The organism is Rhizobium sp. CF080, assembly GCF_000282095.2.
In the GTDB taxonomy this organism is placed as follows: Bacteria; Pseudomonadota; Alphaproteobacteria; order Rhizobiales; family Rhizobiaceae; genus Neorhizobium.
Genome location: NZ_AKKC02000004.1, coordinates 1 through 461,373 on the forward strand (window position 1 = coordinate 1; position 461,373 = coordinate 461,373).

The window sequence follows — 461,373 nt, forward strand, 5'->3', positions numbered from 1 at the left end:
CCAGCCTGGCCGGACCCGTCCTCGGCACCCGTGGCACGACCACCAGCGGCCCCGGCCCCCAAACCTTTCCCCTGCGGCTTTCCAAGCCCCAACGTCCGGTCCACCGCCCGATCGTTCGAGGACGCGCCGGTCCCTGATCCTGCCCCCGGTTCAAGCACCTCAGTCCCCGGGACACTGCCGGAACCAACCTGGCCTGCCGTTCCACCAAAGCCGGACTGCCCAGCCCCAGCCCGGCCGGCGGAGCCGCCACCGAGACCAGCGCCGCTGCCAAATCCAACCGGCCGCACACCCTGCTCCGCCGCCAGCGCGCCATGCCCCAGCAGCCCGTCGACAACCACCGCTCCCGTCACCCCACAAGAAAAAACGCAAAGCGATACCGTGGCGGCAAAAGCCGCAAAACCAACCCGACTGCTACGCATGAGCCCCCTCGAAGCGAATCAATTCGTCATCAAAAACACGACGCATCCTAACGGCGCACAACCCACCCAGTGCAACCGTTTTGTGAACCCAACAACAAAATATGAGAATATGATACAGGTATATTAGAAATGCCTCGAGGACCGCGAGCGAGATTGAACCAAGGCTCGACCGCTAGGCCCCTAGGCGTGCTGTCGCCGCTACGGTGCCTGCCCGTCCTCCGGACGCCATCCCAATGCTTCAGCTTTAGCGAACGCCGTAAGATTTTCCTGGTACCACCTGTCAACCTTGGCATTCACGTCGGGCGGAATGTCCGAGGTGCGTATATACTTTCCCGCAAGCTCACGCTGCAGGAGAGCGCTATAGGCACTTCCCTTCTTGGCCAGCAGGTAAGCAAAATCGGGATAATGTTGAAGAATGACGTCGGCGGTCGATATCGCCGCTTCAGGCCGGCCTTCGGCCAGATGGTGCTCGACCAGAAAAGACGCTATTAAGGCGACGGCTTCATCATCTGTGAGTGCTCGTAGGTAGGTGCCGTTTGCCACAGCCGCATCGGACATCGGCAACTTCTGCCGATACCAGAGATCGCGCGTAAACCCGCCGCCGCTCGTCGCCTCCAGGTTCCATGTCGAGCCTGCATCGTCGATATATTTGATAAATACGTGAAGGGGGGCCTGGGCAAGCGCCATATTCAACCCAAGTCGCTGCCCCAGTGCGAGGAGAAGGATCGGCATGGTAATGCAGTTACCCTGGCGCGTGTCCAGGTATCGCTGCAGCAACCGATTGGCAGGCTTTTCCCCCAGGGGATCGCCAAGGTCATAGGTGAATGGCCGATACCCGTTCCACTCGCCGCTTTCATAAAGATAGCGCCGGAGTGCTTTGAGCTTCTGAGCGCTTCCGGCATTCTCCCCAACCATTCGCACAACATCCGCAGTCATCCGATCGACACTGGTGAGCACAACTGCGGGAACAGTAGTGGGATCTACCAGTTGATCGACGGCAAGCTTCGCCTCCAGCAAGTCCAGTCGCTCCTGAAACAGGTCTTGGACCTCGGTCCTTTTGGGCTTAGCCGTCCCAGCGGAGGTTTGCGAATAAGCAGGAACGACGAAAAACCATAGCAAAGCCGTCAGCACATTTATGGTCCGCATATTGCTCCCAGACGCCGTTCCTTGGCCTGCCGAATCGCTACATAATAACAACGGTGGCAGAAAGAGTTCTGCCTTCGTAGAGCTTTAGTATTTTCCCGGTGGATAGGCGGGTCTCTGGCCCGCCCTCTGCTAAAAATTTTATCTTACAAACAGCCGGCGTTTCAGTCACAGCTTCGGATGATTCGAACTCTACGACCACACTCCACACATCGGTTCCTTTGTCTGTATCCTCGTCAAATTTCGCGACTGTTATATAGCGAAGGCTTTTCGTTGGAAGCGCCGCCTTTCCCTCGGCCCACCATATCTTAGCTTTCTTATATTCCATAGAACTCACCATTTGATTGGGAAGCCGGTTAATTGGTCGATCTCCCCATAACGAGCCGGACCAATACCATCAAGGCGCTCTACGCGATGAAACTGATCCGCGATTGACGCAGGTACTTCAATGCGTACCGTTGTTGACATTCCCGACCCGTTCATGAGGTCTCCCCATTTTGCAGCATCTTGAGGTTTTTCAGCGAACCACTTGCCCGATAAAGAGTTTGGTCCCATTTCGAACCTGCCGGTGGCCTGGATTTGCCTAAGCTCCGCCTGAGAAACAGAGCGGTATAAGTTGGTCGTGGGCTGGATTTCTTTCGTTGTAACGGCCAGAACTCTGCCGCCTACGGTTAGTCCGGTTCCTGCTGCATTGACAACGTCCTTGCCTGTGCTGATCCCGACTTTCTGGGACCCGTTTGACGGGCTGTACTGCGCCGGATTTACCTGTCCTGCCGTGACATTGGAGACTACGCTCGCCCCCGCATTATATATCCCCATCCCCGTGCCGGCGACATAATCCCACAAGTCGAACTTTTCGTCTGGCGGCAGATCATCGGAGTGCATGTAGGTATACTCGTTGGCTGCCATACCATACGTTATACCTTCAGCTTGCGAGTCGGAGCTTGCAGCCTCCCCATTCTCTAGCTCAGGACTCGTTAAATCACATCCAGAAGATGACGGCTGCAGCGATGCATATGCTTGAGAGATAGGTGTGTGCGCAGCGGTCGTATCTGGTGTGAATCCGCCTCCAGTCCTTGAGCCTGCCGAACATGTTTTCGATCTTGTGGCGCTTTTTGTAGAGCGTCGGATCATGTGGGATGACGCTCTTGCGGTTTGCCCGAGATGGAATGCAGGCCGTGATCTTGCGTGCGGCCAAGGCGTCTCGAAACCAGTCGGCGTCATAGCCCTTGTCGGCCAATAGGGTCTTGGCCTTGGGAAAGGCGGCGAGCATTTTCGCTGCCCCTTTGTAGTCGCTCATCTGCCCTTCGCTCAGAAGCAGGATGAGCGGTCGACCATGACCATCGCAGACGGCATGCAGCTTGGAGTTCAATCCACCTTTGGTGCGTCCGATACGTCGGGGAACATCCCCTTTTTTAGCAGACTGGCTGCGGTGCGGTGGGCTTTCAAGTGGGTCGCGTCGATCATCAACTGCTCGGGCCTGCCGCGTCTAGCGGTCAGTTCGGCCAAAATCCGGTTGAACACGCCGAGCCTGCTCCAGCGGATGAAGCGGTTGTAGATCGTCTTGTGCGGGCCATATTCCTTGGGCGCGTCGCGCCACCGTAGCCCGTTGGGTAAAACGAAAATAATGCCGCTCAAAATCAGTCGATCGTCAACGCGCGGAATACCGTGGGACAGCGGGAAGTACGGCTCGATCCGACGCATCTGCGCCTCCGACAACAACAGCAAATCACTCATCGCAGGGCTCCTTTCGATCCGAATGAATCAAAGCCACCGCGACGCTGCAAGCTATTTAATGGCTCCTGAGCCTAGAGGGACGGTAGCGGCCAGGACGCTGACCTCGCTGAAAACTGATTACCGGCCGATATCGATGATCGCAATTCTCTCGATAGCTGTTTCCTGACCGGATCGAATAGCGACCAGACTCATCTTCACGGCAGATGGCAGGGCTTCACGATCGGTCCAGACATCTACCCATGGCAGGGCCGACAATTCAGGCGACGTCAGGTACGCGAATTTGACCGATTTCAGAGCCGCGATGATCGTAAATTCTTCGCTCTGCGTCGCCGACAACAGTCTTCGTGGAACGTTGCGTTGAATGAGTTCAAACCCATCCGCGCTTTGGCGGACCGCTATCTCCACGTCCCGTAAGGATGACCGGTGATTGCCGACCATTGCGACTGCCACAAGATTGAACCTTGTTGCATCACCGGAAAAGACAGCTTTTTTCGCCGGGTCGTCTTTGATGGGCGCCAATCGACGGGCCTGCCCAAGGAGAGCTTGCAGGTAAGCGCTGGCAGCTTCGAGTTCCATCTCGGCGTCATTGACTCTCGTGATGTTGTGCATCGGGCGAAGCTGGCCAATCGAGGCCATCATAAGTCCCGAAAGCAGCGCTGTAATGCAGAGCGTGACCAACATCTCAACGAGAGTGAAGCCATCCTTCGGCAAAGCGGCATTATCTCTTACTGGCGTTTTTCGCTTGGCCATCTGAGGCATCAAAGGTCAGGGCTGAAGTAAAGGAATTTATGCGCCCTTCCCGAGCGCGTGAACAGTGTCACCACTGCAAGCACAGCCCCCTTTTCTCCGGCCTGCGGGGATTGAATGGGGACGACATGGATCTTCCAGCGCAACGCTCCATTCGTCCCTTCTTCATCGCGATTGCCGCGCAAAATCCGGGGCAAGGTTTCTACGCGCAACATATCTGCAAACCTGACCACCTCTTGACGATCCTCGGAGATCGAGAGGCTTTTGGTGGCGATAGCGATAGCTTGCGCGGAAATAGCCAGCGCCGTCGACAAGATCAGAAAAGCGATCAACGTCTCCAGCAACGTAAAGCCGTCCCGACTATTATCGAACCTCACGTGACACCGCCTCGGTCAATGTAGGGACACCCGTTAGCCAATTGACGAGTAAGGCGGTCTCAGGTGCATCGCCCGAGTGAAAACGGATGGTACCCCCAGTAGCGCTGCCATTCGGGAAGAAGGTGATATTCCCCTGCTTCGCAGTCGTTCGGTTATCGCGGCCAATAGTGGCCGAAAAGGCGATCGCCGCGGGCATGACAATGGTACCCACTTTGGCGTCCGATCGGATGGTGCCGCTCGTTGTTTCAAGAAACAGAGATTTTGGAGTGCCCGTTTTAAGAGCGCTCAGGCGTGTCGATTGCGCCATATGAAGCACCTGCTGTGCGACACTCTGAGGGGTCACTTTGGTTAAAGACCGGTATGATGGAATGGCAAGAGAAAACAGAATGCCCATGATCGCTAGAACGACCAGCATCTCGGTCAGACTGAAGCCAGCAATGTTGTCGTTGGGGGTGATATTGTGCGCCATCACTGAATACTCAACTCATTGATCCCCAGCAGCGCTGTCATCACCGAGACAACCAGCCCGCCAATGAGGATGCCGAGGAATATCGTGATGGCGGGTGTCATCAATGCGAGCAAGAGATCGGTGAGCCGTTGAGCATCTGATCGCAACACGCCGGCGGCATTATCCAGCACCGTCGGCAGTTTGTTGACCTCGTCACCGATCGCCACCAGCGACACGACACCTCGCGGAAAGAGACCGCTGGCTGTGAAAGCCTCGGGCAACCTCTTTCCCGAGATCACCACGTCACGCATGGAAAGTAGCTTCTCCCGGAAGGAGATTGCAGGGCAACAGCGGGCGGAAAGCGCAAGCGCGTCCGGCAATGGAACCGCGTTGTCGAGAAGCAAAGAAAGGCTTTGCAGATATCGGGCAAGGGCGGATTGGGAAATCGCCCGACCAAGGAACGGAAGTTTGAGCAATACTACGGCGAAAGCAGCTTGCACGGACGAGGGCCGTAGAATGGCAAACGTTGCGACGAATATGATGCTCGCAAATATTGCGAAAAGTGTCGCGGGATCGGCCAGCGCTCCCCGCAAACTGGACAGCAAAGCAACGATAAAGGGCGGGGTGCGGCCCGAACTCTCGAAAATCGGCTCCAGCGTCGGCACTAGAACGAAAGTGACCACGCCTATCGCAAAGAACATCATCACCAACAGAAATAGCGGATAAACAGACGCATCGATAAGCTGCTTGCGCTGAGCATCGCGCTTTTCGAGATCAGCCGCGACAATCTTCATCACGTGTGGCAGGCGAGCGCTATGCTCCCCGCTTGAGATCAATGCCAAAGCGTCTTCAGGCAGGCCGTTCAGGCTGGACAGGGCTACCGAGGGGGTAGCGCCAGATGATAGCCGCTCGATAATTGTCCCAATAGTCTGCCGGTCTCCGGCTCTCGACGCAGCACCCTGCATAGCCCGCAGTGCCTGATCGACCCCCAGGCCGGCGTTCATCAGGACTGAGAGATCCGCAAAAAAACGCGTTTTGTTGAAGGCACGCCCAAAACGGATTGCCGATGCGGCATCCGGTTTTTCCGATCCAAACCGCACGGCCTTCAACTCGGAGACGGAAAGCCCGTCGGCTCTCAGTCTACGGCGCGCGTCCGCAATATCGAGCGCATCGATCTGCCCCTTTTGTTGCCTGCCTGCCGGATTGAAAGCCGTGTAAGAAAACCTCAACATTTAGCGATCTTCCAGCTCGACTACCCTGACAGCTTCGGCAAGCGTGGTCTTGCCCTCGGCCGCGAGCTGGAAAGCATGATCGCGCATCAATGTCATGCCCTCCTGCTTGGCGATCACTTCGATCTCTTCCTGGCTTACTCCCTGTACCACTGCCTGGCGAACACGGTCAGACATCTGTAAAATCTCGAACGTCGCCTGACGGCCCTTGAAACCGGTTCCGGCGCAGACAAAACAACCGGACTTATCCGCCCATTCCCGGCACTGCTCACAACATTTTCGCAAGAGACGCTGACCAACTATCCCTCGCATGGTCGCGTCGATCAAAAATGGCTCAATTCCCATATCCCGCAACCGGCTGAAGGCGCCTATCGCGCTATTGGTATGAAGGGTCGAAAGAACCAAATGGCCCGTCAACGCAGCCTGGATCGCGATTTCAGCAGTTTCGCGATCACGGATTTCACCAACCAGGATAATGTCAGGATCCTGTCGGAGGACCGATCTCAATGCAGACGCAAAAGTCAAACCGATTGCGGGATCGATCTGCAACTGCGTGACCCCCGTCATGCGATACTCGACCGGATCTTCCACAGTGAAAATCTTCACCTCCTGACGATTAAGTTCAGCGAGGATCGAATAAAGCGTCGTGGTCTTGCCGGAGCCGGTGGGACCAGTCACGAGCACCATGCCATTCGGCCTTGCGGTGATGTTCCTGATCTTCTCTGCCGAAGCGGCATCATACCCCAGAGTTCTAAGCTCCAAACGTACGGTCTCGCGATCCAGGATACGAAGCACGACCGTTTCACCGTGGATCGAAGGAACCACCGAAAGGCGAAAGTCGACCTCCTGCCCCCGCACGGCGAGCCGAAGCCGGCCGTCCTGCGGCAATCGCCGCTCCGCAATATTGAGGCGGGCTAGAATTTTAAGGCGGCTGATCACGCCGGCATGCAAAGCGTGAGAAACGCTTTCGACATGTGTCAGCATTCCATCGCGACGAAACCTGACACCCATGGAATTGGCTTCAGGCTCGAGGTGTATATCCGTGGCCCTTTCATCGACTGCCTTCTGGATAATCCTGGAGACGAACTTCACGACTGGCGCGTCCCGCGCGATATCCTGCAGCCGCTCGAGATCCACATCGGCGACGGCGTCAAGGCCGTCGACGAAGCCCACAGGTTCCGAGGTTTGCCTGATTTCCCTGATAAAATCGTCGACAGCGCTTCGGGGCGTTACTTCCAATCGAACCGGAAGTTCGAAGAAATAGCTTACGGCGCCGATGGTATCCGTATCGAAGGGATTGGCGACTGTGAGCAGCAGATCACCATTGTCCGCCAAGCGAGGAACGATCGCCTTGTCCGCAGCGAAATCGAGGCCGAGGCGTTCGAGAAGCTCGTTGCTCTCCATCGCAGGGAGCTTCGCCACGTACCCTATCTGTAGGAATCTGGCGAGTTCTGTGGCAATGGCCATCTCGGGCAAGATGCCCAACTCTCGAATGATGATGTCAACTGCCTGGCCGGTCTTTCGCTCGGCGGCTCTGGCACGGCTTGCCGCCTCCACCGAGATCCGCTCCGAATCTTCCAGGAAGGTCAAAAACGCTTGCGAAGACGACGAAGGAGAGATCATGTAAGCACGTCTTCCAACAAACGAGTGACATCATGATCCAGCAATGACGCGCAATTTCCCCTCCTCTTGGGCACAGGAGGTTTCGTGTCTACATCAATAGTGGCGACCTTCTGACTTGGGCCACTACGGGTCGCGGCTGAAAAAACCGCCGCGGAAACTGTCCAGTCGCCTCCATCGAATAGCATCGTCTCGATCGTGTAAAACATCGACATGCCCCCCGTTTCCTTCGACCTGGAGAGAATGGCTCGCCCCTCCCGCACCGAAAAAACACGACCTAGATCGGATAGCGCGATACCGCGAAGCGCCTCGAAATCATGCAGCTCCGAGATATCTTCGAAGGGTGCATGTTTCGGCCCGGCATCAATGCCAGCATCGTCACCGTTACCCGTGCCTGGCGACCGAAAATGCATGACCTTTTGTGCGGTATCCTGAGCTTTGATCCCGACCAATCCGATCCCGTTAAAACCAGCAACCAGCAAAGGCTCCTCCGCCGTATTCAGATTGATGAGGCTCGCATGCGGGACGATCGCGATCTTCATGGAGATGTCGTTGATAGCGCACTCCGATGCGAGAAGGCCTCCGCCGTCCACGACATTCCTCCACCGGGGATCGGCGCCAATCCGCCACGCAAGATAGCTATTGATAGCCTGGACAGCGTTACCGAGCCGGGCCTGGTTATATTCATGTCCGACCGTCAGTGCCTTCAGCCGCGAAGAGGCCGCGAACGGGGCCAGAAACATGGCAAATAGTAAAATGAAACCGAGCACGGCCAGCAGTGCAAAGCCGCTATCGCCGGAATCCTTTTGTCCTTCAATTTGCTGTGCCATCGGCTCTTTTCGTTCCAGTATCATAGAGCGAGAAGACAGCGCTGGATGTGCCGGCGCTGAGCGACATCCGATCAGCTTCGATGGACACGATGGTCCAGCCCAAGACTCTCTCCCCCTCCCCAAACCAATCCACGGTTTTCTCATCTGTCGCAATCAGAGCGGAAAACCTGCCGCTGACCGTCCTGGTCCCGCGAAACTTGATGGGCGGTGGCGATGGTGCCTGGCTGGGTGGGGCTTGCACGACGACCGGCGCGACCGGCTTTGCGACCGGTGCAGGCGGTGGAACGAACTCACGCCGCGTCGGGCTGAAGACTGGACGAACAAGCGTCTCGGGCAAATCCCAATCGGTGACTGTCACCGGCTGGTTCTTGTCTTTGGGGGCCAACACCGCGGCGCTGTTCGGCAGTTCAATGGCGAGCGGCGAAATATCCACGCTCATCCCGAAAATCGCGACATTGAGCGCGCCAAGGCAAAATAAAGCTGAGACCATTAACAACAGGGCTAGCCATCGTCCATCGAATGATCTCAGCATATCATGGCTTTCCCTTCTCGGGTAAAACCACCGTGGGGCTGACCGCCCCATAGATCGCAATCTGTCCGGCAAGTTGAAGGGGTTCCGATAGCACGCCTTGCATAATCCTGTTGGTTCCACGGATCGCTACCTGACGGATGATCAAAGGCGGGTCGGAGGTTTCAAGCTGTCTGACGACCTCGTGAAAAGCTTTCAAACTGCCTTCCATGTCTGCACGCACGCCGACATATGCTGCACCATCGAGTTCAATCTGTGTCGTGCCGCTGATCGATGCAATCGTGGCCCCTGATGAGCGTGCGACTGCATTGACCCGCTCCTGAAGCTTAGCCTGGATAGCAGGAAGGCTCTCGCCCTCGATGAACAAAGTTCCTGCGGCAGGTTCCCAGCTTGGGGTGTTGACATCCGTCAAAGGCTTGCGCGCAATGATCTCGTTGAGCCGGAAAAGCTCAGCCCGCATATCCGCGATATCGGTAACCCTGGCCGATAGAAAGGACCCCAGATAGACGGCGGTGATGACGACAATGATAATGACGAGGCCCAGGATGCCCAGCGCCACGGAGCGCTGCACATAGCGGGGCGCATTCATCAAGGTGATCAGCAGTTCCGTCATGCAGGTTGCACCCGCAATCGGATCTCGAAGCGTTCGCCGGACTGACTGGGAATGCGCACAACCGGCGAGGTGAAGTTTGGCGCGGAAAAAAGTTCGGAGGCTTCAAGCGTAGCGATAAGGGCAGCCGCAGACTCCGCCGCAAAACCGGTGATCGTCAGCATGTCTCCATCGATTGCGATATCCGTCAGCCAGGCGTCATCCGGCAAAATCCGGGTCAGTTCCTCCCATACTCGAACGACCGGAACAGACTGCGCTTTGCCTTTCCGAGCCGCCTCGACGGCCGCGATACTCTTCTGTTGCCGATCTAGGAGTTTTCGCACCTGCAGAGCTTCGGTGCGCTTGGCTTCAACCAGGCTGGCTAGTTCCTCCTGAGCCGAGGAATAAGTGAAAAGGAGGTGTGCGTATGTAGCACCGCTTGCGACGACAACGATTGCAAATGCAGCCAGCAGACCGTTTCGCCAATGACGCAGGTGATGGAATGCGGGGTGAAGGTTTTCGAGTGCCCGGGAGGGAAGCCAAATTATCTGGTCACCGTCGCGAACACCCCAACGATCAATCCGTGGTCGCCTTGCGGCAATCTCAGCGAGTTTCGGATCGATCCTCTCCCTCTTTATAACGTAGAAGGAGGACTGGCCATCGCTTCTCCTGTCCTGCGCAGGAAGCACGTAAATGTCTGTAAGAGCAAAAGGCGTCTTTTCCTGGACAGTGGCGCGTGCAACCTCCATCGATCGGCTGAATGGAAGACGCATGGTTGCGGCTTGGAACTTGAGGAGCGGGCCGTGGAATATCGCACCTCCGACATCTGGCGTACTTCCTTGAATACGGTCGCCACCTTCATTTCCAATAGCAGGGTCACCGACCTCGCTCTCGTGATGTGGTGAAGGTATAGTCACACGAGTTCTTCGTGGCGGCGCCCAAAACACGTTCAGCGGCGGAGTGACCCCATCTCTCCACCAGTCGAATAGATCTCGAACTGCGCTAATTAAAGACACTATGGATCCCAGTCGTTGTCGACTTCGAGAATAGCGCGCTTTGGGCTAGGATACTTGTGGTCCGATTGCTATCCACAGGGTTTCCACGCATTCACACCGGAATTGAGGGCGATGGCCTTCATCAGGCAACGGTTACGCCCCGGCTCGCAAGGCCAAGAGAACCATTTCTGCAGGAGGCAAAAAGTTATCGCTCCGTGCCAGAACGCACTTCCGAGCTTCTGCCGAACCTCAACTTGATGCTCGATGAGACTTAATGATGCGGCGCAGCTCATTGTAGCTCCCAAACCCTCGCTAATGGTCCATTCTTCGCAGCCAGGAGGGACCAGCCTGGCTTCACGCCAGGGACTAGAACAGTGAGCTTCTCTATCGGATAAAAACGCTTGCCTTAGGCATTGTAACGTCAACACTTCCCATGTGACTTAGGCGGCCAACGACATCGCTGAGCTGCGCGCACTACTCAGCTTTTTGATCCATCGTAGCAAGGATGTCAGTCTGGACTGAAATCTTTCCCATCCCGTGAGAGATGAAGAACTACTTTATGAAAGTAGCGCCGATGACCTTCCCGCTATGAACATTTATATTTATCTTGTAACCGCTGAAAGTGTAGGCAAACAGATCTTCTCCGATCGCGTTTACGTCGACAAAATAATCTGGGTTTCCAGGAGGGGAAGCTTTCCAGACTAAACGAGAACCCCTCGAAGCCACTAAGTTGGCAAACACTGCCGACTTACTTTCATCAGGATCCAGTAGAGATATTGTAATATCTTTATTTTCTAAATAAAGTATTTTCGAAGTTCTCATTTCGTGCCAGGGTTTTTCCATTTCTCACCTTAAAGGAGTACCAGGCCCCCAGCTTGAATTGGGAAGCCTCTCAAGAAGTTGAATTTGAATTCCGCCTCCCCGAGCACCGAACGCCGGCGCTGCAACACCGTATTGGATTTGAGTCCCTGCTGGTACATGAACTGTGGATATAAATGAGGCGCTGTTTTGCGGGGGCAAAGAGAGCAAACCACGAGCGGCTTCTGAGGATCGGGGTGCGACTGGGGAAAGCCACGCTCCTTGTAATTTTGCCTCTCCTCCCCAAACACGATAAGCGTTGAGTCCTCCGTTGGGAACCCTTCCCGAGGAGATAAGCCCGTTCCATGCTGCCTGAGTGCCAGGTGCCGGCCCTCCAATTAAAGTAGCCTTGGACGCAGTGGCAGCAATAGGCGCTATGGTCGCCGCGACAGAAGCCGCATTCAGGACATCTTTTCCTGTGCTCATGCCGCTTTTTTGGGACCCATTCTGTGGTGTGTACAACCCAGGCTGTACTGTTCCCCCGGTGACCGTTGAAACTAAACTTGCGCCAGTGTTGTAAATGCCCATACCAACGCCTGTCGCCCAGCCGCTGAAACTGAATTTTTCTTCTGGTGATAGGTCGTCGGAATGGATGTAGGTCTCCTCGCGAGCCGCCATGCCATACGTGGCGCCCTCAGCGCGTGAGTCTGAGCTGGCAGTTTCACCATTAGTTAGCTCCGTTCCGCTCCAAGGGTCGTATTGGGTTTCCCCACCGTCGGCGTGCCCGTTCGGATCTGACCTATTGATTGGGTCGTTGTGAGAATAGGCGTATCGGTTTGTACCGACACCGTCCATGGTTGGATCCCAGTCGTCGGGAGATATGAAGCGTGCGTTGGCAGTCGAGGCGAACGAGACGGATACCATGCTGCAGATGAGAAGCATGGTGAGGAGGCGGGCAAGGAAGGGCCGAACGAGAGAGCGCATCAAGGGTTTTCCGGGTGCGAGAGTTGATCGGTGTCGAAGGGTAGCTTGGGTCGTGGCGAGCGGCCTTGTCCGGCCGCCCGCCTGGGCGCTCTGTCTATCGGCCGAATGCCGTTGAGGCCGTGCCGTTGGCGGATGTGGGAGATCCGGGTTTGGCCACAGCAGCCGGCAGGCGCCGAAGGACGGTGTCCACCTGTCGCTCACCGTCAGTTTCGACCGCCTGTCCCTGCTCATCTTTTTCGATGAAGCGTCCGAAGGCGGGGTCGTAATATCTTGCGTTGAGATACATCAGCCCGGTTTCGACGTCGAAGCGTTCGCCGATATAGCCCTTCTTCGTCTGCATCGCCGGATTGGTGGTCTCCCCGTAGGCGGCATAGCCGGTCTGTTCGGTTATATTACCGGCAACGTCGGTCACCAGCCGCACCGACGACAGGTGGTCGCGGTGAAGGAAATATTTGCTGGTCACGCCGGCGGCCGTGGCGACGACCTTGATGTCGGGATGCGGATAGTAGGTATAGACCTCCGCCCCGGGCGTCGTCCGGTCGATCTCGATATCGGCGCCGGCATAAAGCGTCTTGCCAAACGCCCAGTTCTTCATCACCCGCGATCCGTCCGGACCATAGGAGAAGGTGACCGCCGATCCCCCTTGCGTGACGCTGGCAAGCTGGTTCGACCGATCCCACACCAGACTGCGGGTGCCGTCCGAGACCATGTTGCCGTTGGCGTCGTAACCGATCGACTTCGTTCCGATCTGGGTTGCCGCATGCGGACGCACCGCTGCGCCGGCCGGATAGGTATAGGCCCCCATCCGGGTGCGTGAGGTCAGGTTGCCGTTGAGGCTGTAGCTATAGGTCTCGTCGAGCGCGTTGTTGCCGAGATTGTCGGCGCTCGCCAGGCGATTGAAGCCATCGGTGGTGTAGGTATAGGTCCAGCTGTCGGATGGCGTCAGGCCGGTGATGGCGGTGATCTGGCCGATCGCATTGCGGCTGTACTGATTGTCCATCAGCACCGTGGTGCCCTTCTTCGTGGTAACCCGGGTCAGCCACCGCCGGGTCGGCGAATAGGAAAACTCCGTCGTCACCCCGTTCGCATAGCTGATCGACTTCGTCTGACCGTCAGCTTCGTAGAATGTCGACGTGATGTAGTCGGGGATGGAATAGAGGCGGTCGGACGTGTTGTAGGTCCAATAGGGTTCGGTCATGCCGATCTGGGCATTACCCGTTACATAGCTGATCCAGGCCGTTTTGTCCTGGCGGCCAGTGCCCGAAATGGTGTCATGCCGAACGCCGTCAATGATCGAAGTTGATCCCAATGAGGTGCCCCAACCCTCGTAGCGGCGACTGTAGTAGGATGTAGAGTGAGCGTTCTCAATTCGAGTCAAGAAGCCGACGTGGTGAGCGGGATAGGCCGGCACTTCGTCGTAGTAGTTTCTCGTCTCGAGAGTCGATGTGGCTTCACCGGGAACCCAAACTCTCTTGGTCAGGAGCCGCCCCATCTGGTCGTAGTCCAGGTTCGTCTGAACGCCCAGCGCATCCCGCTGGACCGAAAGCCGATTGGCTCCGTCATACATATAGGTCCAGGTTCCCAGATCTGGATCGCTTGCCGACACCCGATTGCCGGCAACATCGTAGGTATAGGTCCAAACGGCGACCTCCCCATCGATAATACGCAACAGTCGACCCAAGGCGTCATAGGTGCGAGCATCGACATAACGCCAATTCCCATCAGCAACCTTTTCCCAGGCGATCTGATGTCCATAGGTGCTGAATTGGCGGGATTTTCGCCTAGGGGGTCACCAAGATCGTAGGTGAATGGCCGATGCTCATTCCATTCACCGCTCTCGTAAAGATACCGCCGCAGCGCATTGAGCCTCTCGGAGCTTCCGGCATTCTCCCCAGCCATGCGTAAAGCATTCCCCGTCATCCGAGCGATGGTTGCCCGCGAGAAAGCAGGATCTGTAGCAGGCTCCACCAGCTGATCAACGGAAAGCTTCACATCCAAAAGATCCGGCTGATCACTAAAAAGATTTTCGACTTGACTCCTCTCGGGGGCATCCGTCTCGTGTAGCGCCCCTGGATGCGCCGGTACCACAGAAAGCCACAGCAGGAGGATTAGGAATGAGAGCGATCGCATCACGACTGTCCCTAATTAAGGCTAACAACTACAAGCGCCGACATCGTGGTCACCTTTGTGTTCCAAGTCCCGAGATGCCAAGGAGTCACTGCTGCGATCGAGCTGCCCAGGAGCTCCACGTGAGTGAAATCAACATATATCGACGAGCTATGACGGAGATGGCAAGTGAACCGGCCGTAATGTGTGGAATGGGCAGGTGAACTCTGCCCGAGATGAAGCTAATGTATTTGCGATTTTGGGCTGACGATTACATCCTTGCAGTGAAAGGCATTCTTGGCGGCCTTGACCAGCAGGCTCGTATCTTCATCCCACTCATCAAACTCCAAGCCGTGAGGGTCTTTCAGTGAGGATCGCAAATCCAGTATATCAGCTAGTGCGTCTCGAGCTGACAGGCGGTGCCGATCATCTAAGTCACAGAGGATCTTTACCAAGTAACATCCTAACTCATTATCTTTGTAGTCTTGGAAATATTCTTTCATCAAATGTATAGCTGTCATTCGACGCATTCCACTTTCGTCTGGCGGCTGAATGACCAACTGCCGAAGCACTGACCGGTATTGTTCAATTAAGCCCATATATCTGCAGAGTGCTTTCAAAGCGACCTCAGCATAGAGGTTATTTTCATCACCAAAAATAAAAGACTCTACCAGTTTTCCATCGCGCTTGTTGCCAAGAAGGCCAACGACGTAAATGGCTGTATAAATATCTCCCGATCGGGTGCGTAGGATATTCCTGGCGAATTCAATCTCGTCAGGGGTGACTGCTCCTGGTGCAACGCCCTTGGCTCGGTCGCTAATGCTGCGGATATCATAAATCATGGATATTCTTTATCAGATTTCGACGACGACTCCGAGGATGATTTGTCATCGCCGCGGGTTGAACTTTTATCATGCGTTGTTTGAGTATTTTCCCCTTTCAGAGCTTTCGTCGCCTCGTCTATAGATTTGCTAGCTTTGCTCAAAGCCTGTTCTAGCGTCTCACGAGCAGCAGGGTTTAAGCTAGGACTGCCCAAAGCCGTCTGAATATTTTTAGCGGCGTCAATCTGTCCCGCTCTTGCCTCTCTTACTTCAGTGATGTGATCGTAAGGAGTACCATTCGGTTTCGTAGCAACCACGTTTCCTTCAAGCTCGGCTCGCACCGCATCATAGTGCTTTTCGTTAAGGGTGTTAGCTATTCTATTCTCGATCCCTTGGATCACGTCCTGCTGCGTTTTGGTGAGGGCGTCAGCTGGGTTTGATAAAGCTGCGCCCAATAGGCCAAGACCTAAAATACCTCCGCCGATTAAGGAAGCCCCTAGAGGATCAACCTCAGGGATCATGCGGTCAGGAACGCCCGGATAACGGTCAAAACCTTCGATGTCTCCATCGCCATCGGGATCGAGAGGATCGAGACGCGGTCCGCCGTTGTGACCGATACCTTGATGGCCGTTAGGATCGCTTTTGTTGATTGGATCGTTCTGGGCATAGGCGTATCGGTTGGTACCAACTCCTTCTTTGGTCGGATCCCAGTCATCGGGAGAGATGAAGCGTGAGTTGGCGGTGGAGGCGAACGGGGCACTCAACATGCTGCAAGTGAGGACGAGTCTTAGAGTGCGGGCAAGGAACGGCCGGACGAGAGAGCGCATCATGGGTTTCCGGGTGCGAGAGTTGCTGGAATAGCGCGAGGGTGGCTTGGTGAGTGGCGAGCGGCCTCGTCTGGCCGCCCGCTTGGCTGTAACTATCGGTCGGATGCCAGGGATGCAGTCGTGCCGTTGGCGGATGCGGAGGATCCAGGTTTGGCCACGGCAGCCGGCAGGCGCCGAAGCATCGTATTCACCTGTCGCTCACCGTCTTCCCCTATGTCTGCCTGATCATCCTTTTCGATGAAGCGTCCGAAGGCTGGATCGTAATATCTGGCGTTGAGATACATCAGCCCGGTTTCGACGTCGAAGCGTTCGCCGATATAGCCCTTCTTCGTCTGCATCGCCGGATTGGTGGTCTCCCCATAGGCGGCATAGCTGGTCTGTTCGGCAACATTGCCGGCAGCGTCGGTGACCAGCCGCACCGACGACAGGTGGTCGCGGTGAAGGAAATATTTGCTGGTCACGCCGGCGGCCGTGGCGACCACCTTGATGTCGGGATGCGGATAGTAGGTATAGACCTCCGCCCCAGGCGTGGTGCGGTCGATCTCGATATCGGCTCCGGCATAAAGCGTCTTGCCAAACGCCCAGTTCTTCATCACCCGCGATCCGTCCGCACCGTAGGAGAAGGTCACCGCCGATCCCCCTTGCGTGACGCTGGCAAGCTGGTTCGACCGGTCCCACACCAGCGTGCGGGTGCCGTCCGAGACCATGTTGCCGTTGGCGTCGTAACCGATCGTCTTCGTCCCGATTTTGGTCGCCGCATGCGGGCGCACCGCCGTGCCTACCGGATAGGTATAGGTGCCGGCGATCCGGGTGCGCGACAGGAGATTGCCGCTCGCCGAATAGCTATAGGTCTCGTCGAGTGCATTGTTGCCGGCATTGTCGGCCGAGGTCAGACGGTCGAGGTCGTCATAGGCATAGGTCCAGTTGTCGGCAGGCGTGAGACCAGTGATCGTCTTGATCCGCCCCAGCTTGTCGCGCGTGTACTGATTGTCCATCAGCACGGTGGTGCCCTTGGCTGTCGTCACCCGCGTCAGCCACCGGCGGGTCGGCGAATAGGCAAACGCCGTCGTCACCCCGTTGACATAGGCGATCGACTTCGTCTGGCCGTCCGCCTCGTAAGTGGCGGCACTGATATAACCGGGCACCGTCAGCAGCTTGTTGGCGGTATTGTAGGTCCACGGCGCCGCCGACGTGCCGACTGGGATCGAAGCTGGCACCGCAGCCGGTGTATAGGCGATCGACAGGGTCTGCTCGGACTTGCCCCTGGTCTCCGCCGTCGTATGGGTGATCCCATCGATCACTGTCCTGGTGGTCAATACTGTCGTCGAACCGCTCAGGCTGCGGCTAAAACTCTGGGTCGCCGCTGCGTTCACCGACTTCGTCAAAAGCCCGACATTGTGGAAGGGGGCCGATCCGACGCCCGCATCCGCCGTGTCATAAGTATTGGTGGCCGTCACCGTGGCGGTCGTCTCGCCAACCGCCTTGACCTGCTTGGTGAGAAGCCGGCCCATTTGGTCGTAGGAAAGCGTCGTCACCGCCCCACGCCCATCCGTCTGGCTGACCAGCCGGTTGGCGTTGTCGTACGTATAGGTCCAGGTGCCGAGATCCGGATCGCTGGCCGTCAACCGGTTGCCCAAAAGGTCGTAGGTATAGGTCCACACAGCACCGTCATTGTCGCGCGCACCCTTAAGCCGCCCCACCGCGTCATAGCTGCGGTACTCATTGACCCAGGCCCCGGAGAGCTGGCCGGAGGAGGTCAGGATCACATTGTTGTCCTTGTCCGTGAACGAGCGATGTTGCCTACCGCTACCGCTGCCGCTGTCTCCACCAGCACCGCCTTCACCGCCGGTGCCACCCCCCGTGGAAACCGGGGCGCTCCGCCGGGCAATACCGGAGTGGTAGCCTGTTAGAAGAACTTCGTCAGTGTAAGGGACTTCGTTCGCGGCAGTGGGATCGCGGAAGTAGGTATAGCCGTCAGTGTGGGTATAGCCGGTTGCCGTTCCCGCCGCATTGTACTGAGCTGCCGTGATAGTGATGGTGCCCGCTGCCGCTCCGCTACTAGCGACCCAACGGAAAGCGTAGGAAAAAGCACCAGAGCCGACCTGCCAGCGGTGAAAGCCGCGTGCCATTGCCAGATACATCCAGCTATCGTCCGCGTTGATGTAGTAGCCGGAAGCCGGATCACGAACGCCGGGGGTCGTACCGTTGCCACCCGTCTCACCCGTGCCACCCGTTCCGTTGCCGCCCGTGCCGGCATTCCCCTCCTCGTCCGTGATACGGACTTCCATCACCGGCAGATTGCTCGAACCCGTGAAGGTAGTCGTCTGGACCAGGTAGAGGTAAGTCCGCTGCGAGGCGTCCGGGTTGACGGTCTTCACCACCCGGTCCTGCCAGTCGTAGCTGTTGACCGTCCATTGCGCCGTCTCGTTGGAGAAGTAGGCAAAGCTGGTCTTGGCCGCATTGCCGCGAGGATCGTAGACCGTGTCAGTGACCCGGGTGGGGCCCAACGTCGTATCGCCCAGGCTCTGCACCCGCCAGGGCCGGCCAAGCCCGTCATAATAGGTCTGGGTATAAACATCTCCCGTGCCACTCGACCAGGGCTCGAACACCGCAACCGACTGCTGGGCCGGATTGCCTTCGTTCGCATACCGCGTCTTCACATATTTGCCGCTGCCTGAATGCGTATAGTCATAGGGCCGGCAGAACGGGTCATAGGTGAAGGTCTCGGTCACCCCGTTCCAGTCCACCTTGGTCGCCGGCTTGCCGCACACCACATCGTTGGTGAAGGTCGATACGAACCGCGTATCCGCCGGCTGTCCGCCGGTGGCAAAATACTTCGGTGCCCGCTCCGTCACCAGATAGAGGTGATAGGTCGCGTCATAGTCCCATTCCGTGCGACTGCCTGCTCCGTCCACTTGCGACAATCGGTTGCCGTAAGCGTCGTAGGTGAAGAGTTCCTCATAATAGGTGGTAGTTGGTGTTGTGGTCTTAAAAGAACGCCGTTTAGTTATGTTGCCCTTTGCCGGCGGCGCCGCACTATCCGTACTGCCATCATAGTACAGGGCTTCATACTGCTCATAGACTGCCGTCGTCGGATCAAATCCGCCTGACTGGATCCACTTCACACGCGGTAGAGATACGATGTAAGCAGTCGTATTGTAGGGGTAGGCGATGCCCGTCCAGGTCTCATCGCCGGTCAGGTCCTTGCGGCCGAAGTCGCGGATCTGGGAGATATTGCCATAGGCATCAAAGGCCCGCTCTTTGCGCAGGACCAGCGGGGTTCCAGTCTCGTTCAGCGTCGTATCGGTCCGGGTGTTCAAGGCCTTATACGGCTTGGTTGCGGTATTGACGGCATAGGTTTCGACCACGGTCTTGGAAGCGGTGTTGGCACCGTTGCGCAAGACCGTCTTCTCGGGCAGCCCGTAGCTTGCCAGATCCTGGCGATAGGTCGTCTCGACCACCGGACGCGCCGTCTCGCCATTGGCCAGCGGCTTGGTCATGGTGATCGTCTTGTAGCCCAGGAACTTGCGTGCCTTCGGGTCGTACAGCCCGCCCGCATAGGCATAGTCGGTCGAAGCCACCTGCCCGCGTCCGTCATCCACCCGCAACTGCGTCACCGCGTGCAGAACCTGCGGCATGAACGTGTTCGTCCACCGCGTCGACGGCGTATAGTCGACGCTGACCGTGCCACCCGTCTCCAGCTTCACAGAACGCAAAAGGTTCGGGTTGCCGGAGCCGGCGTTCGAAACGTAGATGTTGCCGTTTCCACTCGCGAGATCCGGAAGACCATCCCCGTTATAGTCGCCAAAAGCCAAATTCTGGTCAAAATCCTTGTCATCGAGCAGCCATTGCGGCCCACTCGCGGTGAAGGTGAGGCGCCAGGGCTTGCGGGTGGGACGCGTCACATTCTGATTCAGGTTCTTCGGTCCGAGAATCTCCACACGGCCGTCATTGTCGACGTCCAGAAGCGCCGGAGACCCAAAGATCTCGCCGCCTGCGACAGGAACGAACGACTTGCCGCTCCCGAGGAAAACGGCAATCGCGTAATTCACCCCCGAGCCCCCACGATATTGCAGGATGTCGGTGGTACCGTCGCCGTTGAGATCACCCAGGACGCAACGATACTCATAAGGGTCGTATTGATTACCGCATCGAACGCCAGTCGCCGTGGCAGCCCAGGCTCCGTTTGCAAACCGGTAAGCTGGCGCATCCCCTCCCCCCAGCAAAAAACCCTGACGCCCGTTGGCGAGAAAGTCAGCCCGTCCAACAGCATTATCTCCAAGCGAGAAAATGCTGTCCAGACCATCGCCATCGTGGTCTAAAGGAGTCCCACCTCCCTGGATCACAGAGCAGATGGCCGCATAGGTGGCTGAGCACCCTTCGAGGGTTACACGGAGGTTGGCATCCGCTCGACCGGCACGGTATTCTTTATAGATGGCTCCCGTGCTGCCCCCATCAGAATCCCATGACGTCACGCGCCACTGGAACCTGAATCCCAGGTCCTTTGGTCTTTCGGCGGCAAACCGTCCCGCGGAAACTTCGATTTCCAAAGAGCTGTAGCCATTCACCACCCCTGGCCCCGCCGGGATAGGGACACCTATGCCGGCCGCCGTGCCGTCATTGGCAAACCTGGAAAAAAACCAGGCGCGATGTTGACGAATGTACTCCTCATCACAACGGATGTCTTCCGGGCAGTGCGAGAGATCGGCAGCCCAGCCATAGAGTTCGTCCCTGCCATCGGAATTGAGATCTATGGTGCTCAGCTGAGCGGACGGAAAGCCCTCGTATTCTGTTACCTGTCCATTGGTCAGGCCAGGCTTGGCCGTGTAGGTGTAGGTCAGATTGTCATAGGCCATCTGGCGGATGGTCTTGACCGTCGGCCCGGTGACGACACCAGCCGATGAGACGGTGGCATCGCGGCCGTAGCGGTCGACCTTGGTCAGCCTCGACGTGTTGGAGAACGGCGCCTGGTCGTAGGTCAACGCATAGGCCGTGCGCAGGGCAGTCCCCACCTTCACGCCGACCGTCTTGATCCGCTTCTTGGTATAGGAAAGACCAAGACCGTTGGCCATCACCAGAGAGTCCGGACGGTCCTCGTAATGGAAGTTGACGCTCATCCCGCCATAACTGACCACCGACGGATAACATACCGGCAGGTCCGGGCAGGTATAGCCGTAGTTCACGACGTTGCCGTTGGTATCGGTCACCGACGACAGCAGGAAGCGGCCGTCGTGCTGCACGTTGTAGTCCGGCGTGCCCGATGCCGGCGTGCTGCCGGCCACCGCCATCACCGACTTGAACAGTGACACCGTGCCGTCCCGGTCGGTCACCGTCCAGGTATTGGCCGCCGCATCGAAGATCACCCGCTTGAAGTTCTCGTTCTCGGTCACATGCGTGCCGCCCACCGAGCAGGAGGCCGCCACCATGCCGGTGGCGCACGCAACCAGTTCCTCACCGTTCAACAGGTAGACGTCCTTGGCATCGAAGGCCGGATAACCGTAGCCCGGTGTCGCCCGCTCGATCACGTCGAAACCGTCGAGCCCCCAACCATAACCGAGCCAGCCCTGGTAGAGCCCGCCCAGCCGCGTCTTGCGGGCCGAGTTGTAGTTCAGCGCAATCTTCGGCTCCAGGCCACGAAAGCCGGGAACGTCGAGTTCGATCTTCTGGCTGAAGAAGCCATTGCCGCCGATCTCCGGCAAAGACGGTCTTGGCGGCGCATTGACCGCCGGAGCCTCCTGACCGGTTGCAGCGGCCGACGCCGCCATGGCCGACATCGCCTCGGGCTCCAGCGCACCATCGGCATCCTTGCCCTTGGCATCCGCCGTGCCGGATTGCGTGTCTTCGCCCTCTTGCTTATCGGCCGGCTTGCCAAGCGCGGTTGCGCCAGCCTGGCCGGACCCGTCCTCGGCACCCGTGGCACGACCACCAGCGGCCCCGGCCCCCAAACCTTTCCCCTGCGGCTTTCCAAGCCCCAACGTCCGGTCCACCGCCCGATCGTTCGAGGACGCGCCGGTCCCTGATCCTGCCCCCGGTTCAAGCACCTCAGTCCCCGGGACACTGCCGGAACCAACCTGGCCTGCCGTTCCACCAAAGCCGGACTGCCCAGCCCCAGCCCGGCCGGCGGAGCCGCCACCGAGACCAGCGCCGCTGCCAAATCCAACCGGCCGCACACCCTGCTCCGCCGCCAGCGCGCCATGCCCCAGCAGCCCGTCGACAACCACCGCTCCCGTCACCCCACAAGAAAAAACGCAAAGCGATACCGTGGCGGCAAAAGCCGCAAAACCAACCCGACTGCTACGCATGAGCCCCCTCGAAGCGAATCAATTCGTCATCAAAAACACGACGCATCCTAACGGCGCACAACCCACCCAGTGCAACCGTTTTGTGAACCCAACAACAAAATATGAGAATATGATACAGGTATATTAGAAATGCCTCGAGGACCGCGAGCGAAAATTGTGGACAGAACCATTGCGCGAACTTTGGCTGTAGCGCCGAAGCGCCCCTTCTATAGGATCGCCCCGGTAAGTGGGCGGGTCAATTTTATGAAGTATTCCAAGTCGTATTGCCTGCTGGCTATCGCGCTGCTTTCAGGCTGCAGTTCGACAGATTCCATCAACGATGTCTTTTCGGTAAAACTGAACGAGCTGGATGCGCGAGGGAAACCTCTTCCGGTTTCGCATGGCACGTCTCACAGCTTCGCGGCGTCGACATCGGAAGCAGGCGTCTTCAGCGGGGCGTCGCAAGTAGGCACCGGAAGCTTCCTCTCCTCACAGCCTGCAATATCGACTGGTAAAACGACAAAAGGCGGGGAAGGCTATAGCCTCAATCTGGTCAATGCACCGATCGCCGCGGCGGCAAAAAGCGTGCTCGGCGATACGTTGGGGGCTACTTACGTCGTCGATTCGCGGGTAACGGGTACGGTGACGCTTCAAACCGCGACACCTGTTTCGCGCGATGCGCTTGTCGAGATCTTCGAATCCGCCTTGGCCGTCAACGGAGCAGTCATCACCAAGCAAAACGGCAACTATCAAATTGTCCCGGCCTCTGAAGCCTTCGCGTCCACTCCGGAGATTGCAACCGCTTCAAGTCCGATCACCGGTCCTGGGATAAAGGTGCAGGCGATCGAACTCAAATACGTAGCCGCAGCAGAAATGAAAGGTATTCTGGACCCCATCAGCAGGCAGGGTTCCATCCTTCGAATTGACGACCATCGCAACATCATCGTACTCGCTGGCACCAGCAACGACCTCGCCGCGATGCGGAATGCAATCAATATCTTTGATGTCGATTGGATGAAAGGAATGTCGGTCGCTCTTCACCCGTTGAAGGCGTCACAGTCCGCGGCAGTTGCGAAAGAACTAACCTCGATCTTCGCGGCCGAAGACGGGCCTGGCAACAAGATCATTCGATTCATCCCGAACGAACGCTTGAATGCAGTCCTCGTCATCACCTCACGGCCTGCTTATTTGTCTCGCGCGACCGCGTGGATCGCTAAGCTGGACAGGCTTGCCAGCACCAATGAAGAGCGACTGTTCGTCTACAATATTCAAAACAGACCAGCAAAAGAGCTTGCGCAGGTTCTGCAATCCGTTCTGAAGGAACGCCAATCCACAGGCACCGAGCAGATCCAGATCGATAATCCGATCGCCCCGGACCTCGAACCCGCGACAATCACCACGGCCTATAACGATCGGCAGTCAAGCCAAGCTGCATCGAGCGATCCGAACATTCAGTCTAACGGCCCATCTGCGGGGTCTCGCACACCCAAAACATCAGTTGTTGCTGACATCGAGAACAACGCCCTTCTGATCTCGACGACGGCCCGGGAATACGAACGGGTCGAGAAACTTCTTCGTCAACTCGATGTCGTGCCCACGCAGGTCATGCTGGAGGCGGTCATCGCCGAGGTGACACTGGGGGACGAGCTCAAGTTCGGCCTTCGCTGGTTTTTCGAAAGTGGCCATTCGGGCGTCGGCTTTTCCGATCTTGCGAGCGGCGGGACCGGTGCGAGCTTTCCGGCGCTTGCGTGGAGCTACGCCACCAAGGACATCCGCGTGACGTTGAATGCGCTCTCCAGCGTTACCGACGTCAATGTCGTTTCCGCCCCGACGCTGATGGCGCTCAACAACCAGAAAGCCGTCCTGCAAATCGGCGACCAGGTCCCCATCGTGACACGCCAATCCCGCAGTATCGATGATGCCGGAGCGCCGGTGGTCAATTCGGTCGAGATGAAGGACACCGGTATCATCCTGACGGTCGTGCCGCGCATCAACACCTCCGGCAAGATCATGTTGGACATTCAGCAGGAGGTGAGCGACGTGGTGAAGACCACCTCGTCCGGTATCGATTCCCCGACGATCCAACAGCGGAAGGTTTCAACACGCGTGGTGGTCAACGACAACGAGAGCCTGGCACTCGGCGGGCTGATCCAGCAGAAGAACGATCTGATCCGCACGCAGGTCCCGATTCTCGGCGACATCCCTCTTCTGGGGAACGCATTCAAGAGCAAGACGGATACCATCAAAAAAACAGAGCTGATCATCTTCATCAAGCCGCGGATCGTCAGAGACGTTAACGAGGCCAGAAACGTGACGGAAGAATTCAGGCAGCAGCTTGATTTCTCCTCGGACATTAAAAAACGCCGCGGCGGATCGAGCAAGCTCGAACAAGATATCAAGCGCCTGAATTATTGAGCTTTTCTGTGATATTCACCCTGACAGTTGTCCTGGTCATCTGCTTTGGCGTCATCTGCTACGTCGATTTCCGCTGGTTTGTCATCCCGGACTCGATCAACATCGTGCTCCTGCTTGCCGGATTGACGTTTCGGCTTCAACAAGGGGTGGTCGAGACATTCGCGGCTTGCGTATTCGCGTTGCTCGTCGGGCTTCTGATGTGGACCATACGCCAGGTACATCTCAAACTTACCGGGCGCGTAGGTTTGGGCTTGGGGGATGTGAAGCTGGCCGGCGCGGCCGCTGTCTGGTTCAGCCCGTGGATGTTCCCGATCTTTCTCTTCTTGGCGTCTTCATTGGCGCTCGTTTTCCTGTTGGTCTTCAGCCTCGCCAGGAAAGAGGTTCAAACTCAGAAGGTCCCATTTGGCCCCTTTCTGGCCGGGTCGCTTATTGTCACCTGGAATCTTGAACGTCTTTATGGATCCCTCATCGGACAAATTTCATGATCATATTCACGCCGACTCTAAAATTGGGCATCAAGCGCCGTGCTGCCGTCGAGGGCTTCACCCTCGTCGAGCTTCTGGTGGTTCTGGCGATCATCGGCTTGATTGCAGCGCTCGCCACTCCCCAAGTCCTACGCTATTTGGAGTCAGCCAAGGTTGACACCACCAAAGCCCAGATCAGAAATTTCGAGAGCGCACTGGAGCTCTACTATATCGACACTGGGCACTATCCGACCACGGAAGAAGGTCTTGCAGCCCTGGCTACCCGGCCAACCAATGCCGCAGCCTGGAACGGCCCCTACATCAAGAATGCAGGCGTCTTCGTTGATGCATGGAGTACCCCATATCAATACCGAAGCCCGGCGGACGAGAAATCGTTTCAGATTCTGTCATTTGGACGGGATCGCAAGATGGGCGGTAGCGGCCAGGACGCTGATCTCACTGGAAACTGATTACCGGCCGACGTCGAGGAACGGTAAGCGGTGTTTCGCCGCGGCCTTGGTTTCTGGCTTCTCGGCGTAGGCCCACGGCAGCGACTCGTCGATCTGACTGTTGGGATGGTCACACTACACTGCCCTTTAAGGGGAAATGGCTGGATATCAGCCTGTGCGATCAGCGCGAGATGGTCCTGCGCCGAGGCGGAGGCGTGTTCGAAATCAGGCACGCCGTAGCTCAACCGCCGCACCAAAGGCTACCGGTCCTTCTTCCCGCCGGGCCGTTGAGCTGTTCTAGCATCGGCCGTCCATCCAGCACTTTAGACGATCTATGCCTGATGGTCTCCGACCAGCAGTTTGGGTGTTCGGCAGTCGGCCTAACCTTCGTTTTTAGTTTCATTTCGCTTTCTATGAGCCAAAGTGAAGTTAAATCTAACGTGTTCTAACCATTGATATTTTATTTTATTCTCAAGACCTAAAGAAGCAATCTCTGCTCTGATTTCGCTTATGCTACCAGATCCGCTGAATACCATTGAATGTGCCCCTGTGATTAAGGCCCATGATGGAATTGCACCCCATAATGTTTTATCTTTCCTTTGAGGTTCATCCCCATCCGGGCTGCAGATATGATCAACGAGCCAAAGTTCCCAGCCGAGTAGTTCCACGTTGTCTGCCTCACATGTTCTGAGAAATGCTTCGACATCGATGGGATTGATACCAAGTTCCCCATTTAGTGAGCGAAACGAGCGATCTAGTATATCTTTAGCTAGCGATGGCGGCCAAAACATTTAGATAATTCCTTATTGTTGACGCAGCAATCGTGGATCTCCCTGAGACTAGAAGTCGAACCCATCTCCACCAACCTGAATTATGCCTTTAGTTGTGTCGTCTATGATGACCGAGCGGCCAGTCGTAGGATGCTCGTAACGAGTTGCGGGTCCGCCTGTTTTAAAGTTCGTTGCCGGATGCTGTTTACCTTTTTCAACAGCCTCTTCGATTTGCTTATAAGACCAGCCTCGCTGTTCCATCTGCCGCTCAAGCTTTTCAAGATTTTTAATAGTATCAGGTGGCCTTACTGATGGCGGTGCTTTCGGTCCAATTTTCGACCCAAGCCACTTACCGACTTGAATAGCCCCTTGAACCACAGCCTTCCTTAACCCTGCAACTTGCACATTATTCGCGGAATACCCTGATGCTGAATTGTTTAGAGCGTTTCCCAAGCCGTAGCCACTTCCATCGGTGGGTAGTGAATAGCCACCAATAGCCACTCCGGTCTCGCCACCATCGCCGTGTTCCCCCCAAGAGAAGTAGTCCTGTGTAGGATCGCTATGGCCGCTATCGAGCACTATCGGCTCGAGTGTCGTATCCGCTTGGGACCAAGCATGCCCGTTCGGGTCAGCTTTGTTGGCGGGATCGTTTCCGGCGTAGGCATACCTATTGGTCCCAACGCCGGGAATAGTAGGATCGAGCGTATCGGGTGACTTGAATAGGGCGTCGGCGGGATCAAGGTATCGGAAATTAAGGTAGAGCAGCCCGGTTTCAGGATCGAAGCGTTCGCCGACATAGCTCTTCTTCGTCTGCATGGCGGTGTTGGTCGGCTCGCCATAAGCGGCGTAGCTGGTCCGCTCGACCAGATTGCCGGATGCATCCGTAACCAGCCGGATGGAAGCGAGATGATCCCGATGCAGGAAGTATTTGGTCGTCGCGCCGGACGCTGTGGTGACGACCTTGATATCGGGATGCGGATAGCGGGTGTAGACCTCCGCACCGGGCGTCGTGCGGTCGATTTCGATCTCCGATCCGGCATAGAGCGTGGTGTTGAACGCTGAGGTTTTCTTGACCCGTGCACCATCCGCGCCATAGGCGAAGTTCACCGTCGCGCCGTTGCGGGTGACGGTGGCAAGCTGGTTGGAGCGATCCCAGCCCATGGTTCGAATGCCGTCATTGGTCGTATTGCCGTTGGCATCGTAAACGAGGGAGCGGCTGGCAATTCCGGTCGGCGCATGCGGCCGCGCCGCCGAGCCTGCCGGATAGGTATAGGTACCCATGCGCGTGCGCGAGGTGATGTTGCCGTTCGGCGAGTAGGTGAAGGTCTCGTCGAGCGCGTTGTTGCCGAGATTGTCGGCGCTCGCCAGGCGATTGAAGCCATCGGTGGTGTAGGTATAGACCCAGCTGTCGGAGGGCGTCAGGCCGGTGATGGCGGTGATCTGGCCGATCGCATTGCGAGTGTACTGATTGTCCATCAGCACCGTCGTGCCCTTCTTCGTCACCACCCGCGTCAGCCAGCGCCGGGTCGGCGAATAGGAAAACTCCGTCGCCACCCCATTGGCATAGGTGATCGACTTCGTCTGGCCGTCCGCCTCGTAAAGTGTCGAGGTGATATAGTCAGGGATGGAAGTGAGACGGTCGGATGCATTATAATACCAATAAGGCGGCGTAGCGCCGATCAGCGTGTTTTCGGGACCGTACTGCACAGATTGCGTTTTCCACTGACGCCCCATGCCTTCCGTCTTCCATGACGAAAGGCCGTCGATGATGGTGCCTGTGACTTGGTGTCCGCCCGATCCATTATAGTTCCGCAGGAACTCAAACTGAGCACTGCTATTCACGGCCGACGTAAGCATACCGACATTGTGCTGATATCCTTGCCTGTTTTGATCGTATGTGTTGGTTGCTACAGTGGTCGGAGACGCCTCGCCCGGCATCTGGACCCTCTTGGTCAGGAGCCGTTCCATCTGGTCGTAGGCTAGCGTGGTGATGGCACCTCGCGCATCGGTCTGGCGGATCAACCGGCTGGCATTGTCATAGGCATAGGTCCAGGTGCCGAGATCCGGATCGCTGGCCGAGAGCCGGTTACCCATCAGATCGTAGGTATAGGTCCAGCGAGCGCCCTCGGTATCCTGAACCCCAAGCAGCCGCCCGAGCACATCGTAAGTCGAGATATGATAGGCGGTAAAGATACCGTTCTTGTGGTTGAAGCGGCCGAGTTCATAACCATGGACATCCGTCACGGTGTTGTATTGCTGGCCGAGTTCATCGGTCAGCCAAGCATCGAAGGCCGCAATGTTACCCGTTCCCCACATGACGGCAGCAGATGTGGGTCGTGCCGCGTAGCTGTAATTCTTCTGGCTGCCATCCGGATTGACGGTCTTCACCACCCGATCCTGCCAGTCGTAGCTGTTGACCGTCCATTGCGCCGTCTCGTTGGCAAAGCGGGCAAACGCCGTCTGCCACACATTGCCGCGGGCGTCATAGCTCGTATCGGTGATGCGCCGCTGGCCGCTCGCCGTCTCGCCCGGCGTCTGCACCCGCCACGGCCGGCCGAGCCCGTCATAGAAGGTCCGGATGTGGACATCGCCCGTCCCAGTGCTGAGCGGTTCGTAGACCGTCACAGACTGAAGCGCCGGATTTCCTTCGTTGTCATAACGGGTGTTGACATATTTGCCGGTGCCCGAATGCGCATAGTTGAAAGGCCGGCAGAACGGGTCGTAGGTGAAGGTCTCGGTCACCCCGTTCCAGTCCACCTTGGTCGCCGGCTTGCCGCACACCACATCGTTGGTGAAGGTCGATACGAACCGCGTATCCGCCGGCTGGCCGCCGGTGGCAAAATACTTCGGTGCCCGCTCCGTCACCGGATAGAGGTGATAGGTCGCGTCATAGTCCCATTCCGTGCGGCTGCCCGCCCCGTCCACATGCGACACACGGTTGCCGTAAGCATCGTACGTGAACACTTCATTATGGGAGACCGAGGTCGGCTCGACGGCTTTATAAGACCGCAGGATCGTCAGATTGCCCTTGGTCGGCGGCGCCGCGTTATCCGCGCTGCCATCGTAGTACAGGGCTTCATACTGCTCATAGACCGCCGTCGCCGCATCGAACCCACCTGACTGGATCCACCTGACGCGGGGCAATGATACGATATACGCGCCTGTATTGTAGGGGTAGACGATGCCTGTCCAGGTCTCGTCGCCGGTCAGGTCCTTGCGCCCGAAGTCGCGGATCTGGGTGATGTTGCCATAGGCGTCGAAGATCCGCTCCTTGCGCAGGACAAGCGGGGTGCCGGTCTCGTTCAGCGTCGTCTCGCTCGCCGTGTTCAAGACGCGATAGGGTTTGGTCGCGGCATTGACCGCATAGGTCTCGACCACCGTTTTCGAGGCCGTGTTGGCGCCGTTGCGGCTCGCCGTCTTCTCCGGCAGGCCGTAGCTTGCCAGATCCTGGCGATAGGTGGTCTCGACCACCGGGCGCGCCGTCTCGCCAGAAGCCAGCGGCCTGGTCATGGTGATCGTCTTGTACCCTAAGAACTTCCTCGCCTTCGGGTCGTACAGCCCGCCCGCATAGGCATAGTCGGTCGAAGCCACCTGACCGCGCCCGTCGTCGACCCGCAGTTGCGTGACGGAATGCAGCACGTTTGGCATATAGGTGTTCTGGAACTTAGACGATGATGTGTAGTCGACACTGACGATGCCGCCTGTCTCCAGCTTGACTGACCGCAGAAGGTTCGGGTTCCCGGTGCCGGCTTGTGAAACTGATATGGTGTTGGAGCCGGTCACGAAATCGGGAAGCCCGTCGCCGTTGAAGTCACCGGTTAGACGGGACGCATAAGGCATCGGGAGGATCGGCGTCGAAAGCGCAGCCCAGTTGCCGTGGAAGAATACACTCGCAGTACTTAGGTCCGCATAGAGGTTGGCACCACCGAGCACCTGCCGTGATGAGATATCGACCTTGCCGTCGCCGTCGATGTCTCGGAGAACCGGAGGACCGCTGGTCGGTATGGCGGCATAGGATTGGTAGCTGTTTCCAGTCGATAGATACACGATGCTCATGTACCCGCCTTCCGGCTCGCCATAGGTATGCACGATATCGGTCGCGCCATCGCCGTTTAGATCGCCGACCGCACAGTAGTAGCCAGCGCTGATACAATCGATACCGATATTCTCGTTAACGAGAACGCCGTTCTTGTAGCGATGAACATAGCTGGGAATGCCTGCCGACAGAAAACCCTGACGACCATTGGCTGACATATCGACGGTGCCGAGTAGAACGAAAGACCACGTTCCGATCGCCTCATCGACCCCATCGCCGTTCATATCGGCTGAATAGGTGCTACCGCTCGTCATAGCTGCGCAAAGGGAAGGATCGATAGAAGGGCAGGCATTGACGGTCGGATTGAGAGATGTATCGGTGGTGACGACCTGTCCGGTCCAGCCGCTCCCGCCCACATAGGCGACGCCGATATCCTTCGTGCGCTTGGAGCCGTTGAAGCGGCCTGCGACATCATAGACGCCCGTCGCGCTTGCGGATGTCGTTCCCGCAACGTCGCCATCGCTGGTGAAGCGCGTGAATTGCCAGTTGGGACTACCTAAGCCGTGCAACTCGTCCCTGCCATCGGCATCGAGATCGTTTGCCTTTTGCGTCGTCAGATTGGTGACGCTCGCAGTCTTGGTGACGTAGTTGCCTGCGAAGTTGTCGTAGGTCATCTGGCGGATCAGCTTGACCGATGGACCGGAAACGCTGCCGTTCGCATCTATGGCTGCATCCTTGCCGTAGCGATCGACCTTTACAAGGCGCGACGCGAAGGAGAATGGGTTCTGATCGTAGGTCAGCGCGTACGCCGTGCGAAGCGCCGAGCCGACGCGTACAGCGATGCTTTTGATCCGCTTCTTGTTCTGCGAGAGGCCGAAGCCATTTGCCGTAACGATGTGATCTGGCCTGTCCTCATAATGGAAAGCAACGCTCATCCCGCCGTAGCTGACTGTGCTTGGATAGCAGACCGGCAAATCCGGGCAGGTGTAGCTGTAGGTGACGGTATTGTTGTTGGTGTCCTTCACTTCCGCCAACAGATAGCGTCCGTCATGCTGAAGCTTGTAATCATTGGAGCCCGCAGCGGGATTGGTCCCGGCGATTGTCATCACGGATTTGAACAGCGATGTGGTTCCGTCTCTATCGGTTACCGTCCAGGTGTTGGCGCTCGCGTTGAACAAGACGCGCTTGAAGTTTTCGGTCTCGGTGACATGTGTGCCGCCAGCGGAGCACGACGATGCCGTCATACCGGAAGCGCAGGGAACCAGTTCCGCGCCGTTCAGGAGATAGATGTCTCCCGCGTCATAGGCCGGATAACCATAGCCGACCGTCGCGCGTTCGATGACGTCGAAGCCGTCAAGGCCCCAAGCGTAACCGAGCCAGCCTTGATACAGGCCACCGATGCGGGTCTTGCGGGCCGAGTTGTAGCCCAACGAAATCTTTGGCTCCAGGCCACGAAAGGCCGGAACTTCAATCGCGATATCCTGTGTGAAGAACCCGTTACCGGAAATATCAGGGACGGACGGCTTTTCCTTTGCATTGCCGCCCTCAAGAGCGGCACTGGACGACATCGAAGACATCGATGAACGCGCTTGCTGTTCTGCGCCGCCCTCCTTTTTGGCATCACCCGCCGCCTTGGCCTTGGCATCGCTTTGCGCCTTGGCATCCTTGAATATCTGTTCGAGCGCGGAGGTGCTGAACTTGTCGTGGGGCTTGTCCGTCTCGGAAGTTATCGACTTGCCTGTTCCTGCATCAGCACTGTCTTCGGCACTGCCGGCAGTCGGAGGTTGGCCAATGCCTTGCGCGCGATCCACCGTCCGGTCATGCGCAGGAGCTGCATCGGGTTTACTGGTGCCTCCTCCGCTAGCCGTGTTGCCTCGGCCAAAGCCATTGCCACCGCCCAGACCGGAGCCGGTGCCAAATCCACTACTGCTTTGCCCGACATCCTGCGCAAACGCCACGCCGCCCACAAACGGGACGCCAGACAATCCGCCCGAAAATACGCAAAGCGACACCGTGGCGGCAAAAGCCGCAAAAAAAGACAGATGAAAACGCACGAGCCCCCTCAGACGTTAATTATAGGCAACCAGCTTTAAAGGTGATCGCCGCGAAAATTGCAATCCCAGAAGTTGCGCAGCTGGATAATTCAATCGGCCTAAAACATTGATGTCTAATGCTTATGTGCGACCAGCGTAAACTCAGGGTATACCCCTGCGTTACATGCCGACCGTTACAGACTGCGTCGTAGCATCCGGGTTGACGGCGCCTATTTGTAACATGGTAGCTTCGGGCCTAAAGCTTGAGGTAAGACATGGCCCGCATCGGTTACGCCCGCGTCAGCACAATCGATCAGGATTTACAAGTGCAGGTCGACCGCCTTCGGAGTGAAGGCCGCGAGATATCTAGTCAGAGAAGGTGTCGGTCGGTGGCCGCGAGGGGCGGACCGAGCTGGAACCGTAGCGGGGCGCATTCATCAAGGTGATCAGCAGTTCCGTCATGCAGGCTCCACCCGCAAACGGATCTCGAAACGTTCACCGGACTGACCAGGAATGCGCGCAACCGGCGAGGTGAAGCGCCGAAAAGAGTTCGGAGGCATCAAGCGTGGCAATAAGGGCAGCCGCAGACTCCGCCGCAAAACCGGTGATCGTCAGCATGTCTCCGTCGATTGCGATATCCGTCAGCCAGGTGTCATCCGGCAAAATTTGGGTTAGTTCCTGGTTAATATAGATAAGGCCAGATAAACCGGCTCTTATTCATTCGGCCCGCGCACTGCCCATGAAATAACCTCAAGGCGATAAGTTATATTTCCGATAGAATTCTTTGTCCTCCCAATCCTCTCTGTAAGCGTTCTGAACGGTCATCGACATATCCGAGATTGCTAAGCTCTTATTATTGTTGAAAAGCTTCAGTAAGCGTTTTTTTGCGAGGGCGTCAAACTCAGGCCATTGAAACTCATGAACAACTAATTCAATTAGCTCTCTTGGAACGCTTCCATCGTCTAGCCCGTAAGCGTCAGTTTTTTCGAAAGTAATTTCGACCTTCTTCAAAAAAGACGCCTTTAGAACCGTTTCTGCTCTAAGCAGTTCGACCACCTGAAACATTGAGCATTCAGCCTGATCGATGCCAAAACCACTCGCAAAAATCCGCCGACAATTCTCCACCAATATATCCAGTAATTTCGTAGAGTATTCAATGTCCATCAAAACTCCTTCTCCCGGTACCTTCCGGCAGCATTGAACCCGGCCCGCTCGAATGCAGCAATCGCAGCATCTTGTGCGCCTTGCCCCGAAGGGCGATAATGACCGGATACATTGTCAATCGATCGGAGCTCACCTTTAGCAAAACGTGCTTCTCCTGCGGCACGAACCGCCGCTCCTCTGGCGAGATTGATATGGGCAGACTTTCCTAACACCAATTGGCCAGATTCAAGAACAACATACTCCATTCGCCCGCTATAAGCGACGTTACGAATTTGAGCGGAAGGAAACACATTTGGTGCTGCGATACGATCGGCGGGAGCTAGATTGCGAAAAAGTTGCCCGCCTTTCGGCGTTTCATTCAACGCACCTCTTTTCGATGTATTCGGAGCTTCCGGGGCGGCTTTGATAGCACCTCTAACCGCGCCTACCTGGGCCGCACCTAGTGCTGCTTCGACACCCGCCTTGGCGTATTTTCCCTCTTGGTAGTCTTTATATGCATCATAGAACGCCTCAACACCTGGAACAGTTTTCAGTCCAGATGTCGCGGCCATTCCGACGCCATCGCTAATACTATCGGAGTCACCACCGAACCAGTTGTCGAGCCCATAACTTTTTTCGTCGTCACGTCCACCGATATTTTCTGGTGAACCTCCATCAATCCCCGATCCGTAGCTATGCCCATTGGGATCACTATTATTGACAGGATCGTTCTGAGCATATGCGTATCGGTTGGTTCCAACGCCTTCGAGAGTCGGATCCCAGTCGTCGGGGGAGATGAATCGTGCGTCGGCGGTGGGTGCGAATGGAGCGCCCAGCATGGCGCCGATAAGTAGCAGGCTGAGGACGCGTGCAAGGAACGGCCGGACGAGAGAGCGCATCGAGGATTTCCGGGTGCGAGAGTTGGAACGGTAGCTTGGGTGTGGCTTGGTTGGTAGGCGAGCGACCTTCTCGGCCGCTCGCCTGGGCGCTCTGACTACCGGTCGGATGCTGTTGGAGCCGTGCCGTTGGCGGATGTGGGAGATCCGGGTTTGGCGATGGCCGCGGGCACAAGCCTCATGATCGTCTTTGCCTGCCGTTCGCCATCGACTTCCATGTCTGCCTCATCATCCTTTTCGATGAAGCGTCCGAAGGCCGGGTCGTAATATCTTGCGTTGAGATACATCAGCCCGGTTTCAACGTCGAAGCGTTCGCCGATATAGCCCTTCTTCGTCTGCATCGCCGGATTGGTGGTTTCCCCATACGCGGCATAGCTGGTCTGTTCGGCAACATTGCCCGCAGCGTCGGTGACCAGCCGCACCGACGACAGGTGGTCGCGATGCAGGAAAAATTTGCTGGTCGCACCGGCGGCCGTGGCGACGACCTTGATGTCGGGATGCGGATAGTAGGTATAGACCTCCGCCCCAGGCGTGGTGCGGTCGATCTCGATATCGGCTCCGGCATAAAGCGTCTTGCCAAACGCCCAGTTCTTCATCACCCGCGATCCGTCCGGACCATAGGAGAAGGTCACCGTCGATCCGCCTTGGGTGACGCTGGCAAGCTGGTTCGACCGGTCCCACACGAGACTGCGGGTGCCGTCCGAGACCATGTTGCCGTTGGCGTCGTAACCGATCGGCTTCGTCCCGATTTTGGTCGCCGCATGCGGGCGCACCGCCGTGCCCACCGGATAGGTATAGGTGCCGGCGATCCGGGTGCGCGACAGGAGATTGCCGCTCGCCGAATAGCTATAGGTCTCGTCGAGTGCATTGTTGCCGGCATTGTCGGCCGAGGTCAGACGGTCGAGGTCGTCATAGGCATAGGTCCAGTTGTCGGATGTGGTGAGACCAACGATGGTCTTGATCCGCCCCAGCTTGTCGCGCGTGTACTGATTGTCCATCAGCACCGTGCTGCCCTTGGCTGTCGTCACCCGCGTCAGCCACCGGCGGGTCGGCGAATAGGCAAACGCCGTCGTCACCCCGTTGGCATAGGCGATCGACTTCGTCTGGCCGTCCGCCTCGTAAGTGGCGGCACTGATATAACCGGGCACCGTCAGCAGCTTGTTGGCGGTATTGTAGGTCCAGGGCGCCGCCGACGTGCCGACTGGGATCGAAGCTGGCACCGCAGCCGGCGTATAGGCGATCGACAGCGTCTGCTCGGACTTGCCCCTGGTCTCCACCGTCGTATGGGTGATCCCATCGATCACTGTCCTGGTGGTCAATACTGTCGTCGAACCGCTCAGGCTGCGGCTAAAACTCTGGGTCGCCGCTGCGTTCACCGACTTCGTCAAAAGCCCGATATTGTGGAAGGGGGCCGATCCGACGCCCGCATCCGCCGTGTCATAAGTATTGGTGGCCGTCACCGCGGCGGTGGTCTCGCCGGCCGCCTTGACCTGCTTGGTGAGAAGCCGGCCCATCTGGTCGTAGGAAAGCGTCGTCACCGCCCCACGCCCATCCGTCTGGCTGACCAGCCGGTTGGCATTGTCGTACGTATAGGTCCAGGTGCCCAGATCCGGATCGCTGGCCGAAAGCCGGTTGCCCAAAAGGTCGTAGGTGTAGGTCCACACAGCACCGTCATTGTCGCGCACACCCTTAAGCCGCCCCACCGCGTCATAGCTGCGGTACTCATTGACCCAGGCCCCGGAGAGCTGGCCGGAGGAGGTCAGGATCACATTGTTGTCCTTGTCCGTGAACGAGCGATGTTGCCTACCGCTACCGCTGCCGCTGTCTCCACCAGCACCGCCTTCACCGCCGGTGCCACCCCCCGTGGAAACCGGGGCGCTCCGCCGGGCAATACCGGAGTGGTAGCCTGTTAGAAGAACTTCGTCAGTGTAAGGGACTTCGTTCGCGGCAGTGGGATCGCGGAAGTAGGTATAGCCGTCAGTGTGGGTATAGCCGGTTGCCGTTCCCGCCGCATTGTACTGAGCTGCCGTGATAGTGATGGTGCCCGCTGCCGCTCCGCTACTAGCGACCCAACGGAAAGCGTAGGAAAAAGCACCAGAGCCGACCTGCCAGCGGTGAAAGCCGCGTGCCATTGCCAGATACATCCAGCTATCGTCCGCGTTGATGTAGTAGCCGGAAGCCGGATCACGAACGCCGGGGGTCGTACCGTTGCCACCCGTCTCACCCGTGCCACCCGTTCCGTTGCCGCCCGTGCCGGCATTCCCCTCCTCGTCCGTGATACGGACTTCCATCACCGGCAGATTGCTCGAACCCGTGAAGGCAGTCGTCTGAACCAGATAAAGATAAGTCCGCTGCGAGGCGTCCGGGTTGACCGTCTTCACCACCCGGTCCTGCCAGTCGTAGCTATTGACCGTCCATTGCGCCGTCTCATTGGCAAAGCGGGCAAACGCCGTCTGCCACACATTGCCGCGGGCGTCATAGCTCGTATCGGTGATGCGCCGCTGGCCGCTCGCCGTCTCGCCCGGCGTCTGCACCCGCCACGGCCGGCCGAGCCCGTCATAGAAGGTCCGGATGTGGACATCGCCCGTCCCAGTGCTGAGCGGTTCGTAGACCGTCACAGACTGAAGCGCCGGATTTCCTTCGTTGTCATAACGGGTGTTGACGTATTTGCCGGTGCCCGAATGTGCATAGTTGAAAGGCCGGCAGAACGGGTCGTAGGTGAACGTCTCGGTCACCCCGTTCCAGTCCACCTTGGTCGCCGGCTTGCCGCACACCACATCGTTGGTGAAGGTCGATACGAACCGCGCATCCGCCGGCTGGCCGCCGGTGGCAAAGTACTTCGGCGCCCGCTCCTTCACCGGATAGAGGTGATAGGCCGCGTCGTAGTCCCACTCCGTGCGGCTTCCCGCCCCATCCACATGCGACAGCTTGTTCCCGTAACTGTCATAGGTGAAGTACTCGAGGTAGGAAGCCGAAGTCGGCTCGACCGAACCGTAGGACCGCAGGATCGTCAGATTACCTTTGGTCGGCGGCGCCGCATTATCCGTGCTGCCATCGTAATACAGGGCCTGATGCTGCTCATAGACATCCGTGGTGGTACTGAACCCACCTGAACGAACATTGCGTTGCCGTGGCAGCGAAACGATATAAGCCGTCGTGTTCGGCGCATAGGAGGCCAAAGTCCAGGTCTCATCGCCGGTCAGGTCCTTGCGGCCGAAGTCACGGATCTGGGAGATATTGCCATAGGCATCAAAGGCCCGCTCTTTGCGCAGGACAAGCGGGGTTCCAGTCTCGTTCAGCGTCGTTTCGGTGGCGGTGTTCAAGGCCTTATACGGCTTGGTGGTGGCATTGACCGAATAGGTCTCGGCCACCGTCTTGGAAGCGGTGTTGGCACCGTTGCGCAAGACCGTCTTCTCGGGCAGCCCGTAGCTTGCCAGATCCTGGCGATAGGTCGTCTCGACCACCGGACGCGCCGTCTCGCCATTGGCCAGCGGCTTGGTCATGGTGATCGTCTTGTAGCCCAGGAACTTGCGTGCCTTCGGGTCGTACAGCCCGCCCGCATAGGCATAGTCGGTCGAAGCCACCTGCCCGCGTCCGTCATCCACCCGCAACTGCGTCACCGCGTGCAGAACCTGCGGCATGAACGTGTTCGTCCACCGCGTCGACGGCGTATAGTCGACGCTGACCGTGCCACCCGTCTCCAGCTTCACAGAACGCAAAAGGTTCGGGTTGCCGGAGCCAAATTGCGAGAACATCGGATTATCGGAGCCTGATCGCAAAAGATCAGGCAGTCCGTCACCGTTGAAGTCGCCAGAAACGCGAAAATTTGACGGCAAAGCGTAGTTCGACGGCAGAAGCTGAGATCCAGCGGACACAAATCCCAAGGTGAAAACCGTGCCATCGTGGTAGATATCGACCTTGCCATCATTGTCAGCATCACGAAGGGCCGTTTCCAGGCGCCACGGGAAACTGCCGGCAAGCAGTACAAATCCCTTGCCAGTCGAGAGCCAGATCTGCGCCGTATAGTCGGTATCCCCACTCCCTCGTTTCGATGCACCCACCAGATCCGTCGCGCCGTCCCCATTCAGATCACCCAGCGCGCAGACGTAGAAATTGAAAGTCGTAGGGTAACAATTTGCCCCAATCGGAAAGGCAACCCAAGCTCCATTGATGAAGCGATACGCCGATACTCCGTTGTTGGTATCTACGTACCCCTGCCGGCCGTTTGCCGCAAAGTCACCCATTCCTGTGATCCCACCCCCCACGATAATATCGACGCCGTCGCCGTCATGATCGAGGGTCGTTACCGATGGCGGCTCGGAAGATAGGCTAGGCTCTTGATAAAACTGCGAACAGACTGCCGCGTAGCAGTCCGACAGACCGCTCGGTGAGATCATCGCCTTTCCGCTGTAGTATTCAGTTGAGTCTCCCCAGGCGGGCTTCGAGTACGTATAGGACACCGGAACCTCTTTTACCGCGCCGGCAGAGAACCGCCCGGCCACCAAGGGAAACACCCGTGAGTTGTCGCCCTGTTGATGAAGCCGTCTCAGATCGACCGAAGCGGAAAGCGCTCCTACCCCGTCTTTGTTAAATTTGTAGAGGTCCCAAAGCGTGGTGGTGCCAGCGTCTTCCTCTGAATACCGTTCGACATGGGTAGTGATTTGCAGTTCATCCCTACCGTCGGAATCGAAGTCCACGGCAAATTCCTGCGTAGGCTGATACAAGTCGCAGCACGGGCGTTGCGGTTGAGCATAATATCCCTGCTGGTAACTGATCACCAGGTTGTCATAGGTCATCTGCCTTATGGTCTTGACGGTCGGTCCGGTGATGACGCCAGCCGATGAGACGGTGGCATCGCGGCCGTAGCGGTCGACCTTGGTCAGCCTCGACGTGTTGGAGAACGGCGCCTGGTCGTAGGTCAACGCATAGGCCGTGCGCAGGGCAGTCCCCACCTTCACGCCGACCGTCTTGATCCGCTTCTTGGTATAGGAAAGACCAAGACCGTTGGCCATCACCAGAGAGTCCGGACGGTCCTCGTAATGGAAGTTGACGCTCATCCCGCCATAACTGACCACCGACGGATAACATACCGGCAGGTCCGGGCAGGTATAGCCGTAGTTCACGACGTTGCCGTTGGTATCGGTCACCGACGACAGCAGGAAGCGGCCGTCGTGCTGCACGTTGTAGTCCGGCGTGCCCGATGCCGGCGTGCTGCCGGCCACCGCCATCACCGACTTGAACAGTGACACCGTGCCGTCCCGGTCGGTCACCGTCCAGGTATTGGCCGCCGCATCGAAGATCACCCGCTTGAAGTTCTCGTTCTCGGTCACATGCGTGCCGCCCACCGAGCAGGAGGCCGCCACCATGCCGGTGGCGCACGCAACCAGTTCCTCACCGTTCAACAGGTAGACGTCCTTGGCATCGAAGGCCGGATAACCGTAGCCCGGTGTCGCCCGCTCGATCACGTCGAAACCGTCGAGCCCCCAACCATAACCGAGCCAGCCCTGGTAGAGCCCGCCCAGCCGCGTCTTGCGGGCCGAGTTGTAGTTCAGCGCAATCTTCGGCTCCAGGCCACGAAAGCCGGGAACGTCGAGTTCGATCTTCTGGCTGAAGAAGCCATTGCCGCCGATCTCCGGCAAAGACGGTCTTGGCGGCGCATTGACCGCCGGAGCCTCCTGACCGGTTGCAGCGGCCGACGCCGCCATGGCCGACATCGCCTCGGGCTCCAGCGCACCATCGGCATCCTTGCCCTTGGCATCCGCCGTGCCGGATTGCGTGTCTTCGCCCTCTTGCTTATCGGCCGGCTTGCCAAGCGCGGTTGCGCCAGCCTGGCCGGACCCGTCCTCGGCACCCGTGGCACGACCACCAGCGGCCCCGGCCCCCAAACCTTTCCCCTGCGGCTTTCCAAGCCCCAACGTCCGGTCCACCGCCCGATCGTTCGAGGACGCGCCGGTCCCTGATCCTGCCCCCGGTTCAAGCACCTCAGTCCCCGGGACACTGCCGGAACCAACCTGGCCTGCCGTTCCACCAAAGCCGGACTGCCCAGCCCCAGCCCGGCCGGCGGAGCCGCCACCGAGACCAGCGCCGCTGCCAAATCCAACCGGCCGCACACCCTGCTCCGCCGCCAGCGCGCCATGCCCCAGCAGCCCGTCGACAACCACCGCTCCCGTCACCCCACAAGAAAAAACGCAAAGCGATACCGTGGCGGCAAAAGCCGCAAAACCAACCCGACTGCTACGCATGAGCCCCCTCGAAGCGAATCAATTCGTCATCAAAAACACGACGCATCCTAACGGCGCACAACCCACCCAGTGCAACCGTTTTGTGAACCCAACAACAAAATATGAGAATATGACACAGGTATATTAGAAATGCCTCGCAGACCGCGAAGGAGATTGAACCAAGGCTCGACCACCAGGCGCGATACCGCCCGGCAAGTCGCCGGTTGCGGCGCGCCATTGCGACGGCATTCCCGCATAATCGCGGCGCGGCTCCGAGCCGGACTTTGCCGACACCCTACATGAATATGATTCGACGGTAGATGTTGCCACGCGTCGAGATTCCTCCCACGCGCTCTCGTCCTCGATACGGCCGCCAAACCGGTCGCCACCGCAATGCGTTTCAGGGCCAACTCGAACGCCAGCTGCCGGCCTGGCGGGGTGGAGGCGCATCGAGTATAAATCCGTCGTGCTGCTTATCGCCATAAATATCCACCAAACCGCACGCGTTGTCGACCCATAATACGTCCGATAATCTTGCATTATCGGCCATTCAGGCTGTTATAAGAGAGATCGCAAATCATCGGACAAAACAGCGGAATTACTTCTGAGTTTGCCTGACACGGTGAAGCTTCTCCCCTCCTTCCAGCCTCAGTCCAAGCTCCGCTTCAACTCGTGTTGCCGCGTCAGCTCGGCCCGCTGAACGTGATCGACGATGCCAACGACAGCCTTTAAACGATCGAGGTTGACTGCGCCCTCCGGTCCAAGCCGTAAGTTCTCCGTTCTTAGGTTGCTGGTGGATCTTCATCCGCCCTGACCCGTGGAACGAGGCGAGAAAGTTCAATTCCGAAAATGGAAGATAGGTTGCTATGATTCCACCCTCTTGCCTCAGTGGGCTGATATTGCATGAGCCGATGATCACCTTATTCAAAAAGTGACCCCTGACTGCCCGAATTTCGACGTGCGAGTCTCGACTTCGGGTTCCCCCAGCGTACGTTAACAGTTTTGGCAAACGGGTGAGCCCGACCATCATCCTCCGAATCCACACGCATTCCGAAAATGCGTTCATGTGCGTTAACGCAGCTGCGTCAACTATACTCCTGCCCTGTCCATAAGTTCTTTCAGCGCCTCCGGATAGGACATCCGGTTCCGCTCGCAGAATTGCAAAAAGCGATTGAACGTCGTGATCGACGGGCGGATGTTGAGGTTGGCAGACGGTTCGGCGGGCCGTCGGCGCGTCAGCTTCTGGACCGGCTCGCGGGTTACGAAGCCGTGGCGCTCGCCGATTTCGTCAATCTTGCGGTCTGAAATCACAGGCTCAGACCCAGTGTCCGGTTTGATATCGGCAAGTTTACCGAAGCCAAGGTTCTTACCAGTCATGCTGCAGCCCTCACGCTAGCGACGAGATCGACAAGTTCCTCAGAGAGCCGCAGGGCATTGTCCCTTGCCGCCGGTAGCCCGTTTACGTCGGATGGATCGAGTTCGGCCAGGTCGAGCTGGTAATAGAAGAGCGCCTTGTACGCCGATCGCTCGTACAGGTGATTGCGGAAGGTGGGCACCTCCCCTGCCGTAAGCTGGCCTGTAATCTGCTTCTCGAGTTTGGTGGCGATCGCCGGCGACGTCCTCGTGAAGAGGATGCGGTACGGGATCGTCTTCTCGAACGCCTGCTCCTCCTCTTGAATGAGGTGGATGGCTCTCGCTGCCAGCTCAGCGTCGGTCGGGCTGGCCTGAATGGGGATGACGACCAACTGAGCCCTGGCTAACGCCCGAGACATCAGCCGGCTGGCGGTGCCTTCGAGATCAACGAACACGAACTGGTATTTCCTGCGATACTCGTCGAGCTTCGCGGTGATGGTACTTTCGGTGATGGTGCCATCGACGATAACGGGATTCTTCGAGGCTCCGCGCCTCCACCCTTCGATCGGCCGATTCGGATCGCAGTCCAGAACGACGACGCTGGCGCCCTGCTGCGCCAGCGTGGTTGCGAGAACGAGTGTCGTCGTCGACTTCCCAGCCCCGCCCTTTGGGTTCGCAACAGTGATGACAGGCATGATTCCGCCTCTGGTTCGTTGATGGTGGAGCCGCATGATGCGCCGAGATGCGTGCTTAGCGTTAACATGCTTCATGACGGCTTTCAATGCGTCCGCGTTAATATGCGTCAATCATGACGCATATTAACGGCGAGTTCAATCAAATCGAACGAGGAGGATTACGGATAAGCAATCTGCAGATTGCGGTGCGGAGCAACGGGCTAGAACGCGACAAGGCGCATTTGCGTCAATTCACGTCAACGCGCATTGACGCGGTTGCGTCACATCTTGCTGTGCACCATCGCTGCTTTCGGGTCATCCCAGCAGCACCACATTTCGGCTGCTATACTGGCCGTGGGGCCTCAGGGTATACTCCCCGCATAGACCCACCCGATGTCCGTGATATTCTCGCGATCCGCATTATCAAGCAAACCAGAACCTGCGTGCAGGCGAGCCACGCGGTCAAGGATGAAGACCGATTCGGACCGGGGCTCCACGGTAGGCTCCAGGCGGCGCCCGTCGCAGCAAAAATCCAGCGACCGGCCGAACAAGGACACGCGGCACTCTGCGTCGCGGCGATGTTGGGTTGGGGGATGGAGACAGTCGACGAATTCAGAAACACCCGCCAGGTACAACGGCAAACCTGATCCAATCATGAGCCCACAGCACGTGCGCGACGGCCGGCTGACGATCAGGCCAGGCAAGACATCAAAATCAAGCGGCGTGACGGTTCAGATCCCGATCCTTCAGGAGCTGCAAAAATCCCTCGATGCACAGACCCCCTAAGCAGATGGCATATATGGTGACGGAATATGGCAAGCCGTTTTCCGTCAATGGGCTTGGCAAGAAGATTCGCGAATGGTGCGATGAGGCAGGGTTATTCCATTGCACCACGTACGGACTGCGCAAAGCGGGCGCCATGATCGCAGCCCAGAATGGCGCGACCGATGATGAACTGATGGCTATCTTTGGATGGACGACCAAAAAGCAGACGACGCTTTATACCAAGCAGGCGAACCGTAGAAAGCTCGCGGCAGGCTCCATCCATAAAGTTGAGATCGGAACGATCTGCCGATGACATTGTCCCACACAAAACCGAGTTGGAGAAAGCGGGACAAAAATCGGCATAAAATCAAGCAAAATCAATGCTCGAAAAATGGAATGGTGCCCAGAAGAGGACTCGAACCTCCACACCCTTTCGGGTACCAGCACCTGAAGCTGGCGCGTCTACCAATTCCGCCATCTGGGCGACGGAGAGCCATGTACGGGTGTGACCTTCCCCTGTCAACTGGCTTTTTGAAGTTTCCGTGCCAGTCGCCAAAAAACCTTCATGGATCCGTCATAACGGCCTCAGGCATCGCCACTTTCGGACGCCTTGCGGTCCACGTGGCCAAGGTCGCGACTCGGCTCGATCACGTCGCGCACCCGCTGCTTCAGCTCCTTGGGGCCGGGAAATCCCCCGTCGCGCTTGCGTTCCCAGATGAGCTCGCCATTCACCTGGATCTCGAAATTGCCGCCGGTGCCGGGGATCAGCGCCACTTCACCAAGTGCGTCGCCAAAAGTCTGCAGCAGCTCCTGCGCCATCCAGCCGGACCGGAGCAGCCAATTACACTGGATGCAATAAAGAATCGTAATGCGCGGTTTTTCCATCATGTTTTGCCTTCTACCCAAGTCAATTCGGTCTCACAATAATGTCAACCAGAAAGGTCAAGTTTTTGAACGCACGCATCTCGACAGGGAGACCGCGAACGTCAATTTGGAGCTACAGCGACGATAGTCGCATCGCTTTTATAGAAAGAGGTTCTATGGCTCTTCAATCCACCACCCGCTCCCGCCTGATCATTCCGGCACTCGCCCCTGTCTATACCTCCGCCCATGAGATCGTCGAGACGATCCTGCGCGTCGCAGCCGGCCTGCTGCTCGTCACCCATGGCTTCGGCAAGATCACCAACCCGTTCGGCGCGGTCGGCATGGTCGAAAGCCTGGGTTTCTATCCGGGCGTCTTCTGGTCCCCGCTGCTCTCCGCCACGGAATTCTTCGGCGGCATTCTCGTCACCATCGGCCTCTTCACCCGCCCCGCCTCCTTCGCGGCGATGATCGTGCTGCTGGTCACCGTCTATTTCCATGGCATCGCCCAGAACCAGGGCCTCGCCGGCGCGGAAAAGTCCATTCTCTGGGCGGCGATTTTCCTGTTCTTCGCCCTGCGCGGCGGCAATAGCCACTCGGTCGACGCCCGCCTCGGCCGGACTTTCTAGGTTTTCCGGAAGGGCTGTGCCGCTCCAGGCTCAGCCTTTTCCTTCGAGCGCAAGCCGCACCACCGTGCCGAGATCGGCCTCGGCATATCCGAGCGCCGCGGCATCTTTGAAGCTCGCGCGCGCCGCCTCGATGGCGGGCGTTGCAACGCCGAGATGCCCGGCAAGATCGAGGACCACGCCCATGTCCTTCAGCACGCCGGAGACCGGAAACCCCACCGCCTCGGTCTCGCCGAGAATGACCGGAAGCCGCGACCGCATGGCCGGGCTCGCAGCCGGGCTGCCGGACAGGATCTCGATCATCTTGTCACGCTCAAGCCCCGCCCTGCCGCCGACTTCTACGGCTTCCTTCATGATCTGCCACAGCCCCATCAGCATCATGTTGTTGACGAGCTTTGCGGATGCACCGTCGCCCAGCTTGCCGACGTGATGAATGCGGTTGGAAAGCACCTCGGCGATCGGCAAGAAACGCTGAAAATCCTTCTCCCCGCCGCCGATATAGAGGCCGACCGTACCCGCGAGCAGCATTTCCGGCCCGCCGGAAATCGGTGCGTCGAGAAGCGCCGCCCCAGCCTTGCCCATCGCGTCCTGATGGGCGCGCAGCGTGTCGGGGCTGACGGTGCTGGTATCGACGATGAGTTTACCGGCCAGATCGGCGTCGGCGAGCTCATCGAGCACGGCGTGCACCGCCGCATCGTCGAGCAGGGCCAGAATGACGATATCCGAAGCATAGAGAAGTGCCGCCAGATCGACCGAGGCGGCGATCCCAATGGCCGCAGCCTTGTCCGTGGAAAGGCCGCTGCGTGTCCATCCCGTCACTGCAAAGCCCTGCGCCGCAAGGCGTTTTGCCATGGCGCTGCCCATCCGGCCGAGCCCGACGATACCAATGCGCTCTTTTGTCATGCGTTTGATCCTGCTCATGTCGTGTTCGCCAACTTTAAAGCAGAACATGGCGATCTCGTCTTGTTCATTTTGCGTTGCGGGAGGACCGAGGAATATTTCATATTCGACATGAGTGATGCTGAGGGAGCTCGGACGGCAGATGAGCGAGATATTCGAAGGCGGTTGCTTTTGCGGCAAGGTCCGCTATCGCATGCATGGGCGGCCGATGTTCATCCATTGCTGCCATTGTATCGATTGCCAGCAGCAGACCGGCGGCGCGTTTGCTATCAATGCCCTGATCGAAGCCGAGCGGGTGGAGATCACCGAGGCCTGGCCGGTCGCAGTGGCCATGAAGACCGATAGCGGCTTGCCCCACGATATCTACCGCTGCCCGCAATGCCAGACGGCGGTCTGGAGCGATTACGGCCGACGCAAATGGATGTTATTCATCCGGGTTCAGACGCTCGAAAGGCGCACCGAATTCTCCCCGGACGTGCATATCTTCACCCGCTCGAAAGTCGCCTGGGTGGGCTTGCCGGAAGGCGCCAAAATCTTCGAGAACTACTACAGCTCCAAGGCGATGTGGCCGGCGGAAAGCGTCGCGCGGCGCGAGACAGCGCGGATCAAGGCTGGAGCGGAACGCTGAAACGCGAGAAGGCAGCCGGAGGAGACGACATGGCGAGCGAACGCGAAAAGATGGCGGCAGGCGAATGGTATTGCTGCCTCGATCCGGAACTCGAAGCGCTCCGGGACAAGGCCCGATCCGCCGTCCATGCGCATAACACCATGCCGCCCGCCGAGCGCGGCGCGATGGCGCCCGCCCTGCAGGCGCTGCTCGGCTCGGCAGCCGGCGCCTTTCTGGAAGCGCCTTTCCATTGCGCCTACGGCTTCAATGTCTTCCTCGAGCAAGGCGTGTATCTGAATGCCGGCTGCACAATCCTCGATACCGCTCCGGTCAGGATCGGAGCCCGCGGCATGCTGGGGCCAGGCGTGCAGCTTTACTGCGCGGATCATCACCGTGACCCCGTGCTGCGAGCTCAGGGCCTGGAAGTCGCCCGCCCGATCAACATCGGCGCCGACGTCTGGATCGGCGGTGGGGCAATCATTCTCGGCGGCATTGCGATCGGCAACCGGGCGATCGTCGGAGCCGGCTCGGTCGTGACGCGGGACGTGCCGCCAGGCGCCATGGTTGCGGGAAATCCGGCGCGACTGATCACGCCGCGTGACTGATTTCAGAACATCGCGCCGCGTAAAGATTGGATTCAGCATTTTTTGGTAATTTTCCGTTAGCAATTCCTATCCGGGGTTATCGACGGCAAGGGGCGGCCGTCTTTGTTGTTTTGCGTACGGGTTTTCAAATGCGTTTATCGGCTGTACCAGCACTCCTCGTCACCTGCTTCGCCTTGGCGGGCTGCGCCTCGACATCTGGCCCGGACGAGCTGGTGGCCGGGGTCGCCACGCAGGAAAAAACGGGCTCCGTCGACCTGCCCGCCGCCCCTGTCCCATCGGTCGGCATCGGCAAGACCTCGCGAGTCGGTGCGCCGCAAGCACCCTCGCAGCAAGCCCTGCCCCAGCGGCAAGCGCTGCCGCAGCAGGATGTCGCCTGGAACGGTCCGACGCCGGAGCCACAGGCCTTCGCGCGGGAAACGACGGTCGGCATGCCGCTTCCGTCCGATCGGCCGATCGCCATGCTGGCGCCCGATGAGCCGGCTCTGGAAACCGCACCCCGCCGCGGTCGCATGCAGATCTACAGCCGCCAGTTCCGCGATGCCAAGCCGATCAATTTCGGCAGGGTCTCGCCGAGAAGTTATGCGGTGCACGGCGTCGATGTGTCGCGCTGGCAGGGCGACATCGATTGGGCGAAGCTCCGGACGCAAGGAGCCAACTTCGCCTATATCAAGGCGACCGACGGCGGCGATCATCTCGACCCGATGTTCAAGACCAATTGGCGCAGGGCCAAGGAAGCCGGCATCAAACGCGGCGCCTACCACTTCTTCTACTGGTGCCGCACCGCCGGCGAACAGGCCGACTGGTTCATCCGCAACGTGCCGCGCGATCCTGACGCGCTGCCGCCGGTCATCGACGTCGAATGGAATGGCGAGTCCAGCTGCAAGGCGAAACTTTCCCGCGCCCGCGTGCTGGAAAAGATGCAGGTCTTCATGGACAAGCTGGAGCGCTATTACGGCCAGCGGCCAATCATCTACACGGCGCCGGATTTCTACGAGGACAACCTGTCGGACGAACTGCTCAACTACCCATTCTGGCTGCGTGCCGTCGCCCAACACCCTTCCAAGGTCTATCCGGGCCGCAGATGGCTGTTCTGGCAATATTCCGGCTCCGGCCTGTCGCACGGCGTCGACGGCAAGATCGACCTCAACGTCTTTCACGGCAGTGAGGAGCAATGGCACAACTGGATCGGACCGCGCACAACCCTGGCGCAGAATTGAGCCACCGGAGAACCACAGCTGCCCTCCCACGACGTCGCAGTTACAGCTGTCAGCCCAAACGGCCGAGCGCCCTTTCGAGGCTCTGAAAAATCCGCGGGTCCTGCGACTGCGCGACGTTGAACCGCAGGAAGCCCCCGGCTTTCTCGGAAAGGCTAAACACGTTGCCCGGGGCAAGCACGATATTGTCGGCAAGGCAGGCGCGTGCCACCTCCGCCGCCTCTATCCCGTCCGGTAGCCGGCACCAGAGAAACATGCCGGCCCGCGGCTGCAGCCAGGGTGTGATGCCGAGCGATGCGAGCCGCATCGTGGTCACCTCCATCGCCCGCGACAGGTGGACGCGCAATTCTTCAAGATGTTTCCGGTAGCTGCCGTCGGTGAGTAACGACAATACGAGTTCGGCCGACAGCCGCCCTGTCCCGAAATTGGTGGCGATCTGCAGATCGACCAGGCCTTCGATCCATTCCGGCTTTCCGGTGATGAAACCGCAGCGCACCGAGGCCGACAGCGTCTTCGAGAAGCTGCCGATATGCACGACCCGCTCCAACCCGTCGAAAGCGGCAAGCCGCGGCGCCGGCTCGTGTTCGAGGTCGGCGAAAATATCGTCCTCGATGATCGTCAGGCCGGCCCGGTCGGCGAGTTTCAGCAACCGGTGCGCCACGACCGGCGAGAGTGTCGCGCCGGTCGGGTTGTGGATCGCGGAATTGGTGATGTAGAGCCGCGGCTTGTGCTCATCGAGCGCCTGTCCGAAAGCCTCGATATCCGGCCCGACCGGCGTCATCGGCACGCCGACGACCTTTGCGCGATGGGCACGCAGCAGGGCGTGGAAATTGAAATAGCAGGGATCGTCGACCAGAACCGCGTCGCCCGGCTCGATCAGGAAACGGCAGAGAAGGTCGATGGCCTGGGTGCCGGTTTCAGTGAGCAAGATCTGGTCCCGGGCCGCCGATATGCCGTGCTCCCCCATCCGTCGGGAGAGGAGCTGCCGCAATTGCGGCGAACCGAGCGGGGTGGCGTAGTCCGACAGGACCCGATCCTCGCCGCGCGACAGGCTGCGCAGGGCCCGCCGGATCGCCGCCTCGGGCATCCATGAGGACGGCAGCCAGCCACAGCCGGGCTTGAGGAGATCGCCGTCTTCCAGCGCCTGGCGCGAGACCCAGAACGGATCGACCGCCCGGTCGAGCTTCGGGCCGATCTCGGAGAGCGACAGCGGCGCAAGCGGGCTCGACACGTAGAAACCGGACCCGGGCCGCGAGCGGATCAGCCCCTCGGCGGCCAGCCGCTCATAGGCTTCCACCACCGTCGAGGCAGAGACATGCATAGCCTTGGCGAAGGCACGCACCGAGGGCAGCCGCGCGCCGGGCACCAGCCCGCGCCCCGCGATACGGCTGCGAATCTCCGCCATGACGACCCCGATACGCTGGCCGCCGCCCTTCTGATCCGCCCTTGTATCCACCGTACTGCTCCATGAACCATAACAGTTTCTGCAAATTGTATCGCATTGTCTCTGGTGGCACCAGGGTTTCCGGCCGATAGCGGGACAATCCCAAGGAATGCGCCCGGACGAGCGTCCAAGGGAAATGCCCGCAAATACAGGAGACTTTCGATGAACAACACGGCAAACGGCTGGATCAACGGCATGATCGGCGTATTGATCTTCAGCGGATCACTTCCGGCCACCCGGATTGCGGTGGCCGATTTCGATCCGCTGTTCCTAACCGTGGCGCGTGCCACGATCGCCGGCCTGCTCGCGCTGTGCCTGCTGCTGGCCTTCCGCGAAAAACGCCCGGCCCGGTCCGATCTCCTGCCGCTCGCCATCGTCTCGCTCGGCGTCGTCATCGGTTTTCCGCTGCTGACGGCGCTTGCGCTGAAGCACATCACCTCGGCGCATTCGATCGTGTTCATCGGCCTCCTGCCGCTCGCGACAGCGATTTTCGGGGTGTTGAGAGGTGGCGAGCGTCCAAAACCCGTTTTCTGGATCTTCTCCTGCGTCGGCAGTGCAATCGTCGCCGGCTTCGCGCTGTTTCAGGAACAGGCAGCCTCCTCGGTCGGCGATCTGCTGATGCTGGCAGCAGTTATCGTCTGCGGGCTTGGCTATGCGGAAGGTGCCAGCCTGTCGCGCAAGCTCGGGGGCTGGCAGGTCATCTCCTGGGCGCTGGTGCTTTCGTTGCCCGTCATGCTCGCGCTGTCGATCGCGGTCGTGCCGGCGGCGTTTCCAAACCTCGACAGCACGTCCTGGCTCGGCCTTGCCTATGTTTCGCTGTTCAGCATGCTGATCGGTTTCATCTTCTGGTATCGCGGCCTTGCGCTCGGCGGCATTGCAGGCGTCGGCCAACTGCAGCTTCTGCAGCCGTTTTTCGGCCTGCTCCTGGCCGCCGCCCTCCTCGGGGAAAAGGTCAGCCTCGGCATGTTCGGGGCAACGCTTGCAGTGGTTGCCTGCGTGGCAGGCGCCAAGAGATTTGCACGTTAATTCGGCACGACCTGCTTGCGCCGTTCACGAAATCGGGAACCAAACGCGTATCGAGGCATTATCCGGCTGCAGAAGGAGGAAGCAATCATGACTTTTGATCCCAATGACAGAAAGTTCGAGCCCCGTGATCCGGACCTCCGGGCCACGGAAATTCGCACCGGCAGCAGCTCCTCGTGGGTGCCGTGGGTAGCCGTGATCGCCGTCATTCTGGTCGGCGCATTCGTATGGTCGCAGATGGGCGGTTCCTCGACCGACCCTCAGACCACCTCTTCGACCAATCCGCCGGTAACCGACAACTCTACGTCGTCACCCGCACCGGCTCCGATCACCCCGGCAGCTCCGCCGGCAGCTAGCCCCGCTCCGGCAACTCCGCCGGCCGGTGGTGCAACTGGTGGCACCGGCACGCAGCCGTAAGGCTGTTGCTCATTAGATAAACAAAAGCCGTCCGCCTTTCGAGGCGGGCGGCTTTTCTGTTTGGCGCAGGAATGCGTCAGGGGGCTCCGAAATGTACAGGGCTATCCGCGGATATCGCTCGGCACGGACAGTTCGATCTCGCCAGGCATCGTCTGCGGCCAACGCTCCAGCGCCTGCCGTCCGATATTCGTCAGCCCATAGACGCCCTTATCGATGCGCTCGAACCAGCCGTAATAATTGGCACGCAGGATCGCACCCGCTGTGGGCGCCGCCTGTTTGAGATCTCGCGGCCGAAGCGGACCGCCGCTAAGCGCCGAGGCGCAGGCGAGCGCCTGCTGCCGATAGGCGGTCATGACCGGAATCTTGGTGCTGCCGCCGACCGCCGGATCGCCGCGCCGTTTGCGATGCTCCTTGACGAGCCGCGTGCGCCGCTTCGGATTGGTGCGCGGCATCGGCGAGACAGAACTGACCAGCACGCTCACCTCACCCTGATCCGAGACGCCGAGCATGCCGATCCCGAGCCGGCGGCAGAGATCGCGGTACCGTTTATCCGCCTCGCGCCCCCTGCCCTTTGCGGAAACACGAGCCGCGATCCAGACCTCGTCTGAAACGCCAGCCCGATCGACCGCCTGCAGGATCAGTTCGAGATTGAAGGTCAGTTTCAGCTCGCAGATGACAACGACAGGCGGATCCGTCCCGCTCAACCCCACCAGATCGCAACCGCTCACTTCCCCCTTCACCTCGTATCCGAAGCTTTCGAGAAAGGTTTTGACGGGGAGATAAAGCGAAGTTTCCATGCGGTCCGGCAGAGTGAATCAGTCGGCCGACAGTATCACATCATCCCCACCTGCGCCGCGTGCAGCCTGGTATAGGCACCGCGTTTAGCAATCAGGTCCTGGTGAGTACCCTGTTCGAGGATGCCGTTGCCGTCGATGACGACGATGCGGTCGGCGCCCTGGATGGTCGCGAGGCGGTGGGCGATGATCAGCGTCGTGCGACCCTGCGAGAGTTCGGCAAGCGAGCCCTGAATGGCGCGTTCCGTCTCGGTATCGAGCGCCGAGGTGGCCTCGTCAAGGATCAGGATCGGCGGGTTCTTCAGGAACATGCGGGCGATTGCGACGCGCTGTTTCTGACCGCCCGAAAGCTTGACACCGCGCTCGCCGATCATCGTGTCGAGGCCCTGCGGCAGGCCGGCGAGCATCTCTTCGAGCCGCGCCCGTCGAGCCGCCTCGATGATATCGGTCTCGCTGGCACCGAGGCGTCCATAGGCAATGTTCTCGCGAATCGTGCCGCCGAACAGGAAGACGTCCTGCTGGACGATGCCGATCTGCTGACGCAGCGACACCTTGGTCATCTTGCGGATGTCCATGCCGTCAATGGTGATGCTGCCGCCACCGATCTCGTAGAAGCGCGGCAGCAGCGAGCATATGGTCGTCTTGCCGGCGCCCGAGGGGCCGACGAAAGCGATCGTCTCGCCGGCGCGGATGGCCAGGTTGACGTTTTCCAGCACCGGCTTTTCCGGGCTGTAGCCGAAGGAGACGTTCTCGTAAGCGATCTCGCCCTTGAGATGATCGACGTCGACCGCATCCGGTGCGTCGGCGATATCCGGCTCGGTATCGATCAGTTCGGTGAAGCGGCGGAAGCCGGCAACGCCCTTCGGATAGGTCTCGATCACCGAGTTGATCTTCTCGACCGGGCGGAAGAACACGCCGACCAGAAGCAGGAAGCCGATGAAGCCGCCGGCGGTCAGTTCGCCCGACAGCACGAAATAGGCGCCGGCGATCATCACCACCATTTGGGTCAGCCGCATGCTCATGTAGCTGAGCGAGCTGCTCGCCGCCATCAGCTTGTAGGCATCGAGCTTGACGCGCCGGTAGTTCTGGTTGTCCTGTTCGAAGAGCTCTCGTTCGTGTTGCTCGTTGGCGAAGGCCTGCACAACCCGGATACCGCCGACATTCTCCTCGATGCGGGCATTGAAATCACCAACGCGACCGAAGAGACGGCGGAAATTGTCGGTCATGCGGCCGCCGAAATGGCTGGTGACCCAGGCGGTCAGCGGCACGACGACGGCGGTGATCATCGCCAGCTGCGGGTTGACCGAGAACATCAAGGCAAGCGCGCCGATGAAAGTCATGATGGCAATGAACAGGTCTTCCGGCCCGTGATGGGCAACCTCGCCGATCTCTTCCAGGTCCTTGGTGAGGCGCCCGACGATATGGCCGGTCTTCTGGTTGTCGAAATAGCTGAACGAGAGTTTTTGAAGGTGATTGAAGGCGGCGCGGCGCATGTCCGTTTCAATATTGATGCCGAGCATGTGGCCCCAATAGGTCACGATCGCCATCAGGCCGGTATTGATCGCATAGATGACCAGGAGCGCCGCCGAGGCAAGCAGGATCAGCAGCCATTCCTGGCTTAAAAGCAGCCGATCGACGAACAGTTTCACCGCCATTGGAAAGCCGAGTTCGAGCACGCCTGAAATGATCGCGCAGCCGAAATCCAGGATAAAAAGGCCGCGATAGGGCTGGTAGTAGGCAAAGAAACGACGAAGCATCGGACACTCTGTGAAATCAATAGGTGAGCAGCGAAGGCAAGTTTTGGAACCCGCTTAGCCGGGTTCTCCCACGAGGTAAACCTTCGTTCTCGTGATCGCCGGAACAATAGAGAGGGCGATCGATATCAGGCGCGGCGGCTGCGCAACAGGGTACGGGCCGAAGTGTGCGGTTCGGCGAGCTGATCCGCCTCCAGCGAGGCGAACAGCCAGTCGATGAACACCCGCACGATCGGCGCCGAACGCATGGCCGGCCGACAGGCGACGTAGAAGGCGTCATTGGCCGGAACACTCAAATCGAACGGCACGACCAGTTCGCCGCGAGCGATCAGCTTGCTGGCGGTGATCGTATCGCCGAGCGCGATGCCCTGACCATGCAGCGCCGCTTCGGTCGAAAACCGGGCGTCGCCCATGAAATATTGCTGCCGGCGCGGCAGGTCGACGGCGTCTGCTGCCGAAAGCCAGGTGTTCCATTCGCGCCCGTCCGCATCGCCATGCAGCAGGACATGGTCTTCCAGGTCGCGCACCGAGCGCAGCGGCCGACTGTTGAGCAGGGTCGGGCTGGCGACCGGGAAGAGCTGCAGGTTGCTCCAGAGCCGCGTCCAGGCATCCGGCCAGTTGCCGTCGCCATATAGCACGGCGACGTCGACATCCGAGGAATGCAGCACGGCCGGATCGTTGGAGGCGGCGAGCTTCAGCCGGACCCCGGGAAACTGCTCGGTGAAGGAATTGAGGCGCGGCACGATCCAGAAGGACAGAAGCGCCGGAACACAGGTGATGGCCAGTTCGCCTGAAGTCGCCGGCCGTTTCATCTGCGCGGTCGCGGCAGCAATCTCGCCGAAGGCATGGCTGACGGCAGGCAAAAGAAGTGCGCCTTCCGAGGTGAGCTTTAATCGTTTCGCACCCCGCTCAAACAGCGAGACCTTCAAAGACCCCTCCAGCGCCTTGATCTGATGGCTGACCGCGCCATGGGTGACGTTGAGTTCCCGCGCCGCCGCCGAAACCGAGCCGCGGCGCGCCGTCGCCTCGAAGGCGCGCAGCGGATTGAGGGGCGGCAGGCGGTTGGCCATTTCCGATCTCCGGACTGATCCTCGAATTGATCTTAACTGTTAGTTTTTCTCACAGCTATTGCTAGAACAATCTCAATTGCTTTTCCACCCGCACCTGACGGATAATGATGAAAACAAGGGCGGCAAGCCCGGCGGGACAAAAATTAGGCTGCACACAATCAGCTCTGCAGACAGGTGAGGCGATCATGACGTTCGATGCGAAGAAGCTCGAGGAACTGCGCGCAAAATATCTCGACAGCCCCGGCGGCGAGATCTTCGATCCGAAGTTCAAGAAGGTCGGCGAAAAGATCTTCAACAAGGCCGGCACCCGCGTCGCGCCTTATGCGGGCATTCCAACGCTTCTCGATGCGCCCTATATGCCGCTCGATGCGGAGAACCCGGATTTCGGCGACCTCCAGGTGGCAATGGTCGGCATGCCGATGGATCTCGGCGTCACCAACCGGCCGGGCTCGCGCTTCGGGCCTCGCGCATTACGCACGATCGAGCGTGTCGGACCCTACAACCATGTGATGGAATGCGCGCCGATCTATGAACTGAACGTCGCGGATATCGGCGACGTGGCCTTCCGCAGCCGCTACCGGCTGGAAATGAGCCATGACGACATCGAGAAGCGCATCAACCAGATCGTCGATGCCGGCGTACTTCCTCTATCTGTCGGCGGCGACCACTCGATCACCCATCCGATCTTGAAGGCGGTCGGCAGAAAGGCACCGGTCGGTTTGATCCATATCGACGCCCATTGCGATACGAGCGGCTTTTTCGACGAAACGAAGTTTCACCATGGCGGCCCGTTCCGCAACGCGGTGCTGGACGGCGCGCTCGATCCCACCCGGACGATCCAGATCGGCATCCGGGGTGCTGCCGAGTACCTCTGGGAGTTCTCCTACGAGTCCGGCATGACCGTCATCCATGCGGAGGAAGTGACCGGCATGGGGCTGCCCGTGATCATCGAGAAGGCGAAGAAGATTGTCGGCGACGGTCCGACCTATGTCTCCTTCGACATTGACAGCCTCGACCCGAGCTTTGCGCCCGGCACCGGCACACCGGAGATCGGCGGGCTCACCACCCGCGAAGTGCTGGAACTCATCCGTGGGCTGAAGGGCATCAACATTGTCGGCGGCGACGTTGTCGAGGTCGCGCCGCAATATGACGCGACCAACAACACCGCCCATGCGGGCGCCCAGATATTGTTCGAAATCCTGAGCTTGATGGTTTTCAGCCCTTCCGTGAAGGGCCTGGCCTGACATAAACTGCTGATAATAAGGGAACTCGCCAGCCGGCGAAGCACCGGCGGGCAAAAAACAAAGGAGAAAAACATGCGTGACATTCTGAACGCCAAACTCGGCCGTCGTGGCGTGCTTGGTGCCGGCCTTGCCGGTGCCTCCATGCTGGCCATGCCCTCGGTGCTGCGCGCCCAGGACAAGTCGCTGAAGGTCGGCGTCTATGGCGGCTTCTTCAAGGATTCGTTCGACAAGAACATTTTCCCGGACTTCACCAAGGCGACCGGCATCGCCATCGAATCAGTCGCCGAGCCGACCGGCGAAGCCTGGCTGGTGCAGCTCGAACAGGCCGCCAAGGCGGGTGCCGCGCCGGCCGACGTCTCGATGATGTCACAGGTTGCCATGTTGAAAGGCCAGTCGACCAATCTCTGGGCACCGCTCGACGCCGCCAAGCTGCCGAACTCCAAGAACCTCATCGATCACTTCGTCAATAAGTATCCGGACGGCAAGATCGCCGGCATCGGCGCCGTCTCCTGGTACATCACGCTGGTGACCAATACGCAGGTCTACAAGGAGGCCCCGACCTCCTGGGCTGCCCTGTGGGACAAGGCGAACGCCGACAAGCTCGGCCTGCTGGCGCTCGTTTCCAACTCCTTCCTGCTCGAAGTGACCGCCAAGACTTATCTGGGCGGAACCAAGGCGCTCGACACCGACGAAGGCATCCTCAAGGCGCTTGAAAAGCTCGCGGAAGTGAAGCCGAACGTCCGCCTCTGGTATCGTGACGAAGCGCAGTTCGAACAGGCGCTGAAGTCGGGCGAAATCCCGATGGGCCAGTATTACCACGATGTCACCGGCCTTGCCGCCTCACAGGGCAGTCCGGTTCGCTCGACCTTCCCGAAGGAAGGCGGCATCCAGGACAGCGGCTGCTGGGCGCTGTCGCGTGCCTCGAAGAAGACCGAGGAAGCGCACACGTTCATCAACTACATGTGCCAGCCAGCCATCCAGGCGACCCTGTCGCGCAAGGTCGGCACCTCGCCGACCGTCAAGCGCGACCTGCTCGACCTGACCGCCGCCGAATTCGCCTCGGTCTCCTCGGATATCGAGCCGATCATCCCGCGCTACGATCTCTACCAGACCAAGTCCGACTTCCTGAACCAGAAGTGGACGGAGATGATCGCGGGTTGATCTGAATCCGTATAAGGTCGGAACCAGAAGCCCCCTCACCCGGCCTCCGCTTCGCTCGGCCACCCTCTCCCCAAGGGGAGAGGAGGAGCGGCAACGGTTCGGCATACCTCTTCTCCCCAGCGGGGAGAAGGTGCCGGCAGGCGGATGAGGGGGCTGCTTCACGCCTCTCTATCAAATTTAAGAGGGGCTAAAACCGCGGAGACCGCATGTCCGGATTGAACCTCAACCATGTGACGAAGCAGTTCGGCAACTTCACGGCCGTCAACGACGTGAACCTTTCGGTTCCGGATGGCACGTTCGTCTGCCTGCTCGGGCCGTCCGGCTGCGGCAAGACCACGCTGATGCGGATGATCGCCGGCCTGGATCTTCCGACCGGCGGCTCGATCGAACTCGGCGGCGCCGACATCACCGCGGTACCCACCCACAAGCGCGATCTAGGCATGGTCTTCCAGTCGCTGGCGCTTTTCCCGCACCTGACGGTCGGCGAGAACATCGCCTATTCGCTGCGCATCCGCGGTACGCCCAAGGACGTCCAGAAGAAACGCGTCGACGAGCTCTTGGCGATGATCCACCTGTCGGGCTTCGCGGACCGTTCGGTGGCAAAACTTTCCGGTGGCCAAAGGCAGCGCGTGGCGATCGCCCGCGCCCTCGCCATCTCGCCAAAGCTCTTCCTGCTCGACGAACCGCTGTCGGCGCTCGATGCGAAGCTTCGCGAGGCGATGCAGGTCGAGCTGCGCCAGTTGCAGCAGCGGCTCGGCATCACCACCATCGTCGTCACCCATGACCAGCGCGAAGCGATGACCATGGCCGATACGGTCGTCGTCATGAACGGCGGCGAGATCCGCCAGGCAGCCGCCCCGGTCGATATCTACCGCCGCCCCGCCGACAGTTTCGTCGCCGATTTCATCGGCCAGACCAATCTCCTGCCTGTCGCAGCCGACAGCGCCGGTCGCGCCAGCGTGCTCGGCGAGGTGGTCGAGGGAATTTCGCTCCCCGCCGGTGCGGCAAAAGGCATGTTGTCGGTGCGACCGGAAGACGTGCAGCTAACCGCCCCCGGCCATGGCGCGATTGCCGGCACGGTCACCTTCATCCGCGATCTCGGCGGCGCGATCGAGACCTTCGTGGAGGCAGGCGGCACCCAGGTGATCGCCGTATCGTCGCCGCGCAACCGGCCGGACGTTTCGGTCGGCCAGAACGTCGGCATCCGGCTCGATCCCGCCACCAGCGTGGTGCTCGCCCGATGAGACGCGAACCGCCGCAACGCCTTGCCGACTACGGACCGCTCTTCTTCCCGGCTGGCATGCTGACCGTGTTCTTCGTGGTGCCCTTTGCCACGATGATCGCCGTGTCCTTCTTCCAGCGCGAACAGGGCGGCTTCTATACGCCCGCCTTCGTGTTCGACAATTATGCCCGATTCATCAGCCTGTTCTTCGGCAAGGTTCTGGGCTTCTCACTGTTTCTGGCCGTCGCGGTGGCGATTGCCTGCGTGCTGATCGGCATTCCCTTCACCTATCTGCTCTCCCGGTCGGCGCGAAAGATCCAGATCGTCTGGCTGGTGGTGCTACTCTCCATCCTGTCGCTGTCCGAAGTGATGATCGGCTTTGCCTGGTCGACGCTCTTCTCCCGCACCGCCGGCATCACCAACCTGTTCGTGTGGCTCGGACTCATGGCACAGGCACAAGCGCTGACGCCAAGTTTCGGCGCCGTCATGACCGCCATGACCTACCAGGCCTTCCCCTATACGGTCCTGGTCCTCTATCCGGCGCTGGTGCGCTTGGACCCGACGCTGACCGAAGCGGCCCGCACCCTCGGCGCCTCACCAGTCAAAGCCTTCTTCACCGTCGTGGTGCCGGCGCTGCGCAATACCATTCTGGCGACGCTGATCATGGTCTTCATCTTCGCGCTCGGCTCCTACCTGCTGCCGCAGTTGCTCGGCAGACCGCAGCACTGGACGCTGTCGGTGCTGATCACCGACCAGGCGATCTACCAGTCGAACATGCCGTTCGCCGCCGCCATGGCCGTTTTCCTCGTGCTCGTGTCGCTGGCGCTGGTCGGCCTAGCGCTCTACGCCGGACAGCAGAGGCAAGCGAAATGACATCACTCCGCCGCCTGTTCTTTTTCGTCGTCGGCCTGTTCCTGGCCCTGCCGCTGATCGTCGTCGCCGGGGTCTCGGTAAATGCCCGCCAGACGCTCGCCTTCCCGCCGCAGGGTTTTTCGCTTTCCTGGTACGGCCAGATCTTCACCAATGCCGAATGGCGCAATGCGCTGATCGCCTCGCTGACGCTTGCCGCCTCCTCGGCTTTGCTGGCCCTGCTGATAGCGCTGCCGCTCGCCTGGTTCCTGTGGCGGCGGATCGCTCCCTGGGCCAATATCTTCCAGCTTCTGGGCGTCGCACCCTTCACCCTGCCGCCGGTCATCACCGCGCTCGGCCTGCTCACCTTCTGGGCGACGACCGGTTTTTACGGCCAGCCGTGGACGGCGGTGATCAGCCACGGCATCTTCTTCGTCACTTTGCCGCTGGTGACCCTGTCACTCGGCTTTTCGGCGATCGACCGTTCGCTGGTGGAAGCCGCCGCCACCATGGGCGCCGACGACCGCGTCATTTTCCGCACCGTGGTGCTGCCGCTGATCCTGCCCTATCTCGTCTCGGGCTATGCATTCGCCTTCGTTCTGTCGCTGAACGAATATATCGTCGCCTATATGACCGTCGGTTTCACCATGGAAACCCTGCCGATCAAGATCTTCAACGCGCTGCGCTACGGCTACACGCCGACCATGGCGGCAGTGACGGTGCTGTTTCTGGTGATCGCGGCAGTGATTTTCGGTCTGGTGGCCCGCTTCGGCGACCTGCCGAAACTGCTCGGCGCCATGTCGGACGAGCGCTAAAGGAACAGACACATGAAAATCGCCGGTTTCCAGATGCAACCCGTCGTCGGTGACGTCGAGGCGAACCTCGGCAAGATCGATGCGGCTGCGGCCGAGGCTGCCGCCCAGGGCGCCGCGCTGCTGATCGCGCCGGAACTGGCGCTGACCGGTTATGGCGCGGCTGAGAAATTCCCCGATCTTGCCACGCCCGCGCATGGGCCGGTCACCGACCGACTTTCGGAGATTGCCTCAAAATTCGGTTTGGCGATCGTCGCGGGCTTTGCCGAAAAGACCTTCGAAAACACCTTCAACAGCGCCTTCTTCACCGATGGCAAGGGCCAGACGGCGGTCTACCGCAAATGCAATCTCTACGGTCCCTATGAGCGCAAATGGTTCGCCCAGGAGGACCGCCGCCAGGTTCTGGTGACGCTCGGCGGCATCAGGCTCGGTTTCCTGATCTGCTACGATGTGGAGTTCCCGGAAAACGTCCGGCAGCTCGCAAAGGGCGGCGCCGATCTCGTGGTCGTGCCGACGGCGCTGCCGACCGGCTGGTCCGGCGCCTTCATCGCCGAGCACATGATCCCGGTCCGCGCCTTCGAAAACCAGGTTTTTGTTGCCTACATCAACCACAGTGGTTCCGATGGCCGGTTTTCCTATGCCGGCCTGTCGCGGATTGCAGCACCGGACGGCAAGGTGATTGCCGAAGCACCCGCCGAGGGCGAGGCGCTGATCATCGCCGAGATAGACCCGGCGGCATACATCCAGTCGCGCGCCGAAAACACCTATCTCGCCGATCTCGTATGAGTTCCAGGCCGCGACCATATACGGCCTCCAAGTCAATACGACCTTAGCCAAACTCCCATTTCTTTGATAATGTTGTATAGCATTCGAGGCTGCAGCATTCCGGGGGGAGTCATGACACGTATATTCCGGGCGCCGGCCTTTTATATTCAAGGCCCGGGGGCGCTGAGCCAGCTCGGCGAAAAGGCGGCCACACTCGGCCGTTCGGTCGTGGCGATCTGCGATTCGGTCGTGCTTCCCCATATCGAGGCAGAGCTGACCGAGACCCTGAACCGGCAGGATATTTCGCCGACCGTCATTCCCTTCGATGCGGACGTCACCCACAGGGAAATGGACCGCCTGGCCGAACTGGTGCGCGCAAAAGGTGGCGAAGTGGTGGTCGGCATTGGCGGCGGTCGCACGCTCGATGTCGCCAAGGGTGTGGCGCGCCGCACCGGCCTGCCTTTCGTCAGCGTGCCGACGGTCGCCTCCACCGATGCGCCCTCGACCCGCGGCATCGTCATCTACGACGACCATCACACGATGATCGCCGTCGAACAGATGGACCAGAACCCGGCTTTCGTGATCGTCGACACCACAGTCATCGCAAAAGCTCCTGCCCGTCTGCTGCTCGGCGGCATCGGCGATGCGCTGACCGCCAAATTCGAGACGGAAGGCGCCTGGAAGGGCACCGGCCTCTCAAAGCAGGGCACGCGGCCGCTGAAGACGGGCGTGATGCTCGGCGATATCTGTTACCGGATGCTGCTCGAACACGGGCCCGGCGCCATGCGGGTGGCCGGCACCGGCGAGGTGACGCCGGATCTCGAAGCCGTCATCGAGGCAATCCTTTGGCTCAGCGCGGTCGCCTTCGAGAATACCGGTCTCTCCATTGCCCATGCGGTTGCGACCGAACTCGGTGCGATCGAGCCGGTCCGCAAGCGCTCGCTGCATGGTGAACACGCCGCGTATGGCACACTGGTACAAGCCATCGCTGAGGCCCGCCCCGAGGAAGAATTGACGACGCTGTTTGGCTTCTACGACGAAATCGGCATGCCGCGCCGGCTTTCGGCGCTTGGCTTGCCGGATATCGGCGACGCGGCGATTGAACGCTTGGCTGCCCTATGTGCCAAGAGTCCCTTCCTGGTCAACCAGGAACGGATGCTCGATGCGGATGACCTCGCCGCTGCCTTCCGGGCTGTGGAAAACTACGCTTAAAGCGGGCTCGACCTGCTGCAAATATAAATATAATCATCTGGGAACACAGGGGATTTAGGATGCCGTCAGATAAGGCCAAGGCGCCGGAGGAATGGACCCAGCGCCGCATTCAGTCGATCGAGGTCGGCTTCCAGGTTATTCGCGCCATGGAGGCCGCGAACGGCCCGCTGCCGCTGCGCGATATCGCGGCTGCTGCCGGCATGCCGCCGAGCAAGGCGCATCTCTATCTCGTGAGCTTCGTCAAGGAAGGCGTCGCCTTCCAGGACCCCGTCACCGGCCATTACGGGCTCGGCCGTTTTGCGATCCAGCTTGGCCTGTCTGCCATCCGTCAGCTCGACGTGGTTGAATTCGCCCGTGAGGAGCTCGCAGCGCTGCAGCGCACCGCCGGTTTCGCCACCTATCTTTCGCTCTGGGGCGATCGCGGCCCGGGCATCGTCTCCAAGGTGGATGGCGAGCGGCAGGGGTCTCTCGCCGTCCGCCTCGGCTACGTGCTGCCGCTTCTGACCTCGGCGACCGGCCAGGTCTTCCTCACCTATCTCGACGAGAGCGAGACCATGGCGGTGCGGCAGGACGAGATCGCCGCGGCCAAGCGGGATTCGTCGGATGACAGGACCTCGCCCGCGCCGCCCATCACGACCCCCAAGGACATCCAGAACATCATCGAGACCGTGCGCAAACAGGGTTATGCGATGACCATCAACAGCATCAATTCGAGCTTCGCCGCCGTCGCCGCACCGGTCTTCGATTATAGCGGCCGGATCGTCGCGACCATGACCGTGCTCGGCTCCGACAAACAGCTCGCCGGCCCCCGCAAGAAACCGACCATCGACGCGCTGATGGCCGCCGCACACCGGCTTTCCGAACGACTCGGCGCACCTGGCCGCGGGGCCAAAGGCAAGCACGACGACACACCGCCCGTGGCAGCGAAGCCGACAAGGACGAAGAGCGCGGCGGGGCGGTGATTGCCGCTCATAGTGCGCACCCTCGTGTGACCAAGGTTCGCGTGAAGTGAAGCAGGACAGCGCGATTGGCTGATCTCCCTCCATCATATGTCCACGATTGACGCCATCGAATTAATTAGTATACCTTACGATCCATGGCTGGAGGAGCCGAGGAGGAGGATTTCATGCACGAGATCGATGCAGCCACCGTTGCGAAACGGGAAGAATTTTATGCGCGGATCAAGCCCCACAACATGGCGCCCCTCTGGGAAGTGATGAAGGGCATGCTGCCGCCCGAACCAACCTCCAAGGCACAGGCGCATCGCTGGCGTTACGACGACATCCGCCCGCTGATCCTCGAATCCGGCAGCCTGTTGACCGCCGAAGAGGCGGAGCGCCGGGTGCTGATCCTCGAAAACCCCGCCTTCCCGGCCCAGTCGCGCGCCACCTCCACGCTTTATGCCGGCATCCAGATCATCATGCCGGGCGAAGTGGCGCCTGCCCACCGCCACACGCCGTCGGCGCTACGTTTCATGCTCGAAGGCACCGGCGCCTACACGTCCGTCGGCGGCGAGCGCACCCGCATGTCCTTCGGCGATTTCGTCATCACCCCGGTCTGGACCTGGCACGACCATGGCAATGACGGCACCGAACCGGCCGCCTGGCTGGACGGCCTCGACGTGCCGATGATCGCCTTCTTCGAAGCCGTCTTCCGCGAGGATTCCAACGACACCGAGCAGGAACTGCTTCGGCCGGAAGGCGACTCGCTCGCCCGTTTCGGTTCCGGCATGCTGCCGATCGGCGGCACGAGCCCCTATGGCCAGACGACGCCGATCTTCAACTATCCATATGAGCGCAGCCGCGAAGCCCTTTACCGCGCATCCCGCGGCGAGGCGGTCGACACGCATATCGGCACGACGCTGCGATACTCCAACCCGCTCGACGGCGGCTGGACGATGCCGACCATGTCCGCCTGGCTCAGCCATTTCCCGAAGGGCATGGAAACGGCAAAGATCCGCTCAACGGACCATATCGTCATGTGCATCGCCGAAGGCACCGGCTCGATCACCATAGGCGCGAAAACCTTCGACTTCGGCCCCAAGGACGTGATCGTCGTGCCCGGCTGGTCGTGGCGCTCGTTCAAGGCGAATGAGGACGTCGTCCTATTCTGCTTCTCCGACCGCGTGGCCCAGGAGAAGCTCGGCTATTTCCGCGAAGACCGCACCCGCGTCTGAGCGAACACCAGGATGAGGGAGAGAAATCATGCGTTTTTGTCGTTACGACGATAATCGTCTCGGCGTGGTCGTCGGCGATCAGGTGAAGGACGTCACGAGCGTCCTCGACCGCCTGCCGAACTACCGTTACCCCTTGCCCCACGGCGACCAGTTCATGGCCCATTTCGCGGACTTACGCCCCGTCATGGAAGAGATGGCGAAGACCACGCCTTCCAAGCCGCTGTCAGATGTCGCGCTTCTGAGCCCGATCGCCAATCCCGGCAAGATCGTCGGCGCGCCGGTCAATTACCGGCTCCATCTCGATGAAGTGCTCGACAGCGATCAGCTGCATCACGGCATGAAGATCAAGCCGATTGCCGAGGCCGGCGTGTTCCTGAAGGCGGTAAGCTCGCTGATCGGCCCGTCGGAAGGCGTCGTCGTCGACTGGGCCGACCGCCGCACCGATCACGAGATCGAACTTGCCGTCATCATCGGCAAAAAGGCGTTTCGCGTCTCGGAAGCCGACGCGCTGGATTATGTCGCCGGTTATGCGATCTGTTACGACATCACCATCCGCGGCCCGGAAGAGCGCAGCTACCGCAAATCGCTCGACACGTTCAGCGTCCTCGGCCCTTATGTGGTCACCGCAGACGAGATCCCGAACCCGAACAATCTCGATTTCGAGCTGACGATCGGCGGCGAAAGCCGGCAGAAGTCGAACACCAACATGCTGATCTTCAACGTCCAGAAGCTGATCGAATTCGCCAGCAAGGCCTACACGCTTTATCCCGGCGACATCATCATGACCGGCACGCCGGAAGGCGTCGCCCCGATCGCTCCCGGCGACGTGCTGCACGGCACGTTCGAAGGCATCGGCTCGATGGACGTGAAGGTCTACGGCAACTGGGACAAGACATGAGTTCGGAGCCGAACACATCGGGAGAGAGGGACGGCCATGCCGTCCTTCTCGACGGTGTCGTCGGCATCCGCATCCGGCGCCTGCAGGCCCTGTTCGGCAGCCACTGGCAGACCTGGTTCCGCGCCCGCTCGCTTGCGGTCACCCCGGTGCAGGGCGGCGTGCTGCTGCTGATCCGCCGTTATCCCGGCATCAGCCAGATCGCGCTCGCAAGGCGGTTGCGAATCGAACCGCCGACGCTGGTGCAGACGCTCGGCCCGCTCATCAAACACAAACTCGTCGAACGCGACCGCGCAACCGATGACGGCCGCGTCTACGAACTGCGCCTCACCAAGAGCGGACTCGAGGCCGCCGCCCTCGTGGAAACCTCGACGCCGCAGCACGAGGCGGATCTGTTGCGCTTTCTGTCCGCAGAGGAACGGCAGGTCTTTCTGGAACTCCTTGACAAGGCGATTGCCGGCGCAGAGGCAGCGATCGAGGGGCAGGAGAAGGCGGAGTAACGGGAACTCGATACGGGTGCGCGGTGAACGGGCGACCTCTGCTGCGGTGATTCTTCTTTCCTTCATGGAGAGCTATTCTAACCTCTCCCCGGCCACCCTACCTCTCCGCCGTCATCCTCGGGCTCGACCCGAGGATCCAGCGTCGGGTCATTGCGGCGAAAGGAACTTTCCACGCGAAGTCCTTCGCGTGGATGGATCCTCGGGTCGAGCCCGAGGATGACGGCGGTGTCTGGGGCTGCGGTCACGCCGCCAATTTCTGTGACAACCGTTCCCATCCCCAAGTACAACCACGCCATTTCCCGATTGCCACATAACAGGCGTCCTGATACTCGTTCTCCATGCATCTGGGAGGAGCGGCATAATGCGGTCATGGAAGGTTTTCGAGGCGTCGGAAGTGTTGCGGGAAGTCGAAGAGGCCAACCCTCAGCCCGCCGGTAGCGAGGTCGTCGTTTCTGTATCCCATTGCGGGCTCTGCCATTCGGACCTGACCCTGTGGAAGGGCATTTTCGACATGGGCGACAAAAAGGTGTCGATCGACAGCATCGGCATGAAGCATCCGCTCACCCTCGGCCATGAGATCCTCGGCACCGTCACCGCCTTTGGCCCTGAGGTCAAGAACGTCAAGGTCGGCGATCTCAGGCTTGTCTATCCCTGGCTCGGCTGCGGCGAGTGCGATGTCTGCGACGCAGGCCAGGAAAACCTCTGCATGCAGGGCCGGCCGCTCGGCATGCGCAGGCCCGGCGGTTTCGGCAGCCATGTCGTGGTGCCGGACAGCCGCTATCTCATCGACATCGGTGACCTCGATCCGGCGCTTGCCGCCACCTATGCCTGCTCCGGCCTCACCGCCTATTCGGCGATCAAGAAGGCCATGCCGGTGCGCCCCGACGAGGCGATCGTGGTGGTTGGTGCCGGCGGGCTGGGCCTCAGCGGCATCGTCATCCTCAAGGCGCTCGGACACCGCAACATCGTCGTGGCCGACGTTTCCGAAGAAAAGCTGAAAATCGCAACCGAGGCCGGCGCTCAGAAAACCGTACTTTCGACCGGCGACGACGTGACCAAGAAGATCGTCGATGCGGTGGGCCGGCCGGTGCGCACCATCATCGATTTCGTCAACAACAGCCAGACGGCCGCCTTTTGCTTCCCGGCGCTGGCGCGCGGTGGCCGCATCATCATGGTCGGAATGTTCGGCGGCCAGCTTACCATCCCGACCATGCGGATGGCGCAAGGGGGCCTCAGCCTGATCGGCAGCATCACCGGCACGCTGCAGGAACTGCGCGACCTTGTGGAACTCGCCAAAGGCGGAAAACTCGACGCCATCCCCTATGAAGCGGTACCGAAATCAGCGATCAACGATGCGATGAATCGGCTCTCCCGAGGGGTGGTCAAGGGACGCATCGTTCTAGAGGAGGAGCCGGCGTGAACACGCAGCAGGGCGAAATGATCGAGGTTTGGCGCGGCAGCGTGCGCCAGTGGGAAGTCGACGAGAACGCCCATTGGAACACCCAGTATTACGTGGCCCGTGCCAATGAAGGCCTGGCGATGCTGTTCGGCCTCAACGGCCTGGCCGGCCTGTTCGCGCCAACCTCGGCCACGACAATCGCCTATAACGAGCATCACATCCGCTTCCATCGCGAGGCCCATGCCGGCACGTCGCTGCACATGACCGCCGGTTTCCTTGAGATCGGCGAAACGACGGCGTTTGCGGTGCTCATGCTGTACAATAGCCATTCCGGCCAGCTGGCCGCGAGCTTCCGGATACGGCTCACCCATGTGGACGCAACCGACCTCAAGACGCCCTGCCCCTGGCCGTCGGCTTTCCGCGAAAAGGCTTCCGCCGCGCTGGTCGAGGCTCCCAAGGAGGCACTGGCGCGCGGCACCGGCGACGAACCCGTGACAATCAGCGCCTCCCGCGACCGGGCAATCTCGATTGGCCTGAAGCGTACAGCGATGAGCCTGATCGAACGGGAGGCTTGCGACGCCTTCAACCGCCTCGGTCCGCAGAAATTCATCGGCGCGGTCGGCGGCGGGGTGAAGCAGCTCACCGGCCCGATCCGCGAGCTCGTCAGCAAACATGCCGAAACGCCGCCGGGCAAGATCGGTGGCGCGGTGCTGGAATTCCGCATCCTCTACGGTCAAACCCCGCGCGTCGGCGACTGTTTCGAGATCTGGGGCGGGCTGCAGAAGACCGACCAGCGCGTCATGTCGCTGATCTTCTGGATGATCGATCCGCTTACCGGCCGGGTATTCGGCACGATGCAGTCGGTCGCGGTGGTGTTCGATCTCGATGCGCGGGCGATCGTAAAGATTTCTCCGGCGGCGACAGAGGCGCTTGCTCCGCTGGTGACCGAGGGGCTGGCGCTTTAGGCCGCAGCTTGGCGCGATCCGATAGTCGATTGGCATCTCTCGCCAGTGCGCGTGGCGCGGTCTGCCCCTACCTTTGTGTTCATCAACACGAAGGAGAACCCCATGACCAAGACCATCCTCATCACCGGCACGTCGAGCGGCCTCGGACGCGCCACCGCCAAGCTCTTCCACCAGAACGGCTGGAACGTCATCGCCACGATGCGCACGCCCGAGCGGGAGACTGAACTGACCCAGCTCGACAACGTGCTGGTCACCCGTCTCGACGTTCAGGACGCTTCCTCCATCCGCTCGGCAATCGATGCGGGCCTCGCCAGGTTCGGGCGCATCGATGCTCTGGTGAACAATGCGGGCTATGGTGCTTATGGCCCGCTGGAGGCGACACCTTTCGAGAAAATCCGTCGTCAGTTCGACGTCAATGTGCTGGGCCTGCTGGCGACGACACAGGCTGTGCTCCCCCACTTCCGCGCCAATCGCAGCGGGACGATCGTCAACATCTCGTCGATCGGCGGCCGCATGGCCTTCCCGCTGGGCACTCTCTATCACGGTACGAAGTTCGCCGTGGAAGGCCTGTCGGAGTCGATGCAGTACGAACTCGCGCCGCTGGGGATCGCGGTCAAGGTCATCGAGCCGGGCGGCATCAGGACCGACTTCAGCGGTCGCTCCTTCGACATGAGCAATGATGAGGGCCTTGCCGAATACCAGCCGCTCGTGCAGTCGCTGTTCGGCTTCTTCGGCCCGATGATGGAGAATGCTTCCGAGCCTGAGCTTGTGGCCGAGGTGATCTACGGAGCCGCCACTGATGGCGCCGATCAGCTTCGCTATGCGGCAGGCGCGGACGCCGTCCAGATACTCGCAAGTCGGGCGGCATCCGACGACGCGACCTTCTTCGGCGGCATGAAAGCGCAGTTCGGGCTTTGACAATCCTCCTGTCGCTCCGCGCCATCCCTGACGCGGAGCGATAGACAATCGGCTCCAATCAAGCCTAAGGTTCCCCATGCAGACGCTCACCTACGCTCTTGACACGACCTGGCGCACATTGCTCGCGGACCTTGTCGTCGTGCCGGCGAATGTGCTTCGCCGTGCCGGCCTTCCGGACGATTTATTGCACCAGCCTTCGGTGCGGCTTGAGCCGGAGGACTATTATCGTCTCTGGGAAAGTGCCGAACAGGAGAAGGGCGACCCTCTTTTTCCTATTCGAGTCTGCGAAGCCGTCCGCGCCGAATCCTTCTCGCCACCCCTGTTCGCGGCGCTGTGCAGTCCCAATCTGCTGGTGGCGGCGCAGCGCGTCGCCAAATACAAGAAGCTCATCGGCCCGATGCAGATGGAAGTGCGCGACGATCGCGACATGCTGACCATCGAGTTCGCCTGGCTGGACGGGCCGCGGCGTCCTCCGGTGTCCCTGGTGGCAATGGAGCTGCTTTTCTGTGTCACTCTTGTCCGAATCGGCACACGAGAGGCGATCTCTCCAATCGACGTAACGACGACAGACCTGCCATCGCCACTAGCTCCCTATGAGAATTTCCTGGGCGCTCGTCTCCGCCGTGGCCCTCGTCATATGGTCAGGTTCGCGAAATCCGATGCGGTCCGCCCGTTCCTGACGTCAAACGAGCCTCTTTGGGCCGCATTCGAACCTGATCTGCGCCAGCGTCTGGCGGACCTCGACGCATCGGTGACCGTCGCCAAACGGGTCCGGGCTGCACTTCACGAAGCTATCCCGAGCGGCCTGACGACCATGGAAGCCATCGCCCAAAAATTGGCGGTGAGCAAGCGTACGCTCCAGCGCCGGATCGAAGCCGAGGGTACGAGCTTCCAGCAGATTCTGAAGGAGACGCGGGAAGCACTGGCGCGCCACTATCTGGAAAAGACAGCCCTCCCGGCGTCGGAGATTTCATTCCTGCTAGGCTTCGACGAACCCAACTCCTTCTATCGGGCATTCCGGAGCTGGACAGGGAAAACCCCCGACAGCATCAGGCAGCACGCGTAATTTCGCAATGAACGGAGTTGGACTGGAGACGCCGTCTTTGCATGTCTGAGCGACGGGGCTGTGCATGAATCCGCGGGCCGGCCCTGACGCCACCGGTAATTCGTGGCGTCAGGGCTTCACTCCGGCTTGTGCATCCGGAGCCGCTTAGACCCGAAGCAGCTCAGGCTCGCACTTCGAAGATCATGTTGAACGGGGTTTCGCTCGCGCGTCGGAAGTGCGAATAGCCCGCGTCGAGCGCTACCTTGCGAAGCTTCATCTCGCCAGCCTGAGCTCCAAGGCCAAGGCCGACCTCCTGTGCCATGGAGGCGGGAGTGCAGATCATGGTCGAAGCGCCGTAGTAAACGCGCCCGACCGGGTTGAGATTGTCCTTCAAGCCGTCATGCGCGAAGGGTTCGACGATCATCCAGGTGCCGCCCTTCGCCATCGTCTCGCGGATATGACGACCCGCTCCGACCGGATCGCCCATATCGTGCAGGCAATCGAACATGGCGACGAGATCGTAGTTGCCGCCCGGGAATTCCTTCGCCGAAGCCTGGCGGAACGTCACCCGGTCGCCGACGCCAGCCTCCTGGGCTGCACGCTTTGCGCGCTCAATGGAAGGGGCATGGTAGTCAAACCCGTGAAAATGCGACTTCGGAAAGGCCTTGGCCATGAGGATCGTCGAAGCGCCGTGACCGCAGCCGACGTCGGCGACCTCCGCCCCACGTTCCAGTTTTTCTTTGACGCCTTGAAGCGCCGGAATCCATTCGTCGACCAGATGGCTGTTGTAACCGGGCCGGAAGAAGCGCTCCGTGCCCCGGAAGAGGCAGGTGCTGTGTTCATGCCAGCCGAGCCCACGGCCGGTGCGAAAGGCTTCCTCCACCTTTGGCTCGTCCATCCACATCGACTGCACGATTTCGAAAGCGCCGCCGAAGAAGGCCGGACTGTCCTCATTGGCAAAAACCAGCGCCTGCTCGGGCGTCATGGCGAACTTGCTCGAGGCTTCATCATAGGAAATGTAATCGGCCGCGGCCATGGCGGCGAGCCATTCGCGCACGTTCCGTTCCGTGAGCCCTGTCGTTTCCGCCAGCTCCATCGAGGATCGTGGCCGTCCGTCCATCATCGCCCGGAACAGGCCGAGATGGTCGCCAAGCACGACGAGAACGCCGGACACGCCGGCGCCGAGATCGCCTACCAGGCGACCGACAAGTTCGTCGACTTTCTGCATATCAGCTTCCTGCATGGCACCCTCCATAGGTACGCCCGCCCCAGCCCGGCGGAATTCTACGCCGAGGCAGCACGCCGTCAATGATGCATTCGGACTAGACGGCCGATCGAATTCCGCAGTCTCTTCTCCCCGGTGGGAGAAGGTGCCGGTTGGCGGATGAGGAGGGTCTCACAGCTGCGCCGAAATCAGCGGAACTTCTCAGCCGTCGCGACGCAATTGATCAGCGCAGCCAATTCCTTGCGCGATGCAAACGAAGTTTCCGGGCTTATCGAGAGGAAGGCCTTGATGCCGCGAACGGTCGGCACCGAGTTCTTTTCGAGCTGGCCGACGACGCGTTCCACTTCCGCATCGATGCCGGCATCGGCAACCGTGATGCCGACGATGCCGAGCGTCTTGGCTTCGGTGGCGGGAATCACGTCGCGAGTGAAGACCATGCGCGCGAGCGTGGCGCGGGAAACCCGGTCGGCGAGCGCGTTGAGGACCAGCGTCGGGGCGATGTCGTGGTTCATTTCCGGCACCTGGAAAGTGGCGCTTTCGGCGGCGATCGCCACGTCTGCGAGAGCCGCGATGGCGCAGCCGACACCGGCGGCCCTGCCGCGGATGGCGGTGATGAACGGAACCGGGATTTCGCGCAGTACTTCATAGAAATCGAGCACCGGATCGGAGATCGCGTTGCGCAGGTCGAGCGCGGTGGCGCGGCTGCCAGCGGCCGGCATGGCGGCGCTGCGGCCGGTGCAGAAATCACCGCCCTTGGCGTTCATCAGCACGACGCGGGTTTCCGGCGACAGCGACTTCAGCGCGGCGGTGATCGCCTGCGCCATCTCGGGCGTCAGCGCATTGCCCTTGTCGGGACGGTTGAGGGTGATCTCAAGGACGTTCCCCCGGGTATTGATCAGGACTTCGGACAATGTTTTCTCCTCACGCTTCTTGTCGGGCTTTTGCCGCCTGGATGGCTGCCCAGATACGGGACGGCGTTGCAGGCATTTCGATATGGGTGACGCCGAGATCGGCGAGCGCATCGGTGATGGAGTTGATCGTCACGCCGAGCGACGGTGTCGTACCACCCTCGCCGCCCGGACGGAAACCGAGCGGATGGCTTTTGGCCGGCACTTCGCTGATATGCGTGTCGAAGCTCGGGAAATCCGAAGCGCGCGCCACCTGGTAATCCATGAAGGTGGCCGACAGGTTCTGGCCGGTCTCGCGGTCGTAATTCGACCATTCGAACAGCGCCTGGCCGGCACCCTGGACGATGCCGCCATGGGTCTGGCCATCGACGATCATCGGGTTCAGCGCCTTGCCGACGTCATCGACGGTCGAATAACGCGGGATATGGAAGAAGCCGGTTTCCGGATCGATCTCGATCTCGCAGACCGCTGCGCCATAGGGGTAGGCGAGCCCGTGGGTGGTCTCATCGGAAATCGCCGCAAGCGTGCCCCGCAGTTCGTCCGGCAGGCCGAGGTCGTTTTCCGCAGCCTGTGCCGCCTCGAACAGGCTGACGACGCCGTTCGATCCGCGGGCGCGAAAATGGCCGTCGGTGAAGTCGATCTGTTCCGGAGCGACAGTCAGCATGAAGGCAGCAATCTTGCGGCCGCGTTCGATGATCTCGGCGGTCGCCTTGTGCATGACGATCGAAGAGAAACGCAGCGAGCGGCCGGAATGCGAACCACCGCCGGCCGAGACAAAATCCGTATCGCTGGCGCGGATCTGAACGACCTCGTGGGAAATGCCGAGGAATGAGCCGACGAGCTGGGCAAATGCCGTCTCGTGCCCCTGCCCCGTATTCTGGGTGCCGATGACGACGTCGACGATGCCGGCGGTCGGATCCACGGTGATCTCGGCGCGCTCGCGCGGCACGCCGCTGGTACCCTCGATATAGTTGGACAGGCCGATGCCGCGATACATGCCGCGCTTGCGGGCTTCAGCGCGGCGCACCTCGAAACCCGTCCAGTCGGCCATCTCGAGCACCTTGTCCATGGCCGCGATATATTCACCATTGTCATAGGTGACGCCGACCGGGTTCGAATAGGGTGATGCGTCATCGGGGATCATGTTGATCCGTCGCAATTCCACCCGGTCGAAACCGAACTTGTGCGCGGCGAGATCAATCATCCGCTCGATGATATACATCGCTTCCGGACGGCCAGCGCTACGGTATGGGATGGTTGGCACGGTGTTCGACATCGCGGCGCGGAATTCCACATGCGCGACCGGCACCCGGTAGAGGCTGGTCATCAGCTGAATGCCCTTGTTGAGGGCCGTATAGGACACCGTATGGGCGCCGATATTGCTGGTATTGATCGAGTGGAACGCCAGGAATTTGCCGTTTTCGTCGAGCGCAAGACGCGCCTTCACATGCAGGTCCCTGCCCTGGAAATCCGACAGGAACGCCTCGATGCGCTCCGCCTGGTGCTTTACGGACCGGCCGACGAGCCTGGCGGCATAGGGCAAAAGCACGAATTCCGGGTATGTGGCATTGCGGGTGCCGAAATTGCCGCCGACATCGCGCGGCGCGACAACCCGCACGAAGGCCATGTCGACGCCGAGCGAGACCGCGATCTGCTCGCGCATCATCACCACGCCATGGCCACCGGAAGCATGGATCGTATATTTGCCGGTCTCGGGATCGTATTCGCCCGACGACGACCGCGGCTCCATGTGGACGCCGGTGACGCGCTGCGCCCAGCTGGTGAATTCGAGGACGTGGGCGGCCTTGGCGAAGGCCTCTGCGGTGCCGGCCCTGTCACCGACTTCGCCGTCCATCGCCTTGTTGCCCGGAACATGGTCCCAAAGCTGCGGCGCACCTTCCTCCAGCGCGTCGACGCCGCGCACGACGGAGGGCAGCTCCTCCCAGTCGATTTCGATCGCTTCTGCGGCGTCCTTGGCGAGATTGGTGCTCTCGGCGACGACCATGGCGACCGCTTCGCCAACGAAGCGGGCCCTGTCGGTCGGCAGTGCCTGGTGGTGGGTGCGGGCGCGCTCGGTGCCGTCATGGTTCTTAATGCGGATATCGGAGCCGAACTGCGAACTACCGATCGCATGCGGAATCGGCGCGATGCCGGCGGCAACGATATCCGCGCCGGTCAGGACGGCAAGCACGCCCGGCATTTCCCGGGCGGCCGAAGTGTCGATGCTGCGGATGATCGCATGGGCGTGGGGCGAACGGACGAAGGAGGCATAGGCCGTATTCTCGAATTTGAGGTCGTCGGCATATTGGCCTTTGCCGGTGATCAACCGGTTGTCTTCCTTACGCCTGACGTCTTCACCGATCATGCTCATGTTCATCAACTTCCATGGAAATTCTCAAAAGCGCGCCGGATTGGTTTTCAATCCGGCACGCCGTTTCGTCGAGCCTTAGCGGGAGGCCTGATTGAGGATGCGGGCAGGAGACGCCATCGGGCGCGCAGGCTGCCGCCATGGACAGTGCTCCGTCCGGCGTCTGCCGCATGCCTTGATTGTGAAAACCATCATGCCATTCCTCCCTGCCGCGCCGCCCGTTCCCCATGGCCGGCGGCGCATCCTGCTCACCTCCGGAAAACCCGGTCAACGGCGCAATGCGAATTATTCATAATAGACACATTCTATCCGTCAATGTTGAAAATCACCCTGCAGCGGGAATTAAAAGACCCGAGACGAAAAAAGGCCCGGCAGGGCCGGGCCAAATTTCCCCGGGAGGGGAATTGCGTCAGGCGGCCTCAGGTCCCTGGTTGAGCACATACCCCGGGCCGCGCTTTAGGAAGTCTGTCCAGAGGCGCAGCGTGCGTTCCGGCTGGTCGACCTCGATCGAATGGGCGGCGTCGAAGATGAAGGCGCGTTGCGAGGTCGGGATGTTGCGCTTCAGGTGCGCGCCTGCCTCTGCCGGTACGACCTTGTCTTCCGTGCCGAGCAGGATCAGCGTGACCGCCTCGATCGAGGGCAGGCGCGCACTGAGTGCCTCGTCAACCTGAACATTATTTGCGAGGCGCTCGTAGGTTTTGCCGTTAGTGGCCATGACATCCGGCGATTTCGGCGTCGACTTGATCTTCTGCGGATGGGCGTAGAGCGCCTTGAACCGCGCTTCCAGATCGACCGGGAGGCCGCCCTTGCCTTCGAAGCGGAAGCCGGCCGGCACGCCGAGAATCAGGTGATCGACCATCGTCGGATATTCGACGGCGAGCCACAAAGCGGTCCAGCTGCCGAAGGACGAGCCGATCACGTCGAAACGCGGGCCGACCAGCTTTTCGGCGAACTCGGCGACAATGGCCACCCAGTCCTGCACCGACTTCAGGCTATCGTTGCTTTCGGTGTCGTCGAAGCCGGGGCAGATCGGCGCATAGACCGTATGGTTGCCGGTCAACGCCTTCAGCGGTTCGGTCAGCATCACGCCACCGGCGGCGTGGAGATAGACAACCGGCGTGCCCGTACCGCCGACATGATAGGAGAGCTTTCCGCGGGAAAGCTCGATCGTCTTCAATTCAAAGCTCATGGATCAAACTCCTCTTACAGACCAGCAACTTCGGGAGCGACGCGGTCGCGGAACAGTTCCATGCCGCGGCGAACGACGCTGCCCGGCATGTTACCGACCTTGATCGTCAGGTTCAGCAGGCCGCAATCCAGCTCCTGGCGCAGGCGCTTGATCTGCTTGATCACCGATTGCGGGCTGCCGCAGATGATCGAACCGGCTTCGATCTGCTCTTCCACCGTGCGGCCGCGCAGGGTGGCGAGACGCTTCTGGAAATTCTCGCCGGCATCAGCTTCCGTGTAATAACGGCTCTGGCCGAGCACGAGCTGCTGGGCGGAGCGCTGCGGGCGCATCAGCGTCTGGTGGAAATAGGTCTGGGCGGAAGCCATGTGGTGCTTTGCCTCCTCGTCGGTGTCGGCAATGCAGATCTGCTGGCCGACCAGGATGTCGTCCGGCGTCGGCTCCCAGCCGTAGGAGCGCGCGGTCTTCTTGAAGTTCTCGACGGCCGCCTTGGCGATCGACAGGTCCTGGATCAACGTGATGCCCATGATGGCACGCATCTTGGCGACGAATTCGGCCGATTCCGCATTGCTGGCGGACATCAGAATGCGCGGATGCGGCTTCTGGATCGGCTTCGGCCAGATGGAGACAGCCGGGAACTGGTAGTGCTCTCCTTCCCAGCCGAAGGGTTCGTCCTCGGTCCAGCACTTGATGATCAGCTCGGTCGCTTCGCGCAGGCGGCTGCGGGATTCGCTCGGAGGGATGTTGTAGGCGATATATTCGTGCGGGATGCCCCGGAGGAAGCCGGCGACAAGGCGGCCGCCGGACATCACATCGATCATCGCATATTCTTCGGCGACGCGGATCGGGTTGAGCAGCGGCAGCAGGTTGCCGACGATGGCGATCTTGGCCTTGCTTGTCTGGCGGGCAAGCGCACCGGCGATCAGGTTCGGGTTCGACATCAGGCCATAGGGGCTGAAGTGGTGCTCGTTACAGCCCACCCAGTCGAAACCATAGTTTTCGGCATCGACCATTTCGTCGATATATTCGTTGTAGAGCGCCTGGATCCGGGTGCTGTCGATCCCGTGCGTGCTGACCGGCCATTCATGCGGCAGCTTGTCGTAGTCCGGATAGGGCATCAGGTGGAAGAAGTTGAATTTCATGGAAAGCTCCGCTGGGACCGTGGCCGCATAAGGGTCAAACGGATCCGACGATGACGGGTGAAAATGGGATCAGTTGCTGGCGACGAGACGTGGCGCGACGTCGTCAACGCGGCGACTTGCCATCGCCATTTCGGCAAAACTGACGACCTGCGAGGCGACGATTTCGAGCGGCTGGGCAACCTCGCGACGGGCCGGATGGCCGTCGACGAAAGGCTTCTCGTTGGACTTGATGGTCGCTGCATAAGGGGTCGGCCAGCCACGCAGCGCATGCACGATGGAGCGCAGGCCGATCAGCGTGGAGCCGAGCGCCTGGTCGCCAGCGGCGCAGACAATGCAGCCGACGGCGCGGCCCTCGAAATAGGTACGGGCGTCCTCGCGCATGTCTTCCGTATAGTCGATGACGTTCTTGATCATGCCGGACATGCCGCCGTGGTAGCTCGGCGTTGCGATGACGATGCCGTCGGCGCGGCGCAGCGCCTGGAGGAGGCGAAGCGCGGCCGGCGTGCGATGGGTGACACCCGGATCGAAGAGTGGCAGCTCGAGCTCCGCACCGCAGATGAGGTCAGTCTCCGCGCCAGCCTTTTCGGCGGCGGCGAGGCAATAGCGCAGAGCAAGCTCGGAGCTCGAGCCGGGGCGCTGGGTTCCGCCGATACCGACAATATAGGGCTTACCGGTCTGCGTCATAGTGGTCTCCTCCCTCGGCCAAGCCCGATTGCCTTATCAGGCATCCTGAAGAGAGTTTTGTATACCTTTTACATCAAAGTCAAGGGATATCCGTTATCATCAAACTCATTTCGTCAAGATGGTATACACTTTTTGACGATTAGCCTCTATGGACGATTGTCATATTTTCCCGCATCATCATCAGGGCAAGGAAAAAGGTGGCCACTTGACCAACGAGACAACCAGAGACAGTGCGAAGGACGGGACGACGCAGAGTGCCGTCGAAACCGCCTATCACCGCATCCGGCATCTGATCCTGACCGGCGAGATGCGCTCCGGCGACAAACTCTTGGAAAACCAGCTCGCCACCGCGATCGGCGTTTCGCGCACCCCGATCCGCGAAGCCTTGAACCGGCTGAACGCCGAGGGCCTCGTCGTTTTGGAACGCTACCGGCGGGGCATCGTCGCGGATTTTTCGCTCGACGATGCGGTTGAAATCTTCCGGCTGCGCGCCATTCTCGAAGGGCATGCGGCCAGCCGCGCCGCCACCCGCATTTCGGAAGCCGACCTGCAACGATTGCAGGAGCTGGAACGGGTGATGGAGACCCAGTTTGAGGAACTCGGCTGGAACGAACATCTCGAAGGCTTCGACAGGCTCAACGCCGAATTCCACGCGGTGATCGCTGCAGCTGCCGAAAGCCCGCGGCTGGAAAAGATCCTCGCCTCGTCGCTGGAGCTGCCAGCCGCGATTTTCAACCGATATTCCGAACCGGTCGAGGTGCGGACAAGGCGCACCCATGCCCAGCACCGGGAAATCCTCGCAGCATTGAAGGCTCGCAACCCCGAATGGGCGCAGGCGGCAATGAACGCGCATCTCTTCTCACTTTTGCCGTCTGCCTCGGGCTCGCTGGAGCATGAAGACGGGACGAAATGAAGCGGTAGTCGCGCACTCTTCGAGGCTCCCACGGACTGGCCGTTACGGATCCGCTACCGGTTGGTGGCCATCCACAAGACGTGGCGGGCACCACCGCGCTTGCCGTTGGCGCGCACATTCACCTCTTCGATGGCAAATCCGACCTCCCGCAATCGGCGGGTAAAGCCTGCATCCGGCGCCGACGACCAGACGGCCAGCACGCCGTTGGCGCGCAGCGCAGCCTTGGCGGCCCGCAGGCCGGGGTGGTTGTAGAGGCTGTCGTTGGAAGCGCGAGTCAGCCCGTCGGGACCGTTGTCGACATCGAGCAATATGGCGTCGTAAGTGGCTTTCTGCGAGCGGATCAGCGCACCGACATCGCCGACATGGATATCGACACGCGGATCGTCGAGCGTGCCCTTGTGAAACTCCGCCATCGGTCCGCGCGCCCAATCGACCACGGCCGGCACCAGTTCCGCAACGGTAATCCTGGTGCCGTCCGGCAGAGCGCCCAGCGCTGCCCGCAACGTAAAACCCATGCCAAGGCCGCCGATCAGCACGCGGGCGTTCTCGCGCCCGGCGATCCGTTCGCAGGAGAGCGTCGCGAGCGCCTCTTCCGAACCGCTCAGCCGACTGTTCATGAGTTCGGTCGAACCCAGCATGATGGAAAATTCGGCTCCGCGCTGTTTCAGGCGCAACTCACCGCCCTCGCCGGGAATGGTCGCGCGGTCAAGCTGGATCCAAGGAAGCATCGGCATGTCTCGTTGTCTTGTGTCGACGCCTCCTAACACAGACCTCATGTGAAAAACATAAGCACGCCTTCGATCATCGTCGATTGCGACCCCAATGGGACATCGAGCCCGCGGGCGCCCGGAAGGGACGCGGCACGATCGAACAACCCGAACTTCTAGGCGGTCGGCGGAGGTGGAAATGTCAGTGCCTCGATCAGCACAAAAGCGAACTCTTCAAGTTCGTCATCGTTAAGCTCCGAATAATCGTCTTCTTTCGGAAGATCATCCGAGCGCGCGTCGTCGCTTTTTGGAATCATGTCTCGCCCCAGCCCGCGGCGAACATGCATGAAATCGCGCAAAGTGCATCATTTTTTTATGCTGTGCTGCAAAAAATAAGAAGGCCCGCGCCTTATCCCCCTGCGCGGGCCTGTCCTAAGACGTAACCTCTTCTACGCTCGACTTAGGATGACTTCATTGTACTCCAGACAGCCAAGTCCTCAATTCGTCCAAAAGACCTAGCACAAGGGGTATAGGCCCGAGGGGAGCGGCCGGCTATTTGGGGCGCCGGCCGCTAAGACCGCGGCGACTGGGGGGTGCAATTGTGCGGTCCTGCGCCACAAATGACGCCATTCCCGATCACACATCAAGCTGAACCTTGGGTGGGTCTGGCTACGCCCAAAGGCTTGATAGGCTTATGGAGATCATCAAACCGGCATGCCCCCTCAAGCGGCCTTCCTGGCCGTCACGTTGCGCAAATAAGGCATCACCTCTTTGGAATAGATCTCCATGTTCTTGCGGGTTAGCTCGGCCGGCAGGGTGCCGAACTGCAGCAATGTCAGCAGATGGCCGAAGCCGATCTGGCCCTGGTATTCCTCCAGCTTCTCGCGCACCGTCGCCGGACTGCCGCAGATGAACTTGCCCTCTTCGATGACGCTGTCGATGGTCTGCTTCATCGAATGGCCAGCCTTGGCGCTCATGGCGCCCACCATCGATTTCACCGAGGTGTAGCCCGGCGGCAGCAGCATCTCCATCGGCATGCGGAGGAACTTCTGCAGGAAGGCCTCGATATGCTCCTTGGCTTCGCGGCGGGCGATCTCGTCGGTCTCGGCGACATAGAGTGGCAGCGACCAGCCCAGCTGGTCCTCGGTCGCCTCGTAGCCGTAGCCGGCCGCGACGTCCTTGTACATCTTCATGTAGCGGGCGACGGTCGAGACCGAGGCGAAGGTCTGGAGATAGGTGTATTTGCGGTCCGGATGTGCGGCCCATTCGATCGTTTCGCTGGAACCCTGGCTCGGAATCCAGATCGGCGGATGCGGATTGTCCTGATAGACCCGCGGCCAGACGTTCACATATTCGAAATTGTAGTGCTTGCCCTCGAAGACGCTCGGGCCCGGCTTTGTCCAGGCCTGCAGGATCAGGTCATGGGCTTCCTGGAACCGCTCGTGCGAAAAGGCCGGGTTGACGCCCCAGGAATGGTATTCGGCGCCGATGCCGCGCACCATGCCGGCGATCAGGCGGCCGCCGGTAATGTTGTCGACCATCGCGAATTCTTCCGCCACAGTCAGCGGGTTGTTGAGCAGCGGCAGCGCGCGGCCGAGAATGGCGATCTTGACGTTCTTGGTGCGGCGGGCAAGCGCGCCGGCCATGACACCGGGGATCGGCATCAGGCCATAGGCGTTGGAATGATGCTCGTTGACGCAGATGCCGTCGAAGCCGAGCTGGTCGGCATATTCGAGCTCGTCCAGGTAACGGTTGTAGAGCTGGTGGCCCTTCTTGGGGTCGTAGTAGGTGTTCGGCAGGGTGACCCAGGCGGAATTGTGCTTCTCGTCGTAGGATAGATCGAGATCCGCATAGGGCATCAGGTGCATGAAGTAGAATTTCATCGTGTAACCTCCCCGATGAAGCCGCCGACAAGCTGGGCGAAACGGTCAGCCTTCTCGATCTGCGGCACGTGTCCGCAGTTCTCGATGATTTCCAGCCGCGAATTGGGAATGAGCTCCTGCCATGCCGGACCATAGCCGGCCGGCACGACCTTATCGCTGTCGCCCCAGAGGATCAGCGTCGGCACCAAGATCCGATGCAGCCATTTGTGCAGGTCGGGATTATAGAAACGCGGCTCCCAGGCGAGTTTCGCCGTTGTGAGCTTGTTCTTGAGCACGGTCTCCAGCCCTTCCTTCGAAGGCGGTGCCGCGAGCATCTGTTCGGCATAGCTCTGATCGTGGAACAGATTGCGGGCGGTCTCTTCCGCATTCCACATGAAGACATCGCCCTTGCGCAGGCCCTTCACGCGGATGCCGGCAGGCGCCACTAATGTCAGCGAATTCAACTTCGTCTGGTTGCGGATGGCGATCTCTGCCGACAGCCAGCCGCCGATCGAACCGCCGACCAGATTGATCTGGTCGAGGCCTAGATGGTCTATGACGTCGAGATAGAAGAAGGCAAGGTCGGACATGCCGTCCAGCCATTCCGGAGAATCGGAGGCGCCGAAGCCGGGATGTTCCGGCACGAACACCTCATAGCTCTCGGCAAGCTTCTCCATGAACGGTGCCCATCGGGCCGCGCCGCTCGAACCATGGAGAAACAGCAGCGGCGCACCTTTGCCGCCGCGCATGAACCGGACATTACAGCCGGCAATCGTTTCGGTGTTTTCGACAAAGCCCATCGGTATTCCATCCTCCCTAGGCCTAAAAGGTATACAGATTGACTGATACGACCATCGCAGACGCTCCCCTGTCCACGTTGATTGGGCCAATTTGTATAACTCTTCAGAAAGGGTCAATATGATTCTGTCAAATTTTGATTGATAATAGCAAATTTCTAACTTGCTTTGTGCGAAGTTGCATACAAAGGTGGCGCGGCCTGGAGAGGTGAGTTTAGGGCCTCCGGGTGCTCAGGGAGGAGCAAGATGCACGCCGAAAAACTGTTCGATCTCAAAGGCCAGGTGGCAGTCGTCACAGGTGCGGCCAGCGGCCTCGGCCTCGCCATCACCAAGACGCTCGCCGCCAATGGCGCGCATGTGGCGCTTATCGACCTCAATCCGGAAACGCTCGCCGCCGCCTATCAATGGCTGAACGGCCAAGGTTATTCCGCTGAAAGCCACCAGGTCGACGTGTCTGATAGCGCGGCGCTACGCAGCACGATCGACAACATCGCCGAAAAGCACGGCCATCTGGATATTCTCGTCGCCAATGCCGGCATCAGCGGAGGCCCGAGCTCCCGCACCGAGGCCGGCGCGATCGAGAATGTCAGCGACGAACTGTGGAACAAGGTGGTGGATGTTAATCTGACAGCCACCTTTGTGGCCATCCAGGCCTCCGCCAAGCATATGAAGAAGCAGAAAAGCGGCCGCATCGTCGCGATCGCCTCGATCGCCGGCATGCGCGGCGATCCGATGACTGGTTACGCCTATGCATCCAGCAAGGGCGCCGTCGTCAATCTCGTCAAGCAGGCCTCGTGGGAACTGGCGCCCTATAACGTGCTGGTCAACGGTATCGCGCCCGGCCCCTTCCGCACCAATATCGCCGGCGGCCGCATCCGCGAGCCGGAAATCGAGAAGGCGTTTGCCGACACCGTACCGCTCGGCCGCATCGCCGAGACCGATGAGATCATGGGTCTGGCGCTGCTCCTGTCATCGAAAGCATCGAGTTTCATGACCGGCGCGGTGATCCCGATCGATGGCGGTACGGTCGCCGTCTAACCCGCGATACGAGATGTCGCGATTGACAATATCAGGCTCCCTGCTTTAAGCCGCTGAAAGGGAGAGGGCCTCGCCGAGGTCCGCAAGTGACGCCAGAATTGACGAAGCGCAAGCGCATCGTTCGACTGCAGTCGGAGGAAACGACCATGAACATCGCGACCAATCCCGTCCCCTCGTCCGAGGCCTATGTCTCCGCACGCCTGCTGATCGACGGGGTCTGGCTGGAAAACGGCGACCGTAAGACGCAACCCCTCATCAACCCGGCCACCGAAAAGGCGATTGGCGTGGTGCCGCATGCGACGGCCCAGGATCTCGACCGGGCGCTCGAAGCCGCCAAGCGCGCCTTCCCGCTGTGGCGCGCCATGAACCCACGCGAGCGCGGCCGTATCCTCAAGCGCGCCGCCCAATTGATGCATGACCGGCAGGAAGAGATCGCCACACTCGCGACGCTCGAAATGGGCAAGCCGATCGCCGAAGCGCGGCTCGAAACCCATTTCGCCACGGAAGAAATGGAATGGTTTGCCGAGGAAGGCCGCCGCACCTATGGCCGCGTCATTCCCGGCCGCATCGGCGAAACCCGCTTCCAGGTGGTCAAGGAACCGGTCGGCCCGACCGCCGGCTTTTCAGCCTGGAATTTCCCGGTCGGCAATGCCGCCCGCAAGATGGGCTCGGCGCTCGCCGCCGGCTGCACGATGATCTACAAGCCCGGGGAAGAGGCTCCGGCATCGGCCGCCGCCGTCGCCCAATGCCTTCTTGATGCGGGCGTGCCTGCCGGCGTCATCGCCGTCGTCTATGGCGTGCCGGACTTCATCTCGCGCCACCTGCTCGCCTCGCCGATCATCCGCAAGATTTCCTTCACCGGTTCGGTCGCGGTCGGCCAGCACCTCATCCGGCTGGCATCCGAAGGCCTGAAGCGCACGACGATGGAACTCGGCGGCCACGCGCCGGTGCTCGTCTTCGACGGCGCCGACCAGGTGGCGGCGCTCGACATGTCGGTGCAGCGCAAATACCGCAATGGAGGCCAGGTCTGCGTCTCGCCGACCCGTTTCTACGTGCAGGACAAGTCCTACGAGGCGTTCTGCGCCGGGTTTGCCGAGCGCGCGTCGAAGATCAAGGTCGGCGACGGTCTCGATCCGGCAAGCGGCATGGGTCCGCTGGTGCACGGCCGCCGTCGCGATGCGATCGAGGCGCTGGTGCAGGATGCGACCGCCAAGGGCGCCAGGCTGCTCGCCGGCGGTCATCGCATCAACAATGACGGCTTCTTCTATGCCCCGACGGTTCTGGCCGACGTGCCGAGCGATGCGCGGATCATGACCGAGGAGCCGTTCGGCCCGGTCGCCGTGCTCAACCGCTTTTCGGATTTCGACGACGCGATCACCAAGGCGAACGAACTGCCCTATGGCCTTGCCGCCTACGCCTTCTCAAACTCGCACAAGACCATCGCAAAACTTTCCGATGCGCTGGAAGCAGGCATGGTCGGCATCAATTCCTTCAACATCTCCATGCCGGAAACACCGTTCGGCGGGGTGAAAGCGAGCGGCCACGGTTCCGAAGTCGGGATCGAGGGCGTCGAGGCCTACATGGTCACCAAGACGGTCAGCATCACCTGACGGAAGAGTTTCTGCCGGGTTCTTAAAAGTCCAAGAGGATTGCAGCATGAAACACGAAAAACCGATCGGAACATTCGCCGCCGAGGCAGTTCTCTCGCATATGAAGGCCGCCGGCATCGATGTCCTGTTCGCCAATGGCGGCACCGACTTCCCGTCGATCATCGAGGCCTATGCGCGCCAGCCGGAAAGCCGCCTGAAGATGCCGGAAGCGCTGGTCATCCCGCATGAGGGTGTCGCGGTCGGCATGGCGCATGGCTATTACCTGATGACGTCAAAACCGGCCGGCGTGATCGTCCACGTCAATGTCGGGCTTGCCAACTCGGTCATGGGGCTGATCAACGCCCGCTCCGAAAACGTGCCGATCATGATGTTCTCCGGCCGCACGCCGATCACCGAACACGGCCGTTTCGGCTCACGCTCCTCGCCGATCCATTGGGGCCAGGAAATGTTCGACCAGGGCGGCATGGTCCGCGAAGTGGTCAAGTGGGATTACGAACTGCGTTACCCGGAACAGGCGGGCATCGTCATCGACCGCGCCATGAGCATCGCCATGAGCGAGCCCCGCGGTCCGGTGTACCTGAGCCTGCCGCGCGAGGCGCTGGCCGAGGGTGCCGAGATCGAGGCCAGCCACCGCTCGACGGTTACCCCGACCACCTACGGCCCGGCCGATCCGGCACTGATTGCCGAGGCTGCCGGCTTGCTCGCCAAGGCGAAGAACCCGCTGGTCATCACCCAGAGCCCGGAACTGGCTGCGGATTTCGAACCGCTCGCCGGCTTCGTCGAAAAATTTGCGCTGCCGACCGTCGAGATGTGGGCGACACGTCTCGCACTGCCGAGCGACCATCCGATGATGATCGGCCGCGACTCGACCCAGGTTCTGAAGGAAGCCGACGTCGTCGTTGTCATCAATGCATCCGTGCCGTGGATTTCCGATCATACCGCTCCGGCCGAAGGCGCCAAGATCATCGCCATCGGCCCGGACCCGCAGCATAGCCGCGTGCCGATTCGCAGCTTCCCGATCGACATCGCGCTCGCCGGCGGCATCAACAAGACGATCGCAGCACTGGCTGCTGCTCTTGCCGAGCGCGTGCCGGCATCCGAAACCTACTCCGAGCGCCGCGAGAAGTGGGCCAAGGTGAAGGCGGCCCAGGTCGAAGCGGCCGCCAAGCGCGCTGCCATGGGCAATGGTTCGCCGATGACGCCCGCCTATGTCAGCGCTTGCGTCTCCGCCATCATGGACGAGAAGACGACCGTCGTGAACGAACTCGGCATCGATCCGTCGGTGATGACCTTCAAGCATCCGAAATCGTTCTTCTCGACGCCGCTGTCCGGCGGTCTCGGCTTCGGCCTCACCGCAGCGCTCGGCGCCCAGCTCGGCGACCGCAGCCGCCAGGTGATCGCGACGATCGGCGACGGTTCCTACATGTTCGCCAATCCTGTCGCCTGCCACCAGACCGCGACCGCGCTGAAGCTGCCGCTGCTGACGATCGTCTTCAACAACGGCATCTGGAACGCCGTGCGCCGCTCGACGCTCTACATGTATCCGGACGGCAGTGCGGCAACCGCCAACACCATGCCGATCACCGCACTCGATCCGGCTCCGGACTATGCCGCCGTCGCTCGCGCCCACGGTGCCCATGCCGAACGCGTCGAAACCGGCGCCGATCTGCCGGCGGCGCTGCAGCGGGCACTGGCCGCGACCAAGAGTGGCCAGCAGGCCATGCTCGAAGTCATGGTTTCCTACTAAGGGGCGTCGGTCATGGGGGGAGCCGGGGGCGACGCAAGGACGATAGAAACGCTGGCGGAGCTCCGCCGGCGTTATCCGATGATCGGTGACCTGGAGAAACGGGCGAAATGGCGGATTCCGCGTTTCGCCTATGAGTTCCTCCAGGGCGGCGCCGGCGATGAAACCGGCCTCAACCGAAACCGGACAGCGCTGCAGGCCGTCGAGGTCGTGCCGCGCTACGGCCTGGACATCTCCGCGGTAGATACCTCGGTCGAACTCTTCGGCCATCGTTACGCCGCCCCGATTGGCATCTCGCCGATCGGCTTCGACGGCATGATGTGGCCGGGCGCCACCGAGCGTTTCGCCAAGGCCGCTCAGGCCCACAACATCCCCTATCTAGTCGGCACGCTCGCCTGCGCGACGATCGAAAAAGTCGTGGAATGGGCACCCGATGTCACCTGGTTCCAGCTCTACCCGATGGCGCCGAACAACCATCAATACAGTCTCGAAATGGCCGAGCGCGCCCGTGTCGCCGGCGCTAAGGTTTTGGTCGCGACACTCGACGTGCCCGTGCGCGCAAAACGCCCTCGGGACCTGAGGAACGGTCTCACTATGCCCTTTCGGCTGACGCCGAAGACGATGATGGCCGCGGCTATCGCTCCCTTCTGGCTGGATGCGATCCGCCGCAAGGGCATGCCGACCTTCGCCAATATGGCGGGTTTCGCCGGGGCACCGGACCGCATCACCACCTCGGCCTTCGTGCAGAAACATATCGGCGGCGGCTTCCCCTGGGAGCAGATTGCCCGCCTGCGCGACAAATGGACCGGGCCGATGCTGGTCAAGGGCGTCATGCACCCCGCCGATGCGGAAAAGGCGCTTGAACTCGGCCTCAACGGCGTGGTCGTCTCCAACCATGGCGGCCGCCAGTTCGATGCAGCACCCGCCACGATCGACGTCCTGCCGGAAATCGCCCGCACGGTCGGCACGCGTGGTACTGTCCTGTTCGACAGCGGCGTCGTGTCCGGCGTCGACATGGTGCGTGCGGTTGCCTGCGGTGCCCATTCGTCCTTTGCCGGTCGTGCCTTCATGCTCGGCCTTGCCGCACTTGGAGACCACGGCGCCACCCATATGGCGCAGGCCTTCATCGAAGAATACCGCGTCACGCTCGGCCAGAGCGGACTATTGAATACCGACCAGGCACGCCGCGCACCGGTGCGCCATTCGAGCGCCTGGACACAACAAGATTTCCAACCTCACCTCTAATCGACCATGTCTCCGGGGAGGAGAAACCCATGAAAGTTGCTGACGCCATCGTGGAAATTCTGAAGCGCGAGGGGATCGAGGTCATCTGCGGTTACCCCGTGAACCACGTTCTCGAACACGCGGCCATGGCCGATGTCCGCCCGATCATCGTGCGCCAGGAACGCCACGGCCTGCACATGGCCGACGCCATGTCGCGCCTCTCGTCCGGCAAGACGATCGGCGTCTTCGCCATGCAGCTCGGACCGGGCACCGAAAACGCCTATGGCGGCGTCGCCCAGGCCTATTCGGAGTCCGTGCCGCTGCTGGTGCTGCCGATGGGTTATGAGCGTCGCGTCGCGCATGTCGATCCGAACTACAACGCGACCCGCTCGATGCGCGACATCACCAAGTCCGCAGAGCCGATCACCTCCGCCGCCGAAATCCCCAACATCTTCCGCCGCGCCTTCTCGAAGCTCCGCAACGGCCGCGGCGGGCCGGTGCTGATCGAAATCCCCAACGACATCTGGCAGGACGATGTGCCCGAGCCGCTGAACTACCGGCCGGTTCTGGCGACCCGCTACGGACCAGACCCGATCGCGGTGCGCGACGCGGTCGATCTGCTGCTCGCCGCCAAGCGGCCGATCCTCTATGCCGGACAGGGCATTCATTACGCGCAGGCCTGGCCGCAGCTGAAACAGCTGGCCGAACTGCTGGCAATCCCGGTTTCGACCAGTCTCGAAGGCAAGAGCGCGTTTCCGGAAACCCATCCGCTGTCGGTCGGGGCGGGCGGTGCGGCAATCTCCAAGACGCTGCGCCACTTCCTCGATAGTTCGGATCTCATCTTCGGCATCGGTTGCTCGTTCACCGAGACCGCGTTCGGCGTACAGATGCCACTCGACAAGACCGTCATCCACGCGACCCTCGATCCCGACCACGTCAACAAGGATCTCGAAGCCAAGGTGGCCTTGGTCGGCGACGCGGCGCTGACACTCGATGCGGTGCTCGCTGAACTCGAAACCCGCAAGGTCGAGCCTCGCGACCACACGGAAGTCGCCGCCGAAATCGCCAAGATCCAGGCCGAGTGGCTGGCGGAATGGATGCCGAAGCTCACCGCGCCGGAAGCGCCGCTGTCGCCCTACCGCGTCCTCTGGGATCTTCAGCACACGGTCGATATCGAAAACACCATCATCACCCATGATGCCGGCAGCCCGCGCGACCAGCTTTCGCCGTTCTGGAAGTCGGTGAAGCCGCTCACCTATATCGGCTGGGGCAAGACAACCCAGCTCGGTTACGGCCTTGGCCTCGCCATGGGCGCCAAGCTGATGCATCCCGACAAGCTCTGCATCAACGTCTGGGGCGATGCGGCGATCGGCTTTACCGGCATGGATTTCGAAACCGCGGTGCGCGAGCGCCTGCCGATCCTGTCGATCCTTCTCAACAACTTCTCGATGGCGATGGAACTGCCGATCATGAAGGTCTCGACGGAGAAATACCGCTCGACCGACATTTCCGGCGACTACGCCGCCTTCGCCCGCGCACTCGGCGGTTACGGCGAACGCGTCACCGAACCGGATCAAATCATCCCGGCGATCAAACGCGGCATCGAGCAGACGCAAAAGGGGGTGCCGGTCCTCCTCGAATTTATCACGCGGCAGGAAATCGCCCGGTCGCGTTATCACCGCATGCTCACGGGTGAGAAGAAATGACCCAGCCGACCCTGCAATCCACCATCGATACGCTGAGGCTCCACTTCGGAGACCGGCTTTCGACCACGGAAGCCGTGCGCGAACATCACGGCCACGACATGTCACGCCAGCCGACCAGGCTGCCGGAGGCGGTCGTCTATGCCGAAAACGAGGACGAGGTGGCGCGCGTCGTCTCAGCCTGTTTCGAGGGCGGGATTGCGGTGACGCCGTTCGCGGCCGGCTCGTCCATGGAAGGCCACACGATCCCGCTCAAGGGCGGGATCTCACTCGACCTCACCCGGATGAACAAGATCGTCCAGGTCAACCACGAGGATTTCGACGTCCAGGTCGAGGCGGGCGTCACCCGCAAGCAACTCAATGCCCATATCCGCGATACCGGCCTGTTCTTCCCCATCGATCCCGGCGCCGACGCCTCGATCGGCGGCATGGCCTCGACGCGTGCCTCCGGCACCACCGCCGTGCGCTACGGCACGATGCGCGAAAACGTGCTGGCGCTGCGCGTCGTCACGCCCCAGGGCAAGATCATCACCACCGGCCGGCGCACGAAAAAGTCTTCGACAGGTTACGACCTGACCAAGCTTTATGTCGGCGCCGAAGGCACGCTCGGCGTCATCACCGAGGTGACGGTGAAGCTGCATCCGATCCCGGAAACCATCGCCTCGGCGGTCTGTGCCTTCGAGACGATGCGCGGCGCGGTGGAAGCCGTCGTTGCGACCATCCAGAGCGGCATTCCCGTCGCCCGCATCGAATTCCTCGATGAGGTTGCAGTCGAAGCCGCCAACCGCCATGCGGGGCTGACCCTGAAACTCGCCCCGACCCTGTTCCTCGAATTCCACGGCAGCCCGCGCTGGGTGGAGGAACAGTCGAACACCGTTCGAGAGATCGCCGACGAATTCGGCGGCTCGGACTTCCAATGGTCGACGCGCACTGAAGACCGCGAGCGGCTCTGGAAGGCCCGCCACGAGACGATCTATTCCAACCAGACGCTGCGCCCCGGCTGCAAGGCCTTTACGACAGACGTCTGCGTGCCGATCTCGCGGCTTGCCGAAGCGGTGCTTGCCGCCCGCGAGGACATCGACAATTCTTTTGTCATGGGTAAGATCATCGGCCATGCGGGCGACGGCAATTTCCATGTCGGCTACCTGATTAAGCCGGAAATCCCGGACGAACTGGCGGAAGCGGAACGACTTGCAGAGCGGCTCTACCAGCGCGCCATCGACATGGGCGGCACCTTCAGCGGCGAACACGGGATCGGCATTTCCAAGCTGAAATACCTCCGCCGCGAACATGGCGATGCGATCGACATGATGAACGCCATCAAGGCGGCGCTCGACCCCAAGGGCATCATGAACCCCGGCAAGCTCGGTCAGGTGGAATAAAGGCAAGCACTGGCGTCGGGCCGATCAACGGCTGAGATCGATGCGGCTGGTCACCACCGATTTGCCGCTCGAAAGGTCCTTGTCGACCGTCTGGAGCCTGAGGCGATCGTTGCCGATCTTCTCGATGGTCATATTGGCGACGCGGTCCCCGTTGATCACCCTTGCCCAGCGCACGCCGAGATTGATGGCATTGCCGCTGCGGTTGCCGGAAAGGACCGAAGGCTGGCCCGACGGGCCGGTATAAGTGCCGCTATACCCACGATCCGAAGCCTCGAGATCGGCCGATATGCTGCGCCGGACGACCAGCAGACCGCGGCAGATTCCCTGCATCGAGAGGGTGGCTGCTCCCGCCGTGGAGGTGAAGTCGCAGGCGACGTTGATGGGTTTGCCCCCGATGCGGGTCAGGACAGTCCCGTTGCCGCTCCAGCTGCCAGCGAGCGTCTTTAAAAAATCACCCTCTGCTGCCGAAGCTAAGGTCGGCGAGAAAGCCGAGGCGATAAACGCGGCGGAGACTAGAAACGAGCGCATGGCGATAATCCCATCTGTGTCTGCTTCGAACGCCGACAAAGCCGTTCCGTTCCACAAGCTCCCCAGGCGGCCGCCACAGAACCTGCCCGATCTCTTCCCTTCATCCTCCCCTGCCCTAACTGCATTTTGCGAACGATAGAGAAGGAGGAGAGAGGATGATCATCCGGTCCGGAAGCTGCCTTTGCGGCAAGGTGCAATATTCGGTGAAGGATGCGCCGATCAGGATCGGGCTCTGCCATTGCACCGACTGCCGGAAGGAAAGCGGCTCGAGCTTCGCCACGTTCGGCATCTGGCCGCGGCATGCCTTTGAAAGCAGGGGCGCTGTCAAATATTTCCATGGCCGCGGTTTCTGCCCCGAATGCGGCTCACGCGTCTTCAGCGAAAGCGACGACGACGAGATAGAGATCCGTGTCGGCTCGCTCGACATGGCGCCGACGGACCTTGAACCGACCTACGAACTCTGGGTGAAACGGCGGGAGAACTGGCTGAGTCCCCTATCCGTCTCGCAGTTCGACGAGGATCGAACATGACGCATTGCGGTCATGCACCGACCCTATAGAGTGCCGCCGAATTTACGGGAGACAAGCGGATGTCGGAACTGATCGACAAGGCGATCGCCATCGCCACCGAGGCGCATGAAGGACAGTCGTCGAAAACCGGCGGGCCGTTTATTGACCATGTCCGGCGCGTGGCCGAAACCGTGGCCGGGGAGGACGAGAAACAGGTCGCCTGGCTGCATGACGTGGTCGAAAAAGGCCCCGGCTGGACATTCGAGCGGCTGCGCGAGGAAGGTTTTTCCGAAGCCGTCGTCGATGCCGTCGACGCGATGAGCAAGCGCGACGGCGAGGAATATTTCGCCTTCGTCCGCCGCTCGATCGAAAACCCGCTCGCTCGGCCGGTGAAGCGGGCCGACCTCACCGACAACCTTGCCCAGATGCGCCAGATGGGCGGCGACGACTCGAAATTCGCCGAAGGCCTGCGCATCCTCAACGAGCGATATCCGACCTGATAGGCGGAACCTTGGACCCTTCCCTGCCGTTCGTTTGCGCGCGGCACACGCCGAGATCCAGCGACAGGATGGGCTCATGGAACTCAAATCTCAGGTGGCATTGGTAACGGGGGCAGGGTCGGGTATCGGCAAGGCGGCGGCCCTGAAACTCGCGGCGGGAGGTGCAAAGGTCGGCCTGCTCGGCCACACGAGAGCCGAGATCGAGGAGACCGCCCAAGAGATCGAGAAGACCGGTAGCGAAGCGCTGATGCTGGAAGCCGACGTTTCCGATGAAAAACAAATGCGCGAAGCGGTCGGCCTGCTTATGGAGAAATTCGGGACGCTCGATATCGTCGTCGCCAATGCCGGCATCAACGGCGTCTGGGCGCCGATCGACGACCTGAAGCCTGAGGAGTTCGACAGGACGATCGCCGTCAACCTGCGCGGCACCTATCTGACGCTTCACCTCACGGTGCCGCATCTGAAGGCACAGGGCGCCGGCTCGATCGTCGTCGTCTCCTCGATCAACGGCAACCGCACGTTCACGACACCCGGCGCCACGGCCTATACCGCCACCAAGGCAGCGCAGGTGGCGGTGGTGCAGCAGCTGGCGCTGGAGCTTGGCAAGCACCACATCCGCGTCAACGCCGTATGCCCCGGCGAGATCGAGACCAATATCGGCGAAAATACCAATCTCCGCCACGAGGAGGAAACCGCAATCCCCGTGGAGTGGCCGGAAGGGCAGGTTCCGATCACCGACGGCAAACCGGGGAAAAGCGAGGACGTCGCCGAAGTGATCGCCTTCTTAGCTTCCGACCGGTCCCGCCATGTGACGGGCACGCCGATCTATGTGGACGGCGGTCAGAGCTTGCTGAGGTAGGAATGTCTTCCGCTTTGAGCGGCGCAGCCGAAGTTGTTCCGTCGAACGGGAGAACGGTTGGTTGAAAGGCCAGCATAGGACTTCAGTCCAATCCCTCTGGTGGAACCCGGTCCCTCAATCCGCGTTCATGTCTCGCAAAACATTGAGGAATCACCCATGAAGAACCTGCTTATCGCATCGGCTCTGGCCATTTCTTCCATTCTTACGGTCGCCGGCCCGTCCAACGCCGCCAGCGTCACGATCACCACCAATGAACGGGTGGCTCCACGCCATACCGTCCGCGAAGTCTACCGCCCGCATCGTCCCCGCCACGATTGCATGGTCAAGAAGGTGAAGACCCGTTACCACGGCCGAGTCGTCGTCAAGACCACCCGCGTCTGCCGGTGAACTGCAGATCACCAGAGAGGGAGGACGGCGGCGATCGGGCCGCCGCACTTTCCTTCTGGCAATCGGCCAAAGGGGCCAGCCCGGGACCCCATAGGCTCTCTCGTTCAGCCAATGCAATCTCCTTTCGATGACCTGAGACAAACCGGATCGTGACGAGCACCGGAGGCCTTGAATTGCCTTTTCGCGGGTGACAGGATTGGGTATGCCCATGATGGATCTCGTGCGCAGGCGCGGGGATTCCTGTCGCCATACGAAGTGAAACTCGGCAATTCCCTGTCGTCAATGGAGGTCACGCCATGTCTCACCTACGCGCGGAAAAGGCTCCTATCATCGTCGTCGACCTGCAGACCAACATGTTCGACGGTCTTGTCGAGCCGCCTCTCCATGAGGCGGATCTCCTCACCGACCGCGCCCGCAAGGTGATCGACTGGGCGCGGCGCGGCGGCCGCAGGATTGCCTTCGTGCGCCATGACGGACCGGAAGGCGATCCGCTGGCCCCGGGAGAGCCGGGCTGGCCCGTCTGGCCGGCGCTCGGCCAGCGTGACGGAGAGCCGACCTTCTCGAAAACCGTCCGGGACTCCTTCAGCAACCCGGAACTCGGCAAATGGATCGAAAGTCAGGGCGCGCCCGAAGTGGTGATCCTCGGCGCGCAGACCGATTTCTGCATCGCCGGTACGGTGCTGGGCGCAATCGCTTCCGGACTGAAGGTGACGGTGGTCTCCGACGCCCATAGCACGCTGGATCAGCCGCAAGAGAGCGCCGCATCCATCATCCGCCGCTATAACGTCCAGTTCGCCGAGGCCGGTGCCAATCTGGTGACGACAGCCGCACTTACCGGCTCGCAGGACACCTGAGGCCGCGCTCATCGGGACCGAGTTCCAGCCGCCGGTCGATGCCGATCGCATCGAGAAACACCTCGTCATGGCTGACCACAAGAAGCGCGCCGTCATAGGCGCGCAAACCCGTTTCGACCGCGGCGATCGAATCGATGTCCAGATGGTTTGTCGGCTCGTCGAGAATGAGCAGCGACGGCGGCTCCGGCCCGCCAAGCACGCAGGCGAGCCCCGCCCGCAGCATCTGCCCGCCCGACAGCGTTCCCACCACCTGCAAGGCGGCTTCGGCGCGGAACATGAAGCGGGCGAGCGCCGCGCGGCAGGCATTCTCGTCGGCGTGTGGATTGAGCCGCCGGAAATTGTCCCGGATCGAGAGCGCGGGATCGAGCAGGCTCACCCGCTGGTCAAGCATGGCGGATTTGACCGGAACCCGCACCGTACCCGAGAACGGCTGCAGGTTGCCCGAAATTACGGATAGAAGCGTTGTTTTTCCCGAGCCGTTCGGACCGGTGACGGCGATCCGTTCCGGCCCGGTGATCTCGAAGGAAAGATCGCGCAGGAGCGGCTTTTCAACCGCATAACCGGCGGTGACGTTGTCGATCCTGAGCACGACCCGGCTTGCCGGCAGCCCGGTCGGCGGCAACGTTACGGATAGCGGCTGGAGGATCTCGATCTTTTCACGCGCGGCGGAGACGCCGGCAGCGGCCTGGGTCCGCAGCCGCTCAGCCAGCCGGGCATTGTCCCCACTGGTATTTTCCGCCCGACGCTTCATTCCACCGGCGATGATACGCGGCATGTCGCCCCTGGCAGCCTTCCTTTTGCCGGTGCCGTCCTTGCGGGCCTTGCGCTCGGCGGTTTCCTGTGCCGTGCGGTTAACCTCCGCCACCCGCTTTTCGGCGTCAGTGAGATCGTGCTCGGCGGCGGCAAGTTCCAACGCCTTGCGCTCCCGGTAACGACTCCAGTTGCCGCCATAACGAGTGGCACTGAGCGAGGTCAGCTCGACGATCGCATCGACGGCTTCCAGAAGCTCGCGATCGTGGCTGACGATGATCGCCCCGCCCCGCCAGCCGGCCAGCAGGTCGATTATCGCCCGCCTTCCGTCGCGGTCGAGATTGTTGGTGGGTTCGTCGAGGATCAAGAAATCCGGCTCGGTGAAGATCAGCGCCGCCAGCCCTGCGCGGGTGCGCTGGCCGCCCGACAGCGTTTCGAGCGGCGTTTTCGCATCCGCATCGAGCCCGGCCCGCGCCAGCGCTTCGACTATGCGCGCCTCCAGCGTCCAGTCGGCATTGGCCAGCTCATTGGCAGACGCCTCGCCTGCTTCGGCACGAACAAGAACGGTCAGCGCATCGCGCGTGCCAAAGAGGTCGGCGATCGTATCACCCCGCGCGACCTGCACGCTCTGGCGCAGCACGTCGACGCTGCCGGAGACGGAGACCGTTCCCGATGACGGTGTCAGTTCGCCGGTGATCAGCCTGAGCAGCGTCGTCTTGCCGACGCCGTTGCGGCCGACAAGGCCTGCGCGTTCAGGCCCGAAGCTGAGGTTCAGATGGGAAAAAAGCGGCCGGCCGTCAGGCGTGGACCACGAAAGATTGGCAAGGGTAATGGAAGGCATGAACGGATTCCCGAATGGCAAGGCAAAGCGGCGTTGCGTTTCGGTTGAGGTCCATGGTCCACCATCCTGTTGGTGCTGCAGATGGTTGTTATCTATGCGGAAAATGCGGCGCGTTCAAGACTGACAAGGAGAACCCTCGCGGGGTAGTGCGAGGGTTCCTTGTCTGTTGACTGGAGGCAACAGGAGATGCCTCAGGCGCTTTAAAGCACATTCCGCCGACTATTGTCCTTGCTCCGGATTGACCATTTTTGGGTGTATCTGGGCAGCGCGCCAGAAGAGCGGTTACGCCCGCTCCTCCCACAATTTGGCAAGCTCGATCACCGTCCTCACCGCCAGTTCCATGTCCTGGCTGCTGACGAATTCCAATGGTGAGTGGAAGGCGTGGCCGCCGGCGAAGAGGTTGGCGCAAGGAAGGCCCATGAAGGAGAGGCGCGAACCGTCCGTGCCGCCGCGGATGCTGCCGCGCACCGGAGTCATGCCGGCTCGGCTGATCGCCTCGACTGCATAGTCGACGATGCCCGGATGCTGATCGAGCACCACCTTCATGTTGCGGTACTGTTCCTTGACGGTGAAGGTGTAGGTCGAGCCTGGGTAGTCCGCGATGACTTGCCTGGTGATCTCCTCGAGCAGGGTTTCCTTGGTCTTCAGGCCGCTTTCCGTGAAATCGCGAATGATGAAGGAGAGGTTCGCCTTTTCCATCACACCGGACATGCCGGTCGGGTGGATGAAGCCGTCGCGGCCCTTGGTGGTCTCGGGCGTGATGTCCTTCGGCAGTCTGGCGATGATGCCGCCGGCGATCTTGATGGCGTTCTCCATCTTGCCGAAGGCAAAGCCCGGATGCATGGCGACACCCTTGATGGCGATCTCCACCGCATCGGCCGAAAACGTCTCGTCCTCGATCGTGCCGGCGGTCTCGCCGTCCAGCGTATAGCCGAAATCGGCGCCGAGTTTCTTCAAGTCCACCTTGTCGACGCCGCGGCCGATCTCCTCGTCGGTAGTGAACAAGATGCGGATCGCGCCGTGCTTGACGTCAGGGTTATTGATGAAGAACTCGGCGGCGGCCATGATCTCGGCAATGCCCGCCTTGTCGTCGGCGCCTAAAAGCGTCGTGCCGTCGGAGGTGACGATGTCGTTGCCGATCTGGTCCTTCAGCACCGGATGTTCGGACACCCGGATCACCTGGTTCCTGTCGCCGACGAGCTGGATATCGCCGCCCTGGTAGTTTTTCACGATCTGCGGCTTGACGTTGGTGCCTGAGAAATCGGGTGCCGTGTCCATATGGGCGCAGAAGCAGATGACCGGCACGTTGTTCTTGGAGGTCGTCGCCGGGATCGTCCCGTAGATATAGCCGTGCTCGTCGAGATGCGCGTCGGTAATGCCGATCGCCAGCATTTCCTCGACCAGCAGCCGGCCGAGATCCTTCTGCTTCATCGTCGAAGGCTGGGTCGGCGACTTGGCGTCGGACTGGGTATCGATGACGACATAACGGAGAAAACGATCGGTAACGCTATCGGCCATGGCTCTCAAATCCAAATTGCAGAACGGAATAATGGAGTTGTAGCGAGAGGAATGGGGCGCGTGAAGGTGGGAAATGCGGGGGTGGCGATAAGCCGGACAAGCTCTCCTACCCTTATCCTATGCTTGTCACGGAGATCCAGCAGCGCCGTGTCCTGCGGCGTGGAAGGAGTCTTGTGACAAGCACAGGGATGAGGAACTGATACGCGACTCGGCGAAGACGACGTCCGCGGAAAAGCCAGAAGAACAGGCGCCTCGCCGGCGCCTGTTGCCTCAACGCCAACCTCTACCTCTGCGCCCCGATATCCGACGCCCCGACCGAGGGCGCGGCGTTCCCCCAGCTGTTGCGGACATAGGTGAGCACGGCAGCCACCTGCTCATCGGACAGACGCCAGCCGAGCGAAGGCATGGAAGGCGTCGTTTTCGCCTGCGGCGTATGCACCGCCTGGCTGCCCTGCAGCACCAGACGCGTCAGCGTCTCCGCACTCGGTTGCTGCACGATGGAGCTGCCCGCGAGTGCCGGGAAGAGCTGGCGGGCGCCCTTGCCGTCGCCGCCGTGGCAAGCGGAACAGGTGTCGTGGTAGATCGCCGCCCCCACCTTCATGCGCGCATCGCTCGCCGGGATCGGCTGCGGTTTTTGTGCCGGTCCGCCCTCGGTGCTCTTGAGATAGGTGGCGATCGCGTGCACGTCCTCGTCGGCCATGAGAGAGGTCGAGGCCTGGATCGCCTCCGCCATCGGCCCCGAGGCGATCGTATGCCCGTTGGTGCCGGTCTTCAGGTACTGGACGATCTCGTCCTCGCTCCAGCTGCCGATCCCGATATAGGAGTTGCCGGTGATGTTGGGCGCATACCATCCCTGCAGCGAACCACCCTGCAATGCTTCGCTGGTCTCATCGGCGCCGAGCACGGTTTTCGGCGAATGGCAAGTGCCGCAGTGACCCGGCCCTTGGACGATATAGGCGCCCCGGTTCCATTCGGCCGATTTCGACGGATCGGGTCGGAATTCACCGGCTGTGAAGTTCAGCATGTTCCAGCCCATCATCGACAGGCGGATGTTGAACGGGAATGGCAGCTGGTTGGATTCGACCGGGTTGAAGACAGGTTCGACGGTCCTGAGATAGGACCAGAGATTGCCGATGTCCCTATCGCTCATCCTAGTATAGGCCGGATAGGGCATGGCGGGGTAGAGCCGCTTGCCGTCATGGCCGATACCGTTCTTCAGGGCATTGCGGAAATCCGCCTCCGTCCAGTTGCCGATACCGGACGCCTTGTCGGGCGTGATGTTCGGCGGAATGATCTGGCCGAAGGGCGTTTCGAGCGGCAGCCCGCCCGAGAGCGGTTTTGCCCCCGGCGCGGTGTGGCAGGCGGCGCAATCGCCGAGGATCGCCTGATAGCGGCCGCGGATGATCTCGTCCGCCTGGTCGGGAGCCTGGGCAAACACCAGACCTGCCGAGAATGTTGTGGCGGCAAGGGTGAGGGAGAAAAGACGCTTGCTCATGCCGACACCAGAGGTTGGCCCGGGTTGCGGAGATATTGCTGGCGGATGGCATCCGCCGCGTGGAACGCGAGCGCCCCTACCGTGCCGGTCGGGTTCTTGCCGGCATTGTGCGCGAAGGCGGAAGCACCGATGACGAAGACGTTGGCGACATCCCAGCTCTGCAGGTATTTGTTGATGGCGCTGGTCTTGGGGTCGGTGCCCATGATCGCCCCGCCGGTATTGTGGGTGCTCTGGTAGGGAACCGAGTCCCAGCCCTTCTTGCGGCGGGTATTGGTATATTGCCGGCCGCCGAAAGCCTTGGCGATGTCCTCCATTCGGTCAGAAACCCAGTTCGACATGCGGATGTCGTTGTCCGGGAAGTCAAAGGTGAAGCGCAGGAGCGGCCGCCCGAACCGGTCCGTATAGGTCGGATCGAGGTCGAGATAATTGCCGCGGGTCGGGTAGCTCGAACCTTGGGAGGAAAAGCCGAGCGTCGACTTGTAGGACTTGACGGTCGCCTTCTTCCAGTCGCTGCCCCAGCGCGGCGTGCCGGGCGGGGTCGGGCGCGTCTGAATCGGCCGGCCATTGGAGGGAATGCAGTTGATGCCCGCACCGCCGACGAAGTCGAGCGGCCCATGGTCGAAAGCATCGCCGTTATAGTCGTCCACCGTCTGGCCGAGCGCGCCAGCGGCGACGAACGGGTTGAAGTTCTTGTCGTCGAAGAACACCTGGGCGCCGGCATTGGTCTGGTAGCAGTAGTTCCGCCCGACCGTGCCCTCGCCGGTATTCGGATCGTAGATCTGGCCAATGCCCGACAGCATCATCAGCCGGACATTGTGGAGGCCATAAGCGCAGAGCAGCACCATATCGGCCGGCTGGAAGAATTCCTCGCCTGACGTGTTCACATAGGTGACGCCGCGAGCGTGTTTCTTGGAGGCGTCGAGATCGACATGCAGGACTTCCGACTCCGTGCGGACCTCGAAGTTCTTCTTCTTCATCAGCACCGGCAGGATGGTCGTCTGCGCCGAGGACTTCGAATAGTTGGCGCAGCCGAAGCGCTCGCAGAAACCACACATGGTGCACTGGCCCATGGCGATCCCGAGCGGGTTGATATAGTCTTCGGAAAGGTTCGCTGCCGGCGTCGGGAAGGGGTGGAGGTTCAGCGACTTGGTCACCTCGGCAAACAGCGTCGGGGCATAGGTCATCTGCAAAGGCGGCAGGGGATAGTCGCGCGAGCGCGGATCCTCGAACGGATTGCCACCCTCCTGGATCTGGCCGTTGATATTGCCCGCCTTGCCGGAAATGCCGGCGAGGTATTCGAAGCGGTCGAAGGATTTTTCCATCTCGGCGCCGGTCACGCCCCAGTTCTGCAATTGCAGGTCCTGGATGCGCCCTGCGCCATAACGGTCCCTCAGGTGGTCGGCGATCTGGAAGTCGCTGTCCCAGAACCGCCAGGTATGGCCGTTCCAGTGAACGCCGGCGCCGCCCACTCCGTTGCCGGGCAGGAAGGAGCCGTAATCGCGCATCGGCAGCGCCGTCTGCGAAGTGCTGTTGCGCATCGTCATTGCTTCGACGGCCGGCTGCAGGAAGAGGTCGCGGCGGATGCCGTAACGAAGCTCGTCCTGGGCGTAACCGATGTTGAAATCGGTGGCGGTATCGCGCCAGGGACCGCGTTCGATCGCCACGACGTCGAGCCCGTCCTCGGTCAGTTCATGGGCCAGGATCGCGCCTGTCCAGCCAAGGCCGACGATCACGACGTCCTTGCGGGGTAGAATAGTGGTCATGTTTTCAGGTCCCTACCTGGTCATCCATTCCATCGAGCCTGCGATCGAAACCGGAGGCAGGGGATAGGGTTGGTTGTGTTTGGAAACGTGGTCGCGGTAATCGTATCGCGCGCCGGGGAATCCCAGCATTTTCCACGAGGCCATGTCCTTGTTGCCGCCATAGATCGGGTCGGCGAAAAAGCCTTCCATCACGTTGGCGAGCATCAGGTTGAAAAAGGACTTGGCATCCACCTTGTTCGGCAGGGTGATCTTGCCGGCTTCGAGATCCGTGAGGATCGCGTCCTGGTCGGCGGGCACAAGCTCGGCGAAGCGCTTGCCGCCCTTGGTTTCGCGGGTGAAGGCGTTCAGCGCGGCAATCCCGGATCGGTAGCGCTGAGCCGGCGTGTCAGGCGCCTGATAGCCTTGCGTCGCAAGGCCGGGCATGAACGGGCCTTTGGTATAGAGCCGGCTCGACGTGCCGTAGGATCCCACGAGCTGCCGGTCGAGATAGAGGACGCAGCCGGCATCCTTGCCGCCGAGCGAAAGATCGTCCGCCGGCACCAGCCGGTCGGCGACCGCTTCCATCGTCTGCGCCTCTTCCGGCGTGAAGAACAGCCAGCCTCCAGGCTTCACCTGCACCGGCGGATCGGCGGAACGCGCCTCCCAGGGCAGGCTGCCGGAAATGCTGCGCGCCACGACGGGCGCAGCGTTGCCGGCCAAAATGGTAAAAGCGACGGAAGAAAGGAATTGGCGCCGCGTGGGGCGCTTAAGACAGTGGGTTTCCATAGGAGACCTCCCCGGAGAGAAAAGGTCGGTGACGCGCCAAAACGACGTGCGCCGATGAGATCGAACCGAACGGTTCAACGATTCACGTAGAGCGCACCCAATCTGCGGCAACCCTTCCGGAACATTAAATCGTCACGGCTGCGATCATTCGGAATCGCCGGCACCAAGCGAGCCGCGATGTCCGAGACGAGCGGAGATCGCCCGCGCCGCGACAAGCAGCGGTTCGGCAAAACCGTTGAGATTCTTCAGCGACAGGCGCTGGACGGGACCCGCGACCGCGACCGCGCCAACCACTTCCGACTGGGCGTCATGGATGGGTGCGGCGATAGCGCGCATGCCGAGCTCGTTCTCTTCATCTTCCACCGCGTAGCCGAGGCGGCGGATATTGCCGAGCAATTTCTGCAGCTTGTCAGGATCGGTGATGGTTTTCGGGGTCTGCGGCGGCAAGGACGCTCCGGTGAGCGCGACAATGCGGCTTTCCGGCTGGAAGGCAAGCATCGCCCGGCCGGCGGCCGTCGAATGATAGGGCGCGCGCATGCCGATCTCAGCGCTGATGCGCACCGCCTGCCGGGACGGCTGGACGCGTATATACATGATCTCCGGCCCGGCCGGCACGGCGAGCAGTATCGTCTCGTCCGTCTCCTGCCTGAGGTCCATCAGCAGCGTGCGCGCCTCCGTGGAGAGGTCCATGCGGTTTCGCACCAGCGAGCCAAGGCCGAACAGCCCGAGCCCCAGCCGGTAACGTCCGGTCTCGTGGTTCTGCTCGAGAAAATCCTCCGCCATCAGTGTCACGACCAACCGGTGGACAGTGCTCTTGGCGATGCCCAGACGACGGGCAAGCTCGGTGACGCCGATCTCCGCATCGTCGCCCTCGAAAGCTTTGAGGATGCGGATCGCCATCGAAACCGAGGAGAGTCGGCCCTTCTGGTCCTCGTCCTGTGTGCCAGTGGTCTTCATGTCCCCCATGGTCTTCATTTCAGTTGTCGCTCCCATGACAATCTGCCGACATCCATCCGGATAACACGCGTCGTCGGCGCGGCAACTACAAAAGCGCCGTTGACAGCCTAATATCCAAGGGAATATCCTGTATATGGACCGTCGTTCCATATAGAAGAACACACGACGAGGGCCGAAGCAAGCGGAAACACCATCGGTGACCGCGCGGTTTGGTGGCCCGCCACGAACCGGGCTTGCGAAACAAAGACTTGAAACAAAGAGAATACTAAAGTGGATACCCCAAAAACCGTGCCGCTGATCGTCGCATCGGCCCTCATCATGCAGCAGATCGATTCGACGGCGATCGCCACGGCTCTGCCGACGATTGCGGACGCACTCGGCGAACCGCCGCTCGCACTGCATTCTGCGATAACCGTCTACGTGCTGTCGCTCGGTGTGTTCCTGCCCTTGAGCGGCTGGCTCGCCGACCGTTTCGGCGCCCGGCTGGTGTTCTGCTCGGCGATTGCGCTGTTTACCTTCGCCTCGCTGCTCTGTGCCGCCTCGACCACCCTTACCATGCTGATCGCGGCCCGCGCCCTGCAGGGTTTCGGCGGCGCACTGATGCTGCCGACGGCACGACTGATCCTGGTGCGCTCCGTCCCGCGCGAAGAACTGGTTTCCGCCATGGTGCTGATGAGCATGCCAGCCGTAGTCGGCCCGGCGATCGGGCCGCTGCTTGGCGGTTTCATCACCGGCATCAGCTCGTGGCATTGGATCTTCTGGATAAACCTGCCGGTCGGCATCGTCGCGATCATCCTGACGCTCACGCTCATCGACAAGATCCCGCCGACCGAGCGCACATCCTTTGATTTTCCGGGCTTCATTCTCACCGGCTTCGGCATCGGCGCGGTCATCTTCGGCTTCGATTCTCTCGCCCGCGGCATGAATTCGAGCGCTTTGATCCTGGCTGTGGCCGGCATCTCCCTGCTCGGCCTCTACATCCGGCATGCGCGCAAGGCGCCGAATGCCATTATTGACCTGAAACTCTTTCGCTATCCGACATTCCGCTCGAGCGTCACCGGCGGTTCGCTGTTCCGGATCAGCATGGGCGCCCTGCCCTTCATGCTGCCGCTGCTGATGCAGGAAGTTTTCCGCTACACGCCGCTGCAATCCGGCGCGATCACGTTCGTCTCGACAATCGGCGCCTTCGGCATGCGAACCATGACGAGACGTATCCTGCGTCGTTTCGGCTTTCGCAACGTGCTCCTCTGGAACGCGCTGATCGCCAGCGCGTCGATGGGACTGCTCGCCACTTTCACGCCCGCCACGGCGCCGGTCGTCATGGTCCTCATCATCCTGCTCGGCGGCTTCTTCCGGGCCTTGCAGTTCACCTCGCTCAACACACTGACATTCGCGGAAACCGAAGACTCGGAGATGAGCCACGCCACGTCGCTGTCGCAAATGGCGCAACGGATCGCCCAGAGCACCGGGGTCGCGATGTCGGCCATGCTGCTGAATTATTTCTCCGGCGGCTCCGAGACGCTGACCAACTTCGCCTTCGCGATGTCCTTCAGCATCATCGCGATCATCGCGGCATCATCCTGCTTCTCCTTCTTCCGCTTGTCGGAGACGGCCGGCGACGTGCTGTCGGGCCGGAACAAGAAGGTGAGGGAAGAGCCGATCGCGGCCGAACAGGCCGATGCGGCGGAGTAATGCGGCGGCCGGTGACCCTGGGCGTGGCTATATTTAAAGCTCGCCGACTTTTGCCGGCGAGCCCTCCGTGGCTGCTACCCCGTTTTGTGATCGGTGGCAGCCAACGTGAGCAGACGCGCGAACGTATCCTCGGCCGGGCTGTCTATAGCTCATGGCTGCGAACGCCTCGGCGCGCGTCTTACTGAAACACCGAGGCGGAAACGCAATCGTCTTCTCTCTCGGTCTTTCAGTCCCATGCGGGACTATTGGACCAGCGAAGCGAGGTTTCGTGTCGTTGGAGCTTTGGTAGGCTTTGCGTCCACGGGGACGATATCGACTATCTCGGACAGCAGGAACTGCTTCGGAGAACCGCAAATGGTTGCGTAGACGATCCGGTCTAGTATTTTCAGGCTTTCGGACACGAATGTCCTTTGGTCGCCATTGTCGAGTACCGATACAACGTACATGTTGATCCCATAGAGGTTAGGCGCGCAGGTCATTCGCGCACCGACATTCCTAAGCCAGCCATGGTTAATGCGAGGTTAATGCAGCTATGGCTGACCGTGGCGACGAGCGGCGGCTCCGGAGCGCCGGCACTGACAGACTCCGCTGCACCCCTCCACCTCCCCTTGTCATCCGCCCGCAAAAATCCGGGCCAGGCGCCCACCGGCTCTTGAAACAAATTAGTTGGTGCGCTAACTAATGCATAGATAAAACTTAGCACGCTAACTTTAAGCTCACGATGAAACCTGATCCGATCGCATCCGAATTCTTCGAAGCGCTGACCAAGGTCAGCCGCAAGATCCGTACTGCCTTCAACCAGCAGGTGACGGCGCATGGGCTGACCTATCCCCGCGCCCGCGCCCTGTTCCGCCTCGCCAAGAAGCAGAACATGACCCAGAGCGAGCTGGCCTGCGAGCTGGAGCTTGAACAAGCCACCATGGTGCGGCTACTCGATCGCATGGAGGAAAATGGCCTGATCGAACGCCGGCCGGACCCCAACGACCGCCGCGTCAAGCTTCTGTTCCTGACCGCCCATGGCGAGGAACAGGCGGACCTCGTCCGCTCGATCGCCGACCGCATGCGCGAGCAGATCTTCCAGGATATCGACCCCGACCAGGTGCAAGTCGCCATGGCGCTGTTCGAGCGGATCACCGCCAATATCGGCGAACTGGAGGACATCGATGTCCCCGCGTGAGGCAGCGGCAAAGCAGGAAGAAGCAACGATCATACGGCCGGATTTCCGCAGAAATGCGGAGCCGGCCGAAACCGTTGAGGCAGCCGAGGCACGGCCGGAACTCACTCCCGCCACCTCCACGCCTGCACCGGCAGCGCCGCCTACCTTTGTGCCCAAGCCGTCGATGATGATCGCCGCCTATATGCTGGCCGGCACGCTGGTCGCGTTAACGCAAGGGCTCGGCATGAGCTTCATCTCAACCAACCTGCAGCAGATCGCCGGCCCGATGGATCTCACCCAGACGGAAGCCACCTGGCTGATGGCGGCCTATCTCTTCCCGAATGCCAGCCTGACGCTGCTGCTCTTCAAGGTGCGAGCCCAATACGGCCTCCGCAACTTCGCCGAAGTGGCGATCGTCGTCTATGTGCTCGTGTGCCTGGCGCATTTCTGGTCTGACAGTTACGAGAGTGCGCTGGCACTGCGCTTCTTCGCGGGCGTCGCCGCGGCACCGATGACCTCGCTCGGTTTCCTCTACATTCTCGAGCCGGTCTCTCCGGCCAAGAAGATGAGCATCGGCCTCTGCGCTTCCCTGACGGCGCTCGCCCTCCCCTCGCCGGTGACCGGCCTCATCTCGCCCTATCTGCTTGATATCGGTGATTATCATGCGCTTTATCTCGTCGAGATGGGGCTCGCCATGGTATCGCTCGGGCTTGTCTACGTACTGCCGCTCGCCTCGCCGCCGCGTGCGAAAGTGATCAGCAGCCTCGATGTCATCAGCTATGTCTTCCTCGCCATCGGACTCGGCTGTTTTGCCGTGGTGCTCACCGTCGGCCGGCTCTACTGGTGGACAGCGGTCGACTGGCTCGCCTGGATGATCATCGCCGGCATTGCCGCTTCGGCGATCTTTGCGGCGATCGAACTCAACCGCAAGAACCATCTGGTCGACATCCGCTGGCTCACATCCCGCGAGATTCTGCATTTCACCGGCGCGCTGATGGTGTCCCGCCTCGTTCTGTCCGAACAGACCAGCGGCGCGGTGAACTTCCTGCGCAATGCCGGCATGCTGAACGAGCAGATGGCCGGCCTCTACTGGTTCATCCTCGCAGGGGCTGTCGCCTCCGGCGTCATCTGCGCCATGATCATGAAGCCCGGCCGGGAATCGGCGATCCACGCGGTCTCGCTGCTGTTGGTCGCGGTCGGCAGCTATATGGACAGCCAGTCGACCATCCTCACCCGACCGGAACAGATGTATCTCAGCCAGTTTCTGGTGAGCTTCGCGAGTGGCCTCTTCCTGCCTCCGGCGATCGCCATCGGCATGGGTGCTGCGATGAAACGCGGGCCGAGCTACATCCTCTCCTTCATCGTCGTTTTCCTCGCCACTCAGAAGATCGGCGGTTACCTCGGCAGCGCGCTCTACGGCACCTTCGTGCAATGGCGCGAGCAGTTCCACTCCTTCCGGCTGGTCTCCGAGCTTGCCTCCACCGATCCGCTGGTCGCCAACCGCCTGAAACAGCTCGGCGGAGCCTATGGCAAGGTGCTGACCGACCCGAACCAGCAAGTCGTGCAGGGCGCGGCCCTTTTCACCCGGCAGGTCCAGCAGCAAGCCTACGCGCTCGCCTACAACGACTCCTTCCTGCTCACCGCCTATCTGTCGCTCGCGGCGCTTGCCTGCCTTCTCCTCCACGTGGCCTGGCGCAACCGCCACCGGCTTTCGCCAACCAGAAACCCAATGCCCGCCGCCGCCTGAAGCCCCCGAGCAGAGCCCCAAACGAAGAACAAGAAACGAAACTGCCATGTCCAAGATCTTCCGCTTCATCGCCACCTATGTGGCGCTTGCCATCGGCGCCGCCGGCATCGTCGTCGTGCTCTACGCCTGGAACCTGCCGCCCTTCCACGGCTCGGTCGAGACGACCAACGACGCCTATGTGCGCGGCCAGGTGACGATCCTCAGCCCGCAGCTTGCCGGCTACCTCACCGAGGTGCCGGTCCAGGACTACCAGAGCGTCAGCCGGGGCGACCTGATCGCCAGGATCGACGACCGCATCTACACCCAGAAGCTGGAACAGGCGAAAGCAGCGCTGGCAACCGCCGAAGCCTCGCTCTCCAATTCCGAACAGAGCAGCAAGTCGGCCGAAGCCAAGATCCAGTCCGCCAAGGCTGCCGTCGAAAGCGCCAACGCCGCCTTCGACGCCGCCAGAACCGCCTACGACCGCACCCAGAGCCTGCTCGAAAAGAACATCGCCACCCAGAGCGAGGCCGAAAAGACCCGCGCCGCCTTCAACCAGGCCCAGGCCGCCGTGCACCAGGCTGAAGCCGCCGAACTCGTCGCCGAACAGGACCTGAACACGATCGTGGTCAGCCGCAAGTCGCTGGAAGCCAACGTCGAAAGCGCCAAGGCGGCCGTGAAGCTTGCCGAGATCGACCTTGCCAATACCCGCATCACCGCCCCGCAGGACGGCACGCTCGGCGAGATCGCCGGCCGCATCGGCCAATATGTCTCGATCGGTACCCAGATCGGCTCCATCGTGCCTACCCAAGTCTGGGTCGTCGCCAATTTCAAGGAAACCCAACTCGGTGGCATGACCGCAGGACAGAAGGTGACTTTCACGGTCGATGCCCTCGGACATGAAAAATTCACCGGCCGGATCGAGCGTTTTGCGCCTGCCACGGGCTCGGAATTTTCGGTCATCAAGGCCGACAACGCCACCGGCAATTTCACCAAGGTTGCCCAGCGCATCCCGGTCCGGATCGCCATCGAGCCGCAACAGAAACTCACCGACAGGCTCGTCCCTGGCATGTCGGTGGTCGCAAGCGTAGACCTCGCGCAAGGCGGCTCGGCTCTAGCCGAGGCCAAGCTCGACTGACCGCCGATGAGCGATTAAAAATTCGACCTCGGGCGATCTGACGAGGAACGCCCCGCGCCTGTTCAGCATTTTGGCGCCGCGTTTGTTTTGGAGGCGCAATCCGGGGCAGCTTTCGATCCTTTGCAGTCATGAGCTGCAGTGTATGATGCAGGCATTCGATTTTGACTTAGGTACCGAGCTGCACAATGTATGCGCGCGATCTAATGATTTGGCTTCACGAGAGGCTTGCTGACCGTGGTACGCTCGACCAGACGCGAAAACGTTTCGAAAGCCTGAGAGGACATAATCTGCTCCCTCGGGGAAGAGAGAATGCGGCCGTCAGACTAACCAACGCGCAGATTGCAAATGCAGTCCTCGGTTTCTCACATCCGGCGCCAGGTTATGCTGGCCATGCGTCGCTCATTTTAGGAGACTTGCGCCCAGTTGGGGGACTAGCAGCATCGTATAGAAGCACAGCGACCTTAAAAGACGCGGTTGCCACTCTTGTCGGGCATGAAGATTCCGATCTCATTCGACTCACACTTTCTGTCGAGCAGGATTTCGGAGACGATGAGTACGCAGCAGTGCTTCGTTTTAGAGATAACGACGAGACAAAAATAGTGTCGTTTGTCTCAAAATACGCGCTCAGCTTCCTCCAACCGGGAGCAGAGGAAGGTTATGACCACGATAGATTAGATAAGCTGACGGCCGTTGAAAGGTCATTGGGGTCAGGGTTCTTCCGAAATCTATCACGGCAGGTCTCGATCTCGCGACACTTAGACAAACCGTTCAAGACTGATTGGCGCGAATATGAGACCGAGGAGGAGAAGGCCGAGTTTCACCGACGGCTCGGGGCACGTCCATCATCCCACTTTTTGAACTTGCGCGTCGATGCGCAAGTCACATGGCCAAAAGAACCAACCAGAATGCAATTCGGCGGACACTATTTAGTTCTGTTCCCGAAGACGAAAGAGTATTCGCATTCCACCAGCATTGACCTTGCTCGTGAACGCATATCGGCAGACGCCGCGCGCACATTGATAAACCGCATGTTGAGTGTAATGAGCTGGTGTGGTGACCAGCCTGTGTCTCTGCATGAAGGCTGGTCCGGCAACCCTGTTCCTGTGCCGGTTCCCAGGCGGGATTTGGCATTCATGACCATGCATGAGTGGCTTTTCTATCGAACCCTTCCGAGCGACCAAGATCTGATCCGGTGCTTGGCCTACTACCGCGATGGCTTGAATGCTTATTCAGTAGGGCTGGCGAGTCATGCCGTCCTTAGCTTCTTTCGCGTATTTGAGACTCGCTACGACACGAGGAAGAAGGTTACTGACTGGGTCAATGCTGTTTTTTCGGCCATCGAGCCATCCATCTTAGAAAGCGCGCTAAAAGCCTTTGAAGCGGACCGACAATCGGAAAACGTGGATGTTGGAACATATGTTTACCGAAACTGCCGTGTCGCAACTGCTCATGCCGCGCGAGACGTGCCTTCCGATCCCGATGGAGCGGAAGAATCCCGCCGTCTGTTGAACGCTTCAAAAATCTTGCAGCATCTTGCCCGCTTTTTCATAAAGCAGGAGTTTAAATTCTCGTCCTCATATTTGACGGATGATCCGGGTTAGTCAGGAGGAGTCCTTGACTGATTGAGTGATCGCTCATTGCGCCAGACAGCCCTGTTCGCACCACAGCACCGTTATATCCCCTCGCTCAAATGTAATCCTTAAACAACCTCCATTCCCCATTTGACGCGCCGCACCAATTGGCTAACATTGCCGGAAACTCCAGGTATTCCCCATGAGCGTCCGCCCTCCCCAGTCGTTCTATCAGCCCGGTTTCACCAATACCGGCTTCAATGTGCTCGAATACGAGATGGTGTCCGAGCGCGCGGCGGCTCTCGGGCGGCAGGGATTGAAGGTGGAGGAAGCGCTCGCCGCATTGAATGCCTGGAACCCGAATCGTGACAGCGAAGCCCAGCGGGATAACCTTCGCAACGATGCCGCAGATGCCGTCTGGGGGCTGTTCATCCAGCGCGAGATTTGCGGTCTTCGAAACAATCGTGAAATCATCAAACGTTATGCGATCCCGGGCGAAGTCCTCTCGAGGGTCGGGGTGGTCCGCAAATGAAATTCGGCTGTTAAGTGAAATTTGAAATTGCTCGCAGATCTCTTGTCGAAGAGCTGCGGCTGAAAGATGGATTTGAGCAATGTCCAGACCCGTGATCGGCGTCATCGGGAATACCCATAATGTCGAAAACCGCTTCTCCGCCCAGCTCGTCGGCGAGCAGAACCTCAGGGCCATCGCGGAAGTCACCGGCGCCTTGCCGCTGATGTTTGCCGGCAATCCCAAGATCACCGATATCCCGACGCTGCTCGAAACCGTCGACGGCATCCTGCTGACCGGCGCCAGAGCCAATGTCCATCCGAGCCATTTCAACACCGAGCCGCATGCTCGCCACGAACCCTATGACCAGAACCGCGATGCGGTCGCCCTGCCGCTGATCAATGCCTGCGTTGCCGCCGGCATACCCGTATTCGGCATCTGTCGCGGCTTTCAGGAAATGAACGTCGCGGCCGGCGGCTCGCTGCACCCGGAGATCCGCGAACTGCCCGGACGCATGAACCACCGCATGCCACGGCTCGAAAACGGCGAGATCCACCCGGACATGACCGTCGTCTTCGCCGATCGACATGACGTCCAGCTGGTTCCGGAGGGCGTTTTCGCACGCCTGCTCGGCCGGGAGACGATCCGCGTCAATTCGCTGCACGGCCAGGGGATCGACGAGCTCGGGAACCGCATCGTCGTCGAAGGCGTGGCGGAAGACGGCACGATCGAGGCGATCCGGTTCAAGGAAGCGGAAGGCTTTGCCCTCGGCGTCCAATGGCACGCCGAATACGATCCGCAGGTCAACCCGATCAACCGCGCCCTGTTCGAGGCATTTGGCACGGCCGTCAGGACGCGAAAGTACGCAGGCTGATATCTGCCATTCAACTTGCCGGCACGAACGCGGCGCATATATTGCCGATCGTAATACGGGGAGTCGGCGATGCGGGCACACGCAAAGTATTCAGCAATCCTTTTGGCAGGCCTCAGCATCCTTTTGACAGGAAACGCCCCGGCGCGAGCCGATTTTTCCGGCCCGCTCAGCCCCGGCGCCTTCGAAGCCACGCTGAACATGGGGCCGATCGCCGAGACGCTGCGGCGGCAGATGCAGCGCAAGGGCAATCAGGATCCGGCTGCGACCGAGGCTACCCGCCCGCTGCGGCCGGACAGCTTCCGTTACATCCCGTCGAAAGCCCGCCGCGCGGCCAATCTTGCCAGCTTCGTCGCCAAGAGCCGGGCGGCGGATCCAAAGGGAGCGGACGACCTCGCCCAGCTCGTCGCCTCCCAAGACATCATCGAGGAGATGCGCGCGCCGCTCGCCAAATACGGGATGCGGATCGACAATCTTGCCGACGCCTATACGGTCTGGTGGGTCGGTGCCTGGCAGGCAACGCGCGGCTCGACCGACGATCCGAGCCAGGCGGCAACGGCTGCCGTCAAGCAGCAGGTGATGCGCACCATGGCTTCGGTTCCCGAATTCGCCAACGCCAATGACAGCCTCAAACAATCCATGTCGGAAGCCCTGTTCATGCAGGCGCTCCTCCTCGGCGTCGGGCTCGAACAGGCCAAGGGCAATGCCGCCCAGACCAAGGCAATCGGCCGTGCCGCGGCCGAGGGCGCGCGCGGCATGGGGCTCGATCTCGCCGCAATGACCCTGACCGACGAAGGGTTCAAGCCGGTGAATTGAACCGGCCTTTACTCGGATCAGGAACGCGGTCGGCCGTCGTCGAAGAGCTGCGCCAGCCACTCGTAGTAGCGCGGCTGCTTGCTGCGAAGTTCAGCGCGGGAACACGGCGGCCGGTCGATGGCGCCGAACAGGTAAACGCTGGCGGTCACCGCAAAAAATTCCCGGTTGTTGCTCATCATGTAGGAATCGCCCGGCCAGAACGGCCGGCCCCGGTCAAAGAATTGCTTGATATCCGCATTGTCGAAACCCTGGGGCACCATCTTGTCGTGATAGGCGTGCAGGAACTCGTGCAGGACGATCGGCTTGTCAGCCTCGAGCTGTTTCACGCGCAGGTCTACACCGGTCTTGCTGCTGTAGTGGCCGGGCCCGAAGCTTGCCTTCGAAGGGTCCGCCCAGACCTGGATCGAACGCATGAACTGCAGCACATTCGGCTTCAGCCCGACATGTTCGACGATATCGAGTTGGCGCTGCAGGGCCGCGACCATCTTCTGCTCCGGTTCGGCGCCGCGCGCACCGGTCAGGTCGATCCGCCAACCGTGGTAGGTAAAGACGAGAGGATCGGCCGCCGCCATATCCGCCGTCGCAATACTGAAAAACAGGGCGCAGAGCGCCCCAATTCTGAAAATCGACGTCATGATCCCCATCGGCATTGAAAGCAGCGGTTGTTTTTTCCACGACCAAACGCGCAGCGCAACCGCCTCTCGCGCGTATCACCGACACTTGACGACGGGGCTGACGCTCGGGCCTTGGAGGCGTCGATATCGCTCAGCTTTCGCGGCCAGACGATCTGCGGCCCGTTGGGTGGGCCACGCGGCGGCGCGATCGGGGCCGTGTAGCCCGTTCTGCCGTCTTGGCAACGGGGGAAACCGGGGATAGCCTCCATCCCGGAAGCTTGGGAGGGCGCCATGACATCGAGTTTCAATGTCCGCAGCGCGGGCGGTTATGAGCAACTCATGGGTCGCTGGAGCCAGAGGCTGGCACCCCTGCTGATCGATTTCGCCGGTCTTCAGGATGGCGAAAAGGTTCTCGACGTCGGCTGCGGCACCGGAAGCCTGACATTCGCTCTGCCGAAAGCGGCCAATCTTTCCGAGATCGCGGCGATCGACTATTCGCCCGTCTTCGTCGAAGAGGCGATCCGCCGCAACACGGATCCGAAGATCAGGATCAGCCAGGCGGATGCCTGCGCGCTGCCGTTCGAGGACGGATATTTCGATCGGGCGATGGCGCTTCTCGTGCTGCATTTCGTGCCCGAAGCGGACAAGGCGGTTGCCGAAATGCGGCGCGTCGTGCGCCCCGGCGGCGTGGTCGCGGCTACCGTCTGGGATCATCTCGGCGGCATGCCGGCCATGCGGATGATGTGGGACACGGTCTCGATGCTGGACGACAATGCCCGGCGGATGCGAAGCCACCACTTCTTCCAGCCGATGATGCAGCCGGGCGAGATGAAGGACAGCTTCATCCGACAAGGCCTCATCGACGTGGCGGAGGTCTCCCTGATGATCCGCATGGAATTTCAGTCGTTCGACGACTACTGGGCACCGATCGCTGCCGGCGAAGGCCCGCTCGGCAAATATGTGGCATCGCTCGACCCCGCGCTCAGGGCCAAAACCGACGCCGCCGTCAGGGCCGCCTACGAGGCCGGCAGGCCGGATGGCCCGCGCTCGTTCGTCTCGGTCGCCTGGGCTTGCCGGGGTGTCGTTCCCTCCGCGTGATCGTTTCGGTATCGGAAAACAACGCCCTCCCGGCATTTCCACCGGAAGGGCGTTTCTTCATCCAACCCGATCAATGCGCCGAATTTGCCTGTCCGCCCTTCTTCTTGGCATCATGGGTGTGGTGGCTGTCGCGTTCGCCGCCACCACCCGAAACCCGGCTCTTGGAGCGCAGATCGTCGTCGGCCGGCGGCTTCCTCACTTCGAGCGGCACGCCTTTTTTCGCATTGGGGGCCTTCTCATGACTGGCGCCCGGCCCGCCCTGACGGATGCTCGCCGGTGTCTTCTGCGATGTCGACATGATGGCCCTCCCTATCGGTCCTGTTGATAACCCTGATGGGTCGTGTTGACCTTTGTATTGCCTTGCTGGCCCTGCTTGCCGGGATCGTTCGCCGGCTGGAGCTTGCCGCGCTTGATGTCGGACGGATGCGCCTGCTCGCCGGAACCCTTGTGGCTCAGGTTTGCCGAGGGCGTCGGGGGAAGTCTGCTGCTCATGGGGGCCTCCTTTTCTTCAGGTTTCCCACTGGTCTAACCAGCAGAGAGTCCCGATGTTCCATCGCATGTTCCTGGACAGGAACCCGCGCCGCGCTGCCGCGTTCGAGCGGGAGACGTAAAAAGGCAGGAGGGCTCGATGAACGACTTTCAGGATCAGCTTGCAGCCGTGATGCAGCAGGCCACGCTGCCGATAGAGCACAAATGGTGGCACACTGCCACCGTCTACCAGGTCTATCCGCGCAGCTTCTGTGATCTCAACGGCGACGGCATCGGCGATATTCCCGGTATCACCTCCAAGCTCGATTATCTGAAATCGCTCGGCATCGACGTGATCTGGCTCTCGCCGATCTACAAGTCGCCGATGGACGACAACGGTTACGACATTTCCGATTACCAGGACATCGCCCCGGAATTCGGCACGCTTGCCGATTTCGACGGGATGGTGGCCGACGCGAAGAAACGGGGCATCGGCATCGTGCTCGATCTCGTCGTCAACCACACGTCGGACGAACATCCGTGGTTCGTCGAGAGCCGCAAGGGGCCGGGCAATCCGTTCCGCGACTTCTACATCTGGCGCAAACCGGCTAAAGACGGCGGCCCGCCGAACGGCCTGATGTCCTCCTTCGGCGGGCCTGCCTGGACGCTCGATCCCTTGAGCGGCGAATATTACCTGCACCTGTTTTCGACACGCCAGCCGGATCTCAACTGGGAAAATTCCAAGGTTCGTGCCGAGATCTACCGGATGATGAACTGGTGGCTGGAGCGCGGCATCGCCGGTTTCCGCATGGATGTCATCGATTATATCGGCAAGCAGGTGGACCAGGCGATCATCCATGACGGCCCACACCTGCACGACTACCTGCAGGAGATGAACCGCGAGACCTTCGGCAGCCGCGATATCCTCACCGTCGGCGAGACGTGGAGTGCCACGCCAGGATCGGCGCTCCTCTATTCCGGCCGCAACCGCCACGAACTGTCGATGATCTTCCAGTTCGAGCATGTCACCCAGCAATGGGACGAGGTATTTGGCAAATGGCGCTCGAAACCGTTCGATCTGGTGAGGCTGAAATCGGTGCTCAGCAAATGGCAATATGCGCTGTCCGACGACGGCTGGAACTCGCTGTTCTGGGGCAATCACGACCTGCCGCGCGCCGTTTCCAAATATGGCGACGCGACCGGCTATCCGGTGGAGTCGGCCAAGATGCTGGCGACCGTGCTGCACCTGATGAAGGGCACGCCCTTCATCTACCAGGGCGAGGAGATCGGCATGACCAATGTGCCCTTCACGACGATCGAGCAGTATCGCGACATCGAGACCCTCAACATGCACCGCCTCCATATCGAGGCCGGCCTTTCGCCCGAGGAATTCATCAAGGGCGCCAACGAGAACGGCCGAGACAATGCCCGCACCCCGATGCAATGGAGCGCCGCCCCCTATGGCGGCTTCTCGACCGGCGTGCCGTGGATCGAGGTCAATCCCAACTACCCGACGATCAACGCGGAAGTGGAAATGACCAACGAGAAATCGATCTGGAACCATTACCGCAAGCTGATCGCACTCCGGAAAGCCCATGAGGTGATCGTCTACGGCACCTACCAGAGCTGGCTCGACAGCCATCCGGACGTGTTCGTCTATTCGCGAACGCTCGACAAGGAGCGGCTGGTGGTGGTGGCGAATTTCAAGGCCCGCGCGGTGACGGCCGAGCTGCCGGGGGAATTGCAGATGTCGGGCGAGGGCCTGATTTCGAACTATGAACCGGTGAACGCGCTCGGCGAGAGCCTGACGCTGAGGCCATACGAGGCTTTTGCGGTTCTGGCACGAGAGTCTTGAAGCATGCGCTCGCCCTGAAATCCGCCCCTAGGCCGCCCTCACCCGCAGCAACCGCAGTGCATTGATCGTCACCAGCACCGTGGCGCCGGTGTCCGCGAGGATCGCCGGCCACAATCCGGTGACGCCGATGATGGTGGTCACCAGGAAGACGGCCTTCAGCCCAAGAGCGATCGAAATGTTCTGGTAGATATTGCGCATCGTCCGCTTCGACAGTTCAATCATCGCGGCGATATCGCCGACCCGGGCGTGCAATGCTGCGGCATCGGCGGTTTCCAGCGCAACGTCCGTGCCACCGCCGATCGCAATGCCGACATCGGCAGCGGCAAGCGCCGGGGCGTCGTTGATGCCGTCGCCGACCTTGCCGACCACGAAACCCTGGCGCTTCAGCTCGCCGACGATGCGGCTCTTGTCTTCCGGCATCAGCTCGGCGCGCACCTCGATACCGAGGTCCTTGCCGATCGCGGTCGCGGTGCGGGCATTGTCGCCGGTCAGCATGACGGTCTTGATTCCCGCATCGGTCAGCGCCTTGAGGCCGGCCTTGGCGTCGGGCCGCGGTTCGTCGCGCATGGCAATCGCGCCGGCCAGAACGCCGCCGACGATCAGCACCGAGACAGTCTTGCCCTCGTCGTTGAGGCCGGTGATCCGCCGGGAATGGGCCATCGGCAGCGACACCCGCTCGGCCGCGGCTCTGGGCGAACCGAGGAAAACCTCCTGGCCTTCGACAACGGCCGTGACACCCTTGCCGCCGAGCGCCCGGGCATCCGTCGCTGCTGGAATCTCGACTTCGTCATCAGCCGCCTTGGCGAGGATGGCGACGGCCAGCGGGTGGCTGGAGCCGGTTTCGAGTGCCGCGCAAAACCGCAGCACGTCTTCCGCATTGCGGCCGAAGGCGACGACGTCGGTCACCTGAGGCTTGCCAGCTGTCAGCGTTCCGGTCTTGTCGAGCGCGACGGCGGTGATCTTGCCGAGCGTTTCAAGCACCGCGCCGCCCTTCATCAACAGGCCGCGCCGGGCGCCTGACGATAGCGATGCGGCAATCGCCGCCGGCGTCGAGATGACCAGCGCGCAGGGGCAGCCGATCAGCAGGATCGCCAGGCCCTTGTAGATCCATTCATTCCAGGACGCACCGGCAACAAGGGGCGGCAGGATGGCGACAAGCGCGGCAACGGCGACGACGCCCGGCGTGTAGTAGCGCGAGAAACGGTCGATGAAGCGTTCGGTCGGCGCTTTGCTCTCCTGCGCTTCCTCGACCAGCCGCACGACGCGGGCAATGGTGTTGTCTTCGGCAGCCGCCGTCACGCGAACCCGCAAGGCCGCATCACCGTTGATCGTACCGGCAAAGACCAGCGCGTCGACGCCCTTGGAGACCGGCGTGCTTTCACCCGTCACCGGCGCCTCGTCGATCGCGCTTTCGCCAGCGACGATGACACCATCCGCCGAAATGCGGTCGCCGGGACGAACAAGGATGATCGTGCCGACGGCGAGGCCTTCCGCCGGCACTTCGCGGGTCTGGCCGTTCTCTTCGAGAAGCGCATTCTTCGGCACCAGCGCCGTCAGGCTCCGGATGCTCTGCCGCGCCTTGCCAGCCGCGACCCCCTCCAGCAGCTCGCCGATCAGGAAGAGGAAGACCACGGCGGCGGCCTCTTCCGAGGCATCGATGACGACCGCGCCGACGGCGGCAATCGTCATCAGCATCTCGATCGAAAACGGCGTGCCGGCAAATGCGGCCATGACGGCGCGGCGAGCGATGGGCACAAGGCCGACCAACATGGCGGCTGTAAAGATGTACGTATCATAGGCCGGCATCAGATGACCGATCCCGTAAGCCACGGTCAACGCAAAACCGACCAGGATTGTCAAGCGGCCCTTGGCAGATTTCCACCACGGCCCGTCCATCGGCCCGTGATCGTGGCCATGCAGACCTTCGATTTCCGTCGTGCTGTGGTCGTGATCGTGATGCGCGTGGTCGTGCCCGCCGTCATGGGCGTGATGATGGTCGTGCGGTTTGCTGATTTCCCCCTCAAGGGGGGAAATCACAGGGAGTGTGCCGCGCCGCCTTGCGTCCTCACCGGCCTTCTGCCCCAAAGCCCTGAGCGAATACCCCAACCCCACGACCTTCTTCTCGATGGCGACGAGATCGCCGCTTCCGTCATGCTGTACCGTCATAGTCCCGGACGCGACCGAAACGGACACGTCCTCGACGCCCGGCATGCGGCGCACCGCCGTATCGATCTTCGTCGCGCAACTGGCGCAATCCATGCCGCCGACCTTGTATCGTGCCTGTGTCGTCGCGTTCATCGTCTCATTCCCGTTGGATCAAGCCTCCTCCCTACAACCTCTAGCGACTAGAGCTGCAAGGCCCAATCTCGAAAAAATCGCTGGCGAAGCGCATTATCTTTGCTGTAAGCCATGGTGAAGACAGGGGCGTCCGGCAAAGCCGGGCTGAGAAGCACCCTTAGAACCTGAACCAGATCATGCTGGCGGAGGGAGTCGTCTGGGCGTTCAATATCACGCCCCGCGCCTGCCCCGCCGAAAGAGGCAGACATGCAGACGACAATCCCCCTTGGGGGCCTTGGACAGACCCTTGGCCAACTGCTGACCGCGATGCGCACCAAAAATCCGCTCGTCCAGAACATCACCAATTTCGTGGCTATGAACATCGCCGCCAACGTGATGCTCGCAGCCGGCGCCTCCCCCGCCATGGTGCATACGAAGGAAGAGGCAGGCGAATTCGCCCGTATCGCCGCGGCGCTGACGGTCAATATCGGTACGCTGTCGCCGGATTTCCTGGCCGGCATGAAAGCCGCCGCTACGGCCGCCAACGAGGCCGGCAAGCCCTGGGTGCTCGATCCCGTTGCCCACTATGCCACCGCATATCGCCGCGCGGCACTCGCCGAGCTCATGAAGCTGCGGCCGACGGTCATCCGCGGCAACGCATCGGAAATCATTGCGCTGGCCGGCAGCCAGTCTAGCGGCCATGGCGTCGACAGCGGCGACAGCGTCATGGCGGCGGAAGGTTCGGCGATTGCGATTGCCCAGCAGAATGGCTGCGTGGTGGCTGTTACCGGCGAAGTGGATTTCGTCACCGACGGCCGGCGTTCGGTCCGCATTCTGGGTGGCTCTGCCCTGATGCCGCGCGTCACCGCGCTCGGCTGCTCGCTCACCTGCCTTGTCGGCGCCTTTGCGGCAAGCACGGACGATCCCTTCGAGGCGACGGTCGCCGCACTCGCCATGTTCGCGGTCGCGGGCGAGGAAGCGGCATTCACCGCCTCCGGCCCCGGCTTCTTCTCGCCGATCTTCCTCGACCGGCTCGCGGCGCTGACCGGCGAGGCGCTCGATGCCAGGGCAAGGGTTGTCGCCGCATGAAAAAGATCTTCGACCTTTCCGTCTATCTCGTCCTCGACCCGGATCTCTGCCACGACATCGGCATGGTCGAGACAACCCGGCTGGCGGTGGCCGGCGGCGTCACCATCGTCCAGCTCCGCGACAAGCAGGCGGATACCGCAAAAATGATCGAAACTGGCAGGGCGCTGAAGGCCCTCCTGGCAGGCACGGGCGTGCCGCTGATCATCAACGACGATGTGGAAGCGGCAATCGCGATCGGTGCCGAAGGCCTGCATGTCGGCCAGAGCGACATGGTCGCGGCAATGGCGCGACAGCGCGCCGGTCATGGCATGATCCTCGGCCTCTCGGTCGAGACGGAGGAACTGGCGCGGCGGGTGGATCCGTCCATCGTCGATTATGTCGGCATCGGCCCGATCTTTGCGACCAGTACCAAGCCCGACCACAAGCAGCCGATCGGTTTCGACGGCCTGGCGCGCATCGTCGCCATGGCGCCGGTTCCGGCGGTCGCGATCGGCGGCGTCAAGGCGGAACATGCCGGCCCGGCACTCGCTGCCGGTGCAATGGGCATCGCGGTGGTTTCCGCCATCTGTGGCCAGCCCGATCCTGAAGCCGCAGCCCGCAGGATCGCCACGGAAATCGAGAGAGCACGCGCATGACCAGGCCCGACATCAAAAACGTCCTGTCGATCGCCGGTTCGGACCCCTCCGGTGGCGCCGGCATCCAGGCTGACCTGAAAACCTTTGCGGCCCGCGGCACCTATGGCATGGCGGCGCTGACGGCGCTGACGGCCCAGAACACCCAAGGGGTCAGCGGCGTGCATGCGGTGCCCGCCGCCTTCGTCGCAAACCAGATCCGCACCATCTTCCTCGACGTGCGGGTCGATGCGGTGAAGATCGGCATGATCGCCAATGCCGAGATCGCCGAGGCGGTCGCCGATGTGCTGCGCCCCTATCGCGATACCGTGCCGATCGTGCTCGATCCCGTCATGATTGCCAAAGGCGGCTCGCCGCTTCTGGCGCTCGATGCGGTGGACGCCGTTACCTATAAGCTGATGCCGCTTGCCACCGTCGTCACCCCCAACCTGCCGGAAGCCGCAGCGCTGCTCGGCGAGACGATTGCCGTCACCCGCGAGCAGATGGCGAACCAGGCCGAGCGGTTGCTGAAGATCGGGCCGAAGGCAGTGCTCGTGAAGGGTGGCCATCTGCACGGCGAGGACAGCCCGGACGTGCTGGCCGATGCCACCGGCATCCGCTGGTTCGAGGGCAAGCGCACGGCGACCAGCAACACACACGGCACCGGCTGCACGCTCTCGAGCGCGATCGCCGCCGAACTCGCCAAGGGCGCCTCGCCGGCCGGGGCGGTCGCGATCGCAAAGACCTATCTCGCCGGCGCGATTGCCGCCGCCGACACCCTCACCGTCGGCACCGGCCACGGACCGGTATCGCATTTTCACGAGTGGTGGTAAGGCGGCCTCCTGAGCTGAACGCCCCCATCACATCGGCGGTACAACGCCCTTGGTGCCGACGGTGATGCGGGCGGTGGAGAGGGAGCCGTCAGCGGCCTTGTCGGAATTGATGATGACGGGTGCGCCGGCGACGAGGTCGGCGGGAGTAGCCGGCGCGATGGTCACCACAGGGGTTCCGGCGGGAACTGTCATCTTCTTTTCCTGACCCTTGTAGGTGAGGGTCAGTTCGCGGCCGTCCACGGCCTTGACGGCGTTCGAGACCGTCGCATTGGTCATCGTGCTGTTGGGCTTCAGGTCGTAGGCGAAGCTTCCTTCACCGGTACCCTTCATCGCGGCCGGGAAAACCAGCACTTCCAATGCGCCGTCACCGCCATCGGCCTTCGGCACGGAAGCGACGCCCACATAGTCGCCCGGCTTGATGTCGTCGAGCGAGGCGTTGACGACCGTGGAGACCATCAAGCCGGAATTCAGCGTGATGGCGGCCATGGTCCCTTCGCGGGTCTTGACGTTGAGGACCGAGCCCTCCACCGACGTGATCGTTCCGCGGATGCGCACGCGTGCGCTTTGGGCATCAACAACCGAGATCGTCGCAAGCGACGCGGATAGTCCAAGGGCAACGAGGGCGGAAATTTTCGGCAAGCGCAGTCGGGACATATGTCTATCTCCGTTTGCCGCGATGTTAGGCTCGGGAGCCACGCTCGACCAATCAATGAAAATTGACGGTTCTCGATACCTTCGTGTAGTTCGGTGAAGGCCCTCAGCCCTTTTGCACCGTGATCTTCTCGAAGGCCATGGCGATTTCCTGGCTGCCATAGGGCTTCTTGAGGAGCACTGCGCCTTCGATCGCCGCCTCGTCGGGAATCCTGTCATTGCCGGTCGCAAATACGATGCCGACATCGGGAGATAGCTTGCGCGCCCGTTGCGCGAATTCGCCGCCGGAAAGGCCAGGCAGGCCGAGATCGGTTACCACCACGTCGAACCGGCGCTCCTCTATCATGATGATCGCCTCCTCGGCCGTCGAGGCTTCGGACACCTGATGCCCCAGCTCGGTGAGGAGATCGGCCGTGCTCATGCGGATCAGGAAATCGTCTTCTACGAGCAACACGGAATAACGCGGCGTGGCCGGCTGCTGTCCACTGGTCGCAGGTGCAGGCGGCTTTGCGGCAAGCGAGGCCCTCACCCGGTTACGATGCTGCTGACCGTTCAGCACGTGGCGGATCTTTCGCGCCAGGGCCTCGCGGGTATAGGGTTTCGAGAGCAGTTCGACACCGGGATCGAGCCGGCCGCCGTGCACGATCGAGTTTTCCGTATAGCCGGAGGTGAACAGCACGGCGACATCCGGCATCCGCTCGCGGGCATGGCGGGCAAGCTCGGTGCTCTTCAGCGGCCCGGGCATCACCACGTCGGTGAACAGAAGATCGACCGGCACGCCGCTTTCGATGACGCTCAGCGCACCCGCCGCGTCCTTCGCCTTCAGGACCGCATATCCGAGATCGCCGAGCAGCTCGACCACCGTGGCGCGCACCTGTTCGTCATCCTCGGCCACCAGAATGGTTTCCGTGCCGCCGGTTACCGGGCCGAAATCCGGGTCGGTCACCAGATCCTCGCTGCGCTGGACGCGCGGGAAATAGATCTTGATGGTCGTGCCCTGGCCGAGCTCGCTGTAGATCTTGATGTGCCCGCCGGACTGCTTGACGAAACCGTAGACCATTGAGAGCCCGAGGCCGGTGCCCTTGCCAACGGGCTTGGTCGAGAAGAACGGTTGAAACACCTGTTCCATGATTTCGGGGGTCATGCCGGTGCCCGTGTCGGTGACCGCCAGCATCACATATTGGCCAGCCGGCACGTCCGAATGCTGGCGCACGTAATTATCGTCGAGGAAAGCGTTGCCCGCCTCGATCGTCAGCTTGCCACCGCCTTCCATCGCGTCGCGGGCGTTGATCGCGAGGTTCAGCAGCGCATTCTCGATCTGCGTCGGGTCGACCAGTACATTCCAGAGGCCGCCGGAACGGATCGTCTCGACCTCGATATCCTCGCCGAGCGTTCGGCGCAGCAGTTCCTCCATGCCGGTGAGGAACCGGCCGATATTGACAACCTTCGGTTCCAGGGGCTGGCGGCGGCCGAATGCGAGAAGCTGGCTTGCCAGCTTGGAACCACGCTGTACCCCGGCAAGCGCATTCTCCACCCGGCGCCCGGCGCGCTGGTTGTTGGCGACATCCTTGGCGAGAAGCTGGAGGTTGCCGGAGATCACCTGCAGCAGGTTGTTGAAATCGTGCGCGACGCCGCCTGTCAATTGGCCAAGCGCTTCCATCTTCTGGCTCTGGCGTAGCGCCTCTTCCGCTTTCATGCGCTCGGATATCTCGGACGCGATCTTCTGTTCGAGATTGGCGTTCAGCGCCTGCAGCGCCTCCTCGGCGCGCTGGCGATCGGCAAGGTCGCGCTCTGCGGCGCGGAAAAGCCGCGCATTATCGATGGCGATAGCCACCTGGCCGGCCGCCCCCACCACCAGTCGCTCATGCTCCTCACGGAACTGCCGGGGTTCCGCATGGCCGAAGAACAGGCCACCGATCACCTCGCCGGAGCGCGAAATCACCGGAACCGTGAGATAACTGCGCACCGGCAGATGGCCTTTCGGCATGCCGAAATACGGATCATTCAGACCATAGCGGGCGTCCTTCAGAATATCGTCGGAGCGGATGACGCCCTCGCCGCCGAAGGTCGGGGCAAAAACCGCCGTATTGCGCGGCATCGGAAAACTCTCGAACGCCGAGCGGGGGACGCCGGACAGCGCATAGAGCATGTAGCTCTCGCCGCGGTCGTTGACCACATTGTAGAAGAAGGCTCCGAACTGCGCGCCGGTCAATTCCACGCCGGCATCGGTGGTCATCTGCACCACCTTTTCGAGGTCGAGCTCGGCCGAAAGGTCGGCGCCGAGACGGTTGAGCACCTCGAGATGGCGCGTCTCCTTGAGGAGCGCGATCTCCGCCTTCTTCTGGTCGGTAACGTCACTACCCTGGATGAAGATGCCCGTCGGCTGGCCGGCGTCATCGACAATCGGCTGGTAGACGAAATCCACGAAACGCTCTTCCGGCGGCTGGCCGGGCCGGCGCGCCAGCGTCACGCTCACCCCCTGGCCGAGATGCGGATGGCCGCTTCTACGGACCTCGTCGAGCAGTTCGGAAAAACCCTGCTCCATCACCTCCGGCAAGGCTTCGCGAATGGTTCGCCCGAGCAGGTCGCGACCGCCGACGAGGCGCATATAGGCGCCGTTCGCCATTTCGAAGACGTGGTCCGGCCCGGTCACCATGGCCATAAAGCCCGGCGCCTGTTCGAACATCAGCCTCAGGCGCTCCCCCTCGCCCTGAAGCCGTCGCTCGGCCCGCACCTTGGCCGTGGTTTCGACGACGATCGCCATCACGCCGAAAGGCTTTCCGGCCTCATCGTAGACCGGGGAATAGTAGAGGTTCATGAAGGCCGAGGCCGGCACGCCGGAGCGGTCGAGGACCATTTCCTGATCGGAATAGGCAAGCGTGCCGCCGGCGAAACAGACTTTCATGACGTTGTCGTTGAAGTCGGCGACTTCAGGCCAGCCCTCGCGCACCTTGGAGCCGAGGATACCGGGATGACGTCGCCCGGCGAAGTCGGAATAGGCGTCGTTGTAGATCATCACGCCGTCCTCGTTCCACAGCGTGACGATCGGGCCGGCGACTGAAGCATCAAGGAAATCGCCGTCTGGAGGCTCTGAGGCCAGATGCCGATCGGACCAAGCGAGGTGCTTGCCCAATCGAAAGCCGCAATGAGACGGGCCATTTCGCCGTTGTGGGAAAGAAAGGCTGTCTCAGCAGTCGAACGGTTCATCATTACGCTTTCGGCGGCGATAAGCACTATGCTGCCGTCTTACATGACAACGATCACCTGGGACAGCCTTTTTGACAATCGTCAATTAGGGCATTGCCACAAAAAAGCCATGGGTCTTGAGGGCTGTTTTTGCTTCAACTGAGAGGCATTCAAGCGAGATCCGTACGTGCAAAATCGTCGCCCTTGTAGAGCAGTGACAGGCCGCGGTTTTTGGCACAGGCATAGGAGAGGCAGTCCGCCAAGTTAAGCTGGGCCGGATGCCCCCTGCCCTTCCCGTAGTCGCGGAAAGCCTGGACCGCCAACTCGCCATCCGCTTCCTCGATGGGGACGATCTCGACGCCGCTGCTTCGGAGAAAGTCCGAAACCACCATCTGGGTCACAAGCGGATCGGCAGTACGCCTCGTCGACAGAACCATCGTTGCCTCGAGAACAACAAGCGGACTGGTCATGAGACGTTCGGCACCCTCCATCCGCTTCGACCATTCGGGGCCGTCATCTTCCAGAGCAAGAATTGCCACAATCACCGAGGTATCGATGAACACTAGTGGCCCCACATCTCATCGATCTCGTCCTTGGTCATCTCACGGCCTTCGCCGGCGCCAAGCGTCTTCAGCCTTTCGGCCAGAAAGGCGTGTCGCTCGAGGAGCGACCCGCTCCGCTCCTGTGCAGAATTTTCCTTGCGCAACTCAGCCTTCAGGGCCTCGATCACCGCCTCGGTCAACGTAATCTTTCGCTTCTCCGCCAACTCGCGGGCCAGTTCATGCGCAAGCGGATCGCGTATCTGCAGGTTCATGGCCATTTCTCCGGTGTTTGTCATGACAGATACCATATCCGTCATGACAAAGCGAGAAAAACCGATCAGCTGCAGCGCCCGGCCTGGGTCAGTGCCGCGCTCACGCCGGAAAGCGAGAAGGTGTAGCTCGTCTGGGTGCCGCGCTGGGAGACCGCCTCCAGGGTCATGCTGCTTCCCGATTTCATCGCGGCGATGAGCGCGGCATCGTTGCTCTCCTGCTTCGTCCAGCCGGAATTGCCCTTCGGCTCCAGGGTGAAAGGTTGGCCGTCGACGGTCACGGTCATCTGCGATCCGCCCTTCAGGTCGTAACCCATGATCGCCTGCGGATAGAAACCCGATCCGGAAGGTTTCGGCGCCACGAGGAAAAAGTTGTCGCCGTGATCGACAGTGGCGGGCTGCATCTGTGTGGGCGTGGTCAGCACGTAACACGTCGTGCCGCCGTCGCCCTTGTAGGAATAAAGACCCCAGGCGTCGAATTTCTTCACCATGCTCGGGCTCGGTTGTGCAAGGACGGGTGCTGCAAGCGTGGAAAGGGCAAACGCGGAAAGGGCAAAAAGCTTGATGGACAATCTTGTCTCCATGGTCAGAAATGGCAAGGGAGCCGAGGCGGCGATGGCCGCGCGCAGAAGATAGCCCATTCAAAAATCGATCGGTTATCACAAGGTTAACTGCTTCCGGCGAATGCCCCGAAACAAAACGCCCGAGAGGCCCGGACAGAGCCGGATCGTGATCAGCGTTACTTTGTGTCGCCCCCGCAGCTTCGGGAAAACCGCCAAAGGTTAACGCCCGGGGTCACAGCCCGGTCACAATCATGTCAGGCGGCAGCAAATGCTGTGCAAAATTGCGAGCGGGCGGACGGTGGCCACTAGGGCCACCTCATGGCGGGCTTATTCCGGCTTCGTCGCGCAGATCGCGAAACGTTCCTGCACCATGCGCTCCAGGCCGCGCAGGAAAGGCATCTTGCGGGCCTGGGCCCAATGGATGTCGGACAGCTTGCGGTCGACGACGATGTTGACGAAACCGGCCTTGGTCAGCAGATCGACCACCGCTTCCGCCGGCATCGCATCCGAGAAATAGACGCGCGAGCGGATAGCCTGGTGGCGAGCCGCCATCGCTGGACTCATGTGGCTTCGCGCCGGTTTGCCGGTTACTTTGGACCACAGCTTCTGCAAGCTCTTGACCCAGGTCTCCTTGCCCATGTTGCCGTCGAGGATCAACACCTTGCCGCCTGGCTTCAGGACGGAGAACCATTCCGCGAAAGCCGCTGGCGGATCGACGAGCGTCCAGACCAGATGCCTGTTGGTGACGACGTCGTAGCTGTTCTTGGGTTCCATCGTGTTTTCCGCATCGCCAGACACGAAACGGATATCGGTGCCGCGCTTCTTGGCTTTGGCGCGCGCCTGCGCCAGCATCGCGTCCGACCAGTCGAGACCGGTAACCTTGAAGCCGACATCGTTCATCAGGTGCGAGATGACCGCCGTGCCGCAAGCGAGGTCCAGAGCGGCACGGCCGGTGCCATCGCCGAGATGCTTGCGGATCAGCCGCTGCCAGCCCTTGCGCTCTTCCTCTGAAAAGATTTCGTGGCCGACGCTCTCGTCGAACGTCGCCGCTCTTTCCGACCAGAAGTCACGGATTTCGTCACGGATGGAATAGTTGGTGTTCATCGAATTCATCACGGAGGCCCTGTTAGACAGACTACTTTGGAAAGGCTCTAAAACATAAATCTTGATTCATAAAGTCATATTTCATATGCCTGCGGACATTATCAGACGTCGGGGGAGTTTCCAGATGAATTTCGCGAAAATGCTTGCAACATCAGCGGTTGTACTTGCGAGCCTTCTACCCTTTTCTGCACTGGCACAGTCCTTCACCGTCAAGGACGTCGCCGGCCGTGAGGTGAAGTTCGACAAGCCGGTCGAGCGCGTCATTCTCGGCGAAGGCCGGATGCTCTACGGTGTCGCTCCAATCGAGAAGGAAGATCCCTTCGCCAAGATCGTCGGCTGGCGCAATGACCTCTGGACCACCGACAAGGACGGTTTCAATGCCTATGTCGCCAAGTTCCCGAAAGGCAAGGAACTGCCCTATCTCGGCAACCTGACCGACGGCACGCTGCAGACCGAGACGGTCGTCAAGCTGAACCCGGACGTCATGCTTCTGCCGATCGGCAACAAGAAAGCAGCCGACGAGGTGAAACTCGAGGACATGCTGAACAAGATCGGCGTGAAGATCGTCTATATCGACTTCCGCGAGCAGATCCTCGCCAATACCGAACCGAGCCTCAAGGTTCTCGGCAAGCTCTTCGGCCATGAGGACCGCGCTGAGGCTGTCGCCGCCTACTGGAAGCAGCAGATGGCGCGCGTCACCGACAAGCTGAAGGACGCCAACCCGAAGAAGCCTAATGTCTTCATGTATCGCGCAGCCGGCCTCGTCGAGTGCTGCGGCACGTTCGGCCCTGACAATTTCGGCCTGATGGTGGATTGGGCCGGCGGCCGCAACCTCGGTTCGGATTTCCTGCCGGGCTATACCGGCTCGATCAATGCCGAACAGGTCGTCGCCTCCAATCCTGACGTGATCGTTGTCACCGGTTCGAACTGGAGCCAGACCAAGGACGCTAAGGACTTTGTGAATGTCGGCCCGACGGCCGCCACCACCGCCGATAACAGCCGCAAGGCGCTCAACGCCCTGATGCAGAACGCGGCCTTCACCGGTTCCAAGGCGGTCGCGGGCGGCAATGTCCACGCCATCTGGCACCAGTTCTACACGAGCCCCTACCAGTTCGTTGCCGTGCAGCAGATGGCAAAATGGTTCCACCCGGAGCTGTTCGCCGATCTCGATCCGGATGCGACCTTCAAGGAATTCCATGAGAAGTTCCTGCCGGTTCCGTATCAGCCGGGCTATTGGGTCGACGCCAAGGCGGCAAAGTAAACCGAAATGGCCGAGATCGCCGCATTGCCGATCGAAGCTGAAGCCGGGCGTGAGCGCTATCGCGCCCTCGCCCGGCGCAAGCTTGTGATCCTCGCCGCCATGACAGCCGCGCTGTGTCTGTCATTTGCCGTTGATCTCGCCTGGGGGCCGGCCCGCTACAGTCTCGGCGAGGTGATCGCCGCTCTGATCGATCCCTCCTCCGTCTCGGCCCAGATACGGGCCGTCGTCTGGGATATCCGCATGCCGGTCGCCGTCATGGCGATCGTGGTCGGCGCGGCGCTGTCGGTTGCCGGGGCGCAGATGCAGACCATCCTTGCCAACCCGCTCGCAAGCCCGTTCACGCTCGGCATCTCGGCCGCCGCCAGTTTCGGGGCGGCCCTGGCGATCGTCACCAGCGTCTCCATCCTGCCGGTTGCGGCCACCCTGCTCGTGCCGGTCAATGCTTTCATCATGGCGCTGATCGCCACGTTGTTCATCCATTTCATCTCGCAGATGCGCGGCGTCTCGGTGCAGACCGTCGTCCTGCTCGGCATCGCACTGGTCTTCACCTTCAATGCGCTGCTCGCCTTCCTGCAATATCTCGCCTCCGAACAGGCGCTGTCGGCCGTCGTTTTCTGGACCATGGGCAGCCTCACCAAGGCGACCTGGCCGAAGATCGGCATCACGCTTGCCGTCCTCCTGATCGCGCTGCCGCTGTTTGCCCGCCATGCCTGGGCACTGACCGCCATCCGGCTCGGCGAGGACAAGGCGGCAAGCTTCGGCGTCAATGTCCGGCGCATCCGGCTCGAAACCATGCTGATCATCTCATTGCTCGCCGCAGTCCCGGTCAGCTTCGTCGGCACGATCGGTTTCGTCGGGCTGGTCGGCCCGCATATCGCCCGCATGATCCTCGGCGAGGACCAGCGCTTCTTCCTGCCAGGTTCGATCCTGTCCGGCGCCCTGCTTCTGTCGCTCACCTCGATCGTCTCGAAGTCGATCATTCCGGGCGTCGTTTTCCCGATCGGCATCATCACGGCGCTGGTCGGCGTCCCTTTCTTCTTCTCGCTCATCCTCTCGAACCGGAGCCGGTCATGGTAGCGATGCAATTGCAGTCGGTCGGCGCCTATCATGGCCGCAAGCTGTTCGTGGAAGATGTGACGACCCCAGTCATGCGCGCAGGAGAACTGATTGCCGTCATCGGCCCCAATGCGGCCGGCAAGTCGACGCTGTTCAAGCGCATTACCGGCCTTTTAAAGGGCCCCGGCAATATCGTCATCGATGGCGCCAGGACCAGGAACGCCATCACCTACATGCCGCAGGACACTTCGGCCAATGCGGTGCTGACCGTCTACGAGTCCATTCTTCTCGCCCGCAAGCAGGGCCAATCCTGGAACGTCAGCGACAGCGACCTATCGTTCATCGACGAGATCATGAGGGCGCTCAACATCACTTCCATCGCGTTTCGCGATCTCGGTGCGCTCTCCGGCGGCCAGCGCCAGCTGGTATCGATCGCCCAGGCGTTGGTGCGCGAGCCGGAAATCATGCTGATGGACGAGCCGACCAGCGCGCTCGATCTTCACCGCCAAGTGGAAGTGCTCGACTTCATGCAGCGTCGGGCGCGCTCAAAAGGCATGATCGTGATGATCGCCATCCACGACCTCAACCAGGCGCTCCGCTTTGCCGACAAGGTTCTGGTGATCGCCAACGGCCGCATGCGCAGCTGCGGAAACCCGCGCGACGTCGTCACGGTGGAGATGCTGCGCGATGTCTACAAAGTCCATGCCCGCATCGAAAAATGCTCGATGGACCACGACCACGTGATCGTCGACGGCACCGCGCACTGAACGGATCGCTGAATCCTGACTTCAGCTCAGGGCGTTCAGACGGCGGGAATATCCCAAACCGCACAGCCCATCGGAGACAGGCGCCACGGGCTTTCGAATGCGTACCCGCGTGGAAGGGAAGGTCTTTGCCCTCCTCTCACGCTTTTCAGAATCAATGGCGGGAGCCCTTTTCCACGGTCAGGTGCTTGCCGAGGATATCGTCGTTGGCGAGCAGATCGGCGCTGGTGCCCTGATAGACGATCGCGCCGCGATCAAGGATGACGGCGTCGTCGGAGAGCGGCAGGACCTTGCGGGCCTTCTGCTCGATGATAATGGCCGACATACCTTCGCCTTGCGTGATCCGCTGGATCGCCGCCAGCAGCTCGTCGACGATAATAGGCGCCAGGCCCTCAGTCGGTTCGTCGAGAAGCAGCAGCTTCGGATTGACCATCAGCGCCCGGCCGACTGCCAGCATCTGCTGCTCGCCGCCGGAGAGCTGGTTGCCAAGGTTCTTGCGGCGTTCCTTCAGGCGGGGGAACATCGAATAAACCCGTTCCAGCGTCCACACACCGGGGCGCGCGATCGCCGTCATGTTCTCTTCGACGGTCAGCGACTTGAAGATGTTGCGCTCCTGCGGCACCCAGCCGATACCGGCAGCTGCCCGGCGGTCGGCGCGCAGCTTCGTCACGTCACGCCCCATGAGGTGGACCGTGCCGGAATGATGGGTGGTGACGCCGGCGAGCGTGTTGACGAAGGTCGTCTTGCCTGTGCCGTTGCGGCCGAGCAGCGCCAGCGTCTTGCCTTCCTCGATCGTCAGGCTGATGCCGGCAAGCACGCTCGCCTCGCCATAACCCGCGACCAGCTTTTCGGTGACCAGAACCGGGGCACTCATGCATTTTCTCCGAGATAGACGGCCTTGACGCGCGGATCGGCGGAGATTTCCGCAACCGTCCCTTCGACGAAGACGGCGCCCGCCACCAGAACCGAAATCCGGTTGGCGAACGAGAAGACCAGATCCATGTCGTGCTCGATCAGGAGCACGGTGACGTCGGCCGGAAGGTCCGAGACGATCTGCAGCACTTCGTGCCGCTCGTCTTCCGGCACGCCCGCTGCCGGCTCGTCGAGCAGCAGCACGCGGGGCTTGGAGGCGAAAGCGAGGGCGATCTCGAGCAGGCGCTGCTTGCCATATGGCAGGATCACGGTGCGCTCGCCCATGACGGAGGCAAGCCCGAAACGCGCCAGAAGGGCTGCAGCCTCGTCCACCACCTTGCCGTAACCGGCAATCGACCGCCACAGATTGTGGCCGACACCTTCGCGCTCGGCGATCGCCAACGCCACGGTTTCGAGCGGGGTGAAATCGTTGAAGAGCTGGTTGATCTGGAAGGTGCGGGTCAGCCCGCGCTTGACGCGCCGGAACGAGGCCATCGAGGTGATGTCTTCGCCTTCCAGGAAGACCTGGCCTTCCGACGGCGGCAGGACGCCGGTCAGGAGGTTGATCAGCGTCGTCTTGCCGGCGCCGTTCGGGCCGATGAGGGCGTGGCGGGCACCGCGCTCTACCTTCAGGCTCACGTCATTGGTGGCGAGGAAGGCACCGAAGCGGCGGACCAGATGCCTGGTTTCGAGAACGATCTCGCTCATCAGCGGTCCTCCTTCTTCGAGAGCCGCTCAGGCAGGTATTCGACCCAGCGCGACAGCCGCTCCCGGCCGATCAGCACCAGGATGACGAGCAGCAGGCCGATATAGAACATCCAGTACTGCGGCGTGATCACCGACAGCCAGTCCTTCACCAGCGTGAACAGGATCGCCCCAAAGATGCCGCCATAGAGGTAACCCGTACCGCCGATGACGAGCACCAGCAGCACGTCGGCGGAGCGGTGGAAAGCGAGCACATCAGGCGAGACGAAGCTGGTCGTCTGGGTGAGCAGCGCGCCCGCCATGCCGGCGAAGATCGCCGCGACCGTATAGGCGGTAACGATGCGCTTGCGGGCCGGAACCGCGATCATGCCGGATCGCATCGGGTTGCCCTTGATTGCCTTCAGCGACAGGCCGAAAGGCGAAAAGGCGATGCGGCGCATGATCATCGTGCCGATGAAGAGCACGCCGACGCAATAGAGATAGCCGACCTTGCCGAACAGATCGAACTCGAACATGCCGAGGATCGGGCCAGGCGAAAAACCGCTGAGCCCGTCCGCGCCGCCGGTCAGCCAGGCCATCTGATTGGCGACTTCCGCCATCATCAGACCGATGCCGAGCGTGGTCATCAGGCGGGTGAGGTCCGAACCGCGCAGGATGAGGAAGCTGGTGAGCAGACCGAGAACGCCGGAGGCGACGCCCGCGACGATGAGACCGGTCACCGGTTCGGCGAAATAATGCTGTGCCATCAGGCCTGCCACATAGGCGCCGAGGCCGAAAAAGGCGGTATGGCCGAGCGAAACGATGCCGGCGAAACCGAGCACCAGGTCGAGGGACACGGCAAACAGCGCCAGGATGGCGATCTCGGTGAGGATCAGCATCTTCGACGGCAGCAGAAAGTAAGCGGCGATCGCAGCGATCCAGACGATGATCTCGTAAAAGCGGATGCGGCTTCTGCGCTTCATCAGCTTCGCAGCGCGGGTTTCGGCTGTAGCGGTGGAGGAACTTGCGGACACGGTGGTTTCCTGCGGAAGAACGCTCATCGGCTGCCCCTTGAGAACAGGCCATTCGGCCGCACGATCAGCATGACGATCATCAGCGCATAGATGACGAAGGGACCGATCGCCGGCACGTAATATTTGCCAGCCACGTCGGCAATGCCGAGCAGCAGGGCAGCGAGGAACGGACCGGAGACAGTGGATGTGCCGCCCACCGAGACGACGATGAGGAAGTAAATCATGAATTTCAGTGGGAAATTCGGGTCGAGCCCGAGGATTTCCGCGCCCATCGCACCACCGAGGCCGGCAAGGCCCGAACCGAAGGCAAAGGTCAGCGCGAAGACGAGCGGTACGTTGATGCCGAGGCCCATGGCGACGCGCCGGTCATCGACCGCGGCGCGCAGCCTGCTGCCGAAGCGGGTTTTCGACAGGATGAGCTGCAGCGCAAGCGCCAGTGCTGCGCAGACGATGATGGTGAAGAGCCGGTAGCGGCCGACGCCGACGCCGAACACGTCCATGCGGCCGGAGAGTTCCGGCGGCAGATTGATCAGCTGCTGCTGGCCGCCCATGAAATAATCGGTCGCGGCGATCGCCATGAAGACGATGCCGATCGAGAAGAGTACCTGGTCCAGATGCGGAGCCTGGTAAAGCCATTGATAAAGCGTCCGCTCCAGGACGAGGCCGATCAGCGCCGAAACGATGAAGGCCGCCGGCAGACACCAGTAGAAGGAGATGCCGTAGCGGTTCATCATCACGACAGTCACGTAGCCGCCGGCCATGGCGAAGGCGCCATGCGCCAGGTTGATGAAGTTCATCAGACCGAGCGTCACCGTCAGCCCGCAGGCCAGAATGAAAAGCAGCATGCCGTAAGCTATGCCGTCGAACAGGATTGTAAGCATTTGGCTCTTCTTTGAGAGCGACCGCCGGCGTTTTTCCGCCCGCGATCGCGCGCCCATTTATCGATCAACAGACCCTAACATTCCCGCTCGGGAGACTGCGGTCAAGAACAAGGATGTCAGGATATTTTCGCGCCGGAAACGGCGGGCTGAAGCCTCCCGCCGTCCGTTTGCAAAGCTTGGCTTACTTGGCTTCGGCCTTTTCCGGATCCTTGAGATCCTTGAACGTCTGGAACTCGACGTTCTGCAGCTCGCCGTTCACGTCCTTGACTTCGCGCATGTAGATGTTCTGGATGATGTCGCGGGTTTCCGGATCGATCGAGACGGGGCCACGCGGGCTCGTCCAGGAGAGGCCCTTGACGGCCGCCATGAAAGCCGGGCCGGTGACGTCGCCCTTGGTCTTTTCGAGCGCAGCATAGATCAGCGCCATGCCGTCGTAACCGCCGACCGACATGAAGTTCGGGCGCATGTCGGCATTGGCCTTCTTGAAGGCTGCGACATAGGCCTTGTTTTCCGGGCTGTCATGCGCGGTTGCATAAAAATGGCCGGTGATGGTGCCGATTGCCGGCTTGCCCATCGAGTTCAAGATATCGTCGTCGGTGACGTCGCCGGTGGCGATCAGCTTGATGCCGGCGTCGGCAAGGCCGCGGTCGGCGAACTGCTTCATGAACAGCGAACCGGCACCCGACGGCAGGAAGACGAAGACCGCATCGGGCTTCGCGTCACGCACGCGCTGTAGGAACGGTGCAAAGTCGGGATTGGCGAGAGGCACGCGGACGGCTTCGACGATCTCGCCGCCCTTGGCCTTGAATTCCTTGGTGAACCACTTCTCGGCGTCGATGCCCGGACCGTAGTCGGAAACCAGCGTCACGACCTTCTTGATCTTGTTGGCGGCAGCCCAGGTACCGACCGGCAGGGAATACTGCGGCAGGGTGCCCGAGGTGCGGGTGATGTATTCCGATGCCTTGGTGATCGACGCCGTGCCGGCAGCCATGACCACCGAGGGGATCTTGGCCTGGGTCGCGACCGGCGCAACAGCCATGGCGAGCGGCGTCAGGCCGAAGCCGGCCAGCACCTTGGCGCCATCATTGACGACCAGTTCCTGGGCGATACGGCGGGTCTGGTCGGCGACGCCGGCGTCGTCGCGGATGATCAGCTCGATCTTTTTGCCGGCGACGGTATCGCCCTTCATCGCCACGAAGGTCTTGACCCCGGCCGAGACCTGACGGCCGGTCGAGGCGAAGGGACCGGTCATCGGCAGGATGAGGCCGATCTTGATAGTTTCCTGGGCTGCTGCCGGAATGGCAGCAAGGCAGCTAAGCGCTACGCCTGCCGCTGCGATGAGCGTTCTTCTGTTGAGCATGTATTTCCTCCTCCGAGTGTGGAATTTTCTTATAGAGGCTCGCCGGTCCGGATCAGGACGTCAGCCCAAGCCTGCCATAACTGGTAGCCTATATCGTTGACCGCCGATACGTCAGTCAACGGGTCGGGATGCTTTGGCGTCCCACTATTTTCAACTTTACGTTAACCTCCGGGGCCGGACACCGCGATGCCCGCGCAGAACGCCAACCTCTCCACCTGCCTGGCGCATTTGCACCTTAGCCCGGCTGCGTCTCCAGGCTTAATCAGTTCATCTGCCATGCTTATAAGTTCTGGTTATAACGATCGATCCGCCGGGCGCTCGGACCAGGCGGGTAGAAGTTCCAGGAACGCCTGCTGCGCCGCCGTCGGCAGCCAGTCCTTTCTCGTCGTCACGCCGATCGGGCGCGACGTGTGGCTGAGATCGAAGGGCAGCGCCCGCATCAGCCCGCGCGCGATCTCCGCTTCCGCCTGCAGGCGGGAGGTGCAGCCGAGATGATCGCTGGAATCCAGGAGTTCGCGCATCAGGATCAGCGAGCCGGTTTCGACGATGCTCTTCGGCGGACCGCTCGGCGAACCGCTAAAGACGCTGTCGAAATACCGGCGCATCGGCGTTCCGCTCTGGTTGACGACCCAGGGGAAAGCCGCGAGGTCGTCAACAGTCAGGTTCTCCCTGCCAGCCAGCGGATGCGCCTGTCCCGAAACCATGACCACAGTGTCGTGGAACAGCACCTTCTGCTCCACGTCGCCGATCGGGGCCGGCACCCGCAGCGCGCCGAGTATGAAATCCACCTCGCCTCGGCGAAGTGCACCCAGCAGATCCGGATAGGGGCCCTCCTGGATCTGGATGGGCAGGTTCGGACGGATCTTGCGGAAGCCGGCGATCGCCTTCGGCAGCACATAGGACTTGGCAAGTGGTGTCGCGCCGATGACGATCTGGCCGATCTCGGCCGCCGTCAGTTCCGCAAGGTCCGCATCGGCCTGTTCGAGCTCGATGAAGGCCAGCCTTGCCGCCTGGGCAAGCGCATGGGCCGCACGCGTCGCGATGATGCCGTAGGACGTGCGTTCAAACAGCGGCCGCGCCGCTTCCTCTTCCAGCTGGCTGACGGCGCGATAGACCGCCGGCTGGCTGAGGCCGAGACGGTTCGCCGCCAGCGTAAAATTCTCGGTCTCGCGGACCGCGATCAGCGACTTCAGCTGCGCGGTCGTCGCCGTCATCCGCAGTCTCGGCGACAATTCCGACAGGGCCGGATCGAGAAAACCAAAGGCACGCTTGATGCGCAGCGCCAGGATTTCACCGGCGCCATTGGCAAAAATCCGCTGCGGCGTGCGGGAAAACAGAGGCAGGCCGGCGGTCTTTTCGATCTTCGACAGCGCCTGGGTGACCGCCGGTTGGGACACGAAACAGAGCTCGGCCGCCCTGGTCACGGAGCCGGTATCGACGACCGCGAGGAACGCTCTCAGGTGCCGGAGGCTGTGGTGCAGGATCGTGGATGCCGCCGCGGGCTGCGAAGAACTCATGATGGGCTCTTCTAGCACATCTGTTTGACGCCGGAAGAGCAAGCGAGGCCCCCGACCGCCCCCCGCAGATACCGCCGTTATTTTGCCCCGTTGGAGATTGCTTCCCTGACGGCAAGTTCCGCCATCGCGAGCGCCGCCTCTCGGGTCCTGGCAGCGGCGATGAAGCGGCCGTTGTGGCAGAAGCTCGCGCCCTCTATGCCGCAAACGGCCTCGAGATCGCGATCGGTCAGACCGGCCCAGTCCGCAGGCAGATCGGCACGCACCTCAAAACCTTCATCCGCACGGCGGATGGTCGTGAGGCACCAATCCTTTTCGCGCGGATGAACGACAAACAACAGGTGATCGGCGCCCGCCTTGACGATGGCGGGGCGGAACGGCATTCCCGCCGGCAGTTCCAGAATACGCCCCTCGCCCGTATCCACGATTGCCTGGTGGACCAGTCCTTCGGCCCGCAGCTTTGCGGCACTCTGGCCAATCCTTGCCTCGACGAAACTGCCGGCAATCGCGAGTGCCGCGCCGAAACCGCGATTTTCCGCTTCAGGATCGGTCTCGTCGAAAACGGGTTTCAGGGTTTCCAGGAGCGCCGGCAAGGTCAGCCCGGCCAGCGGCCCCGCAACGGAGGGGCTCAGTGCGCCATTGTCCATCAGGTCGATCGGCAGCACGAAACTGCCATCGAAAGAGGCGTGCAGGGCCTCGATATGCGCCTCCGGCAGGCCGAGCGCCGCCAGATAGTCGCGGCCATAATGCTTCCAGACCAATCCGAACGAGCTGTAGGGCTGGCCATCGTCGCGCAGCGGGGCGCCGCGCTGGTGGTGATCGAAGATCTGCGCCGCAGCGTCATAGGCGGCACCGACGTCGTAGATGATGCGGTCGGCACCGGGCGTGATCCATTCCAGCGCCCGGCTGCGAACGACCCGAGCCCCCGGGAAAAGCCGGGTCAGGATGACGCTCGACAGCAATTCGTCGGCATGGAAGCCACCCGAATGGGTGACGAGGAAATCTGGGGTCATGCCGATATGCGCCTTGTGGTTCGCGGAAGATCCGTTTGTGATCAGCACCTGATAGCCATTGCCGGATGCCAGCTCAACCCGTCACTCGTTCATTTGAACGCGTGTTCGGTACCCATTGACACTTCAGGAGATCGCAAGGATTTCCAGCTCCTGGTCACCGACGCTGACGACATCTGCGACAGCCTTGCCCATCAGCAGCCGTGCGACCGGTGAGGCGAAGGAAATCGATCCGGCCTTGGGGTCCGCTTCGTCCTCTCCGACGATCCGATATTTCTGAACCCGCCCATCGTCGCGGCTGAAGGTCACCGTGCTGCCAAAAGCGACGTTGTCAAACGAGGTGGGCTCCCGGACAAGCTGGGCCGTGTGAACTCTTGCCGCAAAATAACGCGCATCGCGCAAGGGACCCGCCTGTTGCCGCCGCCGTTCATTCACCTCCTCGATAGCGCCTGCAGCCTCATAGGCCTCGCGGGCCTGCCGGAGCTGCAATTCGAGAGCCTTCAACCCCGCTTCCGTCACCAGATTCGGGTGAGGTGAAATCGGACGGTCGGGCAGCAGGGTTTCTGCCGCGGTTTCGGAACTCTCTTCCTTGGTGAAGGCAACGCTCAATCTCGAACTCCGTCTGGGCGCGGGCCGGGCATGCGGCACGTGGGCTTCGCCCGCCTCTTTGTCAGAACCCTGCATACGATGACAATGGACGAACGCCAAACTCGATCCATGTTCTGCGAGCGGTACTTGAGGATTATCTTGAGCAAGAGTGTCGGAATCTCGTCTGGCCAACCGTCTTCAAGACAGACAAGCTGCGGAGAGCACCAATGACAATTACCATTACCGCCTTTGAACGGTCACCTGATCGCGGCAGAGGGCTGGCGCGCGACATGCGCATTCGCTGGGCGCTCGAAGAAGTGGGACAGCCTTACGACGTTCGTCTTCTGTCGTTCAAAGCGATGAAGGAAGCCGCACACCTGACGCTGCAACCTTTCGGGCAGATCCCGACTTATGAAGAAGGCGATCTCGCCCTGTTCGAGTCCGGAGCAATCGTGTTCCATATCGCCGAGCGCCATGGGGGCCTGCTGCCGGACGAAGCGAATGCCCGGGCGCGCGCGATCGCATGGATATTTGCCGCGCTCAACACGGTGGAGCCGCCTATCTTCGATCGCAGCCTCGTCCAGATCCTCGAGCGCGACGAGCCCTGGTACGAGCAGCGTTTGCGCGCCCTTGAGGACAGCATCCGGAAACGGCTGGCCGACCTTTCGCGCCGCCTTGGCGACGCCGACTGGCTCGATGGTGCGTTCAGCGCCGGCGACCTTCTGATGGTGACGGTTCTGCTCAGGTTGAAAGCATCATCGCGTATCCTGGACGACTACCCGAACCTCTCCGCCTATGTCGCCCGCGGCGAAGCCCGGCCCGCATACAAACGTGCTTTCGACGCTCAACTGGCGGTTTTCAAAGCCGCATCGACCGGTTGACAAAGGGCTGCGTTCCGGATTGCGCATTCGCTCTTACGCGCCCGCGGGCTTATGATCGGGCCTTCGTTGATCCGTCAGGATTGCGCTTGATATAACGTCAAAAAGATGATCCGCGCGTGGCACAAGCGGAGGCTGGTCAGCGAGCCACGCAAGGGCGCTGATCAGCGCGAACAGGTCGTTGCCGTCCATGTCGCGTCGCGCCACACCTTCCGCTTGGGCACGGACAAGAAGCCGCGTACCGGCTGCGCGTAAGCTGACGCACGAGGCATGGAGTGCGGAACCTTCATCCGCGATTGCCGCAACCATCGGCGCGATGGCACCGCTGTAGGTGTGCGTCATCGCGACAGCCTCTCGCAGCCATGTCACAAGGGCGCTCCCGGGGTCGTCCCACTTTTCGAGCTCATTTGCCGTCTGCGCCAACTCGTCGAACTTCGTGCGAAGCAAGGCTTCAAGCAGCGCTTCCCGGGTCGGGAAGTGGCGGTACAGCGTGCCAAGTCCCACGCCCGCCTTGCGGGCGACGTCGCGCAACGACGCGTCGGCCCCTTGTTCGGTGACAACGTGCCGCGCGACGGCGAGTAGCTGATCATAATTCTTTTGGGCGTCGGCTCTCATCGTGTCCCTTGACAAACGGAGCACCGCTCCGAATATAAAGCGGATCAGTGCTCCGAATTTAATAGCACATCTGCCACAATGGAGAAAAGCGATGCCGAGTGAGACAATGAAAGCAATCCGGATCCACGAGTTCGGTGGCCCCGAAGTGCTGCGCCACGAGGATGCGCCGAAGCCCGAGCTGAAGCCGGGAGAAGTCCTCGTTCGGGTTCACGCCGCAGGGATCAATCCTCCCGACTGGTATCTGCGCGATGGCTACAAGGCGCTTCCTCCGGAATGGCGGCCACAGGTCCCTTTCCCGATCATTCTGGGCACGGATGTGTCGGGCGTTGTCGAGGCGGTCGCGAATGATGTCGAGGACTTCTCCGTCGGAGACGAAGTTTACTCCATGGTCCGTTTTTTCAGCGTCGGGGAAAGCAGGGCCTATGCCGAGTATGTCAGCGTGCCGGCGTCGGAACTTGCACGCAAGCCTGCCGGCATCGATCACGTGCATGCCGCCGGGGTGCCGATGTCGCTGCTCACCGCGTGGCAGTTCATGGTCGAACTGGGACACAACGAACCGAACCCGCTTCAGCCGCATAAACATCAGCCGGTGCCGCTCGAGGGCAAGACCGTCCTCGTAAATGGAGCGGCAGGCGGCGTCGGGCACTTCGCGGTGCAGATCGCGAAACTGAAGGGCGCGCATGTCATCGCCGTGGCATCAGGCAAACATGAGTCACTCTTGCGCGAACTCGGCGCCGACGAATTTATAGATTACACCAAAACTCCGCCAGAGGACGTTGTTTATGAGATTGATCTTGTCGTCGACGCTCTCGGCGGGCCGACAGCAGGTCGTTTCCTTCGCACGCTGAAGCGCGGCGGTGCCTTGTTCCCGGTGTACCCGCTGGGCTTCTCCGGTGCCGAAGAAGCTGCGAAGCTGGGCGTCATCGTCTCGGCAACCCAGGTCCGTTCGAGCGGGGCTCAATTGGCGGAAGTCGCGCGCCTGCTCGACGATGGGACGATCCGCGTCGTGCTGGACAGCACCTATCCGCTCGCCGACGCCCGCAAGGCACATGAGCGTGCCGCCAAGGGGCACATCCAGGGCAAGATCGTGCTCACGGTCGGGGCTTGACCACGAAAGCTCGGGCGATCATCTCCAGACTCCAAGCGAAATGGCGGGCCGAAGCCCGCCATTCCTGTCTCAGTGGGATCAACCCGCCTTACTTGGCGTTCGGGTCCTTAATCTTCGGGAAGGTTGCGAATTCGACGTTGTAGAGCTCGCCGTTCACTTCCTTGACTTCGCGCATGTAGATGTCCTGGACGATGTCGCGGGTGGCCGGATCAATGGTGATCGGGCCGCGCGGGCTGACCCAAGTGGCGCCCTTCATGGCTTCGATGAGCTTGGTGCCGTCGGTATCGCCATTGGTCTTCTTCAGCGCCATGTAGGCAAGCGTCATGGCGTCATAGCCGCCGACCGACATGAAGTTCGGGCGCATGTTGTTGGCCGCCTTCTTCACCTGTGCGACGAAAGCCTTGTTTTCCGGGCTGTCGTGGAGGGTCGAGTAGAAATGGCCGGTGATGACGCCCTTGGCGGCCGGCCCCATGCCGTTCAGCAGGTCGTCGTCGGTGACGTCGCCGGTGGCAATCAGCTTGATGCCGGCATCCGCCAGACCGCGGTCGACGTACTGCTTCATGAATTGCGCGCCGATACCGGCCGGCACGAAGGCAAAGACTGCATCCGGCTTGGCATCACGCACGCGCTGCAGGAAGGGGGCGAAATCCGGGTTCGCAAGCGGAACGCGGATGGCCTCGACGATCGTGCCGCCATCCTTCTTGAACTGGTTGGTAAAGCCCTGCTCGATATCAATTCCCGGACCATAGTCGGAGACCAGGGTCACAACCTTCTTCAGATTGTTCTGGACCGCCCAAGTTGCCACCGGAACGGCGGACTGCGGACCGCCCATCGAGGTGCGGACGTAATATTGCGACTGCGGCATGATCGCCGACGTCGTCGCCGAGGTGATGATCGCCGGGATCTTCGCCTGGTTGAGAACCGGCGCCACCGACATGGCGAGAGGTGTCAGGCCGAAGCCCATCAGTATCTTGGCACCGTCATTGACGACGAGTTCCTGGGCGATGCGGCGAGTCTGGTCGGCGACACCGCCGTCGTCGCGCAGCACGACTTCGATCTTCTTGCCGGCGACAGTATCGCCGTTGAGCGCCATATAGGCCTTGACGCCCGCTTCGACCTGCCGGCCGGTGGACGCGAACGGACCGGTCATCGGCAGGATGAGGCCGACCTTGACTGTTTCCTGCGCGGCTGCCGGAATGGCAGCGAGACCGCCCATAGCGAGACCGGCCGCAGCCATCAATGTTCTTCTGGTAATCATTCTCTTTCCTCCTCTAAGACGAACTATTCTCAAAACTCGTGTGACGGACCGCGTCCTCCTTGTGGCTCCGGCCCATCAAAGCGTGCGGATATATCGAGGACAATCACAACCAACAGTCAACGGGCTCCGATAGTTTGATGTCCCGCTATTCCCGTTTTCGTTAGTCCAGGCGACCCCGGCGGCATTTCCCCATGGTATCGGGCAATCAGGCCCGAGATTTCACAAATCCATGTATACAATTCCGGTTTCCGCCCCACATTCCCTGAAGATCGGCCGTCCCAAACTGCCGACTTCGGCGGAAACACTGCGGTCGTAAAAAAATCCCACGATGAAAAAGGAAATCAATCTGCCGCCAAGAAAACCGCCGGCCTGCCTGCCCTCCTCCATGCCGTTATACCAGCAATAAATCTGTATACATGGGCTGTCAATATTAGCCTTTGGCCTGAGGAAGTGAAGCCTTGAGCGTGAATGCTCCGTGTTTCCATGCTTCGAAGAGGAAGTCGCGCTGGCCTTCGTATTACCTGGACCCACAGAATATTCTCTATGAGAGCGGGTAAACTGGCCATATCCTAGAGAATCTGTGAGACACATCGAAGTTTTCGCCATGCAAATTCCAATAAAGCCGATTTTCGTTTTCCATGCCGCCGCCCACGCGGGCAGCATCTCGAAGGCGGCCCAAGAGCTTGGCGTTACGCCGTCTGCCGTCAGCCAGCAAATTCAGGCGCTCGAGCTGCAGTTGGGCGTTGCTTTATTGGCGAAGGCTGGGCGCGGAATAGTCCTGACCGAAGCTGGCGAGCGCTATTTCTCAATGATCGCGGATCAGGTCGAGCAAATCTCGGAGGCCACAGCGACGATCAAAGGGTTCCGCTCGGTCACGAGCCTGACGATCCGAGCGACGCCGACACTGTCGAACAAGTGGTTACTGCCGCGCCTGAACTCGCTTCTCGACATGCATCCCGACCTGGAAGTGCGGCTCGACGGTACGAATGAGCCAACCGACTTCAATCAGGAAATCGTCGACATAGAACTCCGTCATGGTGACGGTCGCTGGCCAGGTCTGTTCGTGGAAGGCGTGGCGGAAGAAACCTTCATCCCGGTCTGTTCCCCTGGCTATGTTGCAGCCGGCACGTTGCGTGCCGAGGACCTTCTTGGATATCGCCTTATCCATTCCGCCAAATCGCAGGCCCAATGGACGAGCTGGTTTCCGCTGGCGGGTGTGACGGCCACTGAGCGCTGGCAGAGAGTGTTGTTCGACCGAAGCCACATGGCGATCGACGCGGCGGTGAACGGCATGGGCATTGCCCTCGAAAGCACGCTCATGATGGGAGCGGAACTTGCCTCCGGGCGCCTGATCTGCCCCGTGGCGTCGCCGCCATCGTTGCGCCTCGTGACACAGTGGATCGTCTGCCCCTTTGAACATTTGCGTCGGCGAAAGGTCCGCACATTCCTCGACTGGCTGCGCGCGGAACGTGACGCTTGGGCAGCCGGCCGCTAAACGCCCAAATCCATGCCGAGCTCAATACATTCCCAGGAAGCGGATCGGGCCCAAGGTGAGGATCGGGAAAAGCACCAGTGCGAAGATGGCAAGTGTAAGGACGGCCATGGGCGCAAGCGACCCCTTGATGACGTCCTCAACCCTCATGTTCGCGACTTGAGCTGCCGCGAACAAGCAGACGCCGACCGGTGGCGTAACGAGGCCCAGGGTGAGCGTCATGACGGTGACGATGAGAAAGTGGATCGGATCGATGCCGAGCGCCTCCACCGGCGGCATGAGCACCGGGATCAGAATGAACATCGCTGGAATGGCTTCCATGAATATGCCGATGATCAGCAGGAAGACGAAGATCACCAGCATTCCACTCAAGGGACCGAGATTCATGGCTTGCAGAAGATCCGCGACCTTCTCGGGCAGCCCGTCATAGGTGAATACCCACGCCGCGATCTGTGACGTGGCGGCGATGAACAGAATAGTGCCGGAAATGCGGGCCGTCGAGATGAGGATTTCCGGCACTTCGCTGACCGGAAGGGTGCGGTAGACGATGATGCCAAGTAGGGCAACGTAGACCACGGCGATGGCGGCGGCTTCCGTTGGGGTGAACAGGCCGCTGGCGATGCCGATGATGAGGATCAGTGGCGTCAGCATCGGCAGGATGGCGCGCAGGCCCGTGACGATAACTACACGGAAGTTGAACGGCGATGGCGGGTTGTAGCCGTAATACACCGAATAGCAGTGATTAAAGACGAGGAACGCGAATGCGATGAACAGGCCGGGCACCAGGCCCGCCACCAGCAAAGTGCCGATCGAGACATTGGCGATAGAGCCGGCGATGACAACGAGAATGGACGGCGGAATGATCGAGGACAGCGTTGCGGTACACAGAGTCATGCCGACCGCATAACCTTTCGGAAACCCATGCCGCTCCATGGCCTTGATCTCGATGGCGCCGACCGAAGCGATGTCGGCCACCGAAGAACCGGAAACGCCGGAGAAGATCACCGAGGAAATCACGTTGACATGGCCGAGGCCGCCAGGAAGCCAACCGACGATGGCCTCGGCGAAGTCAAAGATCCGCTCCGCCACCCGGCCGCGTTCCATGACGGTGCCGACAAGAATGAACAGCGGCACCGCGACCAGCAGGAACGAGTTCATCGAGGAGAACATCGTCTGCGACAGGAGGTCGAGAGGCATGGAGGTGAACAGCCAAAGCGTCGCCACGCTTGCGAGCGCCAATGCGACTGCGAGCGGGACACCCAGCATGCTGAGCCCGAAGAAGGAGATGAGGAGAAAGAGCGACATGGGTCAGTGTCCTGCGGTCATGGAAACATCCACATGGGCGCTTTCGCCAGCGGGCAAGCCGAGTTCAGGGAGCGCGATCAGTTCGCGACGCGTGCGCAGCGATTCAACGATCGCCAGGATCGCGATGACGGCGGACACCGGCATCACCATTCCGATGAGCCACATGGGAATAGGCAAGGTCGCAGCCGTCTCATTCATCATGATTTGCTGCTGCACGAGCGTCAGCCCGGTCCAGCCCATGAGACCGAAGAACAGGACCGACGACAGCACGTAGATCGGCACTGCCAGATGGTGGAAGATGCGCTGGCCCATGACGAGGAAGACCACGACGCGCGCGCTTTCGACAGTTCTAAAGCCCGCCGCCAATCCCAGGAACACCATCCAGATGAACAGGAAACGGGTCGCCTCCTCCGTCCACGGCAGCGGATATCCTGTCAGCCGGCCGATCACCTGCAACAGGACGACGATCAGCACGCCGGCGCAAGCTGCACCGGCAGCGAAATCGGCGACGATTTTTACGAACGTACCAAGCGGGGAACCTATGGGAGCACGCATGGAGAGACCCTTTCCAACAGCTGCGACGATCGATGTAACACCGGCACCTTGCCATGACAGCAAGGTGCCGGCGCCAAATCAGTTCGTGGTGATGAAAGTGCGAGTGCGCTCGAAGAAGGACTTATCCTTCACCAGGGCAGAGAACTTGTCCGTAAGACCCGCCGCGACATCGACGAACGCCTTGCGCTGCTGTTCCGTCAGTTCGTTGACCTGCATGCCGTTGGCCTTCAGAGTTGCCAGCGATTTCTCGATATCGGCGGCATCGTTTGCGGCCTTCCAGACCTCCGTTTCCTTCGCCGCTTCGTTCAATGCGGCCTTGAAGCTGTCGCTCAGGCCCTTGTAGCGCGCCGGGTTCATGCCCAGCACCCAGGCATCGGCGATGTGATTGCTGATGGTGGCAAATTTCTGCACTTCGTACAGCTTGGCGCTGACGGGAACGTTGACTGGATTTTCCTGCCCGTCGACGACCTTCAGCTGAAGAGCGTTATACACTTCGGCAAAGGCCATCGGAGTGGGGGCAGCGCCCATCGCCCCGAAGAACTCAACCCAGAGCGGATTGTTCGGGACGCGCAGCTTCATGCCCTTGAGGTCTGCCGGCGAGGTGATCGCCACCTTGGAATTGGTGATCTGGCGCAGCGGCCGGGACCAGAGATCGAGGCCCTGGATGCCGATCTTGCTCAGGTCTGTTTGCAGTTCCTTGCCGAGGTCACTGTCGAGATAGGCCCGTAACTGCTCAATGTCGCGGAACTGGTAGGGGATGGCGATCGCGGTGAACTTCGGATTGAATGTCGCGTAAAGCGAGGTGGAGTTGAGAAGAAGGTCCAGCGAACCGCCGGCCAGCTGCTTCACGCCGGCGGAAGGATCTCCGCCATAGAGCGTGCCGTTGGGAAATACTTTGATGGTCAGCTCGCCCTTGGTTTTCGCCGATACCAGTTCGGCAAATTTCTTGGCGGCGAGCGTGATCTCGGACGTGTCCGGGTCCGGCGTGGACAATGTCAGTGTTTCGGCATGGGCGATGGAAGCTGCCAGAATCGCGACGGCTGCCACCACGCTGCGGATCGTAAAATGTCTCATGCTAATTCCTCCCGTTGGTTATCGAGCCGAGCGCGCCGATGGCACCTTCAGCTTGGATTCATGCGTTGCAATTGGCGGATAATCCCGCTGTGATCCAGATCGCCATCGCCATTGTCGACCATGGCCTGGAACAGTCGGTCAACCTCCTCGCTGACCGGCAGTGTCAGACCGCGGCTTCGGGCAAAGCCGAGAGCCGTGGACGTATCCTTCACCTGATATTTCGCCGGGCCACCCGGCTCGAAATTGCCCTCCACCATGCGCAGGCCGTGCTGGCGCAAGACGGTCGATTCCGCGAAGCCCCCCAGCAGCGCCTCGCGCACCCGCGCCGGATCTGCCCCGCCGCGTTGCGCAAGCGTGAGCGCTTCGGCAACAGCACAGAGCGTCGAAGCGACGATCAGCTGGTTTGCGAGTTTTGTGAGTGCGCCGCTTCCTGACGGACCGACATGTGTCACTCTTCCAAGGCAGGCAAAGATCGGGCGAATCCTGTCGACGATCGCCGCATCGCCACCGGCCATGATGGCAAGCGTCCCTTCCTTGGCACCCTTCTCGCCGCCGGAAACCGGGGCGTCGAGACATGCGATTCCGCGCTCGGACGCAGCCTGGGCAATCGCCAATGCCGTTTCGACCGGAATTGAACTCATGACGACGACGGTCGAACCGGCCCGCATGACCGACAGCAATCCACCCGAGCCCAGCAGCAGCGCTTCGCAGACCGGTCCGGAACTCAACATGCAGATTACCACGTCGGCGCCAGCCCCCGCCTCGCTCGCGCTATCGGCGATGGCCACGCCCCTTTCACTTAGAGCTTCGGCCTTCGCGGACGTCCGGTTCCACGCCGAGACTACGAACCCGGCCTCGGCCAGCCGACCGGCCATGGGAGCGCCCATGATGCCGGTACCGATAACGGCGATACGGCTGGTGGTCTCTTGCATCGATCTGTTCTCCGTGGATTCAGGGATATCGTCTTTGCGAAAAGCGGACCGGTCGCTCTTCCGAGATGAGTGACGGGAACGCCTCTCGGAAGCGCCCGAGATGGGGCGTTTCCAGATGGGCATCGAACGCTGCCCGGCTGTCATAGACTTCATAGAAGATGACCGTATCTTCCGAACCCTCCGGGCAGATGACGTCGAACTGCCGGCAGCCCGGCTCGTCGGCGACAGAATGTTCGGCGTCTTCCCGAGCGGCTTCGAGGAAGGCGAGGAGCTTGCCCGGCTTCACCTGGAACTCCGCGATCACGACAAAAGCTTGCCTGTCCATTGGGCTGTCCCTGCTCACTCGGCGGCAATCTTGGCCGGACGGAAATGCTCTTCCATTTCCTTGCGTAACCGGACGACGTCAAGGTCGTTGACGATTTCGACGTCATCGAATGAAACGATCTGGTCCTTCTTGATCGGCCGCTTCAGTTTGACGTTTTGCGCGAGACCCATGGGCAGCGCCTTGAGGTCGAGGCTGCGTGTCGCAGGGATAGCATTGGCCCAGACCGCGTAACCGCCCTCGCCGTCCAGCATTTCGCCCGGCTGCATGTCCTTCTTTGCCGTCGCGACGGCGTCGCCGCGGAACTCCTTGGAGCAACCGGTCGGCTCGTTGCGCAGCACAGCCGAAAGGACGCTGATCGAAGTCTCGAGGCCGATGATGTGGAACGGGCGCCACATCGAGGCATACCAGCCCGATGGGTCCGTCAGCAGGCCGTATTGCTTGAAGCAGGCACGGGCATATTCGTTATGGGCCTTGAACGTGACGAAGACACCATAGCGGATATTGTTGAACACCTCGCGGCCATCCGGTTCCTGGCTGGCCGCAATATCAACCAGCCCGGACCGCGACATGCGACCACCATCGGCCGCCGGACGGAAAACCCGCGCCAGATCATGGAGGCCGGCCGGCGGGAAGGCAAGGCCGTCATCCGGGCAATCAAGGCCGGTGCCATTGGCCACGGCAGCCATTTCGATCGCCGCCTTCGTGCCGTCGGTGAAGGAATTGTACATCTTGGGATTGAAGTCCCCCTTGGCGACCTCTTCGTCGCTCCATCCGAAGAAGCCCCAGACCGTGTCCGGTGTCGAGTAACGGAAGCGAGGTTCAAAGTTCATTCCCTTACCAGCCGAGGTTACCTCAAAACCGGTCGCACGAGCCCAGTCGACCAGTTCGCAGATCAGCGCAGGCTGGTCGCCATAAGCCATGGAATAGATGACGCCGGCTGAGCGGGCTTTTTCGGCGAGGATGGGACCGACCATGCAATCGGCCTCGACATTGACCATGACCACATGTTTCTTGCTCTCGATTGCTCCAAGCGCATGACGCGTGCCTGCAATCGGATGACCTGTCGCCTCGATAACACATTCGATTTCGTCGCAGCCGTAGATTTCCCTGACGTCGCTGGTCACATAGGTCTGGCCGCTCTTCAGGGCCTCGCCGCAGCTTTTCGCCTCGTATCGTTCCGTGGCCCAACCGACACGCTTCAGGGATTCCCGTGCCTTGCCGACATCGAGATCAGCGACCGCGACCATGTGCAGACCATTGATGCGCTGGGCCTGTGCCAATACCATCGAACCGAACTTGCCGGCACCGATCAGCGCCACCCTTACCGGGCGACCGTTCGCGGCACGAAGCGAGAGAAGAGAAGAGAGATTCATGAGACGACGTCCTCAACTGGTGAATGAATATGAGGAGTGCCCCGCCGAGTTCAGCGCGCATTGATCCCCGCAGGGCAAAGCATGACACCTCGCCGACCGCCTCTGGTCCGAATGCACCTTAATTCCTCCGGGGAAGCGCGGCTCCTGCCGCCACTCCCAGCCGCCTCCCGAGCAGCCTGTGATCCAAGTTAGGGCAAGGAAGGACTTAGCTCAATTTAGAAAGTCGAAACGATACATTAGAATTTCTAACGCATTAAGGATCATTCCTCAGGAGACCAGGCCGGCGCGCCACATCGCCGAAGGGATCTGAACCGGCGCTTTCTACATGCCCCCACGATCCCTCTCGAGCACATCCCGTCATTGACGGGATGTTGCGGTTACCCGATGGTCGGCCAGGTATCGGAGAGGCGGTATCCTGCTGGCCAGGGATCGGCGGGATCCAGCATCAGCTGGTGGGTGCCGGTGACCCAGGCGCGGCCGGTGATCAACGGATAGATACCGGAACGCCCGCCGACGGTCGTCTCCGACTGGATCGCGCAGTGAAATTCGGACCCTATGATCGAGCGGCCGACGAAGGTCTCGCCGATGCCGATCTCGCCGCGGGCGTGCAGCACCGCCATGCGGGCCGAACAGCCGGTCCCGGTCGGTGAACGGTCGATCTTGCCAGGGCGGATGACGACCGCGTTGGCGCCTGTCAGCACGCCATTCTCGCGGGTCACAGGGGCTGCGATCTGGCAGAACGAGAAATGATCCCAGTCGGAATTTTCCGGATGCAGGAAGCCGATCTGCTCGTCGGCGGCTCGGGTGATCCGCACGCCGATCTCCGCGATCTCGCGCGCTTCGTCGGGCTTGATTTCGAAGCCAAGATCACGCGCATTGACGATCACGAAACTGTCGCCGCCATAGGCGGTATCGGCCTTGATCGTGCCGAACCCCGGCACTTCCAGCGGCACGTCGAGCTTGTCGGCGAAAGACGGTACATTGCGGACCTGAATCCGCTCCGCCTTGCCGTTCCGGCACTCGGCGGTAACTTCGACAAGCCCGCCCGGCGCCTCCAGCACCATTTTTGTCACCGGTTCCTGCATGGGGATGATGCCGGTATCGAGCAGCACGGTCGAAACGCAGATCGAGTTGGAGCCCGACATCGGCGGCGTATCGGCCGGCTCCATGATGATCCAGCCCATCTGGGCCTTGGGGTTTTTCGGCGGAACGAGCAGGTTCACATGCCGGAAAACGCCGCCTCGGGGTTCGTTGAGAACGAAATTGCGCAGCGTCTCGTCGCGGGCAATGAAGCGGGATTGCTCCCAGAGCGTCTCTCCAGGCGGCGGCAACACGCCACCGACGATGACATCCCCCACCTCGCCCTCCGCATGGCAACTGACGACGTGGATCACCTTCGACGACCGCATTTCATTCCCTCATATCAAACGTAGCTTTGCAGCATGTCGTGATTGGCTTGGCTGAGCACTATGCCCTCGGCGGTCGACCGCGCGCGCATCTGCATACGACGGTCCCCCGGTAAGCGATCTTGCCCGGATTCTCGCACCAGCGCCGATATCTCGGAGACCCGATCGCGAAACACTCCGTTTCCGCCCCGCTCTGGATCGATGACAATGAAAAGCTGCCCGGTCTTAGGCGTCTGAGCGCCCTTGAACTCGCTCCAGTCGAACTCGCCGGAGAAGAAACCGCCAGTTAGGGCCGCCCCCAGGATTTCCACCATCAGCGCGATCGAATTACCCTTGTGCCCACCGAAGGGCAACAGCGCGCCGCCGTCCAGCACCGCCTTCGGATCGCGGGTCGGATGACCGTCGCGGTCGACGCCCATGCCGGGTTCGAGCATCCGGCCCTCGCGGGCGGCGATCTGGACGTCGCCATTGGCAATCGCGCTGGATGCCTGGTCGAAGACGAAAGGCGGCTCGTCCCTGCGCGGAGCGGCGAAGGCGATCGGGTTGGTGCCAAACACCGCCTTGTGCCCGCCATGCGGAACGACGCAGGCCATGCTGTTGACGAAACTCAACGCCACCAGCCCCTCGTCCGCAAACGGCTCGACATCCGGCCACAGCGCACTGAAATGATGCGAGCGGCGCAGCGCCAGAAGCCCAATGCCGTACTGTCTCGCCCTTTCGACCAGCATCGCCCGAGCCGCAATCAGGGCCGGCTGGGCAAAGCCGTTCTTCGCATCGACGCGGATGAAGGCGCCGCCGGTATCCTCGACCACCGGCAAGGCCGCGCCATTGACCCAGCCGCTTTGCAGCGACGAGACATAACCGGGAATGCGGAACATGCCGTGGCTCAGCGAGCCGTCACGCTCGCAGGCGGCGCAGTTTTCCGCCAGGATTTTTGCATTGGCCGGCGAGACGCCATACGTGACGAAAATGCGTTCCAGAAGCGACACAAGCTCCTGGAAAGCCAACTTCACCGACCCCTCGACTTCGCCCTGATGCACCATATCAAACGCCTGGTTTCAGTCGCTCGCCAACAAGCGCGGTCCAGTATTGCATGCCGTGGATGATGGCGTCGTCATTGAAGTCATAAGCCGGATGGTGGAGTGCGGCGGAATCGCCGTTGCCGAGCCAGATGATCGCGCCGGGCCGTTTCTCCAGCATGTAGGAAAAATCCTCCGAACCCATGGTGCGCGGCCAGTCGTCATTGACCCTGTCGTCGCCCGCCACACGACGGGCCGCCGCAACCGCAATCTTGGTCTTTTCCGGATCATTGACGGTGACCGGATACCCGGCCCGCCACTCGATCTCGGCTTCGGCCTCGAAGAGTTTCGCCGTAGAATTGACGATATCGCGAAAACGCTGCTCGACCGCCTTGCGGGTCTCGGGATTGATCGTGCGGATGGTCCCGCCGATCTGGATCGAAGCCGGGATGACGTTGAGCGCGGCCGGATTGCCGGCACTCAAATACGTGACCGAGACCACGACCGGATCGAACGGATTGGTGAAGCGTGAGGCAATCGACTGCAGCGCCGTCACCATATGCGCGCCGGCAAGCAGGGGATCATGGGTCAGGTGCGGATAGGCGGCGTGGCCGCCACGGCCATTGAGGGTGATCATGAAACGATCGCCAGCCGCCAGCATCGGGCCGGGCCGGATGGCGAAAGAGCCGACGGGAATGCCCGGCTGGTTGTGCATGCCGTAGACCTCGTGGATGCCGAACCGCTCCAGCAGGCCTTCCTCGATCATCACGCGCCCGCCGGCTCCGCCCTCTTCGGCTGGCTGGAAGACGACCACCACGGTCCCGGCAAAATCGCGGGTGGCGGCCAGATGTTTGGCGGCGGCAAGCAATGTCGCGGTGTGCCCGTCATGGCCGCAGGCATGCATCATGTTCGCCACTTTGGAGGCATGCGGCAGGTTGGTCTGTTCCGACATCGGTAACGCATCCATGTCGGAGCGGAAGGCGATCGTCCGCCCCTCGCCCAGTCTGCCCTTGATCACGCCGACGACGCCTGTCTTGGCGATGCCAGTTACCACCTCGTCGCAACCGAACTCGGCAAGCTTTTCCGCCACCAGCGCCGCGGTCTTCGGCAGGTCGAACAACAACTCGGGATATTGGTGAAGCTGGCGGCGCCAGGTCTTCGCTTCGGTGGCAATCTCGCTCATCGCATCGTGGGCATCATAGGGGGCCATGGTTCTCTCCCGTTCGATTCGGCGTTCAGACGGCGGCGATCTTCCGGAAGGGCGACCGGTCCGGATCGGGATCCGGCATCGCGTCCAGAAGCATGCGCGTATAGTCGCTCTGTGGATTGTCGAAGATCGCGGCGACCGGCCCCTGCTCGACCACCCTGCCGCGATAGATCACCGCGACATCATCGCAGATATAGCGGATGACGCCGAGATCGTGGCTGATGAAAAAGTAGGTGAGGCCGAGTTCCACCTGCAGCCGGTGCAGCAGGTTGAGCACATCTGCCTGGACCGAAACGTCCAAGGCCGAGGTCGGCTCGTCGAGGATCAGGAATTCCGGATTGACCGCCAGCGCCCGCGCAATGCCGATGCGCTGCCGCTGCCCGCCCGAAAATTCGTGCGGATAGCGGAACAGATGCTCGGAACGCAGGCCGACCTGCAGCAGGAGTTCCATGACTCTTTCGGTGCGGCGGCTTGCCGTCATGTTCACGACATCACCGTGGATCACCAACGGCTCGGCGACGATGTCGTGGACTGTCATGCGCGGATCGAGCGAGGCGTAAGGATCCTGGAAAACGATCTGCAGCCGCGAGCGCAACCGGCGCATCTGGAGCGGCGTCAACTTGTGGATGTCCGAGCCGTCGAACAGGATATTACCGGCCGAAAGGCTTTCCAGCCGCAGAATACAGCGGGTCAGCGTCGTCTTGCCCGAACCGGATTCGCCGACGAGCCCGAAACTCGCGCCCTTCCTGATCGACAGGCTGACATCGTCGAGCGCGGTAAAGCCTTCACCGCGGCCGAAGAAACCCTGGCGCGGACCTGGAAATATCTTGCTGACGTTCTGGATGTCGAGGCTCATGCAGATGTCTCCCGCATCGCGCCGCTCAGGCCCATAAGTTCGCCGCGCTTGGTATGCACCGTCGGCACCGAGTTCAAGAGCGCCTGGGTATAGCTGTGGCTCGGCCGCTTGAGCACATCATTCACCTTGCCGGCTTCCAGGATGCGACCGCGAAACATCACCGCCACATGGCTGCAGATCTGGGCGACAATGCCGAGATTGTGCGTGATCAGCAGCACACCGATATTCCGTTCGGCGACGAGATCGTGGATCAGCCGCAGGATCTGCGCCTGCACCGAGACGTCGAGCGCCGTCGTCGGCTCGTCGGCGATCAGGAGGTCAGGCTTGCCGATCATCGCCATGGCAATCAGCACGCGCTGGCGCATGCCGCCGGAAAACTGGTGGGGATAGTCGTCGATGCGGTCTGCCGCCTTCGGAATGCCGACCTTCTCCAGCATCTCGACGGCGACGCGCTTGGCCGCTTTCTTGAAGTCGCCACGGGAAGCTCCGGCGCCAAGCCCCAGAACCGAAGGGTCCGCATGGCCGGCGTGGAGCGCCACGTCCACGAGCTGCGTACCGATCCGGAAGGCCGGATTGAGGTTGGTTGTCGGATCCTGGAAAATCATGCCGATATGCCGGCCGCGCAGCATCCGCATCTCCTTGTCGGTCGCCTTCAGCACATCCCGGCCCTGGAACTCGATCGAGCCGGCCAGATAACGTCCGGGCGGCGACGCGATCAGCCGCGAGACCGAGAGGCCGGTCAGCGACTTGCCGCTGCCGGTTTCGCCGACCATGCCCCAGATCTCGCCGCGCTCGATCTTCAGGTCGATGCCATGCAGGATCTGTGTTTCACCCTCGTAGCTGCGCATCGCAAGATTGAGGTTCTTGATGTCGAGAAGTGCCATTCCGTCTCCCCTCATCTCCGCGCCTTCGGGTCGAGCACGTCACGCAACCCGTCGCCGAGAAGGTTGAAGGCGAGGACCGCGAGGAAAATTGCGATGCCGGGCGCGACAGCCGTCCACCAATAGTCCGGCATGTAGCTGCGCGCGCCGGAAAGCAGCGTGCCCCATTCCGGCGTCGGCGGCTTTACGCCGATGCCGACGAATCCGAGCGAGGCGACGGTCAGGATTGCAAAGCCCATGTCGAGCGAGGCCTTGATGACGATCGGCGAAACGATGTTCGGGAGGATGTGCTTGCCGAGGATGCGCAGCCAGTTGGCGCCGAGCGCATGGGCTGCGACCACGAACTGCTCTTCCTTCTTGACGATCACCTCGCCACGCACGAGACGGGCATAGGCCGGCCACCAGGTGATCGAGATGGCAATGATCATGTTCCAGACGCCGGTGCCGAGTGCGGCCGCCACCGCCATGGCAAGGATGAGGCTTGGGATGGTGAGCAGCAGATCGGTGATACGCATCAGGACTTCATCGACCCAGCCGCCGAAATATCCAGCAATGGCCCCGACCGCAGTACCGACGACGATGGCGATGAAGACCACAGCAAGGCCGGAAAACAGCGAGACCTGTGAGCCGACCAGCACAAGCGAGAACATGTCCTGTCCCAGCGCATTGGTACCGAACCACGCGTTTGCCGACGGTGGCTGGAACCTTGCCCCGGTATTGGTGCCGCCAACAACATGTTCCGGATACGGCACGATCCAGGGCGCGAAGATGGCGATGACCACCAGCAGGACGACGATCGCAAGTCCGACGATCGAAAGCCAGCTCTGCCGGAAGCGATAGAAAGCGCGGCTCCAGTTTTCGAGCCGTGCAGACTGGGTGCGCTTGGGAATGGCGATGGGCGTCATGGTCATGCGTAGCGTACCTTCGGGTTGAAGACGCCGTAAAGGAGGTCCACGACAAGCATGGCGACGAGATAGATGATGGCGATGACAAGCGTCACGCCGATCACCGGCATGAAATCCTGGGTGAGGATCGCCTGCGTGGCATAAAGCCCAAGACCCGGCCAGTCGAAGACGGTCTCTACCAGCACCGTGCCGCCGAGCAGCCAGGAGACGTAGAGACCGATCACCGTCAGCGTCGAGGTCATGGCGTTCTTGAGGACGTATTTGAAGAGGATCAGCCGGTTGGAGAGACCAAGCGCCCGCTCGGTCATGACATAATCCTGCTGCAACACCTCGATCGTCGAGGAGCGCATCATCCGCATGATGGTCGCGAGCGGGGAAAGCGCCATGGCAATCGCCGGCAGTGCCAGATGCGACAGCGCGATCTGAAAGGCAGACCAGTCGCCGGCGATCAGGGCGTCGATCGTGTAAAGGCCGGTGACATGGTCCGGCGGGCTTTCGATCAACGGATAGCGACCGGACAGCGGCAAGATGTCGAGCCAGGCGGCAAACGCCATCTGCAGGAGAAGGCCGAGGAAGAAGCGCGGCATGGCGATACCGCCGAGAGCCACCGTGCGGGTCGCGTAGTCGAGTGGTCCGTTCTTGTAGACGGCGGTCAGCAGCCCAAGCGGGATGCCGACAACGACCGCAATGAAGAGCGATGCGAAGACAAGTTCGATCGTCGCCGGCAGGTATTCGAGGATATCCGCAAAGACCGGGCGCCGGGTGAAGACCGACATGCCCCAGTCGCCGGAGACCAGGCCGGTCAGGTAATTCCAGTATTGCAACGGCAGAGGCTGATCCAGACCGAATTCGCGCTTCATCTGCGCGATCAGTTCCGGCGTCGCATTCGGGCCGGCGGCAAGGCCGACCGGATCCCCGGGCAGGATACGCGCCACGATGAAAAGCAGCAAGGTCAGGCCGAGCAGGATCGGCACGAGCAGGACGAGCCTGCGCAGAATGTAAAGCAGCATTCGCAAACTCCGGAGCGGCGGGCCTCCGTATCGGAAACCCGCCGGCGGCAAGGGGTCAGGCGATCGACAGCGGCCAGATTTCCATCGTATTGGCGGCTACCGGGCTGAAGACATAGTCCTTCACGTTGTCGCGCATTGCAAACTTGCGGAGCTCAAGAATGCCGATGATGTCAGGCGCATCCTCGACGATCACCGCCTGGAACTTCTTGTAGAGTTCGGCGCGCTTGGTCTTGTCCACTTCGGCACGGGCGTCTTCGATCAGCTTGTCAACCTCGGGATTCTTGTAGACCGGGTTCTGCCACTGGCCATTACGCGACGAGTGGTAGGCGGCAAACGCGGTATTGTCCGGATCGGCATAGTTCGGCGACTGGAAGATCGAATAGAAGTCGACCATGGTTTCCGGCGAACGGGCCATGGCAACCGTGTCCGGCCAGGTCATGGCGCGGATGTCGAGGTTGATATTGAACGCCTTCAGCGATTCCAGCATGATCAGGCACCAGCGGCGCTGGTTCTCGTAGCCGGCTGCATGGTGGATGGAGAGCGTGATGCCGCCGTCCTTGTAGTTCGACTTGGCGAGATATTCCTTCGCCTTCGCCATATCCTGGTCATAGCCCTTCTGGTCCGGGTCGAAACCGAAGATGCCGACCGGCAGCGGGCTCTTCATCAGCTGGGCCGGGCCGGCCGCATCCAGCATGCCCTTGTAGTTGAACGCATAGGACACCGCCTTGCGGAGGTTCTTGTCTGCAAGCGGCCCCTTGGCCGTGTTCATCTTGATGGTGAAGGTGCGGTAGTCGGGCTCCATGATGCGCACGACCTTCGGCATGTCCTTGATGGCGTCCATGTCTTCCGCGAACATGTCGAGCGCGAAATGCACCTCGCCACGCTGGAGCATCAGGCGGGCGGTGGAAGCCTCGCGGACGATCTTCCAGATCGCGCCGCTGAGATTGCCGCCCTTGTGCCAGTCGTTGTCGACGCGGATCAGTTCATAGAGATCGCCCGGTTTGACGCGGCCCATCTTGAAGGCGCCGGAACCGGCCATGTTGGCGAGCAGGTAGGCCTGGCCGTCATCGGTGCCCTTGTTGGCTTCGACGACCTTGGAATTGACGATGAACATCCACGGCAGGACGGAGAGAAGCGGTGCGAACGGCTTCTTCAGCACCATCGTCACCGTCATCTCGCCGGTCGCCTTGACGCTGTTCTGGTCGAGAATGCCTGAGACCATCCAGGCCGGACCCTTGGCTAGACGCAGCAGGCGGGCGAAGGAATATTCGACGTCCTTCGCGGTGACCGGCGTGCCGTCATGGAACTTGGCATTGCCGTCGAGCTCGAACGTATAGGTCAGGCCGTCTTCCGACTGCTTCCAGCTCTTGGCGAGGCCCGGGGCCGGAACCGGCGGATTGGCGACGACGCGCACGAGAGGATCGTAGGTATTGCGGAACAGCCATTGCGGCGCATAGCCGGTTGCCACATGCGGGTCGAAATTCGGGATATCGACAGTGCTGGCCAGAACCATGATGTTCTTGCCCGCTGAATTGGCGAGGCGTGGCAGTGTCGCAGCAGCGGTCATCCCCGCAGTACCGATCAGAAATTGGCGTTTATTCAAAGTGAGCATGTCCATTCCCCTTTTATATCTGCATTGCTCGTGTCGACTGAAAGTGAGCCGGCTTTACCGGCTCGCTGCTGGCGAAAGGCGTGCGGATGCCGCCAATTCCTTTTTGCGCTCGCTGAGGCCGTAAGTGCTCTCGGCCGTTTCGGCGCTGATATAGTCTTCCCTGACGTCGTCCTCGATCAGCTCGACCGAGCGGTTGGCCGGATCGCCGAAGCCTGCGCCGCCGCCGAGCTGCAGCTCGACCACGCGATCGGTACGATCGACGACGAAGAGGCCACCGGTGCCGACGTCTTCCAGCACATTGCCTTCCTCGTCACGGACATAGCCGTGTGAGAGCAGGCCGTTCTGGCCGCCGAACAGGCCGGTGATCGGTGCGTTGACACCTTCCGGCGAGACGAACACTGTGACCGAGGTGCCGTCGTCATACCGCTTGGCAAGCCGAATGCGAGCGCCAAGGCCGCCGCGGAATTCGCCGACGCCGCCGGAATCCCGCACAAAACCCTTTTCGAGGACCACGACCGGCGAGCGGCTCTCCAGCATCTCGATCGAGGACGTTGCCGCAGACGTCGGCCACAGTACGGAGGACTTGCCGTCCTTGGCGGAGCTACCGCCCTGCCCGCCGCCGGAAAGCAGGTGGTCGTAGAAGATCTTGCCGTCCGTGGTCTTGCCGTAGACGGTCAACAGGCTCGGCAGGCCGGTATGGGCGATGACCTTTTCCGGTGCCGCCTTCGACAGCGCCCGGAAGATGTTCGGCGAAGTGTACCAGCCGGTGCGGGTGCGCAGGCTGACCGGGGCCGGCTTGTTGCAATTCATCACCGACCCCTTCGGCGCCTTGACCGTCAGCGGACGGTAGCAGCCGGCATTGCCGCGCACCGCAGGTGTCAGCATGCATTTCAGCGGATAGGTCGAATGCGCGGTCGTGTAGCTCAGCGTGCAATTGATGCCGCCGAGCGGCACTTCCGGCGGAGCGCCTTCGAAATCCAGTTCGATCTCGTCGTCCTTGATCGTCACCTTGACCGGCACGGTCATATGCGTGCCGAGCGGGTTGTAGGAGATGGTCGAGGTGTGGACGCCGTTCGGGATGGCGCGGATCGCATCGCGCATCGCCTTTTCGGAACGGGACTGCACGACTTCGGCCAGCGCCTGGAGATCGGACAGGCCGTATTCGTCCATGAACGCCACCATGCGGCGGGCGCCGGTATCGTTGGCGGCGACCAGCGAACGGACGTCGCCGAGCACCTGATGGGAGTCGCGGATGTTCTCCGCCATCAGCCGGAAAAGGTCTTCGTTCTCGACGCCGGCCTTGATCAGCTTCATCGGCGGGATCTGCAGGCCTTCTTCATAGACTTCCGTGGCCTTCATGCCGTTGCGGGTGCCGCCGATATCGCCGACATGGCCAACCGTGCCCATGACGGCGACGGCCTTGCCGTCCTTGAAGACCGGCGTCATCACGGCGATGTCGAACAGGTGACCGGCGCAAAGCCACGGATCATTGCAGACCAGTACGTCGCCCGGCTCCAGTGTGTCGATCGGATAACGCTCAAGTGCGGCCTTGACGACCATCGGCAGGGTCAGATTGAAGACCGGCATGACGCGGGCCGAATGCGCCAGCGTTTCGCCGGAGGCATCGAGGATCGAGCAGCCGAAATCCTGCGATTCCGAGATGATCAGCGAATAGGCCGTGCGGCAGACCGTGTGCCACATTTCTTCCGCCACGGTGACGAGGCGGCTCCACATGATTTCGAGCGCGATCGGGTCGGATTCGATCTTCTCGATCGCCTCCGCCTTGGTCATCTGAGGCGTAACAAGCTCGATCCCCTTGCCGACCGTGGCGATCTTGATGCGAAGGTTACCAGCATTATCGACCGTGAGTACGTCGCCGGGCGGCACGATAGTGGTGGATTCACGCTCTTCGACAATCGCCGGCCCCTGGACAGTCATGCCTGACGTCAGCTTGTATCGGTCGTAGATGCCGGCATCGACGAAACCTTCGCCAAAATACGTCTTGCGATACCCCTTGAGCGCTCCGTCGCTGGACGTTGCAATATCGGCCTGCTTTATGGAGAGCTGCGGGGTGGCACCACTGGCGCGCAGGCGGAACGAGAGGATTTCCAGCTCGGCTTCCGTCGGAACGCGGGTGTAGCGAGCCGCATAGACTTGCTCGAAGGACTTACGGATGGTCGCATAGGCATTCGCGTCCAACTCGCCGGCAGGGATCGGCACGTTGATTTCGTGCAGCTGTCCGACCAGGCGCATGTCGGCGGTGCGCTCGAAGACGACGTCTTCGGCCTTGGCGCCGGCAGCGAGAAGCTTGGTCTTGCCTTCTGCCGCCAACTCGCCAAAGGCGGAATTCAGAGCCCCAGTATCGAGGTCGGCAGAAAGCGCCATCGGCCGCGAGCGGACAAGATCGAATGAGAGCGGTGCAGTGAGGAAGCCGAAAGCCGAGGCCGCACCGCTCGCCTGCGGGATGATGACTTCCGTGACGCCGAGAATGCGGGCAACGCGGGCTGCAAAGGCCGGTCCGGCGCCGCCGAAACCGATCATCGAATAACCGCGCGGATCCTTGCCCTTTTCGACCAGATGGATGCGGGTGGCACTCGCCATGTTTTCCCCGACCACCTGATGAATGCCCCAGGCAGCTTCGACGGTTGAGATGTCGAGCGGCTCGGCGATCGTCTTCAGCGCCTTTTCGGCAGCGTCCAGGTCGAGCGTCATACGTCCGCCAAGGAAGAAGGCGGGGTCATAGTAGCCGAGCGCCACACTCGCATCCGTCACCGTCGGCTTGGTGCCGCCGGCGCCGTAGCAGGCTGGTCCCGGAGAGGCGCCAGCCGAATGCGGACCGACCTGCAGCAGGCCGACTTCGTCGATCGCGGCGATCGAGCCGCCGCCGGCACCAATCTCGATCATGTCGACGACCGGAGCCTTGATCGGCAGCCCGGAACCGTTCTTGAAGCGTCGCACCCGGCCGGCTTCCATATAGGAGGCGATATGCGCCATGCCGTTTTCGATCATGCAGGCCTTGGCCGTCGTGCCGCCCATGTCGAAAGCGATGACGTTTTCCTGGCCAGCTGCCTTGCCGAACCATGCGGTGGCGAGCGCGCCACCGGCCGGGCCGGATTCAAGCAGACGGATCGGGAATTCGCGCGCTTCATCGACGGAGACGAGACCGCCCGCCGAATGCATCAGGCGAAAGGCGCCGGTGAAGCCGCGGGCTGCCAGTTCCTGCTCAAAACGGCGCAGGTAGCGATCCATCAGCGGCTGCACATAGGCATTGGCGCAGGTGGTCACGAAACGGGGATATTCGGAGATCTCCGCGACGACTTCCGAAGAGATCGAGACCGAGATGTCCGGATAGTGCTGCTTGATGATTTCGCGCACACGATTTTCGTGGGCCGGATTGCGGTAGGAATGCATCAGGCAGACGGCGATGGCCTCGACTTGGTCCGCAACCAGTTTCTTGACGGCCCGCAAGACGGAAACCTCGTCAAGCGGCTTGATCACGCCGCCATCGGCGCCGATGCGTTCCGAAATCTCGATGCGGCGGGAGCGGCTGACCAACGGATCCGGAAAGGTGAGGAAAAGGTCGTAGATGTCGTAGCGCTGCTCGGTGCCGATTTCGAGCACGTCGCGAAAACCTTCCGTCGTGATTAGACCGACCGGCGCGCCCTTGCGTTCGATGACCGCATTGGTGACGAGCGTCGTGCCGTGGACGATTTCCGAAAGATCAGCGACGGAAATCTCGGCTGCGGCGACGATCTCGGCCAGACCACCAAGCGCGCCCTGGGACGGATCCTTCGGCGTCGTCAGGCACTTGTGAAGACGGATCGAGGAGGCCTTATCGTCGAACAGGATGAAGTCGGTGAAGGTGCCACCGATATCGACGCCGGCGCGGAAATTCCTGGAAGTCTCTTGCATTCGCATGTTCCCCATTACGGTGGCCGACGGCATGCCGCAGCCCGGTCGATGCCATCACGTGGATGGCGCGTAAGGCTCATTCATCTCGGGCTCTGACACCCGGCGCGGGAACGGATAAACACTCCCCTCGCTCAAGGGGATTAAACTGATGCCTGCCTGTTCCGCCGCTTTTTTAAGCATGAATTATTTTGACATATTAGTAGGCGGCCTTTTTCCGGGAGTCCAGCACTAGTTTCATATTTGACAATTAGTTCCAATAATGGAACTATGAAGCTCCGATTTGCGCGCATAGGACGAATATGAGCTCTCTCGAAGATGCCATCTCCATTCTCGGTTGCTTCTCGCTTTCCGAGCCTTCCCTGTCTCAAGCGGAAGTGGCGCGCCGGACCGGCTGTCCGAAGTCCACTGCGTCCCGCGTGATGAAGACTTTGCGCGAAAGCGGCATTCTCGATTTCGACGCGGTAACGCGGCTCTACACACCCGGCATCCGGCTTTTCGAGCTCGGCCAGATCTGCCGTTCGAATCACAACTTTCTAGATCTGGTGAATACCGAACTGGAGGAGGTCTGCTCGGTTGGCGGGCACACCGCCTATGTCACCGTCTTCGACGGAACGCAGCTCGTCGTGCTGCGCATGGTGCGCGGCTCGAGCCCGCTGGCGATCACCTCAACGCCAGGATACCGAGCATGGCCGCATGCCACTTCCAACGGCCGTGCCATGCTCTCGCTGCTGAACGAGGAAGAGTGGAAGCTGCGCGTTCCGGATCAGCTGCCCTTCGTGACGCCGCGCGCGCCGCAGAACCATGGGGAACTGCTGGAACGCATCCGCATCATCCAGGAGACCGGGCGCTCGCATTCCACCAATGATTCATACGACGGCGTTTCATCGGAAGGCATAGCCTTCCGCGATCCCGGCACGGGCGAAGTCATCGGGGTTGCGATATCCTATCCGACGATCATGGGCACACCCGAGCTGCAGGACAAGATCACCGGTCTGCTGACAACGATGAAGACCAACCTCATGCGCCACAAATAATTGGGAGTGCCGAGCTAAAGTCTCATCTCTGGTGCGTGAAGGGTATCCAGCGGCAGGCCTTGATCGGCGACCGCGGCTTTGACGGCAGGGGGAAGTTGAGGCTAACATCGGAGATCTCGACGGGTGGCATGCTCGTCCGAAATGTTGGGTCACTGGAGCCGTAGACATGAAGCTTGCGCTTTCCCTCCTGAAACTGGCCACAATGACCATGATCGGGATCGGCTCTCTGGCGTCGAGCGTTTCTGCAGGAGCCCAGTCCATTCTGTGGAGCGATCTGCGGCCCGCAGATCAATCGCGGACGGATGCGCCTTTGCCAGGCATGGCGTCCAGCCGATCGCAAGGGGAAACACTTGTATCGCGCGACGAAGAACACCCAGTCGCACTGACCGGTTTCATTCTGCCGATCGACCAGGATGGCGATCTTGTTTATGAATTCATGCTCGTGCCGTGGGCCGGAGCCTGCAGCCACAGTGCCGCTCCTCCACCGAACCAACTGGTTCATGTGGTTTCAGACCAGCCCTTCCGCCTCTCGAGGGTCTATGAGGTCATTACCGTCACAGGGCTTCTGCGGCCGGGTCTGGACAAGGCACAGCTCTTCATCATGGACGGCGTGCGCGTCCTTGACTACGGCTACAGCATGAGCCATGCGCAGGTGGCAAGGGCGTCGAGCTCCTTGGATCCGGACCTGAAATCGGTATCGCCGTTCGGTGTGATGCCGCGCTGATCGACACAACGCCGACTCCCACCATCAACGGGAAATGCCGGCTGCGCCTCGGCTTGAAGAACTGCCAAACATGTTGGTTGTCGCCGGGCACATCCTTTCATCAACCTCGATTTGCCTGAACATTGGCTCCGACGATCACCGTCAGCAACCCTGCTCGACAGCACGGTCAGGTGATGGCCCGCAGCGTGCCCCCAGAGCCGAGCGCCAGATCTTTAATTTGCACGCTGATCCCTTTCATCGCGGCCTCGGGGATTGACAACAACCATGTATGTAATGTTATTACATTTATCTATAAAATGTTATGTAATAACGTATTGGAATCACTGTTGCCACTGCCCTCAAAAACCCACAACAAAGGAAGGAACGCGATGAGAGTGTCCCTCACCCGCAATCGCCTGATGGCCGCTTTCACCGCAATCGTGCTTTTAGCCGGCTGCGGCGCAAGGGCTGACGAGGATCACGAAACCAAAGAGGCATGGCGTCTCTTTGTTGCGGATCATACGCAGCCCATCGTTCGCGCTATCGACTTCTCGGACGGTAAGGAACTCGGCCGCTACGACGTGAAGGGTTATGCGGCCCTGACCGCGAGCGCCTCCGGCCAGACGGTCTTCGCCACCCAATCGGACCATGACATCGTCCACGTCATCAAGACCGGCATCGAATTCTCCGATCATGGCGAGCACCGCGATCTCGATATTTCGGACGCCGCACTTCTCCCGGTTACCTTCGAGGGCAAGCGGCCATTCCATGTCGTGCCGCATGACGATCACGCGATCCTTTTCTATGACCGCGGCGGAAAAGCGGACATCATCGATGAGGAAACGCTTCTGGAAGGCAACGCCGAAATACGGACGGTCGACACAACCAAACCGCATCATGGCGTCGCCGTAACGATGGGGCGTCACGTGCTCGTCTCGGTGCCGAACACCGACGCGGTGGCGAAGCCCGATGAACTGCCGCCGCGCATCGGCCTACGCGTCATTGATGAGAAGGGCGAGCAGGTCGGCAACGTTGCCAAATGCACCGACCTCCATGGAGAAGCCACCTCCGCACGTCTCGTAGCGGTCGGCTGCAAGGAGGGAATTCTCGTTGCTCGTCCTGGCGGCATCGGCGGTCCGAAGCTGGAGATGCTCCCCTACCCTGTGGATTTCCCGAGTGGCTACACGGGGACTCTTCTCGGCGGCAAGGCCATGCAGTTTTTCCTCGGCAACTATGGCGAGGACAAGGTCGTGCTGATCGATCCGGACGCCGAGCAGCCTTATCGGCTCATCGAGCTTCCCACGCGGCGCATCGACTTCCTGCTCGATCCCGCCCAGCCGCGCATCGCCTATGTCCTGACGGAGGATGGCGACCTTCATGTGCTGGACGTGGTCAAGGGCGAAATCGTCCGCAAGGCCAATGTCACGGCGCCCTACAGCAAGGATGGCCATTGGCGCGATCCGCGTCCGCGTCTGGCCGTTGCCGACAGGAAGATCGCCATCACCGATCCGCACCATTCCCTGGTTCGGGTGGTTGATGCGGAAAGCCTGAAGGAAACCAGGACGATCCCGGTCGAAGGCCAGCCCTTCTCGATTGTTGCCGTCGGTGGCTCCGGCGCATCACACTGATCCCATAAGACCACGGTCGGGAACTGGGTGTCAGCTCCCGACAAATCAGCTGGAATCCACTTTCGAGGATAACGATGCCGCAGGCGGCCCCTGTCTACGACCTAAAACTAACGAGGAACCAGAGCTGATGCGTTCCCGCGCTGGGACCGCCAGGCAGCCTGAGTGGCCGATTGTAAGTCAGCCGGTTGACAGCCGGTAGCCGCAGTGTACGTTCTCCCGCGTTATGGTTCTTCCGTCCTCGGGCGGAAGCTAAGAGGGAATCCGGTGCGATACCGGAGCTGTCCCGCAACTGTGAGCGGTGAGCCGTTCGTCCAAGATGTCACTGGCAGAAATGCCGGGAAGACGGACGATACAGGCTTTGACCCGCGAGCCAGGAGACCTGCCTGACAAGATAAAATTCCGTGGTCGGGGTGTGCCACAGGAATGAAGGTACTTTGGTTTTTTCGACCGAACGTGCCGTCATTTTTGCTGCCTCCTCCCCTTTTCGAGATCGAGGCAGTGAGCGCAGATAACAACTTTCCCGGCGTCGCATCAAGGCGTGCGATCCTTTTGATCGCCAAGAGCGCCTTTGCCGCCTCACCGCATCTGGAAATGCGGCGGCTTGCCGATCTCGTCGCGGCATTCCAGCCTGGCGCCACCCTTCGCTTCGCCTTTACCGAACAAGGCACGCCATCGCTTCGTGAGGCGCTTTCCGCCTTGCTCGACGAAGATGTCGACAACGTCGTCATCGTGCCTCTCGTCCTGCCGATGGAGCCGAGCTTCCACATCTGGCTGACCGGGTCGTTGAAGCGCTGGAAGGCATCGGACGAACGGCCCTGGCCGGCCCTGTCGATCGCCAGGGACATCGCCTCCAGCGCATTGATGGTGCCGCTCATCGGCAATCTCCTGGAAACTTCCGAAGAATTGCACGTGCCGCCCGGCAAACCGCCCACAATGGAAGGTTCGCTCGTTCCGTCCCAGAAGCGACGCGTTCTCGTTTGCGCCGGCGGCGCCTGCAATTCGGCCGGTGCGGATGTCATCTGGAACCATCTGCGCAACCAGCAGGAACGCCGGAAGCTACGGGTGACCGGCGACGGCACGATGACGGCCAAATGCACCTGTCTCGGCCCCTGCAATCTGGCGCCCGTCCTGCAGGTCTTTCCCGAAGGCACCTATTACGGGGGCGTCACCGAAGAAGCGGTCGACCGGATCATCACTGAACACCTGTTCGGCGGCCAAGCCGTCGAGGATTTCGCCTATCACCCGACCGGCCGCAAGCAGCGGCTTCGCGCTCCATCAGATCAGAACTAGAGGAGAAAGAATTGTCGTCCAAACTCTTGTCGCGCCTGGCCGCGACCTGGCTTGCTGCCGCAGCCCTGCCCCCCGCCGGTGCGGCTCTCGCCGTCGAACCGCTTCGCGTCGGCGCAACCTACATCACCAGCGGCACCGATCCCGCCAAGGGATCGAACGGCTGGGCACTGGTCAGCCACGGGGTCGGGGAAAACCTGTTCACCGTCGATCGGGACGGAAAACTCGTGCCCGAACTCGCCGACAAGGCAGAGCGCACCGGTGACCTCACATGGACCGTCACCCTGAAACCTGGCCGCATGTTCTCCGATGGCACGCCGGTCACCGCCAAAGCGCTTGCTTCCGGATTCGACAACACCTTTGCCCATAACAAGGCGGCACTCGCCACCGGCGGCAAGCTGACTTTCGAGGTCATCGATGACCTCACCCTCAAGGTAACGACCGAAAAGCCTGTTCCCTACATCCAGGCGCTCTTTGCCGAATGGCCGTTGATCGCCTACAAGCCGGCCGGCGACGGCGGCGCCTTCTTCACCGGTCCCTACAAGATTTCCAGCTTCAAGGCGGATGCCTCGATTACGCTCGAGCCAAACACCCATTTCACCGGCGCGGACAAGCGCTCGCCGGTGAACTTCCGCAAGTTCGGCGATGCGCAGACCATGACGCTGGCGCTTGAATCGGGCGAACTCGACCTCGCTTTCGGCCTGCCGTCGGAGGTCATCAGCCGCCTCAAGACCGATCCGGACCTGACGATCAAGTCCTTCCCGGTCGGCTATCAGTATCTGGCCTTCTTCAACACGACCCGGCCGCTGCTCCGCGACATAAAGGTTCGTCAGGCGCTCGATCTCGCCTTCGACCGCAAGGAACTGGCCGCCGCGATCAATGGCGGCGAGCCCGCCACCGGTGCCTACGCCACCTATTTCCCGTTCGCCGGCAAGGACGCACGCCCCACCGACCTCGCCAGGGCTGTCGTGCTTCTTGAAGACGCAGGCTGGAGGAAAGGCGCCGGCGGCATGCGCGAGAAGGATGGCAAGCCCTTCCGGCTTCTCGCCATCACCTATCCGCAGCGCCCCGACCTCGTAACCATGCTGCCCGTCGTGAAGGCCGAACTCGCAAAGATCGGCGTCGCGCTTGACACGCAGGTGGTCGAAAACATCCAGCAGGTGGCGGCCACCGGTGATTTCGACATCGCGCTCTGGGCGCAACATACCGCGCCGAGCGGCGATTCTGCTTTCTTCCTGAATTCGATGCTGCGCAGCGGCGCATCGCTCAACTATGCGAAATACTCTTCGCCGGATTTCGACGCGATCCTCAACCGCTTCGCCACCGAAGGCGACCCAGCGAGGCGTATCGCGATCGCGATCGAAGCACAGGCAAAACTCTTCGCCGATGCGCCGGCCTCCTTCCTCGTTTCGCCGGTTTGGTATGTCGGAATGTCGAAGCGGCTCAAGAACTATGAGCCCTGGGGTTCCGACTATCACGTCCTGCGTGCCGACATCGGCGAAGCGAAGTAAGCCGAGATGAGTCCGGTTCGGTTCGGTATCCAATCGCTGGCGGGTTTGCTGGCAATTTCGCTCGCTTCCTTCACCGTCATCACAATGATGCCGGCCGACCCGGTCGCAATCGCGATCCGTGTCTGGAACCTGCCGGCGACGGATGAGACCGTCGCGGCTCTTCGCGCACAATGGGGGCTCGATCAGCCTCTGCTGTTTCGCTATTTCCATTGGCTCACCGATTTCGTCACGGGAGATTGGGGGCGGTCCTTCCGCACCGGAGAGCCCGTCCTCGGCGAATTCCTCGAGCGGCTGCCGATCTCGCTTTCGCTTGGCTTGGCGGGGCTGGCACTCGCGATCGTTTTGGCGATCCCGCTCGGCTTCTTCGCGGCGGCATATCCCAAGGGGCTGGCAGATCGATCCAGCCGAGCGTTCTCGGTCTTCGTGCAGGCCGTGCCTGGCTTCTGGCTTGGGCTCGTCTTGCTGTGGGTGCTGGGCGTGCAGTTGCGCTGGATCAGGCCCTTTGCCAATGACTGGACGGCCGTCCTTCTGCCGATTTTGCTGATCGCCCTGCATTCGGTAGCCGTCCTCGCTCGGGTCTACCGGCGGGATTTGAAGGAAACCGTTGCCCAGTCGCATTTCCGTACCGCGCTCGCCAAGGGCCTTTCGGAGCGGCAGGCGCTGTGGAAACACGGCCACCGAAGCGCGCTTTATGCGCTATTGGCCGCTGTCCGATCCGAGGCCGGATGGGTGATCGGCAGCACCGCAACGATGGAAATCCTGTTCGGCCTGCCCGGCATCAGCCAGTTCCTGGTGCAGAGCATTGCGGCGCGCGATCAGCTGGTGCTGCAGGCCTATGTGATGGTCATCGCCCTCTGGATGCTGGTGATGAACGGCAGCGCCTATCTCGCGATGCGCTTCCTTGATCCGCGTATCGCCTGATGGCACGCTACTGTCTGATCGCAGCACTCGCCGCTTTCCTGCTCCTTGGCGGCTTCTGGCAACCTTATGATCCCGATGCCGTGGATATCCTTGCCCGTCATTCGGGCATGACGGCAGCGCACCTGCTCGGAACCGACCATCTCGGCCGCGACCTCCTGTCCCGCATCATGGCTGGCGGCTGGCGGACCGCCAGCGTCATCCTTTCTGTGGGTCTCATCGCTTTCACCGCCGGAACTTTCCTCGGCACCGCGGCCGCTGTCCTCGAAGGCTGGCGCGAGACGCTCATTCTCCGCTGCTGCGAATTCTTCATCATGGTGCCGACACTGATCATCGCGCTGACGGCAGCGGCGATCTTCGGGCTTTCACCGCTCAGCGCGGGCCTGGCGCTCGGTATTGCGGGTATAGGGCCGCATGCTCTGCTTGCGCATTCATTGAGCAAGCGCGTGCTCAGCCAGCCCTTCATTCTCGCCGCCCATAGCCTCGGCGTCTCATCGCCCCGGATGATCACCCGGCATATCCTACCAAACACATTGCCCCTGATGTTCGCCTACGTGGGGAACCAGGCAGGGATTGCAGTGGTCGCCTATGCGTCGCTCGCCTTTATCGGCCTCGGCGCCGATCCGTCAAAACCCGACTGGGGTTCGATGCTGTTCGAATACCGTATCTTCATCTTCGACCATCCCATGCTGATAGTATGGCCAGGGGTGATGATCGCCGTGACAGTGTCCATGCTCAACTGGGTCTTCGACAATCCCGGAGAATAAGCGGAGTGCCAGGCACCCGACTGAAAAACCGGGCGTCGCAGAGACGAGTTTCAAGCCGCCTGGGATGTCTCGATCCTTGCCGCCTTTCGGGTAGCATGGATGAAGGCGAGCACGAAGACGATCGAGAGCAGGAGCACGATGGTCGGCGCAGGCGCGCTGTCGATGAAGAAGGACAGATAGACGCCAGTGAAGGAACCAACCGCCGCGATGATGACCGACATTATCAGCATCGTGCCGAACCGACGCGAAAGCAGGAAAGCGATGGCGCCGGGCGCAATCAGCATGGCTATCGCCATGATGATGCCGACCGCCTGCAGGGCAGCGACGATGGTCAGGGAGATGAGGCAGAGCAAGCCGTAGTGCAGCAGGTTGACCCGAAGCCCGACCGCCCTCGCCTGCGCCGGATCGAAGGCATGCAGTAGGAAGTCCTTCCACTTGATGCCTATGACGCCAGCGGTGAGCGCGGCTATGACCGCTGCCTCTCCGATGTCCGGCCAGGAGACACCGAGCATATCCCCGAACAGAATATGGTCGAGATGAACGTCCGACTGGATCTTGACGTATAGAACGAGACCGAGCGCGAACATCCCGGAGAACACGATGCCCATCACCGTATCCTGCTTGATGCGGCTGTTGTCCTTCACGAAGCCGGTGGCTATGGCGCAGAACATGCCGGCGATGAAGGCTCCGATCGCATAGGGGAAGCCGACGATATAGGCGATGACCACGCCGGGAAAGACCGCATGGGAGATGGCGTCGCCCATCAGCGACCACCCCTTGAGGACAAGGAAGCAGGAGAGCAGCGCCATCGGGATCGCCACCAGCACCGAGATGACCAGCGCGTTGATCATGAAGTCGAACTGGAAGGGCATGAGAAGCGTGTCGATGAAACTCATAGGTCGGCCTCCAGTGCCTGCGCCGCGCGACGGCGGGCCGCCAGCATTCCGTGCTTGGGAGCGCCCAGAAAAGCGATCAGGAAGATCGTGGTCTGGAGCACAACGATGATGCCGCCGGTCGCGCCATCGAGGAAGTAGCTTGCGTAGGCGCCGGTGAAGCTGGTCATCGTCCCGATCGCCACGGCGATGACCAACAGCCGCGGGAAACGGTCGGTGAGCAGATAGGCGGTCGCACCGGGCGTGACGACCATGCAAATGACGAGGAACGCGCCGACGGTCTGAAGTGCCGCCACTGTCGAGGCCGACAACAACGTGAAAAACATGATCTTGAGCGCGGTCGGATTGAGGCCGATCGAGCGCGCATGGCTCTCGTCGAAGAAGGTGACCATCAGGTCCTTCCACTTGACCAGCAGGATGGCGAGCGAGACGAAACCGATAATCGCAAGCTGGAGCGTATCCTCAGGCGTGATGGCAAGGATGTTGCCGAGCACGATCGTCTGGATGTTCACGGACATCGGCGACATCGAGACCATGAACAGGCCGAGGCCGAAGAAGGACGAGAAGATGAGACCTATAATCGTGTCTTCCTTCAACTTGGTGCGCTGGTTGAGAAAGAGCATGGCGGCGGCGGCAAGGCCGCCCGAAAAGAAAGCCCCGATCGAGAAGGGAAGGCCAAGCATGTAGGCCCCGGCGACGCCCGGAACGATCGAATGTGAAAGCGCATCACCGATCAGCGACCAGCCTTTGAGCATCAGATAACAGGACAGGAACGCACAGACGCCGCCGACAAGGGCGGAGACCCACATGGCGTTCAGCATGTAGTCGTAGGTAAAGGGCTCGAGGAGACCAGCCATCAGTTCGCCCCCCCATTGCCCTGTTCGGGCGGGCGTGCTGTCGCCTTGCCACCCTGCAGGATGAGCGGGCGCTCGTCGTCTGTGAAGACGCCGACCGGTGTAGGTTTGCCGCCGCTCGCCTCATTCAGCACGAAGTGACGGAGAACCCCGCCAAAGGTCTGCTCGAGGTTTTCCTGGGTAAATGTCTCGACGGTCGGTCCGTAGGCGAGAACGGTGCCCTTGATCAGAATGGTGCGGTCGCAGAATTCCGGCACGCTGCCCAGATTGTGGGTCGAGACAAGCATCACCCGGCCCTCGTCGCGCAACTCCCGAAGGAGCTTGACGATCTGATCCTCGGTCTTGACATCGACGCCCGTGAAGGGCTCGTCCAGAAGGATTATCCGCCCATCCTGCGCAAGGGCACGTGCAAGGAAGACGCGCTTCTTCTGGCCGCCGGAAAGCTCGCCGATCTGGCGCTTGCGGAACTCGCTCATACCGACGCGGGCAAGCGCCTTCGAGACGGCCTCTCGGTCGGCCGCCCTCGGAATCCGCATCATACCCATGTGACCGTAACGGCCCATCATGACCACGTCTTCGACCAAAACCGGAAAATTCCAATCGACCTCTTCCGATTGCGGCACATAGGCGACGAGATTCTTGCGGAGCGCTTCCTCGACCGACATGCCAAGCACCCGAATCTCGCCTCTGGCGAGCCGGACAAAGCCCATGATCGACTTGAACAAGGTCGATTTGCCGGAGCCGTTGACCCCGACAAGTGCTGTGATTGTGCCGGTCGGGATCTGGAAGCTCACATCCCGAAGCGCCGTGTGGCCATTGCGGTAGGTGACAGTGGCGCCCCTGACCGCAATGCCTGACCCCGCATCCGAAGACGCAAGGCGGACGAGGTTGTCGACAGAGGCTGTCACTGGCTGAGTCCCTTGGCGATTGTGTCCGACGTCACCCGCAGCAGATCGATATAGGTAGGCACTTTACCATCGGCCTCGGTCAGCGAGTCAACATAGAGGACGCCGCCATATCTGGCCCCTGTCTCGCGGGCGACCTGTTCGGCAGGCGCCGACGAGATCGTGCTCTCGGAGAAGACGACCGCGATCTTGTTCTTGCGAACCGCGTCAATCACCTTGCGGACCTGCTGTGGCGTGCCCTGCTGGTCCGCATTGATCGGCCAGAGATAGAGTTCCTTCAGCCCGAAGTCGCGAGCGAGATAGGAGAAGGCACCCTCGCTCGAAACCAGCCAGCGCTTTCCTTCCGGAACCTTGGCGAGTTCGGCCTTGATCGGCTCGATCGCTGCCGTGATCTTCGCCTTGTAGGCGTTGGCATTGGTCTTGTAGACCTCGGCATTTTTCGGATCATGCTTCACGAAGGCGTCGCGGATGTTGTCGACATAGATCAGGGCCGCGGTGGGCGACATCCAGGCATGCGGGTTCGGTTTGCCGGTATAGGGACCTTCGGCGATGCCCATCGGCTCAACGCCCTCCGAAACGACGACACCCGGCACATTCTTCAGATTCTGGAAGAACCTCTCGAACCAGAGTTCGAGATTGAGGCCGTTCCAGAGGATCAGTTGCGCGCCCTGCGCCCGCCGTATGTCGCCAGGGGTCGGTTGATAATTGTGGATCTCTGCGCCGGGCTTGGTGATCGACTCCACCGTCGCGGCGTCGCCGGCGACGTTCTTGGCGATATCGGCAATGACCGTGAAGGTCGTAACCGCCTTGAATTTCTCCTGAGCGGAAGCCGGCACCGCTGTCAGCATAGCCGCGAATGCCGCCCCAATCATTCCGGCCAAAACCGACCGCCTTATCCCATCCGGCATATGTATCTCCTTATTGCTATTGCGACTGAATTGCATTCATCGGGCGTATCTCTCCTCCTTGCAATTCCGAGCCATTGCAAAGGCGTGACGACCATCACTTCCCTTATTCTGCAAATGCGAATGAATTGCAACAAGGATTCGACAGGACGATGAGCATCCGCAACTCGGCACCGTCGAATATTACCGGCAGTGCGCCATTGCACCGGTGGGATTTGACGGAGAGTTCAGCATCAGCCAGCGTCGAGCACGACGCCTGGGTTGGTGGCCTGGAGGTGCAAAGTCACTGTCGCAGATCAAGAAACTGTGCGCGCCGGTGGCTTTCGGCTGGCGCGTGACCGTCGGCCGTCGATCCATCTCATTGCGGGCGTGACCGCGATACCGTGGACGACAATTGAAACAAGGACGATGAGGAGGACCGTGGCCCAGACGGTTTGGATATTCTCGAATTCGGCGTGGCCGGTCGCGTAGGCAAGATAGTAGATCGACCCCAGGCCTCTGATGAAGATTTCGGTCATCCGCTCCGTAAATTCCCCGTTCTCGAGGGGATTGAACAGCGGCAGAAACGGGTAAGGCGACCATGCAAGCAATGCCCCGATAGCCAGGCAGGCAATCGGAAGCGACAATGGAAGCCTTTTCATCACCATCGGCAACCAGGCCGTCAAAAGCACGACAACGCCCAGGATGGTAAGGGTGACGATATAAAGGTCCATTCACTCCTTCTTCCCGATGATCATGCCTTCTAAGCTTTGGCTGGCGATGGGCGTGTTCAACGACAAGCCGGCTCAATGATTCTCTGGCGATCAAAACTCCGCAGCTCGCTCCTTGTCCGATCCGGGGGCAGGTGCGGTTCAGCGCTGGTCGAACGGCGAGACTGCGGCGCGGATAAAATCGACGAGTTTCTGCGAGGCGAGCGACGGCGGACGCCCGCTCGGCGTCAGCAGCCAGACATCCATGAAAGTTTCCGGCAGCAGTGCCCGCCGCACAAGCCGGTCCTCGGAATAGCCGAGCCCCACGAAGGGTGGCACGATCGACACCCCGACGCCGTTCGCCACGAAGCTGCATGCGGTTTCCGACAATGGCACCTCGATGCGGTTGCGCTTCTGCACACCCTTCAGCTGAAACGCCCGGTCGATCGTCATCAGCGAGCAATCGTCACGGAACAGCGAGATGAACGCTTCGTTGCGCAGGTCGTCGATCTCGATCACCTGTTTTGCAGTGAGCGGATGATCGGACGGCAGGATGCAGACCATGCTGAAGCGCATGATGACTTCGGCGTGGACATTCGGATGATCGAAGGGCAGCACGCTGAGCCCGATATCGATCTGCCCGGCTGCGACCAATTCGCCGATTCTGGGCGACGTCTTGCTCTGCAGCGTGAAATGGATGTCCGGCTGTTCGGCAAGAAACGGCGAAAGCGCCTGCGAGAGATAGAGCGTGGCGAGCGCCGGAGGCGCCGCGATGGTCACCTCCCCCCATTCGCGGTTGCGAACCGCCTCAGCCAGCCGGGCGATCCTTTTGGTGCCGGAAAACATCCGCTCCACTTCGACCGCCAGCATGCGGGCTTCGAGAGTCGGCACGAGACGCCCGCCGCTGCGGGTAAAAAGCTGGAAGCCGCAGGTTTCCGAAAAGCTCTTCAGCAGCTTGCTGACCGCTGGCTGCGAGATGCCGAGCTTTTCGCCGGCAAGCGTCACCGATCCGGTCTCGATCGTCGTGTGGAATGCTTCCAGCTGTCTGATATTCATGGCCGACCGGGTCCCTTCATGCTGCGCTTCCAACATGAGTTTTGGTTATAATGATGGGAGAACAAGCTATTTGACAATCATATTGGCAACGGGCTTTATCACGCAAGCGATACCGGTTGCACCACCTGACCCCGCGAAGCGGGCCAGAAAAAGCGCCGCCATCCGGCATCATGAAAATTCTCTACGGGGCAGATCTGTCCGGCGGACGGTCTCCATCGAGACCGGCTGAAGCTTGACCATACGAAGGCTGCGGCAAGTGGCCATAATCAATGAAGGGAACGAAGACACATGAAGAAAATCATCGGCCTGTCCATCCTCGGCCTGATGGCGGCAGCACCCGTCAATGCCGCGATGCTTTCGGTCTGCATCGAAGGGTCGCCCGAAGTCTTCAACCCACAACTCACCAGCAACGGCACCACGTCCTACGTGCTCGGCCAGATCTATGACGGCCTCATCTCGGTAAAGCCCGGCTCTTCGGAGATCGAGCCTGCGCTCGCTGAAAGCTGGGCCGTCTCCGCCGACGCCAGGACCTACACTTTCAAGCTGCGCCACGGCGTGAAGTGGCAGTCCAACAGCCTGTTCACCCCGACCCGCGAATTCAATGCCGATGACGTGATGTTCACCTTCGAGCGGATGATGAGGAAGGATCACCCCTACGCCAAGGTCAACGGTGGCAGCTTCATCACCTTCAACACAAAACTCGCCGACGCGCTGGAGGGGATCAAGAAGATCGACGACTATACCGTCGCCTTCACGCTGAAGAGTCCACTCGCACCCTTCATCGGCATCATGGCTCACCAGTCCCTGGCAATCACTTCGGGCGAATATGCCGACGCGCTCTCCAAGGCCGGGAAGCCGGAGCTGATCGACCGTGAACCGATCGGCACCGGCCCGTTCCAGCTCCAGGCCTATCAGCAGGATGCCGTCGTTCGCCTCATTCCCTTCAAGGACACCTGGGGTGCGGCAATCAAGAACCCTGCCCGCACGCCGATGGTTGATGGCGTTGTCATGGCGATCAGCGCCGACGCATCCGTCCGGCTGCAACGGGCTCTTGCCGGCGAATGCCAGATCGCGCTTTACCCCAACCTTGCCGACCGCCAGATGATCGAGAAGAGCCCGAACCTCAATCTCGTCCAGACGCCGGTTGCCTCCGTCGGCTTCATCACGTTCAATTTCAAGGACGACAAGTTCAAGGACAGGCGCGTCCGCGAGGCGCTCGCGCATGCGATCAACATCAAGCCGCTGGTCGATCTCGTCTATGACGGCATGGGCACGGTGACCGGCGCCATCATTCCGCCCTCGCTCTGGGGTTACGACAAGGATGTCGGCGCCTACAGCTACGACCCGCAACTGGCAAGGAAGTTGCTCGCCGAAGCCGGATTCCCGAACGGCCTGTCGACCCAACTCTGGGCCGTCCCCGTCTCGCGTCCCTACATGCCAAACGGCCGCCGCGCCGCCGAGATCATCCAGGAAGACTGGTCGAAGATTGGCGTCAAGGCCGAGGTCGTCTCCTATGAATGGGGCGAGTACATCACTCGCGCCCGCAATGGCGAAGCGCAGGTCGGCATGTTCGGCGGCATTTACGACTTCCCGGATCCGAGCCAGATCCCGAACAACTATTTTACCTGCGATTCCGCCGGAAAGCCGAGCCCGTCCAATATCGGCGCCTGGTGCGACAAGGAATTCAACGCGCTGATGAACGATGCCGGCACGATCACCGATCAGGCCAAGCGCATCGAGATCTATAAAAAAGCGCAGGAAGAATTCCATGCGGAAGTTCCGGCCGTGGTCCTCGGCGGCGCCGATACGATCACCGCGGTTGCCAAGAACGTCAAAGGATATTCCCCGGCAATCTTCGGCACCAGCCGCCTTTCCGGCGTGACCGTGGAATAAGCTTTCGGCGCCGGCGGCTCATACAGCCGGCGTTCCTCGATTGAAATGCAGGAAAAAGAAATGCGTGTTTTGATCATCGGTGCCGGCATTCTCGGCGCCAGCACCGCCTATCATCTTGCCCGCGAGGGCGTAGAAGTCGAAATCGTCGACGAAGCCCATCAGGGCAAGGCGACCATGGCAGGTGCGGGCATCGTCTGCCCCTGGGCCACCAAGGCCGACGAGCCGGACTGGTATGGCATGTATGCCGCCGGTGCCCGCTTCTACGACAGCCTTATCGCCGGTCTGCAGGCGAAGGGCGAGACCAATCTCGGATACGGAAAGGTCGGCGCGCTGGTGGTTGCCGAAGACCGCGTGGAATTCGACGCTGCGGCAGAACGCGTCGCCCGCCGCGTCAAGGATGCCCCGGAAGCCGGCGAGGTTCGCCACCTGACGCCGGCCGAGGCGCGCACCCTCTTCCCGCCGCTTCGCGACGATCTCGACGCGATCCACATTCCGGGCGCTGCCCGTGTCGATGCCCGCTTGCTCTCTGCCGCAATGGTGCGCGCCGCCGTCGCCATGGGCGCAAAATTCCGCAGCGATTACGTGACGCTGAAACTCGATGGCGACCGCACCCGCTGCCTCGACAGCAACGGCGCGGTGATCGAGGCGGACGAGATCATCGTCACCGCCGGTGCCTGGGCATCGCAGATCCTGCGCCCGCTCGGCCTCACCCATCCGGTCGTGCCGCAGAAGGGGCAAATCATCCACCTGCGCCTGCCCGGTGTCGCAACCGCCAAATGGCCGGTCCTCCTGCCAATGAGCAGCCACTACATGCTCGCCTTCGACGATTCCCGCGTGGTGATCGGCGCGACCCGCGAGAACAATTCCGGTTTCGACTACCGCGTCACTGCAGCCGGTGAATACGAGGTTCTCGGCGCCGGCCTCAGGATCGCGCCGGGCCTTGCCAATGCGACGCTGATCGAAACCCGCATCGGCTTCCGCCCCGCCGGCGAGACGATGAACCCGATCCTCGGCCGTGTCCCCGGTATCGCAAACCTGACGCTCGGCAACGGTCTCGGCGCCGGCGGCCTGACGATCGGCCCGTTCGCAGGTGCGCAGCTTGCCAAGGTCGTGACCGGACAGGCGACGGATATTCCGCTCGATCGCTACGCTCCCGAGGGCCGCGGCTAAGAACCAGAGCCCTTCCAATCATCACCACCGACCTGCCGCGACAACGCGGCGGGCTAACTCCCCCATTGTCAAAGGAATACCACGATGATCAAACGTCACCGCAAGCACCGCATCATGCACGGCGCCGTCGAACACAACGGCGTGCTCTATCTCGGCGGCCACGCCGCCGGCGACATCTCGGTCGGCATGAAGGAACAGACCCAGCAGACCTGCGCCAAGCTCGACGAAGTGCTGGCCGAGTGCGGCTCCGACAAGCACCATATCCTCTCGGCCCGTATCTACCTCTCCGACATGTCCGGCAAGGAAGCGATGAACGAAGCCTGGCTCGAATGGATCGATGGCGACGACCTGCCTTCCCGCGCGACGATCGGCGTGGCCGACCTCGGCGACCCGAAGCGGCTGATCGAGATCGTCCTGATTGCCGCCAGGAAATAAGGTGGCCAAGACGGGCGGGCTGAGGCTCGCCCGACTGCTTTGACGGACTGGAAAACGGATATGACGGACAAGCCGAACCAGATCGACGATCGTTATGCGACGCAGGAGAAGTACACGACAGGCCGGGATGGCTCAAACCAGCGATGACATTGCCACTCTCGCACAGAGCGAACGACGTGGCACTGCTGACCGGAAGTGCGAACTTTTGATTGTCGCACTTCCACCATCCAGACCAATAGTCAGGGATCAGACCTCGGCTGCTTTAGCGACCATTGTGGCCTTTGCCCACCAGACCAGTTCATCGAGCGCCGTATTGGCCGAAGGCAGCAGATTTGCCTCGATCTCCTCGATCGGCTTGTTGCCGCCCCTGGGGAAAACGGCCATGAAATCTCCGCCACCGATGTGAACGGCGGCGTGGGTCGATACCATCTGCAACTCGACCCCTATCCCGCGCAGGTGTTCGACGGCGCGCGACGCGCCCGTGCCGCCGTAACCGATGGCGGTAAAGGGCTTCCGGTTCCATTCCTTGTAAGCCTGATCGAGAGCGTTCTTGAGCACGCCGCTGATCGAATGATTATATTCCGCTACCACGAAAATGTAGCCGTCGAAGCGACCGACGGTCTCCTGCCAACGTACAGCTGCGGGATTTTGGCTCGGCATCCACAGGTTCGATGCCATCTCGTCGAAGAACGGCAGCGGATGGTCGCGCAGATCGATCAGTTCAACCTCGATGTCGTCGCGCGCCTGCGCCTGCTTCAACATCCATTGTGCCGGCTTGTCGGCGAAGCGAGTGGGGCGGGTAGAGCCTATGATGACGGCGATTTTTGGCTTCGGAACCATGGTATCCTCTTGTATGCTGGTTTCTGTTCGTAACCATCTATACGAGGATCGAATGTCTCAACAAGAAAGCACTTTTCGGAAACCAGGTAACCAGCGGGATACCACGGCTTGCGAACCCATCAGCCGAATGCTGGCTCGTATCAGTGACAAGTGGACACTTCTGGTGGTGCGAATTTTAGGTGGCGGCCCTCTTCGCTTCAACGCGCTGAAGCGCGAGATCGGTGAGATCAGTCAGAAAATGCTGGCATCTACCCTACGCGACCTGGAGGAGAATGGTTTTGTGACACGGACAGTCACTCCCTTGACACCTCCACAGGTGGAGTATGCTCTGACTGACCTCGGCCGCGATTTTTGGGAGCCGGTCCAAGCGCTCGCAAAATGGACCCATGCAAATTCAGCCCGAATTGACGCGGCCCGCGCCGCTTATGCAACTCGGCGAGCAACGCGGTAACCCAGCGTATCAAATCCGGTTTGGGCGATGTTGTGGGTGCCCTTTTGCAACTATCCATTTGGTCTTGATGGGAAGCGACCCCTTTTGGAGGGATCGCGGGTCCTTCCGCATCTATCTTCGTCCCATTCTACCGAACGGGCCTGATGATCGTGCTCGCCATCTTATCCATCAGCTTGCTCGGCGACTATTTGCGTGATCGTTTCGATGCTCGCCTGCGTTAGGAAACCTCAGAAAATGAATGGTTTCGAGCTCCGTTCTTTCACCGCCTCACACGGGTGTTTTGAGGGGAGGCCGTCGAAACGCGGCTAACGGTAAGCCTTCGCCGGAGCGGCGCCTGTGGATCAGTATATTACTGGCCTTTCGAGGTTCGCCATCGAGATCGGCAAATCGCCAGGCGGAGGGTCGCCCTCCTTCAGCTACCTATCTTGGCCGCCCGAAGCCTGGCATAGGGCTGCCTTTAGCCGCTGAACGCTACTGAGCGTCAAATCGCAACAGCATCGACCTCAGCAGATCGTTTTCCGCTCGGAGTTTTTCCTCCATCAGGCGTTTGAGGTGGCGGTTTTCAGCCTCAAGAGCGAACAGTTCCTCTTCGGAGCCGGTTCGTTCGCGAGTGTCCAGATGATCGTCAGGCGTCGCGGGACGCGTCGGCATCTCGCCTTTATGAATTCGAGTGCTCGCCCGCCGCCTCGCTTGAGATTTCGAACTCGGTCCTAGCGCTGAGACAAGGGGCTCCTGCTCAGGCGCCGCATCGGCGCGAGGGGCCTCCGGCACCGCAACAGTCGCCGCTTCGGTGTCGCTGTCTTTCGGAGAGGGTGTTGCAATGGGATTGTCCGGATGCCTGGCGACAGGCTGAACATCCAGCGTCGGCGCCTCAGGCTCACCGACGACGGGTTGCTCCAAGAAATCGAAAAGACGGGCGTCGGCTTTCGGCAAATCGGACTCCGACTCAAGGTCGCGCGCCACGGCCTTGAGATCCACATTGCCCCAGATCGATGCTGATTGCACTTTCGTCTGCCGCCTATTCGTCTTGTATTCGACGACGAAATTGCGTCGCGGTATTCTCATGATGTCATAAGCTCTTCAAATTGGATGGTACCAGACCTGTGAATGATAGCGGCAGAGCGAAACGCCTCAGCCGCCGGTCGCATTGCCAGAAGCCGCTAGTTCAGCCCAAGCCTTTTACGCAACTCGGCGTTCTCGGCGCGAAGCTTGTCGGAGAGCTGTTTTCTCAGCCGCCGGTTCTCATCCTCTAGCTGGATGAATTCGGCAAATTCATCGTCTATCGAAGTGGGCACAGGCGCAGTTTCTGCGTTCGGCTGGGCGGCCGCCTTCTTCCATTGATAATAGGTCTGGTCGGAGATGCCAACGCTCTTGACGGCATCTTTCAACGTTGCGCCAGCAGCGAGCTGAGTTTCAATCTGGCCGATCTTTTTCAGCTTGTCCTGGCCACTGTGTCCGCGGCTGCTCGCCTTGACTGATCTGGGCAAACTCGTACGGACCTTCGCCCCTGTCGTCGCCTTCGTCCGCAAACCCGTTTTCTGAGCAGCAGGTGGGTTGGGTGTAGCCTCAACCATTGCAGTCACGCCCGGTGGTGCCTGAATCTCTTCGTCAGCCATTGATCGCCCTCGTCTGGATTATCGCTTTGTCTGCTAGCTTGAGCAAATAGTCAATGTTGATGCCCGCGGCATCAAGGCTTGAACGCGTTCCGCGAATCTTGTGGCTCGGCCAAATTACGAATCCGGCGCAATCAACTGAACCGCCGGGAAATAGGACCGATAACGGCCGACGTTCCGCGTCAGCAAGGGGCGTTTCTGGATCGCGGCTGCGAACCAATGAAAAAGTCCGATAACACACCGCGTGCGAACCGCCGGCCTACAATTTGTTTAAGCACCCTTCCGGCGACAAACAGCCCGGCACGTGGCAACGCTGCCATCAGCAGCCCGATGGAAATCCACCCTGCTGCTGAAAGCGAGTCGGTTGGCGATAACGATTATTCCGAAAATTGGGCTCATTCATCATCTCACGCGTGTTCGGGAATGTCGCCGATTTCGGACATCTTGGCGTCAAGCTTGGCGCGCATTTCGCGGAAAATTGCAGCATAGGCCGCGTCATCCGCCACATTCCTCAGCTCATGCGGATCCTCCACGCAGTCGAATAACTCCCACTCCGGCGGGACACTGTTGGGTCGTGCTCCTGGCTGCCCAAGATCGTCATTGTACCAGTAGATGAGCTTATACCGGGGGTCGCGCACGCCGTAATGCGCCCAGGCGCCGTGGATCGCATCATTGTGCATCCAATAGCGATGATACACCAATTGCTGCCAGTCGGCCGGAGTCCGTTTCTCCAACAGGGGTCGCATCGATCGCCCCTGCATGAAGGAAGGCGTCTGCACCCCTGCATAATCCAGGAAGGTCGGCGCAAAATCGACATTGCACGCTAGGTCGCCGCAGGTAGTGCCCGCCGGGATCGCCGCCGGGTAACGCGCCAGGAACGGCATCTGCAGACTTTCCTCATACATGAAACGTTTGTCGAACCAGCCATGCTCGCCAAGGAAGAAGCCCTGGTCGGACGTGTAGATTACCAACGTGTTTTCAGTCAAGCCTTTTTTGTCGAGATGGTCGAGCAGGCGACCCACATTGTCGTCGATCGATTGGACCGTCCTGAGATAACGCTTCATATAGCGCTGGTATTTGAATTCTGCGAAAGCCTGCGGGTCGGTGAAGGTGTAATTCCGGCCGGTCGATGCACATACCACCGTGATGCTGTCGCCATCCTTGAGGTCCGGCACGCGGCGATACGGGATCTGATCGAGCATCAACTCTCCCGCGACGGCGGCCGGCCCTTCCGGTTGCACGAGGCCGAGATCTTCCCAATTGAGGTCCGAACGAACTCGCATGCGTGCAGCGGCCGCCGCCGCCGCCCTGCCGGAATAATCATCGTTGAAGGTCGATGGTAGCGGAAGATCTTCCTCGGCCCAGAGATGATTGTGTTTGGGATCCGGGACGAAATTGCGATGAGGCGCCTTGTGGTGGCACATGAGAAAGAAGGGCCGACCATCGCCCTGTCCGATGAAATCTATCGATTTGTCGGTGATGATGTCGGTGACATAGCCTGGAATTCGGCGCCGACCATTACGGTCGATGAAGGCCGGGTCCCAATAGTCACCCTGCCCCGGAACGACGGCCCAGTCATCGAAACCCTTCGGCTCGTGGAGAGGCCCTTCGCCGAGGTGCCACTTGCCGAAGATGCCGGTGCGGTAGCCCGCCGCTTTTAAAAGCTTGGCCACATTGGGTATACGGTTGTTCATGTGCGTCACAAGCGTGGTGACACCGTTGACGTGATTGTGCGTGCCGGTGAGGATCGCGGCCCTCGATGGCGTACAGATCGAGTTCGTCACGTAGGTCGCATCATGTCTCACGCCTTCCTTCGCCAGGCGGTCGAGATTGGGCGTGTGGTTGAGACCTGCGCCATAGGCCGAGATTGCCCGCGCCGCGTGGTCATCCGACATGATGAAAATGATGTTGGGTCGCAATTATTCCTCCCTCGCATGTGTGCGCCAGGAATACCCATGGGTCGTAACCCTCGAACCTCTGACCGCCTGGGGGAGGAATACAGCGTCAGGCCATGCCGAAATAATGCAATTTTGGAAGCAAGCGATGCTGAAAACTGATCACTGTCGATCGCTTTGCCCGGCCTCCGGTGAATTCTCGGGATGGAACCGCTCCTTGCAGAGCGCAACCAGTTCGCGCACAGGAGCCCAATCGCTGAGCTCATCGCGATAGATCACCCCCGTCCGCGTGTGCCGGTAGTTGAGGTTGACCGGCACCGGAACGACACGCGGACAGGAGGTGGCAAGGACGGCCGCATCGGGCAGCAGGCAGAGGCAATCGCTCCGCTGAAGAATCGACAATGTCGAATTCAGGCTCTCGCAGCTCAACCGGATATCGGGCTCCCGTCCCAGCCGCTCGAAAAGACCATGCTGGGTCGTTGCCTGATAGATTGGAAGCTCCGAATAGACGAGCCACGGGTAATCCAGCAGGCGCTCTGGTGGAACGGTTCCGGCCGCATCGAGTGTGGCGAAGATCGGATGATCCTCGCGCGCCATGACATTGTTGATCACCCTTGTCAGGGGGAGCGCGACGAGACGAAAATCCTGCGGATCATCGATCGTCATTCCCGTGAACAGCATGTCGAGGCGCCCCTCCAGGAGATCGGTCAACGAGGCCGCGTAACGGCTGTTTCTCAGTTCGAACACGATCTTGGGGAACCGTCGCTGCATGTTGACGAGCAGCTCCGGCAGGATCGCCGGACGCCACATCGGCCCGGCCCCGATCCGCAGATAAGCCTTGCCGATTGCCCTATCGGACATGAGTTCCTGCTCGGCGACTTCCCAGTGGCGCATCATCCGCAAAGACTCGGATAGCACCCTTTCACCGAAAAGCGTCGGCCGGACCCCGCGCGCGTGCCGCTCCAGAAGCTGCCGTCCGAAATGCGCCTCCAGCTGGGCGAGAGAGCGAGACAAGGCAGGCTGCGTCAGGTTCAGCCGCTCGGCGGCGCGACGGAGGCTGCCTTCCTCCACGATGGCCTGAAGACGGAAGAGGTGGGTGATTTGATCCAGCACGACAGTGATAAACTTCATTTATCGGTTGCGCTGTTAATTGCATTTTTCGCGCATTGCCTCAACTGGTATGAGCTCGGAATGCCAAGAATGTATTGGTAGAATCATATTCGCTACATGCAGCCTATCTTGCCGGGGAGCGGGCAATTCAGGCGCTCGGGGAGGAGAGCATGCGAAACAAACTGATTTTATCCGCCTTGACGGCGGCTTTTCTGGCCATGCCGCCAGTTGCCGAAGCAGAAGTCGAGAACAATCCCGAGACGCTCGCGATCGCCGGGATTCTGGATAACGATACCTTCGACCGCGCAGGGCTTTCCATCGGCCATCGCGCTCAGTACTGGATGCCGGTCTTCGACACGCTGTTCTATACAGCTCCGGACGGAAAGACGATGCCGAACCTCGCCACGGACTGGAAGTTCAATGGGGACGGTACGGAGCTTACGCTCAAGCTGCGTGAGGGCATAAAATTTTCCGACGGAGCACCTTTCAATGCGGAGGCGGTGAAGGCGAATCTCGAATACCTGCGCGACGGCGTGGGACAAAACACGTGGATGGCCGGCGCCATCAAGAATGTCGAGATCGTAAGCCCGACCGAGTTGAAGCTGCACCTGAAGGAGCCCGATCCGGGCATGCTCTTCAATCTGGCGACCGTCGGCGGGGCGATGGCGAGCCCCGCGACGCTCGGCAAGGCGGACTCCAAAATGCTTCCGATCGGCTCCGGCCCTTATATCTACGATACCGCGCGCTCGGTGACCGGGCGGCAATACGTCTACAAGCGCAATCCGGACTACTGGAACGCTGGCGCATTTCCGTTCGAAACAATGACGATCACACCGATCAACGATCTCAGCGCGCGGATGAACGCGCTGAAATCCGGTCAAGTGGATGCCGCTGCAGGCGAAGCGCAGGTTGTGACCGAGGCTGAGGCCAGCAAGCTGACCGTGTCGAGATTGCCCGTGGACTGGCTGGGCCTGTTTCTCTCCGACCGAGACGGAAAGATGGTGAAGGCGCTTTCCGACGTCCGCGTCCGGCGCGCGCTCAATATGGCCTTCGATGAAAAGGCAATCTTGAAATTTGTCGCGCGGGGCTATGGCGAGGTTACGGATCAACCTTTCGTCCCGCCGAGCGAAGCCTTCGATCCATCGCTCGACGGCACTTATCAATATGACCCCAAGGCGGCCCGTGCACTGCTCGCCGAAGCAGGTTATCCGAACGGCTTCAGCGTCACGATGCCGGATATCGGCACCCTTGCTCCCTACACGCCGATCATAACGCAACAGCTGAAGGATATTGGTATCACTGTCAGCTGGGTGAAAATTCCGCCCAATGTCACGATCACGGAGTTGCTGTCAGGCAAATTTCCGATGTTCCTCTTCCGCCTGGGCAGCCAGTCGCCCTGGGCCGACTTCAACAAATTTGCCTTCGCGAACTCTCCCTGGAATACATCCAAGGCAAAGGACGAGAAGCTGGAAGCGCTCCTCAGGACCGCCCAATATACGCCTCCCGGCAAGGATCAGAATGCCGCAATGCAGGCGGCCAATCGATACATGGTCGAGAATGCCTTCTTTGCGCCGTGGTTCCGGATCGACAGCATCTACATTTCCAGCGCGGAGGTGAAGGTCCAGATGCAGGCGCAGAACATCGTGCCTTGGCCGCGCAATTATGCGCCCGCAAAGTGAGTTCGGACGCCGATGATACGGTATCTTCTGAAACGGGTCGCTTCCGGCCTCGCGCTGCTTTGCGTGGTCTCAGCCCTAACCTTCATGATGGTCTTTGGAGCCACGGAGAACGTCGCCCGCAATATCCTAGGTGAGAATGCGACCGCCGACCAGGTGAAGGCACTGAACAGCCGGTTGGGGCTCGACCGGCCCCTGCCCGTACAGTTCGGCGACTGGGTGAGCCATGCCGTCCGCGGCGATCTCGGTCCATCATGGACGATGAGCGAGAGCGTGACGTCGGCACTGGCGAGCCGGCTGCCTGTCACCTTGTCAATGGTGACGATAGCCGTGGCGATGATGGCGCTCGTCTCGGCAATGCTCGGCATCACCGCAGCCGTGCGCGGCGGCTGGGCCGACCGGGCGATCCAGATTGTCAGCATCGCGGGTTTCGCCATGCCGAATTTCTGGCTTGGCCTGCTGCTCGTCCTCACCTTTTCGGTCAAGCTCGGCTGGCTGCCGGCAACCGGTTATGTATCGTTCAGCGCCTCACCTTCCTCATGGGCGGCTTCCCTCGTCCTTCCGGTAACGGCGCTGGTGCTTTCGGGAATAGCCTCGGCTTCCCAGCAGGTCCGGGGTGCCGTTATCGATGCACTCCGGCAAGATTATGTGCGTACGCTCCGCGCCCGCGGCGTCAGCCCCCGTTCGGTCCTCTACCGCCATGCCCTTCGCAATGCGATGCCGGCGGCGCTGACCGTCCTTTCGGTACAGTTCATTGCCCTTCTCGGCGGTGCAGCCGTCATTGAGCGAGTGTTTGCCATTCCCGGCATGGGATCCCTGACCGTTTCTGCCGCGCTGATCGGCGACGTCCCGGTGCTCATGGGAGTGGTCGTCACCCTCATCATCGTGGTCGTTCTGGTGAACATACTGGTCGACATCCTCAACGCATGGGCCAATCCGAAGGTGAGGATGTGATGAGCGATATCAAAACCGTCCAGGCTCCAATCCACGCCGCCTCGCAACGCCGCCATTTCGTCCGCTCGGTGCTCACCAATCCGACGGGCCTTCTCGCTTCGGTAGCGCTGCTGATCGTCATCACGGCGGCGGTCTTCGCGCCCCTGCTCGCGCCCAACGAGCCGTCAACCGTCCAGATATTCAAGGTCAATGCTCCTGCCGGCGATGGTTATCTCCTCGGTGGCGACGGTTCGGGACGCGACATATGGAGCCGCCTTCTCCATGGCGGCCGCAACACGTTCCTCGGGGCACTGATCACGATCTTCATCGCCGCGTCCATCGGGGTGACGGCGGGACTTTTCGCCGGTTTTTACGGCAGGAAACTCGACCTCGTGGCCCGCTGGATCTCCGACGGAATCATGGCACTGCCGGCGCTGATCGTATTGCTCGCCTTCTATCAGGCGCTTGGTGCCTCGATCTACCTGTCGATGGCGGTCTTCGGAGTGATGCTGTCGCCGGGCTTTTTCCGGCTCACACGCAATCTCGTCAACGGTGTCAAAAACGAGCTTTATATCGACGCCGCGCGGGTCTCGGGCCTCAGCGATCTCAGGATCATCACGAAGCACATCCTGCTTTCGGTACGAGCGCCCGTGGTGATCCAGACCTCCATCGTCGCGGGCATTGCCATCGTCGTCCAGTCGGGTCTCGAATTCCTCGGGCTCGGCGATCCCAGCACGCCGACCTGGGGCGGAATGCTGCAGGATGCCTTCGCCAACATCTATGTTTCTCCGCAGGCTATCCTCTGGCCGGGACTGGCAATCACGGCAACGGTGGCTTCGCTGGTGCTGCTTGCGAATGCCATCCGCGACCGCATGCAGCAGGGCGGCGTTCCAGTGAGGATGCCGAAGGTCCTGCCGCTGACGGTGAGCGACACGCTGCCAGGCGCCGCGCCCGACGTACTCCTCGATGTGCGGGATCTCGTTGTAGCCTATCCTGCGAACGACGGCTGGCGCGAAGTCGTCAAGGGCGTGAGCCTCAGCCTCAAGCGTGGCGAAGTTCTGGGACTTGTCGGCGAAAGCGGATCAGGCAAGAGCCAGACGGCATTTGCCATCCTCGGACTTCTGTCGCCCGGGGGGCGCGTGCTTTCCGGTTCCATCCAGTTCGACGGTATCGATCTCGGGAAATCTTCTGAAGATGAGGTCCGTAGCCTTCGCGGCAGGCGCATCGCCTATGTTCCCCAGGAGCCGATGGCCAATCTCGACCCGGCGTTCCGGATCGGGTTTCAGCTCGTCGAGCCGATGATGACCGTGCTTGGGATTTCGCGGGCGGAGGCGACGCGGCGGGCGTTGAAACTGCTTGCCCGCGTGAAGCTGCCGGACCCGGAACGCGTCTTTCGCGCCTATCCGCACGAGATTTCGGGCGGCATGGCCCAGCGCGTCCTGATCGCCGGTGCGGTCGCGTGCAGTCCTGATCTGCTGATCGCCGACGAGCCGACCACAGCACTCGACGTAACCGTGCAGGCGGAAGTTCTCGACCTTCTCCGCGACCTGCAGAAGGAGTTCAACATGGCGGTCATGCTGGTGACCCACAATTTCGGTGTCGTGGCGGATAGCTGCGATCGGGTGGCCGTCATGAAGGACGGTAGGATCGTGGAAACCAATACGGCGACGGAACTGTTCGCCGCTCCGGCGCACGACTACACCCGCATGCTTCTCGGTTCTGTTCTCGAGGGTGGAGAGACCCGCACATATCGGCCGCCGATGACCGAGGAGCGGCGAGCATGAACGATCCGGTCCTTGTCGATTGCCGCAACGTGAACGTTCACTTCGGCGCCCATCATGTCTTGAAGAACGTCAATCTCACCATTCGCCCCGGTGAAACGGTAGGACTGGTGGGCGAGAGCGGGTCGGGCAAGACGACGCTCGGGCGGGCCATTCTCGGCATAGGCCCGGTCAACTCCGGCGAGATACTGTTCGACGGTGAGAATATCGCCGGAGTGCCGCCCCGCGCGCGCAAAGGCCAGGCGGCTATCCAGGCGGTCTTCCAGGATCCCTACAGCTCGCTCAACCCGTCGATGACCATCGAAGACATTCTGACGGAACCGATTGTCGCCCGTCGGCTGGCCTCGCCCGCCGATGCGTCCCAACAGGTCCGCAAGCTGCTCGATCAGGTCGCCCTCCCAAGCGACGCGGCGGAACGCTTTCCGCGCGAATTTTCCGGCGGTCAGCGTCAGCGTATTGCCATCGCCCGCGCGCTGGCGCTATCTCCGCGTCTCATCGTCTGCGATGAACCCGTCTCCGCACTCGATCTTTCCACCCAGGCCCGGGTCATGGATCTGTTCATCGAGATCCAGGAGCAGACGGGCGTCGCCTATCTCTTCGTTTCCCACGATCTGGCCGCGGTGCGCCACATCTCGCACCGTGTTGCGGTGATGCGTTTCGGCGAGATCGTCGAATTCGGCGAGTGCGACCAGGTGACGGCCCGCCCCGATCACGACTACACGAAACGTCTGCTTCTCGCCGCGCCCGTTGCCGATCCCGCAAGGCAGGCCGAACGGCGGGCCGCGTTTCGCGCGCTTGAAATGACGGCTTAGACCCATGCGCGCCATCGTCCTGATGTTCGACAGCCTCAACCGCCGCCTTCTGCCGCCCTATGGCGACAGGACTGCCCATGCGCCCAATTTCGCCCGGCTGGCGCAACGGACTGTCACGTTCGACCGCTGTTATGCCGGCTCCATGCCCTGCATGCCGGCCCGGCGCGAAATGCATACCGGACGGTACAACTTTCTCCACCGGTCGTGGTCGCCGATCGAGCCGTTCGATGACAGCGCGCCGGAATTGCTGAGAAACGCCGGCGTCTACACGCATCTGGTGACCGACCATCAGCACTATTGGGAAGATGGCGGAGCCACCTATCACACGCGCTTTTCTTCGCACGAGTTCTTTCGCGGTCAGGAGGGCGACCTCTGGAAAGGTGTGGTCGAAGGCGTGGATCGCACCCGGCTCAACGACTTCATCTACCAGATGAGGCGACAGGACCCAATCAACCGGACCTATCTCGAGGACGAGCGCGACCATCCGCAAACCCGGACCTTCGATGCGGGGCTGCAATTCATCGAAGACAATGCCGGCCAGGACAGCTGGATGCTGCAGATCGAAACCTTCGATCCGCACGAGCCGTTTTTCAGCTATGCCGAATATCACGCGCGCTATCCCGATACCGGCGAGGATTTCGACTGGCCGCCCTATGACCGCGTGACCGAGCCGGAAGAGCGTGTCCTCCAGGCGCGGTACCGTTATCTGGCGCTGCTTTCGATGTGCGACCGCAATCTCGGCCGGCTGCTCGATATGATGGACGAGAAAAACATGTGGGACGATACGATGCTGATCGTCTGCACGGACCATGGCTACATGCTGGGCGAAAAGGGCTGGTGGGGCAAATCGGTCATGCCGTGGTACGACGAAACTATCCACACACCCTTTTTCGTCTGGGATCCGCGAGCCAGGGTTGCCGGTGAACGGCGCTCCGCGCTCGTCCAGACCATCGACATAGCGCCGACGCTGCTCGACCTCTTCGGCCTTCTGCCGACGCCTGATATGCAGGGAAAGCCGCTTCTCGACACCGTCAGAAACGATGCTCCGATCCGCACGGCCGGATTATTCGGGAACTTCGGCGGGCATGTCTGTGTCACCGACGGACGTTATGTTTATATGCGGTGCTGCGCCACCGAGGACAATTCGCCGCTTCATGAATATACGCTGATGCCGACCCACATGCGCGCCCGCTTCTCCGCGGACGAACTGTCGAAGGCGCAGCTCGCGCAGCCTTTCTCATTCACCAAGGAGGCCCCTGTCCTGCGCATACCAGGCTGGACGATCCGGGGGCCGTGGGTCTACGGGACTCTGCTCTATGATCTCGAAACGGATCCCGAGCAGCAAACTCCACTCAGGGATGATACAGTCGAATTGCGGATGGGCGAACTGCTCGTCGAACTGATGCGTGCCTCCGATGCGCCTTCCGACCAGTTCGAGCGTCTGGGCCTGCCGGAGACAGGGCCAGTGGGGAAAGAGCACCTGCTCATCGAAAGACAATGGGCACAGGTCGTTTCCGGCCAGCGCAGCGTGGCAAAGGCGAGCGATTTCCCGCAAGATGCGCGTGTATCCAATATTCCCGTTGGGAAGCTTATGGCCGACGATACCGCGCGCCGCATTCTGACCTCGGCGATTCCTCGTCTCGGGGACAAACCGTTGCCCGCCCCTCTTGCCGCCAAGACGCTGGTGCAGGCGGCAACTGTCTGGCCGGAATTGGACAAGGAAAAACTCGAGGCGCTTGAGCGCGCTCTTGCCGCACAGGTCTGACCGGAGGGATTGATGCCGTTGACACTGGATCATCTGACGAAAGCACCCTTCAACCTCGATCGCGAAGCCCTCGACTGGGTGACCCGGATTTTCCAGGACCTCGACGACACCACCCGCGCAGCCCAGCTTTTCAATCTCAATTCCCGTGGGGACGACCGCGAGATGGAGATCGGCCGCCTGCAGGAGCTGCAACCCGGGGGTATAACGCGCTATTTCGGTGCCGATGGCACGAGAGAACGTGAACATATGGCAGCGATTCAGGGCAAGGCCAAAGTCCCTCTCCTCGTTTCCGCCGATCTCGAAGGCTCACGCATGAGCCTGCCTTTCGGCACGGCCGTCCCCAACCCGCTGGCGCTGGCCGCCGTCGATGATGTCGAGCTGACCGAGGCGATCTCCGGTCTGATGGCGCACGAAGCCCGGTCCGTCGGGATCAACTGGTCCTTCACGCCAGTGCTGGATATCAACGCTGCCTTTCGCAGCCCGATCGTCGCAACGCGGGGATACGGCTCGGATCCGGCGCTGATCGAACGTCATGCACTGGCACAGATGCGCGTCTTCCAGCGCCTCGGTCTTGCTGCAACCGTGAAGCATTGGCCGGGCGAAGGGTATGACGAACGCGACCAGCATCTCGTCACCACGATCAATCCGTTATCGATGGAAGAATGGCGCGCCACCTTCGGCCTGCTTTACAAGGCCGCCATCGATCAGGGCGTCAAGTCGGTGATGTCGGCGCATATCGCGCTGCCCGCCTATGTCCTCGAACGCGATCCGGACGCAGGAGAAGAAGCCTATCTGCCGGCTTCAGTCTCTGCGCCCCTCAATATCGCGCTCCTGCGTGGCGAGCTCGGCTTCAACGGCCTGATCGTCTCCGATGCCAGCGAGATGGCGGGCCTGTTGGGTGTGATGCCGGCGCAGGACGCGAAGATCGAGATCATCGCCAGTGGCTGCGATATGGTGCTTTTCTCCTCCAAGCCGGAGGCGGAGATCGCCGCGATACAGGACGCCGTCCGTTCCGGGCGCATTTCAGCAGAGCGTTTCTACGACGCGGTCACGCGCGTTCTGGCCCTCAAGGCGTCTCTCGGCCTGCATCGCGCCGTCGAGATGCCCGTCCATGCCGATGCGGCTCCCGCCCAAAAGCTCGCCCATGAAGCTTTCGCTCGCGCGCCGACGCTGGTGAAGGACAGGAACAAGACACTGCCGCTCGACCTTGAAAAACATCGCCGCATCCTTGTCGTTTCCGGCGGGATCGTCGAGCCGATGCCGAATGCGAGGCTGGATTTCAAGCTGCCCGAAATGCTGGCTGCCGAGGGTTTCGAGGTGACCCTCCATCCCTATGGCACGCCGCTCGATGCGGAAGGGCACGACCTCGTCCTCTATCTGTTCGGCGAGGAGACGCTTCTGACGCGGGGGCGTATCTTTCTGGACTGGCGCGCACTTCATGGAGATTTCAGGGCCGCCATGAAACGGCCGTGGACGAGCCTGCCGACGGTGATGATCTCCTTCGGCTTTCCCTACTATCTTTACGATGCACCCCGGGTGCCGACCTATATCAATGCCTATTCCACCCACCAGGCGATGCAGGCCGCTGTGGTGGAGGCGCTGATGGGGCGCAGGCCATGGAACCGGAAGAGCCCTGTCGATCCCTTCGCCGGAGCGTTTGACGCGCAATTCTGACAAGCCGGGAATGCGAGACGCTGGGGAGTCGGCTCGGCCCAACGTGAGATCTCAACCCGGCTGTCGCGGATGAAGAGCGATATCAAAGGCCAGTGCGGCTGCCAGGTTTGGCGTCATAGGCGACCCGGAAGCCGGTATTGCTCGATGCGCTATCCGGGGAGAGGCCCATCCGCGCTGCGATCCGGTACCGGTAGCAGTAGCTTTTATGGCAGAGGAACGAGCCGCCCTTCAACACCTTGTCCGAAAAGCGTCTGGCAATCTCATTGCGCGCCTTTGCCTGCTTGGAGAGTGAGCGCACCTTGAAAGGGTCGGCCGTCCATTCCCAGACGTTGCCGGCGAGATTGTAGAAGCCCGCCTCGTTGGGGGCGAAGCTGCGCACCGGGGCGGTGCCGAAATATCCGTCCTGCAACGTGTTGGTGTCGGGAAAGCGGCCCTGCCAGATATTGCAGAAGATCGCCTCGTCGGTCGGCTCCTCCTCGCCCCAGGGATACCTGCGGCGGCGGTTGCCTCCGCGCGCAGCATGCTCCCACTCCGCTTCGGTGGGCAGGCGGCCGCCAACCCATTGTGCGAATGCGAGTGCGTCGTTCCAGGATACCTGGGTGACCGGATGGTCGAGCCGACCTTCAATCAAGCTGCCGCGGCCTTCCGGTTGCCGCCACGTGGCATCGTCGATGCGCGTCCACCACGGGGTCTCGATGACGCCGCCCGTTGCAGTGCGAGCCTCACCGAGCAGCGGCGCGAACACGGCGGAAGAGCCGAACCGCTCCGATTCCGTTACGTGGCCGGTCGCTTCCACGAACTGAGCAAACCGGCGGATGGTGACCGTCTCGATCTCGAGGTGAAAATCCTGCAGCGAAACCTTGCGTTCCGGCCCCTCGCCATCGGTGGAGATCACCGGATCATCTGTTCCGACAAATGTCTCGCCACCCTTGACGGCAATCGCTTCCCCCGGCACGCCGCGAGAGATCGGGCCCGCCGGAGCGCCGGGTGCACCCTGCCCGGTTTCCCGCCTCGATCCTGAACAGCACCCATTCATCGCGTCTTCCTGACATGCCCTAAATCATCTTGGCGGACTTCCGGGCCGTCAGCCTGTTGATCTCAGTGAGGACTGACCCGGCATTGCGGGATATCTCGATCGAGAATTGGCCCGCCTTTCAGGTTATGTTTCGAGTCAGGTGCCGCGGTCAAGTTCCAGCTTTTTCCTTCGTGTTTTTGGGCCTGCGGGCCGATCTGTTCAAAGCGGAATTTCCAGATGGCCGCTCGAGACTGGCGTCAGATCGGGTGCGCATGCTTCCCCATCCTCAGGTCAGCAGAAGAAGCAGGACGTATGCAAGTACGGTGAACACCAGCCCACGAAACGCATAGGAGACGCACCGGTATTTCTGCCGGGCGATGAGGGACAGCACGTCGGCATTGTCCAGGTATTCCTTGAAGAGATAACCGACGTCGCTGCGTTGCGCCGCGTGCTCGAATATCGCTCTGTGCTGTGGCCACGTGCCCCAGAAAAGCGAGGTGGATTTCTCCACCCGTCGCGGCAGCACGACCAAAATAGCCGAGAGAATCGAAGAAACGGAGGCGATGGCGAGCAGAGCGGAAACAACGGCCGCGACCCAGGCACCCTCGGTATAACGCGCCAAGGTGAACACTCCGCGCCCCTCGCTCGAAGAGATCAAAAACGCGAGCATGAAGGTAAAGATATAGGCGGCCTTCTGATCGGATATCTTGATCTGGTCGTAAAAGACGTCGTTTATCTTGCGGACATGGTTGAAGTATTCCTCGGTAATCTCGCCGGACGCCATCGGCATTTCGAGCATCTCGGTCGGCGCGCTGTCGAATTCGCTCAATTTGCTTTCCCCAGTTCTGAACTGTTTCCCTGTTAATACACTCTAGCCGGAAAGCAATCCCGTTGCTAACGCCGGCCTTGACACTTGCCAGGTTTAAAAGCAGTGGTGGGCGATGATGGGAGCGATCAATCGATTTTATATTGCAGCCGTTACGCTACCTATACTTGCCGGTGGGGTGATCTTACCGGCAGCGGCGGAGCCTGTGCAGCGCTCAGGGCAGGCGGCAGGCGCCGTCATTGCGCGCAAGGCAGGCGAAGAGGTCCGCTTCATCGATGTGTCGAACTGGCAGTTCGTCGATCTGAAGCAAGACCTCGTCACCGGCGACGTGCTACGCACCAATGCCACGGGCCAGCTGGCTATCCTCTTCTCCGACAGGACGCAGGTCCGTCTGGGCCGCAATTCCTCGCTTGTCGTCAAACAGATCACCGCGAGCACCAACGCCGACACCGTGCTGGAGCTTCAATCAGGCACCATCTGGGCTCGTGCGGAACGCGGTGGGCCTGGGGTGCAGGTTCAAACGCCGGCGGCGGCAGCGGCAATCCGCGGCACCGACTGGACGATGACAGTCAAGGGTGACCAGACTTCGCTCAACGTTCTCGAAGGCGTCGTGCAGTTCAGCAATCCTCAGGGCAGTGTCGAGGTGCGCCAAGGCGAAGGGGCCGTCGCCTCGATCGGCCAGGCACCCCGCAAGATCGTCATTGTCGATTCCGACGATCGCGAGCAGATGCTGTTCTTCCTGCCGCCGCGTGAGGCTTTCGAGCGGATGCCGCCCTCGGCTCAGCCCGTCGCCGAGATGCGCCGCAATGCCGACCGCATCATGGCCATCCCCGCCGAGCGCCGCAATGCGGAGGACTGGGTTGCGCTTGCGGAAGCCCAGCTTTCGCTCGAGGGACGCCAGCGGGCGCGGCAGACGCTTGCGACGCTCAAGGGGCAGAGGCTTTCCGCCTCCCAGCAGGCTCGCGTGACCTTGATCGAGGCGGTCCTTGCCGCAAGCGAGACCCGCTACGCGGAAGCTGCCAAGCTGTTCGAAAAGGCGCAGCGCGGACTCGATCCCAAACGGCGGGGCATCGCGCTTTACGGCGGCTACTATGCCCGCGCTCTTGCCGACCCGAACCGGGTGGAGGCACTGCCGCCGCAGGTGGGCGGATCCGACGGAGCATTTCTGCGCGCCTATGCGCTGGGCTTCCTGCAGGACTTGAAGGCTGCCATCAAGGTGCTGCAGGAAGCCGAACGGCAATATCCGGACGACCCGGAACTGCCGGCCTATCGCGGTTGGCTTGCTGTTCTGCTGAACGATCGCGCCCAGGCGGAAGAGGCGCTCAACCGGTCGCTGTCGATCGATCCCGCCGAACCGACAACGCTCGAGGCCCGGTCACATTTTCGCGCAGGCTTCAAGGGTGACTATCAAGGCGCGCTCGCCGACCTCGAAGCAGCCGTCAAGGTCGCGCCCGGGAGTTCGACAGCCTGGAACGCGATCGGCAACATCCACTCGGTGCGGAACGCCAACCGCGAGGCCGAGGCTGCCTTCAAGAAATCGATCGAACTCGATCCGCAAGATCCTCTCGCCCATTCCAACCTGGCGATCTTCTATCTCGACATCGGCCGCATCGAGGATGCCAAGCGGGAGATAGACACCGCGTTTGCCATCGATCCGGGCTTCGACATCGCGCTTGTCGCCCGAGGCCGCTACTATCTGCAGACCGGAGAGCTGGATAGGGCGGTCGACGACCTGCTCGCGGCGAGCGTGGCAAATCCCGGCTATTCGCAGGCGCAATTGCTGCTTGCCGCAGCGAATTACGAAAAGGGTGACAGGATACCGGCCGAGCAGGCAACGGAAAATGCCGAACGGCTTGACGACAACGATCCGGTGATTTCTGCCCTGCGCACGGCAATCGCGATCGACAATTACGATTCGGAAGGCGCCATCCGCAACGCGCAGGAATATCTCAAGCGCTCGAAAGCCCGCGGCGGCGACTTCACCTCGCTCGGCGCCAACCAGCAGGCGGGATCGACGCTGAACGATGCGTTTCGACTTCAGGGCATGAATGCCTGGGGCGAATATTACAGCGACGCGGCCTTCGATCCGTTCGCCGGCACCGCTTATATCGACCAGAGCATCCGCGGCAGCGCCAATCCCTTCGTCAACAACTACTTCTACGGCGACAATATCATCAACAACACCCCGAACGGACAGGCGTTCTCGTCCTTCCTGCAAGGGCTGATGCTCGAGCCGCATGTGATTTCCGGCCGCTCACGCTCCGCCAACATCATCCGGCGCCCGTTCTTCGAGGGCTCGATCGGCGGCGGGATCAATACGGCGGGGGGTGAGCTCGATTATATCGGCGAAGGGGAGGTCCAAGGGTATAGCAATCTGCCATTCCCGATCAGTTTCTATGGGAACTTGCAGTGGCAGAAGGTGCCGGACAGTCGCGATATCGGTGCGCTGACGGATCTTGATACGGAGAACAAGCCGATCAGCGGTACGGGTTATCTGACCGCCAGCCCGACCCCCTACGATCGCTTCGTACTGTACTTCAGCCAGGGACGCACCGATTTCAGTCGCGGTTTTGAGGTTGATGGCGGCGGCGGCATAACAGCAGTTACCAATGAAGATGTCTCCACGAGAGTGACTAGCGGAGGTATCGGGTGGAGCCATACCTTTGGCTTTGAAAATATCCTAAATGCTGCTCTGCTGTTTAATGAAATCAAAAACGAGAATCGAGAATACCAGGAGTTCCGTTTTCTTGGTCTCCCCTTCATAGCGACGCTGAACACAAACGAGCTGAGCCAGAAGGCATATATCGCTGCAATCAATCACAGCATAGGGACAGAAGATTTCACGTGGCGTTATGGCATCGAAGGTGGGTGGATCGATACCCGGCGATCCCAAAGCTTTGAAATCGTAATCCCGCCTGTCCCTCCGGTTACGGCTCCGAGCTCCGATCGTAGCACGGTTGGCCGAGCGTATATCGATTTGCTGCATGAGCCCAACCCGGACCTTAAGGCAGAATATGCCCTTTTCGGTACATACATCGAAAATGATGCCTTTAGCGAGTTTAGGCTGGATCCTCGCATTGGGGTCGCCTGGTCACCTCTCCAAGGTCAGTGGTTACGAGCCGGTTTTATACGTAACAGCCTTGACCTGGCGACGCCGACGCTTTCTCCCGTGGGGGTGGCGGGGCTGCAGCAAAATCAGGTTGCGGTAGATCCCGGTGGTTATGTGGATACATACGCCTCGCGTTGGGACGGGGAATGGACACCAAACTTTTTCACGGCTGCAGAATTCCAGCATCAAGATGTCCACAATGCCAGCATAGCAATTCCTCTGGTAGCGGCGACAGCCGATATCGACCGAGGAACAATCGATCGCACCAGCTTGAGCGCCAATCTTCTGCTTGGCCATGGCTTCGGATTGTCTTCAACAATTGCCTATTCCGATACGGACGACAGAAGCAGCGCACCACTTGCCGGCGGGCAGTTGCCTTACGTTCCCGAATGGGTGGGGCAGGTTGCACTCACATGGGTGAGTGAAGCCAACGTTAAGGCGACAATCGCGGCAAACTATGTGGGGGAACGCGTCAACGAGGCCGGCCTCGATCTTGATGATTTCTGGACGCTCGATGCAAGCCTTACCTGGGAGCCGTTTGACAAGTTGTTTGAACTGGAACTCGCCGCCTATAATCTCCTGGATGAGGACATTCAGCTCAACGGTAACACGCCCGGTTGGGGCCGGTCCTTCAGGGGCACGCTCAAAGTTCGGTTCTGATGGCTGGCCCGCGCGGTTTCTCCTTTTCGACGCCGCGCTTCTTCTCCTCGCGCAGCGTGCAGGTCGTTGTTCTGGCGGCATTCTTCTTCGCGGCGGTGGCGCTCGTCATGCGTCTGCCCGGCTGGCCGCTGATCGACTATCGCGCATTCGACTACCTTTCGACCATCGGGGCCGCGCCGCTTGCCAAGGACGGACCGATCATTGTTGCGATAGACGAACCTTCGCTGGCGGAGATCAATGTCCAGTGGCCCTGGCCGCGCAGCCTGCATGCCAAGCTGATCTCACAGCTTCGCGCAGCCGGCGCCAAAGTGATCGGCGTCGACATCATCTTTTCCGAACCGTCGGCGCCGGTCGAAGACGAGGCGCTTGCTGCTGTTCTCGGGCCGGATGTGGTGCTTGCCGGCGACGAGACGCTGGTGACCTCCGACCAGGCCGACCAGTTCATCCGCGTCATGCCGCTGCAGATGTTTTCCGACAGACTGGCGCTGACCGGCATCGCATCCGTCGGCCTGCATCGCGACGGCGTGCTGCGTGAGATGCCGGAATATGTGGACAGCTTTGCCTCGATGATTGCGACAGCTGCATGCATCGAGGCGGAATTGCCGGAGCCGGGAAGCCTCATCCAGGTGTTCGGCGGCCCGCGCACCTATCCGACGGTTTCTTACTATCAGGCACTCGATCCCGAAAACTTCCTGCCGCCCGGTATTTTCAAGGACCGTATCGTGATCGTGGGTCTCAGCCTGCAGAACGCACCTTCCATCGAAAAGGGTGGTGCCGATGCCTTTTCCGTGTCCTATACGGTGCATACCAGCAAGCTGATTGCCGGCGCCGAGGTTCAGGCGACCATTTTCGACAACCTGCGGCTCAAGAACTCCATCGCGGAAGCCAGCGGCCCGATGAAGCAATTGCTGCTGCTGATCGCCGTCGTGGCGGCGGCGATGCTTGTCTGGAAGGGTACCGGCTGGCGCACGGTGGCGGCAGGCGCAGCGACGATTTCCGTTCTGTTCGTCGGCGGCTATATAACCTTGCGTTTCGGTCGCGTCTTCGTGTCACCGATGGCGCCGGCGCTCGCCTTTGCCGGCATCGCCGCAGCGCAGGCGACGCTCGACTATGCCCAGGAGCGAAAGAACCGCCGGCAGGTCACCAGGGCATTCTCCCAGTATCTGGCTCCGGCGCTGGTCGATCAGCTTGCGCGCGATCCCTCCAAGCTGAAACTTGGTGGCGAGAAGCGCGAGCTTTCCATCCTTTTCTGCGACGTGCGCGGCTTCACGACCATTGCCGAGCAGCTCAAGGATGATCCGCAGCAGCTGACCATGCTGATCAACCGGCTGCTGACACCGTTGTCCGATATCGTACTGTCGCATGGTGGCACGATCGATAAATATATCGGCGACTGCCTGATGGCCTTCTGGAATGCACCGCTCGACGACCCGGCGCACGCGGCTCATGCGGTAGCCGCCGCCCTCGATATGCTCGATTCGATGCAGGCCCTGAACGGCGACCTGAAGGCAGAAGCGGAGGCAGCGGGACGGACTTATTATCCGCTGGCGATCGGGATCGGCATCAATACCGGCGAATGCGTGGTCGGAAACATGGGGTCGACGAGCCGTTTCGACTATTCGGCGCTTGGAGACGCCGTCAATCTGGCGGCCAGGCTCGAGGGTGCTTCAAAGGCCTACGGCGTGCCGCTGCTCCTCGGGGAGCAGACCGCGCAGGCGGTGCGCGATACTCTCGCAGTCTTCGAGCTCGACCGGATCACCGTCAAAGGCAAAACGGAGGAGGTTCCCGTCTCTACGGCTATTCGAAAAAGCTCCGAGGCGGCGCGGAAGGCGCATGACGAATTCCTTCAGGCGCGATACCGCGGTGACATCGCTATCCAGCAGGCGCTGGCGCCGATCCTCATCCGTGATGTGCCGGCACTTTCAGCCTATCATGGGCAGGCGCTCCAGCGGCACATCGAGACATGACTGCCGCGGTTCGTGGAGCGTTCCCCACATCAGCCGAGGGCGTTTCCTTCGTCGCTCGCAGTTGATCATGTTACGCGACAGGTACCCCTCACAGATTTGAGAGGTGTGGAACCAAAAAATTGGAGCGGTATTTAAGCGTCGAACAAGATGTTGGTCTTCGTAGGCAAACGAAATGCGTATCATCGACGATTGGTTGGACGACTGGATATCGGAACGAAAGCACATCATGGCAGACGATGTCGTATCGTTATGCGCACGGCTGCGGGAATCCGCGTTTTCGGAAGGATATAGCCTAGCCAAGCTTCGGGATGCCAGTGACGGAGACGTAGACCGGTTTGTAAGGCGCGTTGTGGTTTCGCGCATGATGTCCGACTCCGCCATTGCGCCTCTGGCACCGCCCATCCTCAACATCCCGCCGCTGTTGAGCGAGATGCACCATCTGCAGTCCATCGCCCCGGCTCACGAATCGTACAAGGCTTGCGTTAACCCTTAATTAAGCATCCGCTTGCGGAACTGGGACGATGTGCCATGCTTCCCATAGAGGACAATGCCATGAGCCCAAATGATCCCACACTAGACGACACCTATGATCCGCCGGCCATCAATCGCTTCAAGGTCGAGGCCGCCATGCTCGAAATGATCGAGCATTTGCAAGAGCAGGGATTGAGCCAAGCGGAAATAGCCCTGACGCTCGCAGATGCTGCAGAAGATTATGTGATCCGCTTGGCCAACTTGGCAGCGCCAGAAGATCTGGAAGACAAGAACACCCCGCCGCGCCAGCATTAAGTGTCGCAGCAAATTGATCTTCATCATCCGGAACCTTTTGCCCCTCTTCTCGATTGAAAGTGGACCGATCCGCCGCTTCGGCGGAAAGGCGAGCCACCGGGAGGGTGAGTTGAACGCCAGTATTTCGACTGCGTTACGCGCAGTGCCATCTGAAGCGAAAGAGGGCATTCTCGGCTTGCGGGCCAACTGGCTTTTGCTGGCGCTTGGCATGGTGGTTGCCGCGGGTGGAATTGCGTTCCTGAACTACGAGCTTGGCGGATTCCTCTGGTCGTTGGCGATCGGGTTGGGGATCGTGCTATTCTGCGCTCTGACATTGATTGGCGGTATTGTGAGCTGGTTGTTTTTCACCGGCCTGACATGGAGGGCCTCGGAGGCGCGCAACCCACCACGGCGGCTACGCCGACTTGCTGACGATGATATACCAAAGCGCTTTTGGTTCTTCGGGCTTCTCGCCACATTGGCCTGGATGGTTCCGCTGTATGCGCTGGTCGCAGCCTTGTTTGCAGCCACGTCCTGAGAATTCGCAACGTAGATCACCGACGCCAATCGTGGCTCGGTGATTTTTTCGGAGTGAACGGCGCTCCATTTCCCATTCAAGCCCCAGAGGTTGGAACAAATCCAATCGGCCGTTGTTCGTTGGCATCCGAAATGGAGGCTACGACATGAAACTCATTCTCATCACAGCGGCGGTTCTTTCGCTGTCGACAAACCTCACATTCGCGCAAGCCCCCTCCACCATGCCGCCGAACCCGCCGCCAAAGGCCGAGGAGGACCGCGCGCCGACTGCGCCCTCCCCTGATCTTCGCGAGCCAGGCGGGGACCGGGACGGAGACGAATGGCGGATGCGTCCCATGGCAGATCGTCCGCTGCCGCGTGAGCGGGGGGCGCGGTTCCGGATCGAGAACGGCCGAACCACGATCGATCTCCGTTGTGCTGACGGTGAACCGACGAAGGACTGCGCCGATCTTCTCCTGCAGGTGCTAGACCGGCTGCAGCGAGGAACGTCTTCGGAGGACAGCGGCTCGCGCGACTACGACCGGGATCGCTCTCGTTTTCGCTGAAGCGGGCTAAAACGAGGAGCCAAGTTCGCCACTTTTCAAGCGGCCTTACCCTCGCCCGAACAAGTCTGCGCCACGGTATTTTCGCCACCGAAGCTTGGGGCCGCCTTCAAACACTAAACTGAAGCGCAGATGAATGCGGACTTCAGCAGCAGTTCACAGAACCTGCCGCAATCTGTCAGCGTGTGCACTCTGGAGGAACCGATGCGCAGAATAATCTTAGCGGCCAGTTTAGTCGCAGCTTGCCTTTTCGGAGGCACGGCAAATGCCATGCCAATTGGAAGCGTTGCCGTCCCAGCCAAGCCAGCCGCCGAGAAGGTCGACTGGGCTTGCGGGCGTGGTTACCACTTGAACCGTTGGGGAGATTGTCGCCCCAACCGCTGGAGCCCACCGCCGCCACCGCGCTATAGCCATCGGTGGGATCGTCGTGACCGCTGGGACTACCGAGGACCACCTCGCCGAGAATGGCGGGATCATCGTGACTGGCGCGATCGCAGAGATTGGCGTTGAGATGAAAGCCCTTCTGTTCTGCAGAGGGGCTTTTTCTTGTTCGTGACATCTGCGTTGAGCCAGCTTGCCATCGGCGAGATCGGCATCAGCCGAACAACCTCGGAACCTTGCCGTCCGAGAAGCTCGGTATGGCCGTCATTTTCCATTTTATGGCGGCCCTGTGTGAATAAGCTTGAATTTTAGCTATTTCTAACGAACACTTGCGAGTTCGACGCGTTGTGTCGTTCGGAGGAAGCAGCCATGAAAAAGGATACCAGTCGGCAAATCAGAATTCCCGGGCCGCGTGATCACGACGTCGCCGCACACTGCCGGAAAAATGGCATGAGGCCGGAAGACGAGAGGAAGATGCTGCGACTGTTGGGAAAGCACGCGCCGATGCACGAGATCCACTCGAACTCTCCGCCGCGCGCGCCGCGCTTCCGTTGAGCAGCGGCGGCGATTTCAGACACGATGCATTTCTGGAAGGCTATAGGCCCATTCCAGCCGACCGCGTTCGATGTACCCCTTTTGGAACGAAGGCGAACTGTTCAGCAATACCCAAAAGGTCTGCAGCAAGATGCAGGGTCGAAAGCCACATCTCCGTGCCCTGCAGGCTTCCTGTCTGACCCTCGGCGAAGGCGAAGCCCTTTTTTGACTGCCACCGGTCCGGTGATTGCAGAATGATGTCTTCAGCCACGGCTTCCGCATGATTGCGCATGAAGTCCGTCTGCTTGAGGCATAGCCAAAGCGGATGGATCGTATCGAGGAGATTACAAGCCGTATAGGTTGAACCGGAAAAACCGCGGTTGTTTCGATAGTGCGAAATGACGGAGTTGATTGTCGCTTCAGGAAAAGGGACAGGGACGCCGAACTGGGCATGTGCTCCGCGTGTCAGGCGATAAAAGCCGTTCACCGGGTGCAAGAACCCCTGCTCCGCAGTCGGCTTTCCCCATAGGCCGGTCGAACGATCGATATGGGTCGTCAGCCAGCCAAAGAGGATTTCTTTCCCCCTGCCGCTCTCGAAATACCTGGCGTTGAAATACAGCGCAGTGGCAATTGCATCCACCCGGTCGCCGCACCACCATGCGCGAGTGCTCCAGGGCAAGGTCTCCAGCCAGTCGCAAAGTGCAACGGCATCCATTCCCACGCCAGAGATTGGGTGAGAGGGATGAGCGCCGAGTATCTCCAGCGCATAACCGACCGCAAGCACGTTATAAAGAGCCGGGGAATCATCCCGGATATTCTTCAAAGGGTCAGGTGGGCGAAACGGATCGGGAAAGAACCCGGTTGCGGGATCCTGCAGCGCCTGCAAGCGATCAATGGTTGCCTTTGCTTCGTTCCCCGAGGGCGGCTGTCCAAAACCGGCGGCGATCTCGATCGCATCGCATTCATGCCTGACGCTCATACGCGCCACGCCATCGGCGTCCATCGATATATAGCCGTCCGGCGTCCGATGCTGTTCCCGCACATCCCGCCACTCGGCGTCCGCCACCCTGCTGATCCGCAGCAATGCTCGCTCCACCTCAGACCGGCGAGACTTCCCCGCGCCTGGCGTTTCCCCGCGACGGCGCACCACTTTGGCCGGCACCCCCGCCGCAATCGCCAGGTCGGGAATGTCCTTGGTTACAACCGCACCGGCGGCAATAACAGCGCCCCTGCCGATCGTCACGCCATCGAGAACGACTGCATTGGCACCGATCCACACGTCATCGCCAATCGTAATGCCGAGCGTCTCGTGGGGTTGATCGTTGATGGGTATGTTCGGATCGTCGAAGCCGTGGTTGAAACCGACGATGGAGACGAGCGATGCAATGCGTACACCGTTTCCGCACCGGACCTTTCCGGAGATGCATGCATAAGGATTGACCGAACAATTGGAGCCGATTTCCACATCTCCACGGACGAGCGCATGCCCGGCAATCCAGGAGCGATCGCCGACAATCAGAGAGGATGTGAAAATGCGCGCATCTTTTGCAATATACGCGGTGTCTGCGATCTGTGCGCCGGCGGTCTGCGCCAGCCTTTGCTTAAACTTCTTTTGGAGATCACTGTCGATATCCGCAGGTTCGCGCTCCCAGGTGAGGAATTGCAGTCTGTTTTCTCGATCCATCTCGGATTCAGGAATTTCTTGAATTGTCCTCTTTCCCTCACTCATATGTCGCACGTCCTATTTTCCTCGCTGTAGGCTGATGGCCGTCTGCACGTCACAGATGCTCACCCCAGAATGACGCGAGGCTCCGCCACACCTTGAAACTTCGTCAAGCGGGAGAAAGTCATTCCCGCATGGGGTTCTGCAAGCTGCGCCTCGGCAGTCACTCCTTGAAACGCCGACGTGGCGAAGAGGGTGTAGAGGTTCGCGCCGCCAAAAGCCGGACACGATATGCGAGCCGCATCAAAATGCTCGGCGGTAATTTCCTCGCCATTCGCACCGTAACATGCCACCCGATGCGCACCCCATTGGGCATTCCAGAAGTTTCCCTGCGCATCGATCACCGCACCATCGGGCGAGAGGCCTGCCGCATTCAAATCCAGGAACAGTTCCGGATCTTCCTCGGGCCATCCGTGGCCATCCAGCCGGACATGCCAGATCTTCTTGAGGCGCGTGTCGGCGAAATATGCCAGCGATCGCCCGGCATCAAAACAGATCGCATTGGGAATGCTGATGCCGGGGTAGAGCCTGCGCATCTCGCCGCGATAGTAGCGCCATATGGCACCGGCTTCCGCTTCCGAACGCTTGCCCATCGTGCCGATCCAGAAACCGCCCCAGGGGTCGGCCCGCCCGTCGTTGGAGCGCAGACGCGGCTCAGACGGGAATGACGCCACGAGCTCCCGCTGGCCGGATGCCAGATCCAGACGCCACAGGCCCGTTTCAGAAGCGATCAGAAGTTCTTGCCCCGATATCCAGCCTGCGGCCGAGACGTTTTCTTCGAACTGCCACTGTCGCGGTCCGCCGGCTTCCAGGCTTAACAAAAGATTGCCGACAATATCGAACCAGAAAAATTGCTGTCGTTCCGGATGCCAGAAAGCCCCTTCGCCAAGTTCGCAGCGCCGCTGATCGAATATGTCGTTCATGCGCGTTTGGCCTTTGCTCAGGTTTGACACTTGGTGTGCGGCGTCATCATACCAATTTTCAACATCCGCGAGAGTGACGAAATACAGCAGACAAATTTAAGCGTCCAGCTTTAGTTTTCGACTTCCCATCGACCTGACGAAGCCTTCCAAACGCAAATGAAATTCGCCTGCGCATTGAAACGGACCCGAATTTGTCATACACGTGTGATGAATACGACGACTCGTTGCAGTGAGGATTGAGCGTGACGACCCAGACCAAGGATCGGAACAAGGGACCGGGATCGCTGGTGTCACGGGTCGGCGAAAGCCTTCGAGCGGCAATTGTCAGCGGTCAATACGTGCCCGGCGACAAGCTTCCCAGCGAGGTCGAACTGACGGAGGCGCATGGCGTAAGCCGTACCGTGGTTCGCGAGGCGGTCGCCGCGCTACGCTCGGACGGGCTTGTCGAAGTGAGACAGGGTGCGGGAATTTATGTTCTCAGCCAGGATAGTCAGGCCCCTTCGAGCCGGAAAATCGACCGGGCGCGCGTATCGTCCGATCTGGAGGTACTGGAGGTCCGGGCTCCGCTCGAAATCGAGGCTGCCGGTCTGGCTGCGATGCGTCGGTCTCCGGCACAGGAGGAGGCAATCTTCGAGTGTCATCGGCATATTCTGCGGTGTATCGAGCAGAACGAATCCATCCGCGAGGCAGATCTCGCACTCCATTTCGCCATCGCCGACGCCACCAACAACCCGCTGTTCCGGCAGCATCTGGAATTTCACGGCGCCGCGGTCATCCCGCAATCGAGAGCCACGCCCGCCGAACGGTCCGGAGAGCAGACCGCCTATCGCCGCATGATCCATACGGAGCACGAAGCGATCGTCATGGCGATCTCCGATCGCAATGACGAGGCTGCGCGCAATGCCATGCGCGACCACCTGAGAGGCAGCCAGATACGCTACCGGGATGTCTTGAGAGATTTCAAGGCGTTTTCGAGCTAAAGCAGCAGCAGCCGGAGACATGAGCCAAGCCGGCTTTCGACCTAATCTGCTTCACGTCCCCAGACCTCGATCTGGGTAAGCGCCGGAAAGGGCGAAGGGTCGTCGGCCTTGATCAGGCTGTGCAGCTTGATCCATTCAACCACCTGCTCCCTCACCGGGAAGCATTGCGCCGCACCCGATTTGGTCAGAGAAAGACATGCGGTCTCGGCGTTAGAAAAGGTGACACTCGCCTTTTCCCACCATGAATCATGCGGAAAGTCGGCACGCAAATAGAGGACGATTTCGTCGATTTTCACCGGCCGACCGAAATCGAGGGTCAGCGTCGCCTCCGGGTCGCGATTGATCCCCCAGCTCGTGTACGGCCAGAAGCCGTGATCGTCATTGGCCTTTTCGCCGTCGATGGCGTTACGCGCGGCGAACACCGCCTCTCCACGTGTCTCCACATTCGCCTTGGCATGCGGAAAGATGGCGGAATTGGCGTGGTCATCCCAAGGATTGAGGGCCAGATTCCGTCGCGGCATGATTTCATCCGCCCGTGCCTTGCGCACGCAGAGCCTGTGAATCCCGCCTTCGAAGGCCCGCGGTGAATAGGGGACGCGTTTCGAACCGAAGGGCACCCCAAGCGCATAGGTCCGGCCCTTCATATAGACGATGGCGGGGCTCATCGCGTCATCAAGGGCAAGCATGAGATAACCTGGCTCGGATGCTTCGACGACGACCTGATCGCCTTCGTTGTAGCTGTCGCGATAAACGAGATATGTCTCGTCCGTGCCCGTTGCCCAAGCGCGCACCTCGCCCGCCACATCTACGACTTTCAGCGTCAGTTCCATGCTCGTCCTCCTCAGACGATCCGCAGTTTCAGGCAGGTCCTGGCAAAGGGGATGCGCAGTCGATAAATTCTCGGGGGCCAGGAGCGACGCAGGCGGGCATCGTCGATATCGATTGCCTCGACCTCGATCTCGCCGGCTCCATCAAGGTCGATGCGGCCGAGGCCTTCGAAATAAAGGGCTTGATGGATAATCGGCTCGACGCAGGTCATCAGTGAAAGCACAGCCGGTCGGTCACCCTCATGAATATCCACGACCTCGACCTCCTTCCCGCGACGAAGCGTGACGGTTCGCCGATAGGATCGCACGTGTGCCTCGACCGGGTAGGCGGACGCGATATCCAGCGATATTTGCGCCTGGTTTTCGGTGAATTCCGTGTGGACATTCCGCGCCGCGAAATCCGCGCCATCGGCCTGGTTCATGTCACCGAAGCTCGGCAGATTGTGGAAGGCGGACTGCATGGTCCAGATGTCGTAACGCTCCGAAGAGAAGGTCTTGGCCGTGTAAGTTTCGACCCCGACATCGATCAGGAAAGGCTTGCCATCCTTGTAGAGCGTCAGGCTGCCGACATCGTTGTGGTTATGGCTTTCGCCGTTATTGCCGCCTTTGACGGCCAGCGAAAAGCGGTCGTCGCGGGCGATGAACAGGCCAATCCCCGGATAAAACGCATCACCGGGGGGCTTCGCTTCCCTCGCGATCTCGGGCGTTAACAGCAGTTCCTGCACGCGATACCAGAGGTTCCACTCCTCCGGCAGGTGCTTTTGCTCTGACGACAGGCGGTCGCGCGCGGCGAATGCCGCCAAGACGTCCGACCCGACGGCCTTACCGAAGAGATATTCGCGTACGGTGCAGGGTTCTATGACGGCGGCGGAATCGGAAAAGTTGAAATACCGGCGGCCGGCCACATGCATGTTGACAATGTATTCCGCCATGCCGCGGATTTTTGGAGCTTTCCAGAAAGGCGCCATTGAAGCCGGCGCCACCGTGTCCAGAATGGCCATCGCTCCGGCCATACAAAGCGCCGCATGGCGATAGTAGACCACTCCCTCCTCGCAGGCCCCATCTTCAGCGTAGTCCTTGATGAAGGCGTCCAGGCCGGAAAGGGCCTTTTCGACGACCCGCCTGCGTAGATCCTGATCCGTTTTCAGGGCAAAGGCCGATAAAAGGACGTTCTGCGTTATCCATGCCGTCCAGTTGTTCATTCGCTCGGCGCCGTTGCCCATCCACCAGAAATGCTGGTCGAGGTAGGGCGACAGAACGCGGGCGCGGAGTTCGCGTTCGATCCGGCCGACGATCTGCGGGCTGACCTTGTCGAGCCGATCTCCCATGAGAGCAGCCACGGTCGCCAGCAGAGCACCCGTCTCTGCCGCAAACAGATCGATGACCGGCCGCTCCGTATCGGGCAATGCAAACCGCTGCCCACCCCGTTCATAAGCGTTGTGAGCCGGAAGCTGCCATCCGCTTTCCTCACAGATCAGAAAGACGCCGTCGATGATCGCATCGATGAAGCGGCCCCTGCCCTCAAGCAGCTCGGCGAGAACCAGATCGTTCAACATCCGCCGCCGCGAAAAATACAGCGATTCAAAGCGCGAGCGGTTACCGTTCAGCGAATATTCCCGATAGTCCGCAGCCTTGATGACCGACCAGGGCCGGCCCAGGGCCGCCTCTGCATCGCGCATGACCGCGGAACGCATGTCGTCCGATACGGCGCGCCACGCGGCCCGGTCCTCGACCGGCGAACCGGGCATGAAGTCTGCCAAAACCGGCGGCAACGATCCGGCGATCTCGCTGAACATCAAACCTCCTCCATGCGATCGGTAACGACCTCAAACGCCACCTATCATACGTATTTTAAGATGACTACAAAATTCATATGATTTATCCATAAATTTGTTTGACCAATGCGGGAGATGTGCTATTCCCTCAGCCGGGAGGCGGCACGCCCGGCATCATGGCTGCCTGCTGGCCGCGGATGAGCCCTTGGGCATCGATCGGAGCGTCCTGGTTCGAGGAGGGATAAAATTGTCCATGTCGAATTCGACCATCGCCGCAGGCGATGCGCCGGCTACGTCCCGGCGAGCGACCAGGATATTGTCGCGCCGCCGACGCAAGATACAGAGCGCGCTGGTCGCCTACTCCTTCATCGCGCCGAATTTCCTCGGTTTTGCCGTCTTCACGCTCGGGCCGATCCTGTTCGCCTTCGTGCTGGCATTCATGCATTGGGACGGCTCCAATGCGATCACCTTTGCCGGCCTCGACAACTTCTGGCGGCTGTTCGAGGACAAGGTCTTCATTGCCGCATTCTGGAACACGATCATCTATACGGTCGTATCGGTTCCCGCGACGCTCGCCTGCGCGCTCGGCCTGGCGATCCTGCTGAACCAGAAGATCTTCGGCCGCGACTTCTTCCGCACGGCGATGTTCTTCCCCTATGTCGCTTCGCTGGTGGCCGTCGCCGTGGTCTGGAACATGATCTTCAACCCCGAAATGGGGCCGGTGAACATGATCCTCTATACGCTCGGCCTGGACCCCAAGGACATGCCGGGCTGGGCTGCCGACCGGCATTGGGCGATGGTAACGGTCATCCTCTTCGGTGTCTGGAAGAGCATGGGTTATTACATGGTCATCTATCTCGCCGGGCTGCAGGGCATCAATTCCGAGCTTTATGAAGCGGCCGACCTCGATGGCGCGAATTCGTGGCAGAAGTTTCTCTATGTTACCGTGCCGCAGCTCGCTCCCACGACCTTTTTCGTGACCGTCATGCTGACAATCCAGTCGTTCAAGGTCTTCGACCAGATCTACATGATCACCCAGGGCGGCCCCGGTACCTCGACCCTCGTTCTCGTCTATCACATCTACAACGAAGCCTTCATCTCCTGGGACCTCGGTTACTCCAGCATGATTGCGCTCGTTCTCTTCTTCCTCGTGCTGGCGGTCACGGTCGTCCAGTTTCGCCGACAGAAGGAGGATTGATCCTTGAAGATTGCCGGACGCAAGATCACCGCCAAAAGGATTGCAATCTACGCGACGGTCATCGTCATCACCGCCGTGATGCTGATGCCTTTCGCCTGGATGCTTTCAGCCTCGCTGAAGCTCAGCCGCGACGTCTTCGTATTCCCGATCGAGTGGATTCCGTCGCAACCGCAGTGGCAGAACTACGTGGATATCTGGACGAAGATTCCGCTCGGCCTGTTCATCTACAATACATCGAAGCTGACCATCATCGTCACCCTGCTTCAGTTGCTGACGTCGAGCTTCGCGGCCTATGCCTTTGCCAAGCTCGAGTTTCCCTACAAGAACACGCTTTTCCTCGGCTATATCGCGACGATCGCCATGCCGTGGCAGGTCTACATGGTGCCGCAGTTCCTGCTGATGCGCGAATTCGGCCTGAACAATACGCATCTGGCGCTGATCTGCCTGCAGGCATTCACCGCCTTCGGCGTCTTCCTGATGCGGCAGTTCTACATGTCGATCCCGACGGAGCTTTGCGAAGCGGCGCGCATCGACGGCATGAACGAATATCAGATCTGGGCCCGCATCATGCTGCCCCTGTCGAAGCCCGCACTGTCGACGCTGACCATCTTCACCTTCGTCACCACCTGGAATGACTTCCTCGGCCCAATGATCTACCTGACCAAGACGGAGCTGAAGACGATCCAGATCGGCCTGCGCATGTTCATCTCGCAGTATTCCGCGGAATACGGGCTGATCATGGCAGCATCGGTCGTGGCACTCATTCCCGTCCTGATCGTCTTCCTGTCGCTGCAGCGCTTCTTCGTCGAGGGCGTCGCCTCGTCAGGCATCAAGGGTTAACGTCATGAATGCCATTGCGCCGATCGCTCCCCCACCGATCACGGATGCCGAGGTCAAGACGGCGCTTGATCTCACCGTCGCCCAGATCCGGCGTAATCTGCCCACCTTCACCTACACGTCCCAGAACCATTCCAGCGTCGGCAATTTTTATCCCGCCGTCGAGAATACCCAGTGGACCGCGGGTTTCTGGCCGGGGGAAATCTGGTTGGCGTTCGAGCATACGGGTGACAAGGTTTTTCAGTATGCGGCACAAATCCAGGTGCAGAGTTTCCTGCACCGGATCTTGAACCGCATCGAGACCGATCACCATGATATGGGCTTTCTCTATTCACCCTCTTGCATCGCCGCCTGGAAGCTGGTGGGTGATGAGGACGGGCGCAAGGCCGCCATTCTGGCTGCGGACCAGTTGATCGAACGCTTCCAGCCGATCGGCCAGTTCATCCAGGCCTGGGGCCGCAAGGGTGTCGCCGAGGAATACCGCTACATCATCGACTGCCTGTTGAACCTGCCATTGCTCTATTGGGCCAGCCGCGAGACAGGCGATCCAAAATATCGCGACATCGCGCTCATCCATGCCCGCACGACGCTGGCAAACTCGATAAGGCCGGACGCTTCCACCTACCATACGTTCTACATGGACCCGGTTACCGGTGCGCCCGTTCGTGGCGCGACGAAACAGGGATACAAGGACGACAGTTTCTGGGCCCGTGGGCAGGCCTGGGGGATTGCCGGGATGGCGCTTTCCTATCGTTACGAGCCGATCGAGGAATATCGCAATACCTTCGACCAGCTCCTCGACTTCTATCTGAAGAAGCTGCCTACCGACCTGGTGCCCTATTGGGATCTGGTGTTCTCGGACGGAGATGGCGAGCCCCGTGATACCTCGGCAGCCGCAATCGTCGCCTGCGGGTTGCTCGAAATGGCCGAACTGGTCGAAGCGGACGTTGCCGCGCGTTACCATGAGCTTGCGCGCCGCATGATGAAAAGCCTTGCCGACCATTACGCGGTCAAGGACCCGGCCATTTCCAACGGCCTCGTCCTGCATGGGACCTATTCCAAGAAATCGCCCTTCAACACGTGCCGCGGCGAAGGTGTCGACGAGTGTGTCTCGTGGGGCGACTATTATTACATGGAAGCCTTGACGCGCCTCTCGCGCAATTGGTCTTCCTATTGGTGAGAGAACCTGATGGCCAGCATTGCACTCAAGAAACTGAACAAGTCCTACGGCGCGCTGACTGTCGTGCATGACATCGATCTGGAAATCGCCGACAAGGAATTCATCATTCTCGTCGGACCTTCGGGTTGCGGCAAATCGACGACGCTCAGGATGATCGCCGGGCTGGAAGAGATTTCCGGCGGCGAGCTTGTGATCGGCGGCGACCTGATGAACGATGTGCCGTCGAAGGACCGCGATATCGCTATGGTCTTCCAGAACTATGCGCTTTATCCGCATATGACTGTCTACAAGAATATGGCTTTCGGCCTGCAGCTTCGCAAAGCGCCCCGGGACTTCATCGACAGTCAGGTTCAGGACGCTGCGAAAATCCTCGACATCACGCATCTGCTGAACCGCAAGCCGAAGGCGTTGTCCGGCGGCCAGCGCCAGCGCGTCGCGCTCGGGCGCGCCATGGTCCGCAACCCGGCGGTCTTCCTGCTGGACGAACCGCTCTCCAATCTCGACGCCAAGCTTCGCGGCACCATGCGTGCCGAGATCACCAAGCTGCACAAGCGCCTCGATGCCACCTTCATCTACGTCACGCATGACCAGATCGAGGCGATGACCATGGCGGATCGCATCGTGGTGATGAAGGACGGGCATATCCAGCAGGTCGATACACCGCAAAACCTCTACGATCGCCCCGTCAACATGTTCGTCGCGGGCTTCATCGGCGCGCCGCAGATGAACATGATGCCATCGGTGATCGAGCGGCGCGGCGACGGATATTTTGCCCTGTTCGACGGACGGGAACTGCCATTGCCGGCGCATTTCGACAGCAGCCGCATCGCACCCTATGAAGGCCGGGAACTGATCATCGGCGTCCGGCCCGAGAATTTACATGAATTGCCGCCGGCCGATATCGCACCGGAAAATCTGGCGCCCTTCAGCGCCGTCGTGGAACTCGCCGAACCGATGGGCTCGGAAGTCCACCTCAATATCGTCGCCGGCGGGCGCAGCTTCATCGCGCGGGTGTCTCCCCGGTTCAAGGCGGCGATCGGCGACGAGGTCAAGCTGGTCATCGACACAACCAATATGCAGTTGTTCGACAAGGAAACGGAGCGCTCGATCCTTTATTAGGCGAGCGGGAGGAAACGGCCATGCAATGGCTACGGGACATGTGGACGAAGGAAGGGCCGGGCATTCCGAAGAATGCGCCGAAGAAGAGCGGTCTGGCCCTTTTTGCAGATACATTGGCACGCGAGTGGTGGGAGATGGTCAAGTTGAACATCCTGTTCATCCTGACCGCACTCTTCGTCGTCACCATTCCCGCAGCAATCGTCGCAACCGCCCGGGTTTCCGTCACCTTCGTCGAAGATCGCAACAGCTATCTGCTGCGGGACTATGTCGAAGCGTTCATCCGATATTTCTGGCGTGCGACCGCGTGGGGACTGGCCTTCACCCTTGCCGTCGGCGTCGGCGTCTTTTCGATAGCCACCTATGCCGCGACCGCCAGGGACAATCTCGTCCTGGCCGTGCCGCTGACGATCGCGCTGGTAGCGACGGTTTTCATTGCCGTCGTGGCGTGCCACCTCGTCGTGTTGATGGTGATGCGTGATCTTCCGCCGCCAACGCTGCTGCGGCTTGCAACCATTGCATCTGTCATCCGTCCGCTACCGGCGCTTGCGGCGCTTGCGTTCGTGGCCGTCCTCTGGCTCGCGCATATCGTCTTCTATCCAGTGTCGGTCTTCATGCCGGCCACCCTCAACTTTTCACTCGGAATGTTCGCCGTCGCATTCGGCGTCCATCGGGCAGCGGTCATGGTTCTAACCCTGCCAATGGCAACACAGGCGCATCGCGAACCGCATGCTGGTGACGCTACGCATATCTAATCCAGAGACACTTCAGGGAAGGAGAACAGAAATGTATTTGGAAAAACTCGGGAGATCGGTGAAGTTCGCGATGGCGGGTCTCGCTTTTGCGGCTTCAGCCGCGGGATCGGCATACGCCCAGTCGGGCAATGCCGTGACGCTCAAATGGGCGCTGTGGGATTGGGATAAAGTCGCTTATTACAAGCCGCTCATAGAGGCATACCAGGCCAAGCATCCGAGCGTTAAGTTCGAGTCCGTGGACCTCGGTTCGCAGGACTACCAGCAGATGATCGCCACGCAGCTGACGGGCGGCTCCAAGGATATCGATATCGTCACCGTCAAGGACGTTCCGAACTACACGAACCTCGTCCGCGCCGGCTCGATTTCGGACCTCTCCGGCTTCATGACGGAACAGAAGATCGACCCGGCGTCCTTCGGCGGCCTCGTCGACGAACTCAAGATCGACGGCAAGGTCTATGCCCTGCCTTTCCGTTCGGATTTCTGGGTCGTCTATTACAACAAGGATATTTTCGACAAAGCCAATGTTCCTTACCCGACCAACGACATGACCTGGGCGCAGTTCGACCAGATCGCAACAAAGCTCGCCGGCGGCATGGGCGCGAACAAGACCTACGGTGCGCTCTTCCACACGTGGCGCTCCACGGTTCAGCTTCCGGGCATCCTCGACGGCAAGCAGACCCTCGCAGGTCCGGACTACGCTTTCCTGAAGCCGTGGTATGAGCGTGCGCTTGCCCTGCAGAAGGCCGGCGTCGTTCCGTCCTATGCGTCGCTGAAGACCTCCAACACCCACTATTCGGCGCTGTTCTTCAACGGCACGATCGGCATGCTGCCAATGGGCACCTGGTTCGTGGGCACCCAGATCGCCAAGGTCGCCTCCGGTGAATCCAAGAGCAAGAACTGGGGGATCGTGAAGTTCCCGCATCCGGCTGGCGTTGCAGCAGGCACCACAGCAGCGCAGATTTCGGGTCTGGCCGTCAACGCCAACTCCACTCACAAGGCCGAGGTACTGGACTTCATCAAGTTTGTCACCGGTCCGGAAGGTGCGGCCATCATCGCCGGCACCGGTACGATCCCGACCGTCCGCACGCCGGAAGTCACCGCCAAGATCGCATCTCTGCCGGGCTTCCCCCAGGATCAGGCGAGCAAGGACGCGCTCCAGTCGGGCAAGTCCTTCCTGGAAATGGCCGTCAATCCGAACGCTGCAAAGATCGAAGTTGTTCTCAACCGCGCGCATGACTCGATCATGACCGACAACATCTCGATCGATGACGGACTGAAGGAAATGACCGAAGGTGTGAAGGCCATCAAGTAATAGCCCGACCCGCGGAGGCAGTTCCTCCGCGGGCCTCTCTTCGATGAAAATGGTTTGCCAGTGATCTACGACCCAGCTCGAGCCAATCCCCTTTACGGGAACCCTCTTCTTTCCCGAGACGACCTCGGCAAGGCGGTCCTGGATCTGTTCAAACCGCTTCTTCCTTATTTTTCACAAGGCGGCGCGCGGGTTCGCCTGAGCGCTACCGGGGCGCATTTCGACCGTGCCGCGGCCGACCTCGAAGGTTTCGCTCGACCGCTCTGGGGCATCGTACCGCTCTCAGCCGGCGGCCATGATTTCCCGTATTGGGATCTCTACCGCCGCGGCCTCGCAAACGGCACCGATCCCTCTCATCCGGAATATTGGGGCGACATTTCCGACCGCGACCAGCGTCAGGTGGAACTGGCCGCGGTGGGTTTTGCACTTGCCATGGTGCCCGAACACATCTGGGACCCGCTCAGCGAAGGGCAGAAGGAAACCGTCGCAGCCTATCTCCAGTCAGCCCATGACAAGGAATTCATCGACAATAATTGGAAATTCTTCCGGGTTCTCATCGATCTCGGCCTGACACGCGTCGGCATAAGCCTGGACCGATCGAAAACCGAGAAATATCTCGATGAGACCGAGACCTTCCGGCTTGGCGAAGCCTGGTATCGCGACGGGCCGGTCAAGCGCGTCGACCACTACATCCCTTTTGCCATGCATTTTTATGCGCTGATCTATTCGGTTCTGGCGAGGGGAGACACCACGCGCGGTGATGCCTATCGCGAGCGTGCTCGCGTATTCGCGCAAGACATCCGCCACTGGTTCGGTCCGGATGGCGCCGCCCTCGCCTTCGGGCGCAGCCAGACATATCGGTTTGCCGCCGGCGGCTTCTGGGGCGCATTGGCGTTTGCCGACGTCGAGGCTCTGCCCTGTGCCGAGATCAAGGGTTATTACATGCGCCATATCCGCTGGTGGTCGAAGCTTCCGATCGCGGACCGGGACGGTGTGCTGTCGATCGGCTACGGTTATCCCAATCTGCTGATGAGCGAGAGCTACAACTCCGCCGGCTCTCCCTATTGGGCGCTAAAATTCTTCCTGCCGCTCGCTCTGCCCGCCGACCATCCATTCTGGCTGGCGCAAGAAGCGCCAGCGCCGTCCTTCGCGGAACCGATTGCGCTCAAGGAACCCGGCATGGTCGCCATGCATACGCCCGGCAATGTCGTCGTTCTTGCCTCCGGTCAGCAGCACGACAAGATGCGCGGCGCCCACGAGAAATATTCGAAATTCGCCTATTCCACCCGCTACGCCTTCAACATCGAGGCCAACGACCGGCATTTCGCAGCCGCAAGTTTTGACGGGATGCTGGGTCTCTCCGACGACGGCGTGCATTTGCGCATGCGCGAGACACTCGAGCAGGCGCTGATCGCCGGTGACAAGCTCTACTCCCGCTGGAAACCCTGGAGCGATGTCACGGTCGAGACATGGCTGGTGCCGGCCAATCCCTGGCATATCCGCATCCACCGCATTGTCACGCCCCGTGCCCTGCAAACGACGGAAGGCGGCTTCGCCATCGAGCAGGCGGATTCCAATGCCGATATTTCCAAGCAAGGTGAAGGGTTAGCCGTTTGGCACGGCCAAACCGATACAAGCGCAATCATCGACCTCTCACCTGCCCTCAGGCGAGAGGGCCACAGCATGAGCCCGATTGCCAATACCAATCTCATTCACGCCAAGACGCTTCTTCCGCAGCTCCGTGGAGAGATCGTGGCGGGGACGACGCTGCTCGCCGCAGCAGTCATCGCGCTCCCCAACGCCGAGATGGACCCAGCATTTCTGCAGTCCATCCCGGCTTGCCCGGATGTGGCGGAGCTGGAACGGCTGTTCCGCACGACCGGGAATGTGGTTCCCGCCTTTGACCTCGCCGGCGGGCGCCAGTAATGTTGCTTACACCTGCGCCCAACCACCATCCACGGTAAGTTCCACCCCCGTTACAAACTCAGACTCGTCAGACGCGAGGAACAGTACGGCCTTAGCAATCTCGTGCCCGGTACCCATCCGACCGAGAGGCGTGTGGGCAGTCGCCTGATTTTTCATCTCGCGGATCATTTCTTCGCTCAGGCCGGTTCTGCGCATGATGTCCGTGCCGATATAGCCTGGGGCCAAGGCGTTTATGCGAATACCCTTAGGCCCGTATTCGGCTGTGAGAGATCGCGCCAGCGAACGGAGGGCGGCTTTCGTTGCAGAATAGACCGACAGACCGGCTGTCCCTCGCACGCCTTGGATCGATGTGTTGAGGATGATCGAGCCGCCGGCCTGCATCAGGGAAATAAGCTTCTGGACGGTGAAGAACGTGCCCTTGAAGTTTATGCCTACCGTAAACTCGAAGTCTTCATCAGTGACCTGTTCGAAAAGGCCTGGTTTTGCACTGCCGGCATTTGCGAACAGGATATCAAGGCGGCCATGCCGGCTTTCGACGTAGGCCCGCAGAGCGTCGAGCTCTGCAAGCTTCGAAATGTCGCTCCGGAACGCTTCGACCCCTGCTCCGACTTCCTGAACCGCTGCGTCGAGGGCCGCCTGATCCCGACCCGTGATGACGACGTGCGCTCCCTCTTGCACGAACAGCTTTGCCGTCGCCAGACCCATCCCGGTGCTGCCGCCGGTGATGACCGCGATCTTCCCGTCCAATTTACCCACACTGCCGATCCTTTCATGTTGAGCCGCTAGCCGCGCGCAGCCATGGAAGGAAGCTAATCATCTCGTGCGCGCCGCCGTAGACCGTGAGCGGGACTAGGAACTATTCCTTGCAGGAATGGCTCTATTGCTGAGGACGTGGCCCGAGCGCAAGGCAGGCTCGTCTGCGCACATCTCGGCAAGAAAATCGATGACGACGCGGAACCGCTGCGGCATTCTTCGGTTGCTGACGCAAAGAGCATGGATCGGCGACGGATCGGGCGCATAGTCTTCGAGGATCGGGACTACGTTTCCGGCTCTCAAGTCCGCCTCAAACATTGCGCGTCCACCATAGCCGATGCCGAGCCCCGCCAACACCGCGGCACGCTGATCCTCGGCATTGTTCGACCTGATGTTTCCCTCCGGTTCGAGTAAAGAAGGACCGCCGGGGCCGTTAAACTTCCAAGTCTGCGTGGCCCCCTGGGCTTGACCGACGACGAGGTTGTGATCTCGCAGGTCCGCCGGGGTGGAAGGAGTGCCGTACCGCTCGAGGTAGGCCGGTGTTGCTGCGGTCATCATATGCAGGTCTCCGATCTTGCGAGCGACCAGCGATGAGTCTCCCAAAGTCCCCACGCGCAATGCAATGTCGACTCCATCTCTCACAAGATCGACACGGCGCTCCGCGACGGACAGATCAACAGAGACGTCAGGATAGCGCGCGAAAAAGGCCGGAAGCCTGGGAATGATGTACATGGGGCCTAAGGCAGGAGGGGTCGCCAATCGGACCACGCCGGCCGGGCTGATCCTGTTTCGGCCGATTCGAATTTCGGCTTCCTCCAGGTCGCCCAGGATGCGGGTCGCGGACTCATAGAGGTCTTGCCCGGCGGTTGTCGGTTGTAGCCCGCGAGAGGTTCTGTTGAGTAATTGGGTCCCGAGATGCACCTCGAGTGCCGCGATTTGCTTGCTGACGGCCGGTTGTCCGATGCCGAGTTCACGCCCGACATCCGTGAAGCTGCCGCGTTCTACGACCCGGACAAATAACTGCAGTGACGAAAAGCGATCCATGGAGCCATTCCTTTTGGGAATAGCTTGCACGTTCTCTTCCAAACCTCAACGGCCTGGCCGGCCCGTTAACGTTCTCTTTGTACGGCTACGTGCACCGGATGATTTGAGGTGAGCTCACGATCTGTCGAAGCGCGAAAGCATCTTTGAAAGCTGAGCATTCTGCAAATGCAGCTTTTGCGCCAATTGGCTTCTGAGTTGCCTGATCTCCTCGTCCAGGCTTGCCACGTCATCGAAGAAGCTTTCTCGAGCGGACGGGGATTGCGCACTTTGATCGCTGTCTGCAGCGACAGTGCTCTGCGAAACCAGATCGGTTCGAGTTCTCTTCGCACGTCCTGGCCGCTTTGTCCGCGGTGTTCGCGGAGACTTTATGCTGGTCCGGGTTTCCGGCACCGACGCATCAGCATCAGCACCGGGTCGATCAATCTCCTGATGGGCCGGCGTCTGGATTTCTTCACCATCGACCGGCGGTGAGATTGGCTGGGAGACATCGAGATCTCTCTCGTTTTCGTTTGAAGTTGCCGTCGCGACGAGATCAACAGCCGGCTTCCCATCCTGGTCAGGATGACTGGATGCTTCCGTCGAGTTCGACGAAGGCGCAGGCGTCTGCTGCACGTCGCTTTCGCTCGCCTCGATATCGGTCTCATCCTCAACCGAGCTTGCCTGGGTTTCTACCGGCCGTCTTGGCGACCTTAACCCGGCAAGGAATTTCCACGGTGATTTCATAGGGTTTCAACCTCGAGCAATCCGCACCACGACGTTGTCGCAGCCGTAAATCCGGGCTCGCGATGAGCCCGGCTCATTCTCTCTATTACCGAAGAAACGGTGGCTGAGGTGGGTTTCGCAACCGCCCTCGCTATTGCTGGTCGATCAAGCAAGCCCGAGCCGCTTACGCAGGTCGGTATTTTCCGCGCGAAGCTTGTCTGCCAGGGTTTTACGCAGCCTTTTATTCTCTTCTTCAAGCTGAATAAGATCTGCCATCTCATCGATCGCTGCGACAGGCGCCTTGGCCGGCTGCGCGGTTTGCTTCGGCGTCCGCTTTCGTCCCGTCGCCTTGATGGCTTCCTTGGGCGTGCTCTTGGCAGCAACCTGCGTTTCTACGGGCGCAAGCTTCACTTCCTCGGCTTGTTCGCCGCGCTTCCTGCGCCCCCTCGGCAATTTCGCGGTTTTCGCAGTTGGTGCAGCTACCGTTGCTTCAGCGACTGCCTTCTGGCGCCGTGGTGCACGCTGCTTTTTAGGCGCCGGCGCCTTTGCCGGTGCGTCCGCTTCTGCAATTTCGGTAATGATCCCCGTACCGTTCTCGTCAGCCATCAATCGTCTCCCTGTATAGCCAAGAGTTCTTTTCCGCTGAGTGAAAGAGCAAGTCAACATGAACGCCAGAGATAGTTCGCTATTTTGGAAGCCAGCGCCATTGCCCATGTATAATGATGAGCGAAGAAGCGGAAGCTATCTTGCCTCCGTTGAAGAATTCGAACTGCAAACACTCTTGTTCAGAGTGGCAAGCCCCGCGACCAAATACTCCAAGCGAATTTGATCCTCGTTAGGACAACCGCAATCGTCAGTGCTGATGAATCCAAAAAAACAGAGAGACGGATTTGCGAGGTTGGCGCGTTTAAACAATGTGATTATCCAGCTTTGAAGACCAATTCGGAAATCAAGAGTTGCCTCAACAGGTTTGTCATGGATGTTTTCATTCTTCGATCGCATCGTGGGAAAATCTCGCGCTGATCGGCCTTAGGAATCGGACCCATGATGGACGACCCTGATGCAGACTTGGTCGAGGGCATCGCCTCCGGTGATCCGCAGGCAATGCGGAAGATCGTGGCGGCCAAACTGCCGAGGATATTGCTGGTGGCAACTCGCATGCTGGGTGACAAAGGCGAGGCGGAAGATGTCGCCCAGGAGACCTTTTTGCGGATATGGAAACACGCAGGCGGCTGGCGACAGGGAAGAGCGAAGTTCGACACCTGGGCACATCGGGTGGCACTCAACCTGTGCTACGACCGACTGCGCCGCCGAAGGGAAATTCTCGTAGCGGATGCTCCAGAGATGGTCGACCAAGGGCCGTTGCCCGACGCCGGATTGTTGTCCGATGACAGGGATGGCGAAGGGGTGCAACGTGCGTTGCAAAGACTGGCGCCGCGTCAGCGAGAGGCGATCATCCTGGTCTATTATCAGGACATGTCCAATCGCGATGCAGCGGAAGTGATGCAGATCAAGGTCGATGCGCTTGAGAGCCTGCTGGCAAGAGGACGCCGTACATTACGGGCAATCCTGAACGGAGAGAAAACATGACCGACAAAAAAACAGCTCCGATCGATCACGAAACTTTTCGGGCCCTGATCGATGCCTATGGATCGAGCCCGAACCGTTGGCCCGACGCGATCAGGGATAGGGCAATCTCTTTCATGGGAACTGAGGAAGGCCGCGTATTGACCACAGATGCCAGTCGGCTCGACGCCGTCTTGTCCCGTTTGTCGCCGCCCTCGCCTTCAGCCGGACTGACTGCCGGAATCCTGGCCGATGGCAAAACGTGGATCGCCAGAAGACAGAGATTTCGACGCTGGGCGATCAGCGCGGGATTGATCGGGATCGGACTTGCCGGCGGCCTGACGGGCGCCGTTGCGGTCATGGTCATCACGCCTCCCCCTGCCCTTTCCGTAAATGGCACAATGACCGCGTTCGGCGAATTGCAATTCGACAATGAGTTGACGCAGGAGACACCATGACCGACATCAATTTTAGAAGGCTGGTGATTGCGCTGCTCGCGCTCAATACGTTCCTCATCTGCGCTCTTGCGGGCGCCGGGATCGTCTATCTCAGGAAAGACCCGCCAGCCGCCGTTGCCCGAATGCCATTGGCCGGAGAGCAGCTCTCCAAGGATGATCGGGAGGCCTTTCAACGCACCATGAACGATGCTCGTCGCGTGGTACGCCAGTCTTCACTCGAAGCGCGGCAGGCACGCATAGAGGCTGCCGCGCTGATGGGCGAACCGGAATTCGACGCCAAAGCCTTGGCCAGCGCGCTGGACCGCGCGCGCCGGGCGGAGCTCGCCGTGCGCGCCGCCACGGAAGACCGGGCCGTGGAATTCGCGCAAGGACTGCCCCTCGATGCCCGCCGGCGGCTCGCAGAGGGATTGCTGGCCCGCGAGGCTCCGCGCCCCGCCACGAAATGACCATATTTGGGAAGCGACGGATTTCCCAACAGCCGCCGTTAAAGAGCCGATGACGAAACGGAGTTCGTATCGGCTATGGCCAATTCCAAAGAGATTGACGCGGCCCTGACACTCTGGCGCTTCGGCCTCGGCGCGCGTGAAGGCGATATGCAAGCGATCCGGGATGACCCTCGCGATCTTCTGCAGCAAGAAGTGGTTGAATGCTACACGCCAACGCCCGTCGGAGCAGCACTGCGTTCGAGCGCTGACCTCCTCATGTCTCTGATCGAGTACAACAAGGAAGTTCAGGCAGAACGGGACCGTCCCGCGCCAGCGCCGGTGCCCGGCCCCCAGCCGGTCGCGACCGCCGTCGGCAACGCCATGGAGGCAAACCGTCCCGCCGGGGGCATGATGGATAACGGAATGATGGCGGCTCCGTCCCAATCGCCACAGCCGGACAGGAAGGCCGCACCGGCTTCAAAACGCCCGTACCTTCCTCAGCAGATACTCATTGCCGAAGCCGACGCCAGATTCAACGGCACGATACATCAGCCATTGATCGGTTTCGGCGAACGGCTCGCCATGTTTTGGGCAAACCATTTCGCAATCGCTACCGGCAAAGGCGGCGACGTGCATATCATGGCGGGCGCCTTCGAACGCGAGGCGATACGCCCGCATGTCTTCGGCCGCTTCGAAGACATGCTGCTTGCAGTCGAGAGCCATCCGGCCATGCTGTATTTCCTCGACAACCATCAATCGATCGGCCCGAATTCGCAGGCCAACAAGAATGGAAAACGCGGGCTCAACGAGAACCTCGCCCGCGAGATCATGGAGTTGCACACGCTGGGAGTAGACGGCGGTTACGAGCAGGCAGACGTGACCTCGCTTGCCGGTATCATCACCGGCTGGACCGTCTATCGCGATGAAAAACGTCCCGGCCCGATGGGTAGTTTTGTCTTCAATGCCTATGCGCACGAGCCAGGTGACCATTCGGTGATGGGAATGACCTATGCCGAGGACGGCGTGGAACAGGGGCGCTCCGTGCTTCGCGACCTCGCCCGTCATCCGGCGACTGCCAAACATATCGCGTTCAAACTCGTTCGGCATTTCGTGGCGGACCAGCCACCGGCCGGTATCGTTCGCAAAGTCGCCGCGGCTTACACCAAGACACATGGCGACCTTTCGGCCGTCTACAACGCGCTGATCGACAGCGAGGAAGCCTGGACGCCTGGATTGTCCAAGATGCGGCCCCCGCTCGACTATGTCGTGGCGCTGATCCGGGCAACAGGCCTCAGACCGAAACCCGAGCAGATCATTTCCACCCTGAATGCGCTCGGTCAACCGCTCTGGAACCCCTCCGGCCCGAATGGTTTCTCCGACGTCACAGATGGCTGGGCTTCATCCGAAGGCCTTGCCACCCGGATCGACGCGGCTAACATTTTCGCCCACCAGGTGGGTGCGGGTACCGACCCGCGAGAGTTCGTCAAGGACCGTTTGGGACCGCTCCTTTCTCCTGAAACGCTGGAGGCGGTAGCCAGGGCCGAAACCAAGGCACAAGGCCTGTCTATCGCATTCCTTTCCCCCGAATTTCAGAGGCGTTGATCATGTTGTGCGAGCATCTTTCTCCGACCCGTCGTGCAGTTCTTGGTGCTTCCGGCGCGCTCTTTGCCTGGGCCTTCATGCCCCGCTTCGCGCACGCCGCCGGAGGGCGGGATCCGCGTTTCGTGACGATCATTCTGCGTGGTGCGCTCGACGGTTTGACGGCGGTCCCGCCAATCGGTGATCCGGACTACGAGGCATTGAGACAACAGAGCGCCATGCGGATCGATGGAGACAATCCGGCACTGCCGCTCGATGGCTTCTTCGCCCTGCATCCCTCCATGCGTAATTTTCAACGTCTTTTTCGCGCCGGACAGGCCGCCGTCGTGCATGCCAGTGCAACCGCCTATAGGGACCGTTCGCATTTCGACGGGCAGGACGTCCTGGAATCTGGGTTTCCGTCGCCGGGCCACGTCGAAACCGGCTGGCTCAATAGACTGCTCGAAGGATTGCCGCCGGGCGAACGGGTCGCGCCGGGTGCGGCCGAGCGCGTGCGGGGACTGTCGGTCGGGACAACTGCCGCGCTCGTCATTCGCGGCAAGGCGCCGGTGCTCGGCTGGGCACCTTCCATCCTGAAACCTGCGGATAGCGATCTCGCCCCCCGCCTTGCCGATCTCTACGGACAGAAGGACCCGGTTCTCGCGCGTCTTCTTCAAGAAGGGATCGACACCGGAAAGATCGCGTCCGGCATCGACATCAAGTCGCGCGGCGGTCCGGGAGATCCGAACGGCATGGAGCAGATGGCAAGAGGTGCTGCGCGGCTGATCGCGCATCCGGAAGGCCCCCGTGTCGCAGCCCTCGCGTTCGAGGGATGGGATACCCACGCTCAGGAAACCGACCGGCTGGCTAAACTGCTGACCGGGCTCGACAACGCGTTCGCTGCATTCGAGCAGGAGCTAGGGCCCGTCTGGAAGGATACCGCAATCCTCGTCGCGACGGAGTTCGGCCGCACCGCCCGTGTCAATGGGACCGAAGGCACCGACCACGGGACGGGTACGACAGCTTTTCTTGCCGGCGGAGCGATACGCGGAGGGCGAGTCATCGCCGACTGGCCCGGTTTAAAGGAAGCGCAGTTGCGCGACGGCCGCGACCTTGCAGCAACCACTGATCTCAGAGCGATTATCAAAGGGGTTGCGACCGACCTGCTTGGCGCGAATGCCGGCTATCTCCGCGACGTGGTTTTTCCGGGCTCGGAAAGCGTGCAAGCGGCACGAGGCCTGATCGTGTGATGCTAATGCTGCTCAACGCGAAAGACAGCATTTCGAGTTCCTGATCTTACCGATCGTCGACGTTTGGGACGATTTTTCACTATTCAGGAGATTCTTAAATTAAATAGTCTATTTCTTTTGTAGAAAATACCCCACCCTTCCGTGCATCGATTTCTGCATCCTGCAACGAGAAGGGGAAAATCCGCGATGACATTGGTAAAAACAGTAAGGACGGCGCTGTTCGGCCTGCTTGCCTTCGGCGCCACGAGTGGCGTGGCTGCAGCTCAGACGAACGCCTCCCTTCTTCCGAAGGTGCCGCCTGGAACGGTCCTGACGATCGGCGATCCGGTGACGCAGAAAGCTCTGGAAGTTTCCGGGTTGATCAAGGAACTGTCCTTCGAGGTCAAATGGGCAAACATCAGCGGCGGTCCGCAAACGTCGGAAGCTTTCCGTGCCAAGGCGCTCGACGTTGGATCAGTAGCCGAGATCCCATCTATCTTCGCCAACTGGAATAACCTGCCGGTCCGCAACATCGCCTATCGCGAACGCCGCGACCCGATTGCCAATCCCATCTACCGTTTCGGGGTAGCGCCGGGCGCCGGCATCAAGACGCTGGCGGACTTTCGCGGCAAGCGCATCGCCTTCAGCCCTGGCCAGGCCCAAGGCGCTCTGGTTCTGCGCGCCCTTCATGCCGCTGGCCTCAAGAAAAGCGACGTCACGCTGGTCGAACTGCCGAGCACCGGCGACGTCTATCCGAAGGCGCTGGCCAGCAAGCAGGTCGACGTGGCACCCCTCGGCGGTGTCTACATTCGGCGTTACATCACGCAATACGGTTCCGATGGCGCCACGCTCGTGGAACACGGGCTGCGCGATGATCCAGGCCACCTCTATGCGCCGCAATGGGTGCTGGACGACCCCGCCAAGGCGACGGCGCTCGCCGAATATGTCGGCCTTTGGGCGCGTGCGACCGAGTGGGTCAACAGGAACCCGGAGATCTGGATCAAGGAATATTATGTCGGGCAGCAGGGTCTGAGCCAGGATGACGGCGAATATCTCGTCAAACTGACCGGCGAACAGGTTGTTTCGGGAGATTGGAGCGAGGTGAAGAAGCGCCACCAGGAGACCATCAATCTGCTGGCGCAGGAGCTCGGTTACAAGCCCTACGACGTGGAAAAGATCTTCGACAACCGGTTCGAAAAAACCGCCGCCGCCGCTTTGGCGAAGAGCCAGTAATCCCGGCATCATCCAAGAGGAGACCTGAAGCATGGCAACCATTTGGGATGCGGATGAGGTGAAATCGTCTCGCCAGTCCGGTCGTGAAACTGTACTTACCGTTCCAGCGGTGACGAGACCCACATCGCGGCACCGTCGAAGACTGGGGCCGGGGCCGGCGATACCGTTCGGACTCCAGATCGGGCCGGCATTGCTTGTGCTGCTTTGGGTGGCGGGCTCTGCATTCGGGTGGATCGATCCCCGGATCCTGTCCGCACCGTGGACGGTCGTTGAGGCCTTTGGAAGGCTCATCGAACAGGGCCGCCTGCAGGATAACTTCGTGACATCGGCGACGCGCGCCCTGCTTGGCCTCAGCATCGGCCTGGTGATCGGCACGATCCTCGCCGTCACTGCCGGCCTTTCCCGGATCGGCGAAGCACTGATCGACGGCCCCGTTCAGATCAAACGCGCCATCCCGACGCTGGCCCTGATCCCCCTGCTGATCCTGTGGTTCGGCATCGGCGAGGGCATGAAGGTCACCACCATCGTGCTCGCCGTCATCATACCCATCTACATCCACACCCATAATGCCCTGCGCGGCATCGACAGTCGCTATGTCGAACTGGCCGAGACGCTCCGCATGAGCCAGAAGGATTTCATCCTTCAGGTCGTGCTGCCCGGCGCACTGCCCGGTTTCCTCCTGGGCCTTCGGTTTGCCGTCACCCTCTGCTGGGTTTCGCTTGTCGTGGTCGAGCAGATCAACGCCACCAGCGGGCTTGGCTACATGATCGAACTCGCCCGCAACTACGGACAGACCGATGTCATCCTCGTCGGCCTGGTCGTCTATGTGCTGCTGGGTCTTGTCTCGGACGGTCTCGTCCGCCTGCTCGAACGGAGGGTCCTCTCATGGCGCCGCACCTTGGCCAACTGACGTCTGCAACCAAAACCGTGCATGTCAGGAACCTCGTGCGCCGGTTCGCCACGAAGACGATCCTGGACGGCGTGGATCTCGATATCGAGGAAGGGGAATTCGTCGCCCTGCTCGGCAAGAGCGGATCCGGCAAGAGCACTTTCCTCAAGGCGCTTGCCGGCCTCGACCACGATGTCGAAGGAACCGGCACCCTCGATACGCCCGAGAATCTTTCGGTGGTCTTTCAGGATGCCCGCCTTCTGCCCTGGCGTAGTGTCATCCAGAACGTCACGCTCGGCCTGCCCGGTGCGGCCGGTCAGGAGGCAGGTGGAAAGGCATTGGCCGAAGTGGGGCTCGAGGGCCGCGAAGCGGCCTGGCCCAATCAGCTGTCAGGCGGCGAGCAGCAGAGGGTCGCCCTTGCACGCTCGCTGGTCCGCCAACCGGCCCTGTTACTCGCCGACGAACCGTTCGGCGCACTCGACGCGCTCACCCGGCTGAAGATGCACGACCTTTTGCGGGAACTGTGCGCGAGGCATCGTCCGGCCGTGCTCCTGGTCACTCACGACGTCGACGAGGCAATCTCGCTCGCCGACCGGATACTCGTTCTCGACGCAGGCCAATTGATCGAGGACCTGCGGATCGATCTGCCGTCACCCCGCGATCACGGCGACCCACGCTTCGCAAAGATCCGCACCCAGCTTCTGAGCCGACTCGGAGTCGAAACTCCCGGCCGGCGGGCCGCCTGAAATCCAACACCTGACATCCAGGAGACGTCGTCATCATGACCAGCAAGGGTCAGCTCAATCTCAACGCCTTGAACGAGGGACACGCCAATGACTGAACAAAAGAGACAAATGCGGCTCGGAGCGTTTATCATGGCGACGGGCCATCACGTCGCCGCCTGGCGCCATCCGGGCTCGCAGGCCGATGCCGGCCTGAATATCGATCACTATCGCGAACTGGCTCAGACGGCGGAACGGGGCAAGTTCGATCTGGTTTTCGTGGCCGACAGCCCCGCCGGCTGGGAGCGTGCCAAGGACCCGGAAGCGCTTCGCCGTTCCTCACAGGGTGCCCATTTCGAACCCGTGACCCTCTGGGCTGCGCTGTCGCAGACCACGAGCCACATCGGCTTCGTCGCCACCGCATCCACCACCTATGAGGATCCCTATCTTCTGGCCCGCAAATTCGCCTCGCTCGACTATATCTCCAAGGGTCGGGCGGCCTGGAATGTGGTCACGACGGGTGCGGACGTTTCCAAAAACTTCTCCATCCCCGGCCATCCCGCCCATGCCGACCGCTACGCGCGGGCCGAGGAATTCGTCGATCTGGTGAAGGGATTGTGGGACTCCTACGAGGACGACGCCTTCATCCGCGACAAGGAAAGCGGTGTCTATCTCGATCCGGACAAGGTGCATCTCGTCGACCACAAGGGGCAGTTCTTCTCGGTCACCGGTCCGCTCAATGTCGGCCGTCCCGTGCAGGGCTATCCGGTCATCGTGCAGGCCGGCGCATCAGAACCAGGTCGCGAACTCGCAGCGAGAACCGCGGAGATGATCTTCACCGCCAACCAGACGCTCGAAGATGCCCAGGAATTCTATTCCGACGTCAAGGGACGGCTCGCCCGTTATGGGCGCAGCCAAGACGACCTTTTGATCAGTCCCGGCATATTCCCCGTGCTCGGCGGCACCGAAAAGGAAGCGCAGGAGAACTACGACTATATCCAGTCGCTCGTTCATCCCTCCATCGCCTGGAATATCCTCGCCCGCCATTACAAGGGCGTCGACCTTTCCGGCTATTCGCTTGACGATCCCGCCCCACCCTTGCCGCAGGATACGGAACTCAACAAAAGCCGTCTCAAACTGGTCACCGATCTGGTATCCCGAAACAACCTGACGCTGCGCCAATTCTATCTGGCCGTTGCGACCGCCCGTGGCCATCGCACGGTGATCGGCACGCCCGAACAGATTGCCGACGCGATGCAGGAATGGTTCGAAAATGGCGCGGCCGATGCCTTCAATATCATGCCCCCGATCCTGCCCACCGGATTGACCGACTTCGTGGATCAGGTCGTGCCGATCCTGCGCAAGCGAGGTCTTTTCCGGCACGAATATGAAGGGACGACCCTTCGCGAAAACCTGGGTCTAAAGCGACCGCAAAATGGTTTCGTGCTTCAATCACAGCTTGAGCAGAAGATCCGGACGGCCATATGAGGCCCGTTTCATCCCGTTTCATATTGAGATGTCCCGGCCTTGAAGGCGACGGGATCGTCAATATTTCTCCGCCGGACGCCTTCGCTCGTCCCTTCCCGGGCAAGGGTTCGCTCAGGCGCTGAGTGCCCGCCTTCTGTCATTGGCAAAGTCGATCGCTTCCGATTGAGGCATCGCCTTGCCGAAGATGTAGCCCTGCCCGATGTCGCAGCCTTGGCTCAGAAAATAGGCGAGCTGGGCGTTCTCCTCGATCCCTTCAACAGTGGTCTTGAGGTTGAGACTGCGGCTCAACCCGAGCATGGCGTCGATGATTTTAGCGTTCTTGTCGTTATGGGTGAAGTTCGACACGAAGCTCTTGTCGATCTTGATCTTGTCGAACTTGAAGCGGGCCAACTGCGCCAGACTGGAATATCCGGTCCCGAAATCATCGAGCGCCACCTGGATGCCAGCGGCATGAAACTGCTCGATCGTCGCGGCGGCAAGATCGGGATCGCCAATCAGAGCGTTTTCGGTGATCTCGATCTCCAGCCTGGACGATGCGAGGCCCGTCTGCTGAAGGATATGGAGAATGCGGCTCGCGAGTAGCCTGTCTTCCATCTGGACAGGCGATACATTGAAGGAGAGCGACAGCGGTCCGGGCCAAAGCTGCGCATCACGGCAGGCTTTCGTCAGAAGCTGCTCGAACAGCGTGGTGATCAGGCCAGTCTCTTCGGCCACGGCGATGAAATGCTGCGGCGAAACGAAAACGCCGTCCTTGTTCCATCGGGCAAGCGCTTCGAAACCGCAGAGGTCACCCGTCCTGAGATTGATCAGCGGCTGGTAGAACGGTTCGATCCTGCCGTCGTCGATGGCGCGGCGAAGTTGGCCTTCGAGTTTGGCGCGCTCGGAGACCTTCTCCTGCATTTCGGGCTGGAACAGGCAGTATTGATTGTGACCCCGGCTTTTCGCCTCGTAGAGCGCGACGTCCGATCGATGGCAGACTTCCTCAAGCGAGCTGCCGTGATCCGGCAGGCGCGCGTAACCGACGCTCGCGCCGACCTCGGTGGGCAGGGTCCCGATCCGGACCGGCCGGGAAACTGAGTGAATGAGTAGCTGCGCGAAGAGCTCCTCCTTTTCGGGCGAGAGGTTGCGAGCCACCGCAACGAACTCGTCGCCGCCGAAGCGGAAGACGCACTCGTATTCGGCCAAAGCGCAGATGCGCCGGGACACTTCCTTCAGCAGGACGTCGCCGCCCTGATGACCAAGAAGGTCATTGACCTTCTTGAAGCCGTCTAGATCGATCGAAAATACCGTTACAGTCTGCGGCCCGATATCCTCGCCTGCTTGCCGCGGCTTTTCGTCGAGCTGCGAAAGGACGAGCCTGTCGAACGCGTAGCGGTTGGGAAGTTTCGTCAGGTGATCGTGCGTGGCGATATGGTCAGCCTCATCGAAGGCCTTCCGACGATTCAGCATTTCGTTGCGCATATCGAGAATGCGCAACGCCGAATAGGCGAAACTCGCAAGGCCTGCGACCAGGAACACGATGATGATGAGGTGGGCTTTTCCTGCGCTGAACGACTGAACCAACCCCAGAAGCAGATCCTCATAGGTTATGCAACCGACGAGCAACAGCAGCGCAACCGCTGTCACCTGCGCCAGCTGCCTGCCGGCTTTGCTTTCCAGAAAATCCTTCATCTACCCCTCCAACTCTGCGATCCTAGGATAAACAACTAAAGGAATCATTATTCAGGGTTGTGCAAAGCGATCGAATCTCCGCCGCGCGGCCACCCGGAAGGCTGTGTCCGACGAGGCGAACAATCCCGTGGCAGAAGCTTGAGATTGCCCACGACCTACAGCATGGTCGAACGCGAGATCGACGATTGGCAGCATCGAGCCGCAATAAGCTCGTTGAGCGGAGGAAAGCCGGCAAGGACCGGTTCTCTTGTCCATAGGAACCTTCAAGCGACTTACCGGATGTCAGCCTTGACGAGGTAAGCAGCCCCCAACGACGCAGCCGGCACTGTCGGCGCCCATCACGACAATGTCGAATTCGAGTGTTTCATCGCTCATGATCCTCTCCCACCTCGGATGCCCAGAAGGCATAGGCCTTGGTGTGATCGCCATAGCCGCCGATTGCCTCGCGCGCCTCGGCCATGCGGTCATATACGGCATGCGTGACTGTCGCCTTGACCGATTTGGCATCGGCGAGATCGGCGGCGATCTTGATGTCCTTGGTGAAGAGGTCGAGCGCAAAGTTGCGGCTCTCGTTGCCGGCGATGATGCGTTTGATGGAGGTTTCGGTCGCAAAGCTGCGCGCCGTGGAAACGTTGAACACTTCGACCATCATGGCCGGATCGAGCCCGTATTCCCGGCCGATGATCAAGGCCTCGCAGGCACCAACATAGGCGGCGGCGGAAACGTAGTTGTTCATCGACTTCATCACATGGCCTGAGCCGAGCTTTCCGAGTCTGAAAATCTTCTTGCCGAGATGCGAGAGCACTTCCGCCGCGCGCTCGACAGCCTCCTCGCTGTCGCCGCCCATCATGAAGACCAGGTTGGCGTCGCGCGCGCCCATCCACCCGCCGGAGACCGGCGCGTCGATCAGCGAGACGCCGTATCGCGCCAGATCGGCGCCAAGTTTACGGGTGCTGTCTGGCGGCGATGACGTCGTATCGATGACAAGGCTGCCCGGTTTGAGGCCGGCAAGCAGGCTTTTTTCTCCGCCTTCGTGAAGCACGGCGCCTACGAGAGCGCCAGTCGGCACCATGGTGAGGATGACGGAGGCACGGGCAAGATCGGCCGGCGTCTCGGGCACTGCCGTCCCGTGCTCCCTGGCAAAGGCAATCTTCCTTTCGATGTCGATATCGTAGGCGAGAACCTCATATCCAGCCTTCACCAGATGCGCCGCCATATGCGAGCCCATATTTCCGAGCCCGATGAAACCGATGATTCGATCCGTCACGTTTTCCTCCCGTCGTGATGATCTCAAAGATTGCCAATTTTTTACGATGATGGATTGCGTTTGTCCATCATGAATACTAAGGTTGCCTGATACTCGCAGAGGAGCACTCCCAGGAGTGGCGAGGAGGAGGAAGCATGAGCGTCAACGTTTCGATGGCGGCGATCCCTGCTGCCGTGACGGATTTCATCCGTGGATCCCACAAGCTGCTGATCGACGGAAAGTGGATCGCCCCGGCGTCTGGCAAGACCTTTTTTACCCATAATCCGGCAGATGGCCGCAAACTTGCGGATATCGCAGCCGCCGATGCCCAGGACGTCGATCTCGCCGTGGCGGCGGCACGCCGCGCCTTCGAGGATGGTCCGTGGTCGAAGATGACGCCGGCGACGCGCGCCAAACTCATCTGGCGACTTGCCGACGCGCTAGAGGCGAAAGCCGAAGAATTCGCCTTCATCGAGACGCTCGACAACGGCAAGCCGCTCAACGACGCCAAGGTCGTCGACCTGCCCCACTCGATCGAGGTGCTGCGTTACTTCGCGGGCTGGTGCACCAAGCTCAATGGGGAGTCCATCTCCCTTTCCAATCCCGGTACGTGGCACGCCTATACGATGCGCGAACCGGTCGGTGTCGTCGGCTCGATCACGCCGTGGAATGCACCGCTGATGATGGCGGTCTCGAAGATCGCGCCGGCACTGGCGGCAGGCTGCACGGTTGTTCTGAAACCTGCCGAACAGACACCATTAACTGCATTGAAGCTCGGCCAGCTCATTCTCGATGTCGGTTTTCCGGATGGCGTCGTCAATATCCTGACCGGTTTCGGCGAGACCGCCGGCGCGGCGATCACCGCCCATCCCGGCATCGACAAGGTGACCTTCACGGGTTCGACGGATGTTGGACGCATCATCATCAAGGCGGCCGCCAACGACTTCAAGCGTGTCACGCTGGAACTGGGCGGCAAGACACCGGTCATCGTCTTTCCGGATGCGGATATCGACCGGGCGATCGAGGGCGCGGCCCGCTCGATCTTTTCCAATGCCGGCCAGATCTGCAATGCCGGTTCGCGGCTTTATGCCCATCGTGACGTTTTCGACCGGCTGGTGGAGGGCGTTTCCCGCCGGGCGGGCGAATTCCGGGTGGGTCCCGGTCTCGAGGCCTCCACCCAGATGGGACCGGTCGTCTCGCAGGAACAGCTCGACCGCATTTCCGGCTTTATCGCCTCTGGGAAAAGCCAGGGCGCCGAGGTTCGCGCCGGAGGCGGACGGATTGGTACTGAAGGTTACTTCGTGGAGCCGACGGTGCTGACGGGCACGAGGCCGGACATGGATGTGATGCAGCATGAGATTTTCGGGCCGGTGCTCTGCGCCATGTCCTACGAAGAGGCCGACCTTGACCGTATCGCCCGGGAAGCAAATTCGACGAGCTACGGTCTCGGCGCGGTGCTATGGACGCGCGACCTGTCGACCGCCCACAAAATGGCGAGAAAACTCAAGGCTGGTACCGTGCGCGTCAATGGCGGAGGGCTCGACCCCGCCCTGCCCTTCGGCGGGTTCAAGCAATCCGGCTGGGGACGCGAACTCGGCCGTGAAGGCGTAGAGGCCTATACGGAGCTGAAGTCGGTCGCCATGGCGCTCTGACCGGCAGGCGCCGGAGCGCGGGGCTCCCGCTTTCAAGGGACTGGTCCGACGGAGGAGGTCGTGCCGGTGACCGGAGTCAGTGTGTCAATGCCGGCCGTCCGGCCGGCAAACAAGGGAGGAGAGGACACGATGTTTCGAAGAACTTTCATGGCGTTGGCGCTGGCCACGGCATTGCCGCTCAGCGTCCAGGCGCAGGACTACCCTAGCAAGGATATCCACATCATCTGCACTTTCCCGGCGGGAAGCGGCGCGGACATCCTGGTCCGCTTCATGGCCGAGAAGATCAAGGCCCAGACCGGTGGCGCAACCATCGTCGTCGAAAACAAGCCGGGCGCGGCCGGCAGTATCGGCACCCAGTTCGTCGCCCGCTCGCCGGCTGATGGCCATACGATCCTGATGGACGCCGGCACGACAATCGCTTCGATCATGTCGCGCTTCAAGCAGCCGCCGATCGACGTCGCCAAGGATCTGCAGATGGTGGCGACCATCAACCGACAGGCCTTCATGATCGTCGTCGACGCCAAAAGCGACATCAAGACGCTCGATCAGCTGACGGCCAAGCTGAAAGCGGAGGGCGACAAGGCATCCTATGCCGCCGCAGCCAATTCCGGCATGGTTCTCGGCGAGCTCTACAAGCAGGCTGCCAAGCTTGAGACTGTGCAGGTGAAATATGAATCGGCTCCGGCGTCACTGAATGACCTCCTGTCCGGCCGCCTGCTTTTCGGGACGCTTGATCCGGTCTTTTCACTGGCGCAACAGCGCGAAGGACGCCTGCGCGTGCTTGCCGTCGCCAGCGCCGAACGGCTGGCGTCCATTCCCAACATCCCGACGCTCAAGGAACTGGGGCTTCCGATCGACGTGACCACCTGGTTCTCCGCCGCCGTCCCGGCGGGCACCCCAAAACCGATCGTCGACAAGATCAACGCCTGGTTCAATGCCGCACTGAAGCAGCCGGATACGGTGAAATTCCTCAATGATTCCGGCGGCGACCCGTGGGCCAACACGCCGGAAACCACGCAGCAGATGCTGATCAAGGCGATCAGCGACTGGCGTGAATTCATCCGCATCGCCAACATCCCGCCGGCCGGTTGATCATACCCGACTTAAGGCTCCCGTCACACGGGCGGGAGCCCATCCTTTCAGAGGGACGGCATGGCCTCCACCTATGACTATATCATCGTCGGTGCGGGCTCGGCGGGCTGCGTGCTCGCCAACCGGCTGACGGAAGACGGAACGACACGGGTACTGCTTCTCGAAGCCGGACGGCGCGCCCGTCATCCGTGGCTCGAAATGCCGATTGCCTTTTACATGATGTCGTTCAACAAGCGATATACGTGGCAGTTCCATACGGAGCCGGAACCGGGGCTGAACGGCCGGCGCATCCTCCTGCGCCGCGGCCGCACGCTCGGCGGGACGTCCTCGATCAACGGCATGATCTTCTCACGCGGCAATCCGCGCGACTACGATACCTGGCGGCAGCGCGGCCTTGACGGCTGGAGCTACCAAGATGTGCTGCCTTACTTCAAACGCCTGGAGAACAGCTGGCGCGGCGAGAGCGAATTCCACGGCAGCGAAGGACCGGTCAAGGTCTCGCAGACCCACCACCAGCAGATGCTCTACGACACGCTTCGAGACGGCGCCCTTGCTTATGGCCTGCCTGATCGGGACGATTACAACGGCGCCGATACCGAGGGCGTGAGCAAGATCGAATTGGCCGTTGGCGATGGCGTTCGCCAAAGCACCGCGCGAGCCTATCTTCGGCCGGCCCTTGCGCGACCCAATCTCACGGTAGAAACCGGTGCTGTTCTGCGCCGGATCCTGATTGAAAACGGTCGGGCAGCAGGCGTCGAATACAAAAAAGAAGGCCAGCTTCACAAGACATACGCAGACAGCGAAGTCATTCTTTCTGCCGGACCCTACAAATCGCCGCAAATGCTGATGCTGTCCGGCATCGGCCCAGCCGACCATCTGCGGGAATTCGGCATCGACGTCGTGCATGACCTGCCGGGTGTCGGGCAGAACTTGTCCGAGCACCCGAACATGCTGGCCATCTTCAAGGCGAAAAACAAAGGCACGTTCCTTGAGCAGCTGCGGCTCGACCGCGCCGTCGTTTCCGGTGCGCGCTGGCATCTGTTCCGCAAAGGTCCGTTCACCAACAACGGCGCCGCGGCAGTGATCTTCGCCAAGACCGAGCAGCATCTTGACCGACCGGACGTGCAGCTCGTCTGCTCTTCGGTTGCGAACGACGCAAAGCTTTGGTTTCCGGGCCTCACCGCCCCGGCCATCCACTCCTTCACCGCGCGGGTTGGGACGCTTTACCCCCGCTCGCGCGGCTGGGTGAAGCTAGGCTCCGCCGATCCGGACGTCCCGCCCCGCATCCAGTTCAACCTCTTCACCGAACGCTCGGATATGGACGACATGATCAAAGCGATGCGGCTGACCCGGGAGATCTACAATTCGGGTCGGCAAAAAGAGCTGATCGAGGATGAGATGTTCCCCGGCAAGGACGCGAAGACCGATGCCGAGCTGGAAGCAGTCATCCGCTCCACGGCACTGGTCCGGCAACATGCGCTCGGCACCTGCACGATGGGCGTGACGTCCGGCAGCGTCGTCGATCCGCAACTGCGGGTTCACGGGATTGCCGGGCTGCGCGTGGCCGATGCATCGGTCATGCCGGAGGAGCCGGGCGGAAATACCAACGTGCCGACCATCATGATCGCCGAAAAAGCCTCCGATATGATCCGCGGGCGGGGCGCGTCCTGAATGCTGCGGCGACTAAGCCTGATGGCCCTGCTGCAAATCGGATGATAAGAACCGCCCTCCTCCATCTCTCAACATTGCTGCTTCAGGCGGAAGCCTGTTCCCAGTACCAGGCTACATACATTCTCTTTTTGTCGTGACCGCGGCTTTTCAGAAAGGTTCGGATAGAGCGCACATCCTCCTTTTCGCAGGCGACCCAGACGAAGGTTTCGTTATCGATGGAAGCGATCGCTTTCTTGGCTTCCTCCGCAAGAACGCCTTTCGCCCCAGCCGGGTAATTCCGCCGATGCAGCCAGCGGACATCCAGCGAACCCGCAGACGGGAGCGGTTGCTCTTCCGTCTCATCCAGCACTTCGATGATAGCTTGAATCCGGGTGCCCGGCGCTACTTCGGCCGCCGTCCGGGCGATGGCGGGAAGAGCGCTTTCGTCGCCGACCAGAAGAATGGACTGTGCTGCCGGAAGACTGCCGCCTCCGGGCCCGAGCAGTGCTACTTTTTCTCCGGGCTGCACGTCGCGGGCGAAGTCGGCTCCAGGTGTCGCAACGTGGGTTGCTGGATGTTGCAGGAAGTCGATCCACAATTCCCGGCGCTCGATATCGACGGCGCGGATCGTGTATATGCGAACCAGAATCTCGTCTTCTCCCTCGGGCCAGGCGACGCGGCCGTCTTGGCGGATTCCCGGCCATACCGGCGGCCTGCCCTTCGGGGGGACTAGAAGGCGAACGTGCATGTCGCCGCCGACGAACGGCGCAACGTCAGCGCAGGCAAACTTCACACGCCGCATGTGAGGGGTGACGTCCTCTGCCGAGACGACCGTCACGTCGTGGATATTCGGCAACCCCGCGAGGGGCGAATGCTCGGACCACGTCAATTCAAGCGGCTCTTCCCCTGCAAAGTAGAACAGGTGCTCCGCAATCATCGTCCGATTCATGTGTAATGCCGTTTCCGACTCGCAGGCCAGCTCGATCAGGAGCTTGCGGTCTGCCAGACGAATGCTTGCGGTGCCGTTCTTGCTCTTCAGCAGGGCGTGGTTCTCGCTCCGCTGCACTTCGGCATGCTCGATAAAATGCTCGCAGATTTCATCGAGCATGCGTTCGGCATCCTTTGGCAGCGCGATACCGGATATTTTGAGTGGCTGAATTGCATTCATGACCGATTCTCCTTGAAATCCTGCCCCTCCGCCATCCGATGGCGGCCGATCGGGAGCATGATCGGCCGGCCCGAGGTCGGGTCGGTGATAACGCGGCTTTCTAGGCCAAAGACCTGCCGCACATTCTCTTCTGTCAGCACATCTTCGGGTCTGCCCGCCACATGCACCTGTCCCCCGGCTATCGCGACGAGGTAATCCGCATAGCGCGCCGCGAGATTGAGATCGTGCAGGACCATCACGACGGTGGTCCCCCGCGCGTGGTTGAGATCGGTGAGCAGATCGAGAACTTCGACCTGGTGATTGATGTCGAGAAACGTCGTCGGTTCGTCCAGCAGCAGGACCTCTGTCTGCTGTGCCAGCGCCATGGCGATCCAGACGCGCTGACGCTGACCGCCGGAGAGCTCGTCCACCGGCCGCTCGGCAAGCTCGGTGGTCTTGGTCGCGGCGAGCGCGCTGTCGACGGCTTCGTCGTCCTCGCGCGTCCAGCGTGAAAACAGGCTTTGATGTGGATGCCGCCCGCGGCTGACGAGATCGGCGACGGTAATGCCCTCCGGGGCGATCGGCGACTGAGGAAGCAGCCCCAATGTCCGCGCCAACTCCCGGGATGGAGTCCGATGGATCGATTTGCCGTCCAGCAACACATGCCCCTGGCTGGGTGAGATGAGCCGAGACATGGTGCGCAACAGCGTGGACTTGCCGCAAGCATTGGCGCCGACGACGGCCGTAATCTTGCCGGGCGGCACCGTAAGATCCAGCGCATGCAGGATCTCGACATCGTTATACCCGGCCGAAAGCCGGCTTGCGGTTAGAGAATGAACGGTCACAGCGAGCCTCCGGTCCGGTTGACGCGCACGATCAGGTAAATCAGATAGGGGGCACCCAGAACTCCGGTCACCACGCCCACCGGATACCGGCTTGGCAGAAGGAACTGACCGGCATAGTCGCCGCCCAGCACGAGTATCGCGCCGATCAGGGCCGCCGGCAGCAGCAACGATCCGTTGCGTCCGACGACGCGGGCGGCGATCGGCCCAGACAGGAAGGCCACAAAGGCGATCGGCCCCGTCACCGCCGTCGCGGATGCGATCATGCCGACTGCCGCAACCATGACCAGCATGCGGGTCCTTGCCACCTTGACCCCCAGGGCTGAGGCCATGTCATCGCCCAGGCGAAGAGCTTCCAGTTCTCGCGCGCGGCTGAGCAGAAGTCCGCCAAATGTGGTGAGTGCAAGGAGAAGCGGAAGCGCCTGGCCGAGCTGCGCGCCGTTGACGCTGCCGGTCAGCCAGCGCATTGCTTCCTGCAGATTCCAGGCCGGTGCACTCGAGAGGATATAGGCGACGACGCTTTCCAGCATGGCCGAGACGCCGATCCCGACGAGAATGAGCCGTGTCCCGGCAACCCCGTTGCGGAATGACAGGCCATAGACCAGCAGCGCCACACCGAGGCCTGCGACGACCGCCAGGACCGAGACGATCGGCCCGCTCAACGACAGGACGACGATGGCGAACACGGCCGCAGCACTTGCGCCCGAAGTGATGCCGATGATGTCCGGACTGGCAAGAGGGTTGCGCAGCATGAGCTGGAAAGTGACGCCGCCGAGCCCAAAGCCCAGGCCGGCGAGGACCGAAAGGACCGAGCGCGGCAGCCGCAGTTTTCCGACGGTAAAGGCGGCACCTGCGACATCATCCCCCATCAAGGCGCGCATGACGTCCGCGGGTGGCGTGAAGGACTGGCCGAGCGACAGGGTCACCGCAAAAAGAACGACCACGATAGCCAATAGGATGGAGGTCACAAAAACATGCCGACGCGCGCGACGGCGGCGATTTTCCGCGATGAGGTCAATGGTTGGAGAAAGCATCATCACAGTTCGCGAACCCGCTGTCGCCTGACAATCCAGATGAAGAACGGTGCCCCGATGAGAGCCGTGATAATCCCGACGTCGATTTCGGCTGGCCTGGTGGCGATGCGCCCGACGATATCCGCGGCCAGCAGCAGACAGGCGCCGCCCAGCGTGGAAAACGGCAGCAACCACCGGTGATCGACCCCGACCAGCAGACGGCAGACATGCGGTACGACCAGTCCCAGAAAGCCGATTGGCCCGCAAATCGCTGTCGTTGCCCCACACAGGAAGATGGCACCAAGCGAGGCGACGGCGCGGGCCACCGCGACGCGCTCGCCGAGCCCTGCCGCCACGTCGTCGCCCAAAGCCAGTGAATTCAGCTTTCGCGCCGACAGAAGGCTGACCAGGAAACCGGCTGCCAGAAACGGCAGCACCGGAACAATGCGCTCGAAGGTCGCTCCGCCCACGCCGCCGATCTGCCAGGAGCGGATGCCACCCGCGATGTCTGCCCGCGGCAGCACCACGGCAATCACCATGGAGGAGAAGGCAACCGACGTCGCGGCTCCGGCAAGCGCCAGCTTCAATGGGGTTGCTCCGCCGCGTCCCAGCGATCCGATCGTATAAACGAAGACTGCCGAGCATCCGGCTCCCAGGATTGCAACCCAGATATAGGCGTCGGCGGAGGACATATCGAACCAGGCGACGCCCGTGACGACGGCCAGCGATGCACCCATATTGACGCCCAGAATACCTGGATCGGCGAGAGGATTGCGTGTCACGCCCTGCATGGTCGCCCCGGCGAGCCCGAGCGCGGCTCCGGCAAGCACCGCAAGCACTGTTCGCGGGATGCGGACGTTGACCGCCGCCTGGCCAATGCTGTCGACGCGTCCCGCCAGCGCCACGAGGATATCGGTCCACGCCACCTCGCGGGTGCCGACCGTAACAGAGAGCGCGCAGAGGCCGGCCAACCCCACGATCAATCCGGCCAGCCAGAGGCTGCGGGTCCGGTTCGAACGTCGAGCGACGAAAGACCGCGAGAACAATCGTATGCTGCCGGCCGTCATTTGGACGTTCTGGCCGCTTCCGCAAGCAGATCCACATAGTCCTTCAAGACCCATGAAATCGAAAGCGGTGTCGGATTTGCCGCCGTGCCGATCGGGTTGCGACCCAGCATCACGAGCCCCCCCTTGGCCACGGCCGGCATTCTGGACATAAGGGGGTTCGCCGCCAGCGCATCGAGCAATTTCCGGTCACCGTAGGTGACGACGATATCCACATCATCGAAAATATCGATGCGCTCGGCGCTGACGGAGCCAGCGAATTTTCCGGGCTTCGAGGCTTCCACGACGCTCTTGGGGGATTTCAGGCCGAGATCCGCGAAGAATCTCACGCGGGTGTCGTTTGTCGTATAAAAGTTGACGATGCTCAGGTCAGTCGCATCCAGGTGGGTGATGAACATCGCCGATTTACCCCGGAGCTCAGGGTGCGTACCGACCACCCTGGCGATATCGGCCTCGATTTTGCCGATCAATGCCTCGCCTTCAGAGACCATGCCCATCCCGGCACTGTTCAAGCGGATCATGTCACGCCAATCGGTCGACCACGGCGCTTCGGGATAAGCGACGACCGGTGCGATCTGGCTCAGCGTGTCATAATCCGATTGGCTCAGTCCGGAATAGGAAGCCAGGATCACATCGGGCCTGGTAGCGGCGACCGCCTCGAAATCGATACCGTCCCCTTCATCGAAAAGCACCGGTTTGCCGGCATGGAGCTCGGCCAGCCTTTCGGCCACCCAGGGCAACAGCCCATCGCCGTCGTCGTCGCCGAAATTGGCCTTGGCGAAGCCGACAGGAACGACACCGAGCGCCAGCGGCACTTCATGGTTTGCCCAGGCGACCGTCGCTATCCGTTCAGGTTTATTGGTGATGATCGTCGTGCCAAACGCGTGCTTGATGGTGATGGGGTAGGACGTGTCTTCCCCCGCCCAGGCGCTGCCGAACGCAATCATCCACACGCCTATTGCCGCAAACCGAACGGCGAGAAGAACAAAACGCAGCATTGCGCCAAAACTCCGCCTAGGACTTAAGTGGACTTCCAGTCTCAGGTTCATCGAACGGCGTCAACAGGCGGACCCGTGCTTATCGGGATGCGGAGCGAGATTTCCGTTGGTTCCTACAAAACCGGAGAAATCTACAATACTGGATAAGCACCCTCAAGTTAATAGCCGCCTTGTGCATATCAAACCACGTCATCTTCTGCGGGTCGGGGCGCAGAAAAAATCTCTCCTCATATCCGACCGTCGAGGTGCGCTCCGAGTGCCCGCGGCACCTAGCTCGAAAACCGGCATTCGCTGCCAAAGCCCGCAATGGCCACATTGATTTTTGGAACTTGAACATGAAAATCGAAAGAACAGGCAGTCGCTCATCGGGAGCCCTTACCCGCTACCGGAATGCGGTCCTTCTGGGTTGCACGGCGCTCGTCGCTTTCATGCCGACGTTCTCGCATGGTCAGGACGCCCAAAATTCAAGTTCCGATACCACGCTCGAACCGATTGTCATTCAGGGCAGCGGCACCGGCCTCGATACCGGCAACGATTCGAAGTCGATTGTCGCGACAAGGACGACAGGTGCCGGCAAGATGGTGACGGATATCCTGGATACGCCAGCCTCCGTTTCCGTCATCACATCCAAGGAAATCCAGGAGCGCGGTGCGGACAGCGTCGAACAGATCGTGCAATATACCGCCGGCGTGGTCACGGACTATTACGGTTCGGATGACCGTTACGACTATTTCAAGATCCGCGGTTTCACCCCCTTTACCTATCGCGACGGACTGGTCGTCGGCAGGACCTGGAGCGGCATCCGCGAAGAGCCCTATGCCTTCGAGCGCGTCGAGGTGCTGAAGGGCGCCAGTTCCACGGGTTTTGGGGTTTCCGATCCCGGCGGCTCGGTGAACTATGTCACCAAGCGGCCAAAGAGCGAACGTTTCGGCGAAGTCTATGGCACCGGTGGCTCCTTCGATCACAAGGAGACGGGTTTCGACTTCGGCGACAACATCACCCCGGACGATACGCTCTCCTACCGCCTGACCGGCAAGTTCCAGCGGTCGGACGCCGAATACGATTATTCGCAGAGCGATGAAAACTTCATCATGGGCGGCCTGACCTGGCGCCCCACCGATGCGACGAGCCTTTCATTCGTGTTCGATCACCTGGACAAGGACGGCACGCCCAGCGGCGGCGGCCATCCAAGGGGCGCCGACTTAGACAGGGATCGCTTCTTCGGCGAACCGGACTATAACTACGACACCACGAACAGAAACACGTATAGCGTCATGCTCGACCATGATTTCGGAAGTGGCCTGACCTTCAATTCGAGCGCCCGCTACAGCAAGTCGGATACCGGATTCGGTTACACCTATATTTACGATGCGTTGGGCGCCGACGATCCCACAGGCATGGTCGACCGCAATTACTTCGGCAGCGACAAGTCCTCCGAGCAGTTCATCGTCGATGCTCATCTGCTCTATGAGACGAATTTCAACGACGTGGAAAGCCGTACCCTGCTCGGTGTCGAGTATAACAAGTTCGAATCAAAGAATGACAGCTTCTATACCGCTGCGCCGGCCCTAAACTGGCAAAATCCGGTCTATTCGGGCGGACCCGGATCGCTGTCGCCGTTCGCCAGCGTGGCAAGCGACCAAAAGACCAAGGCGATCTACCTGCAGCAGGATCTGACCTTTTTCGACAAGCTGACGGCGAGCATCGGCCTGCGCAACGATTGGCTTGACCTGAAGGAGAGGAACCAGCTTACAGGTTCCACGGCGGCGGGCAATTTCAGCGAATTCACCAAGCGCTTCGGTCTGAGCTACAAACTCACAGACGAACTTGCGACTTATGTCAGCTATGCCGAATCCGTCGCGCCACCGAGCGCGGGAACCGAGCCTACGCTTGGCAAGCAGTATGACGTCGGGATCAAATATCGACCAGATGCCTTCCCTGCTCTCTTCAGTGCGTCCGTCTACGACCTGACGATGCAGAACATCACGACTTACGAGGCTCCCACATACCTGCCGGCGACAGTCGACAAGATCCGGCATCGCGGCATCGATCTCGAGGCAAAGGCGGAGGTGACGAACAATATCAACCTGATCGCCTCCTACAGCTACATCGATTCCGAGATCGTCGAGAAAGGTGGCACGTATAATGGCAAGCGCTTTGCGCAGGTCCCGGCGCATCTGGCTTCGGTATGGGGCACCTACACGCTCGAAGGCAACGGCCAGCGCGGCGATATGACCTTCGGGCTCGGCGCTCGCTATACGGGCCCGTACTACTTCGACAACGCAAATACTCGGAAATCGGACGGCGCCATCGTCTTCGACGCCGCCTTCACCTACAAGATCCAGGAAAACACGACATTCCAGCTCAACGCCAGCAATCTGTTTGACGAGAAGCATATCGCGAACGATGACGGCGGCGCGTATTATTACAATCCCGGCCGCGCAATCTATGCGACGCTGCGCCAGACGTGGTGATCCTCCAGTCCCACCCGTATTCCCGCCGGGTGGGGCAACATACTGAAATCAGCAGATCTGCCGCACTCGGCGCCACGCCGCAGGCGTATCGCCGGCAATCTGCCTGAACGCCTTCGTCAAATGTGCCTGATCGGTGAAGCCCAGCTGGGCCGCTATCTCCGCGACGGCCAGATCGCTTTCAAGCAATAGCTTTTTCGCAAGGTCGACACGCCTTCCAAGTTGCCATTGCAGCGGCGTCTTGCCGGTGGTCTGCTTGAAGACATTGGAAAACCAGCTTTCCGATAGGCCGACTGTCGCAGCCATTTCGGCGACAGTCAGGCGGCAGTCGCTCAGGCCATCGATGCGTGACATCAGCTTGTTCATCTGTGCCTGGGTCAGCCTGCCATTGGCTTTTTCGGCTTCATGGTCGGGTATGTCGAGAAGGCCGGCGACGATGCTGCCCACGAGACTTTCGGCATAGACGGCGTGCTTCGATGGGTTCGATATTTCGTCAACCAGCAGGCCCGCCAGCGTCTGGATAGCGCCGGCGTCCTGAAGCTCCACCGGCCGACGCAAGGCCGCCAGCGCTGCAGAGGCCCCAACCGACGGCGTCAGGAACCGGAGCAACCGATCCCTGTGCATGTGAAGGTTGAGATGGGAAAAACGGTGCTTGGTTTCGCTGCTGGTCCACATGGGAACGCCGGCAGGAACATAGACCGCACGTGTCATCGGACGGTAGTGCTGCGAAAAATTGTCGTCTCGGTTCGACATACGAATTCGAGACGACACGTCGTTGAAGAAAATCATGATGCGCGGGTCGTCCGCCAGATAGTAGCCCGTGGCGCCAGACTGGCTTTCGGCTTCCCAAAAGACACTCACCAACCCGTCGAACCGACGCCACTTGACCGGAGCGACAACCCGGATCCCCTCCGTGTGCCAAGCCATGGAATGCCAATAACTCAACGTCGGAATCCACCTTTGTCTGGCATCAGGACAATCAATCCTCTTCCCCGGGCCTTGCAATCGACCTGCATGCGGCGCTCCTCAAAGAGGAGTATTCCAGTCATATATAAAGCCTTCGGAGGGATAGTAAAGTTTGTATCGACCAAGCCCGCAATCATGCGTGAAAGTGCCTGTTTCATCGGCCGGCAGCGCAGTTTACACAGACTCAGAATAAGGATACTACAGATCCTTAATGTCGCTGCCCTGAACGGTGGATTGCTCCTTATGATCCTGAAAAGCCAAGTCGAATGGGCGCTTCACTGCTGCGCCATTCTTTCAGGTCTGCCCGACGAGCGCTATCTGTCGACCAAGGCGCTAGCCGAACTGCACGGCCTACCCAAGGAATATCTTTCGAAAGCACTGCAGAGCCTGTCGCAGGCGGGTCTGGTTCTTTCAACGCTCGGGCCGTCCGGAGGATACCGGCTGGCAAAGCCGCCGGGAGAAATGACATTCCTCGATATTGTCGAGGCGGTAGAGGGCGGCGGCCGGACCTTCATCTGCAACAATATCCGTGCCAACAACCCCTGCCGTCCACAAGGCTATTGCGAAAGCGGCCCGTGCGCGATCGCGCGGATCATGTGGGAGGCTGACGAAGCCTGGCGGGCCAAGCTGCGCAGCGTGACGCTTGCCGATCTCGTTGACACTCTCGCGCAGGACATCCCTGCGGATATCTGGAGCGGCACGTTCGAGTGGGTTCTAAACCGAGCGGGATGAGTAGGACCTGTCGGGCGGAGCGCTTGTTTTGTCCGCCTTCGCAGCCGGGGCATAAAGATAGCTCTGCGGCGGCGGGGCAAATGCGAGACCGTTTGCTTCGCAATGCTGGTGGACCACATCGATGATCTCGTTTCTGGCCGGCGTGCGATTGGCGGGGCTCGTCACCCGAAACTGCAGTTCGGCTTCGATCGCTATGGCATCGATCGCCTTGAGGGCGACGATCGGCGCGGGATCCTGAACGATGTTCTGGCAGCTTTGCAAAGCCGTTTTCATCACGCCTTCCACGAGGGCCGGCCGGTGCGATGCTGCGATCCGCATCACCAGAATGATCATGTGGGTTTCGTCGGGACGCGTCAGATTGGTCAAACCCACTTTCGCGAGAGTGCTGTTGGGGATAACCATGACATTGTGGGCGGGGGTGAGAATCTGGGTGGAGCGCCAGTTGTTCTCCACGACGCGGCCTTCCGTTCCGTCGCCGAGCTGGATCCAGTCGCCAATGGTGAACGGCCTTCCGAGCGTCAGCGCTATTCCCGAGAACAGGTCGCCAAGCGTGTTCTGAAGCGCGAGACCCAGAATGATGGCAATGACGCCGGAGGTCGCCACGAGTGTGCCGATGGGTGCGCCGAAGACGAAGCCGATGATCGAGAGGGTTACGCCCAGATATACGACGGCAACGATGAGGTCCTGAAGGAGCCGCGCTTCCACAGGCCTGCCATCGAGGACGATATAGATGCGCACGAAGCCGATGGACGCCCAGGCGAGATGGACCCACCAGAGCACGCGTGCCGACGTGCCGAGAATATTCCGGCCCTCGGCTATCTCGGTCGCGTCGATCCTGTGCGGCAGGATACCACTGAATGCCAAGACCGCAGTCATGCCTGAGAAGAAGATGATCTGGACGATCAGCCGGGCAGTCGGTCTTTTGCGGCCTTGAAGGTGCCAGACGACAATACCGGCCACCCCCAGCAGATTCACCAGCACAAGAGCCGTCAGAGAGTGATCAGAAAGCATGACAGTGCCTCAAGTGTCGTGACCGGCGAAACAGACTGCAGGCCGGATGCGCGAATGCACCCGGCCTGCAGTCGCCATTTCGATGCGCGCACCAAATGGTGCTCACTTGCGTGCCGACGTGACAAACCATTGCTCGAAGCCGATATGGCCAAGGCGCGGATTGTTGTCGGAGACCAGAGATCCATCCTCCAGCCGGGCGCCGAAATAGCTCGCCTCGCGGTCAGCTTCCACCTTGCGGCGGTCACCAAGTGCCGTCAGATAGCGGGCGACCAGTTCGTTCAATCGCGACCGTTCGGGACCAGCGATCTCGATCGTGCCGTTGACCGGAGCAGCCAGTGCAACCTCCGCCATGGCGTCCGCAACGTCATCCGAGGCGATCGGCTGCACAAAGGCCGATGAAAGACGAACTGTGTCGCCAACGGTGCCGGACTGGGCGATGCCGCTCAGGAATTCCATGAACTGCGTCGAATGGACGATGGTGTAGGGTATTCCGGAAGCCTTGATCAGTTTCTCCTGGGCAAGTTTCGCCCGGAAGTAGCCGCTCTCCTGAAGCCGTTCGGTCCCCACGACCGAAAGGGCGACATGATGTTTGACCCCGGCAATCTTCTCCGCTGCAAGCAGGTTACGCCCCGACGTCTCGAAGAACTCCATGACAGCCTTGTCTTCAAACGAAGGGGAATTGGCGAGGTCGAGAACGACCTCAGCGCCGGCCAGGGCTGCGGCGAGACCTTCGCCGGTGATTGTATTGACGCCTGTGTTCGGCGAGGCCGCGATCACCTCATGCCCCTTGTTGCGCAGACGTTCGGTCGTCTTCGAACCGATGAGGCCGGTCCCGCCAATGATGACGATTTTCATGATGGCTCTCCCTTTGCGGTTGCCATTCGCTGCATCACTTAGTTCAAACCGGCCTTGTCGAGGCCATAGAGCTTGTCTGCGGAGCCGGGCACGGCCTTGAAAGCAATGCTAGCACGGTTCCAGGCATTGATGATCATGATGGAAAAGGTGAGATCGGAAATTTCTTTCTCCGACAGCTGGCCGCGGACCCGCTCGTAGAGTTCGTCTGGAATTCCCCCTTCGGGCAGTTCGGTGACAGCCTCCGTCCAGGCGAGAGCGGCGCGTTCGCGCGGAATGAAGAGGTTTGATTCCCGCCAGATGGCGACATGGTAGAGCCGCAATTCGCTCTCCCCATGGATCTTCGCTTCCTTGACATGCATGTCGAGGCAGAAGGCGCAGCCATTGATCTGTGAAGCCCGGATGTTCACAAGATCGCGGATCTTCTGTTCGATCGCGCTGTCTTTCAAGGACATGCTCAGCTCAGAGATTTTCTTGAAGAACTCGGGCGATTGCTGGGCGTAGTTCAGGCGCTGGGTCATAACCGTCTCCTCTTTAATTAAGGACTCTTGATATCCTTATGGATATAAAATATCCGTAATTGATGGACAGTAAAGCCCTCATCGCTTAGGCTGGAGGCATAAGGCTTATGCGCAGAGGTATGAGAGAATGGGGATGGACATCGTTTCTGCGTTGAAGACGTTTCTACGGGTCGCCGAGACGGGCTCCTTTTCGGCCGCGGCCATCGATCTCGGGCTCACACAACCCGCCGTCTCGCGACAGGTTTCGGCATTGGAAGACCATTTCAGCTCAAGGCTCCTGCATCGCACGACAAACGCGGTCGCGCTGACTTTCGAAGGCGAGCAAATGATCCCGATGGCAATGAGAGTGATTGAGGCGGTCGATGCCCTCGGCGACACCACATGCCCCGAAGCGGCCATCGCGGCGGGAAAGGTCAGGCTGAGTTTGCCCGCCCCGCTCGCGCTCTACATGAGCGATCGTCTCCCTGTGCTGCTCAAGGCCTATCCGAAGCTGTCAGTTGAGCTGATCTGTCGCGAGGAGCCGTCGGATCTGGTCGCCGACGGTATCGACATCGAGATCCGCCTTGGAGATGTCGGCAACAGCGGGCTGATCTGCCGGCGTATCGGCTGGACGACAGCGTTTCTCGTCGCCGCACCTGAATATCTGCAAAGAAAGGGGGCACCTGGAACCCCGCAGGAAATCGAGGGGCACGACTGCATCTGTTATAACCGTGGCGGCAACGGCCACTCCTGGTTCTTTTCGAACGGCTCGGATGAGGTTGCCGTGCGGGTTGCGCCCCGCCTAGGCGCGAACAATCCGGTCGCGGTTCGTCACGCCACGCTTGCGGGCAGCGGTCTTGCCATCCTGTCTCACATCCTCGTCAGTGCCGACATCGAGGCGAGAAGGCTGCTCAACGTGATGCCGGATTTTCCGCCTGTGCGGCTGCCGATCAACGTCGTTTATGCTTCCCGTCGCAATCTGCCACTGCGCGTGCGCACGGTCCTCGACTTCCTGATCGACGCCGTGCGGGAGGATGCACTCATGACGACGACCGAACGAGCTCCCTGCGGAGGGAACGGGTAAATCTACCGTGCGAATGGCACCTCAGGCGCGCGATCGGTGCCGCTTGCCTGACATCTTCGAACTCAAACACCCAACGAGGAAGCTCCATTCCTCGCGCTTCCCTGCAGGACCTGCAGGAGAGCCGTAATGTATCCATAGGTGAAGGCGAAGGCGGTGTTTTCGGGATCCGCGCCGGATATCTGCGGCACGTGGTCGGGCATGATCATGTATTGGTAGCCGACCTCGGCATAGGCCTGCAGCGACCGCCACATGTCCATGTCGCCCTCTTCGGGAAAGGTCTCCATGAAGGAGAGCTTGCGGCCGCGGATGTTGCGGAAATGAACATTGAACAGTTTGCCGCGCTCGCCGAACCAGCGGATAACGTCGAAAATTTCGCTTGCCGGGTCGTCGAGCATCTCGCCGACCGTCCCCTGGCAGAAATTGAGCCCGTGATAGGGGCTTTCCCGCATCTGCACAAACCGCTTCAGTCCTTCGACCGTGCCGAGCACGCGCGTCACGCCGCGATAACCCGGCGGCGTATAGGGATCGTGCGGATGGCAGGCGAGGCGGACTTTGTTGGCCTCGGCCACCGGCACGACCCGTTCGAGGAAATAGTCGATGCGCTCCCAGTTTTCGTCTTCGTCGACGATGCCGGCAATGGTCGGTGGCGCGCCGTGGTCGGCCTTCTCCCAACGGAAGGCCTCATTGCGCGAGCCGCCGCGGCCGATCTCGAGCTCGGTGCGCGGGATGCCGATGATGTTGAGGTTATATTTGACCGCCGGGATGCCAGCCTTCGCGGCATTCTCGATCAAGCGGCAGATGGAATCGATCTGCCGGTCCCGCTGCGGACCTTTCGTCAGCACGTCCGGACTGTACTGTTTCTCGATGACCCTCGAGCTCAACGGCAGCTGGATCATGTCGAGGATCAGGCCGAAACTCTCGATATGCTCGCGATGAGCGGAGAGCACGTCGAACGTCCAGTCGTGCGGATTGCCGGCCGGGTCCGCATTGACATGCTCGATGCCGAGCTGCGCCATGATCCTGTAGTCGTCGTCGTTCCTCGCCCTGAATTGCGTGCCGATATACATGGGTCCCTCCTAGACTTTTGTGAGCTGCGACAAAGAGGCGGGTGCCTCACCATAGGCTTCGCTGGCAGCTATGAGTTTTCGCGTGTAAGGTTCAGTCGCGCCGCCATTCACCAGCACATCGACCGGAAGAGTCTCGACCAGCTTTCCGGACTGCATCACGGCGGTCCTGTTACACATGTGTGCGACCACGCCGAGGTCATGCGTGACCATCAGGAAGGTCAGGCCGTGTTCTTCCTGCAGATCGCAAAGCAGATTGAGGATTTCCGCCTGCACCGATACGTCGAGCGCCGATGTCGGCTCGTCCAGCAGCAGGATCTCCGGCTTGAGCATGAGTGCCCGCGCAATCGCGACGCGCTGGCGCTGGCCGCCGGAGAGCTGGTGGGGGTAACGCCAGCGAAGCGCCTGCGGCAAGCCCACCGCGTCGAGTGACGCTTTGGCACGGGTTTCCGCATCAGGCACCTTCTGAATGCGCGCAGGTTCCATCAACTGCCGCCAGACAGTATGACGCGGATGCAGTGCCTCATACGGGTCCTGAAACACCATCTGCACCTTGCGGTAAAAATCCTTGCCGCGCTCTCGGCTGACATCTTCGCCCATCACCCTGAGCGTTGTCGCCGTGCTCGGAACAAGGCCCGTGATCGCCCTGAGTATGGTGGATTTGCCGGAGCCGGATTCGCCGACGAGCCCGAAGGTTTCGCCCGCAAGCACGGAAAAGCTCACGCCATCGACGGCACGCCGCGCGTCGTCCCCTTCCCCGAAGCTCACAATGAGGTTGTCGATCTCTATGATCGGTGTCTGGCTCTTCATGATGTCTACCATGCCGGATCGCGCTTTAGGACTGGAAGCCGTCGCCGCGGCGTGTGAATGCGGGGCATCGCGTCCAGCAGTCCCCGCGTATAAGGGTGAGTTGCCTGGTCGAGTTCGCCGGCCTTGAGGGTCTCGACGACATGGCCGCGATACATGATCAGGACACGGTCGCAGAAATGCCGGACCAGATTGAGATCGTGGCTGATGAAGATCAGGCCGAGGCCGCGCTTCCTCACCAGATCGTCCAGGAGATTGAGAATCTCGAGACGCACGGTAACGTCGAGCGCCGACGTCGCCTCATCGGCGATCAGGATTTCCGGTTCGGAAACCAGCATCATGGCGATCATGATGCGCTGGCCCATACCGCCCGACATCTCATGCGGATACATGCGGTAGACGCGCTCCGGATCGCGGATCTGGACCGCCTCCAGCATGGCCGCTGCCTTCCGTTTCGCCTCCGATGCGTTGGAGCGTGTATGAATCAGGTAGGCTTCGGCGATCTGTTCACCGACGGAAACGACCGGGTTCAGGGAATATTTGGGATCCTGCATGATGAGACCGATCCGTTTTCCGCGGATCCGTTCCATCGTCTTTTCCGAGGCCTGAAGCAGGTCGACATCCGGGAGGCACAACGTCTGGGCCTTGACCATGGCCGCACGCGGCGTCAGCCGCATGATTGCGCGCCCGGTCATGCTCTTGCCGGATCCGGATTCGCCGACAATGCCGAGCTTCTCCCGGCCAAGGTCGAAGGACACGCCACGAACGGCCTCGAACGGGCCAGCCACACCGTTGAAGCTGATGCGAAGGTCGCGAACCGATAACAATGGACTGTTCATGCTTACTCCTGCCTCGGGTCGAGTGCATCGCGCAACGCGTCGCCGGCGAGGTTGAACGCCAGGCTCACGGTCAGGATCGCAATGCCGGGCATGCTGACGACCCACCAGCTGTCGAGCATGAAGCGCCTGCCGGTGGAAACCATGGCACCCCATTCCGGCGTCGGCGGCTGAGCGCCCAGGCCGAGGAAGCCGAGGCCGGCTGCCGTCAGGATGATGCCCGCCATGTTCAGGGTGATGCGCACGACAACGGACGGAATGCAGAGCGGTACGATATGGGAGAGCACGATGCGCAGGTTACTCGCGCCCATCAGCCTCACCGCGGAAATGTGGTCGCGGTGTCGGAGGCTCAAGGACTCCGCCCGGGCCAGTCGCGCGATCGGCGGCCACTGCGTCAGGGCGATCGCGATGACTGCATTTTCGAGGCTCGGTCCAAGCGCCGCGACGAAGGCGAGCGCCAAAATGAGGCTCGGAAACGACAGAAAGAGTTCGGTGATCCGCATCAGGATCGTGTCGAGCCAGCCGCCGTAATAGCCGGCGAAGCAGCCGACCAGCATGCCGATGGGCGCAACGATGATGCTGACGATCACGATGATCGACAAGGTGATGCGGCTGCCCCACAGGATACGGCTAAATATATCCCGCCCCAGTTCGTCGGTTCCGAGCAGATGAGCACCGCCCGGTGGTCGAAGGGCCGATTGCAGATTCTGCTCGAAGGGCGAATATGTCGCGATCCACGGCACGAATATCGCCGCAAACACCAGCAGCAGGATAATGCCGAGACCGAGAAGCCCGAGCGGGTTGTCGGCAAAGCGCCGCCAGATCATCCAGATATTCTGGATCGCGGCCTGGGTTGGGCTTTCCGTATCCTCGGCGGTGAGCCAGGCTTTGAGGCCTTTGCTATTCGTTGTCATTTGATCCTCGGGTCGAAGAATTTGTAGAGCAGGTCCGAGATCAGGTTGAGCGTGATGAACACGCATCCGATGATCAGCGTGCAGGCGACCACCACATTCATGTCGCCGATGACCAGCGCATTGGTCAGATATTGTCCGAAGCCCGGCCATCCGAATACGGTCTCGATCAGCACCGCGCCTTCCAGCATGCCGCCATAGGACAGCGCGACGACGGTGACGAGCTGCACGCGGATATTCTTGAAGGCGTGTTTCCAGACAACGTTCCGGGCGCTGACGCCCTTGGCCCGGGCCGTCGTCACGTATTCCTGGTGCAGCTGCTCCAGCATGAAGCTGCGCGTGATGCGGCTGAGATAGGCAATCTTCGAATAGGCCAGGACCGAGGCGGGCAGTATGATGTGGCTGACCGCGCTCCAGAAAACATCCATGTCCCCCGCAAGCAGGGAATCGAGGAGCAGGAACCCGGTTTTCTCATCTGTCATGCCCTCGTAGTAGATATCGACACGGCCGGACCCGCCCACCCAACCGAGTTTGGCATAGAAGACCATCAGGCCGACCATGCCGATCCAGAAGATCGGGGTCGAGTGACCGAGGAGCGCGATCAGCCGGACGACGTGATCCGCTGCCCGTCCACGATTGACGGCAGCAAAGACCCCGAGGGGGATGCCGATCCCGGCTCCCAGTATGATCGTCACCGTCGCCAGCTCGATCGTCGCCGGCAGGACGCGGACGATATCGTCCATGACGGGGCGTCCCGTCAGCAGCGTCGTTCCGAAGTCGCCCCGGAAAAGCTGGCCGACGAATATGACGAACTGCCTGTAGAGCGGCTGGTCCAGCCCCAGCTCCTGCTGGACCTTCAGGTAGGTCGCGCGGTCAGCATCCGCGCCGACCACCGCGATCACCGGATCGACCGGCATCAGCCGGCCGATGACGAAGGTGAGGACGACGAGCAGCGCGAGTGTCGTGGCAACGCTGGCGAGCGTCGTGCTCCAGCGCGAGTACCTTCTCCAGTTCAGGCGTCTACCCGACGCCCGAACGGCATTGTCTGTAGCATGGGACATGCGAGGATTCCGACGTTAATCTTTCTTCTCGACCGCGTTCCAGCGTGTCATCCAGCTCGGGTCGCCGACATAGTTGATCAGCCGCGCGCTCTTCGCATAGGGATCGACGCGCCGTGAGATCGGAATGATCGGAGGAGCGGAATCCTCGAATATCTGCAGCGCCTTCTTGTAGAGTTGGACGCGCTTGGCTTCGTCGTCGGTGATCGCGGCCGCCTCGTCGAGCAACTTGTTGACCTCCGGCAGTTCGAAGGACGAACGCCAGGCCTGCAGGTTGGAGAGCGTAGCATCCGGCTTGTTGTCCGGATTGTAGGCATGCGTCCTGACCCATCCATCCGGATCGTCGGGAGCCGACGATGCGGTACGCCCGACGCCAAGCTGGAACTTGCGGTTACGCATCGGACCGTAGGTCTGGTCGCCGTTGCCCGTCTGGATCTCCGTCTTGATGTTGGCCGCGGTGAGGTTCTGCTGGATCGCCGCCGCCAGGTCGGCATAGGGCACGGAACTCAATGCGAGGATCTGCTTGCTGAAGCCGTTGGGATAGCCGGCGGCCGTCAACTCGGCCTTGCACTTCGCCGGATCGTAGACGTTGCCGATGTTCGGGATATAGCCGGGAATTTCCTCGGGCACGAACGTCGTGGTGTACTCGCCGTAGTTCTTCATTACGACGTCGTTGATGTCCTTGTAGTTGATGCAGTAGCGGATCGCCCGGCGGACTTCCGGCTTCTTGAGGTCCGGGTCTTCGGTGCTCATGTTGAAGTAATAGAAACCGGAGCCCTTGAGGCGGTCGATTACGATGTCGGGGTTCTTCGCAAGCCCGTCGATGTCCGCGGAAACCAGCTGGAAGCCGACGTCGAGGTCGCCTTTCTCCAGAAGCAGTCGTTGCGTCTGGGATTCCGGAAGATGGCGCACGACGACGCGACGCATGCTCGGCTTGCCGCCCCAATAGTCGTCGAAACGGTCGAGCAGGGCGATATCGTTCGGGTTCCAGCGGTTGAGCTTGAACGGACCGGAGCCGGCAGCGTTCGACGCCAACCAGGCGCGCCCCATATCGCCGTTCTTGGCATTCTTCTCGACCTCCTTGCTGTCGACGACCGCGGCATAGGCTCGGGTGAGCGCGCTCATCTTGAGCGAAGGTGCAATCGGAGCAGCTGCCTTGAGGACGAAGGTCTTTTCATCCTTGGCGATGAACTTCTCGGCGACATTGGCCGGCGTATAGCCCCACTGATCGTAGTAGGTCTTGGCCAGAAGGCCGAGTTTCACGGCACGGCTGAAGGAATAGGCCACATCCTCAGCCGTTACCTTGCGGCCGCTCTGGAACGTCGCCCGTTCATCGAGCGTGAACTCGATCGACCCGTCCGGCTGGACCGTCCAGGACTTGGCAAGCCCCGGCAGCAGCTTTCCGGGCGCTGTCAGATCGTTGCGCACCAGCGTGTCGTAAAGGTTGGAGATGATATGGTAGGATTCGTAGGAATTGACGTTGTGCGGATCGAGGCTGGTCAGGTTGACCATGTTCATGCCGATGATCAGCTGGTCCTTCGGTGTCGCCGCCTGGGCGGGGGCCATGACGATGCTTGCGGCAAGGACACTGGTTGCTGCGAGTAGGTAACGAATATGCGACATAAACTCCTCCGTTATCGCTTCGTCTGATGGGAGCGCGGTCTCGCCGTTCAGGTCGAGTTACGCGCGATGAGCTGGGGTCTGACGACAATGCTGTGCTGGACGAATTTCCCCTCGATCCGTTCGAGCAGCATGCGCATGCCGAGTTGGCCGATGCTGTATTTGTCGACATGCAGCGTCGAAAGCTTTGGCCTGACGAACTCCGCCAGAGGGATGCCGTCGAAGCCGATGATGCCGAGATCGTCCGGCACCCGGATGCCGAGCGCCTCACAGGTCTGAAGCGCGCCGACGGCATTGAGATCGTTGTAGCAGATCAGCCCGTCGACTTGCCCGTGAGCTTCCAGCAGCTCCCGGCTTGCAAGCGCGCCGCCGTTGACATCGGGCGTGCAGTAAACCGTGGCAACGGCCTCTGCGCCCAGGTCTGCGAAGACGGTGCGCAGCCCCTCCAGCCGCTCCATGGAGCCCCGTGAGGCAGCCGGACCGGCAATCACGCCGATCCGGCGTCGGCCGAGATTCCAGAGATGCTTCAGAGCATCCGCCGCTCCGGACCGATAGTCGATCATGATACTGCCGGCGATTTGCGGCTCGACCGTTCGGTTGACCAGAACAGCCGCCTTGAATGATTGCAGCGCCTTCACAAGTGGCTTTTCGGAAAGGCGGGCACTGCACCAGATGACACCGTCGACACGCTGGCTCTCCAGGATGCGCATCAGATCGATTTCCCGGTCTGGACTTTCCACCACGTTGCAGAGCAGCAGGTTGTATCCGTGCTGCAGAGCGACATTCTCAATCCCCCGGATTATCTCCGGAAAGAACGGATTGGCGATATCCGGCACAATGACGCCGACGATGCCCGACTTGTCGGACTTGAGCCCCCGGGCAAGCGCGTTGGGTCGGTAGCGCAGCTCGTGGGCAATCTGCTTGATACGTTCGGAGGTCTCCGGACCCGCGCCGCCACGGCCGTTCAGCACGCGCGACACCGTCATCGGCGAAACGCCGGCGGCACGCGCTATGTCGGACAGCTTGGCTTTACTCACCTTCGACCTCCCATCGATATCGATCTGGATAACGTTATCGTTAAACTAATACAAGCCGGAATTTTTGCCGATCCGGGAAAAAATTCTCTGCAACATGACCAAACAGCCAATGTGCGGCGCAATATTGACAAGCATGAGGGATTGATTCTACGTTATCGTTAACTCAAAAGCGGCAAGCTCAAGATGAAGAAAAACGCGCGCCACCATTTCGCTTGTGTGCTGAGCCCGCATTGTTCAGGTCGCCAACAGCACGCACCGCCCGCAATCGAGCGGCCCAGCATTCCCAACCTCAGAAATATCGACAATGGCAAAGATCATTCGACGCTACGACAACGCCAATGCACCAATCGTGACCGAAGGCGACGACACGCTCGACCTCGTCCATTTCAACCTCGTCTCGCTCAAAGCTGACGAGGAACACCGCTACCGATTGCCTCGGCACGAGTCGGTCGTAGTGGTGATGGAGGGCACCGTCGACATCACCGTCGATGACATCGCTTTTCAATCAGTCGGCAAGCGCAAGGACATCTGGTCCGGCAACGCTGACTCCGTTTATGCGCCGCTTGACGCGACCGTGACGGTAAGGGCGAAAACCAACACTCATGTGGCGATCGCCGGCGGCTTGACGGACGAGAAGCTGACGTCCTTGCGCATCCGGCCAGACGAGGTCGACATGGTTGACGTCGGTTCTCCCGAGACCCATACGCACCGGCAGATTTTTCACATCCTTGGCCAGCGTCAGAACGGCCGCGTCAGCCGCTTGCTGGTAAGCGAACTTTATGCCGATCCCGGCTGTTGGTCCGGCTATCCGCCGCACAAGCACGATACAGAAGATGGCGATCGAGAGACCGATCACGAGGAACTCTATCACTACCGCTTCTTTCCGGAGAACGGATTTGGCGGACAGGCGGTCTACGATGACGGAGAGGCCCCGCAGAATCTGCTGACCCGCAACGGCGACACCTTCCTTCTCGACAAGGGGTATCATCCGACCTCCACGTCACCCGGCCATCGTGGATATATCTTCACGATCCTGGTCGGCCGGCATCGCCGCGGCCTGATACAGCGCTTTGATCCTCGTCACGATTATCTTATGGAGGCCTTTCCCGGTATTCAGGCCATGCGGGAGAAATTCCGGTGAATATATTTAGGCGGCGACCTGATTGCCGATGGGCGGTAGTTGAATGGTTGCCCGTTCGACCGCCGTCAGCCATCCCTAGTTTTTTGCCGGTTGGTAACCGAGCCCGGCTGAGGCAGTGAGTCCTGCCGTGCGCAATAGATCGACATACTCGGATTTCCGGCTTTCATCGAAGCGGAACATCGGAAAGGAAATCGACATCGCGGCAATCGGTTTTCCGAGATAGTTGAAGATCGGCGCCGCCATGCATCGCACCCCCGCCTCGCTCTCTTCCACCTCCTCGGCAAAGCCGCGGCTGCGGGCCATCTGCAACTGCGCAAACAATTCCTGCGGATCGGTGATGGTGCGCGGCGCGAGCTTCGTCAGTTCCATCTTGTTGATCCGTTCACGGATCTCATCGTCATCGCGCCATGCAAGAAGCGCCTTGCCAAGCGACGTGCTGTGCAGCGGATTGCGCAACCCGAGCGTCGATTTCATCGAGAGACTGTAGGCGGAGTCGTATTTGTGGATGTAGACGACCTTCTGGTCTCGATCATCGAGAATACCGAGATTGACGGACTCACCGGTTACCCGGGATAGCTTTCCCATCGCCTGATCCGCCACGCGCAGCAGGTCCGTCTGCTCGGTCAGCGAGCGAGCACCGAGGCTGAAGAGTTTCAGCGTCAGTCCGTATTTTTCCGTCTCCGCATCCTGTTCCACATAGCCCAGTTCAACCATGGTCTGCAGCAGGCGATGCGCCGTGGTTTTTGACGTCATGGCTCGTTGGGCAAGATCTGCGAGACTCACCTTCTTTCCCTCGACCAACGCCTCCATCACGGCGAAGACCTTAAGAACAGCGGCGACATTTTCGGTTTTTGGGTTCAATTCGGACATAGCACTTATTCTATTTTTTTCGAAATCCTATTCTGGAATTCGGAAAAACCTGTGTCAAGATACGGACGTACATGTGGAAGACCGGCTCAGAGAGCAAAGTGCAACAGAAAAACACGGTTGAAAAGCCATAAGGAGTGTGATTTCCTAAAATCCGGAATAACATTCCGAATATTTTTGGGAGGACGTTCGGCATGCATCCGCTGCTGCGGCAAAAGCAACACATTATCCAGCGCAGTGACGTGTGCGATCTCATTGATCGACTGATCGACAACCTTGTTCATATCGAGGACCACACCGGCGAATTCCTGCTGCGCCTCGAGGACGGCCGCGTTATCGACACCAAAGGCTGGTCGGGCTGGGAATGGACCCACGGCGTCGCGCTTTTCGGCCTTCTCAAATATTGGCAGCTGACCGGCAACCAAAAGGTGATGGACATCATCGTCGACTGGTTTGAAGCTCGGCTTGCTGAAGGAACCCCCACAAAGAACATCAACACCGTCGCGCCGTTTCTGACCCTTGCCCATCTCTACGAGCTCACGGGAGATCCTCGGTGGCGGCCATACCTGGAAACGTGGGCCGAATGGGTGATGTACGAGATGCCACGCACCCGTGAAGGTGGGCTGCAGCACATCGTCTACAACAGCGTCAACGATCAGCAGATGTGGGACGACACGCTGATGATGAGCGTGTTGCCGCTTGCCAAGATCGGCCTCGTGCTCAAGCGCCCGGAGTTTGTGGAGGAGGCAAAATACCAGTTCCTGGTTCACGCCCAATATCTCACCGACACGCAGACCGGCCTCTGGTTCCACGGCTGGACCTTTGACGGCGATCACAATTTTGCCCGCGCCCGCTGGGCGCGCGGCAATAGCTGGATCACCATCGCCATTCCGGAATTCATCGAGCTCCTGGATCTCGCCGAAAACGATCCCCTCCGCCGCCATCTCGTGTCGCTGCTCGGCCGGCAGGCAGCCGCGCTGAAACTGCACCAGCATCCGTCGGGCCTGTGGCACACGCTGATCGATGATCCGTCAAGCTATCTGGAAGCCTCGGCGACTGCCGGCTTCGCTTATGGCCTGATGAAGGGCGTCCGCAAGCGGTATCTGGGCATCGAATATCTGGAAACCGCCGAAGAGGCCATGAAAGGCGTGATCGATAACATCAGCCCCGACGGAGAGCTCCAGCAGGTATCTTTCGGCACGGCGATGGGCAGAGATCTCGATTTCTATCGGCAGATCAAGCTGACATTCATGCCTTACGGGCAAGCGATGGCCATGCTCTGCCTGACTGAACTTTTACGCAGCTTCGTCTAGCGAGCTGCGTCGAGGAAGAATGGAGTGTGTCCGGCAGGAGGAGCCGACGCGCAGCAAGCCATGAACAACCACAACACATCCGGTGCCGATGAGGCGTTCCGGGTTAGAAGGAGGAGGACGAAATGACCAAACTGACAAGACGCGCATTATTGGGCACCATAGGAGCGGCTGCCGCCGCTTCTGCGCTTCCGGCCATGCCAGTGTTTGCTGCCGATCGCTCGATCCGGCACTATTGGTGGGGCAATCCGGAGCGCGACAAGCGCACCTTTGCTGTTATCGACACATTCCAGAAGAAGAATGCCGGCATCGCGGTCTCCGGCGAAACGATCGGCTGGGGCGATTATTGGACTAAGATGGCGACCCAGACCGCCGGCCGGAACATGGCCGACCTCGTGCAGATGGATTACCGGTTCCTGTTCGAATATGTCAATCGCGGGGCGCTGAAGCCTCTCGACGAATTCGCCGGCAAGAGCCTGATGATCGCCGACTTCGACAAGGGCCCCCTTGATGGCGGCCGGGTCGACGGAAAGCTCTATGCCCTCAACATCGGCTCGAACAGCCAGGTCATGGTCCACAATACACGCGCCTTCCAGGAAGCGGGCATCGACACCGACCTGATCAACTGGACCTGGGACGACTTCGCCAAAGTCTGCGAAAAGATTACGGCCAAGTCCGGGGGCAAGATGAAGGGCTCGGACGATCTGTCCCTGATGATCGAGACCTTCGAATCGTGGGTTCGCCAGAACGGCCGGGAATTCTACGGCCCCGACGGCAAGGTCACGGCGACAGCCGGAGACGTCACCGGTTGGTGGCAGATGTGGGCCGATCTGCGCAAGGCAGGGGTTGTTCGCGACAAGAACAAGACCGTTATCCTCGACCCGCCGATTGCCGAGTCAGGCGTCGCCGTCGGCGATACCGCAATGTCCCACTATTGGTCCAACCAGCTGGTCGGCATCCAGGCTGTGTCGAAGGACAAGATCGGCGCCGCCATGGTGCCCCACAAGGCTGGCGGCAAGCCTGGCCAGTTCATCAAGCCCTCGATGTTCCTGTCCCTCAGCCGCGACGCCAAGGACACGGAGGCCGCAATTGCCTACATGAACGCCTGGGTCAACGATCCCGAGATCACCGGCATTCTCGGCCTCGAACGCGGCATTCCTTGTTCGCCGAAGATCCGGGCGGCGCTCGCCCCGAAGCTCACTGAGGTCGAGAAGCTCTCGGTCGATTATTTCACTGCGATCCAGAGCAAGGTGGGGCCGCTGCCGCTGCCCGCCCCCAAGGGCGCTGGGGAGGTGCGAGACGCCTTCATGCGTATCGGCACCGACGTCGTGCTTGGCAAGGTGGAAGTTGCCAAAGCCGCGGGCACCTTCATCGAGGACGCCCAGGCAATCGTCGAACGCGCCCAGTAACAGGCGCTGGAATATCGAGGCCCCGGCGGCACCTGCCGCCGAGGCCTCTCTTCCGACAACAAGGTCGTTTCGATGAAACGTTTTTTTGCCCGCAATGCACCGGCCTATGTGTTTCTTCTTCCATGGCTGATCGGATTTTTCCTGCTCGCCCTGGGGCCGATCCTTGCGTCGCTTTATCTTTCCTTCACCCGCTACGACATGGTGAGCGCGCCCCGATGGATCGGCTGGGGCAATTACGAATACATGTTCACGCGTGACCGGCGCTTCTGGAAGGCGCTGGAAGTGACTTTTACCTATGTTGCGCTGGCTGTGCCCGCTCGCCTGATCATGGCCCTCGGTGTGGCCATGCTCCTCGACAAGGGCCTGCGGACGATCGGCCTTTACCGCGCCATCTTCTACCTGCCGTCCCTGCTGGGCGCTTCGATTGCTATCGCCATACTGTGGCGCCAGCTTTTTGCCGCCGACGGGGTGGTCAATCAGGTTCTGGCGATGGTGGGAATCCAGGGAGCCTCCTGGATCACCGATCCCGACACCTCGCTCTATACGCTGGTCGTGCTGGCCATGTGGCAGTTCGGCTCGCCGATGCTGATCTTTCTGGCTGGCTTGCGAGGCATTCCGCGCGATCTGTACGAGGCAGCGGAAATCGACGGCACGCCGGGCTGGCGGCAATTTACCCGCATCACTCTGCCGCTTCTTGCCCCGGTGATCTTCTTCAACCTGGTGCTGCAGACCATCGAGGCCTTCAAGACCTTTTCCAGCGCCTTCATCATCTCCAACGGCACCGGCGCTCCCTCCGACAGCCTCCTGTTTTATACGGTCTACCTGTTCAACGAGGCCTTCAAGTTCTTCCGGATGGGTTACGCATCGGCGCTTGCCTGGTTCCTGCTGGTCATCATAGCGGCCTTCACGGCGATCGCTTTCTTCACTTCCAAATATTGGGTGCACTATGAAAACGAGCGCGACTGATCTGGAACTCGCCATCCAGATGGACGAGGCCGCGCGCGTAGCCCACGCGCTGCGGCTGAAGCGCGACAGGGGTGAGCGCAACGGCCGGATCCTGAAGCATATCTTCCTGATCATCGTGTCATGCGTCATGCTCTATCCGCTGTTCTGGCTCCTCGCCTCCTCGTTGAAGCCGGAAAACGAAATTTTCGGCAGCCTGACGCTTTGGCCTTCCGAATTCCGGTTCGAGAACTATACGAAGGGCTGGTACGCCCTGCCGATCTCCTTCACGGTCTTCTATATAAATTCAGCGATCGTCACGGGCCTGTCGGTGATCGGCAACCTGGTCTCCTGCTCGTTCGCGGCCTATGCCTTTGCACGGCTGAACTTTACCGGACGCAGTTTCTTCTTCGCGCTGATGATGATGACCCTGATGATCCCCTATCACGTGGTTCTCATCCCTCAATATGTTCAGTTCCTGAACCTCGGCTGGGTCGATACCTATCTGCCGCTGGTGGTGCCGCGCTTCCTCGCCTCCGATGGATTCTTCATCTTTCTGATGGTGCAGTTCTTTCGGCAATTGCCACGCGAGCTGGACGAAGCAGCCATGATCGACGGCTGTTCGCCCTTCAAGATCTACTGGGCGATCATACTGCCACTTTCGCTGCCGGCCATGGGCACGGCCGCAATCTTCTCGCTGATCTGGGTTTGGGAGGATTTCCTGGCCCCGCTCATCTACCTCAACGACATCAAGAGCTATACCGTGCCGCTCGCGCTTCGCCTCTTCCTCGATCAGGAAGGACAGTCCGCCTATGGCCAGATGTTCGCGATGTCGGTCCTTTCACTGGTCCCGGTCGTCATCTTCTTCGTCCTGTTCCAGAAGCTCATCGTGCGCGGCATCGCCACCTCCGGAATGAAATAGGGAACAAGACGCATGGCAGGGTTGATGCTTCGAAACGTCAGCAAGCGCTATGGAGCGCTGTCCATCATCCAGGGGCTGAATCTGGACATCCACGACGGCGAGTTCCTTGTTCTCGTCGGGCCGTCGGGCTGCGGGAAATCGACGCTCCTGCGCATGATCGCAGGCCTCGAAGACATCAGCGAAGGGACGATCTCGATCGGCGGGAAGATCGTCAACGACTTGCCCGCCTCCAAGCGCGAGCTTTCTATGGTATTTCAAAGCTACGCTCTCTATCCTCATATGAGCGTGAGAAAGAACCTGGCTTTTGGCCTCCAGAACTTCAAGGTATCGCGCACCGAGGTGGTACGTCGGGTGGCGGAGGCCGCGCGCATCCTGCAGATCGAGCAGCTTATGGACCGCAAGCCGCGCCAACTTTCGGGCGGCCAGAAACAACGCGTCGCCATCGGCAGAGCGATCGTGCGCGAGCCGCAGCTTTTCCTGTTTGATGAGCCGCTTTCCAATCTGGATGCGGAACTGCGCGTGCAGATGCGGGCGGAACTCGCCTCGCTCTACGCACGCCTCGGCACCACGATGATCTATGTGACCCATGATCAGGTGGAAGCGATGACCATGGCAAGCCGGATCGTGGTCCTGCGCGGTGGCAAGATCGAGCAGCTCGGCACGCCGCAGGAACTCTATACCCGGCCGCAGAACCTCTTTGTTGCAGGCTTCATCGGCTCGCCGAAGATCAACATGCTGCAGGCGAAAGCAACACGCGACACGGGCAGGACCGTGGTGTCGGTGGCCGGCATGCCTGACTTTGCGATTGCCGAACTTCCCACCGACGATCAGGCGCTGACCTTATGCGTGCGCCCCTCGTCGCTGCGTGTCGGCAATGGCGATGTCACAGGCGAAGGCACGATCCGGCTGGTAGAATACCTTGGCAGCGAGACCTTGCTGCATATCACCCTCTCTTCAGGCCAGGTGCTGCTGGCCAGCGACAATGGGCGGACGCTCTACCGAATGGGTGATCCTGTCACGATCGGATTCGACCTCTCCGACCTCCATTATTTTGACAGCGCGGGCAACCGCATCGAACCCATCCAGAACGAAAGCCAAGCCCAGTGAAGATCGCCATTGTTGGATGCGGCTCGCGGCATCAGATGTTCCGCGATTCCGTTATTGAAGATTATGCTGACAGACATGAGATCGTTGCTCTCTGCGATAGCAACGCGCATCGCCTCGGCGAAGCGGCGCAGGCCGCCTCAAAACCCGGGACCAACGGCGTCGCGACCTACCTGGCCGCCGATTTCGACCGCCTGATCGCGGAACAGAGGCCGGATACGGTCGTCGTCGCGACGCCGGATTTCCTGCACGCCGATTACATCGTCCGTGCCTTCGAGGCTGGCTGCGACGTCATTTGCGAAAAGCCGCTGACGATCGATCTCAGCCGCCTCAAGCAGATCGTCGATGCCCAGGCGCGCACGGGGCGAAAGGTCACGGTGACGTTCAACTACCGCTATTCGCCGGCACGCACCCAGATCAAGGAGCTGATTTCCTCGGGAGCGATCGGCACGGTGACGGCGGTCGATTTCCGCTGGCACCTCGATCGGGTCCACGGCGCTGATTATTTCCGCCGTTGGCACCGCCAGAAAGAGAATTCCGGCGGGCTGCTGGTCCACAAATCGACCCATCACTTCGATCTTCTCAATTGGTGGCTGGGGACCGTGCCGACAGACGTCCTGGCCTCCGGCCGCCGCGTCTTTTATCGCCCGGAAATGGCGGTAGAACTTGGCCTCGCGGGTCGTGGGCCACGCTGCGCCGACTGTCCCGTGGCCCACAAGTGCGATTTCCGCCTTGACCTCGCAGCCGAGGGGAACCTGCGCAAGCTCTATGTGGAGGCCGAGCACGAAGACGGCTATTTCCGCGATCTTTGCGTATTCGACGAAGAAATCGGCATCGAGGATACGATGCAGGCGCATATCCGCTACGCCTCGGGCGTCACGGCCAACTACACCCTGACTGCCTATTCCCCCTGGGAGGGGTTGGAGATCAAGTTTCAGGGTACCAAAGGCGACATCACCCATAGACATGTCGAGGTCCACGGGGTTTTCGGCGGCCAACGGGTCCATGCGGACGAAGATGCGATCACGACGGAACTCCACCTGGCCGGCGAGCCTCCACGGCAGCTCGCCGTTCCGAAGGCAACAGGGGATCACGGCGGCGCCGATCCGGTCATGCTGGGCTATATCTTCGATCCGGAAAACATGCAGCCTGACCGCTATGGCCGCGCTTCCGATCATGTTGCCGGCGCCTGGTCCATCCTCACCGGCATCGCCGCCAATGCTTCCATAGAAACGGGCTCATTGGTCAATATCCAATCCATGCTCCGCGCTCGCGGCATCCACCTGAACAGGTAGCTCTCATGGCTTTTAATCTTCGCATCGGCGTCATCGGCATAGACCATGGGCACATCTACGGCATGATCAACGGCATGCTGGATGCTGGCGCCACGCTCGTTGCATGGACAACGGGCGAGGAGACCCCGGAGCCTGTCCGCAAGACATTCCAGGAAACCTATCCGGATCTGCCGGCCCGCTCGATGCAGGCCATCCTCGACGACGAAAGCATTTCCCTTGTCCTTTTGTCCGGGATCAACAGCGAGCGCGCCCACATCGCGGTCGCGGCGATGTCGCACGGCAAGGACGTCCTGGTCGACAAACCCGGCTGCACCAACCTGGAACAGCTGGCAGATATCCAACGCACCGTTGGCGAGACAGGGCGACGTTGGGTCGTGTCCTTTTCCGAACGCGTCTCCGTCGAAAGCGCCACCCTGGCGGATCGGCTGATTGCCGAGGGTCGGATCGGCAAGGTGGTCCAGACGTTAGGTCTCGGGCCGCATCGCATGAATGCTCATCTCAGACCGGCATGGTTCTGGGACCGAGCCCGCTGCGGTGGGATTCTCGCCGATATCTGCGCGCACCAGTTCGACCAGTTCCTGCATTTTACCGGATCGACCGACGCACGCGTGGTTTCCGCCCACGTGGCCAACGTAGCAAACCCGGATCGGCCTTCATTTCAAGATTTCGGCGAGGTGCTGCTGGACGGCAATGGCGGTCGCGGTTATGCCCGGGTGGATTGGCTAACGCCGGACGGTCTTCCCGTCTGGGGCGACGGCAGGATCACCGTTCTGGGAACGGAAGGTTATATAGAGCTGCGCAAATATATCGATATCGCTGGTCGCGACGGCCAGGACCACGTCTTCCTGGCCGACAAGTCGGGCGTGCAGCGGTTCGAGGCGAAAGGTGCCGGAAAGCCCTTCTTCGCCCGCCTGGTTGCCGACGTGGAAAGGCGGAGCGAGACGGCCATGGCCCAGTCCCATGCGTTCCTTGCCACCCGGTTGGGACTGCAGGCGCAACTCATCGCGGAAGAGAAAGCACCCCGATGACGGAGCGCATCCGTGTCGCCGTCATCGGCGCGGGTATAGGCAAGGCTCATATCGCCGCCTATGCGGAACTAGCCGATCTGTTCGATGTCCGTTACGTCTGCGACCTCAACCTCCCTCGCGCCGAGGAGGCGGCGCAGCAGGCTCCAGGCAGTCGAGCTGTTCCCGACATCAACGAGGTCTTCGCCGACCCCCTCGTGGATCTGGTTGACATCTGCCTGCCGCCTCAACTGCATGCGCCGATGACGCTTGCCGCACTGGAAGCAGGAAAACACGTCATCTGCGAGAAGCCTCTTGCCGGTTCAATTGCCGAGGTGCACCGGATCGCCGACAGCTCCGCACGAACGGGGCGGCAGGTCTTTCCCGTATTCCAGTATCGCTATGGCACCGGCTACCGAGCTGCGCATGAATTGAAGGTCCGCGGGCTTCTGGGCAGGCCTTACGTGGTGGCGCTGGAGACCCATTGGCAACGCGGATCTGCGTATTACGCCGAGCGCTGGCGGGGCACCTGGAAAGGCGAACTTGGCGGCGTGCTCCTCAGCCATGCGTGTCACATCCACAATCTGACGACTCATCTTGTCGGAGATGTCGTGGAGGTTGCCGCCTTCCTCGACACACGCGTCAATCCCATTGAGACCGAAGACTGCGCGTCGCTTTCGATGCGCACCGCAAGGGGCGCGTTGGTCACGTCCTCAGTCACCTTGGGTGCGGCTGGAAACAGCTCGCGGCTGAGGATGTGTTTCGAGCATGTCACCGTCACGTCGGGCACGGAACCCTACCAGATAGGGGCGGGACCGTGGACATTCGAAGCCACCGACCCCTCGCGGCAGGCGGAGATCGAAACCGCAATACAAGAGATACCCGACGTTCTTCCGCGATTTCCGGGATTATTCGCGGATGTCCATGCGCGGCTCACCGGCAAACCGGACCTTTATCTGCCGTCGCTTCAGGAAAGCTATCACTCGATCGAGCTCGTGACGGCAATCTATGCATCCGCCAGAGAAAGCCAGGTCGTAAGCCTGCCGCTTTCTGCAGATCACCCCTTGGCCACCGGCTGGCTGCCGGGCTGATCGATGACGCGTTGATCATCGTGCAATTATCGACAGCAGGCTCAGGCGGCTGAGGCTCGCTCAGCGACCGCGCGATGGACTGCTGTCTGAAGTTGTTCCTGAGTGAAGGGTTTTGTCATCCGCAGGAGATTTGAAAGCCCGTGATCTTCCGGTAGTTCAGCATATCCCGAAGCGAGGATCACCGGCAGGCTCGGATAAGCCGAGATGATCAAGCGTGCCAGCTCCGCGCCCGTCATGCCCGGCATGGCGTGGTCCGTGATTATCAGGTCGAACCTCTGGTCAGAGCCAAGGATCTCAAGGGCGACGGCCGCCGAGGGCGCCTCCGTGGTGACATGGCCAAGATCCTCCAGCATCGCCGACGTTCCCATGCTGACGAGCGGATCGTCATCCACCACAAGCACCGTCAATGCATGCGGGAAATTGGGAGCGGGCTCCTGCGATATGGCCTCCGGTGCTGGCGGCGCCGCCACGATGTTTTCGGCGATCGGCAACCAGAGGGCCACCGTCGTTCCCTCTCCCTTGGTGCTCGACAGGTCTAGGATACCGCCTGATTGCGCCGCGAGACCATGCACCATCGAAAGTCCAAGACCGGTCCCCTTTCCAGGCCCTTTCGTCGTAAAAAACGGCTCAGTCGCACGGGTCACCGTGGCTTCGTCCATACCTTCTCCGGTGTCCGAGACTGAAATCCGCACATAGCGTCCGGCGGTCAGGCTGCCGGGCCGCGAGACGTCTTTCTCCTCTGCGGACACCATGATCGTGCCGCCCCCGGTCATGGCGTCTCGCGCGTTGACGAACAGATTGAGGAGGGCAAGTTCGAGCTGATTGCTATCGACCAACAATTGCGGGAGCCGTGGCGGAATGTCTTTTCTGATATCCACCCCGGGTCCCAGCGCCTTGCTGAGGAGGTCCTGAATGTTCTCGAAGAGCTCGGCAAAATCGACCGCCTGCGGCTTCAGTTCCTGGCGGCGCGCGAACGCGAGCAGTCGCTGGGTCAAAGCTGCGCCCCGCTCGGCCGCTTGAATCGCATTGGCGACCAGGCGCTCGCTCTTCTCATCGACAGGAAGCCGCTTCTTCAGGAGGTTCAAACTGCCCAGGACCGCCATCAGCAGGTTGTTGAAGTCGTGGGCGACCCCACCGGTCAACTGGCCGATCGTATCGAGTTTTTGCGCCTCGAAGAGTTGAGCGAGCGCTTCTTCACGCTCGCGCGTCTTCTGGTCGATCCGTTCTTCGAGTTCTTCATTAAGTTGACGCAGCTGGTTCGAAGACGCTTCAAGCTCGGCGGTGCGCTCCCGGACCCTATCCTCGAGCTCGGCATTCAACCGCTCGAGCTCCCTTGTCTTCCGGTACAGGTCCGCGAACACCCGTACCTTGGCACGCAGAACTTCCGGAACGATGGGAACGGAGACGTAATCAACGGCTCCCGCCGCATAACCGCGCAAGCGGTCCGGTTCCGCCATCATCACGGCCGATACGAAAATGATCGCCGTATGCTGGTACCGGGGATGCTCGCGGATCATGCTGACGAGCTCGAACCCGTCCTGCTCCGGCATACAGACATCCACGAGAATGACGGCGATATCGTTGCGCAGGAGATGCTCCAACGCCTCTCTGCCGGACTGGGCCTTTATAAGATTTTCGCCCAGCTCCTGAAGTACAACCTCATAGCTAAGGAGTTTTGCCGGCTGATCATCCACGAGGAGGATATTGACAGGGTTCATAGCCATATCCCTAGCGGTGCAACCACATACGGAGCGCGGAAAGCAATTGCTCCGTATTGACCGGCTTTGCCAGATAGTCCGAGGCGCCCGCTTCGAGGCACTTTTCACGATCTCCCTTCATCGCTTTTGCAGTCAATGCAAGGATCGGCAGGCGCCGGAATCTGGGATCCGAGCGGATCACCTGCATTGTTTCGTAGCCGTCCATTCCAGGCATCATGATGTCCATCAGAACGATTGCCACGGCGTGTTCCCTCTGAATGACATCAATGGCTTCGCTGCCTGTCGTCGCAGTCAGAACCCTCATTCCGCGGCGCTCGAGAACGCTGCTGAGGGCGAAGATATTGCGGGCATCGTCGTCTACCAGCAGAACGGTCTCGCCGATCAGATCCTCATCGGAGCTGTGAAGTTCCTCAAGCATCGCTTGCTTGGCGACCGGCATATCGGCCACGACCCTATGGAGGAACAGTGCAGTTTCATCCAGGAGACGCTCGGGCGACTCGACACCTTTCACGACGACGCTGCGCGCCATCGTGTGGAGCTGGGCGTCCTCCTCGGGCGAGAGCTCGCGGCCCGTGAACACGACGACCGGAACCTCGGCGATGTCACGGTCGTCGCGGATCCTTTCCAGAACTTCGAACCCGGTCATGTCAGGCAGGGTAAGATCGAGAACGACGCAGTCGACCGGATCCTGTTTCAGCGCGGCCAACGCTTCGGCGCCTGAGCCTACGCTTTCGATGTCGATATCATCATGGCTGAGCAGAGCGGTCACACTCAAACGCTCCGCCTCGCTGTCTTCGACGAGAAGGAGCCGCTTTCGACGGGGTTCGGCATAATTCTTCAGCCGCGAGAATGCCTTCCCGAGACTGTCGGTGGTTGTGGGTTTGCTCATGAATGCGAAGGCGCCGCGTGTAAGGCCATGCTGACGGTCCTCATCAAGGCTGATGATCTGGACGGGAATATGCCGCGTCGCCGCACTTTGCTTGAGTTGGCTGAGCACTGTCCAGCCGAGCATGTCCGGCAGGAAGATGTCGAGTGATATTGCGGCAGGCTTGTATTCCTGTGCAAAATTCAACGCTTCGCTGCCGCGCGTGGCCACCAGAACCTTGAACCCGCTGTCATGGGCGAGATCCACAAGGACGCGGGCGTAATGAGGATCGTCCTCGACAATCAACAGAACCGCATCCCCGGGTTTTATTTCACCACGATCGTCTTCGACTTGTTCTGCAGATCTTTCGGCACGCCGAGCCGCGGCGGCCTCTGCGAGCTGCACGACATTGCTTTGTGCCGGCAGGGATTTCGAGGCGGGGGACGCGCCGACATACGTCAGCGGCAGATAGAGTACGAACGTGCTGCCGACACCCGGGGTGCTGCGCAACTGGATCTCGCCGCCAAGGAGGTTCGCGAGTTCCCGGCTGATCGCAAGACCTAACCCGGTGCCGCCGTATTTCCGGCTGGTCGAAGCATCTGCCTGTTGGAACGCCTCGAATATGATGCGCTGCTTTTCAGGCGGTATGCCGATCCCGGTATCGGAGACCTCGAAGGCAATGACCGAGGGAGCATGTTTGAGAGAGGGATGATCCGAGGACCATCCTTCCGTGACCGGAGCGACCCTCAGCGTGACGCCGCCTTGCGCGGTGAACTTGAACGCGTTCGACAACAAGTTCTTGAGAATCTGCTGCAGCCGCTTGGAGTCGGTAATGATGCTTCTCGGCACGTCTTCGCCAATCTCAACCATGTAGGTGAGATCCCGATTTTCCGCCTCGTGCCGGAACGGCCTCGACATCATTTCCAGCAGATTGGTGATGAATATCTCTTCGGCATCGACCGAAACGGTCCCGGACTCGATTTTAGAGAGGTCAAGAATATCGCTGATCAGGTTGAGGAGATCGGTACCGGCCCCATGGATGGTCTTTGCGAACTCCACCTGCTTGCCGGACAGGTTGCCGTCGGGATTTTCTCCGAGTTGCTGGCCGAGAATAAGGATCGAGTTGAGCGGCGTGCGCAACTCGTGCGACATGTTGGCGAGAAATTCGGACTTGTATTTCGATGTCAGCGCAAGCTCGGTCGCTTTCTCCTCGAGTGCGCGCCGCGCCTGCTCGATTTCCTGGTTCTTCGCCTCCACCTCGACGTTTCGCTCTTCGAGCTGCTGTGCCTTTTGCTCGAGCTGTTCGTTGGTCTGCTGCAATTCCCGCTGTTGCGTCTGAAGTTCGGTTGCAAGCTGTTGGGACTGCTTCAGCAGGCCTTCCGTCTGCATCGTCGCTTCGATCGAGTTGAGCACGATGCCGATCGAGGTCGTCAACTGGTCGAGGAACGACAGCTGCAGCTCCGTGAATTCACCTGCAGACGCAAGCTCGATCACGGCTTTGACCTGTCCTTCGAAGTGAACCGGCAGAACGATGGCACTTTTTGGGAGCGTCGAGAAAACCCCCGAGCTGATGGGAACGACATTGTCAGGAAGATTGGTGACGAGGATGCGACGGGCATCGATGGCGCACTGCCCGACCAGCCCCTGGCCGAATTCCAGACGCCGCGGATGTGCCGCGCCGACCCCGTCCGCATAACTGGACAGCAGAGACAGGGTTGGCTGACGATCCTCCGCGTCCACCTGATAGATCACGCCTTGGTGCGCTCCGACGAGAGGCGCGAGTTCCGATAGGAGCATTTTCCCGACCAGGGTCAGATCTCGCTGCCCCTGAAGCATGTTGGTAAATTTCGCCAGGTTCGTCTTCAGCCAGTCCTGTTCGGTATTCTGTTCCGTCGTCAGGCGCAGGTTGCCGATCATCGTGTTGATGTTGTCTTTGAGCTCGGCGACTTCGCCGCGCGCTTCCACCTGGATCGACCGCGTCAGGTCGCCCTTGGTCACGGCCGTCGCGACTTCCGCGATAGCCCGGACCTGGGTGGTCAGGTTGGCCGCCAGCAGGTTGACGTTGCCCGTCAGGTCCTTCCATGTGCCGGCAGTCCCCGGCACATTCGCTTGACCGCCGAGGCGACCTTCCACACCGACCTCGCGAGCAACCGTCGTGACCTGATCGGCGAATGTGGCAAGCGTATTGGTCATGTTGTTGATGGTTTCGGCAAGCGCCGCGACCTCGCCCTTGGATGCGACGGTAAGGTTTTGCTTCAGATCGCCGTTGGCAACCGCCGTCACCACCTTGACGATACCGCGCACCTGTTCCGTCAGGTTGGCGGCCATGACGTTGACCGTGTCGGTCAGATCCTTCCATGTGCCGGCGACGCCGGGCACTTGCGCCTGGCCGCCGAGCTTGCCTTCGGTGCCGACTTCGCGCGCCACGCGCGTGACTTCGCCCGCAAACGCGTTCAGCTGGTCCACCATCGTGTTGATGGTGTTCTTGAGCTCGAGAATTTCGCCCTTCACGTCGACGGTGATCTTGCGCGACAGGTCGCCTCGCGCAACGGCCGTCGTCACCTCCGCGATGTTGCGGACCTGCGTGGTCAGGTTTGCAGCAAGCAGGTTGACGTTGTCGGTCAGGTCTTTCCAGGTGCCCGCGACGCCGGGAACAACGGCCTGGCCGCCGAGACGACCGTCGGTGCCGACCTCACGCGCCACGCGCGTCACTTCGCCCGCAAACGACCGTAGCTGATCGACCATGGTGTTGAGCGTGTCTTTCAACAGCAGGATTTCGCCACGAACGTCGACGGTGATCTTGCGCGACAAGTCGCCATTGGCGATTGCGGTGGCGACCTCGGCGATGTTGCGAACCTGGGCCGTCAGGTTGCCGGCCATCGAGTTGACGCTGTCCGTCAGATCCTTCCAGGTGCCGGCGACGCCCGAAACCTGCGCCTGGCCGCCGAGCTTGCCTTCCGTGCCGACCTCGCGGGCCACGCGCGTCACCTCACCGGCGAAGGCGTTGAGCTGGTCCACCATCGTGTTGATGGTGTTCTTCAGTTCCAGGATTTCGCCCTTCACGTCGACTGTGATCTTGCGCGACAGGTCTCCTCGTGCAACCGCAGTCGTCACTTCCGCGATGTTTCGCACCTGACCGGTGAGGTTGGACGCCATCGAGTTGACGTTCTCGGTCAGATCCTTCCAGGTGCCGGCAACGCCCGGAACCTGAGCCTGGCCGCCGAGCTTGCCTTCCGTACCCACTTCGCGCGCCACACGCGTCACTTCGGAAGCGAACCGGTTGAGCTGGTCCACCATCGTGTTGAGGGTTTCCTTGAGCTGCAGGATTTCACCCTTCACATCGACGGTGATCTTTCGCGAAAGGTCGCCATTGGCGATCGCGGTCGATACTTCAGCGATGTTGCGGACTTGAGCGGTCAGATTGCCGGCCATGGAATTGACGCTGTCCGTCAAATCCTTCCATGTGCCGGCAACACCCAGAACGTTCGCCTGGCCTCCAAGTCGTCCCTCGGTGCCGACTTCGCGCGCGACACGCGTCACTTCCCCCGCGAAGCCATTGAGCTGGTCCACCATCGTGTTGATGGTTTCCTTCAGCTCCAGAATTTCACCGGAAACTGTCACGGTAATCTTCTTCGACAGGTCGCCCTGAGCGACGGCGGTCGCAACTTCGGCGATGTTTCGCACCTGACCGGTAAGGTTTGAGGCCATGGAGTTGACCGAGTCGGTCAGGTCCTTCCATGTTCCCGCGACACCGCGCACATTCGCCTGACCGCCAAGCCGACCTTCGGTTCCCACTTCGCGTGCGACACGCGTGACTTCGGACGCAAATGCGTTGAGCTGGTCGACCATGGTGTTGATGGTCTCCTTCAGCTCCAGGATTTCGCCCTTCACATCGACGGTGATCTTTTTGGACAAGTCACCATTGGCGATTGCCGTGGATACCTCGGCGATGTTGCGCACCTGCGCCGTGAGGTTCCCCGCCATCGAGTTGACGTTTTCGGTAAGGTCTTTCCAGGTCCCGGCGACGCCGCGAACGTTGGCCTGACCGCCCAGACGCCCTTCAGTCCCCACTTCTCGCGCGACACGCGTGACTTCGGACGCGAAAGCATTGAGCTGATCCACCATCGTGTTGATGGTTTCCTTGAGCTCCAGGATTTCGCCAGAAACCGTGACCGTAATCTTCTTCGACAAGTCGCCGTTGGCGATTGCCGTCGACACTTCGGCGATGTTTCGTACCTGGGCTGTGAGGTTCGACGCCATGGAGTTGACGTTGTCGGTGAGGTCTTTCCAGGTTCCGGCCACGCCCGGCACCTGAGCCTGGCCGCCCAGGCGGCCTTCGGTGCCGACTTCGCGGGCGACACGTGTCACCTCCCCGGCAAAGCCGTTGAGCTGGTCGACCATCGTGTTGATGGTCTCCTTCAGTTCCAGGATTTCGCCAGACACGTCGACGGTGATCTTTCGAGAAAGGTCGCCTCGGGCAACGGCGGTCGTGACCTGGGCAATGTTTCGCACCTGCGCCGTCAGGTTACCGCACATCGCGTTGACCGAGTCGGTCAGATCCTTCCACGTACCGGCGACACCCGGCACGAGCGCCTGGCCACCCAGCTTTCCTTCCGTACCGACCTCTCGCGCAACGCGCGTCACTTCCGATGCGAAGGAACGGAGCTGGTCAACCATCGTGTTGATGGCTTCCTTCAGCTGCAGGATTTCGCCGCGAACATCGACCGTGATCTTTTTGGAAAGATCGCCGTTGGCCACCGCAATCGTGACGTCCGCGATATTGCGGACCTGGGCGGTCAGGTTCGAAGCCATCGAGTTGACGCTCTCGGTGAGATCTTTCCAAACGCCGGTCACTTCCGGAACCTGAGCCTGCCCACCCAGCTTGCCATCCGTACCGACCTCACGGGCAACGCGCGTCACTTCGGATGTGAAAACGCTCAGCTGCTTGATCATCGTGTTGACGATCTCGGCTGAGCGCAGGAATTCCCCTTTCAAGGGTCTCCCGTCAACGTCAAGCGGAACCGTTTGCAGGAGGTCGCCCTTGGCGACCGCCGTAATCGTCCGGGTGACGGCCGTCGTCGGCCACAGCAAATCGTCGATCAGCGTGTTGATCGACCCTTCCATGTCCGCCCAGGCTCCATCGGAGAGGCCGAACCTGACGCGCGTGCTGGTGCGTCCATCCCGCCCGACCACCTGGCCGACATTTTCGAGCTGCGCGGCCATTTTCTGGTTGGCAGCGATGATATCATTCAATGTGTCTGCAATTTTTCCCGTGACGCCGGTCAGATCGGACCGCATCCGGACCGAAAAGTCTCCCCGCCTCATCGCCAGAAGCGCTTCAAGCAAAGCGCGGGAGTCTTCGTCGGTCATCGCCGCGACATCTACGCCTAGAAGATCGCCCGAATCCACGCCACTGCGCTGAACGTCATTACCCTGTCTAGCCACCGACACCCCCTGCCTCAAAGTGCCATATAATCTAGTGCAAGATTCCAAAAAGACTACAGGCCTGGCGTACTCTGCTTCCCGCCTCAGGCGAGCCGGTTCCGCTCGAAAAAGGGCGGCACCTAAAACACGTCAGAGTTCAAAAAAGACTGCGAATTCATTGATGTGGCGCGAGCAGGCCGACGAGCTGCAAAGCACCACCCGGACCACACCTACGTCTGGATGAACGCCCGCCGGATGCACAACCGACAGCAATGTGTTCCGCCGCCGTTGTGGGAGAGAAGGGTACCGAACTTGAATTGCCGCGCAGGGAAACCTTCTCGTCTATATGGAGATGGGAAACTCTTAACTTCGGTGCAACCGGACTGTTTCCCCGGCAGCTGAAAGAAGCGTCCGGGGGCTATCAGCGCAGCGTCGATCGACCCTGGCTGTGACACGGCGGATGGAACAAAAAGAGGAGCCACCCGCCTAAACCGCACTTATATCGCTCAAGTGCAGCCAACATCTGTTGCATGGCGGCAGGTTGCTGGATAAGAGTGTCATCTTGAGACTATTCAATCCGAGGAATAAAATGGCCACTGGTACCGTCAAGTTTTTCAATCAGGACAAGGGCTTCGGCTTTATCACCCCCGAAAACGGCGGAGCTGATGTGTTCGTTCACGTTTCGGCGCTGCAAGGCGCAGGCTCGCTCCAGGACGGACAAAAGGTCTCGTATGAGCTCGGCCAGGATCGCAAGACCGGAAAATCAAAAGCGGAAAACGTCCGCGCGATTTGAAGCTTGCATTCGCCGAAGCCGCTTGTTTTATCTAGGCTTGCCCCGTGCGCGGTTCGGCGAAAGAATTTGGCGAATAGCGGGCGGCGTCTAGCGACGTTGCCCTGCTAACCTCGCCTCTCTATCTACCGCCACCCTCCATGAGGAGGCTTTTGCTTGCCCGCGTAACGACCCGTTACATCGGCCGCAGCGGTAGACGATCGGCCTTTCGAGCCGATCTTTAAGACATTCAAGGCTTCTATCGCTCGGCCTTGCCCGCGCCTCATGTCGGCGCGGATATTACGCTGAGAAGAAAGAGACGCGGGAGCAGACGACAGTGCTCCACGGATAGGTGCCTATCCAGGCATCACGCTTGGTTTTGCGCTCTTCGCCCGTAAAGGGATCTGACCTCCGAGGACCTCGATCTCACCCGCGCCGCGCCGGAGGTTTCTTGACTGTCGTTCTTGCCGCCCCGTGAGCCGCACCTTCCCAAGTCACCTTCCTTTGTACACCGCTGGCCTGTCCGTCGCACACAGGAGACATGCCAAATTTGTTAAATGCCTGCGTTACATGATTGACAATATGTGCTAATTTCTGCTGAAAAAGATAACAACAGATTGTGTGGCCCCCTATGCTGGTTATTCTCGCCGACGACCTCACCGGCGCGCTTGATTGCGCGGCGCCGTTCGCCGGCCGGGGTTTGCATACTGAAATCGCATTAGGCCCTGAATCGATCGGATTGGCCTTGCAAGCCACGCCAGCGGTCCTTTCAGTCAACCTCGGATCTCGAGAAGTTGAGGCGGAGGCTGCGCGACAGGCGGTTGCGGCGGCCTTGTCGTCTCTACCACCCGACATCGTTCTGTTTAAGAAGATCGATTCCCGCCTCAAGGGTAACATCGCCGCCGAACTCGATGCCACGCCCTTTCGCTTGGCGCTCGTCGCTCCCGCGATACCTGATTTCGGCAGAAATGTCCGAACGGGGCATGTCGAAGGTTTCGGACTAGACAAGCCGCTGAATGTCGCCGATGCGCTTGGTGTCCATGCGCAGCACGCCATCATTCCCGATACCCTTTCGCAAGCAGACATGTTTGACGCTCTGGAGATTGGCCGCGAGGCCGGCGCTGATCTTCTTGTCGGCGCCAGGGGCCTCGCCGAAGCGCTGGCATGTCACATGACCGGCCGCCAGAACGCCGAACCGGCCTTCCCCAAACCCGGCCCTGCTCTTTTTGTCATTGGATCGAGAGATCCGATCACGCTGGCACAAATCGAAGAACTGCTACGCTCGTTGGCACCGGACTATATTGCGGCGCCCAACGGGCGCCCGGAACGCGTCGTGCCACCGCAGCATTCCGTGACGCTGGTTCAGGCAACGCCGGGTGAAAAAGACGATCCACCGCTTCTGGTATCGGACAGGCTGGCGGCCAGCATAGTCCCGGAGATGACCGCGCCAGCCGCCACTCTGCTTCTGTCCGGCGGCACGACCGCGCACGCTGTCCTGAAGGCAATGAACGTTTCGAGATTCCAGCTTCTCGGCGAATGTCTGCCGGGCCTTGGCTTGGCTTATATCGACGGCCAATGCATCATCGCCAAATCCGGCGGATTCGGCACGCAGGGCACATTATCTGAGATCGCAAGAGCAGCCATGGGCGAGAAGGGTTGAACGATGGGGCTGGAGAGCGGTACTGCCCGCAAGGGCCTTCCCGATATCGTCTTCGAGCGGATGTTGCGAGCGATCAAGTCGGGAGCGTACAAACCGGATGAGCGGTTGCCGACCGAACATGATCTTGCGACCGAATTCGAAGTGTCGCGGCCGGTTATCCGGGAAGCACTGAGGCGGCTACGCGAACAAGGACTGATCTATTCGAGGCGCGGTGCCGGCAGCTTCGTGCGCGCACTGGGCTTGCGCGAGCCGCTTGGCTTTGGCCAGTTGGAAAACGTCGCCGATCTCCTCAACTGTTACGAGTTTCGCATGACACTTGAGCCTGCAGCGGCATCGGCAGCGGCTGCGCGTCACGACAAGGAGAGTCTGGGGGCCATAAAGCGAGCTCTGGAATTGCTGCGCGACGCCACCAACCGTCAGGCCCATCGCGAAGATGCCGACTACCAGTTCCATCTGGCCATCGCGCGGGCGGCTCAGAACAGCTACTTTTCCACTGCGATGGAAGCCCTCAAGGATCACATTGCCATGGGCATGAAATTCCACGGAGCCTCCGTGAAAAGAGAGGCGACCGGGCTGGCGAAGGTGTTCGGCGAGCACGAGGCAATCGCCGATGCGATCACGCGCGGAGACCAGGAAGCGGCGCGGCAGTTGATGCTGGACCACTTGAGGGGTTCACGCGAGCGTCTGTTTCAATCGTCGCACCAATGAAACCCGAATGCGTCATCTGGAAATAACGGCCATCCGGCAACCTGCCGCCGGACGGTTATCACTTCAAAATGCCGCTTCGTAGATCCCCAGCACATCCTGGACACTCATTTCCGCCGGGTTGTTATCCATCAGCCGACGTATGGCATGCGCCTCAGAAGCGTAGAGGGGAAGTTCGTCCAGCCTGGCGCCGTGTGCCGCAAGCGACATCTGGATGCCGAGGGCTCCGCAGAAATCGTAAGCCGAAGAGCGCAATTCATCCGACGAAAGGTTATCGCCAAGGCCCAGTGCCGCAGCCACTTCCGCCGTCTTCGCGGCAACGACGGGCTGGTTGAAAGCCAGGACATGCGGGAAGACGATGGCATTCGCCAAACCGTGCGGCAGGTTGAGACGCGTGCCCAGTGGGTAGGCGATCGCATGGCCGGCCGCCGTATTGACCGGGCCGAGGCAAATACCCCCGTAGTAGGAAGCGAGCATCAGCCCCTCGCGGGCCTCCGTATCGTGCCCGTCCTTCACCGCCCTCGCCAGATACCGGCCGACAAGCCCAAATCCCATGCGGGCAAAGCCGTCGATCATCGGGTGGGCGCGGCGGTTGGTAAAGGCTTCGACACAGTGAGCCATTGCATCGACACCCGTCGCGGCGGTCACAGAAGGAGGGACCGAATAGGTCAGTTCAGGATCGAGCACCGCAAAATCGGCGATCATGTGTGGGCTCTCCACCGCGATCTTGGTCCGCTTGACCGGATCGGTGATCAGCGAGCGGATCCCAGCCTCCGAGCCGGTACCCGCGGTGGTCGCGACCTGGGCAAGCCGCGAGCGGCGGCCTGCGACGCGATTGGGACCGGCAACGTCTTCGAGGGTCTGCTCGGAATCCCAGAGCACCGCAACAAGCTTGGCGACATCCAACACGGATCCGCCCCCAAGTCCGACGATCAGTTGCGGGCGGGCCTTGCGGGCTGCCTCCAGCGCAGCATCCAGCGTTGCGGTATCCGGTTCGCCCGGAATGGCGTCGAATACCGAAAATCGGCCGGATAACTGGAGACGGTCGACGAAACCTGCCGTGATCGGGGTCGCGATGACCAAGGTCGAGGCGACATCGCCGGCCCAGGGGCCAACCTGGCTGATCGTGCCGGCACCGACTGCGAGCCGCAGCGGCTGGTGGAGTGTGATGGGTGCAATGGCCATGACGCTTTCCTTACCGAGCCCCCGCCACGAGCTTGCGCGCATAGGCGATGGCTGAGTTCATGTTGCCGTGGTTGGCGATCCCCTTGCCGGCGATGTCGAACGCCGTGCCGTGATCGACGGAGGTGCGGTCGATAGGCAGATCGACAGAGACGTTGACGGCCGTATCGAAGGCCACGAGCTTGATCGGGATATGGCCCTGATCGTGATATTGCGCGACAACCAGATCGAAGGTGCCGGAATAGGCGCGGTGGAAAACCGTATCGGCGGAAATCGGGCCGTGAACCTCGATGCCCTCGGCGCGGGCCGCCGCAACGGCCGGTGCGATCTGATCGTCGTCTTCCGTGCCGAACAGGCCGTTTTCGCCGCAATGGGGATTGATGCCCGCAACCGCAATACGTGGACGTTCATAGCCGATCCGCTTCAGATGCGCGTCGCCGGCGCGGATGGTCTTCAGCACCCGTTCCGTCGTGGCGCGCCGGATAGCCTCCTGCAGCGACACATGGGTGGAGACGTGGATCACCTTCAGACGATCAGACGCCAGAAGCATGTAGGCCGCCGCCGAACCGGTGAGGCTGCGCAACATACCCGTATGGCCGTCATAGTGATGGCCGGCGAGGTTGAGCGCCTCCTTGTTGATCGGCGCGGTGACGATGCAGCCGATCGAACCGGCCTCGGTATCCCTGACGGCTCGCTCGATGAAGCGAAACGCCGCATCGCCTGCGACCGCCGACAACTGCCCCCAGGGCAGAGGCGCGCCCTCCACCGGCAGGTCGACCACATAAGGTGTGAGGTCGAGCGTGATCCCCACCGCATCGCGCGCCGCCTCCAGCGTCGGCAGATTGCCGTAGACACGCGTTGCGGAACGGTCGGCATCGGACATCTCGGCGAGCGCCTTGACTGTTATCTCCGGACCGACTCCGCAGGGGTCTCCCATGGTGATGCCAATGATATTGCTCATCAAGTTCTCCCGTCAGTCGCGTCCGCCCAGCCCGGAGCCAGGCTCACGTATTTGATTGCTCGCCTGTGATAGGTATAGGCGATGTGCAAAGTCCCGTCCGGCGCTTCCAGAAGCCATGGATAGGACATTTCCTTGTTCCGGCCATCGGTGGAATCGTTCGACAGGCAGGTGCCCGGCCCGTCTTCAATCAGGATGCGGACCGGAAAACTTAGACCACCGTCATCCGAAATACAGACACAGACCGGCGCACGCGGCACGCCCCAGACCGGCACGCAGCCGCCCGTCGGATCGGCATCGGGTCTATCGTCATTCTCGCCGAGTTCGTCATAGAGCGAGGCGCGGCGATCGCCGGACTGAGCAGCGCTGACCGGGTTGCAGATCATCGCGAGCCGCCCATCCTTCAGCCGGATAACTGCGATCGAGGAATTGTTGTTCGGCACGTCGGTTGCCTCAGGCACCGACCAGGACCGGCCGCCGTCAGTGCTTTCCGTGCGAAAAACGAAATCCGCCTGCCTCCGGCGAAAGAGAGCGGCATGACCGCCCGCCTGCAAGGCGGCGGGGCTCATGTGGACGCAGCCGGTCGATTGCGGCAAGTCTTCGAGGCGCCAGGTTTTCCCGGCATCCGTCGATATCCCGATTGCCGCCGTGTCATGGCTCCCATTCCACTTCTGGCCCGGCCGTTGAATGCAGCGAAAGATCGGCAGAAGCCATGCGCCATCATCCCGCACCACCAGCGGTGCCCGAACGAAACACCCTTGCGGCAGATCGAGATAAGCGCCCGCCTCCGATGTCAGCCTTGCAGGATCGCTCCGGTCGCGCCGGATCTCGGCCATGCGGATACGACATTCGTCCTGATTGCCGGAAGGCTGCGACGTATGGAAAAGCCAGAGCCTGCCGTCGGGTGCGGTAAACAGGACCGGGTTCTGTTCGGAATGCGCATCGTCGAAACTCAGCCTCTGCGGCGGACCCCAGGCATCGGAGCCGGGCACGAGAACAGACGCAAATATGGATATGTCGGACTTGCCTTCGAGCGAGCCGCCGAACCAGGCGCAGATCAACGCACCATCGCCTAAGAGATGCAGGAAGCTTGCATGGTTCTGCACCATGGGGGACGGCAGAAAGGCTTCGCGCCGACCGGCCGCCGCCATCCGTAACGTGCCGGTCATTCCCGCCGCTATTTCATCAGGGCTCATAAAGCTCTCCTCTCGGCTCCCGAGAATTACCAGAAACACAAAGTTGTCAAGTTTTATAAAGTTACATGAGGCGGTAGCTTTGCCAAAATTCATTAATTAACAATTTGAAATGTATTGATAATTTCTATGCCGTTTTTTTTCATAGAAATAACATTGCGAAATAATTTGACAAACTGTTCAGGACAGAAGATGGTCTGAAGCAGAATAGCACAGGAGGAAGTGCGGCGATCGCAGTGCAGCGAAATATGCGGACTCGTCGTCAGGGAAATTCGATCGAAGATTCGAACGCCCCGCCGAGAGTCCCAGAAGTCGCCATCGATCTTCCTTATCGGATCGGCTCGCCAATCACCGAACAGTCGGCCGCCCACCGGATGCGATAGGCAAACGGCAGAGCGCCCAGAACGTGTTGATCAATTTATATTCACTTGGGAGGTGAACCACATGAAGAAGACGCTGATGATGACCGCGCTGATCCTGGGATCGGCGCTTCCGCCGGCTTACGCAGGGTCTGGCCCGATCAAGATCGTGCTGGCCGAGGAAGCCGATCTGCTGGAGCCTTGCATGGCGACCCGCTCCAATATCGGCCGTATCATCATGGAGAATGTCAGCGAAACGCTGACCGAGCTCGATGTTCGCGGCAAGAAGGGCGTCATGCCGCGCCTTGCCGAAAAATGGGAGCAGGCCGCGGATGGCAGCTGGCGGTTCCATCTCCGCCAGGGTGTCAAGTTCTCCAACGGGACGACGTTCGACGCCAAGGACGTCAAGCACAGCTTCGACCGCGTGATGAGCGACAAGAACGCCTGCGAATCCCGTCGTTATTTTGGTGGCATGAAGATCAGCGCCAACGTCGTCGACGCCAACACGATCGATTTCAAGGCCGACCCGGCTCAGCCTATCCTGCCGCTGCTGATGTCGCTGGTCACCATCGTTCCGGAAGAGACACCGCTGCAATTCATTCGCGAGCCGATCGGAACCGGTCCGTACGCGCTGAAGAACTGGACCCCGGGCCAGCAGATCGTGCTCGCTGCCCGCAGCGATTATTGGGGCGCCAAGCCGCAGGTCACTGAAGCAACTTATCTCTTCCGCGCCGATCCGTCCGTGCGTGCGGCGATGGTGAAGGCCGGCGAAGCGGATCTCTCTCCGTCGATCTCGCAGCTCGACGCCACCGACGCGAAGACCGATTTCTCCTATCTCGACAGCGAGACGGTCTATCTGCGTCTCGACCACAACATTCAGCCGCTGAACGACGTGCGGGTGCGCCGGGCGCTCAATCTGGCCATCGACCGCCAGGCTTTCATCGGCACGCTGGTACCGGATGGTGCAGTGCTCGCGACGGCCCTCGTTCCTCCGACTACGCAGGGCTGGAATCCGGACGTCAAGGTTTTCCCCTATGATCCCGCCGGTGCCAAGAAGCTTCTGGCCGAGGCCAAGGCTGCCGGCGTGAAGGTCGATACGCCGATCACGCTCATCGCCCGCACGGCAAACTTCCCGAACGTCACCGAGATCATGGAGGCGGTCCAGTCTCAGCTTCAGGAAGTCGGCTTCAAGGTCGATCTCAAATTCGTCGAAGTGGCGGAACACGAAAGCTACTACTCCAAGCCCTTCAAGGAAGGTCGCGGCCCGATTATCGTCGCAGCTATGCACGATAACTCCAAGGGCGACCCGTCCTTCACCATGTTCTTCAAATATGCCACCGAGGGCACCCAGTCCGGCTTCTCCGATTCCAAGGTCGATGACCTGATCAAGCGGGCTTCCGCCGCGGTGGGCGATGAACGTGCAAAGCTCTGGTCCCAGCTGATTGCCTACCTGCATGACGACGTGGTCGCCGACGCCCTCCTCTTCCACATGGTCGGCTTCTCGCGCGTTTCGCCGCGCATCGAATTCAAGCCAACGATCGCCACGAATTCGATGCTGCAACTGTCCGAGATCGGTATCAAATAACCAGCGGAAACCGATTTCCGATCACGATCCAAGGGCGGCGGGTACCCATCCGCCGCCACAATAGTGAGGGCGACATGCTCAGTTTCATTCGTAAGCGCTCCGTGGCGAGCTTGGTTTCACTGGTCGGGCTGCTCGTGCTGGTGTTTTTCCTGTCCCGCCTGACCGGCGATCCGGCCGCTCTCTTCCTGCCGGTCGAAGCGTCGGCGGAAATGAAGCAGCAGTTCCGCGAGCTTCACGGGTTGAACGATCCGCTGATGGTGCAGTTCGGACGCTATGTCGGCGACGTACTGACCGGGGATCTCGGTGAATCGCTCCGCAAGGCACGGCCGGCGCTGGACGTGGTCACGGAAGCCTTCGTGTGGACCCTCTGGCTTGCCGTGATCACCATGTCGCTTGTCACAGCGGCCGCCATCGTCGTCGGCTCGCTCGCCGCGTTCCGGTCCGGCGGCTTTTTCGACCGGCTCTCCTCGATGATTTCGCTCGTCGGTGCCTCGGTGCCCGACTTTTGGCTTGCCATCGTGGCCATCGTCGTATTCTCCGTGAACCTCGCATGGCTGCCGACATCCGGCACGGGGTCGATCCTGCACTGGATCCTGCCGATCGGCGTGCTGTTCGTTCGCCCGTTCGGCATTATCGTTCAGGTCGTGCGCGGCTCGATGATCGGCGCGCTCTCCTCCGCCTATGTGAAGACGGCGCGTGCCAAGGGCGTCAAGGCCGGCCCGATCATCTTCGTCCACGCGTTGCGCAACGCGATGCTGCCGGTCATCACCGTCATCGGCGACCAGGCGGCGAGCCTGCTCAATGGCGCTGTCGTCGTCGAAACGATTTTCGGCTTCCCGGGTGTCGGCAAGCTGATGATCGACTCGATCCTGCAGCGGGATTTCAACGTCGTTCTCGCGGCGATCCTGGTGACGGCGCTGGCGATCTTCCTCATGAACCTGCTGATCGACCTCGCCTATGCGTTGCTCGATCCGCGCATTCGTCATTGAGGAGTGGTCTCATGAGTGTTTCTTCCTCCGACACGATGATCGCCCGAGAACCCTCGTTCCTGGTGCGCATGATGCGCATGCTGTGGGCGGATAAATTCGCCCTCTGCGCCGCCATCTTCCTGCTGGTCATTGTGGTGCTTGCGGTGGTCGGACCGTCCTGGCTCGGCGAACTCGCCACCAAACAGAACCTTCGCGGTCGCAACCTCGCACCGTTCGAGTGGAGCCGTGAATGGGTGTGGTGGATGGGGGCAGACGCCCTCGGCCGGCCGCTGCTGGCGCGCATCATCGTCGCGACGCAGAACACGATCATGGTCGCCGCCGGCGCGGTGATCCTGTCGTCGGTCGTCGGCACGCTGCTCGGCCTCGTCGCCGGCTTTTCCTCTCCCCGCGTCGGACAGATCATCATGCGCCTGGCAGACGTGATCATGTCCTTCCCTTCGCTGCTGATCGCGGTGATCGTCCTTTATCTTCTGGGTTCTTCGATCCTGAACCTTGTCGCTGTGCTGTCGATCACCCGTATTCCAGTCTACCTCCGCACCACCCGCGCCGAGGTGCTGGAGATCCGCGAGCGGATGTTCGTGCAGGCGGCGCGGGTCATGGGCGCTTCGCAGAACCGCATCCTGTTTCGCCACATCCTGCCGGTCGTCTTCCCGACGCTCACCACGCTGGCGACTCTGGACTTCGCCTATGTCATGCTGGCCGAAAGCGCACTCTCCTTCCTCGGCATAGGCATCCAGCCGCCCGCGATCACCTGGGGGCTGATGATTTCCCAGGGGCGCCAATATCTCACCAATGCCTGGTGGCTTTCGTTCTGGCCCGGGCTGGCGATCATCATGACAACCTTGTCGTTGAACCTGCTGTCGAACTGGCTGCGCATCGCGCTCGACCCGGTTCAGCGCTGGCGCCTGGAAATGAAAGGCCGAAAGGATGGCTGAGCATTTGCTGGAAGTGCGCAATCTCTCCGTCGAATTCCACACGGCCGCCGGCGTCGTGCAGGCGGTGCGCGATATCTCCTATTACCTCGACCGCGGCGAGACGCTTGCGATCCTCGGCGAAAGTGGATCCGGCAAGTCGGTCTCGTCAGCCGCGATCATGAACCTCATCGACATGCCACCCGGCCGGATCAGTTCCGGCCAGATCCTGCTCGACGGCGAGGACCTGCTGACCATGCCGGCCCATGCGCGCCGCGAGGCCAACGGCCGGCGGATCGCCATGATCTTTCAGGACCCGCTCAGCCATCTGAACCCGGTCTACACCGTCGGATGGCAGATCCGCGAGGCGATGACGACCCACGGGATGCAGGCCGGACCCGCCAGGAGCGAGGCCGTGCGTCTGTTGACGCGGGTGGGCATTCCCGACCCGGAAGGCGCCATGGGCAAATATCCGCACGAGTTTTCCGGCGGCCAGCGACAGCGCGTGATGATCGCGATGGCGCTTGCGCTGCGACCCGACCTGCTGATCGCCGATGAGCCGACCACCGCGCTCGACGTGACGGTCCAGGCCGAGGTGCTGGCGCTGTTGAAGGAGCTGCAGCGGGAAACCGGCATGGGCGTACTGATCATCACACACGATCTCGGCGTGGTGGCCGAAATCGCCGATCGCGTGGTCGTCATGGAAAAAGGCGAGCTGGTCGAGACCGGCACGGTACGCGACGTCTACAAGAACCCGACGCATCCCTATACCAAAAAGCTGATCGGCGCCGCCCCCGGAAAAGGCGAGATGCATATCGCGCAGCTGACGGGCGAACTGCTGCTCAGCGTTCGGGACGTCCGCAAGCGCTACGGCTCTTTCGATGCGTTGAAGGGTGTCTCGTTCGACCTGAGGGCCGGCGAGACCATGGCGATCGTCGGGGAAAGCGGCTCGGGCAAATCGACGCTCGCCCGCGTTCTTCTGAGGCTGGACGAGCCGGATGCCGGCACCGCGCACTGGAAGGGACGCGATCTCTTCACGCTCTCGCCATCCGAACTCTACAAGCTCCGGCGCGATCTTCAGATGGTGTTCCAGGATCCCACCCAGTCGCTCAATCCTCGGATGACGGTATTCCAGCTCGTCTCCGAAGCGTGGGCCATCCATCCCGATATCCTGCCGAAACGTCAGTGGCGGGAACGGGTCGCGGAACTCCTGGTGCAGGTGGGCCTTTCGGCCGAACACATGAGCCGTTATCCGCACCAGTTCTCGGGCGGACAGCGGCAGAGAATTGCGATCGCCCGGGCGCTCGCGCTCGAACCGCAGCTGATCGTTTGCGACGAGGCGGTGTCGGCGCTCGACGTGTCGGTCCAGGCCCAGGTCATCGCGCTTCTCGACAAGCTGCGCCGGGACATGGGCATCTCCTTCATCTTCATCGCCCACGACCTGCCTGTGGTCCGCGACTTTGCGGATTACGTCATGGTGATGCAAAAGGGTGAAGTGGTGGAATTGGGCACGGTTCGGGACGTCTTCGAGGCGCCCCGTGAAGCCTATACGCGAGCGCTCCTGGCGGCGAGCCTCGATCCGGACCCGGATGTTCAGGCCGAACACCGGGCAGCCCGTCTCAAACGTGCCTGACATAACGCCGACCGGCGGATAGCGGAGTTGATTGAATGACCAGAAATGCCTTTGTCGCACTCGTGACCTGCTTCAACGAAGACGAGACGATCAACTTCGAGGCCACCCGCGCGCAGGTGCGCCGGCAGGTGGCGGCAGGCAACAATATCATGTGCGCCGGCACCAACGGCGATTTCACCGCTCTCACCCACGAAGAGAAGATCCGCCTGACGGAACACGTCTTCGACGAGGTTGCGGGGCGCGCGAAAGTCATCGTCAATGCCGGGATGCCCGCAACGTTCGAGACGGTGCTGCTTGCCAAGGAGTTCGACCGGATTGGCGTCGACGGCATTGCGGTCATCACCCCCTTCTTTATCGCCTGCACCCAGGACGGACTGGTCCGCCACTTTTCGACGGTCGCGGATACGGTCAAGACGCCGGTCTATCTTTACGACATTCCGGCCCGGACCCAGAACCACATCGAACCGGCGACCGCCGCAAAGCTCGCTGGGCATGGCAATATCGCCGGCATCAAGGATTCCGGCGGCGCCCAGGAAACCCTGGCGGCCTACCTTCAGGTTTCAAAAGAGAACCCGGGCTTCGAGGTCTATTCCGGCCCGGATCATCTGGTTCTATGGTCGCTGCAGAACGGTGCTGCAGGCTGCATTTCAGGCCTCGGAAACGCCCTGCCCCACGTGCTCGCCGGCATCCTCACGGCTTTCAACTCCGGCGACATTGCCGAAGCGGAGCGTCAGCAGGAGATCTATACCGCCTTCCGTACCGAGCTTTATGCGCTGGGCTTTGCGCCGGCCATGGTCAAGCGTTCGCTTTACCTTCAGGACAAGTCGGTTGGCGCGAGCAGGCAGCCCGCCCTGCTTCCAGATCAGGCCCAGGACGAGAAAATTAAAGCAATCCTGAAAAGGTACGATTTGCTCTAGCAGCTCATTTAACTGCTTTACGACCGCAATGCTTCCGCAGCGATCAGACCCTTGGCGGGCGTAATACGTTGACCCGTAAACGCCGCTATCGTTTCGTGGTGACGACAGTCGAACCTTCCACCGTCTGATGACTGCCTCGGACGGATTCTCTCCTTCCATTTCCGGGCATGGCTGACTTAGGGACAACCTAATCAAAGCTAAATCAAATCGTTATTTTCCCGATCTAACGGCTCGCATACACCAGTCACACCACTGGAAAACATTTGCCGAGACGCTCGAGACCCCAAGGGAAAGTACGCCGAAATGTCAGTCGAAAAAGTAGATACGATCATTGTCGGCGGCGGCCAGGCAGGGTTGGCAATGAGCGAGCATCTGGGCAGGCGTGGCGTGGCTCACCTTGTTCTGGAGCGGAACAGGATCGCCGAGCGCTGGCGCTCGGAGCGTTGGGATTCCCTCGTCGCCAATGGTCCGGCCTGGCATGACCGGTTTCCGGGAATGACGTTCGACGGTATCGAGCCTGGCAGCTTTGCGACAAAGGAACAGATCGTTGAATATTTCGAGGCCTACGCGAAGCAAATCGCGGCTCCTATCCGCGCCGGTATCGACGTAACCTCGGTACAGCAGAAAGCCGGCGGCGCCGGATTCCTTGTCGAAACCTCTGAAGGAAGTTTCGAAGCCACGAACGTGGTTGCCGCGACGGGGCCTTTCCAGCGCCCCATTATCCCGACGGTCGTTCCGGCAGAAAGCAACATTCTTCAGATACACTCCAATCACTATCGCAATCCCGGCCAGCTCCCGGATGGCGCTGTACTGGTCATCGGAGCCGGTTCTTCCGGAGCGCAGATTGCCGACGAAATCCTCCGATCCGGGAGGCGCGTCTATCTGGCAGTCGGCCCCCACCAGAGACCGCCCCGGAGCTATCGTGGTAAGGATTTCTGCTGGTGGCTGGGCGTCCTCGGACATTGGGAGGCAAAGACCCGCGATCCCTCGATGGAGCATGTCACCATCGCGGTCAGCGGAGCCCGCGGCGGCCATACCGTCGACTTCCGGGAATTTGCGTCGCGCGGCATGACCCTGGTTGGCAAGGCGGATTTCTTCAAGGATGGGGTGATGCATTTCGAGCCCGACCTTGCAGACAATATCGCGCAGGGCGATGCCAACTACTTGTCCGTCCTCGACGAGGCCGATGCCTATGCCGAACGAAACAACCTCGATCTGCCCGAAGAACCCGAGGCCCGAGATATCGGACCGGACCCACAATGCGTCAGCGACCCCATTCTCCAGCTCGACCTTGCCAAAGCCGGCGTGACGTCCATCATCTGGGCAACGGGTTACGCTTTCGATTTCAGCTGGCTGAAAGTCGATGCTTTCGACGACAAGGGACGACCAGTCCATGAGCGCGGCGTCGCATCCGTGCCTGGGCTCTATTTTCTCGGGCTGGCATGGCTTTCCCGGCGAGCATCTCCCTTCATCTGGGGAGTCTGGCACGATGCGGACTATCTGGGCGACCAGATAGCGGGCCGCCCGGAGAATATTGCCGGCACCGACAAGATTGCATCGAGCGCCGCAAGATAAGCCTCCGGGCCTGCGACTACGAAGCGTTTGGGGAAATCAAAGCGATCGGGATGTTCTGTCCCGGTCGCTATTGGCATACGGCCATTAGGGCGCTGCCGCCGTCAGGATTGACCGAACGCACATGGCGTCGGAGGCTATCACACCTCACGACGCCATATGCTCGCCTTGGGAGCGATTACCGTACGATACGGATTGCCGAGGGCTGCCAATTAAGACCGACCGACGATCCGATCGGCGCAATAGGGATTCCCGCAGCCTGCCGAACGATGATCGACTTGCCGGATTCCAAAGCCACCAGAAGACGGGTATCCGCTCCGGCATACACCGTCTCGGTGACTGTGCCTGACATAAAACCCTGCGCCGGCTCGGTCAGCGCGATATGCTCTGGCCGCACCATCAGACCATCCCCCGCCTGCATGCCAGCGACAGCAGGGATATCGCCGTCGGCAGACCGCAGCATTCCATCGGCGATGGCTCCGTCGAAAATGTTCGACAGGCCAATGAACTCCGCCGAAAAACGGTTGGCCGGGGCCTCGTAGATCTCCTGCGGCGTGCCGACCTGCGCGATGACGCCGTCATTCATCAGGCAGATCCGGTCGGAAAGCGCCAGCGCCTCCTCCTGATCATGCGTCACGAAGATAATGGTCGCGCCGGTTTCGCGATGGATGCGCTTGATTTCGATCTGCATGGTTTCACGCAGCTTGCGGTCGAGGGCGCCCAGCGGTTCGTCCATCAGGATCACGCTCGGGCGGTAAACGAGGCAGCGCGCCAAGGCAACACGCTGCTGCTGTCCGCCGGACAGCGCTTTGGGAAGACGGTCCGCCGTATGGCCGAGATTGACCATATCGAGGACTTCCGCCACCCGTTTGTCGATCTCCGCGACCGGAAGCCTTCGCATCTGCAACGGGAACGCGATATTCTCCTTCACCGTGAGATGCGGGAACAGCGCGTAGTTCTGGAAGACGACGCCGATATCTCTCTGGTTTACGGGAAGGCTGGTTTCGTCCCGGCCGTCGATGAACAGGCTGCCGGAGGTCGGTTCCACCAACCCGCAGATAATCTGCAGGAGCGTCGTCTTCCCTGAGCCGGATGGGCCAAGAAGGGTCAGAAGTTCGCCCGAGCGGACATCGAGGTCGATCGCCTGCAGCACCGTTGTAGCGCCGTAATCCTTCCGGATACCTCTCACGCTGAGCTTGGGTGAGATTCCGGCTTGCGGCGAGAACTGCGACTGAATTGGCATGTGGGACATCCGGGTTATTCCAACAAAAGGTTCGGTCTCAGCGCGGACGCGCGTGCTCCGCAGCGACAAAGACGATTGTAACGACAGCCAGGATGATGACCGACGCCGCCGCGAGCGTCGGGCTCACCTGCAGAAGAACGTCGTCCCACATCTGCTTGGGCAGGGTCTGGCGCACGCCACCGCCAACGAAGAGCGCGATGGTCAACTCCTCGAACGAATGCAGGAAGCCGAACAGGAACGCGGCGACGACGCTTCCCTTGACGATCGGCCAGGTAACCTTGCGGACGGTTCCCATCCGGGTTGCCCCGAGCGTCGCGGCTGCCTGGTCGAGGCGCCAGTCGTAGTTCTTGAAGGTCGTCAGGATGATCACGAACACGACGGGAAGCGCCGTGAGCGTATGCCCGAGCGCAATGCCGGCGTCCGTCGCGATGAGGCCGATCTGAGCGAAGAGATAGAAGAGCGCCACCGCGATGACGATATTCGGGATGATCATCGGCAGCATGAAAAGCAGGAATGCGACATTGCCGATCTTGCTCTTGCTGCGGGCCACACCGAATGCCGCAATTCCACCCATAGCAGATGCAAGCAGCGCCGAAACGATAGCGATCCCGAATGAGCGCATCGTCGCACCAGTCCAGTTCGACGAATTCCAATAGGTCTCGAACCAGCGCAGCGAATATCCGCGCGGCGGGAACTCCAGGAAGCTCGAACTGCCGAATGCCATCGGGAGGAAGATCAGCACCGGCACCAACAGCATGACCATGACGAGCACGCAAAAGGCGTCAAGCAGCCACCCGCGCCGACGCAGGCCAGGCACGATGTCGAGAACGCCCGCCAGAATATCGGTGACACGAGCGACGGAAGCGATGACGACCGTGCCGATACGCGCGAAGAGGCCGGTCGAGCGGCGATCGCTCCGTTCTCCCGACACAGCGGATATACCGAAAGCGCGATCGTAGACGAGGCAGACGGCCAGCGTCACGACCAGCAGCATGACGGCGATGGCGCCGGCAAGCTGCCAGTTCAGGAGTTGCTGGACCTGCGTGATCAGCAACTGGCCGATGACGGTCTCCCGCGGGCTGCCGAGCAGTGCCGGCGTGATGAAGAAGCCGAGCGAGCTGATGAAGACCAGAAGACCGGCTGCGGCAACGCCCGGCATGGACAGCGGAAAAACGATCCGCCAGAAGGCCTGGCCGCCCGATGCACCCAGCGTCTTGGCGGCCCGGGCCAGTCCCAGATCTATGCTGAGCAGCGTCGGCAGCATCGTCAGCGCCGCAAGCGGCAGCATCGTGTGCGCCATGGCGAAAACGACGACTCCGCGGCCATAGAGCAGATCGACGGGACCGCCCATTCCCATTCCGGTCAGGATCTGGGACAGCACGCCGCGCCGTGACAGGAGCACCATCCAGGCGAAATTCTTGAGAAGCGCGCTCATCCAGAAGGGCAGAAGAACAAGCCACATGACGAGCCGCCGGCGCTTCTCGGGCATCTTTGCCAGCCAGTAGGCGAGCGGGTAGCCGACCAGAAGACAGGCAATCGTCGTCTGCATGGCAATGGAGAAGGTGTTGATGAGAACCTGGACGTAGATGCCCGCCCCGAACATCTGCCGGTAGGTTTCAAAACTCAACGAACCCGAGGAATCGCGGAACGACAGGAACATCAACCCGGCTGCAGGGACGATGAGCAGCAGGACGAGGTAGAAGACCCCCGGTCCGGCAAGCCATAACGGGTCCAGCTTGAAGCGGCGTCTTGAAGGGGATTGCCATTCGGCCATTACGTCGATCTCTGGAAGCTTGGCTGTTGCCATGAATGCCACGGAACCGGCTGCCTGTCCAAAAAGGCGCAACGCGGGTATGTGCGCATCATGATCGGCGCGGATACCTTATGCATCCGCGCCTCGAATGCTATCGATCTTGAAGGAATTCCGACAAGAGGCTTATCAGCTCAGCATCCACTTTTCGAAACGCTCCGTCAGGGCAGTCTGGTTCTTGCCCCAGTAGTCGGCATTGAGGGGACGCAGTCCCTTGACGTTTTCCGGCGCGGTGGGAAGAAGCTTCGCGCGCTCCGCCTTGATGTACTTGTAGGACGTGACGTTGGTCGGGCCGCAAGCCAGTACATCCGTGTATTTTGCCTGCCGTTCGGCGTTCATGCAGTATTCGATGAACTTGTTGGCCAGCTCGGTATTCGGGGTGCCGACCGGGATTGTCCAGCCGTCGATGTTATAGAAGCCCTGGCCCCAGGCCAGCGACACAGGAGCGCCGTCGTCGATGGCGGTCTGGGCGCGCGTGCTCCAAATGCTCATCAGGTCGAGCTCGCCGCTCTGGATCAGCTGGGTGGATTGCGCACCGGTCGTCCACCAGACATCGACGCTCTTGCGGATCTTGTCGAGGCTCTTGAAGGCACGATCGACGTCCAGCGGATAGAGCTGGTCCATCGGCACGCCATCGGCGAGCAGCGCGAGTTCCATGGTCAGAACCGGGCTGCGCCACAGGCCGCGACGACCCTTGAAGGCTTCGACATTCCAGAAGTCCTGGAAATTCTTCGGGCCCTTGTCACCGAACGTATCGGTGCGATAACCAAGCGCCAGCGCGAATACGGCCACGCCTGCGAAATTTTCATTGATCGAACCGGCGACGTAATTTTCCAGATCAGCAACCTTGATCTTGAGCTTCTGCATATAATCGCCGCCAAGCGCCTTCATGCGGAAGACGTGCTCGGGCGTCATCATGCAAACGTCGAACAGGTTCGTCTTGGTGTCCACGACCATCTTATATTGCGGGATCGGATCCGGCCCGTTGGTCGTCACACTGATCTTGACGTTGTTTTCCTTCTCGAAGCCTTCATAAAAGGCGATGCGGAAGCCCTTTTCGAAGGCACCGCCCATGTCCTGAACCTTCAGGACCTCGGCGCCGAAGGCGCCCTTGGTGAAAATTGCGGGAGCGGCAAATGCGGTCGCGACGCCGGCCCCCGTCTTCAAAAGATTGCGGCGTGTCAAGCTGACCTTGGTGGCCATGTCCAGTTCCCCTTTTTTGATAGCCGTGTAGCCCGCTCAACAAGCCATCCGTGACTGCTTATGTAAATTATTTATTTCGGGCTTATTGGTTAGGGGTGACCTAACCGATGAGCCTCTCCAGCACGCCCTTCAGAAAGACGTCACAACGTTCAAGTTCAGCAATCTCGATGAACTCGTCCGGCTTGTGACCCTGCTCCATCGAACCGGGGCCGAGCACCAGTGTCGGGATGGCGAGGCGCTCCATGAACAGCCCGGCTTCCGTCCCAAAAGACACCTTGGCAACATACGGCTGATCTACCAGGCCGGCAAGAAGGCCTGCCGCGGCGTCATTTGCAAGATCAAGACCGGGATAGGCATTGACTATGTCGATAGACACGCGCGCCTGCGGAAAGCGGGGCCGGAGAGTTTCGGCAAGGACATCCGCCCGCCGCCCCAAATCCCCGACGATCCGGCAGGGATCGTCCGCCACCAGATGGCGGATTTCGAAATCCACCGTTGCTTCCGACGCGACGACGTTTACTGCGACGCCGCCTGCGATGCGGCCGGCATGGATTGTTGTATAGGGCACCTCGTAGGCATCGTCCTGCGCCCCGGCTGTGGCAAACTCATCCTGAGCCTGCCGGAGAAGCGATACGACGTCCGTCACTATGTGAATGGCGTTGAGATAAAGGGGGGCGCATGACGAGTGGCCGCCCATGCCGAAACAGGTCGCTCGTGCGGCAAGCTTTCCCTTATGCCCGGTAACGACCCGCATGGACGTCGGCTCCCCGACGATGCAAAAGGCAGCGCGGAACTGCCGTTTCATCAGGTCGTCGAGCATGCGGCGCACGCCGACGCAGCCGATTTCCTCATCATGCGAGAAGGCAAGATGCAGCGGCCTTGAGAGAGCAGACTTCGACGCGAGGTCGGCGACGGTCAGCATGCAGGCGAGAAACCCCTTCATATCGGCGGCGCCGCGCCCAAAGAGTTTGCCGTTGCGTTCAATCAGCCGGAACGGATCAGATGTCCAGTTTTGCGCCGCACAAGGAACCACGTCCGTGTGGCCCGACAGAATGATTCCGTCATCGCCACCCGGGCCGATACTGGCGAACAGATTGGCTTTGGCGCCGCTGTCATCGGCGATCAGACGGCAGGAAAAACCACGCTCTTCCAGATAGGACTGAACAAAGCCGACCAGCGGCAGGTTGGTTTCGCTGCTGACAGTTGGAAAGGCGACGAGCTTCTCGAGGAGGGTAATCGTATTCATGAGCGGACCATTTAAGGAGAAGGCCCGCGCGAAGCACGGGCCTGAAGCGGACGGGCTGTTCTCAGGCCGCCTGTCGCTCCTGTTCCGCCATTTCCCGATTGATGTCCTCGATCAGGGCGTCGATATCCGCCTTGCTGAAGGTCTTGCGGAACCGGCGGTCGAACGTGGTGAACACGCCGAAGAACGAATTTGCGCAGTGTTCCAGCATGCGTTCGGCATCTTCGGCACCGACCGTGAGCTGCTCCTGCAGGAAACCGATGACCTTGCGGCGGGCGATCGGGTTGGCAAGCACAAAGACAGGCTGGGTATCCCGCTCGATCCGCCGGTGTACCGAGGCGGAGGACACGGTGCGAAGCGAGGCGTGAAGCCTGATATCCCGTGACGATGCGGCAATCTCGAGCGTAATCATGTCATCGTCCAGCGTCCAACGCCGGCGGGCCGTGTCGTAGGCGCAAAGATCTTCAGCCGGAATGGACAGCGTGACTTTCCGGCTTTCGCCGGGTTTCAGCGAAATCTTGGCAAACGCCTTGAGCTCGCGGACCGGTCGTTTGAGACGCGGAGCGTCGCAGCGGGCATAGGCCTGACAAATCTCCTTGCCTTCGCGCGCTCCGACATTGGTCACGATAAAGCTCAACGTCACCGTCTCGCCGAGGCGAAGCTCGTGCCTGTCCAATGTAAGATCGGAGTAAGCGAAATCCGTGTAGCTCAGCCCATGGCCGAAGGGGAACAACGGTTCGATCTGCCGCGCATCGTACCAGCGATAACCGACATGGATGCCTTCACTGTAGACATGACGACCGTTCTCGCCCGGATAGGTGAGATAAGTGGGCATGTCCTCCATCCGCTTCGGAAAGGTTGTGGTGAGCTTACCGCTCGGATTGACGCGGCCAAACAGGATGTCGGCAATGCCGCCGCCCATGGCTTGGCCGGAGAAGAACATTTCCACCGCTGCCGGCACCTTGTCGATCCACGGCATCACGACCGCATCGGGGCTGGCAACGACCACGACGACATTGGGATTGGCAGCAACGAGTCGCTCCACAAGTTCGTCATGCCCCGGTGCGAGGCCAAGGGTACGACGGTCCGACCCCTCTCCGTCATAACCGTTCTCATTGTTGACGAAGAGGATCACTATGTCGGCTTCGGCCACGCCGGCTTCGGCCTCCGTGATCAAGGCTTCGCGCTCGGCTTCGATTTCACTCGTCCCGCGGAACACATTGACCTGAATATCGTCGCCTGCGAGCTTGAGGATTTCCTCGAGTGGCACGTCGACGGAGGTCGGCATGGTCGTTGCGCAGCCCGATCCCTGGATCACGGGAGTGCCGGCACCCTCGCCGACGACGGCGATGCGCTTGACCCTGGAAGGTTCGATCGGCAGAAGCCCGCCTTCATTCTTGAGCAGGACCATCGATTCGGCCGCCATCCTGCGGGCGAGCGCATGATGCTCGGCGCGATCGAAGGTCACGGAGCGGTTCTCGCCGAGCTTCACAAGACATACGAGCTTCAGAACTCTTTCGCACGCGGTGTCCACAACGGCGCGGTCAACCTGGCCGGCGCGGATTGCCTCCAGAAGGTCTGCCTTGCGGGTCTCGCTTTCAGGCATGTCCAGATCATTGCCAGCGACCAGTGAGGCGGGCCGGTCCTTGATCCCGTGCCAGTCGGATACCACAAGTCCCTGGTAGCCCCATTCCTCACGCAGCACTTCATTGAGCAGCCATGGATCTTCGGCAGCCTGAACGCCGTTCAGCCGGTTGTAGGAACTCATGACGGTCCAGGGGTTGCTCTGCTTGATCGCCCGCTCGAAACCACGCAGGTAGATCTCGCGCAGGGCGCGTTCCTCGACCACGGAATCCATCGTGGTTCGCTCGACTTCCGAATTATTGCAGGCAAAGTGCTTGAGCGATGCGCCAACGCCGTTATCTTGCAGGCCGTTGATCACGCCGGCTGCAAAGTCGCCGGTCACTACCGGGTCTTCCGCATAATATTCGTAGGAGCGCCCGCCGAGCGGCGTGCGGCGGATATTGATGCCGGGACCAAGCAGGAGATGGACGCCAAACTCCTGGCATTCCATGGCAAGCGCCTCTCCGAGCTGGCGCGCGAGATCGACATCCCATGAACATCCAAGGCTCGAGCCGTTTGGAAAGCATGTCGCTAGATTCATCTGACCCCAGGCGATCTGCACGTGGTCGGCCCGCTGGTTCACGACCGACAGAAAAGCGGCAAAATCCTGGCCGCCGGCCTCGTCGCCATCGATCTGCGGGATGGAATACCGGACCCCATAGGTGCCGTCGGTCATGACAATGCGCGGGATACCGAGACGCTCGATCGACGCGGTTTTCCACATCCGGTGTCCGGCGAGAAGCGAAACCTTCTCCTCATCCGTCATTTCGGCGACAAGCTCAGCAAACTTGCCGTCCATCAGTCTTTGGTATGTCAATTCTCACGTCTCCGGATGATGCGATATTTCATGGTTCCCCTGGATGCGGTGAACGATGAAAGGGCGCAGGCTCCCCGTCGGCAGCATCCATCTCGCCGCGGGCTGGGCAAGTGCGTTCGATGGCTGAAGGACCGCATTGGGAATATCGAGGTTCATTTCACTGATGTCAGCTTGGCACTGCGAACAGAACGAGGAAAGAAAGCATTTCCGAAGCGCAGGTTCACCAAAAGCTTGGCATGCCTACGTCGGCGAGCGCCGCCGCTCCATCAGCGGGGCGACCATGCCGGGAATATAGGCGTCGGATACGAACGACTTGCAGTGCTGCTCGAAAATTTCCAGAAGACGGGCTTTTCGCCCGCTCTTCAGCGAGAAGACCCCGATAACCACCGGCTTGTGGTCGCCGGTAATCGGGACGCGTACGACCGGCCTTCCGTCCATCGCCACCTGGGATTTCGGCCGGACATTCGCCAGCGTATAGCCGTATCCATTCGCCACCATGGTCCGGATCACGTCCTGATGGGTGGAGCGCGTGGCAATCGTTGGCTCAAGCCCGTGTTTGGCAAACAAGCCGAGGAAATACTCCCGACTGATCGGCAGGTCGAGCAGGATCAGCGGCGCTCCGGCCAACTCCTCCATGCTGATCGAGGAAAGCCTTGCAAACGGATGGTTTTCACCAACCAGGACATGCGGCGGCAGGCTCGCAAGCGGCAGGAACTCAAATCCGGCTGGAATGAGCAAATCATAGCTGATGACGACATCGAGTTCCGCCCTCTGCAACTTGTCGAGCAACGTTTCATGATCGCTGACGGTCTGGGCAATGCGTGTCGCAGGGAATGCAGCGGTGAAGGAGTGGGACAGTTCGGGCATGATCATCGATGCCAGAGTCACCATGCAGCCGAGCGACAGCTGGCCGCGAACCTTGTCGTTCACCTCGGAGGCCACGGTATACATATGCTCGGCCTGATCCACCAACCGCTTCGCCTCGACGAGCAGAACACGCCCGGCAGGCGTCAGGGATAGACCCTTCGCGTGGTGACGAACGAAGAGCTGGGTTTCCAGCTCTTCTTCGAGATGGGTGATGGCAGTCGAGATGGAGGGTTGCGATATGTTGAGGCGTTCGGAAGCCAGCGTGATGCTGCCGGTTTCTGCGGTCGCGATGAAATACTCGATCTGCCGTAATGTATATCTCATACCGCTCGCTTATATCGGCAAATGCTGAACGAACAAGCGGTCGATGAACGGTTATGCGTCTCCTGGAACCCCGAAGGAGGGCGCACTTTCCGGCGCTACGGCCCGACGCACATAATCCTCCATCTGCGGCTCGTAAACCTGCCAGATGTCGATCAAGCGCTCGATCGGGTGTTCTGACCAATCGACCCTGAGATCGACGACCGGCCACTCTGCCTCCCGCACGACCTTTACACCGGCGGAATAGACGGGCCCGGCCTCGCCGCCGGCGTCCAGTCCAGCCTTGAGGGCGACGAGAAGGCGCGCGCCCAGAAAACCGCGACTTTGCTCGAAGGCCTTGACCATCGCGGACGGTATCGACGCTTCGGCCAGAAGGTTACCCGCCGCAATACAATCCCGGCCCTCCGCGACCCCGTGGATACCCAATGCGCCGCTTCCGGAAAATGCGGCCGTGATGCCATTGCGGTCGACGATGGCAAGCTGGCGAAAATCCGCAAACGGCGTGGAAGCGACAAGTGCATCGCGAACTTGGGACGCTGACTGCCCGGTCGCCAACAGTTCAAGTCCGCGGATGCCGAGCACGGGATCGGTAATGTTCTGGCTTGCCACGACGCCAGCGCCTGCCCTCGCATGCGCGCATCGGGCCGCAACCGCGGGCGACGAGGACGAAATCGCGATGCCAAAGGCTCCGGTGTCCGGGCAGCGGGCGGATATTGAAAAGGTCATGGGATACGGCTCACTTATGCTTCGTCGGGAATGACGGCAACAGCGTCCACTTCAACAAGCCATTCCGGCCTGGCGAGCGCTGAAACCACGATGCCGGTGGATACCGGATATACGCCCTTCAGCCATTTGCCGACCGTCCTGTAGACCGGTTCCCGATAACGGGGATCGATGATGTAGATCGTGATCTTGCAGATATGCTCCAGTTTCGACCCCGCCTCTTCCAGAAGCATTTTGATATTGGCCATGGCCTTCTCGGTCTGGCCCTCGGGATCACCGATCGCAACGCTTTCGGATGTGTCGAGGTCCTGGCCGATCTGCCCCCGTACGAAAACCATGCTGCCCTTGGCGACGACGGTCTGGCACAGATCGTTGTCCAGCTTCTGCTCGGGGTAGGTTTCCTTCGTGTTGAACGGGCGGATGCGTTTGTGAACGACCATGTTCGAATTCCTCGTTTTTATTTTTGATGTCCGCAACAATGCACGCCGTATTCGGCGCCTGCGGATCATGCCGTAGCCTTCGCCAACTATTGCCGGAGCCATCCGCTTTGAAAAATAATGATTTCCGGTCCGTTGCTTTGCATAAACCGAGGCAAGACGGCCGGCGGTTCCCGTGAAGCCAGGACGGCCAGCATGCGCGTCATACGGCCGACCTAACTTTGGTAGGCCGCAGTGAACTTTATGGGGAGTTCTGCCGCCAACGAGGATTTAGTCAGCCGTGACTTACGTGATGTCAATCATGAAGTGAGGAACGGATAGATGACCGCTACGATGAAAGCTGGACGAACTCCGTCGCGTCTGTCACAAGCCGCCTGGGACGCGACTGCCGTTAGATTTAGAACGGGGTCGGGCGACAGATTGACGTCACGTCGCTGCCACGAGATCACGTCGGCCGTCCTTTTGCTCCCACTACGATACTATCTGGTGATGACAAAGACAGCGTCCGGCGTCCAGTTGATGTAGCATTCCTCGCCTTCCCTGATGATCACCACATCGGCGCCGAGCACCCTGACGCGCATCGGAATATCCCCTGCCCGGCCGATCACGAGTGCATTGTCGCCGTAGTTGACGATCGTCTCGACGACCATGCTGACGTTCTTGCGATCCTCGATCGGGTTGCGCGACAGCTTGATATGCTCCGGACGGATCAGCAGCGTCACCTTCTGACCGTCGGTGAGAACGTCAGTGCTCGCATAGTCGAAAGCGCCAAGTGTAGGGCTTTCAGCCGTCTTGGCCGCCGCGCTTGTAATGGTCGCCGGGATCAGGTTGCTCTCGCCGATGAAGGCGGCGACGAAGGACGTCTTCGGGCGATGATAGATATCCAGCGGCGGCGCGGCCTGCTCGATCGCCCCTTTCTCGAATACCACGATGCGGTCGGACATCGACATGGCTTCCGACTGGTCGTGGGTCACAAAGATGGTCGTCACGCCAAGACTACGCTGGATACGCTTGATTTCGATCTGCATCTGCTCACGCAGGTTCTTGTCGAGCGCACCGAGCGGCTCGTCGAGCAGAAGCAGCGAGGGCTCGAAGACCAGTGCGCGGGCAAGGGCCACCCGCTGCTGCTGGCCACCGGACAGTTCCTTCGGATGACGATGGCCAAAACCCTTGAGACCGACGAGCGACAGCATGTCCTCTGCCTGCCTCAGGCCCTGCACACGGCTGACGCCGCGCATCTGCAGCGGGAAATAGACGTTTTCGACCGCCGTCTTGTGCGGAAACAAGGCGTAGTTCTGAAACACGATACCGATATTGCGCTCATGCGGCGCAAGCTGAGAGATCGACTGCCCGCCGATCTCGACGGTGCCGCCGCTCGCCTTTTCGAAACCCGCAATGATCATCAGCGTCGTCGTCTTGCCCGAGCCGCTCGGGCCCAGGAAGGTCACGAACTCCCCCTTGTCGACCGACAGGCTGACATCGTCGAGCGCCGTGAAATGCCCGTAGGTCTTGGTGATGTTGGAGAGTTGCAGATAGTTCGTCATTGAAAGTCCTTGGGGAAGCCCTTGGGAATGTTCAGTGCGCGCCGGCCGGCCGGCTTGGCTTGGGAGCGCGGCTGCGCAGCGCGCTGGCGAAATAGGGAGCCGCTATGCCGATCAGCACGACGAAGAACAGCAGCGTCGAGATGACGGCGATTACCGGATCGGCCTCCTGGCGGATGCTGTCGAACATCTTGCGCGGCAGGGTCTCGGCATCGCGACCCGAGATGAAGATCGCCACCACGGTCTCGTCGAAGGACTGGATGAAGGCGAAAAGCGAGCTGATGACCAACCCCGGCCGCAGGATCGGCAATGTTACGTGCAGGAAGGTCTTCGCCGGGCTGGCGCCGAGGCTCTGTGCGGCCCGTTCAAGGTTGCGGTCGAAGCCCTTGAGATTGGCCGAAAGGACGAGGAAGGCGATCGGCACCGACAGGCAGGTATGCGCCAGGATGACGCCGAGATGGCTGTGCACCAGCCCGAGATCGCCAAAGTAGGAATAATAGCCGACCGCCATGACGATATGCGGCACCGCCATCGGCATCAGCATCATCAGGTCGGCAAAACCCTTGCCGCGAAACTTGTGGCGCACCAGAGCGAAGGTCGCAGGCACCACCAGGGCCATCGTGAGGATAGTGGTGGCGGTCGCGATGAGAATGCTGTTCCAGGTCGGTATCAGCCAGTCCACGCTGGTGAAATAGGCGCGATAATAACCTAGCCAGTAGCCCGGTGGCGGGAACTGCAGCGAACTTGCATTCGAGAATGACATCGGCACGACGATGACGAGCGGGGCCGCAATGAAGAGCACGACGACAAAGCCGGCCCAGCGCATGAACGTATTCATGTTCGATCACCCCCAGAGTTTGTCGAGGCCGAAACGGCGATGATAGATAGTGAGGATGATGAGCGTCACCACGAGCAATATTATCGCCATGGCGGAGCCTAGACCGAAAGCCAGGAATTCCTCGATCTGGTGACCGATCAGGCCGGCGATCATCTGTTCGCGCGGACTGCCGAGCAGCACCGGCGTCACATAGAAACCGAGGCAGATGACGAAGACCAGAACCGAACCGTTGGCGATGCCGGGCGCCGTCAGCGGCAGGTAGACGTGCCGGAACAGCGACCAGCCCCTGGCGCCGAGGCTTTCCGCGGAGCGGATCAGCGCCGGATCGATCTTCTTCATGACCGTGTAGATGTTCATGATCATGTACGGCGCCAGGATATGCACCATGGCGAGCGTCGAGGAGAACCGCGTGAAGAGAAGCTGCGGCGGTTTATCGACACCCATCATCTGCAGGAAGGCAATCAGCGGGCCGTTATTGCCGAGCAGAACCATCCATGAATAGGTGCGGACGAGGAAACTGGTCCAGAAGCTCATGGTGACGAGCAGCAGGATTAGCATGGCGGTGCGCGGTTTGGAATGCGCCATCAGATAGGCCAGCGGATAACCGACCAGAAGGCAGCAGAGGGTCACGAAGGCGGCCGTCATGAACGTGTTCAGAAAGACGCGCTGGTAAAGAGCACCGGTCAGAACCTTCTGGTAGTTCGCAAGCGAGACCTTCGGTTCCGTGAAGCTCATGATCGCCACTTCGGCGAGCGGCACGACGAAGAAGATGAGCATGTAGATGCCGAGCGGCGCGAGTAGCAGCCACGGCCAGATGTTCGTCTTTTCCGTCAGTTTTGAAAGGCTCATGCCCATTGCCGTTCCCCTTTGTAGCAGGCAGGGTCGCTGCGGCATCGCGCGGTTGTTCCGCGCGATGCCGGCCAGCGGGTCGGGTTGATCCAGGAGAGCGGATCAGCTCGCGACCCACTCCTCGAAACGTTCGGCGAGCTCCGCCGGATCGATGCCGAAATTCGCCATGTTCTGCTCGAAGGTCAGCTTGTAGTTGTCCGGCGAGGTCGGCATGCGCTTGGCATCCTCAGCGGTGACAAACTGGTTGGAGGCCGGGTTCAGCGCGCCGTAGTCCGCTGCCTTGGAGAAGCCGGCGAGCGGCTTGGCACTCGTTGCAAATTCGACGAATTTCCTGGCGTTCTCGAGGTTCGGCGTTTTTTTGGCGACAACCCAATAGGCGCGTTCGATCTCGCCCTGGTTCCAGGTCATGGCCACAGGAGCGCCGGCCTTCTCAGCCTCGAAATAACGGCCGTGCCAGATGCCGATCATATCGACTTCGCCGTCGCGCAGGATCTGCGTCGATTGAGCGCCGGCGGTCCACCAGACCCGTATATGCTTCTTGATCTTGTCGAGCGACTTGAAGGCCCGGTCCACATCGAGCGGATAGAGGTCCTTGACCGCGACGCCGTCTGCCAGAAGGGCGATCGGAATGACGCGCGACGCATAACGCTGCAGCGAACGTCCGCCAGGAAACTTCTCGACGTTCCAGAAATCGGCCCAGGTTTTCGGGGTCTCCTTATATTTGTCGGTGCGCCAGGCCATGACGGTCGCGAAGGCATGCGAAGCGACGCCGTTTTCGAAGAGGCCGCCCTTATAGGGTTCCTTGAGGTCTTCGATAATGCCGGCCTGGTTGGCGCGTACCAGTTCGCCGCCACCGAGTGTGGTGACGTCGAATTCGTAGGTGCCGGTCTTTACCTGCTGGGCGAGCTTGGCAAAGGAGACCGGGGAAACCGTCTTCACCTGGATGCCGGTTTCGGCGGTGAACGGATCGATGAGATGCGTCTTTGCGGCGGCCTCCCAGGGACCACCCCAGGTGTTCACGTAGAGAATCCTCTCCTGCGCGCGAACGACATAGGGAGCGGCAAGCGAGGCGGTGATCGCAGCGCCGGCCGTCTTCAGGAAACGGCGGCGGTCGGGCATGAGAAATGTCTTCATTCCAGTCATTGCAGTTCTCCTCTTTTATGATTTTCTGAAAGTGGCTTCGTAGAGCCGCAGCCAGTTCTTGTGGGTGATCTTCGCGACTTCTTCCTTAGAGAAGCCGACGGCACTGAGACCGTCCGGGATCACCCTGATGTCCTCGACCTTCTGGAACCATTCCGGCGGCGCGGCCTTGAGCGGCTTGCCGGGGGCGCTCGCGCCATAGTCCTCGCCACGGGTCCAGCGGCCCTTGCGCATCCATGCATAGTCCGGGGCGGTGAAATTGTGGCTCTTGTCGGTGCCGATCGCGACGGAATCGATGCCGGCAATGTCGACCGTGCGGGCAACCATCGTGCACCACGCCTCGATCGAAGCGCAGTACTCGTCGCCAGTGATGTTGCGGTAGGCGGCGCAGCCGATCACGCCGCCGGTATCCTTCAGCGCCCGGATGACGTCATCCGACTTGTTGCGCTTGTGCATGAACAGCGACTGGGCATTGGCATGGGTGACGGCAATCGGCTTTTCGGAGACCTTGATGGCATCGAGCGTCGTGCGGTCGCCGACATGGCTGCAATCGACCAGGATGCCGGCTGCATTCATCTCGCGCACCACTTCCTTGCCGAAGCGGGCAAGGCCCGAATCCTCGGCCTCATAACAGGAGCCGCCGAGTTCGTTCTGGTTATTGTAGGTAAGTTGCACCACACGCACGCCGAGTTCGGCGAACATCTCGACGAAGCGGATGCGGCCTTCGAACAGGTTGCTGTTCTGAAAGCCCATGATGATCGCAAGCTTGCCGGCATCGGAAATGCGGGTGATGTCACCGGCCGTCAGTGCGATCTCGGCGATGTCGGAATTGTCGCTGACCAGATCGCGCCAGCGGCCGATCGAGTCCATCGATTCGACGGTGCCTTCCCAGAACCCACAGGTATTGACGACCCCGCCGACATCCCCTGCCCTCAGAGATTCAAAGGCGGCGCGATCGAAATGCCCGCATTGCAAACCATCGATGATCATGATCTCGCGCTTTCCTTTTCGCGTTCTGAGAGCCTCGACGACAGGAACGACACGTCGGTCTCGTCGTCATTGTCCTTGCGCCCGATGACGGTGCCATCCTCGTTGACGATCATCGGGCCGGCGTGGCGGCGCGAGACGACGCTGTCGGTCGCGAGTGCCTGCTTTGCCAGGTGGTAGATGCGCCACCAGAGATCAGTCTCGATCTCGGCGCCGTTTTCCAGAAGCGACCAGAGGAGAGGATCGTCTTTGCGGACGTCGCCGGTGACAGCCGCAGAAATAGCCTTCAGCACATTGCCGGACACGGAGATCGAAAACCCCGATCGACCGCCGAAATGCGCGGCAATCGCGAGCTCGTCGGCATCCACCGCATCCGTAATGGTCAGTTCCGCCGATCCGAACCGGGCCGTAAGCTCACCAAGAAGATCGATTGCGGTCGGCAGCACGAACCAGGCGTGTTCGCCTGCCGCATCGAGCGTGATGCGGTTGCCGGCTTCGGAAGCGATCGCGATACGAGCGGGAACCGCTGACTTGAAGCTATCGAACCGCTTTTCAAACAGCTTGAAACCGCCGAGGCCGAGCTTTTGTGAATACATCGGAAAGTCGCCGACGGTCAGGAAGAAGCCCTTGGGCAGGCTGCTGAGCGAAAAGATCCGCTCGGACATCAGCCGCATTTCGCGGGGCATGACGCGCATGGATGGAGATGAATGCAAGGAGGTCATAGGACAGGTTCCGCCGGGTAATACCAGGTGCCGGTGTAGCCGGCGCGCAGATCGTCGGGGGTCGGTGCCCCGTGATAAAGGACACCGCGAAGGTTGCGGCTGAGGAAGTCGCGGGTCTTGTCGATGCCGTGGATGCCGACATTCATCAGCCGCACGAGGTCGATCGGCACGAAAGCCTCCGCGTTGATATTGGCGTGGGGCGTGTGATAGTCCTGCCCGCGCAGGCTCTGAATGCGCGCCACCATGTAGCGATGTTCGGGATGTTTCATCAGGAAACGGGCGACGCTGAGCGAGGCCTCCGCCCTGCCGAGATCGGCAAAAAGGGACTGGATGTTGCCGCACACATCGAGACCGAGATCGAGCGCATCGGGCACCTCTTCGCGGGCGCCGCGGCGTGGCTCTTCAGCCGTCTCGGACTTGTACCAGACATATTTATAGGCGTCGGGACCGGCCATGTCGGTGTCGAGCGCCCACCGGTATTCGGCATGCACGAGCGCCATCAGGCTTTCCACGGTTTCGGCCGGCGAGACGCTGAACTCGTCGGGGCCATCAATGGTTGCCAATAGTTCGTCGGCTTCTGCCGGCACCAGTTCGATCAACAACGACAGGAAAGTCTCGAAGGCTTCCGGGATGAGGTCGGCTTCGAATTCGGCGCAGAGGGCATCAAGCGGGAAATCCGCGACACCGCCAAATACCGTGCCGCTCTCGCGGAATTCTTCGAGTGCTTTCACAACCTTACCGAGGTCGGCGGCCACATCGGCGCTGGACGCAAATGTCTCGTAGACCATCTGGTCCTGTTTGCGAAAGACGATTGCCTGACGCACAAGGTCGAGCAGCTTGGCAATGCGGGCATCCGACGCATCGAGCTTCAGCGCGCGCGCCATCGCGATCGCGCCTTCGCGTGCAGACAGAAGCCCGTTGATCAGGCGCGGATGTTTGTGAACGAAGAAGATGAGACCGAGCGCCGAACCGTTGCCGACGCCGATATAGCGGCGAAGCTGCGGGTCGAGGCGCACTGCCTTGTCCGATTTCCTTGCTGCCAGATGTTCGACGAGATCGCAGGAGAACTCGCGCATCAGGTAGGCGGTCAGCAACTGGGCCTGCAGGACGCCGCCAAGCGCATGGCGGGCCCCGAGCGACGGGAAGGAGCACGTCCCGAACGTGCCGTTGCCGTCGAGGCCGGTATTGCGCATCAGGTAGCAGACCTTGGAAAGATCGGCGACGGAAGGCTGACGGCCTTCTGCAAGCGCTTCGAGCGTCTGGTCGAAAACCCGCATCGACCGGTTCGACCGGCACCAGATCAGCGTGCTGGCGGTTGCCCGGCCCGTATAGAGCTTCGGAATCTCCCGTCGCGCCGTTTCGATCTCCGCTTCCGTCGCCGGTCCCTCGATCAGCGCGCCCATCATGTCCCAGGCCTGGCCAATGATACGGCCGGTGCGGGCCGTCCGGCTCGGCGGGCGGGAAAAACCAATGAACGAGAATTCCTGGTCCGGCGCCTTGATGGAATAGACGACGATGCCTTCGGCATTTTCATCCACGTCGAAGAGGACATTGGAAATGTCCCAGCGTTCGCGGATCATCTTGTTCATGAAGGCCCGCGTGCCGCTGAGCCGGCTCGGCTGGATTGCCGCCAGCCGCGAGGTCTTCATCACCTCGTGGCCTGGGCGCGGCTGTGGCATGGCCACCTGTTCGGAAGTCGCGGTCATGACCGTCAACGTTCTCCCTGCTGCATTTTCGTGATGGTGCGAGCGGTTTCGAGAAGCGGCTCGCGGAAGCTTTCGAGGTCGAAGCGCATCTCCGGCATGACCAGCGAGATCGTCGACGTGCACTTACCGTGGAGATCGAAGATCGGCGCCGCGATTGCGACGACGCCGCTGTGGGTGTAGCCGCTCGACAAGGCATAACCATTGGCGCGGGCCTCGCCCAGAAGTTCTTGCGAAGCGAGCGGTTCGCCGCTTTCCTTCAGGCGGGCGAGCGTCAATTCGTCTGCAAAGGCGGTCAGGATGCGGCCGGATGCGGAGCCCTCGAGCGACATGGTCGTGCCGATCTTCTGCTCCGCGCGCAGCACGCTTTCGGATTCGACACGCGAGACGATGCAGGGAAGGCCGCGGTCGAGCACCGCCAGCGAAGCCGTTTCCTTCACCCGATGGACCAGCATTTCGATGATCGGCTGGACCCGCGTTCCCAGATTTGCCTGCTCCATGGCCGCCGCCGCAAGCCGGCAGGCGTGCATCGAGAGGCGGTAGCGCATCTCCTGATCCTGTTCGACCCAGCCCGCTTCGATCAGAGTGAGCAGCCGCTGATAGGCAGTCGGTCGCGACAGCGCCATGGTCGACGCGATCTCCGGCAGCTTCATGCCGCGAGCGCTCGATGCCAGCACGTCCAGCACTGCCATGGTCTTCAGAACCGTCGAGAGTGGGCGGACACCGCCACTTTCTTCTTGTATTCTATTAGAATATATCGTATCCATGTTGAATATAATCTCGCCGTCATTGATTTATGTCAATCGCGTGGGAGGCGATCGCGTGCAGATTTGCCCGTTCTCGTCGCTAAGGTCCTCACGACGTTTGGATTTTTTTGCGCGAAATTCGGCCTGCCACGCTTAAAGGCGGGAGCGATTGAGATGAGTCCACAGCCCTGACGTGCGCCAATACGCGATTGCAGAGATTGGATGTGCACTTCCTTCGGCTGGCGACGACCCGTTGTCATCACAGGCAAGGCGCACGCGTCAACGTGACTACGCATGAGCAAAATATTTGCATTTGCCCGTTTTATTCGCGGTTTTCTTTCAATCGCGACGGCCTATTTTCTGTCATCTAGTCGCCAGCAAGCATTGCTGAAAGGATGACCCATATGTTCCGGTTGAAATCCATTGTTGTGGCGGCCCTTATTCACGCGGCAGCCCTTACCCCTTCTCTCGCCGGCGAAAATCTCGCCGCCATCAAGTCCGCTGGAATCTTCAAGATCGGCACCGAGGGCACCTACGCGCCCTTCACCTTTCATGATCCGAGCGGCAAGCTCGCCGGCTTCGATGTCGAGATCGGCCAAGCCGTTGCCGCGAAACTCGGCGTCAAGGCTGAATTCGTCGAAGGCAAGTGGGACGGCCTCATCGCCGGCCTCGATGCCAAGCGCTATGATACCGTGATCAACCAGGTAGGCATTACCGAAGCCCGCAAGCAGAAATACGATTTCTCCGATCCCTACATCGCTTCCAAGGCGGTGCTGATCGTTCGCCAGGACAACAGAGACATCAAGGGCTTCGCAGATCTGAAGGGCAAGAAGTCGGCTCAGTCTCTGACCAGCAATTTCGGCAAGATCGCCGAACAGGCGGGCGCCGAACTGGTGGGGACGGACGGGTTCGACCAGTCGATCCAGCTCGTGCTGACACGCCGCGCCGACGCGACGATCAATGACAGCCTCTCCTTCCTCGACTTCAAGAAGCAGAAACCCGATGCGCCGGTAAAGATCGCCGCAGAGCAGAACAATGCCGATTATTCCGGCATCATCATCCGCAAGGGCGAACCGGAACTGCTCGGCGCGATCAACAAGGCGCTGGCGGACATCAAGGCCGACGGTACCTACCAGAAGATTTCCGACAAGTATTTCGGGCAGGACGTCTCCAAGTAGGCTACCGAATTCCCATTCTTGACATACATGGATAGAGCGTCCGGCGCCCGCGCCGGACGCGTCATTTTTTGAGGATCGCGCCGTGCCGCACTGGCTTCAATTGATGTCGGATTCACTTCCGACCCTCCTATGGGCGGGCATACGTTTTACGGTTCCGCTGACATTGCTGTCCTTCTTCCTCGGGCTCATCCTCGGCCTGATCACGGCGGTTACACGGCTGTTCGGCCCGGCGCCCCTGGTCCTGATCGCGCGATTTTACGTGTGGGTGATCCGGGGCACACCGCTGCTCGTGCAGCTTTTCGTGATCTTCTATGGCCTGCCGAGCGTCGGCATCCTGCTCGACGCCTTCCCAGCTGCGCTGATCGGCTTTACCCTGAATATCGGTGCCTATAGTTCCGAGATCATCCGCGCCGTCATCTCCTCGGTCCCAAAGGGGCAGTGGGAAGCGGCCTATTCGATCGGCATGTCATGGCGCCAGGCGATGAGCCGCACCATCCTGCCGCAGGCGGCGCGCGTCGCGGTGCCGCCGCTTTCGAACACCTTCATCTCGCTGGTCAAGGATACCTCGCTCGCTGCGGCAATCACGGTGCCGGAGCTCTTCCAGGCCGCCCAGCGGATCGTCGCGACGACCTATGAACCGTTGATCCTCTATATCGAAGCAGCCTTGATCTATCTGGTCCTGAGCTCGGTGCTCTCGTCGCTGCAGAACAGGCTGGAAAAGCGCTTCGCCCGATATGGCGGCATGCTGGAGTCAAATCGATGATCGAGCTTTCCAACATCGAAAAGCGTTTCGGCGATGCGGTCATCCTGAAAGACATCAGCCTCGGCATTCCCGAAGGAAGCGTCACTGCGCTGATCGGTCCCTCGGGCGGCGGCAAGAGCACGCTGCTCCGCTGCATCAATCTCCTTGAGATACCCACAGCCGGCTCCGTCCGCATCGGCGACGAAAAGCTCGATTTCGAGCCGGGCCTGAAGGTCGGCTGGAAGTCGATCCAGAAAATCCGCCGCCAGACCGGCATGGTCTTCCAGAATTTCCAGCTCTTTCCCCATCGAACCGCGATCGAAAACGTCATGGAAGGGCTGACGACGGTTCTCAAATGGCCGCACGAAAAGGCATATCGCCGAGCCAGCGAACTGCTCACCAAGGTTGGAATGGCGCATAAGACGGATGCCTGGCCGTCGGAACTTTCCGGGGGACAACAGCAACGGGTGGCGATCGCCCGGGCGCTTGCACCTTCGCCGCGGGTTCTTCTCTGCGACGAACCGACCTCGGCTCTCGATCCCGAACTGTCCGCCGAAGTCATCGATGTGCTCGGCCGGCTTGCCGCCGAGGGAACGACGATGGTGATGGCGACGCACGACCTGCGCCTCGCGTCGCGGATCGCCAATCACGTCGTTTTTCTCGAGAGCGGGAAAGTGGTCGAATCCGGCAGGGCGCAAGCGATTTTTGGTGATCCGAAACAGGAACGCACAAAGAGCTTCATCTCATCGATCAATGCGGCGCAAACGACCCATATATAGGCCCGCCTCCATCCGCGTCGAAGAGAAAAGCTAGAAAACCGGGAGAAACTGCGGTTGAAGAATTGCCGCAGCATTACAAGTCGGGACGAAAATCGGCAAGCGATGTCGGTGCAGCCGGACGAAGGGATGGCGACCAATCCTGCTGCGAATGAGGGCCAGCAGCGGACGAACGGAACAAGGCTTGGGGGTGCTGGCCATTGTTCCGTCCGCCCATGCCGCCTTACGGAGCCCGCCGGTCGCTGGAGGGTCCGCGCCGTCCTCCGTAAAAAGCACAACGGCTTCGTTGGGCGCCTGTGCCGGCCTTACGCGCAAGGCACGTCAGTGTGTCGTGAGCGGTCTGGGTTTCCTGTCGGTCCATTCCGGCGGCGCGCCGTACTTGGCCGCCACGACTCCCGCCAACCCAGGCGCTCGCCCGAATGCGTCGCAAGCAGGATATTTTGGCTTACCGCCGAGCCAGGATTGCATCCGCTGCCTCGAAGGAAGAGAGAGGTTCAGTCCTTTCGGCTCCTTTCCGGAAATCAGCATCCGGGAAAAGTCGCTCGCGAACTTCGAGGCGAGGCCATATGCGTCTCCCACTTCGGAAATGCGGGGGTTGTCCTGGATCGAATTTGCGCCGCGGGCCTATACCATTGCCGCGCTCTGGATGCCGCCGCCACCGACAGCCTCCGCTTCGACGGCCAATCCTCCAAGGCCGAGGGGCAAGCGCGGCACGCTGACGGGCAGGACAAAGCCGGTGCCGACGGTCACGGCGGTTGCGACCCCCGCCATGGCCTTGTTTGTCGGGACAATATCGGTAACGACGGATCGGATCGTCAGATCCGCCGGTTGGCCGGCCGAGACCATCTCATACTTGTCACTGAGCGCGACGCAGAGCGCGCGGTCCAGAGCGTTCGATACCAGCGAGCGGTCAGCTTCCGATTTGATGCGGGATGCAGCGCTGAAGGAAAACGTTGTCGGCACGATGCTGACGGTCTTCACCGTGACCAGATGTCGCCCATCAACGTAGAGGCGTTTCTTGGCTAAGGTTCCCTTCGGTGCGCCAAGATTGCTGTAGGAGGTCAGGGTGCCTCCCTCCTTCAAGGGCACCGAGGCACATCCCGTTACCGCCAGGGTCAGAGACACCGCGAAACATAAAGATCTGAAAGCAGATATGGATGGAGATCCGACAAGTCGGAGACATGATTCAATGGATGGGTTGCTGCGCACGCCTTCTGACCTCCGTCGCGGATATTCTGGGGTGACAGTGCGGAGCAAGGATTGCAGCAGCATTACAGATCGTTTGAACAGGCGCGGGCGTCTGCCGCCGTCTGCCAGACAGGGGACCGGTCACGGAAAGACGCGGCGAGCGCGATACCGTCTCTCAGAACTCGATCGCGACCTGCGTTCCGGTTGCCCCGCTTTTGAGGCTGACGTGACCCCGATGGTTTGCGGCGATCTGTTTCACAAGGCTCAAGCCAAGGCCCGCGCCTCTGCTTTTCGGAGTTACTCGATAGAAGGGTTCGAAAACTAGCTCCTGATGTTCGACCGGTATACCTGACCCTTCATCGGCCACCGTGATCCGCCCGCCGGCCGAGACCGAGATGGTGATCATTCCGCCATTGCCGCCGTGGTCGATCGCATTGCGAACCAGATTGCTGATCGCTCTTGGCAGAGCAGAAGGGCTGCCGCGCCGTTCGAGGCTTTCCACCTCGCTTTGAAAAGAGATCTGGTAGCCGCCCGCGATCGCCTGAGGTGCTAAGTCGGCAACCACCGTTCGTGCGATTTCGACGAGATCGACCGTTTCATGGAGATCGGTCGCCTGGTCGTTCCGCTCAAAATCGAGGAGCTGTTCGGCCGTCTCCGCCAAACGCGCAACGTCGTTTAACAATCGTCTGCGTTCCTGGCCCTCGGGCATCCCATCGATCCGCGTCTGCATGATCGCGATCGGTGTTCTGAGCTCATGCGCCGCATCGATCAGGAAGCGCTGGCGTTTCTTGAACTCATTCTCAAGCCGCTCAAGCGTTCCGTTGAATGCAATTACCAACGGAGCGACCTCTTTGGGAATGCCCTCCACCGGCAGGCGTGCTCCGTGCCGGCGAGGTTCGATCTGCGATGCAGTGTCAGCGACATCGCTCACCCTTGCAAGGGCACGCCGCACAATTCGGGGAACCGCAAGGAAGATCGCAGGCAAAGCGACAACGAGCAGAGGAACATAGATCGGGTAAGTGCCGGCCAGAAGGGCGAGAATGGGCCAGCCTTTGTCAGCGAAGCCGCCGAACAGAATTCGGACCTCCCCCACGACAGTCTGCACGTTTTCGACCGATGCAATTTCATCCGTACCGACGGCCCCTCGTATATCTGCGTCCTGGAACAGGTGCACCAGATGGGCGAGCTCGGCATACGGAGCGGGGATAGTGCCATAAGATACGGAAGCACCATCTGTCATGGCCGCGACAAACCATAGGCCATTGTTCTGCGTTTTGAGCAACCTCAGTTCCGGTGTATCGCGCAATTGAAATTGTCCTTGCGCATCGCGTTCCGCCGCCCCTGCCAACACGGCACTAATCTTGTCCTCCACGGCAACGTTGGGAGAGAGGATCATGGCGCCATAGACTGAAAGCCCGATGATGACTGCGGTAACCACCGCGATGATGACCAGGCTGAGTTGCCAACTCAGCTTCCACCAAAGGGAAGGGGTAGACCCGTCGCGCATCATTCTTCCTTCAAGAGATATCCGACGCCGCGGATATTGTGGACCGCGACGCCGGCGCCGGCATCCAGCAGTCGTTTGCGCAGCCTGGAAATATGCGCATCGAGTGCGTTGGACTGGATTTCTTCTTCATAATTGTAGACTGCCGCCTCAAGGGTCGATCGAAGGACGGTTTTGTCTTTCCGCTTGGCCAGCGCCGCCAGGACGAGAAGTTCGCGGCGGGGCAGGTCGAGTGGTGTTGATTCGACGGTCACACTCAAATGCAGGGGATCGATCAACATCCGGCCCACCGTGATTTTAAGTTCCGTCAGACTTGGCGGTCGTCGCAGAACCGCTCGCAATCGGGCCATCAACTCGTCCACAAGAAACGGCTTGCCCAGATAATCGTCCGCGCCGACATCCAACCCCTCGACCCTCTCCAATGGCTCGTTGCGCGCCGTCAGCACAATGATCGGCGTGTAGGTGCCCGCTCGCCTCAACATCGGAATGAAGGTCAGCCCTTCGCCATCCGGCAAACGCCGATCCAGAAGAATCGCATCGTAGCTATTCTGGCGCGTCAATTCGAAAGCGTCTGCAAGATACATGGTGTGATCGGTGACGATGCCGTGTTTGCTGAGCGCCCCCGACAGGGCGGCCGCCAGTTCCCTCTCGTCCTCAATCAATAGAAGTCTCATCGTCCCTTCGCTCTCCTGTCCCGTGCTTCTCCGCCGCGAAGATTGCGGCAGCATTACGGGGAGAAGCGACGGTTGGGTAATGCTCCTGCAATTGTCAAAGCCTAGCAACCGGAACCATCCGACCGCGAGAACGCGAGACGCCGGCCGCGGGTGGCCATGTTTTACACAAAGGATGTCGCGATGACTTTGAAATGGACCATGAGATTGACCCCGGCAGGGATGCTTCCGGGGGGCGTCTACGTCACTGTCGTGTTTATCGCTCCGGCACGCGGAACGGTCGATGCGAATGAACGGGTGACCCCGCTCGTCAGCCAAAAAAAATGATCTGGGTTAGAGCCATTTTCCGCGTCCTGGCCAGATATTTCCTTTCGGCCATCATACTGGGTGCGCTGCTAGGAGGGCCGCTCCTTATTCTCCTTATCAGATAGGAGGTTATGGGCCCGGCAGATATCAGAAATGGGCGAAGCTGGCGCTCGTGCTGCATCGGAAAGCGGAAATCTCGCCCCACTTTGTGGACCGCCAAATTATCCAGTGATTCAAGCAGGATGGATACCGTTGACGGCGCTGCCGCCTCACTTACGTCGCCCGCGCTCGGCTGGACTCGGCGGCGCGCGCGGCACCCGGACTTGGACTGCCTGAGGTGTGGTCACAAGCCGATCGAGGTGCAGGCCCCAAACCAAATGTGCGGTTTATACCAGCAATTCCAATCTTAACCGCACAGACTGTCGACGGCGAAAAACCGGGCGATGGACCGCAAAACACCGACGTTACGCCGAAAACCGGGACTGGGCGACCCTTGGCGGCTCCTTGCCTGCCTGTGTCGCGGGAAAATCTTGCCGCTAAACCGCAGTTTCGTCGATATGGTCTTCTGATATGTCTGGCAGCTGTCGTCAAGTCGCGACAGGTTGGCATGCTATTCGATCCGGACGATCTTCACGCCCTCCCCTACCCCAGCTGTCAAAACTGAATCCAAAGGGATTCTGTGCACTCGTCTATCAACTCGGCTCGGCTTGAGGCGTAAGCGAGTTCCGAAATCGAGAGCATTGGTGCAACGGCCGGCCATTTCGCGCCTCACTGAAGACGCAACCAAGTCGAGCCTGCGACGAAGGAAGCACTGCGGTATCGTATGACCCGGGAGCTTCTTCACCCCGGGCGTTCTATTGCGAGCGGCTCATCCGCGAGAGCGAAGACGTCGAGCTCTCATCCGGCCATCGTCATGCACCAACAGCTTGAGGCATTCATCGATCTGCTGATGGCAATGGACCTGCCTTAACTGGTTCTCCCTCGTCGTCACGGGTTTACGAACATCGCGACCCTATCCAAGCCCTACCGCCCCATCGGAAAACAGGCGAACCCGCTGCGGTCTTTTGCTTGCAATGCGCTGAGCGGCTTAAGAGGCCCGGACCCTCTTCATGATCGAACTCGCCCCAACGGTGGGCGAATGGCCGGCGGCGGAATCCGCCAGCTGCAGCATTTCAACCGGACGGCAGTTCGTCCGAAGTTATCCGCGATCAGGGTTCCCTCTGGTGAACCGAGGACATCTTCGTCAATCCTTGTTGCCGCCTTGGCGATCCCGTTCATGGCAACGATTGATTAACGGTAGCAACCGGCGATCGGAATTGGCTCCTGCCATTTGCGGGACGGCTCCCTGCCCCGGAAAGCCGGCTCATCAAACCGTCGCCCCCATGAGGCCGTCGCATGGCGCAGATCTCGCTCGCTGCTTGCTGCCAAGTGGCGTGAAACCCGGGTTCAAGCGCCGGCTATGGGGCATGCGCTAGATGCGCTGCATCGTTAGCGATATAGCCGGGCTCGCCCAACCAGCGGCTTGGCCCAACCGGCATCCTTGGCAATGCCGGTTTCATGAATGCTCGGTCACCTCGCCATTCACGCTGCCGCACGACCGAGGCAGTGCAGAAACAAGAAACCCCGCCACGGGCAATGTCCGCGCAACCTTGCTCGGCCCCCAAGTCACGGCCTAGCGAATATCTGCATGCAGCAGTGCGGACCACCGTATTCGAGTCCGGCGGCCCGCACCCGCCACCATCACCGTTTTGCAGGGCCAGCATAAGTGGGAATGGATGCATAGAGGGCCAATGGTCGGGATGCGCATCCATCAGCGGTACGAACCCGGAATATCAAAAAAACTTCGATGGTCCGCGCGATCGATTTCGGCGCAATATGGGGGCCCTTCCCTGGAACTCCTTCAATCCGATCGCGACAGTAAACCCGTGGATCAAATGAACCTTGGCGGCATGGGCGATAGCCCGCTGTCTGGTCCGTCAGGGACGGCGACGGCTCCCCTATCCCACATCAGGCCCACACGTCGGCTCCAATTTTGTCGCCCTCATTGTAACGTCCATCAAGAGGACACGGCAGCATCAGCGCCGCTGCAGGTAGCGCCGGAGATCGCACACCTCGGAATTCCGACGACCTCGCGGTAGTCCGCGGACTACTGTTGCAACGAGATCAACGGTTGGTGCCGCGACGCCTGGCCTCGACGCGCAGAAACGCGCCGTACAGGCAGAGTAGTCCGCGGACTACTTCTATCAAGGCACCAATTCAAATGGTGCCAAACCAGCTCGGAATTCCGAGCGCGGTAAGCGCGTCTCGGCCTCACTTTGCCGGAGAAAAATGCCCAAAATGCCCGTTTGGTTAAGCGTTTGTAAATCGGTAACGAATCGGCGCATAATATAACTGCGCAGTTAGAGCGCTTTCTGTGAAAATTGCGCAGTTAAACGGGAAACCAACCAATGCAGCCGAGTCTCGTTATCCAGGACGATCAAGAGCATCTTCCTTCACTTCTGGCAACAGACGCGCAGGAACTGTCCTATCAGCTCCAGCAGCATCAAGCGAAAATCTTCCCGCCGCTGTCTCGAAAGACGATGCGGCACTTTTCCCCTGCCGAAGCCGCAGGGTTCATCGGCATCGGTGAAGGTTATCTTCGCCAGGTTGCCGCCGAAGGCCACGGCCCGGATCCGCTTGCGAATGGTCGGCGCCAATATAGCGCAGAAGACATGGACCGGATCCGCAAGGTTCTTGATGAGCGAAACGGGACCCCGAAATATGTGCCCGGACGAAGGGGCGCCGACAAGCTTCAGATCGTGTCGGTCATGAATTTCAAGGGTGGCTCGGGCAAGACAACCACGGCTGCGCACTTGGCGCAGTATTTGGCGTTGAGAGGTTATCGGGTCCTAGCCGTCGATCTCGATCCGCAAGCCTCCCTTTCCGCCTTGTTCGGTCATCAGCCGGAATTGGATGTTGGAGAAGGCGAGACGCTTTACGGAGCGATCCGCTACGAAGATCCACGGCCGATCTCCGATATCGTGCGCGCGACCTATACGCCCAATCTTCATCTGATCCCTGGAAACCTCGAGCTCATGGAGTTCGAACACGAGACGCCCAAGGCAATGGCATCCGGCACCGCGGAAACGATGTTCTTCGCGCGGATAGGCGAGGCGTTGACCGAAATCGAAAGCCTTTACGACGTCGTGGTCGTCGATTGCCCCCCGCAACTCGGGTTTCTGACGATGTCGGCGCTGTGCGCCGCGACATCCGTGTTGATCACCGTCCATCCGCAAATGCTCGACGTGATGTCGATGTCCCAGTTCCTGACCATGACGAGCGAACTCATGTCCGTGGTCGAAAGGGCAGGGGGCAGGACGAGTTATGATTGGATGCGCTACCTCGTTACGAGATTTGAACCCAATGATGGCCCGCAAAGCCAGATGACCGGCTTCATGCGCGCGATCTTTGGAAACCGCATGCTTCAGAATGCGATGCTGAAATCGACCGCCATCGCCGATGCCGGCGTGACGAAGCAAACGCTCTATGAAGTGGAAAGGTCGCTGTTCGTACGCGGCACCTACGATCGGGCCTGGGAGTCGCTCAATCTCGTGAATTCGGAGATAGAGGCCCATCTTCGACTGACATGGGGAAGGAAATAGTTAGATGGCCCGAAAGAACCTTATCGAGATTTCCTCTTCCACCGCCGCCCGCCCCGAGCCGATCGCACCGAGGGACAACCGCCCTATCGCCGGTTTCGTGCCACAGGCCCGCAACACTGCGCCTGTGGGCGGGATTACCAAGACGCTCGGCAATATCACCGAAAAAGTCGAACGGGCGAACGATCTTGAACGGCAGCTGGCCAAAGGCCAGATCGTCGTCGAGATCGATCCCGGCCTTATCGACGCTTCCTTCGTCGAGGATCGGCTGGAGATCGACCCCGTCCAGCTGAACGAACTGGTGGAACAGATCCGCGAGCATGGACAGCAGGTGCCCATCCTGGTGCGGCCGCACCCGCAGACGAAGGGGCGTTATCAGGTCGCCTATGGCCATCGCAGGCTCGCGGCAGTCAAGAAGCTTGGCATCAGTGTGCGGGCAGTGGTCCGCGAACTTACCGATGATCAGCTGGTGGTCAGCCAGGGGCAGGAAAACAACGCCCGGACCAATTTATCCTATATCGAGCGGGCCCTTTTCGCTTTACGGCTCGAGCAGCGCAGTTTTACCCGCGATATCATCATGGCCGCGCTCGGTGTGGACAAAGCCGCACTTTCCAAGATGTTGATCGTGACGAGACAGGTGCCAATCGCGTTGATTACAGCCATCGGAGCCGCGCCAGAGATCGGCCGTAGGCGTTGGCTGGAATTGGGCGAACGCCTCGAGAATGTCGAGCCTGAGCTCATTTTGGCAGAGTTGTCCGCGGACAACTCTCGACAGCTATCAAGCGATGAGCGGTTCCACCGAGTGCTGGCGCTGGCCTCGAAAAGGCCGATCGCGGCCAAAGTTACGGCTCCAAAGGGGCAGATTTCCGGCGTTCCGGTTCAGTTCAAGAAGACAGCATCGGGCGCGACCTTTGTTTTCGACAACAAGGCGGCGCCTGGGTTCGATCAATTCGTGCAAGAGAGGCTCGGAATCCTCTTTGCAGAATTCCAACAAAACAAAGGAGCGTAAACCGCAAAAGAAAAAGGCCCCCAAGCGACATAGTCGTGGAAGCCCTTCTCAGATCTTAGCAAATCTAGAATCGCATTTCCTCGAATCACTGTCAAGAGTTTAGGCGCCGTTTGGGCGGATGGATTTCTTTTGCCTTAGCGAAAGTGAAGGCAGATGGAGAGTAGATATGTGACGACGCCCTTTGGGCGGCGGGCGATGTCGCTTGGCATGTTGGCAAACCAGCAACTTGCCGGGACGATTGAACCTGGAACTACCCGTAACAAGTGGAAACTGTTCAGAGCAGTCTGCGAAGCACGACCGTCACTGGGTGTGACCGATCGTGCCTTGACGGTGCTCGACGCGCTTTTGACATTCTATCCGGATGACGAGCTTTCCGAAGCAAGGGGCCTGGTTGTCTTCCCCTCAAACGCTCAGCTCTCTCTTCGCGCCCGGGGCATGACAGCGGCGACCCTCAGGCGGCACCTAGCCGTCCTCATCAACGCCGGCCTGATCCTGCGCAAGGATAGCCCCAACGGCAAGCGTTATGCGCGCCGTGACAGGGTAGGGGAGATCGACGAGGCCTTCGGCTTCAGCCTTGCGCCACTTCTCGCACGAGCTGCCGAGATCGAATGCCTGGCCGCCCAGGTGATTGCTGATCGGCAATTGTTGCGGATTACCCGCGATCGCCTCACCATTTGCCGGCGCGATGTCGCCAAGCTGATTGCCGCCGCCTTCTCCGAAGGGGTTCCAGGGGATTGGGGAGCGATCCTGGAGATGTACAGAGTACTGGTCGGACGGATTCCGCGCGTTGTTACCGTCAAAAACCTCTCCCCAATCCTGGAAGAGATGGCAATGTTGCGCTCGGAGATCATCAACTTGCTGGAAATACGCGTTAAAACGCCAAAAAAGGACGCCAGTGAGTCTCAGATTGAGCGCCACAAACAGAATTCGAAACTTAACTACAATTATGAATCTGAACCGCTGATCGAGATGAAGCCAGTCGCACCGCCGGATCATCTGGAACCGCAGAGCGAACCGGCCGAAGGCAAGCAATCTCGGGAAAGCCGGAGCAAGGAACGCGTCGCGACCGGAAAGCCTCTGCAATCTTTCCCGCTTGGGCTCGTGCTGCAGGCCTGCCCGCAAATTGCTGACTACGGGCCAGGCGGCAGGATCGACAGCTGGCGCGACCTGATGGCGGCGGCTGTCGTTGTCCGTATGATGCTCGGAGTGAGTTCCTCGGCCCATGAAGAGGCGTGCATGGCCATGGGCGCCGAGAACGCGGCGACCGTCATTGCCTGCATTCTCGAGAGGGGAGGGCACATCAACTCGGCGGGTGGATATCTGCGCGACCTCACCCGACGAACCGAAAGAGGCGAGTTCGCCATCGGTCCGATGCTGATGGCACTGGCGCGGGCGGGCAGTCCCGGCGAGCGGCAGGCAGGCTAAACGAGATGGATCCACACCAACGCGCCGCTTGCAGGGAGCTTGTAACGACCGCACGGTGTTGATTATCCTGCGGCAACTGTCCGGCAAGGCAAAATCGGCACATTTTTATGTCGACAGCGTGTGCGGTTACTTTGTAAAAGGCCGGCCAAAACCGCTCTTATGGTCCGAGCGACCGCTATCAAGTCGGCGTGGCTTGGATCCGGTTGGCGTTCGGCCTGCGAAGATTGAAAAGATTGCCCGCGAGGATCAGTCCCGCGCCCACGGCCGTGAAACTATCGATACCCTCGGCATATAGCAGGTAACCCAGGAGAGCCGACAACGGTACGCGCAGATAATCCATCGGCATCACCACCGTTGCGTCCGCATGGAACAACGCCTTGGCCATGCAGTAATGCGCGAACGTGCCCGAAAATGCGATGAGGAAGATCCACGGCCACAGGCCTGCAGATGGCCAGACCCACACCCTCAGGGCCGGCACTATTCCGATGACCGATTGAATGATGAGCATCCAGAAAATGATTTTCGTGGCGCTGTCCGAACGTGTCAGAGCTTTTGTGGTGATGAAGGATATCGCAAATACAAAGGCCGCTCCCAGAACAATGAGATGGCCCGGGTTCAGCACTGCTGCGCCCGGTCGCACGATCAGGACCACACCGGCCAGACCAAACAGGATCGCCACGCTCTTGCGCCATGTCAGCCGTTCCCCGAGAAATGCGGCGGCCATCAGAGCTGCCCAGATGGGGGCGGTGAACTCGATGGCGATGACTTGCGCCAGGGGAATGAGAGTGAGTCCCATCAGCCAGGCGAACTGCCCGATATAATGGGCGACGTTGCGGCCTATGTGACTTGGCAGTATGCCGGTCCGCATCGCCTTGAAGCCGCCTTCGCGATGGACGAGCGGCAGCAGCATGAAAAAGGCGATGACGGAGCGCATCTCCATCACCTGGAAGACGTCGATCTCGCGGGTTATCGCACGACCTGAAACGGCCATGAGCAGGAGCAGCGCGATGGATGTCATCATCCAGGCCGCCGCCCTCATGTTCGACTGGTTGTTTTCCACGTGAATCTTTCTTCCGACCGCACGGATGGGGATGATAGCGAGCGCTCGACTATCGGCTGGTGCGGCTCCTCCTGACCGGGGTAGATACGACGGAAGGTCGGTCGTTGTGAATAGTCCAATTTGTAGCGGTCCGTAGCGTCGTCAACTGCGGTCGGGCAGGACAGCGCACGGAAATGTTCCTGCATATCGAAACGGGAAGGGCGGCCGTTGGGGCCGCCCTTGATGCATCCAGAGGGGTCGACTGTGTTCGAGGCTCAGAACTCGGTCCAGTCGGCCTTGTCGTTGCCGCTGGAAGAGCCGCCGCCGAAGGCACCGGCGAGTTTCTGGTTGAGCGCTCGTGCCGGCGAGGCGGCCGGACGTGCTTCCCCTTGCGAAACTGCCCGGATCGCCGGTTTGCTGCTGGCAGTTGCGATCGGTCGCGCAACCGGACGCGGAGCTTGCGGGGCCACTACTGCCGAATATCCGCCGGTGCCTGTCAGCCTGAACTGGCCGAGCAGGTTCGCGAGCGCCGTCGCCTCGGTTGCGAGCGTATGGCTTGCGGCTGTCGATTCCTCGACCATGGCGGCATTCTGCTGTGTGCCCTGGTCCATTGCGTTCACCGAGGTATTGATCTCCTGCAGGCCGATCGACTGTTCGCGCGAAGCCTCGGCGATCGCATGCACATGGCCGTTGATCTCCTGCACCTCGCGGAGAATGGTTTCGAGCGCCTTGCCGGTCTCGTCGACGAGCGCGACGCCGGTCTGGACATGCGAGCCGGATGTGGTGATCAGCGCCTTGATCTCCTTCGCCGCATGGGCGGAGCGTTGCGCGAGCTCGCGCACTTCCTGAGCGACGACCGCGAAACCCTTGCCGGCTTCACCGGCGCGGGCAGCCTCGACACCGGCATTCAGTGCCAAGAGGTTGGTCTGGAAGGCGATATCGTCGATGACGCCGATGATATTGGAGATCTCGCCCGATGACTTTTCGATCTCCTGCATGGCGCCGACGGCCTTGCGCACCACGTCGCCCGATTTTTCGGCGCCAGTGCGGGTGCGGGTGACGAGCTGGCTCACTTCCGCCGCCCGTTTTGCCGCGTCCTTGACGGTGGTGGTAATCTCTTCGAGCGCTGCGGCGGTCTCCTCGACGGAGGATGCCTGCTGCTCGGTGCGCTTCGACAGGGAATCTGCCGAGGAGCGGATTTCGTTGGCGCCCGCATTGATCGCGGTCGCATTCGCGCCGACGGCCACCATCGTCTCGTTGAGCGTGCCGACCGAATTGTTGAAGTCCTGGCGGAGCGAGTCGAGATGCGCCGCGAACGGCGTGTCGATCTGCGAGACGAGGTCGCCGGCAGCAAGACGGCGCAGGCCTTCGCCGAGCGCGTGCATGGCACGTTCCAATTCGCCGGATTCCGCATTGCGCTGCGCCTCGCGTTCGTGCCGCTCGCGATCGCTGAGATTGCGGTCGGCGCTGGCGCGGGCTTCGAGGTTGACGCGTTCGATCTCGTTGTTGCGGAAGACCTGCACGGTTTCGGCCATCAGACCGATCTCGTCGCGACGGTCGAGACCGATGATCTCGCTCGCAGTGTCGCCGTCCGCCAGGCGCTTCATCCGCTCGCGCAGATGGCTGATCGGTGCGGCAATGCCTGCCTGGGCGACATAGATGCCGAAGCCGATCAGCGTCAGCGTCACGATGCCGATAATGGCGAAGCAGAGATTGATCCGCCGGTTCACCGTGTCGGAAAGTGCGTCGCCGCCATCGTCCAGCATCTTCATCAATGCGTCGTTGTTGGCGATCATCTTCGGGGTAATGGCGGCGACGCCGGCACTCACCTTGGCGACCGCATCGGCGGCGCCCTTTTCGTCACCGGCCTTGCGCAGATCGAGCGCCTTCTTGGTCGCCGCTTCAAGCGCGGTGACGTCTGCGACGAGCTCGTCCATCGCCGCCTTGCGGCTCGGCACCAGGTCGGCCGCCTGCTGCAGCCGTTCCCGCGCCTGGCCGAACTTGGATGCGGCCTGGGCGGCGGCTTCCGATTCCTTCGAACCGGCAGGCATGTTCAGCGAGAAGCTCGCCTGCAGAACCGAGGACAGCACCGATGAGTTGGCCCGCGAACCCTGCATGGCCGCCAGCGCCTCGCGGTCGATGAAGGTGCTGTAGTTCTGGTCGGCGTTCTTGAACTCATGGACGATATAGATGAGGCCCGTCACCGAAACGAGGCCGAGAAGAACGACGACCGAAAGGATCTTCGTCCGGATTTTCATATTCTTCAACATGGAGTCCTGCCCGCGCCGGAGTGCCGCCGCCGTTGTGAAAAATGGAATGGGAGATACCTGGGAAGGTACGACAATGCGCATCATGCGTTTGGCCGGGAGAGGCCGTTTGTCATACAATACTAAATTGGAGAAAGTTTAATGCCGTGCTAACAGCCGATGGCTGACAAGCCGGGTGTTGAGGCTCAGGTTTTTTTGCCGGTCGGCCGATGCGGCGTCTTGTTCCAGAAGAAGGGCTTTGAGCGCAACTCGATGACCGCCCGCCAGGCGGCGACCGAGGTCATCATCCAGTAGAGCGGCACGCCGATCCAGCGCCGGCCGACCAGCCGTCTTTCATGCCCGATCATCGGTCCGATCCCCAGGCCAAGGAAGATCACGTAACTGCCGAGGATGTTGATGGTGTCGATGATAAAAAGCGAAAGCGCGCCGGTCGGAACCCCTTCTGCCGGCGCTTCCAGCATGGAATAGGTGCCGACCGCCATGAAGCTGATGATCAGCGGGTGCAGGAGCGAGGAGACCAGCATCCCGCCGATCATCAGCTGGAAGATGCAGAAGGCCGAAAAACCGATCTCCTCGATCAGCCGGCGCGGATTGCGCATCAACACCAGCCAGGTCTGCAGCCAGCCCTTGAACCAGCGGCTGCGCTGGCCCATCCACACGCGTATCGTGGTCGGCGCGTCTTCGAGCGTCTGACGGGTGATGACGTCCGAGCGATAACCCAGGCGATGAAGGCGGAAACCGAGATCCGCGTCCTCGGTGACGTTGAACGGATCCCAGCCGCCGGCATCGCGCAGCGCTTCGGTGCGGAAATGATTGGACGTGCCGCCGAGCGGCAGCGGCATGTGTCTGCGCGCCAGCATTGGCAGCAGCCCGCGGAAGAGGCCGGAATATTCGAGCGAGAAGAGCGCGCTGATCCAGGATTCCCGGGCATTGGTGATGATCAGCGGTGCCTGAAGACAGGCGATTTCGTTCGGCGAGGCCCGGAAGCGCGCATGCGCCTCGCGCAATTGCTGCGGATGCGGCCTGTCCTCGGCATCGTAGATGGCCAGGAATTCGCCGCGTGCGGCACCCAGCGCATAGGTGAGCGCCTTGGGTTTTGTGCGCGGCGCCGAGGCCGGCACCTCGACGATCTCGAAATGCCGGGCCGGCTTCAGAGCCTTCAGCGCCGCGACCGTTTCCTCGTCGTCGGCCTCGCAGACGAGCTTGATGTCGAGCAGGGAGGGCGGCCAGTCGAGCCGTCCGAGGCTGGCCATCAGCTGTTCGGCCACCGCAGCCTCCCGATAGAGCGCCACCATCACCGAATAACAGGGAAGCGTACCCTCCCGAGGCGAAAGGGCAGCCGGGATCGCGCCTGCGAACTGTTGCCGGGTGAAGGCGGCGAATCGCAGACCGAGGGATGCGAAATAAATCAGCGACAGGAGAATATGCAGGACAAGCAGGGTCTCGATCGGCATGAGGATCAGCGCCGAGGTGAGGGCGGCAAACCAGAGCCCGGCATAAAAGCCCTGGTAACCGGAGAGTACGATGCGGGCGGAGAAGGTCGGGAAACGGTCGAACAGTCCGTTGACCGTCTCGCGCACGCGCCGCGTTGCGCCGGTTTTCCAGACGGCGTGGCGGATCGCCGAGGGCGTGGTGATGGCGAGATCCTGTCCGAGCAGCGGCATGGCGGTAAGTGCGGCCTTTATGTCGGCCAGTCGGATCGCTTCGGGCACGACTGCCACTTGCGGTGCGCGATATCGGTGGCTGATCCTCACTTGGTTTGGGCGCCGCAACTGTGTATCGAGCCCCGGCATGTCGGCAATCGAGCATGGATCGATCGCGGCGATGAAGGGCAGGCGCAGGTAGCGCGCCATGGCGCCATAATAGGCCGCTTCATCGACCTGGCCGCAGTGGAGCAGCTCTCTTTCGAGACTCGTGCCGTTGCGACGCGCCCTGTCGATGAGTGCCGCGAGCAATGGCCTGGAGAAGCCGAGCGCGGCAAGGGCTGCGAATTCCGGGTCCTCGGCAGCCGTACCACGATCTGCCGGCAGGTTGTTGAACGAAGCGGACTTAAGCCGCGCCTCGTCTTGCACCGGCAGCGCTGCTGGCGGATATTCCCCTAAGCGCATGTTTCTGCTACACCGCCCGCAAGCGAACGCCCCAACCTGTCCCGATCTGGATCATAGAGATGCATCCCATGATTGCATCCCCGAAAATCAAGGGGTTTCTCAATCTTCTGCAGCTTTGCCTTGTGGCGGCAGTTGTGGCCGGCGGAATTTTTGCCGCAGCAGTTCCGGCCCACGCTGCCGAAGGCGGCAGCCCGTTGCCCCTGATGTTCGATGCGAAGGAGCGGTTGGCTCGCCCGGATCTCTCCACGGTAGTGCGGGTACGCATTCTGACGAGCGTCGATTTCCCGCCGTTCAATTTCGCCGACCAGACCGGCAGGCTTGCCGGCTTCAATGTCGATCTTGCGCGCGAAATCTGCGCGGAACTGAAGATCGAGGCGAAATGCCAGATCCAGGCGCTGCCCTTCGGCGAGTTGGAGAAAGCCCTGGAAGGCGGCGCCGGCGAAGCCATCATGGCCGGCATCAACGTCACGCCGGAGCGGCGCCAGCGGTTTGCCTTCTCGCGGCCCTATCTCGGCTTGCCGGCCCGTTTCGCCCGCAACCTGAAGGCCAGAATCGACGTCGATACGGCGGCAGCGCTTTCTGGCAAGCCCGTCGGCGTGGTCAGGGGCACCGCCCATGAACTGATGCTGAAGGCGTTTTTTCCGAAGCTCACGCCCACGCCCTTCGACAATTACGAGGCGATGCTGGAGGCGTTGAAGACGGGCAAGGTGGATGCCGTCTTTTCCGATGGCCTGAGATTGCCCTTCTGGGTCGCCGGCGAAGGTTCAGCGAAATGCTGTGCGCTCTTCGACGGCCCCTATCTCTCGGAGAAATTCCTCGGCGAAGGCCTGTCGATCATGCTGCGCAAGAACGACCCGCTCTTGACCGCCGCCTTCGACCAGGCGCTCAGCGTGCTGTCTCGCAACGGCCGCCTGCAGGATATCTACCTGCGCTATTTCCCGAACGGGCTGTATTGATCGGCGACAGGTAGGAGCAATTTCCTACCTGCTACCCACGCTCACTGGCTCGCCCAGATGATCCGGGCTATCCACTCCACGTCGGAAAGGTCGAAGGTGCGGTTCGGGTGTTCCGGGTTGAGCGAGAGCAGTTCGACCGTCCGGGCACTCTGGCGGGCGAGCACTTTTGCCATTACCTCGCCCTCCTTGGTTTTCAGCACGACGCGGTCACCGCGGCGCACCTGGGCGCCGGGCTCGACGATCAGCATGTCGCCGTCGCGATAGAGCGGCATCATCGACTCGCCCTGGACTTCCAGCGCATAGACGCCGGCTTTGCGGGACGGGTCCACCGGAAATTCCACCACGTCCCAGCCCTGGCCCGCCGGAAACCCTCCATCGTCGAAAAAGCCGCCGGCGCCGGCCTGCGCAAATCCGAGCAGCGGGATGGAGCCGCTCTGCGGCGGGAAATTGCCATCCGGGATGGAGGAGCGGCCGGCAACTGCGGGCAGGTAGCTCATGAACTGGTCGATCGTAGCGCCCGTCGCTTCCAGCACCTTGGCGATCGATTCGGTCGACGGCCAGCGCAGCCGTCCGTCCGGCCCGAGCCGTTTCGACTTGTTGAACGAGGTGGGATCGAGGCCGGCGCGGCGCGCCAGCCCGGAGGGCGTCAACTGGTGGCGTTGGGCGAGCGTGTCGATCGCGCTCCAGATCGTATCATGTGACAGCATCGTCGTCCGTACCCGTGACCGGTGCGCGAGACAAAGCCGGACAAGCCAGCGCTCTGCGAACCTCTCGATCAGAACCCCTAACCGATCGGACTTTTGTCGATCGGACTCCTGAGCGCTCCGTTCCAGCGGGTTGCCGGCTTGCGCGCACACACCGGATTTTAACGGAACCGCAGCCTCGCGTAAAGGGATGAGAGGAATAAAATCCTGTTCCTGCGGTGGCCTGTCGTCAGGCCACCAGCGCCATGTTGATCTTGCCGAGCTTGATCACCGCCTGGGTGCGGCTATCGACATTGAGCTTGAGGAGGATTGCCGAGACATGCGCCTTGATGGTCGCCTCGGAGACGCCAAGCTCATAGGCGATCTGCTTGTTGAGCAACCCCTCGCCGAGCATGGAGAGCACCCGGTTCTGCTGGGGGGTGAGTGTCTTCAGCCGATCGAGGATCTCGATGAGGCCCGGGTCTTCTTCCGGCCCCGGGAGATCGTTCTTCGGCGCCCAGATATCGCCTTCCAGCACCGCCTGGATGCCGGCGCGGATATCGTCGAGCCCGGAGGACTTCGAGATGAAGCCGGAAGCGCCGAGTTCCAGCGCGCGGCGGATGGTGGCGCCATCGTCGCTGGCCGAAACGATGACGATCGGCAGGCCCGAAAATTCGGCCCTGAGCGACATCAGGCCGGAAAAGCCGCTGACGCCCGGCATGGCCAGGTCGAGCAGCATCAGGTCGGCATCGGGATTGTTTTCGGCCGCACGCCGCGCGGCGTCGAAATCGCCGGCCTCGATGATGACGAGTTCTTCGGCAATACCCCGCACCGAATGGCTGAGCGCGCCGCGAAACAGCGGATGGTCGTCTGCGATGATGATTGTGAGTGTCTGCATCTCCACGCCCCCTCCCAAGAGCATAGTCGCGCTTTGAATCTTAGGAAGTTGTAAACCTCTCGCCAACCCGAAACAAGTGCGGGAAATCACGTACGGTTGGGTTGTGGTCTATCGGCTTCCCGCTCATTCGCGAACTCGCCGACAATCGCCATGAAGCGCCGCATGAATTTCTCCATGATCGACAGCGATCGGTCGACCTCCGCATCGCTCGGCAGCGCCTTCAATGCGTCCGGCGGCGTGTGGCTCAGCCGCTCCTCGAGCGCGGTGACGCGTTTCGCCAGCCGGTCGAGCTCCTGTTCATAGGCGGCCCTCTCGTCGGGCTGCATGCGGCAGGCGAGCGTGCCGTTCTCGTCGCGGCAGACCGTCATCGCGCCGGTCTCCGTATCGAGCCTGACGATGCCGGTCTCGGTGCGCTGGAGCTGGAAACGGTTCGTCTGCGGCTGCTGCGCCGAGGCGGCCAGCGGCAAGAGCAGTGCGCAAGTCATCAATGCGAGCGTTTTCATGTTGTGGTCCTCCTGTTGTAACGGTGGACAAGCGCCGGGCTTTGCGGCAAACGGTCGGAGATTAGCAGGTCCCCGAGAGTTGATGATGACGGATATAGTGTACAAGATCGTGCCGGAAACGCTTTGGCGTCAGGCAAAGCAGAAAGGTGTCTTCGAAGGCGCCGAAATCGACCTCAAGGACGGCTATATCCATTTCTCGACCGGCACCCAGGCGAAGGAGACTGCCAGGCTGCATTTTGCCGGGGTCGCGGGCCTGATGCTGGTCGCGGTCGATGCGACCCTCCTCGGTGAGGCGCTGAAATATGAAGCCTCGCGCGGCGGCGATCTTTTCCCGCATCTCTACGGCACCCTGCCGGTGTCCTCGGTCCTCTGGGAAATGCCGCTCCTGATCGGCGCCGACGGCCTGCACGCCTTCCCGGAGAAGATGCCATGATCGGTCCTTTTGCCGGGCTCGCCTCGCGCAGCCTCTTCGTTTTCGATCCGGAAACCGCCCACGGCCTGTCGATCGCCGCTCTCAAAACCGGTCTCGTGCCTGCCTGCCGGCTGCCCGCCGATCCGCGGCTTGTCCAGACGGTCGCCGGCATCCGCTTTGCGAACCCGATCGGGCTTGCCGCTGGCTACGACAAGAATGCCGAAGTGCCGGATGCGATGCTGAAGCTCGGCTTCGGCTTTACCGAGATCGGCACCGTGACCCCGAAACCCCAGGCCGGCAACGACAAGCCGCGCATCTTCCGCCTTGTGGAAGATCGCGGCGTCATCAACCGGCTCGGCTTCAACAACGAGGGCCATGAGGCGGCGTTTGCGCGCCTGACTGCGCGGTGCAACGCGCCCGGCATCGTCGGCGTCAATATCGGCGCCAACAAGGATGCGGCCGACCGGGTCGCCGACTATGTCGCCGGCATCGCCAAATTTTATGCGCTCGCCACCTATTTCACCGTCAACATCTCCTCGCCCAATACGCCGGGCCTGCGCGACCTGCAGGCGCGCGACAGCCTGAAGGCCCTGCTCGAAGCCGTGCTCGCGGCCCGCGCCGAAGAGACGCTGCGCCATGGCCGCACCGTGCCGGTCTTCCTCAAGATCGCCCCCGATCTGACCGAGGAGGGCCTCGACGACATTGCGGCCGAGGCCACATCCCATCCGCTCGACGGGCTGATCGTCTCCAACACGACGCTCGCCCGCGACGGGCTGAAGGATCAGGTCCAGGCGAAAGAGGCCGGCGGTCTGTCCGGCGCCCCGCTCTTCAGGCGCTCGACTGCGGTTCTCGCCAAGGTGCGCAAGCGCGTCGGCCCGGACCTCGCCGTCATCGGCGTCGGCGGCGTTTCGAGTGCGGCGGATGCGCTTGAGAAGATCCGTGCCGGTGCCGACCTCGTGCAGCTCTATTCCTGCATGGTCTACGAAGGCCCCGGCCTTCCGGCGGCGATCGTCCAGGGGCTCTCGGAGCTTCTCGACCGCGAAAAGGTCTCCTCGATCCACGAGCTGCGCGATAGCAGCCTCGATCAATGGGCCGAGACGAAACTCTGACGCGCCTTGCGCGGCACCATTGCCGCCAGGAAGAAGCCGCGCATCAGGAGGAACAGGTTGAGCGACAGCCAGAGCCCGTGATTGCCGATCAGCGGCACGAGCACGGCGAGGCCGACGCCATAGCCGGCAAATGAGACGAGCATCATGTTGCGCATCTCGCGCGACCAGGTGGCGCCGATGAACACGCCGTCCATCTGGAAGGCGAGTGCCCCGGTCAAGCCCGTCACGGCCGCCCAGCCGAGATAGAGATAGGCCTCCTGCCGCACATCTTCCGACGTGGTCAGAAGTTCGATGATCGGCTGTCCGAAGGCGACGAAGAACAGCCCGACCATGCCCGCCATCACGAAGGACCAGAACCCTGTCAGTTTTAGCGCCCGGTCGAAGGAGGGGCGATACTGTGCCCCGACCGCCCGGCCGGCGAGCTGTTCGGCAGCACCCGCAAGCCCGTCGAGAAAGAAGGCCGAGAGCATGAAGATGTTCATCAGCACCGCATTGGCTGCCAGCGTCACCGCCCCGAAGCTCGACCCGACGCGGGTCAGCACCGCAAAGGCGCCGTTCAATATCAGCGAACGGATCAGGATATCGGCATTGAGCTGGAAAAGCTGGCGCAGCTTGGCGGCATCGAAAATGTCCGCGCGCGTCGGTCGATTGGCGGCGGAGAATTGCCGGCTGACGATGACGAGGCCGATCACCACGGCGGTCACTTCCGCCGCCGCGGTCGCCCAGGCGACCCCTGCCACACCCCAGCCGAATACGAGGCCGAACAGGATGGCGAGAACGATATTGGTGCCGTTGAGGATGATCTGCAGCACCAGCCCCAGCATGCCTTGGCCACGCCCGAGCACGAAGCCGAGGATGGCGAAATTGGCAAACGTCGCCGGGCTCGTCAGCACCCGGATGCCGAAATAGTGCCGCGTCACGTCCGCGACAGCGGGATCGGTGGTCATCAGGTCCGGCGCGTATCGCAGAATCAGTGGCGAGAGCGCCAGCATCATCACTCCGAGGCCGAGTGCGCTTAAAAACGCCCGCCAGAACACTGCCTGCTGTTCGCGCCGGTCGCCGCGGCCGAAGGCCTGAGCCACAAGTCCGGTGGTCGAGGTGCGGAAGAAGCTGAGGCTGCCATAGATGAGGTCGAAGAGGATGGCGCCGATCGCCAGCCCGGCCAACGCTTCCGCCTGACCGAGTTGCCCGACCACGGCCGTGCTCGTAAGACCTAGCAGCGGTGTCGTCAGGAACCCCAGCGTCATCGGGATGGCGATGCCGAGCACCAGCCGGTGCGTCACGTCGAACGGACTGGCAGCTCCGGTCTCGTGGTTACGCCCCCCGTTCTCCATGGGTCAGCCGGAAAGGACCATGGCCCAATAGGGCCGGGCGCCGGCAGAGGTTCGCGCCATGGCGACCCCGAGGCCCCGGTAGGAGCCGAGCATGTTTTCGAGATGTTTCGGAGAATCGATCCAGGCCTGCACGGCAGCTTCCACCGTCGTCTGTCCGCTGGCGATGTTTTCGGCAGCCGGCAGCGCCACATCGTTCTTCTTCATCCGGGAGCCGAAATCGTCGCCGAAACCGATCAGGTGCTTCATCTCGTTGGCCCTGGCCATGCGCACGGCCTGGCTTGCGGCCGCCTTGCGCGCGGGCATGTCGAGCGTCAGCGCAGACAGGCCGCGGCTCTGGCGCAGCTTGTTGACCATCGGAAGCGCGGCTTGGGTCTCGTCTTCGGCGCCTGCCGTAGGCGTCAGCACGGCCGTGGTGGAACAGCCGGCCAGCATGAGCGCCATGCCGGAAAAGACGAGAACGTCCCGCCGCGAGGGTTTGATCAGCGAAGTCATGTCAGCGGCGGTAGCTTATCAGACGCAGGATCACGAAAATCGGGATGACGATGATCGCGCCGAGCACGAGATAATTGCCGACCCGTCCGAGCGCCCGGAAACCGTTATACCAGAGGTCCAGGAACCAGTAGCGGATCGTATCGACGATATTGTCCGGCGTGAAGCCGAAGAACGCTAGAAGGAAACCCACCACCAGGCACACGACGATCAGCTTGACGATCGTGCGACCCGGCGTATCGCCCAGGAACCTGTTGACCCCGTCCGCCATCCTTGTCCTTCTCCAAATTGCCAATGAGAGATAGTCGGCAGCCGTTGCCACCGCAAGCGTTTCCCCTCAGATAGAACTTGAGTTTTTTTGTGGCTTCGGCAAAGAACCTCCACCTCCGAGGGACACCCATGCCACCCAGCCAGTTTTCTTCCGGCGATGCGACCGCCGACCGCCGCGCCGATTATGCCCGCATGCTGGCGGAAGGCGCGGATTTCGCAGCCGCGGCGGAGCTGATCGAACAGGCGCTCGAACTGACGCCCGACTGGGCCGCCGGCTGGTTCCGCCTCGGCGAATACCGCGAAAAAGCTGGTCTCGGCACTGCGGCCGAAGCCTATCGCCAGGCCCTCGCCCTGCAGCCGGACGACGTCTTCGGCGCCCGCCTGAAGCTCGCCCTGATCGGCGCGGAGCAGACGCCCGACCGGCCGCCGAGCCGTTATGTCGAGGGCCTGTTCGACGACTATGCCGACCGGTTCGATACGGCCTTGGTCGAAAAGCTCGCTTATTCCGTGCCCGGCAAGCTAGCAACTCTCGTCATGCCGCATGGACCTTTCCGGAACACGGTGGACCTCGGCTGCGGCACTGGCCTGTTCGGCGCTGAGATCCGTGGCAGGACGGAACGCCTCGAAGGTTTCGACCTCTCGCTCAACATGCTTGCCAAGGCGCAGGCAAAGGGTCTTTACGACCATCTCGGCCAATCCGACCTCAGCCTTACTCCGGCTTTATCCGGCCTGTTCGACAATCTTGCGAACCATCGCGCCGATCTGGTCTCTGCAGCCGATGTGCTGATGTATCTGGGTTCGCTGGAAACCGTCTTCCCGCTGGTCCTGGACCTGCTTTCGCCCGGCGGCCTCTTCGCGTTCTCTGTGGAGGATGCGGGCGAGGACGGCAGTTTCGTGCTGCGGGATTCCCTGCGTTACGCCCATTCCGAAGCCTATATCCGCGGACGGCTTTCGCGTTTCGGCCTCGATCTGATGAAGGCGGAAAACACGGTCATTCGCATGGATGCCGGAAAACCCATCCATGGCATTCTGTTTCTGTCGCGCAAGCCCGGCTGAACCTGCCGTTTCTTGCTTTTTTCCGTACCCGCCAATGACCGCTTGAAGACCCTTGTCGGCGGTTTTATTGCAGTGCAATATCACGGAAAACCTGAGGGGTTCAAATTGGCTGAGCAGCAGAGGCGCGGTCTCGGATTTTACAGCGCCGATCCGGCACAACACACGCTGCTGGAAGATGGGCAAGGCCTGTTCATCGGCGCCATGGTGTCGGCGCTCGGATTTTATTTTCTGAACGAGGTCGGCCTGTTGACCGGCGGCACGGCGGGGGTCGCCTTCCTGCTGCATTATGCGTTCGGCATTTCGTTCGGCCTGCTGTTCTTCATCGTCAACCTGCCGTTCTATTACCTGTCGTTCAAGCGTCTGGGCCTCGCCTTCTCGCTGAAGACCTTCATCGCCATCGCGCTGGTCTCGGTCATTACCGAGGTGGAGAGCCATTTCTTCCTGATCCAGTACCTGCACCCGTTCTGGGCAGCGCTTCTCGGCGGCCTGGTTCTCGGTTACGGCCTGCTCGGGCTTTATCGCCACCGCGCCTCGCTCGGCGGGGTCGGCATCCTGGCGATCTACATCCAGGAGCGGTTCGGTATCCAGGCGGGGCTGATCCAGCTCGCCTTCGATCTCTGCGTCATGCTCTGCGCTTTCGCGGTGGTTTCGCCCATCACCGTCGCGTGGTCGGTGCTGGGCGCTGTTGTCCTCAATCTCGTCCTCGCCATCAATCACCGCTCCGACCGGTATATCGTCGCGCGGTGATCGAGGCGGGAGAGGGGTCAGGCGGCCTTGCTGGCCGGCTTGTCGACCGGATGCTGGTTGCGGAAGCCGACGGCCAGCCGGTTCCAGGTGTTGATCGCGCCGAGAGCGACGGTGATCTTGACGATCTCTTCCTCCGTGAAATGCACCTTCAGCGCGTCGAAGGCGGCATCCGGAATGCCGGTATCGGCGATGCGGGTGACAGCGTCGACCCAGCCGAGCAGGGCGCGTTCCTTGTCGTCATAGACGGGCGATTCCCACCAGACGCACATCATGTTGATCCACTGTTCCGAAAGGCCGTCATGCCGTGATTCCTTCACATGCATGTCGACGCAAAAGGCGCAGCCGTTGATCTGCGAAGCACGCAGCTTGATGAGGTGGATGAAGCGGCGCTCCAGCCCGGAGGCCTGTACGTAGTTTTCGAGTGCCGTGACGGCCTTGACGGCTTCCGGGGCGGCTTTGAGCATGTTGAGACGCTGATGCATGGGTCTTCTCCTTGGGTTATGGCCCTGTCACCGGGCCGTTCTGCGTTCATTGAGTTCGAGGAAGGCGCAGCCGCGGGCGGCGATGCCGCCATCGTCGGTTGCGTTGAGATCCGCCAGGATGTCGGCGATCGTCACCTTGGCGAGTTCGGCGCGATAGGCCTTTTCGGCCTTGAGCATCGCGGCGTTGATGCCGCAGGGCTTGCTGAAATAGCGGCCCGGCAGCGGGTTCGGCCCGCGCTGGCGAATTTCGGCACAGCGGAAGGCCGGGGCCGGCCCCTCGACGGCCAGCACGATGTCCAGGAGCGTAATCTCCTCCGGCTTTTTCGCAAGACGATATCCGCCCTTCGGACCGGGCACCGTTTCCACCAGCCTGGCGCCGGACAGCGCCTGGAGATGTTTCAGCAGGTAGCTGGTCGAAACACCGTGGAATTCCGCCAGCGCCGAGGCCGACAGGACCCCGCCTTCGGAAAGGCTCGACATCATGCTGATGCTGTGGATCGCCTGTTCGACGCCGTCGCCGAGTTTCATTGATCATCTCCATATCGTGGATAAAATTTATCCACGATTATCGCCCTCGCGTCAAGCCCCTTCTTTTTCGTCCGCTTTCTCTTAACTTAACGGCGTGGATATCGTCGAAACCCATTCCTCCGGCCGTGACGCCGCGCTTCTGCCCCGGCCGTTCCAGAAATGGTTCGCGGAGAAGGGTTGGCAGCCGCGCGCCCATCAGTTGGAATTGCTGTCGCGCTCCACATCGGGCGAAAACATGCTGCTGATCGCGCCCACCGGCGCCGGCAAGACGCTTGCCGGTTTCCTGCCGTCGCTGACCGATCTCACGCGCCGCGGCAAGATCCCGCCGGGCTCCGCCTTCACCGGCATCCACACGCTCTACATCTCGCCCTTGAAGGCGCTCGCCGTCGATATCGAGCGCAACCTGATGAAGCCCGTCTCCGAGATGGGCCTTGAGATCTCGATCGAGAACCGCACCGGCGACACGCCGCAGGCCAAACGCCAGCGCCAGAAGCTCAACCCGCCGGATATACTGCTGACGACGCCGGAACAGGTGGCGCTGCTGCTTGCGAATAAAGAGGCCGAACGTTTCTTCAAGGACCTGAAATACGTGGTCCTCGACGAGCTGCATTCGCTGGTCACCTCCAAACGCGGCCATCTTCTGTCGCTCGGCCTTGCCCGCATCCGCAAACACGCGCCGCATATGCGCACCATCGGCCTCTCGGCCACCGTCTCCGATCCCATGGACCTGCAGCGCTGGCTGGTGCCCCAGAGCGCCGTGGAAGGCGAACATCCGGCCTTGCCCGCCGGCCTCGTGCATGTCACAGGCGGTGCCGCCCCCGATATCACCATCATGCGCACCGAGGACCGCATCCCCTGGTCCGGCCATGTCTCGACCTATGCGATCCCCGAGGTCTACGAGGAGATCAGGCGCCACAAGACGACGCTGATTTTCGTCAACACCCGCTTCCAGGCGGAACTGCTGTTCCAGACGCTGTGGACGATCAACGAGGACAACCTGCCGATCGCGCTCCACCACGGCTCGCTCGATGCCGGCCAGCGCCGCAAGGTCGAGGCGGCCATGGCCGCCAACCGGCTGCGCGCCGTCGTCGCCACGTCCACGCTCGACCTCGGCATGGACTGGGGCGATGTCGATCTCGTCGTCCATGTCGGCGCGCCCAAAGGCGCCAGCCGCCTGGCCCAGCGCATCGGCCGTTCCAATCACCGCATGGACGAGCCGTCGAAGGCGATCCTGGTGCCGGCCAACCGTTTCGAGGTGATGGAATGCCAGGCGGCACTCGACGCCAATTATCTCGGCGCCCAGGATACGCCGCCGGTCGGCGAGGGCGCGCTCGATGTGCTCGCCCAGCATGTGCTGGGCATGGCTTGCGCCGAGCCTTTCGACCCGGTCGAGCTCTACGACGAGATCACATCAGCCTCGCCCTATGCAAACCTCTCCTGGGAGATGTTCGAGCGCATCGTCGATTTCGTCGCGACCGGCGGTTATGCGCTACGCTCCTACGAGCGTTACGCCAAGATCCGCAAGACCAAGGACGGGCGCTGGCGGGTCTCCAACCCGGCCGTCGCCCAGCAATATCGCTTGAATCTCGGCACGATCGTCGAGGCGACCGAGCTCAATGTCCGGCTGGTGAAGCGCAACGCCAAGGGCACGGTCGGCCGCGGCGGCATGTCGCTCGGCAAGGTCGAGGAATATTTCCTCGAGCAGCTGGTGCAGGGTGATACCTTCCTGTTCGCCGGCAAGGTGCTGCGCTTCGAAGGCATCCGCGAGAACGAATGCCTGGTCTCCAACGCGTTCTCGCTCGATCCGAAAATCCCCGCCTATGCCGGCGGCAAGTTTCCGCTCTCCACCTATCTCGCCGACCAGGTGCGCGGCATGCTCGCCGATCCCGATCGCTGGGGCGTGTTGCCGGACCAGGTCCGCGACTGGCTGAACATCCAGCGCGAACGCTCGATGCTGCCTGCCCGGGATGAACTGCTGATCGAGACCTTTCCGCGCGGAAAACGGTTCTTCATGATCGCCTATTGTTTTGAAGGGCGGCTCGCCCACCAGACGCTCGGCATGCTGCTCACCCGCCGGCTGGAGCGCGCCGGCGCCCACCCCCTCGGCTTTGTCGCGACGGATTATTCGCTCGCCATCTGGGGCCTCAACGATATCGGCGCGATGGTCAGGTCCGGTCGCCTCAGCCTCTCCGACCTCTTCGACGAGGACATGCTCGGCGACGATCTCGAAGCCTGGCTCGACGAAAGCTACATGCTGAAGCGCACTTTCCGCAATTGCGCCGTGATTTCCGGCCTGATCGAGCGCCGCCACCCCGGCAAGGAAAAGACCGGCCGCCAGGTCACCGTCTCGACCGATCTCATCTACGACGTGCTGCGCAGCCACGAGCCCGACCACATCCTCCTGGAGGCGACGCGGCGGGATGCGGCATCCGGTCTTTTGGATCTTGCCCGATTAGGCGATATGCTGGCGCGAATCAGGGGGCACATCACCCACCGCGATCTCGACCGCGTCTCGCCGCTCGCCGTTCCCATCATGCTGGAGATCGGTAAGGAGCCGGTGCCGGGCAAGGCGCATGATGCGGTGCTGCAGGAAGCCGCCGACGAACTGATCGCGGAGGCGCTTGGCTGATGCGGTACGCTGGACTGGAAGACGTTGAATTGATGCATCGCCTCGCTTTGGCGCGAACGATTTCGGGGGGAATGGCCGCAACCGGTGCGGAAGAGATCGTCGTGAACGGCGTTCTCGCCGTCTGCGATCCGCTGGGTGGCCTCTACCTGCCGGAAACCGGTACGCTCGTCGTCTCCGACCTGCATCTGGAAAAAGGTGCCGCCTTCGCCCGCCGCGGCATGATGCTGCCGCCCTACGATACCATCGCCACGCTCAACATCCTGTCGGCCGTCATCACCCGCTACGACCCGAAGGTCGTGATCTCGCTCGGTGACAATTTCCATGACCGCAAGGGCTCGGAGCACCTGCCGGCCGACCTGCGCTCGTTGATCACGGCGATGGCGCGCGGCCGCGACTGGATCTGGATCAACGGCAATCATGATCCGGACGGCACGGTGGATCTTCCGGGCACCTGCACCGACGAACTCTTTCATGGCGGCCTCGTCTTCCGCCACGAGCCGAGCCTGATTTCCGGCAAGGGCGAGATCGCCGGCCACCTTCATCCGTCGGCCACCGTCCGGCGCCGGGAAAAATCCGTCCGCCGCCCGTGTTTTGCAAGCGACGGCGCCCGCCTCCTCATGCCGGCCTTCGGCGTGCTCGCCGGCGGCCTCGACCTGCGCCACCGGGCCATGCACGGCCTGTTCGACCGCGATGCCCTGGTCGCGCACCTGCTCGGCCGCGACCGCATCTATTCGGTCCGCTACGGCAATCTGATCGGCTGATTGATCATAAGACGCGCTGCAGCGCCTGAACTGTTCTCATCGCCCGATCATGCGCGTCAGGCCCGTGCCCGAGCGCCATATGCTCACTTTCGATCTCCATGAGAAAGTCGGCGACCTGGCCTTGTGACCGCCCTGCGTGCAACATTCCGCGCGCCTGCAGAAGATAGCTGTCATATTCATCGGCCGCGCCCTCCGGTGGCCCGGTGTCAGTATTGAGGCCGATCGGGTCCCATATGGACCAGCCGATGTCGCGCAGTTCCGCCAGTTCGTTACTCATCGCTGCTTTAAAGCGCACTCGCGGGCGGGAGGCAATGCCTCACCGATAGACCAGCACCGGCGTCTTGGAATGCGCCAGCACCTTCATCGTCACGCTGCCGAGCATGAACGCCTTGAAGCCCGAGCGGCCATGCGAGGCCATGGCGATGACGTCGCAATTGTAGGTCCCGGCGGCCTCGATGATGGTGGTGGCCGGATCGACGCTTTGCAGCTTTACCGTTTCGCAGGCGACGAGGCGCTGTTTCGCCGCTTCCTTCGCGTCGGCGAGAATGCCGTCGGCCGCCTCATTGTTCTGGCGGTTATATTCCGCATAGGCGATTTCCATGCCGCTCGGATTGAGCGTGAACACCTGCAGCGGCTCCATCACCACCAGAACGGTGGCTTCGGCGCCGATTTCATGTGCGAAGTCGAGCGCCTTTTCGAGCGCGCTGGTCGAAAGCGCGGAGCCATCGGTCGGAATGAGAACATGTTTGAACATCTGAGCCTCCTTCTTTGGTTGAAACCATTATCGTCCGTTGTGCAGGCCGCTCATTGATCCAGCGCAAGCCAAAGGGTGGGCCTTCACGACGGCAGCACGTGTGCCGGCCAGGGATTGATCCCGTCCCGCAGCCAGCGGACGCTGTCCCGCCAGAAGCCCTCCCGGTGCCGGGAGTGGAACAGGCTGAAATGGCCGATGGCAGGCAGGCCATAGTCCTGCGGCGCCAGTAGAACCTGCGTCACCTCCGCGTTGCCATAATACCTGAGTGTCCGCCGGATCGCAGTCACGGTTCCGATATCATCGTCCGCCATGGTGACGGCCAGGATCGGCGCCGTCACCGCGTCGAACCGGCGAAGCACGTCGTCCCGCTCCGTTGCCGGATGGGTGCGCTCCATTCTTGCGCCGCGAAAACTCCATTCGTTCGCGACCCCCGCCGGCAGATCCTCCAGCCATCCGAGACGCTTGCCGGGGAAATAGCCGAAGGCCGCAGTCAGAGCCGGCATGGCCACATGCCATTTGAGAAACAGCCGCAGGCGATGGTCGCGCGCATAGTCGGGCCAGTAGGCATATTGCGCCCCCATGGTCAGCATCCGGTCGATGCGTCCAGCCTTCGGCGAAAGCCCCGGCAGGTATCCGCCGATGCTGTGGCCGACGACATGGAGCGGTTGCTTCGGCCGGGCCGCATCCATATGCCGGAGCGCGGCGTCGAAATCCTGCTCGCCCCATTCCCGCCAGCGATAGCCGCATCCCTTGAGGTTTAGGGGACGCGACAGGCCGATGCCGCGATAGTCATAGGTCAGCACGTCGAATCCTTCGCCGGCCAGGAAGTCGGCGTAATAATGATAGTAGCGGGCGAGCACCCCGGTGGCCGGATTGACGACGACGCTGCCGATCGCCGAGGACCGGGCTGGCCAGAAATGACCATGGACAACGATGCCGTCCCGGCAGACCAGGCTGACAGGCTCCCCGGCAGGACGTGAAGCGCGGGCGCCACCGTCGTTTCCCCGGCCCGAGGGCGCTTCGCATTGCGTATCGGTCATCGTCCTCCTCCTTGGAACGGTGACCATATATCGCGCTCCGTGAGGCGCAATTGGCCGAAGGGAGAAGGCGGCTCAGATCTCGCCGGAAACCTCGCGCCGCCTTCGGTCGAGTTCTTCCGCGTAGCGTCGCAAGGTATGGCTTTCGCTGAGCTGCCCCACGACCTTGCGCTCGATCTGGTTGTTGACGACCGCCAGCGCTTCCGCCTCCAGCCTGTCGAAGATCGCCGCCGCCTGCTTGGCGTTCATGGACCGCAGAAGCATGTCGTTCCTGTATTTCACGAAGGAGGCGAGCATCGGCTTTTCCGCCGCATCCTCGGTCGGTGCCGCATAGATGTCCGGCAAAAGCACCATGCCCGCATATTTCTCCGCCTCGTCGAGCAGGATCACCCGCTGCGTCGAGCCGAGCGGGAAACGGTTGCGGAATTCCTCGATACTCATCGAAACCGGGGCCGTGCGGATGTCGGGGCGCATCATCCGTTCGACCGTCAGGTTGCGGATCCAGCCGACATCATGAGCGCTGCGGATGCTTTCGCCGCGAAGATGGAAGCGCCACGTGGCGAAGGAATAGCCGAACGTGTTGCGCACGGTCAGCGAAGACGTGATCACGGCGGCAAGCGCCAGTACGGTGATCGGAAAGTCGCCGGTGATTTCGAGCGCCAGGAAGGTCATGGTCAGCGGCCCGCCGATCACCGCCACCGCCATCGCGCTCATGCCGACAACCGCATAGATGACCGGCGTCAGCGTCGCGTGGACGAAGATATAGGGCGCCGAATAGGCGAAGATCTTGCCGAGCAGGGCGCCCATGAACAGCGATGCGAAGAACAGGCCGCCACGAAAGCCGGAGCCGATTGATACGGCCGATGCCAGAGATTTCAACGCCAGAATGGCGAGCAGCGCCGGGATCGTCAGGTTCTGGCTGAGATTGAGATGCAGCGCCCCGTGGCCGGCAGACATCACCTGCTGGTCGACGAGCGCGAGAAGCCCGATCAGGATGCCACCGATCGCCGGCCGCAAGGCGGGCGAGAGCGAGCTCTTGCGCGCCGTCTCCTCGACGAAGGTGACGCCCTTCATGAGCAGAATGCCGCCGCCGGCGCAGAAGGCGCCGAGCAGGATCGCCGGCAGGTAATCGGCTGGCACGACCGCGCCGAAGTCGCCGACATCGATCAGGAATTCCTCGCCGAAGAACAATCGGGTCACGACCGTCGCGACCAGCGCCGAGACGACGACCGGGGTGAGGCTCATGATCGTATAGGTGCCGATGATCAGCTCGAAGGCATAAAAGGCGCCCGTCAGTGGCGCGTTGAAGGCAGCGGCGATGGCACCGGACGCACCGCAGCCGACGAGGATGCGCAGATCCGACCGGCGCAACTGCAGCAGCAGCCCGATCTTGGAAGCGATCCCGGAGGAGAGCTGCGTATAACCGGCTTCCAGCCCGACAGAGGCGCCAAAACCGTTGGAAATCAGGTTCTGGACGGCGACGAGAATGCTGTCGGTCAGGGACAGGCGTCCGCCATGCAGCGCATTCGCCTCGATCGGATCGACCATCGGCTTCTTGCGCCAGCGCCTGAGGATCAGGAACAACAAGCCGAGAATGATGCCGCCCACGATGGGGGCGAGCAGAATCGTCAGCCGGTCCGTACCGGTCGATGAACTCAGCCTTTCTTCGCCGCTCAGTCCGAAGATGAGCCGGTGCATCTCCTGGGAGATGAAACTCATGCCGGCGATCGCGAGCCCGGAGGCCACACCGACCAGGGCTGCGACAGCGATAAGCCCGAATTCGCTGCGCCGGACGAGCACCCGCAACTGGCCCGGATTGAGAACAACCCGGGCAAAGGGCAGGAGAGAAGGGAACCGGCTGAACATGAACGTCTTACAGAAACGAGTTGGCGCGTCTCTAGCGCAAATATCCCTTCAGGCCAACAATCAATCCCTTGATGCCCTTCGCCTGCGACGTCAGGCCGCCTTGCCGACCGAATAGGTCAGGATCACCGCACCGTTGGCCGCAGTGCTGGAGCCGATCAGCTTGAGCTCCGTCTGCTGATCCGCCTTCTTGAAGAGCGGATTGCCAGAGCCGAGAAGGACCGGCACGATACACAGCCGATATTCGTCGACCAGGCCTTGGGCCATCAGCGACGCCACCAGTTCGGCGCTTCCGAAGATGAAGATCGTCTTGCCGTCCTCGCCCTTCAGTTTGTTGAGTTCGGCGACCGGATCGCTGACCACCCGCGTATTATTCCACGGCGCATCCTTGATTGTTCTGGAGACTGCGATCTTGGCGATATTGTTCATATAGTCCTTGACCTTGCCGCCTTCCTCGGCAGTCGGCCAGTAGGCTGCCATGCCCTCATAGGTCTTGCGTCCAAACACCAGGAGGTCGCCTTCCTCTCCGAACTGTTCGGAGAGCTTTTCCAGTTCCGGCCCCCAGGCATGGCTGTGGAAGGCGAGGTCCCACGGCTTCTCTCCCTCGAAATAACCGTCGAGGGTCATCAGGTTCCAGACCACCAGCTTTCGCATGTCATCCTCCCTTGCGTTAAACCAGTTGCAAAAAACAAGCAGTTGAAAGCTAACCAAACCGATTGTAGAATGCAAGCGGTCTTGGAGAAAAAAATGAATGAAGCATATCGGTCGGGTTGCCCGATCAATCTGACGCTGGAGGTTCTGGGAGATCGCTGGAGCCTGATCGTTATCCGCGACATCATGTTCGGCAATCGCCGACACTTCCGCGAACTGCTGCAGAATTCCGAGGAAGGTATCGCTTCCAACATCCTCGCCGACCGCCTGAAACGGCTGGTGGAACGAGGCCTGCTCTCCCGCGAAGACGACCCGAGCCACAAGCAGAAGGGGATCTACAGCCTCACCGAGATGTCGATCCGGCTGGTGCCGATCTTTGCGGAAATGGGCGCCTGGGGCCGACGCTTCATGCCGGTTTCCGAAGAGCTTTCGATCCGCGCGCAACTGCTGGAGGAAGGCGGCCGGCCGCTCTGGGAGGATTTCATGGAAGAACTGCGCGTCCTGCATCTGCATGCCCCGCGTGATCCAGCCAAACCATCCGTCTTCGACCGCCTGCGTGCCGCCTATCTCGAGGTCGTCGCCCGCAATGCAGCCGCGAACGCGGCCGAGTAGCCCGACATCGAGCCTGCGATCCGGCAGTCAGTCCGCCCGCTTCGAGTATTGCTTCTGCGGGCTGCTTTCAGTACGCATCTCCCCAGGGCATGGGCAATGGTTCATGGTGCGGCAGGTCGCGGCGACCGGTTCCAGACAATGGATGGCACATATGGCAGGATCCGATGGATACGCTCTGAATGACGAAGCGGATATCATTCCGCGCGACATCCGCTTCGGCATCCTGGGCAACGCGACGCGCCACTGGTATGGCGGCGACATCCACAAGACGCTGATGGCCGATGGCCTTTCGATCTTTCTGCCCGAGGGCGAGCGGTATTTCATCCGCTCGCTGAAGCACTATGCCTCGAAGCTCGGCGACCGGGAGCTGGCAGCCGAGATCAATGGCTATTCCGTCCAGGAAGCCTATCACACCCGCGAACACGAAGATTACAATCGAGCCATGGCCTCGCTCGGTTACGATATCGAGGAGATGGAAAAGCCGGTCAAGGCAGCGCTCGGCGTGGCCAAGAACCCCCTCCATCGGCTGGCGGTCACCTGCGCGATCGAGCATCTGACCGCCACCCTGTCGTCGGTGACCCTGCGCCGGCCGGAGATCTTCGATGGCGCGGCAGCGCCCTACCGGCGTCTGTGGATGTGGCACGCGCTGGAGGAGCTCGAGCACAAGGCCGTGGCGCTGGATGTGCTGAAGGCGGTGACGCCAAACCTGGCCGGCTGGAAACGTTACCTGCTGCGGGTCTCGGCGATGAATGCCACGATCGTCCCGTTCCTTTTCATCTTCCTCAGAAACACGCGCCTCTATGCCCATACCGATGGGGTGAAGACCGGTGTGCGCTTCTGGCTCCGCTTCCTGTGGGTCGTGGCCGTCGCCCCCGGCTTCTGGCGCCGGTGCTTTCCGCTCTTCCTCAGCTATTACCTGCCGAACTTCGATCCGAAGAACAGCGACGACGCCGAGCTGGTGCGCAAGGGGCGCGCGTGGCTGGAACAGGAACTGCCGTCAGCCTCGGGGGCTGTGCCTTCGGGACCGGCCGGCTGAAAAGGGTCGATCATGGCGCGCAACATATTTTCCAACGTCCTCGATGCCGTCGAACGGGGCGCTTTTCCGCGCACGCAGAAATGGGCGTGGCGCGGTCTCTACAGCATCCTGTCGCGCTTCTGGCGCGACGACGACTGGCGCTTCATGAACTACGGCTTCGTCGCCGAGGGCCCCCCGTTTCCGCTGAAGGCCGAGGACGAGGACGAGCGGGCATTCATCGGCCTCTATCATCAGGCGGTGGAAGGCCTGCCGGTCGCTGGTGCCCGCGTCCTCGAGATCGGCTCCGGCCGTGGCGGCGGATCGCGCTATATCGCCCGCTACTACGAACCGGCATCGGTGGTCGGCCTCGATTATTCACCTGAAACGGTGCGCCTGGCGCGGCGGCTCAACAAGGATGCCACGCCGCTTTCTTTCCAGACGGGCGATGCCGAACGGCTGCCGTTTGCCGACGGGTCCTTCGACGTGGTCGTCAACATCGAATCTTCCCATTGCTATGCGAATGTCCCGGCTTTCGTGCAGGAGGTCTCGCGGGTGCTGGCTCCGGGCGGCTGGTTCACCTTCGCCGACATGCGGTCCAAGGGAAAGCTCGCCGATCTCGACCGCCAGCTCGATGCATCCGGGCTCGAACGGGTGGCCGGGCGGGAACTGTCGCCGGGGGTCATCCGGGCGCTCGACGCGGCGGAAGTCCGCAAGCGCCAAAGGATCGACCGGGCGTGGTTCATGCGGCGCTTCATGTCGGAATTTTCCGGCGCCAAGGGCTCGATCCTCTACAAGGGCCTGAAGAGCGGCGCGGTCGTCTACGTGGCGCGCCGCTTCCGCAAGCCGGCCTGAGGCCGCCGCGTCAGTCCTTGCGGAAGACGATGCTGGCGCCCCAGCCGGTGATGACGGCGATCAGCACGCAGAGGAAGCCGTAGGCGAACGGCCGGTCATGGGCGGCGTCGGTGATCGCCTGTTCTATGCCGGTCTTGACCACGCGCAGCGGCATTTCCCGCTGGTTGATCAGCTGGCCGCTCTTGAACAGGTAGGCACGCACCATGTGCATCCCGTCCGGGATGTTGGCCGGCAGTTTCAGCGAGGCCCGGAACAGGCTCGACGAGACGAAGCGCACGCCGCTCGTGTCGCGCTGGTAGAGCCCGTTTGTCAGCTTCAGGCGCCGATAGGCGTCGCGGAATTCGCCGATCATGCCGGAATCGGGGATGTAACCGACCGGGTTCAGCGCCAGATGGTCGATGCCGACGCCGATATTGTTGAGGCTTGGTGCCTCGTCGATGCTGTCGATCATGCGGGTGCTGGCCAGTGAATAGCTTTCCGGCACCTGCTCGAAGGTCATGCCCTCGGTGTTCATCCAGATCCCGAAGACGCGCTCCTTCTTGCGCACCGTCGCATAGTCCTTCGGCCCTTCGAGCGTGACGACCACGTCATACTGGCCGATCGCCAGGAACAGCTCGTCGGCATTGGTGAGCGCCCCGAAGATCGTCAGGTCCGCACCGCGGAAATCCGAGGTGATGGCGATTTCGCTGGTCGAAGCGCCGATCTCCAGCCCTTCCTTCACCCCCGATGCCTGCCCGAACGGCACCTGAGCGGCGGCTGGCGAGCCGAGGGCGAGGAACGGCAGGAGGAGGATGGTTTGGAGAAGCCGGCGCATCAGTAGGACATCCCCCCGACCGCGACCGAATAGACGTCGTCCGGCGTGACGATCAGCCCGATGGCCAGACGGATGCCGACGGCGAGAACCAGGAGTGCCAGAAGCGCGCGCAGCTGTTCGCCGCGCAGTTTCTGTCCGACGCGCACGCCGTATTGCGCGCCGATCACGCCGGCCACCATCAGGATCGTGGCCAGCACGATGTCGACCGAATAGTTGGTCGCCGCCTGCACCATGGTCGTATAGGCGGTGACGAAAATGATCTGGAACAGCGAGGTGCCGACGACCACGTTGGTCGGGATGCGCAGCAGATAGATCATCGCCGGCACCATGATGAAGCCGCCGCCGACACCCATGATCGAGGTCAGCACGCCGATGCCGAAGCCGAGCCCGACGACCGGAATGGCGGAAAGGTAGATCTTCGATTTCTTGAACCGCATCTTCAGCGGCAGCCGGTGCACCCAGTTATGCTGGCCCGGCCGCTTCAGCGGCAAGGGTTCGTTGTTCTTCGTCCGGCGCATGGCGCGCACGCTTTCCTGCAGCATCAGCGCCCCGATCGAGCTCAAGAGCACGACGTAGAGGATCGAAATGAACAGGTCGAGCTGGCCGATGCGCCGGAGCCAGGAGAATACCCAGACGCCTGCGGTCGCGCCCGCGAGGCCGCCCACAAGCAGGACCGAGCCGAGCTTCATGTCGAGCGTGCCGCGCCTGAAATGGGTGATCGCGCCCGAGATCGACGAGGCGACGACCTGGTTGGCACCGGTGGCGACGGCCACGACAGGCGGGATGTTGTAGAAGATCAAGAGCGGCGTGATCAGGAAGCCGCCGCCGACGCCGAACATGCCCGAGAGAAAGCCCACGGCCGCGCCCATGCCCAGAATGATGAAGATGTTTACCGACAGCTCTGCAATCGGCAGGTAGACAGTCACGGCAGAACCTCGACACGGCAAAAAGCGACGCCCTCGCGGGCGGTGCGCGATGTGGTTGTCCGCCCGGTGCGGCGATGGGAACGTGATCTCACATGCCATGTGAACAGGGCATGAAGGACCTCATCCGTCATGCGCCCGTGCGCAGCCCCAAGTCAATTCGCAAGTGTCAGATAATGCGGCAATTTTACCGTTTTTGTGCAGGCGTGATTAATATCCCGCAACTCGCCTAGATCGGTCGGGTAAGTAGACTTGTCCATCGGGCAAGTTACTTGTTCTTTGCGAGCAGTTCCTTGACCAGCGCGTCGGTGATCTTGCCGTTCGGCTCCTGGCCGACCGAGGTCTGGAAGGCCTTGATCGCCGTCACCGTCTTGGCGCCCATCTTGCCGTCCGCCGTGCCGGCGTCAAAACCGCTCTTGTTCAGGATCGCCTGGATGTTGCGGATCGCCTTTTCCATGTCGACCGAAGCGGTGGTCAGCGGCTTGCCGGAAGCCCATTCGTCCGGCAGGTTGACGGAATTGGCCTTCGGATCGAGCGGCTTCACCTTCCACTGATCCACCTTGGCGCGGGCGCTTTCGAGCTGTTCCTTGCGCATGGCGTTGCCCACTTCGTCGCGCTTCTGGGCGGCATCCTTGTCGCCTTCCTTGGCCGCGACCGCGAACCACTTGTAGGATTCCTCGAGATCCTGCTTCACGCCGTTGCCGCGGGCCAGCAGGATGGCGAGGTTGAACTGGCTGTCGGCAACGCCGAAATCGGCGGCCTTGGCAAACCAGGAGACGGCGGCCGCATAGTCCGGCTGGCCGGCGGCGCCCGATGCGTAGAGCACGGCGAGATTGTGCATGGCGCTGGCATTGCCGGCGTCGGCGGCCTGCTTGTAATAGGTCATCGCCTTCGAAAGGTCGCGGGAAACGCCCGTGCCCTTTTCGAAGAGGTTGGCGAGCCGGTATTGCGCCGGCGCCAGGCCGCGGTCGGCGGCGAGCTTGTACCAGTTGGCGGCTTCCGAGAGATCGGTCTTGACGCCCTTTCCGTCGGTGAAGCGTGCGCCGATCTCGAAGAGGGCGTTCGGGTCGCCGGCCGCGGCCGCGTCGGCAAGCGACTTCGGTTCGATGCCGACGGGCACCACGATCGCAGCCGGAGCCGCGGCCCTGGGAGCGGCCGCGAATGTGTTCGGAGCCGACGGCGCATTGCCGGGCTGTTCCATGATCGAAGGTGCGCCCGATGCAGGCCGCGGATCGGTCAGATGATTGGCGGTGACCGCCGGGGCCGGCGCCTGTTCGACGGGTTGCGTCGGCGCGGCTGCGGTGGTCGTGTCGCTTTCGGCGCCGTCGGTCGCAGCCTGGTCCTCGATCGTCGGGATCTCGTTGCTGCCGCTCATATTGGCCGGTGCCGCCGGCCGGGCAGGCGCCTCGATAGCCGGGGCCGGGGCTGCAGGGGCCTTGGTGCCGCTGGTCAGGGTCTTGGCAAGCGGCATCGCCATCAGCACCAGGAGCACGGCGCCGACGGCCATCAGGATCGGTCGGCGATGCTGCGAAAGCATGGCGCCGAAACCCTTGCCGGCGGCAGCCCTGGCGGCCTTGCGCATGTCCTTGGAAGGCGAGCCGCCCTGCGAGGGATCGGTTTCCTGGGCTGCGGCCTTGGCGGCGCGGCGGGCGGCGGCGATATAGTCGGCGCGTTCCGCGGCACTGGTCCGGTCGCTTTCGAATTCGCCGGCGGCCTGGCTGGCGCGAACCCGCTCGAGGATTTTCTTGACGTCAGGCGCGCCGGAGCCCGGCTCCAGAAGGTCGTTTTGGCGATCCGCCGGCAGCACGTCGGACGGATCGATCGACGGCGTCGGATCGATCACGGTGCGGCCGCCCTTCGGCGCCTCGGCCTTGCCGCCCGGCAGGAAACGGCGGGAAAGCTCGGTCAGCAGGCTGGTCTTGGCAGCCTTTTCCTTGGTGGCGTTGTCCCTGGCGGCGATTTTCGTGTCGGCCTGGTCGGCGCGAAGCACTGTTTCGTCGGGCGTATCCTGAGGGGCTTTTGCGCGGGTGCCGAAGGTTGCGACCGGCTGTTCGTTCGCCTCAGCCTCAGCCAGCTCGTAGCTCATCAGCTCTTCGGCCGCGGCGACGGAAAGCGGTGCGGCCGCCGGCATGGCCGGGGCAGGGCGGGTTTCGTAACGCGCCGGTTCTTCGTAATAACGATCCCGCTCCGATTGAGCGGAGGCGGCAAGCCGTTCTTCCATGCCGTCCAGGCGGTCGGCGATCTGCACCAGCGTGCCGTGCAAAGCTTCGAAGGTCTGATGGGTGCGGTCGTCCGAATGGCGCGTCAGGTCTTCGAGATGGCGAAGGTCCTCTGCAAGGGCGGAAAGGGCCGCCATGTCGGCAGCGGCAACCGGCGCTCCGGTCGCGCCGTTGCGGGAATAGGCTTCCACCACCGTCTCGGCAGCCTGGCGGGCAGCCTCGATGATGTATTCGTCATTGGTCGCCATATAGCTTTCGAGCGCCGTCATGCGGTTTTCGAACTCGGCGGGAAGGGCGCCGGCACCATTTTGGGGCTGGCTGATCAACACCGAAAGATGGGCGATCTGGTCTTCGAGATTGCGAAGCGCGCCGTCGTCGCCACGTGGCGCCGTCGTCGCTTCGTCAAGTCGCGCCGCAATGTCGGTCAGCCGGTCTTCGATCCGACCGAAGGCGTTTTCGTCCAGCGCCGACTGTGGGCGTGGCTGGTAACCGATTTCTTCGATCCGGCGGGAGAGATAGTCGAGCCGTTCGGCGAGAACGTCGTTGACGGTGCCCTGCTCCAGCCCGTCGATCTTGCGGGAAATGTCGGCGAGATAGGCGGAAAGCTCCGGATCCTGCGAAGGCTTCTGGGCCTGTTCCAGGATCAGTGAAAGCTGCTCGAGCCGCTCTTCCAGGCGCAGGGCTGCCTGTTCGTCGGTGAGTTCCTCGATCCGGCCGGTCAGCGCTTCGATGCGGGCGGAAAGCATGTCGGCCGGGTCGGCCTGGGTGTGGGTTACCCGGCTTATGGTGTCGATCTGGTCGGCAAGCGCGCTGATCCGGCCATCCAGACGCTGCAGGAAGGAATGGTCGATCGAGGCCGCGGCCGAGGCGCGGCTGCCGGCGGCAATCGCGCGGCTGATCTCGTCGAGCCGTTCGTCTAATGTCGCGAACTGTTCGGCGATGACCGAATCGTTCGGCTGCATGCGCGAGCCGAGCTGTTCCATGGCGCTTGCCACCGTGATCAGCTTCTGTTCGAGCGCCCGGATGACCGGGCTGCCGCTCATCTCGCCGAGCTGGCCCTTAATGTCGTCGATGCGGTAGGCGAGCGCGACGAGCTCTTCGCGCAGCGCCGAGGAGTCGAGATCGTGCATGCGATCTTCGAGACCCTGCCAGCGGGTTTCCATCCGACGAACGGAATCCTCGCGGGCGAGGCCGTCCATGACGGTCCGCAGTTCCTCGAATTCGCTGCGCAGGCCGGCGGCCTCCGGCGTTGCCTGATAGCCGAGCTGGTTTATGCCTTCGGCAAGCCGGGCGAGGTCGCCGCGCAGGTCCTCGGTAAAGTTCTGGTCTTCGGCGATGGATTTGATCGAGCGGATTTCGGAGCGCAGCGATGTCATCTCGCGGGCGACGCTCTCGGAGATATCCTGCTTCAGCTCCTGGCGCAGGCTGACCAGCGCCTGGGCGATATCCCGCATGCCGTTGTCGGCCGGCTGTTGCGGCTGCGGTGCCGGCATGCGCGGCGGTGCGGCCGGGCGGCGCGGTTCCTCGCGGCGCGGTGCGGGCGCCATCGGGCGCGTTTCGGCGAAACGGGGTGCTTCCGTGCGGACGGGGGCCTGACGCACCGGAGGGCGATAGGCTTCCGGCGGGCGCAGCTCGGTACGGCGCGGTTCGGCATAACGTGGCTCTTCGCGGCGCAGCTCGGGAGCCCGCGGACGCTCGGGCCTCGCACCACGGTCGCGGCCGGCGTCCAGCATGCGCTGGCGCTCGCGGATCTCGGCAAGCGGATCGCCGGAGATTTGCGGTTCGCGATAGGCGGCAGCCGGACCCGGCCGGCGCTGCTCGCGCGGATCGGGCGCCTTCGGCGTGCGGGCATCACGCGACGTACCGGACATCAACCCCTCGATACGCGCCTCGAGCCCTTCGATGGTGCGGTTCAACGCATCCAGGGAAGAGCGGTCGCCGGGACGGGAAGGGGTCGATCGTGATCCGTTCATGTGCTCGCTCGTTTCGACGTTGTCCCTGCTGGCTCTCGTACGACCTTGTTTCAGGGGATACGGAATTCCCGCCAATCAGCCATATATTAGAGATGCCTTACGCAGGACTTGCCATTTCAGCGGACGCGGGACATCTTGAGGTAAATGTACTGCGTCGCCTGAGTGCCCACTATTTCCCGGAACGTGGTAAACAAGTCGTTAACCCGGACGAAAATTTTAACCTTTTCGACGCGCTCAGCGTCCTTTGCGGTGATGACGTCCCGCCTGCCGGCTCTATCTTCCCGGTTTCCCATCCAGCCTCGCAACTGCTCGACCCGTTAAGACTGTGCCGGAACGGGGAAGGACGGCGGTGGAGATCGTTAAAGTTCCGAGCGCACGGAATTGACGTTTACGCGAACGTCAATTATTTGTGGTGGAAAGAATGCGGATCCTGCCGTGAGCCGAAGGCCCCGGAGGATCCATCGACGAGGATTTGGAGGAAGCTCGACATGCCAGTGTACAAGGCCCCGGTAAACGACACGCTTTTCATTCTCAACGACGTGCTCGGCCTTGAGCGCTACGGCAATCTGCCGGGCTTTGCCGATGCCACTCCCGACATGCTGGAAGCGATCATCGGGGAGGCTGCCAAGGTGGCCGAGGATGTGCTCTTTCCGCTGAACCTCTCGGGAGATCAGGAAGGCTGCACCCGTCACGACAACGGCGCGGTCTCGGTGCCGAAGGGCTTCAAGCAGGCCTATGACCAGTATTGCCAGGCCGGCTGGATCGGTCTTGCCGTGCCGGAAGAGTTCGGCGGCCAGGGCCTGCCCTACACGCTGCATGCCGCCGTCGGCGAATATATGTCGTCGGCCAACATGTCGCTGATGATGTATCCGGGCCTCACCCAGGGCGCGATCGCGGCAATTCTCGTCCACGGGTCCGACGAGCAGAAAAAGACCTACCTGCCGAACATGGTCGCCGGCACCTGGTCGGGCACCATGAACCTCACCGAACCCCATTGCGGCACCGATCTCGGGCTTCTGCGCAGCAAGGCCGCGCCGCAGGCTGACGGCTCCTACAAGATTTCCGGCCAGAAGATCTTCATCTCCGCCGGCGAACACGGCATGACCGACAATATCGTCCACCTGGTGCTCGCCCGCATCGAAGGTGCGCCGGAGGGTACCAAGGGCATTTCGCTCTTCATCGTGCCGAAGTTCATGGTCAATACCGACGGCTCTCTCGGCAAGCGCAATGGCGTGACCTGCGGCGCGATCGAACACAAGATGGGCATTCACGGCAATTCCACCTGTGTCATGAACTATGACGAGGCGACCGGTTATCTGATCGGGCCTGAGAACAAGGGCCTCGCCGCCATGTTCGTGATGATGAACGAGGCACGCCTCGGCGTCGGCCTGCAGGGACTGTCGATTGCCGAGACGGCCTACCAGAACGCCGTCGTCTATGCCCGCGAACGCATCCAGGGCCGTTCGCTCTCCGGCCCCAAGGCGCCGGACAAGAAGGCCGATCCGATCATCGTCCATCCCGATATCCGCCGCTCGCTGATGACCATCAAGGCCTTCAACGAGGCCGGCCGTGCCTTCCTGTTGTGGACGGCGCTGAAATCCGACATCGCTCACCGCTCGGAAGATGCGGCGGAGCGCCAGAATGCCGACGATCTGCTCGGCCTCGCGACGCCGATCCTCAAGGGCGTCATGACCGACAAGGGCTTCGAGCATGCGGTGATGGCGCAGCAGGTCTTCGGTGGCCACGGCTATATCGAGGAACATGGCATGAGCCAGTATGTCCGCGATGCCCGTATCGCGATGATCTACGAGGGCGCCAACGGCATCCAGGCGCTCGACCTGGTCGGCCGCAAGCTGGCGCTGAACGGCGGCCGCGCCGTCATGGCTATGTTCAAGGAGATCGGCGATTTCTGCGAGGAGAACCGCGCCGACGAGGCCATGGCCCCCTTCACCAAGGGGCTCAAGAAGGGCTTGAATGACCTGCAGGCCTCCACCATGTGGTTCATGCAGAACGCCATGGCCAAGCCCGACAATGCCGGCGCCGGCTCGACCGACTACATGCATCTCTTCGGCCTGGTGACGCTCGGCTACATGTGGGCCAAGATCGCCAAGGCGGCGCAAGACCGCCTCGCTGCCGGCGACGCGCGCGCCGACTACCTGAAGAATAAGCTGGTGACGGCGAAATTCTTCATGGAGAAGATTCTGCCGGAAACCGCGATGCGGAAGGTCCGCATCGAAGCGGGTGCCGACAGCGTGATGGAACTGGCGGCCGAGGCGTTTTGAGATTATCCCCTCCCCAGCCTTGTTGGGAGGGCTGGGGAGGGGCATTCTGGCTCTATATTCAAACTATTGGATCAGGAGGGGCAGATGAAGACCTATGTCACGCTTCAGGAATTTGCCGGAGATGTTGTTATGCCGATCCCTGATGAGCTTCTCGAGCAACTCAGCCTGAAGATCGATGCTGATGTAGATGTCCGCGCTGAGAAAGGCCGACTTGTCATTCAGCCTCTCGCGAACCCTCCTGCTTCAAAAGAACAGTCCGATACCCGCAGCTAGGGGTGTTTTGTAAATCAAAATTGCTGGCAACCCGTTTGCCACCCAGGGAGATGACACCATGACCGAAGTCTTCATTTACGACCACGTCCGCACGCCGCGCGGCCGCGGCAAGAAGGATGGGGCGCTGCACGAAGTGCCGTCCGTCCGCCTCGCCGCCAAGACGCTGGAAGCGATCCGCGACCGCAACGGCCTCGATACGTCCAGGGTCGATGACATCATCATGGGCTGCGTCGATCCGGTCATGGATGCCGGCGCCGTCATTCCCAAGGCCGCCGCCTTCGAGGCCGGCTATTCCACCAGGGCCCCCGGCATGCAGATTTCCCGCTTCTGCGCCTCGGGCCTCGACGCCGTCAATTTCGCGGCCGGCAAGGTCGCTGCCGGTTCCGACGACATCGTGATTGCCGGCGGCGTCGAGTCGATGTCGCGCGTCGGCATGGGCATGTCCGGCGGCTCCTGGTACATGGACCCGTCTGTCAACTTCCCGGCCTATTTCATGCCGCAGGGCGTTTCCGCCGACCTGATCGCCACCAAATACGGTTTTAGCCGCGACGACGTCGATGCCTATGCCGTCGAAAGCCAGAGGCGCGCCGGAAAAGCCTGGGAGGCCGGCTACTTCAAGAATTCGGTCATCCCCGTGAAGGACCAGAACGGCCTCGTGATCCTCGACCGCGACGAGCACATGCGCCCGACCACCGACATGCAGTCGCTGGCCTCCCTCAACCCGTCCTTCCAGATGCCGGGCGAGATGGGTGGTTTCGAAGCCGTCGGCATCCAGGCCCATCCGGAAATCGAGCGGATCACTTATGTCCACCACGCCGGCAATTCGTCCGGCATCGTCGATGGTGCAGCAGCCGTGCTGATCGGCTCCAAGGCTGGCGGTGAGAGCATGAACCTCAGGCCCCGCGCCCGCATCCGCCACTTCGCCAATATCGGCTCCGACCCGGCTTTGATGCTGACCGGCCCGGTCGACGTCACCGAAAAGCTGCTCGCCCGCTCAGGGATGAAGATCTCAGACATCGACCTCTTCGAGCTCAACGAAGCCTTCGCCGCCGTGGTTCTCCGCTACATGCAGGCCTTCGAGATCAGCCACGACAAGATCAACGTCAACGGCGGCGCCATCGCCATGGGCCACCCGCTCGGCGCTACCGGCGCGATGATCCTGGGCACGGTGCTCGACGAGCTGGAACGCCGCGACCTGAACACCGCGCTCGTCACGCTCTGCATCGGCGCCGGCATGGGCACGGCGACGATTATCGAACGGGTCTGAACTGTCGGGGATAGGCGGGCGGGCTCTCCCCACTCGCCGTCATCCTCGGGCTTGACCCGAGGATCCACGCCCGGAGCTGTGGATGGTCGGGTCAAGCCCGACCATGACGGAAGAGAGAGGCCCGAATTAGCGGCACAGAAATTCAAGGGAAGAGGAATCCCATCATGAGCACCTACAAGAACTTCACCGTCGAAACCGACGCGGACGGCATCGCTCTCGTCACCTGGGACATGCCCGACAAATCCATGAACGTCTTCACCATGGAGGTGATGGACGAGATCGAGGCGATCGTCGATGCGACTGTTGCGGACGCCGCCGTCAAGGGCGTCGTCTTCACCTCCGGCAAGTCGTCCTTCTCCGGCGGCGCCGATCTCACCATGATCAAGTCGATGTTCTCGATGCTCGCCGAAGAGCAGGCCAGGGACCCGGCCACTGCCGCGCAAAAACTCTTCGATGCCGCCGGCCGCATGTCCTGGCTGTGGCGCAAGGTCGAGTTGAACGGCAAGCCCTGGGTTTCGGCGATCAACGGCACCTGCATGGGCGGTGCGTTCGAACTGTCGCTCGCCTGCCACGGCCGCGTCGCCGCCAATTCCAAGTCGGTCAAGATTGCCCTGCCGGAAGTCAAGGTCGGCATCTTCCCGGGCGCCGGCGGCACCCAGCGCGTGCCGCGGCTGGCCAACGCCCAGGACGCCCTGCAGATGATGACGACCGGCTCGTCGCTGACCGCCCAGCGCGCCAAGGCCATGGGCCTCGTGCACCAGGTCGTCGAACCCGCCGAGCTGATCAATGCCGCCAAGCAGATGATCAAGGACGGCCTGAAGCCCGTCGCCCCCTGGGACGAGAAGGGTTTCAAGGTCCCCGGCGGGGGCATCTGGACGCCGGCTGCCGCCCAGCTCTGGCCGGCCGCCCCCGCCATCCTGCGCCGCGAAAGCGCCGGGAACTATCCGGGCGCGCTTGCCATCCTCAAATGCGTCTATGAAGGCCTGCAGCTTCCCTTCGATACGGGCCTCAAGGTCGAGCAGCGGTATTTCACCGAAATCCTGCGCACCACCGAAGCCTTCTCGATGATCCGCTCGCTGTTCGTCTCGATGCAGGAACTCGGCAAGGGCGCCCGCCGCCCGGCAGGCGTGCCCAAGACCGAGTTCTCCAAGGTCGGTATCGTCGGCGCCGGGTTCATGGGCGCTTCGATCGCCTATGTGACGGCCGCCGCCGGCATTCCCGTCACCCTCATCGACCGGGATCAGGAGGCTGCCGACAAGGGCAAGGCCCATTCCGAAAAGCTGGTGGCCGATCAGGTGGGCAAGGGCCGGATGACCAAGGAGGAGGGCGAAAAGCTTCTCGCGCTGATCACCCCCACCCCGGATTACCAGGCGCTTTCCGATGCAAGCCTGGTCGTCGAGGCGGTGTTCGAGGATCGCGCGGTCAAGAAGGCGGTCATCGAGGCCGTCGAAGCGGTCATCCCGCAAACCACCATCTTTGCCTCCAACACCTCGACCCTGCCGATCACCGGTCTTGCCGAGAATTCCAAGCGTTCCGACCAGTTCATCGGCGTGCATTTCTTCTCGCCGGTCGAAAAGATGATGCTGACCGAGGTCATCCTCGGCGAAAAATCGGGAGACAAGGCGCTGGCCGTGGCGCTCGATTTCGTCGCCGCGATCAAGAAGACCCCGATCGTCGTCAACGACACCCGCGGCTTTTATGTCAACCGCTGCGTCTTCCGGTATATCAACGAAGCCTATGACATGCTGATCGAAGGCGTGCCGGCGGCGATGATCGAAAATGCCGCAAAAATGGCTGGCATGCCGGTCGGCCCGCTGTCGCTCAACGACGAGGTCGCCGTCGATCTGTCCCAGAAGATCATGAAGGCCTCGATCGCCGATCTCGGCCCCAATGCCGTCAAGCCGGAGCACATGGCGCTCGTCGACCAGCTGGTCGACGTGTTCGACCGCCGCGGCCGCAAGAATTTGAAGGGCTTTTACGAATACCCGGCCAAGCCCGCCAAGAAATTCCTCTGGCCCGAGCTGAAGACCCTCTATCCGCAGAAAAAGGCTGATGAGGTGGATGTCGCCGTCCTGAAACAGCGCCTGCTGGTAACGATCGCGCTCGAAGCCGCCCGCACCGTCGAGGAAGGCATCGTCACCGATCCGCGCGAAGCCGACGTCGGCTCCATCCTCGGCTTCGGCTTCGCCCCCTATACCGGCGGCACGCTCTCCTACATCGACGGCATGGGCGTGAAGACGTTCGTGGAACTGTGCGAAAGGTTAGCCGCGGCCTACGGCCCGCACTTCAAGCCGACGCCGCTCCTGAAGGACATGGCGGCGAAGGGCGAGACGTTTTATGGGCGTTTTGACCCGTATGGGACGGTGGGGAAGGCGGCGTGAGGCCGCCTTCTTATCTCACCGTGGCGGGCATGCATCTACACGTGAACGAGCCTTGTTGATTGCCGCCTGTGCTAGAAGATGATTAGTTAACGTCGTCTTGCTGGGGATGCTAATGACCGAAGGCTTGCTCGTGCCTCTCTTAAGCATGGAGGGGCCAAGAATTGTTATTGAAATCCACAATAGCCAACCAATTGATCTGCTAGATTTCACAGGATCGTTGACGGCTTTAGCTCGCGAACATGAAGCTGCCCTGAAGAGAGAGCGTCCCGGCTTGGCCGCGGAGGAATCTCGGTTGCTGGTAGTGGATATCAGGCGAGGCTCAATTGTATTAGAACTTGTGGCAGCCTTAGCCCCATTTGTTTCGCAAGCGGAATTAATAAATACATCGGTCGATTTTGTTAGAAATATTGGCGACGCGCTCAGTCTTCTTCGTCAGCCGGGAGAAGGCTGCCGGATGCAACGACACAGCGGCTCAAAAATCTCAATGATACCGTGCGGGCTATCGCCAACGATTCTTCGGGAAAGATGGATATTTATGCAAGGCATCAAGATGGGGATGTCTTACAGGAATTTGCAGTGCAACGTTCGGAAGCGGTTACGATTCAACAAAATATAGCCGCTCAGCGCAAGGAAATTGAACATCAAAGTAATGAACCTCTTCGCCGGGTGTTAATGCGCCTTCATCAATCTAGTATTGAAGACCTAAAGGTTGGAAAGCGGACGGCAGAAAAAGGCGTCGTAGAGCGTATCGATCTCGCGCCTCGTACACTGATATACGTCTCAGATTTGGCCGGCCAGACAATTAAAAGCGCCATTTTGGCTCACGAAGGCAATCCTTTTCAGAAGGCTTTTGTGGTTGACGTCGATGTTGAATACGTAAATGGAAGAGCTCGTGCTTATCGTATCCTCAATGTATATGATGTGATCGATTTGGAGGACGAATAACGTTTGGAACTGTATTGTTTAGTATTTAAAATATTCTTCAGAGTATGTGGGGATCCTCGGGTCAAGCCCGAGGATGACGACCGAGAGGGTGGAGTTGGGGTGCCAGAGAAAGCGATGAGAGTGTATCGCCGGTGCTGTTTCGCATCGTGGCACCACCTTACATCGTCATCCTCGGGCTTGACCCGAGGATCCACTCTTTGTCCCGATACCGGTGTCTGAGCGACTTCTGCCGCGGACAATGTCGTCCTCGGCATTCGTCAGCCCTGGCGTTTGCCGCGGTGGATCCTCGGGTCAAGCCCGAGGATGACGACCGAGAGAGTGGAGTTGGGGTGCCCAGAGAAAACGATGAGCGTGTATCGCCGGTGCTGTTTCGCATCGTGGCACCACCTTCAACATCGTCATCCTCGGGCTTGACCCGAGGATCCATGCCGCTCCCGCGACCTCACCAGCCCCCCAACTCCCCATACAAATCCCGCCAATCCGGGTTCATCTTCTCGATCAGCTCGATCTTCCACTGCCGATACCAGCGCTTGAGCGACTTCTCCCGCTGAATGGCGCTGACGATGTTGTCGTGGGCTTCGTACCAGACGAGCCGCTTGCAGCCGTATTTCGAAGTGAAGCCGGGGTGATGTTCTTCGCGGTGTTCGTAGATGCGGTTGGCGAGATCGGAGGTCACGCCGATATAAAGCGTGCCGTGCTTCTGGTTGGTGACGATGTAGACATATCCCGCCATGCGAGCATGATGGAATTGTGGTGGGGTGCCGTCAACCCTGGCGTTTGGGGGGTGGATCCTCGGGTCAAGCCCGAGGATGACGGCCGAGAGGATGGAGTTACGGTGCCCAAGCAAACGATGAGCGCCTCTCACTGGTGCTGTCTCACGCTTAGGCACCACATCCAACGCCGTCATCCTCGGGCTTGACCCGAGGATCCACCCTTGTCTCAGTCGGAACACCTACTCGCCGCCTGCCACGGCGGGAGCCAGAGCCGGCTCTAGTTCGCGGCAAGCCATCCATCCCCGCTGGCAACACAGCCACTAAGCGCTACAATCCCCACCACCAACTCGCGCCCCCGGACCGCCCATGGACTCCCCCACCCAACCCCTCGCCTTCACCACCCCCGCCGAGTGGGCCTCCTGGCTCTCCACCCACCATGCCACCTCGTCCGGCGTCTGGCTCCAGATCGGCAAGAAGAACCCGGCGAGAACCCTGATCACCATCGACGAGGCCCTTGATGTGGCGCTCTGCTATGGCTGGATCGACAGCCAGCGCAAGGGGTTGGACGCTACCTCCTACCTGCAGCGGTATTCGCCGCGCCGCGCCAAAAGCCCGTGGTCGAAGCTCAATGTCGATCGGGTGGAGGCGTTGACGCAGGCCGGGCGGATGCGGCCGGCGGGGCTGGCGGAGGTCGAGGCCGCCAAGGCCGACGGGCGCTGGGCGGTGGCCTATGAGCCGCAGCGCACCGCCGCCCTGCCGGATGATCTCGTCGCCGCACTGCGCGAAAACCCCGACGCCGCCGCCGCCTTCGAAAAACTCGACAGGACCGGGCAATATGCGGTGGTGCTTCCGCTGTTGAAGGCGACCACGCCGGAGGTTCGGGCCGCGCGGCTGGCGAAGGCGGTGGTGAAGCTGGCACTAGACAAATAGAGGCGTTTCTACCGAGCTACCCCCCACTGTCCTGCCGGACATCTGCCCCTCAAGGGGGGAGATCGGCCAGAAGCAAGGTCCTACCCGACAAAGAGCCTTGAGTTTGCCGAACTCCACTCCTTGGCCAGCTTCCTGCCGTCGCACAAATCAGAGAGGGACCGCAGAGCACGCCTCCTTCGATCTCCCCACTTGAGGTGGAGATGTCCGGCAGGACAGAGGGCAGGACAGAGGGGGGTGTCACCCGGCACACCCTTCAATATCGCCAGTCTTATGCCTTGCCCGAGGACAAATAGCCGCCTCCTTCCGGCATTTTCAATAACTTGCCCGATTGTTCATCCCCACCCCTCGCCACCATGCCTACAATTGCCCCGCTTCCGTCGCCGGAGTGTTTCGCGAGACGTTCGCGGGCAGGCGGGGCCGGCGCCCTCATTGGAACCGTAACGTGCGGGGAAGGTGAGGGAGGTGAAAGCCATGGGCGAGTGTCGGGCAACCGGCGCTTTCCCTATCAAGCCTCCCCCGGACAGCCATGTCCGGTTCGGTTGAGCCGTGCAAGTGGCAAGTGTGAAAGCTGGCCATGCAGCGAGGCGAGATGATCACCTGTAGGGGAGGGACACCCCGAAAAGACGCCGAAGGCCACGCGAATGCGGAGCCACACATATTAAACAAAATGAGGTTCCGCATTCGTGTGGGCTCTCCGATGAGACGTAAGGGCAGGCCCGGTTCGCCGGGACAGGAAGATCGGAACCGAACACGGGAGCCGGAAACGGCTGCGTGAACGAAAGCGCGCGCCTCTGAGCGGTTGCGGCAAAAGGTGCTGCGGCCCGTGTTCAGGACCGCGCCGGAAGAGAAGGATCAGGGAGAAGGAACGATGGCGAGAAGCGAAGAAGAGTGCCGCCGCCTCCTCGAGGAAGAGGGCAGGCAACTCTATCTACCTTGGATGACCTGGGGCGAGTTCAGCGCGTTGCCGGCACGTCGGAAATCCCGCGAGCTCCAGAAGTTCACCCAGTATGTCACGACCTATCTCGGCTTCTGGAAGACCTGCGGCCTTTCTTCCTGCCGCCGGGCCAAGGCCTGCAGGGGGTTTCTCACGGAAGCGCAATATCGCGCCGAGCCGCGTTACCACGATAGCTTTCCTCCCTGCGTCGGCCCCGGCGGAGCGCGTCAGCAGGAGGTGCTGGCCGGCATGAGGCGGCTTGGCGGCGAGGACGACGCCGAGCCGACATACGATGGCAGGCGCCAGGCCGACCGGGAGGCGTGATGGCCATGCCGGGTCGCCCCGCCCATGCTTCTTCGTGTCTGCCTCCCCGTCACGCTTGGTCGAGCGCGATCGTCAGGTCGGCGATCAGGTCGTCCGGGTGTTCGATGCCGATCGACAGCCGGATGGTCGAGTCGAGCACGCCGATCCTTTGGCGCACCTCGGCCGGGACGCCGGAATGGGTCATGGTCGCCGGGTGGCTGGCGAGCGATTCCGTGCCCCCGAGGCTCACCGCCAGCTTGAAGATCTGCAGTGCGTTCAGGAACCGGAACGAGGCCGGCTGGCCGCCCCTGATGTCGAAGGAGAAGGTCGAGCCGCCGCCGGTGCACTGCGCCGCAAACACCTTGCCGACCGGCGATGCCGGGTCGTGATAGGGCAGGTAGTGGATGGCCTCGACATTCGGGTGCCCGCGCAAAAAGTCGGCGACCGCCAGAGCATTGGTATTGGCCTTTTCCATGCGGATCGACAGCGTCTCCAGGCTGCGGCCGAGCATCCAGCAGGAATGCGGGTCGAGCTGCGTGCCGATCGCTCCGCGCAGCGCCTTGACCTGTTTCATCACCGCCTTGGAGCCGAGCGCCGCACCCGCTATCAGGTCCGAATGGCCGCCGACATATTTGGTCAGCGAATAGAGCGAGATATCCGCCCCGTGCTCGATCGGCCGCTGGAAGACCGGACCGAGCAGCGTGTTGTCGCAGGCGATCACCGGGGTGTGGCCCTGTTTTGCGCCGATCGCATCCGCCACCCGTCGAATCATCGCCACGTCGACCAGGCTGTTGGTCGGGTTCGCCGGCGTCTCGATCAGGATCACCGAAACCCTGCCCTTACTCATCGCCTCCCTGGCTGCAGCTGTGACCAGCTCTTCGTTGACCCCATCCGCAAAGCCGACCGCCGCAACGCCCATGTTGAGAAAGGTTTTCGAAAGCAGCGTTTCGGTGCCTCCGTAAAGCGGCTGCGAGTGCAGCACGCAGTCGCCCGGCCTGACGAACGCCATCAGCGTCGTGGCGATCGCCGACATGCCGGAGGAAAACAGCACGCAGCTCTCCGCCTGCTCATAGACCGCCAGCCGGTCCTCGACGATCTCGCTGTTGGGATGGTTGAAGCGGGAATAGACCAGCCCCGCCCCCGTCCCCGCCGGCGGTTCCTTGCGGCCGGAGACGAAGTCGAAGAAGTCGCGGCCCTCCTCGGCGGATTTGAACACGAAGGTGGAGGTGAGGAACACCGGCGGCTTCACGGCCCCTTCGGAAAGCTCCGGATCGTAGCCGTAATTGAGCATCTGCGTTTCGGGATGGAGCTTGTGATTGCCGATATGCGTCTTGGAGGGATGCGGGGCGGTCATGAAGGATCTCCTGGCTTGAAAACAGCGGATGCCGTGAGCGGAGATAATACCAGAACCGACCCCGCCAAGGGGTGCTACCTGCGAAAGCCGGATTGTTTAACGCGCCGCCGGCGCTGCCAGATGTGCGGCGGGTGCCGCAGGCTCTCCCCAGGCCGAGATCGGCTGGCCGCCCTTGGTCGTCACGCGCGTGTCGTAGAGCGCCATGGAAGCCTGGACCTGCTGCATGTCGGCGCAGCGGTTGATGATGCCGCCGATATACCGCACGCAGTCACTGGTGCTGCCCTGCACCGAACCGGTCGCCCAATCCTGGACGATGCCATCGGCGCCGACCAGGAAATAGGAAAGCCGGTTGTTCTGCGACACGGTCGAGCGGCCGACCAGCCCGCCGAAGCTCAAACCGGACTCGGTTTTTGCGGCGGGCGCGATATGCCGGTAGATGGTCATCCCGTTTTTCAGCTGCGTCGCGCCGATCATCGGCCCGAACGTCGCCTCGGAGCCGGAAAGCCGCGCCAGGGTCGATTGGTTGACATTGGCGACCTCGGTGTAGGGACGGCCCATCGCATAACTCGTGAAGGACCGGTTGGCGGCGTTTTCCGCCTTTTCCGCCACCTGCGAGCACCCTGCCAGAGCCAGGGCAAGCGCCATCGAAAAAACTGCCAACAAACGCATAAATGCCCCCTTGTCCGCAACGCCCCATGCCGAAAACCTGGCCGGTCCTCGGTCGATCAGTGGATGTGCCGGGCGCCCCGCGACCGGTCGTTAGTCCCTATCAGATTTTGCATGTTTTGAAAGCGCCGCTCGTGGGCGGTGCACAATTCTCCGCGCCATTCGAGCCGGAAATCTCTGGCTTCCCGTCGGCCGGATGTCCAGACTATGGCGTTGACCCGTGCGCTCGCGCAGGGCTATCACTGCTTGCATCAATAAGGGAGGATGCCCGGGAATATTCCGGGTATGATGATCAGAAGAATGCCACGCCTTTCCGCTTCCACCGCACTTGCCCCCCATGTTGCAGCACCCGGTTATGACCGGGCTCTTCTGAAACCCGGCATCCTGCATATCGGCCTCGGCGCATTCCACCGCGCCCATCAGGCGGTCTATACGGACGCGGCGCTGGGGGCGGAGTTCGGGGATTGGGGCATCGTCGGCGTAAGCTTACGTTCGGTCGATATCGTCCATGATCTCGCAGCCCAAGACGGGCTCTATTCGGTTGTCGCCCGCAGCGCTGCCGGAGATGAGGCCCAGGTCGTCGGTTCGGTGATCAAGGGTCTGTCGGGCACCGAGAACCAGGCGGAAATCCTGGCGCTGCTGGCCGATCCCGCGATCAAAGTCGTCACCATCACCGTCACCGAAAAGGCCTATGGCATCGATCCGGTATCCGGCGGCCTCGACCGTTACCATTCGTCCATCAAGGCCGATCTTGCCAATCCGACATCGCCAACGGGCGTGATCGGTTATCTGGTCGAAGGCTTTTCGCGCCGCCATGCCGCGGGCCTGCCACCTTTCACGGTGCTTTGCTGCGACAACCTGCCGACCAATGGCCGCATCGTGAGGCGGCTGGTGATCGAGATGGCCGGCGCCCGCGATCCGGCGCTCGCCAACTGGATCGCCGGCCAGGGCGCCTTTCCGTCCAGCATGGTCGACCGCATCGTGCCGGCCGCGACCGACGAGACGCGGGAACTTGCCGAAACCCTGATCGGCGCCGAAGACAGGCTGGCGCTCGGCACCGAACCCTTCATGCAATGGGTGATCGAGGACCATTTCTTTGCCGGCCGGCCGAGATGGGAAGCAGGCGGCGCGCTTTTCGTTGATGATGTCGAGCCCTATGAGAAGATGAAACTGCGGCTGCTCAACGGCGCCCATTCGCTGATTGCCTATCTCGGCCAGCTGAAGGACCTCACCTTCGTCCGCGACGTCATGGCCGTGCCGGAATACCGGGCGCTGGTTCGCCGCCACATGGCGGAAGCGGTGAAGACGCTCGATCCCGTGCCGGGCATTGATCTTGGCCGCTACATGGACCAGCTGATCGAGCGCTTCGAAAACCCGACGATCGCCCACAAGACACAGCAGATCGCCATGGACGGCACCCAGAAACTGCCGCAGCGCATCTTTGCCGGTGCCGTGGAAACCCTGGCGAGCGGTGGAGATGCGTCGTCTGCAGCTTACGTTATTGCTCTCTGGATCGCCTATGCCCGCAAGACCGCCGAGATCAACGATCCGCGCGCGACTGAGCTCAAGGCTGCCGCCGCCAGGATGACGGCGGATGATCCGTCCGCACCCTTCTTCGCAATTCCCGGCCTGTTCCCCCAGGCTCTCACAGAGAATAGCGCATGGCGTGCGCGGGTGAATGCGGAGCTTGAAAAATTGAACGCCGGCTGATGCCGGCGTCCTCCTGTATCAGCCCTTGAACGTGTAGTTGGCGATCGACTGCGGTTTCATCTCGATCGAGAAACCGGCTTGTGTCGGCGGCATATAGGCGGCGTTCTCGATGACGCAGGGATCGACGAAATGCTCGTGCAGATGGTCGACATATTCGATTACCCGGCCTTGCTTGGTGCCGGACACGGCAATGTAATCGATCATCGACAGATGCTGGACATATTCGCAGAGGCCAACGCCACCGGCATGCGGCCAGACGGGAAGATCGTATTTTGCCGCGACCAGCAGCACCGCCAGAACCTCGTTCAGCCCGCCCATGCGGCATGAATCGATCTGCACGATGTCGATCGCGCCTTCCGCGATGAACTGCTTGAACATGATGCGGTTCTGGCACATCTCGCCGGTCGCGACCTTTACCGGGTGGATGTCATTGCGGATCTTGCGGTGCCCGGCAATATCGTCCGGACTGGTCGGCTCCTCGATAAAGAAGGGTTTGGCGAAGGCGAGCCTGTTCACCCAATCGATCGCCTGGCCGACCTCCCAGACCTGGTTTGCATCGATCATCAGGTAACGGTCGGGGCCGATCACCTCGCGGGCGATGGTCAGGCGCCTGATATCGTCTTCGAGATCGCGCCCAACCTTCATCTTCACATGGTTGAAGCCCGCATCGACCGCCTCTTTGCAGAGCCGGCGGAGCTTGTCTTCGGGATACCCGAGCCAGCCGGCGGACGTCGTGTAGCAGGCATAACCCTCGCGCTTCAGCACCGCGATGCGCTCCGCCTTGCCCGCCTCGGCTCGTTTCAGAATCGCCAAAGCATCCTCGCGCGACAGCACGTCGGTGAGGTAGCGGTAGTCGACGATGTCGGCAATCTCCTCCGCCGACATGTCGGAAACCAGCTGCCAGACGGGCTTGCCGCGCTGCTTGGCCAGCAGATCCCAGAAGGCGTTGACCACAGCGCCGGTGGCGAGGTGGATGGCGCCCTTGTCTGGACCGATCCAGCGCAGCTGGCTGTCGCTGGTCAGATGTCGCCAGAATTTTCCGGGGGCGGCAGCGAAGCTTTCCAGCTCCTGCCCGACCACCAGATGCCGCATCGCCTTGATCGCCATGCAGCAGATGTCGTTGCCGCGCCCGATCGTGAAGGTCAGGCCGTGGCCGGCGAGATCTCCGTTGTCGGTATCGAGGATGACATAGGCCGCTGAATAATCCGGGTCCGGGTTCATCGCGTCGGAGCCGTCGAGGCTCTGCGATGTGGGAAAACGGAGATCGAAAACGCGGAGATCGGTGATGCGGGTCATGGTTTTCTCGTAATCGTTCAGATGGTCCAACCGCCGTCGATGGCGTAAGCCTGGCCTGACGTATAGGTGGCGCCGGAGAGGTAGAGGGCGAGTTCGGCGATTTCTTCCGGGGTGCCGAGCCGGCCCATCGGCTGGCGGGCGATGAAGGCGGCGCGGGCCTGGTCGTAATCGCCCTGCGCCCGCATGCGATCCTGCAGCGAGGGGCTTTCAACGGTGCCCGGGCAGATGGCATTGCAGCGGATGCCGTCGGTCACATAGTCGGCGGCGACCGACTTGGTGAGCCCGATCACGGCCGCCTTGGTGACGCCATAGGCGAAGCGGTTTGGCACGCCCTTGATGCTGGAGGCGACCGAGGACATGTTGATGATCGCGCCGTCCTTCTGCGCCAGCATGCCCGGCAACACGGCCCGGATGGTGCGGATCATCGCCCTGACGTTGAGGTCGAGGGCGAAATCGAAATCGCTGTCCTTCATCTCGAGGATCGAGCCGGCATGAACGAAGCCGGCGCAGTTGAAAAGGATGTCCACTGTCCCGATGTTCTCGACACAGGCGACGATGGCCGCGTTATCAAGCACGTCGAGCCTTGCGGTTCTCAAATTGTCGAGTTTCGGCAACGCAGCCAGCAAGCTTTCGTTGATATCTGTCGCATGGACGGTCGCGCCGGCTTCTGCAAAGGCGAGCGCCGCCGCCCGGCCGATACCCTGGCCTGCGGCGGTCACCAATGCGGTTTTCCCATCAAGTCTGATCGTCATGTCTTGTCCTCGAATTATCTGGCCGGCCGTCAGTCTGATTGAGGAAATCCTCAATCCAGATGAAAGACCTCTTCCATCATCGCCCACCACTCGCCTTCTTTGCGGCTGTCGAGCGGCTTCTGGCAAGGGATCGTGAGAGACCACCATTCCTGATTTTTAGGATCGGCGGCTATTTTCGCCATGTCGGCTTCGAAATCCGTGCCGTGATATTCCCAGGTGCCGAACAGCAGGTTTTCCGGCTCGCGCAGAAAGATCGTGTAGTTCCTGATATTGGCGCGGCTGATCAGCTCCAGCACTTCCGGCCAGACGGCGGCGTGCAGGCGCTTGTATTCGCCGATCATCTGCGGCTCGACGCCGATCAACATGCCCATTCGCTGCATCATCGTCTCCTTTAGATTTCCACCAGCGCCTTGACGACGCCGGCCGCCGGATCGGTCAGCCCCGGAAAACGTTCCGGCACTTCCGACAGCATCATTCTATGGGTAATCAGGGCTGCGGGGATCTTGCCCGCGCGCATGGCCCGCATCACCCGCTCGAAATCCACGGCCGTGGCGTTGCGGCTGCCGAGCAACGTCGTTTCGCGCTTGTGGAATTCCGGATCGGAAAAGGTGATGTCGCTCGAAACGATCGAAACGAGCACGTATGTGCCGCCATGGGCGACGAACCCGAACCCGCGTTCGATCGCTTTCGGATTGCCGGTCGCATCGAAGACGACATCGAAGAAGTCGCCGCCGGTCAGCGCTGAGAGCTGCCCGTGGTCGTCCGGACCAAGTTGAACCGTGGAGGCGATGCCGAGCTGCTGACGGGCGAAGTCCAGCCGGTCGCCGCGGCTGTCGAGAAGCGTCACCACTCCGCCCTCGAGCGTCGCGAAGATCGCGACCGCAAGCCCGATCGGCCCGGCGCCGGTGACCAGCACGCTCTGTCCGGGCTCGATCCCGGCACGGGCGACCGCGTGGGCGCCGATCGCCAGGAATTCCACCATCGCGGCCTGATCGAGCGACAGGCCATCCGCCTTCAGCACGAATTCCTGCGGCAGGCTCAGATATTCGGTCATGCCGCCGTCGCGATGCACGCCGAGGACGCCGAGGTTGCGGCAGCAATTGGTCCGGCCCTTGAGGCAGGTATGGCAGCGGCCACAGGAGATGTAGGGCATGATCGAGACGGTATCGCCAGCCTCAAGCGCACCGCCGGCCGGCGCTTCCTCGACCGTTCCGGCGAGCTCATGGCCCATGACGCGCGGATAGGAGAGATAGGGCTGGTTGCCGGTAAAGATATGCAGGTCGGTGCCGCAGACGCCGATGCGCCGCAGCTTCACCAGCACTTCGCCATCGCCGCGGAGAGGTTTGGGGCGGTCGATGGCGCTGAGTTTGCCCGGTGCGTCGCAGATTATTGTCAGCATGTGCTTACGCTCCGAGCCTGTAGAAGCGCTGGGCATTGCCGCTGAAGACATCGCCGTGATCGTCGACCGGCACGATGTCGAGGCATTGATCGAGCCAGGCGCGATACTCGCCGGCAAGCCCCAGCACCGGCCAATCACTGCCCCAGATCACCCGCTTCGCGCCGAACAGATCGAAAATGGTTTCGGCATAGGGCCGCACCGCTTGCGGTTTCTGGTCGCCGGCTTCGGTCAGCAGGCCGGAGAGCTTGCAATGGACGTTCGGCAATTCGGCAAGCACTTTCATGCGCGCGTACCAGTCGATGAACCGGCCTTCCGAGATCGGCGGTTTGGCGCCATGATCGATGACGATGGAGAGGTCCGGGTGCCACCGGGCGAAGTTCAACAGCGGCTCGAGATGGCGCGGCAGCACCAGCGCATCGAAGACCAGCCGATGTTCGAGCATGGCTGCAACGGCACTATCGAGTGCGGGATCGTCGATCCAGCGGTCGTTGGCGATATCCTGCAGCATCGGGCGAAGACCTTTAAGCTTCGGATGCCGGGCCAGCCGGGCGATGTTCGCCGGCGCGTCAGGCGCTTTCATGTCGGTCCAGCCGACCACGCCGAGGATGAAGGGCGTCCTGTCGGCGAGATCGAGCATGAATGCCGTGTCCGCCCCGCTCTCCATGGTCTGCACCAGCACGGTGCCGTCGATGCCGGCCGCATCGAGAAGCGGCGCCAAGTCGTCGGGCAGGAAATCCCAGTGGATCGCCTGCAATTCGGCCGGCGGCCATTGGCCCACCCGGTCCGCGATCCGCCAGAAATGCTGGTGCGCGTCGATCCGCATGGCTCAGGCTCCCTGGCCCGGCAGCGGTGCGCCTTCGGCGATCAGCCCGCGGGCCTTCAGCCGTGACCAGAAGGAGGTGGGGATGTCTTCGCCGAACCAGTCGACATTCGATCTGATCTGCTCGGCGGTGCGTGCGCCGGAAACGACGGTCACCACGGCTGGGTGGGCGAGGGGAAATTGCAGCGCCGCCGCCTGCAGGCTGACGCCCTCTTCCTCGCAGGCCGCGCGCAGCACGTCGACTCGGGCAAGGATGTCGGCCGAAGCATCCGTGTAGTTGAACTTGCGGTTGCCGGCGAGCAGGCCGGAATTGAACGGGCCGGCCACCACGATGCCGACGCCTTGGCTGGCGCAATCGTCCATGAAGGCAAGGCTCTGCTGTTCGAGCAGCGTGTAACGGCCCGCGAGCATGGCGACATCGATGTCGAAGACCTGCATCGCGTCGCGGATGATCTCCCACTCGTTGACGCCGAGGCCGACTGCTTTGGTAAGTCCTTCCTCACGCAGTTTCTTCAGCGCGCGAAAACCGCCGCCGTCTGTCAGCTGGTGCCAGTAGTGCTGGTGCTTGTCGCCATGGGTCATGCTGCCGATATCATGGATGTAGAGGATATCGGGCTTGAGGATGCCGAGCCGCTGCTGGCTCGCCTCGAAGGACCACATGATGCCGTCATAGCTGTAGTCGAAGACCGGCCGGAAGGGCAGCGGATCGACATATCCGTCCTCATCCTGCCCGACCGTCTGGTCCGGCTGCATCACCCGGCCGACCTTGGTGCTGAGCACGTAGTCGCCGCGCGGCAGGTCGGTCAGCATCGTGCCCAGCCGCCGTTCCGAGCGGGTGTAACCGTAGAAGGGCGCCGTATCGTAATAGCGGATGCCGGCCTCCCAGGCTGCCCTGAAGGCGCCTGCCGATTCCTCGTAGGAGGTCTTGCGGTAAAGGTTGCCCATCTGCGCGCAGCCGAGACCCATGACGGTGAGTTCGACGGGGGCATTGGGCAGCTTTCGGCGCTCGGTGACATTCATGGGACAGTCCGCAGTTCTGGGGATAGGGGATTACGGACGCGCACCATTCGCGATGCGCGCCCGCTGGGGTAAGGCTCAGTAGAGAACGTTCTTGGCTTCCGGCTTGTCGATATTGTCCTTGGTGACGACGACGACGCCGGTATCCACGAACTTCTCGACCTTCTCCTTGTTGATCGACTGCAGCACGGTCTTGACGCCGAGTTCGCCCATCTGGAAGGAGCCCTGCACGGCGATGGCCGACAGCGTGCCGTCTTTGACGAATTCCTGCAGGTCCTGGTTTCCGTCAAACCCGATCGCGACCACCTTGCCGGCCTTGCCGGACTGTTTCAGCGCCCGGCCCATGCCGATCGCCGTCGGCTCGTTGGCGCCGAAAATGCCCTTGAGGTCGGAATTGGCGGCCAGCACGTCGGTCGTCTGGTTGAGCGCCGTCGCCATCTGGGACTGCGAGTAGAACGGTCCGACGATGGTCAGCTTCGAGTTCGCCTTGATATAGTCGGTAAAGCCGCCGACGCGGCCGATCTCGGAACCGGCACCTGCCACGTAGGACATCACGGCGATCTTGCCTTCCTTGCCCACCTTGTCGATCAGCGCCTTGGCGGCCAGTTCGCCGGCCTTCTTGTTATCGGTCGCGAGGAACGACTGGTAGTACTGCTCGGAGCCCTTGGCGAGCAGCGAGTCGATGATGATCACCGGAATGCGGGCCTCCCAGGCCTTCTTGACGGCCGGAACCAGGGCGTCCGGGTCGGACGGGGCGAGCACGATGCCGGAGACCTTCCGGTTGACGGCGTTCTCGACCATGTTGACCTGGTCGGCGATCGCCGATTCCGCGGCCGGTCCCTGGAAGGTCATGGTGTTGCCGGCGCCGCCGGTCTTCATGGCGGCATCGGCGCCCTTCTGGACATTCTGCCAGAAGGTGGAATTGACGGTTTTCACGATGACGGCGATTTCGCCCGCCCAGGTCGGGACAGCACTGGCCGAGAACGCGGTCAGCGCGATCACGGATGTCAGCAATGCGGCAGCAAGCTTTTTCATGTCTTCCTCCTCTTATCGTTGGCCTGATCGGCCGGTTTTTAGGAGAGTTCCTCACTCCCTTGGTATTCTCGCGGGTAGAACGGTCCGCGTGCCCTTTCCATCGCATCGACCCGAAAATCGAAGATTTTCGGAAAGTGCGATGCGTAGATTCAATAACTTAGAGCGTCCTTTATGCGCCCGACAGGCGCACGGCGCTCTAACGGCGGTTGCGCAACTGGTCGATCCATACGGTGACTAGGATGACGAGGCCGATGATGATCTGCTGCGTGAAGGCGGAGACGCCGTTCATGTTGAGGCCGTTGCGCAGGATGCCGATCACGAAGGCACCGATCGCTGTTCCGGAAATGGTGCCGACCCCGCCGATCAGCGACGTGCCGCCGATGACCGCGCTGGCGATCGCGTCGAGTTCGTACATCACCCCCTCGTTCGGCTGGGCGGTGACGAGCCGGGACATCAGCACGCAACCGGTCAGGCCGGCCAGCGTGCCGGAGAGCACATAGGTGAAGCTGACGATGCGGGCGACGTTGACGCCGGACAGCCGGGCGGCATCGGCATTCGAGCCGACCGCATAGATATGCCGGCCGAGCACCGAGCGGTTGAGCATGTAGGAAACGCCAAGTGCGATAACGATCATCAGGATGACCGGATAGGGGATGCCGGGAAAGATGATGGTCGGAAAGCCGTCGTCGCCGATCTTGACGACCCGGAAGAGCGAGCCGTTGCCGAGTTCGCCGAAGGATTCCCCGAGCCCCGAGACCGCCCGTGCCCCGGTGATCTGCAGCGCCACGCCGCGGGCGATCATCATCATGCCGAGCGTCGCGATGAACGGCGGCAGCTTCATCTTGGTGACGAGAATGCCGTTGATGAAACCGCAGGCCGAGCCCGTCAGAATGCCGCAGATCATGCCGAGCCAGACCGGCGTCCCGAAATCCTTGACCGCGAGCGCCGCAACGACGCCGGATAGCGCCAGCACCGAGCCGACCGAGAGGTCGATGCCGCCGGTGATGATGACGCAGGTGGCGCCGATGCCGAGAAAGGCGATCGAGGTCACCTGAAGCGCCACCGTCATGCCGTTGTCGATGGTGAAGAAGGCGCTGCTGGTTGCCGAAAACACGCCGATCAGCACGAACAGGCTGCCGAGGGCGGCGAATTTCTGGATGATGTCCTTCTGCCGGTCGCTGAACGACATGCCCTTTTGCTTCGTAACGTCGGTGATCTCAGCCATGGTATGCCCTCATCCCGCCGACCGAACGTAGCCGGAGGCGTATCGCATGATCTCTTCCTGGTCGGTTTTCGCAGTTTCCAGCACGCCGGTGATGCGGCCCTGGTGGAAGACCGCGACGCGGTCGGTCATGCCGAGAATTTCCGGCAGTTCGGAACTGATCAGCACGACGCCGATGCCGTTCGTCGCAAGCTCGTCCATGATCCGGTAGATCGCCAGCTTGGCGCCGACATCGATGCCGCGCGTCGGTTCGTCGAAGAACAGCAGCTTCGATTTGCGGAACAGCCATTTGCCGATGATGATCTTCTGCTGGTTGCCGCCCGAGAGAAGGCGAACCGGCTGCTTGATCGAGGGCGTGCGGATGTTGAGGAGGTCGATATAGTCCTTGGCGGCCTTGGCTTGCTTGGCGAAGTCGATCAGCCCGAAACGATTGGAGACGGCCGCCATGTTGGCGAGCGTCATGTTCGCATCGACCGGCATCTTGATCGCCAGCCCTTGAGCCTTGCGGTCCTCAGAGAGATAGGCGATGCCGGCGGCGATCGCATCGCGCGGCGAGGTGATGGAGAGCGTGTGGCCGTGCAGGCTGACCGTGCCGGCATCGAGCGGATCGGCTCCAAAAATGGCGCGCGCCACTTCCGTCCGTCCGGCGCCCATCAGGCCGGCAAAGCCCAGAATCTCGCCGCGGCGGAGCGTGAAGGAGACGTCGCGGAAGACGCCGGCGCGCGAAAGGCCTTGCGCCGAGAAGATAATCTCGTCGCTCGGGACGGACGTGCGGTCCGGAAACTTCTCTTCCAGCGACCGCCCGACCATTTTCGAGACGATCGCGTCGATGCTGGTGGCGGCAAAATCGTCGGCGGAAATATAACGGCCGTCGCGCAAGACCGTGACGCGGTCGACGATCTCGGACATCTCGTCCAGCCGGTGCGAGATATAGATGACGCCGACGCCAGACGCCTTCAGGTCGCGGATGACCTTGAAGAGCAGCCGCGTCTCCTGCTCGGTGAGCGACGAGGTCGGCTCGTCCATGATCAGCACTTCGGCGTCCAGCGACAGCGCCTTGGCGATCTCGACCATCTGGCACTGGGCGACGGACAAGCCCCGCACCGGCCGGTCCGGATTGATGTCAACTCCGAGCCGATCAAGGCAGCGTTTGGCGTCAGCGCGCAGCTTCTTCCGGTCGACCAGAAAACTTCCGCCGAGGAAACCGCGGCGCGGCTCGCGGGCGAGGTAGATGTTTTCCGCCACTGTCAGGTGCGGCACGAGGTTGAGTTCCTGGTGGATGATGGCGATGCCGGCGGCTTCCGATTCCCGCGTCGAGGAGAAATGCCGTTCCTCGCCCTTGTAGGTAATCGTGCCTGAACTCGGCTGGTAGACGCCGCTGACGATCTTCATCAGCGTCGACTTGCCGGCGCCGTTCTCGCCGCAGACGGCATGGACCTCGCCGCGGTAGAGGTCGAAATGGACATTGGAGAGCGCTTTGACGCCCGGAAAATCCTTGCTGATATTGTCGAGGCGGAGCAGCGGTTCGGTGGTCGACGCTGGCGAAACGCGGCCCGGCGGCATGGCGGCGCCATACATAGTCTGCCCAAGCTTGGCCGGCCGGTTTTCCACATTTGCCTCCCTGGGCCGCAAGGCCCATTCGCCATCGGCTCCTCCCTCCGGCGTTGCTAATGGGTAAACCCGAGGGCGAAACTGGTCAAGCCAATTTTTCCGAAAGCCTGTCGTATCCTCCCGGAGGCAAGGCTAAAAGCATCGAGAAGTCTGGAAACTATTGTGTTTTCAATGAATCTAATTTGGCTGTTGCTCTCTTCCAGCGGCCTGATATGGTAAGGCCACATTTCCAGGACGACGAAATTCATGAACGGATCCATCAAAGCGCCAGAACCGAGACGGCTGTACCAGCAGGTTGCCGACCAGATCCGGCTGCTCATCCAGGGCGGCCAGTTTCCGACCGGCGCCCGCCTGCCGGCGGAGCGGGAGCTTGCCCAGCAGCTCGGGGTCTCGCGGCCGTCTCTGCGTGAAGCGTTGATCGCGCTCGAAATCGACGGGAGCGTCGAGATCCGCATGGGATCGGGCATCTACGTGACGGCCGAGCCGGACCGTCGCCCGTGGCAGAGCGGTTCCATGGGCGAAAGCCCGCTGGAACTAATGCAGGCGCGCGCCGCGGTCGAAGGCGCGGTGATCCTGCTCGCGGCGGCACGGATCACGCCCGAGACTTTGCGGTCGCTACGCCAGACGCTCGACCAGATGCGCACCGAGATCGCCGAAGGGCGCAAGGCGCTGGATCTCGACCGGCTTTTTCATCTCACCATCGCCAGCCAGTCGGGCAATTCGGTGCTGGCGCATATCGTCGGAGATCTCTTCGATGAGCGCCACAGCCCGATGTCGGCGCAGATCCGTGCCCGGTTCGAAACGCCGGAAACCTGGGGCCTTGCGCTTGCCGAGCACGAGGCGATCTTTGCGGCGCTGGAGGCGCGCAATCCGCTTCTCGCCCAGGCGATGATGCATGCGCATCTGGAAGAATCGAAACAACGCTGGATGAATCACGAGACACGGTGATATCCCTGCGCCTGTTTCGGGGAGGAAACGAAAATGGATATGGCTGCTTCACCCCTCATCATCCTGAATCCGATCGACGACGTGGGCGTCGCAAGGCGGTCGATGCAGGCCGGCGGCCCGACCGGTTATGGCGATCTTATGGCCCGCGAGCTGATCGGCCGCGGCCACAAGGTGGCGCTGAGGGCCATCCCGAACGGCGGCGAAGTGAAGAAATACGGCCAGGTGATCGGCATCGCGACCACAGACATCGCGCCGGGCAGTCATGTGCACCTTCATAACCTCGCCATGCTGCCGTCCGAGCATGAGCATCAGTTCAGCGTCGATATCGAGGAAAAGGGCATGCTGCCGGACGCCGAGCGGCGCACCTTCATGGGGTTTGACCGCGGCGCCGGCGGCGCCGGAACCCGCAACTATATCGGTGTCATCTCGTCGGTGAACTGTTCCGCCACGGTGTCCCGCTATATCGCCGACTATTTCAACCGCCTGGGCGGCTTGGAGGGTTTCGATAATATCGATGGCGTCGTGGCGCTCACCCATGGCGGCGGCTGCGCGCTCAACAACAAGTCGGAAGGCTACAGGCTGCTGATCCGCACCATCCAGGGCTATGCCCGGCATCCGAATTTCGGCGGCATCCTGATGATCGGGCTCGGCTGCGAAACCAACCAGATCGCCCCGATCCTCGAACATTACCGCATGGAGGAGGGCGACCGGCTGCGGACCATGAATATCCAGCAGCATGGCGGCACCCGGAAAACGATCGATGCGGCAATTGCCATCATCAAGGAGATGCTGCCCGGCGTGAATGCCGCGACGCGCACCCCGCAGCCGCTCTCCAAACTGAAGCTGGCGCTCGAATGCGGCGGTTCGGACGGTTATTCCGGCATTTCCGCCAATCCGGCGCTCGGCTATGCGTCAGACCTGATCGTCCGCAACGGCGGCACGACGGTGTTGTCGGAAACGCCCGAGATCTATGGTGCCGAACATCTGCTCACCCGCCGCGCCGTGACCCCGGACGTGGCGAAGAAGCTCCTGCAGCGGATCGACTGGTGGCGGGATTATACCGCCCGCAACGGCGACGAGCTCAACAACAACCCGTCTCACGGCAACAAGCTCGGCGGCCTGACCACCATTCTGGAAAAATCGCTCGGCGCGGTCGCCAAGGGCGGGTCGATGCCCTTGAAGGCAGTCTACGAGTTTGCCGAGACCGTTACCGAACCCGGTTTCGTGTTCATGGATACGCCCGGCTATGATCCGGTGGCCGTCACCGGCCAGGTGGCCGGCGGCTGCAACGTCATCTGTTTCACCACCGGCCGTGGTTCGGTTTCGGGCTTCAAGCCGTCGCCCTGCATCAAGATCGCCACCAATTCCGAAATGTACGAGCACATGAAGGAAGACATGGACTTGAACTGCGGCGGCATCGTCACCGGCGAGGAGACGATCGAAGAGGCGGGAATGCGGATTTTCGAGGATGTGATCGCGGTGGCTTCGGGCAAGAAGACGCTCAGCGAAATCTACGACTACGGCGACAACGAATTCGTGCCGTGGCAGGTCGGGGCGGTTACGTGAAAAGCATTCTACGGGGATATCGCGGGAAAACGGCTACCCGCCCCGTTCTCCGTCATCCTCGGGCTTGACCCGAGGATCCATGGGCTGGCGGTGCGGATGCTGGATCCTCGGCTCAAGGCCGAGGATGACGTCGAGTGGTTGCAAGGTTCCTATAGGCAAAGGGCAGTGGATTAAGCCACTGCCCTTGTTTGTTTCGCCATACATCGCCTTACCGAATGACCATCTGCTGCGGTGCGCCGGGCTTTGCCGGCTGCTGCACCTTGACCGGGGCAGGTTCCGCCGTGCCGAACAGCTTGTCGCGTTCGCGCCACAGGGCCGGCAGCGACAGCAGCGCGATCGAAACGAGCGCAATCGCGGTCTTGGTGAACTCGTTGAGCTCCGGCGTCCGTCCGTCGAAATAATAGACGAAATAGACGATCGCAACGTGCCACACATAGACGTAGAGCGAGTGGCGGCCGAGAAGCTGCAGGTACTTGATCGAGAACACCCAGGTGATCGCACCGGCGATGCGGCGCACCCATTCGTCCTTGTGCTTCGGACCTGCCACGATCAGCCACGTGACCAGCATCGCGACGGCTGCGAAGTTCAGGAGGTAGACCGGGCCGAAATCGGCACGGATTTCCATCGAGGCGAACTTGCCGATCATGTGCGGCGGCATCAGCTCATGCGCGGTAATCAGGCGCAGCGGCAGGAAGAACAGAACCATCAGCAGCGCCACCTTCGGGATGAAGGTATTGTCCGGCGACAGGATATTGCTCCACTTGATCTTGCCGGCCGAGGTCAGCGCGCCGAGCACGAGGCCCGAATAGAACACGACCTGCCAGCCAAGCAGATTGAACGACACGCGGATACCCTGGTCGTCCGCACCCATGACCAGATCGTTGAGCGGGGTCGTGGCGATCTGCTGCAGGCCGAGCTGGGCCGCCATCCACAGGATGACAGAACCGGCGACCACATAATGCCACTTACCCTCCAGCACGAGCTTCACCAGCATCGGGGCGAAGAGCATGTAGACGATATACTGGGGCAGGATGTCCATGAAGGTCGGCTGGTACAGGAATGTCGCGATCGCTGCGAGGCGCAGCGGGTCGTCGAAGGTCGTGTAACCCAGCCAGTTGAACCAGATCGAATAGGCTCCCGGCAGCAGCATCTGCGCGACCAGCACAACCAACACGATGCCCATCGCATAACGATAAAGCTCGAAGGCGCGGTTGTAGATCGCCGTCCGTCCGGCCGCATAGCCGTTCTTCAGCATCTTCTTGGCATAGACCATGCCGATCAGGAGACCGGACAGGAAGACGAAGCCCTGCGCGTCTTCCACGAAGGCGAGCTGATTGTGGTTGATCTTCACCAGAAAATAGCCGCCGGCAAAGATCAGATGGTTGAGTACCATGAAAACGAGGAAATATCCTCGCATACCATCAATAATATCAAATCGTTTCATCGGTCGCGGTCTCCGTCTTTGCCGGTTCCGACGGCTGTCGCCTTTCGGTCCGTAAGGCCTCTGCGGGCCAGGATGTACGCGGCTAAACGCGGCAAAAAGCCGGACAGTTCCAGCCCAATTCGAGCGTTTAGACGTGATCTACCGTAAACTGTGCGTGATGACTTCGCGATGAACGCTGGGTTGGGTGAGGTTCACACTATTCCGCCGCGACGCGCTTGAGGCCTGCAACCTGCGTGAGGTAGGCCCGCATGGCGGCCGGCTTCACCGGCTTGTGCTGCACGCCGATGTCGTGCCGCTCCGCTTCGGCGCGGACTTCCGGGGTGCGGTCGGCGGTAATGATCAGCGCCGGGATGTCCGCCTGGTATTTCTGGCGGAGCTTGAGAACGGCTTCGATGCCGTTGCCGTCGTCGAGATGATAGTCGGCAATGATGATTTCCGGCGGCGGTTCGCGGCGGTCGACGATCTCGTCGAGGGCTGCGAGCGAGTCCGCCTGGCCGACGGTGCAGCCCCAGCCGGTGATCAGCAGCGCCATGCCCTCGAGGATCCGCGGTTCGTTGTCGATGCAGAGAACCCTGAGCCCGTTCAGCGGCTGCGAGCGCTTGCGGCGCTCGACCTGGTCGGCTGCGCGGATCGTTTGCGATGCGGTCAGGTCCATGGGAACCTGCACCCGGAAGGTCGTGCCGCGGCCGGGTGTCGAGGCGAGCTGGACCGGGTGGTTGAGCACCCTTGAGATGCGGTCGACGATCGACAAGCCGAGCCCGAGGCCTGCCGCGGTCTTTGCGCCTTCGTCCAGACGGGCGAATTCCTTGAACACGGTGCGGAATTTCGAGGGCGGGATGCCGATGCCGGAATCGAGCACCTCGATGATCACCTGGTCGCCCCGCCGGCGCGCGCCGATCAGCACCTTGCCGTCGATCGTATATTTGATGGCGTTGGAGACGAGGTTCTGCACCAGCCGGCGAAGCAGGTTGGAATCCGAGCGGACCTTCAGCGATGTCGGCATGACCACGAATTGCAAGTCTTTTTCGCGCGCCATCGGGGCATAGTCGGTCTCGATGCGCTTCAAGAGGTCCTCAAGCGGCACCGTGGTGAAACGCGGCTTCATGGCCCCCGTATCGAGCCTTGATATGTCGAGCACGGCACCGAGGATCGCCTCAACGGATTCCAGTGCGGAGTCGATATTGCGCACCAGCGAGCCGTTATTGTCGGACGATCCGAGCCTTTCGACCAGCGCCGAGGAATAGAGCCTGGCGGCATTGAGCGGCTGCAGGATGTCGTGGCCGGCGGCCGCGAAGAACCGGGTCTTGCCGATATTGGCCTCGTCGGCGGATGCCTGCGCCTCGGCAAGCTCCTTGTTGACGCGCGTGAGCTCGGCGGTGCGTTCGCCGACCCGCTGTTCCAGCGTTTCGTTTGCCTGCTTCAGCGCCTGGTCGGCGGCGACGCGTTCGGAAATATCGGTAAAGGTCGCGACGATGCCCTTGTCCGGCATGGCGTTGGAGCGCACTTCGATGATCCGCTCGCCGCCGTTCAGCACCAGCGAGAAGGGCGCATCGAGCGTCTGGAACTGGCGGATCACTTCGGCCTGGTCCGACGCGGCGAGATCGCCTCGTTCCGAGAGGATGGCGACCATGTCGGCAAGCGGAAAACCGACCTGACCGACCTGTTCCGGCAGGTCGAGCAGATTGCGGAAACGCCGGTTCCAGATGGTCAGGCGCTCGGAACTGTCGAACACGGCGATGCCCTGGTCCATCTGGGACAGCGCCGTCTGCAGCATGTCCTGGTTATATTGCAGCGCCTCGCTTGCCTGGTCGAGCAGCCAAGCCGTGTCGGAATTGGTGTCCTCGGCCTTCTGCAGGATCAGCGACAGGACAAGCCGGGCGGAAGACGAGCCGATGGCGCTGCCGAGCAGCTGTTCGGAGAAATGGATCATTGCCATGTCGGCGGGTTGATCGTCGCTGAATGTGCGGCCGGCCGTCTTTTCGTAATTGGAGAAGGAGCGCCGCATGCGTTCCTCGCCGAGATAACGGGCGATCGCGGTCTTCAGGTCGCCGACGCCGACGCGGGTCTTCCAGCCGCGGGTGGCGAATTGCGAGCGCAGGTGCCTTTTGACGAAGATGCCAGCCTGGATGCGCTCGACCGGCCGCGGATTGCGCGACAGCGACCCCAGCACGAAGGCGAGCATGTTGAGCGTCAGGCTGAAGATCGTCGCGTTGACCAGCGGGTCCGTCTGCGGCCCGGAGAAGATGCCGGTGCCGGGGAAGAGGAAATTGAGGACAGCCGTCGCCACATGGGAATTGTCCGGTCCGCCGAGGCTCGGCACGAACAGCAGATAGGCCCAGGCGAGGAAGCCGAAGGACATGCCGAGGATCGCCCCGCGGGCATTGGCGCGGCGCCAGATAAGGCCGCCGAGGAGGGCAGGAGCCACCTGCGCAATCGCCGCAAACGCGAGCAGCCCGATCGAGGCGAGGCCGGACTGGCTGTCGGCCATGCGATAATAGGCATAGCCGAGCATGAGAACACCGAAGATCGCGACGCGGCGGATATTCAGAAGCGTGCGGGTAAAGTCCGTGCGTTGGCCGGAGCGCGCCGCCATCAGGCGTTGCCTGAGGAAGATCGGGATGATGATGTCGTTCGACACCATGATCGAGAGTGCGACGGATTCGACGATGACCATGGCGGTGGCAGCGGAAAAGCCGCCGATGAAGGCGATCAGCGAAACGACCTTCAGTTCGCCGGCGAGCGGCAGCGTCAGCACGTAGAGATCGGCGTCGCCGGTGCCGCCGAAGGTGATCAGGCCGGCCATGGCAACCGGCAAGACGAAAATATTGATGGCGATGAGGTAGAGCGGCAGCAGCGCGCTCGCCACCTTGCGCTCCTTTGTCGTGCGGTTCTCGACCACCGTCACATGGAACTGCCGCGGCAGCATGATGATTGCAAACGCCGACAGCGCGATCAGGACCAGCCAGCGGCTGATCGGCGTCTCGTAGGCGAGCGCCGAGCCGACGAGCATGTTTTCCGATGCCTTGGCGAGCAGGTCGGCCGGCCCGTCGAAGAGAATGAAGAAGACCGAAAAGCCGACCGTCGCAAAGGCGAGCAGCTTGACCACCGATTCCATCGCGACCGCCAGGATCAGCCCGTCCTGATGTTCCGTCGCATCCGTATGGCGGGTGCCGAAGATGACCGCGAAACAGGCCATCATCAGCGTGACGATCAGCGCCAGGTCGATGAAATAGAGATTGCCGCTGCCGATCCCGTAATCCGACGGATTGACCATGGCGGCGACCGAGCTCGACACCGCTTTCAGCTGCAGCGCGATGTAGGGAATGGCACCCACCAGCGCGATGATCGCGACGATCATCGCCACGGTGGAATTCTTGCCGTAGCGGGCGGCGATGAAATCGGCGACGGACGTCAGCTTCTCGGCCTTGGCGAGCTCGACGATACGCCGGATGATCGGCATGCCGAGCGAGAAGGCGAGGATCGGGCCGATATAGATGCCGGTGAATTCCAGGCCCTTCTGCGAGGCGAGCCCGACACCGCCGAAATAGGTCCAGGAGGTGCAGTAGATCGCAAGGCTCAGCGCATAAACGATCGGCCTTCCGTTCTTCGGCACGCCGAAGACACGGCTCCGCCGGTCGCCGTAACTCGCCACCGCAAACAGCAGCAGCACATAGGCGAAAGCCGAAACGAAAATGATCCAGCCCGGAAGCATTGCTCCTCCGCAAAAGGCTTTGAACCTCGAACATTAGGGGAAAAGCATGCGCTTGGGAATCAGGGAGGCTCTTGGCAAAAAGTCCAATAGACGATCGCATTTAAGCCTTTGGCGGATGGCATCTTTCCACGTCCGCAGAAAGCGCTATGTTGCGTTTTACTGAAACCTGAAAAGCCATGGGGGATATTGGCGATGTCAATGGTCAGCGAATTCCGTTCCTTTATTGCCAAGGGCAATGTCGTCGATCTTGCGGTCGGTATCATCATCGGCGCCGCTTTCACGGGCATCGTAAAATCGTTGGTCGATGACATCGTCATGCCGATCGTCGGGGCGATTACCGGAGGTGGCTTCGATTTCTCGAATTATTTCCTGCCGCTGTCGAGCGCGGTCACAGCGCCGTCGCTCGCCGCTGCCCGCGAACAGGGCGCGGTCTTTGCCTATGGCAATTTCATCACCGTTCTCATCAATTTCGTGATCCTGGCGTTCATCATCTTCCTGATGGTGAAGGCCGTGAACAAGATGCGCCTGGCTGATGAGAAGAAGTCGGCCGACGAGACGCCGGCTCCGCCACCGGCCGATATCCAGCTCCTGACCGAAATTCGCGACCTGCTGAAGGCAAAGTGATCTTTTGATCACGCCGCTTGGATTCATCATCAGAATCGATCCCCGCGTCACGGATTATCATGGGATTCCCCGGCTTTCCTGCGCTAAAGAAGTGGGAAACAAGCCAAGGGAATTCCATGTCGATCATCTCCAGTCTCAGCCCCCGCGCCGTCGCGGCGCCCGAAAGCGGCATTGTCGAGGTCCTCAATTACGCCCGCGGACGGGAGGGATTGATCCCGCTCTGGGCCGGTGAAGGCGATCTGCCGAGCCCGGATTTCATCAACCGCGCCGCGACCGAGGCCTTGCTCGGCGGCGAGACCTTCTACACCTGGCAGCGCGGCATTCCCGAACTGCGCCAGGCGCTGTCGGATTATTACACGCGGCATTTCTCCGTCTCGCTGCCGGTCGAGCATTTTTACGTCACCGGGTCCGGCATGCACGCGATCATGCTGGCGGTTCAGGCAGTGACCTCGCCGGGCGACGAGATGATTTACCTGTCGCCGACCTGGCCGAACATCATCTCGGCGATCGAGATCTCCGGCGCCCATTCCGTCGGCCTGCCGCTCGATTTCGTCGGCGGCCGCTGGGCGCTCGATCTGGCCAAGCTGGAGGCGAAGATCACCCCGAAGACCAAGGGCCTGTTCATCAACACGCCGGCCAACCCGACCGGTTGGACCGCGACGCTGGATGATCTGAAGAACATCCTGACGCTCGCCCGCAAGCACGGCATCTGGATCGTCGCCGACGAGATCTATGCCCGTTATTATTACGGTGGTGCTGCCCGCGCGCCGTCCTTCCTCGACATCATGGAGGAAGGCGACCGGATCATCTTCGCCAATTCCTTCTCCAAGAACTGGTCGATGACCGGCTGGCGGGTCGGCTGGATCGTCGCCCCGCCGGAAATGGGACAGGTGATCGAAAACCTGGTGCAGTATTCGAATTCCGGCGTGGCCCAGTTCCTGCAGCGCGGCGCCGTCGTGGCGCTCAACCAGGGCGATGATTTCGTCAATGCGAATATCGCGCGGGCGACCCAGGCGCGGGACATTCTCTGCGACGCGCTGATTGCCACCAACCGGGTCGAAACCCTGAAGCCCGACGGCGCGCTTTACGCCTTCGTCAAGGTGGACGGTATCACCGACAGCCGCAGCGCAGCGCTCGATATCGTCGACAAGATCGGCGTGGCGTTGGCTCCCGGTTCGGCTTTCGGCAAGGGCGGCGAACTTTTCCTGCGCGCCTGTTTCCTGCGCGATCCGAAGCAGATCGAAGAGGCCGCCGGCCGCCTTTCCGACTATATCAAGGGGCTTTGAGCCGTTTCGGCACGCAAACGATAAAATTTGAGCGATCTGCTCAAGAGCCCGTTTGCCCTGACCCGAGATAAACCCGGCGCAACCCGCGTCGGGTAAGCATTGTTGAAGACTGACCGTGTTTTTGTCCTGCCAACGATAAGAAAGCAGGGAAGTATAGACATGGCAGTTCTGGTGACAGGCGGCGCGGGTTACATCGGCAGCCACATGGCCTGGGCTTTGCTCGACGCGGGTGAGGAAGTTGTTGTTCTCGACCGGCTATCGACCGGTTTTCGCTGGGCCGTGCCGGCCGAGGCGCGCTTCTATCTCGGCGACGTCGGCGACCGTGCCGTTCTCGCGCAGATCTTTGCGGAAAACGATATCGACGCGATCCTGCATTTCGCGGGCTCGATCGTGGTGCCGCAGTCGGTCGCCAACCCGCTGGATTATTACGAGAACAACACCGGCAATACCCGACTGCTCGCCGCCGCTGCGGTCGAAGCGGGTATCCGTCATTTCGTCTTCTCGTCCACCGCCGCCGTCTATGGTGACCAGAAGGACGATACGCCCGTTCTCGAAAATGCCGACCTGCACCCGAAAAACCCCTATGGCCAGTCGAAGCTGATGTCGGAGATGATGCTGCGGGATGCCGCCGCGGCCTATGATTTCCGTTTCGTGGCGCTGCGCTATTTCAACGTTGCCGGCGCCGATCCGCTCGGCCGCACCGGCTTGTCGACCGAGGGTGCCACCCATCTCATCAAGATCGCCTGCGAGGCCGAGCTCGGCAAACGCCGTGGTGTCGATGTCTATGGAACCGATTATTCGACGCCCGATGGCACCGGCATCCGCGACTACATCCACGTCACCGACCTCGTGAATGCGCATCTGAAGGCGCTGAGCTACCTGCGCCGCGGCGGCGAACCTCTGATCGCCAATTGCGGTTATGGCCGCGGCTACTCGGTCCTGGAGGTCCTGGACGCCGTGATGCGCGTCGGCGGCCGCAAGTTCGAAATCCGCTACGGACCCCGCCGGCCGGGCGACGCAGCAAGCGTGGTTGCCAATTCGACGCTGGCCCGCCGGCTGCTCGACTGGAAACCCCGCCACGACGATCTCGATCTCATCGTCGAAACCGCAATTTCCTGGGAGAAAGGTCTCGCTTCCCGCAAGGCCGAAGATCTCAAGTCGCTGCAGACCAGACTGGCCTCGGCACGCTTCTGAGCTCCGGGTGAGAAGACAAAGGCCGGCACCGTCCGGCCTTTGTCTCTTCCCGTTTCGTTTCCGAGTGGCTATTCGGTCGCATGGCGATTTTAAGCATTTGGCGATAAAACAACGGACACCCTGTTATCGGTATCCCATGCGACGCTTTTTTCTTTCTGCTTTTCTTGTCCTCCTCCCGGTCGTGGCAACGGCTGAAAACATGCCGGCGCCTCAAACCCCTGCGGCCCAGAATGCCGTGCGCGCTCCCAAACTGGTCGAGCCGCATCTGCATGTCTCGCGTTCGGGCAATGTTGTTCGTCCGCGCGTGGCGCTGACCTTCGATGCCTGCATGGGGCAGGCCGACGAGCGAATCCTTTCGACGCTTGTCCGGGAGAGAATTCCCGCGACGATTTTCGTCACGGCCCGCTGGCTGAGAAAAAACCCGCAGTCGGTCGCGATCTTTCTGAACAACCTCGATCTGTTCGAATTGGAAAACCACGGCCAGAACCATGTGCCGGCGGTCGATGTACCGGTCGTGATCTACGGCATTGCCGCTGCTGGATCGCCGGAGGCCGTTCGCCAGGAAGTGTCGGGCGGCGCCGATGCCATGCGGGCGGCAGGCCTTGCCGCACCGCGCTGGTTCCGTGGCTCGACCGCGAAATACGATCCTTCCGCGATCCGCCAGATCCGAGAGATGGGATACCGGGTCGCCGGCTATTCTCTGAACGGCGACGGCGGCTCGTTGCTCGGTGCCGGTGTCACCGAACAACGCATCACCGCCGCCAAGGATGGCGACGTCGTCCTGGCACACATCAACCAGCCGACACATGCGGCCGGCGAGGGCGTTGCCCGCGCACTGCTTGCCCTGAAACGACGGGGCGTCGAATTCGTGCGCCTTTCGGATGTCGACGGCATGGGCGACGACGACACGACGCAGTGAGCGCGCGGTGTTCAGCCTTTGAACGCAGATCGGGGAGAGACGGAATTCCGTCTCTCCCCGATCTTGTTTCGGCAAGGGGTCGTATTTAGCGGACGACCTGGACGACCGTGCGGGTCTGCGGGTCGACGATGACGCGCTGTTCGTTGACCACTGCATAGGCATATTTCGGGCTGTCCGGAACCGGGGTGAGCACGACGGTCTCCGGAACGGGCTTGCCGACGACGATCTTCTCCTTGACGACGACGGGCGATGCCGGGGCCGGGGCCTGTTCGACATAGGTGACGACACGCTGCGGCGGCGGATCGATGGCGGTGCCGGCAATCGCGCCGGCGACGCCTCCGACGGCTGCACCGACCGGGCCGCCGATGATCGCACCGGTGACCGCACCGCCTGCCGCACCATTGACGGTGCCCTGCTGGGCGGAAGCAGCCGGGGCGAGAATGCCGAGGACTGCGGCGGAAAGAACGATGATCTTGGTTTTCATGATAGTTCTCCTTAGTTGTTGCGGGACGGGCGGATGGGTTCGGGCCGCGTCCCATCGAATGCGGTCGAGGCCGGCTATTTGGTGACCGGCGCAGGCGCCTCGACCCTCGGCAGGGTTACGTCGATATCGACGTTGCGGTTGCCGAGGTAGCCGCCTCCGAAGAGGAAGAGCCCGCCTGCGATGACGACGACCAGAAGGATGACGGCGACGGCCCAACCGCCGCTGCCTCCGCCCGTATGGATCACTGTCGGTTCTCGGTCACTCATGGTTGCCTCCTGTGGTCAGGGGTCATCCGACCAGGATGTAGACGATCTTGTGGCTTGACGGCTCGACGATAATGATCCGTCCGTCCGCGAGGACGAAGTATTCGTAGCCGCGATAGGCGGGCACGATTTCGACGATGCGCGGCGGCAACGGATGCAGTCTCACGGTCGTCGGAATGGCGACGCCGACATTGACCTCGACATTGACATTGACCGGTTCGACCTTGTTCTGGACGAGGATCTTGCGCACTTCCGTCCTCTGTTCGGTCGAGATGTTGATGCTGCCGGTGACCTCGTTGGAAGGCTTGTCGGTCGCGGCCTGGTTCGAGCCAGGCTGCTGCGCGCCGTTGTTCTGGCGGGCAGTGTCGTCGGTTGCCGGCTTGCGGGCATCCGTTCCCGAACCCGAGCCGGAATTGGCGGTCGTTGCGCCGTCCTTCTGGCCGGCAGGTTTCTGCTGCGCCCTCGTGTCCTTGGTGCCCGTCTGGGCATCGCTGGCCTGCGCCTTCTTCGGATCGGCCGGTTTTTCCTGAGACGCGGTGTCGCCCTTCTTCAGGGGCTGCTGATCACCGCCCTGGGTCTGGGCGCTCGTCGAGCCGCCGGCTGTACCCTTCGGCTGTTGCGTCGTGGCACCCATGTCCTGCTGCGGCTGGGCCTGCTTGGCGCCATCCGAGCCCGGGGGGAGCTTGCGTGGCAAGACCGGAGCTGCCCCGCCATCCTGACCAGTTGCGGGAGCCTGAGCCTGAGCGATTGCCGGCACTACCGAAAGCGTCGATCCGGCAAGAAGCGCAATCGCGAGCGTCTGTTTCATAAAGGGTTTCATGATGTTTCCTCTATTTTCTGTTTCGCCTGCGAGCCTCTGCATGAGCCTGCAATGCGCCCTTCAAACTCTGGCTGCCCCGGCCCGTTCCAGGTTTTGGGCTTCAGTCGGGCAGGGTGGGGACTTCAGGCCAAACATCTTCTGGGCCTTTGGTCTGATGGGGCCGGGCAAAGGTCCAAGGGGGGCTGAAATCCAGGAACCGGCCTGTTAAAGTGCCGTTGATCCTGAAGGTTTTCAGGAGGTTCCATCATGGACAACAGCGTTTTCCAGGCCAGGTGGCTATTGATCCCCGTCGCGGGGCTTTTCGTCTTCATCGCCACTTTGGGAGCGCTCGCTGTCTGATGGATTTCAGATCCGGTTCCTGCGCGATGATCGGTCCTTTTCAGCGCAGAACCTGCCCGTCGGCTGCCATGCTGCAGTCGGCGGGCACTTTGATCGGCAAGTCTGGCGACGGAACCATAAGGGCGGAAGCCCGGTTTAAACGTCGCTGCCGTGCGTGAAAACGGTTCAAATGCCCACTCAGGAGATGACCACGCCAGGGGAGCGAAAGATGCCAACGCGTAGAATGCTTGTCTGGAGTGGAGTGCTCACCGCAGTCATTGCAGCCATGCTGCCCTTGAAGGTTGTCGCCGGCGCGGACGGCCGGCTGGACGTTGCTCTGTCGACGGTCGCCGCTCAGGAAGGCAATGGCAATGCTGGGGGCAATGGCGGCGGGAACGGAAACGACGGCTCCGGCGGGAACGGCAGCGACAATGCCGGCGGCGGCAATTCCGGCAATAACGGGAATGGTTCCGGCAGCGACAATAGCGGTGGCAACGGAAATGGTAACGGCGGAACTGGTACCGGGGCCGAATCGGCACCGGCAGGTGGAGCTGCAAATCCCGGCAGCGCCCCGGCGACCCCCGCTACTCCCGCGCAGCCTGCAACTCCCGCAACCCCGGCCGCTCCCTCAAAAGCCGGCGTCGAGGTCGATATGCGCGGGTCATCGATAACCGTCCGTCACCAGAATGGCACGACGGAGCGAATTTCCCAGGGGCGGTACGAGATGCGGGATTCGCGCGCCCGCACGATCGTCAATCGGACCGCAACCCCCTCGGATGCCTCAAGACTGCGGTCGTTCGGCCGCTGATCGTTGATCCGTCGCATCGCGAAGCGCGAGTGCCGCCTCCGTCCGGTTGGTCACCTTCAGCTTCGAGAGGATGCGGGTCATGTGATGCTTGACGGTCTTCTCGTGAAGATCGAGCTCCCGCGCCACCCGCTTGTTGCTGAGCCCGGATGCGACGAGCCTCAGGACCTCCTGTTCGCGGCCGGTCAGTTCCGACATGGGGTCGGGCCTTGCCGAGGCGTCGGGGGCGGATAGACCGGCAATCATTCGCGCAGAGAGGGCCGGCGAAACGTAGCTCTCGCCGGATGCCACGGTCCTGACCACGTCTGCCAGCCCCCTGGAGCCGACACCCTTGAGAACATAACCTTTCGCGCCGAGCTTGAGTGCCGTGGCGATGTCTTCGCTCGTCTCCGAAACGGTGAGCATGACGATCTTGAGATCCGGACAATGGTCGAGCGCTTCCGCGATCGCTTCGAGACCGTTGCCGGGCATGGAAATGTCCATCAGCATCACGTCCGGGCACAGTTCCCGCACGATGCGCAGCGCATCCTCCCGGGAGCCGCCTTCCGCGACCATCTCGAAATCCTCGATCTCGCCGAAGCTGCGCGTCACTCCCTCCCGGAACAACGGATGATCGTCGACGACCGCTATCTTTATTCCTGGCATCAGGCCTGCTCCATTTCATGCACGTTCAGGGACATCCGAACCGTGGTGCCGTCTTTCGATGTGGTGATTGCGAATGTGCCGCCGAGGCTTTCGATCCGCTCTCTCATGCCCGCCAGCCCGAGACCTTCCGGGCGAATGCTCTGCGGGTCGAAGCCCGGCCCCCGGTCGGCGACTTCTATGACGACATTGCCGTTGTCAAAACTCTGGCGAACGCTCTGCTCCTTGCCGCCGCCATGCCGGAAACCGTTGTTAAGCGCTTCCTGCACGAACCGGTAGATACAGATTTTCGCCGAAGGCGAAAGCGCCCGCGACCCGCTCGACATGGACAGCGCGACATCGAGCCCGGTTCGTTGCCGGTGCGCATTGACGGCGCGGCGCAGCACGTCCGGCAGTTCCGCGGTCTCGATCTGCGGCAGCACGAGGCCGCTGCAGATGCTGCGGATCTCGTCCATCGCCTCGTCCAGCCGGGCCTTGATCGTGGTGACCTCTTCCTCGCGTGCTTCTGGCGGCGTAGCGGGATCGGTCAGCAGCCGGCTGTCCACCCGGAGTGCCGCATAGGCGACCAGCTGTGCCGGTCCGTCATGCAGATCGGCTCCGAGCCGGCGCAGATAACTCTCGTTGAGCGCGGTCGCGCGCCGCGAGGCGCGCTGGGCCCGCGCGTGCAGAGCCTTGTTTTGCGAAAGCAGGTCGGACAGTTCCGCGACCCGCTGCGTCAGCGCCTGCCGCTGGTTGTCGATCGTGCGGCTGCCGCGGAAAACGATCGCTGAGAGGATCAGGAAGAAGAAGAACGTGACGCCGGCGACGGCCGCCCAGCTTCGAAGCTGCGCCTGATGGAGGCTGCGCTCGAAATCGTCCGCGACCTCGTAGAATTCCGCGATCGCCACCACTTCACCCGACCAGGGCTGCAGGATCGGATTGTAGATTTCGAGAAGCGGGATGCCTGTCGAGCGCTCGAGCTTGCTTTCAGGATCTTCGGCAAGCCCGAACCGCGCCACCATCTGCCCGGAAAAGGCGGTCCGCAGGCCCTCGCTCGGCTCGTATTTCTGCCCCACCATGCTCTTGTCGGTCGCATAGAGGACCGTGCCGTCCTTGCGCCAGAGCTTGAAGGATATGACCTGCCCGCCGAGCGCGCCCTGGCCGAAGGTCTCGTCGAGCGCACGGGTGGTGACGTCGTCGAGCGTCTGGTTGGTCTTCATGTCCGGAAGCAGCGGGGCGATGATGCTGTCGACGTAAAGCGCGGTGGAAGCCGCGGAGTTGCGGGTGACCGTCGCTTCGATGAGGCTCGTCACATAGGCGCCGACCAGAAGCATCGCCGCAAACGCCACCAGCCCGCCCGCCAGCAGAAACTGCCTGGCGAGAGATTGGTCGTTCCAGCGATCAAGAATTACCCCGAGCCGCATCCGCATGCCGTTCCATGACCCGCACCATGCGAGCCGATGGCGCGCAACGCACAAGGGGGCTGATGCGTTGCATTCGGAGCGGATTTTTGGGAAGAGCGGCATCACTCCTGACATTCATTTCTTCGAGGTCATAGGCTGAGAAGTGCCATCGCAGCAACTTGCCGAACTTCAAGTTCGCAATAAGGCTGTTGCCTGCTGCTTTCTCACTTCACATCGGATACCGGATATGGTTCCAATCCGCCGGTATAAGCCTGATGAGGAATGTCGCAGATATGGGACTCGTAAAGAAAATCGCAAGAAAGCTAGGCTTTGATCCTGGAGTTTTGCGGAGTTATCGTCATCTGCCGCTTTACTGGAAACAGCGTAAGGAATGGCTGCGGCAAGGTGGAGTCATCACCCGCAAATTCACGATTTTGCATGACTATGACGACAGCGCCGGCACAGCGAAGGGGCATTATTTCCACCAGGATCTGCTGGTTGCGAGTTATATTAATGCGATTCAGCCGAAGCGACATGTGGATGTCGGATCACGCATCGATGGCTTCGTTGCCCATGTGGCCTCCTTTCGAGAGATCGAGGTGTTCGATGTGCGTCCATTGCCGCCAACTGCCCACAAGAACATCGTCTTCAAGAAAGCCGACCTCATGGACGAAACTGGATTTGAGATCACAGATTCGCTCTCATGCCTACATACTATCGAGCATTTCGGGCTCGGCCGATATCGAGACCCGATTGATGTGAACGGGCACCTCAAGGGCATTGCCAATCTGGTCAATATGCTGACGAAAGGCGGAAGGCTCTACATAAGCTTCCCGATCGGCCGAGGCGATGAGGTTCACTTCAATGCTCATCGCGTGTTCCATCCGACAAGCATACTGAACTATGATGCGATCAAAAGCAGCATGGTTCTGGAGAAGTTTGATTTTGTCGATGATGCGGGCGACCTTCATATTGGCGCGGACGTGGCTTCCGCCGCTGCAAACGTTAGGTATGGCTGTGGCATTTATACCTTCAGGAAGCTTTTGTCGTGAAATTGCCGTTAATGACCACGGGATCTTGATTTGATAAGCGCGGCCTTCATATCGTCATCGCCCAACTGGGATTGGCCACGTCAGTTTCCGAAGTCCGTGACAGAATGGGACGGTGTTCGGTTCTCTTTCACGAGGGACGGGGGACCGTGCGACGTCCTGTTTGTCTATGATGGCCTTCCCGAATCGTGGCGTCCGGTCGAAGCTATGTATCGCGTGTTCATAGCCTCCGAACCCAGCACGGTGAAAACGTACCTTCCGCGATTTCTATCGCAATTTGATCTTGTGCTGACCACGGACACAACTACACCTCACTCCAACGTTAGGTTCGCACAACTGGGGCTGCCCTGGCATGTGGGCGTTTGGGACAAATCGGGGCAACTCAGACCAAAGGGCATCGGCTGGCCCGAGTTCCAAACCTTTCGCCCGGCCAAGACGAAACAGGTTTCCATCGTTTCGTCCAACAAAGCCTATACCCAAGGGCATCGCGAGCGACTTGCATTCGTCGAGCGCATAAAGGCCCATTTCGGTGATGAGGTCGATGTCTTCGGGCGGGGGATTAACGACTTTACCGACAAGATGGATGTGCTTTCGGATTATCGCTATCACATCGCGATCGAGAACTCGACATTCGACCACTACTGGACGGAGAAGCTCGCCGATCCTTTCCTGACGCTTACCTACCCGATCTATCATGGCAGCAGGAACATCCTGGAATATTTCCCCGAGGAGGCCCTGACGAGGATCGACATCCGCGATCATGAGAATGCTATTCGGGCGATCAAGCATGTGATCGAATCCGACACGGCAGAACGCGCCTTGCCCTATCTGGAGGAAGCACGTCGCCGGGTTCTCAACGAGCACAATCTGTTTGCGATCCTGTCGGGGATAGCCAAGGAAGTCGCCGGGCAACGTGATGGAGCTGCGCCCGCCCGGATATCGTCGTTGAAGCCGGAGAAATCGTTTCGGCCGAAGGGCCTGAAGCTCCGGAACTCGATCCGGAAACGGGTTCAGCAGCTCGCCAGCCTGTTCAGGTAACTGCATGGTGCCTGCCGACCGACCGCGAGCCGTTGCAATGGGCCACAGCATTATCATGCATTGACAACGATATGCGCCGAAAGCAGAAAGCTAACCTGAAATCGCAACCGGGCGGCTGGTACATGGCAGAAGACAATGCGCTTGAAATCGTCGTCGTCAACCTTGAGCGCTCCGCTGACCGTCGCGCCAAGATGATCGAGACGCTTGCGCCATTCGGCCTGCCCTACAGCTTTTTCAATGCCGTCGAGGGTCGCAACGGGCATCCGCTTTTCGAAAAATTCGATCCGCGGCTCGCGGAGATCAGGCGTGGCTTCATCCTGAACGCCGGCGAACTCGGTTGCTATGCCAGCCACTACCTGCTCTGGGAACGGAGCGTCAGGGACAACAAGGCCCTGCTGATCTTCGAGGACGACGTCTCCATCAACGGAAATTTCCTCGAGGCATACCGATATGCTGCGGACAAAATCGGGACGTACGGGCTCATACGGTTTTCCGGGCACAAGCAGCGCAGTTTCCGTGTCTGTGAAACATCCGGGTCCGGCACGGAGATTATCCGGTTCAAGATCGGGCCGCATGGCACCTCCTGTTACGCGGTCTCCCCGAAGGCGGCCGCCAAGCTTCTGGCAAAGGCCGACGTGTGGTTCGAGCCGGTGGATTGCCATCTGGACCGCTTCTGGACGCATGGTGTCGGCAGTTACGGCCTTTCGCCCTTGCCGGTGACCCACACGGCAGAAACAGCCGAGCAATCCGAAATCTGGCAGGGCGCCAAACGCGAGCGCAAGTCGCGACGCTTCCGCAAGCTGAGGGCCATCTACCGCGCCGGCGACGATATCGGCCGCTTTGTCTGGAATTTACCCAATATCGGGCGGTGGCAGAAACGGGCTTGAACCAAATTCCAGTTTCCTTGTGGTACGGAGTGCCGAGATGCGAAAGAGCAGCCTGTGATCATCACGCGTATTCTTGGCGGCCTGGGCAACCAGATGTTTCAGTATGCGGCCGGCCGTGCCCTGGCGATTGCCAATGAAGCGGAGCTGAAGCTGGATCTGATCGAGATGGGCGCCTACAAGCTGCGGCCCTTCGCCCTGGATCAGTTCAACATAAAGGCAGCGATCGCGCAGCCCGACGAGGTCCCTGCCAAACCCAAAAGGGGACTCCTGCGCAAGTTCACGTCGGCCTTCAAGCCCGACCGCTCAAGCTGCGAGCGGATCGTCGAGAACGGTCTCACATTCGATAGCAGGGTACCTGCCTTACGCGGATCGCTGCATCTTTCCGGCTATTGGCAGAGCGAGCAATATTTCGCATCATCGGCTGACGCCATACGCAGCGACTTCAGCCTGAAGTCTCCATTGGGCCCGGCGCGGCAGGATGTCCTCGCCCGGATCGGCGCCGCCACCACGCCGGTTTCCATTCATGTCCGTCGAGGCGATTACGTCACCAACCCTTCGGCAAATGCAGTCCACGGCACATGCGAGCCGCCCTGGTACCACGAGGCGATGCGCCGCATGCTTGATCGTGCCGGCGATGCCTCATTCTTCGTCTTTTCGGACGAGCCGCAATGGGCAAGGGACAACCTGCAATCATCGCGCCCGATGGTTTTTATCGAACCTCAAAACAACGGCCGGGATGGCGAAGACATGCACCTGATGGCTGCGTGCCACGCGCATATCATCGCCAATAGCTCGTTCAGCTGGTGGGGCGCATGGCTCAACCCGCGCCCGAACAAACACGTGATTGCGCCGAGGCAATGGTTCAGGGCGCCGGACAAGGATGATAGGGACATCGTCCCGGCAACCTGGGAACGCTTGTGATACGGACATGAGAAAGGCGCTGATCAGGGGGCCACGCGCTATAACCGGTTTCTCGTGGAGGCATTGCGTGGGACGCTTGACTTCAGCCCGTTACCTAAGCAGTACAGGCGGAGGCCGAAATCTATCCGCTTCAAATTCCATTTGAACCGAAGCCAGGGCGAAGAGGTTTTCAGCGTGCGTTATAGAGCGGAGATCGATGGCCTCAGAGCGATCGCCGTCTTGCCGGTTGTCTTGTTCCATGCCGGCATTGCTTTCGCAGCTGGCGGCTTTATCGGCGTCGATGTGTTCTTTGTCATCAGCGGATACCTCATAACGACAAAAATCGCCGAGGATGTTGCCAGGGGCAACTTCAACCTACTGCAATTTTATGAACGGCGCGCGCGTCGAATTCTTCCGCTGCTGCTGCTGATCCTCGCCTTTGCGATTCCTGTCTTTTTCATAATCTTGATGCCGAGCGACTATACGCGTTTCATCCGCAGCGTATTCGCTTCCCTTAAGTTGACGTCCGATATTTTTTTCGCAAGATCCGGGGGGTATTTCGAGGATACCGGTTCGGTCCGGCCATTGCTCCACACATGGAGCCTTTCCATTGAGGAAAAATACTATCTGATTTTTCCCGTTTCATTCTATGTGGCCTACCGAATAAAACCGAAGAAAATCATAACAATAACGATTGTTTCGGTCGCGCTGTTATTCCTGTATTCCATCTATGCTACCTATCGGAGTGCCGATACTGCATATTTTATGTTTACGGCGCGGGCTTGGGAGATTCTTTCAGGGGCGTTTATCGCAGTGTTGTTGGGTAAGCACGGGCAACCAGCTCTGAGCGCCAAAACGAAAGACATGATCTCCGCCGTGGCGCTGGCAAGCTTGGCATTCTGTCTGTACCACTTTGATGAGCATATTTCCTACCCAGGATTGTATGCCACTGTCCCGGTTGCCAGTACCGTTGCTCTGATAGTCGCAGCCGGCGATGATACGATCATCGGACGCGCCCTGGCGTCCCGCCTCTTGGTGTGGGTGGGTTTGCTCAGCTATAGCATCTATATGTGGCATCAGCCCGTGATTGTGGCGGCTGAGGTGCTTGGTTATTTCTCCAATGCGTCTCAAAAGGTGCTCGTCATTGGGCTGATAGTTTTCATATCCTATCTGTCGTGGCGATTTGTGGAGCAACCGTTCAGACGAACTTCCGTCATCGGGCGCAAGATGTTCCTGAGCGTAAGCGTCGCATCGATCGGGCTCGTGATCCTTTCCTCCTATCTCATGCGTGATTTGGATCAGAGCCGGCTTGCCAAGGTCACACCTGCCAATGGCGTATCGATGCAGTTGGTGGATAAGTGTTTTCTCTTGGATACAGCGGTGTCGGAATTTGCCGCTTCCGAGTGTGTATTCACGCCCGGTCCGGGGCGAAAGGTGCTGCTGATCGGCGATTCCCATTCGGCGAGCTTGTATCCCGGCCTGAAGCAATACGGGGCTGAAAACGGTTTCGAAGTCGCACTGGCTTCTGCCGCCTATTGCTTACCCGTGGTCGAGAGCTTTCCACCCAACACTTCGCAGACAGCCACCAGCCGATGCCAAAAGATCAACAAACAGATCAGTGCAATGATCCAGGCTATGCATCCCGATCTGGTTGTGATCTCAGGCTATATGTTCCTCTGGTCATCTGCCACAGATGCCAAGTGGACATATCCAGGATATTATCAACAGTTCCTTGAACAATTGAAGGCATTGGCCCAGATAACCCCGACTATGGTCGTGGGGCAATTTCCCATCTGGAACGGCCCATTGCCGGATATCGTCGCCGTCGAGATTGGCATCGGCAAGAAAACACTGTCGGACATCGACAGGTTCGACGGCAAGTCGCTTCGACAGGGCCTTTTCGAGTTTGACCGTAAATACAAAGCCGATGTCGGCGCGTCCGGGGCTCGCTACGTATCGATTCTCGACAAAGTCTGCCGTCAAGGAGAATGCCCCCGGTACGAGAGCGAGAATGGAGGGTCGCCAGAATTGATGACGCAGGACTACGGTCACCTGTCTTTGCTCGGTTCCCGCTTTGTTGCAAACACCGTCGTTGGGCCGGCATTGCGAGAAGCCTTGGCAATGCCGAAGGCGTTTTAACTTAAAATGGATAACTCATCAGGGGGTTAGGCGAGCTCCACACGGCTGCTTGTTTTTGGACTTCCGAGCTTTCGGCCCAATTTTATCATCGGCAACTCGACCCGGATGTAGGAGACCGAGGAGATGGCGAGAACGACCAGTCCGATGGCAGGCAAAAGCAGGAGGAAAATCGGGCCATCAATTGCATCCAGCAAGCCTGCTCGGCTGAGGTTATAATAGGAAAGCCACAGTGCCAAACCGTGAATCAGATAGACGCCGTAGCTGATGTCACCCAACCAGATCGCAGCGCGTGTTTTCAACAGGCCCCAAAGCGAACCGCCGCCAAGCACACTTAAGAATATCGCAAAGGTCGCCAGGAGATCCGGCACCACTGTGCCCTGCGGGGAAGTCGCCAGAACAGGCAGGCAAAATAGCGCGGCGGCATGGAATGCCCGCGATGTTATCAAGCGCTTGCCCACGGAGTTATTGTAGATCAGGGATGCGGCGATACCGCACAGAAAATGTGCCGTGCAGAGCAGTTCCAAACCCAGGTCTCCGCGGATCCAGCCGTAAAGTGCAAGCGTGCCCAGGCCTGTGAGTACCCCCGTAAGGAGGGCCTTGCGGTTCATGAACCGCGACATCAGAAACAAGACTGGTAGTCCAAACAGATAGAACTGCCATTCGAACCGTAGAGACCAGTTCACGCCAGCGATCAATGTCCAGCTTTTCTCAAATCCGTTGATATTGGGGCGGCCAACCGCGCCAAATAGCAGCCACTTCCCCAGTTGGCTTCCGAGCTTGCTGATCGGCACCAGCACCTGGAATCCTGAAAGAGCGAAAATAACGGTAAACATTACCAGCATGACAAGGATGTATAGCGGCGCGAGCCGGAACAGCCGGGAGATATAAAGCGAACGCCAGTTCACTTTTCCCGTGATGCATTTCTCTGTAAACAGGAAGCCGGTGATCATGAAGAACAGTGCGACCGTCGTCTTTCCAAGTTGAAAGACGACAGCGTTATCGAGACCGTACCATACGCCGGAAGAAAAATAGCTGTATGCAGCCATGCTATGATGGAACATCACCCCATAGGCTAAAAGGCCGCGAAGCCCGTCGAGAGCGCCGTAGCGATTGCTTGATGCTGTTACGACAGGGCTTATCAGGGCTGACTTGACGGCAAGGCCGGATGCAAACATCATACACGCGTAGAAAAAGCAGAAAATGAGAAATGCTACGAGTGGAGATGTTGCTATACTCGAGACAACATTAACCATTTTTTCTCGCCTTGTGCCCGCAGCACAGAAATGTTCGATTCACCCGGCGTGGCAACGCTACGACTTTAACTCATTCAACCGCGATCGTTTCAGACGACTGGAGGTTGTTCAGACGGGCGTAAAGACCATCTTTGCGCTTCGCCAACTCCTCGTGCGTGCCTTCTTCAACGGCCCGGCCTTCATGCATTACGATGATCTTGTCGGCGTTGACGACGGTCGACAGGCGATGCGCGATGACGACCACGGTCCGTCCCTGCATAGCTGAATCGAGCGCCCTTTGTACGGCAGCTTCGGATTCGTTGTCGAGCGCGGAGGTGGCCTCATCGAGAAGAAGGATCGGGGCATTGCGAACGAGTGCGCGCGCGATCGAAAGTCGCTGTCGCTGGCCGCCCGACAGCGTCATGCCATTTTCTCCGACCGGCGTTTCATAACCCTTGGGTTGCATAAGGATGAAATCGTGGGCGTGGGCGAGGCGGGCCGCTTCCTCTACGTCGGCATCGGTTGCCTCCGGTCGTCCGTAGCGAATGTTGTCGCGGATCGTCCCTTCGAAAAGATACGGCTGCTGTGTCACGTAGGCCAAGGCGTGGCGCAGAGAGGCCTTGGTGACATTGGCGATGTCCTGCCCGTCGATCAGGATTTGGCCTTCCGAGGGATCGTAAAATCGCGGGATCAGCGAGATGATCGTCGACTTGCCGGCACCCGAGGGGCCGACAAGAGCGGTTGTCTTGCCGCCCTCTGCGATCAAATCGACACCCCGCAGGATCGGGGCGCCGGTGCCGTAGGCAAACACAACGCCCTTCAGCTCGATTTGCGCCTTGGTCACCGCGAGGTCAGGCGCATTGGGTTTTTCTCGCTGCAACGGCTGCATATCGAGTAGATGATAGATCATTCGTGCATTGATGACGGCCCGTTCGATTTGCACCTGCATTCTGGCGAGACGACGTGCCGGATCATAGGCCATCAACAGCGCGGTGATAAACGCGAAAAATGCACCGGGGGGAACGTTGTCATAGATGGATCGAAACGCCGCGTAGCCGATCACGCTTGAGATCGCAACACCTGCGAACGTCTCAGTCAGCGGTGCGGTGCGTTCCGAAAGCCGGGCAATACGGTTGCTTTGCCTTTCGGACGACTCGATTATGTTCCGAACCTTCTGTTCTAGCTGCTCCTCCATCGTGAACGCTTTGACTACCGTGATACCCTGGATCGTTTCCTGCATGGCACCAAGCACTTTGCTGCTCACCTCGATGGCTTCGCGGGTTACGCTGCGCAGCCGTTGTGATACATAGCGAAGCGCAAAAATCAGCGGCGGAGCCACGGCAAACACGATCAGCGAGAGGACCCAGTCCTTCGACACCATCACGACAATCAGCGATACCAGGGTCAGCAGATCGCGGGCGGTCGACGTCACTGTCAGATTCAGGACATCTCTTATTCCACCAATATTTTGGCTGACTTGCGCTGCAAGATGAGCGGAGCGCGCCTCCGCGAAAAACCCCACCGAAAGCTTCATGAGATGCGAATACAGACGCCGCTGGTAGCGTGCGACGATATTGTTGCCGATCTTGGAAAGCGTCACCGCCTGACCATAGGTCGCAAGGCCGCGAATGACGAAGGCCGCAAAAATCGTGGCGCAGATGCCCAGGACCATATCGGCACGCTTGTTGGCGAACGCCTCGTTGACCACGGATTCCATGATCCAGGCGGTAAAGGCGGTGGACATGGCTGTCGCAATGAGACAGAAAATCGCAAAGGCGTAGCCCCGGATATGATCCTTGCCGTTCTCGGCGATCACCCGCTTGAGGACGCTGGTTACGGTACCCGAGTCCAGATGGTGCTTCTTACTTTTCTTGGCGTTCAATAGGTTTTCCCGCTCCGGCATGCTCGCCGGAAGTTTGCGCACATGCGGGCGTATTAAACGCTTGCCGTTCATTTTGCCACCTTCGGAAACACGATTCGGACTGCCTGTTGCATTCCCGCAAGGGCACGGTGGCGACTTGGCCCTGCGCAGAGCGCCCTGTGATTCAAAAGAGGAACCGTGTCACAGGTTATATCTTCCGACGCTCGGCGAGAAACCGAAGCGTGGGGCCTCGGGTCTTCGTTCGATGGGGTTGCTACTGTTGAGCACCTTGAACGAGAGCGGAGGGACGGAACGACAGGAGCAACCCGCTGCTTGCATGGTATGCAAGGCCTCTAACGGGGAGGCCGCGATGGGGAACGACTACAGGACGGCGAGATGCGAAGCAGATCCATGCGACGGTTCACGCCTGGCACAAGCGAAAACCTCGTGGCCTCTCTGACAAAAAGGCATGGGCGCTCCTCAAGAACGGCCCATGCATCTCCCAATAACCAGCCCAATACGGAGCGCGACTAGAACGGGTCCTAGTTGGAGCGCTCACAGTCAGGAGCAGTGGAAATTCGAACGCCGTCGGGACGACCGCGATTGCCGCCCCGCTTCCCGTAACCGTCGATATCATAATAAGCGCGGTTCACCGACCTTATACGCGGATCATCGAGATATCTTGAAGCTGCGGCCAAAGCCTGGCGGGGGCTGCAACCCGGTCGGTATCTGCGCTCAGATCGCCGATCTTCGCGATATCGCCGGTCGTCGTCGCGATAGTAGCGCCTGTCGTCGTCCGGTCTTCCGATCCGAACGCCCCCGTCGCGCAGGTTGAATTCCACTTGGGCCGCTGCCGGTCCAGGCAGGATGCTTGTCCCCAAAAGCAAGACCGACATGCCCGCCAGCACAGCAAACTGTTTCGCTTTCATTTCTTCCTCCAATGTTGGGCCCCACATATAGCCTTATCAAGATGAACAGGAGCACAACAAATTCATCCTTCTACTCAGTGGGCGTTTGCCTGCCGGGAAAACTAAAGCGATCGGCACAATGTTCCATTGGTGAAAATACGTAGCCCTACGCCAAAATTGGGTGGAGGTATCCTCCTGCGCATCGCAACGCGCGCTCGCGTTAGGTTTGAGGCCAAAGCGGGCGCGCAACAATAGTGAAACCATGGGGATGGAATGGTGCTGCTAGAGAGATTTGAACTCTCGGCCTCTCCCTTACCAAGGGAGTGCTCTACCCCTGAGCTATAGCAGCGTCAGCCGGCGCGAAAGACCCGCGTCGTCGGCAGCGGCCTATTGCCATAGGTTCACCGGCAGCGCAAGCAGCAAATTCCAAGTTCTTTGTCGATGGCTGAGGAAAACATCGCTTCGGCTTTCAAGAATCCCGGTTTTTGGGTATGGAGAGCCATGGCGAACGACAACGAACTGCACGATTCTGACGGCGGAGAGACAGGCGAAAGCCGGGGAGACCGGCACCGCAAGGCTATGCAAGCGCGCGAGGAACAGCGCAAAGCGAAGGCCGCGGCCAAGCTTCGCGAGAATCTGATGCGTCGCAAGACCCAGGCCCGCGCCCGCCGGGCCGGCGAGGAGGATTCGACCCAAGGGCTGCCTGCCGCAAAAACGGACGAATCATTGTAGCTTATGCGCCGAGACAGGCTATTCGGGCAGGCCATTTTAGCAATCATTGAAGCAGCGGCGGATTTCGTCTAAGGACGCCTCCTTTCGCGCTCAGAAGGAAGAGTTACAACTTATGGATCGCATCAGAATTGTAGGCGGCAACGAACTCAAGGGCACCATTCCGATCTCGGGAGCGAAGAATGCCGCTCTGCCGCTGATGATCGCCTCCCTTCTGACGAGCGATACGCTGACGCTCGAGAACGTGCCGCATCTGGCCGATGTGGAACAGCTCCTGCGCATTCTCGGCAATCACGGTGTCGACGTCGCCGTCAACGGCCGCCGCGAGCGCCAGGAAGAGGGCTATTCGCGCACCATCAACTTCACCTGCCGCACCATCGTCGATACGACCGCCCCTTATGAGCTGGTCTCGAAGATGCGCGCCAGCTTCTGGGTCATCGGGCCGCTTCTCGCCCGCGAGGGCCAGGCGCGCGTTTCGCTGCCGGGCGGCTGCGCCATCGGCACGCGTCCGGTCGATCTCTTCCTCGAAGGCCTGCAGACGCTCGGCGCCACGCTGGAGGTCGACGGCGGTTACGTGAACGCCACGGCCCCCAAGGGCGGTCTGATCGGTGCCACTTACGTCTTCCCGAAGGTCTCCGTCGGGGCCACCCATGTGATGATGATGGCTGCGACGCTCGCCCGCGGCACGACGGTGATCGAAAACGCCGCCCGTGAGCCGGAGGTCGTCGATCTCGCCAAGTGCCTGACCGCCATGGGCGCCAGGATTTCCGGCGCCGGAACCCGGACCATCACCATCGAGGGCGTCACGTCGCTCTCCGGCGCGCGCCACCGCGTCCTGCCGGACCGCATCGAGACCGGCACCTATGCCATGGCGGTTGCCATGGCCGGCGGCGATGTCCTGCTGGAAGGCACTGAAGCCTCGCTGCTCGACAACGCGCTCGATACGCTGCGTTTGGCCGGCGCCCATATCACCGAGACGGAAACCGGCCTGCGCGTCGTGCGCAACGGCAACGGCATCCAGCCGGTCGACATCACCACCGAGCCTTTCCCCGGCTTCCCGACCGACCTGCAGGCGCAGTTCATGGCGCTGATGACCCGTTCCTCGGGCGTCTCGAACATTACCGAGACGATTTTCGAGAACCGCTTCATGCACGTGCAGGAGCTTGCCCGCCTCGGCGCCAGGATCTCGCTGTCCGGCCAGAAGGCGCGGGTCGAAGGCGTGCCCCGGCTGAAGGGCGCCCCGGTCATGGCGACCGACCTGCGCGCGTCGGTGTCGCTGGTCATCGCCGGCCTTGCCGCCGAAGGCGAGACCATGGTCAGCCGCGTCTATCACCTGGACCGCGGTTTCGAGCGGCTGGAAGAAAAGCTCACCCGCTGCGGAGCGGTGGTCGAACGCGTCAGCGACTGATCGTTCCGAAAGGCCGATATTTTGCGAAGGACGGTAGGGGCATTGCCCTTGCCGTCCTTTTTTGCATTTCTATCTCTTGCATACGCCCATCTTTGATCCCGCCTCATATTGTTTGATCCGGCACCCACGGAGATTTTCCCATGACCGATGCTTTAGCCCCCGTCTGGTTCATCACCGGCTGCTCCACCGGCTTCGGCCGCGAGCTTGCCAAGCTGACGATCGATCGCGGCTGGCCGACCGTGGTGACCGCCCGCGGCAAGGATCGCGTCGCGGATCTGGCCGATGGCAAGGATCATGTTCTGGCGCTTGATCTCGACGTGACGGACATGAAGCAGATTTCCGATGCGGTCGCCGCCGCCGAACAGAAATTCGGCCGCATCGACGTGCTGGTCAACAATGCCGGCTATGGCTATCAGGCCTCGGTCGAGGAAGGCGAGGAGGACGAGATCCGGGCGATGTTCGACGCCAATGTCTTCGGCCTGTTCGCCATGACCCGCGCCGTGCTGCCCGGCATGCGTGCGCGGCGCAAGGGCCACATCCTCAACATCACCTCGATGGCCGGCTTCATGGGCCTTCCGAGCTCCGGCTATTATGCGGCGAGCAAACATGCAGTCGAAGGGTTTTCCGATGCGCTCGCCCATGAAGGCGCGCCGCTCGGCATCAAGGTGACCTGCGTCGAGCCCGGCCCGTTCCGCACCGACTGGGCCGGCCGCTCGCTGAAGCAGACGCCGAGCAGGATCGCCGACTATGCCGAAACCGCCGCCGCCCGCATGGGCGCGACATCCGGCTATAGCGGCCGCCAGCCGGGCGATCCGGTGCGCGCCGGCGAGGCGATGATCGCCGCCACCGAGGCGGACCAGGCGCCTCGCCACCTGGTATTAGGCGCCATCTGCTATAACGGCGTCACCCAGAAGCTGAAGGAGCGGCTGGCCCAGATCGAGCTCTGGGAGGAAATCAGCCTTTCCGCAGATTTTCCCAGCTGAATGTCGGGGGCGGGGGCGAATGGTGCCCCTTTGCAGTCATCGATTGCATGATGTCAGCGGATTGAGCTGAGCGTCGCGATTTCAGGACCTGATGCTGACGCTATCCAGGATGCAGCACAAACAGGCTTCTCGAATTGAGCGAAGACCGATCCGTTGGTTATATGGCGGCACACTGCATTTGGGTCGGTGGCATCGAAGTCGCTATCGATCTGTTCAACCCGGGGAAGGGGGAACTCATAGGTCGTAATATATGCGAGCTGGCCAGGCTTGGCCTCTATCGGCATGACCGATAGGCTGGTGGCGGTGATAGTGCCGAGCCACAGCTTGTCTTCGGCAAGGTCGACCAAACCACAGATTCGAGGCGTATCGTGCTGGTCGAACTCGCGATCCAGGCCAACGAGGACGCTGGCTATCGCATCTCGCGGGTTGTTCCCTGCCTTCAGCCGCTCATAAATTGGTCGGGTGTGGGTGCCGTTGCTGACCACGGCAAAACGCGCATTCCAAATCAAACATTCATAGGCGATGTAAGGGCTGTCTGACATCGCGTCGGCGCTTCCGGGCTGGGCAATGATTTGCACCGTGTCGCCGAGCTTTTCTGCGTTCCGGTTTGGGAATGACCTGCTCGACACTCTGTAGGCGGCGACGAGATCCCCTTTTCGACTGCGACCTACTCCAACAATTCGACCAACATACATCTCAAAAATTCTCCTAAGCCAATATGGCGGCCATCGTAGCAACGACCCGTCAGCCTGCCCAGATTGCTTATTTCGAAATACACCACTGACTTTTCGTCCGTCGTCAGGTGGCCACAGCATCGGCCGCGCGGGATCGGTTCAGGACTGACGGGCGTCGTAGTGAACGCGGTTGTCCTCGATTTCTGCCCGATGCGTAGCCGCCCAATCGGCGAGTTGCCGCACCGTTTCCGAGAGAGAGTGCCCGAGCGGCGTCAGCGTGTATTCGACCTGTGGCGGGGTGCTGTGGCGAACGGTTCTTTCGACCATGCCGTCGCGGTCCAGCGTCTTGAGCGTCCTCGTCAGCATCTGCTGCGAAATGCCGCCGACCTGCCGCTTCAGCTCGTTGAACCGTAGGGCACCCAGCCGAAGCGATACGACGACCTGGATCGTCCATTTGTCGCCGACCCGGCTGAGGATTTCACTCACGCCTCTGCAATCGGCTTCCGTGTGCGAAACAGTCACATCCATCTGACCAACTCCCAAAGATATGCTTTTGACGGGCATTTTTAGGTCACATAAATGCTCGTGGTCAACATTGTAGACCTTGTCTCTGACCAGAAACGTCGGGATGGGTCCACCACAAGGAGACCACCATGAACCTTTTCTATTATCCGGCCGCCTGCAGTCTGGCCGATCACATTGCGCTCATCGAGACCGGGCTTCCCTACAAGCTCCTCAGCATCAACCGTGAGAAGAAGACCGAGGACGGTCGCGATTTCCTGTCCATCAACCCAAAGGGCTATATCCCGACCCTCGAGCTGGAAGACGGCGTGTTTCTTACGGAGAACCCCGTCATTCTGAACTACATCGCCGAAAAGAGCGGCAAGCTTCTTCCGAAAGACGGCATGATCCGGTGGCGGGCGCTCGAGGCTCTCGCTTTCATGGCATCCGAAATCCATGCAAGCTACCAGCCCTTCTTCAGGGACTTCCCGGAGCCGGAAAAAGTGCGGGCCCGCGAAAAGCTGGTGAAAGCCTTCGCCATCCTCGCCGACCAGATGGGTGACAAGCAATTCCTGGTGAGCGACGAGATGACGATCGCGGACTGCTACCTGTTCTGGGTCCTGATGGTCGCGCCCAAGAGCGGCGTCGAACTGCCGGAAAGCCTCGCCAAGTGCTTCGACCGCATGCGGGCGCTACCCTCCGTGATCCAGGCGTTCGCCGAAGAAGGCCTCGGCTGATCGGGTGGCGGTCCTGAACTGACCGCCCACGTTCCGGGCCAGGCGCATCGCGATAAGCGGTCCGTCTGGTCTGGAAGGGCACGCCTGAACCGATGGCCATGGAGTTTAAGCGACCGTTTCGAACGCAAAACCCTGTCATTCGAGGTTCCGCATTTCGCTATCCATCCAGCCGCAGAATTGCCGCACCACTCTCGATTCCGAGCGGCGCTGGTAACGATATGTTCCGGCTTCGACCGGCTCGTATCCGGGCAGCACCACCAAAGCGCCGGATCCTGTTTCCCGTCCCGTGAGGATGGTCGGCGCGAGCACCATCCCGAGACCGGCGACACAGGCGTGAAGAGCCGCATCGTCCGTGTCGAATTCATGGGTGATGGAAAGATCTGCGGGCGAGATGCCGGACGTCTCGCACCAGAGCTTCCAGTCCCAGTTGCCGACGGAGCATTGAAGCGTCGGCAGGTCGGCAACGGTGATCTTCCCGTTGCCGGTCGCTCTTGCCAGCAGGCTCGGAGAAGCAACCGGGCGCCTCAGGTCGCGCGCCAGGAATTCCCATCCTTCGGCCGTTTGCCCTATGCGGAAATGACGGATGCTGACATCGCTGTCCGGGACGGCGGGGAAACTTCGTGCCGAACCGGTCTCCACCCGGACGCGCACCTCTGGGCAGAGAGCGCGAAAACGGTCCAGTGACGGAATGAGCCAGCGCAGTGCGAGCGACGTCGTCGCATGGACGCTGATTTCGGTTTCGTCGCGATAGAGTGCATCGGCCGAACGCTCGATGAGCCCGATCGCCGGCGCGACCTCCTGATAGAGCCGCTGTCCCGCATCGGTCAGGGAAACGGTGTTGCTACCCCGGCGGAAGAAGGTCACCCCAAGCTCGTCTTCGAGCTTCTTGAGCTGGTGGCTCACCGCACCGGAGGTAACGCCGAGTTCAGCGCCGGCGGCTGTCAGGCTCCCGGTGCGGGCGACGATCGTAAACACCCGGACGGCGTTGAGAGAGACGCGATGCTTTCCCTGCATGAATATTCCTCATTCTCCCCTCGAACTCTTCGTTTGAGCACCAGACGAAAATCCAGCACAAGCGAAGCTGAACAGCCCTTGAGGACGGGGGATGCGCTTAAATCACTCTACCCCAACACCGAAGCCATAGCATGAGTAGTCGCCGAGGCCGCATTACTTTCATTAAACCTGCCGTCTCAAAAGCTCCCTGACGCAAGCGCCGCTCTTTCCCGTTCCTTTTCAGAAGCAAACCCGCTCGTGCCCCGAGGTCTTTGATGATTTCCTTTCCACGTCAATTCCGCTCGCCTACAGTCCGTGCCGTTGCCGCCCTGTCGCTGACCCAGCTGATCGGCTGGGGCGCCACGTTCTGGTTGCCCGCGGTGACGGGGCCCGCCATGGCCGGCGACCTGGGCATGGCGCTCCCCATGGTCATGGCAGGGCCGACGGTCATGCTGGTCGTCATGGCCATGGTCTCCTGGCCGCTGAGCGCCATGTTCGAGCGCCACGGCGCCCGCCCGATCATGGTTCTGGGATCACCGCTGGGTGCCGCAGGCCTGCTGGTCATGGCCCTGGCCCATGACCCGGTGGCCTATCTCCTGGCGTGGATCATTCTCGGCCTTGCCGGTGCCGGCATGCTGACCACACCGGCGCAGATCGCGTTGACCGAGATCGCCGGCGAGAAGGCGCGCCAGGCGCTCGGCGTGCTGATCTTGGCCGGCGGGCTGACATCCACCATCGTCTGGCCGCTGACAGGGCTTCTGCAGGCCGAGTGGGGCTGGCGCATAACGACGCTCACCTATGCCGCCCTCATGGCGCTCGTCTGCATGCCGCTGCATTGGGTGACGCTTGCCCGCCAACCAGGGGAAAAATTGACCGCGAAAACGTCGGGCGAGCCTGTCGCCATCGACCGGCCAAGTTTCGTCCTGCTGGCCATGAGCTTTGCCGCCAACGGCTTTTTCACCTGGGGCTTTGCCCTCACCATTATCATCCTGTTCGAGGCTCAAGGCCTCGATCACGCCAGCGCGCTGGCTGCCGCGGCCTTCATCGGCATCGCCCAATGGGCGGGGCGGCTGGTGGATTTCCTCGGCGGTCGGCGCTGGTCTGGTTTCGTCACCGGCCTTGCCGCCTCGGCCCTGTTCCCGCTGAGCTTCATCGTCCTTCTGCTGACAAGCAATTTTGCCGGAGCCATGCTTTTCGCCGCGCTCTACGGCCTCGCCAGCGGCATCACGGCCGTCACCCGCGCCACGCTGCCGCTGCAGATTTTCCCCGCCGGCTCCTACGCCCGCGCCTCGGCGCAGCTCGCCGTGCCCCTCAATTTCGCCTTCGCCGCCGCCCCACCGGCATTCACCGCCATCCTTATCTCCGCCGGTCCCCACGCCGCCCTGTGGCTGGCCCTGGCCATCTCGATCTTCGCCTTTTCAGCGCTCCTCGGCCTTTTGCTGCTGCACCGGCGCACGCTCCGCCTGCAGTCCCCTTGAGGACCCCGGGGACGAAATGCGGCCAAACGGCATTTGGCATCGTGTTTCATCAAAGGCTTGGCAGATTTTAGCCCCGCCGACATCCCCGCGGCCAAGGCGGCGGGCAATAATAACCGCGTCATCGGATGGGAACCGGGTTCGCGAACCGGCTGCCTCACGAAGGTTCGCAAGATCCCGGTTTCGATGATGGTCGTGAATGCGGCGAGGGAGGGCTCGGAAATCCTCCGCAAACCGCAAGAGACGATCGGGGCAGGCGGAAACCTACCTCATATCACTACCCGATGCCCTGCCTGCCCCATTCCCGTCTTTGAACCGTGCCGACACGCCCGTCGGCGCGGATAAAGGTGCATTCCGTCTTGCGCCGCGCCGTTGCTTCTTGCCTCGCCACATCCTATCTCAAGTCTTAAGAACATTCGCGTGAACGCGCGCCTCTGGATGGATATTGGAAGCCATGACCGACTTGAAGCTGCTGGCCCTCGATACGGACGACCTGGGCGTCATTTCCGCCCATATGCAGGATGCGGTCTTCAAGGTGGGCGACGTGCGCTGGTCGCAGGCCGAGAAGAACTTCTCGCTCGCGGCCAACCGCTTCGCCTGGGAGAATGCGGCCGCCAAGCAACGCAAGGGTTTCGAGCGCCACCGCGCGGCCATCGTCTTCAAGCGGGTCGAAGCGGTGCGCTCGACGGGCATCAACCGCGGCCGCACGGACGAGGTCCTGTCGCTTTTGGCGATCACCTTCTCGCAGAAGGGTGACGGCCCGGAAGGCACGATCGAACTGGTCCTTTCCGGCAAATCGACGATTGCGCTCGATGTCGAATGCATCGAAGTTGCTCTTGCGGATGTCGGCGGCGCATGGGAAACGGCGTCGAAGCCCCGTCATCCCTGATCTGGCCCCTTTGCCCCAATGGCCCGACCGGGATAACATCGTTTTTTGAGCTGGAAGGGATATCCGCTTGGCAATCTGGTTGGATCAGGCGTCGCAGGACTTTGAGGCGAAGTTTTCCGCATTTCTCTCGACCAAGCGGGAGGTCTCGGAAGATGTGAACACTGTGGTGCGCGCCATCATCGATGATGTGCGCGCCCGCGGCGACCAGGCGCTGATCGACTATTCCGCCCGTTTCGACGGCATCGACCTCGCCAAGGTCGGGATAAGGGTCACCGAAGCCGAGATCGACGCCGCCTTCGCCGAGACCGACCGAAAAGTCGTCGACGCCCTGACTTTCGCCGCCGAACGGATCGAGCGCCACCATGCCCGGCAGATGCCGAAGGACGATATCTACGAGGACGCGATCGGCGTGGGCTTGGGCTCCCGCTGGACGGCAATCGAGGCGGTTGGGCTCTATGTTCCAGGCGGCACCGCGAGCTATCCGAGCTCGGTTCTGATGAATGCCGTGCCGGCAAAGGTTGCCGGCGTGCCGCGTGTGGTCATGGTCGTGCCGGCCAGCAGCGGCAAGATCAACCCGGCGGTGCTCGCCGCCGCCCGCATTGCCGGCGTCACCGAAATCTACCGCATCGGCGGCGCCCAGGCCGTGGCGGCGCTCGCCTATGGCACCGAGACGATCGCCCCGGTTGCCAAGATCGTCGGCCCCGGCAATGCCTATGTGGCGGCCGCCAAGCGGCATGTCTTCGGCACCGTCGGCATCGACATGATCGCCGGCCCTTCGGAAGTCCTGGTCATCGCCGACAAGGAGAATGATCCGGACTGGCTGGCTGCCGACCTGCTCGCCCAGGCCGAACACGATGCCGGCGCCCAGTCGATCCTCGTCACCGACGATGCCGAACTCGGCAAGGCGGTGGAGGCGGCCGTCGAGCGCCAGCTGAAGACCCTGTCGCGCTCGGAAACCGCAGCGGCGAGCTGGCGTGATTTCGGCGCCGTCATCCTGGTGCCGGACCTCAATGCCTCGCTGCCGCTCGCCAACCGCATCGCCGCCGAGCACCTGGAGCTTGCTGTTGCCGATCCCGATGCGCTGCTGCCCGGCATCCGCAATGCCGGCGCGATCTTCATCGGCCGCCATACGCCGGAAGTGATCGGGGATTATGTCGGCGGCTCCAACCACGTGCTGCCGACGGCGCGCTCGGCCCGTTTCTCCTCCGGCCTTTCGGTGCTCGATTTCGTCAAGCGCACCTCGATCCTGCGGCTCGGCCCCGACCAGCTCCGCCAGCTCGCCCCGGCGGCGATCACGCTCGCCCATTCCGAAGGGCTCGATGCCCATGCCCGTTCCGTCGCCATCCGCCTGAACGGCCTGCCCCTCGACGACGAGGGCTGACGGATGGGGGCAGCGGTCTACCGGCTCTACGATGTCGTTCTGGACGACTCGATCGGACGCTCGACGCCCGATGTGGAACATGAGCGGGCGGTCGCCATCTTCGACCTCGTCGAGGAAAACTCCTTCGAGCCGCTCGGCCATGCCGGCGGCCCCTACAAGCTGAAACTCTCGCTCGTCGACAGCAAGCTGGTGCTCGGCATCACCACGGACAAGGGTGAGCAGGTCGCGACCCATATCCTGTCGCTGACGCCCTTCCGGCGGATCATCAAGGACTATTTCATGATCTGCGAGAGCTATTACGAGGCGATCCGCGCCTCGACGCCCAGCCGCATCGAGGCGATCGACATGGGCCGCCGCGGCGTCCACAACGAAGGCTCGCAGACGCTGATGGACCGCCTCGACGGCAAGATCCGCATCGATTTCGATACGGCGCGCCGGCTTTTCACGCTGGTCTGCGTGCTTTACTGGCGCGGCTGAGCATGGAGGCAGAATTCGCCCCCGCGACCAAAGCCAAAAAGCCGAGCGCCATCCTTTTCATGTGCGGCTTCAACGTCATCCGTTCGCCGCTCGCCGAAGCCATTGCAAAGCGATTGCTGCCACCCGATATCTACATCCAGTCGGCGGGCGTGCGCTCCGGCGAGCGCGATCCCTTCGTGGATGCGGTGCTGGAGGAGGTCGGGCTTTCGATCGGCCGGCATCAGCCGCGCACGCTCGAAGAGCTCGAGGACGATTTTTTCGACCTGATCGTCACGCTGACGCCGGAAGCCCACCATGCCGCGCTGGAACTGACCCGTGCCAATGCCGTGGACGTGGTCTACTGGCCGACCATGGATCCGACCGCCGCGACCGGCACCCGCGAGCAGATGCTCGATGCCTATCGGGAGGTTCGCGATCACCTCTGGCGGCTGATCGAGGAGCGTCTTTCGGGCATCAGCCGGCACCCGGCCGAGACTGCCTGAAACGGCCCCGCAGAGGCTGCTTGAAACGACATTGAGAATAGCGCGCAAGCGAGGTTCACAAAGCGGACATGATTGTGTAGTTTCCGCGCAAATTTCCGGGCGGGCGCGAAAAGCGTTGCCGGCCCAACCCAACACAGGAAGAAAACCTATAGATGGCTAAAGAAGAAGTCCTCGAATTCCCGGGCATCGTGACCGAACTCCTGCCCAACGCGACGTTCCGCGTGAAGCTCGAAAACGAACACGAGATCATTGCCCACACCGCAGGCCGCATGCGCAAGAACCGCATCCGTGTTCTCGCCGGCGACAAGGTGCTTGTCGAAATGACGCCCTACGACCTGACCAAGGGCCGCATCACCTACCGCTTCAAGTAATTCATATCATCCGCGGCGGGCTCTCATGGCGCTGGAACAAAAGCTGATACTGGCCTCCGGTTCTCCGCGCCGTCTCGACCTCCTCAACCAGGCCGGCATCGTGCCGGCGCGGCTGATGCCGATGGATATCGACGAGACGCCGAAGAAATCCGAACATCCGCGCTCGCTCGCCCGCAGGCTTTCGACCGAGAAGGCGGAAGCGGCGCTCGGCGCCATCCGCAACGATCCCGCCTGGCGGCACAGCTATATCCTGTCGGCCGACACGGTGGTCGCCGTTGGCCGCCGCATTCTCGAAAAGACCGAATATACGCAGGAGGCCTCTTCCGCCCTGCATCTGCTCTCCGGGCGCGGCCACTGGGTCTATACCGGCATCTGCCTGATCACCCCCGGCGGCCAGTTCCGTCAGAAGGTCGTGCAGACCAAGGTTCGCTTCAAAAGGCTTTCCACCCGCGAGATCGAAAACTATATCGCGTCGGGGCAGTGGCGCGGCAAGGCAGGCGCCTACGCCATCCAGGGCATTGCCGGATCCTTCGTCCAGAAGCTCGTCGGCTCCTATACCAATGTGGTCGGCCTGCCGCTTTTCGAGGTGACCGGACTTCTGGCCGGCGAAGGCTTCGACGTGGCGGCTGCCTGGCCAGAGGGCTGATTTGCGGGCTGATGGCTGCCTGACAGTAGGCCGAGGGACGCGCTGCAGGCCGCGAGCGCTGCCCCTGGCGATATCCCACCGTAGAATGCGCTAGGCCGCGCAAACTAAGGAGTATTCAAAGATGACATCCGAACCGATCAAGACCGGCGGCAAGGTTGAACCGCTGAGGAAAACGAGACCCTGCCCGGAATGCGGCAAGCCATCCTCGCGCGAAAACTATCCGTTCTGCTCCGACCGCTGCCGCACGCTCGACCTGTCGCGCTGGCTGACGGGTTCCTACGCCATCCCGGTTTCGGAGGACCAGACCAAGGCCGATGGCTCGGACGACTGAACCGGGGCAGGCGGTGCCTGTTTTTGTTCAGGAATTTGCGATTTTCGCAAACCTGTCAAAAAAGTGGGTTCTGGCGCTGGACATGGCCGAACAAGATGTTATAACCCCGCTCGCTCCGGGGGATTGCCCCCGCCGGCCTCGGCCGGAAGGCTCTAGAGGCCTCGATGCCCGGATAGCTCAGTTGGTAGAGCAGCGGATTGAAAATCCGCGTGTCGGTGGTTCAAATCCGCCTCCGGGCACCATCTTCTCCCCGGCCCATTCTGGGCATATGGTTAGGTTTTATTCTTGAGACATGGGTAACCCTTTCGGGCCACGCAAGCCTGTTCAGGGATGGGCGGCGCGCCTATGTCATCGGCCCCTGTCGGCCGAGGAATTGGACAGTCTGAAAGAGGCGGCCGCGCGTCTCGATCGGTGGCAAATCGATCAGCCGTCCTGCCGGAACAGCCGGTTCGTCCGTACCATTCTAGACGCTGCTGCTGCTGCCGTAGCAGAGATTGTCGTCGTTGCCATCGTGAGCATCTAGCAGAAGCCGTTGAGCTTCAGGATCTTGTGGGCATCGATCGACGCCTGAAGCTGGTCCTCGGAGTTGCGATCTCCATAATTTGCGTCCGGATGGTGCATCTTGAGCCTCTGCTTGTAGCGGCTTCTGATCTCCTCCGGCGTAGCATCCGGCGAAAGACCGAGTGTCTCGAAAGCCTTGGCTTCCAGCACCTTGAGCTTCCGTCGCTGAAGATCCGCTCTTGCCGCTTGGCGTTGTGCAGCGCTTTTACGTGCGTTCGTCGCCTTTGCGGAGCCCGAACGTGCGGTAGAAGGGAGGGGCATCTCCGACGTCCGACTGATACCAGTACCCCAAGTCGGGCGGCTGCCGCTTGCCGCTTCCCTCTGATAGCGAGCGATTAACGGGTCAGACAGATTGGTCGCGAAATTATAACCCTTGATGTAGTCCTTGATATGCTCAGGACAGAACGGCAGATACAACCCTTCAGCATCCCGTCCGACAGGAGCGCGGTGAGTACCACTCTTTTCGCATCCGTCCCATTGGCATTTAGGGCCACTTGGTTCGTGCTGCGGAGTGGGCTTTTTGCGGGTGGACCGCAGGCCCACGAATATCTTTGAATCAGAGGTCATCGCGCCTTATATGGCGGTGTGAAGGAAAAGCGCAATGCGCCGGCGCTTCGGAGGGGATTGTCGCAAGTTGGTCTGCTATCGGTTTTTTGGACGGAGGCTCGAATGAGCGTCGGCTTGATCGCCCTTCTGGATGATATCGCGGCATTGGCGAAAGTGGCAGCAGCGTCGCTCGACGATATCGCCGGCCAAGCTGCCAAGGCGGGCGCGAAAGCGGCAGGCGTCGTCATCGATGATGCGGCAGTCACGCCCCGTTACGTCACCGGGTTCTCGGCTGCACGCGAATTGCCGATCATCGGCAAGATCGCGCTCGGTTCGCTGAAGAACAAGCTTCTGATCCTGCTTCCCGCGGCGCTCCTCCTGAGCTTTGTCGCACCTCAGGCGATCACACCGCTGCTAATGATCGGTGGGCTCTATCTCTGTTATGAGGGTGTGGAAAAAGTCTACGAAACCCTGCTACCGCACGCTGCCCACGCCCATGAAACGGCACTCGAGACGTCAAGCCTCGGCGCCCAGTCGCTCGAAGACGAGAAGGTTGCCGGCGCGATCAAGACAGATTTTATCCTGTCGGCCGAAATCATGGCGATTACGCTCGCCGCGGTGCCGTCAGGCAGCGTATTCACGCAGGCTTTCATCCTTGCTGTCGTTGGGCTGAGCATAACGGCCATGGTTTATGGCGGCGTGGGGCTGATCGTGAAGGCCGATGATCTGGGGTTGATGATGGCGCGTGCCCAGACGGCGCCTCCGGTGGGACCGTTCGTGCGCGCCCTCGGAAGAGGGCTTGTCACCGGCATGCCTTATTTCCTGAAAGTGCTCGGCATCGTGGGAACGGCCGCGATGATCTGGGTCGGGGGCGGCATCATCGTTCACGGCCTCGAAGCCTATGGTGTCAGCGGTCTTGCGCATCTCATCCATGATGCCGGGGAGGTGACCGCACATGCCATTCCCGCTCTGGCGTCCGTGCTGCGCTGGATTATCGAAGCCGCAGGAGCGGGCGTCATCGGTATTATCGCCGGCTTGATCACAATTCCGGTCGCCGGCTACGTTATCTCGCCGATGTGGCGATACCTCAAATCGCTCCTGCCGCGCCGCCGGCGGAAAGAGGCCCTGGCGGACGGGAAAAAATGAACGCTGCGGCCATCGGCAGGCAGCTGTTACCGACGGGCTCGGCGGTGCACGGCATCACGCAAGGCGTCATATCCGGCGAGCGCGCTTAAAGCGGATGAAAAGTGCGATGCACATGACGGCGATGACTGCCAAAATGACAAAATAGCCGTAGCTGGTTTTCAGCTCCGGCAGATTGCCCGCCTCGAAAACCGTGGCGCGATATCGCATGCCTTCTCACCGCCTGAACTCGATCCTTCCCCAAATCGTGTCCTCGCAGCGCTAGGTTTGCAGAACCATGACGGGCGAAGAGGCGTCGGCCGGGCGTGCTTCCAATGCGTATAATTCCGCAATGTGAACGAATCCGAGCGATTTTCTTGCAGTTGAATGCCACCCGTAAAACTCTCGTTGTCGAATGTTGTGCAAGCGGCATATTGGAGGAGACCATGCACATGCGCCTAACCGGGACAATCCGTCGCCTGCAGCTTGCGCTGCTTTTTGGCCTGTGCCTTTCATTGCCCGCCATGGCGCAGACGAAGGTCAGAGTTGCCTATCTGCCAGGCGCCCATTTCGACCTGCTGTTCGTGGCCAAGGATAAGGGCATGTTCGAGAAGAACGGCCTCGACGTCTCTTTCACCCCTATGAACCGGCCCTCTGATCATGCCGCGGCGCTCGTCGCAAAAAGCGTGGATGTGGGCTTCGCGTCACCGCTCGGGATACTCCAGGCAAACCAGAACGGCCTCGATCTCGTCGCGCTCGGTGCGATTTCTAGAGAGACGCCAGACCATCCCGACGTGGGCATCGTCGCCCGCAAGGGTTCCGGCATATCATCGCCCAAGGACTTCGCCGGCAAGAAAATCGCCGTCTCGGGCATCAACAGCAATCTGCACCTGATGCTGATATACTGGCTGAAGCAGAAGGGGGTGGATACGTCGAAGATACAGGTCGTCGAAGTGCCGATGGCAAACGGTGCCGATGCCCTGCGCGGCGGCAGCATTGACGCCATGGCGATCATCGAGCCGTTTCTCAACAAGGCCATATCCGGCGGCGCCGGCGACCTCATTTCGCACTATATCTCGGAGGTGGAGCCGGGTGCCTTGATGGGTGTCGACGACCATGTCTCGCTCGGCCGCGACGTCGAAAGCTAGGTGCTCGCCCGCGCCATCCACGCCCATATCCATCACCGCACCTTCATCAACGGCAACCGCACCGTCGTCTTCCCGTCGAGCCCCGGTTCCTACGCGTCGGAGCGCATGGGCTGATCATCGACGAGAAGGAAGTTGCACGGAACCAACGTTCGGCTCTTCTCAAGGCGAAGATATCTGAACTCGCGATACATTGACGCATTGACGCGCGCATTGCCGCAAATGGTCGGTGCAGCTCTCATCGGCGGGAGCCTCATGGTGGCTGCCGACTTCCTTGGGCGCACGATCGTATCGCCTTATCGGATCCCGGCGGGTCTGGTTTCGGCGCTGATAGGGGCGCCGTTCCTGATATTTATGATGCTGAAGAAGGCTTAAGAGATTTGAGGAAGGCTTCAACGTTTGAGCCGAGTTGCAAAGCATCGCGCGGCAATGAGTGAAGGCCCCATTTGAGAGGATGCGGCGGGCACCAGAAGCAGACCGCCTCGGTGTGCCGCCAGCGGTATTTCGGATGAAAGAGACTATGCCTTGCTCAGATGCTTCGGCCAGAACTCCTGATGTACTTCGGCGGCTTCGTCCTCAAGGTTCGTCGGGCCAACCACAGTGACGATGCGCGCGCCGGTTTGCAACACCGCCCGGCTCGGCACGTTCAACCCGATCCCTGCGATTTCGCCAAGCCGCGTTTCGGAGCACGCAAACACCATACGCCCAATGCCCGACCAGTAAATTGCCCCGGCGCACATCGCGCAAGGCTCGGTGCTGGTGTAAAGCGTGCAGTCAGCAAGAAAAGCAGTGTCGTAGTGTTGCGCCGCCAGTTTAATCAGGTTCATCTCGGCGTGATTCGTCATATCGCGGCCGGTGAAGACGCTGTTTTCGGCGCGCAGGATTACTTCACCGTCCTTCACCAGCACTGAGCCAAACGGTTCGTCGCCGCGTTCCATCGCGGATTTCGAGAGTGCAATCGCCTCTTGTAAAAACGGCTCGTGGCTTTCCATCGAAATCTCCCCAAACACTAGAGCGGGATGATTTTGTCTTGAATCGACGGGATTTCCTAGGGGCTGCAAATCAGACTGAAGATGCTGGCTGGGAAAGAGGCCGGCGTGGATCTCTCCTATTGCGCAAAACGGACATAGACAGCCAAGCTCGTTGGCTCGATCTCTAAATACGTCATCGCCAATAATTCTGAGGTACACGATCTATCACCCAGCCAGATTGCGCGGCCGCAACCCGGCATCCATGGGAATCACTGGTGCTGTATTGAAGCTGCGAGAAATAAGATTGCTTGGGCTTCGCCAGGACACGAACGGATAAGCCGCGGTGGCGGTCTGGGGGCGCTACCCCCACAAGCTGAACCCGGCACACCCGAAAACGGCGGCGATCGCCAAAATGCTGGAACAAAATCGCGCCTTCCTCTGGCGAAAGATATTGTACCTTGAACAGCATGGCAGCCGTTTATGGTTGACTATCCGAATGAATTTGGCAAGAACGCGAGTACGCCGCGACGGGGGCTCCAAGGTTAAGATGCCGGACTTGTCGACTTTCCCGGTGGTTCTAGTGGCTATATGCAAATGAGAAATCGGGCGGCGGACGGACTGCGGGGGATAGCCTCCCTAGTTGTGGCTCTATCCCATTTTGTTCACGCTTTCTGGCCTGCGCTAATGCGACACGGCTATCCTGCCGGGGAAGTAGATGTGCAGCGAATGACCGTTGTCGAGTGGGTCCTCAGTAGTCCGCCAGCAACCATATTTTTCAATGGTCATTTCGCAGTTTTGATATTCTTTGTGCTTTCCGGCTTCGTTCTAAGTAAGCCTGCGATCGACGGAGAATACACGAGCGTGCGTTCGCGCGCCTGGGGAAGATATTTTAGGCTCAACATCCCAATTGCTGCCGCAAGCCTCTTATCTTGGATGATTCTAGCGGCGGGTCTCAATTGGAACCATGAAGCGGCGGCGATTTCTTCGTCGGATTGGTTCGCAGAATATTTTAAGCGCGATGTTTCTATCCTAACGTTACTGAGGGCGAGTCTATATGGCGGTCTGATGGGATCGACGGTTCTGATCCCCCCTGTCTGGTCGTTGAAAGTAGAATTCCTCGGATCGCTGCTATTGCTGGGTACCCTCGCTCTTTCGCCGTCGAAAAAGGGCAATCTTCTAGCTTTGGCCGTTTGCTCCCTGGGTATTGTTGTTTTCAAGCCAAACGACTTTATCTTCTTCTTGTGTTTTTTTGCGGGTGCGGCAATGAATTACCTGCGTATGTCAGTCTTGGCTGGAGTTTGTTCTGCTGTCTTGGGCCTGATTTTTGGTGCCTATCAATCCAGCAGCGGCCCGTTCTTCTGGGCGCCAAGCTTCCCGGCAGCTAACACTGCCTACAATGCCATTGGGGCTGTTCTTCTGGTAGCGGCGGTATGCAGAGCAGGAATTGCTCAAGCGCTCCTAGAATCTTCAGTTTCGCAATTCTTGGGAAAAATATCCTATTCTCTATACCTGCTTCATTTCATAGTTCTTTGTTCAGTTGCCAGCTATGCTATCGTCTTGTTCGGTGTTTATCCTTTAGGGCTTACCTTTTCCCTGGCTATATACCTGCTTGTAACCATCGTTGCGTCGGTATTTTTCACGAGATATATCGATAATTACGCTATCAGCTTCGGCCATAAATTCTCCCGCTTTGTGGGGTTGGTGAATAAGGCGAGATCGGAGTGATGGGGCCCGCCATTTTCTTTGGAAGGCAGCGCGATGTTAGGCCTGAAAATAAGGTCTCTCATGCGAGTAGTGAACAAAGGTGTCGGTCAGCCTCGAGGAGGTCCGAGAAAGGAAGCATCGTCGGCTGTGATTGCCGGGCGGGGCGAGTTGAACGCAAGGTATTTGCTGGAATATTATGAGTCTTAATATGCAGACTGTGTGCTTCGATAAATTGGAGAAGTCGAGATATCTAAAGCGGCTGGAAGATGAGTCAATCTTCATAATGCGCGAGGTGGCGGCCGAGTTCAAAAACCCAGTGATGCTCTATTCGGTCGGTAAGGATTCGTCGGTAATGCTGCATTTGGCAGCGAAGGCATTTTACCCTTCCAAGCCGCCGTTTCCGCTCCTGCATATCGACACGACCTGGAAGTTTCGGGAAATGATTGAGTTCCGCGACCGCCTAGTGGCGGAGCGAGGTTTAACCATGATCAAGCACACCAATCCCGAAGGGCTGCGCGACAACATTAATCCGTTCGAACATGGATCGAACGCTTACACCCACATCATGAAGACAGATGCGCTGCGGCAGGCGCTTGATGCGGGAGGCTTCGATGCGGCCTTCGGTGGCGCCCGTCGCGACGAGGAGAAGAGCCGCGCCAAGGAACGCATCTTTTCCTTTCGCACTGCCAACCACGGCTGGGATCCCAAGAACCAGCGTCCGGAACTCTGGAACCTTTACAATACCCGCGTGAAGCCCGGGGAGTCGATCAGGGTCTTTCCGCTGTCGAACTGGACCGAGCTCGACATCTGGCAATACATCCTGCTCGAAAACATTCCGATCGTCCCTCTCTATTTCGCGGACGAACGTCCAGTCGTCGAACGGGGCGGGCAGTGGATCATGGTCGATGACGAACGGCTGCCGCTGCAGCCGGGTGAAGAGCCGCAGATGAAATCGGTACGCTTTCGTACTCTCGGTTGCTACCCCCTGACGGCCGCAGTCGAGTCGGCGGCGGTCACCGTCGAGGAAATCGTTGCGGAGATGCTGGTGGCGCGCACTTCTGAACGCTCGGGGCGGCTGATAGACCATGACGACCAGGGCTCGATGGAACGAAAAAAGCGCCAGGGATATTTCTGATGAATGCGACCGTTGATGCGAAGCTCGACGCCCGAGCTCTCGCCGAATATCTGTGCGCCCAGGACAATAAGGACCTTCTGCGCTTTCTGACCTGCGGCAGCGTCGACGACGGAAAGTCGACTCTGATCGGCCGTCTACTCTACGACACCAAGCTCATCTTCGAGGACCAACTTGCTGGTATCGAAAGGGATTCGAAAAGGTTTGGCACGACGGGCGAGGACCTGGATCTCGCCCTTTTGGTCGACGGTTTGCAGGCCGAGCGCGAACAGGGTATCACGATCGACGTGGCCTATCGCTTCTTCACTACCGGCAAGCGAAAGTTCATCGTCGCCGATACGCCTGGCCATGAGCAGTACACCCGCAATATGGCTACGGGTGCGTCAAACTCCGATCTCGCCGTTATACTCATCGACGCGCGCAAAGGCATCCTTTCCCAGACGCGACGTCATTCTTTCATCGTGTCGCTGCTCGGGATTCGGCACGTCGTGCTGGCCGTCAATAAGATCGATCTTGTTGACTACAGCCAAGAGCTTTTCGATGGCATCGTTGCCGCTTACCGGGAGTTTGCGGCGGACTTAGGCTTTCAAACGCTGCAAGCGATCCCGGTATCGGCGCGCTATGGGGACAATGTTCTTACCCGTAGTTCCAACATGCCCTGGTACGAAGGCCCGACGTTGGTCGAGCACCTGGAAACCGTCGATGTTTCCGACAATCTGCCGGATATGCCTTTCCGGTTTCAAGTCCAGTGGGTGAACCGACCAAACCTGGATTTCCGGGGGCTTTCCGGTACCATTGCGTCCGGCGCCGTTTGCCCGGGCGACGAGTTGGTCGTTGCCGCATCCGGCAAGTGCGCCAGGGTTAAATCCATCGTCACCTATGACGGCGAACTGCCGCTCGCCATTGCTGGCCAAGCCGTCACGCTGACGCTGGACGACGAGATTGACGCTTCGCGCGGCGACATACTCTGTCCACCAACATCGCGTCCTGAAGTGGCCGACCAGTTCCAGGCGCGGCTGATATGGATGAGCGAGCAAGCGCTGATCCCCGGCCGTCGGTTGCTGATCAAGATTGGGACGCATACCGTCACGGCATCCGTGACCGGCATTCGCTACAAGACCGACGTGAATACATTCGCGAGGCTTGCCGCGAAGACGCTTCAGCTCAATGAAGTGGCCGTCGTGAATATCTCCACCAGCGAACCGGTCGCCTACGACTCCTATCGCGCCAATCGTCCGATGGGCGCCTTCATCTTGATCGACCGGGTGACCAACCTGACGCTTGGCGCTGGCATGATCGACCATGGTCTGTGGCGGGCGACCAACGTCCATTGGCAGGCTATAACCGTTTCTAAGGAGACACGTGCGGAGATCAAGGGCCAGAGACCAATGGTCCTCTGGTTCACAGGGCTTTCCGGTGCGGGCAAGTCGACAATCGCCAATCTGGTGGAAAAGAAGCTGCTTGGTCTCGGCCATCACACCTATCTGCTCGACGGCGACAACGTACGCCACGGGCTGAATAGAGATCTCGGCTTCACGGATGCCGACCGCGTCGAAAATATCCGCCGTGTCGCCGAGGTGGCGAAGCTTATGGTAGACGCGGGCATCATTACGCTGGTTTCCTTCATTTCGCCGTTCCGCGCCGAGCGCCAATTGGCACGCGAGCTGGTGGCCGAAGGGGAGTTCGTCGAAATTTACGTCTCTACGCCTCCTTCTGTCGCCGAGGAGCGCGATCCGAAAGGGCTGTATGCCAAGGCGCGTCGCGGCGAGCTCAAGAACTTCACCGGTATTGATAGTGCCTATGAGATCCCGGAGAATCCCGAGCTTCTGCTCGATACGATTAGCCGGAGCGCGGAAGATCTAGCGGAAGATGTATTGAATTTTGTAAAAGCTCGCATTGATGATGTATAGCATTTGGCCTACCTAGTTCTCACATCCTTATTGTCCAAATGATCCCGATCTGACTATATTATAGTCAGATCTCCCGAATGGAATTGCGCAAGCGTCAATACTTGACTGTAATTTAGTCGCTTGGAAATTTCATTCTTTATCCTTTCGACAACGTACTGGTCGCGCTTTGCGCGACCAGGTCTTTGAAGGCTATCAAAGGCGAGCAATAGTGTTTCGGCGACTTCCGCTTCGCTTGGGATGGTATTGATCCCCATCGACTGTAAGAGTTTTGCAGGGACACCAGAGTTTGGGCGGATGAAATCCTCATAACAGATGTGGATACGCTTGCGATCATGCATAGCGCGAAATACAAAAACTGGACCCAGGTAGTCGTCCACGGCTTCTCGCACCGCGACGAAGCATTTTACCCGTTTGCTGAGAAGACGCGGAATTACCATGGAGTAAATGTGCGAAGTGATCGCTTCGAGCGGATCTCTGGTGATGAGTATGATGCCGGCTTCGGTTTCTTGCTCATCGTGCTTAATAAACTCACGAAGAAAATGCGATTTCCTTGCAATGCATTGTTGATCACGAATTTCGATCAGCTTCAGACGTTGGTTTTGCCTTCGAAAAAAAATTGGTGGGTCATCTCTTTCCGCCCCAGGACATCCAAGTGTGGGCCTCCCGCTAAAGCGTTCAATGATTGCACGAACGGCATGGTTGCCGCTTCTAGGATATGAAATGATGTGCCAGCAATTAGGGTGTTTCATAAGCACTCCGATATCAACGGTTGGATCAGAAAACAACCGTGGATATGTCGATTAGGCCTCATGGTTGCATAGAGGCGATTCCTGTCTCAAGCCGTAAGGCTGCATAGATCGGCGAACTCCTAAGGAACCAGTGTATCCGGGGCGGCCCCCTGAAGCCCCCGGCACCCGGTTTGTCGTCATTAGAAACGTAGAGCACTGGTCGTTTTTGGAAAGGGAAAGGAAAGGTTCTGGCGCTGCCGTGGAACCTGGTAAGGATCTGCGGCTCGGATGAAGCCTACCGCTTTGCCAAGACGGTCAGTCGAGGACGAAAAATAGCCGTCCCGCTAATGTGCCTGTGGCACGCAGCGGGTTGGTAGATGTCTCTCCGAAGCCTGGTACGCAAAACGGATGACAAAGACCGCCGGGTCGATCAAAGCTCGCTGGGGTTGGAGATACGCTCGCGCGAGTATGAAAGGGGAGGAATCCGCAAAAGCGCATTCACTGGATCGATGGTCGAGTGAAACGCTTTATGTATGGGCATGAAGAAATTTAAAGGATTGTTCTGAAGATTACATAATATCGGAAAAGATATTTATTCTTTGCGTTCCAGAAATACTTGTCTTAATCCAAAAGTACGAATTTTTCGATTCCGGAAACTCTTCGGTTATGGGAAAAATATTATTTGGCAATCCTATCAATCGAGTGCCAGAAGAGCTATATAGAGATGGCGGCCGCCCTATGCGCGGGCAGCAGAAAGATTCTCATGACATTCCGCCCACTCCACGACCGCGTCGTTATCCGTCGCGCCGAAGGCGAACTCAAATCCAAGGGCGGGATCATCATTCCCGATACCGCCAAGGAGAAGCCGCAGGAAGGCGAAGTGATCGCCGTCGGCCCCGGCTTGCGTGACGAAAGCGGCAAGCTCATCCCGCTCGACGTCAAGGCCGGCGACCTCATCCTGTTCGGCAAATGGTCCGGGACCGAGGTCAAGATCGACGGTGAAGACCTTCTGATCATGAAGGAGGCCGACATCATGGGCATCGTCGAGAAGACCGGAGCACTCGCCGACAAGGCTGCCTGATCCGTCGCATTCCGACCCCCTCATCTCAAAACCGAACTGGACCAGACCATGTCTGCCAAGGAAATCATCTTCTCCACCGACGCCCGCGACCGCCTGCTCCGTGGTGTCGAAACGCTCAACAATGCCGTCAAGGTGACGCTCGGCCCCAAGGGGCGCAATGTCGTAATCGACAGGTCCTATGGCGCGCCGCGCATCACCAAGGACGGCGTTTCGGTCGCCAAGGAAATCGAGCTTGCCGACAAGTTCGAGAACATGGGCGCGCAGATGGTGCGCGAAGTCGCGTCCAAGACCAACGACCTTGCCGGCGATGGCACCACGACCGCAACGGTGCTTGCAGCCTCCATCTTCCGCGAAGGCGCCAAGCTGGTTGCCGCCGGCATGAACCCCATGGACCTGAAACGCGGCATCGACCTTGCGGTTACGGCGGTGCTGGCGGAAATCAAGGCGCGCGCCACCAAGGTCAGCTCATCGAGCGAGATCGCCCAGGTCGGCACGATCGCCGCCAATGGCGATGCGACCGTGGGCGAGATGATCGCCCACGCGATGGACAAGGTCGGTAACGAGGGCGTCATCACGGTCGAGGAGGCCAAGACGGCCGAGACCGAACTCGATGTCGTTGAGGGCATGCAGTTCGACCGCGGTTATCTTTCGCCCTATTTCGTGACCAATACCGAGAAGATGCGCGTGGAGCTGGAGGATCCCTATATCCTCATCCACGAAAAGAAGCTCGGTAACCTCCAGGCATTGCTGCCTATCCTGGAAGCCGTGGTGCAGAGCGGCAAGCCGCTGCTGATCATCTCCGAGGATGTCGAAGGCGAGGCTCTCGCGACACTGGTCGTCAACAAGCTGCGTGGCGGCCTGAAGGTCGCGGCCGTCAAGGCGCCCGGCTTCGGCGATCGCCGCAAGGCCATGCTGGACGACATCGCCGTTCTGACCTCCGGCCAGATGATCTCCGAGGATCTCGGCATCAAGCTGGAAAATGTCACGCTCGACATGCTCGGCCGCACCAAGCGCGTGCTGATCGAGAAGGATACGACCACGATCATCGACGGCGCCGGCGGAAAAGCCGAGATCGCCGCGCGCATCAGCCAGATCAAGGCGCAGATCGAAGATACGACCTCCGAATACGACAAGGAAAAGCTGCAGGAACGGCTGGCGAAACTCTCCGGCGGGGTCGCAGTCATCCGTGTCGGCGGCTCGACCGAACTTGAAGTCAAGGAAAAGAAGGACCGGATCGACGACGCCCTGAACGCCACCCGTGCGGCGGTCGAGGAGGGGATCGTCCCGGGCGGCGGCGTTGCACTGCTGCGGGCAAAATCGGCTCTGACCGGCCTGACCGGGGAGAATGCCGACGTGACGGCGGGAATTTCGATCGTGCTCAGGGCGCTGGAAGCCCCGATCCGCCAGATCGCCGACAATGCCGGCGCCGAAGGCTCGATCGTCATCGGAAAACTGGCTGAGAGCAAGAACCCCTACGAGGGTTTCGATGCGCAGACGGAGGCCTATGTCGACATGATCGAGGCCGGCATCGTCGATCCCGCCAAGGTGGTTCGGACCGCCCTTCAGGACGCCGGCTCGATTGCGGCACTTCTGATCACCGCCGAAGCAATGATCGCCGACATGCCCGTGAAGGAACCTGCAGCCGGCAACGGCGGCATGGCCGGGATGGGATACTGAGAGCAGTGCCTGAACCGCTCGGCCGGCGCCACCGGCGAGCGGACCCGCAACATCCATAAAGGGATATTCCAATGGCCATGCAAAGCAGCGGCAAGGTTTCGATCGCCCAGCGTTTCGACAGTTACCAGCCCAGCAAGACAGTTCTCGTGTGGGCGTGCTTCATCACGGTGATCGCCACCATCATCGTCGGGTTCAACTGGGGCGGCTGGGTGACGGGTGGCTCGTCGCGCGCGTCGGCGGTGACTGCAGGCGATACGGCTCGGGGCGAACTCGCTTCCGCCATCTGCGTCCAGCGATTCAATGCGGCACCGGATGCCGCGACAAAACTGACCGAACTCAAGGCCATCCCCGACAGCTACAGGAAGCGGCAGTTCATCGAAGCCGGCGGCTGGGCCACCATGCCGGGCCAGACCTCGGCCGACAGCCGTGTTGCCGAAGGCTGCAGCACCGCCCTGTCTGTCTAACCGTCTCCTCGATCTCGCCTTGGCGCCCCACCATCGGGGCGCATCCTTAATCTGCAAAACAGGAGAATGACACCATGATCCGTTTCGAAAAGAAGGTCGCTGAAGAACCCCTGTCGCCGGAGATCGAAAAAAAACGCCTCGACGAGGTCCGGGAGGTCGCCGTCGAAGGACATAAGAAATCGGCAGCGGACAGCGCGCGTCGCCGTCCTCTGCCTGCAAAGGAAGACGACCGTCTTATCTGAGATTATTCCGCATCTGCCTCAGAAGCAGGCGGTGTCCACGCATAGGCAATCCCGGGTGTGGCCTGACCACACCCGGGATTTTTTGCGAAGACCGATCGCTGAAGGTTCGCGTCGCTTGCGCCACGGCGGCGGAATGAAATCGCTCAGCCGTCGAGCGTCCGCAGAAGATCTGCAATCTTGATCGTCGAGAAATTCGAGAACGTGTCGCATACCGCGTATGGCAGGACGATCAGGTCGTTGTGGCGCATGGCGCCGCAGGTGTAGACGACGTTCGGCACATAGCCTTCCCGCTCCGAGGGTTCCGGCCGCACCAGCGGCTCCCGCGAGCGGGCGAGGACCCTGGAGGGATCCTGTTTGTCGAGCAGCGCCGCGCCGATCGCATATTTGCGGACGGCGCCGACGCCATGGGTCAGCAGCAGCCAGCCTTCGTCGAGCTCGATCGGCGAGCCGCAGTTTCCCATCTGAACGAATTCCCACGGAAATTTGGGCCGCAGGATCAGCTGCCCTCCATCCCAGGAATAGAGGTCGTCGGAATAGATGAGATAGAGGTTCTCGTTGTCCTGCCGTCCCATCATCGCGTAGCGGTCGTTGATCTTGCGCGGAAACAGGGCCATTCCCTTGTTTCTGGCCGCCGACCCTCCGAGCGGGGTCATCCGGAAGGATATGAAGTCGCTGGTCTCCAGCAATTCGGAGCGGATGCCCTTGCCGCTATAGGCCGTATAGGTCGCGTAGAACTTCGTCTGCCCGCTATCCTCGAACGCCACGAAGCGCGCATCCTCGATGCCATTCGACTGCGCCGGCGTGATGGGGAAGATCACCCGCTCGCTGATATGCTGCTGGGCGCTGAAGCTCAGTTCGACGGGCTCGCCGATCGGGTCCGATATCCGAGTGTGCACCGTCGGAGTGGAGGCGAGCCGTGCCGTCGGTTCAATTTCCACGCTTCCATCCGCCGCGATCAATCCGGTTCGAAATGTCAGCGAGGATACATGCCCTTCGCCCACGGCGCGCAGGCTGAGGATGAACCGCCGACTGCCCGGGGACACTCCGGACTGATCCGGATGGACGACGATGCTGGGGTTGAAAAGTGCCGATGCTTCGAAGGAATATTCATGCAGAAAATAGGCGCCGATGAGCTGACGTTGCACCTTGGTGAACTCGAGATGAGGCGCGAATGCCTCCTCCATGTCGCTCGCCCGATTTTCAAATGTCGCAAGCAGGTTCCGGTGGCGGCCTTCGAAATTTTCCAGGACGTCGGCGAGCAGGCTTTCCGTCGTTTCTTGGTCGAGCGCCAGAACCCGATCGACGATGTGGTTCGCGCGGGTCTTGTCGGTCGGATTGAGATCCCGCGGCTCGGTCGCGGGCTTGAACGGGCGCACGACGACGCGCGTGGGATCGGGACGCAGGAAAAGGGCCTGACGGTTCAGAAAAGTGGCTTGTGACAAAGGGATCTCGATTTTACCTGGATTGAACTTCAAGCACTCAGGGCTTGAAGCGGAACGAATGTTGCGGGATGGCCGCTTATGCGCGCGAGCTTGCGAACCTCCAACAGCCCCAGCAGATAGGAGACGACGGATTCACCGCCTCTGTTCTCGTTGACACGGGTGCGGTGCAGTCCGTCTCGGCAACTGCCTGTGTCGAGATCGACAAGCGGCAGCGACAGATCGTTGCTGCCCAGGAACCAGGCAAATGCGCGTGCTGCGTCGTCTTTCCATTCACTGTCGTGGTCGGCCCGCCACGCGGCAAGGCAGGCGGAGATGGTGGCCGCGGCTTCGACGGGCTGCTGGTCAAATCCCTTCGGCGGCATTCGCCTGTCGAGGAAACCATCCGTTCCGATCGGCCTGAAATGGCCAAGGGGGGCCGTCTGCAAGGTCATGAGCCAACGCAGGGTCTTCAGCCCGGCGGCGACGTAAGCAGGCGTGTCACTGGCAAGCCCGGCCAAGATCAGCGCCTGAGACAGGCGAGCATTGTCATAGGAGAGACCTTCCTCAAACCAGATCCAGTCCTCCGTCTCCACGCGGGCAAAGAGATCCATCAGACGGTCTGCGAACAGCAGCCGCAGGTGTTTGGCGAAGATGTCGTCCCCGCGTATCGCGCAATAGCCGTCCAGCCCGAGCAGCGTAAAGGCCCAGGCGCGCGGCGAGAGAAAACCTTCGGCCGTCGGCAGGGCTTCGGCAAACAAGTCGGCAGCCCATCGTCTGCGGGAGGGACTGATATCGCTGCGGGCACATTCTCCCAGAGCCCATAGCGTTCGGCCATGGCTGTCTTCGGAACCTTTGTCCTCAAGCCAGCGGCGATCGAAACCCATGAAGTTTCGGAAATGCTTTTTGTCGGGATTCCAGGCGTGCTGCACGAAGGATGCGAAGCGTGCCGTCAACGGTTCCGGCAGGAGCTTCTCACCCGGTGTATTGAGCGCCACCGTCAGAAGCAGGGCGCGCGCGTTGTCGTCGACACAATAACCATGCGAGCGGTCGGGCACCGAGTGGACGGCATGCTGGAACAGCCCGGTGTCGTCACACATCGAAAGAAGATAGGCGAGCTGCGGCTCGGGAGAGGCAGGAAGTTTTCGCACCGAGGCATAGCTACTACCCGACACGAGTGCGTTGGGGCGAGACCTGCGCTGGGTCGCGTCCCCGAACAGAGAGAGATACCGCTCCGCCGTTCTCTGCCAGGTCATCGACCGGCTGCTCGCATAGGCTCGCACGCGCATGGCGGTTCGCCGGGCATTGTCGGTGAGCAAAGTCGCAATCTCTCTGCCGATTGTCTCCGCATCGCTGAAGGGAACGAGGATCCCGCGTCCATCCGCCAGAAGTTCGCGCGCGTGCCAATAGGGTGTCGAAACAACCGCCTTCCCCAGGCCAAAACTATAGGCCAGGGTGCCCGACGTCATCTGCGCCTCGTTCAGATACGGGGTGGCGTAGACGTCGCACATGGAAATGAAGTCCAGGAGCGTTGCCTGGTCGACGAACTGGTCGAGGAAGACGACGTGGTTCTCAATCCCGAGATCCAGCGCTCGGGCAACCAGGCTTTCACGGTATGCTTCCCCTTCGTTGCGGACGAGATTGGGATGGGTTGCGCCAAGCACCACATAGACGGCGTCGGGCTGGCTCTTCAGGATCAGCGGCATCGCATCGATCATGATCTCGATGCCCTTGTTGGGCGACAGCAGCCCGAATGTCAGGATGACGGACCGGCCCTCGAACCCGAGCTTCGTCTTTGCCAGGTCTGGTTCACAGAAGGCGATGTCCGGAATCCCGTGAGGGATCACCTCGATTTTCTCAACCGGGACACCATACACCTCACGCAACAGCGCCCGGCCCTTTTCCGCCATCACCACGACTTTCGCAGATGTGTCGACGATCTGGGTGAGGACGCGCCGTTGAGCCGGACTGGGTTGCGCGAGCACCGTGTGCAGCGTGGTCACGATCGGCATCTCGAGCCGCGAAAGCAGCGCCAGGATATGGCTGCCGGCCTCGCCGCCGAAAATGCCGAACTCGTGCTGAAGGCAGACGACATCGAACCGACCGGAATTCAGAGCTTCCGCCGCACGGATATAATCCTGCCGACTTTCGTCGGGGATCTGAAGCCAGACGCTGGCGGGATAATCATAGGCATGACCATGGTCCGTCATCGCGACGATTGCGGTCTCCACACCGGCAGGTGATTTTGAAATGGCCTGCTGCAGGTCGGTCGTGAAGGTCGCGATGCCGCAGCGGCGGGGCAGTGAGTTGCCGATGAAGGCAATATTCTTGAGATGGGTATTCCTGAAGCTGGTCATAGGTGACCCTCCATTGAGCGGAGCGGCAAGCTGGCGGGTTTTCTTGATGAAGCACCCACCTGCACTAAATCGTGGATCGCAGGGCCAGGTTTACGATCGTCGAGATCGCGCAGCAGGCCGGGCTGAGGTGCGCTGTCGGCATAGGCCAACAGGATCGTCAGTCCATGGCGCCCGACTTTGATGACGGCTCGGTCCGCTTCGGCAAAGAATGCATCTCCGACACCGGCATGCATCGATCCTATGGTAGCGCCTCCGGCGGTGACCAGGCCCCAGGTCTCGTGCTGCGCCTGCAATTCCCAGTTCGCGTCCGGCGGAAGATCGATCCGTTCCATGACGAAAAAAGCGCAGGATACAAGTTTCATTCGCTCGACGGTCAGATGCATGGGCATCCTGTCCGTTTTCGCCGGCTCCAGGTCGGCCACTTCAACCGCCTGGTCTATATGGAGTTCGCGCGACCGCCCGTGGTCGAAGAGGCGGAATGTCGTATCGCTTCTCTGCTGGATCTCGGCAATGACGAGACCGGCGCCAATGGCATGGATGGTTCCGGCTGGAATGAAAAACACATCGCCAACCTCCGCGGCCTGCCATTTGACAAGATCGGCGATCGATCCATCAGCGATCGCGCTTCGCAACTCCTGCCGGGTCAACGTCCGCTTCAATCCGATCGCGACCTGGGCGCCGTCTTCCGCAGACAGCACATACCATGCTTCGGTCTTGCCGTTGGCCATCCCCATCGTCTGCGCGAAGGCGTCATCCGGGTGGACCTGAATCGACAGTGTCTGCTTCGTGAAGAGCAGTTTGAGAAGCAAGGCTGGATCGGCGGCATGGGTCTCGGCGCGATCAAAGCTGAGTTCACCGATTGCGGTTTCGCTGTTGCCGCTTCGGTTCCAGGGTCTGAGATCGTGGCTGCCCCACGGTTTGGAAGATGTTCGCACGTCGGCGTGCTCGAATGTCATGGAGGCCTCCTGGATCTTGCCGCTAAGATCGGGGTGACCTGAGATCGGAACAGCCTTCCTTCGAGGCGGCGGTGCCTCAAGGTCTAAGTAAACAAAAAGATTTCCGCGCCGGAAATGGGTGAATTATGCGGAATTTCTCAATAATTATAACAATGATTTGAGATATATCGCATTATTGTACGTACTGAGTTCACCGCTCAGCTCTGAATATGTGCCTATCTCGGAAGATTACAAGTTATAATATTCCAACCGGCGCCTCTCGAAGGCCGATTTATCTTGGATCGGCGTCGTAGCCGACAGTCGTGAAAGCCCGGCGGTCTGGCTCACGGCTCGAAAACGGTTGTCGCTCGTTCAGATAGGGCGGTAAAGGTCGGGCAGATCTCTAATTCGACTTGTAATTGAGGGCCTTGTGTACGACATCTATCATTGATAGCAGCTCGTTTCACGGGCGCTGCCTTTGAGGGCGTGAACCCTCGCCCCAACACAGGACGACGACATGTCTTCCAATCCATCACCGGAATACATCGATCCCGCCAATGTGGCGATGCTTAGGGAGGTTCTGAGAACCGCAGGCTTCAGAGGTGTTGAAGCCGAAGCCGGTTCGGACGCCAAGCACACGGCCGCAGTCTTCCTGAATTCGGAGTTCCGGAACGGCAACAGGACAAGGGAAGCTTTGCTGCGCGCCCTGGAGCGCCGGGGAAAAGGGGTCGCCTATGATCTTCGGGCTGGAAAGTTGCCGAAGGACCGAGCCATCGATCGATGGCAGGATGAGGGTGGCCGTTGATGGCCATCTCCTTCCCGAATTCGGCGCGAAGTTATGACGAAACAAATCGACGCGTTCGTTTTCTCGGGCATGACGGCATGTTCGAGGTTCGATTTTTCGTGTCCGCCGACGTTCTGGCCGGCGAATTGTCTCAGCGAACCGCAAGTGTAGACGACTATCTTGCTTCGTTCGACGCGTTGCGGCCCAGAATTCAGAAGGTTGCGGAAAAAGCTTACGCAAAAACGCGCAACAGCATGATCGTCCTGGATCTCGAAAACTTCAGGTGAATGCCTCGTATTCAAAGGATATCGTCATGCAGTATCCGATCCCTCCGCACGAAATAGGCCAACCCGGAAAAGACAAAGTCTGGTACGTCAGCGAATTCGCCCAGCGATTTCGCCTCGATAAAGTGGAAGAAAATCGCCTGCGGAAGTTGCTCGGACCGATCGCCAAGGAGATCGACCTGCTCAAAAACGCCGGCAGATATTGATGACGGAGCAGATCCGCCAACGACAGGCGATTGCGCAAGCATTAGCGATGTGCGGCACGCAACGGTCAGGAGAGGAACGGGATGTTTATCTCGATCCTCCTCCATCGGTCTCCTGCAATCAGGGCGCTCTAACCCCAACCGGGCGCCTTGAGGCGACATAACCTCTGCTGCCATCCATCAGCACGCGGGTATAGGGATGCGCGACGGTGTCCGCGAGCAGCTGCGCCTTGGTCGCGACTTCCACGAAGCCTCCGTTCTGCATGATGGCGACCCGATCGCAGAGATGAGCGACGACCCCCAGGTCGTGGCTGACGAGGATATAGGTCAGCTTCTCCCGATCGCGCAGATCCTTGAGCAGGTTCAGGATTTCCGCCTGAATGGAGACGTCCAGAGCCGAGGTGGGTTCGTCGAGCAGCAGGATCCGCGGTTCCAGGATGAGTGCCCGGGCAATTGCCACGCGCTGCCGCTGTCCGCCGGAAAGCTGGTGCGGGAAGCGATAGCGGAAATTGAGGGGCAGTCCGACATCCTTGAGCGCCTTTTCGACGCGCTCCTGCCGGTTGTCCTTGCCGTGGATTTCGAGAGGCTCCAGCAAGGTTCGCCCGATCGTATGGCGGGGATGGATGGAGCCGAACGGATCCTGGAACACCATCTGTTGCTTGGCGAGCTGCGATATAGACCGCTTCTGGCCGATCGTCTCGTCATCGATGCGGATGGAGCCGGTCCATTGTCTGTTACGGCCGGCGAGCGCTCCAAGGACTGTGGATTTGCCACAGCCGCTTTCGCCGACCAGCCCGAATGTCTCGCCCTTCGCAACCTCGAAGGACACATCGTTGACGACACGGAGAAGGCTGTCGCCGTGGCCGTAGGAAACCGCAAGATGATCGACCTTGATCATGGTCATGGTTCAGTTCTCCAACCAGGCCGGATCGCGGCGCAGGACCTCAAGCCGATCGCGCGGATGGTCGAGGCTCGGCAGCGCGTTCAACAGGCCGCGGGTATAGGGATGCTGCGCGTCGTCCAGATCGGCGGCCGCGATCGTTTCCACGACACGACCCGCATACATGATGATGACGCGGTCGCAGAAGCTGCGCACCAGATTGAGATCGTGAGAGATGAAGATCAGCCCGAGGTTCCGCTCCGTCACCAGGTCGTCGAGGATCGACAGAACCTGCTGGCGCACGGTCACGTCCAGCGCCGAGGTGGGCTCATCGGCGATGATCAGTGACGGCGATGCGATCAGCATCATGGAAATCATGATGCGCTGCCCCATTCCGCCGGAAACCTCATGCGGATAAAGGTCGAAAACGCGCTGCGGATCGCGAATGTTGACGCGCTCCAGCATGGCCAGCGTCCGCTGCCGCGCTTCTTTCTTCGACACCCGCTCATGCAGGATGACGGTTTCCGCAATCTGCTCTCCGACGGTCATGACCGGATTGAGCGAATATTTCGGGTCCTGCAGGATCATCGAGATCCGCCGTCCGCGCACCGAAAGCATCTGCTCTTCGGGCACGGTCAGCAGGTTGATGTCTTCGAACTGCAGCCTGTCGGCCTTGACGACCGCTTGTGGCGGCTGCAGCCGCATGATCGCTCGCCCGACCGTGCTCTTGCCCGAGCCGGACTCGCCGATGATGCCGACTTTCTCGCGGCCGACGCTGAAGGAGACGTTGCGCACGGCGGTGACGACGCCGGACAGCGTCGGGAATTCCACCGACATGTTCTGAACGGTCAGGATGTTTTCAGGCGGTTTAAGCATTGCGGGGATCCAGTATGTCGCGCAGGCCGTCGCCGAAGAGATTGAACGCCAGGCTGACGACGAGGATTGCAAGGCCCGGAATCGTCGTCAGCCACCACGCATCGAGAAGATACTTGCGTCCGGCGGCCGCCATCGCACCCCATTCGGCCATGGGTGGCTGGGCGCCGAGGCCGAGGAAGCCGAGGCCGGCGGCGGTGAGGATGATGCTCGACATGTTGAGGGTCAGGCGGACGATGATGGACGGCGCACACAGTGGCACGATATGGCGAAGCAGAATGCGGCCCATGCGCGCGCCCTGCAGTTCTGCGGCGACCACGAAGTCGGCATTGCGGAACGTCAGCGTTTCCGCTCGCGCCAGCCGGGCGATCGGCGGCCATATGGTCAGTGCGATGGCGATCACCGCATTTTCGATGCCGGGCCCGAGCGCTGCCGAGAATGCCAGCGCCAGGACGAGGCTGGGGAAGGAGAGGAAGATATCGGTGACGCGCATCAGCACGACATCGACCCAGCCGCCGAGATAACCGGCGCTGGCGCCGATCACGAAGCCGATCGGAGCGACGATGACGGTCACCAGGATGCTGATGTAGAGCGTTGTGCGCGCCCCGTAGACGATGCGGGTGTAAACGTCGCGGCCGAACTCGTCGGTCCCGAACCAGTGGTTTGCCGAGGGCGCCTTGAGTGCCATCGTCAGGTCCTGGCCGTAGGGATCGTAGACCGTCAGCACGGGCGCCAGCGCGGCAATGATGACGAGGGCTATCACCACGGCGAAGCCTGCAAACGCCAGCGGGTTGGCAAGCAGGCTGAGCCAGGCCACATAGGCCTTGTGCAGTCTGGCCTGCCTCGTGGAGGTGAAGTCCTCGTTGATGAGCCAGTTGTGAAGGTCGGTGAAGTAACCGGATTTGGTCATGGAGCTACCGGGGTCCTGGGTCATCGGGTTCGGGGATCGATGAAGCGGTAGACGATATCCGACAGGAGGTTGATCGCGATCGAGATGATGCCGATCAGCAGCACACTGCCGAGAACCGCGTTCATGTCTGCGAAGAACAAGGCGGAGGTGAGATACTGGCCGAGGCCCGGCCAGGAGAATACCGTCTCGATGAGCACGGTGCCGTCGAGAAGTCCGCAATAGGCAAGCGCCACGACCGTGAGCAACTGGACGCGGATGTTGCGGAAGGCGTGGCGCCAGATGATCGGCCGCGTGCCGAGGCCCTTTGCGCGGGCCGTCAGGATATATTCCTGCCTGAGCTGTTCGAGCATGAAGCTGCGGCTCATGCGGCTGAGATAGGCCATGGCCGCATAACCGAGGATGAGCGCGGGCGCGATGACATGGTGGAGCGCGCTCCAGAAGACGTCCCATTCTCTGGCCAGAAGCGAGTCGATGATCAGCGAGTTCGTCGGCCCTTCGACAAGCCCCTCGTTATAGATGTCAATGCGGCCACCGGCGGGAATGACGCCGAGATTGGCGTAGCATATCAGGATCACCGTCGTGCCGATCCAGAAGATCGGCGTGGAATGCCCGAGCAGCCCGACGATGCGGGCGAGATGATCGACCCAGGTCCCTTTCCGCACGGCCGACAGGATGCCGAGGGGAACGCCGAACCCTGCGCCGATGATCGTCGCGAGCGTGGCGAGTTCCAGCGTCGCGGGGAATACCCGGGCGAGATCGCTCGCCACCTGGTTCTTGGTGACGTGCGACTGGCCGAAGTCCAGTCGCACGATATCGGCAAGATAGGAGCCGAACTGCACATAGAGGGGCCTGTCCAACCCCATCTCCTTGTAGACGCGATCATAGGTCGCCTGATCCGCCTGATCGCCGACCACGGCGATGACCGGGTCCGCCGGGATCATCCGGCCGACGACGAAGGTGATGATCAGAAGGCCAAGCAACGTCGTCGCGATCACCGCGAGCGACGTGGCAAGTTTACGCCCGGCGGACAGCAGCTTCCTGCTGGCCGCGCGTCGCGTTTCGATGGTCTGTGACATGCTCAATTGCGCAGTTCCTAGAAGAGGCGATCAATTGCCCTTGTTGACCGTGTCCCAGCGGGTCAGCCAGGTCGAGTGGCCGATATAGCCCTTCACCTCGTTGCGAACCGCCTTGGCGTCGGTGCGCAGGAACGAGGTGACCAGGGCCGGCGACGAAGCAAGATAGGCCTCGTTGATCTTGGTATAGAGTTCTGCGCGCTTCGACTGGTCGGTCTCGTGCGCGGCGGCGGTGACCATCTGCTGGATGTCCTTGGGAACATCCCAGGCCGTGCGCCAGGCATTCAGGCCGACGAGCTTGGCCTCGTCGGTATTGTTGGCGTTCGTCGCATAGGATTGCAGAACCGCATGCGGGTCGGGCAAACGGTCGCCCGAGCGGGCCGAAAAGATCTCGAACTGGCGGTTGCGGAACTTGCCGATATGATCGCCGCCCTGCAGGTCGAGCTTGATGCCGGCCTTGGCGGCATTGGCCTGAAGCGACTGGGCGACTTCGTATTCGGGCGTCACCGGCGTCGCGTAATAGACCTTGGAGAAGCCGTTCGGATAACCGGCCTCGGTGAGAAGCTGCTTGGCCTTTTCGATATCGAGCTTGTACGGGTTCTTGTCGATCGCGCCCGGCAGGCCGGCCGGCACGATCGTCTGCTGCTTGATGCCGTAATATTTCATGACAGTGCCCGCGAGGCCGTCATAGTCGATCAGGTAGCGGAACGCCTCGCGCACCTTCGGCTTCGAAAGAATTTCATCCTTCTGGTTCAGGGCCAGATAGTAGAAACCGAAGCCGGGGGTCTTCTGGATCGTCACCTTGCCGCCCGTCTCGAGTGCGCCGAGGTCGGTCGAGGAAAGCCGCGTCGCCACATCGGCGTCGCCGGCATCGATCTGCAGGCGCTGGGCGGACGATTCAGGGATGTGGCGCAGCAAAACGCGGCGCATCTTGGGTTCGCCCTGCCAGTAGTCCTTGAACGCATCGGCGATGATCAGCTCGTTGACGCGCCACGTCCGCAGCGTATAGGGGCCGGAGCCCGCGTCGGCGGTCTGCAGGAATTCCCTCCCCATATCGCCGCCCTTGTCCTTGTCGGCAAGGAACTTGCTGTCGAGGATCGAGGTGGAGAAACTCGCGAGCGAATAGAGGATGAGGTTTGAATTCCAGACCTCCGGGGTTTCGACAACGACGGTCGAACCGTCTGTCGCACGAATGAGCTTTTCGACGTTGTCAGCCGTAAATCCCCACTGGCGCAGGTCCGTCGACGGCGCGAGGCCGAGCTTCACCAGCCGGCGCAGCGACCATTCGACATCCTTTGCCGTCAACGGGTTGCCGGAGTGAAATTTGATGCCCGAGCGGATCTTGAACGTAAACGTCTTGCCATCCGGAGAAACCGTCCAGCTCTCGGCGATGCCCGGCTGCGGCTTGGAAATGTCGGCGGCGGGCAGGACGATCAGCCGCTCGTAGAGATTGGCGACGATCTCCGCGGCTTCCAGCTGGTTGATCTCGTTGGGGTCAAGCCCGCGCAGGGACGAGGTGTCCATGGCGACGACCAATTGATCCTTCGGTGTCGCCGCCAAAACGAGGCCTGGCGCACACAATGACAGGGCAGCAATGCTGGAAAGCAGAATGACGTGACGTCTGAGCATAAAAAATCCTCCTCCGGGCTCCTCAAATCGCATCGACGACAGATTTTCGTATCGACATAGATCTGAAGTCTGGTATATCAGATCCCACACTCTCACTGCCTCGTCAACGGATTTCGCGAAAAATGATTCCTGAGCCAACTGGAAGCCCACGGTCCGAAGCGTTTGCGAAGATCGATCCGAAATTTCAGATGACGGTGCGCGATCACGTTCACCGCACCCTGCGGGCCGCCATCCTCGCAGGACGGTTCGCGACGGGGGAGAAGGTCAACGAGCGCAGCCTCGCCGAGCAGTTCGGCGTCAGCACGACGCCGGTCAAGGAGGCCTTGCGCCAGCTTGAGACGGAGGGCCTGGTCGAGGCTCTGCCCCGGCGCGGCGTCATTATCCGGTTCGATATGAGCTGGGCGGAGGAGATGATTCTGGCCCGCGCCGCGCTCGAATCGATGATCGCGCACCTGGCCGCAAAGCGCATCGGCAAGCCGGCCGGCGCCGAGTTGACGGCAATAGCCGATCTGATGGCCAAGGCGACGTTGTCCGCGGATGCGGACAGCCTGATTTCCCTCAACGAGCAATTCCACGAACACATTCACCGCAGCTCCCGCTGCGGTTACCTGGCGAAATTGATTGAACGGCAGCAATTCTACGACGCCAGCATCCGCCGCGTCATCCACATGGATCCCGCCGAACGTCAGAAAGCGCTCGAAGAGCACACCGCCATCGCCAAGGCCATCGTCACGGGCGATGCGGATCTCGCCGAGCGGCAGATGCGCAACCACGTCGTCCGCTCCGGTGAAACCTATCTGAACATCGTTTTCGGCAACAAAAAGGATATCTGACGTGAATGACAGGTTGCAGACTGTAAGAAAGGCGCTGACCGGCATTTCGGGTGTTCCGGTGACGCCTTACCGGCAAGACGGGACTGTCGACGTCGAAAAGCTCGGCGCGCTGATCAAGCGCCTGGCGGTCGCCAAGGTGCACAACCTGATGGCGGCCGGCAATACCGGCGAGTTCTTCACGCTCACCATGGACGAAGTCCGCGTCGTGCATGCCGCCACGATCAAGGCCGCCGACGGCATGTCGCTGGTGAGCGCCGCCGTGGGTCGCTCGCTGACCGAAGCAAAGGCGCTTGCGAAGGACGCGATTGCCGAAGGTGCGGATGCGATCATGGGCCACCATCCGATGGACCCGTTCGCCGGGCCGTCCTACCAGGCCGCCTACTTCCTGGAACTGGCCGATTTCTGCAGCGTTCCGGTCATCGCCTATGTGCGCAGCGACAGCTTTTCGGTCGAGGATTTTCGCAAGCTCGCCCTGCATCCGAACATTGCCGGCATCAAGTTCGCCTCGTCGAACCTGATGCTGCTGGCGGACGTCATTCGAGCCACCCATGACGCTCCGGCGATCTGGGTCTGCGGTCTGGCCGAAGGCTGGGCGCCGGCATTCTACGCCATGGGCGCCAAGGGCTTCACGTCGGGTCTCGTCAACGTCTTCCCCGAGCGCTCGCACGCGATCCATCGCGCGCTGGAGGCCGGCAACTATGAGGCAGCGCGCGAACTGATCGACGGCATTGCCGGTTTCGAAATGCTGCGTACCAAATACAACAATGGCGCCAACGTGACGGTTGTGAAGGAAGCGCTCGGCATGCTCGGCACTGATGTCGGCCCGGTGCGCGTTCCGGGCGTCGTCGCCCTCAACGACGATGAGCGGCGGATTCTGCGCGGCATCGTCGATCGCGTCAAAACCGAAACGTTTGCCGCCTGAGGAGGAAACCAAGGTGCATATTACCGGAATAAAAACATACATGCAGCGCGTCGACGAGCGTCCTCGCCTGCTGCTCAAGATCGAGACCAGCGAAGGCATCTCCGGCTGGGGCGAATGCTACAATCACGGCCCCGACTTGGCGCTTCCGCCCCTTCTCGACTATCTTTTCCATCAGATCGAGGGCGAAGACCCGCGCCGCGTGGAGTTCCTCGTCCTCAAGCTCAACCAACAGTGCCGGTTTCCTCCCGGAGCCCTGGGCCTTGCCGCGATTTCCGCAATCGATCACGCATTGTGGGATATCGCCGGCAAGGCTGCGGGTCTGCCGGTCTACATGCTGCTTGGCGGCAATGTGCGTGATCGCGTCCGCGTCTATTGCGGCGTCTATACCGCACCCGATCCGCAGGACGCGCTCGATCAGACCCTCAAGCTCAATGCAGACTACGGCTATACCGCGTTCAAGCTGAGCCCCTATCGCCGCGATCTTCACAACAGCCGGTGGGGCGAACTGGTGAAGGAAACGGGCGATTATTTCGGCAAGATCCGCGAGATCACCCCTTCGCATTTCGAATTCGCCTTCGATTCGCACGCGAAGATCTACGAACCTTACCAGGCTGTCCAAATGGCGGCCGCGATCGCGCCCTATGATCCGCTTTTCTACGAGGAGCCGATCCGGCCCGAGCATATTCCGGCCTGGGCGGAGCTGAAGTCTAAGGTAACGGTGCCCTTGGCAACCGGCGAATCTCTCTACAATCGCTTCGAGTTCCTGTCGCTGCTGACGGCCCGGGGTGCGGACATCATCCAGCCGGACATCTGCGTCGTCGGCGGCGTCACCGAAATGCGCCGCATCGCAGCCATCGCCGAAGCGCATTACGTGACGATCGCGCCGCACAACCCGATGGGCCCGCTGGCAACCGCCGTGAACATCCATTTCTGCGCCGCCCAGCCGAACTTCAAGATCCTGGAGTTCAAACCGCATGTGCATGCGCCCTGGGCGCTCGACCCCTATATGCCGGTGGACGGATATATGAACCTGCGCCCGGATCGCCCGGGCTGGGGTCTCGAGATCGACGAAAAAGTGCTGGCCAAGGACGATTACATTCACTGGGAGCGGAAAATCACCCGCAAGCCGGACGGCTCGACCGCCTATCCGTGAATCATTGCCAGGTACGCCTGTCGATATCGCACGCACAGGCGCGTTCCTGTGCCGGGGAGGAGGGAGACTTCCTGGCCGGCCGGACGGCTGCCGTTGCGGCCGCGGAAGTTAAGGCACCAGGCTCCAGAAACCTCGCTTGTTGCCGTGTCGCGATTTCAGTCCCGCGACATAGGCGTCATGGGAATCGACGCCTGCGAAATCCTCGATGTGAGGGGCAAGCGATGCACATCTGACAAGATGCCGCGCCGCGTGCTTGTAGCGGCTGGATCGGGCGTTCTCGAGCGTGAAGTCGATCATGGAGCGCAGGATGATTGTCGCCGCGAGCGGATGTTTCTCTGCCAGAGTTTCTGCCGCCGGCGTCATCAACTCGTAGAGATCGCCGTCGAGTTCCGCCTTCCGCTTCAGCACGAGCTTGGCCGCCTCGGCCAGCGCTGGCCAGCGCAGGAAAAACGCGAGCGCCCGATGCACCTCCGGCAACGCCTGGGCAAAAGCGAATGCTTTTTCCTCGGCCTCCATGTCGTCGAAGTCCGGTAACCGGCGGATAAAGGCGCGCAGGTGCACGTCGTTCAGCGACTGCTCGAACCATTTCCATCGATCCGCCTGGGCTTCGTCCGCGCGCCCCAGGGCTTCGAGCACCTCGACGCGGGCGAGTTGCCACTCGATCGGAGCGTCGACACGGCTCCGGGTATCGACCGCGTCCAGCGTTTCGAGTGCCTCGGCGGCTCGTCCTGCGGAAAGGAGCCGGCGCGCGATGTCCGTCGCGACCAGGGGCATCTTGCGGCTCTTTTCCGGCTGCTGGGCGATATAGGCATCCACGTCGCCCTGGGCATCGGCGATCTCCTGCAGGGCGATGCGCACCGTCAGTTCCCGATGGCTTCCATAGACCTGATCTTCGTAGATCGGCCCCTGGCTACCCCAGCCGATGACCCGACGGTCGCCTTGGGCGACCTTGTCCTCGGGCTCCTTCGACCATTGCACGAACAGGGCCTTGAGCTGTTCAAGACCGTCCTTGCCGAGTGCCGGCGCCATGGCCGCAATCAGCGGATCATACTGGCCATGATCATTGTTTTGCAGCGCGGCGAAGATCTTGTCGGCAAGGGCGTCCTTCTCGACACGGGCCGACTTGGCGATCACGCCGGCGTCCACGCATGCCTGGTGGAAGCTTTCGATGATCGAGCTGCTTTCGTTGGCGGACCTCTGAAAGATGGGCTCGGCCAGCGCCAGAAGGTGCCAGGCGAGCTCCAGGGCTTCCTTCGGATCGTCGGGGGCGAGGACATCGACGATCGTCTTGCGCTGCGTCTCCAGGTCCGCCGTAACCGCCTTCACCTTGCGCCAGTTTATGACGGTTCGCGAACGGGTAATGCTCGCGAACCGCTTGCGCACTTCACGTGCGATCTCGGCGCCGCTGTGATTGCCGGCAAGCTCCATGCGAAGCCGTCGCTTGTTTGCGGCGCTGCCGGTGCTGATCTCGATGAGCAGTTCGGCGAGACGCGGCGCGCCGAGGGCCTCCAGGTTTTTGGCGTTGAGTGTTGTTGTCTTGGCTGCCATGGACTTCCGCTGTCGTTCATATCGGACATTAGCCTTGCGGCCGGATGGCGCAAGGTCCGGGGGATTATTCTCGGCGTACCGCCTCCAGCGGATCAAACTTTCCAAAAGATTACGAAATAGGCAAAAATTTTGTTTGCTTAAAAAGAGAACCATGCAATATTTGAATTGATATGGGTCAATGCTGCATTTTGCGCATTATGGGTCGGCGATGGAAATCAAGCAGCTCGAAGTGTTCCTCGCAGTCATGTCGGCAGGCAGCATCACCGCTGCCGCCCGGCTGCTCGATCGCTCACAGTCGCAGGTGACGCGCCTCATTCAGGAACTCGAATCCTCCGTCGGTTTCGCGCTTTTTGACCGCAACGGTCCCCGCATCACGCCGACATCGCGGGCAATCGCTTTTCATTCGGATGCCGAGCGTTTCCTGACCGGCATCGGCCAGCTCAAGGAGCGCGCCAGGAATATCCTTTCGGAAGAGCCGGCGCCGATCGAGATTGCTGCGATCCCGGCATTTGCCAGTGGATTGGTGCCGCTCGCGCTTGCGGAAATGCCGGCGGATCTCATTCCGCGGAACGTGCATCTGCGCAGCATTTCGGCCGAGGCGGCCGTCCAGTCGGTGCTCGCCCGCACCGCGGATTTCTGCGTCGCCTCGCTGCCGGTCGAACATCCGGGCCTTGAGGTGCACGGCCTGTTTCAAGCGCCTTGCGTTGCTGCGGTGGCGGCCGACGATCCTCTGGCGGGCAAGGACGTCATCTCGGTTCGCGACCTGGCTGATCGCTGCCTCATCACCATGGCCAATCCCTTCCGGCTGCGTCGCCGCGTCAATCAGGCGCTGCAGATGGCCGATGTTCGGCCCTCGCGCGTCGTCGACACCAATGCGGCGCTGAATGCGCTGCAGCTTGCCTCCACCGGTTTCGGGGTTTCCATAGTGGAACCCGCGACGGCCTATGGCCTGCAGCTCAAGAACGTCGAGATCCGCCCGCTCGATGTCGATATCCCATTTCTCTGGGGCATTTTCTCGGCCGCTTCCAAGCCACTTTCGGAAGGGGTTCTGGAGCTCATCCAGCTGATCATCAGGATTTCGGCCGCCCGCATACCGGGCTTCGTGGCGCATGATCCCGGCCATATCGAACGCGTGGCGGATGCGACTTTCGGCGCCGGCGCGAACGCACAGGAGCAGTGATTTTGAAGGCGCAGGACGCACAGCGGATGAAAGGCCTGGAAGCGCTTGAACAGCGGCTTGCCGAGGACCTGTCGTTTCTCGAGCTCCCTCCCAAGGAGTGGGTGCCGGCGACCGAATATGATGGTGTCGAAGTTTTCGATACCGTCTTAATCGGCGCCGGCATGTGCGGCCTGGTCGCGACCGCCTCGCTGAAAATGCTGGGCATCCATAACGTTGTCTGCCTGGACCGTTCTCCCGCAGGGCAGGAGGGGCCGTGGGTGACGTTCGCGCGCATGGAAACGCTGCGCTCTCCCAAACAGCTGCCGGGGCCGGCGCTCGGCCTGCCGGCGCTGACATTCAGGGCATGGTATGTTTCGCAGTTCGGCGCGCCGGCATGGGACGCGCTCGGCAAGATCCCCAAATCGCAGTGGATGGACTACCTGATCTGGTACCGCCGCGTGCTTCAGCTGCCGGTCCGTAATCTCGTCACCGTCACCGAGATGATCCCGGTCAGCCAAGACCTGATCGCCCTCGACGTTTCGGATGCGCAAAGCGGCAGGCAGGAACGGCTTTATGCCCGGCACGTGGTTCTGGCGACCGGCCGCGACGGCCTCGGCGGCGGTTACGTGCCGGAATTTGTCGAGCGCGTGCGGCAAAAATTCTGGGCCCATTCCGCCGACGAGATCGATTTCTCGGCCCTGAAGGGCAAGCGCGTCGCGGTCGTCGGGGCAGGGGCTTCCGCCATGGACAATGCGGCAACCGCGCTCGAAGCGGGTGCCGGCCAGGTCGATATCATCATCCGGCGCAAGGAGCTGCCGCGCATCAACAAGTTCACCGGCATCGCCAGCCAGGGCGTCGTCCAGGGTTTTGCCGGTCTCAGCGATGCGTGGAAATGGAAATTCCTCGACTATGTGCTCGACGCCCAGACGCCGCCGCCGCGCGATTCCACTCTGCGGGTGTCGCAACATCAAAACAGCCGGTTTTTCCTCGGCACGGCGGTGACCGGCCTGCGGGAAAGCGGCGACCATATCGTCGTCGAAACCAGCCGCGGTGATGTCGACTATGATTTCGCGATCTTCGCCACCGGCTTCCGGGTCGATCTCGATCGCCGCCCCGAACTCAAGCATTTCGCGCCCTATATCCAGTTCTGGAGCGACGTCTTCACGCCCGAAAAGGGCATGGAAAATGGCGAGCTCGCCACGTCTCCCTATCTCGGCCCCGATTTCGAGTTTCTCGAAAAGCTCCCCGGCAGCTGCCCGTCACTGCGTCTCGTCCATTGCTTCAACTATCCGGCCTCGCTCAGCCACGGCAAGTTGTCGGGTGATATACCGGCGGTCAGCGACGGCGGGCGTCGGCTTGCGCGCGGCATCGCCCGCAATCTCTTCGTCGCCGACCGCGAAACCCATTTCGCCAACCTTGTCGCCTTCGAAACGCCGGAACTGCTCGGCGACGAGTGGACGGATTCCGCAGCACTGATCCCGGCCATCCTCAAGGGAGCGGCCGAATGACGAGCGTCATCCTCTATCGCACGAGGTGCTGGCCGTGACCCGCTATCTCGCCGGCAAGCTGGCAGAATCGCTGCTCGCCATTTGGGGCGTGGTTACGATCGTTTTTTTCGTGAGCCGCGTTCTCGGCGACCCGGCCGTGCTCCTGCTGCCGGTTGGCGCCGGCCAGCAGGACCTCGACGCGCTTCGGGCCTCGCTTGGCCTCGATCGCCCGATCCTCGAACAATATCTCATCTCCGTTCTGGCCATGGTCCGGGGCGATTTCGGGATATCGTTTCAGCACCAGCGCCCTGCCATGGATGTCGTTCTCGAACGCATGCCGGTAACCGCCACGCTCGCCGGTACCGCGCTTTTGTTCGGAACGTTGATCGGAGCGGTGGCCGGTGCCATTGCGGCGCTGAAACGCGGCACCATCTCGGAGTTCATCGTCATGGTGGCGGCTCTCCTGGGTCAGGCGACACCGGTTTTCTGGCTCGGTATCATGCTGATCCTGGTATTTTCGGTCGATCTCGGGTGGTTCCCGACGGGCGGCTCCGGAACGATCGCGCATCTGGTGCTGCCGGGACTGACGCTGTCGGTCTTCGTGTCGGCCTCGATCGCCCGTCTGCTCCGCTCGTCGCTGCTCGACATCATGCGTGAGGACTATGTTCGGACCGCGCGGGCCAAAGGCCTGCTGCCGCGCACCGTGTTCTTCTGGCACATCGCGCGAAACGCGCTGATCCCGGTGATTACGATGATCGGCATCATCGCCGGCGAGCTTCTCGGGGGATCGGTGGTCATCGAAACCGTGTTCGCCTGGCCGGGCGTCGGGCGCATCATCATGCAGGCGATCCAGGCCCAGGATTTCCCGGTCATCCAGGCGGGGGTCGCACTGGTCGCCGCCATCTTCATCGTCGTCAACTTAGCGGTCGATCTGCTCTATGGCGTGCTCGATCCGCGCATCCGTCGGCGATAGGTGCGGCCATGAAAGCTTTCTTCCTCGCCCTCCTGAAAAGCCGCGCCGGACTGTTCGGTTTCCTGCTGGTGTCGGTCTTCGTGCTGGCCGCAATTCTCGCCCCCTATCTCGGCCTGCCGGTGCCGACGCGGTCCAACCTGCTTGCCCGCATGGCTGCTCCCACCTGGACGGGATTGTTTTCTCCCGGCGCCCATCCGCTCGGCACCGACGAACTCGGCCGCGATATCCTGTCCCGTATCGTCCATGGCAGCCGGATCACGCTGGCGATCGCGGCTGCGGCCGTCGTTCTCGGCGGCATCGTCGGCACGCTGCTCGGCATTGTCGCCGGTTATTACCGCGGCATGGTCGATCGCGTCCTGATGCGCATTGTCGATATCCAGCTCGCCTTGCCGCTGATGCTTCTGGCCCTTCTGGTCGTTGCGGCGCTCGGACCCTCGACCCGCAACCTCGTTATCGTGCTCGCCTTGACGAGCTGGCTCCGCTACGCCCGCATCATCCGTGGCCAGGTGCTGGCCCTTCGCGAACGCGAGTTCATCCTGTCGGCCCATGCGATCGGTGCGGGGACCTGGCGCATCATGCTCAAGCACCTGCTGCCGAACGTCATGACCCCGGCGCTGGTGATCGCCACGCTGGAACTTGCCCGCATCATCATCATGGACGCGGCGCTTTCGTTTCTCGGCCTCGGCGTCCAGCCGCCCAATCCGAGCTGGGGCCGCATGCTGGCTGACGGCCGCGTCTATATCTCGACTGCCTGGTGGATCGTCACCTTCCCCGGCATTGCCATTCTCCTGACTGTGCTCAGCGTCAACCTTCTGGGCGACTGGCTGCGCGAGCACTTCGATCCAAAATTGAGGACCATGCGATGAACCAGCTTTCCCGTTCCACGTTACCGCCCCGCGTCGGACGCCTGAAGGCCGGAATGGCCAGGCAGGGCGTCGATGTCATCGTCTCCTTCAAACCGGAAAACAGCTTCTATTTCACCGGCTTCAACCCGATCATCTATTCCCACCCGGTGATCGCCATCCTGACCCCGGACCATGACCCGATCATGCTCGTGCATGCGCTGCGCGACGATCACGGCCGCGCCAGCGCCTGGGTGCCGGATATCCGCCTTTACGGTTCCTGGTCGACCAAGGTCACGATGGGTCCGAACTGGCAGGATGCGCTGGCCTCGATCCTTGGCGATCTCGGCGTGGCGGGCAAGACCGTCGGCATCGAGGAGGAATTCATCTCGATCCAGCGGGCCGGCCAGTTGCGCAAGGCGCTGCCGGACGCGGCATTCGCCGATGTCAGCCATCTGATCGACCATTGCCGCCTGATCAAGGACCCGGACGAGATCGCCAATGCCCGCATCGCCGCGCGGGCGGCCGATCTTGGCATGGACACGGCGGTCGCAGTCCTTGCCGCCGGTGGCAACGAGCGGGAAGTCGCCATCGCCTCCATGCATGCGATGAACAAGCTGTGGACCGCCGAATATCCCGATGTCGAGGTCTGCGACTTCGGTTCGCTGGAAGGCGGGGTCCAGAACGGCATGGCGACCTGGGTGCTTTCGGGGCCGCGCATGTTCTACAATTGCGACAACCCCACCCAGCGCAAGCCTCAGCGCGGCGAGGCCGTCTCGGTGCTGATCTGGACGATCGCCAACGGCATCCACGCCGAAAACGAGCGCACCATCGCGATGGGCCCGTTGCCGGAAGTCAACAAGCGGGCGCTCGACGCCATTCTCGAAATCCGCGAAGAGGTCGATGCCCTGATCAGGCCCGGCACGCCCTACAAGGACCTGTTCGAAAAGACCCGCGAGGGCCTGAAGGCGCGTGGTTACGGTGCCAATATCCCGGGCCGTATCGGCCACGGGATCGGCCTTGGCGCGCACGAACATTCCTCGCTCGACGCGTCGTCTTCGCTGGTGCTCGAACCGGGCATGATCTTCACCTTCGAGCCCAATATCCGCGTTCCCGGCGTCTGCGCGACGCAGATCTCCGACACCGTTCTCGTCACCGAGACCGGCCGCGAGTATCTGACCCGCTCGGCCGGCGGTTATCTGGAGGTCTGAGCGTCCGATGGCACCCTTGCTCGAGGTCCGCAATCTTACCGTCGCGTTCGACACGCCTGATGGCACCGTGCATGCCGTCAACGACGTGTCCTACAGCCTGGAAGAGGGCGAGACGCTCGGCATCGTCGGCGAATCCGGCTCGGGCAAGAGCGTCCATGCTCTGTCGATGGTCGGGCTGATCGCGGCGCCGCCCGGCCGCATCGTCCGCGGCGAAGTCCTGTTCAACGGTCGCGACCTGCTGGCGCTGTCGCAACGCGAACTGTTCGAAGTGCGCGGCAAGGAAATCGGCTTCGTCTTCCAGGATCCGATGACCTCGCTCAATCCGGTCCTGACCATCGAGCGGCAGATCGCCGAGCCGCTGCGGCGGCATTTCGGAATGTCGGCAAGCCAGGCGCGGGCGCGCGTCGTCGAACTTCTCGAACTTGTCGGCATCCCCGATGCCGCCCGCCGCGCCAAACAATATCCGCACGAGTTTTCCGGCGGCATGCGCCAGCGCGTGATGATCGCGATCGGCATTTCGTGCAATCCGAAGCTGCTGATCGCCGACGAGGCGACCACGGCGCTCGACGTCACCGTCCAGGCGCAGATCCTCGATCTGGTGCGCGATCTCAAGAAGAAGATCGGCACCACCGTCATCTGGATCACCCATGACATGGGCGTCGTCGCCGGCCTCGCCGATACGGTTCAGGTCATGTATGGCGGCCGGATCATGGAGCGCGGCCCGGTCCGCGCCGTGTTCCACGATCCCCGCAACGCCTATACCTGGGGCCTTCTGAAGTCGCTGCCGCATGGCGGCCGTCGAGGCGTGACCCGGCTTTACCAGATCCCCGGCAATCCGCCGGACCTGACCAAGGCGCCGATCGGCGATCCTTTCGCGCCACGCAATCCGTTCGCGACCGAGCGTTGCCGCATCGAGACGCCGCCGCTTGGCGACGTCGAGGGCAGCGTTCCAGGCCACCAGGTCGCCGCATGGTACGATCTTCGCGCCAAGCTGGCCGCGATGGAGGCGCAGCCATGAGCGAGAGCAACATGAAGCCGCTGGTTTCGGTCCAGAACCTCTGCAAGACCTATGGCGGCGAGAAGCGTTTGTTCGGCGGTTCGACGCAGGCCCTGAGGGCCGTCAACAATGTCAGCTTCGAGATCGCCCCCGGCGAGACGCTCGGCCTTGTCGGCGAATCCGGCTCGGGCAAGAGCACGACCGGGCGTGTGCTGCTGCAGCTCGAGGCGCCGACCAGCGGCGACATCCTCTACAAGGGCGAGAATATCACCGGCCTGAGCAAGGCGATGCTGAAGCCTTACCGGCGCGACATGCAGGTCATCTTCCAGGATCCCTATGCCTCGCTCAATCCGCGCATGACGGTGGGCGAATTTGTCGGCGAACCGCTGGAGGTCCATAGGCTGGGCGGTTCGCGCCGCGAGCGTGAGGATCGGGTCGCCTCGCTGTTTACCAAAGTCGGCCTCGATCCGTCCTTCATGAAGCGTTATCCGCACGAGTTTTCGGGCGGCCAGCGCCAGCGCGTCAATATTGCGCGGGCGATCGCGCTCAATCCCGCCTTCATCGTGGCCGACGAGCCGATCACCGCACTCGACGTGTCGATCCAGGCGCAGATCGTCAACCTGTTCCAGGATCTGCAGGACGAGCTAGGATTGACCTACCTGTTCATCGCCCACGACCTGTCGATGATCCGCTATCTCTGCCACCGGGTGGCGGTCATGCTGCGCGGGCGCATCGTCGAAATCGGCCCCTGCGATGCGATTTTCGAAAACCCGCAGCATGCCTATACGAAAGCGCTGCTTTCAGCGATCCCGGTTCCCGACCCGGATATCGAACGCAACCGCCGGCCGCTCGTCTTCGACGTCGGCGCCAACCTGCCGCGGGAGGAAGCCGTTCTGCGGCCCGTCGGCAACCGTCATTTCGTACTGGAGGCTTGAGAAAATGACGCATCTGTTCGCAACCCATTTCGGCACTTACGAAGTCGGCACGGATGCGAACGGGAAGCGCAAGCTCCTACCGTTCCGCCACGATCCGGACCCTTCGGAAATGGGTCTCGGTTACCTGGATCTGGCCGCCCATCCGGAGCGCATCCGCGCCCCGATGGTCCGCAAGTCCTGGCTGGAAAATGGGCCTCTTGCCGGAACCGGCGTTTCGCGCGGCCGCGAGGATTTCGTCGAGATAAGCTGGGACAAGGCTGCAGGCCTGATCGCCGGCGAGCTTCGGCGCGTGCGCGAGATCCACGGCAACCAGGCGATCTTCGGCGGCTCATACGGTTGGGCCAGCGCCGGCCGTTTCCACCATGCGCAAAGCCAGCTCAAGCGCCTGCTCAATCTCGCCGGCGGCTTCACCTCTTCCGTCAACAGCTATTCCTATGGCGCCGCGGCCGTCCTTCTGCCGCATATCCTCGGTCCGGATTACAAGGATGCCTGCGATACCTCGCCGTCCTGGAACGACATTGCCGAAGGCTGTCAGCTCGTGATCGGGTTCGGCGGCTTCCGGCTGAGCAACGCGCAGGTGGAGTCGGGAGGGACCGGCAGCCACCGCGCCGTCGAATGGCTGCGGCGCTGCCAGGACAAGGGTGTGCGCATTGTCGTGTTCAGTCCCGCGTCGAGCGATGCCCCCTCGGGTCCGAACGTCCGGCATGTTCCGCTCCGCCCGAATACGGATGCCGCGGTGATGCTTGGCATGTGCCATACGCTGCTCGCCCAAGGCCTGTTCGACTGCGACTTCCTGAAACGCTGCACGACCGGTTATTGCGATTTCGAGAGCTATCTGGTCGGCGAGACGGACGGCATCGCCAAGGATGCCGAATGGGCCTCGGCGATTTCCGGCGTGCCGGCGAAAACCATCGTCGAGATTGCCGAAGACCTGCATGACGTGCCGAGCCTGGTTAACGTCGCCTGGTCGCTGCAACGGGCGCGGCGCGGCGAACAGCCATTCTGGGCTGCGATCACGCTCGCCTCGATGGCGGGTCATGTCGGCAAGCGCGGCTGCGGTTTCGCCTTCGGGCTGACAGCCGTCAATTCCGTCGGCCAGCCGGTGCGGCGCCTGAAAGGGCCGGCATTCGAACAAGGCCGCAACCCGGTCCGCAACTTCATTCCGGTGGCGCGGATCACCGATCTGCTCGAAAATCCGGGCGGTCGGATCGACTACGACGGACAGGTTCTCGAACTGCCGGATATCCGGCTCGTCTGGTGGGCAGGCGGCAATCCCTTCCACCATCATCAGGATCTCAACCGGCTGGCCGAGGCTTTCCGACGCCCCGAGACCGTGATTGTCACCGAGAACATGTGGACGGCCACCGCCAAGATGGCGGACATCGTCCTTCCGTCGGCGTTTCCCTTCGAGCGCGACGATGTCGCGGCGGCGTCGCGCGAGAACTGGCTGGTCTACAGCCGTCGTGTGATGGATCCGCCGGCCGGTGTCTTGACCGATCACGAAGCCTATTGCCTGATCGCCGAGGAACTCGGTTGCCGCCAGCAGTTCGACGAGGGGCTGACGACCGACGACTGGCTTGCCCGGATCTACGAAGGTTATCGCGAGCGTTATCCGGAATTGCCGGATTTCCAGGCGTTTCGCATCCGGGGTTATGCCGCGCTCGATGAAGGCGAGCTTGCGCCGTCGCCCGCGAACCATTTTCGGGATTTCGTCAGAGACCCGGATGCAGCCCCGCTGAAAACTGCGAGCGGGAGGATCGAAATCGGGTCGAGTGCCGTCCGCGGCTTCGGTTATTCCGACATCGCCGGCCATCCCGTCTGGCTGGCGCCGGAGGAGTGGCTTGGCGCACCGCTTTCGGCGAAACATCCGTTCCATCTCCTGTCTCCGCAGCCCGCCCACCGCCTGCACGGCCAGCTTGAATACGGTCCGGCGAGCCAGGCAGCCAAGCTCGACGGCTACGAGCGGTTCACACTGAGCGAAATCGACGCCAGGCGTCTTACCCTGAAACAGGACGACCTTTGCGAGCTTTACAACGACCGCGGTCGAACGATCGCGGCGCTGACGATCGACGGTGGCCTGATGCCCGGCGTTGCCGTGCTTGCGACCGGCGGCTGGTTCCGTCCCGATGTGCAGGGTGTCGACCACGGCGGCAACCCGAACACGCTGACGGCGATCACACCCGCCTCGCATCTGTCGCAGGCGACCGCCCCCAATTCATGCCTGATTTCGATCCGTCCATGGACCGGATCGGCAGGTGGAACCTATGATGGGAATGAGTGACTTGGACCAGATCGACATCCTATCCGGCTTGAAGCCGGGCTCCGAGCTCTACGCGATCCGCCGTGAGCGACCGGAATTCGTGGAGGGTACCGAACTCTGCCGCGAAACGGTGCTGACCCCAAATCATGGCTTTGGCCTCAGCCATGCTCTGCGCGCAGCACTCGCCTCTCGCATGGCCCGCTTCATCGGCCGCGAGGACCTGGCAGCGGTCTACGACCTGATGCTGGACGATGCCGGCAGCGATCCGGACCTAGCCTCCATCGCCTCCTGCGCGGAAATCGCGGCGGCCACCGATGCCTTTACCAGTGCCATCATCCGCCACGCCGATCTCGTCACCCGGACGCCGCGCAACAGCAGCAGGGCGGATATCGAGCGCCTCGAAAAGGCGGGCCTCAGCAATCCGCAGATCATCGCGCTGTCCGAGCTGATTGCTTTCGTCAACTACGAGGCCCGCGTCCTTGTTGGCCTGAGCCTTCTGGAGGAGGTCGAATGAGCACGGCGCGTTTCAAGGTCAAGGCGCTCTCCTGGTCGCCCTATATCGAGCCGGTCGACGTTGCCACGGCGAGCGAGGAACAGCTGGCTGCCATGCAGGTGACCCCGTCCAATACCAAGGTTTCCGCCTATGTGCGCACGCTCGCGCATGATCCGGAATCCTACGTGGCCCGCACGAAACTGTTCAACGCCATCATGTATGCCAAGGGCGGCCTCGACCGGGCCGAGCGGGAACTCGGCGCGCTCGTCGCCTCCGCCGTCAATCGCTGCGTCTACTGCGCCTCGGTCCATGCTCGCCGTTACGTCGAACTGTCGGGCCGCGAGGATGTCGTCGAGGAGATTTATGTGCGCGGCCTCGAAGGTCCGTTCGATGCCAGGACCCAGGCGATCGTCGATTTCTGCAAGGCGCTGTCCGAGACGCCGTCGCAGGCCACCAAGGAGCAGGTACAGGCCCTTCGCGATCATGGCATGTCGAAGGCCGAGATCGTCGATCTCATCCACGCCGCCGCCATTTTCGGCTGGGCGAACCGGCTGATGCACACGCTTGGTCATTCCGTACCTGTCGAAGCCAAATGAACGGAGGGGAGGAAACAGCATGACCGCCAACTCACCGGACAAGCCGATCGTCGCTCCCAGCAGGCGAGCGATCGAAACGTTCTGCAATCCTTGCAAATTCGATCCGCTTATACTCAAGGACGTAAAATAGAGGAAAAGCGTCTCTTGAGAACGCAGTGTAAACCCATGAAAAACCAACGGGAATTAATCAGAAGGGAATGGACGTGACCAGAAAATCAATCTCCGCGGCAATCGCCGCACTTTCGCTCGGCGCCACGATCTCGACCTCGGCGCTTGCACAGGACAAGACGCTGACCATTGCGATCACGAACACGATCAACACGTTCGATCCGCATATGACGGCATCCGTCGGCACCGACCTCAGCCTGCTCAGCCACATCTATCCGTCGCTGGTTCTGCGCAGCCCCGACATGAAGATCGCTCCGGCTCTTGCAACCGAATGGACGAGCGTCGACGATCTGACCTGGCGCATCAAGCTGCGGTCGGACGCCACGTTCAACGACGGCGAGAAGATCGATGCCGAAGTGGTCAAATGGAATTTTGACCGCGTGCGCGACCCGGCCGTCAATGCCCGCATCAAGGCTTGGTTCACGCTGATCTCCGACGTCAAGGTCATCAGCCCGACCGAGATCGAGATCAAAACGAGTTCGCCCTATCCGGCGATGATCGGCCAGCTGTCGATGTTCTTCCTGCTGCCGCCGAAATGGACCGCCGAGCACAAGCCGGCGACCGAGACCGCGTCGGGCGGCGCCTATGTCATCTCCTCCGTCAAGCCGGGCGAGAGCATCACGCTCGACGCCAATCCGCAATATTGGGGTGCGAAGCCGGACTTCAGCAAGGTCGTCGTCCGTATCATTCCGGATGCCGCCAGCCGTGTCGCCGCGCTGCTTGCGGGCGAGGTCGATTTCATCAACTCGATCCCGACCACGGAAATTACCCGGATCAAGACGAGCGGCAGCGCCCAGGCTGGCGCGGTGCCGAGCACCCGCACCGCGTTCATCAAGTTCAACACGCTGAAGCCGCCGCTCGACAACAAACTGCTTCGCCAGGCGCTGAATTACGCCGTCGACAAGGAAGGCATCGTCAAGGCGATCTTCAACGACCAGGCCGAGATCGCCAAGTGCCAGGTGACATCGAAGAGCTATTTCGGCTTCAACGCCGATCTGAAGCCCTACGCCTATGATCCGGAAAAGGCGGCCGAACTTTTGAAGAAGGCAGGCGGTGCGCCGGCCGAGCCGATCGAAATCGAAGTGCCGACCGGCATTTACCTGAACGGCGAGGAAGTCGTCCAGGCGGTCGCCAGCCAGCTGGAAGAGATCGGCGTCAAGACCAAGATCGTCGAGATGCAGTTCAGCGCCTATATGGACAAATATCTGAAGACCAAGGATCTCGGCCGCATGAGCCTGCTCAGCCAGGCCTGGCCGACGATCGATGCCGATGGTCTTCTGACCCTGTTCGCGCCGGGCAACATGTATGCCTATTGGGAGAATGCCGATTTCGGAAAAGCCCTGGCGGACGGCCGCTCGACCATGGATGTGGCCAAGCGCCAGGCCGCCTACAAGAAGGCGACCGAGGTGATGTGCGACGAGGCGCCGGCGCTCTTCCTCTATACCCAGCCCGCCACTTACGGCCTGTCCAAGCGTATCACCTGGACCGCTCGGGGCGACGACTGGGTCCGCGCTTTCGACATGAAGCCTGCGGCCAACTGAGCCCAAGACGCCAAATGTCGCCATCCCGCTTCACGCCGAGGCGGGATGGTCTTCCATTGGCCCATGACAGTTGTCGAATCCAGCATCGGCCGGACGATCCACGATCGGCAGAAGCACGCACTCAGACGCCATATCAGCAGGATAGGATAGTCCCATGCCGACAGTGACATTCAACAACGCCACCTTCGCCTACGACGACATCGGCAATCCCGATGCCGAGACGATCATTGCGCTACATGGCGGGCGCGGCATCGGCGATCGCCACGGAGAGTTCAACGCCTACAAGGTCCTGTCGGACAAATACCGTGTCATCGCCTATGATCAGCGCGGGTGCGGGGAAACGAGCCTGACGCCGCCCTACACGTTCGAGCAGCTGGCGGATGACGTCGAAGCCTTTCGCGTGAACCTGTGCGGCGGCCGCAAGATCATCCTCGAGGGTGGCTCGTTCGGCGGCATGATCGCGCTGACCTATGCCGTGAAATATGGCCAGAACCTGTCGCGGTTGATCCTGCGCGGCACCGCCGCCAGCTATCACCACGAAGACGATGCCATGGTGGTGTTCAAGCAGCGCATCCACAAGGCGACGAGCGCCTCGCTCGACATGCTCGACAAGATGTTCTCCGACAGGGTCAAGGACGATACCGAACTGCGCCTGATCTGGCTGGCACTGCAGCCGCTCTATTTCGAAAAATTCGACCCGGATGCCGCACTGGAGCGCACCCGCACCATGCATCTGCATGCCGAGACCCACAACGCGCTGTTCAAGGAACGCCTCTACGACCTGCGCGACAAGCTGAAAGACATCCCGGTTCCGACGCTGGTCGTCTGCGGGGCGGAAGACTGGATCTGCCCGCCGAACCATTCGCGCCTGATCGCCGAAAGCATCCCCGGGGGCGAGCTTCTCGAAGTGCCGAACGCAAACCACGCGGTCCATGTCGAAGCGCCCGAGGTCGTGATCGCCGCGATCCGTGAATTTTTGGCGCGCACGTCGAACTGAAGTTCGGTGGCGCGCGCGATCCGCACTCTCACGGGCAACTCGGTCTCGACGGTCGGTAGCCGACTTGTTCAGGCGGCATCGACGACGCTCGCCGACAGGTTCTTTGCGGCCTCTTCGTCCCCGTGTAAACGAGAAAATCACACGCCGCGCATCGCGACGCATGCCGCGGCGGCTAAATTTCGTGAGGAAGCGGCGGTCTGATGACCGCGTGCTCAGAGAAACCGCAATTGTAGGCCAGAAGACGGGAAAACATCGCCGAAGATCCGGGTCCGCGTCCCCATGTTTGCCTCTCGCACAACATTTTTTAACATAAAAGAGTACAACCGCATCACCGACGGCCTATTCTCCGGTGCGCTGCGTCGTCCTTCGGCGTCGTGAGAAAGGTTGAAATGTGCACATGATCCGGGTTTTGGCGTGACTGGCCGACTGTTGGCGAGCGTTCCCCGCCGAGCGAAACCATGATGGTCCGTGACGAGTTCTGTCCGTATGGCGGACGACAGATTGCAAATTCCGCATCATCGCCGTATTGGCAGCCCCCGGTCTGACCTTCAGGCCGCGGCGGCAAAATGACGGATAGCGGAATATATCCTGCTGTCGGTCAATTCGTTTCCCTTTCTTCCAACAGTCGCGACCCGGGACGCGGCTCTCTCCCATAAGGTCAGTCAGTGCACGAACAGCCCTCGTCACCCCATGTCAGCAAGCGCGTTGTCGTGCATTTTCCGGGCTTCGAGCCATTGGACGCCGCCCATCACTACGCTCGATACAAACGAACCGCCGAAAAGACCGCTGGACTGTGGGACTTCCCGATCGAGGTCGGCAGGCTTCATATGAACGGCACGAGCAGTTTTTTCGATGTGGACTCCGGAGCCAACAAGGATACCGAAACCCGGATCCATATGCTCGAGCACGACCGCCTTGTGCGGCAATTGTCCAGCCGTCCCGTTTCCGTGCGGCTCGTTCAAGGGTTTCGCAGCGCGATGACCGTCGTGCTTGAAGGTGCCGCCGTAGCCTATTTTCGTCACGCCTGGCGTTTTGGACTGTTTTTCGTCTTCCCGTTTCTGCTTGTCACGTTCGCCTTGATTGCCAGTCTTGCGATCGCCTCGGTGCCCTTCTGGCTCGCACTTGATTCCTGGTACTATCCGTTCAGTCTTTTGCTGGGCTACAGCTTTTTCTTCCGTCTGTTTCTCCCATGGTCCAGCCGGTTGCACACCTTGCATCTGTTCTCCGATTGGGAATTGGCCGTGGCCGTCGCGCGCCTTGGCGGGGCGTCGCCCATGTCGGACCTGCAACGTTCCGTTGCGCACTGGCTCGATGAATGCGTCGAGTTGATAGGAGCGGCTCTCGACGGGGAAGCCGACGAATACGTCATCACGTCCCATAGCATGGGCACAAGCATGGCCGCCCACGCTCTCGGGATCTTTTTGACGAGGGAGCCCGAGAGGCTCAGCGGGAAGCGCGTGGTCTTCGTCACGCTCGGCAGCGCGATCCTCCAATGCGCCACATTTGGCAGCGCCAACACACTTCGCCATCGCGTAGGTCTCATCGCTCAGTCAAAGGATATTTCCTGGCTCGATGTCCAGTGCCTGTCGGACGCGATCAATTTCTATAAATGCCCGGTCGTGGCCCTGTGCGGTTTTCCGCAGGCGCCTCAACCCAAGATCATTTTCATCCGATTGAAGAACATGCTGTCAGCGGAACGTTACTCCCGAATAAAGCGTGATTTCCTGCGGGTTCATCGCCAGTATGTTCTGGGATCGGACAAGCGCGTCGATTTTGATTTCACGCTTCTCACGGCAGGACCGGACCCGGCGGCAAGCTATCCGGTCGCGGTTGACCGAAGGTAGCGGCCGGACCTCAGGGCCGGCCGCCTGGGATTTCATCGAGGCAACTAAAGCATGTCTCGATCCTTCGGATTCGCTCGACATGCTTTAGGTCTTTGTTTTACGCATGCCGTTATCGCAAAACCGCTGCACACTTTTGAGCGACATGCTTTAGACGGCGCCGCGGGTTTCCACATAGATCGCGTAGACCGAGTGGCTGCTCGCCATGTAGAGGCGGTTCTTCTTCGGGCCGCCGAAGACAAGGTTGGGGCAGCGCTCCGGAAGCTTGATGAAGCCGATCGCCTTGCCGGCCGGGTTGAATACCTTGACGCCGTTCAGATCCTCGGGCCTGGCGCCTGCCGCGCCGTTCGATCCCCAGCCGCACCACAGATTGCCGTCGACATCGACCTTGAAGCCGTCGATACCGCCATTGTCGTCGGCCGTCACCAATGCCGTCTTGTTCGAAAGCTTCACGCCGTCGGCGCCGACGTCGTAGCTCCAGATGATACGGTAGGGCGCTGCGCGGCCTTCGACGATGTAGAGCTTCTTTTCATCGGGCGAAAACGCAAGGCCGTTCGGGCCTTTCAGCTCGTCGGTGACGAGGTCGAGCTTGCCGTCCGGCGAGATGCGATAGACCGAATGCGGCAGCTCCGCCGTTGCCTTGTCGCCTTCCCATTCACCGGCAATGCCGAAGGGCGGGTCGGTGAACCAGATGGAGCCGTCGGACTTGCAGACGATGTCGTTCGGGGAGTTGAGCTTCTTGCCGTTATATTTGTCGGCGAGCACCGTGATCGAACCGTCATATTCGGTGCGGGTGACCCGGCGTGTCAGATGTTCGCAGGAAAGCAGGCGACCCTGGCGGTCGCGGGAGTGGCCGTTGGCATAGTTGGCGTTGGCGTTGTAGACGCTCCAGGTCTCGTTGGCTTCGTCGTAGCGCATGACGCGGTTGTTCGGAATGTCGCTGACGAGCAGATATCGTCCGTCGCCGAACCAGACTGGGCCTTCCAGCCAGCGCGCGCCGGTTGCGACCTGTTCGAGCGAACTGCTGGCGACACGATATTTCGCAAAGCTCGGATCGAGGATCTGGATGGCGGGATCGGGATAGATGGGGCTCGGCGTAAAGCCGATCGCCTGCGCGGATGCCAATTTCGGGACGGCGGTTGCCAGGGCGGCGGCCGAAAGCGTCAGGAGGTTGCGGCGCGAAAAATTCACGTTGAAATCCTTCAATTATGGATACTTGATTTCATATCAATTTGCCCGGTTTGCCGGGGGACCGAGACCATGGTCCGCTTCCCAATTAAAGGCAGTCCATTGTGCGCCGCAACAAACAAGATTGGCTTTTGTCAGGTTGGTTAAACACCGGTGAAATCCCGGCGGGAGATCGGGGGCGCCCATAATGCACTGCAGCAAGAGTAAGATTTTCTTATGAAAAAGCCCTTATGAACCATTGAGGATCAAGTTCGATCGCCATGCGCATGATGTGCACCGGCCGGTACGGCTCCTGCTTTTTCCTTTTCAGTGCGCCTTCATTCCTACAGCGTTTTTTGAGGTATCCGATGCTCAAGAATTTAAAGATCAAAACAAAATTCCTGATGGCGATTGCCATTCTTGCCGTCATTTCGCTGGGAGGCCTGATGTATGTCACCGGCAAGTTCAGCGCTGCCAACGAGGCCTATTCCGGCTTCCTGCAGAAGGAAAGCAATGCGGCGACCTTCGGACCCCGGGGCGCGGCCGGCATGTGGACCGCGACGACATGGCTGAGCCGTGCGCTCGCCCAGGACCCGGCAAGCGCTGCTTTCCAGGATCTGTCCGGGCGGTTCTCGAAGGAGTTTACCGGCGCTCGCGACCGGTTGACCCAGATACCGGCGCTGGTGCCGAGCCGCAAGGCTGCGATCGACGAACTGCTTGCCGGTGCGGACGCACTGAAGGCGATCGGCGACGATCTTCTCAAGGCCCATACCGCAGGCGACCAGGAAAAGGTTCGCACGCTTTCCGCCAAGCTCGACCAGGCGATCGTCGATCTCTCGCCGAAATTCGGCGCCAATAACGGCGCCATGGCCGAAATCCTCAACAACGGCGCCAAGACGTTGAGCCAGTCGGTTTCCAGCACGATCACCTATGCGATCTGCGGCATGCTTTTCGGCATCGCGATCGCGGCCGTCCTGTCCATGACGATCGCCCATAAGGGCATCACCGCGCCGATGGCCCGCTTGCGTGAACGCATGGCTTCGCTGGCGGCCAGTCAGACGGAAGCTGCCATTGACGGCCTCGACCGCAAGGACGAAATCGGCGAGATGGCCAAGGCTGTCGCCATCTTCCGCGACAAC

The 461,373-nt window shown here is 60.9% G+C and carries 403 protein-coding genes, 3 tRNA genes, 5 pseudogenes and 2 riboswitches (1 of these 413 only partly in view); of the genes and pseudogenes, 203 read left to right on the plus strand and 208 right to left on the minus strand.

Annotated elements, in window-relative coordinates; genetic code table 11:
- The 18 genes and pseudogenes from PMI07_RS35520 to PMI07_RS07260 all read right to left on the minus strand — a co-directional run.
- Positions 1–419 (minus strand): annotated as a pseudogene (locus PMI07_RS35520) (hypothetical protein); the annotation flags it as partial.
- A gap of 198 nt (positions 420–617) precedes the next feature.
- Positions 618–1,436, minus strand: a complete 819-nt coding sequence (locus tag PMI07_RS07175; protein ID WP_197032472.1) for a transglutaminase family protein — start codon at positions 1,434–1,436, stop codon at positions 618–620.
- 166 nt (positions 1,437–1,602) lie between these two features.
- Complete coding sequence (locus tag PMI07_RS07180; protein ID WP_155956406.1) at positions 1,603–1,890, minus strand: hypothetical protein; 288 nt, start codon at positions 1,888–1,890, stop codon at positions 1,603–1,605.
- Between the two features lie 5 nt (positions 1,891–1,895).
- On the minus strand, positions 1,896–2,471 hold the full coding sequence (locus tag PMI07_RS07185) for a hypothetical protein (RefSeq protein ID WP_037085924.1): 576 nt from the start codon (positions 2,469–2,471) through the stop codon (positions 1,896–1,898).
- Between the two features lie 73 nt (positions 2,472–2,544).
- Positions 2,545–3,299 (minus strand): IS5 family transposase gene (locus PMI07_RS33950; protein WP_155956407.1). Its coding sequence is split into 2 segments (ribosomal slippage): positions 2,545–2,966 and positions 2,966–3,299, totalling 756 coding nucleotides; the frame shifts between segments, so codons are not numbered across the junction.
- A gap of 117 nt (positions 3,300–3,416) precedes the next feature.
- Positions 3,417–4,049 carry a prepilin-type N-terminal cleavage/methylation domain-containing protein gene (locus PMI07_RS07200; protein WP_197032473.1) on the minus strand — a complete coding sequence of 211 codons (633 nt, stop codon included), beginning with the start codon at positions 4,047–4,049 and terminating at the stop codon, positions 3,417–3,419.
- A gap of 8 nt (positions 4,050–4,057) precedes the next feature.
- Positions 4,058–4,423: a prepilin-type N-terminal cleavage/methylation domain-containing protein gene (locus PMI07_RS07205; protein ID WP_007771719.1), complete on the minus strand. Its 366-nt coding sequence runs from the start codon at positions 4,421–4,423 to the stop codon at positions 4,058–4,060.
- On the minus strand, positions 4,410–4,892 hold the full coding sequence (locus PMI07_RS07210) for a GspH/FimT family pseudopilin (protein ID WP_007771718.1): 483 nt from the start codon (positions 4,890–4,892) through the stop codon (positions 4,410–4,412). The genes PMI07_RS07205 and PMI07_RS07210 overlap by 14 nt, the downstream gene beginning before the upstream one ends.
- Entirely contained in the window at positions 4,892–6,103 is a 1,212-nt protein-coding gene (locus PMI07_RS07215; protein WP_007771717.1) for a type II secretion system F family protein, read from the minus strand. The genes PMI07_RS07210 and PMI07_RS07215 overlap by 1 nt, the downstream gene beginning before the upstream one ends.
- Positions 6,104–7,723 carry a GspE/PulE family protein gene (locus PMI07_RS07220; RefSeq protein ID WP_007771716.1) on the minus strand — a complete coding sequence of 540 codons (1,620 nt, stop codon included), beginning with the start codon at positions 7,721–7,723 and terminating at the stop codon, positions 6,104–6,106.
- Entirely contained in the window at positions 7,720–8,550 is an 831-nt protein-coding gene (locus PMI07_RS07225) for a hypothetical protein (RefSeq protein WP_007771715.1), read from the minus strand. The genes PMI07_RS07220 and PMI07_RS07225 overlap by 4 nt, the downstream gene beginning before the upstream one ends.
- The gene (locus PMI07_RS07230; RefSeq protein WP_007771714.1) at positions 8,534–9,082 is read right to left on the minus strand and encodes a hypothetical protein; all 549 of its coding nucleotides are present in this window, start codon (positions 9,080–9,082) and stop codon (positions 8,534–8,536) included. Before PMI07_RS07230 ends, PMI07_RS07225 begins: the two co-directional genes overlap by 17 nt.
- Before the next feature lies 1 nt (position 9,083).
- Entirely contained in the window at positions 9,084–9,692 is a 609-nt protein-coding gene (gspM, locus tag PMI07_RS07235) for a type II secretion system protein GspM (protein WP_007771711.1), read from the minus strand.
- Entirely contained in the window at positions 9,689–10,585 is an 897-nt protein-coding gene (locus PMI07_RS33495) for a PilN domain-containing protein (protein WP_155956408.1), read from the minus strand. The genes gspM and PMI07_RS33495 overlap by 4 nt, the downstream gene beginning before the upstream one ends.
- Positions 10,586–12,539: 1,954 nt before the next feature.
- Positions 12,540–14,126 carry an RHS repeat-associated core domain-containing protein gene (locus PMI07_RS07250; RefSeq protein WP_081760660.1) on the minus strand — a complete coding sequence of 529 codons (1,587 nt, stop codon included), beginning with the start codon at positions 14,124–14,126 and terminating at the stop codon, positions 12,540–12,542.
- 667 nt (positions 14,127–14,793) lie between these two features.
- Positions 14,794–15,393, minus strand: a complete 600-nt coding sequence (locus PMI07_RS07255; RefSeq protein WP_007771707.1) for a hypothetical protein — start codon at positions 15,391–15,393, stop codon at positions 14,794–14,796.
- Positions 15,390–16,199: a polymorphic toxin type 28 domain-containing protein gene (locus tag PMI07_RS33955; protein ID WP_210164777.1), complete on the minus strand. Its 810-nt coding sequence runs from the start codon at positions 16,197–16,199 to the stop codon at positions 15,390–15,392. The genes PMI07_RS07255 and PMI07_RS33955 overlap by 4 nt, the downstream gene beginning before the upstream one ends.
- Positions 16,200–16,291: 92 nt before the next feature.
- The gene (locus PMI07_RS07260; protein WP_024163646.1) at positions 16,292–22,501 is read right to left on the minus strand and encodes a toxin TcdB middle/N-terminal domain-containing protein; all 6,210 of its coding nucleotides are present in this window, start codon (positions 22,499–22,501) and stop codon (positions 16,292–16,294) included.
- Positions 22,502–22,744: 243 nt separating this feature from the next.
- Here PMI07_RS07260 and gspD point away from each other — a divergent pair, with 243 nt between their 5' ends.
- From gspD to gspG, 3 genes are read left to right on the plus strand one after another with little or no spacing between them, the layout of a single operon-like run.
- Positions 22,745–24,895, plus strand: a complete 2,151-nt coding sequence (gene gspD / locus PMI07_RS07265; protein ID WP_007768242.1) for a type II secretion system secretin GspD — start codon at positions 22,745–22,747, stop codon at positions 24,893–24,895.
- Positions 24,896–24,903: 8 nt separating this feature from the next.
- On the plus strand, positions 24,904–25,380 hold the full coding sequence (locus tag PMI07_RS07270; RefSeq protein WP_007768246.1) for an A24 family peptidase: 477 nt from the start codon (positions 24,904–24,906) through the stop codon (positions 25,378–25,380).
- Complete coding sequence (gspG, locus tag PMI07_RS07275; protein ID WP_007768251.1) at positions 25,377–25,829, plus strand: type II secretion system major pseudopilin GspG; 453 nt, start codon at positions 25,377–25,379, stop codon at positions 25,827–25,829. The genes PMI07_RS07270 and gspG overlap by 4 nt, the downstream gene beginning before the upstream one ends.
- 359 nt (positions 25,830–26,188) lie before the next feature.
- Here gspG and PMI07_RS34775 read toward each other — a convergent pair whose 3' ends face one another.
- Complete coding sequence (locus PMI07_RS34775) at positions 26,189–26,599, minus strand: hypothetical protein (RefSeq protein WP_155956409.1); 411 nt, start codon at positions 26,597–26,599, stop codon at positions 26,189–26,191.
- A gap of 48 nt (positions 26,600–26,647) precedes the next feature.
- Positions 26,648–32,668, minus strand: coding sequence for an RHS repeat-associated core domain-containing protein (locus PMI07_RS07280; protein WP_024163647.1), 6,021 nt, complete (start codon positions 32,666–32,668; stop codon positions 26,648–26,650).
- 254 nt (positions 32,669–32,922) lie between these two features.
- On the opposite strand from PMI07_RS07280, the pseudogene PMI07_RS34780 reads away from it, so the two are divergent.
- A pseudogene (locus PMI07_RS34780) lies at positions 32,923–33,062 on the plus strand (recombinase family protein); the annotation flags it as partial.
- A gap of 80 nt (positions 33,063–33,142) precedes the next feature.
- Here the strand turns inward: PMI07_RS34780 and PMI07_RS33960 are convergent.
- The 6 genes from PMI07_RS33960 to PMI07_RS07305 form a co-directional block, all read right to left on the minus strand.
- The gene (locus PMI07_RS33960) at positions 33,143–33,364 is read right to left on the minus strand and encodes a PilN domain-containing protein (protein ID WP_081760662.1); all 222 of its coding nucleotides are present in this window, start codon (positions 33,362–33,364) and stop codon (positions 33,143–33,145) included.
- Between the two features lie 33 nt (positions 33,365–33,397).
- A complete protein-coding gene (locus PMI07_RS07285; protein WP_007758477.1) occupies positions 33,398–33,811 on the minus strand; it encodes a hypothetical protein in 414 nt (137 codons plus the stop codon).
- Positions 33,811–34,689, minus strand: a complete 879-nt coding sequence (locus tag PMI07_RS07290; RefSeq protein WP_024163648.1) for an RHS repeat-associated core domain-containing protein — start codon at positions 34,687–34,689, stop codon at positions 33,811–33,813. Before PMI07_RS07290 ends, PMI07_RS07285 begins: the two co-directional genes overlap by 1 nt.
- 95 nt (positions 34,690–34,784) lie before the next feature.
- Entirely contained in the window at positions 34,785–40,928 is a 6,144-nt protein-coding gene (locus tag PMI07_RS07295) for a toxin TcdB middle/N-terminal domain-containing protein (protein WP_024163649.1), read from the minus strand.
- A 1,068-nt stretch (positions 40,929–41,996) separates the two neighbouring features.
- Positions 41,997–42,284, minus strand: coding sequence for a hypothetical protein (locus PMI07_RS07300; RefSeq protein WP_007763670.1), 288 nt, complete (start codon positions 42,282–42,284; stop codon positions 41,997–41,999).
- On the minus strand, positions 42,281–42,955 hold the full coding sequence (locus PMI07_RS07305; RefSeq protein WP_007763674.1) for an AAA family ATPase: 675 nt from the start codon (positions 42,953–42,955) through the stop codon (positions 42,281–42,283). Before PMI07_RS07305 ends, PMI07_RS07300 begins: the two co-directional genes overlap by 4 nt.
- Before the next feature lie 113 nt (positions 42,956–43,068).
- Here PMI07_RS07305 and PMI07_RS34785 point away from each other — a divergent pair, with 113 nt between their 5' ends.
- Together PMI07_RS34785 and PMI07_RS07315 are read left to right on the plus strand one after the other, a co-directional pair.
- Positions 43,069–43,581 carry a hypothetical protein gene (locus tag PMI07_RS34785; protein ID WP_155956410.1) on the plus strand — a complete coding sequence of 171 codons (513 nt, stop codon included), beginning with the start codon at positions 43,069–43,071 and terminating at the stop codon, positions 43,579–43,581.
- A gap of 152 nt (positions 43,582–43,733) precedes the next feature.
- The gene (locus PMI07_RS07315) at positions 43,734–44,012 is read left to right on the plus strand and encodes a tyrosine-type recombinase/integrase (protein ID WP_007763680.1); all 279 of its coding nucleotides are present in this window, start codon (positions 43,734–43,736) and stop codon (positions 44,010–44,012) included.
- Positions 44,013–44,096: 84 nt separating this feature from the next.
- Here the strand turns inward: PMI07_RS07315 and PMI07_RS07320 are convergent.
- Both PMI07_RS07320 and PMI07_RS07325 read right to left on the minus strand, forming a co-directional pair.
- A tRNA-Leu gene (locus PMI07_RS07320) sits at positions 44,097–44,183 on the minus strand.
- Positions 44,184–44,284: 101 nt separating this feature from the next.
- Positions 44,285–44,587 (minus strand): SelT/SelW/SelH family protein, encoded by a 303-nt coding sequence (locus PMI07_RS07325; RefSeq protein ID WP_007763681.1) that lies wholly within the window; start codon positions 44,585–44,587, stop codon positions 44,285–44,287.
- A gap of 152 nt (positions 44,588–44,739) precedes the next feature.
- Between PMI07_RS07325 and PMI07_RS07330 the strand changes: the two genes are divergently transcribed.
- On the plus strand, positions 44,740–45,189 hold the full coding sequence (locus PMI07_RS07330) for a DoxX family protein (protein ID WP_007763683.1): 450 nt from the start codon (positions 44,740–44,742) through the stop codon (positions 45,187–45,189).
- A gap of 30 nt (positions 45,190–45,219) precedes the next feature.
- Here the strand turns inward: PMI07_RS07330 and PMI07_RS07335 are convergent, their stop codons facing one another.
- Positions 45,220–46,137: an NAD(P)-dependent oxidoreductase gene (locus PMI07_RS07335; protein ID WP_007763686.1), complete on the minus strand. Its 918-nt coding sequence runs from the start codon at positions 46,135–46,137 to the stop codon at positions 45,220–45,222.
- A gap of 91 nt (positions 46,138–46,228) precedes the next feature.
- Here PMI07_RS07335 and PMI07_RS07340 point away from each other — a divergent pair, with 91 nt between their 5' ends.
- From PMI07_RS07340 to PMI07_RS07350, 3 genes are all read left to right on the plus strand, one after another.
- Positions 46,229–46,714 carry a GFA family protein gene (locus PMI07_RS07340; RefSeq protein WP_007763689.1) on the plus strand — a complete coding sequence of 162 codons (486 nt, stop codon included), beginning with the start codon at positions 46,229–46,231 and terminating at the stop codon, positions 46,712–46,714.
- Positions 46,715–46,743: 29 nt separating this feature from the next.
- On the plus strand, positions 46,744–47,298 hold the full coding sequence (locus tag PMI07_RS07345) for a sugar O-acetyltransferase (RefSeq protein ID WP_007763691.1): 555 nt from the start codon (positions 46,744–46,746) through the stop codon (positions 47,296–47,298).
- 128 nt (positions 47,299–47,426) lie between these two features.
- Complete coding sequence (locus PMI07_RS07350) at positions 47,427–48,515, plus strand: GH25 family lysozyme (RefSeq protein ID WP_037085948.1); 1,089 nt, start codon at positions 47,427–47,429, stop codon at positions 48,513–48,515.
- A gap of 49 nt (positions 48,516–48,564) precedes the next feature.
- On the opposite strand, the gene PMI07_RS07355 is transcribed toward PMI07_RS07350, so the two are convergent.
- Positions 48,565–49,917, minus strand: coding sequence for a PLP-dependent aminotransferase family protein (locus PMI07_RS07355; protein WP_051484160.1), 1,353 nt, complete (start codon positions 49,915–49,917; stop codon positions 48,565–48,567).
- A gap of 201 nt (positions 49,918–50,118) precedes the next feature.
- Between PMI07_RS07355 and PMI07_RS07360 the strand changes: the two genes are divergently transcribed.
- Both PMI07_RS07360 and PMI07_RS33965 read left to right on the plus strand, forming a co-directional pair.
- Positions 50,119–50,982, plus strand: a complete 864-nt coding sequence (locus PMI07_RS07360) for a DMT family transporter (RefSeq protein ID WP_007769171.1) — start codon at positions 50,119–50,121, stop codon at positions 50,980–50,982.
- An 87-nt stretch (positions 50,983–51,069) separates the two neighbouring features.
- Complete coding sequence (locus tag PMI07_RS33965) at positions 51,070–51,396, plus strand: hypothetical protein (RefSeq protein WP_007769170.1); 327 nt, start codon at positions 51,070–51,072, stop codon at positions 51,394–51,396.
- A 101-nt stretch (positions 51,397–51,497) separates the two neighbouring features.
- On the opposite strand, the gene PMI07_RS07365 is transcribed toward PMI07_RS33965, so the two are convergent.
- The 3 genes from PMI07_RS07365 to PMI07_RS07375 all read right to left on the minus strand — a co-directional run bounded on the left by PMI07_RS07365 (position 51,498) and on the right by PMI07_RS07375 (position 55,014).
- A complete protein-coding gene (locus PMI07_RS07365) occupies positions 51,498–52,193 on the minus strand; it encodes a DUF2161 family putative PD-(D/E)XK-type phosphodiesterase (protein ID WP_007769169.1) in 696 nt (231 codons plus the stop codon).
- A gap of 35 nt (positions 52,194–52,228) precedes the next feature.
- Positions 52,229–53,947 (minus strand): ABC transporter ATP-binding protein, encoded by a 1,719-nt coding sequence (locus tag PMI07_RS07370; protein WP_024163651.1) that lies wholly within the window; start codon positions 53,945–53,947, stop codon positions 52,229–52,231.
- A gap of 125 nt (positions 53,948–54,072) precedes the next feature.
- Positions 54,073–55,014 carry a LysR substrate-binding domain-containing protein gene (locus PMI07_RS07375; protein WP_007762615.1) on the minus strand — a complete coding sequence of 314 codons (942 nt, stop codon included), beginning with the start codon at positions 55,012–55,014 and terminating at the stop codon, positions 54,073–54,075.
- Between the two features lie 185 nt (positions 55,015–55,199).
- On the opposite strand from PMI07_RS07375, the gene speB reads away from it, so the two are divergent.
- From speB to PMI07_RS07450, 15 genes are all read left to right on the plus strand, one after another.
- Positions 55,200–56,258: an agmatinase gene (gene speB / locus PMI07_RS07380; protein WP_024163652.1), complete on the plus strand. Its 1,059-nt coding sequence runs from the start codon at positions 55,200–55,202 to the stop codon at positions 56,256–56,258.
- A 72-nt stretch (positions 56,259–56,330) separates the two neighbouring features.
- The gene (locus PMI07_RS07385) at positions 56,331–57,419 is read left to right on the plus strand and encodes an ABC transporter substrate-binding protein (protein ID WP_007759496.1); all 1,089 of its coding nucleotides are present in this window, start codon (positions 56,331–56,333) and stop codon (positions 57,417–57,419) included.
- A gap of 206 nt (positions 57,420–57,625) precedes the next feature.
- A complete protein-coding gene (locus PMI07_RS07390; RefSeq protein WP_007759495.1) occupies positions 57,626–58,663 on the plus strand; it encodes an ABC transporter ATP-binding protein in 1,038 nt (345 codons plus the stop codon).
- Positions 58,660–59,514, plus strand: coding sequence for an ABC transporter permease (locus PMI07_RS07395; protein ID WP_007759494.1), 855 nt, complete (start codon positions 58,660–58,662; stop codon positions 59,512–59,514). The genes PMI07_RS07390 and PMI07_RS07395 overlap by 4 nt, the downstream gene beginning before the upstream one ends.
- Positions 59,511–60,305, plus strand: a complete 795-nt coding sequence (locus tag PMI07_RS07400) for an ABC transporter permease (RefSeq protein ID WP_007759493.1) — start codon at positions 59,511–59,513, stop codon at positions 60,303–60,305. The genes PMI07_RS07395 and PMI07_RS07400 overlap by 4 nt, the downstream gene beginning before the upstream one ends.
- A gap of 12 nt (positions 60,306–60,317) precedes the next feature.
- Complete coding sequence (locus PMI07_RS07405; RefSeq protein ID WP_007759491.1) at positions 60,318–61,088, plus strand: carbon-nitrogen hydrolase family protein; 771 nt, start codon at positions 60,318–60,320, stop codon at positions 61,086–61,088.
- A 111-nt stretch (positions 61,089–61,199) separates the two neighbouring features.
- Positions 61,200–62,279, plus strand: a complete 1,080-nt coding sequence (locus PMI07_RS07410; RefSeq protein ID WP_007759488.1) for an iron-containing alcohol dehydrogenase — start codon at positions 61,200–61,202, stop codon at positions 62,277–62,279.
- 59 nt (positions 62,280–62,338) lie between these two features.
- A complete protein-coding gene (locus PMI07_RS07415) occupies positions 62,339–63,241 on the plus strand; it encodes an IclR family transcriptional regulator (RefSeq protein WP_007759486.1) in 903 nt (300 codons plus the stop codon).
- 164 nt (positions 63,242–63,405) lie between these two features.
- A complete protein-coding gene (gene gtdA / locus PMI07_RS07420) occupies positions 63,406–64,455 on the plus strand; it encodes a gentisate 1,2-dioxygenase (protein WP_007759484.1) in 1,050 nt (349 codons plus the stop codon).
- A gap of 28 nt (positions 64,456–64,483) precedes the next feature.
- Positions 64,484–65,353, plus strand: a complete 870-nt coding sequence (locus PMI07_RS07425) for a fumarylacetoacetate hydrolase family protein (protein WP_007759482.1) — start codon at positions 64,484–64,486, stop codon at positions 65,351–65,353.
- Positions 65,350–65,850, plus strand: a complete 501-nt coding sequence (locus PMI07_RS07430; RefSeq protein WP_007759480.1) for a MarR family transcriptional regulator — start codon at positions 65,350–65,352, stop codon at positions 65,848–65,850. The genes PMI07_RS07425 and PMI07_RS07430 overlap by 4 nt, the downstream gene beginning before the upstream one ends.
- A 361-nt stretch (positions 65,851–66,211) precedes the next feature.
- Positions 66,212–67,270, plus strand: a complete 1,059-nt coding sequence (locus PMI07_RS07435; RefSeq protein ID WP_007759478.1) for an alcohol dehydrogenase — start codon at positions 66,212–66,214, stop codon at positions 67,268–67,270.
- The gene (locus PMI07_RS07440; protein ID WP_007759475.1) at positions 67,267–68,214 is read left to right on the plus strand and encodes an acyl-ACP thioesterase; all 948 of its coding nucleotides are present in this window, start codon (positions 67,267–67,269) and stop codon (positions 68,212–68,214) included. Before PMI07_RS07435 ends, PMI07_RS07440 begins: the two co-directional genes overlap by 4 nt.
- 102 nt (positions 68,215–68,316) lie before the next feature.
- Positions 68,317–69,132, plus strand: a complete 816-nt coding sequence (locus tag PMI07_RS07445) for an SDR family oxidoreductase (RefSeq protein ID WP_024163653.1) — start codon at positions 68,317–68,319, stop codon at positions 69,130–69,132.
- Between the two features lie 76 nt (positions 69,133–69,208).
- Positions 69,209–70,198 carry an AraC family transcriptional regulator gene (locus tag PMI07_RS07450; protein ID WP_007760211.1) on the plus strand — a complete coding sequence of 330 codons (990 nt, stop codon included), beginning with the start codon at positions 69,209–69,211 and terminating at the stop codon, positions 70,196–70,198.
- A gap of 160 nt (positions 70,199–70,358) precedes the next feature.
- Here PMI07_RS07450 and PMI07_RS07455 read toward each other — a convergent pair whose 3' ends face one another.
- From PMI07_RS07455 to PMI07_RS07480, 7 genes are all read right to left on the minus strand, one after another.
- Positions 70,359–71,420, minus strand: coding sequence for a methyltransferase domain-containing protein (locus PMI07_RS07455; protein WP_007760209.1), 1,062 nt, complete (start codon positions 71,418–71,420; stop codon positions 70,359–70,361).
- Between the two features lie 170 nt (positions 71,421–71,590).
- Positions 71,591–72,313 (minus strand): enoyl-CoA hydratase/isomerase family protein, encoded by a 723-nt coding sequence (locus tag PMI07_RS07460; protein ID WP_024163654.1) that lies wholly within the window; start codon positions 72,311–72,313, stop codon positions 71,591–71,593.
- Between the two features lie 10 nt (positions 72,314–72,323).
- Positions 72,324–74,681, minus strand: coding sequence for a xanthine dehydrogenase family protein molybdopterin-binding subunit (locus tag PMI07_RS07465; RefSeq protein WP_155956412.1), 2,358 nt, complete (start codon positions 74,679–74,681; stop codon positions 72,324–72,326).
- Positions 74,665–74,949 (minus strand): hypothetical protein, encoded by a 285-nt coding sequence (locus PMI07_RS34790; protein WP_155956413.1) that lies wholly within the window; start codon positions 74,947–74,949, stop codon positions 74,665–74,667. The genes PMI07_RS07465 and PMI07_RS34790 overlap by 17 nt, the downstream gene beginning before the upstream one ends.
- Before the next feature lie 138 nt (positions 74,950–75,087).
- The gene (locus PMI07_RS07470; RefSeq protein WP_007761913.1) at positions 75,088–75,867 is read right to left on the minus strand and encodes an alpha/beta hydrolase; all 780 of its coding nucleotides are present in this window, start codon (positions 75,865–75,867) and stop codon (positions 75,088–75,090) included.
- A 14-nt stretch (positions 75,868–75,881) separates the two neighbouring features.
- Complete coding sequence (locus PMI07_RS07475; RefSeq protein ID WP_007761910.1) at positions 75,882–77,006, minus strand: LLM class flavin-dependent oxidoreductase; 1,125 nt, start codon at positions 77,004–77,006, stop codon at positions 75,882–75,884.
- A gap of 69 nt (positions 77,007–77,075) precedes the next feature.
- Positions 77,076–77,690 carry an NAD(P)H-dependent oxidoreductase gene (locus PMI07_RS07480; RefSeq protein WP_007761908.1) on the minus strand — a complete coding sequence of 205 codons (615 nt, stop codon included), beginning with the start codon at positions 77,688–77,690 and terminating at the stop codon, positions 77,076–77,078.
- A gap of 205 nt (positions 77,691–77,895) precedes the next feature.
- Between PMI07_RS07480 and PMI07_RS07485 the strand changes: the two genes are divergently transcribed.
- The gene (locus tag PMI07_RS07485) at positions 77,896–78,603 is read left to right on the plus strand and encodes a GntR family transcriptional regulator (RefSeq protein ID WP_007761905.1); all 708 of its coding nucleotides are present in this window, start codon (positions 77,896–77,898) and stop codon (positions 78,601–78,603) included.
- A 53-nt stretch (positions 78,604–78,656) separates the two neighbouring features.
- Here the strand turns inward: PMI07_RS07485 and PMI07_RS07490 are convergent, their stop codons facing one another.
- The 4 genes from PMI07_RS07490 to PMI07_RS07500 all read right to left on the minus strand — a co-directional run bounded on the left by PMI07_RS07490 (position 78,657) and on the right by PMI07_RS07500 (position 81,972).
- Positions 78,657–79,331, minus strand: a complete 675-nt coding sequence (locus PMI07_RS07490) for an MnmC family methyltransferase (protein ID WP_007770424.1) — start codon at positions 79,329–79,331, stop codon at positions 78,657–78,659.
- A 155-nt stretch (positions 79,332–79,486) separates the two neighbouring features.
- Positions 79,487–79,669: a hypothetical protein gene (locus PMI07_RS34795; protein ID WP_155956415.1), complete on the minus strand. Its 183-nt coding sequence runs from the start codon at positions 79,667–79,669 to the stop codon at positions 79,487–79,489.
- A gap of 363 nt (positions 79,670–80,032) precedes the next feature.
- Complete coding sequence (locus PMI07_RS07495) at positions 80,033–81,193, minus strand: LLM class flavin-dependent oxidoreductase (RefSeq protein ID WP_024163655.1); 1,161 nt, start codon at positions 81,191–81,193, stop codon at positions 80,033–80,035.
- Entirely contained in the window at positions 81,190–81,972 is a 783-nt protein-coding gene (locus tag PMI07_RS07500) for an alpha/beta hydrolase (RefSeq protein WP_007756304.1), read from the minus strand. Before PMI07_RS07500 ends, PMI07_RS07495 begins: the two co-directional genes overlap by 4 nt.
- A 243-nt stretch (positions 81,973–82,215) precedes the next feature.
- Here PMI07_RS07500 and PMI07_RS07505 point away from each other — a divergent pair, with 243 nt between their 5' ends.
- The 6 genes from PMI07_RS07505 (at position 82,216) to PMI07_RS07530 (ending at position 90,670) form a co-directional block, all read left to right on the plus strand.
- The gene (locus PMI07_RS07505; protein WP_007756320.1) at positions 82,216–83,007 is read left to right on the plus strand and encodes an SDR family NAD(P)-dependent oxidoreductase; all 792 of its coding nucleotides are present in this window, start codon (positions 82,216–82,218) and stop codon (positions 83,005–83,007) included.
- A gap of 146 nt (positions 83,008–83,153) precedes the next feature.
- The gene (locus tag PMI07_RS07510; RefSeq protein WP_007756323.1) at positions 83,154–84,617 is read left to right on the plus strand and encodes an NAD-dependent succinate-semialdehyde dehydrogenase; all 1,464 of its coding nucleotides are present in this window, start codon (positions 83,154–83,156) and stop codon (positions 84,615–84,617) included.
- Between the two features lie 46 nt (positions 84,618–84,663).
- The gene (locus PMI07_RS07515; protein WP_007756325.1) at positions 84,664–86,364 is read left to right on the plus strand and encodes a thiamine pyrophosphate-requiring protein; all 1,701 of its coding nucleotides are present in this window, start codon (positions 84,664–84,666) and stop codon (positions 86,362–86,364) included.
- Positions 86,365–86,376: 12 nt separating this feature from the next.
- Positions 86,377–87,606, plus strand: a complete 1,230-nt coding sequence (locus PMI07_RS07520) for an alpha-hydroxy acid oxidase (protein ID WP_007756328.1) — start codon at positions 86,377–86,379, stop codon at positions 87,604–87,606.
- Complete coding sequence (locus PMI07_RS07525) at positions 87,606–89,291, plus strand: thiamine pyrophosphate-requiring protein (protein WP_280949769.1); 1,686 nt, start codon at positions 87,606–87,608, stop codon at positions 89,289–89,291. The genes PMI07_RS07520 and PMI07_RS07525 overlap by 1 nt, the downstream gene beginning before the upstream one ends.
- Positions 89,288–90,670, plus strand: a complete 1,383-nt coding sequence (locus PMI07_RS07530) for an FAD-linked oxidase C-terminal domain-containing protein (RefSeq protein WP_007756336.1) — start codon at positions 89,288–89,290, stop codon at positions 90,668–90,670. Before PMI07_RS07525 ends, PMI07_RS07530 begins: the two co-directional genes overlap by 4 nt.
- A 24-nt stretch (positions 90,671–90,694) precedes the next feature.
- Here the strand turns inward: PMI07_RS07530 and PMI07_RS07535 are convergent, their stop codons facing one another.
- Positions 90,695–91,198, minus strand: a complete 504-nt coding sequence (locus tag PMI07_RS07535) for a hypothetical protein (protein WP_007756338.1) — start codon at positions 91,196–91,198, stop codon at positions 90,695–90,697.
- Between the two features lie 155 nt (positions 91,199–91,353).
- Here PMI07_RS07535 and PMI07_RS07540 point away from each other — a divergent pair, with 155 nt between their 5' ends.
- The 5 genes from PMI07_RS07540 to PMI07_RS07560 all read left to right on the plus strand — a co-directional run bounded on the left by PMI07_RS07540 (position 91,354) and on the right by PMI07_RS07560 (position 94,307).
- Positions 91,354–91,728: a GFA family protein gene (locus PMI07_RS07540; protein ID WP_007756341.1), complete on the plus strand. Its 375-nt coding sequence runs from the start codon at positions 91,354–91,356 to the stop codon at positions 91,726–91,728.
- 59 nt (positions 91,729–91,787) lie between these two features.
- Positions 91,788–92,207 (plus strand): HD domain-containing protein, encoded by a 420-nt coding sequence (locus PMI07_RS07545; protein ID WP_007756344.1) that lies wholly within the window; start codon positions 91,788–91,790, stop codon positions 92,205–92,207.
- Positions 92,208–92,283: 76 nt separating this feature from the next.
- The gene (locus tag PMI07_RS07550; RefSeq protein WP_024163656.1) at positions 92,284–93,066 is read left to right on the plus strand and encodes an SDR family NAD(P)-dependent oxidoreductase; all 783 of its coding nucleotides are present in this window, start codon (positions 92,284–92,286) and stop codon (positions 93,064–93,066) included.
- Between the two features lie 156 nt (positions 93,067–93,222).
- Positions 93,223–93,453: a hypothetical protein gene (locus PMI07_RS07555; RefSeq protein ID WP_007773523.1), complete on the plus strand. Its 231-nt coding sequence runs from the start codon at positions 93,223–93,225 to the stop codon at positions 93,451–93,453.
- Between the two features lie 296 nt (positions 93,454–93,749).
- A complete protein-coding gene (locus PMI07_RS07560) occupies positions 93,750–94,307 on the plus strand; it encodes an isochorismatase family protein (RefSeq protein ID WP_007773522.1) in 558 nt (185 codons plus the stop codon).
- Here the strand turns inward: PMI07_RS07560 and PMI07_RS07565 are convergent.
- The 6 genes from PMI07_RS07565 to PMI07_RS07590 all read right to left on the minus strand — a co-directional run bounded on the left by PMI07_RS07565 (position 94,285) and on the right by PMI07_RS07590 (position 102,432).
- On the minus strand, positions 94,285–95,898 hold the full coding sequence (locus tag PMI07_RS07565) for an ABC-F family ATP-binding cassette domain-containing protein (RefSeq protein WP_024163657.1): 1,614 nt from the start codon (positions 95,896–95,898) through the stop codon (positions 94,285–94,287). The two genes, PMI07_RS07560 and PMI07_RS07565, sit on opposite strands and share 23 nt — an antisense overlap.
- A 282-nt stretch (positions 95,899–96,180) precedes the next feature.
- On the minus strand, positions 96,181–97,416 hold the full coding sequence (pepT, locus tag PMI07_RS07570) for a peptidase T (RefSeq protein WP_007754069.1): 1,236 nt from the start codon (positions 97,414–97,416) through the stop codon (positions 96,181–96,183).
- 283 nt (positions 97,417–97,699) lie between these two features.
- Positions 97,700–98,911 (minus strand): c-type cytochrome, encoded by a 1,212-nt coding sequence (locus PMI07_RS07575; protein ID WP_007754070.1) that lies wholly within the window; start codon positions 98,909–98,911, stop codon positions 97,700–97,702.
- Positions 98,908–100,674 (minus strand): GMC family oxidoreductase, encoded by a 1,767-nt coding sequence (locus tag PMI07_RS07580; RefSeq protein ID WP_007754071.1) that lies wholly within the window; start codon positions 100,672–100,674, stop codon positions 98,908–98,910. The genes PMI07_RS07575 and PMI07_RS07580 overlap by 4 nt, the downstream gene beginning before the upstream one ends.
- Positions 100,675–100,686: 12 nt before the next feature.
- On the minus strand, positions 100,687–101,439 hold the full coding sequence (locus PMI07_RS07585; protein WP_007754072.1) for a gluconate 2-dehydrogenase subunit 3 family protein: 753 nt from the start codon (positions 101,437–101,439) through the stop codon (positions 100,687–100,689).
- A gap of 144 nt (positions 101,440–101,583) precedes the next feature.
- Positions 101,584–102,432, minus strand: coding sequence for an IclR family transcriptional regulator (locus tag PMI07_RS07590; RefSeq protein WP_245277110.1), 849 nt, complete (start codon positions 102,430–102,432; stop codon positions 101,584–101,586).
- Positions 102,433–102,666: 234 nt separating this feature from the next.
- Here PMI07_RS07590 and PMI07_RS07595 point away from each other — a divergent pair, with 234 nt between their 5' ends.
- The 8 genes from PMI07_RS07595 (at position 102,667) to PMI07_RS07635 (ending at position 111,874) form a co-directional block, all read left to right on the plus strand.
- Positions 102,667–104,088, plus strand: coding sequence for a DHA2 family efflux MFS transporter permease subunit (locus PMI07_RS07595; RefSeq protein WP_007754076.1), 1,422 nt, complete (start codon positions 102,667–102,669; stop codon positions 104,086–104,088).
- A 721-nt stretch (positions 104,089–104,809) separates the two neighbouring features.
- Entirely contained in the window at positions 104,810–105,265 is a 456-nt protein-coding gene (locus PMI07_RS07605; protein WP_007754080.1) for a MarR family transcriptional regulator, read from the plus strand.
- Positions 105,252–106,991, plus strand: coding sequence for an MFS transporter (locus tag PMI07_RS07610; protein ID WP_007754086.1), 1,740 nt, complete (start codon positions 105,252–105,254; stop codon positions 106,989–106,991). Before PMI07_RS07605 ends, PMI07_RS07610 begins: the two co-directional genes overlap by 14 nt.
- 46 nt (positions 106,992–107,037) lie before the next feature.
- Positions 107,038–108,108: an HlyD family secretion protein gene (locus PMI07_RS07615; RefSeq protein ID WP_007754088.1), complete on the plus strand. Its 1,071-nt coding sequence runs from the start codon at positions 107,038–107,040 to the stop codon at positions 108,106–108,108.
- A 185-nt stretch (positions 108,109–108,293) separates the two neighbouring features.
- Positions 108,294–109,709: a methylamine utilization protein MauJ gene (gene mauJ / locus PMI07_RS07620; protein ID WP_007754092.1), complete on the plus strand. Its 1,416-nt coding sequence runs from the start codon at positions 108,294–108,296 to the stop codon at positions 109,707–109,709.
- Between the two features lie 172 nt (positions 109,710–109,881).
- On the plus strand, positions 109,882–110,211 hold the full coding sequence (locus PMI07_RS07625) for a DUF6665 family protein (protein ID WP_007754095.1): 330 nt from the start codon (positions 109,882–109,884) through the stop codon (positions 110,209–110,211).
- Positions 110,212–110,290: 79 nt separating this feature from the next.
- Positions 110,291–111,061, plus strand: coding sequence for a gamma-glutamyl-gamma-aminobutyrate hydrolase family protein (locus PMI07_RS07630; RefSeq protein WP_007754098.1), 771 nt, complete (start codon positions 110,291–110,293; stop codon positions 111,059–111,061).
- A 69-nt stretch (positions 111,062–111,130) separates the two neighbouring features.
- Entirely contained in the window at positions 111,131–111,874 is a 744-nt protein-coding gene (locus PMI07_RS07635; protein ID WP_024163658.1) for a DUF6683 family protein, read from the plus strand.
- A gap of 17 nt (positions 111,875–111,891) precedes the next feature.
- Here PMI07_RS07635 and PMI07_RS07640 read toward each other — a convergent pair whose 3' ends face one another.
- Positions 111,892–112,509: a hypothetical protein gene (locus tag PMI07_RS07640; protein WP_037086403.1), complete on the minus strand. Its 618-nt coding sequence runs from the start codon at positions 112,507–112,509 to the stop codon at positions 111,892–111,894.
- A gap of 270 nt (positions 112,510–112,779) precedes the next feature.
- Between PMI07_RS07640 and PMI07_RS07645 the strand changes: the two genes are divergently transcribed.
- Positions 112,780–113,586, plus strand: coding sequence for a class I SAM-dependent methyltransferase (locus tag PMI07_RS07645; RefSeq protein WP_007753835.1), 807 nt, complete (start codon positions 112,780–112,782; stop codon positions 113,584–113,586).
- 70 nt (positions 113,587–113,656) lie between these two features.
- On the opposite strand, the gene PMI07_RS07650 is transcribed toward PMI07_RS07645, so the two are convergent.
- On the minus strand, positions 113,657–113,884 hold the full coding sequence (locus PMI07_RS07650) for a hypothetical protein (protein ID WP_007753822.1): 228 nt from the start codon (positions 113,882–113,884) through the stop codon (positions 113,657–113,659).
- An 11-nt stretch (positions 113,885–113,895) separates the two neighbouring features.
- The gene (locus PMI07_RS07655) at positions 113,896–114,078 is read right to left on the minus strand and encodes a hypothetical protein (RefSeq protein ID WP_007753819.1); all 183 of its coding nucleotides are present in this window, start codon (positions 114,076–114,078) and stop codon (positions 113,896–113,898) included.
- Between the two features lie 136 nt (positions 114,079–114,214).
- Between PMI07_RS07655 and PMI07_RS07660 the strand changes: the two genes are divergently transcribed.
- Positions 114,215–115,909, plus strand: coding sequence for an alpha-glucosidase (locus PMI07_RS07660; RefSeq protein WP_007753816.1), 1,695 nt, complete (start codon positions 114,215–114,217; stop codon positions 115,907–115,909).
- Positions 115,910–115,936: 27 nt separating this feature from the next.
- On the opposite strand, the gene PMI07_RS07665 is transcribed toward PMI07_RS07660, so the two are convergent.
- Positions 115,937–118,207, minus strand: a complete 2,271-nt coding sequence (locus PMI07_RS07665) for a heavy metal translocating P-type ATPase (RefSeq protein ID WP_024163659.1) — start codon at positions 118,205–118,207, stop codon at positions 115,937–115,939.
- 112 nt (positions 118,208–118,319) lie between these two features.
- A riboswitch (TPP riboswitch) is annotated at positions 118,320–118,415 on the plus strand.
- Between the two features lie 38 nt (positions 118,416–118,453).
- Here PMI07_RS07665 and thiM point away from each other — a divergent pair.
- The 3 genes from thiM to thiD are packed head-to-tail and all read left to right on the plus strand — an operon-like array spanning position 118,454 to position 120,719.
- A complete protein-coding gene (gene thiM, locus PMI07_RS07675) occupies positions 118,454–119,275 on the plus strand; it encodes a hydroxyethylthiazole kinase (protein WP_007752357.1) in 822 nt (273 codons plus the stop codon).
- The gene (gene thiE / locus PMI07_RS07680) at positions 119,272–119,910 is read left to right on the plus strand and encodes a thiamine phosphate synthase (protein WP_007752359.1); all 639 of its coding nucleotides are present in this window, start codon (positions 119,272–119,274) and stop codon (positions 119,908–119,910) included. Before thiM ends, thiE begins: the two co-directional genes overlap by 4 nt.
- Positions 119,907–120,719, plus strand: a complete 813-nt coding sequence (thiD, locus tag PMI07_RS07685; protein WP_007752360.1) for a bifunctional hydroxymethylpyrimidine kinase/phosphomethylpyrimidine kinase — start codon at positions 119,907–119,909, stop codon at positions 120,717–120,719. Before thiE ends, thiD begins: the two co-directional genes overlap by 4 nt.
- Before the next feature lie 27 nt (positions 120,720–120,746).
- On the opposite strand, the gene PMI07_RS07690 is transcribed toward thiD, so the two are convergent.
- Together PMI07_RS07690 and PMI07_RS07695 are read right to left on the minus strand one after the other, a co-directional pair.
- Positions 120,747–121,373 (minus strand): hypothetical protein, encoded by a 627-nt coding sequence (locus tag PMI07_RS07690; protein WP_007752363.1) that lies wholly within the window; start codon positions 121,371–121,373, stop codon positions 120,747–120,749.
- Positions 121,374–121,476: 103 nt separating this feature from the next.
- A complete protein-coding gene (locus tag PMI07_RS07695; RefSeq protein WP_007752364.1) occupies positions 121,477–124,386 on the minus strand; it encodes a response regulator in 2,910 nt (969 codons plus the stop codon).
- 84 nt (positions 124,387–124,470) lie between these two features.
- Between PMI07_RS07695 and PMI07_RS34800 the strand changes: the two genes are divergently transcribed.
- Positions 124,471–124,719, plus strand: a complete 249-nt coding sequence (locus PMI07_RS34800) for a hypothetical protein (RefSeq protein ID WP_007752365.1) — start codon at positions 124,471–124,473, stop codon at positions 124,717–124,719.
- Between the two features lie 7 nt (positions 124,720–124,726).
- Here the strand turns inward: PMI07_RS34800 and PMI07_RS07700 are convergent, their stop codons facing one another.
- The 4 genes from PMI07_RS07700 to PMI07_RS07715 form a co-directional block, all read right to left on the minus strand.
- Positions 124,727–125,119: a type II toxin-antitoxin system VapC family toxin gene (locus PMI07_RS07700; RefSeq protein WP_007752366.1), complete on the minus strand. Its 393-nt coding sequence runs from the start codon at positions 125,117–125,119 to the stop codon at positions 124,727–124,729.
- Positions 125,119–125,370, minus strand: a complete 252-nt coding sequence (locus PMI07_RS07705) for a type II toxin-antitoxin system VapB family antitoxin (protein ID WP_007752367.1) — start codon at positions 125,368–125,370, stop codon at positions 125,119–125,121. The genes PMI07_RS07700 and PMI07_RS07705 overlap by 1 nt, the downstream gene beginning before the upstream one ends.
- A 65-nt stretch (positions 125,371–125,435) precedes the next feature.
- On the minus strand, positions 125,436–125,939 hold the full coding sequence (locus tag PMI07_RS07710; protein WP_245277111.1) for an invasion associated locus B family protein: 504 nt from the start codon (positions 125,937–125,939) through the stop codon (positions 125,436–125,438).
- Between the two features lie 318 nt (positions 125,940–126,257).
- Positions 126,258–127,043 carry a methyltransferase domain-containing protein gene (locus tag PMI07_RS07715; RefSeq protein WP_007752369.1) on the minus strand — a complete coding sequence of 262 codons (786 nt, stop codon included), beginning with the start codon at positions 127,041–127,043 and terminating at the stop codon, positions 126,258–126,260.
- A gap of 115 nt (positions 127,044–127,158) precedes the next feature.
- Here PMI07_RS07715 and PMI07_RS07720 point away from each other — a divergent pair, with 115 nt between their 5' ends.
- Genes PMI07_RS07720 through PMI07_RS07730 form a run of 3 tightly spaced genes read left to right on the plus strand, consistent with a single transcriptional unit; the run spans position 127,159 to position 130,118 of the window.
- Positions 127,159–128,295 (plus strand): ABC transporter substrate-binding protein, encoded by a 1,137-nt coding sequence (locus PMI07_RS07720; RefSeq protein ID WP_007752370.1) that lies wholly within the window; start codon positions 127,159–127,161, stop codon positions 128,293–128,295.
- Between the two features lie 6 nt (positions 128,296–128,301).
- Complete coding sequence (locus PMI07_RS07725; protein WP_007752371.1) at positions 128,302–129,372, plus strand: iron ABC transporter permease; 1,071 nt, start codon at positions 128,302–128,304, stop codon at positions 129,370–129,372.
- Complete coding sequence (locus tag PMI07_RS07730) at positions 129,366–130,118, plus strand: ABC transporter ATP-binding protein (protein ID WP_007752372.1); 753 nt, start codon at positions 129,366–129,368, stop codon at positions 130,116–130,118. Before PMI07_RS07725 ends, PMI07_RS07730 begins: the two co-directional genes overlap by 7 nt.
- A gap of 151 nt (positions 130,119–130,269) precedes the next feature.
- Here the strand turns inward: PMI07_RS07730 and PMI07_RS07735 are convergent, their stop codons facing one another.
- The 8 genes from PMI07_RS07735 to greA form a co-directional block, all read right to left on the minus strand.
- A complete protein-coding gene (locus PMI07_RS07735) occupies positions 130,270–130,989 on the minus strand; it encodes an ABC transporter ATP-binding protein (RefSeq protein WP_024163660.1) in 720 nt (239 codons plus the stop codon).
- Positions 130,986–131,735 (minus strand): ABC transporter ATP-binding protein, encoded by a 750-nt coding sequence (locus PMI07_RS07740; protein ID WP_007758128.1) that lies wholly within the window; start codon positions 131,733–131,735, stop codon positions 130,986–130,988. The genes PMI07_RS07735 and PMI07_RS07740 overlap by 4 nt, the downstream gene beginning before the upstream one ends.
- A complete protein-coding gene (locus PMI07_RS07745; protein ID WP_007758127.1) occupies positions 131,735–132,772 on the minus strand; it encodes a branched-chain amino acid ABC transporter permease in 1,038 nt (345 codons plus the stop codon). Before PMI07_RS07745 ends, PMI07_RS07740 begins: the two co-directional genes overlap by 1 nt.
- Positions 132,769–133,626 (minus strand): branched-chain amino acid ABC transporter permease, encoded by an 858-nt coding sequence (locus PMI07_RS07750; protein ID WP_007758126.1) that lies wholly within the window; start codon positions 133,624–133,626, stop codon positions 132,769–132,771. The genes PMI07_RS07745 and PMI07_RS07750 overlap by 4 nt, the downstream gene beginning before the upstream one ends.
- A gap of 181 nt (positions 133,627–133,807) precedes the next feature.
- On the minus strand, positions 133,808–134,986 hold the full coding sequence (locus PMI07_RS07755; protein ID WP_007758124.1) for an ABC transporter substrate-binding protein: 1,179 nt from the start codon (positions 134,984–134,986) through the stop codon (positions 133,808–133,810).
- Between the two features lie 293 nt (positions 134,987–135,279).
- A complete protein-coding gene (locus PMI07_RS07760; RefSeq protein WP_007757145.1) occupies positions 135,280–136,503 on the minus strand; it encodes a LysR family transcriptional regulator in 1,224 nt (407 codons plus the stop codon).
- Between the two features lie 77 nt (positions 136,504–136,580).
- Positions 136,581–137,513 (minus strand): MYG1 family protein, encoded by a 933-nt coding sequence (locus PMI07_RS07765; protein ID WP_007757151.1) that lies wholly within the window; start codon positions 137,511–137,513, stop codon positions 136,581–136,583.
- Positions 137,514–137,636: 123 nt separating this feature from the next.
- Positions 137,637–138,119, minus strand: a complete 483-nt coding sequence (gene greA, locus PMI07_RS07770; RefSeq protein ID WP_007757152.1) for a transcription elongation factor GreA — start codon at positions 138,117–138,119, stop codon at positions 137,637–137,639.
- Between the two features lie 206 nt (positions 138,120–138,325).
- On the opposite strand from greA, the gene PMI07_RS07775 reads away from it, so the two are divergent.
- Complete coding sequence (locus PMI07_RS07775) at positions 138,326–138,979, plus strand: glutathione S-transferase family protein (protein WP_007757154.1); 654 nt, start codon at positions 138,326–138,328, stop codon at positions 138,977–138,979.
- 33 nt (positions 138,980–139,012) lie between these two features.
- Here the strand turns inward: PMI07_RS07775 and PMI07_RS07780 are convergent, their stop codons facing one another.
- Positions 139,013–139,591, minus strand: a complete 579-nt coding sequence (locus tag PMI07_RS07780) for a TetR/AcrR family transcriptional regulator (RefSeq protein WP_007757156.1) — start codon at positions 139,589–139,591, stop codon at positions 139,013–139,015.
- Positions 139,592–139,682: 91 nt separating this feature from the next.
- Here PMI07_RS07780 and PMI07_RS07785 point away from each other — a divergent pair, with 91 nt between their 5' ends.
- Positions 139,683–140,699 (plus strand): NADP-dependent oxidoreductase, encoded by a 1,017-nt coding sequence (locus PMI07_RS07785; RefSeq protein WP_007757158.1) that lies wholly within the window; start codon positions 139,683–139,685, stop codon positions 140,697–140,699.
- A gap of 88 nt (positions 140,700–140,787) precedes the next feature.
- Here PMI07_RS07785 and PMI07_RS07790 read toward each other — a convergent pair whose 3' ends face one another.
- Positions 140,788–141,957, minus strand: a complete 1,170-nt coding sequence (locus tag PMI07_RS07790) for an ABC transporter substrate-binding protein (protein ID WP_007757159.1) — start codon at positions 141,955–141,957, stop codon at positions 140,788–140,790.
- Positions 141,958–142,561: 604 nt separating this feature from the next.
- On the opposite strand from PMI07_RS07790, the gene PMI07_RS07795 reads away from it, so the two are divergent.
- Positions 142,562–143,452 (plus strand): LysR substrate-binding domain-containing protein, encoded by an 891-nt coding sequence (locus PMI07_RS07795; protein WP_037085967.1) that lies wholly within the window; start codon positions 142,562–142,564, stop codon positions 143,450–143,452.
- Positions 143,453–143,473: 21 nt separating this feature from the next.
- Here PMI07_RS07795 and PMI07_RS07800 read toward each other — a convergent pair whose 3' ends face one another.
- The 15 genes from PMI07_RS07800 to PMI07_RS07870 all read right to left on the minus strand — a co-directional run bounded on the left by PMI07_RS07800 (position 143,474) and on the right by PMI07_RS07870 (position 161,821).
- A complete protein-coding gene (locus PMI07_RS07800; protein WP_007757161.1) occupies positions 143,474–144,754 on the minus strand; it encodes a TRAP transporter large permease in 1,281 nt (426 codons plus the stop codon).
- A gap of 3 nt (positions 144,755–144,757) precedes the next feature.
- On the minus strand, positions 144,758–145,309 hold the full coding sequence (locus PMI07_RS07805; protein ID WP_007757164.1) for a TRAP transporter small permease: 552 nt from the start codon (positions 145,307–145,309) through the stop codon (positions 144,758–144,760).
- Positions 145,310–145,387: 78 nt separating this feature from the next.
- Complete coding sequence (locus tag PMI07_RS07810; protein WP_007757165.1) at positions 145,388–146,383, minus strand: DctP family TRAP transporter solute-binding subunit; 996 nt, start codon at positions 146,381–146,383, stop codon at positions 145,388–145,390.
- A gap of 47 nt (positions 146,384–146,430) precedes the next feature.
- Positions 146,431–147,315: an NAD(P)-dependent oxidoreductase gene (locus PMI07_RS07815; RefSeq protein WP_007757166.1), complete on the minus strand. Its 885-nt coding sequence runs from the start codon at positions 147,313–147,315 to the stop codon at positions 146,431–146,433.
- 19 nt (positions 147,316–147,334) lie between these two features.
- Positions 147,335–147,640, minus strand: coding sequence for a putative quinol monooxygenase (locus tag PMI07_RS07820; protein WP_007757167.1), 306 nt, complete (start codon positions 147,638–147,640; stop codon positions 147,335–147,337).
- A 14-nt stretch (positions 147,641–147,654) separates the two neighbouring features.
- Positions 147,655–149,013: an SAF domain-containing protein gene (locus PMI07_RS07825; RefSeq protein WP_007757169.1), complete on the minus strand. Its 1,359-nt coding sequence runs from the start codon at positions 149,011–149,013 to the stop codon at positions 147,655–147,657.
- A gap of 377 nt (positions 149,014–149,390) precedes the next feature.
- The gene (locus PMI07_RS07830; protein ID WP_007757171.1) at positions 149,391–150,422 is read right to left on the minus strand and encodes a proline racemase family protein; all 1,032 of its coding nucleotides are present in this window, start codon (positions 150,420–150,422) and stop codon (positions 149,391–149,393) included.
- A 14-nt stretch (positions 150,423–150,436) separates the two neighbouring features.
- Complete coding sequence (locus PMI07_RS07835) at positions 150,437–151,462, minus strand: Ldh family oxidoreductase (RefSeq protein ID WP_007757174.1); 1,026 nt, start codon at positions 151,460–151,462, stop codon at positions 150,437–150,439.
- A 1-nt stretch (position 151,463) separates the two neighbouring features.
- On the minus strand, positions 151,464–152,648 hold the full coding sequence (locus PMI07_RS07840; protein ID WP_024163661.1) for an amidohydrolase: 1,185 nt from the start codon (positions 152,646–152,648) through the stop codon (positions 151,464–151,466).
- Between the two features lie 25 nt (positions 152,649–152,673).
- Positions 152,674–153,501, minus strand: coding sequence for an ATP-binding cassette domain-containing protein (locus tag PMI07_RS07845; RefSeq protein WP_007762103.1), 828 nt, complete (start codon positions 153,499–153,501; stop codon positions 152,674–152,676).
- The gene (locus tag PMI07_RS07850; RefSeq protein ID WP_007762104.1) at positions 153,498–154,385 is read right to left on the minus strand and encodes an ABC transporter ATP-binding protein; all 888 of its coding nucleotides are present in this window, start codon (positions 154,383–154,385) and stop codon (positions 153,498–153,500) included. The genes PMI07_RS07845 and PMI07_RS07850 overlap by 4 nt, the downstream gene beginning before the upstream one ends.
- Before the next feature lie 11 nt (positions 154,386–154,396).
- Positions 154,397–155,293, minus strand: a complete 897-nt coding sequence (locus tag PMI07_RS07855; RefSeq protein WP_007762105.1) for an ABC transporter permease — start codon at positions 155,291–155,293, stop codon at positions 154,397–154,399.
- On the minus strand, positions 155,290–156,297 hold the full coding sequence (locus PMI07_RS07860; RefSeq protein ID WP_007762107.1) for an ABC transporter permease: 1,008 nt from the start codon (positions 156,295–156,297) through the stop codon (positions 155,290–155,292). The genes PMI07_RS07855 and PMI07_RS07860 overlap by 4 nt, the downstream gene beginning before the upstream one ends.
- A 55-nt stretch (positions 156,298–156,352) precedes the next feature.
- Positions 156,353–157,909 (minus strand): ABC transporter substrate-binding protein, encoded by a 1,557-nt coding sequence (locus tag PMI07_RS07865; RefSeq protein ID WP_007773339.1) that lies wholly within the window; start codon positions 157,907–157,909, stop codon positions 156,353–156,355.
- A gap of 54 nt (positions 157,910–157,963) precedes the next feature.
- Complete coding sequence (locus PMI07_RS07870) at positions 157,964–161,821, minus strand: oxoprolinase family protein (protein WP_024163662.1); 3,858 nt, start codon at positions 161,819–161,821, stop codon at positions 157,964–157,966.
- 299 nt (positions 161,822–162,120) lie between these two features.
- On the opposite strand from PMI07_RS07870, the gene PMI07_RS07875 reads away from it, so the two are divergent.
- The 7 genes from PMI07_RS07875 (at position 162,121) to PMI07_RS07905 (ending at position 169,669) form a co-directional block, all read left to right on the plus strand.
- Entirely contained in the window at positions 162,121–162,855 is a 735-nt protein-coding gene (locus tag PMI07_RS07875) for an IclR family transcriptional regulator (RefSeq protein WP_007757385.1), read from the plus strand.
- Between the two features lie 202 nt (positions 162,856–163,057).
- On the plus strand, positions 163,058–163,579 hold the full coding sequence (locus tag PMI07_RS07880) for a DUF3299 domain-containing protein (protein ID WP_037086417.1): 522 nt from the start codon (positions 163,058–163,060) through the stop codon (positions 163,577–163,579).
- A 368-nt stretch (positions 163,580–163,947) separates the two neighbouring features.
- Positions 163,948–165,186, plus strand: coding sequence for a zinc metallochaperone AztD (aztD, locus tag PMI07_RS07885; RefSeq protein ID WP_007757380.1), 1,239 nt, complete (start codon positions 163,948–163,950; stop codon positions 165,184–165,186).
- A gap of 207 nt (positions 165,187–165,393) precedes the next feature.
- Positions 165,394–165,588: riboswitch (cobalamin riboswitch) on the plus strand.
- Positions 165,589–165,684: 96 nt separating this feature from the next.
- On the plus strand, positions 165,685–166,476 hold the full coding sequence (locus PMI07_RS07890; RefSeq protein WP_007757377.1) for a (2Fe-2S) ferredoxin domain-containing protein: 792 nt from the start codon (positions 165,685–165,687) through the stop codon (positions 166,474–166,476).
- A gap of 11 nt (positions 166,477–166,487) precedes the next feature.
- Complete coding sequence (locus tag PMI07_RS07895) at positions 166,488–167,984, plus strand: ABC transporter substrate-binding protein (RefSeq protein WP_007757376.1); 1,497 nt, start codon at positions 166,488–166,490, stop codon at positions 167,982–167,984.
- A gap of 6 nt (positions 167,985–167,990) precedes the next feature.
- Complete coding sequence (locus tag PMI07_RS07900; protein WP_024163663.1) at positions 167,991–168,905, plus strand: ABC transporter permease; 915 nt, start codon at positions 167,991–167,993, stop codon at positions 168,903–168,905.
- Positions 168,905–169,669, plus strand: a complete 765-nt coding sequence (locus PMI07_RS07905) for an ABC transporter permease (protein WP_007751053.1) — start codon at positions 168,905–168,907, stop codon at positions 169,667–169,669. The genes PMI07_RS07900 and PMI07_RS07905 overlap by 1 nt, the downstream gene beginning before the upstream one ends.
- Before the next feature lie 50 nt (positions 169,670–169,719).
- Here PMI07_RS07905 and PMI07_RS07910 read toward each other — a convergent pair whose 3' ends face one another.
- The 6 genes from PMI07_RS07910 to PMI07_RS07935 all read right to left on the minus strand — a co-directional run bounded on the left by PMI07_RS07910 (position 169,720) and on the right by PMI07_RS07935 (position 174,971).
- Complete coding sequence (locus PMI07_RS07910; RefSeq protein ID WP_007751050.1) at positions 169,720–170,565, minus strand: metal ABC transporter permease; 846 nt, start codon at positions 170,563–170,565, stop codon at positions 169,720–169,722.
- Positions 170,562–171,422, minus strand: a complete 861-nt coding sequence (locus PMI07_RS07915) for a metal ABC transporter permease (RefSeq protein ID WP_037085972.1) — start codon at positions 171,420–171,422, stop codon at positions 170,562–170,564. The genes PMI07_RS07910 and PMI07_RS07915 overlap by 4 nt, the downstream gene beginning before the upstream one ends.
- The gene (locus tag PMI07_RS07920) at positions 171,419–172,324 is read right to left on the minus strand and encodes a manganese/iron ABC transporter ATP-binding protein (RefSeq protein ID WP_007751043.1); all 906 of its coding nucleotides are present in this window, start codon (positions 172,322–172,324) and stop codon (positions 171,419–171,421) included. The genes PMI07_RS07915 and PMI07_RS07920 overlap by 4 nt, the downstream gene beginning before the upstream one ends.
- Entirely contained in the window at positions 172,321–173,229 is a 909-nt protein-coding gene (locus PMI07_RS07925; protein WP_007751037.1) for a metal ABC transporter substrate-binding protein, read from the minus strand. Before PMI07_RS07925 ends, PMI07_RS07920 begins: the two co-directional genes overlap by 4 nt.
- Positions 173,230–173,522: 293 nt before the next feature.
- Positions 173,523–173,939, minus strand: coding sequence for a hypothetical protein (locus PMI07_RS34805; protein WP_007751035.1), 417 nt, complete (start codon positions 173,937–173,939; stop codon positions 173,523–173,525).
- Between the two features lie 138 nt (positions 173,940–174,077).
- Positions 174,078–174,971 carry a LysR substrate-binding domain-containing protein gene (locus tag PMI07_RS07935; protein WP_007751033.1) on the minus strand — a complete coding sequence of 298 codons (894 nt, stop codon included), beginning with the start codon at positions 174,969–174,971 and terminating at the stop codon, positions 174,078–174,080.
- A 288-nt stretch (positions 174,972–175,259) separates the two neighbouring features.
- Here PMI07_RS07935 and PMI07_RS07940 point away from each other — a divergent pair, with 288 nt between their 5' ends.
- The 3 genes from PMI07_RS07940 (at position 175,260) to PMI07_RS07950 (ending at position 178,469) form a co-directional block, all read left to right on the plus strand.
- Positions 175,260–176,864 (plus strand): ABC transporter substrate-binding protein, encoded by a 1,605-nt coding sequence (locus PMI07_RS07940; RefSeq protein ID WP_007751030.1) that lies wholly within the window; start codon positions 175,260–175,262, stop codon positions 176,862–176,864.
- 60 nt (positions 176,865–176,924) lie between these two features.
- Positions 176,925–178,034, plus strand: coding sequence for an FAD-dependent oxidoreductase (locus PMI07_RS07945; RefSeq protein ID WP_007751025.1), 1,110 nt, complete (start codon positions 176,925–176,927; stop codon positions 178,032–178,034).
- 84 nt (positions 178,035–178,118) lie between these two features.
- On the plus strand, positions 178,119–178,469 hold the full coding sequence (locus PMI07_RS07950; RefSeq protein ID WP_007751018.1) for a RidA family protein: 351 nt from the start codon (positions 178,119–178,121) through the stop codon (positions 178,467–178,469).
- 246 nt (positions 178,470–178,715) lie between these two features.
- Here the strand turns inward: PMI07_RS07950 and PMI07_RS07955 are convergent, their stop codons facing one another.
- Complete coding sequence (locus PMI07_RS07955) at positions 178,716–179,309, minus strand: NAD(P)H-dependent oxidoreductase (protein WP_007751017.1); 594 nt, start codon at positions 179,307–179,309, stop codon at positions 178,716–178,718.
- Here PMI07_RS07955 and PMI07_RS07960 point away from each other — a divergent pair.
- Positions 179,281–179,760 carry a helix-turn-helix domain-containing protein gene (locus PMI07_RS07960; protein ID WP_348626233.1) on the plus strand — a complete coding sequence of 160 codons (480 nt, stop codon included), beginning with the start codon at positions 179,281–179,283 and terminating at the stop codon, positions 179,758–179,760. The genes PMI07_RS07955 and PMI07_RS07960 overlap by 29 nt on opposite strands.
- A gap of 471 nt (positions 179,761–180,231) precedes the next feature.
- Here PMI07_RS07960 and PMI07_RS07965 read toward each other — a convergent pair whose 3' ends face one another.
- The 4 genes from PMI07_RS07965 to PMI07_RS07980 all read right to left on the minus strand — a co-directional run bounded on the left by PMI07_RS07965 (position 180,232) and on the right by PMI07_RS07980 (position 184,399).
- Positions 180,232–180,825 carry a hypothetical protein gene (locus tag PMI07_RS07965; protein WP_007751013.1) on the minus strand — a complete coding sequence of 198 codons (594 nt, stop codon included), beginning with the start codon at positions 180,823–180,825 and terminating at the stop codon, positions 180,232–180,234.
- Positions 180,826–180,920: 95 nt separating this feature from the next.
- Positions 180,921–181,376, minus strand: a complete 456-nt coding sequence (locus tag PMI07_RS07970) for a transposase (RefSeq protein ID WP_007751011.1) — start codon at positions 181,374–181,376, stop codon at positions 180,921–180,923.
- Positions 181,377–181,780: 404 nt separating this feature from the next.
- Entirely contained in the window at positions 181,781–183,292 is a 1,512-nt protein-coding gene (locus PMI07_RS07975; RefSeq protein WP_007751009.1) for a sulfatase, read from the minus strand.
- Positions 183,293–183,430: 138 nt separating this feature from the next.
- Positions 183,431–184,399, minus strand: coding sequence for a LysR family transcriptional regulator (locus PMI07_RS07980; protein WP_007751007.1), 969 nt, complete (start codon positions 184,397–184,399; stop codon positions 183,431–183,433).
- A gap of 149 nt (positions 184,400–184,548) precedes the next feature.
- On the opposite strand from PMI07_RS07980, the gene PMI07_RS07985 reads away from it, so the two are divergent.
- From PMI07_RS07985 to PMI07_RS08010, 6 genes are read left to right on the plus strand one after another with little or no spacing between them, the layout of a single operon-like run.
- Positions 184,549–186,057, plus strand: coding sequence for an ABC transporter substrate-binding protein (locus tag PMI07_RS07985; protein WP_007751005.1), 1,509 nt, complete (start codon positions 184,549–184,551; stop codon positions 186,055–186,057).
- Positions 186,058–186,069: 12 nt separating this feature from the next.
- Complete coding sequence (locus tag PMI07_RS07990) at positions 186,070–187,008, plus strand: ABC transporter permease (protein ID WP_007751002.1); 939 nt, start codon at positions 186,070–186,072, stop codon at positions 187,006–187,008.
- The gene (locus tag PMI07_RS07995; RefSeq protein ID WP_007750997.1) at positions 187,008–188,771 is read left to right on the plus strand and encodes a dipeptide/oligopeptide/nickel ABC transporter permease/ATP-binding protein; all 1,764 of its coding nucleotides are present in this window, start codon (positions 187,008–187,010) and stop codon (positions 188,769–188,771) included. Before PMI07_RS07990 ends, PMI07_RS07995 begins: the two co-directional genes overlap by 1 nt.
- Positions 188,768–189,580: an ATP-binding cassette domain-containing protein gene (locus PMI07_RS08000; RefSeq protein ID WP_007750991.1), complete on the plus strand. Its 813-nt coding sequence runs from the start codon at positions 188,768–188,770 to the stop codon at positions 189,578–189,580. Before PMI07_RS07995 ends, PMI07_RS08000 begins: the two co-directional genes overlap by 4 nt.
- A gap of 4 nt (positions 189,581–189,584) precedes the next feature.
- Positions 189,585–191,345, plus strand: a complete 1,761-nt coding sequence (locus PMI07_RS08005; protein ID WP_007750988.1) for a sulfatase-like hydrolase/transferase — start codon at positions 189,585–189,587, stop codon at positions 191,343–191,345.
- An 18-nt stretch (positions 191,346–191,363) separates the two neighbouring features.
- The gene (locus PMI07_RS08010) at positions 191,364–193,019 is read left to right on the plus strand and encodes a glycoside hydrolase family 3 protein (protein ID WP_197032504.1); all 1,656 of its coding nucleotides are present in this window, start codon (positions 191,364–191,366) and stop codon (positions 193,017–193,019) included.
- Between the two features lie 82 nt (positions 193,020–193,101).
- On the opposite strand, the gene PMI07_RS08015 is transcribed toward PMI07_RS08010, so the two are convergent.
- Positions 193,102–194,055, minus strand: coding sequence for a formylglycine-generating enzyme family protein (locus PMI07_RS08015; protein WP_007750982.1), 954 nt, complete (start codon positions 194,053–194,055; stop codon positions 193,102–193,104).
- Positions 194,056–194,320: 265 nt separating this feature from the next.
- Entirely contained in the window at positions 194,321–194,863 is a 543-nt protein-coding gene (locus tag PMI07_RS08020) for a Pycsar system effector family protein (protein WP_007750981.1), read from the minus strand.
- A 202-nt stretch (positions 194,864–195,065) separates the two neighbouring features.
- Here PMI07_RS08020 and PMI07_RS08025 point away from each other — a divergent pair, with 202 nt between their 5' ends.
- The 7 genes from PMI07_RS08025 (at position 195,066) to PMI07_RS08055 (ending at position 203,376) form a co-directional block, all read left to right on the plus strand.
- Positions 195,066–198,629, plus strand: a complete 3,564-nt coding sequence (locus tag PMI07_RS08025) for a FecR domain-containing protein (RefSeq protein WP_245277112.1) — start codon at positions 195,066–195,068, stop codon at positions 198,627–198,629.
- The gene (locus PMI07_RS08030) at positions 198,629–200,596 is read left to right on the plus strand and encodes an adenylate/guanylate cyclase domain-containing protein (protein WP_007750979.1); all 1,968 of its coding nucleotides are present in this window, start codon (positions 198,629–198,631) and stop codon (positions 200,594–200,596) included. Before PMI07_RS08025 ends, PMI07_RS08030 begins: the two co-directional genes overlap by 1 nt.
- Positions 200,597–200,768: 172 nt before the next feature.
- Positions 200,769–201,089 (plus strand): hypothetical protein, encoded by a 321-nt coding sequence (locus PMI07_RS08035; RefSeq protein ID WP_007750978.1) that lies wholly within the window; start codon positions 200,769–200,771, stop codon positions 201,087–201,089.
- Positions 201,090–201,148: 59 nt separating this feature from the next.
- The gene (locus tag PMI07_RS08040) at positions 201,149–201,382 is read left to right on the plus strand and encodes a hypothetical protein (RefSeq protein ID WP_155956419.1); all 234 of its coding nucleotides are present in this window, start codon (positions 201,149–201,151) and stop codon (positions 201,380–201,382) included.
- Between the two features lie 13 nt (positions 201,383–201,395).
- Entirely contained in the window at positions 201,396–201,899 is a 504-nt protein-coding gene (locus PMI07_RS08045) for a hypothetical protein (RefSeq protein WP_037085981.1), read from the plus strand.
- A 145-nt stretch (positions 201,900–202,044) separates the two neighbouring features.
- Positions 202,045–202,443, plus strand: coding sequence for a hypothetical protein (locus tag PMI07_RS08050; RefSeq protein ID WP_007750971.1), 399 nt, complete (start codon positions 202,045–202,047; stop codon positions 202,441–202,443).
- A gap of 747 nt (positions 202,444–203,190) precedes the next feature.
- Positions 203,191–203,376 carry a hypothetical protein gene (locus PMI07_RS08055; RefSeq protein WP_007750968.1) on the plus strand — a complete coding sequence of 62 codons (186 nt, stop codon included), beginning with the start codon at positions 203,191–203,193 and terminating at the stop codon, positions 203,374–203,376.
- Between the two features lie 40 nt (positions 203,377–203,416).
- Here the strand turns inward: PMI07_RS08055 and PMI07_RS08060 are convergent, their stop codons facing one another.
- Complete coding sequence (locus PMI07_RS08060) at positions 203,417–205,084, minus strand: acyltransferase (protein WP_007750965.1); 1,668 nt, start codon at positions 205,082–205,084, stop codon at positions 203,417–203,419.
- A 59-nt stretch (positions 205,085–205,143) separates the two neighbouring features.
- Complete coding sequence (locus PMI07_RS08065) at positions 205,144–206,001, minus strand: SMP-30/gluconolactonase/LRE family protein (RefSeq protein WP_007750956.1); 858 nt, start codon at positions 205,999–206,001, stop codon at positions 205,144–205,146.
- A gap of 242 nt (positions 206,002–206,243) precedes the next feature.
- On the opposite strand from PMI07_RS08065, the gene PMI07_RS08070 reads away from it, so the two are divergent.
- Positions 206,244–206,981, plus strand: a complete 738-nt coding sequence (locus PMI07_RS08070; RefSeq protein ID WP_007750949.1) for a FadR/GntR family transcriptional regulator — start codon at positions 206,244–206,246, stop codon at positions 206,979–206,981.
- A gap of 41 nt (positions 206,982–207,022) precedes the next feature.
- Here PMI07_RS08070 and PMI07_RS08075 read toward each other — a convergent pair whose 3' ends face one another.
- Positions 207,023–207,811, minus strand: a complete 789-nt coding sequence (locus PMI07_RS08075; protein WP_007750948.1) for a hypothetical protein — start codon at positions 207,809–207,811, stop codon at positions 207,023–207,025.
- A gap of 11 nt (positions 207,812–207,822) precedes the next feature.
- Positions 207,823–209,604, minus strand: a complete 1,782-nt coding sequence (locus PMI07_RS08080) for a heparinase II/III family protein (protein WP_007750947.1) — start codon at positions 209,602–209,604, stop codon at positions 207,823–207,825.
- 232 nt (positions 209,605–209,836) lie between these two features.
- On the opposite strand from PMI07_RS08080, the gene PMI07_RS08085 reads away from it, so the two are divergent.
- The 7 genes from PMI07_RS08085 to PMI07_RS08115 are packed head-to-tail and all read left to right on the plus strand — an operon-like array spanning position 209,837 to position 217,904.
- Positions 209,837–210,781: a sugar ABC transporter permease gene (locus PMI07_RS08085; protein ID WP_197032477.1), complete on the plus strand. Its 945-nt coding sequence runs from the start codon at positions 209,837–209,839 to the stop codon at positions 210,779–210,781.
- 3 nt (positions 210,782–210,784) lie between these two features.
- Positions 210,785–211,621, plus strand: a complete 837-nt coding sequence (locus PMI07_RS08090; RefSeq protein ID WP_007750937.1) for a carbohydrate ABC transporter permease — start codon at positions 210,785–210,787, stop codon at positions 211,619–211,621.
- A gap of 4 nt (positions 211,622–211,625) precedes the next feature.
- Positions 211,626–212,798, plus strand: coding sequence for a glycoside hydrolase family 88 protein (locus tag PMI07_RS08095; RefSeq protein WP_007750933.1), 1,173 nt, complete (start codon positions 211,626–211,628; stop codon positions 212,796–212,798).
- Positions 212,799–212,807: 9 nt separating this feature from the next.
- Positions 212,808–213,917: an ABC transporter ATP-binding protein gene (locus PMI07_RS08100; RefSeq protein ID WP_007750930.1), complete on the plus strand. Its 1,110-nt coding sequence runs from the start codon at positions 212,808–212,810 to the stop codon at positions 213,915–213,917.
- Between the two features lie 20 nt (positions 213,918–213,937).
- Complete coding sequence (locus tag PMI07_RS08105; protein WP_007750929.1) at positions 213,938–214,669, plus strand: DUF624 domain-containing protein; 732 nt, start codon at positions 213,938–213,940, stop codon at positions 214,667–214,669.
- Positions 214,670–214,700: 31 nt separating this feature from the next.
- Entirely contained in the window at positions 214,701–215,981 is a 1,281-nt protein-coding gene (locus tag PMI07_RS08110) for a sugar ABC transporter substrate-binding protein (RefSeq protein WP_007750928.1), read from the plus strand.
- Positions 215,982–216,041: 60 nt separating this feature from the next.
- Complete coding sequence (locus PMI07_RS08115; RefSeq protein ID WP_007750927.1) at positions 216,042–217,904, plus strand: DUF2264 domain-containing protein; 1,863 nt, start codon at positions 216,042–216,044, stop codon at positions 217,902–217,904.
- Between the two features lie 6 nt (positions 217,905–217,910).
- Here PMI07_RS08115 and PMI07_RS08120 read toward each other — a convergent pair whose 3' ends face one another.
- The 4 genes from PMI07_RS08120 to PMI07_RS08135 form a co-directional block, all read right to left on the minus strand.
- Complete coding sequence (locus tag PMI07_RS08120; protein ID WP_007750926.1) at positions 217,911–218,660, minus strand: glucose 1-dehydrogenase; 750 nt, start codon at positions 218,658–218,660, stop codon at positions 217,911–217,913.
- 93 nt (positions 218,661–218,753) lie between these two features.
- Complete coding sequence (locus tag PMI07_RS08125) at positions 218,754–219,701, minus strand: LysR family transcriptional regulator (protein WP_007750924.1); 948 nt, start codon at positions 219,699–219,701, stop codon at positions 218,754–218,756.
- Between the two features lie 114 nt (positions 219,702–219,815).
- Positions 219,816–220,424: a hypothetical protein gene (locus PMI07_RS08130; protein ID WP_007750921.1), complete on the minus strand. Its 609-nt coding sequence runs from the start codon at positions 220,422–220,424 to the stop codon at positions 219,816–219,818.
- 144 nt (positions 220,425–220,568) lie between these two features.
- The gene (locus tag PMI07_RS08135; RefSeq protein WP_007750920.1) at positions 220,569–221,009 is read right to left on the minus strand and encodes a hypothetical protein; all 441 of its coding nucleotides are present in this window, start codon (positions 221,007–221,009) and stop codon (positions 220,569–220,571) included.
- A 438-nt stretch (positions 221,010–221,447) separates the two neighbouring features.
- On the opposite strand from PMI07_RS08135, the gene PMI07_RS08140 reads away from it, so the two are divergent.
- The 9 genes from PMI07_RS08140 (at position 221,448) to PMI07_RS08180 (ending at position 229,991) form a co-directional block, all read left to right on the plus strand.
- Positions 221,448–221,993 (plus strand): RNA polymerase sigma factor, encoded by a 546-nt coding sequence (locus PMI07_RS08140; RefSeq protein WP_007750918.1) that lies wholly within the window; start codon positions 221,448–221,450, stop codon positions 221,991–221,993.
- Entirely contained in the window at positions 221,990–222,427 is a 438-nt protein-coding gene (locus PMI07_RS08145; protein ID WP_007750917.1) for a hypothetical protein, read from the plus strand. Before PMI07_RS08140 ends, PMI07_RS08145 begins: the two co-directional genes overlap by 4 nt.
- Positions 222,424–222,873 carry a periplasmic heavy metal sensor gene (locus tag PMI07_RS08150; RefSeq protein WP_007750916.1) on the plus strand — a complete coding sequence of 150 codons (450 nt, stop codon included), beginning with the start codon at positions 222,424–222,426 and terminating at the stop codon, positions 222,871–222,873. Before PMI07_RS08145 ends, PMI07_RS08150 begins: the two co-directional genes overlap by 4 nt.
- A gap of 75 nt (positions 222,874–222,948) precedes the next feature.
- Positions 222,949–224,454 (plus strand): DUF1800 family protein, encoded by a 1,506-nt coding sequence (locus PMI07_RS08155; RefSeq protein ID WP_007750914.1) that lies wholly within the window; start codon positions 222,949–222,951, stop codon positions 224,452–224,454.
- A gap of 2 nt (positions 224,455–224,456) precedes the next feature.
- Entirely contained in the window at positions 224,457–225,680 is a 1,224-nt protein-coding gene (locus PMI07_RS08160; protein WP_007750912.1) for a DUF1501 domain-containing protein, read from the plus strand.
- A gap of 186 nt (positions 225,681–225,866) precedes the next feature.
- Positions 225,867–226,892 (plus strand): ABC transporter substrate-binding protein, encoded by a 1,026-nt coding sequence (locus PMI07_RS08165; protein WP_007750908.1) that lies wholly within the window; start codon positions 225,867–225,869, stop codon positions 226,890–226,892.
- A 31-nt stretch (positions 226,893–226,923) separates the two neighbouring features.
- On the plus strand, positions 226,924–227,802 hold the full coding sequence (locus tag PMI07_RS08170; RefSeq protein WP_007750906.1) for an ABC transporter permease: 879 nt from the start codon (positions 226,924–226,926) through the stop codon (positions 227,800–227,802).
- Positions 227,778–228,527, plus strand: coding sequence for an ABC transporter ATP-binding protein (locus tag PMI07_RS08175; protein WP_007750904.1), 750 nt, complete (start codon positions 227,778–227,780; stop codon positions 228,525–228,527). The genes PMI07_RS08170 and PMI07_RS08175 overlap by 25 nt, the downstream gene beginning before the upstream one ends.
- Before the next feature lie 87 nt (positions 228,528–228,614).
- Positions 228,615–229,991 carry an LLM class flavin-dependent oxidoreductase gene (locus PMI07_RS08180; protein WP_007750903.1) on the plus strand — a complete coding sequence of 459 codons (1,377 nt, stop codon included), beginning with the start codon at positions 228,615–228,617 and terminating at the stop codon, positions 229,989–229,991.
- Between the two features lie 111 nt (positions 229,992–230,102).
- On the opposite strand, the gene PMI07_RS08185 is transcribed toward PMI07_RS08180, so the two are convergent.
- Positions 230,103–231,662: an EAL domain-containing protein gene (locus tag PMI07_RS08185; RefSeq protein ID WP_007750898.1), complete on the minus strand. Its 1,560-nt coding sequence runs from the start codon at positions 231,660–231,662 to the stop codon at positions 230,103–230,105.
- A gap of 364 nt (positions 231,663–232,026) precedes the next feature.
- Complete coding sequence (locus PMI07_RS08190) at positions 232,027–233,028, minus strand: NAD(P)-dependent oxidoreductase (protein WP_348626240.1); 1,002 nt, start codon at positions 233,026–233,028, stop codon at positions 232,027–232,029.
- A gap of 35 nt (positions 233,029–233,063) precedes the next feature.
- Between PMI07_RS08190 and PMI07_RS08195 the strand changes: the two genes are divergently transcribed.
- From PMI07_RS08195 to PMI07_RS08205, 3 genes are all read left to right on the plus strand, one after another.
- Positions 233,064–234,560, plus strand: coding sequence for an aldehyde dehydrogenase family protein (locus tag PMI07_RS08195; RefSeq protein ID WP_024163664.1), 1,497 nt, complete (start codon positions 233,064–233,066; stop codon positions 234,558–234,560).
- Positions 234,561–234,689: 129 nt separating this feature from the next.
- On the plus strand, positions 234,690–235,652 hold the full coding sequence (locus PMI07_RS08200) for a tripartite tricarboxylate transporter substrate binding protein (RefSeq protein ID WP_007762747.1): 963 nt from the start codon (positions 234,690–234,692) through the stop codon (positions 235,650–235,652).
- Positions 235,653–235,712: 60 nt separating this feature from the next.
- On the plus strand, positions 235,713–237,323 hold the full coding sequence (locus PMI07_RS08205) for a GMC family oxidoreductase N-terminal domain-containing protein (RefSeq protein ID WP_007762750.1): 1,611 nt from the start codon (positions 235,713–235,715) through the stop codon (positions 237,321–237,323).
- A gap of 82 nt (positions 237,324–237,405) precedes the next feature.
- Here the strand turns inward: PMI07_RS08205 and PMI07_RS08210 are convergent, their stop codons facing one another.
- From PMI07_RS08210 to PMI07_RS08230, 5 genes are read right to left on the minus strand one after another with little or no spacing between them, the layout of a single operon-like run.
- Positions 237,406–238,470, minus strand: coding sequence for a DUF2218 domain-containing protein (locus PMI07_RS08210; RefSeq protein ID WP_007762753.1), 1,065 nt, complete (start codon positions 238,468–238,470; stop codon positions 237,406–237,408).
- Positions 238,467–239,294, minus strand: a complete 828-nt coding sequence (locus PMI07_RS08215) for an ABC transporter ATP-binding protein (protein ID WP_007762756.1) — start codon at positions 239,292–239,294, stop codon at positions 238,467–238,469. Before PMI07_RS08215 ends, PMI07_RS08210 begins: the two co-directional genes overlap by 4 nt.
- Positions 239,291–240,325 (minus strand): iron ABC transporter permease, encoded by a 1,035-nt coding sequence (locus PMI07_RS08220; RefSeq protein WP_037086437.1) that lies wholly within the window; start codon positions 240,323–240,325, stop codon positions 239,291–239,293. The genes PMI07_RS08215 and PMI07_RS08220 overlap by 4 nt, the downstream gene beginning before the upstream one ends.
- Before the next feature lie 2 nt (positions 240,326–240,327).
- Positions 240,328–241,371, minus strand: a complete 1,044-nt coding sequence (locus PMI07_RS08225) for an iron ABC transporter permease (RefSeq protein ID WP_007762761.1) — start codon at positions 241,369–241,371, stop codon at positions 240,328–240,330.
- Positions 241,368–242,315 carry an iron-siderophore ABC transporter substrate-binding protein gene (locus tag PMI07_RS08230; protein ID WP_245277155.1) on the minus strand — a complete coding sequence of 316 codons (948 nt, stop codon included), beginning with the start codon at positions 242,313–242,315 and terminating at the stop codon, positions 241,368–241,370. The genes PMI07_RS08225 and PMI07_RS08230 overlap by 4 nt, the downstream gene beginning before the upstream one ends.
- Positions 242,316–242,701: 386 nt before the next feature.
- Here PMI07_RS08230 and PMI07_RS08235 point away from each other — a divergent pair, with 386 nt between their 5' ends.
- Positions 242,702–244,840: a TonB-dependent siderophore receptor gene (locus PMI07_RS08235; RefSeq protein ID WP_007762774.1), complete on the plus strand. Its 2,139-nt coding sequence runs from the start codon at positions 242,702–242,704 to the stop codon at positions 244,838–244,840.
- 48 nt (positions 244,841–244,888) lie between these two features.
- Here PMI07_RS08235 and PMI07_RS08240 read toward each other — a convergent pair whose 3' ends face one another.
- A complete protein-coding gene (locus tag PMI07_RS08240) occupies positions 244,889–245,782 on the minus strand; it encodes an AraC family transcriptional regulator (RefSeq protein ID WP_007762776.1) in 894 nt (297 codons plus the stop codon).
- Positions 245,783–246,046: 264 nt separating this feature from the next.
- On the opposite strand from PMI07_RS08240, the gene PMI07_RS08245 reads away from it, so the two are divergent.
- Positions 246,047–246,535 (plus strand): Rrf2 family transcriptional regulator, encoded by a 489-nt coding sequence (locus tag PMI07_RS08245; RefSeq protein ID WP_007762779.1) that lies wholly within the window; start codon positions 246,047–246,049, stop codon positions 246,533–246,535.
- Here PMI07_RS08245 and PMI07_RS08250 read toward each other — a convergent pair.
- The 3 genes from PMI07_RS08250 to PMI07_RS08260 form a co-directional block, all read right to left on the minus strand.
- A complete protein-coding gene (locus tag PMI07_RS08250) occupies positions 246,518–247,546 on the minus strand; it encodes a mechanosensitive ion channel family protein (RefSeq protein ID WP_007762783.1) in 1,029 nt (342 codons plus the stop codon). The two genes, PMI07_RS08245 and PMI07_RS08250, sit on opposite strands and share 18 nt — an antisense overlap.
- 102 nt (positions 247,547–247,648) lie before the next feature.
- The gene (locus tag PMI07_RS08255; protein ID WP_007762785.1) at positions 247,649–248,401 is read right to left on the minus strand and encodes an SDR family oxidoreductase; all 753 of its coding nucleotides are present in this window, start codon (positions 248,399–248,401) and stop codon (positions 247,649–247,651) included.
- A gap of 38 nt (positions 248,402–248,439) precedes the next feature.
- Positions 248,440–248,919, minus strand: coding sequence for a carboxymuconolactone decarboxylase family protein (locus tag PMI07_RS08260; RefSeq protein ID WP_007762787.1), 480 nt, complete (start codon positions 248,917–248,919; stop codon positions 248,440–248,442).
- Between the two features lie 133 nt (positions 248,920–249,052).
- Between PMI07_RS08260 and PMI07_RS08265 the strand changes: the two genes are divergently transcribed.
- Positions 249,053–249,982 (plus strand): LysR family transcriptional regulator, encoded by a 930-nt coding sequence (locus tag PMI07_RS08265; RefSeq protein WP_037085997.1) that lies wholly within the window; start codon positions 249,053–249,055, stop codon positions 249,980–249,982.
- Positions 249,983–250,044: 62 nt separating this feature from the next.
- Here the strand turns inward: PMI07_RS08265 and PMI07_RS08270 are convergent, their stop codons facing one another.
- From PMI07_RS08270 to PMI07_RS08300, 7 genes are read right to left on the minus strand one after another with little or no spacing between them, the layout of a single operon-like run.
- A complete protein-coding gene (locus tag PMI07_RS08270) occupies positions 250,045–251,049 on the minus strand; it encodes a mannonate dehydratase (protein ID WP_007762791.1) in 1,005 nt (334 codons plus the stop codon).
- A 9-nt stretch (positions 251,050–251,058) separates the two neighbouring features.
- Positions 251,059–251,856: an ABC transporter ATP-binding protein gene (locus PMI07_RS08275; protein WP_037086439.1), complete on the minus strand. Its 798-nt coding sequence runs from the start codon at positions 251,854–251,856 to the stop codon at positions 251,059–251,061.
- 5 nt (positions 251,857–251,861) lie between these two features.
- A complete protein-coding gene (locus PMI07_RS08280; protein ID WP_007762797.1) occupies positions 251,862–252,692 on the minus strand; it encodes an ABC transporter ATP-binding protein in 831 nt (276 codons plus the stop codon).
- A gap of 2 nt (positions 252,693–252,694) precedes the next feature.
- Entirely contained in the window at positions 252,695–253,603 is a 909-nt protein-coding gene (locus tag PMI07_RS08285; protein ID WP_024163665.1) for an ABC transporter permease, read from the minus strand.
- Positions 253,600–254,616, minus strand: coding sequence for an ABC transporter permease (locus PMI07_RS08290; RefSeq protein WP_037086441.1), 1,017 nt, complete (start codon positions 254,614–254,616; stop codon positions 253,600–253,602). Before PMI07_RS08290 ends, PMI07_RS08285 begins: the two co-directional genes overlap by 4 nt.
- 60 nt (positions 254,617–254,676) lie before the next feature.
- Entirely contained in the window at positions 254,677–256,281 is a 1,605-nt protein-coding gene (locus PMI07_RS08295) for an ABC transporter substrate-binding protein (protein ID WP_007764665.1), read from the minus strand.
- A 47-nt stretch (positions 256,282–256,328) separates the two neighbouring features.
- The gene (locus tag PMI07_RS08300) at positions 256,329–257,315 is read right to left on the minus strand and encodes a LacI family DNA-binding transcriptional regulator (protein WP_007764654.1); all 987 of its coding nucleotides are present in this window, start codon (positions 257,313–257,315) and stop codon (positions 256,329–256,331) included.
- 304 nt (positions 257,316–257,619) lie between these two features.
- On the opposite strand from PMI07_RS08300, the gene PMI07_RS08305 reads away from it, so the two are divergent.
- Positions 257,620–258,456, plus strand: a complete 837-nt coding sequence (locus PMI07_RS08305) for a 5-deoxy-glucuronate isomerase (RefSeq protein ID WP_007764652.1) — start codon at positions 257,620–257,622, stop codon at positions 258,454–258,456.
- Positions 258,457–258,531: 75 nt separating this feature from the next.
- On the opposite strand, the gene kdgR is transcribed toward PMI07_RS08305, so the two are convergent.
- Positions 258,532–259,326, minus strand: a complete 795-nt coding sequence (gene kdgR / locus PMI07_RS08310) for a DNA-binding transcriptional regulator KdgR (RefSeq protein ID WP_007764649.1) — start codon at positions 259,324–259,326, stop codon at positions 258,532–258,534.
- Positions 259,327–259,517: 191 nt separating this feature from the next.
- Between kdgR and PMI07_RS08315 the strand changes: the two genes are divergently transcribed.
- The 8 genes from PMI07_RS08315 (at position 259,518) to PMI07_RS08350 (ending at position 268,400) form a co-directional block, all read left to right on the plus strand.
- On the plus strand, positions 259,518–260,636 hold the full coding sequence (locus tag PMI07_RS08315) for a glycoside hydrolase family 88 protein (protein ID WP_007764644.1): 1,119 nt from the start codon (positions 259,518–259,520) through the stop codon (positions 260,634–260,636).
- A gap of 122 nt (positions 260,637–260,758) precedes the next feature.
- Positions 260,759–262,042, plus strand: coding sequence for an extracellular solute-binding protein (locus tag PMI07_RS08320; protein WP_024163666.1), 1,284 nt, complete (start codon positions 260,759–260,761; stop codon positions 262,040–262,042).
- 72 nt (positions 262,043–262,114) lie between these two features.
- A complete protein-coding gene (locus PMI07_RS08325) occupies positions 262,115–263,008 on the plus strand; it encodes a sugar ABC transporter permease (protein ID WP_007758916.1) in 894 nt (297 codons plus the stop codon).
- Between the two features lie 127 nt (positions 263,009–263,135).
- Positions 263,136–263,906, plus strand: a complete 771-nt coding sequence (locus PMI07_RS08330) for a carbohydrate ABC transporter permease (protein WP_245277156.1) — start codon at positions 263,136–263,138, stop codon at positions 263,904–263,906.
- A 12-nt stretch (positions 263,907–263,918) separates the two neighbouring features.
- Complete coding sequence (locus tag PMI07_RS08335) at positions 263,919–265,013, plus strand: ABC transporter ATP-binding protein (protein ID WP_007758921.1); 1,095 nt, start codon at positions 263,919–263,921, stop codon at positions 265,011–265,013.
- Between the two features lie 35 nt (positions 265,014–265,048).
- Positions 265,049–266,305: a Gfo/Idh/MocA family oxidoreductase gene (locus PMI07_RS08340; RefSeq protein ID WP_245277113.1), complete on the plus strand. Its 1,257-nt coding sequence runs from the start codon at positions 265,049–265,051 to the stop codon at positions 266,303–266,305.
- A gap of 5 nt (positions 266,306–266,310) precedes the next feature.
- Positions 266,311–267,333, plus strand: a complete 1,023-nt coding sequence (locus PMI07_RS08345; protein ID WP_007758926.1) for a Gfo/Idh/MocA family oxidoreductase — start codon at positions 266,311–266,313, stop codon at positions 267,331–267,333.
- On the plus strand, positions 267,330–268,400 hold the full coding sequence (locus tag PMI07_RS08350; RefSeq protein ID WP_007758928.1) for a Gfo/Idh/MocA family oxidoreductase: 1,071 nt from the start codon (positions 267,330–267,332) through the stop codon (positions 268,398–268,400). Before PMI07_RS08345 ends, PMI07_RS08350 begins: the two co-directional genes overlap by 4 nt.
- Positions 268,401–268,441: 41 nt before the next feature.
- Here the strand turns inward: PMI07_RS08350 and PMI07_RS08355 are convergent, their stop codons facing one another.
- Both PMI07_RS08355 and PMI07_RS08360 read right to left on the minus strand, forming a co-directional pair.
- Positions 268,442–270,118, minus strand: a complete 1,677-nt coding sequence (locus PMI07_RS08355) for a response regulator (protein WP_007758930.1) — start codon at positions 270,116–270,118, stop codon at positions 268,442–268,444.
- Positions 270,119–270,128: 10 nt separating this feature from the next.
- Positions 270,129–276,353, minus strand: a complete 6,225-nt coding sequence (locus PMI07_RS08360; RefSeq protein WP_155956476.1) for a HAMP domain-containing protein — start codon at positions 276,351–276,353, stop codon at positions 270,129–270,131.
- A 643-nt stretch (positions 276,354–276,996) separates the two neighbouring features.
- Here PMI07_RS08360 and PMI07_RS08365 point away from each other — a divergent pair.
- From PMI07_RS08365 to PMI07_RS08375, 3 genes are all read left to right on the plus strand, one after another.
- Positions 276,997–277,200: a cold-shock protein gene (locus PMI07_RS08365; protein ID WP_007758932.1), complete on the plus strand. Its 204-nt coding sequence runs from the start codon at positions 276,997–276,999 to the stop codon at positions 277,198–277,200.
- Positions 277,201–277,807: 607 nt separating this feature from the next.
- Positions 277,808–278,836 carry a four-carbon acid sugar kinase family protein gene (locus PMI07_RS08370; RefSeq protein WP_024163667.1) on the plus strand — a complete coding sequence of 343 codons (1,029 nt, stop codon included), beginning with the start codon at positions 277,808–277,810 and terminating at the stop codon, positions 278,834–278,836.
- 3 nt (positions 278,837–278,839) lie between these two features.
- Positions 278,840–279,544 carry a FadR/GntR family transcriptional regulator gene (locus PMI07_RS08375; RefSeq protein ID WP_007764733.1) on the plus strand — a complete coding sequence of 235 codons (705 nt, stop codon included), beginning with the start codon at positions 278,840–278,842 and terminating at the stop codon, positions 279,542–279,544.
- Positions 279,545–279,607: 63 nt separating this feature from the next.
- On the opposite strand, the gene PMI07_RS08380 is transcribed toward PMI07_RS08375, so the two are convergent.
- The 3 genes from PMI07_RS08380 to PMI07_RS08390 are packed head-to-tail and all read right to left on the minus strand — an operon-like array spanning position 279,608 to position 282,877.
- Positions 279,608–280,726 (minus strand): iron-containing alcohol dehydrogenase, encoded by a 1,119-nt coding sequence (locus tag PMI07_RS08380; RefSeq protein ID WP_024163668.1) that lies wholly within the window; start codon positions 280,724–280,726, stop codon positions 279,608–279,610.
- Between the two features lie 10 nt (positions 280,727–280,736).
- The gene (gene pdxA, locus PMI07_RS08385) at positions 280,737–281,684 is read right to left on the minus strand and encodes a 4-hydroxythreonine-4-phosphate dehydrogenase PdxA (protein ID WP_007767310.1); all 948 of its coding nucleotides are present in this window, start codon (positions 281,682–281,684) and stop codon (positions 280,737–280,739) included.
- Positions 281,684–282,877 (minus strand): exo-alpha-sialidase, encoded by a 1,194-nt coding sequence (locus tag PMI07_RS08390; RefSeq protein WP_007767307.1) that lies wholly within the window; start codon positions 282,875–282,877, stop codon positions 281,684–281,686. Before PMI07_RS08390 ends, pdxA begins: the two co-directional genes overlap by 1 nt.
- 441 nt (positions 282,878–283,318) lie before the next feature.
- Between PMI07_RS08390 and PMI07_RS08395 the strand changes: the two genes are divergently transcribed.
- The 6 genes from PMI07_RS08395 to PMI07_RS08420 all read left to right on the plus strand — a co-directional run bounded on the left by PMI07_RS08395 (position 283,319) and on the right by PMI07_RS08420 (position 290,843).
- Positions 283,319–284,818 (plus strand): ABC transporter substrate-binding protein, encoded by a 1,500-nt coding sequence (locus tag PMI07_RS08395; protein ID WP_007767301.1) that lies wholly within the window; start codon positions 283,319–283,321, stop codon positions 284,816–284,818.
- Positions 284,819–284,892: 74 nt separating this feature from the next.
- Positions 284,893–285,807 (plus strand): ABC transporter permease, encoded by a 915-nt coding sequence (locus PMI07_RS08400; protein ID WP_007767297.1) that lies wholly within the window; start codon positions 284,893–284,895, stop codon positions 285,805–285,807.
- An 11-nt stretch (positions 285,808–285,818) separates the two neighbouring features.
- Positions 285,819–286,742, plus strand: a complete 924-nt coding sequence (locus PMI07_RS08405; protein ID WP_007767294.1) for an ABC transporter permease — start codon at positions 285,819–285,821, stop codon at positions 286,740–286,742.
- Entirely contained in the window at positions 286,735–288,351 is a 1,617-nt protein-coding gene (locus PMI07_RS08410) for an ABC transporter ATP-binding protein (protein WP_007767291.1), read from the plus strand. Before PMI07_RS08405 ends, PMI07_RS08410 begins: the two co-directional genes overlap by 8 nt.
- Before the next feature lie 35 nt (positions 288,352–288,386).
- Entirely contained in the window at positions 288,387–289,268 is an 882-nt protein-coding gene (locus PMI07_RS08415) for a dihydrodipicolinate synthase family protein (RefSeq protein WP_007767288.1), read from the plus strand.
- Positions 289,269–289,571: 303 nt separating this feature from the next.
- Complete coding sequence (locus PMI07_RS08420; RefSeq protein WP_007767285.1) at positions 289,572–290,843, plus strand: NAD(P)/FAD-dependent oxidoreductase; 1,272 nt, start codon at positions 289,572–289,574, stop codon at positions 290,841–290,843.
- Positions 290,844–291,018: 175 nt separating this feature from the next.
- On the opposite strand, the gene PMI07_RS08425 is transcribed toward PMI07_RS08420, so the two are convergent.
- From PMI07_RS08425 to PMI07_RS08500, 16 genes are all read right to left on the minus strand, one after another.
- Positions 291,019–292,083, minus strand: a complete 1,065-nt coding sequence (locus PMI07_RS08425) for an ABC transporter ATP-binding protein (protein ID WP_007767284.1) — start codon at positions 292,081–292,083, stop codon at positions 291,019–291,021.
- 37 nt (positions 292,084–292,120) lie between these two features.
- The gene (locus PMI07_RS08430) at positions 292,121–293,890 is read right to left on the minus strand and encodes an ABC transporter permease subunit (RefSeq protein ID WP_245277114.1); all 1,770 of its coding nucleotides are present in this window, start codon (positions 293,888–293,890) and stop codon (positions 292,121–292,123) included.
- Positions 293,891–294,022: 132 nt separating this feature from the next.
- Complete coding sequence (locus tag PMI07_RS08435; protein ID WP_007767274.1) at positions 294,023–295,096, minus strand: ABC transporter substrate-binding protein; 1,074 nt, start codon at positions 295,094–295,096, stop codon at positions 294,023–294,025.
- A gap of 100 nt (positions 295,097–295,196) precedes the next feature.
- The gene (gene argE, locus PMI07_RS08440) at positions 295,197–296,342 is read right to left on the minus strand and encodes an acetylornithine deacetylase (RefSeq protein WP_007767271.1); all 1,146 of its coding nucleotides are present in this window, start codon (positions 296,340–296,342) and stop codon (positions 295,197–295,199) included.
- A gap of 61 nt (positions 296,343–296,403) precedes the next feature.
- Entirely contained in the window at positions 296,404–298,779 is a 2,376-nt protein-coding gene (locus tag PMI07_RS08445) for a glycoside hydrolase family 3 C-terminal domain-containing protein (RefSeq protein WP_007767266.1), read from the minus strand.
- Positions 298,780–299,019: 240 nt separating this feature from the next.
- Positions 299,020–299,970 (minus strand): LysR family transcriptional regulator, encoded by a 951-nt coding sequence (locus tag PMI07_RS08450; RefSeq protein WP_007767264.1) that lies wholly within the window; start codon positions 299,968–299,970, stop codon positions 299,020–299,022.
- Positions 299,971–300,021: 51 nt separating this feature from the next.
- The gene (locus PMI07_RS08455) at positions 300,022–300,693 is read right to left on the minus strand and encodes a DUF1028 domain-containing protein (protein ID WP_007767261.1); all 672 of its coding nucleotides are present in this window, start codon (positions 300,691–300,693) and stop codon (positions 300,022–300,024) included.
- 14 nt (positions 300,694–300,707) lie between these two features.
- Positions 300,708–301,130 (minus strand): RidA family protein, encoded by a 423-nt coding sequence (locus PMI07_RS08460; RefSeq protein WP_007767257.1) that lies wholly within the window; start codon positions 301,128–301,130, stop codon positions 300,708–300,710.
- 476 nt (positions 301,131–301,606) lie between these two features.
- Complete coding sequence (locus tag PMI07_RS08465; protein ID WP_007767256.1) at positions 301,607–302,671, minus strand: ABC transporter ATP-binding protein; 1,065 nt, start codon at positions 302,669–302,671, stop codon at positions 301,607–301,609.
- Positions 302,672–302,702: 31 nt separating this feature from the next.
- A complete protein-coding gene (locus tag PMI07_RS08470; protein WP_007767254.1) occupies positions 302,703–303,506 on the minus strand; it encodes an ABC transporter permease in 804 nt (267 codons plus the stop codon).
- A 6-nt stretch (positions 303,507–303,512) separates the two neighbouring features.
- On the minus strand, positions 303,513–304,355 hold the full coding sequence (locus PMI07_RS08475; RefSeq protein ID WP_197032479.1) for an ABC transporter permease: 843 nt from the start codon (positions 304,353–304,355) through the stop codon (positions 303,513–303,515).
- Positions 304,356–304,457: 102 nt separating this feature from the next.
- Entirely contained in the window at positions 304,458–305,498 is a 1,041-nt protein-coding gene (locus PMI07_RS08480) for an ABC transporter substrate-binding protein (protein ID WP_007767248.1), read from the minus strand.
- A gap of 15 nt (positions 305,499–305,513) precedes the next feature.
- Entirely contained in the window at positions 305,514–306,485 is a 972-nt protein-coding gene (locus PMI07_RS08485) for a membrane dipeptidase (protein ID WP_007767247.1), read from the minus strand.
- Positions 306,482–307,204 carry a hypothetical protein gene (locus PMI07_RS08490; RefSeq protein ID WP_007767244.1) on the minus strand — a complete coding sequence of 241 codons (723 nt, stop codon included), beginning with the start codon at positions 307,202–307,204 and terminating at the stop codon, positions 306,482–306,484. The genes PMI07_RS08485 and PMI07_RS08490 overlap by 4 nt, the downstream gene beginning before the upstream one ends.
- The gene (locus PMI07_RS08495) at positions 307,201–308,910 is read right to left on the minus strand and encodes a hypothetical protein (RefSeq protein ID WP_024163669.1); all 1,710 of its coding nucleotides are present in this window, start codon (positions 308,908–308,910) and stop codon (positions 307,201–307,203) included. Before PMI07_RS08495 ends, PMI07_RS08490 begins: the two co-directional genes overlap by 4 nt.
- Before the next feature lie 5 nt (positions 308,911–308,915).
- Positions 308,916–309,674 carry an IclR family transcriptional regulator gene (locus PMI07_RS08500; RefSeq protein ID WP_024163670.1) on the minus strand — a complete coding sequence of 253 codons (759 nt, stop codon included), beginning with the start codon at positions 309,672–309,674 and terminating at the stop codon, positions 308,916–308,918.
- A 383-nt stretch (positions 309,675–310,057) separates the two neighbouring features.
- On the opposite strand from PMI07_RS08500, the gene PMI07_RS08505 reads away from it, so the two are divergent.
- From PMI07_RS08505 to PMI07_RS08515, 3 genes are all read left to right on the plus strand, one after another.
- Entirely contained in the window at positions 310,058–310,831 is a 774-nt protein-coding gene (locus PMI07_RS08505) for an amino acid ABC transporter substrate-binding protein (RefSeq protein WP_007767637.1), read from the plus strand.
- Positions 310,832–310,913: 82 nt separating this feature from the next.
- Positions 310,914–311,594: an amino acid ABC transporter permease gene (locus PMI07_RS08510; RefSeq protein WP_007767638.1), complete on the plus strand. Its 681-nt coding sequence runs from the start codon at positions 310,914–310,916 to the stop codon at positions 311,592–311,594.
- On the plus strand, positions 311,591–312,352 hold the full coding sequence (locus PMI07_RS08515; RefSeq protein ID WP_007767639.1) for an amino acid ABC transporter ATP-binding protein: 762 nt from the start codon (positions 311,591–311,593) through the stop codon (positions 312,350–312,352). The genes PMI07_RS08510 and PMI07_RS08515 overlap by 4 nt, the downstream gene beginning before the upstream one ends.
- A 318-nt stretch (positions 312,353–312,670) precedes the next feature.
- On the opposite strand, the pseudogene PMI07_RS08520 reads toward PMI07_RS08515, so the two are convergent.
- The 3 genes and pseudogenes from PMI07_RS08520 to PMI07_RS08530 all read right to left on the minus strand — a co-directional run bounded on the left by PMI07_RS08520 (position 312,671) and on the right by PMI07_RS08530 (position 315,715).
- Positions 312,671–313,621, minus strand: a pseudogene (locus tag PMI07_RS08520) (DUF3313 domain-containing protein).
- Positions 313,622–313,712: 91 nt separating this feature from the next.
- Complete coding sequence (locus PMI07_RS08525; protein ID WP_007767641.1) at positions 313,713–315,044, minus strand: HAMP domain-containing sensor histidine kinase; 1,332 nt, start codon at positions 315,042–315,044, stop codon at positions 313,713–313,715.
- Positions 315,044–315,715 carry a response regulator transcription factor gene (locus PMI07_RS08530; RefSeq protein ID WP_007767645.1) on the minus strand — a complete coding sequence of 224 codons (672 nt, stop codon included), beginning with the start codon at positions 315,713–315,715 and terminating at the stop codon, positions 315,044–315,046. Before PMI07_RS08530 ends, PMI07_RS08525 begins: the two co-directional genes overlap by 1 nt.
- Before the next feature lie 2,750 nt (positions 315,716–318,465).
- Between PMI07_RS08530 and repA the strand changes: the two genes are divergently transcribed.
- The 3 genes from repA (at position 318,466) to repC (ending at position 322,090) form a co-directional block, all read left to right on the plus strand.
- Complete coding sequence (gene repA, locus PMI07_RS08535; protein ID WP_007767651.1) at positions 318,466–319,659, plus strand: plasmid partitioning protein RepA; 1,194 nt, start codon at positions 318,466–318,468, stop codon at positions 319,657–319,659.
- A 4-nt stretch (positions 319,660–319,663) separates the two neighbouring features.
- On the plus strand, positions 319,664–320,665 hold the full coding sequence (gene repB, locus PMI07_RS08540) for a plasmid partitioning protein RepB (RefSeq protein ID WP_007767655.1): 1,002 nt from the start codon (positions 319,664–319,666) through the stop codon (positions 320,663–320,665).
- 153 nt (positions 320,666–320,818) lie between these two features.
- Positions 320,819–322,090, plus strand: coding sequence for a plasmid replication protein RepC (repC, locus tag PMI07_RS08545; RefSeq protein ID WP_037086013.1), 1,272 nt, complete (start codon positions 320,819–320,821; stop codon positions 322,088–322,090).
- 178 nt (positions 322,091–322,268) lie between these two features.
- Here the strand turns inward: repC and PMI07_RS08550 are convergent, their stop codons facing one another.
- From PMI07_RS08550 to PMI07_RS08560, 3 genes are all read right to left on the minus strand, one after another.
- Complete coding sequence (locus PMI07_RS08550; RefSeq protein WP_051484162.1) at positions 322,269–323,129, minus strand: DMT family transporter; 861 nt, start codon at positions 323,127–323,129, stop codon at positions 322,269–322,271.
- 275 nt (positions 323,130–323,404) lie between these two features.
- On the minus strand, positions 323,405–325,399 hold the full coding sequence (locus PMI07_RS08555; protein WP_007767664.1) for a HAMP domain-containing methyl-accepting chemotaxis protein: 1,995 nt from the start codon (positions 325,397–325,399) through the stop codon (positions 323,405–323,407).
- A 182-nt stretch (positions 325,400–325,581) separates the two neighbouring features.
- Positions 325,582–327,504, minus strand: coding sequence for a glycosyltransferase family 2 protein (locus PMI07_RS08560; RefSeq protein WP_007767667.1), 1,923 nt, complete (start codon positions 327,502–327,504; stop codon positions 325,582–325,584).
- 59 nt (positions 327,505–327,563) lie between these two features.
- On the opposite strand from PMI07_RS08560, the gene PMI07_RS08565 reads away from it, so the two are divergent.
- Entirely contained in the window at positions 327,564–328,460 is an 897-nt protein-coding gene (locus tag PMI07_RS08565) for a transporter substrate-binding domain-containing protein (RefSeq protein WP_081760666.1), read from the plus strand.
- 41 nt (positions 328,461–328,501) lie between these two features.
- On the opposite strand, the gene PMI07_RS08570 is transcribed toward PMI07_RS08565, so the two are convergent.
- The 3 genes from PMI07_RS08570 to PMI07_RS08580 form a co-directional block, all read right to left on the minus strand.
- Entirely contained in the window at positions 328,502–329,167 is a 666-nt protein-coding gene (locus PMI07_RS08570; protein WP_007767671.1) for a helix-turn-helix transcriptional regulator, read from the minus strand.
- Positions 329,168–329,393: 226 nt separating this feature from the next.
- The gene (locus PMI07_RS08575) at positions 329,394–330,041 is read right to left on the minus strand and encodes a response regulator transcription factor (protein WP_007767673.1); all 648 of its coding nucleotides are present in this window, start codon (positions 330,039–330,041) and stop codon (positions 329,394–329,396) included.
- A gap of 86 nt (positions 330,042–330,127) precedes the next feature.
- Positions 330,128–330,544 carry a hypothetical protein gene (locus PMI07_RS08580; protein WP_007767675.1) on the minus strand — a complete coding sequence of 139 codons (417 nt, stop codon included), beginning with the start codon at positions 330,542–330,544 and terminating at the stop codon, positions 330,128–330,130.
- 85 nt (positions 330,545–330,629) lie between these two features.
- Between PMI07_RS08580 and PMI07_RS08585 the strand changes: the two genes are divergently transcribed.
- Positions 330,630–330,977, plus strand: coding sequence for a DUF952 domain-containing protein (locus tag PMI07_RS08585; RefSeq protein WP_197032480.1), 348 nt, complete (start codon positions 330,630–330,632; stop codon positions 330,975–330,977).
- The gene (locus PMI07_RS08590; RefSeq protein WP_024163671.1) at positions 330,974–332,065 is read left to right on the plus strand and encodes a quinone-dependent dihydroorotate dehydrogenase; all 1,092 of its coding nucleotides are present in this window, start codon (positions 330,974–330,976) and stop codon (positions 332,063–332,065) included. The genes PMI07_RS08585 and PMI07_RS08590 overlap by 4 nt, the downstream gene beginning before the upstream one ends.
- Here PMI07_RS08590 and PMI07_RS08595 read toward each other — a convergent pair.
- From PMI07_RS08595 to PMI07_RS08605, 3 genes are read right to left on the minus strand one after another with little or no spacing between them, the layout of a single operon-like run.
- Entirely contained in the window at positions 332,041–333,399 is a 1,359-nt protein-coding gene (locus tag PMI07_RS08595; protein ID WP_007762599.1) for an MATE family efflux transporter, read from the minus strand. The genes PMI07_RS08590 and PMI07_RS08595 overlap by 25 nt on opposite strands.
- 3 nt (positions 333,400–333,402) lie before the next feature.
- On the minus strand, positions 333,403–333,891 hold the full coding sequence (locus PMI07_RS08600) for a CAP domain-containing protein (protein WP_024163672.1): 489 nt from the start codon (positions 333,889–333,891) through the stop codon (positions 333,403–333,405).
- 1 nt (position 333,892) lies between these two features.
- Positions 333,893–334,159: a DUF6460 domain-containing protein gene (locus PMI07_RS08605; protein WP_007767968.1), complete on the minus strand. Its 267-nt coding sequence runs from the start codon at positions 334,157–334,159 to the stop codon at positions 333,893–333,895.
- A 128-nt stretch (positions 334,160–334,287) separates the two neighbouring features.
- Between PMI07_RS08605 and PMI07_RS08610 the strand changes: the two genes are divergently transcribed.
- Positions 334,288–335,214: a methyltransferase gene (locus PMI07_RS08610; protein WP_007767960.1), complete on the plus strand. Its 927-nt coding sequence runs from the start codon at positions 334,288–334,290 to the stop codon at positions 335,212–335,214.
- A 105-nt stretch (positions 335,215–335,319) separates the two neighbouring features.
- A complete protein-coding gene (locus PMI07_RS08615; protein ID WP_007767958.1) occupies positions 335,320–335,961 on the plus strand; it encodes a YitT family protein in 642 nt (213 codons plus the stop codon).
- 17 nt (positions 335,962–335,978) lie between these two features.
- Here the strand turns inward: PMI07_RS08615 and PMI07_RS08620 are convergent, their stop codons facing one another.
- Together PMI07_RS08620 and PMI07_RS08625 are read right to left on the minus strand one after the other, a co-directional pair.
- Positions 335,979–336,443: a carboxymuconolactone decarboxylase family protein gene (locus tag PMI07_RS08620; protein ID WP_007767956.1), complete on the minus strand. Its 465-nt coding sequence runs from the start codon at positions 336,441–336,443 to the stop codon at positions 335,979–335,981.
- Positions 336,444–336,470: 27 nt separating this feature from the next.
- On the minus strand, positions 336,471–336,971 hold the full coding sequence (locus PMI07_RS08625; protein ID WP_007767954.1) for an Rrf2 family transcriptional regulator: 501 nt from the start codon (positions 336,969–336,971) through the stop codon (positions 336,471–336,473).
- Between the two features lie 100 nt (positions 336,972–337,071).
- On the opposite strand from PMI07_RS08625, the gene PMI07_RS08630 reads away from it, so the two are divergent.
- Both PMI07_RS08630 and pdeM read left to right on the plus strand, forming a co-directional pair.
- Positions 337,072–339,600 (plus strand): ligase-associated DNA damage response DEXH box helicase, encoded by a 2,529-nt coding sequence (locus PMI07_RS08630; protein WP_037086456.1) that lies wholly within the window; start codon positions 337,072–337,074, stop codon positions 339,598–339,600.
- Positions 339,601–339,632: 32 nt separating this feature from the next.
- Entirely contained in the window at positions 339,633–340,361 is a 729-nt protein-coding gene (pdeM, locus tag PMI07_RS08635; RefSeq protein WP_037086024.1) for a ligase-associated DNA damage response endonuclease PdeM, read from the plus strand.
- Positions 340,362–340,365: 4 nt separating this feature from the next.
- Here pdeM and PMI07_RS08640 read toward each other — a convergent pair whose 3' ends face one another.
- The 5 genes from PMI07_RS08640 to PMI07_RS08660 all read right to left on the minus strand — a co-directional run bounded on the left by PMI07_RS08640 (position 340,366) and on the right by PMI07_RS08660 (position 344,669).
- On the minus strand, positions 340,366–340,638 hold the full coding sequence (locus tag PMI07_RS08640) for a hypothetical protein (RefSeq protein ID WP_007760988.1): 273 nt from the start codon (positions 340,636–340,638) through the stop codon (positions 340,366–340,368).
- A gap of 39 nt (positions 340,639–340,677) precedes the next feature.
- Positions 340,678–341,115, minus strand: a complete 438-nt coding sequence (locus PMI07_RS08645; RefSeq protein WP_007760989.1) for a universal stress protein — start codon at positions 341,113–341,115, stop codon at positions 340,678–340,680.
- Between the two features lie 83 nt (positions 341,116–341,198).
- Complete coding sequence (locus tag PMI07_RS08650; protein ID WP_007760990.1) at positions 341,199–342,155, minus strand: alpha/beta fold hydrolase; 957 nt, start codon at positions 342,153–342,155, stop codon at positions 341,199–341,201.
- 72 nt (positions 342,156–342,227) lie between these two features.
- Positions 342,228–344,018 (minus strand): chloride channel protein, encoded by a 1,791-nt coding sequence (locus PMI07_RS08655; protein ID WP_007760991.1) that lies wholly within the window; start codon positions 344,016–344,018, stop codon positions 342,228–342,230.
- A 90-nt stretch (positions 344,019–344,108) separates the two neighbouring features.
- On the minus strand, positions 344,109–344,669 hold the full coding sequence (locus PMI07_RS08660) for a dihydrofolate reductase family protein (RefSeq protein WP_007760992.1): 561 nt from the start codon (positions 344,667–344,669) through the stop codon (positions 344,109–344,111).
- Positions 344,670–344,762: 93 nt separating this feature from the next.
- Between PMI07_RS08660 and PMI07_RS08665 the strand changes: the two genes are divergently transcribed.
- The 3 genes from PMI07_RS08665 to PMI07_RS08675 all read left to right on the plus strand — a co-directional run bounded on the left by PMI07_RS08665 (position 344,763) and on the right by PMI07_RS08675 (position 347,145).
- Positions 344,763–345,278: a helix-turn-helix domain-containing protein gene (locus PMI07_RS08665; protein WP_024163674.1), complete on the plus strand. Its 516-nt coding sequence runs from the start codon at positions 344,763–344,765 to the stop codon at positions 345,276–345,278.
- A 151-nt stretch (positions 345,279–345,429) separates the two neighbouring features.
- Positions 345,430–346,314: a metal-dependent hydrolase gene (locus PMI07_RS08670; RefSeq protein ID WP_007764908.1), complete on the plus strand. Its 885-nt coding sequence runs from the start codon at positions 345,430–345,432 to the stop codon at positions 346,312–346,314.
- A 12-nt stretch (positions 346,315–346,326) separates the two neighbouring features.
- On the plus strand, positions 346,327–347,145 hold the full coding sequence (locus PMI07_RS08675) for a class I SAM-dependent methyltransferase (RefSeq protein WP_007764911.1): 819 nt from the start codon (positions 346,327–346,329) through the stop codon (positions 347,143–347,145).
- A gap of 10 nt (positions 347,146–347,155) precedes the next feature.
- Here PMI07_RS08675 and PMI07_RS08680 read toward each other — a convergent pair whose 3' ends face one another.
- The 3 genes from PMI07_RS08680 to PMI07_RS08690 all read right to left on the minus strand — a co-directional run bounded on the left by PMI07_RS08680 (position 347,156) and on the right by PMI07_RS08690 (position 353,074).
- Positions 347,156–347,959 carry a TIGR02186 family protein gene (locus PMI07_RS08680; protein ID WP_024163675.1) on the minus strand — a complete coding sequence of 268 codons (804 nt, stop codon included), beginning with the start codon at positions 347,957–347,959 and terminating at the stop codon, positions 347,156–347,158.
- Entirely contained in the window at positions 347,959–348,885 is a 927-nt protein-coding gene (locus tag PMI07_RS08685) for a sulfite exporter TauE/SafE family protein (protein WP_024163676.1), read from the minus strand. Before PMI07_RS08685 ends, PMI07_RS08680 begins: the two co-directional genes overlap by 1 nt.
- 265 nt (positions 348,886–349,150) lie before the next feature.
- On the minus strand, positions 349,151–353,074 hold the full coding sequence (locus PMI07_RS08690) for an SEL1-like repeat protein (protein WP_024163677.1): 3,924 nt from the start codon (positions 353,072–353,074) through the stop codon (positions 349,151–349,153).
- 488 nt (positions 353,075–353,562) lie between these two features.
- Here PMI07_RS08690 and PMI07_RS08695 point away from each other — a divergent pair, with 488 nt between their 5' ends.
- The 5 genes from PMI07_RS08695 to PMI07_RS08715 all read left to right on the plus strand — a co-directional run bounded on the left by PMI07_RS08695 (position 353,563) and on the right by PMI07_RS08715 (position 360,222).
- A complete protein-coding gene (locus tag PMI07_RS08695) occupies positions 353,563–355,356 on the plus strand; it encodes an acyl-CoA dehydrogenase C-terminal domain-containing protein (RefSeq protein ID WP_007772901.1) in 1,794 nt (597 codons plus the stop codon).
- Between the two features lie 84 nt (positions 355,357–355,440).
- The gene (locus PMI07_RS08700; RefSeq protein WP_007772907.1) at positions 355,441–355,629 is read left to right on the plus strand and encodes a hypothetical protein; all 189 of its coding nucleotides are present in this window, start codon (positions 355,441–355,443) and stop codon (positions 355,627–355,629) included.
- A gap of 58 nt (positions 355,630–355,687) precedes the next feature.
- Positions 355,688–356,896, plus strand: coding sequence for an acetyl-CoA C-acetyltransferase (locus PMI07_RS08705; RefSeq protein ID WP_007772908.1), 1,209 nt, complete (start codon positions 355,688–355,690; stop codon positions 356,894–356,896).
- Between the two features lie 164 nt (positions 356,897–357,060).
- A complete protein-coding gene (locus PMI07_RS08710; RefSeq protein WP_007772909.1) occupies positions 357,061–359,277 on the plus strand; it encodes an FAD-dependent oxidoreductase in 2,217 nt (738 codons plus the stop codon).
- A 525-nt stretch (positions 359,278–359,802) separates the two neighbouring features.
- A complete protein-coding gene (locus PMI07_RS08715; protein ID WP_037086030.1) occupies positions 359,803–360,222 on the plus strand; it encodes a hypothetical protein in 420 nt (139 codons plus the stop codon).
- Positions 360,223–360,664: 442 nt separating this feature from the next.
- On the opposite strand, the gene PMI07_RS08720 is transcribed toward PMI07_RS08715, so the two are convergent.
- Positions 360,665–360,955: a GIY-YIG nuclease family protein gene (locus PMI07_RS08720; protein WP_007772910.1), complete on the minus strand. Its 291-nt coding sequence runs from the start codon at positions 360,953–360,955 to the stop codon at positions 360,665–360,667.
- 346 nt (positions 360,956–361,301) lie between these two features.
- Here PMI07_RS08720 and PMI07_RS08725 point away from each other — a divergent pair, with 346 nt between their 5' ends.
- Both PMI07_RS08725 and PMI07_RS08730 read left to right on the plus strand, forming a co-directional pair.
- Positions 361,302–361,865, plus strand: a complete 564-nt coding sequence (locus tag PMI07_RS08725) for a YdeI/OmpD-associated family protein (RefSeq protein WP_007772911.1) — start codon at positions 361,302–361,304, stop codon at positions 361,863–361,865.
- An 868-nt stretch (positions 361,866–362,733) separates the two neighbouring features.
- Positions 362,734–363,123, plus strand: a complete 390-nt coding sequence (locus PMI07_RS08730) for a hypothetical protein (RefSeq protein ID WP_024163679.1) — start codon at positions 362,734–362,736, stop codon at positions 363,121–363,123.
- A 49-nt stretch (positions 363,124–363,172) separates the two neighbouring features.
- Here PMI07_RS08730 and PMI07_RS08735 read toward each other — a convergent pair whose 3' ends face one another.
- Together PMI07_RS08735 and PMI07_RS08740 are read right to left on the minus strand one after the other, a co-directional pair.
- Entirely contained in the window at positions 363,173–364,456 is a 1,284-nt protein-coding gene (locus PMI07_RS08735) for a cystathionine gamma-synthase family protein (protein ID WP_007763927.1), read from the minus strand.
- Positions 364,457–364,552: 96 nt separating this feature from the next.
- Positions 364,553–365,125: a hypothetical protein gene (locus PMI07_RS08740; RefSeq protein ID WP_007763929.1), complete on the minus strand. Its 573-nt coding sequence runs from the start codon at positions 365,123–365,125 to the stop codon at positions 364,553–364,555.
- A 282-nt stretch (positions 365,126–365,407) separates the two neighbouring features.
- Between PMI07_RS08740 and PMI07_RS08745 the strand changes: the two genes are divergently transcribed.
- Positions 365,408–366,832, plus strand: coding sequence for a mannitol dehydrogenase family protein (locus tag PMI07_RS08745; protein ID WP_007763930.1), 1,425 nt, complete (start codon positions 365,408–365,410; stop codon positions 366,830–366,832).
- Positions 366,833–366,850: 18 nt separating this feature from the next.
- Here the strand turns inward: PMI07_RS08745 and PMI07_RS08750 are convergent, their stop codons facing one another.
- From PMI07_RS08750 to PMI07_RS08790, 9 genes are all read right to left on the minus strand, one after another.
- Positions 366,851–368,128, minus strand: coding sequence for an L-fuconate dehydratase (locus tag PMI07_RS08750; protein ID WP_007763943.1), 1,278 nt, complete (start codon positions 368,126–368,128; stop codon positions 366,851–366,853).
- A gap of 17 nt (positions 368,129–368,145) precedes the next feature.
- The gene (locus PMI07_RS08755) at positions 368,146–368,880 is read right to left on the minus strand and encodes an SDR family oxidoreductase (protein WP_007763952.1); all 735 of its coding nucleotides are present in this window, start codon (positions 368,878–368,880) and stop codon (positions 368,146–368,148) included.
- Between the two features lie 50 nt (positions 368,881–368,930).
- Entirely contained in the window at positions 368,931–369,260 is a 330-nt protein-coding gene (locus tag PMI07_RS08760; protein WP_007763955.1) for an L-rhamnose mutarotase, read from the minus strand.
- A gap of 11 nt (positions 369,261–369,271) precedes the next feature.
- Positions 369,272–370,279 (minus strand): zinc-binding alcohol dehydrogenase family protein, encoded by a 1,008-nt coding sequence (locus tag PMI07_RS08765; RefSeq protein WP_024163680.1) that lies wholly within the window; start codon positions 370,277–370,279, stop codon positions 369,272–369,274.
- 4 nt (positions 370,280–370,283) lie between these two features.
- The gene (locus PMI07_RS08770) at positions 370,284–371,102 is read right to left on the minus strand and encodes an amidohydrolase family protein (RefSeq protein ID WP_024163681.1); all 819 of its coding nucleotides are present in this window, start codon (positions 371,100–371,102) and stop codon (positions 370,284–370,286) included.
- 3 nt (positions 371,103–371,105) lie between these two features.
- The gene (locus PMI07_RS08775; protein WP_024163682.1) at positions 371,106–372,119 is read right to left on the minus strand and encodes an aldo/keto reductase; all 1,014 of its coding nucleotides are present in this window, start codon (positions 372,117–372,119) and stop codon (positions 371,106–371,108) included.
- A gap of 75 nt (positions 372,120–372,194) precedes the next feature.
- Positions 372,195–373,151, minus strand: a complete 957-nt coding sequence (locus PMI07_RS08780) for an ABC transporter substrate-binding protein (RefSeq protein ID WP_007769700.1) — start codon at positions 373,149–373,151, stop codon at positions 372,195–372,197.
- Positions 373,152–373,347: 196 nt separating this feature from the next.
- Positions 373,348–374,376 (minus strand): ABC transporter permease, encoded by a 1,029-nt coding sequence (locus PMI07_RS08785; RefSeq protein ID WP_007769698.1) that lies wholly within the window; start codon positions 374,374–374,376, stop codon positions 373,348–373,350.
- A 9-nt stretch (positions 374,377–374,385) separates the two neighbouring features.
- Complete coding sequence (locus PMI07_RS08790) at positions 374,386–375,936, minus strand: sugar ABC transporter ATP-binding protein (RefSeq protein WP_155956478.1); 1,551 nt, start codon at positions 375,934–375,936, stop codon at positions 374,386–374,388.
- A gap of 294 nt (positions 375,937–376,230) precedes the next feature.
- On the opposite strand from PMI07_RS08790, the gene PMI07_RS08800 reads away from it, so the two are divergent.
- Both PMI07_RS08800 and PMI07_RS08805 read left to right on the plus strand, forming a co-directional pair.
- Entirely contained in the window at positions 376,231–376,932 is a 702-nt protein-coding gene (locus PMI07_RS08800; protein WP_007769693.1) for a FadR/GntR family transcriptional regulator, read from the plus strand.
- Positions 376,933–376,965: 33 nt separating this feature from the next.
- The gene (locus PMI07_RS08805; RefSeq protein ID WP_007769692.1) at positions 376,966–378,498 is read left to right on the plus strand and encodes an altronate dehydratase family protein; all 1,533 of its coding nucleotides are present in this window, start codon (positions 376,966–376,968) and stop codon (positions 378,496–378,498) included.
- 208 nt (positions 378,499–378,706) lie between these two features.
- Here PMI07_RS08805 and opgC read toward each other — a convergent pair whose 3' ends face one another.
- Positions 378,707–379,942, minus strand: a complete 1,236-nt coding sequence (gene opgC / locus PMI07_RS08810; RefSeq protein ID WP_007769691.1) for an OpgC domain-containing protein — start codon at positions 379,940–379,942, stop codon at positions 378,707–378,709.
- A gap of 196 nt (positions 379,943–380,138) precedes the next feature.
- The gene (locus tag PMI07_RS08815; RefSeq protein ID WP_024163683.1) at positions 380,139–383,654 is read right to left on the minus strand and encodes a PAS domain-containing hybrid sensor histidine kinase/response regulator; all 3,516 of its coding nucleotides are present in this window, start codon (positions 383,652–383,654) and stop codon (positions 380,139–380,141) included.
- 198 nt (positions 383,655–383,852) lie between these two features.
- On the opposite strand from PMI07_RS08815, the gene mscL reads away from it, so the two are divergent.
- From mscL to PMI07_RS08835, 4 genes are all read left to right on the plus strand, one after another.
- Positions 383,853–384,278: a large conductance mechanosensitive channel protein MscL gene (gene mscL, locus PMI07_RS08820; protein ID WP_037086042.1), complete on the plus strand. Its 426-nt coding sequence runs from the start codon at positions 383,853–383,855 to the stop codon at positions 384,276–384,278.
- A 116-nt stretch (positions 384,279–384,394) separates the two neighbouring features.
- Positions 384,395–385,564, plus strand: coding sequence for a pyridoxal phosphate-dependent aminotransferase (locus PMI07_RS08825; RefSeq protein ID WP_007759683.1), 1,170 nt, complete (start codon positions 384,395–384,397; stop codon positions 385,562–385,564).
- Positions 385,565–385,723: 159 nt separating this feature from the next.
- Positions 385,724–386,758, plus strand: a complete 1,035-nt coding sequence (galE, locus tag PMI07_RS08830) for a UDP-glucose 4-epimerase GalE (protein ID WP_007759680.1) — start codon at positions 385,724–385,726, stop codon at positions 386,756–386,758.
- Positions 386,759–386,894: 136 nt separating this feature from the next.
- Positions 386,895–387,677, plus strand: coding sequence for a polysaccharide deacetylase family protein (locus PMI07_RS08835; RefSeq protein WP_007759678.1), 783 nt, complete (start codon positions 386,895–386,897; stop codon positions 387,675–387,677).
- A gap of 85 nt (positions 387,678–387,762) precedes the next feature.
- Here PMI07_RS08835 and PMI07_RS08840 read toward each other — a convergent pair whose 3' ends face one another.
- The 3 genes from PMI07_RS08840 to PMI07_RS33500 form a co-directional block, all read right to left on the minus strand.
- A complete protein-coding gene (locus PMI07_RS08840) occupies positions 387,763–388,161 on the minus strand; it encodes a DUF1236 domain-containing protein (protein WP_007759676.1) in 399 nt (132 codons plus the stop codon).
- A 74-nt stretch (positions 388,162–388,235) separates the two neighbouring features.
- Positions 388,236–388,427 carry a hypothetical protein gene (locus PMI07_RS08845; protein WP_007759674.1) on the minus strand — a complete coding sequence of 64 codons (192 nt, stop codon included), beginning with the start codon at positions 388,425–388,427 and terminating at the stop codon, positions 388,236–388,238.
- 22 nt (positions 388,428–388,449) lie between these two features.
- On the minus strand, positions 388,450–389,244 hold the full coding sequence (locus PMI07_RS33500; protein ID WP_007759672.1) for a DUF1236 domain-containing protein: 795 nt from the start codon (positions 389,242–389,244) through the stop codon (positions 388,450–388,452).
- Positions 389,245–389,791: 547 nt separating this feature from the next.
- Between PMI07_RS33500 and PMI07_RS08855 the strand changes: the two genes are divergently transcribed.
- A complete protein-coding gene (locus tag PMI07_RS08855) occupies positions 389,792–390,370 on the plus strand; it encodes a hypothetical protein (RefSeq protein ID WP_007759668.1) in 579 nt (192 codons plus the stop codon).
- Here the strand turns inward: PMI07_RS08855 and PMI07_RS08860 are convergent.
- A complete protein-coding gene (locus PMI07_RS08860) occupies positions 390,344–391,015 on the minus strand; it encodes a response regulator transcription factor (protein ID WP_155956423.1) in 672 nt (223 codons plus the stop codon). The genes PMI07_RS08855 and PMI07_RS08860 overlap by 27 nt on opposite strands.
- Complete coding sequence (locus PMI07_RS08865) at positions 391,012–392,418, minus strand: sensor histidine kinase (RefSeq protein WP_007759665.1); 1,407 nt, start codon at positions 392,416–392,418, stop codon at positions 391,012–391,014. The genes PMI07_RS08860 and PMI07_RS08865 overlap by 4 nt, the downstream gene beginning before the upstream one ends.
- Positions 392,419–392,684: 266 nt before the next feature.
- On the opposite strand from PMI07_RS08865, the gene PMI07_RS08870 reads away from it, so the two are divergent.
- The 5 genes from PMI07_RS08870 (at position 392,685) to PMI07_RS33505 (ending at position 398,404) form a co-directional block, all read left to right on the plus strand.
- Entirely contained in the window at positions 392,685–393,443 is a 759-nt protein-coding gene (locus PMI07_RS08870) for a DUF268 domain-containing protein (protein WP_007759664.1), read from the plus strand.
- 204 nt (positions 393,444–393,647) lie between these two features.
- On the plus strand, positions 393,648–394,478 hold the full coding sequence (locus tag PMI07_RS08875; RefSeq protein WP_081760669.1) for a glycosyltransferase family 10: 831 nt from the start codon (positions 393,648–393,650) through the stop codon (positions 394,476–394,478).
- Between the two features lie 122 nt (positions 394,479–394,600).
- Complete coding sequence (locus tag PMI07_RS08880) at positions 394,601–395,365, plus strand: glycosyltransferase family 25 protein (RefSeq protein WP_007759662.1); 765 nt, start codon at positions 394,601–394,603, stop codon at positions 395,363–395,365.
- A 54-nt stretch (positions 395,366–395,419) separates the two neighbouring features.
- The gene (locus PMI07_RS08885; protein WP_007759661.1) at positions 395,420–396,286 is read left to right on the plus strand and encodes an alpha-1,2-fucosyltransferase; all 867 of its coding nucleotides are present in this window, start codon (positions 395,420–395,422) and stop codon (positions 396,284–396,286) included.
- Between the two features lie 174 nt (positions 396,287–396,460).
- Positions 396,461–398,404 carry an acyltransferase family protein gene (locus tag PMI07_RS33505; RefSeq protein WP_007759660.1) on the plus strand — a complete coding sequence of 648 codons (1,944 nt, stop codon included), beginning with the start codon at positions 396,461–396,463 and terminating at the stop codon, positions 398,402–398,404.
- Between the two features lie 26 nt (positions 398,405–398,430).
- Here the strand turns inward: PMI07_RS33505 and PMI07_RS08895 are convergent, their stop codons facing one another.
- From PMI07_RS08895 to PMI07_RS08905, 3 genes are all read right to left on the minus strand, one after another.
- Positions 398,431–399,657 carry an acyltransferase gene (locus tag PMI07_RS08895; protein WP_007759656.1) on the minus strand — a complete coding sequence of 409 codons (1,227 nt, stop codon included), beginning with the start codon at positions 399,655–399,657 and terminating at the stop codon, positions 398,431–398,433.
- A gap of 70 nt (positions 399,658–399,727) precedes the next feature.
- The gene (locus tag PMI07_RS08900) at positions 399,728–401,518 is read right to left on the minus strand and encodes an ABC transporter ATP-binding protein (protein ID WP_037086051.1); all 1,791 of its coding nucleotides are present in this window, start codon (positions 401,516–401,518) and stop codon (positions 399,728–399,730) included.
- A gap of 1,161 nt (positions 401,519–402,679) precedes the next feature.
- A tRNA-Thr gene (locus PMI07_RS08905) sits at positions 402,680–402,754 on the minus strand.
- A 152-nt stretch (positions 402,755–402,906) separates the two neighbouring features.
- Here PMI07_RS08905 and PMI07_RS08910 point away from each other — a divergent pair.
- The 3 genes from PMI07_RS08910 (at position 402,907) to PMI07_RS08920 (ending at position 405,525) form a co-directional block, all read left to right on the plus strand.
- Positions 402,907–403,137 carry a hypothetical protein gene (locus PMI07_RS08910; protein WP_007759654.1) on the plus strand — a complete coding sequence of 77 codons (231 nt, stop codon included), beginning with the start codon at positions 402,907–402,909 and terminating at the stop codon, positions 403,135–403,137.
- Between the two features lie 112 nt (positions 403,138–403,249).
- Positions 403,250–404,542 carry a UDP-N-acetylglucosamine 1-carboxyvinyltransferase gene (murA, locus tag PMI07_RS08915; protein WP_007759653.1) on the plus strand — a complete coding sequence of 431 codons (1,293 nt, stop codon included), beginning with the start codon at positions 403,250–403,252 and terminating at the stop codon, positions 404,540–404,542.
- A gap of 140 nt (positions 404,543–404,682) precedes the next feature.
- Positions 404,683–405,525, plus strand: a complete 843-nt coding sequence (locus PMI07_RS08920) for an oxidoreductase (RefSeq protein WP_007759651.1) — start codon at positions 404,683–404,685, stop codon at positions 405,523–405,525.
- Between the two features lie 53 nt (positions 405,526–405,578).
- On the opposite strand, the gene PMI07_RS08925 is transcribed toward PMI07_RS08920, so the two are convergent.
- Both PMI07_RS08925 and PMI07_RS08930 read right to left on the minus strand, forming a co-directional pair.
- Positions 405,579–406,220: an IMP cyclohydrolase gene (locus PMI07_RS08925; RefSeq protein ID WP_007759650.1), complete on the minus strand. Its 642-nt coding sequence runs from the start codon at positions 406,218–406,220 to the stop codon at positions 405,579–405,581.
- Between the two features lie 138 nt (positions 406,221–406,358).
- Positions 406,359–406,727, minus strand: coding sequence for a helix-turn-helix domain-containing protein (locus PMI07_RS08930; RefSeq protein WP_007759648.1), 369 nt, complete (start codon positions 406,725–406,727; stop codon positions 406,359–406,361).
- Positions 406,728–406,852: 125 nt separating this feature from the next.
- Between PMI07_RS08930 and PMI07_RS08935 the strand changes: the two genes are divergently transcribed.
- Positions 406,853–407,437, plus strand: a complete 585-nt coding sequence (locus PMI07_RS08935; protein WP_007759646.1) for a glutathione binding-like protein — start codon at positions 406,853–406,855, stop codon at positions 407,435–407,437.
- Between the two features lie 135 nt (positions 407,438–407,572).
- On the opposite strand, the gene PMI07_RS08940 is transcribed toward PMI07_RS08935, so the two are convergent.
- Entirely contained in the window at positions 407,573–408,451 is an 879-nt protein-coding gene (locus tag PMI07_RS08940) for a LysR substrate-binding domain-containing protein (protein ID WP_007759643.1), read from the minus strand.
- 254 nt (positions 408,452–408,705) lie between these two features.
- Here PMI07_RS08940 and PMI07_RS08945 point away from each other — a divergent pair, with 254 nt between their 5' ends.
- The 9 genes from PMI07_RS08945 to PMI07_RS08985 all read left to right on the plus strand — a co-directional run bounded on the left by PMI07_RS08945 (position 408,706) and on the right by PMI07_RS08985 (position 414,724).
- Entirely contained in the window at positions 408,706–409,908 is a 1,203-nt protein-coding gene (locus PMI07_RS08945; RefSeq protein ID WP_007759641.1) for an MFS transporter, read from the plus strand.
- A gap of 451 nt (positions 409,909–410,359) precedes the next feature.
- Entirely contained in the window at positions 410,360–410,794 is a 435-nt protein-coding gene (locus PMI07_RS08950; RefSeq protein WP_007759635.1) for a DUF2948 family protein, read from the plus strand.
- Positions 410,795–410,861: 67 nt separating this feature from the next.
- On the plus strand, positions 410,862–412,175 hold the full coding sequence (hisD, locus tag PMI07_RS08955; RefSeq protein WP_007759627.1) for a histidinol dehydrogenase: 1,314 nt from the start codon (positions 410,862–410,864) through the stop codon (positions 412,173–412,175).
- A gap of 3 nt (positions 412,176–412,178) precedes the next feature.
- Positions 412,179–412,652 carry a UPF0262 family protein gene (locus PMI07_RS08960; protein ID WP_007759625.1) on the plus strand — a complete coding sequence of 158 codons (474 nt, stop codon included), beginning with the start codon at positions 412,179–412,181 and terminating at the stop codon, positions 412,650–412,652.
- A gap of 2 nt (positions 412,653–412,654) precedes the next feature.
- Positions 412,655–413,134, plus strand: coding sequence for a low molecular weight phosphatase family protein (locus PMI07_RS08965; protein WP_007759623.1), 480 nt, complete (start codon positions 412,655–412,657; stop codon positions 413,132–413,134).
- A 152-nt stretch (positions 413,135–413,286) separates the two neighbouring features.
- Complete coding sequence (infA, locus tag PMI07_RS08970) at positions 413,287–413,505, plus strand: translation initiation factor IF-1 (RefSeq protein WP_007759621.1); 219 nt, start codon at positions 413,287–413,289, stop codon at positions 413,503–413,505.
- A gap of 25 nt (positions 413,506–413,530) precedes the next feature.
- Positions 413,531–414,151 (plus strand): Maf-like protein, encoded by a 621-nt coding sequence (locus tag PMI07_RS08975; protein ID WP_007759619.1) that lies wholly within the window; start codon positions 413,531–413,533, stop codon positions 414,149–414,151.
- Positions 414,152–414,272: 121 nt separating this feature from the next.
- A complete protein-coding gene (gene yacG / locus PMI07_RS08980) occupies positions 414,273–414,482 on the plus strand; it encodes a DNA gyrase inhibitor YacG (protein WP_007759617.1) in 210 nt (69 codons plus the stop codon).
- Between the two features lie 166 nt (positions 414,483–414,648).
- Positions 414,649–414,724: transfer RNA gene (locus PMI07_RS08985), tRNA-Phe, on the plus strand.
- A gap of 277 nt (positions 414,725–415,001) precedes the next feature.
- On the opposite strand, the gene PMI07_RS08990 is transcribed toward PMI07_RS08985, so the two are convergent.
- Positions 415,002–415,610, minus strand: a complete 609-nt coding sequence (locus PMI07_RS08990) for a DnaJ domain-containing protein (RefSeq protein WP_037086057.1) — start codon at positions 415,608–415,610, stop codon at positions 415,002–415,004.
- A gap of 102 nt (positions 415,611–415,712) precedes the next feature.
- On the opposite strand from PMI07_RS08990, the gene PMI07_RS08995 reads away from it, so the two are divergent.
- Positions 415,713–416,735: a DUF808 domain-containing protein gene (locus PMI07_RS08995; protein WP_007759612.1), complete on the plus strand. Its 1,023-nt coding sequence runs from the start codon at positions 415,713–415,715 to the stop codon at positions 416,733–416,735.
- Between the two features lie 66 nt (positions 416,736–416,801).
- Here the strand turns inward: PMI07_RS08995 and PMI07_RS34815 are convergent, their stop codons facing one another.
- A complete protein-coding gene (locus PMI07_RS34815) occupies positions 416,802–416,942 on the minus strand; it encodes a hypothetical protein (RefSeq protein WP_007759608.1) in 141 nt (46 codons plus the stop codon).
- 293 nt (positions 416,943–417,235) lie between these two features.
- On the opposite strand from PMI07_RS34815, the pseudogene PMI07_RS09000 reads away from it, so the two are divergent.
- Positions 417,236–417,757 (plus strand): annotated as a pseudogene (locus PMI07_RS09000) (ABC transporter substrate-binding protein); the annotation flags it as partial.
- Positions 417,758–417,820: 63 nt separating this feature from the next.
- A pseudogene (purU, locus tag PMI07_RS34820) lies at positions 417,821–417,973 on the plus strand (formyltetrahydrofolate deformylase); the annotation flags it as partial.
- A gap of 401 nt (positions 417,974–418,374) precedes the next feature.
- Here the strand turns inward: purU and PMI07_RS09010 are convergent.
- Positions 418,375–418,848, minus strand: coding sequence for a nucleoside deaminase (locus tag PMI07_RS09010; RefSeq protein WP_007759602.1), 474 nt, complete (start codon positions 418,846–418,848; stop codon positions 418,375–418,377).
- 573 nt (positions 418,849–419,421) lie between these two features.
- Here PMI07_RS09010 and PMI07_RS09020 point away from each other — a divergent pair.
- The 3 genes from PMI07_RS09020 (at position 419,422) to cysN (ending at position 423,573) form a co-directional block, all read left to right on the plus strand.
- Entirely contained in the window at positions 419,422–420,552 is a 1,131-nt protein-coding gene (locus PMI07_RS09020; protein WP_007759601.1) for an acyltransferase, read from the plus strand.
- 187 nt (positions 420,553–420,739) lie between these two features.
- Entirely contained in the window at positions 420,740–421,666 is a 927-nt protein-coding gene (gene cysD, locus PMI07_RS09025; protein WP_024163684.1) for a sulfate adenylyltransferase subunit CysD, read from the plus strand.
- Entirely contained in the window at positions 421,666–423,573 is a 1,908-nt protein-coding gene (gene cysN / locus PMI07_RS09030; RefSeq protein WP_007759700.1) for a sulfate adenylyltransferase subunit CysN, read from the plus strand. Before cysD ends, cysN begins: the two co-directional genes overlap by 1 nt.
- 53 nt (positions 423,574–423,626) lie before the next feature.
- On the opposite strand, the gene PMI07_RS34830 is transcribed toward cysN, so the two are convergent.
- Positions 423,627–424,322, minus strand: coding sequence for a hypothetical protein (locus tag PMI07_RS34830; protein ID WP_007759698.1), 696 nt, complete (start codon positions 424,320–424,322; stop codon positions 423,627–423,629).
- 742 nt (positions 424,323–425,064) lie between these two features.
- Here PMI07_RS34830 and PMI07_RS09045 point away from each other — a divergent pair.
- The 4 genes from PMI07_RS09045 (at position 425,065) to PMI07_RS35300 (ending at position 427,765) form a co-directional block, all read left to right on the plus strand.
- Complete coding sequence (locus PMI07_RS09045) at positions 425,065–425,382, plus strand: co-chaperone GroES (protein ID WP_037086076.1); 318 nt, start codon at positions 425,065–425,067, stop codon at positions 425,380–425,382.
- Between the two features lie 48 nt (positions 425,383–425,430).
- Positions 425,431–427,059: a chaperonin GroEL gene (groL, locus tag PMI07_RS09050; protein ID WP_007759694.1), complete on the plus strand. Its 1,629-nt coding sequence runs from the start codon at positions 425,431–425,433 to the stop codon at positions 427,057–427,059.
- 71 nt (positions 427,060–427,130) lie between these two features.
- Positions 427,131–427,523: a hypothetical protein gene (locus PMI07_RS09055; RefSeq protein ID WP_007767992.1), complete on the plus strand. Its 393-nt coding sequence runs from the start codon at positions 427,131–427,133 to the stop codon at positions 427,521–427,523.
- A 74-nt stretch (positions 427,524–427,597) separates the two neighbouring features.
- A complete protein-coding gene (locus PMI07_RS35300; protein WP_007767991.1) occupies positions 427,598–427,765 on the plus strand; it encodes a hypothetical protein in 168 nt (55 codons plus the stop codon).
- A 143-nt stretch (positions 427,766–427,908) separates the two neighbouring features.
- Here the strand turns inward: PMI07_RS35300 and PMI07_RS09060 are convergent, their stop codons facing one another.
- From PMI07_RS09060 to PMI07_RS09070, 3 genes are read right to left on the minus strand one after another with little or no spacing between them, the layout of a single operon-like run.
- Positions 427,909–429,207: a glycoside hydrolase family 130 protein gene (locus tag PMI07_RS09060; RefSeq protein ID WP_037086079.1), complete on the minus strand. Its 1,299-nt coding sequence runs from the start codon at positions 429,205–429,207 to the stop codon at positions 427,909–427,911.
- A 29-nt stretch (positions 429,208–429,236) separates the two neighbouring features.
- Entirely contained in the window at positions 429,237–431,540 is a 2,304-nt protein-coding gene (locus PMI07_RS09065; protein ID WP_024163685.1) for a glycosyltransferase family 4 protein, read from the minus strand.
- Entirely contained in the window at positions 431,537–432,496 is a 960-nt protein-coding gene (locus PMI07_RS09070) for a class I mannose-6-phosphate isomerase (RefSeq protein WP_007761329.1), read from the minus strand. The genes PMI07_RS09065 and PMI07_RS09070 overlap by 4 nt, the downstream gene beginning before the upstream one ends.
- 496 nt (positions 432,497–432,992) lie before the next feature.
- On the opposite strand from PMI07_RS09070, the gene PMI07_RS09075 reads away from it, so the two are divergent.
- The 3 genes from PMI07_RS09075 to PMI07_RS35305 are packed head-to-tail and all read left to right on the plus strand — an operon-like array spanning position 432,993 to position 433,749.
- A complete protein-coding gene (locus tag PMI07_RS09075) occupies positions 432,993–433,280 on the plus strand; it encodes a hypothetical protein (protein ID WP_007761331.1) in 288 nt (95 codons plus the stop codon).
- Positions 433,280–433,546, plus strand: a complete 267-nt coding sequence (locus PMI07_RS09080) for a DUF1488 domain-containing protein (protein WP_007761334.1) — start codon at positions 433,280–433,282, stop codon at positions 433,544–433,546. Before PMI07_RS09075 ends, PMI07_RS09080 begins: the two co-directional genes overlap by 1 nt.
- 26 nt (positions 433,547–433,572) lie before the next feature.
- Positions 433,573–433,749 (plus strand): hypothetical protein, encoded by a 177-nt coding sequence (locus PMI07_RS35305; protein ID WP_007761336.1) that lies wholly within the window; start codon positions 433,573–433,575, stop codon positions 433,747–433,749.
- 118 nt (positions 433,750–433,867) lie between these two features.
- On the opposite strand, the gene PMI07_RS09090 is transcribed toward PMI07_RS35305, so the two are convergent.
- Genes PMI07_RS09090 through PMI07_RS09110 form a run of 5 tightly spaced genes read right to left on the minus strand, consistent with a single transcriptional unit; the run spans position 433,868 to position 439,111 of the window.
- Entirely contained in the window at positions 433,868–434,644 is a 777-nt protein-coding gene (locus PMI07_RS09090; protein ID WP_197032506.1) for an ABC transporter ATP-binding protein, read from the minus strand.
- 9 nt (positions 434,645–434,653) lie between these two features.
- A complete protein-coding gene (locus PMI07_RS09095) occupies positions 434,654–435,502 on the minus strand; it encodes an ABC transporter ATP-binding protein (RefSeq protein ID WP_007761342.1) in 849 nt (282 codons plus the stop codon).
- Positions 435,495–436,409, minus strand: coding sequence for an ABC transporter permease (locus tag PMI07_RS09100; RefSeq protein ID WP_037086087.1), 915 nt, complete (start codon positions 436,407–436,409; stop codon positions 435,495–435,497). The genes PMI07_RS09095 and PMI07_RS09100 overlap by 8 nt, the downstream gene beginning before the upstream one ends.
- Before the next feature lie 20 nt (positions 436,410–436,429).
- Entirely contained in the window at positions 436,430–437,485 is a 1,056-nt protein-coding gene (locus PMI07_RS09105; RefSeq protein WP_007761349.1) for an ABC transporter permease, read from the minus strand.
- Between the two features lie 30 nt (positions 437,486–437,515).
- A complete protein-coding gene (locus PMI07_RS09110) occupies positions 437,516–439,111 on the minus strand; it encodes an ABC transporter substrate-binding protein (protein WP_007761352.1) in 1,596 nt (531 codons plus the stop codon).
- A gap of 188 nt (positions 439,112–439,299) precedes the next feature.
- On the opposite strand from PMI07_RS09110, the gene PMI07_RS09115 reads away from it, so the two are divergent.
- Genes PMI07_RS09115 through PMI07_RS09125 form a run of 3 tightly spaced genes read left to right on the plus strand, consistent with a single transcriptional unit; the run spans position 439,300 to position 442,019 of the window.
- Complete coding sequence (locus PMI07_RS09115) at positions 439,300–439,944, plus strand: GntR family transcriptional regulator (protein ID WP_245277116.1); 645 nt, start codon at positions 439,300–439,302, stop codon at positions 439,942–439,944.
- Positions 439,945–439,957: 13 nt separating this feature from the next.
- On the plus strand, positions 439,958–440,866 hold the full coding sequence (locus tag PMI07_RS09120) for a dihydrodipicolinate synthase family protein (protein WP_037086486.1): 909 nt from the start codon (positions 439,958–439,960) through the stop codon (positions 440,864–440,866).
- Positions 440,867–440,879: 13 nt separating this feature from the next.
- A complete protein-coding gene (locus PMI07_RS09125; protein ID WP_007761369.1) occupies positions 440,880–442,019 on the plus strand; it encodes a mandelate racemase/muconate lactonizing enzyme family protein in 1,140 nt (379 codons plus the stop codon).
- A gap of 108 nt (positions 442,020–442,127) precedes the next feature.
- Here the strand turns inward: PMI07_RS09125 and PMI07_RS09130 are convergent, their stop codons facing one another.
- Positions 442,128–443,567 (minus strand): DUF6880 family protein, encoded by a 1,440-nt coding sequence (locus PMI07_RS09130; protein WP_007761370.1) that lies wholly within the window; start codon positions 443,565–443,567, stop codon positions 442,128–442,130.
- Between the two features lie 208 nt (positions 443,568–443,775).
- Here PMI07_RS09130 and PMI07_RS09135 point away from each other — a divergent pair, with 208 nt between their 5' ends.
- The 13 genes from PMI07_RS09135 to PMI07_RS09195 all read left to right on the plus strand — a co-directional run bounded on the left by PMI07_RS09135 (position 443,776) and on the right by PMI07_RS09195 (position 459,070).
- Entirely contained in the window at positions 443,776–444,747 is a 972-nt protein-coding gene (locus PMI07_RS09135; protein WP_037086488.1) for a LysR family transcriptional regulator, read from the plus strand.
- 26 nt (positions 444,748–444,773) lie between these two features.
- Positions 444,774–446,234 carry an NAD(P)/FAD-dependent oxidoreductase gene (locus PMI07_RS09140; protein WP_037086489.1) on the plus strand — a complete coding sequence of 487 codons (1,461 nt, stop codon included), beginning with the start codon at positions 444,774–444,776 and terminating at the stop codon, positions 446,232–446,234.
- Between the two features lie 34 nt (positions 446,235–446,268).
- Positions 446,269–447,186, plus strand: a complete 918-nt coding sequence (locus PMI07_RS09145; protein WP_007761373.1) for an ABC transporter permease — start codon at positions 446,269–446,271, stop codon at positions 447,184–447,186.
- A gap of 8 nt (positions 447,187–447,194) precedes the next feature.
- Positions 447,195–448,052 carry an ABC transporter permease gene (locus PMI07_RS09150; RefSeq protein ID WP_007761374.1) on the plus strand — a complete coding sequence of 286 codons (858 nt, stop codon included), beginning with the start codon at positions 447,195–447,197 and terminating at the stop codon, positions 448,050–448,052.
- Complete coding sequence (locus tag PMI07_RS09155; protein WP_024163686.1) at positions 448,049–449,239, plus strand: Xaa-Pro peptidase family protein; 1,191 nt, start codon at positions 448,049–448,051, stop codon at positions 449,237–449,239. The genes PMI07_RS09150 and PMI07_RS09155 overlap by 4 nt, the downstream gene beginning before the upstream one ends.
- A 7-nt stretch (positions 449,240–449,246) precedes the next feature.
- Positions 449,247–450,257 carry an ABC transporter ATP-binding protein gene (locus PMI07_RS09160; protein ID WP_007757929.1) on the plus strand — a complete coding sequence of 337 codons (1,011 nt, stop codon included), beginning with the start codon at positions 449,247–449,249 and terminating at the stop codon, positions 450,255–450,257.
- Positions 450,254–451,171 (plus strand): ATP-binding cassette domain-containing protein, encoded by a 918-nt coding sequence (locus PMI07_RS09165; protein WP_007757928.1) that lies wholly within the window; start codon positions 450,254–450,256, stop codon positions 451,169–451,171. The genes PMI07_RS09160 and PMI07_RS09165 overlap by 4 nt, the downstream gene beginning before the upstream one ends.
- A 4-nt stretch (positions 451,172–451,175) precedes the next feature.
- On the plus strand, positions 451,176–453,452 hold the full coding sequence (locus PMI07_RS09170) for a molybdopterin-dependent oxidoreductase (RefSeq protein ID WP_007757927.1): 2,277 nt from the start codon (positions 451,176–451,178) through the stop codon (positions 453,450–453,452).
- Positions 453,445–453,945 (plus strand): hypothetical protein, encoded by a 501-nt coding sequence (locus PMI07_RS09175; protein WP_037086092.1) that lies wholly within the window; start codon positions 453,445–453,447, stop codon positions 453,943–453,945. The genes PMI07_RS09170 and PMI07_RS09175 overlap by 8 nt, the downstream gene beginning before the upstream one ends.
- Positions 453,942–454,520 carry a peroxidase-related enzyme gene (locus tag PMI07_RS09180; protein ID WP_007757925.1) on the plus strand — a complete coding sequence of 193 codons (579 nt, stop codon included), beginning with the start codon at positions 453,942–453,944 and terminating at the stop codon, positions 454,518–454,520. Before PMI07_RS09175 ends, PMI07_RS09180 begins: the two co-directional genes overlap by 4 nt.
- A gap of 203 nt (positions 454,521–454,723) precedes the next feature.
- Positions 454,724–456,229, plus strand: a complete 1,506-nt coding sequence (locus PMI07_RS09185) for an ABC transporter substrate-binding protein (protein ID WP_007757923.1) — start codon at positions 454,724–454,726, stop codon at positions 456,227–456,229.
- A gap of 154 nt (positions 456,230–456,383) precedes the next feature.
- Entirely contained in the window at positions 456,384–457,226 is an 843-nt protein-coding gene (locus tag PMI07_RS09190) for an alpha/beta hydrolase (protein WP_007757922.1), read from the plus strand.
- A 665-nt stretch (positions 457,227–457,891) separates the two neighbouring features.
- Positions 457,892–459,070 carry a hypothetical protein gene (locus PMI07_RS09195; protein WP_007757921.1) on the plus strand — a complete coding sequence of 393 codons (1,179 nt, stop codon included), beginning with the start codon at positions 457,892–457,894 and terminating at the stop codon, positions 459,068–459,070.
- Positions 459,071–459,217: 147 nt separating this feature from the next.
- On the opposite strand, the gene PMI07_RS09200 is transcribed toward PMI07_RS09195, so the two are convergent.
- The gene (locus PMI07_RS09200; RefSeq protein WP_007757919.1) at positions 459,218–460,258 is read right to left on the minus strand and encodes an SMP-30/gluconolactonase/LRE family protein; all 1,041 of its coding nucleotides are present in this window, start codon (positions 460,256–460,258) and stop codon (positions 459,218–459,220) included.
- A 344-nt stretch (positions 460,259–460,602) separates the two neighbouring features.
- Between PMI07_RS09200 and PMI07_RS09205 the strand changes: the two genes are divergently transcribed.
- Positions 460,603–461,373: the beginning of a methyl-accepting chemotaxis protein gene (locus PMI07_RS09205; protein WP_007757917.1), read on the plus strand. 1,152 nt of this gene lie beyond the right edge of the window; 771 of the gene's 1,923 nt are visible here — the first part of the coding sequence; the start codon lies at positions 460,603–460,605; the stop codon falls past the right edge of the window.

What these genes read in the sequence shown, in the direction of transcription:
- PMI07_RS07180 (WP_155956406.1), bottom strand. Translation starts at nt 1,890, where the DNA reads ATGGAATATAAGAAAGCTAAGATATGGTGGGCCGAGGGAAAGGCGGCG.
- PMI07_RS07185 (WP_037085924.1), bottom strand. Translation starts at nt 2,471, where the DNA reads ATGGCAGCCAACGAGTATACCTACATGCACTCCGATGATCTGCCGCCA.
- PMI07_RS07200 (WP_197032473.1), bottom strand. Translation starts at nt 4,049, where the DNA reads ATGGCCAAGCGAAAAACGCCAGTAAGAGATAATGCCGCTTTGCCGAAG.
- PMI07_RS07210 (WP_007771718.1), bottom strand. Translation starts at nt 4,892, where the DNA reads ATGGCGCACAATATCACCCCCAACGACAACATTGCTGGCTTCAGTCTG.
- PMI07_RS07215 (WP_007771717.1), bottom strand. Translation starts at nt 6,103, where the DNA reads ATGTTGAGGTTTTCTTACACGGCTTTCAATCCGGCAGGCAGGCAACAA.
- PMI07_RS07220 (WP_007771716.1), bottom strand. Translation starts at nt 7,723, where the DNA reads ATGATCTCTCCTTCGTCGTCTTCGCAAGCGTTTTTGACCTTCCTGGAA.
- PMI07_RS07225 (WP_007771715.1), bottom strand. Translation starts at nt 8,550, where the DNA reads ATGGCACAGCAAATTGAAGGACAAAAGGATTCCGGCGATAGCGGCTTT.
- PMI07_RS07230 (WP_007771714.1), bottom strand. Translation starts at nt 9,082, where the DNA reads ATGCTGAGATCATTCGATGGACGATGGCTAGCCCTGTTGTTAATGGTC.
- gspM (WP_007771711.1), bottom strand. Translation starts at nt 9,692, where the DNA reads ATGACGGAACTGCTGATCACCTTGATGAATGCGCCCCGCTATGTGCAG.
- PMI07_RS07255 (WP_007771707.1), bottom strand. Translation starts at nt 15,393, where the DNA reads ATGATTTATGATATCCGCAGCATTAGCGACCGAGCCAAGGGCGTTGCA.
- PMI07_RS33955 (WP_210164777.1), bottom strand. Translation starts at nt 16,199, where the DNA reads ATGCGCTCTCTCGTCCGGCCGTTCCTTGCCCGCACTCTAAGACTCGTC.
- PMI07_RS07260 (WP_024163646.1), bottom strand. Translation starts at nt 22,501, where the DNA reads ATGCGTAGCAGTCGGGTTGGTTTTGCGGCTTTTGCCGCCACGGTATCG.
- gspD (WP_007768242.1), top strand. Translation starts at nt 22,745, where the DNA reads ATGAAGTATTCCAAGTCGTATTGCCTGCTGGCTATCGCGCTGCTTTCA.
- gspG (WP_007768251.1), top strand. Translation starts at nt 25,377, where the DNA reads ATGATCATATTCACGCCGACTCTAAAATTGGGCATCAAGCGCCGTGCT.
- PMI07_RS34775 (WP_155956409.1), bottom strand. Translation starts at nt 26,599, where the DNA reads ATGTTTTGGCCGCCATCGCTAGCTAAAGATATACTAGATCGCTCGTTT.
- PMI07_RS07285 (WP_007758477.1), bottom strand. Translation starts at nt 33,811, where the DNA reads ATGGACATTGAATACTCTACGAAATTACTGGATATATTGGTGGAGAAT.
- PMI07_RS07290 (WP_024163648.1), bottom strand. Translation starts at nt 34,689, where the DNA reads ATGCGCTCTCTCGTCCGGCCGTTCCTTGCACGCGTCCTCAGCCTGCTA.
- PMI07_RS07295 (WP_024163649.1), bottom strand. Translation starts at nt 40,928, where the DNA reads ATGCGTAGCAGTCGGGTTGGTTTTGCGGCTTTTGCCGCCACGGTATCG.
- PMI07_RS07300 (WP_007763670.1), bottom strand. Translation starts at nt 42,284, where the DNA reads ATGACTGGTAAGAACCTTGGCTTCGGTAAACTTGCCGATATCAAACCG.
- PMI07_RS07305 (WP_007763674.1), bottom strand. Translation starts at nt 42,955, where the DNA reads ATGCCTGTCATCACTGTTGCGAACCCAAAGGGCGGGGCTGGGAAGTCG.
- PMI07_RS34785 (WP_155956410.1), top strand. Translation starts at nt 43,069, where the DNA reads ATGACGCATATTAACGGCGAGTTCAATCAAATCGAACGAGGAGGATTA.
- PMI07_RS07315 (WP_007763680.1), top strand. Translation starts at nt 43,734, where the DNA reads ATGGTGACGGAATATGGCAAGCCGTTTTCCGTCAATGGGCTTGGCAAG.
- PMI07_RS07325 (WP_007763681.1), bottom strand. Translation starts at nt 44,587, where the DNA reads ATGATGGAAAAACCGCGCATTACGATTCTTTATTGCATCCAGTGTAAT.
- PMI07_RS07330 (WP_007763683.1), top strand. Translation starts at nt 44,740, where the DNA reads ATGGCTCTTCAATCCACCACCCGCTCCCGCCTGATCATTCCGGCACTC.
- PMI07_RS07335 (WP_007763686.1), bottom strand. Translation starts at nt 46,137, where the DNA reads ATGTTCTGCTTTAAAGTTGGCGAACACGACATGAGCAGGATCAAACGC.
- PMI07_RS07340 (WP_007763689.1), top strand. Translation starts at nt 46,229, where the DNA reads ATGAGCGAGATATTCGAAGGCGGTTGCTTTTGCGGCAAGGTCCGCTAT.
- PMI07_RS07345 (WP_007763691.1), top strand. Translation starts at nt 46,744, where the DNA reads ATGGCGAGCGAACGCGAAAAGATGGCGGCAGGCGAATGGTATTGCTGC.
- PMI07_RS07350 (WP_037085948.1), top strand. Translation starts at nt 47,427, where the DNA reads ATGCGTTTATCGGCTGTACCAGCACTCCTCGTCACCTGCTTCGCCTTG.
- PMI07_RS07355 (WP_051484160.1), bottom strand. Translation starts at nt 49,917, where the DNA reads ATGGCGGAGATTCGCAGCCGTATCGCGGGGCGCGGGCTGGTGCCCGGC.
- PMI07_RS07360 (WP_007769171.1), top strand. Translation starts at nt 50,119, where the DNA reads ATGAACAACACGGCAAACGGCTGGATCAACGGCATGATCGGCGTATTG.
- PMI07_RS33965 (WP_007769170.1), top strand. Translation starts at nt 51,070, where the DNA reads ATGACTTTTGATCCCAATGACAGAAAGTTCGAGCCCCGTGATCCGGAC.
- PMI07_RS07365 (WP_007769169.1), bottom strand. Translation starts at nt 52,193, where the DNA reads ATGGAAACTTCGCTTTATCTCCCCGTCAAAACCTTTCTCGAAAGCTTC.
- PMI07_RS07370 (WP_024163651.1), bottom strand. Translation starts at nt 53,947, where the DNA reads ATGCTTCGTCGTTTCTTTGCCTACTACCAGCCCTATCGCGGCCTTTTT.
- PMI07_RS07375 (WP_007762615.1), bottom strand. Translation starts at nt 55,014, where the DNA reads ATGGCCAACCGCCTGCCGCCCCTCAATCCGCTGCGCGCCTTCGAGGCG.
- speB (WP_024163652.1), top strand. Translation starts at nt 55,200, where the DNA reads ATGACGTTCGATGCGAAGAAGCTCGAGGAACTGCGCGCAAAATATCTC.
- PMI07_RS07385 (WP_007759496.1), top strand. Translation starts at nt 56,331, where the DNA reads ATGCGTGACATTCTGAACGCCAAACTCGGCCGTCGTGGCGTGCTTGGT.
- PMI07_RS07390 (WP_007759495.1), top strand. Translation starts at nt 57,626, where the DNA reads ATGTCCGGATTGAACCTCAACCATGTGACGAAGCAGTTCGGCAACTTC.
- PMI07_RS07395 (WP_007759494.1), top strand. Translation starts at nt 58,660, where the DNA reads ATGAGACGCGAACCGCCGCAACGCCTTGCCGACTACGGACCGCTCTTC.
- PMI07_RS07400 (WP_007759493.1), top strand. Translation starts at nt 59,511, where the DNA reads ATGACATCACTCCGCCGCCTGTTCTTTTTCGTCGTCGGCCTGTTCCTG.
- PMI07_RS07405 (WP_007759491.1), top strand. Translation starts at nt 60,318, where the DNA reads ATGAAAATCGCCGGTTTCCAGATGCAACCCGTCGTCGGTGACGTCGAG.
- PMI07_RS07410 (WP_007759488.1), top strand. Translation starts at nt 61,200, where the DNA reads ATGACACGTATATTCCGGGCGCCGGCCTTTTATATTCAAGGCCCGGGG.
- PMI07_RS07415 (WP_007759486.1), top strand. Translation starts at nt 62,339, where the DNA reads ATGCCGTCAGATAAGGCCAAGGCGCCGGAGGAATGGACCCAGCGCCGC.
- gtdA (WP_007759484.1), top strand. Translation starts at nt 63,406, where the DNA reads ATGCACGAGATCGATGCAGCCACCGTTGCGAAACGGGAAGAATTTTAT.
- PMI07_RS07425 (WP_007759482.1), top strand. Translation starts at nt 64,484, where the DNA reads ATGCGTTTTTGTCGTTACGACGATAATCGTCTCGGCGTGGTCGTCGGC.
- PMI07_RS07430 (WP_007759480.1), top strand. Translation starts at nt 65,350, where the DNA reads ATGAGTTCGGAGCCGAACACATCGGGAGAGAGGGACGGCCATGCCGTC.
- PMI07_RS07435 (WP_007759478.1), top strand. Translation starts at nt 66,212, where the DNA reads ATGCGGTCATGGAAGGTTTTCGAGGCGTCGGAAGTGTTGCGGGAAGTC.
- PMI07_RS07445 (WP_024163653.1), top strand. Translation starts at nt 68,317, where the DNA reads ATGACCAAGACCATCCTCATCACCGGCACGTCGAGCGGCCTCGGACGC.
- PMI07_RS07450 (WP_007760211.1), top strand. Translation starts at nt 69,209, where the DNA reads ATGCAGACGCTCACCTACGCTCTTGACACGACCTGGCGCACATTGCTC.
- PMI07_RS07455 (WP_007760209.1), bottom strand. Translation starts at nt 71,420, where the DNA reads ATGCAGGAAGCTGATATGCAGAAAGTCGACGAACTTGTCGGTCGCCTG.
- PMI07_RS07465 (WP_155956412.1), bottom strand. Translation starts at nt 74,681, where the DNA reads ATGAGCATGATCGGTGAAGACGTCAGGCGTAAGGAAGACAACCGGTTG.
- PMI07_RS07470 (WP_007761913.1), bottom strand. Translation starts at nt 75,867, where the DNA reads ATGAGCTTTGAATTGAAGACGATCGAGCTTTCCCGCGGAAAGCTCTCC.
- PMI07_RS07475 (WP_007761910.1), bottom strand. Translation starts at nt 77,006, where the DNA reads ATGAAATTCAACTTCTTCCACCTGATGCCCTATCCGGACTACGACAAG.
- PMI07_RS07480 (WP_007761908.1), bottom strand. Translation starts at nt 77,690, where the DNA reads ATGACGCAGACCGGTAAGCCCTATATTGTCGGTATCGGCGGAACCCAG.
- PMI07_RS07490 (WP_007770424.1), bottom strand. Translation starts at nt 79,331, where the DNA reads ATGCTTCCTTGGATCCAGCTTGACCGCGCGACCATTCCCGGCGAGGGC.
- PMI07_RS07495 (WP_024163655.1), bottom strand. Translation starts at nt 81,193, where the DNA reads ATGAAATTCTACTTCATGCACCTGATGCCCTATGCGGATCTCGATCTA.
- PMI07_RS07500 (WP_007756304.1), bottom strand. Translation starts at nt 81,972, where the DNA reads ATGGGCTTTGTCGAAAACACCGAAACGATTGCCGGCTGTAATGTCCGG.
- PMI07_RS07505 (WP_007756320.1), top strand. Translation starts at nt 82,216, where the DNA reads ATGCACGCCGAAAAACTGTTCGATCTCAAAGGCCAGGTGGCAGTCGTC.
- PMI07_RS07510 (WP_007756323.1), top strand. Translation starts at nt 83,154, where the DNA reads ATGAACATCGCGACCAATCCCGTCCCCTCGTCCGAGGCCTATGTCTCC.
- PMI07_RS07515 (WP_007756325.1), top strand. Translation starts at nt 84,664, where the DNA reads ATGAAACACGAAAAACCGATCGGAACATTCGCCGCCGAGGCAGTTCTC.
- PMI07_RS07520 (WP_007756328.1), top strand. Translation starts at nt 86,377, where the DNA reads ATGGGGGGAGCCGGGGGCGACGCAAGGACGATAGAAACGCTGGCGGAG.
- PMI07_RS07530 (WP_007756336.1), top strand. Translation starts at nt 89,288, where the DNA reads ATGACCCAGCCGACCCTGCAATCCACCATCGATACGCTGAGGCTCCAC.
- PMI07_RS07535 (WP_007756338.1), bottom strand. Translation starts at nt 91,198, where the DNA reads ATGCGCTCGTTTCTAGTCTCCGCCGCGTTTATCGCCTCGGCTTTCTCG.
- PMI07_RS07540 (WP_007756341.1), top strand. Translation starts at nt 91,354, where the DNA reads ATGATCATCCGGTCCGGAAGCTGCCTTTGCGGCAAGGTGCAATATTCG.
- PMI07_RS07545 (WP_007756344.1), top strand. Translation starts at nt 91,788, where the DNA reads ATGTCGGAACTGATCGACAAGGCGATCGCCATCGCCACCGAGGCGCAT.
- PMI07_RS07550 (WP_024163656.1), top strand. Translation starts at nt 92,284, where the DNA reads ATGGAACTCAAATCTCAGGTGGCATTGGTAACGGGGGCAGGGTCGGGT.
- PMI07_RS07555 (WP_007773523.1), top strand. Translation starts at nt 93,223, where the DNA reads ATGAAGAACCTGCTTATCGCATCGGCTCTGGCCATTTCTTCCATTCTT.
- PMI07_RS07560 (WP_007773522.1), top strand. Translation starts at nt 93,750, where the DNA reads ATGTCTCACCTACGCGCGGAAAAGGCTCCTATCATCGTCGTCGACCTG.
- PMI07_RS07565 (WP_024163657.1), bottom strand. Translation starts at nt 95,898, where the DNA reads ATGCCTTCCATTACCCTTGCCAATCTTTCGTGGTCCACGCCTGACGGC.
- pepT (WP_007754069.1), bottom strand. Translation starts at nt 97,416, where the DNA reads ATGGCCGATAGCGTTACCGATCGTTTTCTCCGTTATGTCGTCATCGAT.
- PMI07_RS07575 (WP_007754070.1), bottom strand. Translation starts at nt 98,911, where the DNA reads ATGAGCAAGCGTCTTTTCTCCCTCACCCTTGCCGCCACAACATTCTCG.
- PMI07_RS07580 (WP_007754071.1), bottom strand. Translation starts at nt 100,674, where the DNA reads ATGACCACTATTCTACCCCGCAAGGACGTCGTGATCGTCGGCCTTGGC.
- PMI07_RS07585 (WP_007754072.1), bottom strand. Translation starts at nt 101,439, where the DNA reads ATGGAAACCCACTGTCTTAAGCGCCCCACGCGGCGCCAATTCCTTTCT.
- PMI07_RS07590 (WP_245277110.1), bottom strand. Translation starts at nt 102,432, where the DNA reads ATGGGAGCGACAACTGAAATGAAGACCATGGGGGACATGAAGACCACT.
- PMI07_RS07605 (WP_007754080.1), top strand. Translation starts at nt 104,810, where the DNA reads ATGAAACCTGATCCGATCGCATCCGAATTCTTCGAAGCGCTGACCAAG.
- PMI07_RS07610 (WP_007754086.1), top strand. Translation starts at nt 105,252, where the DNA reads ATGTCCCCGCGTGAGGCAGCGGCAAAGCAGGAAGAAGCAACGATCATA.
- PMI07_RS07615 (WP_007754088.1), top strand. Translation starts at nt 107,038, where the DNA reads ATGTCCAAGATCTTCCGCTTCATCGCCACCTATGTGGCGCTTGCCATC.
- mauJ (WP_007754092.1), top strand. Translation starts at nt 108,294, where the DNA reads ATGTATGCGCGCGATCTAATGATTTGGCTTCACGAGAGGCTTGCTGAC.
- PMI07_RS07625 (WP_007754095.1), top strand. Translation starts at nt 109,882, where the DNA reads ATGAGCGTCCGCCCTCCCCAGTCGTTCTATCAGCCCGGTTTCACCAAT.
- PMI07_RS07630 (WP_007754098.1), top strand. Translation starts at nt 110,291, where the DNA reads ATGTCCAGACCCGTGATCGGCGTCATCGGGAATACCCATAATGTCGAA.
- PMI07_RS07635 (WP_024163658.1), top strand. Translation starts at nt 111,131, where the DNA reads ATGCGGGCACACGCAAAGTATTCAGCAATCCTTTTGGCAGGCCTCAGC.
- PMI07_RS07640 (WP_037086403.1), bottom strand. Translation starts at nt 112,509, where the DNA reads ATGACGTCGATTTTCAGAATTGGGGCGCTCTGCGCCCTGTTTTTCAGT.
- PMI07_RS07645 (WP_007753835.1), top strand. Translation starts at nt 112,780, where the DNA reads ATGACATCGAGTTTCAATGTCCGCAGCGCGGGCGGTTATGAGCAACTC.
- PMI07_RS07650 (WP_007753822.1), bottom strand. Translation starts at nt 113,884, where the DNA reads ATGTCGACATCGCAGAAGACACCGGCGAGCATCCGTCAGGGCGGGCCG.
- PMI07_RS07655 (WP_007753819.1), bottom strand. Translation starts at nt 114,078, where the DNA reads ATGAGCAGCAGACTTCCCCCGACGCCCTCGGCAAACCTGAGCCACAAG.
- PMI07_RS07660 (WP_007753816.1), top strand. Translation starts at nt 114,215, where the DNA reads ATGAACGACTTTCAGGATCAGCTTGCAGCCGTGATGCAGCAGGCCACG.
- PMI07_RS07665 (WP_024163659.1), bottom strand. Translation starts at nt 118,207, where the DNA reads ATGAACGCGACGACACAGGCACGATACAAGGTCGGCGGCATGGATTGC.
- thiM (WP_007752357.1), top strand. Translation starts at nt 118,454, where the DNA reads ATGCAGACGACAATCCCCCTTGGGGGCCTTGGACAGACCCTTGGCCAA.
- thiE (WP_007752359.1), top strand. Translation starts at nt 119,272, where the DNA reads ATGAAAAAGATCTTCGACCTTTCCGTCTATCTCGTCCTCGACCCGGAT.
- thiD (WP_007752360.1), top strand. Translation starts at nt 119,907, where the DNA reads ATGACCAGGCCCGACATCAAAAACGTCCTGTCGATCGCCGGTTCGGAC.
- PMI07_RS07690 (WP_007752363.1), bottom strand. Translation starts at nt 121,373, where the DNA reads ATGTCCCGACTGCGCTTGCCGAAAATTTCCGCCCTCGTTGCCCTTGGA.
- PMI07_RS07695 (WP_007752364.1), bottom strand. Translation starts at nt 124,386, where the DNA reads ATGATCTACAACGACGCCTATTCCGACTTCGCCGGGCGACGTCATCCC.
- PMI07_RS34800 (WP_007752365.1), top strand. Translation starts at nt 124,471, where the DNA reads ATGCCGATCGGACCAAGCGAGGTGCTTGCCCAATCGAAAGCCGCAATG.
- PMI07_RS07705 (WP_007752367.1), bottom strand. Translation starts at nt 125,370, where the DNA reads ATGAACCTGCAGATACGCGATCCGCTTGCGCATGAACTGGCCCGCGAG.
- PMI07_RS07715 (WP_007752369.1), bottom strand. Translation starts at nt 127,043, where the DNA reads ATGAATTCGATGAACACCAACTATTCCATCCGTGACGAAATCCGTGAC.
- PMI07_RS07720 (WP_007752370.1), top strand. Translation starts at nt 127,159, where the DNA reads ATGAATTTCGCGAAAATGCTTGCAACATCAGCGGTTGTACTTGCGAGC.
- PMI07_RS07725 (WP_007752371.1), top strand. Translation starts at nt 128,302, where the DNA reads ATGGCCGAGATCGCCGCATTGCCGATCGAAGCTGAAGCCGGGCGTGAG.
- PMI07_RS07730 (WP_007752372.1), top strand. Translation starts at nt 129,366, where the DNA reads ATGGTAGCGATGCAATTGCAGTCGGTCGGCGCCTATCATGGCCGCAAG.
- PMI07_RS07735 (WP_024163660.1), bottom strand. Translation starts at nt 130,989, where the DNA reads ATGAGTGCCCCGGTTCTGGTCACCGAAAAGCTGGTCGCGGGTTATGGC.
- PMI07_RS07740 (WP_007758128.1), bottom strand. Translation starts at nt 131,735, where the DNA reads ATGAGCGAGATCGTTCTCGAAACCAGGCATCTGGTCCGCCGCTTCGGT.
- PMI07_RS07745 (WP_007758127.1), bottom strand. Translation starts at nt 132,772, where the DNA reads ATGAGCGTTCTTCCGCAGGAAACCACCGTGTCCGCAAGTTCCTCCACC.
- PMI07_RS07750 (WP_007758126.1), bottom strand. Translation starts at nt 133,626, where the DNA reads ATGCTTACAATCCTGTTCGACGGCATAGCTTACGGCATGCTGCTTTTC.
- PMI07_RS07755 (WP_007758124.1), bottom strand. Translation starts at nt 134,986, where the DNA reads ATGCTCAACAGAAGAACGCTCATCGCAGCGGCAGGCGTAGCGCTTAGC.
- PMI07_RS07760 (WP_007757145.1), bottom strand. Translation starts at nt 136,503, where the DNA reads ATGAGTTCTTCGCAGCCCGCGGCGGCATCCACGATCCTGCACCACAGC.
- PMI07_RS07765 (WP_007757151.1), bottom strand. Translation starts at nt 137,513, where the DNA reads ATGACCCCAGATTTCCTCGTCACCCATTCGGGTGGCTTCCATGCCGAC.
- PMI07_RS07775 (WP_007757154.1), top strand. Translation starts at nt 138,326, where the DNA reads ATGACAATTACCATTACCGCCTTTGAACGGTCACCTGATCGCGGCAGA.
- PMI07_RS07780 (WP_007757156.1), bottom strand. Translation starts at nt 139,591, where the DNA reads ATGAGAGCCGACGCCCAAAAGAATTATGATCAGCTACTCGCCGTCGCG.
- PMI07_RS07785 (WP_007757158.1), top strand. Translation starts at nt 139,683, where the DNA reads ATGCCGAGTGAGACAATGAAAGCAATCCGGATCCACGAGTTCGGTGGC.
- PMI07_RS07790 (WP_007757159.1), bottom strand. Translation starts at nt 141,957, where the DNA reads ATGATTACCAGAAGAACATTGATGGCTGCGGCCGGTCTCGCTATGGGC.
- PMI07_RS07795 (WP_037085967.1), top strand. Translation starts at nt 142,562, where the DNA reads ATGCAAATTCCAATAAAGCCGATTTTCGTTTTCCATGCCGCCGCCCAC.
- PMI07_RS07800 (WP_007757161.1), bottom strand. Translation starts at nt 144,754, where the DNA reads ATGTCGCTCTTTCTCCTCATCTCCTTCTTCGGGCTCAGCATGCTGGGT.
- PMI07_RS07805 (WP_007757164.1), bottom strand. Translation starts at nt 145,309, where the DNA reads ATGCGTGCTCCCATAGGTTCCCCGCTTGGTACGTTCGTAAAAATCGTC.
- PMI07_RS07810 (WP_007757165.1), bottom strand. Translation starts at nt 146,383, where the DNA reads ATGAGACATTTTACGATCCGCAGCGTGGTGGCAGCCGTCGCGATTCTG.
- PMI07_RS07815 (WP_007757166.1), bottom strand. Translation starts at nt 147,315, where the DNA reads ATGCAAGAGACCACCAGCCGTATCGCCGTTATCGGTACCGGCATCATG.
- PMI07_RS07820 (WP_007757167.1), bottom strand. Translation starts at nt 147,640, where the DNA reads ATGGACAGGCAAGCTTTTGTCGTGATCGCGGAGTTCCAGGTGAAGCCG.
- PMI07_RS07825 (WP_007757169.1), bottom strand. Translation starts at nt 149,013, where the DNA reads ATGAATCTCTCTTCTCTTCTCTCGCTTCGTGCCGCGAACGGTCGCCCG.
- PMI07_RS07830 (WP_007757171.1), bottom strand. Translation starts at nt 150,422, where the DNA reads ATGCGGTCGTCGAAGGTGATCCACGTCGTCAGTTGCCATGCGGAGGGC.
- PMI07_RS07835 (WP_007757174.1), bottom strand. Translation starts at nt 151,462, where the DNA reads ATGGTGCATCAGGGCGAAGTCGAGGGGTCGGTGAAGTTGGCTTTCCAG.
- PMI07_RS07840 (WP_024163661.1), bottom strand. Translation starts at nt 152,648, where the DNA reads ATGGCCCCCTATGATGCCCACGATGCGATGAGCGAGATTGCCACCGAA.
- PMI07_RS07845 (WP_007762103.1), bottom strand. Translation starts at nt 153,501, where the DNA reads ATGAGCCTCGACATCCAGAACGTCAGCAAGATATTTCCAGGTCCGCGC.
- PMI07_RS07850 (WP_007762104.1), bottom strand. Translation starts at nt 154,385, where the DNA reads ATGGCACTTCTCGACATCAAGAACCTCAATCTTGCGATGCGCAGCTAC.
- PMI07_RS07855 (WP_007762105.1), bottom strand. Translation starts at nt 155,293, where the DNA reads ATGACCATGACGCCCATCGCCATTCCCAAGCGCACCCAGTCTGCACGG.
- PMI07_RS07860 (WP_007762107.1), bottom strand. Translation starts at nt 156,297, where the DNA reads ATGCTGCTTTACATTCTGCGCAGGCTCGTCCTGCTCGTGCCGATCCTG.
- PMI07_RS07865 (WP_007773339.1), bottom strand. Translation starts at nt 157,909, where the DNA reads ATGCTCACTTTGAATAAACGCCAATTTCTGATCGGTACTGCGGGGATG.
- PMI07_RS07870 (WP_024163662.1), bottom strand. Translation starts at nt 161,821, where the DNA reads ATGCAAGAGACTTCCAGGAATTTCCGCGCCGGCGTCGATATCGGTGGC.
- PMI07_RS07875 (WP_007757385.1), top strand. Translation starts at nt 162,121, where the DNA reads ATGAGCTCTCTCGAAGATGCCATCTCCATTCTCGGTTGCTTCTCGCTT.
- PMI07_RS07880 (WP_037086417.1), top strand. Translation starts at nt 163,058, where the DNA reads ATGACCATGATCGGGATCGGCTCTCTGGCGTCGAGCGTTTCTGCAGGA.
- aztD (WP_007757380.1), top strand. Translation starts at nt 163,948, where the DNA reads ATGAGAGTGTCCCTCACCCGCAATCGCCTGATGGCCGCTTTCACCGCA.
- PMI07_RS07900 (WP_024163663.1), top strand. Translation starts at nt 167,991, where the DNA reads ATGAGTCCGGTTCGGTTCGGTATCCAATCGCTGGCGGGTTTGCTGGCA.
- PMI07_RS07905 (WP_007751053.1), top strand. Translation starts at nt 168,905, where the DNA reads ATGGCACGCTACTGTCTGATCGCAGCACTCGCCGCTTTCCTGCTCCTT.
- PMI07_RS07910 (WP_007751050.1), bottom strand. Translation starts at nt 170,565, where the DNA reads ATGAGTTTCATCGACACGCTTCTCATGCCCTTCCAGTTCGACTTCATG.
- PMI07_RS07925 (WP_007751037.1), bottom strand. Translation starts at nt 173,229, where the DNA reads ATGCCGGATGGGATAAGGCGGTCGGTTTTGGCCGGAATGATTGGGGCG.
- PMI07_RS34805 (WP_007751035.1), bottom strand. Translation starts at nt 173,939, where the DNA reads ATGGACCTTTATATCGTCACCCTTACCATCCTGGGCGTTGTCGTGCTT.
- PMI07_RS07935 (WP_007751033.1), bottom strand. Translation starts at nt 174,971, where the DNA reads ATGAATATCAGACAGCTGGAAGCATTCCACACGACGATCGAGACCGGA.
- PMI07_RS07940 (WP_007751030.1), top strand. Translation starts at nt 175,260, where the DNA reads ATGAAGAAAATCATCGGCCTGTCCATCCTCGGCCTGATGGCGGCAGCA.
- PMI07_RS07945 (WP_007751025.1), top strand. Translation starts at nt 176,925, where the DNA reads ATGCGTGTTTTGATCATCGGTGCCGGCATTCTCGGCGCCAGCACCGCC.
- PMI07_RS07950 (WP_007751018.1), top strand. Translation starts at nt 178,119, where the DNA reads ATGATCAAACGTCACCGCAAGCACCGCATCATGCACGGCGCCGTCGAA.
- PMI07_RS07960 (WP_348626233.1), top strand. Translation starts at nt 179,281, where the DNA reads ATGACGGCGATTTTTGGCTTCGGAACCATGGTATCCTCTTGTATGCTG.
- PMI07_RS07955 (WP_007751017.1), bottom strand. Translation starts at nt 179,309, where the DNA reads ATGGTTCCGAAGCCAAAAATCGCCGTCATCATAGGCTCTACCCGCCCC.
- PMI07_RS07965 (WP_007751013.1), bottom strand. Translation starts at nt 180,825, where the DNA reads ATGAGAATACCGCGACGCAATTTCGTCGTCGAATACAAGACGAATAGG.
- PMI07_RS07970 (WP_007751011.1), bottom strand. Translation starts at nt 181,376, where the DNA reads ATGGCTGACGAAGAGATTCAGGCACCACCGGGCGTGACTGCAATGGTT.
- PMI07_RS07980 (WP_007751007.1), bottom strand. Translation starts at nt 184,399, where the DNA reads ATGAAGTTTATCACTGTCGTGCTGGATCAAATCACCCACCTCTTCCGT.
- PMI07_RS07985 (WP_007751005.1), top strand. Translation starts at nt 184,549, where the DNA reads ATGCGAAACAAACTGATTTTATCCGCCTTGACGGCGGCTTTTCTGGCC.
- PMI07_RS07990 (WP_007751002.1), top strand. Translation starts at nt 186,070, where the DNA reads ATGATACGGTATCTTCTGAAACGGGTCGCTTCCGGCCTCGCGCTGCTT.
- PMI07_RS07995 (WP_007750997.1), top strand. Translation starts at nt 187,008, where the DNA reads ATGAGCGATATCAAAACCGTCCAGGCTCCAATCCACGCCGCCTCGCAA.
- PMI07_RS08000 (WP_007750991.1), top strand. Translation starts at nt 188,768, where the DNA reads ATGAACGATCCGGTCCTTGTCGATTGCCGCAACGTGAACGTTCACTTC.
- PMI07_RS08005 (WP_007750988.1), top strand. Translation starts at nt 189,585, where the DNA reads ATGCGCGCCATCGTCCTGATGTTCGACAGCCTCAACCGCCGCCTTCTG.
- PMI07_RS08015 (WP_007750982.1), bottom strand. Translation starts at nt 194,055, where the DNA reads ATGAATGGGTGCTGTTCAGGATCGAGGCGGGAAACCGGGCAGGGTGCA.
- PMI07_RS08030 (WP_007750979.1), top strand. Translation starts at nt 198,629, where the DNA reads ATGGCTGGCCCGCGCGGTTTCTCCTTTTCGACGCCGCGCTTCTTCTCC.
- PMI07_RS08035 (WP_007750978.1), top strand. Translation starts at nt 200,769, where the DNA reads ATGCGTATCATCGACGATTGGTTGGACGACTGGATATCGGAACGAAAG.
- PMI07_RS08040 (WP_155956419.1), top strand. Translation starts at nt 201,149, where the DNA reads ATGAGCCCAAATGATCCCACACTAGACGACACCTATGATCCGCCGGCC.
- PMI07_RS08050 (WP_007750971.1), top strand. Translation starts at nt 202,045, where the DNA reads ATGAAACTCATTCTCATCACAGCGGCGGTTCTTTCGCTGTCGACAAAC.
- PMI07_RS08055 (WP_007750968.1), top strand. Translation starts at nt 203,191, where the DNA reads ATGAAAAAGGATACCAGTCGGCAAATCAGAATTCCCGGGCCGCGTGAT.
- PMI07_RS08060 (WP_007750965.1), bottom strand. Translation starts at nt 205,084, where the DNA reads ATGAGTGAGGGAAAGAGGACAATTCAAGAAATTCCTGAATCCGAGATG.
- PMI07_RS08065 (WP_007750956.1), bottom strand. Translation starts at nt 206,001, where the DNA reads ATGAACGACATATTCGATCAGCGGCGCTGCGAACTTGGCGAAGGGGCT.
- PMI07_RS08075 (WP_007750948.1), bottom strand. Translation starts at nt 207,811, where the DNA reads ATGGAACTGACGCTGAAAGTCGTAGATGTGGCGGGCGAGGTGCGCGCT.
- PMI07_RS08080 (WP_007750947.1), bottom strand. Translation starts at nt 209,604, where the DNA reads ATGTTCAGCGAGATCGCCGGATCGTTGCCGCCGGTTTTGGCAGACTTC.
- PMI07_RS08085 (WP_197032477.1), top strand. Translation starts at nt 209,837, where the DNA reads ATGTCGAATTCGACCATCGCCGCAGGCGATGCGCCGGCTACGTCCCGG.
- PMI07_RS08095 (WP_007750933.1), top strand. Translation starts at nt 211,626, where the DNA reads ATGAATGCCATTGCGCCGATCGCTCCCCCACCGATCACGGATGCCGAG.
- PMI07_RS08100 (WP_007750930.1), top strand. Translation starts at nt 212,808, where the DNA reads ATGGCCAGCATTGCACTCAAGAAACTGAACAAGTCCTACGGCGCGCTG.
- PMI07_RS08105 (WP_007750929.1), top strand. Translation starts at nt 213,938, where the DNA reads ATGCAATGGCTACGGGACATGTGGACGAAGGAAGGGCCGGGCATTCCG.
- PMI07_RS08110 (WP_007750928.1), top strand. Translation starts at nt 214,701, where the DNA reads ATGTATTTGGAAAAACTCGGGAGATCGGTGAAGTTCGCGATGGCGGGT.
- PMI07_RS08125 (WP_007750924.1), bottom strand. Translation starts at nt 219,701, where the DNA reads ATGGATCGCTTTTCGTCACTGCAGTTATTTGTCCGGGTCGTAGAACGC.
- PMI07_RS08130 (WP_007750921.1), bottom strand. Translation starts at nt 220,424, where the DNA reads ATGAAATCACCGTGGAAATTCCTTGCCGGGTTAAGGTCGCCAAGACGG.
- PMI07_RS08135 (WP_007750920.1), bottom strand. Translation starts at nt 221,009, where the DNA reads ATGGCTGACGAGAACGGTACGGGGATCATTACCGAAATTGCAGAAGCG.
- PMI07_RS08140 (WP_007750918.1), top strand. Translation starts at nt 221,448, where the DNA reads ATGATGGACGACCCTGATGCAGACTTGGTCGAGGGCATCGCCTCCGGT.
- PMI07_RS08145 (WP_007750917.1), top strand. Translation starts at nt 221,990, where the DNA reads ATGACCGACAAAAAAACAGCTCCGATCGATCACGAAACTTTTCGGGCC.
- PMI07_RS08150 (WP_007750916.1), top strand. Translation starts at nt 222,424, where the DNA reads ATGACCGACATCAATTTTAGAAGGCTGGTGATTGCGCTGCTCGCGCTC.
- PMI07_RS08155 (WP_007750914.1), top strand. Translation starts at nt 222,949, where the DNA reads ATGGCCAATTCCAAAGAGATTGACGCGGCCCTGACACTCTGGCGCTTC.
- PMI07_RS08160 (WP_007750912.1), top strand. Translation starts at nt 224,457, where the DNA reads ATGTTGTGCGAGCATCTTTCTCCGACCCGTCGTGCAGTTCTTGGTGCT.
- PMI07_RS08165 (WP_007750908.1), top strand. Translation starts at nt 225,867, where the DNA reads ATGACATTGGTAAAAACAGTAAGGACGGCGCTGTTCGGCCTGCTTGCC.
- PMI07_RS08170 (WP_007750906.1), top strand. Translation starts at nt 226,924, where the DNA reads ATGGCAACCATTTGGGATGCGGATGAGGTGAAATCGTCTCGCCAGTCC.
- PMI07_RS08175 (WP_007750904.1), top strand. Translation starts at nt 227,778, where the DNA reads ATGGCGCCGCACCTTGGCCAACTGACGTCTGCAACCAAAACCGTGCAT.
- PMI07_RS08180 (WP_007750903.1), top strand. Translation starts at nt 228,615, where the DNA reads ATGACTGAACAAAAGAGACAAATGCGGCTCGGAGCGTTTATCATGGCG.
- PMI07_RS08185 (WP_007750898.1), bottom strand. Translation starts at nt 231,662, where the DNA reads ATGAAGGATTTTCTGGAAAGCAAAGCCGGCAGGCAGCTGGCGCAGGTG.
- PMI07_RS08195 (WP_024163664.1), top strand. Translation starts at nt 233,064, where the DNA reads ATGAGCGTCAACGTTTCGATGGCGGCGATCCCTGCTGCCGTGACGGAT.
- PMI07_RS08200 (WP_007762747.1), top strand. Translation starts at nt 234,690, where the DNA reads ATGTTTCGAAGAACTTTCATGGCGTTGGCGCTGGCCACGGCATTGCCG.
- PMI07_RS08205 (WP_007762750.1), top strand. Translation starts at nt 235,713, where the DNA reads ATGGCCTCCACCTATGACTATATCATCGTCGGTGCGGGCTCGGCGGGC.
- PMI07_RS08210 (WP_007762753.1), bottom strand. Translation starts at nt 238,470, where the DNA reads ATGAATGCAATTCAGCCACTCAAAATATCCGGTATCGCGCTGCCAAAG.
- PMI07_RS08220 (WP_037086437.1), bottom strand. Translation starts at nt 240,325, where the DNA reads ATGCTTTCTCCAACCATTGACCTCATCGCGGAAAATCGCCGCCGTCGC.
- PMI07_RS08225 (WP_007762761.1), bottom strand. Translation starts at nt 241,371, where the DNA reads ATGACGGCCGGCAGCATACGATTGTTCTCGCGGTCTTTCGTCGCTCGA.
- PMI07_RS08230 (WP_245277155.1), bottom strand. Translation starts at nt 242,315, where the DNA reads ATGATTGCGTTCGGCAGCGCCTGGGCGGGGGAAGACACGTCCTACCCC.
- PMI07_RS08235 (WP_007762774.1), top strand. Translation starts at nt 242,702, where the DNA reads ATGAAAATCGAAAGAACAGGCAGTCGCTCATCGGGAGCCCTTACCCGC.
- PMI07_RS08245 (WP_007762779.1), top strand. Translation starts at nt 246,047, where the DNA reads ATGATCCTGAAAAGCCAAGTCGAATGGGCGCTTCACTGCTGCGCCATT.
- PMI07_RS08250 (WP_007762783.1), bottom strand. Translation starts at nt 247,546, where the DNA reads ATGCTTTCTGATCACTCTCTGACGGCTCTTGTGCTGGTGAATCTGCTG.
- PMI07_RS08255 (WP_007762785.1), bottom strand. Translation starts at nt 248,401, where the DNA reads ATGAAAATCGTCATCATTGGCGGGACCGGCCTCATCGGTTCGAAGACG.
- PMI07_RS08260 (WP_007762787.1), bottom strand. Translation starts at nt 248,919, where the DNA reads ATGACCCAGCGCCTGAACTACGCCCAGCAATCGCCCGAGTTCTTCAAG.
- PMI07_RS08265 (WP_037085997.1), top strand. Translation starts at nt 249,053, where the DNA reads ATGGACATCGTTTCTGCGTTGAAGACGTTTCTACGGGTCGCCGAGACG.
- PMI07_RS08270 (WP_007762791.1), bottom strand. Translation starts at nt 251,049, where the DNA reads ATGTATATCGGCACGCAATTCAGGGCGAGGAACGACGACGACTACAGG.
- PMI07_RS08275 (WP_037086439.1), bottom strand. Translation starts at nt 251,856, where the DNA reads ATGAAGAGCCAGACACCGATCATAGAGATCGACAACCTCATTGTGAGC.
- PMI07_RS08280 (WP_007762797.1), bottom strand. Translation starts at nt 252,692, where the DNA reads ATGAACAGTCCATTGTTATCGGTTCGCGACCTTCGCATCAGCTTCAAC.
- PMI07_RS08285 (WP_024163665.1), bottom strand. Translation starts at nt 253,603, where the DNA reads ATGACAACGAATAGCAAAGGCCTCAAAGCCTGGCTCACCGCCGAGGAT.
- PMI07_RS08295 (WP_007764665.1), bottom strand. Translation starts at nt 256,281, where the DNA reads ATGTCGCATATTCGTTACCTACTCGCAGCAACCAGTGTCCTTGCCGCA.
- PMI07_RS08305 (WP_007764652.1), top strand. Translation starts at nt 257,620, where the DNA reads ATGGCAAAGATCATTCGACGCTACGACAACGCCAATGCACCAATCGTG.
- kdgR (WP_007764649.1), bottom strand. Translation starts at nt 259,326, where the DNA reads ATGTCCGAATTGAACCCAAAAACCGAAAATGTCGCCGCTGTTCTTAAG.
- PMI07_RS08315 (WP_007764644.1), top strand. Translation starts at nt 259,518, where the DNA reads ATGCATCCGCTGCTGCGGCAAAAGCAACACATTATCCAGCGCAGTGAC.
- PMI07_RS08320 (WP_024163666.1), top strand. Translation starts at nt 260,759, where the DNA reads ATGACCAAACTGACAAGACGCGCATTATTGGGCACCATAGGAGCGGCT.
- PMI07_RS08325 (WP_007758916.1), top strand. Translation starts at nt 262,115, where the DNA reads ATGAAACGTTTTTTTGCCCGCAATGCACCGGCCTATGTGTTTCTTCTT.
- PMI07_RS08330 (WP_245277156.1), top strand. Translation starts at nt 263,136, where the DNA reads ATGCTCTATCCGCTGTTCTGGCTCCTCGCCTCCTCGTTGAAGCCGGAA.
- PMI07_RS08335 (WP_007758921.1), top strand. Translation starts at nt 263,919, where the DNA reads ATGGCAGGGTTGATGCTTCGAAACGTCAGCAAGCGCTATGGAGCGCTG.
- PMI07_RS08340 (WP_245277113.1), top strand. Translation starts at nt 265,049, where the DNA reads ATGTTCCGCGATTCCGTTATTGAAGATTATGCTGACAGACATGAGATC.
- PMI07_RS08345 (WP_007758926.1), top strand. Translation starts at nt 266,311, where the DNA reads ATGGCTTTTAATCTTCGCATCGGCGTCATCGGCATAGACCATGGGCAC.
- PMI07_RS08350 (WP_007758928.1), top strand. Translation starts at nt 267,330, where the DNA reads ATGACGGAGCGCATCCGTGTCGCCGTCATCGGCGCGGGTATAGGCAAG.
- PMI07_RS08355 (WP_007758930.1), bottom strand. Translation starts at nt 270,118, where the DNA reads ATGAACCCTGTCAATATCCTCCTCGTGGATGATCAGCCGGCAAAACTC.
- PMI07_RS08360 (WP_155956476.1), bottom strand. Translation starts at nt 276,353, where the DNA reads ATGACCGACGAAGACTCCCGCGCTTTGCTTGAAGCGCTTCTGGCGATG.
- PMI07_RS08365 (WP_007758932.1), top strand. Translation starts at nt 276,997, where the DNA reads ATGGCCACTGGTACCGTCAAGTTTTTCAATCAGGACAAGGGCTTCGGC.
- PMI07_RS08370 (WP_024163667.1), top strand. Translation starts at nt 277,808, where the DNA reads ATGCTGGTTATTCTCGCCGACGACCTCACCGGCGCGCTTGATTGCGCG.
- PMI07_RS08375 (WP_007764733.1), top strand. Translation starts at nt 278,840, where the DNA reads ATGGGGCTGGAGAGCGGTACTGCCCGCAAGGGCCTTCCCGATATCGTC.
- PMI07_RS08380 (WP_024163668.1), bottom strand. Translation starts at nt 280,726, where the DNA reads ATGGCCATTGCACCCATCACACTCCACCAGCCGCTGCGGCTCGCAGTC.
- pdxA (WP_007767310.1), bottom strand. Translation starts at nt 281,684, where the DNA reads ATGAGCAATATCATTGGCATCACCATGGGAGACCCCTGCGGAGTCGGT.
- PMI07_RS08390 (WP_007767307.1), bottom strand. Translation starts at nt 282,877, where the DNA reads ATGAGCCCTGATGAAATAGCGGCGGGAATGACCGGCACGTTACGGATG.
- PMI07_RS08395 (WP_007767301.1), top strand. Translation starts at nt 283,319, where the DNA reads ATGAAGAAGACGCTGATGATGACCGCGCTGATCCTGGGATCGGCGCTT.
- PMI07_RS08400 (WP_007767297.1), top strand. Translation starts at nt 284,893, where the DNA reads ATGCTCAGTTTCATTCGTAAGCGCTCCGTGGCGAGCTTGGTTTCACTG.
- PMI07_RS08405 (WP_007767294.1), top strand. Translation starts at nt 285,819, where the DNA reads ATGAGTGTTTCTTCCTCCGACACGATGATCGCCCGAGAACCCTCGTTC.
- PMI07_RS08410 (WP_007767291.1), top strand. Translation starts at nt 286,735, where the DNA reads ATGGCTGAGCATTTGCTGGAAGTGCGCAATCTCTCCGTCGAATTCCAC.
- PMI07_RS08415 (WP_007767288.1), top strand. Translation starts at nt 288,387, where the DNA reads ATGACCAGAAATGCCTTTGTCGCACTCGTGACCTGCTTCAACGAAGAC.
- PMI07_RS08420 (WP_007767285.1), top strand. Translation starts at nt 289,572, where the DNA reads ATGTCAGTCGAAAAAGTAGATACGATCATTGTCGGCGGCGGCCAGGCA.
- PMI07_RS08425 (WP_007767284.1), bottom strand. Translation starts at nt 292,083, where the DNA reads ATGCCAATTCAGTCGCAGTTCTCGCCGCAAGCCGGAATCTCACCCAAG.
- PMI07_RS08430 (WP_245277114.1), bottom strand. Translation starts at nt 293,890, where the DNA reads ATGGCAACAGCCAAGCTTCCAGAGATCGACGTAATGGCCGAATGGCAA.
- PMI07_RS08435 (WP_007767274.1), bottom strand. Translation starts at nt 295,096, where the DNA reads ATGGCCACCAAGGTCAGCTTGACACGCCGCAATCTTTTGAAGACGGGG.
- argE (WP_007767271.1), bottom strand. Translation starts at nt 296,342, where the DNA reads ATGAATACGATTACCCTCCTCGAGAAGCTCGTCGCCTTTCCAACTGTC.
- PMI07_RS08450 (WP_007767264.1), bottom strand. Translation starts at nt 299,970, where the DNA reads ATGAGATATACATTACGGCAGATCGAGTATTTCATCGCGACCGCAGAA.
- PMI07_RS08455 (WP_007767261.1), bottom strand. Translation starts at nt 300,693, where the DNA reads ATGACCTTTTCAATATCCGCCCGCTGCCCGGACACCGGAGCCTTTGGC.
- PMI07_RS08460 (WP_007767257.1), bottom strand. Translation starts at nt 301,130, where the DNA reads ATGGTCGTTCACAAACGCATCCGCCCGTTCAACACGAAGGAAACCTAC.
- PMI07_RS08465 (WP_007767256.1), bottom strand. Translation starts at nt 302,671, where the DNA reads ATGACGAACTATCTGCAACTCTCCAACATCACCAAGACCTACGGGCAT.
- PMI07_RS08470 (WP_007767254.1), bottom strand. Translation starts at nt 303,506, where the DNA reads ATGAATACGTTCATGCGCTGGGCCGGCTTTGTCGTCGTGCTCTTCATT.
- PMI07_RS08475 (WP_197032479.1), bottom strand. Translation starts at nt 304,355, where the DNA reads ATGAGCCTTTCAAAACTGACGGAAAAGACGAACATCTGGCCGTGGCTG.
- PMI07_RS08480 (WP_007767248.1), bottom strand. Translation starts at nt 305,498, where the DNA reads ATGACTGGAATGAAGACATTTCTCATGCCCGACCGCCGCCGTTTCCTG.
- PMI07_RS08485 (WP_007767247.1), bottom strand. Translation starts at nt 306,485, where the DNA reads ATGATCATCGATGGTTTGCAATGCGGGCATTTCGATCGCGCCGCCTTT.
- PMI07_RS08490 (WP_007767244.1), bottom strand. Translation starts at nt 307,204, where the DNA reads ATGACCTCCTTGCATTCATCTCCATCCATGCGCGTCATGCCCCGCGAA.
- PMI07_RS08495 (WP_024163669.1), bottom strand. Translation starts at nt 308,910, where the DNA reads ATGACCGCGACTTCCGAACAGGTGGCCATGCCACAGCCGCGCCCAGGC.
- PMI07_RS08500 (WP_024163670.1), bottom strand. Translation starts at nt 309,674, where the DNA reads ATGGATACGATATATTCTAATAGAATACAAGAAGAAAGTGGCGGTGTC.
- PMI07_RS08505 (WP_007767637.1), top strand. Translation starts at nt 310,058, where the DNA reads ATGTTCCGGTTGAAATCCATTGTTGTGGCGGCCCTTATTCACGCGGCA.
- PMI07_RS08515 (WP_007767639.1), top strand. Translation starts at nt 311,591, where the DNA reads ATGATCGAGCTTTCCAACATCGAAAAGCGTTTCGGCGATGCGGTCATC.
- PMI07_RS08525 (WP_007767641.1), bottom strand. Translation starts at nt 315,044, where the DNA reads ATGCGCGACGGGTCTACCCCTTCCCTTTGGTGGAAGCTGAGTTGGCAA.
- PMI07_RS08530 (WP_007767645.1), bottom strand. Translation starts at nt 315,715, where the DNA reads ATGAGACTTCTATTGATTGAGGACGAGAGGGAACTGGCGGCCGCCCTG.
- repA (WP_007767651.1), top strand. Translation starts at nt 318,466, where the DNA reads ATGCAGCCGAGTCTCGTTATCCAGGACGATCAAGAGCATCTTCCTTCA.
- repB (WP_007767655.1), top strand. Translation starts at nt 319,664, where the DNA reads ATGGCCCGAAAGAACCTTATCGAGATTTCCTCTTCCACCGCCGCCCGC.
- repC (WP_037086013.1), top strand. Translation starts at nt 320,819, where the DNA reads ATGGAGAGTAGATATGTGACGACGCCCTTTGGGCGGCGGGCGATGTCG.
- PMI07_RS08550 (WP_051484162.1), bottom strand. Translation starts at nt 323,129, where the DNA reads ATGAGGGCGGCGGCCTGGATGATGACATCCATCGCGCTGCTCCTGCTC.
- PMI07_RS08555 (WP_007767664.1), bottom strand. Translation starts at nt 325,399, where the DNA reads ATGTTGAAGAATATGAAAATCCGGACGAAGATCCTTTCGGTCGTCGTT.
- PMI07_RS08560 (WP_007767667.1), bottom strand. Translation starts at nt 327,504, where the DNA reads ATGCGCTTAGGGGAATATCCGCCAGCAGCGCTGCCGGTGCAAGACGAG.
- PMI07_RS08565 (WP_081760666.1), top strand. Translation starts at nt 327,564, where the DNA reads ATGCATCCCATGATTGCATCCCCGAAAATCAAGGGGTTTCTCAATCTT.
- PMI07_RS08570 (WP_007767671.1), bottom strand. Translation starts at nt 329,167, where the DNA reads ATGCTGTCACATGATACGATCTGGAGCGCGATCGACACGCTCGCCCAA.
- PMI07_RS08575 (WP_007767673.1), bottom strand. Translation starts at nt 330,041, where the DNA reads ATGCAGACACTCACAATCATCATCGCAGACGACCATCCGCTGTTTCGC.
- PMI07_RS08580 (WP_007767675.1), bottom strand. Translation starts at nt 330,544, where the DNA reads ATGAAAACGCTCGCATTGATGACTTGCGCACTGCTCTTGCCGCTGGCC.
- PMI07_RS08585 (WP_197032480.1), top strand. Translation starts at nt 330,630, where the DNA reads ATGACGGATATAGTGTACAAGATCGTGCCGGAAACGCTTTGGCGTCAG.
- PMI07_RS08590 (WP_024163671.1), top strand. Translation starts at nt 330,974, where the DNA reads ATGATCGGTCCTTTTGCCGGGCTCGCCTCGCGCAGCCTCTTCGTTTTC.
- PMI07_RS08595 (WP_007762599.1), bottom strand. Translation starts at nt 333,399, where the DNA reads ATGGAGAACGGGGGGCGTAACCACGAGACCGGAGCTGCCAGTCCGTTC.
- PMI07_RS08600 (WP_024163672.1), bottom strand. Translation starts at nt 333,891, where the DNA reads ATGACTTCGCTGATCAAACCCTCGCGGCGGGACGTTCTCGTCTTTTCC.
- PMI07_RS08605 (WP_007767968.1), bottom strand. Translation starts at nt 334,159, where the DNA reads ATGGCGGACGGGGTCAACAGGTTCCTGGGCGATACGCCGGGTCGCACG.
- PMI07_RS08610 (WP_007767960.1), top strand. Translation starts at nt 334,288, where the DNA reads ATGCCACCCAGCCAGTTTTCTTCCGGCGATGCGACCGCCGACCGCCGC.
- PMI07_RS08620 (WP_007767956.1), bottom strand. Translation starts at nt 336,443, where the DNA reads ATGCATCAGCGTCTCAACATGCTCAAAGCCGCCCCGGAAGCCGTCAAG.
- PMI07_RS08625 (WP_007767954.1), bottom strand. Translation starts at nt 336,971, where the DNA reads ATGAAACTCGGCGACGGCGTCGAACAGGCGATCCACAGCATCAGCATG.
- pdeM (WP_037086024.1), top strand. Translation starts at nt 339,633, where the DNA reads ATGCATCGCCTCGCTTTGGCGCGAACGATTTCGGGGGGAATGGCCGCA.
- PMI07_RS08640 (WP_007760988.1), bottom strand. Translation starts at nt 340,638, where the DNA reads ATGAGTAACGAACTGGCGGAACTGCGCGACATCGGCTGGTCCATATGG.
- PMI07_RS08645 (WP_007760989.1), bottom strand. Translation starts at nt 341,115, where the DNA reads ATGTTCAAACATGTTCTCATTCCGACCGATGGCTCCGCGCTTTCGACC.
- PMI07_RS08650 (WP_007760990.1), bottom strand. Translation starts at nt 342,155, where the DNA reads ATGACCGATACGCAATGCGAAGCGCCCTCGGGCCGGGGAAACGACGGT.
- PMI07_RS08655 (WP_007760991.1), bottom strand. Translation starts at nt 344,018, where the DNA reads ATGTTCAGCCGGTTCCCTTCTCTCCTGCCCTTTGCCCGGGTTGTTCTC.
- PMI07_RS08660 (WP_007760992.1), bottom strand. Translation starts at nt 344,669, where the DNA reads ATGCGAAAGCTGGTGGTCTGGAACCTGATGACCCTCGACGGTTATTTC.
- PMI07_RS08665 (WP_024163674.1), top strand. Translation starts at nt 344,763, where the DNA reads ATGAATGAAGCATATCGGTCGGGTTGCCCGATCAATCTGACGCTGGAG.
- PMI07_RS08670 (WP_007764908.1), top strand. Translation starts at nt 345,430, where the DNA reads ATGGCAGGATCCGATGGATACGCTCTGAATGACGAAGCGGATATCATT.
- PMI07_RS08675 (WP_007764911.1), top strand. Translation starts at nt 346,327, where the DNA reads ATGGCGCGCAACATATTTTCCAACGTCCTCGATGCCGTCGAACGGGGC.
- PMI07_RS08680 (WP_024163675.1), bottom strand. Translation starts at nt 347,959, where the DNA reads ATGCGCCGGCTTCTCCAAACCATCCTCCTCCTGCCGTTCCTCGCCCTC.
- PMI07_RS08690 (WP_024163677.1), bottom strand. Translation starts at nt 353,074, where the DNA reads ATGAACGGATCACGATCGACCCCTTCCCGTCCCGGCGACCGCTCTTCC.
- PMI07_RS08695 (WP_007772901.1), top strand. Translation starts at nt 353,563, where the DNA reads ATGCCAGTGTACAAGGCCCCGGTAAACGACACGCTTTTCATTCTCAAC.
- PMI07_RS08700 (WP_007772907.1), top strand. Translation starts at nt 355,441, where the DNA reads ATGAAGACCTATGTCACGCTTCAGGAATTTGCCGGAGATGTTGTTATG.
- PMI07_RS08705 (WP_007772908.1), top strand. Translation starts at nt 355,688, where the DNA reads ATGACCGAAGTCTTCATTTACGACCACGTCCGCACGCCGCGCGGCCGC.
- PMI07_RS08710 (WP_007772909.1), top strand. Translation starts at nt 357,061, where the DNA reads ATGAGCACCTACAAGAACTTCACCGTCGAAACCGACGCGGACGGCATC.
- PMI07_RS08715 (WP_037086030.1), top strand. Translation starts at nt 359,803, where the DNA reads ATGGATATTTATGCAAGGCATCAAGATGGGGATGTCTTACAGGAATTT.
- PMI07_RS08720 (WP_007772910.1), bottom strand. Translation starts at nt 360,955, where the DNA reads ATGGCGGGATATGTCTACATCGTCACCAACCAGAAGCACGGCACGCTT.
- PMI07_RS08725 (WP_007772911.1), top strand. Translation starts at nt 361,302, where the DNA reads ATGGACTCCCCCACCCAACCCCTCGCCTTCACCACCCCCGCCGAGTGG.
- PMI07_RS08730 (WP_024163679.1), top strand. Translation starts at nt 362,734, where the DNA reads ATGGCGAGAAGCGAAGAAGAGTGCCGCCGCCTCCTCGAGGAAGAGGGC.
- PMI07_RS08735 (WP_007763927.1), bottom strand. Translation starts at nt 364,456, where the DNA reads ATGACCGCCCCGCATCCCTCCAAGACGCATATCGGCAATCACAAGCTC.
- PMI07_RS08740 (WP_007763929.1), bottom strand. Translation starts at nt 365,125, where the DNA reads ATGCGTTTGTTGGCAGTTTTTTCGATGGCGCTTGCCCTGGCTCTGGCA.
- PMI07_RS08745 (WP_007763930.1), top strand. Translation starts at nt 365,408, where the DNA reads ATGATGATCAGAAGAATGCCACGCCTTTCCGCTTCCACCGCACTTGCC.
- PMI07_RS08750 (WP_007763943.1), bottom strand. Translation starts at nt 368,128, where the DNA reads ATGACCCGCATCACCGATCTCCGCGTTTTCGATCTCCGTTTTCCCACA.
- PMI07_RS08755 (WP_007763952.1), bottom strand. Translation starts at nt 368,880, where the DNA reads ATGACGATCAGACTTGATGGGAAAACCGCATTGGTGACCGCCGCAGGC.
- PMI07_RS08760 (WP_007763955.1), bottom strand. Translation starts at nt 369,260, where the DNA reads ATGCAGCGAATGGGCATGTTGATCGGCGTCGAGCCGCAGATGATCGGC.
- PMI07_RS08765 (WP_024163680.1), bottom strand. Translation starts at nt 370,279, where the DNA reads ATGCTGACAATAATCTGCGACGCACCGGGCAAACTCAGCGCCATCGAC.
- PMI07_RS08770 (WP_024163681.1), bottom strand. Translation starts at nt 371,102, where the DNA reads ATGCGGATCGACGCGCACCAGCATTTCTGGCGGATCGCGGACCGGGTG.
- PMI07_RS08775 (WP_024163682.1), bottom strand. Translation starts at nt 372,119, where the DNA reads ATGAATGTCACCGAGCGCCGAAAGCTGCCCAATGCCCCCGTCGAACTC.
- PMI07_RS08780 (WP_007769700.1), bottom strand. Translation starts at nt 373,151, where the DNA reads ATGAAAAAGCTTGCTGCCGCATTGCTGACATCCGTGATCGCGCTGACC.
- PMI07_RS08785 (WP_007769698.1), bottom strand. Translation starts at nt 374,376, where the DNA reads ATGGCTGAGATCACCGACGTTACGAAGCAAAAGGGCATGTCGTTCAGC.
- PMI07_RS08790 (WP_155956478.1), bottom strand. Translation starts at nt 375,936, where the DNA reads ATGCCGCCGGGCCGCGTTTCGCCAGCGTCGACCACCGAACCGCTGCTC.
- PMI07_RS08800 (WP_007769693.1), top strand. Translation starts at nt 376,231, where the DNA reads ATGAACGGATCCATCAAAGCGCCAGAACCGAGACGGCTGTACCAGCAG.
- PMI07_RS08805 (WP_007769692.1), top strand. Translation starts at nt 376,966, where the DNA reads ATGGATATGGCTGCTTCACCCCTCATCATCCTGAATCCGATCGACGAC.
- opgC (WP_007769691.1), bottom strand. Translation starts at nt 379,942, where the DNA reads ATGAAACGATTTGATATTATTGATGGTATGCGAGGATATTTCCTCGTT.
- PMI07_RS08815 (WP_024163683.1), bottom strand. Translation starts at nt 383,654, where the DNA reads ATGCTTCCGGGCTGGATCATTTTCGTTTCGGCTTTCGCCTATGTGCTG.
- mscL (WP_037086042.1), top strand. Translation starts at nt 383,853, where the DNA reads ATGGTCAGCGAATTCCGTTCCTTTATTGCCAAGGGCAATGTCGTCGAT.
- PMI07_RS08825 (WP_007759683.1), top strand. Translation starts at nt 384,395, where the DNA reads ATGTCGATCATCTCCAGTCTCAGCCCCCGCGCCGTCGCGGCGCCCGAA.
- galE (WP_007759680.1), top strand. Translation starts at nt 385,724, where the DNA reads ATGGCAGTTCTGGTGACAGGCGGCGCGGGTTACATCGGCAGCCACATG.
- PMI07_RS08835 (WP_007759678.1), top strand. Translation starts at nt 386,895, where the DNA reads ATGCGACGCTTTTTTCTTTCTGCTTTTCTTGTCCTCCTCCCGGTCGTG.
- PMI07_RS08840 (WP_007759676.1), bottom strand. Translation starts at nt 388,161, where the DNA reads ATGAAAACCAAGATCATCGTTCTTTCCGCCGCAGTCCTCGGCATTCTC.
- PMI07_RS08845 (WP_007759674.1), bottom strand. Translation starts at nt 388,427, where the DNA reads ATGAGTGACCGAGAACCGACAGTGATCCATACGGGCGGAGGCAGCGGC.
- PMI07_RS33500 (WP_007759672.1), bottom strand. Translation starts at nt 389,244, where the DNA reads ATGAAACCCTTTATGAAACAGACGCTCGCGATTGCGCTTCTTGCCGGA.
- PMI07_RS08855 (WP_007759668.1), top strand. Translation starts at nt 389,792, where the DNA reads ATGCCAACGCGTAGAATGCTTGTCTGGAGTGGAGTGCTCACCGCAGTC.
- PMI07_RS08865 (WP_007759665.1), bottom strand. Translation starts at nt 392,418, where the DNA reads ATGCGGATGCGGCTCGGGGTAATTCTTGATCGCTGGAACGACCAATCT.
- PMI07_RS08870 (WP_007759664.1), top strand. Translation starts at nt 392,685, where the DNA reads ATGGGACTCGTAAAGAAAATCGCAAGAAAGCTAGGCTTTGATCCTGGA.
- PMI07_RS08875 (WP_081760669.1), top strand. Translation starts at nt 393,648, where the DNA reads ATGTATCGCGTGTTCATAGCCTCCGAACCCAGCACGGTGAAAACGTAC.
- PMI07_RS08880 (WP_007759662.1), top strand. Translation starts at nt 394,601, where the DNA reads ATGGCAGAAGACAATGCGCTTGAAATCGTCGTCGTCAACCTTGAGCGC.
- PMI07_RS08895 (WP_007759656.1), bottom strand. Translation starts at nt 399,657, where the DNA reads ATGGTTAATGTTGTCTCGAGTATAGCAACATCTCCACTCGTAGCATTT.
- PMI07_RS08910 (WP_007759654.1), top strand. Translation starts at nt 402,907, where the DNA reads ATGGCGAACGACAACGAACTGCACGATTCTGACGGCGGAGAGACAGGC.
- murA (WP_007759653.1), top strand. Translation starts at nt 403,250, where the DNA reads ATGGATCGCATCAGAATTGTAGGCGGCAACGAACTCAAGGGCACCATT.
- PMI07_RS08920 (WP_007759651.1), top strand. Translation starts at nt 404,683, where the DNA reads ATGACCGATGCTTTAGCCCCCGTCTGGTTCATCACCGGCTGCTCCACC.
- PMI07_RS08925 (WP_007759650.1), bottom strand. Translation starts at nt 406,220, where the DNA reads ATGTATGTTGGTCGAATTGTTGGAGTAGGTCGCAGTCGAAAAGGGGAT.
- PMI07_RS08930 (WP_007759648.1), bottom strand. Translation starts at nt 406,727, where the DNA reads ATGGATGTGACTGTTTCGCACACGGAAGCCGATTGCAGAGGCGTGAGT.
- PMI07_RS08935 (WP_007759646.1), top strand. Translation starts at nt 406,853, where the DNA reads ATGAACCTTTTCTATTATCCGGCCGCCTGCAGTCTGGCCGATCACATT.
- PMI07_RS08940 (WP_007759643.1), bottom strand. Translation starts at nt 408,451, where the DNA reads ATGCAGGGAAAGCATCGCGTCTCTCTCAACGCCGTCCGGGTGTTTACG.
- PMI07_RS08945 (WP_007759641.1), top strand. Translation starts at nt 408,706, where the DNA reads ATGATTTCCTTTCCACGTCAATTCCGCTCGCCTACAGTCCGTGCCGTT.
- PMI07_RS08950 (WP_007759635.1), top strand. Translation starts at nt 410,360, where the DNA reads ATGACCGACTTGAAGCTGCTGGCCCTCGATACGGACGACCTGGGCGTC.
- PMI07_RS08960 (WP_007759625.1), top strand. Translation starts at nt 412,179, where the DNA reads ATGGGGGCAGCGGTCTACCGGCTCTACGATGTCGTTCTGGACGACTCG.
- PMI07_RS08965 (WP_007759623.1), top strand. Translation starts at nt 412,655, where the DNA reads ATGGAGGCAGAATTCGCCCCCGCGACCAAAGCCAAAAAGCCGAGCGCC.
- infA (WP_007759621.1), top strand. Translation starts at nt 413,287, where the DNA reads ATGGCTAAAGAAGAAGTCCTCGAATTCCCGGGCATCGTGACCGAACTC.
- PMI07_RS08975 (WP_007759619.1), top strand. Translation starts at nt 413,531, where the DNA reads ATGGCGCTGGAACAAAAGCTGATACTGGCCTCCGGTTCTCCGCGCCGT.
- yacG (WP_007759617.1), top strand. Translation starts at nt 414,273, where the DNA reads ATGACATCCGAACCGATCAAGACCGGCGGCAAGGTTGAACCGCTGAGG.
- PMI07_RS08990 (WP_037086057.1), bottom strand. Translation starts at nt 415,610, where the DNA reads ATGACCTCTGATTCAAAGATATTCGTGGGCCTGCGGTCCACCCGCAAA.
- PMI07_RS08995 (WP_007759612.1), top strand. Translation starts at nt 415,713, where the DNA reads ATGAGCGTCGGCTTGATCGCCCTTCTGGATGATATCGCGGCATTGGCG.
- PMI07_RS34815 (WP_007759608.1), bottom strand. Translation starts at nt 416,942, where the DNA reads ATGCGATATCGCGCCACGGTTTTCGAGGCGGGCAATCTGCCGGAGCTG.
- PMI07_RS09010 (WP_007759602.1), bottom strand. Translation starts at nt 418,848, where the DNA reads ATGGAAAGCCACGAGCCGTTTTTACAAGAGGCGATTGCACTCTCGAAA.
- PMI07_RS09020 (WP_007759601.1), top strand. Translation starts at nt 419,422, where the DNA reads ATGAGAAATCGGGCGGCGGACGGACTGCGGGGGATAGCCTCCCTAGTT.
- cysD (WP_024163684.1), top strand. Translation starts at nt 420,740, where the DNA reads ATGCAGACTGTGTGCTTCGATAAATTGGAGAAGTCGAGATATCTAAAG.
- cysN (WP_007759700.1), top strand. Translation starts at nt 421,666, where the DNA reads ATGAATGCGACCGTTGATGCGAAGCTCGACGCCCGAGCTCTCGCCGAA.
- PMI07_RS34830 (WP_007759698.1), bottom strand. Translation starts at nt 424,322, where the DNA reads ATGAAACACCCTAATTGCTGGCACATCATTTCATATCCTAGAAGCGGC.
- PMI07_RS09045 (WP_037086076.1), top strand. Translation starts at nt 425,065, where the DNA reads ATGACATTCCGCCCACTCCACGACCGCGTCGTTATCCGTCGCGCCGAA.
- groL (WP_007759694.1), top strand. Translation starts at nt 425,431, where the DNA reads ATGTCTGCCAAGGAAATCATCTTCTCCACCGACGCCCGCGACCGCCTG.
- PMI07_RS09055 (WP_007767992.1), top strand. Translation starts at nt 427,131, where the DNA reads ATGGCCATGCAAAGCAGCGGCAAGGTTTCGATCGCCCAGCGTTTCGAC.
- PMI07_RS35300 (WP_007767991.1), top strand. Translation starts at nt 427,598, where the DNA reads ATGATCCGTTTCGAAAAGAAGGTCGCTGAAGAACCCCTGTCGCCGGAG.
- PMI07_RS09065 (WP_024163685.1), bottom strand. Translation starts at nt 431,540, where the DNA reads ATGACCAGCTTCAGGAATACCCATCTCAAGAATATTGCCTTCATCGGC.
- PMI07_RS09070 (WP_007761329.1), bottom strand. Translation starts at nt 432,496, where the DNA reads ATGACATTCGAGCACGCCGACGTGCGAACATCTTCCAAACCGTGGGGC.
- PMI07_RS09075 (WP_007761331.1), top strand. Translation starts at nt 432,993, where the DNA reads ATGTCTTCCAATCCATCACCGGAATACATCGATCCCGCCAATGTGGCG.
- PMI07_RS09080 (WP_007761334.1), top strand. Translation starts at nt 433,280, where the DNA reads ATGGCCATCTCCTTCCCGAATTCGGCGCGAAGTTATGACGAAACAAAT.
- PMI07_RS35305 (WP_007761336.1), top strand. Translation starts at nt 433,573, where the DNA reads ATGCAGTATCCGATCCCTCCGCACGAAATAGGCCAACCCGGAAAAGAC.
- PMI07_RS09090 (WP_197032506.1), bottom strand. Translation starts at nt 434,644, where the DNA reads ATGATCAAGGTCGATCATCTTGCGGTTTCCTACGGCCACGGCGACAGC.
- PMI07_RS09095 (WP_007761342.1), bottom strand. Translation starts at nt 435,502, where the DNA reads ATGCTTAAACCGCCTGAAAACATCCTGACCGTTCAGAACATGTCGGTG.
- PMI07_RS09100 (WP_037086087.1), bottom strand. Translation starts at nt 436,409, where the DNA reads ATGACCAAATCCGGTTACTTCACCGACCTTCACAACTGGCTCATCAAC.
- PMI07_RS09105 (WP_007761349.1), bottom strand. Translation starts at nt 437,485, where the DNA reads ATGTCACAGACCATCGAAACGCGACGCGCGGCCAGCAGGAAGCTGCTG.
- PMI07_RS09110 (WP_007761352.1), bottom strand. Translation starts at nt 439,111, where the DNA reads ATGCTCAGACGTCACGTCATTCTGCTTTCCAGCATTGCTGCCCTGTCA.
- PMI07_RS09115 (WP_245277116.1), top strand. Translation starts at nt 439,300, where the DNA reads ATGACGGTGCGCGATCACGTTCACCGCACCCTGCGGGCCGCCATCCTC.
- PMI07_RS09130 (WP_007761370.1), bottom strand. Translation starts at nt 443,567, where the DNA reads ATGGCAGCCAAGACAACAACACTCAACGCCAAAAACCTGGAGGCCCTC.
- PMI07_RS09135 (WP_037086488.1), top strand. Translation starts at nt 443,776, where the DNA reads ATGGAAATCAAGCAGCTCGAAGTGTTCCTCGCAGTCATGTCGGCAGGC.
- PMI07_RS09140 (WP_037086489.1), top strand. Translation starts at nt 444,774, where the DNA reads ATGAAAGGCCTGGAAGCGCTTGAACAGCGGCTTGCCGAGGACCTGTCG.
- PMI07_RS09150 (WP_007761374.1), top strand. Translation starts at nt 447,195, where the DNA reads ATGAAAGCTTTCTTCCTCGCCCTCCTGAAAAGCCGCGCCGGACTGTTC.
- PMI07_RS09155 (WP_024163686.1), top strand. Translation starts at nt 448,049, where the DNA reads ATGAACCAGCTTTCCCGTTCCACGTTACCGCCCCGCGTCGGACGCCTG.
- PMI07_RS09160 (WP_007757929.1), top strand. Translation starts at nt 449,247, where the DNA reads ATGGCACCCTTGCTCGAGGTCCGCAATCTTACCGTCGCGTTCGACACG.
- PMI07_RS09165 (WP_007757928.1), top strand. Translation starts at nt 450,254, where the DNA reads ATGAGCGAGAGCAACATGAAGCCGCTGGTTTCGGTCCAGAACCTCTGC.
- PMI07_RS09170 (WP_007757927.1), top strand. Translation starts at nt 451,176, where the DNA reads ATGACGCATCTGTTCGCAACCCATTTCGGCACTTACGAAGTCGGCACG.
- PMI07_RS09175 (WP_037086092.1), top strand. Translation starts at nt 453,445, where the DNA reads ATGAGTGACTTGGACCAGATCGACATCCTATCCGGCTTGAAGCCGGGC.
- PMI07_RS09180 (WP_007757925.1), top strand. Translation starts at nt 453,942, where the DNA reads ATGAGCACGGCGCGTTTCAAGGTCAAGGCGCTCTCCTGGTCGCCCTAT.
- PMI07_RS09190 (WP_007757922.1), top strand. Translation starts at nt 456,384, where the DNA reads ATGCCGACAGTGACATTCAACAACGCCACCTTCGCCTACGACGACATC.